This window comes from Arthrobacter sp. D3-18 (assembly GCF_054408525.1).
In genome coordinates, this window is record NZ_CP096440.1 from 3,833,245 (window position 1) to 4,291,283 (window position 458,039).

The window sequence follows — 458,039 nt, forward strand, 5'->3', positions numbered from 1 at the left end:
GGTGCAACCGGGGATGGGGTTGCGGAGGGCGCTGTGGTTTTATTCTCTGCGGGCTTCTCCTGTACGGGCAGCGTGGGTACTTGCGCGCCGGAAGGTACCTCCACCGGGGTTGGTAGCAATTCCTCCGGGACAGGAGTCAGCTCTGCCGAAGAGGAAGACGCAGGGAATGGTGTGCCGCTTGGCGTAGATGTAGCGGTGGGCGTCGCCGGTTCACTTCCCCAGGGTGGACTGCCAGTCTGCAAAGCACGCTGCTGCGAATAAGTCTCCGGAGTCAGGTGATCAACGATTCCTATGGACCCCAACACAAGCCCCACCCCGGCGGCCGCGACGACGGCCAGGACTATCGGTTGAGCAATCGCTGGTGCGATCAGTGCAGCTTTAGCGGGAAAAACCGCGCCCAGAACGCCCAGCCCCGCGCTTTTTCCCGCCCAGATCGTGATGGGAACACCCGTAACCATGGGAAGGAGCACGGCTCGCATGCTCCCTTGAACGTCCTTCAGCTCCGCGAGGGCGGCCGTACATGTAGAGCAGCCACTGAGGTGATCCCGAACCTTGCGCTCGGTGGCTGCTGACAGTCCACCGCGGATGAAGTTGCCGAGTTTTGACGCGAACTCGGAACACCTGCCATCGGCCTGCTCAGCGATATGGCACTGCAGGTATTGCCTCCTGAGGCCTTCGCGCGCACGGAGGGCGAGCGCTGAAACGGCATTGGGAGAAAGCCCAAGAATGGGCGCAACGGCTGCAGGTTTCATGCGTTCCACGTCCAAGTACCACAGCACCGCCTGCCACCGTTCCGGCAAGGTCCGGAAGGCTTTGGCCACCGTGCGCGACTCGAAGGCATTGATGGCGGCGTCTGAATCGGCCAAGGCGTGATCCAGAACAGAATCATCACCACTGGGCAGGACCTTGCCGGCTTTTCGGTTCCGTTGATGGGACAACCTGGTAACTGTCGATAACAGGTATGCCCGAAAGAACGTGTCGGGCCCCCTCCCAGCCACGAGGCCTTGCAGCACAGCTTGAAAAGCCTCTGCCACTACATCCTCGGCATCGCTTGGATTGTCCACGTTGCGTCGGGCGACGGTGGATGCAATGGACACGTGTCGCTCGTAGAGACCATCGAACGCGGACATATCTCCGCCCCGGACCAACTCAATAAGACGCCCATCGTCGTCGATTTTTGATTTGCTGCCTGCGTGTGAACTCTGTGCCATCTATGGCATCCCCAAACCGTAAAGAACCCTGCCCATATATATGGAGTGGGGGGTAGGGGCAAGTCGTGACGCGTTTTTCTACATAGTCTTTATCAAAGCTTGGGGAAAGCACTCCGTCACGAACCGGCTGCTCAGCGCACTATTCGGATATAACCTTGTTCCGGACCAAATCATTCACCGAATGTGCGTTTTCACGGTATCTATTGCAGCGAAGATGGCAAACCGCCAGTTACAAGACGGGGTGGCGCTTCCGTGCGGATTGGTTCGTGCCGGAGGTCCGCACAATCGTAACGTTGCTCGCCACTGGAACAGTGGTTCCGGCCCGCCGGGCCAAATTGCTCGGAGCGGCCCGTGCCACGAATGGCGTGAGCATCAATGAGACCATGAACGACTTCCGCGCGTTGTTTGCGGCTGCGGAACAGCCCGTTGACATCGACGCCCTTCAAGCACTGGCAGAAGGCTGGGCGGAGGTCGCAGAAACAGCCGCACCCCTCTCATGCACGGATGTCTACACAGGTTTGGTCACCCACGCACACTTTCAGCGACGGATCCACGAGGTATCCACGTTAGGGCCGGAGTCCACGGGTTCGCATGCCCTGGCGATCATCCGGCTGCCCGGCTCCCGCCATAACCGTGGACACTGCTGGACACTCCTTGCCCGACTCGGGGAAGCCGTCAAAGGCCAGCTGCACGGAACCGGATCCACGGCAATGTATCAAAATTCTGCCGTCCATATCCTCTTCCCTCTTGGAGAACGCAGCCTGTCCCGGCTACTGGGATGCAAGGCCGTGCTGGAGGCTTTGGGGGATGGGACGCTGAGCCCTGCGCGCATGGTGTTCTATCCGCTTTCTGCAGCGGGAGCGCCGACGTCAGCACCCCCCATTGCCGCAGAGCAGGACCCCCGATGAACTTAGGGGTCCGGAATCCGAGCTGCAACGTCACGAACCTTCCGCTGCCAACACTGACCATGTGACGGAACACAACACCCAAGGATTCGAAGGACCATCCAGAATATGAACAATCAGATCCATCTAAAAACTGTGTCGCTGGTGACTGCGCTGCTGGCCGTTGTCATGGCTGTCTTGGGCTTGGGGCTGACCGCCCTTCCGGCCACTGCGGCAAATATTCCGGAAGCAGAGATCACCATCAGCACGGAATCAGTAGTTACCAAGCAATGGGACCAAGTGGATGTGAAATGTGAATGGTCTGTCCCCGACAAATCGCAACCCGGGGACACCTTCAGTCTTCGACTCCCCGCTGAACTGCGCTGGTTTGGCGATACTACCTTTGACCTAAAGAACCCTGCTGGCCGCACAGTTGCCACCGCAGCCGCGAATGACGCCGGTCTGGTGGTCTTCACCCTGACCGATTTCGTGGCTTCGCATCCCTTGAATGTTGGCGGCAAGTGTTCCTTCACTACCCAGTACTCGCGTGAGCTCACCAACGGAGGAACCCAGGAGCTGAACTTCGTTGTTGGTGACAGCGTGGTTCGCGTTCCCTTGTCCACTGAACCCTGCACAGAGGATTGCAGCCCGGGGGTGCCAACGTCTGCCGGAAAGTCCATGCGGTGGGCAGACCCCGCCCAGACGAAACTGGAGTCGATCTTCTACATGCCGCCCATGGCGTTCGAAACCAACGATGTTGTGGTGACGGACGTCCCTGCGGCAGGCATGGAAATCAATTGCAGCGAAGTCACACCCCGCGTTGGCAAGGTAGTGAGCGCCGCCGGCAACATTGTTGAACCTTTCGATAATGAGCAATATCCGGCGACCATCCAGTGCACCCCGCAGTCTCTGACAGTAAGTTGGCAAGGGCTTCCGGAAGGCGAGCATGTGGAGCTCTTCGTGCTCACAACGGTGACCGACTCTTCCCTGGATGTCTACGAGAACAACGGAACAGTCAACATCTCGGGCGAACAGCACCCCGTTGGTGCCGAGACGCGTCGAAGCGTCGCTGCCGGAACAGGCGACGGAACAGTCGATACCACCCCAACACCGAGCCCGAGCACAGCACCCGTAACACCGACACCGACGCCGACGCCGAGCACCAGCACCAGCACGCCCACGGCACCCGCAACACCGAGCCCGAGCCCGGCAACGCTGACGCCTCTCCCGAGCCCGGCAACACTGGAGCCGATGCCCAGCATCACCTCTCCGATTGACCTAGTGATTCCCGAGGAACCAGCGGAACCCACCGAGGTGGATAGCCCTGAGCAGCTGGCCAACACGGGCGCCCAGGGGCAGGGCGTCATCTTCCTTGCTGCGGCACTTCTGGCCGTAGGATCCCTGTTTGCCTTTGCAGGTGCCCGTAAGTACGGGCAGCGGTCGCACTAAGAATTCGACTGTAATAGCGCTCTCAGGGGCTAAGACGACAACGATGGGTTGGGCACGTGATGCGCGGCCAGTCGTTTCCGTCCATCAATCCCGGCTCGCGCTGGCATGAATCAGGGCCAGCGCGAGCCGATCCAAGATAGTGAGACCGGCCCGGTTCGCGGAGAATTCCGGGAATGCCCAAGACCGGAGCATAGTTGAGGCAAGTGCAACCGCCACGAACTGACGCGAACCCGCCGAGGAGAACCATGAGCTCGCCCACCACCGCAACTGACGCCCAACTCGCCCGCTGGGCGCGGTTCCGTGCAGGTCGACATGCAGCTCTTGCCACCGATCACGGCTGGCTGACGCTCACATCTTTCCAATGGCTTGAGGCCGAACCGTCCGAGGTCGAACTCGTCCCTGGCCTCTGGTCCACCGACGGCACCACAGCTTTCCTGACGGCGAGCGCTGCGGATGGGCTCACGCTCGTTGAGACGGGACAGGGCGTCGATGGGACCATCCCGGCCACACTGAAGGACGAAGAGTCGCTCATGTGGGTGCAGTTTGGCGGCAAGGACGGCAAGCAAGTTGTGGTGGAACTGGCGATGCGCGCCGACAAGTACGCTGTTCGCACCCGCGACAACAACTCCCCCGTATTGACTGGGTTCAAAGGTGTCCCCACCTACGAATACAACCCCGGCTGGGTGATCGAGGGCCGGTTCGAAGCCTACGATGAGCCCAAGGACGTGCCCATCGGCACCGCGAACCCCTTGGTGGACGGTATCCATAGCTCGGTGGGCGAAGTGGCGTTCCGGGTACCGGGTATTCCCCACGAAATCCGGCTTCACGCGGAAGAAGAGAAGCTGGGCGCGCTCAACGTAACCTTCCACGATGAAACCAACGGAGAGACCACGGACGAGTGGCGCAAGGTATTCATCCCCCGGCCTCGGCCCGACGGGACCGTGGTGATCGACTTCAACCGCGCCATCAACTACCCGAGTGCATTCACCCCGTACGGCACCTGCCCAATGCCTGTCCGGGGCAATTCAATCGATGTTCGGGTGGAAGCCGGAGAGAAGCTCCCGCAGGACTAGCGCCCGGACAGCCACGGCGGTCTGAGCCGGGCAGGTCTAAGCGATTGCGGAAACCCCTGTCACTGCACGCCCAACGATCAGCGAGTTGATTTCGTAGGAGCCTTCGTACGTGTAAATGGCTTCGGCGTCGGCGAAGATCTTCGCGATGCGGTAATCGGTGACGATTCCGTTTCCGCCCAGGATTGACCTACCCAACGCCACGGTTTCCCGCATCCTGGCGCTGCAGTAGGCCTTGGCAAGCGCCACCTGCGCCATCTCTCCGCCTCCGTGCCGCACTCCCTGGGCATCTGTGAAGATGTCCTCCTGCAGCTGCGCTATCCGAACCATCATCCCCATGCTGGCCACCGCGTTTCCCAGCATGTCCACCAGGTGTTGCTGGATGAGCTGGAATTTGGCCAGCGGCTTACCGAACTGCATGCGCTCGACGGCGTACTGCCGGGCGACGTCGAAAGCTGCAAGTTGTTGGCCAACGGCCTGCCAGGCCACCATGATGCGGGAGCCACGGAGTAGGTGGTTGGTGTCGACGAAGCTGCTGATGCCAGCGAAGCGATCTGCCTCAGCTACCTCCACGTCCACAAACATGATGTCGGCGTTCTGCACGGTCCGCAGGGCAATCTTGTTCTCGATGCGGCTCCGGGTGATGCCCGGCAAGGATGCGTCAACGATGAAGGCACGCACGGCGCCGTCTGCTTCGTCCTTGGCCCACACCAACATGTAGTCGCAGAACGTCCCGTTCCCAATCCAGCGTTTGGCACCGTTAATCACCCAGTAATCGCCGCCGTCGGAATCAGTCCGCTCGACACGGCGGGCAGTGGTCTCCATTCCACCGGCGACGTCGGACCCGTGATTCGGCTCTGTCAGCGCGAAGGCGCCGGTAGTGCGGAGGTTGGAGGCGTCGTCGAGGTAGCGGTCCTGCTGAGCGTCGCTGCCAAAGTCGTACAGCGACTCCACGAAGAGATCGTGGTGAACCATGAAGAAGGTGGCGATCGAGGTGTCGACCCGTGTCATCTCGGCTATGACCAGGCCGGCGAACAGGTGGGTATATCCGCGCTGGGCTGGCGCGCTGAGCCTGAGGGCCGCGAGCTTAGGGAGGATGTGTTCGGGAAACTCTGCTTTCTCCCACCACTGCCCGGCGTATGGGGCGATCTCGGAGGCAAGGAAGGCCCGGAGTTCATTGAGCTTCCGTTGTTCCTGGACGCTGAGCAGCGATTCGAAGTCGAAGAAGTCAGCCGTGGGAAGGTCCGCTACGGACGACGGGCCTGGCCCTCCCGGACCGGGGACAAGCGTTCCAGGCAATGACCCTGGAGAGCCCCTGTAATCGCCCATCATTTGAGTCCCATACGGATGGCGCCATCGAGTCGGATGGTCTCCCCGTTGAGCATCGCGTTTTCCACGATGTGGGCCGCCAGGTTAGCGTACTCCGCAGCACGGCCCAGGCGTGCGGGATGCGGGACCTGCTGTCCAAGGGAGTCCTGGGCCGCTTGGGGAAGTCCGGCCATCATGGGCGTTTCAAAGATGCCGGGCGCGATGGTGGCTACCCGAATCAGTGATCGGGCAAACTCCCGTGCCAAGGGGAGCGTCATGGCTGCTACAGCACCTTTGGAGGCGGCGTAGGCTGGCTGGCCGATCTGGCCTTCAAAGGCGGCCACGGAGGCGGTGTTGATGATGACGCCGCGTTCAGGCCCACCCAGGTCCGTGGAGACGGGTTCGGTTTCCACCATGGCGGCAGCAGCCAAGCGGATCACATTGAAGGTTCCCACGAGGTTGATCTGGATGACCTTGTTGAAGTTCTCCAGCGGCAGCACCCCTTCGCGGCCAATGACTTTTCCAGGTGTCGCGATACCTGCGCAATTGACCACGATCCGGAGTGGTCCCATAGACATGGCGGAGTCGACGGCGCCCTGTACTTGAGATTCGTTGGTGACGTCGGCTGGAGCAAAGACAGCACGTGGGCCCGACTCCCCCTGATCCGAACGTGCCGAATTCAGCTCGGCCGCATATTCGTCACCAGCCGATTGCGGCAGATCCACCAGCACCACCGAAGCTCCGGCGTCGAACAAGCGCTTTGCGGTAGCGGCCCCTAGCCCTGATGCCCCGCCGGTTACCAGCGCCACCGTGCCCTTGATGTCCATTCATCCTCCTTGATGCAGACCCAAATCCGTTAATGCATGTTAACTGGAATTGTGGGCAAGCGCACACTTTCCGCCCCGCTAGGCTAATTCCCCGGCCCCGCTAGGCTAATTTCATGACCAGCCAGATCGAACCATCCGGGATGCCTGCCCCCTCCACAGACGCCACCGAATGGGCAGCGCGTGCCAACCAGGCTGCCCGGTCAGTGACCAGAAGCTTCGGCAGGCGGCTACTGTTCCTTCCAGGTACGCACATAGGGGCAGTGAGCCTGCCAAGCAACACCGTCAAAAGCGTCACAGGCCCTTGGCACTACTGGTGGCAAGCGCATTACGTCGATTGCCTGGTGGATGCGGGACGCCGCGAACTCGCGAGTAAAACAAAGTTCGACGGCGACTCCCGCCCGAGCGCGGGCCGGCTCGCTTCGCGGCTGGTCACCACAATCCGGTTGCGGAACCTGCTGCGATTCGTCAACGACTACTACGACGACATGGCGTGGCTGGCACTCGCCACGCTGCGCTTGGAGAAGTTGGCGGAGGAGACCAGGAAACCTGGTCGGCGGCGTAACGCGTATGTCCGCAAGAGCCTGACATTGCAGTTCGATTCAGCTTCTACGGACGACCTTGGCGGCGGCACGTACTGGAGCACCAAACGGGACTTCAAGAACACCCCTGCCACAGCTCCCGTGGCACTTTATTACGCTCGGACCGACCACACGGAGCGTGCACAGAAGTTGGTGGACTGGCTCAACAGCAAGCTCCTGCACCCGGAACGTGGCGTGTATCGGGACGGGCTTCGGCTCAGTCAGGGCAAGGTGGTGGTGGATGAAGCCATTTACACCTACAACCAAGGCCCGGTCCTGGGTGCCTTGCTGGAACTGGGCGGTGATGACAACCTGCGCAGGGCCGCCCTGCTTGTGGATGCAGTGAAACGCGAGCTGACGCTGCCCGGCACACAGGTCATCCGCGGTGACGGGACGGGCGATGGTGGTCTTTTCACCGGCATCCTGCTCCGCTATCTCGCTTTGGCAGCCCGGGACGCCAGGCTTCCAGCCCCAACCCGGGAAACGGCCAGGTCCTTGGTTCGCAGCACAGCCGAAGCGTTCTGGGCCGGGCGCCGCGAGGACCCGAACCGTGCCAAGAGTCGTAGGGGAACTCCAGCCATTGTGTTCTCTTTCGATCCCCAGCGACCGGCGAGTGAAACATATCCGGCGGGGGCCGCCGTCGAGCTTTCCACGCAGCTTCAAGCTTGGATGGCACTGGAAGCTGCCGCCACGCTCTAGCTGCCGTTGGAAGCGGGACGCTTTCTTTGCGGGTAGGGGGCTTCGTGACGGGCAAGCATCTCCACGAAACCGGCGATCTTGCGCGCCCGGGTGTCTGCCCGTTTGACCCCGTTGGTGCGGTGGATGAGGGCGAAGCGGTTCTGGGAGGTCAGGCAATCGAACATTGCCTGGGCCTCCGGGACTGCAGCGATGGCTGCCGCGAGGTCATCCGGAACCACGGAATCGGCTGGCCCGGCGTAGGCGGCTTCCCAGCGTCCATCAGCTTTTGCGGCTTCGACGGCCGCTCGTCCGGCATCCGTCATCTTGCCCTCGGATTCCAGTCGCGCAACGTGGCCCACATTGCGCGCTGACCAGATGCTCTTGCGGCCGCGGGGCGTCATTCGCTGGAAGTAACTTTCGGCGTCGCGGCTCCTCGCTTGGCCATCGATCCAGCCAAAGCACAGGGCCTCATCCAAAGCGGCGTCGTAGTCCAACTCCGTGACGTTGCCGCCCTTCTTGTGCAGAATCAACCACACGCCGGGACTCTCAGCGGCATGTTCCGAAAGCCAAGAGCGCCAAGCGGCTCCGTCGGAGACAAGGAGTTCCTCAAGTTCAATGGGCATGGGTTCATTCTCCTGTGAAACACACCGTCCCCGGCAAGGCCACGCGGCATAGGCTGGGAGCGGACACCCGAACCGCGAGGACCCAGCCCAGGAGGACCAATGTTGCGAGCCCGCCCCATCCACTACACATCGCACTTTGAGCAGTGGGCCACGCTGCTGCAGGCGCTGGGTCTGGTGAAGACGGTGGACGACGGCGACTGGCAGGAGTTCGACGCCGGTTCGGGTCGCGTCGCGTTGGGCCGGCTGGAGCACGGCCACCCCCTTGATGGCTACACGATTTTCAGTGTCGAGGTAGGAAACCTGGAAGAGTTCGCACGGCGCACCGAGGAAGACGGTACCCAGGCGGAGCTCCATGAAGCCTCCTACGGACCCACTGTGCGTATCTCGGCCGATGACGGTTTCGAGTTCTTTGCTTTCCCCGCGCAGCGGGCAACAGATGGCAGTTGGGCCACATCAAGTGATGCCGATCCAGCACTCACGGTGGCAGCGACGTGGGTCAGCCCCTTGGTGACGTTCTCCGCAAATGTTTTGCGAAACATCGGCGCCCGGCCACGCACGGAGGACGACGAATCGGCCACGTTCACCACCAAGAACGGCGGAATCCTTCAGATTATTCACGGCGCGGACGCCACCAACGGGGACCTCGCCTTTGAGTACGACGGCGATCTGGAACCACTGCTGGCGCGCCTCAAGGCTGCAGACATGGAGGCCAGGATCACCGAAGACGTCCTGTACGTCGCCAACCCGGATGCGGTGAGCGGCGCGGCGCCGGCGTCAATTGTGGTGGAGAAGCCACCAGTCACGGCCGCGTAATACAGCCGAGAGCGTAACGCCGCAGCCACGGCGCCGCTGCCAAGGAAGTTCGGCTGGGGATGCGGTAGAACTTAACCATGAGCGTACGTACACCCGACCCGTATCCAGGCTGGCTTTCAGATGAAGACCTCTTCGAAGCCCGCGGCCGCCTCCCCATGGTCTACGTGGAGGCCGTTCCGGTCAGGTTGGATCCGCTCGGTTATGTGAACGAAGTGGGCACCCTCCTTCAGGGCGACGCCGACGGAAATATGGTCCGCTACCTCGTCTCCGGCCGTGTTCTCTACCGCGAAACCATCCGTGCAGCGCTCCTGCGGCACATGGAAAAGGACCTCGGCCCCCTGGCTTTCCCGCAGTTGCCCATCAGCCCTGTTCCCTTCACGGTGGCCGAATATTTCCCGGCCCCGTCGCAAACAGGCTTCACGGATGACCGCCAGCACGCCGTTTCACTGGCTTACATCATTCCTGTGACCGGCGAATGTGAACCCCGCCAGGACGCTTTGGAGCTCACCTGGATGACGCCGCAAGAGGTGCTCAGCGACAACGTCCAGCAGGAATTCGACGGCGGCCGCGGGAACCTCGTCCGCCAGGCCCTGGCTTTCTCGGGCATCGTTCTCTAGCGGGTCCCGGCCCCTTCACCAGCTGGTCTTTGTAGACTGGACGGCGGACCCCACGAGAACCAAAGGACTTCCGATGACTCACAGCCCAGCCACACAGCAATACATGGAAAAGCAGGCTGGGGACCTGCGGCCCGGGGATTTTGTGTTCCCACCCGGTGACGGGCCGGCCGAGGAAATTGCCGCCGTTGAGGTGGAAAACGACGATTACGGCGTGGCCGCGTTGCTGCTGGTGACAATGGTCGACGGCGGTACGTTACGGATCGCCGTAGGATCCAGTGTTCCTGTGGGTGACGGAGTTCCCGTTGACTCCGACGGTTCCGTCTCCAGCGCCGTGGATGAAAGCACCCCCGACTCCAGCGCCGCCGACTCAAGCAACTCCGACTCCGGCACCTCAGCGGGAGGCGACGCCGACGCTCCCGCGGGACCCGCCGTCGTCGTTCCTCCGCGCCCGGAAACGCCCCCGACGTACACCGGCCCCAGCGCCGAGGAGCTGGCCCTCATCCCTGAACCGGACGGCACACCCGAAGCCGTGGTCCGCGCCGCCGCCGCCAACCATAAGGGCAAGAACGGCGTTCAAGTCCTGGCGGATCGGCTCGCGAAAGGCATCAATACCAAGTCGGGAAGTTGCCTACGGGACCTCAGCAATCTCGCCTTCGATCTCTGCATTGTGCTGCGCGATCCAGACCACGCTTTGGCAGTCGCCGACTTGCTGAATGTGCTGCCCTTTGACGGCAACCTGGACCGCTGGGCATCGATCGAACGTGCCCTGGCGCTATCCAGTTTCATTTGCCGCGAGGCCGGACAAACCGAACGTGCCGCGGTTTACGAGAAACTGCTGCGCGCGCCCGAGTCCCAGGAAGAAGACCCCTTCAAGGCCCGGATCAATGCCCGCGTCCGGCAGCGCTCGCTGAATGAACCCAATCTGTACGACAAGGAAATCTTCCGTGCAATCGACAACGGGAACCACGAAGCCGAGCGTGAATGGCGGTTCCTCCGGCTCGAGGCGCTGATGTTCCTGCGCGCCCACGGTGGATCGAAGACCATCGACGAGGACGAGCTGGCCCGGCGTATCGGGAATGAACTTGAGTCGGTGCGCGCCTAGCATTCCCTGTACCGCTTATTAGGGAGTATCAAGACCTGTTATGTGGGCGCCAACGGCGGTAGATTCGGGGCCATGACGAACAATCTGAGCGTTGTGATTAATGCCGACGCGCAGCAGGTTTGGACAATGCTGCGTGAACCGTCGTTGGTGGCTCAATGGCACGGCTGGGAAGCCGACGATCTTGCCGACGAAATCAAACAGATCTACTTCAACACCGATGTTGTGGAGGGGCCCGATCACACGAGCCTGACCGTCAACGGCGGTGATGTCTTTGAACTCCACCCCGTCTCCGGTGGTACGGAAGTGCGGGTCACCAGGGCCGCATTGGACCACAACTCGGAATGGGCCGAGTGGGATGAGGACATCACTCAGGGTTGGCTCACGTTCCTTCATCAGCTGCGGTTTGCGCTGGAACGGCACCCCCACGGGCATCGGCGGACCCATTTCATTTCCCTGCCGGGTAAAGGTGGGCCTGCGATCGAGAAGCTGGGGCTCGGGGATTTGCCGCCTGTTGGGGAGGAGTACTCGCTCACTCTCGCTACCGATGAGAAGATCTCCGGCAAGGTCTGGTTCAAGAGCCGGCACCAGGTGGGCCTCACCGTCCACAGCTATGCCGCTCATGGGGACGGACTGCTGATTGTCGCGGAGCAACTGCCCATTCCGGAGAAAAGGCCCGACGGCGGCTCCATGGTGATTGCGTCCACCTACGACTTGGGGGCCCACACGTTGGCGGACGTACGGTCCTCATGGGACAACTGGAAGGCTGAGAACTACGGTTCGTAGGGGTTTTTCGGCAGGTTACCTGCGGTAAAGCTGGCACACTTGGTAGCGTGCCAGCTTCCCTTCCTGCTTCTGCGTCTTTGTCCGATCCCTCTGCTGTTCCGGCTTCCGCTCCGCCTGCACGGCCTGAGTTGCCCGGGCTGGCTGTCCGGCAATCCGAGTTCTCCTTCTCGGTGGGTAAGCGCCTCACGGAAACGTGCTCGCCGTCGGACGCTCAGGTAGACGCCAACGGCGGCGCTTTCCTGGGCCGTACCGGAACCATCACCACACCGCACGGGACCATCCAGACGCCCGCGTTCATCGCCGTCGGGACCAAAGCAACCGTGAAGGCAGTGCTGCCGGAGTCCATCGCCCAGCTCGGTGCGCAGGCTGTGCTTGCCAACGCCTACCACCTGTATCTGCAGCCGGGGCCGGAGATTCTCGACGCCGCTGGCGGGCTTGGCGCGTTCATGAACTGGTCGGGGCCAACCTTCACTGACTCGGGCGGGTTCCAGGTGATGAGCCTTGGCTCCGGGTTCAAAAAAGTCATCGACATGAAGAACGTGGACAGCTCAGGACCGGACGATGCAGTAGCGCCCGGCAAGGAGCGGCTGGCGCACATTGACGACGACGGTGTCTGGTTCAAATCGCACCTCAACGGGGATCGGCACCGCTTCTCCCCCGAGATCTCCATGCAGGTCCAGCACCAGATCGGCGCCGATATTATGTTCGCCTTCGACGAGCTCACCACGTTGCAGAACTCCCGGGCCTATCAAGAAGAGTCGTTGGAACGAACCCGCCTGTGGGCACTGCGATGCCTGGAAGAACATGCTGCGTTGACGTCATCACGCGCCGATAAGCCGTACCAAGCGCTTTTTGGCGTAATCCAGGGAGCCCAGTACGAGGACCTCCGACGCAAGGCATGCCAGGATTTGGGTGCCATGCCCTTTGACGGATACGGGATCGGCGGTGCATTGGAGAAGGAAAACCTGGGCACTATTGTGCGCTGGTGCAACGAGGAACTTCCCGAGGACAAACCCCGGCACCTGCTGGGCATCTCAGAACCGGACGATATCTTCACTGCTATCGAGAACGGTGCCGACACCTTCGACTGCGTCTCCCCCACCCGTGTTGCCAGGAACTCTGCGTTCTACACCCCGTTTGGCCGGTTCAACTTGTCCGGGGCCAAGTACAAGACGGACTTCGGGCCACTACAGGACGGCTGCGACTGCTACACCTGCGTGAACTATTCACGGGCCTACATCCACCACCTGTTCAAGGCCAAGGAAATGCTCTCTGCAACCCTGATCTCCATCCATAACGAGCGCTTCGTGGTGAAGATGGTGGACGACGCCCGTCTGGCCATCGAATCCGGGGAATTCTTCGAGTTCAAGGCGGAGACCCTGGGCCGGTACTACTCGTAGGGGCTGGGCTCGCGCCCCGTTTCGATGGGTAGCTGCGCATTCGACGGTAGGAACCATCTAATGCGCAGCGAGCCAGCGAAACGGGCCCTGCGGAGGCTAGGCTGCGGCTACCCCATAGCTGGGCTCGCGCTTCTTGATCCAGCCGACCACCAGTACGGTGACGGGGACGAACAGGAACTCCACGGCCGTCTTGTAGACGAAACCAACCAGGACGTAGTTCAGGAACGAGCCGAAGTCCGTGATGCCGATGACCGACGCTGCGATGGTGCAGAAGATCAGGGTGTCCACGAATTCGCCCACCACGGACGAGCCCATCAGGCGCGCCCACAATGACTTCTCGCCCGTGCGCGCCTTCATCTTCACCAGGATCCAGGAGTTGATGGTCTGCCCGGCCAGGAAAGCGAGCAGGGAACCGAGGACGATCAGCGGAACCGGGCCCAGGGCACCTTCGATGGCTGCCTGCTTTGCGGTGCCGTACTCGTCGCTGAAGCCGGGAAGCACGATGATGATCCAGTAGCAGAGCGATGCGAACACCGAAAGCGCGAACGAAGTAATGATGGCCTTGCGCGCCACTTTGAAGCCGTAGACCTCGCTCATCACGTCACCCAGGATGTAGGCGATCGGGAAGAGGAAGAACCCGCCGTCGGTGATGATCGGTCCAATCACCACGCCCTTGGAAGCGCCGATGTTGGACAGGATCAGCACCACGGCCATGATGGCCAGCATGATGCCGAAATACGGGGAGCCGATCGAAGCGAAGCGCGGAGCGGGCTTGCTCAGAGTACTGGAGCCTGAGGGCGAGGGCATGGGTCATCCATTTCGTAGTGGTTCGCGCAGGCTCCTTGGTGAGGGAACCCCGCTGTATTAGCACTGTGGTTGGTGGGGCATCCGGCCCGGCACCGGTTCCATTCTCCCACTCCCCACGCTCTCTCACATCCCAACCCCTTTTGAGCATCCCTCTCTCACGTTTTCCCCGTTTGTGGATTTTTGAACACGTTCATAAACTGTGGCATACTCATTCTTGAACACGTTCAAAAACTGCTTGAGGAGCGGCACCATGGCAGCAAAAAGCGAGCAGACCCGGCAACTGGTGGCGGACGTCGCGCTGAAGATGTTCCGTGAGGTCGGCTTTGAGAAGGCCACCATGCGTGCCATTGCCCAGGAGGCGGAAGTCTCCGTGGGCAATGCCTACTACTACTTCGCTTCCAAGGACGAACTCGTCCAGGAGCTCTACCTTCAAGTGCAAGATGAACACGCCGTGGTGGCGGCGCAGGCACTCGAAGGCGTCCAGGATCTCGCCGGACGCCTCAAAGCGGTTCTGCACACAGGAGTGGACGTCATGGCGCCGTACCACCAGTTCGGTTCCGACTTCATCGCGACGGCAATCCGGCCGTCGTCGCCCGTTAACCCGTTCGGCGAGGCTTCCGCCGCCGCCCGCGAGGCTTCCCTCGCGATCTTCCGCTCCGCCGTCGAAGGCTCCTCCCCCGCCGTCGCCAAGAAGCTGCGTGCAGATCTGCCCGAACTGCTGTGGCTGGCGTACATGGGCGTCGCGCTCTTCTGGGTTTACGACCGGTCCGAGGGCCAACGCCGCACGCGAAAATTGATCGACGGCGCAGCCCCGCTGGTGGCCCGAGGCTTATCGCTCGCGAAAATTCCTGGAGTCAGCAAGGTCTTCGACGACGTCTTGGGGCTCGTGCGAAGTGTCAAGGAAGACTCGTGATGCCGAGGACAGTGGTGATTGCCGGTGCTAGTGGCTTCATCGGAAGCTACTTCCGGCGGAGGTTTGTTGCTGAGGGTTGGCGGGTCAGGACAGTTGGGCGGGACGCTTCGGCTGACGCTCAATGGCACGACGACGGCGCCGTCGCCAAAGCGCTTGACGGTGCCGAACTACTGGTGAACCTCGCCGGACGCTCCGTGAATTGCCGGTACGACGAACAGCATCGGCGCGAGATTCTGGACTCCCGGGTGTTGACGACACGGGCGTTGGGCCGCGCGGTTGCCGCTTGCGCCCAACCTCCACGGACCTGGATCAATTCGAGCACCGGCACCATCTACCGGCATGCGGAAGACCATCCACAGTCTGAGGTTTCCGGCGAATTGGGCAGCGGGTTCTCTGTGGAGGTTGCCCGCGCGTGGGAAGACGAGTTGGCAGCCGCTTCCGTTCCTGACACACGGAAGGTGGCGCTTCGGATTGCGATCGTTCTGGGTGCCGGTGGTGTTATGAATCCCCTCCGGAATCTTGCCCGGCTTGGTTTGGGCGGGCACATGGGTCCGGGAACGCAGAAGTTCAGCTGGATCCACGTGGAGGACTTGTTCCGTGCAGTGCTGTTTGTGCACGATCACGCTGAGCTGACCGGTCCCATTAACGCGGCAACGCCCTATCCGGTGGACAACCGCGGACTAATGTCCTTGGTACGGCAAAGCATGGGTGTCCCGTTCGGCATCCCAACGCCGGCCTGGCTGCTCGAAGCCGGTGCCGTCCTGATCCGCACACAAACAGAACTGGTGCTGAAGAGCAGGTGGGTGGAGCCTCGGAAACTGCTCGACGCCGGGTTCGCGTTCGAGCACCCGACCTCGGCGGGCGCCCTCAACCAAATCGCGGCTACTCGATGAACCCCACTCACCACCTGTCATTCTGGCCCTACGATTACCGGGACCGCGTAGTCCTGGGCTGGAAGGGACTTCTAGTTGGCGTCGGCGTCGCCGACGTTGTGTTCTTCCTGGTGCCCGGGGTCATTAAGGCGAGTCTAGATCCACAATATGCCGCATATCAGCTTTCATTTCTACCCATACTCATGGTTTTTGGTGCGCTCCCCATCGGTTTGGTTGGCCTGCCCACCGCGATGCTGCTGGGCAAGCTACTGAGGGGTATTCGCAATCAGTGGATCCACGTGGCTGCCTTTATCGTCGCCGGAGCTTTGGTGGGAACCTTGGTTGGAGCTGCGCACACCGGTTGGACCATTCACACTTTGGCCTACATGACACTTCCTGCAGCGCTTGGAGCCGGCATTGGCCGACTGGCCGTTTGGAAGCTCGTCCTCATCAACGACCATCCCTCTCTCACATAATCATTCCTTCAGCCGATCCCTCTCTCACATAATCACCCCTACAGCCGAACGCTCTTTGACTATCCAGGAGGATAACCATGAGCCAGTCGCCATGGACTGACGAAGATGAGTACTCGTTGGCGACGCGGAGTCCGTCGGGAGGCTGGCGATACGGTTCCAAAGACCGGGTGGTGCTCGGCGCAAAGGGATTGGCTGTGGGAATCGCCGTAGCGCACCTGACATTCTGCGCCTTCTGGGGCATTCAAGCACCAGGATGGGCGAGCATTTTCTTCGGTTACAGTCTGCTCCCGGTCTGGGCCGTTGGTGCCGCAGTGGGGTCACTTCTCGGTTTGGCCTTGCGTCGAGTCCGGAATCAGTGGCTTCACGTTGCCGCGTTTTTCGCCGGGGGTTTGCTCATGTGTGCGCCGTTTGGCGGACTTTCAGCGACGGGTCCGCTACTTTTTTCGTCTTCGATTGCCTTGGCCGCCGGTATCGGCCGACTCGCCGCGTGGAAGCTCGTGCGGATCAACGACGCACCCAAACCCGAGGGACCTGAGAGAGCGACCCATCCAAACCCGAGGGACCTGAAAGAGCGACCCACCCAAACCCGAGGGACCTGAAAGAGCGACCCACCCAAACCCGAGGGACCTGAAAGAGCGACCCACCCAAACCCGAGGGACCTGAGAGAGCGTCCGCCGTCCGGACCCAACCGCCGTCGGGACCCAACCGCCGTCGGACCTCAACCCGAGCCGACCGAAACCTAAGGAAGTGTTAGGAAATCCGCTCCCACGTTGGCTGTGCCGTGCATCACCCATAGTTTGGAACATGTCCTCTTCACCTTGGAGGGCCTTTCTTAGTCGACGAAGAGCCATGCGCAAGGACGCCATGAGCACCAGCTTCATGGACAGAACGAACTCAGGCAAGACACGGCTGCCGTCCCAGGCGCCGTCCAGGAAGGTTCATTGATGAGCACCCAACAAGCTGCACCTCTGAGCGAAGCCGCCCAGACACGTAAAGCCGTGAGCAACATCCTCAAGGGCTCCGCGGGCAACCTCGTGGAGTGGTTCGACCTCTACGTCTATACGGTTTTCGCGGCGTATTTCCAGTCGCACTTCTTCAACTCCTCGGACGATCTTCAGGCGGGCCTTGAGGCGATGGCCGTCTTCTCGACGTCGTTCCTCATGCGCCCGATCGGCAGCTGGTTCTTCGGACGGTATGCCGACCGTAAGGGCCGCAAAGCTGCGCTGACACTCAGCGTGACCATGATGTCCGCCGGTTCCTTCGCCATCGCCATCCTGCCGACGCAGGATGTCATCGGCCTGTGGGCCCTGATTCTGCTGGTGTTTATCCGCATGGTCCAGGGTTTCTCGGTGGGCGGCGAGTACGGTACCAGCGCCACCTACATGTCCGAGGCCGCTACGGCCAAGCGCCGCGGCTTCTTCTCCAGCTTCCAGTACGTCACGCTGATTGGTGGTCAGATGCTGGCCCTCCTGGTGCTGGTCATCCTGCAGAACACCATGAGCAAGGACGACCTGACCGAATGGGGCTGGAGGATTCCGTTTGCTATTGGTGGCGCCGCTGCACTGGTTGTTCTCTGGCTTCGCCGCTCGATGGAGGAAACCCTCTCTGCTGACCAGCTCCGCGCTGCGCACGTCAAGGTTGCTGGCGAAGCACGGCCCGGCACCATGAAGCTGCTGTTCACCAAGCACTGGAAGCCGCTGCTCATCTGCATCGGTATCACCCTTGGCGGCACCGTCGCGTTCTACACGTACACCAACTTCATCCTGAAGTTCATGAACGATACGTCCGGCATCGCCAAGACCGATACTTCCGTGATCAACTTCTGGGCGCTGTTCATCTTCATGTTGCTGCAGCCCGTGTACGGCATGCTCTCTGACAAGATTGGCCGGAAGCCGCTGCTGATCTGGTTCGGCGTGACCGGTGTGCTGTTCACTTGGCCGCTGCTCTCCACGCTGGCCGGAACCAAGGATCCGTTCGTGGCCTTCCTCCTGATGTTCGGCGGCCTCCTGATGGTGGGTGGCTACACCTCCATCAACGCGTTGGTGAAGGCTGAACTGTTCCCGGCATCCATCCGCGCGCTCGGCGTCGGACTCGGTTACGCGATTGCCAACTCGCTGTTCGGCGGCACTGTACCGCTGATCGGTGCGGCCCTTCAGAAGTCGGGCCAGGTGGATATGTTCTTCACCTACGTCACTGCCGCCATCTTCATCTCCCTGCTGGTCTACATCTTCGCTCTGAAGAACAAGAAGCCGACGCACTTGGATGCGGAGCAGGGCAACGCCTTCGCGGCAAAGGGCATTGCGAAGGACGACGACGACAAGAAGGATCTCGTCAACGCCTGACCTGGCTGCCTTGTGAGGCCCGCTTTGCGCCCTTTGGACACTCCGAGGGGCGCAGAGCGGGCCTCACAACGTTAAGCTCTAGTAGCGAACCAAACCCTGCGACCCACCACTACGAACCAAACCCTGCGACCCACCCCCCAGCAAGCCAAAGGACCCTGACAGTGCACGTGCTCATCGTCGAGGATGACGACGCCATGGCGTCGGCCTTGAGCGCAGCCGTCGCCTCCGCCGGCCACAAGCACACCCGGGTATCCCGCGGCGAGGACGCACTCCTGGCCCACCGGCAACACGAAGTGATCCTGCTGGACCTCGGTCTCCCGGATCTGGATGGCCTGGACGTCCTGCGGAAACTCCGCCAGGTCACGCAGATTCCTATCCTGATCCTGACCGCCCGCGACGACGAACGCAGCGTGGTGCTGGGCCTCCGATCCGGCGCCGACGACTACCTGGTCAAGCCCGTGAAGCTCGTGGAATTGCTCGCCAGAATCGAGGCAGTCACCAGGCGCACCAACCGTTCCGGCCAGGATGCTCCGCACGCAGTCGTCCTCGGAGAGTTGGAAGTGGACCTCGACCGGAGGGTGGCCTCGGTGGGCACAAGACAACTCGCCCTGACCGCAACCGAATTCGACCTCCTCAGCCTGCTGGTCAGGAATGCAGGCTCAGTGGTGACCAGGGAGCAAATCCTGGACGCACTTTGGGGCGATGCGTTCCTGGCGCACTCCCGGTCCTTGGATGTGCACCTGACAGGCCTTAGGTCCAAGCTCCAACTTCCCGGGTTCATCATCAATGTCCGAGGCGTCGGCTACCGCGTAGAGCAACCGTGAAAGTCCGCGTCCTGGGCATCCTCAGCCTGCTGGTGGTGGTCATTGTGGTGACGGTTTCCAGTGTGATCCTGACATCGGCCGGCAGGGAACTCACCCAGGAACTGCAGATAAACCGCGTCGCTGCCCTTAACCGCTTCGCGCAACTGGCCAGCGACGCCGTGGAGGACACCAACACAACCCAACTGCAGCGCGAGATGGACCGGTATTCCGAGCTTTATGGTGAAGGAATCCTCATCCGGCTCCAACAGAAAACCGTTCGCTCCGGGGGCCTCAGCGACGACCAACCAGAGGTCAGCGACGCACTGAATCGGGCGAGCCTCAATCTCAGCGACACTACGCTGAACCCCATCCGGGCATTCGGCACAGGCAATGACTTCATCTCCAGGTCCTTCGGCACGGCCAGCCAGGTACTCGGCGAAGTGGTTGTTGAAGTCAACCTCGACGCAGCACGGCAGAAGCTACGGGAGCGGTGGCTCGTCGTCGGGCTTGCCGCGGTGGCACTGGGTATGCTGCTGCTCGTGGCGGCGTCCCGGATCACGGCTTGGGTTTTGCGCCCGGTCCACCGTCTAAGCAAGGCAGTCCACGAGCTCGAAGCGACGGGCAAAACCAGCCAGCTTCCCGAAGCCGGTCCGCCTGAGCTGCGTGAGTTGAGCCGCTCCTTCACGGCCATGGCCGACACCGTGACCCGGAGCATGGAGTCGCAGCGCCAGCTCATCGCCGATACTTCACATCAACTCCGGAACCCTGTTGGGGCACTGCGCCTGCGGATCGATCTGCTGCAGCTCGCCTTGCGCTCGGAGCCTGAGAAAGAAGCGGCAGCCGGCGTAGTGGCCGAACTTGAGCGGGTGGAGGAAATGCTGGACGGCGTGCTGAAGCTGGCAACCGCTGAGCACCGCGCCTCCGAAGGGCATGCCCGGGTGGAGCCTTCAGAGCACAAGCGTCTGGCCGTCATCGACCCCTTCCCGGTCCTCCAGGGTGAAGTGGAGAGGGCGACGCCGGCCGCTCGCCTTGCAGGATCGGAGCTGGCGTTGGAGGGCCCAGCGTCCGAAAACCAGATCGTTTGTGACCCGGATGAACTCGCGCACATGGTAGGTGAGCTCCTCGCCAACGCCCTTAAATACGCTCCAGGGGCACGCATAACGGTGGCGAGCCGGCAGACGCAAGGAGGCACCGCCGTCGAGGTTTCCGACGACGGTCCCGGCCTCCCAGCCGATCAACTCGCCGCATCCACGACCAGATTCTGGCGGGCACCACAGCACAGCAAAATCCCCGGCAATGGGTTGGGTATGACCATTGTGGAACGTCTCGCCGAAGCGAACGGCGCGAAGCTGATCCTGGAAGCGAATAAGCCACACGGGCTGACCGCCAGGCTCGAATTTGCGGGGCCCAGGGAGTCGGCCCATGCGTGAGTTACCTATGATCTCCCGGCGAAGCGCCCTCAAAGCGGTTGCAGTGCTCGGCTTGGGCGGCAGTCTACTCACATCATCAGCGGCCTGCACACCGGAGGAACGGCCCCAGGAACTGGCCGTCGCCGGCGGCGAATCCGGCGGCTTCTACTTAGAGTTTGCCACCCTCCTCGCGAACCTGCTGCAGCGGGAGCGAGTGGCTGAAAAGGCAGTCGCGCTAACCACCGGGGGAAGTCTCGAGAACATCCAGCGGGTCTTATCCGGGGAGGCAACGCTCGCCGTCGCACTGGCCGACGCTGCCGCGCAGGCCACAGCCCTTGGCAAGGACGACGGGCAATTGGTAGCTCTGGGGAAGGTTTACCAAAACTACGTCCACTGTATTGTGCGCGAGGACAGCGGCATCCGAACCTTCGCCGATCTCGCCGGGAAGACCGCGGGCGTGGGCGAGGTGGGCTCGGGAACTACTTTGACGGCCGGGCGAATCATTGCCGCCGCAGGACTGTCGGGCGAGACGGCCGGGCCTGGGAGGGCTGTGCGGCAGGTCAACCTTGGGCTGAACCAAGCGCTGGCGTCCCTGAGAGAGGGTTCGATTGACGTGATGATCCAGTCCGGAGGTGTCCCGACGGCGCCCATCGCCGCCGCGGCACAGGACCTTGGCGTGCGGCTCCTCGACCTCTCCGAACTCATCCCGGCAACCCGGGCTCAATCAGAGTTCTTTTACGACCGCGTCCTCATCCCCGCGAATAACTACGGGAACGCACCGGCCGTGTGGACTGTGGGAGTGGCCAACCTGCTTCTGTGCCGCAAGGACTTGGCGGATCACGTTGTTCGGAAAACCGTGGAGCTGCTGGTGGGGCAGGCTCAGGATTTGGTGCCGAAGTCCAGCACTGGCGTTCAATTCCTCAGCCCGGAAACTCTCATCAACACAGCTGGCCTGCCTCTGCATCCCGCTGCAGAGGCAGCCTACCGGGCGCTCCACGGTTAAGGCCGCACGGTTGCCCGGAAGGCGCGAAAATCGGCGGGTGACGAAGCGAATGGCAAAATAGAATACATGACTTCAGCCGTTGCCCCTGCCATAGCCCTGACCATCGCCGGCTCCGAAGCGACCGGTGGCGCCGGCGCGCAGGCCGACCTCAAGACCTTCCAGGAACTCGGAGTGTTCGGCATCGCGAACCTCACCTGCATTGTTTCCTTCAACCCGCAGGACAACTGGAACCACCGCTTTGTCCCGGTGGACCAGCAGGTCATCACAGACCAGTTGGAAGCCACGACGGCGGCATATGGTGCCGCTTCCGGCGCACCGTCCGTGCTGGACACCGTGAAGATCGGCATGCTCGGAAGCCCGGCGACCATCAGCACCGTGGAAAAGGCACTGGCCGACGGCTCCTTCAGGCACATCGTGCTGGACCCGGTCCTGATCTGCAAGGGACAGGAACCGGGCCACGCCTTGGACACTGACCAGGCTTTGAAGGCGCAGATCCTGCCGCTGGCTACCTTCGTCACCCCCAACCACTTCGAGGCTGAATCCTTGTCCGGTCTGACCATCACGGACGAAGAGTCACTCAAAGCTGCCGCCATTCGCATCCACCAGATCAGCGGCGCAGCAGTCCTTGCCAAGGGTGGGGTTCGGCTGGAAGGCCCGGACGCCGTCGACGTGTACTACGACGGCGAGACGCTGGAGGTCCTTCGCGCCCCGAAGGTTGGCGAAGTCGCCGTCTCGGGTGCCGGTTGCTCGTTGGCCGCCGCAGTGACCGCCGAACTGGCCAAGGGTGCGACGCCGCTGGAAGCTGCCCGGACGGCGAAGGCTTTCGTGACCGCCGGCATCAAGAACCGCGTGTCCTCGGGTGCTCCGTTTGATGCCCTTTGGCAGGGCGGTGCTCTGTCCTAGCTCTTAACCAAGAAAACAGCCGCCCCGAAGCTCTTCCGGGGCGGCTGTTTTCTTTGCATAAGGGCTAGCGTGAGACCTTGCCCATGAGCGACGCGATCGGACGCAGGAACAGGGGCCGGGCCAGGAACCAAGCGGCCGCCGTAAACACGATGGATGCTGCGAAGATCCCGAAACCCCACCAACTGCTGTTGTCGTCGTTGGAGGCGTACATATGGTTGAGGTTCCGCAGAGCACCGGTTGCCAGCACCAGGGTCACATGGACGATCACGAAGGCCACGAAATAGATCATCACCGGGAAGTGGATCTTACGGGCCAGCTCGATCGGGTAGAACTTGTTGATAGCAGCCTTCTTGGGCCATGCCCCGGACATCCGAATGCCCGTGATGATGGCCAAGGGCGCGGCGATGAAGACCGTGATGAAGTAGGTGAGGAGCTGGAGGCTGTTGTAGTTGTTCCAGCCGTTTTCTACAGGCCAGTTCAGTGACGCGTACTGCAGCCCCGCCGATACGGCATTCGGGAAGACGTCCCAGCTGGTGGGAATGATCCTCAGCCACTGACCGGTAGCGAAAAGCAGCACAATGAAGATGATGCCGTTCAGGACCCACAGCGCGTCCAGAGTCAGGTGGAACCACAGGTCCAGGCTGATCTTGGTGGGGGGATTCTTGGTCTTGATGAAACCCTTGTTATTCCGGGTCCAGTTGGCAGCCGGGCGCGTGGTGGTGCGCACCTGCCAGCCGGAGCGAATGATCAGCACAATGAAGAACATGTTGAGGAAGTGCTGCCAGCCAAGCCAGGCCGGGAACCCTGTAGGGGCGCCTTCAGGAATGGCCGAGTGCCCCGGGTAGTCAGTGAGGAACTGCTGCACGGGCTGGAGGGTCCGGAGCCATTGCGCAACGAGCACCAGGATGAGTGCCACCACCAAAGCTCCTGCGGTGACGACGACGGGTTTGAACCACCTGTTCGACGTGATCCCGGACGACTTGCTTGAAACGGACATCAGGCCGCGTTCCTCTCTGGCTTGTTTGGCTGCGACCAGTTGGCGCTATATAGCGATTCAACCAGTTGCAGCCCGACGGTGAAAACGGCACCCGGGTTTCGGGGCGTTCGACGTCAAAAATCGCAGCATTCGGATACATGCCGCAATACATATTTCTAGAACAGACTTCCAGAATTATTTCCCGGTCTACAAGGGCCAGTCAAGGCTTGGTGTTGGCTATGTGGATTCTTTCCCGAGTAAGATTCCAAAAAATGGCCGGGCAACACTCCGGTCTTTCTTCTGCCTGCGAGAGGAGCGAGAGCGTGGTTCGCAAAACATCCGATGCAGCCACCACTGCCGGCTCCTGGCAGTGGACCCGCACCGCGGCAACACAGCGCAATCTCCTGGACGCGGCCGCCAGCGTTTTCGTGGAGCATGGCTTTACTGACGCGAGCATCTCGGACATTGTGGCACGGGCCGGATCCAGCGTGGGCAGCCTCTATCACCACTTCGGTGGGAAGACGGAGCTCTTCCTCGCACTCTGGGACGACTACCAAAACGAACATGAGCGCCTGGTCGCCGCGTCCGTGGCGAAGGCGCGCAAGGCCGGCGAGAACGAACCCCTCGCACTGTTCAATGTGGGCAGCCGCAGCTACTTCGACTACACCTGGAAACACCGCGACCTTGAGCGGGTGTTCATTGAGGGCGACACTCCCCCGGGTTTCGAGGTACTCCGGCGGGAACGTGGACGTGAATGGGTGCGCCAGAATTCAGTGCTCCTTGGCGCCAGCGATGACACCTTGGGCCGGCTGACAGTCGCCGTAATAACGGACATTATCACCGTGGCGGGGCAGGAAGTGGCCCTCAGTCCCACAAAACGGGAGGCCGACGAGGTTGTCGAAGCAGCCGCGGTGCTGGTGCAACGCCTGGCGAGCTAGCTGCGCGGATCCGCAACCCAACCAGTGAACAGCGGCATTCCGGTCTCGACGTGAACGATTTGGTAGTGGAAGGGGTGGTCGAGGACGATCGCCCGCTGCGGAACCACGGCACTGGAGGCCTCCACATTCATCTGGGTCACTGCGGAGGCAATGGTTCCCTTTTCGGCAACGGTGATGTTGGCAGCTTGAGCCGCCTGCGTCAGTTTCATGCCCTGCTGGATCGCGTCGAAATCTTTGTCCGTGGCCAGCATCTGGTTGAGTCCGAGGGTTTTGAAGACTTTCCGCAGCTCAAACGTGGTCTTGTGGTCCCACTTGGGGAGGCTGATCTGGACCATGCCCTGCTTCGCGTCACCCAGCCCTTTAGCCACGTCCGTCAGCACTGCCGCAGAAACGGCGGCCTGACCCGCCGCACCTGACGCACCAGCGGAACCCGACGCACCGCCGTCGAGCAGTACCAGACGCATGATGAAACCCTCGGCGTAAGGCAGATCAACGGCCTTCCATCCGGGAGCTTCGGCGTACGCCATGGTGAGCGAAGAGTGCATCATTGGCACGTTGATTACTTCCCCACCACCCTTGGTGAAGGGGCCGTCCGCCGTGTCGTTCGCGTCGAACGGCGTTTGCCACGCGGCGGCGAAGTAAAGGGCATTGAGCAGGCTGAAGGTGTTGTCAGGATCGTATTGCGCGGGTGCTTCCTTGATCCGGCCGCCGGTGTTCCTGCTGACCCACTGGTCGATTGCAGGTTTGGTCACGGCCTCGTCCTGAAAGTTCACCGGGTAGACGCCTGTGCCGAAATGTTCGGCAAGCGTGGTGAGAAAGGCCTCGCCGGTGGGCACGCCTTTGTCAACGAACAGCCCGTTGGCGGCGTGCATGACCGGCTTACGCGGCGGGTTCTCTTCATCCACTGAGCCGGGGTCGCCGTCGAACTTTTCGAGGGAGGCAAGCAGTGCGTTCATCGCTTCGTCGCGCCCCTCCCTGGGCAGCCCAAGCGCTGAGTCCATCTCCGCAGCAGTGGACCCGGATGCCCCGGCCCGAAGCATGCTCAACGCAATCAGCAAGCTGGCGGGCGACGACACTACATTGCCGTTATCCGAGTCACCACCATCGGCGAGTAGCGTGGCGCCGAGCTGACGCGCCGATTCATTGAACGCCGCAAGTTGCACCGAGTAGTCCGTCGTCTGGACCGAAACGCGAGTCACGCCGTCGGCGGTTTGGAGCCCGACGTCGGCCGGTTGCGGCGCGCAGGCACTGACCGTTGCGGAACCGCTCGCCAGCGCTACTGCCGCGAGCAGCGTTGTCACTCTGCGGATTCGTTTCATGGCGCATCCCCTGCTTGGCATTGTCCTCACATGGTGCTCCATTTGAGGACGGAATTCACGCGTAGTGAGAGAGGGATCGCCAAATGTTGCCGGAACGTGAGCGAGGGTCAGGCCCAAGCCCGCGGGACGTGATAGAGCGTCAGGCCCAAGCCCGCGGGACGTGATAGAGCGTCAGGCCCAAGCCCGCGGGATGTGAGCGAGCGTCAGGCCCAAACCCGAGGGACGTGATAGAGCGTCAGGCCCAAACCCGAGGGATGTGAGCGAGCGTCAGGCCCAAGCCCGAGGGATGTGAGCGAGCGTCAGCGTTCGGAGTGTGCCGCCAGGAATGAGTACACCTCGGTCTCATCCACGCCGGGGAACGCGCCGGGAGGCATGGCGGCGAGCAGGTGCGAATGCGCCCGGGCGGACGGCCACGCGTTTCCGGCCCACTCGTTTGCCAGGGACTCCGGGGGCCGCTTGCAGCAGTTCGGGTCCGGACAGTTGGACGTAGCGCGGGCGGTGGTCTCCCGGCCGCGGAACCACTTCACGTGCTGGTACGGCACCCCGATGCTCAACGAGAATTCGCCGGCAGCGGAGCGCTCCGTGCGGGCAGTGCACCAGTAAGTGCCCGATGGTGTGTCCGTGTACTGGCTGTAGGCGCTGAACTTGTCCGGCACGTCAAACACCGCCCGGCTGGTCCAGGCTTTGCACGACGGCTGACCTTCAATCGCCCCGGTGTGATCTTGCGGGAAGGTGACGCCGTCGTTCTCGTAGGCCTTGTAGATGATGCCGGACTGGTGCGTCTTCTGGAAGTGCGTAGTGATGCCCAGGTGCTTGGTGGCGAGGTTGGTGAAGCGGTGCGCGGCGGTTTCGTAGGACACGGCGAACGCGTCACGGATGTCCTCCACGGCGATTTCCTTGGCGGCCTTGGCTTTTTGCAGGAACTCCACCGTTGCCTGCTCCGGAAGCAGCAAAGCGGCTGCGAAGTAGTTGGTGGCCACTCGCTGCGCCAGGAAATCCCCATAGTTACGCGGAGTTTCATGCCCCAGGACGTAGTGACCCAGCGCCTGCAGGAGCACTGAACGGGGGTCGTGATCCTGGCGTTGATTCTGCGTTAGATAAATTCTGCGGTTCTTCAAATCGGTCACGGACCGCGTGGAATGGGGAAGATCACCCACATGGTGCAAGGTGAAACCCAGGTTGTCGGCGATGTCCGCGATGACGTGCTGGCTCAGCGGACCGGTGGTGTAACCCACCCCTTTGAGGACCTTCTGCGCCTCCGCCTCGTACTCGGGGAAATAGTTGCCGCGCTCGCGCATCATGGCACGCAACTCGCCGTTCGCGCGCCGGGCTTCTTCCGGCGTCGCGACTTGCTCATTGAGTTTGCGTTCGAGCTCCTGAAGCAGCCCCACCTGTGACTCCAGCACATCGAGCGGAAGCCGCGAGCTGATGCGGATTTTGGGCAAGTTGAGGGACTCATACAGCGGTCCCCGCTGGTACCGCTCCAGCTCAATTTCCAAGGCCGCGCGACGGCTCGGCGGCTCCGCTCCCAGAAGCTGATCGATAGTCACATTCAGCGATGCAGCAAGCTGCTGAAGGAGCCCCAACTTGGGTTCGCGTTTGCCGTTTTCTATGAGGCTCAGCTGGCTCGGCGCGGTCCCGACGGCGGCACTCAAGTCGTCAAGGGTCAGCCCGGCCTGCTTGCGCAGATGGCGCACGCGGCGGCCAAGGCTGATGACGTCCAGTTCAGGGGACGCAGCGGACAACGACGGCGACGCGACTTCGCGATTCCAGCTCACAGGCGACATTTCTTGAGAATACGCGAAGAAGTGCATTTCTTTCCATAGTTTTCCTCTAGTAACCCTCTTGGAAGTGCAGAAAAGTAGGTCTTACGAAAAGAAATACAGACCCCGGGCAAGCCGGCCGATGCAGCAAAGGCGCAGCAGAGGCCGGCCCGGGCACCACTTAGGAGACATGCAATGACCGCATCGTTTGAACCAGCAGAGCAGACCGCCGAGCAGCAGGCAGCAGCGCTGGAACTTGAATGGTCCGCCAACCCGCGTTGGGAAGGCGTCACCCGTGATTACTCGGCCACCGACGTCGTCCGCCTCCGCGGTCGCGTCTCCGAAGAGCACACCTTGGCCCGCCGCGGCTCGGAGAAGCTCTGGAAGCAGCTCACCGAGGAAGCTCCCACCGGCGGTTACACCAACGCTCTGGGCGCACTGACCGGAAACCAGGCAGTGCAGCAGGTCAAGGCCGGCCTCCGCGCCATCTACCTGTCCGGTTGGCAGGTGGCAGCTGACGCCAACCTCTCGGGCCAGACCTACCCGGACCAGTCCTTGTACCCCGCCAACTCGGTACCCCAGGTTGTCCGCCGCATCAACAACGCCCTGCTCCGCGCAGACCAGATCGAATACGCCGAGGGCGTCAAGACTGTTGAGGACTGGTTGGTCCCGATCGTCGCCGACGCCGAAGCCGGTTTCGGTGGCCCGCTGAACGCCTACGAGCTCATGAAATCCATGATCACCGCAGGTGCCTCGGGCGTTCACTGGGAAGACCAGCTCGCATCGGAGAAGAAGTGCGGCCATCTGGGCGGCAAGGTCCTGATCCCCACCCAGCAGCACATCCGCACCCTGAACGCCGCCCGCCTGGCAGCCGACGTCGCTGGTACGCCGACGGTGGTCATTGCCCGCACCGACGCCGAGGCAGCAACGCTGATCACCTCAGACGTTGACGAGCGCGACCAGGAATTCACCACTGGCGAACGCACTGCAGAGGGCTTCTACAAGGTCCGCAACGGCATCGAGCCCTGCATCGCCCGGGCCAAGGCCTACGCACCGTACTCCGACCTCATCTGGATGGAGACCGGCACCCCGGACCTGGAACTGGCCCGCAAGTTCGCCGAATCGGTCAAGGCCGAGTTCCCGGACCAGATGCTCTCCTACAACTGCTCCCCGTCCTTCAACTGGCGCAAGCACCTGGATGACACCACCATCGCCAAGTTCCAGCGCGAACTCGGCGCCATGGGCTTCACGTTCCAGTTCATCACCCTGGCCGGCTTCCACGCCCTGAACTACTCAATGTTCGACCTCGCCCACGGCTACGCCCGTGAAGGCATGAGCGCCTACGTCGAGCTCCAGGAGAAGGAATTCGCCTCCGAGTCCCGCGGCTACACCGCCACCAAGCACCAGCGCGAAGTCGGCACCGGCTACTTCGACGATATTGCTACTGCGCTCAACCCGAACGCATCCACCCTCGCCCTCGTGGGATCCACCGAAGAGGGTCAGTTCCACTAATCACTTCCGACGGCGATTGTCGCCTCCGGCCTGCGGAGCGGTAATGCTCTGCCTGCTATTCCCCACGTCCCGGTTTCGACCTCGCTGAGCGAGTGCGGACCGGGACGCAGGGCCCCTTTTACGCAGGCTGCCGCATCACCGCACCTTTGGCCTCGTGCGCATCTCACGGAAGTGCCGCCGTCGAACCTTTTCTTAGGAGTTTTGAAATGAACAGCTTCACTGACAACTTCACTATCAATGGCATCACCATCACCGCGCAGCCCATCTGCCGGCAGAACGAGGTCCTCACGCCGGACGCCTTGGAGTTCATCGGCAAGTTGCACAGGGCTACTGCTGATCGTCGTCAGGAGCTGATGCAGGCTCGGCACGCCCGCCGTGGGCAAATCGCGGCCGGCCAAGACCCGCGGTTCCGCCCTGAAACTGAGGGCATCCGGAACGACCCGTCGTGGCGTGTGGCTCCCCCGGCTCCGGGCTTGGAGGACCGCCGCGTGGAGATCACGGGTCCGGTGGATAAGAAAATGACCATCAACGCCCTGAACTCGGGTGCGAAGGTCTGGCTCGCTGACATGGAAGACTCCTCCACGCCGACGTGGCGCAATGTCATCCAGGGCCAGCTGAACCTGACCGATGCACTGGAGCGCCGCATCGACTTCACCTCCCCTGAGGGCAAGGAATACAAGCTCAAAGCTGCCGAGGACCTCCCCACCATCGTGGTCCGCCCCCGTGGCTGGCACCTGCCGGAGAAGCACATGCTGGTCGACGGCAAGCCGATCGCCGGCGGCATCGTGGACTTCGGCCTGTTCTTCTTCCACAACGCCCGCCGCCTGCTCGCCCAGGGCAAGGGACCGTACTTCTACCTGCCGAAGATCGAGAACCACCTCGAAGCCCGCCTGTGGAATGACATCTTCGTCCTGGCCCAGGACCTGCTCGGGATTCCGCAGGGCACCATCCGTGCCACGGTGCTGATCGAAACCATCACGGCCGCGTTCGAAATGGAGGAGATCCTGTACGAACTGCGCGATCACGCCTCGGGGTTGAACGCCGGACGTTGGGACTACATCTTCTCCCTGATCAAGAACTTCCGTACCCGTGGACCGCGTTTCGTGCTCCCGGACCGCGGCCAGGTGACCATGACCCAGCCCTTCATGCGTGCCTACACCGAGCAACTGGTCCGTGCCTGCCACCGCCGCGGTGCCATGGCGATCGGTGGGATGGCTGCCGCTGTTCCCAACCGCAAGGACGAAGCAGCCAACTCCGCCTCGTTCGAGAAGGTCCGTGCCGACAAGACCCGTGAGGCCAACGACGGCTTCGACGGATCCTGGGTGGCCCACCCCGACCTGGTGCCGGTATGCCGCGAAGTGTTCGACTCAGTTCTCGGAGACCGCCCCAACCAGCTGGACCGCTCCCGCGAGGACGTCACCCCCGATGACCGCGCACTGATTGACATCGCCAGCACTGAAGGCACCATCACCGAGGGCGGCGTTCGCCTGAACATCGAGGTGGGCATCCGCTACATCGAGTCCTGGTTGCGCGGCAACGGAGCTGTGGCCATCCACAACCTCATGGAAGACGCCGCCACCGCCGAAATCTCACGCTCCCAGCTCTGGCAGTGGATCCACTCCCACGCCATCACCGACCACGGCGACATCATCACCCGCGAATGGGTGGAAGACATGCTGGACGAGGAATACGCCCGCCTGGAACGCTTCGATGGAGACCGCTTCGCTGACGCCCGCGCCATCTTCGAAGAAGTCACCCTGGCCGAAGAATTCCCCACCTTCCTGACCATCCCCGCGTACGCCCGCTTCCTCACCGAGGCCCGTGAAGAGGCCACGGAAGAGGAACTCGTCGCCGCCTAGCATTACTGGGTAGCGACACACATCAAGCCCCGAAGCTGGGCTGCCTGCACTCTTCGCAACAAGTGACCCCGACCGTCGGGAGGCAGCCCAGCAACGGGGCCTTCCCATGCCCACGAGCGCCACGGCGCTCCGCTTCGCTGCCTAGCTGCGGAGCGTGCCGTGCGCACGGCACGTTCAGCAGGGAACCCCCGAAACGGGCAGGGCTTCAGGCCGGGGACAACTACAGCCCCCCGCCTCCGGTTCGACGGCCGGCTGCGCACAAGACGCTTCCTACCGTCTAACCCGCAGCTACCCATCGAAACGGGCAAGGCTGGGCGCACGAGCCAAGCAAGGCACGACGGCGGCTCCCACCTCCTGCGTGACGGCTCTCCGTATCGCTGCTCCCCCTCCGATTCGACGGCCGGCTGCGCAGCATGCCGTGCGCACGGCACGTTCAGCAGGGAACCCCCGAAACGGGCAGGGCTCAGGCAGGGGACAACTACAGCCCCGCCTCCGGTTCGACGGCCGGCTGCGCACAAGACGCTTCCTACCGTCTAACCCGCAGCTACCCATCGAAACGGGCAAGGCTGGGCGCGTGAGCTAAGCAAGGCACGACGGCGGCTCCCACCTCCTGCGCCACGGCTCTCCGCTTCGCTGCTCCCCCTCCGATTCGACGGCCGGCTGCGGAGTGTGCCGTGCGCACGGCACGCTGCGCACGGCACCCCCGAAACGGGCAGGGCTGGGCCGGGCAGGGCGGGTCCGGGCAGGGCGGTCCGGGCAGGGCTGGGCAGGGCAGGGCAGGGCTGGGCAGGGCAGGGCAGGGCAGGGCAGGGCTGGGCCGGGCAGGGCTGGGCTGGGCTAGCGAAGGCCAAACCTAGCGCTGCCGGGCCACCCAGCGCACGGACAACGTGGTGCACACGCAGAACGCGAGCACCGAGCCAAGGATCACGAACAGCGGAACCGTCCAACCCCCGGTAACACTGTGCACGAAGCCAACGACCGTGGGAGCCAGTGCAGCGAAGCAGTAACCAACGCCTTGCACCACGGCGGACATCTTCCCGGCGGCGGCCTGTGATTGCGCGAATTTGATGATGGCAATGAAGATCACCGTGATGCCGCCACCCTGGGCAACTCCGCCCAGCGAGGACCACATCCACCACCACGAAGGCGCCAGCAATAGACCCACGGGAACGGTAAGCCACAACGCGCTCAAGGTGACCGCCACCGTCGTCGTACTGGCGAAACGGGCCAGGAGCGGCACGCCCAGGCCACCCACAATGGCGAAGATCTGGAAGAGCGAGGAGCCTGCACCGGCGTCGGCGGTGCCCATGGCGAGTTCGTCGGACAGGAAGCTCGGCAGCCAGGCGGTAACCCCGTAGTAGGAAAAAGCTTGGCCCGCGAAGCCCAGAGTGAGGCCAACGGTCAGCCACCGAACACCCGCAACACGACCGGACAAGGAAGCAGTCGGGGCAGGAACTGCCAGGGGAACAAAGGCCTTCCGAGCACCAACAGTGGGCACCCAGAACAGGATGGCTGCCAAAGCCAACAACGCGCTCGCAGCCAAGGCAAGTCGCCATCCCACCAGCTCTGCAAGGGGTGCCGTGGCCACGGAAGTGAGGAACGAGCCAACGTTGAGAGCGGCCGTGTAGACGCCCATGGCCGTTGCCTGGCGCCGGGGCGCGAAATCGCGTCGGATGATGAGTGGCACTGCTATGTTGCCGATAGTGATGGCCACACCAATGATGACCGTGCCCACCATGACCGAAACGCCAGCACCGCTGGAGCGGATCACTACGCCAGCCAGCACACCAAGAAGGGTGAGCATCACGGCGACTTCTGCCCCGAGACGGCGGCCCGCCAGTGAGGCCAAGGGCGAGGCGAGGGAGAAGCAGAGCACCGGGATGCCGGTCAGCAGTCCAAGCTCAACCGGGGAGAACCCAAGGTCTTGCTGAAGGGAGTCCACCACGGGCGCCACGGCCACGAAAGGGCCTCGCATGTTGAGGGCGATCAGCCCGATGCACGCGAGGATCAGCCAACCGCGGGGAATCTTGGCAAGAAATTGGCTCACGGGACAGGCCGAAATGTGACAGGAAGCGTTTTCATCACTTTCATTGCTATCACGCTCCCGCGCCGCGAAAGGCCATATGGAGCGCTTATCCCGTTGCTTGGAGCGTGGCTTCAATCACTGCCGGCGACAAGACATGCTGCGTGACCATCTGGCTGGCGCCGAGGATGGCCGCCCGGTCTCCAGCCATGGAAATACCGATGCGCAGGTGTGTGGTGGCCAGGGGCAGGGAGCGCCGGTAGACCACTTCGCGGATGCCTGCCACGAGGTGCTCGCCGGCCTCGCCCACACTTCCGCCGATGATGATCATGGACGGATTGAGCAGGTTCACCACGGTTGCCAGAACATCGCCGACGTCACGCCCGGCCTGCCGAAGCGCCTGGATTGCCTGCAGGTTGCCTTCATCAACAAGCCGTAGGACGTCCGCGCCGTTGGTAGCTTCCAGTCCTTGCGATTGGAGTTGGCGCGCGACGGCGGGACCTGAGGCAAGCGCCTCAAGGCAGCCATGGTTGCCACACCGGCACAGGACGTCGTCGCCGCGGGGAACCCGGACGTGGCCGAGGTCGCCGGCGGTGCCGTTGGCACCACGCTGCAATTGTCCGCTGCTGATAATGCCTGCGCCGATGCCGGTAGCGACTTTGATGAACAGGAAATTGTCGTGGTCCGGCCAGTACGCGGTGCGTTCGCCCAAAGCCATGATGTTGACGTCGTTGTCCACCAACACCGGAACGGGCAACGAGCGCTGAACGTAAGTGGCGACGTCGAATCCGTCCCATCCCGGCATGATGGGCGGCTTCACCGGCCGCCCTGTGTCATGTTCAACGGGCCCGGGCAGTCCGATGCCCATGCCGGCGAGGTCGCCGGGTTCCCGCCCTGCCTCGGCAAGAAGCTCGCGGCCGGCGGACACTACGCGACCCAGGACTACCTCTGGTCCGTCTGCAACCTCCTGCCCCAGTCGCCGTTCGGCGAGGATGCTGCCGCCGAGGTCAGTGACGGCAACAATCACGTGGGTAGCACCGACGTCGACCGCCAGGACCACGCGCGCGGCGGGGTTGAAGGCAAAGCGCGACGGCGGCCTTCCTCCGCTGGAGCTCGCCTCACCAGCGGGTCCAACCAGACCCGAACTGATCAGCGCATCAATGCGGGAAGCGACAGTGGAACGGGCCAGCCCAGTGGTGACTGCGAGCTCGGCCCGGGTGCGGGCCTGGCCGTCGCGGAGAAGTTGGAAGAGGTCACCAGCACGCGAGAGATTGCCGGCCTCCAGGACGGAGGTAATTCCGGGGTCGTTTCCGGCGGCGGTTGTCATGCCTTTAGTGAAGCACGATTGCTTATGCGTGTCATGCAACAGAAGTTTGTCGGCAATATTTCAACTTTTGCTTGACGCTCGACAAAAGTCCCCCTAGGTTGTGATGAGCAGCACAGCAAGACCTCGATGAAGAGCCACCGCAGCATCGATTTCCCCTTCCACTCAAGAGCCAGTCCGCTTACGAAGAGGTAACTGAACTTGTCCAGCCACACTGACGCCGCCCGTACTTTGGGTGTTGGCATCCTCGGCGCCGGCCCGGTCACCCAGGCCATCCACTTGCCGTCCCTCGCCCGACTGGGCGACATCCTCACCGTCCGCCACATCATGGACGTCGACCCCGCCGTGGCTGAGTCGGTTGCAGCCCGGGTGGGTGCCGCACACAGCACCAGCATCGAAACCCTCCTCGGTGACCCTGACGTCGAGATTGTCGCGATCTGCAGCCCTCACCAGTTCCACGCAGAACAGGTGGTCGCCGCCTGCCGCGCCGGTAAGAAGGCCGTCCTGTGCGAGAAGCCCTTCGCCATGAACGCGCAGGAAGCAGCACAGATCTCCGCCGTCAGCGCGGAAACCGGGGTGCCGATCATCGTCGGCGCCATGCACACCTTCGATCCAGGCTGGCTCGCCGCAAGCGAAAACTGGGGAGATCTGCCAGAGAACGTCCACACGATCCGCTCCTCCATCGTCCTTCCGCCCAACGCCCGCTTCGAAGACTTCGCCACCGAGATCATTACCCGTCCAGCGGGCGGCGCCCCCGACTACTCAGATCCGGAGGTCATCAAGGGCGCACTCCGCGGCGGCATCATGGGCTTGGCCATCCACGACCTTCCCTTGATTCGCAGGTTCACCCCGGACTTCAAGGACATCGAAGTTCTGGATGCACGCCATGTCCGCCCCTTCGGCTACGTCATCTCCCTGCGCACGCCCACCCGGACCATCGAACTCCGCGCCGCCATGAACAACACCTGGAAGCCCGAGTGGAGCTTCGAAGCCATCTCCGACGACGCCGCCCTCCGCCTCGACTTCACTCCGTCCTATGTGCAGGCGGGGTCCGCCGTGGCCACCTTCACCCGCGGAACCGGAACAACAGTGCTTGGCCCCTTCGACCACAACGGCTACGAGGGCGAGTGGCGTGAACTGGCCGCATTGGCCGCTGGAACCAAGCAGCCCCCTTCGGCGCAGACCCTCATTGACGACCTCACCTTCGCACTCGACATTGCCGACGCCACGGTTGCCAACCTCGAGGCCCAACAGCAAGCAGTCCGTCCCGGCGTCACCGAAGGAGCCCACGCATGAGCCAGCAGTACACAGTCCGGGCCACTCCGGAGGCCCAGGTGGCCGGAGCCGTAGCACTGGCCGTCGCTTCCCTTCCCGAGTCCTTCGGCCCGGCCGCTGGCGAAAACCACGCCGACGTCCATGTCATCGCCGGCTGGCCTGGCTGGACCGCACAAGCCGCCCAAGCCATCACCGCAGGAGCCCGTGGCGTGGTTGTGGTCAACCCCGCAACCGAGGACACCGGGCCCCTGCAGACAACTGCTCAACAAAGCGGCACCGTTATTGTCCTCGACCAGCGGTGGGCCTCCAACCCCGCTATCCCCGCAGCCGAGGACGCGGTCCGTTCCATGGCGGGCCGCGCCGCCGTCCTCGACACTGTCGCCACCGCTCCGGTGGGAACCGACTCCGGTGAGCTGCTCGCGGACCATCTTGCCGCCGTCGTACGCGTCACCGGACCGTTGGCCAACCTCACAGTCCTGACCCGTGGACCCCGCGGCTACACGACGACGGCAGTACTCGCCAACGGCGCGCCGGTTGCCCTGCAGGGCATCGTGACCAGCGCCCGTCCGGCCGGCGTGAACATCACCCTGTTGACCGACGACGGCGGCGTCAGCGTCGCGCTGCCGGAACCGCTTGCTGCATGGCCGGCGATTGTCAGGGTCACTGGCCCGCAAGGCGAACTGCTTCTTCCCACGATCTACGAATCTGCTCACCGCGCCACTTGGCGCCGGCTCAAGGAACACCTCGACGCCGGCACCAGCCCCTCCGATCTGCAGCGATTCGCCGCGACGTCGGAATCCATCGCAATCCTCTCCTGAATCACCACCACAACAGCACTACCAAGCCATTCAGTATCCGTTTGCCCTACTCAAAGTTGAGCTGGACCGGAAGACCAACGCCAAAATCACGTTGCCGGTCCCGAAAGGAATCACTATGAATGTTCAGTCCGCAGCTACTCGTGCCTTCTCCCGCCGCAATTTCCTTGGCCTGACCGCGGCAGCAGCGTCCGTTCCGCTGCTGGCCGCCTGCGGCGGTGGCTCAGCCACCCAGGGCGGAGGAGGCGGCGCCGGTGGAACGGTCAAGTTCTGGGATATGCCATGGGCAACGCCGGCCTACAACGAGTCCGCCAAGAAGATCGCTGAAGGCTTCTCCGGTGCGAACAGCGCCAAGGCCAACTACCAGATCATCCAGTGGAACAACTTCTACCAGACGTTCTCGTCGGCCATCGCATCCAAGACCGGACCGGCCGTGTCCACCGGTGGCGGCTTCCAGGCCTTCCAGTTCGAGCAGCAGGGCCAGATCGCTTACGCGGACAAGGTCATTGAAAAGTTGAAGTCCAATGGGCAGTTTGATGACTTCCTGCCCGGCGTGCTGGACCCGTTCAAGTCGGACAAGGGCTACGTAGCAGTGCCGTGGCAGCTGGACATGCGCGTGTTCTGGTACCGCAAGTCGCTATTCGAAAAGGCCAACGTGGCCCTTCCTACCGACTGGCCGTCCTTGCTGGAAGCCGGCAAGGCCTTGAAGAAGCTTGGCGCGTTCGGCTTCGCCACCGGCGCTGGCTCGGGCAACAACTACGGCAACCACTCCATGATCATGATGATGGTCAACAACGGCGGCGGCGTCTGGAGCAAGGACGGCGAGCTGGACCTCCTCAACGACCGCAACGTCGAAGCCATGGAATTCGTCCTGGAACTCGTTTCCAACGGCATCGTGGATCCCGCGGCCGTCAGCTACACCACGGACAACATGTCAGCACAGTGGAAGGACGGCAAGGCCGGCTTCGGCTTGTTCCAGGTCAATGTTCCGCAGCGCGTGGGTGACACGTCAGGCGATCTGCTGGTGGCCGACCCCATCACGGGTCCGCACGGCGACAAGGCCACCATCGTGTTCCCGAACAACATCATGATGTACAAGAACACGCCATCACAGGAAGCCTCGGAAGAGTTCTTGGTCTACTACCTGGGCCAGCTCAAGGAACTCTGGAAGCAGAAGCTCATGTCCGCCCTCCCCGTGTTCAAGTCCATCACTGAGATCCCCGAATTCGCCGATGACCCCAACAACGTCAAGATCGTCAAGGACTGGCAGCCCATTGCCAAGACGTTCGCTTCCCAGGGCAGCACCCTCAACGCCAACCTTGCAGCACTCGACGGCGGCCAGGCACTGAACCAGTTCAGCCAGTCGATCCTGACCGGCCAGGCAACCGACGCGAAGACCGCGTTGCAGACTTTCCAGTCCGGCCTCGAATCGGTCCTGAAGAAGTAGAACGGTACCTGCCATGTCATCAACTACCGCACCATCAGGCCTGTCCCGGGCCCGTCGGGGGCTCGCCCCCGGCGGCTCGGGGGCAGCCCCGGGGCGCAAGAGCAAGCTCAGCGCCCAAACCACCAGGACCTTCTTCTGGCTGTTACTCCCGTCGGTTGTCCTGCTGGTCCTGATCCACGGCTACCCGCTGATCCATGCCGCAGTCCAAGCCACCCACGACGGCGACCTGCTCCAGACCGGCAACTTCGTGGGCGGCGAGAACTTCGCCAACGTCCTGTCCTCGCCCGCGTTCTGGAAAGCCGCACAGTTCACGCTCTGGTTCACCATTGTGGGCGTCTTCGGCTCCTGGCTGGTCGGCCTGGGCCTGGCCCTGTTGCTGCGGACCAAAATCCCCGCCGGCAACACTTTCAAGGTGCTCCTGCTCCTGCCGTGGGTTGTCCCGATCGTGGTTTCCTCCACCGCCTGGAACTGGCTCGTTGCAACCCCGGACAGCCTGATCCCGTCGATCTTCAGGGGCCTCGGCCTGGGAACCCCGCTGTTCCTTGCCGATCCGACCCTCGCCTCCATCACCGTCATGGTCTTCAAGGTGTGGGTGTCCTTCCCCTTCATGATGATGATGATCTCCGCGGCCTTGGCTTCCGTTGACACCACCGTCTATGAAGCCGCCAGCATGGACGGTGCCAGCCCTTGGCAGCAGTTCACGCAGATCACCTTGCCGCTGATCGCACGCTCCACGTACATCTCGTGGATCCTCATGACGATCTTCTGCGTCAACGACTTCCCCACCATCTACCTGCTCACTGGCGGCGGTCCCGTCAGTGCCACCACCTCCCTGGTGGTACTGGCCTACCGCACGGTCTTCCAGGACTTTGCCACCGGCCCCGGCGTCGCCATCGCCTTCCTCATGACCATGACCTTGGTGGTCATCTCAGTCATCCTGTACCGCCAGATCCGAAAGTCGAGCGTCGAATAAATGAGCGCTGTACTCCACGCACACCCCGAATCCGGCCCGGCCCTCGGCATCACAGACACGGGCAAGAACCGCCGCGTCCTCTCCGAAGCCGGCATGCGCGGACGCTGGTGGCGGTTCGCCCTGATCCTGGCCATCACGGTGATCGTCCTGGTTCCCATCATGGTCACCGTGGTCCTCGCCTTTACCCCCGGCGTCAACAGCACGGCAACCGGGCTCACCTTCGAGAACCTCGCCAATGTCTTCAACGGGACCCTGGCTGCCACGTGGCTGCAGAACAGCCTGGTCACTACGCTCTCCACCGTGGTGGTCTCCGTGGCCGTGGCCGCACCCGCCGGCTACGTCCTCTCCCGCGGCCGGTCCAAGGCAGTCTCCGGCTACTCGCTGCTGCTGTTCGTCATGCAATCCTTGCCGATCATCACCTCAGTGGTCCCGCTGTTCATCCTGTTCGCAGGCATGGGGCTGGTGGACAACCTCCTGGGCATCACCATCATCTACGTCGGTTCCACCATGACTGTGGCCACGTGGATGATGGCCGCCTACTTCGACTCCATCCCCATCAGCCTCGAAGAAGCCTCCTGGATTGATGGTTGCTCGGTGTTTGGTTCCTTCACCAAAGTGGTGCTGCGGAACTCGCTGCCAGGCATCCTCTCCACGGCCATCTTCGCCTTCCTCCTGGCCTGGAATGACTACCTCGTGGCTATCGTTTTCCTGCGTTCCAACGAGATTTTCACGCTTCCGATGGGTGTCCAATCCTTCTTCCAGCAGAACGCCACGGACTGGACATCCGTGATGGCCTTGGCCGTGGTCATGATGCTTCCGCCGATCATCGTCTTCGCCACCCTGAATAAGTACTTCAGTGTTGGCGGAATCGGTGGCTCCCTTGCCGGGCGCTAACTAGACTGGCGCCAACTCCCTGAATTCCCTACACAACCTCTCCCGCAAAGGAAAACAATGTCGTACTCACTCCAGCTGTACACCCTCCGCAATGCCATCCAGGAGGACCTGCCTGGAACCATCAAGAAGGTTGCCGAGATCGGCTTCACGCAGGTTGAACCGTACAACTTCGTGGCCACCGCCAAGGAACTTGGCGCGGCTTTGAAGGAGAACGGCCTGACCGCTCCTTCCGGCCACGCACCGCTTTTGAGCCAAGACCAGGACGAAATCTTCGCAGCCGCCAAGGAACTGGGCATCACCACCGTGATCGATCCCTTCCTCCCTGCCGAGCACTGGCAGGATGCCGAGACGATCCAGGGCACGGCAGCCAAGCTCAATGCTGCAGCCAAGAAGGGTGCTGAATACGGCATCCGCGTCGGTTACCACAACCACGCCTGGGAGCTGGAGTCCACCATTGAAGGCAAGACCGCCTTGGAGTACTTCGAAGGACTGCTGGATCCGGAACTCGTCCTCGAGGTCGACACGTACTGGGTTGCCGTCGGCGGCCAGGACCCCGTGGAACTGCTCGCCCGTCTGGGCGACCGTGTGAAGCTCATCCACATCAAGGATGGCCCGGGCAACACTGATACAAAGGCACAGCAGCCTGCCGGCCAAGGCACCATCCCCGTGCTGGACGTCATCGCTGCTGCCAAGTCCTTGGAAGTTGGCGTGGTTGAATTCGACGACTACTCGGGAGACATCTTCCAGGGCATCACTGAGAGCCTGAACTACCTCACCGCTGCAGCCAGCGCAAAGGCAGCCGAAGGAGTACAAGCATGAGCTTCGCACCATCCACCCGCAAGGGCCCGGTCGGCGTGGCCGTCATCGGCGCGGGCAACATCAGCAAGCAGTATCTGGACAACCTCACCGTTTTCCCGGACCTCAAGGTCCTGGTGATCGCGGACCTCTTCGTCGAGGCCGCCGAGGCACGGGCCAAGGAATACGGTATCCCCGAATTCGGTGCCCCCGAGCTGGCACTGAACCATCCTGACGTCGAAATCATCGTCAATCTGACCATCCCGGCAGCGCACGTCGAGGTCGCCACCGCCGCCGTCAATGCGGGCAAGCACGTCTGGACCGAGAAGCCGTTCTCCCTGGACCGTGAATCCGGGCTCGGCCTGCTCAAAGCGGCGGACGCGGCGGGTATCCGCCTCGGCACCGCCCCGGACACGTTCCTGGGCGCTGGCCTGCAAACCGCGCGCCGGATCATCGAGCGTGGCGACATCGGCACGCCGCTGACCGGTATGACCACGTTCCAGACCCCCGGCCCGGAGTCCTGGCACCCAAACCCTGCTTTCCTGTTCCAGCACGGCGCCGGCCCCCTGTTCGACATGGGTCCGTACTACCTCACCGCCCTGATCCAGACGTTCGGCTCTATCCGCAAGGTGGCCGCCGTCGGCTCCTCCGCCAAAGCGACCCGCATCATCGGTTCCGGCCCCAAGGCGGGCGAGGAATTCGCCGTCGAGGTTCCCACGCATGTGTCCGCGATGGCGCAGTTCGAGGGCGGCCAGTCCTCGCACAGCGTGTTCTCCTTCGAGTCGCCGCGCCTGCGGATGGGCTTCGTCGAAATCACCGGTTCCGAAGCTACGCTGTCATTGCCGGACCCGAACTACTTCGACGGCGACCTGAAGCTGTGGCGTCCAGGCGCGGAAGAACCGGAGATCATCCCTGCCACGGGTCCGGCCAACGGCCGCGGCCTGGGCGTGCTGGACATGGCCCGCGCTTTGCGTGCCGGCACCGCACACCGCGCCACGGGTGACCTCGCCTACCACGTGCTCGACAGCATGGTTTCGATCGCCGAGTCCGTGGAATCCGGCTCATTCGTGGACGTCACCAGCAATGCACCCGTCTCGGCTGCCCTCCCTGAGGACTGGGCGCCCGAAACCGCAACGCTCTAGCAGCCCGCAAAGCGATAGGAAGAGAACAAGAACATGACCACCCCCGCCCACCCGTCCGACCACACGCCTTCCCCGGCCGAAAGCCCGGCATCCTCCCCGTTAGGGGTTGCCGCCATCGGCTATGCCTTCATGGGAAAGGCCCATTCGAACGCGTGGCGGAACGTGGCCAGCTTCTTCGACGTCCCGGCCTTCGAGCAGAAAGTGCTCGTGGGCCGGGACGCCGGTGCGGTCGCCGAGGCCGCCGCCAAGTACGGTTGGGCCGAGTCTGCCACTGACTGGCGTTCCGTGATTGAACGGGACGACATCCACATCGTGGATATCTGCGCCCCCGGCTGGATGCACGCCGAAATCGCTACCGCCGCACTGGCCGCAGGTAAACACGTCCTGGTGGAGAAGCCGCTGGCCAACACCATCGCCGAAGCCGAAGCCATGACCGCAGCCGCCATTGCTGCCCGGTCCCGCGGCGTCCAGTCCATGATCGGCTTCAATTACCGCCGCGTCCCCGCCTTGGCCCTGGCCCGCGAGCTCATTGCCGAAGGACGTCTCGGCACCATTCGGCACGTCCGCGCGGCGTACTTGCAGGACTGGCTTTCCGACGCCGATTCCCCCATGACGTGGCGCCTCCGCAAGGAAACCGCCGGATCCGGGGCGCTGGGCGACATCGCCTCGCACGCCATCGACCAGGTCCTGTACCTCCTCGGCGATGCCGTCACCGAGGTTTCAGGCCGCCTGCACACGTTCGTGGACCGCCGCCCCGGCGTGAACGGCCCTGAAGATGTGACGGTCGACGACGCCGCTTGGGCCACGCTGACCCTCGCCTCCGGAGCGATCGCCTCGGTGGAAGTCTCGCGCGTGGCCACAGGCCAGAAGAACTCCCTCAAGCTCGAAATCTACGGTGACAAGGGCACGATCCTTTTCGACCTCGAGGCGTTGAATGAGCTCGGCTTCCTGGACGCCACAGCCCCCGTCCGCGAACAGGGTTTCCGTCGGATCCTGGTCAACGAACCCGAACACCCCTACCTCGAAGCATGGTGGCCACAGGGTCACATCATCGGTTGGGAACACACCTTCACGCACCAAATCCGGGACTTCCTGACGGCCATCGCCTCCGGAAAGGCTCCGTCGCCGTCGTTCGAAGAAGGCCTGAACGTCCAACACATCCTCGCCGCCGTGGAAGAGTCTGCCGCCGCCAAAAGCTCACTGATCCAGCTACACGCAAACCCTATTGAAGGAGCCTGACATGCCCCGCCCGTACACCCTGTTCACCGGCCAGTGGGCTGACCTCCCCTTCGAGGAAGTCGCGCGCCTTGCCTCGGGCTGGGGCTATGACGGCCTGGAAATCGCCGTCTCCGGAGACCACCTGGACGCCTGGCGTTGGGACGAGCCCGGTTACGTCGAATCCAAACTCGCCGTCCTGGAGAAGTACAACCTGAAGGTCTGGGCCATCTCCAACCACCTCAAAGGCCAGGCCGTCTGCGATGACCCCATCGACTTCCGCCACGAAGCCATCGTCGGCTCGCGTGTGTGGGGCGACGGAGAACCCGAAGGCGTCCGCCAACGTGCGGCCGAGGAAATGAAACACACCGCCCGCCTCGCCCGCGCGTTGGGAGTGGATACCGTCGTCGGGTTCACCGGCTCCTCCATCTGGCAATACGTCGCCATGTTCCCGCCCGTCCCGGAAAAGGTCATCGAGGCCGGCTACCAGGACTTCGCGGACCGGTGGAACCCCATCCTGGACGTCTTCGACGAATGCGGGGTCCGCTTCGCCCACGAAGTCCACCCGAGTGAGATCGCCTACGACTACTGGACCACCGTCCGGACCCTCGAAGCGATCGGCCACCGGCCCGCGTTCGGCCTGAACTGGGACCCGTCCCACTTCATGTGGCAGGGCATCGATCCCGTGTCGTTCATCTGGGATTTCAAGGACCGGATTTACCACGTGGACTGCAAGGACACCAAGCTCCGCCCCACCGGCCGGAACACCGTGATGGGCTCGCACCTGCCCTGGGGTGACCCGCGCCGCGGCTGGGACTTCGTCTCCGCCGGGCGCGGCGACGTGCCCTGGGAATCATCCTTCCGTGCCCTCACTGCCATCGGTTACGACGGACCCATCTCGGTGGAATGGGAAGACGCCGGAATGGACCGTCTCCACGGCGCCCCCGAAGCCCTGGCGGCGCTCAAGAAGTTCGACTTCCCGGCGTCGCAAACCAGCTTCGACGCCGCCTTCAGCAGCAAAGACTAGGTAAACCCGACGTGATCCGCACCCTTCAACCGAACCAGCGCTGCGAGGTGTGGATCGCGTCGGTCACCGGCGACGCCGAGCTGGTGTTCTCCACCGATGAAGTACTGCTCGAGGCGCCCAATTGGACCCTGGACGGCACGGCACTCATCCTGAACGGGGACGGAAGGCTATGGCGCTTTGATCCCGGCGCTGGTTCACTTCGGGAAGTTCCGCTGACAGGCATCCCCGACCTGAACAATGATCACGTCCTGGCACCCGACGGCGAAAGCATCTTCCTCTCCGCGAACGATGGCCACATCTACCGTGCCGCGCTTTCCGGTGGCCCGGCCAGCAGGATCACCGATGATGACGGTTCCTTCCATTTCCTCCACGGGGTCAGCCCGGATGGTGCACAGTTGGCATATGTGGGCATCGAGGCGGGCGACTTCACGCGGCCCGGACGGCTGATGACCATAGCGTCCGACGGCGGCGCTGCCGCAAGCGTCGACGTCGGTCCCGGCCACTGCGACGGGCCGGAATATTCGCCCGACGGGAAGTGGTTCTACCTGAATACGGAGTCCTTCACTTCCGCGCCCGGCCACGCCCAACTGGCTCGGATCCAGGTGGATGGCAGCGGATTCGAGCAGCTCCTCACGTCCAAAACCGTCGACTGGTTCCCGCATCTCTCCCCCGATGGCCGCTACGCCAGTTACATCAGCTTCCCCAGCGGCACTGAAGGCCACCCAGCCGACTTGCCGGTCGACGTCGTACTTGTTTCAACCGAGGACTGGGCCGTTCCCCTCCATACATGGCCACTTTTCGGCGGCCAAGGTACCCTCAACGTCAACAGTTGGTCGCCGGATTCCGAGCGTTTTGCGTTTGTGGCGTACCCGCTCACTGACTCGTTTCCAGATTCCGCAAAGGACTAAGCACGTGACCCTCAGCAATGGCACCTCCGACGGAACGATCCGCTGGGGAATACTCGGCACAGGATTTATTGCCGGGCTCCAAACCCAGGACCTGAAAGAGAATGGCTTCACCGTACAGGCTGTGGGATCCCGTTCGCTGGACTCAAGCAAGGCTTTCGCCGAAAAGTACGGAGTGACCGCCGCGCACGGGAGCTATGAAGATCTGGTGGCAGACCCGCTGGTTGACGTGGTCTACATCGCCACGCCGCACCCCTTCCACCACGCGAACGCCCTGCTGGCACTGAATGCGGGCAAACACGTGCTGGTGGAGAAAGCGTTCACCATGAACGCCCGCGAGGCTCAGGACATCGTCGACCTGGCAGAGTCCAAGGGGCTTGTGGCCTTGGAGGCCATGTGGACGCGGTTCCTTCCCCACATGATCCGCGTCCGGGAGCTTATTGCCGCCGGCGCTATAGGTGACGTCCGGAAGGTGGTGGCCACACATAACCAGAGCCTTCCCAAGGACCCGGCCCACCGGCTCAACGATCCCGCGCTCGGTGGCGGAGCGCTGCTGGACCTGGGCATTTACCCGATCTCCTTTGCTTTCGACACTCTGGGCACGCCTGCGTCGATCAAGGCCAGCGCCTCCATGTCGGCTACCGGAGTGGACCGCCAAACGGCTGCGATCTTTGAATACGCCGACGGTGCTCAGGCGATCGTTGATTGCGAGTTGGACGCCGCCAGCGCCAACCGCGCGATGGTCATCGGAACCGAAGGTTGGATCGACATCGAGCACACTTGGTACAACCCCGTCCCCTTCACGGTTTTCGGCGTTGATGGCACTGTCGTGGAGCGCTATGACCAGCCCGTGAACAGCCGGGGCATGCAGTACCAGGCAGCAGAACTCGAACGCCTGATCCGTACGGGCGAGACTGCGGGCACGGTCCTGCCGCCGGGCGAGTCCGTGGCCATCATGGCTGCCATGGACGAGATTCGTCAGCAAATCGGGCTTCGCTATGAATCTGACACTGTCCTGGAAGGAACCCAAGAATGAGTGATTCACCGCGCCTTGCCGAACTGCGTCAGCAGGAAGAAGAGCTGGTCTTCGCTTCATTCGATCACCATGACGCATGGCGGCTCGGATCTCTGATCGCCAACCATGCCATCGCCTCGGAGTTCGGGGTAGCGATCGACATTCGCCGGCACAACTTGGTGCTCTTCCGCTGCGTCCTGCCCGGTTCCACCGCCGACCAGGAAGAGTGGATCCGCCGCAAGTCTGCTGCCGTGCTGCGGTTTGAGCACAGCACGGCGTTGTTGGGTGAACAATTTGCCGAACGCAACCCCCTTGGCGGCGGGTGGCTGGCCCCGGAGGACTACACGCTCGACGGCGGTTCGTTCCCCATCCGCGTACGAGGCGCCGGAGTGGTCGGCACAATCACGGTGTCCGGGTTGTCGTCGGACGAGGACCACCAAATGGTGGTGGACGGAATCCGCAACTATCTGAAAACGGTGGGGGCCTAAGTCGGCCACAAGGCAGCAGAATTAAATATCTTTACCTACTTAAGTTAATCACTTACTGTGGTCCGAGGCGATGCGCCGTTGCATCCCCCGAGAAGACAGGACCACATTGAAATCATCAAGTGAGTTTCTTCGCCGCCTGCGCACGTGCGGCCTGACCGTGCTCATTGCCGCCTTAGCATCCTCTACTGCCGCACCGGCGTTGGCAGCCCTTCCACCTTCGCCGAGCAGTTCCGGGGCTCCGGAACGCGTCTCAATCGTTGATCCCCAAGCAACGCCCCGGACGGCTTCATTGTTTGCCTACCTACGCTCCCAGCAGGGCCAGGGCATCCTCTTCGGCCACCAGCAGGACACGGAATTTGGCGTAACGTTCCCCGCGGAGAGCGCCGACGGTTTCCAATCCGACGTCAAGGCAGCCACCGGAGAGCATCCAGCGGTCTTCGGCTGGGATTTTGGCCATGAAGGATACGGTTCTGCCCCCGGCAGCCCCACGCCGGAGGAGAACTTCCAGCACACGGTCAGCCTGGTCAAAGCAGCAGACGAAATTGGAGGTATCCAAACCTTCTCCGCCCACATGGACAACTTCGTTACTGGTGGAGCCTTTGACGACACTGACGGTGGCGTGGTCCCGCGGATTATGCCCGGTGGGGACAAAAACAGAGCTTTCACGGACTACCTTGACCGGGTAGCCAGGATCGCGAAGGCCGCTGTTGACGAAAACGGCGAGCCCATCCCGATCGTGTTCCGTCCGTTCCACGAAAATGCAGGATCGTGGTTCTGGTGGGGAGCAGCCCACGCCTCCTCCTCCCAGTACATCGAACTGTTCCGCTACACCGTGGAATATCTTCGAGACACCAAAGAAGTGCACAACTTCCTCTACTCCTACTCGCCGGGCGGCGGCTTCAGCGGTACCAGCGATGTTTTCCTGCGCACGTACCCTGGTGACGCCTTCGTGGACGTGCTCGGGTACGACAACTACGACAGTTCCGGCGGCTCACAACAATGGCTGGATGGGCTCGTAGCGGATTTGGGCATGATCTCGCGCCTCGCAGATGAGCGGGGCAAGGTGGCGGCACTGACGGAAGTTGGTGTTAGCGGAGCCCTCAAGCCGAACGGGCAGAACGCGGATACCGCCTGGTACAGCCATGTGCTGGCAGCACTCAAATCCGACCCCGATGCCCGGCGGATGGCGTGGATGCTGACATGGACCAACTATGGGACCGGCCAGTTCTTCGTGCCCTATCCGGCAACCGGGGAGTTGGCGGAGCACGAAATGCTTCCGGACTTCCAAGCGTTTGCGGCAGATGACTTTACGGTTTTCAGCGGAGGTTTGTCCGCGAGTGAGGTTTGGCAGCGAAAGGTAAAGGCCTCGGATCATGCGCCCGCCCTGCATGTGGTCTCCCCTGTTGATGGAGCCCGGATCACGGAGCTCAGCACAACTGTCCGCGTCCGTGTCAGCGACGCAAAAGCGAAGCACGCCTGGTTCACAGTGGGCGATGACGGGGCCAAGCAGCAACTGGCCTACGATGCTGCTTCCGGATACTTCATTGGCACCCTGGCTGTGCCCGAAGCTGCATTGACTAATACGCGGACCAGCCTCACTGTGACCGCCGAACTCGCCGGGAACGCCCAGCTCACCGCTCGGCAACAAATTGTCCTTGGCGCTAAGCCAGCTGCGGCTCCGGGTGTGGTGGACGACTTTGAAACGTACGCCGATGACAGTGAGCTCCGGGCTACGTACAGCGCAGTGGGGGCCAACTCCATTTCGCTGTCCAACAGCCCTGTGGGAGGCGGAGAACGTTCGTTGCGCTTCGACTACGACTTCAGGCTCCAGAATTACACCGGGATCACCCGCCGGATAGAAGGCGACTGGTCCGGCTTCAACGCTCTTTCCCTGTGGTTGAAGCCGGATGGATCACAGCAGAAACTTGTTCTGCAGCTGGTCTGCGGTGGGGTGGCTTATGAGGCGTATCCATCGCTGAATGGTACGGAAGGCCAAAACATCAGCATCCCCTTTGCCGATTTCCGGCCCGCACCTTGGGACACGGCCAACGCAACACGACGGATAACGGCGGAGGACCTCAAGGATCTCTCCCAGTTCAACATCTTCATCAACCAGGTTCCTGACGGTACGACCACCACAGGAACGATTTACCTGGATGAGCTGAAAGCCGGCTAGTTGTACTGTCCCGGCAGGTTGGCCGCCGGCTGGTTGATGCTCTGTTGAAGCATCAAGGCAGCGGCGCCCACCGACGCCGCGTCCGTTACCTGTGTTGCCAACCGCACCGTGACGCCGTGCTTCAGCGAAGCAAAAGCCTCTTCACGGAGTCGCTGTTCAACTATGGGCAAATACAACGAACCGGCCGTGGTGAAAGACGGTCCGGCAAAGGTCACCGAATCCAGATCCAGGATGTTCACCAAAGCCAGGACGGCATCGGCCACATATTCTGCGGATTCCTCAATGAGGGCCACTGACAGCGGATCGCCATGGACGGCTGCTGTTGCAATCACTGCGAAGTCACTGAACGGATCGTTATCACTGGAGAGCTTGAGCATGGTGGTCTTGCCGGCTGATATGGCTTCCCGCGCGCGCTCGGCAACAGCCCGTGGTCCAGCCACTTCTTCCAGCGTCAAACCTGACCGCCGGTCCCCTTGGAAGCGCACGCTTCCCAGGGGACCGGCGTTCGAGCTGGCGCCACGATATAGCGACCCGGAAATGAGCAACCCGGCGCTGATGCTGGCACCCATGTAAAGGGTGCAGTGGGCTGTGGCGTCCGGGATGGCACCGCTCCAAAAGTCGCCCATGGCGGCAGCAGTGGCAACATTGTCCAACAACGTGGGCAGGGCCGTAGCCTCCCTCATGGCTTCCCTCACGGGGAAGCCTTCCCACAAAGGCATGCTGGGCGACGAGAGGATGGAACCGGCGTCGAGATCCAACGCGCCGGGAGCCACTAGACCAATACCCGCCACAATGTCCCGCTCTTGGTTCGCCATTCCCAGCAGCACGTTCACATGGCCGGCTACGTCCTGGACCACCTCCTGAGGATTCCTCGATCGGGCGCCGCGTATCCGTGTCCGGGCGAGGACAGACCCGGCTGCATCCGTCACGAGAATAACAATCCAGTCCGCGCCGAGCTGGACACCTACGCTGCAGCGCGCTGCGGGATTGAGCCCAAGAAGAACGCGGGGTTTGCCCTTTGCTCCGGTGAAGGTCCGTTCACCTGTCTCTACAAGCAAACCTTCACCCAGAAGAGAGCGGACCAGGTTGGAGATAGACGCCTGCGTCAGGCCGGTTCGTTCGGCCAACTGCACGCGGCTGACAGGGCCTTCTGCCCTGACGCGGTCAAGGATCAAGGCCCTGCTGGTGGGTGTGATGGACGAGGAGGGCAGGACGGTCATGGACGTTTCAGGGCTCGGCTCATGTGCTAAGTATTGCCGGTCGAAGCCATACTTAGCACATGGACAATGCCGCATCGACAAGCAATCGGCCACCACGTTTTGGTCTGGCTGTTCAGAGTAAGAACGGACCGCACGGCACCGACCCCTTCTTCGAGGATCTCCTGACAGGCATGGAAGAGGCCCTTGATGTGGAGGGTGCCAGCGTTTTCCTGCGGCAGTTCACCTCCTATCAGGAGGAACTGAAGGCGTATCCTCGGTGGGCCGAAAGTGGAGACGTGGACGCGGTGGTTATTGCGGACTCACAAGAGGACGATTCCAGGGCGCAACTCTGCCTGGAGCTCGGCCTGCCTGTTGTCATCCTGGGTGGCCCACCGGTGGATGGCGCCTCACTGGTGGATGTCGATAATTCCGGCGGCATGGAAATGGCCGTCAACTACCTCTCCGGCCTCGGACATAAGATCATTGGACGCGTCTCCGGGCCGGCGCACCTCCACCACACAAAGTCCCGCAGTGTGGCTTTTGACCAGGCCCTTGAGCGTCGGGGAGTCACAGGGCTGTCAGTAGAAGGTGACTACTCGGCCGCTTCCGGGGATCTGCGAACACGGGAAATCTTGTCTGTTTCCACTCCTCCCACCGCAGTCATTTATGACAACAGCATGATGGCTGTGGCGGGTTTGGGCGCGGCCAAGGACTTGGGATTGGAAGTTCCCCACGATGTTTCCTTGCTGGCATGGGACGACGGGCCAGGTTGCCGGCTCGCCTCCCCTCCCCTGTCTGTCCTCAGCCTGGACGTCCATGAATTGGGGCGAACAGTGGCGGATGTCCTGATGGAGACGTACTCGGGCGCAGTCCAGAGTGTGGTCCACGTCCCCACGGGACGAATCGTGCAACGGGGCAGCACAGCAGACCCCGCGCACGTTCGCAGCATCTAAAGGCACCGGAACCGGACTCATCGTGCAGCCCGGACTACACACCTTGGACATGCAGCACCAGCGCCTGGGCCGGCCACAACAGCGGAATCTGCAGGCCATCCCGGACCAGGACACTCCCGGGAAGAGTGATCTCACCGGCAGAAACCCACGGCGGAGTGATCCACCCATGGCGGGCCTCGCCGAGTTCCTTCCTCACCCTCACACGGTAACGCCGGGACGCATCCAAGCCGTGAAGCCTGATCCGCTCCGGAAGGGCATCCTCCAAGGTGGCAACCGACGCGATGGTCCAGACACCCTCGCTCTGGTCCGGGAGTACGGCCCCCGTCACCCGCAAGGCCGGATCAAGGACATCTGCATGCACTGAAACTCCGGTGTGCAGGACGTGACGGAGCTCTTTGTACAAGGCACTAAAAGCGCGCACTGTTTCCAGTTCGTCAGGGGTGCATTCCAACAGGTTCCACTCGAAGCCGGCGGATCCCATCAGGCTGGTGGCAGCCCTGTACGACAATTCCAGGGTGCGGCCTGAACTGTGCGACGTCGTTGGCCCCACATGACCTCCCACCATCTCGGGGGGCAGCAACAGTTGTGTCCATCGCTGAATGTCCTGCCGTTCCACGGCATCGTTGGAATCGGATGCCCACACCCTGTCCGCAAACTCGAGTATCCCCAGGTCCGTCCTGGCTCCTCCGCTGGAGCATGACTCGATTTCCAGTCCCGGGTGGCTTTCCTTGAGTTCACGAATCAACCGGTACGTAGCGAGGGTATGTCCGTGGATGCCGGGCACTCCGGAATGCACGGATTCCACCAGATCGCGGTTGTGGTCCCATTTGATGAAGTCGATGCCCAGGTCCTCGATGAGTGTGCTCATCTGGTTCCGGACGTGCTCATAGGCGCCCGCATTGGCCAGGTCCAGTACGTACTGGGTCCGCCAGGACAGTTCGTCAGGGGACGCCCAAACGTGGTCCGGATTGTGCAGCAGCCACTCGGGGTGCGCCCGGGCAAGGTGGGAGTCCAGGTTCACCATTTCAGGTTCGAACCACAGGCCGAACTGCATGCCTAGATCGTGGACGCGTTGCGCCAAAGGACCCAGCCCCTGTGGCCACACGGCAGGATCTATGGTCCAGTCCCCCAGCCCTTTGGTGTCGTCACGGCGAGCCATGAACCAGCCGTCATCCAGGACGAAACGCTCAACTCCCACCTCAGCAGCACGTTCTGCCAAGCGCATCAGAGTCGCCGGGTCATGGTCAAAGTAGACGGCTTCCCAGGTGTTGAGCACCAAAGGCCTGGTACTGCGGGGGTGTTGATCCCGCGAGCGCAATGCTTGATGGAACCGGGCCGACAGACCGTCGAGCCCCTCATCGGACCACGCGAACCAGGCCTTGGGAGTGCTGTAACTTTCACCGGGGGACAGCCTGATCTCACCGGTCCGCAGGAGCTCGCCGGCTCCCAAAAGCGTCACTGCGTCAGTCATCCGGTCAGTGCGGTACGTGCAGTCGGCGCTCCATCCCAGATGGACGGCCCACATTTCGCCGCTCCGGTTCCCGGGCTTGCCGATGCTTGCGATTTCCAGGTGGGGGGCATCGTGTCCGCCCCTGCCGCGCCGTGTTTCGCGGCTGACTGCGCCTCGCGGCATTTCCGTGGTGAAGGGAGCTTTCTCCCTGGTCCACCGCCCCGAAAATGACGTCAGGTGGTCGGCAGTCTTCGGGAGGGGCATGGTCGCTTCCACCCAATGGACGTCCAACGGAGTTGTTCCTGTATTGATCACGCGGTGCATCACCGTGAGGACTCCGCCAGGCGTGAGTACAAGCTCGGCGTGGATTTCCAGCCCGTTGCCTTCGTCAGAAGCAGTGATGCTCGCCGCGTACTCGTTGGCCGTGACGTCCTTAACGGCCCATCGCGGGAAGACCGGTGCTCCTTCCCGGGTCACCACCAGCCCGGGCCGGCCTGCCCAGCCGTCACCTTCTTGGGGAAGGATGCTGAGCTGCCATGCGGCGTCGAGCGTTCCGGGCGCCGTTTGGCGGCCACTGGCGAGGACCATCGCTTGGAGATCGTCGTGCTCCAAGGGCCCGACGTCGGCGCCCCAGTGAAGGACTGAAGGCAGGCCCGCGGACAGGTGCCGCAGGACGATGCTCACGCCGTCGCGGCGCAGCACCGTGAACGGCTGTACCTGCTGGATGGAGGGTGAGGGGTGTAGGGACTGGGTCATGCTGTTCTCCGGATCTTTCAGGGGTTGAGGCTGGCGAACTGTGGCTGGTTTGGTCGAGTAAGGAACGACGGCGGAACGGTTCTTCGGTCTTTGGTGTCGCCGACGGTGCGGAGTACCTGTAATGACCCTCCGATCGCTGCGGCAAGCGAACCGTGCGAGGACAGGACCACGTTGATGGGTTGCAGTTCACGGTTGAAAGCGGCGGCGTTGACCGTGGCGGAGATGTGATCCCGGAGAAGCGTGCCGGCGGTGGAGAAGGCCGGGCCTGCCAGCACCACGGTGCTGAGGTCGAAGAGGTTCACCAGGGTTACCGCGGCTTGTCCGAGGCCGCGGGCCGCGTCCTCCAGCAGGAGTCGGGCGTCAAGGTCCCCGCCCACTGCGGCGGACGAAATACGGTCAAAGTCGTTCAGCGTTTCCGCCCGGTTGTCTTTGAGGCCCAGCCTGTCGCGAAGCGGAACATCCCGGACGGCGCGGGCTACAACTGCAGCAGTACCGCAAATGTTCTCCACACAACCCCTGTTGCCGCATTCGCAGGGCGGTCCGGAAGCGTCGAGGGTGATGTGTCCGATTTCAACAGTGTTGGAACCTCCGCCGCGGTAAACCTCCTTGTTCACCACAGCCCCGCCACCGAGGCCACTCGCCATGTAGATCACTCCGAAGGACTCTGCGGAGACGTCCCCTAACCATTGCTCACCCATGGCCGCGGCGGTGGCATCGTTCTCAAGAATGACCGGCAGCCCGGTCAGCCGTGACAGCGCGGGCACCAACGGATAGCCGTACCACTGGGGAGTAGGACGTGGTGCCAGGAGAGTTCCTTCAACACGGTTCTGCGGTCCATGTGTGACCAGGCTGATGCCAAGAACACTCTCGAACGGCACTTCCTCGTCCTCAAGCAGGCTGTGGATCCGGGCCGAGAGGATCTCCAGCATCTCCCCCGGAGCATGGCTCCCCGAGCCTTGAAGAGTCTGCTGCGAAACCAAGCGACCGGTGAAGTCGGCCAGGACCACCGAACTCGTGCATCGGTCCATCTGAACTCCCACCGCGTAGTGGGCTTGGCCACGGAGCCGGAGGAGCCGCCGCGGCTGTCCCCCGGTGGAGCGCGCTTGCCCGGCTTCCTGAACCAGTCCGTCGTCGAGCAGTTCCCGGATCACGTTGGTGATGGTCCCCGGCGTCAGCCCGGTAGCGCCTACAAGTTCCACCCTGCTGACGGTTCCGCGGGTGCGCATGATGTCCAGCAGCTTTGCCTTGGTTGAGGCGGCCGGAGGTGGATGCGTCGTGATGGTGGTCACCGTTCTCCTTTTGGGTCGGACGTCCTGGATTCACTTTCAATAATAACTTGACTCACTTAATTTAATCACCTAACTTTTTCATAGGTCGTGATCCACGGCACATAAAACCCCAGCCGGTCACAGCGGTCCGGCTAGATGAAAGGGACCAGAGATGCTCCTCACCTCTCGAAACCGGGCTGCCACCTTCCGGCGCAGCACGCTTGCTTTGGCCGCCGGCGCAACCGCACTCGGCCTTCTCCTCAGTGGTTGCTCAGGCGGCGGAACCACCGCGGCAAACGACTCAACACTGATCGCCTACACCGGCCAAGCCGGCGACTACCAGATCAACTTCAACCCCTTCTCCCCGTCCCAAGTGGCCGGGCCGGGAGCCATCTTCGAGCCGCTCTTTTACCAGAACAAGGCATCAGCAGACGCCAAGCCCGAGCCACTCCTGGGAACGGAATTTGCTTGGAACGCCGCGGGTACGCAGCTATCGGTCACCCTGCGGGAGGGCGTCAAGTGGAGCGATGGCGAAGCTTTCACAGCAGATGACGTAGCTTTCACCTTCAACCTCCTCAAGCAGCACCCTGCACTGAACAGCTTGGGTTTCAAGGGCACCGTGAACGTGGTGGACCAGAACCACATAACGTTCGTTTGGGACACGCCGGCCTTCGTCACCGGACCGGATATCCTTACCCAGGCCGTGATCGTCCCCGAACACATCTGGTCCAAGATCAACCCCGAAACCGACGTCGTGGAAAAGCCGGTGGGGACGGGCGCGTACCAACTGGCGGATTTCAAGCCCCAGGCATTCACCCTCAAGGCCAACCCCACTTACTGGGGTGGGGAACCCGCCGTCAAGAACGTCCGGTACATTGCGCTCTCGGGCAACACCGCCGGCGCCGACGCCATTGCCTCGGGCACTATCGACTGGCAGACGGGTCCCGTTCCGGACATCCAAAACGTGTCCAAGAATTTCCCTAAGTATGAAAAGCAAACAGTCGCCCAGAGCCAGCAGGTCCTGGCTGCCTGCGCCAACGTCCAGCTCGGCTGCACGGGGCCGCAAACGGACCCGGCCGTCCGCAAGGCCCTCTACCTGGCCATCGACCGGACCCAGCTCAACAAGCTGGCCTACGAAAACACGGCCTCACCTATCTCGCCGTCCTTCGCCCTGACAGATACGCAGTCTGAATGGATCTCGACGGCGGTCAAGCCTGCCATCGCGCCGGAAACGGCGGATGCCTCGTCCGCGCAGAAGACCCTGGAGGCAGCCGGCTGGGCCAAGGGCAGCGACGGAATCTACGCCAAGGACGGCCAGAAACTGACTCTGACCGTTGAAGTTGTCACCGGCTGGACCGACTACATCACGGCAATTCAAACCATTTCAGAGCAGGCCAAGGCGGCAGGAATCGACGTTCAGGCTTCACAGTCTTCTTGGAACGAGTGGACTGACAAGCGAACCAAGGGCAAGTTCCAGTTGGCCATCGATTCGCTTTACCAAGGGCCGGCCGCGGATCCGTATTACGTCTACAACTACTTCTTCTCCTCCGCCACCTCCGCACCCGTGGGGCAGTCGGCAGGAACCAACTACTCGCGCTACTCCAACCCCACCGTTGACGCAGCCCTGGAAACAGTCAAGAACCTCCCGTTCGACAACAAGGCAGAACGGCAGCAGCAATTCGACATCATCCAGTCGGCCATCGTTGAGGACATGCCCTACATCCCTGTTGTCACCGGCGGCACCACGAGTATTTGGAACAAGGCAAAGTTCAGTGGGTGGCCGAGCGAGGACAACATGTACGCCTTCCCTGCTGTGTGGTCCCGTCTGGACGCAGCGCAGGTCTTCAAGTCACTCAAGCCTGCCGAAGGCTAAATCGTGAACTACGTCATCCGAAAACTGGGCTTCTACGCCGCTGCCCTGTGGGCGGCGCTGACCCTGAACTTCATCATTCCCAGGCTGCTGCCCGGAAACCCCGTGGACATCCTGCTGGCAAAGCTCCAGCAGCGGGGAGGCAGCATCACCGAAGAAACCCGAAAGTCCTACGCCATCCTCCTGGGCGGCGACGACACCCAGCCCATCCTTGCCCAGTACTGGACCTACCTGGTCAACATCTTCCAAGGTGACCTCGGCGTATCCATCAGCTACTTCCCCGCCAAGGTTACTGATGTGATCGGAGCATCGATGCCCTGGACCGTGATCCTGGTGGGCGTTTCCACCATCATCGCGGCCCTCTTGGGAATCCTGCTCGGAGCTTTGGTTGGCTGGAAGCCAGGCACGTGGTTGGACTCGCTGGTTCCGGCCACCACGCTCCTTGCAGCTGTTCCATACTTCTGGTTGGCCCTGGTCCTGGTGTACATCCTGTCCCGTGGGCTGGGACTGTTCCCCGGGCAGGGTGGCTACAACGTGGTCCTGGACCCCGGCTTCAACGGCCCCTTCATCCTGTCAGCCATAGAACACGCCATCCTCCCGGCACTCACCATCGTCATCGCGTCCCTCGGTGGATGGCTGCTGGGAATGCGCAACATGATGGTCTCCACGTTGTCCGAGGATTACGTCCTTACGGCGCGGGCCAAAGGGCTTCCGGATCGCTGGATCCTCCGTAACTATGCTGCACGCAACGCAGTCCTCCCCTCCGTAGCCGGCTTTGCCATCTCGTTGGGGTTCGTCGTCTCGGGCTCCGTGGTGACCGAACAGGTGTTTTCGTACCCGGGAATCGGATCACGGCTGCTGGCAGCAGTAACCAACAACGATTACGCACTCATGCAGGGCGTGTTCCTCTACATCACCATCGCTGTCCTGGCAGCGAACCTCCTGGTCGACCTCCTCTACAGCCTGGTCGATCCCCGCACACGGGCCAGGGGCTAAGGAGCAGATTCACATGACCAACATTCAATCCATGACAGGGCAGGCCCCAGCCAGTCCAACAGAGGAACTCGCAACCATTTCCCGCGGCCGGGGCCAGCGACCCAAGCCGGCTTGGCGGCTCATGCTCCCCACCCCGACGCCTTGGCTGATCACGGGTCTCATACTGATCGGGTCCATCATAATTTTCGGAGCCATCGGTCCGTTGCTGGTGGGTGACCCCGCAGCCATCAGCAACGTGGGGCTCAGCGGCCCCTCGGCTGAACACTGGCTGGGCACCACTCAAACCGGCCAGGATGTCCTTGCCCAACTTGCCCACGCAACCCGCGGTTCACTGCAGATCGGTTTCCTGGTGGGCGTTCTTGCCACCGTCCTGTCAGCGTTCTTCGGTATCTATGGCGCCTACATCGGTGGCTTCGCCGATGAAGTGTTTTCGCTGCTCTCCAACGTGTTCCTGGTGATCCCCGGCCTCCCGCTGGTCATCGTCATTTCCGGCTTTGTTCCCCGCGAAAGCCGAGGGCTCTGGACCATTGCCGTGGTGCTGGCGTTGACCAGTTGGGCAGCGTCGGCCCGCGTGCTGCGGGCGCAAACACTGTCCGTGCGGAACAGGGACTATGTTGCGGCTTCCCGGGTGTCCGGCGAGCGCGCCTGGCGGGTCATCGCCGTCGAGATCCTCCCGAATCTCCTGCCGGTGCTGGCTTCCCAGTTCGTGTTCGCGGTGATTGCCGCGATCCTTGGCGAAGCCGGATTGTCCTTCCTGGGACTGGGCGCATCCAGCTCCTCCACTCTCGGAACCATGCTGTTCTACGCGCAGAACGGCTTCGCCCTGCCGCTGGGAGCGTGGTGGTGGTTCCTGCCGCCGGGCCTGATGATCGCTTTGTTCGGCATGGGACTCTCGCTGATCAACTTCTCCATTGACGAGATCATCAATCCGAAGCTCAAGAACGCCCGCTTGGTCCGTAAACGCGCACGCCAAGCGGCCCGGCTCCAGAAGAAAGCAGTGACGTCATGAGCGCAGATCTCTCCCTGGACCACGCACCCGAACTGACGTCCCACGAGCCTGTCCTGACGGTTAGGGACCTGAGTGTCGTGTATGAGACGGAGCATCCTGTGCCTGCGGTCAAGAACGCAAACTTCCAGCTTGGCCGCGGCGAGATCCTGGGCCTTGCTGGGGAATCGGGCTGCGGAAAAACCACTCTGGCCTATGCCATCAACCGCCTGCATCAGCCGCCGGCCCGCATTTCGGCCGGCCAGGTAACCTTCCACGATCGCGACGGCCAGGACATCGACCTCCTTGCCTTGGAGGACGAGGCCCTCCGCCGCTTCCGCTGGTCCAAGCTGTCCATGGTCTTCCAAGGTGCCATGAACGCCCTGAACCCAGTCCGCACTATTGGCGATCAATTGGATGACACCTTGCGGGCGCATAACCAAGACCTCCGGAAGGCAGCCCGCCAAGACCGGTGCGCAGAGGTCCTCACGCTTGTAGGTGTAGACCCCAAGCGCCTGCGTTCATACCCGCATGAGCTGTCAGGTGGAATGCGCCAACGGGTGATGATCGCCATGGCCATGCTGCTGGAACCACAGGTCATGATCATGGACGAACCCACCACAGCCCTTGACGTGGTGGTTCAGCGGGACATCCTCCGGGAAATCGTGCGGCTGAAGGAAGAACTAAACTTTGCCGTCATCTTCATCACCCATGACCTTCCGTTGCTCTTGGAAATCAGTGACCGAATCGCAGTGATGCTTCGGGGAGAAATTGTGGAACTGGACACGGCCGAGGCCCTTTACCGTTCCGCCTCCCACCCTTACACGCGCAAGCTGCTCGCCTCATTTCCCAGCCTTAGCGGTGGCAGAGGAGCATTTATCCGTTCCGGCGACGACGCAGACTTTGATCGGGACAACGGCTTCCGCGAGGACCACGACTTTGAGGAGCAGCCATGACGTCTGTCTCGGTGACCAACCTGACCAAGGACTACGCACTGCGGGAAGGCATCCGACGGCGGAACCTGAGGGCGGTGGATCGCGTCAGCTTCGATCTGTTGCCGGGCAAAACGGTGGCCCTCGTAGGAGAATCAGGATCGGGTAAGTCAACAATCGCCAAGCTGCTCACAAAGATGGAGAAACCGTCCTCCGGGACCGTCTCCGTGCAGCTGGACGACAAGACGCCGGTACTTGGATCGGTCTATCGCCGGCATGTTCAGATGGTGTTCCAGGACCCGTTTGCGTCGTTGAATCCGTTCCATTCGATCGAGCACCATATTGCCCGCCCGCTGAGGATCCACGGCAGGACGCGGACGGCCGCCGAAACGCATCACCGTGTCCTGGAAATGCTGGAACGCGTCAATCTGACCCCTGCGGAGGTCATTGCCGCCAAGCGTCCCCATGAGCTTTCAGGAGGACAACGCCAACGCGTCGCCATCGCCCGGGCGCTGGCCCCGGGGGCCCAAGTGCTGATAGCCGATGAGCCGGTTTCCATGCTGGACGTGTCCATCCGTTTGGGCGTATTGAATCTCCTGGGCAGGCTGCAGCGGGAGGACAATCTTGCCGTTCTCTACATCACGCATGACCTTGCCACCGCCCGGCACTTCTCCGACGAAATCCTGGTCCTTTACCGGGGAAGAGTGGTGGAGCGTGGGCCATCGGATGATGTCATCCTCAATCCGCAACACCCCTATACCCAGCTTTTGGCCCAGGCTGCCCCTGATCCGGAACGACTCGGGAAGGTGGCCGCCAGCGAGCTTCCCCCGGATCGCGACGCCATAGACAACACTGTGTGCTTCAACCACTTCAGCAATCGGTGGGTGCACATGGATGAAATCAGCGCAGACCTTTCAACTCTCGAACACCGCTAGGACAGACAATGATCTCCACACCTTTGAACGCAGGATGGACCGTATCGCCCATTGCCGGCCCGGTACCCGCCAAAATTCCGGCACGCATCCCGGCCGAAGTCCCCGGTTCAGCACACACTGACCTGCTCCGTGCCGGGCTCATCCCGGATCCCTATTTGGATGACAACGAAAAGAAGCTGCAGTGGATGCACCACGTCGACTGGCGCTACGAACTCCCCCTGACGCTGCCTGTTCCGGCTCCGGAAGAACGCGTTGACCTGGTCTTCGACGGCGTGGACACCGTCAGCAGCATTGCCCTGGGGATGCACGAGCTGGGACGCACGGCCAACATGCACCGTTCCTACAGGTTCGATTGCCGCGCGGCCGCCGATGGCACCCTCCTCGATGGCAATCAGCAAACGCTTTCGGTCACCCTGCGATCAGCCACTGCCTATGCCGAGGAACTCCGATCCCGCCTGGGTGATCGGCCGAGCGCTTACCACCCGGTGCCTTTCAACTTCGTCAGGAAAATGGCGTGCAGCTTCGGCTGGGACTGGGGCCCGGACCTGCGGACGGCAGGGTTGTGGAAGGAAGCCAGGATCGAGCGGTGGTCCGTGGCGCGGCTCGCCCAGGTCACTCCGTTGGTGACGGTCACCGCCGAGGGCACCGGGCACGTGGAGCTTCGAATTTCTGTTGAGCGTTCGGGCTTGGGCCAAGCAGGCCCACTCACCTTGGCTGCCACCGTGCTGGGGCAGGCAGTCACAGCGCAGCTCCCTGCTGATAGTGACGCAACGGTCATTACCTTGGACGTGCCCAACGCTCCGCTATGGTGGCCTGCCGGTTACGGCGAGCAGCCGCTGGCGTCCCTGCAGCTCATCCTGCAAGGACCCGACGGCGAAGAACTGGATGCCTGGGAACGGCGGACCGGTTTCCGCACAGTGCAGGTGGACACCAAGGAGGACGACAACGGAACGGCGTTCACGCTCCTGGTCAACGGGCAAGCTGTTTTTGTTAAGGGCGCCAATTGGATCCCGGATGACCACTTGCTGACGCGGATCACCCGCGACCGGATCAACCGCCGGCTGGATCAGGCCCTCGGCGCCAACATGAACCTCCTGCGCGTATGGGGTGGAGGCATCTACGAAACCGAGGACTTCTACTCGGCATGTGATGAGCGCGGAATCCTGGTGTGGCAGGACTTCCTGCTTGCCTGCGCCGCCTACCCCGAAGAGTCACCGCTCTGGGAGGAGATCGAGGCTGAGGCACGTGAAAACGTTGTGCGGCTCGCTCCCCACCCCTCCTTGGTGATCTGGAATGGCGGGAACGAGAACGTGTGGGGACACGAGGACTGGGGTTGGAAGGAAGATCTGGCAGGCCGCAGCTGGGGTGCCGGCTATGCCCACGAACTCCTTAGTGCCATAGTGGCCGAACTCGATCCCACACGCCCCTACTGCGATAACAGCCCCTATTCCCCCGGTCGCAAAGCGGAGGACGTCCACCCGAACCATCCGGACCACGGAACTCATCACCAGTGGGAAGTCTGGAACAGGATTGACTACTCCCAGTACCGAAGCGAAGTGCCCAGGTTCTGTTCGGAATTCGGCTTCCAGGGTCCGCCAACCTGGCGCACACTGAGCGACTTTGTGCACGCGAACGACGGCGGACCGCTGGCTGACGCTGTAGACCCCAAGGAAGACCCGGTCTTCCTGGTGCACCAAAAAGCTGATGACGGAAACGGCAAGCTCGACCGCGGCCTCGCCCCTCATCTAGGCATCCCTACTGACTTCCAGGACTGGCACTGGGCTACCCAGCTCAATCAGGCCCGGGCGGTCCGTTACGCGATCGAGCACTACCGCTCCTGGTGGCCCCGCACCGCCGGTGCAATCGTATGGCAGCTCAACGACTGTTGGCCCGTGACCTCGTGGGCAGCCGTGGACTCCGAGGAACGACCCAAGCCGCTCTGGCACGCCCTCCGCCTTGCCTACGCGCCGCGGATCATTTCCCTTGGTGACCGGGACGGGCAGCTGTCGGTGTCATTGGTGAACGACACGGAGCAGCCCTGGGCCGGACCGCTTACCTTCTCCTTGCAGACTCTTGAAGGCGAGGTCCGGAACCACCACGAAGAACAGATCGAGGTCCCCGCCCGCGGTGTCCTCACCTTGCCGGTTGGGCAGGCACTCCAGACACCGCAGGACCCGTCCAACGAAGCGTTGATCGTGGGCATGGGGACAGAACTGACCGTTCACACTTTCGTGGAGGACATCGACCTGCAACTCAACCCTGCCCCGTTGGACGCCTCGGCCAACGCCGTGGCCGGTGGTTATGAAGTCACCGTGAAGGCTCACTCGCTGGTCCGCGACATCACCGTCCACGTAGACCGCGTGGATCCGGCGGCCAGCATTGATCACGCCCTGGTCAGTTTGCCTGCGGGAGCGGAATGGACCTTCAAGGTAAGTTCCGACGTCGAAGGTTTGGACCCGGCAGAGTTCATCTCCCCGGCAGTGCTGCGGACGGCCAACGATTTGCGGGCCGTACCCACCCAGGTTCTCGCCTCAACTGTTTCAACCACCGCATAGAGGCCAACCATGACACATCAATTCAGGGCAGAACTCACAACGGGCGCCCGCAACCGGGCACTCAGCTCCGGATGGCACATGCGCCTCGTTGAGGGACCAGCGCCCCGCGGTGTATCGGGGCAATTGATCCCTGCGTCGCGGCCTGGGGCCATCTCCCAGGACCTCACATCCGTGGGGCTCCTGTCCGGGGCAGCTGAGTCGGGAGCTTCCGGGTCGGTTCAATCTGCGGATTGGGTGGCGCGCTGTGGATGGGAATACAGCGTGGACTTCCCCTGGCGTTCGTCAGGGGAAGGCAGGGCCAAGCTGATCTTCCACGGCCTTGCCCCTACTGCTTCGGCAAGCATCAACGGTCATGCCCTGCAGCCCGGCCCCGGCCAGGAACCGGCATTCCACGACGTTGGCGCATTGCTCCTGAACGGCATCAATACCCTCAAAATCACCCTCACTCCGGAAGCTCCGCCCGTGCCCGCGGGTGTGAACACCCCCACCAGCTGACCGAAAGCAACTCCTGTGATCTCTCCTTCCACCGTCGTCGCCATTGACGGCGGTCAGTCTTCCATCCGCGCCAGGCTCCTGGCCGGGACAATCACCGAGTTGGAGCGGGAATTTCCGCCGCTCCTTACCAGCGCACCGCTCATGCCCCAGCTCGAACGCGTTATCCGCTCGGTCCTCACCAACCAACCGCGACAACGAGTACACGTTGCCGCGGCGCTTTCCGGGCTCACTCCGGATAACGCCGACGCCGTGGGAGTCTTACGGGCCTGCGAAGATCTAGGCGTCACGGCGATCCGCTTGGCACACGACTCCATCTCGGGTTACCTCGGCTGCCTCGGCGGGCGCGGTGGAGCAGCGTTGGCTGCTGGCACCGGCGTCGTGACCCTCGCTACCGGCCCGGCCGGGTACTCGCGTGTGGACGGCTGGGGGAACATCATGGGCGACGCCGGAAGCGGGTACTGGATCGGTCGGGTCGGCCTGGACGCCGCCATGCGGGCACATGACGGCCGTGGCCGTCGCACCGCGATCCTGGACATCCTTCGCCGTGACTTTCCCGACGTCGAGACGGCGTACATCGACATCCAGTCCAATCCCGAACGAATCTCCTTTGTCGCTTCGTATGCCCGGGCCATCATCGATCTCTCGGATCACGACGAAGTCTCGGCCCGGATTGTTGGTCATGCTACCGATGAGCTGGCTCTCTCCGTAGGAGCCAGCCTGCGCAATACGGGATGGGCCGTGGAGGACAGTCCTGCCATTAGTTGGGTGGGGAAGATCCTGTCCAACCCCAAGGTTGCTTTGCCCCTGAAACACAAACTTGAACAGGCCTGGCCGTCTGCGGAGATCCTTGCACCCTTGGGTGGCCCCTTGGACGGGGTTGCCCAGCTCGCCATGCTGCCTCCGGACCACCCGCTTCACCCACAGTTACATTCGGCATCTCTTCAGGGCTTGTCGTAACCGCCCCCACCCACTCATCCATAAGGACCATAAAGTGCATTTACTGACCGGCGCCCGGCGCTCCTATGACTGGGGTTCCACCACGTCCATGCCCGAATTTCTGGGCACGGATTCCGATGGCAAACCCTTTGCTGAGCTGTGGCTGGGAGCGCATCCAACGGGGCCGTCAACCATCATCGGGCCCACGGGAAACGAGGGCTTGGATGAGTGGGTGGCCCGGGACCGCCTCGGCAATCTCGGGCAAAGGGTTGATGCCGCTTTCGGACGCCTGCCGTATCTTGTGAAGCTCTTGGCACCCGCCAAGCCCTTGTCCATCCAGGTGCACCCCACCCGCGGGCTGGCCGCGAAGGGTTTCCTGGAGGAGGAACGGCAGGGCATTCCTTTGGATGCTCCCCACCGCACCTTCAAGGACATGAACAACAAGCCAGAGATGGTTTACGCCATCTCAAATTTCGACGGATTGGCAGGATTCCGTCCGCGGCAGGAGATAGCCCGGCTCCTTGAGGAACTCGCCGGACCGCTGGAACCTGCACGAGCTCGCCTCAGCACCACACCAGGTGAACATGGCATGAGGCTGATGTTGGAGATACTGGTGGGATTGCCCCCGGAGGACATCCAGACGGTGCTGGAAATTGCTGCGTCACTAGCCTTGCTTCATCCACATCCTGTGGTTCGGGCAGCCTGTGCCACCGTGCGCGAATTGGCCAACGCCTACCCCGGCGATGTTGGTGCCGTGGTTTCCTTGGTCCTGAACAGGGTGCACCTCGCACCCGGCGAGTCGATGTTCCTCGCTGACGGAGTACCGCACGCCTATTTGGGTGGATTTGGCCTCGAGGTCATGGCCAACTCCGACAACGTCCTCAGGCTGGGCCTGACAAGCAAGCACATTGATGTCGAGGCCATGTTGGGGGCGGTGGATTTCTCCTCCAGCGGCTTCGATGTCACCTCTGCACCAAAAGATGCCGCTACCCACACCTTCCGACCCCCCGTCCCCGATTTCGCATTGAGCATCGCCCATCCCGGGAAGACGGCCGAATGCCGCACCACTTTGCCGGGAGACGGTCCCCGCATCCTGGTGTGCCTCGATGGCAACGTGACAGTAGAAACGCGGTCCTCCGCCGGTACCTGCGCCCTGACCAAGGGGCAGTCACTCTTCGTTGCAGCAGCCGAAGGCAGTATCAGGGTTGAAGGCCCGGGCACTATCGCCCAGGCCTTCGTTCCCTGAATGTGGTGTCCTCAGATGGTCTTGCCGGCATCCGCCAGAAGCGTGCTGCCTGTCATGATCGTTGACAAATCACTGGCGCAGAACAGCACTACGCGTGCAATGTCGTCCGGTGTTCCCAGCCGCCCCATGAGGCTGCCGGCCATGACTCCGGCGGCCCCGGAGTCCGGCGTCGGACCAGAGTCCCCGGCTCGTAGCGTGGCGGCAGCCGCCAAGGTGCCCTCAGTGGGTACGAAGGTGGGGGCGACTCCCAGCACCCTGATTCCCAAGGGTGCAAACTCAAGCGCCATCTGCTTGGTCATACCGCGAACAGCGTGCTTGGACCCCACGTAGGAGGCAAGGCCCGGGGCCGTTCCCTCAAAACCGGCCGTGGAGACGATGTTGATGATCACCCCGCCACCGGCCATGTGGCGTGCGGCCTCGCGGGAACCGTTGAATACCCCTCGGGTGTTGACGGCGAACACGTTCTCCCACTCTTCGTCCTGAGTATCCAGGACCGGTGTGCTGGGAAAAATGCCCGCATTATTGACCCAGATATCGATGCCTCCCAGTTCAGCAACGGCAGCTGAAGCGGCAGTGCGCACGGATTCCGAACTAGCCACGTCCATGTCGACTCCGTAGGAACGGACCGGGAAACGTGCAGCGATCTCCTCCGCAGCTTCCCGCGCCCGTTCGCCGTCGAGGTCTCCGATAAGAACGTCCGCCCCTGCTTCGGCCAGGCGCAACGCGATCGCTTTGCCCAGTCCTTGGGCAGCGCCGGTGATGACAGCCCTGCGTCCAGCGAGGGAAAGCAGGTCCCTGACAGGGATCAGTGAGGCATCAGCAAAGGCCGTGCTCATACGGTCGCCGCCGCATTGACCTGATGTGGCGGGGTGAGCTGATTGGCTTGGGCTACACTTCCCAGCCAGGCGAGGCTCGGCTTGGGTGTGCGGACAAAGGTCTCCCGGTCCACAGCGATCAGGCCGAACGTAGGCTCCCAGTGGCCCCACTCGAAGTTGTCCAGCAAGGACCAGTGGAGATAGCCGCGGACGTCGATGCCGTCAGTCATTGCCTGATGCAGACCTTGCAGCGCCTCTGTGGTGTAACGGATCCGCTGGTCGTCGTCGGCCGTCGCGATGCCGTTTTCGGTGACCATCACCGGCACACCCCCTGTCACCGCCCACGCATGACGTACCGCCATGGCGAGCGCATCGGGGCGGTAGGAGGTTCCGACCAGGGTGTTGTCCGGGAGGACCGGGTGGGGCACCAGTCCATTGGCATCCACTTCCTGACTTGAATAGGCCTGCACGCCAACAAAGTCATCGCCGCGGCTGCCTTCCCAATAGACGTCTTCCTTGCCGTAGCGGATCTCAAGAAGCTTCTCTTCGCCACCCGGAGCGGCAGTGAGCGCCCCTGCGGCGATGGTCCAACCGACCTTCGCTTTGGTGCGGGCACGGATGATGTCCCGCGCAGCATGGTGAATGGCTGTGAACGCCCGCCCGATCTCGGGATCTGCATAGGTGAGGAAGTCGCTGTGCGTCTGCTTCTTTTCCTCGCCACCTTCAACACCTTCCACAGTGGGGCTTTGCCACTCGGCGCCTTGGCTCTGCTGCATGCGGCGCATGGCCGTCATGATGGCGGCCTGCATATTGGGTTCGTTCATGGTGACAACCCATTCCACGCCGTCCAGGATGGTGGTGGCCTCCGTGACGTACCGCTGGAACTTTTCCGAAGCGTCCTCAGCCAACCAGCCGCCGTCGTTCGCGAACCACTGCGGCGTGGTGAAGTGCTGCAAGGTGACCACCGGGGTGACGTTCCGGGCGAAGCAATGCTCGATCATTCGGCGGTAATGGGCAAGCTCGGCCCTGGAGAAGGCACCGGGCGCAGGTTCAATGCGTGACCACTCAAGGCTGAAGCGGTAGGAGCCCAGGCCGGCGTCGGCCAGGAGATCGATGTCTTCGCGGTAGCGGTGGTAGCTGTCGCAGGCGTCTCCCGAGAGCTCCATGCCCGGCATGGTCAGTTCGCGTGCCCACCAATCGCTGTTGACGTTGTTGCCTTCGATCTGGTGGCCGGCGGTTGCCGCACCCCAGAGAAAGTTCTCAGGGAAAGTGGTCATGAGGATCCTCATCTTTCGTAAGTCAGTGTGTTTGCTGTTGGGCGGACCAGGTCAGACGACCGGAACAGCCAGGGGGTCGTGCGCGGTAAGGTGCGCGGTGGCCCGGAAACGACCCGGTCCTGCCCGGTGTTCGGAGCCGTCCGGAAAGACAATGCGCGCTTCTGTTTCGGCCGGGATGTCGGCATCGATCCGCAGGTCGTCGCCGTCGAGCTGCCAGTGGACACGGATGGTGCCATGCGGGGACTCGTGCGTTCCCTTCGCCCACGTGATACCCGGGGCCAGCGTCGGGGCGATCACGATGGAGCGCCACGCGACTGATCCCGGCGCCTGCCTCAGTCCCAGTGTGTGCTCGTGCAGGAACTTGAGGACTGTGGCTTTGCTGTAGTGGTTGAGGGAATCGTGAGCGTGTCCGTGCTCGTCCAGCCCTTCCCACGACTCCCAAATGGTTGTGGCACCTTTGTCCACCATGGATAGCCAGGAAGGCGCCGTGCGCTGAAAAAGGAGCTCGTAAGCAACATCGGCCCTCCCCGCCTCGACGAGGACTGGCAGCAGGTCGCCCGTGGACAGGAAGCCCGTACCGAGGTGGGTTCCTGCCGCGCGGATCAGCTCAACCAGCCGGTCCGCGGCCTGCTGGCGCCGCTCTGTAGGAAGCAATCCGAAGGACAACGCCCTGACGTAGCTGGCCTGGGTATCGGCCGCCGTAGTTCCGTCTTCCCGAAGGTACGCCAGACGCCAGGCATCACGTACTGACTCTGCGATGTTTGCGTACTTTGCTGCGTCCTCCGTCCGTCCCAGAACCTCAGCGATGCAGCCAAGAGTCGCGGACGACCGGTACAGGTAAGCGGTGCCAACCTCTCCCTTGTCTTCCATGAACCAGACCATGGGGTTGTCCTGGACGGGGTCAATCAGGCGCCCCTCGGCGTCGCGCTTTTTGGGCTCAGTCCATTCGCCCCAGTGGAAGGTCCCGTCCCACAGATATTCCTCGTAGGGCTCGGGGGTAAGTGACGCTTTCACGCGTTCGTGATGGCGGGTTGTCCGCGCCATCTCCAGGGACCACTGGACCCACCGGACCATGGCGTCCCAGTTTTCGACAAGAACCGCTTCATCTCCATAGGCCTCGTACAGCTCCCAAGGAACAGCGACTACGGCGTCTCCCCACCCGGCGGAACCGGTCATCATGGCGAACTGGTCATCCAGATGATTCTTGATTTGGCGGCCATCGGGAGAAAAGTTTGCGATGCGCCCGTCATCGAGCTGGTCATCCCGAACGGACTGCAACCACTTGCGACTGAAACCCAGCACGTCCCGCAGCCGGGTAGCTGTGGAAATAAACACCTGGTAATCGCCGGTCCATGCCAGGCGCTCACGCGTGGGGCAATCTGTGGGGACATCCACCGCGTTACCCAGGAAGCTCCACTCCCCGATCCTATGCAGGGCATTGAGGTCCTCGTCGCTGCAGGAAAATTCACCGGCCCGCAGCAGGTCGCTGTGGACAACCTGCATGGTGATGGCGGCAGGACTTAGCGGTGTGGGGTCCTCCCTCGTGATGCGGGCGTACTGGAACCCGTGGACAGTGTGCCGTGGTTCAAACACAGCATCTTCAGCTCCGGCTATAACTTCATCCCGTTGCGAAAAGATCCGTGCTGGCTCACCCGGCCGATGCGAGTCAAGGTGTGAGGTTGACAGGTCCCTGTCGGGGCCAAGATGTTCGCCATATTCGATGACGGTGCGAGCACCCGCGCCTCCGGAAACTTCGAGCCGGATCCAGCCGGAAGCGTTCTGGCCAAAGTCGGCTATCCACACACCGGGGCGCAGTTCATGAAGACTGTACGGTGGACGCGACTGGATCACCCTGACCGGTGGAGCGGGCGACCACTCGATTCCCGGAGCGGTAACCCGGTTTACCAACACCTTGGACGGCGCCACGGACGGAACCGTAAGGTCCACCGTTTGCCCTTCCATCAGGTCCGCACGGGTAGTGGAGGAAGGTGCGCTGGTCCACGTGTCGTCCGTGCCAATCACCCGGTGGGATCGATCGGCGAATTCGATGTGCAGCTCGGCCCGGGCTCCCAGCTGTGTTCCCCATTGGGCGGGATGCCGGAACGCTCCCACCTGTCCCCGGTACCAGCCATCCGAAAGCTCGATCTCCGCCCTGTTGCGGCCCGCTCGGATCAAGGGCGTCACGTCTGCCGCTTGGGCGTAGAGAGTACTGTCGTACGACGTCGACCCGGGCGAAAGTTCCGCTGTACCGGCCCGCTGACCATTGATCGTGGCAGTGTAAACACCCAACGCTGTGGCGTAGAGTCGGGCCGAGACCACAGCAGGGGCGGTTGTCACGTCCGTTCCGCCGGCAGCAAGGTCAAACTCCGTAGCAAGCACGTGCGCCGGACGCTGGCCGTATGGCTTGTCCTCCCCTTCCACCGGCGAAACCCACAAGGCCGTCCAGTCGTCGTCGAAAAGTCCCGCCTCAAAAGAGGACCACGCTGACCAAGCGGCCGCTGGTTCCGCTACGCGAACCCGCCAGGTCACCTGCTGCCTGCTGCGCAGTTCAGCCCAAGGCCAAGGCGCATAGAGGCGACCAGTGGCAGTCGCAAGTGGCTGCGCCACGCCGTCGACCGTTGCTTCCAGTTGGTAGGCAACAGCCGATATTCCGGGGGCTATTTTCCAAGACAAGCGCGGGGCAGGTCCCGTGACGGGAAACTGGTCACCGCCACTATCCACCGCGAGCCCGAAAGGCATGGTGTCCATAGTGATTCCTTCTTCCTTCTTCAATGCTGTTTCCATCGGCGCATCCCTACCGGACGGACTTGACCTTGAGGGCGATGACCAGCCCGCCAAGCAGTGCCAGGACAGCGCCGGCCAGATAGAGGAAGGTGTAGTTCTTATCGGTTCCCGTGATGCCAATGGTGATGATGACCGAGGCGATCAGGGGCGCCACTGCACTGGGGATCTTCTGCGCGAAGGCCACTACCGCCATGTAGCGGGCAGTTTCCGTGCGGTTGGGCAGGATGGCGAAGATGATGGCTTGGTCAACGGTGGCAAACACGGCGATGGCAGTCTGCATGAGGACCGCACCGATGATCAGCTGGGGCAATGACCAGGCGAAGGCCTCAGCCAAAGCACCGGCCACGAAGATCAGGGCAGCGATGATGACGAACAGCCTGCGCCGCCGGAGCTTGTCGGAGAGGAAGCCGCCGAGCAGGGCACCCGCTGCTGCTGCCACGACGCCCAGCATCCCTATGGTCGCTACAACTCCGGCGACCTCCCGGACGGGGAGTCCAAGGCGCTGTGCGTAGAAGAACGTGCCGAAGGTGGTGTTGAAGTACAGGCCCATGAAGAAGACAAAGCGGCCCAACCAGTTCCACGCAAAATCGGGGTATCTCCGGACACTGAAACCGTAGCTGGCAACCACAGAACGGAAGGTCACCTGCGAATCAACCACCACATTCTTGGAGCTACCCTCCGGCTTGATAAGCGGGAAAAGCGCCAAAAGCACGGCGCCGATGACGCCCGGAACCACAAAGACCAGGAGGGTGTTCGAGGAGACAGCGTAGGCAACACCAATGCCCAGGACGGGCGCAATCTGGGTCATGAGTCCCGTCAGGGCCGAAACCCGTCCGCGCTGCGCTTCCGGCAGTTTGTCCGCCATCAGGTTCTGGATGGCAGCGCCGGAGATCGACCAACCGGACATGCCAAGGATCCATCCGGCCCCTACTATCAGTAGGTTGGGCGCCAGACCCATGACTACCAAGCCAGCCAGGCCGATGGCCGTACCCAGGAAGATAAAGGGGCTGCGGCGGCCAAAGCGGGACCTCGTCCGGTCACTCCAGATCCCGACGATCGGACTGATGATCAGGTAGACCAGCTGCGCTATGCCCGTGATGAAGCCCAGTACCTGTTCCTGGCCCGGAGCGAGTTCGGTGATCCTGACGGCGATGCCGTAGGAAAGCGGGACCATCATGGCAATGGAGGCTCCGAAACTGGCAAGCATCAGCCAAAAGATGTAACTCCTGCTGACGGGACTTTGGGGTTCCTCCAACAGATGAGTGCTTGGATCCGTGGTTGAGGGCTGGTTGCCGGGGACCGGTTGGGCGGCGGCAACGCCCCCGGCGAGGCTGGGGGCCTCGTGATTGTTCGTAGTCACCAATGACTCCTTCAAGAAAGTGGTCGCCCCGCTGGTGGCATCTCCAGCATGGCCCTGCGACGATATCGTCGAACCAAGTAAAGAGTAACCACTATGGTTACTATTCGTGAATAGTAGTCACGGTGGTTACAATTGACAATACCCCCGGAGAAATTGCCGCAGTTAGGAAAGAAGGTTGGCGCAGTGACCACAACTACCGAGCAGGCAACCGGGACAAAACAAGCGTCCCGCCGTCGCGGACCTTACGCCACCACTCCCGCCAGGCGGGCTGAAATAGTCCGGGCCGCGTCGGCCAGCTTTGCTGAGCATGGCTACGAACGGGCCAGCCTCAGGGACATCGCCGCCCGCGCCAGCGTCACCCACGCCGCACTCCTGCGCCACTTCGCCACCAAGGACGAGCTCCTGCTAGCCGCCCTGGCACAGCGGGACCTCGACGACGCCGAACTCGCCAACCGCATCCTTGAATCAAAAGTTCCCCGCGAAAAAGTGCTGAGCAGCATCCTCCAGGAAGAGTTCGCACACCCGGAGCATCTCCGGAACTGGCTGGCCATCACCATCGCCGCTACCAACCCCAACCACCCGGCGCACGACTTCTTCATTTCCCGGCGCGCTAAGATGCGCGAACACTTCACCAGCAAGAAGCTGGCCACCACCGAAGACAGCCAGGAACTGAGCGCCGACGACAAAGTCACCATGGTGATGGCCATGGTGGACGGCCTCCGTATCCAGTTCCTCCTGGACCCCGAACGCGAAACGCTCCACCTCATGGACACACTGATGCGGTTCATCGCCTCTCCGGACGGGGCCTAGGACCTCCGCCCATCACAAAAGGTAACCACCCGCCGTCGTCGTTGGTAACGGCACTTATTCTGGGCAGTAGCCGCCCCGCCAAACGCGAAGGAATGCCATGCCCAGCCCTGAACGCCCCCTCCGGAAGCTTGGATTTCTGACTATTGGCCTGTTCGACCCGGCCGACCCTGCGGCCGGCCATCAATCGACGTTGGAGATCATCGAGCTCGGCGAGCAGCTGGGATTCGACAGCGCCTGGTTACGCCACCGCCATCTGCAGTTCGGGATCTCCTCCCCTGTCGCGGTGATGGCTGCCGCCAGCCAGCGAACGTCCAGGATTGAGCTTGGCACGGCGGTAACCCCGCTGGGTTGGGAGAACCCGCTGCGGCTGGCGGAGGACCTGGCAACCGTTGACCTGCTTGCCGGGGGACGGATTAATCCGGGCCTCAGCGTGGGAGAACCGATGCACTACGACACCGTGAAACACCATCTATACGCCGATTCCTGGGATGTCGAAGACTTTAGCTATGACCGCGTAGACCGGTTCGCCCGCCTGGTCGCCGGCGAACCGGTCCGGGACTTCTCCGGCAAGCAGGGTGTTGTGGAGGAATTCTCCAACCGGGTGGAGCCGCACTCCCCCGGACTGCGTAGCCGTCTGTGGTACGGGGCGGGAAGCATGAAGTCGGCCGTTTGGGCAGGGACAAACGGCTTCAACCTACTGTCCAGCAGTGTGATTTTTCCCGACAAGGATCAAGAACCGGACTTCGCAAGAGTCCAACAATCGCAGATTCGGGCATACCGCGACGCCGCCACCGCGTCCGGAAATACTGCCAGGGCGTCGCAGGGCTTAGTGGTGATCCCAACCGATTCCGCTTCGAGCACCCAGAAGGAGAAGTACCAGCGGTACGTCGATGAACGGACTCCCCGCACAGAGGCTCCGCAGGGCCCCAAGGGCATGATGTTCGCGAAGGATCTGATCGGCACCAGCGACGAAATCGCCGAGCAACTGTACGCCCATGCTGGTTTCCAGGAAGTGGACGAGGTGGCTTTCGCGCTACCCTTCAGCTTCGACCACCAGGACTATGTGCAGATCCTCACCGACATCGCGGAGAAGTTGGGCCCGGCCTTGGGGTGGAAACCGACCGACTAAATGCAGAGCCCAGGATCACCGCCCCTTCAGCACGTATCGCCTTTCAGGGCGTCCGACGCCGTACTTGAGTCTGACCTCCAGCGCACCCTCGTCGTGGAGGTACTCGAGGTAACGCCTGGCGCTCACCCGCGAGGTCCCGAGTTGCTCGGCAAGCTCGGCGGCAGAGAGATCACCCGGTGCGGTTTTCAGCGCTGATTCAACCAGTTCGAGTGTCTCAACGCTGCAACCTTTGGGCAGGGTCCGCTCGGAAACGCTCAGTCCGAAGACGCGGTTTACGTCAGATTGCTCGGCCTCCACTTTGGAGGCGTCCAAACCTTGGTAAGCACTGAGGTAATGCTCCAGCCTCTCCTGCAGGTCAGCTTGGGAGAAGGGCTTGATGAGGTAGTGGACGATCCCGCCGCGCAAGGCCTTTCGGACGGTTTCCACCTCGCGGGCAGCGCTGATCACCAGTACATCGAGGTCCGGAGCAACATCGCGCAGCTGATGCATGAGCTCCAGTCCGTTGATGTCCGGGAGATGGATGTCCAGCAACACGAGGTCGGGCTGGAGCCTTTGCGTTTCCACCAAAGCCTGAGCACCCGTATGCGCCACGCCCACCACCCCAAAGCCCGGGGTCCGCTGGATGAACCCGGCGTGTACCTTGGCCACCATGAAGTCGTCGTCGACGATCAGTACCTTGATCACGGCTGGGTTGTCCCCTTCGTGGAGTCGAGCTTGTTGGAGTCGGAGTCGGGTTTGTCCGAGTTAGAGGTGCTTTTGTTGAAGCGTGCAGTGAACACCGCCCCTTGGTCATTGGAGACAGTCAGGTCACCTCCGGAGCGCCGGCAGATTACGCGTGACAACGCCAACCCAAAGCCCCGCGCATCGCCCGGTCCAGGCTCTTTCGTGGAGAAGCCTTGCCGAAAAATGTCCTCCGCGGAGCCGGAAGGAACACCGGGACCGTTGTCCCGGACGGTGACTGTGACGTTCTCACCCGAGTTAACCACCAACACTTGGACCGAGGCCCCGGGAAGTCCAGTGACGGCGTCGAACGCGTTATCCACCAGGTTCCCCACCACTGTGGTGAGGTCGCGGGACAGTTCCTCGTTGACGCGTGGCAGCGCGGACTTCGGGTCCAGCTTCAGCTCCACTCCGCGCTCCGTTGCCAAGCTGGCCTTGGCGATCAGCAGGGCTGCGAGCGCGGGGTCCTCGATGCGGCTCGTGACGTCGTCGTTGAGCCGTGTCCGGTCGAGGGTGGCTCCGTTGACGAACTGCACCACGGAATCGTATTCGCCTATCTGGATCAGGCCGGAGATGACGTGGAGTTGGTTGGCGAACTCGTGGGCCTGGGCCCGCAAAGTGTCGGTCACGGTCTTGGTGGCGCCGAGTTCACTCTCCAGGGAGGACAGCTCGGTCCGGTCCCTCAACGTGGTGACGGAGCCGATGTCGCGTCCGTGGGAACGCAGGGCAACGCGGTTCATCACTACCAGTCGCTCCCCCACGAGCACCAACTGGTCGGGGTCGGACTGTTCCCGGGTGAGAACTATTTTCAGCGCAGGGTCTACATGGAGGGAGCGCAGCTTCTTTCCCACACAATCCGGTGGCAGACCCAGAAGTTGCCTGGCGCTTTCATTGGCCACCGTGATGCGCTCGTGGGGATCCAGAGCGACCACGCCTTCCTTCAGGCCCTGCAGCATCGCTTCACGGTTCTCCACGAGACCGGTGATTTCCCGCGGTTCCATACCCAGGGTTTGCCGTTTGACGCGGCGGGACAACAGGAGGGATCCGGCGACGCCCAGGACGCTGGCGACACCCAGATAGGTGAGCAGGTTGGGAACGGCGTCGCCTAGTCGCTCAATGGTGGATGGGTAGTTCCTGCTGATGGATGCAACGCCGATGACTTTTCCGGAATCGTCCAGGACGGGGACGTGGGCGGACAGCACGGCGCCGCTGCTGCCTGGCAGGACACCTGTCCAGGCGCGCCCTTCCATCACTTGGCTCTCACCCAGCGGCAGGGGTTGGCCCAACAGGCTGGGATCCGATGATGCCACTACGGTGCCGTCAAGTTTGGCGAGGGCCACATGCGATGATCCCGAAACGGTGCGCACGGATTCGGCCACGGCAGGGAGTGCTGAACCGACACGCGGTTCGGCCTCCGGGAGCAACGCGCGGACAGTGGGGTTGCTGCCTAGTGCTTCAGCAGCCAGCAGCGCCCGGCGTCCTTCAGTCCGTTCGAAGGTGGCGGCCGATTGCGCCAGCGAAATGGCCACAACGGCGACAAGAACTGCCAGGACGATCAGTAACTGCAGGACAAGGTACTGCCCTGCCAGGGACATGCCTCTTCTTCGAGGCAGTCGAGTGAGTCGAGTCACTGCTGGGTTCCTTTGGTGGTGCCTGGGAGCGGGGCGGTCAACAGTTTCCCCGTGGCGTATCGGAACTATACCCCAGCGGCACAGAAGACCCCAGCGGCACGAAAGACCAGCTCAGACCGCAGAAACCCGTGAACGCAATGAACTTAAAGATCACTGCGAACACAAGAGTGATCCCTGTCACTTACGCGCCTAGCATCAAATCAACGGGGCACAACGCTGATCGCCCTACACCGAATTTTCGATGATGAGAAGAGGAACACCATGCGCCAGATCCGCGCATTGCGAGTCGCCGCCGTCGCCGCCGGCATCGCCCTGATGGCCACCGGCTGCGGTGCCACAGGCAAGTCCACCGGTTCTGACAGCACCGGTGCAGCAGGACCGATCACCGGACTCCAGATCATGGTTCCAAACACTCCCGGAGGTGGCTACGACACCACCGCTCGGGCCGCCGCCAAGGTACTGGACGACGAGAAGATCTCCACCAACACCGAGGTGTTCAACCTTGCCGGCGCCGGCGGTACGGTTGGCCTTGCCCGCATCGTCAATGAAAAGGGCAACGGCGACCTCACCATGCTCATGGGCCTGGGCGTTGTTGGAGCCAGCTACACCAACAAGTCCGAGTCGAAGCTGACGGAGACCACCCCGCTGGCAAAACTCATCGAGGAACCCGAAGCCATCATGGTCAGCAAGGACTCCCCGTACAAGACCATCGATGACCTGGTGACGGCGTGGAAGGCCAACCCCGGCTCCATCGCAGTTGGCGGCGGTTCTTCGCCCGGCGGCCCTGACCACCTCCTGCCCATGCAGTTGGCCGGCGCGGTTGGCATCGACGCCACCAAGGTTAACTTCGTCTCCTACGACGGCGGTGGCGATCTCCTCCCCGCCATCCTCGGTAACAAGCTCGGCTTCGCCGCTTCCGGTGCCGGCGAGTACCTGCAGCAGATCAAGTCCGGCGAGATCCGGGTCCTGGCCACCACTGGCGAGAACCGCTTGGAAGGTGTGGACGCTCCCACGCTGAAGGAATCCAACATTGACCTCATCTTCACCAACTGGCGCGGCATTGTGGCCCCTCCAGGCATCAGCGAGGACGACAAGAAGTCCCTGATCGCCGCCCTTGAGAAGATGCACGCCTCCGCAGCCTGGAAGGAAGCACTCAAGACCCACAGCTGGACCGACGCTTTCGTAACCGGCGACGAATTCCAGACGTTCCTGACAGACCAGGACAAGCGGGTGGCGGACGTCCTGACCAAGCTCGGGTTGGCGTGAGCTCCTTAACCACAGGCCTGAAAGGCCGCGCCGAGCTGGGGGTAGCCCTCCTGCTCGGCGTGGTCGGCGTCCTGGTCTTCCTGGACGCGAACGGTCTGGTCACCCCCTACTCGCAGTCGGACCCGGTGGGTCCCAAGACCGTCCCGTTCATTGTGTCCGGTTTGCTGATCGTCTGCGCTGTTCTGCTTGCCATCAACGTCCTCCGTGGCGGCAAGGGCGAAGCCGAGGGCGGCGAAGACGTCGACCTCGCTCACCCTGCCGATTGGAAGACTGTCCTTCCGCTGGCCGGTGCTTTTATCCTGAACATCCTGCTCATCGACTGGGCCGGCTGGGTCATTTCCGGAACGGTCCTCTTCTGGGGCAGCGTGCTGGCGCTCGGTAGCCGCCGCTACATTCGTGACGCCCTCATTTCCGTCGCACTGTCCTTGCTGACCTTCTACGGCTTCTACCTCGGCCTGGGCATCGCATTGCCGGCCGGGCTCCTGGAAGGAATCCTCTAATGGACGTCTGGTCCTCCCTGATGGACGGTTTCGCGACCGCCCTCACCCCCATGAACCTCTTGTTCGCCGTGATCGGCGTACTCTTGGGCACCGCCGTCGGCGTCCTCCCCGGGCTGGGTCCGGCCATGACGGTGGCGTTGCTGCTACCGGTCACCGCCGCCCTGGAGCCCACCAGCGCCTTCATTATGTTCGCCGGCATCTACTACGGTGGCATGTTCGGCGGTTCCACCACTTCCATCCTCCTCAACACACCAGGTGAATCGTCGTCGGTGGTGACTGCCATTGAAGGCAACAAGATGGCCAAAGCCGGCAGGGCCGCACAGGCGCTTGCCACCGCGGCCATCGGCTCGTTCATCGCCGGCACCATCGGCACCGCGCTACTGGCGGTCTTCGCACCCATCGTGGTGCAGTTCGCCGTGAGCCTGGGTGCTCCCAGCTACTTCGCCATCATGGTCCTCGCACTGCTCGCGGTGACCGCCGTCCTTGGTTCGTCCAGGCTCCGCGGGTTCGCTTCACTGGCCCTTGGCTTGGCCATCGGGCTGGTAGGCATCGACTCCGTGACCGGCCAACGCCGCCTGACCTTCGGCCAGCCGTTGCTGGTGGACGGATTGGACATTGTGGTGGTCGCCGTCGCGATCTTCGCCGTGGGTGAAGCCCTCTGGGTTGCCGCCCACCTGCGTCGCACGCCGCTCCACGTCATCCCGGTGGGTCGCCCCTGGATGGGCAAGAAGGACTGGGGCCGTTCCTGGAAGCCCTGGCTTCGCGGCACCGCCTTCGGCTTCCCGTTCGGTGCCCTGCCCGCCGGTGGCGCCGAGATCCCCACGTTCCTCTCCTACGTCACCGAGAAGCGGCTCACCAAGCACCCGGAAGAGTTCGGCAAGGGCGCTATTGAAGGCGTCGCCGGACCTGAAGCGGCCAACAATGCTGCCGCGGCCGGAACCATGACGCCGCTGCTCGCACTCGGCCTCCCCACCAACGCGACAGCCGCCGTGATGCTCGCTGCCTTTACGTCCTACGGCATCCAGCCCGGCCCGCAGCTGTTCTCCAGCGAAGGACCGCTGGTGTGGGCACTCATTGCGAGCCTCTTCATCGGCAACTTCCTGCTCCTGCTCATCAACCTGCCCTTGGCACCGGTCTGGGCGAAGCTGCTGCAGCTCCCCCGCCCCTACCTCTACGCAGGCATCCTGTTCTTCGCCACCTTGGGTGCGTACTCGGTCAACCTGCAGGCCTTCGATCTTGTGATTCTGCTGGTGCTCGGTGCCCTCGGATTCATGATGCGGCGCTTCGGACTTCCGGTCCTGCCGCTGATCCTCGGCGTCATCCTGGGCCCGCGCATTGAGGGCCAGCTCCGCAAGACGCTGCAGTTGAGCGCCGGTGATCCCGCAGGCCTGTTCAGCGAGCCAATCGCGATAGTGGTCTACATCATCGTGGCGCTCATTCTCGCTTGGCCGCTGATCTTCAAGCTGGTCCGCCGCAACCGTCCGGTGGCAGCCACAGCGGTTCCGGGTAACTCCGGCGCTACGGTCCCGAGGGAAGCCGGCGGCGTGAGCCACGGAAGCCACCGCGCTGACGGAACAGCAGACGGCGACGGCGACGGCTAGCCTGGCGCCTGGCACAACCAGCCGCCTCCCCAACAATCAGCCCAACAAGGAGAAACCATGACCATCGTGGTGGGATACGTCCCCACACCAGAAGGCGAAGCGGCGTTGACGCAGGCCATCGCCGAGGCCAAGAAGAGCAATGACACCCTGCTGGTCATCAACTCCTCCAAGGGCGACGCCCTGGTGGACAACCGGTACGCACAAGAGCCGGACATCCAGAGCATCGAGGAACGGCTCGCTGACCAAGGCATCCAGCACATCATCAAGCAACCGGTCCGTGGCCATGACGCAGCTGCCGAGGTCCTGGACGCCGCCGATGAGAACGATGCCGATCTGATCGTCATCGGCCTTCGCCGCCGCAGCCCGGTAGGCAAGCTCATCATGGGCAGCGTCTCCCAGCGGATCCTGCTGGAGGCAGACTGCCCGGTCCTGGCAGTCAAAGCGGACTAACTTCAGAAATCACGACGGCGGCTGGTCACCTGGGTGACCAGCCGCCGTCGTGCGTTGGGCCTCCCTCGGCAAGCTTGCAGAGCCGCTACCCTTCCCGCCAAATGCACCCGCAGGTGGAAGGGAGCGCACCCTTTGCCGCCGAATGCACCCGCGACGACTGCAGCAATCGGCGGGAAAGGGTGCGAGTTTCCGGGCGGAAGCTGCCAAATTGCCAAAACGTTTCTTCGCGGGACTGGGAGAAACACTAAGCGGCTTGGAACAAGGGTGTCAATGACAAAATCCCCGCCGGCTTTTTGGCAACGGGCACCCACCGAAGTGACTCTTGACACTTCCGAAGAGACAGCCCTACAGTGTTGCCAAGTCGTTTTGGCAAAACGATTCTTCACCCCAAACAGTCTTGCCATCCCGTTCGAGAGAAAGTGAGTCGACAGCGATGTCCACTCGAAACACCATCTCCAGGCTCGTCACCCTTGGCGGCCTCTGCACCGCCGTCGCGCTCGCGGCTACCGGATGCGGCGCAGGGGGCCCGGCACCAACGTCGGGTAGCGCCGCAGGCACCGTCAACGTCCTGGTGGAAGCCGGCGGTCACGCCGAACTCACCGGAGTTGCCGAACAGTGCAAGAAGGACACCGGAATCGACGTCAACTTCGTAGAACTGCCGTACGACGGCATGTTCAACCGGCTCTCCAGTGAATTCTCCTCCGGCAACGTTTCCTTCGACGTCGCCGCACTCGACTCCGTGTGGCTTCCGAGCTTCAAGGACGCGGTCCAACCCATCGACGAAATCTTCACCGATGAGGCCAAGAAGGACATCTTCCCCGCGCTGATCAAGGAAGCAAACGTGGATGGCCACTTCATCGGCCTTCCGGCGTGGACCAATGCCGAGATCATTCTCTACCGCAAAGACCTCTTCGATGACGCCAAAAACAAGGCCGACTTCCAAGCAAAGTACGGCTACGAACTCGCTGCACCCACTACGTGGAAGCAGTACCAGGACATTTCGGAATTCTTCACCAAGGACGGCATGTACGGCACGGATGTGAAGGGCGCCGTGGAAACTGAATGGCTTGCCCACGTCCTGCAGGCCGGCTCCCCCATGGTCCTCGACGGCGACAACGTAGTAATAGACAACGCAGCCCATAAAGAAGCACTCGATTTCTACGTAAGCCTCACAAAGTCCGCGCCTCCAGGTGCTGCACAAGTTGACTGGGCTGCAGCGCAGAACCTGTTCAACCAGGGCAAGACCGCCATGACCCGCTTCTGGGCCCACGCTTACCGTCAGATCCCCAAGGATTCACCGGTGGCAGGCAAAGTGGGAGCTGCCGCAATGATTGGCGGCAGCGCCGGCGTCGCAGGTGTTCCGGGACCTTGGTACCTGTCTGTCCCGAAGGCCACCAAGAATGCAGACTCCGCAAAGAAGTTCATCAAGTGCGCCTACGACCACAACGGTCTGGGCATTGAATCCAGCCTTGGCTTGGCCTCCCGTATTTCCGCGTTCGAGAAGTACCAGGACCAGCCCGGCTACGAGAGCTTCAAGCCACTGATCGAAACCCTCAACGGCAAAGCCACCGCCACCCGCCCGGCAACAGCCAAGTGGCAGCAAATCGTTGACACCGTGCTGGTCCCGCTCCTGCAGAAGGCAGTGGCTGGCGGCGACTCCGCGACCCTCCTGGCCGAAGCCAAGAAGCAGATCCAGGACCTCCTCAAGTAAAGACTCCGCGGCCGGCACCCGGAACCATAACCCCGTGCCGGCCGCGGCCCCAACCAGCAGAAGAGAAAATCGTGCGCATCTCCGATCGCCGCTTCGCCCTATACCTGATGACCCCGGCGGCGTTGTTCCTGGCCGTCTTCGTGGCCTACCCGCTGTTCCGCCTCATTGCAGACAGCTTCTTCAAGATCTCGCCCATCGCCGGCGGCCCGCGTGACTTCGTGGGATTCCAGAATTACGTCACCGCTTTCGCCTCCGAAGCCTTCATGGGGGCAGGGTGGCGAACCCTCGCCTACACCTTGGTAGTAGTTACCCTCGAGTTCGCCCTCGGCCTGGGCATGGCGCTCCTGTTCACCACGCTTGGGCGCAGCTCGCAGGTCTGGAGGACCGTCTTCCTGTACCCGCTGATGATCGCCCCGATTGTTGCCGGGTTGCTATGGAAGTTCCTGATGATCGACAACTTCGGCCTCATCGGAACCCTCTTGCACCAGGCCGGCATCCTCTCCAATCCGAACCAAATCGGGTGGTTGTCAGATCCGAACATTGTGCTGTTCTCAGTGGCAATCCCTGACATTTGGCTCACCACCTCCTTCATGTGCCTCGTGCTGTTCGCCGGCCTGCAGAACATCCCCGGCGATCTCATTGAAGCTGCACGCTTGGACGGCGCCAAAGCACCCGCGCTCCTGTTCCAGATCATCCTTCCGCTCCTCCGCCCGGTGATCGCAGTGGCGTTGGTTGTCCGGGGAATCGACGCCGCACGTGCCTTCGACACCATCCTGATTCAAACCAACGGCGGCCCCCAGTCCGCATCCGAAACCATGAGCCTGCTGATCTACCGCACCATGATCCGCTTCGGCGATCCCGGCTTGGCCAGCGCCATGGGCACCATCTACCTGCTGGCGATGCTCGCCGTCGCATTCTTCGCGGTGGCCACCATCTGGCGGCCAGGAAAGGACAACTGATGAGCTCCCGGACCGCGATTTCACGGAACCGAGCCGCAACTGAGGGCGACGTGACCAGCCAAGCCGCACAGCCGACGTCGAAAGTCACGCAAGGCCTGCGCAAGCGCCGCGGCGTCAACCGCGAAGGGCTGGAAGCCGGACGCCGAAGCACCCGGACCATCCTGTGGATCCTGTTGGCGGTGGCCATGGTGCTGTACGGCTTCCCGTTCCTGTACCTGCTGTTCACCTCGTTCAAGACGCCAATCGACACCATCGCCGTACCGCCCACCATTCTCCCCAAAGAATGGACGCTGGAGAACTACGCCAACGCCCTGGGCCGGAGCGGAGTGCTGGCCTCGTTTATCAACAGCGTGCAGACCGCCATCATCAGCACCGTGTTGTCACTGGTCCTGGCTATCCCGGCCGCCTACGGCATCACGCGCTACAAGACTCCCAGCGGCCGCGTGTTCATCATGGCGGCGCTGGTAACACGTATGGTCCCGCCCGTGGCCATCGGCATCCCGCTGGCATCAATGATGTCCTCCGTAGGGCTCGCAGACACGCCCATCGCTTTGTCCATTGCCCACACCACCATCTCGTTGCCACTGTCCATCTGGCTCATGTCCAGCTTCTTTGAGGCCGTGCCCCGCGACTTGGAGGAAGCGGCAACGGTTGATGGCTGCAGCAGGCTCGGAGCGCTCTGGCGGGTGGTCATCCCTGTGGTCTCCGGAGGCATCGCAGTCACCGCGATCTTCGCCTTCCTGGCCTCGTGGAACGAATTCCTGTTCGCCCTCCTCATGACCGCCATCCGCTCGCAAACAACCCCGGTGGTTATCGCGAACTTCCAGACCCAGTTCGGACTGGACTGGGGGTCCATGACCGCACTCGCAGCCGTCTACTCCATCCCCGTGATCCTCCTGACCCTTCTCCTGCAGCGCAAAATCGTCGCAGGCATGACGCTCGGCGCTGTTAAGGGCTAAGAGCACGGTCAAGGCTAAGGAAATTTTCAAGCTAAGAGAGGACCCCATGTCCAACAGCAACTACTACGACGTCACCACGTGGCCTATCGGCAACCCGTCCGAGGACGTTGGTGAAGTCATCAACAGCATCATCGCTGACATCAAGGACCGGCAAACGGTCATGGATGAGAACGACGGCGGCAAGCCGGGAGCGGTGATTTACCTTCCGCCCGGGGACTATCACCTCCGCACGCAGGTGGTCATCGATGTCAGCTTCCTCAAGATCCAGGGCTCGGGACACGGCTTTACGTCCTCGAGCATCCGGTTCAATGTTCCTGAGGACGAATGGCCGGACCTCCATGAGTTGTGGCCCGGCGGTAGCCGCGTCATCGTCGACATTCCGCTCAGCGACGACTTACTCAGGGACGACGAATCCAAGGGCGCCGCCTTCTACATCGAACGTAGCGGGAGCCCCCGGATCAGCTCAGTGGAATTCTCCAACTTCTGCATCGATGGCTTGCACTTCACTCCGGATGGTTCAGGGCTGCCTGCGGAGAACAGCTACGTCAACGGCAAGACCGGCATCTATGTGGCAAGCGCCAATGACTCCTTCCGGGTCAACGGAATGGGATTCGTCTACCTCGAGAATGCGCTCACCATCTACAAGGCGGATGCCCTTTCCCTTCACGACAATTTTATTGCCGAATGCGGAAGCTGCATCGAACTCCGTGGCTGGGGCCAAGCGTCAAAGATCACCGACAACTTGATTGGGGCCGGTTTCAAGGGTCACTCGATCTACGCCCAGAACCATGGCGGGCTCCTGATCACCGCGAACAACATCTTCCCCCGCGGTGCCAGCAGCATCCATTTTGACGGCGTCACGCGTTCAAGTGTGTCCAACAACCGCCTGCACTCGTTCTACCCCGGGATGGTGGTTCTTGCAGGGAACAGTTCTGAGAACCTCGTGGCCACCAACCACTTCCTGAGGGACCACGAGCCCTGGACTCCCTTCCTGGGAGTAGATAACGGGCGAGATGACCTCTTCGGGTTGCTGAGCATCAGTGGCAACAACAACTCGGTGATCGGTAACCACTTCTCCGAAGTAGTGGACGCGCAGAGCATTCAGCCATCGGGGGCCACACCCGTGATCATCCGCCTGGGAGAGGGGGCAGGCAACTTCGTCTCCAACAACCACGTGGTGGCCATGGACGTTCGCGCTGCATCGAGTGACTCCTGCTTCTCGGCCCAAGTGGATGCGTTGCTGACCACCGGGGCTTCGGACGGCCTGGCCGTGACGTCGGTCCTTGTTGATTCCGCCTCCGCCCGGAATACCATCCTTGATTCAGGACATGACGCCCAAGTGATCGCAGACAGGGGCGTCAACGCTGTGAGGGCCACGCCGACCATTGGTTTCGACGCCGTAGGCAACGCCCAAACGAGCCAGGCAGCGGGTATTCCTCGATAGCCTACTGGGACGAGTAAGCCGAACGTAGGATCAGCAACAATCATCAACACCATGAGGACGTGGGAAAGCAATGACCAAAAGATCTGTAGGTATCAAAGACGTGGCCGCCGCGGCCGGTGTCTCTGTCACCACCGTCTCCCATGTCCTCAATGACGTTGCCTACGCCCGCGTAGGTACCGAAACGAGGGAACGGGTCCACGAAGCCGCCCAGCGACTGGGTTACGGACCCAACCGGCTGGCCCAGGCCCTTCGCACCCAACGTTCGGGCATGATCGGTTTCATCAGCGAAGAGATTGCCACCACACCGCACGCAGGCAGGATCATCCTCGGTGCCGAGGAAACGGCGCGGGCACGTGGGTACAACATCATGATCATCAACTCCACCAGCACCGGTTCGCAGGATTCGCGCGAAAGCGACGTCGCTGACCTGCTGGATCGGCAGGTGGATGGCATTCTGTACGCCACCATGTACCACCGGAAGCTGTCCGTTCCCAAGAATCTGGCCGGGGTTCCGGCAGTCCTTGTGGACTCCGAGGACATCAACCACTCCGTCTCCTCAGTGATCCCCGATGAAGCCGGCGGCGCACGGCTCGCGGTGCAAACCTTGATCGACGCCGGTCACACGCGAATCGGCATGATCAACAACACCGACGACGTCCCGGCAACGCACTCCCGGCTGAAGGCTTTCAAGGACACGCTGGCCGATGCCGGGCTGGCGTTTCACGAAGAGCTGGTCCATTCGGAACTATCCGAGGTCCCGGGCGGCTACCAAGCGGCGCTGCGGGTCCTCGAATCTCCCAACCGGCCCACGGCCATCTTCTGCTACAACGACCGTATGGCCATGGGTGCTTACAGGGCGGCCGGGAAACTTGGGCTGCGGATACCCGACGACCTCTCAATCGTGGGATTCGATAACCAGCAGCTCATTGCCGAAAACCTTTACCCCTCGCTGACTACGGTGGCCCTTCCGCACTATGAAATGGGCGCGTGGGCTACGAAGAACCTGATCGACGCCATTGAGGGAAAAACGGACCTGCAGTTGTTTGCGGCCCACCCCACCGTTCTTCCCTGCCCCTTGGTTCTGCGTCATTCCGTGGCCTCCCCGCAGTCCGGGGCAGGCGACAGTAGCGCAGAACTGACCGCACGCACCAACACTTGAGACTCGAATCGCTGGAACTGGCGCACACTTCCCGAAAGAACTCCAATGACTGACACAATCACTCACCCTGCCGCTCCCGCAGAGCACACGGTCCGGCCGGCACTTCACTACACCGCCAACAGCACGTGGCTGAACGATCCCAATGGGCTCGTGTTTTACGAAGGCGTTTACCACCTCTTTTACCAGAACAACCCCTTCGACAACGTCTGGGGCAACATGTCCTGGGGCCATGCCACCTCGGAGGACCTTCTTCACTGGGACGAGCATCCCGTAGCCATCGCCTGCGACGAGCAGGAGGACGTGTTTTCCGGAAGCATCGTCGTGGATGAGGGCAATACGACCGGCTTCGGCACCCCGGAAAACCCTGCCTTGGTTGCCATCTACACCAGCGCTTTCAAGGAAGGTTCGGGACTCGATGGGACTCAGGCGCAGTCTCTCGCTTTCTCCACGGACGCGGGCATGACGTGGCAGAAGTACGCGGGAAACCCGGTCCTCAATCGGGGCTCGGCGCATTTCCGCGACCCCAAGGTGTTCCGGTACGACGGTGCGTCGGCTTCATTCTGGGTGATGGTGGCGGTGGAGGCACAGCACCAGCAGGTTGTCCTGTACCGCTCGGCAGACCTCAAGGAATGGGAGTACCTGAGCACGTTCGGGCCTGCCAATGCCACGGGCGGCGAGTGGGAATGTCCTGATCTCTTCCCCCTCCCCGTCGACGGAAACCCGGACTATGTCAAGTGGGTCCTGGTGGTCAACATCAACCCCGGTGCCGTAGCAGGAGGATCGGGAGGACAGTACTTCGTGGGCCATTTTGATGGGGTTCAGTTCACAGCGGACAGCGATTCATTGGTTGAGGACGGGAATACCAACCTGAGGCAGTGTCTATGGCTCGATTGGGGACGCGATTACTACGCAGCAGTCTCGTTCAGCAATGTTCCGGGCAACCGCCGCATCATGATCGGCTGGATGAATAACTGGGACTACGCCAACTCCCTGCCCACGTCACCGTGGCGTTCCAGCATGTCACTGGCCCGCGAGGTTGAGCTGGCCACCATTGACGGCCTGCCCCGCTTGGTACAGCGCCCCGTTCTGCCGGCGGACCTCGGGCCAGCCATCTACACCATGGAGGACCAGGAGATTCACGATTCCACGGTGGTATTGCCGCACACAGATTCAGTCCAGCAGGTCAACTCAGTCCAGGTGATTGACGCCGAGATCGTACTAGGAACTGCCGGAACAACCACCCTGAGCCTTTTCGGCGCAGCAGGCGGGGATGCCGCAACACTTCTTAGCTTCGATACTGCGACGAGCCAACTAACCCTGGATCGCCGCAAGTCCGGCAACACCGCTTTCCATGAAAAGTTCGCATCAGCAGAGTCAGCACCCGTCGCCCTTGAGGATGGCGTGCTCAGGCTCCGCGTGATCGTCGACCACGGCTCCGTGGAGGTGTTCGCGCAAGGCGGCAAAGTTGTCATGACCGATCTGGTTTTCCCCGCGCCCGGAAACCTGGGCACCGAGCTGAATGTGGAGGGTGGCACGGCTACAGTACGGAAATTGACGGTCTCGGTCGTATCCTGACTCACGTGACTGAAACCATCCGCACCGCAACAACGCACGACGCCGGGAAGCTGGCTGAGCTTGCCGCCGTCACCTTCCCGCTGGCGTGCCCGCCCGGCTCCTCCTTGGCGGACATTCAAGCCCACCTTGAAAAGACGTTGAGCGAGGCCAACTTTGAGGACTACCTCGCCGATGCGAACATCACCATCCTGGTGCTCGACGACGACGGGCAGCTCAACGGGTACACCATGCTGATTGCCAAGCCGGCCACCGACCCGGACGTGGCCTCTGTGCTCTCAGCGCTCCCCTCCACGGAACTCAGCAAGTGCTACGTCCACCCCGATCACCACGGGAAGGGCGCCGCGTCTCGACTCATCCAGGCATCGCTGGCTAATGCCGCGGACAAGGGCGCGGCCGGGGTGTGGCTCGGCGTCAACAGCGAAAATGCCAAGGCCATCCGCTTCTATGAGAAGAGCGGTTTCCAGCGCGTTGGCACCAAGTCGTTCAAGCTCGGCGACACCGTGGAGCACGACTTCGTGATGGAACACGCGCTTTAAGGAAACTAGCCGAACATCTCCCCAGTCAGGGGCGGCCGGGGATCGGACCTCAGCTCAAGACCGGCCGGTACCCCGGTCACGCTTCCGGATGAACCAGAGGCCTCGATGGTGATCCGCGAGCGCCCCAGCAGCACGTTGTCGGCTTTGAAGGTGCCCAAGGAGTCGGGCAGGATGGGCGCCAGGTGCAGCACGTTCCGGGTGAAATCGGGATCGAACCGCAGAAGGATCCGGGCGAGCTGGACGGGCGCCGCAGCCGCCCACGCTTGCGGGGAACACGCCGTCGGATAGGGAACCGGCTCCGCAAAATCTCCGCGGTCGAAGCCGCAAAAAAGCTCCGGAAGCTGACCGCCGAAGTGTTCGGCGGCGTCGAACAGTCCGCTCGCAACACGGCTGGCCTCCTTCACGAAGCCGTACCGCATGAGCCCTGTGGCGGCGAGAGCGGTGTCGTGGGGCCACACGGAACCGTTGTGGTAGCTGACGGGGTTGTACGCGCCCATGTGGGACCCCAACGTCCGGATGCCCCAGCCGGTGAACATTTCCGGGGACATCAGCCGCTCCGCCACCATGGGCGCCTTGTCCTCATCCACGATGCCCACCCACAGGCAGTGCCCCATGTTGGACGTGCACGAGTCCACGGGCTTCTTATCCTTGTCCAGCGCCAGCGCGTAATAACCCTGATCCGGGAGCCAAAAAGCCTCGTTGAAGGCGGTCTTCAGCGCTTCGGCGCGGTCCGCGCAACGGCGTTCGACGGCGGTGTCCCCCGCGGCGCGGGCTAAGAGGGAGCGTCCCACGTAGGCCGCGTAGGTGTAGGCCTGCACCTCGCAGAGGGCGATGGGCGTTTCCGCCATCCGGCCATCGGCGAAGTTGATGCCGTCCCAGGAGTCTTTCCAGCCCTGGTTGACGAGTCCGTGCTCGTTGGGCCGTTGATACTCGATGAAGCCGTCGCCGTCGCGGTCCCCGTACTGTTCCAGCCATTCGATGGCGCGGTCCGCGTGCGGGAGCAGGGACTCGATGATGTCCGAACCCAGACCCCATCGGCTGAGCTCTCCAAGCGTAGAGACGAACAAGGGCGTCGCGTCAGCTGTTCCGTAGTAGGCAGTTCCGCCCAACGAGAGTCCGGCTGTGACGCCAAGCCTGACCTCATGAGGGATGCGCCCGGGTTCTTCCTCGGAATCCACGTCCACTTTGCTGCCTTGGAGCGCGGCCAGGGTCTGCAGGGTTCCGGCGGCCAGGCGCGGGTCCACCATGAGTGACATGTAGGACGCAAGGAGGGAGTCGCGTCCGAACAGAGCCATGAACCAGGGCGCTCCGGCCGCCACGGCCACGCGGTCCGGATGTTCGGGGTCAAAGATGCGCAGGGAGCCCAAATCGCGTTGGCTCCGCTCCAGGACCTCCTCCACATTGCGGTCCGTCACGGCGATCCGGGGAACGTGCTCTTCCCAGGCAACGTGGCGGCGAACGCCCGGGGTGTGGTGGAGCGGTGTGGTTTCGGTGAAGGGATCGTTGGGCCCTTTTCCGTTGACCAGCGGGAGGGCGATGATGCTGGTGGACCACTGGCTGCGTGCGGGGATGTTGATGTGGAACCGTAAACCGTCCTCGGACACCTTGGCCCCTGAGGCCCGGAAGGAAACTCCCCTGCGTTGACCGCTGGAGTGGAGGGAGTCGATGTGCAGTTCTTTCTTATGTGCTTTCCTCGTGGGTGCTCCGGCTTTGTTGGTCCGGCCGCCCTTGACGTCGAAAAGGTCGGCCAGGTCGGCGTCGATCAGCAGTTCAATCTCGCAGGGCGCGTCCTGCCCGGAGTAGTTCCTGATGGTGATGTCGTCCCGCAGGCCTGCCCCGACGTGGCGTTGATGCTGAACTACCAGGGGGCTGTCGAACCTCCCGTCCGCAGCGCATGCCCGGCCCACATACTCAGCTTGGAAAGCCGTGGGGTTCCGTGCCACCAGCGGTTCCCGGAGTGCGCCGTTGATCCTCAGGATCCAGCGCGAAACGATCCGCGTGTCCTGATAGTAGGTACCTTGGGAGCCGCCGCCGTGGATGTCGCCTGAGTGCGAGGAAATACAAAAAGATGAACCTTCGACGACGGTCACGGCACCCAGTTCGGACGCCCCGGCTTCCGTGTCTTCGTTCCAAGCGGTCATGGCCGGCAGGCCTCCTCGGGGGTCTTGCTTGAGGGTAGGGAGCCCTAAAGGGCTCGACTCTGATTCTCTTGCAACAGGCCCTCGCCGGGAAGAGGTTTTGCCTGGAATTGTTCGATCACTTTGGCGTAGAGGTCCACATGATCGGCTGCCATCCGTTGAGCGCTGAACGACTCCTCCACGGAGCGTCTACACGCCTCGCGGCTCAGGTCCGGGATGCGGGCAACGGAGTCGGCCAGCTCCCTGGCAGACCCTACAAAACCGGTGACACCATTCCTGACGATTTCCGGAGCTGCACCCATGGGCGTGGCCAGCACCGGGGTTCCCGTGGCAAGTGCTTCGATCATTACCAGCCCAAAGGGTTCGTGCCATTGAATCGGGTTGAGCAGCGCCATCGCATCGCCCATCAATTCGTATTTCTCGGGATCGGAGAGCTCGCCAAGGAACTCTTCGTTGGATCCCAAAGCGGGTTGCACCACGTCGTGGAAGTAGCCCTGCTCATCCGGAGCGTGCATCTTTGCCGCGATCCTTAAGGGCACTCCTGCTTCCCGGGCGATGGCTACTGCTTCCATGAGCCCCTTGTCCGGGCACATACGTCCCACAAAGCAGGCATATCCCCCGGCCCCGCGGCCGACGCTCACCGCCGAGAGGTCAATCCCGTGATGGATGACTGCGGAGACCTCAAGATCCTCCACCCGGCTGCATTGATCATGGGAGATGGCGATGATGGCAGTGTCCTGTGCCATGTCCCGGTAGAGCGGCGCGTAGATGGGCGACAAAGGTCCGTGAATGGTGGTGACGACGGGGATGCCCGGTGGTCTACGCGCATAGAGCGGCCCGGCCAGGGTGTGGTCATGGATGATGTCCACGTCCCGCAACTCCGCGTAGGCCTTAATGACATGCCCCAATTCGCTGAAGCTCTGCCCCAGGTCCTCCGGAACGGCTGGGCCAAAGCCAGGAATTTGGGGCACTGGGCAAGTACTGTCCGCTGCCGTTGCCAGCAGGACTTCGTGGCCGGCGTCGGACAAGGCCCGCGCCAACGCATCCACTACACGCTCTGTTCCGCCGTACTTTTCCGGCGGTACGGTAAACCAAGGTCCAACTATGAGTCCGATTCGCACGAGTTCTCTCGGTGTAAACCCCCAACCCACAGGCTGACTGCACAACCTCTTCTAAACATATTCGTGGGTGGCCACCCCGGCAACACCCTTGGGGCGAGTGAGGAAACTAACAGCGTGCTCCCGGAATGTCAGCCCACGTCAGCGCGTTGCAGCCAACATGAAGATTGAGATCTGGTCAGACGTCGCGTGTCCGTGGTGCTACATCGGCAAGCGCCGTTTTGAGACCGCCCTGGCGCAGTTCCCGCACCGCGATTCCGTCGACATCGAGTGGAAGAGCTACCAGCTTGACCCCTCCGTCCCGGAGCACTACGACGGCACTGAGCTCGACTACCTGAGCAAACGCAAGGGCATGGCTCCCGAGCAGGTCAAGCAAATGTTCAGCCACGTCACGGAGACCGCCAAGGAAGAAGGCCTGGACTACCGGTTCCACCAAGTAGTGGTGGCCAACAGCTTCACCGCGCACCGCCTCATCCATCTGGCCGCCGCCCACGGACGCCAGGACGCCGCCAAGGAACGCCTGCTCAGCGACCACTTCGAGCACGGCAAGGACATCGGCAACCAGGAGTACCTCACGGAACTCGGCGCAGCACTTGAGCTGCCCACCGACGAGGTTGCCGAGCTCTTCACCTCCGACAAGTACGCGGACGAAGTCACTCAGGACATTAATGAGGCCCGCGCCATCGGCGTCACCGGTGTCCCGTTCTTCGTCATCGACCGCAAGTACGGCATCTCCGGTGCCCAGCCCGCTGATCTTTTCAGCCAGGCGTTGAACCAGGCGTGGCAGGAAGCCAATCCGCTGATCCCCGTGGGCGCCTCCGACGCCGAGGCCTGCGGCCCGGACGGCTGCGCAGTCTAAGTAGCCCCCGCCGTCGAACCCTAACCCATGTAGGTAGCAGATCAGGCCGTTCCCAGCGCTGGGAACGGCCTGATCTGCTACTTAGTTGGGTGAGTGGCTAGGCTTTCACCACGTCAAGCTCGACGACGGCCCACGAGAGGGCGGGCAGCGTCAGGCGCAGTTCGGCACCGGTCGCCTTCACACCGTCCAGAGCCGTCAAGCCCACACGGCCGGGCTGATCCTGGGAGTTGATGGAGAAGCGGTCGCCGTCCTCGGGGATTTCAAGGACCTCGGCGCGGAGCACCTGGCGGGCATCGAAGCCGCGCAGGGCAACCTCGACGTCGGCGGCTTCTTCCAAACCGCGGTTCGCGAAGAAGAGTGCAACCCGGCCCGTTTCCTCGTTCCACGTAGCGCTGACATCCACCAGGTCCGTGTCGCCGAAGCGGTTGTTCGAGTACTTGTCCGAGTCCACGGAGAGTCGCAGGATCTGGCCCTTGGCGAGCTCGGCCATCCGCGCAAACGGGTGGAAGATGGTCTGCTTCCAGGCCGGTCCATTCTCTTCCGAAAGGATCGGTGCAATCACGTTGACCAGCTGCGCCTGGTTGGCGATCTTGACCCGGTCACCGTGGCGGAGCAGCGAGTTCAGCAGCGTCCCTACCACCACGGCATCGGTGACGTTGTACTTGTCCTCAATGACGCGCGGGTGCTCTCGCCATCCGGCCTTAATCACGTTGTGTGGCTGGTCCTCGGTGTCCAGGCCGCGCTGGTACCAAACGTTCCACTCATCGAAGGACAGGTTGATGTGCTTCTTGTGCTTCCCCTTGGCGCGGACGGCGTCCGCGGTGGCGATCACTGATTCGATGAAGTAGTCGGTATCGACGGCGGAGGCAAGGAAGCTCCCGACGTCGCCTTCGTGTTCCTGGTAGTAGGCGTGGAGGGAAACGTAATCCACTTCGTCGTAGGTGTGGGTGAGGACGGTCTGCTCCCATGCGCCGAAGGTGGGCATGCTGGAGCTGGAACTGCCGCAAGCCACCAGCTCAAGGGAGGGGTCCACGAACCGCATGGCTTTGGCGGCTTCCTGCGCCAGCCGGCCATACTCGTCGGCAGTTTTGTGGCCGATCTGCCATTGCCCGTCCAGTTCGTTGCCCAGGCACCAGAGCTTGATGTTGAACGGGTCTTTGTGGCCGTTCTTGGCACGGAGGTCGGACAGGTAGGTTCCTCCCGGGTGGTTGGCGTACTCCACGATCTCGCGTGCAGCGTCCACTCCCCTGGTGCCGAGGTTGATGGCTTCCATGATTTCCGTGCCGGCCTGTTTGGACCAGTCCACGAATTCGTGCAGGCCAAACGCGTTGGTCTCCACGGTGTGCCAGGCTCCGTCCAGCCTGCGGGGCCTGTTCTCGCGCGGGCCAATGCCGTCTTCCCAGTTGTATCCGGAAACGAAGTTGCCACCGGGGTAACGGATGACGGTGGCGCCGAGTTCTTTGACGAGCTTGAGGACGTCCTGGCGGAAGCCGTTCTGGTCAGCCTCGGGGTGTCCGGGCTCGTAGATGCCGGTGTAGACACACCTGCCCATGTGCTCCACGAAGGAGCCGAAAAGTCGTCGGGGTACCTCGCCAATGGTGAAGTCGCGGTCGAGGGTGATGCGTGCGCGGGACATGTATCTCCTTGGTTGTGTTCGAAAACTGTTGTGAGCTGAAACTGGTGGTTGACGAAAGGGTGCGGTTACGTTCCGGCGAGTCCCGTCGTCGCAACGCCCTTGATGATTTGGCGCTGGAAGAAGAGGAAGACGACAATCAGCGGCAGCGCGGCGAGCAATGCCGACGCCATGTTCTGCGCGTACTGAATGCCGTAGGCGCTCTTGATGGTTTGCAGGCCTACCGGGAGGGTGAGCAGGTTGCCGTCGTTGGTGGCGATGAACGGCCACAGGAAGTTGTTCCAGGCGCCGATGAAGACAAAGATCGCGACGGCGGCCAGGATCGGACGGGACAACGGCAGGATGATCTGCGTGAAGATCCGCAAGCGGCTGGCCCCGTCCATCACGGCCGCTTCCTCAAGTTCACGCGGGATCTGGTCGAAGAACTTCTTCAGGACGAACACCATGGCGGGGTGGATGACCTGCGGCAGGATGATGGCCCACGAGGTATCGATGAGGTTCAGCGCCAGCATTTGGTAGAAGAGCGGGATGATCAGCACGGGTGGTGGAATGATGATGGACGCGATGATCACCGTCATCAGCACCTTCTTGCCCTTGAAATCGATCCTCGACAGCGCATAAGCAACCAGCGCCGAGATCACCAGGGTGATGGCCGTAATGGCCGCCGAGGTGTAGAGCGAGTTCCAAGTCCACAGCGGGATGTTGCCGTCCTGGAACACCTTGACGAACGCTTCGGGAGTGAAGCCCGACGGCGGCAGCCACGTCACGTCCGGGGCTGCGGCATCCGTCTCGGTCTTGAAAGCGGTGGCCGTGGCCCACGCGAACGGAATCAGCCACAGCACCGCGATGAAGGCAGCGACGACGATGGCCGCGATCCTGCCAACGGTCAGCTTCTTGCGGGGCTGGCGGAGCTTGAGGCCATTGCTGGTGGTGGTACTGGGTGCGGGACGGGTCAGGGTAGGGGTTGCCATGGTTATGCACTCCTGCGGCGGGTGATGACGAACTGCATGATCGAGATGACCACGATCAGTCCGAAGAAGATGTAGGAGATGGCTGCCGAGTAACCCAGCCGGTATCCGGTGAACCCGGTTTCGAAGATGTACTGCACCACGGGCCGGGTGGATCCACCGGGTCCGCCGGCGGTCATCTGATACACCTGATCGAAGATCTTCAGCGACGCCAGAATCTGGAGCAGCACGATCATCACGGTGGTGGGTGTCAGTTGCGGAAGCGTGATGGAGAAGAACTGGCGCCACGCCCCCGCACCGTCCAGCGATGCTGCCTCATAATGCTGCGCTGGGATGTTCTGCATCGCGGCCAGGTAGAGCAGGAAGTTGAAGCCCACGGTCCACCAGAGCGTGGCGATGACAATGGCCCACATGGCCACGTTGGGGTCATTAAGCCAGGCAACGCGTGGGAGGCCGATGCCTGTCAGGAACTCGTTGATGAGGCCAAGCTGCGGGTTGTACATCCACGTGAAGAACAGCGAAACCACTGTGGAGGCGAGCAGGTAGGGCGCAAAGTAGGAGAGTCGCCACAGCCACTGGGCTGGAAGTCCGATGTTGAGCAAGGCGGCCATGACCAAGGCAACGAGGACCAACGGGACGGTGCTGATCACCGTGAAGTAGAGGGTGTTGCCCAAGGATCGCCACATATCGGCGTCGGCCAAGGCTTCAACATAGTTCGCGAAGCCAATCAGATCGTCATTGGCGCCGGTAAGGGACTTGCCCGTAAGGCTCATGTAGAAGCCGTAGAGAATGGGCCAGACGAGGAAAACGAGGAAGAAGACAAGGAACGGGGTGGCAAATCCCCAGCCGCTCAGGTTGCTTCGGGTGCGGCTCCCGGGTTTGCGCAGACTCTCCGGCCTCGGCCGGGACAGCGTAGAGGTACTCATTCAAGAACTCCTTGGGTCGCTCGGTGGGTGGGCCGGTTAGACCGGGTTGGGACGGGAGAGGAGGGTGTTGGTGCGTTGCTCGAAGGCAGCCCATCCCGCGGCTGCCTTGTCCCTTCCCAGGAGGACGTTCTGCACGGTCTCCGCGAAGTAGGTCTGCCAGTCCGAGCCGGAACCGCTGAACCAGGACTCGGGATCGTAGGCAATGATGTCCGCCGCGTTGGCATAGTGAATCTGGGGCGTGAGTTCGCGGTAGGCCTGTGATTGGACCACCGGCTGGAAGCCCGGAATGTGTCCGGCTTCTGCCCAGGACAGGGATCCCTTGAGGACATCGGTGACGAACTTGTAGACGTCCCGGCGCTTGTCCTCGTTCAGGTTCAGTTGCCGTGGGAGGACGAACGAGTGCGAGTCTGCGTAAGAGGCCGGCGTTCCGTACAGCGTAGGAATGGTGGCCGCGTCTACGGGTATTCCAGCCTTCTTCATGGTGGGCAGTTCCCACACGCCACTGAACAGCATCCCTGAGCCCCCGCGGGCAAACTCCGCGATGCCCGTGCTGATGTCTCCGGCCTGGGCTGCAATGGTGTCATCAAAGAGGGATGCCATGAACTCCAGCGATTCAATGGCCGCGTCCCGGTCCACCTTCATGGGCTGCCCTGGTGTCAGTTCCATGTCCGCGCCGTGTTGCTTGTAGAGGGTGTAGAACAGGCGCCACATCTGCGAACCACTGCCGAGATAGCCGAAGGACAGGCCGTGGGCCTTGGTGACCTTCTGCATTTCCAGGGCCATCGCCTTGAATTCCTGGGGCGAGGTCACTTCCTGTAGCTGGCCGTTGCTGCCCAGCACTCCGGCCTTGCCTGCGATATCCGTGTTGTAAAACATGACGAACGGGTGCGAATCCAAGGCTATGGAGAAGACCCTGCCGTCGTGCTGGCTTTTCTCCCAGATCCTGGGGGCAAAATCGGAGGCCCTTACACCGTTCTCCGCAAGCAGGTCCAGGTCCCACGGCTCAATGAGCCCGCCCGGTGCATACCCGGGAACCCGGCTGGCGTGCATGATTGCCACCTCGGGAGGGCGGCCACCTGCCGAGGCCATGGCCAGTTTGGTGTAATACGGCGGACCCCAAGCAAGCACTGTGGGGTGCACCTTGAACCCGGGATTGGCTTGGTTGGCGCTGTTGATCATGGCCTGCATCTTGATGCCATCACCGCCGGAAAGCAGGTGCCAGAACCCGATGTCCTGCACTGCGGCGGCCTGGGCCGCACCTCCGCAGCCCGTGAGGCCGGTGGCCAGCAGGCCTCCGCCAAGAAGGGCCGATCCTGTCAATAACTGTCTCCGGGACAACTGTTTCCCGGTCAAAGATTCAAACTGCTTCACCCGTCACTCCTTTGGATGGGTCCGCTGAAAGGTCACTGCTGCACTGCGTTGACTGTGGTGTCTTGCTGCACTGCTACTGCGCAAAATCCGGCTCCGGCGCGTCCCCATACCCGGGTAAAGGTTGGCCCAGCGGTGACGCAGGTCTCACATTACATCGATGTAATGGACAGGGCAAGAGAAAATTGTTAGCGCGCACAATTCAGTGGCGGGCTCTCGTTTCAGGGCGTGCTGCTGTCCCGCTCCACGATGGTGTACTCGATTTCAACCAAGCGTTGCCCATGGGACCTGTCGGACATGCGTTCGGTCAGCAGGCGTAGGGCTTCCGTGGCAATGGCCCGCTTGTCGAAGGACACGGTAGTCAGGGAAGGTACCGCAAACCGTCCGTCGATCACGTCGTCGAAGCCGGCTACCGCGATGTCATCCGGAACGCGCACACCCCTCTTCCACAAGGTATTCAAGGCGCCAAGAGCCATGGAGTCGGTGAAACAGAACAGTGCCTCAGGTACGGGGTTTGCGTCCAGATACTCATCCAACGATGCAGCTGCCGAAGCAGGCGTCCAACTGTCGCAAGAAATCAGCAGCGACTCATCCTTGGCAATTCCCAGCATCTGAAGTGCTGCTTCATAGCCGCCTGCCCGTTGGATCGCCGTAGCGGATTGCCTTCCCCGATTGACACCCAGAACTGCGATGCGCCGACGTCCAGGCCTTGCCAAAGCGAGGGTCATGTCACGCGCCGCCGCGAAGCTGTCCACGAAGACGCGGTCGGCCAGCTGCTGCGTGACTTCACCCAGGAGAACCACCGGAGGCAGCGCGACGCCCACCTGCACGGCACTCTCCTTGAGCACCACGGGATTGAGGATCAGTCCGTCGATCAGGTTGGCCCGCGCCCGCGTCATCAACTCATGCTCACGGTGCGGGTCGGAGCCGGTTTCCTCGATCTGCACGCTAAAGCCTTGCTCATGGGCAACTTCCACAATGCTTTGGGCGATCTCCGCAGAAAAGGGAGTCGCCAGATCCGGCAGCGCCAGTCCAATAACACCAGAGCGGCCATTGCGCAGTCCGCGCGCCGAGAGATTGGGGACATAATCCAGTTCCGCCATGGCTTGCTCAACCCTGAGCCGCGTGGGGCCGCTCACCGGCACGATCCCGTTCATCACGTTCGATACCGTTTTAGGCGAGACCCCTGCACGGCGCGCCACGTCCTTGACCGTTGCGCGCAAGACGCCCCCTAGCTGCTGTTGGCCGGCGCTGCTGTTGACCGGTTTTCCTTGATGCTACGCGAATTTTTGCCCTTGGACGCAGTGCACTCGCGCCCCTAACGGCCCACACCAAAGCCCATGGCCCCATTCCGGACAAGCGGGCCTGCCGCCCTTAGCTAGCCTGCAAAGGCCGCACGGAAAGCCGCCAGCGCGGTGTCCCCCGCTTCCAGGCCGGCTCCTCCGGCCGCCTGCGCTTCGAGACCGACCACCCCCTTGTATCCAGCCTCCTTAAGAGCAGTCGCGATGCCACGGTAGTTGAGCTCCCCGGTGCCGGGTTCGCACCGGCCGGGGACGTCGGCCACTTGTATTTCTCCTACCCAGGGTAAGGCGGCACGGATAAGTTCGATCAGGTTGCCCTCTCCGATTTGGGCGTGATACAAGTCCAGCATCATCCTGGCGTTGGGGTGGTTAACGCCCGAGACCAGCGCCAAGGTGTCCTTTGCACGTGCCAAGGGGATGCCGGGGTGGTCCAGGACGGTGTTCAAGTTCTCCAACGCGAAGACCACTCCGTGCTTCTCGCCCAATGCCGCCAGGCGTTCGAGCGTGCTCCGGCCGGTCAGCCACATCTCGCCGGTAGATCGGTAAACGGGGCGGACAGCCCGGCCGCCTTCCCCGAGCTCAGCAGGGTGGACAACCATTCGCTCGACCCCAAGTTCAAGCGCAACAGGGATCAGTTTCTCCGCCGATACCAACACCTCATCGGCACTGCCGGGATCAGTGAGGCTACCGCCAAAATAGCCGCTCATCGACGAGAACCGGGCTCCTGTTGCTGCCAGGGCCGCAATGTCCCGGCCCCGGGTGTCCCACAACTCCACCTCAAAGCCTTGCTCGTGGATCCTCTTCACACGCTCCGTCAAGGGCAATTCGCCGTAGAGCATTTCAGCGCAGGCAGCCAAGCGGAAGCTCATGCTTCATCCCCTACGGTGTGCAGTGCGGGTTCGGCTGGACGCAGTACGGCAATAGTTGCCACATCAACCGGCAGCCCGGTTTGAGCTGAACGGGAGGCGGCAAGGGCAACGGCCAGGGCGTTCCGCGCGTCGGCTCCACCGGCAGCTTGGGCGGCGGGGGCTTGCATACCGTCACGGTCAGCCTTCACGGCGTCCACAAAGTGGGCGAGTTCAGCCGTATACGCATCGTGAAAGAGGTCCACGTTCAGGCGTACGGTGGCCGCATTGATACCGGCAGCGGTGTAGCTCATGGCCGTGCTGGCCTGCGGTCCTCCCGCCGTCACCATTCCGGCAGAGCCAAAAACCTCTCCCCGCACGTCATAGCCGTAGAGTGCGTTGAAGTTGGCCTCAGCTACAGCAATGGCCCCGTTGCTGTAGGTCACGGTGACAACGGCGGTATCCATCAGTCCACCCTCTTTTGCTTCAGGAGCTACCAGCGCGTCAGCCACCGCATGAACGCGAACCGGTACAGCCCCCGGGTTCAGCCAGTTCAAGGTGTCGAAGTCGTGAATGAGGGTCTCCAAAAAGATGGTGCCCGGCGGAATCCGCTCCGGATTGGCAATCCCGTCCGCGTTGCCGGGATCGCGGGTCAAGGACCGCAGCAACTGCGGAGTTCCTATGGCACCGTCATCAATGAGCCTGCGGGCGGCGGCAAAGTCGTTTGAGTAGCGGCGGTTGAAACCGAAGTGGACGATCACGCCCGCGGTCACTGCTGCGTCCAATGCCTCATCAAGTTCTTCCACGGTACGGCCGCCCGGTTTTTCGCAGAAAGCGTGCTTACCTGCACCTGCTGCAGCGGCGATCAGCCCCGAATGGAAACGGGCCGGCGCGGCGATAAGAACAGCATCCACATCAGGATCATTCAGCACATCTGCCGGGTCACTACTGATCTTGGCAACGCCCAGGCGGTTGGCAAGTGCCTCGACGGCAGGAAGGGCAGGATCGGCAATTGCCTCAAGCCGGGCATTGGGGATGCGGTGCGCAACGGACTCAGCGTGGAAACTTCCGATCCATCCCGCTCCGATCAGTCCAATGCGAATCGGCCGGTCTTCGGTGACCGGATGCTGAAGGTAACCCATGGCAACTCCTGAAATAGTCGTCTAGATCGTTCTAGTCGCACCATCCTGACATGCCGTTCGCAATACGTCTAGATCGTTCTATAGACTGTTGGCACTCAGGAGGAATCATGTCGGAATTGCAGCGCCGCCCCACCTTGATGGACGTAGCAGAGGCGGCCGGTGTCTCCCGCGCCTTGGTTTCCATCGTCATGAGGGGTGCACCCGGCGCCGCGGAATCGACCCGGCAAAGAGTCTTGGAGGCGGCCCGCCAACTCGGATATCGGGCAGACTCCCGGGCGAGGCTGCTGCGGAGCAGCAGGACCAAGCTCCTGGGCCTCATCTTTTCCAGCTCACAACCCTTTCACGCGGAAATTGTGGATGCCGCGTACGCTGAAGCCTCAGCCAGGGGCTATGAAATAGCCCTGAGCGCAGTGGCCAGCGGCAGGCCCGAGGCCCGCGCCATAGAGACCTTGTTGGACGTCGGCGCCGAGGCGTTGATCATCATCGCTCCCACCCTCAGCGTGGATGACCTCGCACTGCACGCCCGCCAGGTACCGGTGGTGAGCCTCCTTCGCGACAATGTGGGTGACCTCGTGGATTCGGTCAGCAGTGACGATTACGCGGGCATCGCGATAGCCGTTGACCACTTGGTTAGTCTCGGCCATAGCCGGATCGTCCACGTCGACGGCGGCGCCGCCGTCTCTTCGGACAGACGCAGGGAGACGTACCGCTCGGAAATGATCCGGCACGGGCTGCAGCCCGTGGTTGTTCCCGGCGGCCCCGGAGAGGAGGACGGCATGGCAGCCGGGAAGATCCTTCAGGCTAATTTGCCCACGGCTGTCATCGCCTTCAACGACAGGTCGGCCCTCGGAATCATGGAAAGCTTCAGGGCTGTGGGAATCAGCATTCCCGCAGAGGTATCGGTACTCGGCTACGACAACAGCCACTTCGCCAAGCTCAGCTTCGTGCAACTGTCCTCCGTCAGCCAGGACGCTCCGCTCCTTGCCGCCGCCGCCGTTGGCCGTGCCGTGGACCGAATAGAAGGGGCAAAGTCACCGGGCAGCGTGGTCCGAACGCCGCATTTGGTCCTTCGCAAAACCACAGCCCGGGCTCCTGCAGGAACCTGACGCTCAGGCTCGCACCTCTTAGTGACAGATCACTGTAAAGTGTCTATATGCCAAGGATCACGGCCGCCACGAACGCTGCCCAACGCGCCGAGACCCAACGTCGGATTCTGACCGCCTTCGGAGAGCTCCTCTTCACCCATGGCCTCCCCGGACTCACCATGACGGATGTCGCCCGGCACGCCGGCGTGGGACGCACCGCGGTCTACAACTATTACGCGGACATGGAGCAACTGCTGATCGCGTACGCCTTGGACGAGACCGAGCGCTTCATCGTGGACCTCCGCGATTCGCTGGCTGCGCTGGAGAACCCCGTTGACAGGCTTGCCCTCTATGTCCGGGCCCAGGTGGAGGATCTCAGCCGCCGTCACTTGCCGCCAGGACCGGCCATGGCCGCCGTCCTCTCCCCCGGTTCCTTCGCGAAGCTCGCCGACCATGTGGGCGACCTGAACGTCCTGCTTCAGGACATCCTCCAGGACGGTGTGGAGCAGGGCTACCTTCCGGATACCGACGTCGCCCAGTTGGCGCGGCTCATCCACGGAACGCTTTCCGCCAGCGCCGCACGACGCAACCGAACGCCCGACGGCGAGACTCCGCCGCCGCCAGCCTCCGACGTCGAGCTTCCCAGCGCCTCCGAACTTCACGCCGCCCCCGAAGTTCACGCCGCCCCCGAGGTTCACATGGCCCTCGAAGTTCACACCGCCCAAACGGTGCGGTTCATCCAATTGGGTGCGGGAGCCCGCTTCGACGACGCCGCCAAGCCGGTGCGCCTGGAATCGCCAGCCCGCGATGCCCTCGCCAGCTAGCTACTGATCCCCAGCTAGCTACTGATCCGCGGGCAGCGTGGGAATGATGGGCCACTTGGAGTTGTCCGCTATTCGCAGGTCCTCACGCGGGCACTGCAGCGTGCCAGGGGTCTGGTCCACCAGTTGGGGTTCCACCAGGCCTTCGAAACCAGGCGTCAGGATGACATCCACGGACTCGTCCTCGCGATTGTCTTCGAAGTAATCCGTTCCGGCGAGATTCCGCTGGATGTTGAAAGCTGCGGCCTGGCCCTTGACCCCGGAGACCACCACACCAATGCCTGAGTAAGCGGTATCGCTGTTGTCCACCGAGGCCACCTTGTAGCCACGCGCAGTGAACTGATCAGCAACTGTAGTGGCCAGCCCGGCGCGGGACGTGGCATTAAAAACGTTGAGAGTCACGGTCTCGTTCGGGACGTAGTCGTACGTAGTGATGGGGCATAGGCTGGTGGGCGCTTTGCTGGCGATTGAGCTTGGAACCTTGACCACGCCGTTCATGATCGCCCAGGCACCCACGGCTCCGGCCGCTATGACGCCAACCAGCAGCACCAGGACTATTCCATGGAACAGCCGCCGCCGGAAGCGGCCTTTGTGCGCCTGGGCGTCCTCGGCAAAGGTTGCCCGAAGCTCCGGGCCCGTCACTACATGGTGGCCGTGGAGCTGCGTCACATCTTTGGGACGCCTGCGCTTGCTAGCCATCGATCACCAATACACGTGCGTGGATGGCCGTCCTCTGGTGGAGCGCTGTGCGAACGGCCCTGTGAAGCCCGTCCTCGAGGTACATGACGCCTTGATATTGGACGACGTGCGGGAACAAATCACCGAAGAACGTTGAGTCCTCAGCCAACAGTGCCTCCAAGTCCAGGGTCCGTTTGGTAGTAACGAGTTCATCGAGGCGGATAGGACGCGGAGGCAGGGCAGCCCAGTCCCGCGGCGCAGAGTATCCATGGTCAGGGTACGGGCGTCCCTCGCCCACAGCTTTGAAGATCACCCTGCAAGCCTATGGAAGAAGCCGCGCTAACGGAACTTGTGACCCGCAGCACAGGCACGTTGTAGCCAAAAGGTGACTATCCGTCGTCGCGCGTCATAGCTGTGATGGGAACCGTCGGGACTGACAGAATGGGGTCATGACTCAACCGCTGCAAGGTACTGACCGGACCGCTGCCCGCGCTACGCCCGCTTTGGCGCTGCTGCTGGATGTCGATGGCCCTATCGCCAGCCCTGTAACGCGCGACGTCAAGCCGGACATCATCGCGGACATGGTGGCCCTGGCTTCGGCCGGGATCCCCGTCATCTTCAACACGGGCCGCTCTGACGCGTTCATTAGCGAGCAAGTCATGGAACCCATGATTGCCGCCGGTATGCCGGCGGACACTGTCATTCACGCTATTTGCGAGAAGGGCGCCGTGTGGTTCAGCTACACAGCCGAAGGCCCCGGCCCCATCCACGTGGACCACGAACTCGCAGTTCCCAAAGCCTACGGCGACGATATCCGCAGGCTCGTGGCAGAGGATTATTCAGCACACATGTTCTTCGATGAGACCAAGCGCGCCATGGTGTCGGTGGAACAGCACCTGGACGTGGCCAGCGAGGATTACCTGGCCGAGCAGAAACTCTTCGACGCCGATGCCCTGGACATCATGGGGCGCCACGGCCTCAACGCGGCCATCCTGGACCACCACGCACCTGAGTCCGATGACACCGCGGACTACCGCCTGGACCCCACCATCATCTCCACGGACATCGAATCGGTCCGGTTGGGCAAGGACCTGGGAGCCAGCCGCGCGGTTGAACTCCTGGCGGCCCAGGGCATTACTCCGCTCTCCTGGCGGACTGTGGGTGATTCCCGCACGGACTACGCCATGGCAGACTGGCTTCACCACAACGATCACGATGTGAAGCACGTGGACGTCCGGCCCGCAGACGGCGTACCGGTGAAGCCCTACACCATCTTGACGGCAAGCGACCTTGAACTGGCGGATGACGTGATCCACGACGACGCCGGCGGCGCTTTCCTTCGCAGCTGGCGCGAAGCCCTTTCGATCTAAGTTCCATCGCAACCCGCACCAAAACGATCCCGGAGATACAGCCATCACACAAGCACAGGTCGATCCGATTTACCACGGCAGCCCGTCCATCGAAGAGGACACGATTGCTGAGGCGATCTCGCCTGCCGTCGTCGCGCATCTTAGGCATAGGTCCGACGTCGTCCGTCACCGTGGGCGGTATGCCCTGGTCAACGGCGACCTGACTCCGCAACAGGCCATGGTGTCCGATCTTCTGGCTGTCAGGGCCGCTTTGGACGCTGCGGGTATCGATTTCATCCTGGTGCGCGGTAATGATGAGCGGCCCGTTATTGCCGTTGATTGGGAGTCACGCAAGGAGGTTCGCGAGGCACTGGTCACGGCGTTCCGGAATGAGCCCTTCTATTCCATGACCGTGGACGCCAAGAAGAAGACCTCCATGTTGGTGGCGGACGGCGATCTCACGGCAAACCGAAAAGCCCGCATCTTCCGTTTGTACCGGCCGCGCGTCGAGCTCGGCGGCGGACTTTGGTATGGCCCGGCCTTGGGCGTGCAGCTTGAGCTGTGGCGGTTCGAGGGCGATCATTTGGAACTCCCCGTGGAGAATTCCCTTACCCGTCGCACCATGCTTCGTCAGGACGCGGTGCGCGGCACAGTTCAGCGGCATGGCCTGTCCTGGCCCACCATCGAGAACATGTTCGCTGACCATGCCAGCGACATCGACTTCGATATCGACATCGTCTTCTCGTGGGTGGATGGCAGCGACCCCGAATACATCGCCAGGAGGCGCGCTCAGCAGGCCGAGGCCGTCCTCGGCGAGGGCGACGACCATGAGGCACGCTTCCGGCAGATCAACGAGCTGAAGTACGCGCTGCGCTCGGTGCACATGTTCGCGCCCTGGATCCGGCGGATCTTCATTGCCACCGACTCCCCCGCACCGGAATGGCTGGCCGACCACCCGTCGGTAACCATTGTGCGCAGCGAGGAGTTCTTCGCCGACCCCTCCGTGCTGCCCACCCATAATTCGCAGGCCGTGGAGTGCCAGCTGCACCACATCAAGGACCTCTCGGAGCACTTCCTGTACTCCAATGACGACATGTTCTTTGGCCGTCCCGTGGGCCCTGACATGTTCTTCACGCCCGGTGGCATTACCAAGTTCATCGAAGCTGACACCCGCATTGGCTTGGGCGAGAATGATGCCGAACGCAGCGGCTTCGAGAACGCAGCCCGGGTGAACCGCAAGCTGCTGTGGGAGCGCTTCGGCCGGATCACCACCCGGCACCTTGAGCACACGGCGGCGCCGCTGCGCCGCAGCGTGGTGGCCCGGATGGAGAAGGAATTCCCGGCCGAGTTCGCGAAGACCGCCGGTAGTCGGTTCCGGGCCGCGGACAACATCTCGGTGACCAACTCGTTCTACCACTACTACGCCCTGCTCACCGGCCGCGCAGTCACGCAGACCAGCGCCAAAGTGAGGTATGTGGACTCCACTATGTGGGCCGGACTGCACTACCTGCCCAAGCTCCTGGCCAAGCGCCACATGGACTTCTTCTGCCTGAACGACGGCAGCTTCCCCGAAGTCGAGGCAAATGAACGAGCCGACCTGGTAACCGACTTCCTGGAGAAGTACTTCCCCGTCAAGGCACCCTGGGAGAAATAAGGCCGCCGGGAGAAGCAGCGCCACCGGGAGATACAAGCGGGAGCGACGAGGTGTGCGTGCCCGGCGAAGTGTGGGCCCCCACCCGGGACTCGTGCGGAATGCGGATGCCGGCCGCCGCCAGGCGCCGCTGAACCTCGGCTGCATCCAAGGTCTCGCCAACAGTGACACCACCGGACATCGGAACCACGGAGTGCACGATCGTGTGCTCGTAGACGTGGATCATGTTGTACGACTGCGCCCCGTCTCGTCCGCGCTGTCCGCCGGCGCGCACCGCCAGGTCCTGCGTGTAACAGGTGGCTGAGGCGACCGACACCGGGATGCCGGCGAAGCTCGCCGTCGTCGAGTAGTGCAGGTGGCCGCCCAGGATGGTGCGGACGTCCGTGTTACGGACGACGGCGGCCAGTGCGGCTTGGCCGCGCAGCTCCACCAACACGGCGAGGTCCTGCACGCACGGGACGGGCGGGTGATGCAGGGCAAGGATGGTGCCGTCCGGGGCTGGCGTGGCCAGTTCAGAGGCCAGCCACTCCAGCTGGGATTCTGACAGTTCGCCGTAGTGGTGGCCAGGGACTGTGGTATCCAGGGTGATGATGCGGAGTCCGTTGACAAAGTAGCTGCGGTCCACGGGGTCCTGTGGCTTGCTGGCCGCAGAGGCATCGGCGAAAGCTGAACGGAAGTTTGCCCGGTTGTCATGGTTGCCCATGGCCCAGATGGCTTTGGCTCCCAGCGACGCGCAGAGGGGTTCAATCATCTCGCGGAGTTGCTTGTAGGCTTCCAACTCGCCTTTGTCGGCGAGATCTCCGGTGAAGATGATGGCCTCGGGCCTGATCCTGGAGGCGATGATTTGCTCGCAGATCTCCTGGAGCCTGGCTGCACTGTCCACCGAGCCGTGGAGCGTGCCCGGACCACCCACCAGATGAAGATCGCTCAGGTGCAAAAGCACATGACCTGGTTTGGGGTATTCGGCCTCGATGAGCTCCATAGCTTCGCCTTAGCGTTTGGTGGGAGACGGCGCCTCCCGTGTCAATCCAGTAGCTCCAATCCAACCAGACAACAAGCCAACAACTGGCTAACTTCCGGCGGAATGTTGGAAAATTACTTTTCTCCTTCCAAGACTGGTGGCCTTATGCCAGTGCTTCTTCCACTGCTTTCACAAGGTCTTCGGAGTCAGGCTCCACTGCGGATGGGAACCTTGCCACGAGTTCTCCCCCGCGATTTATGACGAACTTCTCGAAGTTCCATTTCACCTTGGCCGGCTGCCCGTCCTCGTCCCGGGCCAGCTCCGTGAACAGGGGATGCTGCTGCTTGCCAAGGACGTTGGCTTTGCTGGTCAGGGGGAAGGACACTCCAAAGTTACGTTCACAGAACTCGGCAATCTCCTGGTCAGCGCCTGGCTCCTGCCCACCAAACTGGTTGCAGGGCACTCCGAGGATTTCCAAGCCCTGCGCGCGATACTTGCCGTAGAGCTCTTCCAAGCCAGCATATTGGCGCGTGTAACCGCATTCGGAAGCGACGTTCACCACCAGGACCGCTTTGCCCTCGAACTGGCCGAAGTCTGCTTCGGTGCCATCGTTGAAGGTGAGGGGAATGCTGTAAAGGCTGGACATGGGATTCGCTTCCTGACGACGTCGTCTGGCGGGTTTGCCGCCATCGAGCTTACGGGAGCTGGCTTGGGGCCGCGAAATGCAGGGATATCCGGCGTTTCACATGCCGTTAGCGTGTATCCGGCTTAGGGTGCCGGGAGGATCAGCGTGGACAACGGCACGATCACACCATCCGGCCGCTGGACCAGGTCCGGTGCGATCAGGATGTATCCGGGCGGAAGCACGACTACCGGGAGCGCCGTTGGAAGGACAGCGACGGGCGCGGGTGCAGGTGCCACGGGTGCAGGAGCCGGCGGAACGGCCTGGGTAACTACGGGTGCCGGTGCAACGGGTGCTGGTTCCACTATCACCGGCGCTGGTGCCGGCACAACTGGCGCGGGTTCAACCACTGCCGGCGCGGGAGCGGGAGCAACCGGAGCCGGTTCCACAACTGCGGGAGCGACCGGAGCCGGTTCAACAACTGCCGGCGGCGGGGCGATGGCCGATTGAAGGGTCGGTGCCACCGGGGTCGTCAGTGTTGGCGGGACGGTACTGGTTTCCGGCGCGCTGGTCGACGGCGATGGTGTGGAGGTGCCAGTCGGCGTCGGTGTAGCAGTGGTTGTCGGCGTCGGCGTTGCAGTGGTCGTCGGCGTCGGCGTTGCAGTGGTCGTCGGCGTCGGTGTAGCAGTGGTTGTCGGGGTTGGCGTCGGCGTAGCCGTCACGGAAGGTGTCGGCGTCGTGGTTTGAACCGGCGTCGAGGTGGCCGGCGGGGTGGTCTGAGTTCCGCCAGGGTTGCTCGGCGTCGTGGTGGTCGGTGGAGTGGTGCCGGAGGGGGCAGGCGGTAGAACAGGGAGCGGTTCGTCGTGTTCGTGCTCTCCACCGATGACAGCCCGGTTGGTTCCATCCGATACAGGAACGGCCCATTGCGGGGTTCCCGAGGCGCCGTTGCCAACACCTGGCTGGTAGTTCACCATGGCGATGGTCTGCAGCGGATCAGTCTGCCGGATGGACAGCAGTGTCCAGTTCGCTGGATCTGTATGGAGACCATTGACGATCGTCTCGAAGTGAAGGTGGCATCCTGTGGACCAGCCCGTGGTCCCAACCTCTGCGATGACCTCGCCCACCCGCACCGATTGGCCTTGCGTGACGCCGATTGCCTGGAGGTGGTTGTACGTGGTGACCAAGCCGTTGCCATGCTCGATTTCAACCCGGTTGCCACCGCCCCACACATGCCATCCCACAGCCCGCACCACGCCGGCGTCCGCGGCGTAGACCCGCGTACCGCAGGCGGCTGCATAGTCCTGGCCCCAGTGGAACTCTCCTGCCAAGCCCGTCAAGGGGCTGTAGCGGTAGCCGTAGGACGAGCTCTTATTGAGGACCTCAAGCGGTGAGTAGAGACTGCCGGCAGGTGGCCGGGACAGGCCGGCTGAGGCAACGGTAAGTCCTGTGGAACCGTCCTTGCTGACGGTTCTGACCAGAGCGCGGTCGAAGTAGACCATGGGCGTGCCTGGGATTTGCTCGGGGGGCTCCGGCATGGAGTCGATCACCAAGGTCTCGGCGTCCGGCGGTACCAAGGTGCCTAGAGCCGTTGGTTCCACCACCCCCTGCGCCAGTGCTCCGCCAACGGAGCTGCTGGAGACCGAATTCAAGGGTTGGAAGCCAAAGGCGAAGAAAGCCAGGACGGCGAGACTTCCCGCGATGAGAACGCGATGGAAGCCAACGGCGCGGATCAAATCTACTGCCCGGTCTGATTCATGATGCTTGCCCACAACACACTCCCCAAAGCCAGCGGCACCAAACCCCAGCCTGGCGTGCAAGCACCATTGTTGCGGGAATCAAGGGAGAAATAAAGGCTTCCCGGGTGCCATCTATCGAAAGGTTGGCTCAGTTTTGGCTCAAGAATCTTGAGCTTTGTTTTCGGGGCCTAAGAGCCCAGGTTTTCCTTCAGCAGGGCACGGTGTTCGACGGCGGCATTGGCGTGGAGCGCCCGGCCCGCCTCAGTCAGTTCCAGGAAGAGGGAACGGCGATCGTCGGCGCAGGTTTCGCGGGACACCAGGCCGGCTTTTTCCAGCCGGTCCACCACCTTTGAGACAGCACTCTGGGTCATGGGGGTCCGCTCTCCCAAGGCCTTCATCCGGCACGCAGACTCTTCACTTTCGGCCACGAGATCCAGGATTTCAAACTCGTTGAGGCCAATGTCGAACTTCGCTTCGAGGGCGCGGTCAATCGCTCCTGCGGTGCGGAAGTAGGAGTTTTGGATGCTGCGCCACTGCTCAACCAGTTGACGGTCACGCGTCGTTGCCATGCTCTGATTCTAGTTCATTACGGCGTTAGAATCCACGTCATAATATTCCACATCATATTCCTTGTCATTGAATGACGTGTCATGTAGATTCAACTCCATGACATCACCCACCACCCTCAAAACCTCAACTGAGCCGCCTTTGGTTTCAGCCGTTCACTGGACGCGTGCCCAGTGGCTGCTGCTCATGGTTGTGTGCACCGTCCTGGCTTTGGACGGGCTGGACGTCTCCATGGTCGGCGTTGCCTTGCCGTCCATCGGACAGGAACTCAACCTGGGAACCGACTCCCTGCAGTGGATCGTTTCCGCCTACGTCCTGGGCTACGGAAGCCTCCTGCTCCTCGGCGGCCGTCTCGCCGATCTGTTGGGCCGCCGTCGGATCTTCCTCATTGCGCTGACCGTATTTGCCGCGGCGTCGCTCCTTGGCGGGCTGGTGGACGATCCCGCCATCCTGATCGCAACACGGTTCATCAAGGGACTCGCCGCTGCCTTCACGGCACCCACGGGATTCTCCATCATCACCACCAACTTCGCCGAAGGCCGCGAGCGCAACAAGGCCTTGTCCATCTTCACCACGTTCGGTGCCAGCGGCTTCTCGCTGGGCCTGGTGGTGGGCGGCCTGATGACCAGCCTCAGCTGGCGTTGGACATTCCTGGTCTCGGTGCCCATCGCTGTGGTGGTTGTCTTCCTGGGCATGAAGTTCATCCCGAAGGACAAGCCGTCGGCGGAGAACAGCGGGCACGATATTTGGGGCGCCGTAACCCTCGCGCTGGGCATGCTCGGCCTCGTGTACACCTTGGTTTCAGCACCTGAGCAGGGCTGGGGATCTGTGGCAACAATCGCCGGGTTCGCAGTGTCCATCGCCGTGCTGGCAGCCTTCGCGGTGATCGAGAACAAAGTCAAGCATCCGCTGATCCGCTTCAGCATCCTCAAGGAAGGCTGGGTGGCCAGGGCCAATCTCAGCGCGGTGGGTTTGTTCGGCTCCTACCTCAGCTTCCAGTTCATCGTCACCATGTACCTGCAGTCCGTTTTGGGCTGGACGCCGCTGGGAATGGCGCTGGCCCTGCTGCCGGCAGGTCTGTTGGTGGCCACGAGTGCGCCGTTTGCGGATCGGCTGATTGAGAAGTTCGGGGCCACGCAGCTGATTCTCACCGGACTCACTGCACTGGGACTGGGCTACGTCCTGTTCCTCCGGGTGGGCACCACGCCGAACTACGTGCTGGATATCCTGCCGTCCGTGGTCCTGCTGGGCATCGGCTTCGCGCTGGCTTTCCCGTCCATCAACGTCCAGGCGACCGCCGGGATCAAGGATTCCGAGCAGGGGCTGGCCGCGGGTCTGATCCAGACCAGCACCCAGGTCGGGGCCGCCCTGGTTTTGGCTGTCACCACGGCACTGGTCAGCGGTCACGGCCAGGCCGCCGGAACCGTCAGCGCCCAAGCCATGCTGGAACAGTACCGTCCGGGCCTCATCCTGAGTGCCGCCGTCGCCATTGCCGCCTTGCTGGTTGCGGCAGCACCGTCGCGGCGCCGCGTCCGCTCCTAACCTCCGCGTCCTTCCCCTGTACACAGGCGCAATTGCGAGGTCTCATGGGATGCATGAGGAACTACCTCACGGAGTACAGGCACGAGCTGCAGCGCACCTTCACGGGAACGTCGGGCACGCCTCCAGAGTGGGTGCCGCGCCTCGCGGAAGGGAACGACGCCGGATATCACCTTCCGGGGTCGGCAGTCTGGGCTGTGCACGGCCATGTGGCTACCATCGTTGCCGGGATCAGGGTGCTGCTGATGCAGGCCCTGCATCCCGGCGCTTTGGCCGGAGTTTACGAGCACTCAGGCTTCCAAAAAGACCCTCTGGGACGGTTGGCTAACACGGTCCGATGGATTTTCACCGTGACCTACGGTTCCACGGAGGCCGCCGAAACTGCCACTGCGCGCGTGCGCAAAATCCACGAGCGCGTGCGGGGAACGTATGTGGACGGCAACGGTGTCCTGCGCGAGTACGCTGCCAACGATCCCGAACTCCTCCGCTGGGTCCACATCACCTACGCTGACTCCTTCATCACCGCCAACCGCATCTGGGGGCGGCCCATCCCAGGTGGACCCGACGCCTACGTTCGTGAATGGGCAGCGGCAGGGCGGCTCATGGGAGTGGAGGACCCGCCACTGACCGAGGCCCAGGTTCGCGAAGAACTTGAACAGTGGTACGCCTCAGGGGTACTCCGGTCTGATGAGCGACTCGCCGAGACGGTGTCCTTCATTCGCTATCCACCCCTGAGCCCGCTCCTCGAGCCCGGGTACACCATCCTGTTCGCGGCCGCAGTCGCAAGCCTTGAACCCCAATACCGCGAGCTTCTGGGTATTCGCCGTGCCGGGATGGGTCCGGTTCCGTTGCCCGTCATCACCGCTGCCCGGGCCGTGCTGGGCATGGTCCGGTTTGCGTTGGGCTCCCACGGGCCCAGCGAGCAGGCTGCCCGGCGGAGGTTGCAGAGGCTCGGCTACGCAGAAGCCTGATGGGTCTGGTCAATCGACAACAACGAAGGCCGGGCAGGTCGGAGCGAATCCGTCCTACCCGGCCTTCCGTGGCCAAGCCCTAGATCAGGTGATCCGACAGGTGGTTCGGGGTGCCGAAGCGGTGGGCGGTAATGGACACAGCCTGCTCGCGGAGGAACGGCAGCATCTCAATCCGGCCAGCCTGGGTCACAGCACCGTGGTAAACCGCGACGTCCGGACGGCCACCCATTGCTGCGCTCAGCGCGGCGAAGTCGCCACCGATCAGGCGGATCCGGCCGGCGTCGAAGTTAGCCGCACGAGCCAGCCATGCGGCGTCGTCCTCGATACGGACGCTGACGCCCAGGTTCGCGAACACGGTCACCACTGCGTGGGGAAGCACGACGGCGGAGCTCACCTTGAGCGCCGAACCCGCCACCGCGCCGGCTGCCACCACGCGGAGCAGCTCAGCGAGCCGCTCGCCTTCGGAGAGGCGGATGGTGACAGGGAGGGAGCGGTAGCGGAAGACGTTGCGCTCTGCGGACAGGGCGGAGACGTCCTTGCGGGTGCCGAACTCGGATTCCCATGCTTCGGCATCGCTGAAGAGCGACTGCTGGAGGGTCTGGAGTTCCTCAGCGGACACGTCCACCGACTTTGCAGCAGCGAGAATCTGCGCGGCAGCACCCTGAAGCATCGTGCCGCGCTTGGCCTTGGCCTCGGCGGGGAGCCAGCTACCCAGGCCGATCAGGTAATTCGGTCCACCGGCCTTGGTTCCGGCGCCGACTGCCGACTTCTTCCATCCACCGAACGGCTGGCGCTGGACGATCGCACCGGTGATGCCGCGGTTGACGTACAGGTTTCCGGCCTGGATGGTGTCCAACCAGACGCCCATTTCAGCGGAGTCCAGGGAGTGCAGGCCGGCGGTGAGGCCGTACTCGATCTCGTTCTGGATGGCGATGGCTTCCTCGAGGGTCTCAGCAGTCATCACGCCAAGGACCGGGCCGAAGAACTCGGTCAGGTGGAAGTAGGAGCCACGCTTGACGCCGGAACGGATGCCCGGGGACCACAAACGTCCCGTCTCGTCGAGGCACTCGGGCTTGATGGCCCAGGTTTCTCCGTCGCCCAGGGTGGTGAGGGCATTCAGGAGCTTGCCGTTGGCCGGTTCGATGATGGGCCCCATCTGCGTGGTGGCATTCTCCGGGTAACCGACGGTCAGGGAGCGGGCGGCATCAATGAGCTGGTTGTGGAAGCGGGCGCTCTTGGCCACGGAGCCCACCAGGATCACCAGTGAGGCGGCCGAGCACTTCTGGCCCGCGTGGCCGAATGCCGAGTACACAACATCCTTCGCGGCGAGGTCCAGGTCGGCACTCGGGGTGACGATGATGGCGTTCTTTCCGGACGTCTCTGCCAGCAGCGGCAGGTCCTGGCGGAAGGAACGGAACAGCTCAGCGGTTTCGTAGCCACCGGTGAGGATGACGCGGTCAACGCTCGGGTGCGAGACCAGCTGGGTGCCGAGTTCGCGCTCTTCGAGCTGAACGAGCGCCAGGACTTCACGCGGCACGCCGGCTTCCCAGAGTGCATCCACCATGACGGAACCGGAGCGGCGGGCCTGCTTTGCCGGCTTGATCACGACGGCGGACCCTGAGGCGAGCGCTGCGAGCGTCGAGCCTGCGGGAATCGCCACCGGGAAGTTCCACGGCGGGGTCACCACGGTGAGGTTGGCTGGGACGAACGTGGCGCCGTCGACCGTTTCCAGGTCCTTGGCGCGCTCGGCGTAGTAGTGCGCGAAGTCGATTGCTTCGCTGACCTCGGGATCGCCCTGGTCGATGGTCTTGCCGGTTTCGGAAGCCATAACCTCAAGAAGTTCCGCACGGCGCGCCTCGAGGATGTCGCCGGCGCGGTGCAGGATGGCTGCGCGCTCGGCTGCCGGGCGGGCACCCCAGGCCTTGCCGTGGTCCACGGCCGTGGCGATGATGCGGTCCAGTTCGGCGGCGTCCGAGACCTTGGTGGACTCCACGATCTTATTGCCGGCGGTGGAACCCGGGATGCGCTTGAGGATGTCGCGGCCCCAGGCGCGGTTGGCCGGGAGTGCCGGGTCCGTGTCCGGGGTGTTGCTGAAGCCCTCCAGCGGTGCCGGCTCTGCGGGGAGGCGGCGGTCCTGCTGGCGGTTGGGGCCGGGAACCTCGTCCGTCATGCGGGCCAGGGAATTCAGGAAGCGCTCTTGCTCGCGCTTGAACAGGGCTTCATTCTCGCTCAGTTCGAAGACTGCGCTCATGAAGTTTTCCTGGCTGGCCCCCTCTTCGAGGCGGCGGATCAGGTAGGCGATGGCGACGTCGAACTCGCCCGGATGGACCACCGGTGTGTAGAGCAGGAGGCTGCCCACGTCCTTGCGGACTGCGGTGGCCTGGCCGGTTGCCATGCCCAGGAGCATCTCGAACTCGATGCCCTGTGTCACGCCACGTTCCTTGGCAAGCAGCCAGGCGAAGGCGACGTCGAATAGGTTGTGTCCTGCGACGCCGATGCGGACGGCGTCAATGTGTTCCGGGGTGAGGGCGTAGTTGATGACGTTCTTGTAGCTGGTGTCGGAGTCCTGCTTGGTGCCCCAGGTAGCCAGCGGCCAGTCGTGCAGGGAAGCTTCAACCTGCTCCATGGGGAGGTTGGCTCCCTTGACTACGCGGACCTTGATGGGAGCGCCACCCTGGGCGCGGCGGGCGGTGGCCCACTCCTGCAGTTCCTGCATGGCGCCGAGGGCATCCGGGAGGTAGGCCTGGAGGACGATGCCGGCTTCCAGGTTCTTGAACTCGGGCATGTCCAGGATGCGCTTGAACACCGCGATGGTCATGCTGAGGTCCTTGTATTCCTCCATGTCCAGGTTGATGAACTTGGGCTTGGGGAAGGACGCGGCGAGACGGTACAGCGGGGTGAGCTTCTCCACCACGTGGTCAACGGCTTCGTCGAAGGCCCACGGGGAGTGCGGTGCCACTGTGGAGGATTCCTTGATGGAAACGTAGTCCACGTCATCGCGGGCAAGGAGCTTCAGCGTTCCATCGAGGCGGCGCTGCGCTTCGTGTTCGCCCAAGACTGCTTCGCCGAGCAGGTTCACATTCAGGTGAACGCCGTCCTGGCGGATCTTGGCAATGGCCGGGCCGAGCTTGGCGTCAGTGGCGTCCACAATCAGGTGGCCCACCATTTCGCGGAGCACGCGGCGGGCGATCGGAATGACTACCTGCGGGACGATCGGAGCCATGACCCCACCCACTCGGACAGCGCTGCGCATGTACCACGGGAGGAACTTGGGCACCTTCGGGGCCAGCTCTGCGAGCTTGCGGCCGGCGACCGACAGGTCCTCCGGGCGGATGACGCCGTCGACGAATCCCACAGTGAAGTCAAGGCCGTTCGGGTCCTTCAGGACGCCCGCGAGGCGCTGCGCTGACACATCGACGGGGATCTTGCTGGCTTCGGTAAGCCAGTGGCGGACCAAGGCGATGGCTTCCTGAGCCAAAGCATCGAACTGTCCGGAATCCTGGGTGCGCGGGGCGGTGGCATCCGGGAGGGTGCTGGTCATGGGGGCTCCTTCTGAGGCGGAGAAGTTTGTTTGTTTCCATCAGTATGGATCTACAATCACGTTAGGAAAAGCGATCTTTTCTGACGAATATTCATTACCCATCCCGAACCTTTGGAGGCCGCCTTGCTGGACGTCCGCAGGCTGCGTTTGCTGCACGAATTGAAGATCCGCGGAACCCTCGCGGAGGTGGCCGATGCAATGCAATACAGCCCTTCATCGGTGTCCCAGCAGCTGACCTTGCTGGAGAAGGAAGCGGGCGTGGAACTGCTGCGCAAAGCCGGGCGCCGAGTGCAGCTGACCCCGCAGGCGGAGATCCTCGTGGCTCACACTGCGGCGCTGCTGGAGACCTTGGAGCGTGCGGAAACCGAACTCGCAGCTTCGCTGTCCATGGTCACAGGCACCGTCCGGCTCGCCGTGTTCCAGTCCGCCGCCTTGGCATTGCTTCCGGACTTCCTCAGCATCATGCGGCAGGAGTATCCCGAAGTGCGGGTGGAAATGACCCAGCGCGAGCCCGAGACTGCCCTCTACGAAACGTGGGCCCGGGACTTCGACCTCGTGGTGGCCGAGCAGTATCCCGGCCATGCAGCTCCGCACCACAGCGGCCTGGACCGCGTGATCCTCACCAGCGACGCCATCCGCCTGGCCACTCCCCCGGTGGGATTGGGTGGGGAAACAGTTTCCTCCCTTGCCGACACCGCCTCGATGCCCTGGGTCATGGAACCCCGCGGTGCCGCCTCCAGGCATTGGGCCGAGCAGGCGTGCCGCTCGGCGGGTTTCGAACCTGATGTTCGCTACGAAACGGCTGATCTACAAGCTCAGATCCGCCTCATTGAATCCGGCAATGCCGTGGCCCTCATGCCTGACCTCGTCTGGACCGGCAGAACCCGCACTGTCCAACTCCTGGACCTCCCGGGCCTTCCGAAGCGAACCGTCTTTACGTCCACCAGGACGGCTGGCCGCATCCATCCTGCAACCGCAGCCTGCCGCGAAGTGCTGGAGAGGGTCGCGGCAACACAGCAGCAGAATGCCGAGCAGCAGGCCGACGCCGACTAGCTTCCGGTAACGCAAAAGGCCCCAGTCCGAGGACTGGGGCCAAACGCGGAGAATGGGGGATTTGAACCCCCGCGTAATGTCGTGTCATAAAAGGATTCTTGCCTAGAATCCGGGGCTTCCGGTCACTTTTGATGAATGGCCAGGAATGCGGTTTTGCGGGTTTTGTTGACGGCGTCAACACTCCCTCAGCTATGAAACGCGCAGCAATGCAGCTTCTCGCACGGCCCTCAGCTCAGGCTTAGTCAAGGTCTTCAGGTAGGTTTCCAGAACACTGGGAAGAACCCCAATCTCCGCAGCCACGGCCGCCGAGCTTTGTACGTGGGAAGCAGCTTCAACCACCCGATCAAACTCGATCAACCTGTAAGCGGCCCAACGGTTGGCCAATAGCTCCTGTTTCGGCGTGACGCCTATGTGGCAGTAGTGAGCGTGGCCCAACTCGTGCATCAGAGTGCAGGCATATTGGATCGCCATAAGCCCGGGCCGGAGAGTGATCAGTTGGTGCTTATGGTCATACACGCCCCACCAGCCGGACGGCACCGGAGCCGTCCGGACGCGGATTCCCATTTGTGCCGCAAGAACCTTAGGGTTCATGCGGTAGTTCGTCATGTCCAATATTTTCCTCGCCCCTACTAGCAGCAAGATCATAGGCATCATGCTCTGACATTTGTGAGTAGTCCGGGTCTTCCCACTTTGGCGCAACGAACTGCTGGTAACGCTCGAAGCGAGCCGCATCCCATGTCGATGTCCGGTCCCCGCGCCGAAGAGCCCGCGTCCGAAGCTCAGACAGCAAGTCCGAGTCTGTGAAGGCCTGGAGAAGGTAAGACCTCCGCTGGTCTGGGCTCTTGCCGGGACGCGCTTCCATCTCGGCGTGCTCCGCAGCTAGCCAGCCTGACTTGTCATCATCGGACGGCGGTTCTGGCATCGGCATCTCAGCAAGTTCTTCCTGCCAGCGCTGCACTTCCTTAGCCTCTGCAATTTCGTCCCGCAGCACGGCGTGAACTCGGGCCACCTTTGAATCAGGGACCCCGTTAGTCTCCCAGTTGACGATGGTCCGAGCTGAGATGCCTAAGTGCTGGGCCATTTCAGCCTGCGTCAGGTCCATATGCGCCCGCACGAAGCGGAGTTCGTCTGCCGTGATCTTCATATCAACGACACTAGCGCAACTTACCGCAACTCCGCAACGCAGATTGACCCTACAACTAGCGGAATCTGAAAGAATTTAGTTGCGTTACTTGCTTAAGTTGCGTGAAGTTGCGTAATCTCAAATGCATGGAAACTACACCAATGAAACTCCGGATCAACGGCGCCGCAGTCCGTGTGATCCGAGAAGCGTTGGGAATCCGGCAGACAGATTTGGCCGCTCGGGCCGACATTTCTAAGAGCACACTCTCACACGTTGAGAAGGGCGCACGGCAGGTATCGCCAGCTACCCTGCGCAAGCTCGCCATAGGAATGGGCATCCCCAGCGAGGCCATCAGCTACCCGGACTTCACAACCTCAATCGCCGCATAAGAAAGCCCCCATCTACGCCAATAGATGAGGGCCAGTGAAAAACCTAATCGCCAGAAAAGGAATCTAATGAACACCATACAGAACTTCGACTTCCACGGCCAGCAAGTTCGTACGGAACTCGACAACGGGGAACCTTGGTTCGTCGCCGCGGACGTCGCACGAATCCTCGGCTACCGGATGGCCTCGGATCTCACGCGCCGGCTTGACGAAGAAGACAAGGGTACGCGGCCAGTGCGTACCCCCTCTGGGACGCAGGAAATGACAGTCATTTCCGAGCCAGGTTTGTTTGCTGCGATCATCGGCAGTCACGTTGAAGGCGCAAAGGCCTTCAAACGATGGGTTACCCATGAAGTCCTCCCAACTATCCGCCGCACGGGCAGCTTTGGGCCTGCCGCCGCACCTCAGACCTACGCCGAAGCACTCCGAGAGCTGGCTAGTTCTGTAGAAGCTAAGGCCGCACTGGAAGCCAAGGTTGCCGCTGACGCTCCAAAGGTCCTCTTTGCTGATTCGGTGGCAACCTCGGACTCAACGATCCTTGTAGGTGACTTGGCCAAGATCCTTCGCGGTAACGGCGTAGAGATCGGCGCTAACAGACTCTTTGCCCAGCTTCGCGAAGACGGCTACTTGATCCGCCGCCAAGGGACTGATTGGAACATGCCAACGCAGCGAGCAATGGAGCTTGGTCTGTTCAAAGTCAAGGAGACGGCGGTTACGCATTCGGACGGCCATGTGACCGTTTCCAAGACTCCCAAGGTGACTGGCAAGGGTCAGAACTACCTCATCAACCGCTACTCCCCCGCCACTAAGGAGCTGTCCGCCTGATGGATGACGAACTGATGACAGTAGCCGAAGTCGCCACAGCTCTCAGGATGGATGAGCACTACGTTTACAGGTGCATCAACTCCGGGAAGCTCCTGGCCACCAAACATGGCAACCGCTACCGAATCCGAGCATCTGACTACCAAGCTTTCATCACCCCGGCACCCAAGGTTGTCGAGCGCCCAAAGACTCAGCGCAACAACATCCGACGCCTCATGAAGAGCGCGTAATCCGCCTAACGGCACCCTCGCCCGTATTAGGGCAAACACCCATCACCACTTAAGACCGTCGTTTGACGGCAGGCCGAACCGCCTCAGAAAGGTCTAATTGCTATGCCCGAAACACCCCCCTTTGTGAAGCTCAAGAAGATGTTTAAGGACGCGGCGGACGCAGCTGGTCATCCGATATCTTCCCGTGAAGCTCACCGCCAAGCGCAAGGCTTCATGCTCTCCAATGCCGCTGAGGATTCCGAGCTACAGCACAGCGACGAAACCGGGGAGGAAGCCGTCAAGCAAGCGCTTCTCTCCAACATTCGCAAGTACGGCAGCCTCCGCGCACCCATAGCCATGGTCGCATGACCCGCCTACGCATCTATGTCGGCGTCCTGTCCCTACTGATAGGCGCGCCCCTGTTCATCTACTGCATCTCGGACCCGTCAATTGGCGCCGGCGCATTCATAGGCACGGCAGTGATAACCGCCGCCGGATTCGCCCTGCTGTATCCGGCCCGATGGACCGAGTAACCCGCCCCACACAGAGGAAGGCGGCCACCATGCCCGGTGACCGCCTTCAGCAAAACCCATATCAAGGAGAACTTCAGTGACGACTATACAAGAAGAGCCATCGCCAAAACCATCACGCGACGTCCTCATGTTGGATAGCGCGGGCCCAACAGCTACCGGCTTTGGACTCAAGATGCACGCCGGTGGACCACAAACAGCGGAGACTCTGCTGTTCATCGCGGACTCGATGCGCTCGATGCTGGACGAGCATGACGCGCCGAACTACTTGGAGATGGAACTGCAGGCGAGTGACCGAAAGCAGTACGTAATGACTCTGCAGCGTAAGGGCAAGATCACGCCGCATCAGGCGCGGGTAGCTGCTGAAGAAGCCTTAGCATCAGCCCAACCCCGCGCAGTGACCACTGTCGAGGACCTAGAAGCGCTGCCGTTTGAGGCTGTCATTCGTGACGCTGAGGGGCATGTGCTTGAGCGTTGGGGTGACGCTGAGCATGTGATGTGGTCAACGCCAGGGTGTCAGGGGTTTGTGCCTGCTGACGTGATCGCGTTGCCAGTGACGGTGCTGTACGAGGTGCAGCCATGAGGGCGATGGCGTTTGAGCAGGATAAGGACGAGTGGTTGGAGGACGCGGTCGCAACCATCATCGGGATTGCTGAGAAGCAGGAGACGTTCACGGCTGATGATCTGCGCCGGGAGATGCGTGAGCCGGATGATTCGCATTGGCCTGGGACGGCGTTCACGAAGGCCCGCAGCTTGGGCTACATCGAAGGCTTCGAGGACCGCTATGTGAAGTCAACAACCCCGAGCCGTAACCACAGCGCACTCAAGCTGTGGACGAAGAAGAAGGAAGAGGCAAGGTCATGATCGAGATCCCGGATAGCTTTCTTGTCCTGATGCTGGCCGCTGTGATCGTGGGCGGCTTCCTGACGTTCGGCAAGTCCCGGCAGCATGACGCCCGCCTGGAACCTGTGGAGCCGGTGGACTGGGACGCCATCGAAGAAGAAACCCAGACCCGCTACGAGGACGACGCGGATTCCGCAAGAAAGGGCGAACGATGAGCGAGCAGACTAATCACCACACTGATTACCCGGTCTACAAGGGCGCCGAGGAATGCGGACACCCTGCGCCTGAAGATGAGGAATCAGAAGCCTACGAGCAGTGGGCATCTGACCACCCGGAAGGTGAAGGGCTGGATAGCTGCGTGCAAATTTGCGAGCTCTCACCCATTGGGATCTTCTGCCAAGACTGCTCCCACGATCAGGGCGACTGGACACCGCATCTGACCTACTGCGACGACTGCGGCTATCCCAAAGAGGAAGACGGCGGATGTTGCCCACCAGAGGACGAATCATGATCCGCAATCCTCGCCGTGCCCCTCACATCCGTCAGCGTCCGGCTGAGGGTATGCCGGTTGGTGGTTGGGCTGCGGCTGATTTGAACCTTCCGTGCTGGTGGTACGACCAACTGGTTAGGACCGCGACCGGCTGCGAATACCCCATCAGCGGCGACCAACAACCAGAACGAAAGGCGACGTCATGAAGGGAACAGTTCCGATCATCACGTGCGATGACGAGTACGGCTGCGATGAGTGGGAACTAGACCACTTCGAAATGGGCGTCATGAACTGGCGCGAACTGATGACCGGTTGGAAGTACGACCCCTACAACAGCGGCGACGACATGTTCTGTCCCGAGCACGCCAAAGACGACAAGCCATGACCGCCGACGAAGCAGCAACCACCCTCCCGCCGATCCTTGCAGCCAAAGCCCGCAACCCCTTGCAAGTTGAACTTGCAACAATCCTCACCGGCGCCACACCCCCGGAACAACTCACCCAACTACTCACAACCAAGGAACCCACCAAATGAGCAACGAACGTGCATTGCGTGACGCGCTATTGGATGCGCTCGAAGCGCCTGGGACTATCACCAAGTCCCGACTCCGCACCATCATGATCGATCACCCCGAGTCGGAGACTGTCGGCTACGTCATCGCTGACAAGGCCACAGGTTCCATGGATTGGGACGGCCAAGTGCACCCCAGCGTTGAGGCAGCAATCAACTCCATGTGCGGCCCCTACCAGTCCTACAGCCGCGAGACGGATGACCCTGAGAGGGACCATTGGAGTGTCACTTACAACATCCTTCCCGTCAAGGAAGCGGTGTCCTCTGATGACTGATTTGCGGGCACTCCTGGCACCCATCAAGGCGAGACTGGCAGCAGCAACCGAACTGGGCGCATGGGAGGTGCGCGGCAAAGACGTGGTGATCTATGACAAGCACGGATATGGAGCCCACCGCATCGTGGCCTGGGTTGATCACCCCGAATACACGGAGCCTATCGCGAACGCTCCCACGGACCTCGCCCGCCTACTCGCCGCCATCGAAGCCGTGGCAGGGCTGCACGCTCGCGAGGTCATCGCGACTCATGAGGGTTACGGCGAAGAAGCTTGGTGCCCGTACTGCTGCGACCACTGGCCCTGCGAAACAGTCGCCGCTCTTGCCGCCGCTTTGGAGCCTAACGTCCCCCTAGCCGATCACTACGAGTGCATCGCCTACGCGGATGACATCGCTGAAGGTCAGGACTGGGAAGTGCCAGAGGACTACAGGCGCCACTATTGCGCGGAGGACGGCGAGGACTGGCCATGCCAAACAGTTGCCGCCGCTTTGGGGTCTGACACCACACACCAGGAAGGAACACAATGAGCGAGCAAGGCGCTTCGATGACCATCACAGGCAACTACCTGAACCGCTACGGCGAACCGGTCATCGCAACCCAGATGCCACCCGTCCAAGGCGAAACACCTCTCGGCGGGTACATCGTCGCTGTTGGCTGGACATCCCGATGGATCAAGGCCCTAGCCCCCGACGTTGAACCGATCTACTCAGAGGGCAAGCTTCGGTGGGAGCACAACGGAAAGAAGTTTGAGGTCCGCCCCGGCAATTGGATTGTCTGGGAATGGGAGCGATTCAAAATGGCCCCGGACGGATACTTCAGGTCCCGCTACCAGAAGGTGGACATCCCTGTCGCCAACGATGAGAAGGACGGAACACAATGAGCGCCGCGCATGATGAGTTGTTCCAGTTGATGCTGGGCCGGACCACCACGAAAGCCGTAGAACGAATCCTTGCCGCTGGCTGGGTGAAGCCGCGCACCATCACCACCGCGGAAGAACTCGACGCACTGCCGAACGAATCCTTGATCCTTGATGCTCGCAACAAATGCCGGGAAGGCCTCACAAGCATCGAGGGTAGGAACTGGTGGCGCACCATGGGACCCGCGAAGGTGCTCGCGTCAAAGGAGATCAGTCTCCCTGCGACGGTTCTTCATGAGGGGCAGTCATGAGCGATGCCTGACCTGCTCCCGGGGATGGGCGGCACCTTCTGGCAACGACAACCCAACAAGCGGCCGGGATGCAGTTGTCCACCATCCCGATACGATCCGCGAACACCCAGACCCATAAACCCAGACTGCAACATCCACGGAGAACTCCCATGTGTAGCCTCACCGAACACACAGCAAGATCCCACCGCGAACACCTAGCCAAACAAAAAGAACCCATATACACCCAAACCGCCAACGAACACGGCATCCCATACGAACCACCCACACAAGGCCCCGTACAGGGGCCTTCACCATTTCCATGCCCGGAAACACAAGGAGAACAATGAGCCTGCACACATACCCCGAACTCGAACAAGGCACTGACGAATGGCTCCAAGCACGCTGCGGAATCCTCACCGCATCCGTCATCGGCAGCCTTGTTTCCTCCCGCCAGCCGACAGCAGCCGAAACTGACTGCCCCGAGTGTGGAGCCGAAGCCAACGGGCCCTGCCTTGGCAAGCGCACACCGGACCCCATCAAGACACTCCACCCAGCCCGTGCCGCAGCAGCCCGCGAACTGGACAAGGTCATCACCGCGGACGTCACTAGTGAGACTGCGCTTGGCCTCATCATGACCTTGGCCGCCGAACGCATCACCGGCCACGTCGAACCCGTCCAGGTGTCACGGGCCATGGAACGGGGGAACCTCGATGAACCGTATTCGAGAGATGCCTACTCGACCCACTACGCCAAGGTGACTGAGTTTGGCTTCATGGTCCGCGAGTTCGAAGGATTCAAGATCGGCTTCTCTCCTGATGGCTTGATCGGCGACGACGGGCTATTCGAAACCAAGTCACGATCCCAGAAGATCCAGCTCCGGACAGTCCTTGCCGATGAAGTACCCAGCGAGAACATTGCACAACTGCAGACCGGGTTGCTTGTCTCCGACCGGGAATGGATCGATTACGTCTCATACTCCGGCGGAATGAAGCTATGGACCAAGCGGGTCTACCCGGATCCGGACTGGCATGCCGCCATCTGCGACGCCGCCAACCAAGCCGAAACCATCATCGCCAACATGGTCAGCGACTACCTCAAAGCCAGCGAGTACATGCCAATGACAGAACGCATCGACCACTACCTAGACCCGGAGTTCGTCTGACATGGACATCACCGAAACACTCGCCCCGAAATCAGACCAACAGAACTACGACGACTACATTGCAGGCCCCCGAACTGTCACCGTCGCTGACGGCAAGGTATTCAAAGGGTCAGAGCAGCCATTGCATATTGAGCTTGTGGAGTATCCCGGGCGGCCGTTCAAGCCCAACAAGAGCATGCGCCGGGTGCTGGCTATCGCATGGGGCACTGAGACGGACGCCTACATCGGACGCCGCCTCACACTCGTCGGCAACCCGAACGTAAAGTACGGCGGCAAGGCAGTCGGCGGAATCGAAATCACCGCAATGTCACACCTCGAAAAGCCTCTCACCCTAGCGCTGACCGAGACCCGCGGCAAGAAACGATCCTTCACCGTCCAGCCGTTTCCTGACGCAGCGCCCACCCCGAAGCAACCGGACCTCACCATCCCGGACGACATCAAAGCCACCACCGCCCGCATGGTCAGCGAAGGCAAACTACCTGACTACCTCGCCTGGCTCGCCGAACAAGGCGCACCCACCCACATCACCGAATACGTACAAGCACAGGAGCCCACCGAATGAGCGCCAATCAAGACGGCATCGTCAGCGTCAGCATCACCGCCGGCGAACTTGTAAACACCGGCCACGCAAACGATGACACCCACCAGTTCCGGATGGGCTACACCAACTTCATCCACTTCACCCCCGAAGCCGCCCAGCAATGGATCGACGTGCTCACCCCCATCACGAAGGAGGCCAACTAGATGGCGAACGATCAACCGATAACAATCACCGGCAACCTAGCCTCAGACCCAGAACTCAGGTTCACTCCTTCAGGCGCCGGCGTCGCTAACTTCACCATCATCTTCAACCCTCGCTGGTTCGACAAGAACACCAACACGTGGGCGAAGGGTGAGCCGATCTCTTGGCGCTGCGAGGCATGGAACCAAGGACAACTTATCCGGGCAGAGAACATCTGCAACATGCTGAAATCTGGCGATTCCGTCATTGCCACTGGTGTCATCGAGACCAAGAAGTGGACCAACAAAGAAGGAGAACCGCGCTCCCGGCTGCAGGTCAAAATCGAATCCATCGGCAAAGACCTCACCTTCCATGGCCAGCCATACGCCCAGAACGACCAAGCGCCGGCCGCGCAGCCGGACCCGTGGGCAACACCACCAGCCCAGAACACCGGCGGATGGGGCAACGGTCCCGAAGGTGGGCCGCCGTTTTGATCCCTGACGAGATCATCACCTGGATCATGATCGGGCTCTTCTTGCTCGGCATGGCCATCGCGGCCTTAGTGCATCGCAAATAGAAAGTCACCCCACAAGCGCCCACAAAGGCGCTTTTTTCATGCCCCGCGGCGCTCGGTCATCACAGCCGGGCGCCGCACCGAAAGGACCACATTGAACATCGCGCAGCAACTCATCACCCAGCACGACGTCCCCGCAATCCTCTTCTCCAAACCAAGTTGCGTCCAATGCGACGCCACAGTCCGGAAATTCGAGAAGCACAACATCCCCTTCCACAAAGTAGACGTCACCCAGGAACCTGCAGCCTATGAGTTCGTGACCGGCCTCGACTATATGCAAGTCCCCGTCGTATACACCCGCAACGGCGAACACTGGGGCGGTTACAACCCCGCGAACGTCGAAGCCCTCGCTACGCCAGCAGCCGCATGACCCGGGCGACGTCCACCGCCTGCTGCTTCCTATGCCGCGGCCCGCACGGGCTCTGCCTCAACCATGTTTGCGAACACCACGTAGCCGCGGACAAACAAGACGAAGCCAACGAACGCGCACGCCGAACAGTCCGCCGGCCAACCGAAGACCAAGCCATCAATAACGTCATGCGAGCCCAACGACAACGCGCACCGAAGCGCCCCTTCAACTACCCCAAGGAAGAACGATGACCAACCAACGACTCCAACAAGCAGCCAGGGAAGCCTGCACCGACGACCGCCACGGGAAACCAAGCCCAGGCTCCGGACGACACAAAACAATCGACCGGGACAAAGTCCGACAACTCACCCAACAAGGCCGCACCGCCGAACAAATCGCCGAACAACTCGGATGCTCAACCAGCTCCATCAACCAAATCCGCAAACAACTCGGCATCACCAACCCACACCACACGCTCACCCCCGAGAAACGCGCACTCATCGAAGCAGCAATCCGTGACGGCTGGTCACAAGCAGAGATCTGCCGGACCCACCACGTAGACCCCGAAACCATGCGCCGCCACTACCCCGACGCCAAATGGGACCTCGAGCAACGCCTAGAACACCTCCGCACCCTCCGCATCGGACGCACCGAACACTGGGGCGGACAACAAACACACAGGAGAGCAGCATGAAAACAGTCATCAGCCTGTGCGACCTCACTGGGAATGCTGTCAAGCCCTGGGTTGAAGCTGGGTATGCGGCCTTCCTCGTAGACCCGCAACACGGGACCACCCGCGTCGAAGGCAACATAACCAAGTTCGCCGGCACCATCGAAGACGCAATGCCCGCCATCAGCGAACTCATCCGATCCGGTGACGTCGCGTTTGTCATGGGATGGCCGCCCTGCACAGACCTTGCAGTGTCCGGCGCCCGCTGGTTCAAGCCGAAGATGGAAGACCCCAACTTCAGCGAGTACCGCGGGCCCAACATGTGGATAGACGCAATGCGCATCGTGGAACAATGCCGCGTCGTCGGCGAGCTCTCCGGGGCGCCTTACTTCATCGAGAACCCCAAGACGCGCATATCCACCCTCTGGCGGCGACCTGACCACAAGTTCGACCCGTGGCACTTCACAGCATGGGAACCGAAAGACAACTACACCAAAGACACCTGGCTATGGGTCGGGGGGGGCTTCGTGATGCCTGAACGATCCGTAGATACAACCCTCGGGCCGGCAGACAAAACCCTCATCCACCACGCATCACCGACGAAAGTAAAAGGCGAGCGCGGCAACAAACGCAGCATCACCCCAATGGGATTCGCCCGGGCAGTCTTCCAAGCCAACCACCAGCCAGGAACGCATAAGCAAGCTGAGGTGGACGAATTTGGCACAGTCCCCATCCCGATCTAAGCCATGAAAGGAGGCCCCATTGTCTAAGGACACCCGCCCGTATTTCACGCTCACGAATGAGTACCCGCGCCACCGCAAGATCCGCACCCTTTCTGACAAGGCGTTCCGGCTGCACGTCGAGCTCATAGCGGACTGCAACGAAGCGACCAGTGACGGGAAGTTCAGCAAGCACGAACTGAACATGCGCGGCATCAAAACGGGCAAGGAACTCATCGCAGCGGGGCTGGTCGAAGAGATCGAGGGCGGGTACCAACTGCACGACTATTTGAGTCACCAGCCCTCGAGAGTGGAGATAGCGCAACGCCGGCAAGACAAGAGGGAACGCGGCACTAGGGGCGGCAAGGAGTCATCCCACAAACGCTGGCACGTTGACCGTGGAGTGTTCAAAGAGGACTGCGAACTGTGCGTGAGCGTCCCGGACGGTGCATAAGCGGGATAAGCGGAACTGTAAGCGGCCGCTTACAAAACGCTATAGCAAACCGATAGCAAACGTGTAACCAAAAATAAGCACCAACACCAACACCTATATAGCTACTCACCTAAGTGCCTATCTCATCTTCTTTTTGGGGTGCTTTTTAAAGAAGAGGGTGAAAGTTCTCAATCAATCGTCCGCTTAAGTTAGGGCCACCGCCGGGACATTTGATTGAAGGAAGGACCCAAATGTGATCACCGAAAACCAGGCCAAAGCGTTGGCCACCCTACTCCATGAGCTCAGGCCGCGCTGGTCCACCCCGGCAATGCTCAAACTCCTGGAGAAAAACGCGCAACACCCCGCCCCGTTCGCTGACATCACGGTGGCCGCAGTCAACGCAGCCCGTGACCCCAAAGTGGATACCCCCGGCGCCATCTTCATCGACCAACGATTCTGGCCCGACACCATCAAAGCAATCCTGCCGAAACCACCTCCATGCCCGGACCACGTCGGCCAGTACGCCCACAACTGCATCTGCTGTGCCGCCGACCGCAAAGCAGAACCACCACCCACCCACGAAAGCGAGAACGAACAATGAGCACCTACAACTCACCGCGCATCACCACCACCGCATCCATGAACGTCCCAGGCAGCCTCACCGCCGGAGCGCTACGCGACTTCGCAGCATCCGTTCCAGCAGAAGCCCGAGTGACCATCAAGGAATACCAAGGCGACCAGCGCGACCCGGGATACGCCACCCTCACAGCAAGCTGGGAAGGCGGACCCAACAAGCCCGCCACTCACCGAAGCACAAGCCTCACATCCCAACGCGACGGCCAATAACGGCCGCGGTCCTGGCTCGATGCCCCGAGCCAACGACACGAACCAACCACCCCGAAGCCCCGGCAAACGCTGGGGCTTAGCCATTCCAAGGAGAACGCAATGACCGAAGAAGCCAAGCGCCGCACAAAGCGCCGCTACGCCCATGAGCTATACCCGCACGGCGAAGAGTTCGAAGTACGCCCACTCGAAGTCGAGGTCCCATACCTGTACGCCCGGGCCATCGGATTCGATGTCCAAGGCACAAGCTGGTTCGAAGACAGCGGCCGCGGTGCCGTAGACCGAACCAACCAGCTACTCGACTCCCGCCACATCGCACTCATGGCCGACGCAATGCACCAAGGACTCACCGGCCAAGAAGCATGGGCATGGGCAGAAACACGCATGGACGAATCCGGCGAGTGGGTCTACCAACGGGCTGCTCACTACGGCGTGAAACCCGAACTCATCAAGCCATACGCTCATGGCGCCGAACCAGACCACCACGACCATGACAAACCCATTGAGGGCAGTAAATGGCTCACGGTGACCCGTGTTCAAGGCAAGGAAAGCGAGTGCCCGGACTGCACCGAACCGCTCGAGGCGAAAGAGGCAGCCGAATGAAGTTCCGCCTTGGAGATCACGTCCGCGTGATCAACCGTGACAGCGCCTACTTCGACCGTGTTGGCCGAGTAACCGTCATCGACAAGGCAGACACCGACGGCGAGCCCTTCGGCGTGATTGGCCTCAGCAGAACCTATCCGCAATTCCGCCACTGGTACGGGCCCGAAGAACTCACCCTCGCCGAGAAAGAAGACAACCGATGATCCGCAAAGAAGGCAAAGCACGCTGGGTCTACACCTGCGAGGAATGCACCGTCCACGCAACCTACCCTGACCACTTACGGGCCATCGAACGCGAACAAGCCCACGAGAAGAGCTACGCGCACTTCAGCCGCAGCATCGGCAAAGCAGTCCGCGAAACCTTCCAACCACTCATGGACGCATTCGGATTCGGACGGCTCGAACCATGGCAAGAGCAGGTCCTCGCCCGCTCACTGTGGGAGGACCTCAAATGAGGGTCTGCGAAACATGCGGGGCGCTCGGTGGCCTCCACACGTCATCCTGCGCCGGGCCTGTCATGAACGAAGTCGGCAAACCCAGCGTGAGACGTCGCCGCCTCGAACCCTTGGACCCGCCCATGCACTTCATGCACGGACCAATCGCCAGCGTGCTGCCCGGGATCATCCAAGCCATCCCACCCGCTGCTGACGTCACCATCACCGAAACACGCGACCACTCCGGTAAGAAAGCACTCACCATCACCGCCACATGGAACGAGGACCAATGACCGGCATAAGGCACGTCATCATCGATATTCCTGCCCCTGCCGGCTGGATCAACTCCAACCAACGCATCCACCGCATGCAAACCGCCAAACTCACCAAAGCCTGGCGGGAAGCAGCAGCCAAAGCAGCCGCCCACATCACAGCACTCACGCCACCCGTCCACATCTACGCCCACATCTGGAAACCCCGCGGCGGACGATACGACCCAGGCAACCTCTACCCAACCGCCAAAGCCTGCGTAGACGGCTTAGTTGACGCCGGCCTACTCACCGACGACGACCACACCCGCGTCATCGGCCCAGACATGCGACACGGCGGCAAAGGCAACCCGCAACTCATCCTCATCATCGAAACACCCAAGGAGGCAAAGAATGCCGTGCTATGACGACGAAGACGAACTCTGGGTAGTCGAATGCCAAGTCTGCACCTACCAAGCCAGCGGCCGAGTCGAACACCGCATCAACGACCGTGCTGACGCCCACGAACAAGAGACAGGCCACCAAACGGACGTCGTTAGCGAGGACCGATGACAGCCCCGCACATTGATGACACCACCCACGGCAGCGTCCGGTGGTTCCACGGCAAAGGACCCGTACCAGTCCAGCCCTACGTGGGTGACTGCCAACACTGGGGCCTCACCGTCATCGCATGGGGCTGGGACCTCAAACACTACGAACTCAACACATGCGACCTCACCGCCAACGGACAACCCGGCTGCGGATCACGCGCATGGATGAACGAACGCGGAATATCCACCACCCAATGGATGCAACCCATCATCGAAGCGAACCGGCAAGCAATCGCCGAAGAGATAGCCAACCCGCTCACCTTCAACAAAGGAGGCAAACCATGAGCCATGAGTGCACCACGGATGGATGCCTCAACCACACAGACACCTACGTCTGCGACCAGTGCATCCGGGACCTGCAAGCATGGCTAGACAAGGTCCCAACACTCATCACGGCACTCACGGTCACCATCGCCAAACTCGACCACGTACGGCCCATAGGAGGCGGCTGGAACGGCGGAGGTAAACCAGGATCAGCCGCGCCACTCAACCTCGACGCACTCCAACTCCAAGAGAACCTCAAGAGCGTCGGACGAAGCGCCAAGGACTACGCCCACGACGAACGGGCAGCAGGATTGGCATGGCTCATCCAAGACTGGGTGACCAAGGCTGAGCTCTTGGTGAGTGGACCCGAAGCGGAGGTAGTGGATCACATCGGAGTCAAAGCCAAGCTCGCAGCCGCAGACATCCAACCCATGCCCACCCGCCAACTACTCCCATGGCTTCGAGACAAAGCAGGAGTTCACCTCATCAGCCAACGCATCCGTGACTGGGTACGAGACGGACACCTCCGACCACACAACACAGAAGGGCAACCAACCTACCACCCACACGAAGTCATCGACGTCTGGCAGCGCATCGGAAGGAAATGACACGGCTATTGACCAGTGCTGGTTGTGATTGTCTAGTGCTGTAGAAGCTGTTAAAGTGTGGGTAGAGCACGGCACAGCTGGCTCTGCACTCAGGTTCCACCACACGGTGGGACCTTTTTTGTTTGTCCTCTTCCCCCAGGAGGCGACATCTCCCGCGCAGGGTCAAGCGCACCGCCGCTCGTCGTGACGACGCCGGCACAATGCGCGGTAGAGCAGTGGTAGCTCGCAAGGCTCATAACCTTTGAGGTCGTCGGTTCGAATCCGACCCGCGCAACGAACACCGCATAGCCGGACCTTCACGGGTGAATTGCGGAGCGCCCATCCCATTGACATAAGCATCTGACGGCGTGCTTACCGAGGGATGGAACGCAAGGGAGTAGAAGAGGCAAGGTGCCAGCGCTGACTGTAAATCAGTGCACGGTTGGTTCGATTCCAACTGCTCCCACGAATGAGCATGGCCAGAAGAGTGGTGCCGGGTGACGTCTATCGCACCCCGGATAAATGGCTCGGTCAGCAGCCCCGCCATGCTCATTCAAATGGAAGTTACCCCAACGGTGGGAAGCTGTCTTGAAAACAGTGGCCGGTAAAACGGAACTACACCCACCACCCGGAAATGAAAGACTCATCCTCATGAAGATCTTCGCCAAAGCGCTACTCGTCCTTGCTGTCATCCTCTGCCTCGCCGCTATCTGGATCCCATCGAGCTGGCTACAACTGCTACTCAGTGGGCTTCTCGCACTGTTCGTAGGCGCCGCCATCCTCGGACAGAAACCCCGCACCTAAGCAACACCAGGAGGATATGCGAATGGTGAGCAGCCTGTTTGCTAAACAGGTACGGCTGAAAGGCCCAGCAGGTTCAATCCCTGCATCCTCCGCTGATCGAAACGCACGCCGACTAAACCACTGAGGACCGCGGCCTCGCTTAGTAGATCACCAAACCCCGGCGCCGTCCCCGGGTTACGAGAGCGGCAACGTCGGACCCCGCCACGGTGCACCACGGCGGGGCCTGACACCAACGCAGGAGGTATAGATGAGCGACAAGACACTCCAATGCGTACACGATGCCATCGCCGCACACATCGCCGACGAGAACGACGGCTCACCCGAGTACCTAACCGAGTGGATATTCATAGCGGCTGCTGCTATTTCCGATGATCCTGAGCGCACGTCTTACTACCGCGGCGCACCAACCGCCCCATACCACCACCAGATCGGCCTGATGGAACGTGGGCTAGAGATGCTGCGTGGCGCAGAGGATTGAGTAAGCCAAACCCTCGCCGCTCCAACGGTTCACTCCGCGACAAGATCAGGGCCCGCGTCATCCGCGAAGAGTCTGACTGCTGGCTGTGTCACACGCCCGTTGACAAGACCCTACCTCACGGACTGCCGGGATCACCCGAAGTAGACGAGATAGTGCCAGTGTCCAAAGGCGGATCACCATTCGACCGGAAGAACTGCCGACTCGCACACCGCTTATGCAATCAGAAGCGCGGAAACCGGGATGCCACAGAAGCCCGGTACGCCGATATGAGACCCCTAAAGACCAGTAGACGGTGGCGCTAAGGGTACCCGCCCCGGGATGCCCCCACCCACCCCCTAGGCCCGCCTCCGGCATAGTGCCATTTTCACTCATGGGCCGATTTCCACAGATGCCCGAGCTCGCCTGACGGAGAGGAAGTCGTTCCTATGGCTGGGAAGAAGCAGCTTCCTCCTGTGTGGCTTGCTACCGAGGATGACGTGCCAGCGCCTCCAATGACATTGCGTCAGGCTGCTGAGCATGGGACGCGCCTCGATGAGCTGAAGGCGATGCGTCTGATCTTGGTGACGCATATGGAGAACGAGAACACGCTAGCCCGTGACCTTGCCGCACTGACTCGCCAAGTGCGCGAAATCTCGAAGGAGATTGATGAGCTTGAGCCTTCCGGCGAGAAGGATGACCTGAGCAAGGCGGCCGATACGGATGACGAGAAGTTCAACCCCTACGCTGTTTGAGTCTGCCCGCCATGTGGTTGTCCCTGAGGGGATTGTTTCTACTGGTTGGCCGGCGGTTCGCAATACGCTGCATGAGCTCGGCATTTCGTTTGATCCTTGGCAGCAGGGTTCGGCGCAGTTGATCCTTTCGAAGGACGCTGACGGACTGTATGCCACGACTGTTGGCGGCATCACGATCAGCATTCCCCGCCAGGTCGGTAAGACGTTCATGATCGGCTGGATCGTCTTTGCCTTGTGCATCATCCATCCTGGCTTGACGGTCACTTGGAGTGCTCACAAGAAGGACACAGCAGACGAGACGTTCGATGGCATGAAGTCGATGGCGTCTTTGCCTTTGATGACCCCGCACATTGATCGGACGCCGGATAACGGTTCTGAGCAGAAGATTGAGTTCACGAACGGTTCTCGTGTTGTGTTTGGTGCGCGTGAGCGTGGTTTTGGGCGCGGTTTCACGAAGGTTGACATTGTTGTCTTCGATGAAGCGCAGATCCTGACTGAGCGTGCTGTTGATGACATGGTGCCGGCGCAGAACGCGTCTCCGAATGCTCTGACGATCATGATCGGGACGCCTCCTAAGCCGATTGACCCGTCAGAGATTTTCGAGGAAGCACGTCGGGCTGCTTTGTCTGGTGACAGCAGCGATTCGCTGTATATCGAGTTCAGCGCTGATCGTAATGCCGATCCTGATGATCGTTCTCAGTGGCGTAGGGCGAACCCTTCGTATCCTTCTCGGACTAAAGAGAAGTCGATGCTGCGTATGCGGCGGAAGCTGACGAAGGATTCGTTTCTTCGTGAGGCTATGGGGATTTGGGACGAGTTGGCTTCGCGGAAGAACGCGTTTCCTGCCGGCGCGTGGGAAGACTGCCTCATTGAGGATCCTTCCGAGGATTGGCCGATTGCTGCTGGGGATCGATATGAATCCTGAGCGGACGTGGGTGACGGTTTCGTTGGCGATGTTCTCCGATGATGGCTTGCATCTTGAAGTGGCTGAAACGGAATCGTTCAACGAGAGCGGTTCAGCGGAGCTTGTGCACTGGATTCAGAAGCTCGCCCGCCGTCGTACCCCTGTCGTGATTGATGCGTTCAGTCCGGCCCGCTCGTTTGAGCCGATGCTCAAGGAGAAGAAGTGCATGGTTCGGATCTTGTCCTCGAATGAGTTCGCGCAGGCTTGCATGGGGCTTCATGACGCGGTGCGTGAGGGCACGGTTTCGCATTTCGGGCAGGAGCAGCTTGACGCGTCGGTTGCTGGGGCTACGAAGAAAGCTGTTGGTAAGGCGGGCGCGTGGGCGTTTGCTCGTGATGACCTTGAAGTAGACCTTACCCAGATCATGTCTGTCACGTGCGCCCACTTTGGCGCCGTCAAGTTCGCTCGTAAACCTGTCGCTGATTCCGGTGAGCGTAGTAGCCAAGGAGGTGTTTCGGTTTGCTGATTTCACCGAATGGGCTCTCCGCGGAAGAGGGCATGGTTCTGCAGAAGCTTCTTGAGGTGTACGAAGCAAAGCAGCCGAGGAACACTCTCCGTCAGGTCTATTTTGAGGGCAAGAACGCGTTTGTTGATCTTGGCATTGCGATCCCTCCGGAGATCCTGGCTCGTATTGATCCGGTCATGGGATGGGTTGAGACTGGGGTCCGGGCTCTCACTGACCGTTCTGTGCTTGAGGGGTTTGTTTCGCTTGACGGCGAAGATGACCCTTTTGGGATTGACGAGGTTCTTGCAGGCTCGAAGTTCCTTCAGTTCTTCTCTGGCGCCACGCTTTCGTCTGCCATTCACTCGTGTGCGTTTCTGCGCGTGGATGACATGTCTGGTGAGTTGCGGGTCCGCCCGCACTTGGCTGATATGTCTGCTGCGATCTGGGATAAGGACCGCATGGAGATCGGCGCGTATCTTGCCGTGCTCGAACTGCGTGATGGCATCCCTGCTGACATGGCCATGTATTTGCACGAGAAGATCGTGCGGATTCAGGTGCTTTCGTCTGGCCGCGTGAGCGTGGAGCGTTTCGCGAACCCTTTGGGACGCGTCTCTGTTGCACGTCTCCCGCACAAGCCGACTCTGAAGCGCCCGTTTGGTCATTCCAGGATTTCGCGCCCGGCCATGTATTTCACTGACTCTGCGTTGCGCACGGTAGTGCGTTCCGAGGTGCAGGGTGAAGGCTTCGCGGGTCCTCAGTACTGGCTGATGGGAGCTGACGCTAAAGCTTTCGCCGGCAACAACAGGTTCAAGGCTGTCATGGGCCGCGTCTTTGGCCTCACTGAGGACAAAGACACCCAGGAAGTGCCGGACGTGAAGCGGTTTGAAGGCGCGTCCCCGGAAGCGCACATCTCGCATCTTCGCATGTGGGCGTCCCTGTTTGCTGGTGACCAGCGGGTGCCGATGTCGTCACTGGGCATCATTCAGGACAACCCGTCTTCTGCGCAGGCTATCTACGCCGCTAAGGAGGACCTGCTGGTGGATGCGAACAACGCCAATAAGGCATGGGGTGACGGGGCGGTTGACGCTCTGGCCATGTCAGTTGAGTGGCGTGATGGTGCTAAGCCTGCTGGTATAAGCAATTTGAGCGCTGTGTTCACGCCTGTTGGGACGGTTTCGCCGACAGACAAGGCTGTTGCCTTTGGGCAGTTGGCACCGCACATTCCCGGATTGGCTGAGTCTGAGGTTGGGCTTGAGTATGCAGGGTTCTCGCGGGAACAGATCGTTAGGCTCCGCGCAGGGATCCGGACAGCGTCGATCACATCGTTCATGGATCGTGTAGCCGGCCGTTCAACTGCGCCTACGGCCCGCGTAGCGGACGCTGCGGCTGCAGGGGCGGACAACCAGGCGGTTAGCTGATGGTGGTGCCGTACAGTGCCACCCTGAGTTACGCAACGCTTCTGGACAATCTCAGCGGCGGCGCGTTGGAAGAGCTTGACCGGCTTATGGCGTCGGTAGCGAACGAATCTCCTGAGGTGCAGCAGGAAGCGCTGATGGATCTGCTGCCGCTCCTTGGTGATCAGTACGTGGGCGCGTCCTCGTTGGTGTCAGCGCAGTTCTTCACTGAGCTGCAGGACATCAATGGGGTGCGTAAGCCTGTGCAGGCGGAGACGCTTGACGGAGTCGGGGCGAAGCGTTGGCACTCTCTAGCTGGCTGGGGTTCGGCCCCTGCCATGTTCGAGCAGGGCGGTGCCGCGCTCGTCTACTCACTCCTTTCTGGTGGGCTTACGAAGATCCTCACTGAGGCCGCCGCGGACACAATGGTTGGCAACGCTGAGATCCAAGGTGGCATGCGTGCGCAGCGGGTTCCTCGTTCCGGGTGCTGTGCATTCTGCGGGATGCTTGCCAGCCGCTTCGCTGACTACGAATCTGTTGAGTCAGCAAAGACCGTTGTTGGTCGAGGCATTCCTGTCGGGCAAGGCCGCGGCCGCGGTTCCAAAGGCAAAGGCCGCGGGATCAAGGCACGTGGCGCTAGAGCAGTCGGAGAAGAGTTCCACGACCACTGCCGGTGCAGGGTAGTTGTCCTAACGAAGAACAACTACGCGGAACTGCAATCAACCGCCGACAAATACTACGACTCGTACGCTGCAGCGGCTGATAAAGCCAGCGAAGGACGGCGCCTTGAATGGGTCGAGACCAAGTCTTCTGACGGCTCATTGAACCGTCAGTACACATGGGTCAACGCCGAGGGCAAGGCCCGGACGGCGCAGGACCACACCAAGGACATTCTGGCTGCTATGCGGCAAGACCTTGGCGTCCGGTAACCCACCAAAATCTACGCGTTCCAGGCGGCGGTCAACAGCCTGGTTAGTGCCGACGGGCTTACGGAAAGGAAACACCCAATGAGTGAAGAATCTGCCGCGACTGGGGGCGAGTCCTCGGACTTCAAACCGATCACGACGCAGGAGGATTTCAACAAGATCCTCGGCGAGCGTCTGAAGCGGGCCAAGCCGTCCAACTATGACGATCTGAAGGCCAAGGCTGCACAGTTCGACCAGGCGCAGCAGGACAAGCTGACGGAGACCCAGCGTCTTCAGGCTCAGCTTGAAGAGCTGTCCGGGCAGGCCAAGACCGCGCAGCGTGAGAACGCTCGACTTGCTGCCATCGCCGCCGAGGGAATCCCCGCCGAATACCAGGATCTGGTGCACGGCGAAACCCCTGAGCAGTTCGCGGCGTCCGCCAAGAAGGCCAAGGATCTCATCTCCAAAGCTACGGCGGCCGAAAGCAAGCCTGGCGTTTCGTACCGGGTGAACTTGGACGGCGACGGCTCCGAACAGCTGGCGTTGAACGGCAGCGGCATTGAGGACGCACTCAAAAGGAAGCTCGGGATCTCCTAGCTTCCGTCACTAACCAAACTTTAGGAGTTGGCATGGCGCAGACCGCCGCAACACAAACCAGCGATTTCGCTGGATTCCTCAAGCCCGATGAGGCTGAGGCTTATTTCACCCAGGCTGCACGTCAGTCTGTTGTCCAGTCCCTGACCCGACGTGTGCCCTTGGGCATCAACGGCCAGGAAATCCCGGTTGTAACGTCCAAGCCCACCGCCGGCTGGGTTGCTGAAGCTGGCCAGAAGCCGGCTACCAAGGGCGCTATCGGGCTGAAGACGATTAGCCCGAAGAAGATCGCAGCCATCACGGTTGTGTCCGCTGAAGTCGTTCGTGCGAACCCGGGCAATTACGTGTCTCTGTTCCGTGACCAGATCGCGGAAGCTTTCGCTATCGCGTTCGACGCGGCCGCTCTTCACGGCACGAACACCCCGTTCGGCGCCGGCAACTTCATCGCTGCAACGACCAAGGCTGTTGAGCTTGGCACGGCAACGTCCGCAAACGGCAGCGTATACGCTGACCTGAACGGCGCGCTGAAGTTGCTCGTGGATGACAAGAAGAAGCTCACTGGCTGGGCCTTCGATGACACCGCTGAGCCGCTGCTGAACGCGGCTGTGGACCTGCAGGGCCGCCCGCTGTTCGTGGATGCAACCTACGAGAACTCCGCGCTCTCCGCTGGCCGCCTGCTGCGCCGCCCTGCCTTCTACAACGAAGGCGTGGCCGGGGGCGACACTGTCGGTTTCGCTGGCGACTGGTCCCAAGCTGTATGGGGTGCCGTGGGAGGCATCTCTTACGACGTTTCCACCGAAGCGACCGTGACCATCAACGGCGCGCTGACTTCCCTGTGGGAGAACAACCTCGTAGCCATCCGCGCCGAAGCCGAATACGGCTGGCTCGTCAACGACGCTCAGGCGTTCGTTGAGCTCGTGGACGCGGTCTAAGTTGCCGCGCCTGCGTAACTCCGAAACGGGATTGGTAGTGCACTGCGAGGGTGACCTCGCGGAACGCTACCAGTCCCGTGGCTGGCTCCTTGCTGATGCAAAGGATGAGCCTGCTGTTGAGGTGGCATCGGAAGAGCCTCAGAACGAAACCCCTGACAACCTCGAAGAAGCTGCAGCGCCCGTGGACGTAGAGCCTGCTGTTGAGGTTGAGGTCCAGGACGAGAAGCCGGCACGCCGCAGCCAAGCTCGGCGCCGCTAACAGGAAGGGGACGCGATGTCTTGGGTTGCTCCGGATGACGTAATCGACTCGTGGGTTGGTTCGAACGCACCAACTGACACGGCACGGTTGCAAATATGGATTGACCGGGCTGAACGGCTTGTGCGACGTCGCGTCCCTGACCTCCAAGCCCGCATTGACGGGGAAGCGGACGCCGTACCTCCTGTCACGGACCTTCTCGACTCAACGTGTGACGTGGTCATTGAGATGGTCACGGAGGTGTTCAAGAACCCGGACGGGAAACGCTCTGTCCAGTCCTCCACTGGTCCGTTCTCGGACAATGTCACCTTTGGTGGTGACAACCCCGGCAAACTGGTTCTGACTCCGAGTCAGGCAAGCTTGCTGGCGTCCACTGCTGACGGCGAGGCCTTTACTTTCGACCTCATAGCGGGGCCCTAATGCCGGGAATTGTGGAACGCTTCCCTGATGAGTGGCGTACTGATGTGATGGTGCTGCGTGGCGGTGGCCGGGACTCGAAAGGGAACCCGCTGCCGGTCACGGAGATCCCTGTGCAGGTTTGTATTGTTGCCCCGCGGGCGACGTCGGAGCCTACTGACCGGGCTGACCTTATTTCGAGCACGGCCGTCCTGTATCGGGATCCGGACCCAGACTTTAGCTTTCTCCCCAAGGATCGTGTGCGCGTCCCTGTGACTGCGCGCATGGCTGGTGAGTGGGCTGTTGACGGTTTGCCGGGTGAGTGGCCGTTGGGTGATGAAGTGGCGTTGGTGAGGTCCTGATGGCGTTACGAAGCGTCAGGGGTTCGCGGAACTACAAGGCGGATGACTCTGGCCTGAAAGAGCTCGGAACTGTTGAGTCGGTTGGCGAGGCGACCTTGGCGGCCGCTAAGAGGTTGGCGGGGAATGCTGAGGCTGTTGGCCGCGGCACCTACGAAGCCAAGCCCACGACGGTCACTGCCGGCTGGGATAACGAGCTACGCGCCGGCGCCGTGGTCCGGGAAACGTCGCACGAATACAAGGACGCCAGGGATTCGATTCTGCGCCGTGTCATTGAGTCCATGAAGGTGGTGGAGCGGTGATTGATGGTCTTGTGTTCCCTGATGTCCGCGAGTGCCTGAATGACCTGGTTGACGGCACTGAGCACTTAGGCGATCCAGTCCGGATGGTTTGGCATCTTCCGGCCGACGATTATGGCACGCTGCAAGGACCTTTCCCTATCGTGCTGGTGTATACCAACGGCGGCACTGAGAGCTATATCGATCGCGTGGACCGTGTGACGCTTGAATGCTACGCGCCAGGCACGCAAGCCGTGAACACCTTGGAGTCCATCAAGGCTTTCATTTGCGGCACTGACATTGAGACAGATCACGGCTATCTCGACGGCATCAAGTCCGATCAGGTCCCCGAGGATGTCCCTTACGCCTCCGACACGTTGAACAAGGCGACAGCGACTTTCACGGTCACGTCCCGCCCCCTATAGCCCCTACCGGGGACAAACAATTCACATTGCCCTTGAAAGGGGTTCATTGCCATGCCAACTTTTGACACACTCCGCCAGGAATCTGATGACCGGACCTTGATCCGCAAGATCCAGAAAGCCATCATCCTCTTGCGCGTCTCCACGGAGGCGCTGCCTACCACGCTGTTCGCTGCTGGTGGCGGCCTCATCGACTTCAAGGCTGAAGGCTGGCTTCCTGTTGGAATGATCACGCCGGACGGCATCGAGTTCGGCCGCGATGTCACCGAGGAAGACGTGCCGGCGCTTGGTTACAGCACTGCTCAGCGGACGGACGTGACTGAGGTTGCCCGCTCGCTGACGTTCACGGGCCTCGAACATGGCCGCAAGCACATGCTGGAGCTGTCCTACGGCACCGACTTGACGGCAATCACTCAGGATCAGACGACCGGCGAGGTTGTCTTTGATGAGCCTGAGATGCCGATCAACAAGGAGTACCAGGCGCTGGTTCTGGGCTCTGACGGGCCTGCCGACAATCAGTGGCTTCTGGGCCGGGCTTATGGGGCTGTGAAGCTGTCGAACACTGACAGCCAGAAGTGGGCATCCTCTGACCCGCTGACCACGCCGATCACCATGAAGGTGATGACGGATGCCGAGACCGGCGTTCCGCTGCGTCACTTCATGGGTGGCACTGGGGCGCTGAAGGCCAAGGCGACTCTGGGCTTCACCGCAGCTACCCCGTAGCCCACTAGACCGCGGGCCGCGCCACTTTCCGGGTGGTGGTGGCGTGGCCCGCTTCAAACCCTTACCCACCACCTGACAAGACCAAGGGAGGCATCATGCCCCGTTTCACCAAAGAATCTGATGGCCGCACCATTGCGGTCGAAACGTCTGTTCCCCGTGAATCTGCTGAGCTCCGCGCCGGCGGGTTCACCGAGCAGAAGGCCAAGACGGCCGCTGTGAAGGAATCCGACGCGGCCAAGCCCGCAGCCACACCAGTCAAGTAACCGTCAAATACCCATCAAGTAACCCGACCACCACCACCCGGAGGTATCACCATGGCTAACGACAAGCCGACTATTCACCTGTCCCTTTCCGCTCTTGAGGCTGAGGTTTCGAAGCCGGAGGCGTTCGTGCTCGCACTCTCTGGCGGCAAGCGCATCACCTTCCCGGACCTTTTCGACATGCCAGCCGATGAGGCAAACGAGTTCTTCAAGGATCTTGAGCAGACCGGCCAGAACGATTTCTCCTTCTTGGAGAAGTGGCTCACCCCGAAGGACTTCGAGGCCTACAAGGCTGAGAAAATCCCGCTGCGCGTCCACGCCGCACTTATCCAGCGCGTCATGGACTACTACGAGCAGACAGTTGGGAAGCCGGGGGAAGGGCGCGCCTCTGCGAGCTCCTAACCCGCTACCGCCCACAGATCCGCGCCGACCTCGCACACGAGTACCCCGGCGTGGATCTGGCGGAGTGGTTCCGGGCTAAGCGGTGGGTGGCGTTGCTCGAGTTGATCGACATGCTGCCCGCCGCTAGCCGGCTCAACGAGGCTATAGCGAACGACCCTGAAGCGGCTAAAGCGATTGCTGAAGCGAACCAGGGCAGAGAGAGCGAGCCGTGGACGCCGCGCACCGCTGAATGGGATCTCACAGCCACGTTGCTGAGTGACATCTCGAACGGCATCAAGGTACTGACCGCGGCAACGATCAAGGTCAACGGCGGCAAGCCTGGCGACGTGAAGCCGTTCCCCACCCCCAAATCTGAGATTCAGGCGGCCATGAAGGCTGCCGAGCGTGAATGGGCTGTGCAGTTCGCCAGTCAGTTTGGTTTCTCCGCGGAGGACCTGTGACAACTCAATAGGAGGCACCGTGCCCGTCATCGGCGTAGCTGAAGTTCTGGTCAAGCCATCGTTCAAGGGCGCTCAGCAGAGTGTTGCCCGCGAGATGGACGGGATCGCCGAGAGTGCGGGGCAGTCTGCAGGGTCCAAGATGGGGGCGGCCCTTGGTGGTGCGCTGAAGGTTGGCGCTGTTGCTGTTGGTGGCGCCGCTATCACCGGCCTCGGCGTGGCACTGACCAAGGGCTTTGGCCGACTGCAGGCCATCGAGAACGCAAAGGCCAAACTGACCGGCCTTGGTCACGATGTTGAGTCAGTGACCAGCATCATGAATGACGCCATGGCCTCGGTGAAGGGCACTGCATTCGGCCTGGACGAAGCTGCCGCAGTTGCGGCCGGGGCTGTAGCTTCTGGCGTGAAGCCAGGCAAGGAACTTGAGCGCACTCTCCGGCTGACTGGTGACGCTGCGACCATTGCCGGTGTTGGCATGGGTGAAATGGGTGCGATCTTCAACAAGGTCGCTTCATCGAACAAGATCCAAGGCGATGTTATCGCGCAGCTAAACGACGCTGGTATCCCCATTGTGCAGCTCATGGCGAAGGAACTTGGCAAGACCGCTGAGGAAACCGTCAACCTTGCCTCTGAGGGCAAGATCAACTTTGAGATCTTCCAAAAGGCCATGGAGAACGGTCTTGGCGGGGCGGCGCTGAAGTCGGGCGATACCCTGCAGGGCGCGTTCAAGAACACCATGGCCGCGGTCGGGCGTATCGGCGCGAGCCTCCTGTCCGGGGTTTACCCCCGGATTCGTGAATTCTTTTCCGGCGCTATCGAGTGGCTGAAGCCCTTGGAAGAGGGCGCGAAAGTCGCGGGTGCCGCGGTTGGCGAGTTCCTCACTAAGGCCATCGACGGCGCGCAAGGTCTCTATGATCTGATCGTCAAGGGCGACTACACCGGCAAGCTCGCGTCAGCATTTGGGTGGCAGGAAGATCACCCACTCGTGGACTTCCTCTTCAAGGTCCGCGACGGTGCTGTCGGCCTCTACGACCTGCTGGTCAAGGGCGATTACACGGGCATGCTCCGGCGTGCTTTCGGTTGGGAAGAGGACTCCCGCGTTGTGGACTTCCTCTTTACCGTTCGGGAGACCGTGCTGAAGATCCCTGACGCTTTGAAGAAGCTCGTTGACGGCGGCAGTGACGTTGCTAAATCGCTGTGGGACATGCGTGTCCCCATTGGCATTATCTCTGGGCTGATTCTTACGGCTCTCATCCCGCACTTTGTTGCGCTCGGTATCGAGGCTTTGAAATCAGCCGCTCAGCAGAAGCTTGCTTGGTTCATCTCTCAGGGTGGCGCTACGAAGGCTGCTTTTGTGCACTCGTGGGCTGTGACTGTCATGGTCGGCGGTTGGGTGTTGATGGCTGCCCAGGCAACTATCAACGCGGCGAAGATCGCTGCTGGCTGGTTGATTGCTATGGGCCCGGTTGGTTGGATCATCGGCATTATCGCGGCCGTTGTGGCTGCGTTTGTGTGGGCTTACAACAATGTCGGCTGGTTCAAGGACGGCGTCGACGCGGCCATGCGCTGGATCGGCGAAGTTGTCACCAACGTTTTCAACTGGGTGCAGGACGTCATTCGTGGCGTCGTTGACTGGTTCACGGGGACTGCCCTCCCTGCTTGGGATGCTGCGATTCAGGCTATCGGCGGGTTCTTCAACTGGTTGTGGACTGGTGTTATCAAGCCGGTCTTCGATGGTATCGCTGCGGTCATCTCATGGGTCTTCAACTCGGTCATCAAACCTGTTTTTGATGGGATCTCCGCGGCGGTCAATGTCGTCGGCACCATTTTCAACTGGCTTTACCTGAACGTCCTGAAGCCTATGTTCGATTCGGCGAGCGTGATCATCGGCGGGTTCTACCTGTTCTTCCGCGGCATTTTCCAGCTCGTCGTATCGGTCATCATGAACATCATTGTTCCGGCGTTCCAGTCCTTCTGGGATCAGATGGTGGCGGTGTTTACGGGTATCGGCACGACCGTTGCTGATTGGTGGAACGCTGCGGTTGCGATTTTCAACGCGGCTGTGACTTTCGTTCATGATGTTCTTGCTGCAGCGTTCACGTGGCTGTATGACAACGTGATCAAGCCTGTGTTCGATCTGATTGGCACAGCGGCTACGTGGTTGTGGAACAACGTGCTGAAGCCAACGTTTGATTCGTGGGTTTGGTTCTTCACGAAGGTCATCCCGGACGCGCTGAACTGGTTGTACCTGAACGCGATCAAGCCAGTCTTTGACGCTATCGGGTTCGCGGTCAATTGGGTGTGGCTGTACGTGTTGAAGCCGGTCTTTGACGTGTGGGTGAACCTCTTCACGGTGATCATCCCGAACGCGTTGAACTGGCTCTACACGAATGGCATCAAGCCGGTGTTTGACAACATCGGCACTGCGATCAAGACAGTTTGGGACACGGTCATCAAGCCGGTGTTCGATTTCCTCACTAAGGCAATCAATGAGGAAATCCCGAAGGCGTTCGAGACCGGCGTTGCTGCGGTCAAGAAGGCCTGGGACACCATCCAGGACATCGCGAAGGCGCCAGTGCGGTTCGTGGTCAATACGGTCATCAATGATGGCCTGATTGGCGCGTTCAATACTGTTGCTGGGGCCCTTCCGGGTATCGATAAGTTGCCCAAGGTGGCGCTGCCTGCTGGTTTTGCTGACGGCGGTTACACGGGCGATGGTGGCAAGTATCAGCCTGCGGGCATTGTGCATGCTGGAGAGTTCGTGTTCACCAAGGAGCAGACAGCCCGGGCTGGTGTTGGGAACCTTTACGCGATGGCTAAGGCTCTGGCTGGTTACGCGAAGGGCGGCTTGGTCCGTCCGATCGGTAGCGCCACTGTTTCTCAGCCGTTCCATGGTGGTCACAACGGCATTGACTTCGCTGCACCGACTGGTTCGCCTGTCGTTGCTGCTGGTCCGGGCCGCGTGTCTTCTGCTGGCTGGTCATCGTATGGCGGCGGTAATGAGATCCACATCGATCACCCGAACGGGTTGCAGACCTGGTACGCGCACTTGTCGTCGTTCGCGGTGAAGATGGGCCAGATGGTCACGGCCGGATCCAAGATCGGCGAGGTTGGTTCTACCGGTAATTCCACTGGCCCGCACTTGCACTACATGGTGCTGAACGGTGGATGGCCGAACTACAAGAACCCTTCCGAGTACCTGGATGGTGGCGGCGAGTCTGGTTCTGGTGGCGGGTGGAGTTTCGACCCGATCGCTCCGATCATCGACGGACTTGTTTCTCTGTTCAAGCTGACCTTCCCGGCTGGCGGCATGATGGCTGACCTTGCTATCGGCGTCGGCAGGAAGGCCTTGACCAGCGCGTCAGACTTCTTGACTGGTAAGGCTGGGAAGAGGCCAGAGGGTGGTAAGGACAGCATGGGCTCAACGGGGCTGCCGTACCTGCATGACAACGGTGGCATCTTGAATCCTGGGCTGTCGCAGATCATGAACGCGACCCGCAAGCCGGAATACATCCTGAACGACAAGCAGTGGGATACGGCGTACCGGGCAATGCAGCAAGCGCAGGGCCCGGGCGGGTTCAACAACTACGGCACGATCCATGTCCGTGATGAGCACGAGTTGGCCCGCATTTACCAAAGGGAACAGCGTGACGCGCTTGCTCTTTTCCCGGTCTAAGTAAGGAGTCTCATGGGTATCAGTTATGCGATTCCTTACCGGCCGCCGGCGCCTGCTGCGAGTCCTTGGACGCGGTTGCGGATGACGTGGACGGCTAAGGGTGTGACGTGGCCGTTGACTAGCCCGGCATCGGGGTTGTTCCTGATGCCGGGCATCCGGGGGCTTGGTTCGGTCACCACGGAGCGGCATGCAACATCGTCGCCCGCGGTGGCCGGTTCCAAGCATGAGGGCATTTCGGTTCTTGACCGTGAGGTGTTCTGGCCGGTCCATATCTTCTCGGATGGCCGTCTGGATGAAGAGCCGGGTTCTGTTACTTGGATGGATCGTGACCGTGCTTTCTGGCGGGGCATGGACCCGAATGACACGGGCGTTTGGGAGGTGCATCTTCCGGATAGCACCAAGCGGCGCCTGCGGATCCGTTTCCGTGACGACGGCGACCACACAGTCACATACGACCCGATGAAGTACGGCTGGCAGTCGTACGGGCTGAAGTTCATTGCCGAGCATCCTTTTTGGGAGGGTGATCCGGCTGTGAGGTCTTGGAAGAACGGCGAGTATCAGCCGTTCTACGAGCCGAACGGCCCGCACATGTTCAACATCGGCTCGGGCGCTGAGATTTCGGAAGCGACCATTGACAACCGTGGCGATGTCGAGTCGTACGCCCGTTGGTTCATTGATGGGGAAACGACGGAGGCTGCGGTTGGCGTGGATGGTCTGGTGGTTGAGGTTCCGTTTGATGTTCCGGAAGGCAAGTGTCTGGTGATCGAGTCGGAGCCTGACCTTATTGGGGCCACCATGTACGACGTCGTCCCGGGCGCGCCGAGTAAGCCGTCTGAGCGGGTGATTGGTGTGGACATGGTGAACCCTGTGGATCGTTCGGCGGATCTGGGTGAGGCAGACTTCGCGCCTATCCCGGCAGGTACCCGTGTTCCACTGTCCCTGTCTCTTGCTGGTACGGGCACGGTTGAGGCTTTGTTGCCGTCGTTGTATCGGAGGGCTTGGTGAGTGCCTTCCGGATCAGTGTCTATGACAAGGATCGTTTGTTCCGCTGCCAGATCGGTAACCCGTCCGCACTTTCGGTGACTGTTCGGCACAACCTAATGGGAACACTGGCAATGACTGTTCCGCTGAGTCACCAGCGTTTGCCGGAGCTCATGACCGATGGCGCCCGTGTGGTTGTGAAGTTCAAGGGTGAGCACTTGATCTCTGGGCCTATCACGGCTGAAGAGGGCGAGACGAACGGTGTGGACGGGCATGTGACGTTCACGGTTGAGGATGACTTCCGCGTGTTGCGGGACATCCTTGGCTGGCCGGTCCCTGGCGCTTCTCTCACGGGTCAGACTGCGGAGTACCGGACGTATACGGGCAATGCGGAGACGATCATCAAGACCGCGGTGCAGGAGAACGGCGTCAACCGTCTTGCTGTCCCGGGGTTGACGGTGGCAACCAACGCGAACCGCGGGGCTGTGGTCCCGGGCGGTGTGCCTCTCCGGATGCATCCGCTCATGGATCAGATGTTCCCAGCGCTCGAGCAAGCCGGTATCGGCGTCACGGTCAAGCAGATCGGAACTGATCTGGTCCTTGACGTGTATGAGCCGCAACTGTTCCCGCGGAAGCTGTCTGTAAAGGGCAGGACGCTGAAGACGGTGAAGTGGACCCGGACCCGCCCTACGTCGTCCCGCGTGGTGGTGGCTGGGCAGGGTGAGGGCGTTGACCGTAAGTTCCGGCAACTCATCGACACGGCCCGGGAAGCGCAGTACGGGATGCGTGCTGAGACGTTCCGGGATGCCCGCGATGACAACACTGATTCGGTGTTGGATGCCCGCGGACAGGAAACCCTGGACGAGAACGGGCCCAAGAACGGGCTGTCCCTCGACCTTGCCGGCACTGGGATCTTCCAGTACGGCGGCCCGGGCGGTTTCCGTCAAGGTTCCCGAGTGCCGGTGGACATCGGAACAGGCCTGATCATCACGGAGACCATCCGCGAAGTGACCCTCAATTGGGTCTCCAAGGATTATGCGAGCGTCCAACCCTCCATTGGGGAGATAACTAATCAGCCTGCGCGGATCTTCGCACAGCGACTTGCTGCCTTGGGTAAGGGGCAGCGGAACCAGGAGCGTCACTGATGCCAGTGGAATTCACATCCCGCGGCTATGACACCACGCCGGCGAAACCGTACGGCGAAGGTGCATGGTCTGGCGCACACTCAGACACCCCTATTGGCTCTGCCCGTTATGGCGTGTTCAAGGCCAATGACTGGAAGGTGAGCATTGTCGCGGGGGCTACCCGTACAGTGTCGATCTCTCCGGGCGCTGGCCATGGGTGTGGCGTCACGGATCACACTTTTGAGAACGAGACTCTGGATTTCCCGCCGTCAGCATCGGGTACCCGCTGGGATACGGTGGCTGTCCGGCGTGACTGGAACCCTACAGCTGGTGAGTCGAAGTTTGTCATCATTCCGGGCGGATCCACAAAGGCTGTCTCCGGCGCACGCTTGTCCGGTCCTGGCAACATAGATGATCAGCCCATCGCGTTGGTGCCGATCATTGAGAACCAGACCCAGCCGGGCGAGATCGTGGACATCCGTTGCTGGGCTTCCAACGGCGGCGTGTACGCGAAGGATGTTCTTGCCTGCCAGTACCTTGGCCAGCTTGGCGCGATGGTCACTGTGGGCTACGAGCAGTACCAGTACATCCTTGGCGATAATGATTCGCCTGCTTGGGTGAATGTTGGCGGTGTGATGCGCGGCCCTGTGCCGCTGACATTCGATACTGCCACGTACCGGCAGCAGGGCACGTGGATGAAGAACACTGTCAAGGATGCAGCTGTGTCCCGCATCGGCCGGCGAGTGGAGCTGCAGGGTGGTTTGGCAAACGAGGTCGCCATCCACTACGACAAGCGCGACATCAACAAGCCGCTGACCGAGTACACGCTGGCCACGGTGCCGCCGGAGTTCGCACCCAAGACTCCAAGCGACATGCTCACCCCTTTGCTGGTGAACGCTTACCAGTGCGATGTCCGGGTGACGCCTGGCGGTGAAATCAAGATCAGCTTCAAGACCGGCGTTGGCAGCCTGACTAACAAGGTTGCCGCCGGTGACATGGTCTTCATGCTCGGCGGGCTGGGGTGGTACGTGTGATTGACGGCATCCCCGCGTGGGTGGGTTTATCCAGTCCCGTGGCGGCCACGCTGGCAGTATTCTGGCTGGTCTTCACGGGGCGTCTGGTTACCCGCGCATCTCACAACGACGTCGTCCAGGTGTACGAGAAAACACTTGTCCGGACGGAGAGCGACCGGGACGGCTGGAAAGCATCCTCGGAACGCAAGGGCGATACCATCGCCGTCCTGACCAAAACGAACGCGGAGCTCATCGAGACTGCCCGCACAACAAACCATGTCATGTCTTCGCTTCAGGAGGCAGGTGGCACGCCGTGAAGTGGTTCAAACGAAGCCAGCCGCAAGTTCCGCAGCTTAGCAACCCGGATCCGGAGCCGTTGGCCAAGGACCTGGCCGAGGCAGCCCAAATGCATGTCATCGCTGAACGGCAGGCGCACACAGCCGCCATCGCCGTGCGAGACCTACGCCAGGTGAACATCCGTAACGGGTTCGCGCCGGCCATCGAAGCATCAATCATCAGGAAGTTGGGTGGGGCCACATGAAGAGGACCATCATCAAAGGCATCATCGGTTCCTTGGTAGCGGCGGCCGTTCTGACCGCTTATGGGTTGCTTGGCATCCCGGGCCTGTACATCGGGTATGTGGCCGGATCTTTCTGGGTTGCGTTGCCGATCATCTACTGGGTGACGGCTCCGGACTGGTGGCGGACGCGCACGGGCCGGGCGCTGATGATGCTGCTGGGTTCCCTTGCGTCCTTGTTCATCCTGATCATCACTAGCGGCTTGTTTGGGGCATCCCCGCTCCGCGAGATTCTGCGGCTCGTGATTTACAGCGCCGTTCTGGTGGCCGCCGTCCGGCTGGCCATCCTGTTCTTCCAGCTTCGGATAAACGCGGACTGGAACTCTGACAAGAGGGGCCAACCATGAGCTTAGTTCTCTACGCTCCTAGCCGGGGCCCTATCACTCAGTGGTACGGGAACATGCAGCCGGATGGGATGCCGCACGCTGGCCAGGATTACGGCTACACGGACGGTCGGAACGTTTACCCGGAGGTGTATGCGGCCGCTGATGGTGAGGTGTTGTTCGCTGGTGACAGTCGTGACCTTGGGTGGCCGAACCCTTGGTACCTGAACCCGGATTTCGACCGTTCAGACAATGTTGACCAGTCCGCCGGCAATGTGATCATCCTTGGCCACAAAGCTGGCGGGGCGTCGTTCATCGCCGATACGGGTTACGGGCACCTCGAGCGGTTCCTTGTCCGTAAGGGTGACTGGGTTGCCGCTGGTGAGCAGATCGGAGTGAAGGGCAACACCGGCTATTCGTTCGGGAAGCATCTGCATTTCTTCCTGATGTTCCGGCCGTACAACTACAACACCAACACGTACGGCTGCAGCAATCCGAATCCGTTTATCACGGCGGGCGGCATGTCCATCGGCCCAGCGGGCGAGGTTACCAAGCCGGCCATGCCTCCCGCCCCCATCTACACGGCGGATCAGCAATTCTTCATCGACCTCGGAATCCCACTCCCGTAAGGAGCCATCATGGCCGAACGACCATCACAGAAAATGTCCAACCAGCAGAAGATCGACTTCCTTGTTGATTCGATCCTCACGGGCGGCGATTCCATGGACGGCACAAACTCGCTGCAGTTCCAGATCAAGCACGCCCCACTTGATGCGCTCAAGGCTCTGGTCATGGATTGGGGCAACTACGAAACTTCGGTCATTGACCAGCTGGTTTTCACGGCTAAGGCGATGGACCGGGTTGAGGCGCGCCAGGTTGCACAGAAGTCCGTTCTGGATCAGATCGCCGCGGCCGCCAGCAAGGGCGCCCCGGTGATCATTGATTACGACGAGATTGAGCGGCGCATTGCTGCGAACATGCCCACCTACGTCCCCAAAGCAAAGGAAGGTGACAACTGATGTTCACTTCCATTCTCCGCACCATCATCCCGGCTTTGTGGGGTTCGTTCATCGCGTGGGCCATTGGTCTTTTGCCGGTCCTTGAGCCGCATCGTGAAGCACTGCTTGAGTACGGCACGCCACTCTCTGCCATTGTCGCGGCTGTCCTGATCGGTGCTTGGTATGCGTTCTGGCGGTGGCTGGAACCGCGGCTGCCTGACTGGCTCACACGTGCTGTCCTTGGTTCCGCTAAGACACCTGCCTATGAGGGCAAGCACGCAGCCAAGTAACCCGCCCACTTTTCCGGGGCGGACCACTCAATGGTCCGCCCCACTGTATTTAAGGAGCCCCACTGTGGCTGATTACCCGATTGGGATGGAACTGGTTGTTGACCCGGACAACCCGATGAATGTTGTGGTGAACGGTTCGGTGGGGATCTACGCGCCGGAAGACACGGCAGGTACCACGTTGCTGGCGTTGAAGGACGCGAATGGTTTCCCGCTCGCTAACCCGTTGACGTCAAACGCTTACGGATTCCTGCCACCATTCCTCGCACCACTCCCACAGGTTCGTTGGATCTCCGGCGAGTTCACAGGGTTCTACAACTCATTCATTGGCCTGCGTGATGAGGCGGTGGCGGCGAAGAACGCAGCACAAGACGCGCAGGCTGAGGCGGCGAGTGCTGGGGCGAACGCTGCCGAGGTGGCGCAGGAAGCACTGTCCGGGGCTGTGGGTAACGCCCAGGCTGCCCAGTCCTCAGCGACCATCGCCGCGGCCGCAGCCGCAGCAGCACAAGCCGCCGCGGAAGCAGCAGCAGCGGCGTCATCCGGTGGCGGTGTAGCTGTACACCCGACAGACCCTGACCGCTTGATTATCAGCACCAAGAATGACGGCACGGTGGTCGTGAAGCCCACTGATACTGACGTCCTCACGATCACCACTTAAGGAGCAGCCAGCATGGCAACTCGCGATGTCCCCACGCTCGACGGCTCCGGCCGGATCTTTGACAAGCACATCCCACCCCGCCTCCAAGACGCGGCACTGAATGCCACTTATGGCCCAGATGCAAGCACGTTGAAGAACGTCTTTGGCCGTTCGATCAACGTGCTTTCTAAGGGCGCGGTTCTTGACGGTGTCGCTAACGATGCGCCCGCGTTCCAATCCGCCATCAACGCTGCCGCCACATTTGGGCTCAGCGTCTACTTCCCTCCTGGAACCGCGAAACTCGGCACAAACCTGATTCCAAAGACGGGAGTCACGATTGAGGGTGAAGGCGGGTCTTCCGTATTCACCTCGTCTTCGGAAATCGGGGCTGCAATTGCCAACCCCACGGGCAACCTGTCTGACTTCACGGTCCGGAACGTCACCTTCAAGGGCGGGGCAACCGATCTAAACCAGCCGCGCCGTCGCGACCGCCCAGTTTCATCCTCGTTCTCCCAAGCGATCCGCATTATCGGCTCGGGATACAACGGCGTAGTGGCCGGAGACCCTACGGTGTACCCGGTGATCAAGAACATCACCTTGGACAACATCCGCATCGTCAACACTAAGACGCTGCCGTTCTACTTCGCGGGCATCCAGAACGTCACCGTGCGGGACTGCTTCATCCGCAACTGCATGGACCCCGGCTTTGTGTACGTGGACGGTGTGGACTTCTCCCACAACGTTGTCGAAAACTCGGCCGACAACGGAGTGTCAGTCTCCCGCAAGTGCCGCAACGTGGTGATTGCCGATAACGTCATCCGCGGCACGGCCCACTACGGCATCTGGTGCGCCGGCTTCCACTCCGACGTTGACGGCGGTATTTACGCTCCCGGTCCAGAGAACTTCACCATCACCGGCAATACCGTTGAGGACTCAGGCAAGGGTGGTATTGCCCTCAGCGATGCACCCAAGCATGGTGTAGTCAGCGGAAACGTCATCAGCGGCGTCACCAACGGCAATCAGGACTACCCCTCAGTCAATGACGGCGTCGGCATCTTCATCACCGGATACCCCAGCTCCTTGGCTGATCCCACAATCGTCGCTGAGGACATCATCATTAGCGACAACATCATCAAGGGCGCCCAGAGGAACGGCGTGGGGATCCGCGGCGCGGTCGATATTGTGCTGGACAACAACACGTTCCTCGACATCGGTGTTGAAAACTTCGTTGCAGACTACCCCTTGGGAGGAATCGTTGGGGGAACCGCAGTTTCACCAACCTCCACCAGTTACAACTGTGGGATCATCACGTCAGGGTCGGGCATGAATCGCCTGACCGTGACGAGCAACAGGTTCATCGATACCAGGGCAACGCCGCTGAGTAACTATGCAATCCCGGCAAACGTGCGATCATCTGCTGGCTTCTACGGTCGGGACAATCGGTCGATTAACTACAGGCAGCTACTTGGAGCGACAGGCACTGAGTTTGGAGAGTCTGGGGCTCTCGGGTACAGGGTTGTTATCAATGCAGCCGCAAACCAAAATAAGGACTTGGTCTGGCAAAACGCTGGGGCGGACCGGTGGATTGCGCGCTCGGCGTCCACCAACGCATGGCAGCTCAGTCGCCGCCTGTCTGATGGCTCGCAGGGATCGGTGCCAATCTCCGTGAACTGGTCCAACGGTGAGGTGACCTTCGGGGATCCAGTGATCCTAAATCAGGGAGCCTTTATCCAGGATGGCAAGGATCTGACAATCGGCACGGGCACAGGCTCCAAGATTGGCTTCACCAACTCGAAAATGGGCTTCTACGGAGCTACACCTGTTGCAAAGCCGACCGCCACACCCGTCGCTGCCACGGACGCAGCCACGACGCAGGCGCTAGTCAACGACTTGCGTTCCAAGTTGATAGCTCTCGGGCTGATCGGCTAGTCCCGCACCGCCAAATGGCGTGGCGCACCGATACGCGGAGCTTCGGCTTCGACCACCGAGGGGACACCCTTGAGGGCTTTGTATCGGTGCGCCACGCGATGGCCCACTTTGATCATGGGCTTTTCGATTGCAATGTGCAGCGCCCACGCGATAGCTATAGACGCAACGAGACCTACAATCGCCGTTACCACCGCCCAGAACGGCCCACCTTTGGGAACTACCATTTCGGCCCCGTTGATCCCGAAATTATGAGTCAGGTAGAACACATATGAAATTTTGCCTAGGAATACCATCGGCTTGGCCGCTAGCCAGCGGATACCCTTGGTGGTCGTGATGACGATGCCAGTCAGCACGAGAGTGGCGACCAAGCCGTAGGCCACATACAGGGACCGTTCTGGCAGGATCTCGCGAGTACCGAACTGCATCACGAGCAGAATTCCGCCGGTTATAGCAAGTACCCACCCTTTGCCAAGGAACTTGATCCTGTCGTACCAAATCTTGTTGTTGAGCATGACGGCAGAGATGCATCCGAGCGCAATTAGGGCGTAAGGCTGGAGGATAGCGCCAGTCGCACCGAGTATGGCGGTAGCGGCGAACCCTGCGACCATGATCGAAAGCGCGAGCAGCCTGGCGCGGAACTTCCAAGCCAAAATGACGAAGCCGAGAAGGGGCCACACGAGGTAGAACTTTTCCTCAATGCCGAGAGACCATGCCCCCGCAAACGGGACGCTCACAGCATCTCCGCGCATCAGCATCGGGCGCTCGGGGAAGAAAAGGACGTAGAACGGCAATGTCTCAAGGAACGCAGACTTCCGGTTGGACTGCATCCCAAGGCCCAGAATCAGTACGACATATGCGGCGAGCACTGCGAAGTAGATTGGGTAGATCCTAAACAGGCGCCGAACATAGAAGCTCTTGAGATTGAGACGCCCATTTTTGGCTTCCTCGCGGAGTGCTAGCGTCGTGATCAGGTACCCGCTCAGGACGAAGAAAATCGTAACGCCTGCCCCGCCGTGCAGTGAATGCCAAAACGGGTAAGACAGGTGAACAGTGAAGACCAACAGGACTGAGATGGCTCGAACGCCGTCCAGTTCTCCAAAGTACTTACGCTGCAAGTAGGACGCGTGATCGAGCACGGCAGACCCCCAGTTTGTGCCAGTGAATGGCCTAATTGTATACGGCCCATAAGACCGGTATTGTTCCCCAACGTAATAGAGCCCCATCCTCCATGTGAGGGTGGGGCCCTACTGTTGTTTCCTGAAGACTTACTTGGCGGTTATCCCTGAAAAAATGACTGGCAACGCCCCGGAAGACGGGCCACTCGGGTTGACCTCCACAGTTAGCGCAGAACCAGCCGGGGCCCAGTATGTGTCCGCGACTTTCACCAGAGAACCAGGAGTTATCTGCTTCGGCAGTTCCGCCCGAGTCGTTCCGCCCTGATAAAGAGTTGGTTGCTTGGCTTGGTATTTGTCAGCACCATAGAACACGTTCAACGGGACGGCTTGCAACTGCACAGCCTCACCTCCGGTATTGCGATATTCAAACTGGATCACGACCGGAATCATGTCAGGCTTTGGATCGCTGCCAATTTCTGAGGCTTCTGCTATTCGCGTCCCAATGAATGTCACTTCGATGTCGTTCGAGGTCTTTCCAGACTTCGACTGAGCAACGTCAACCTCCACAGGCATTGGAGTGGGCGTGGGAGATTCACTGACTGTGGCTGGCGGCGCGGAGACCTCAGATGAAGCGTTGGGCGCCGCGCAGGAGGTGGCGAAAAGAACGATGGCAAGTGGAACGAAAAGACGCCTCAAGATAAACCCCCAAGAAAGTGATGTTTTGTCAGTACATTCGTAGGCTATCGCCTATCCCCTGTATCTCTGCTTGTCAGGATGCGTAGAGCCTCATTGATACGGTTCTTGTCGTATGCACGCGTCCTCTGGTTGTTGCCTGCGATGATCTGAGCTATCTCGTCTTGCTGGGCCGGCGAGAAGCGGTAAAGCCTTCCGATGCGGTCACAGGGCCACACCCCGTCCATGACCTTGCGCCGCACGGTGTGATCGCTGAGCTTGTACTTAGCGGCCATCTCCTGCGTAGTGGCGTACGAACGTTCATCAGCCATGGTTACCTCCAAAGGGTGCGGACACTCTCCGTAGAAGGGTACGCGGCCAGTGCGTACCCTAGAGGCCATGACAGTTCCGAAACTCGCCCTTACGTGGGAAGAAGCGGCCGAAGCCAGCGGGTACAGCGTGCGAACCCTAAAACAGGCTGTTTATGATGGCAACCTCATGGCCCGCTATGCCAACACCAAGGCGGTAATCCGCGTGGAAGACTTGGCCAAGTGGTTGGACGAGCTGCCAGCAGAGCCTCCGAGCCATCGGGCATGAGCGGCACGGCACCCATATTCCGGACTCCTGAAGAGGTCGCCCCCGAGTTGGGGATGACTAAGACAGAATTGCGGCGGTACTGCCGCGAGTCCGGGCACTGCACGCGACTCAGTAAAAACCGCATCATGCTGCACGCTGACGACGTCGCCAATATCATCGCCTGGGTGCGGCAACGAAAGGCCAAAGCAGCGGAATGGTGGACGGACCCGGAACCGAAGAAGGACCCCTTTGCCTGAGTCAGGCCTCTAAGGCTTTCTCCGCAATGTCGATTGCCCTGAAATGGGCGTCCGGGACTAGGTGAGAGTATCGGTCAATCGTGGTCTGGATACTCTCGTGACCGAGCCGCCTGGAGAGCTCATAGATACTCATCCCGCCAGCCAGCATCAGCGATGCATGCGTGTGTCGCATGTCGTGAATCCGGGGACGGTCCTCTTTCGGGTATGCCAAGGCTTCCACAGCTTCGTTCCAGAATTGCCAGAAAGTCGCATGACGAATCGGCCCATCATAGGTGGTCCGGAACACGTGTTGGCCCGGCTTGGTGGCCTCGACCAGCGGCCGGACGTCACGGACGAACGACGGCGGGAGGCTGATAGTGCGTCTGGATTTCTTGGTCTTGGGTGGGCCGATGTAGAACCGGTTGTCACCGTCACGTTTCCATGCTCGCTCCACGCGCACAGAGGGGGTCGAGCTGTCTAGCTGGAAGTCGTCTGCGTAGAAGGCCGTGACCTCTCCAAAACGGGCTCCTGTGGCGCGTAAGCAGGCCACAAACACTTGGTATCGGTCCCGGTGTGCCTTGACAATGTCAAGCGAAGCCTGCGCACTCATGAAGTACATCTTCTCTTCGGTTGCATCATCCTTGGGCAGCTTGATTCCACGACAGGGGTTGTCAGCCCTGCGCTTGAGCCGGATAGCTGTTTCCATGGACGCGGACAGTAGCCCATGGTGGTTGGCGATCGTCTTTGCGGAGAGCGGCTTGCCCTTGTAAGTGGTGGCCTGCATGTACTTGATCCACAGCACCACGTCTTCATGCTCAACGGCGGCAACTGGAAGCTTGCCAAGACGCTCGCTGAAGTAGTTCTCAATCGCCGCCCCATACCGCTTGATCTGATCAGGTCCAGCGCTTGTCAAAAGCTCAACATGGCGCTGCAAGTTCTCGGCAACAGTCGGGCCGCCGACAGATACCTTCTCAAGGATCTTCTCTACGGCGCTAAGGGAATTGCCATTGGCCTCAACCAGCCGCTTAAAGCGAAGCGCCTCATGCTCGCTGTCCCACGGGTAGGACGTCTGCTTGCCCGTGTCAGAATCTCGCCATAGAACGGCGTGGGACGTGGTCCCATCTGCTCGTTTGCGCTCTCGGATGCTTGCCATGTGAGCACTGTAGCGCCTACCTCTGTCAACAAAAGGCACCTGCGCGTCAACACAGAAACAAAAAGGCCCCTAGATCGGCTAGATCTAGGGGCTCTTTCAGCGGAGAATGGGGGATTTGAACCCCCGAGGGCGTTAACCCAACACGCGTTCCAGGCGTGCGCCATAGGCCGCTAGGCGAATTCTCCTTGCTTCCGATTCGAAAGCAGATACTACTGTACCTGAGAATTTCGGCATCGTGTAATCGGGCTAAAACGCCGCCTTTGGACAGCCTCTGAGAATCGCTCCTTAACGGAAAAATGGACGCCCCCAACGCGCCCATTCTTGCGGTATCACCGTTGAGCTGCCGGGTCCGGCCCCTCGCTCCCAGGCCCCGCAGCTCACAACCTTGAGATTGCCCCAATCGGTGTACATACCCATGGTCCGCTGCGGTGCGGCGATTTGCAATGGTTGAGACCTGTTTGTAGCCGAAGTTTGTTGACAGGATGTGCTTATGGATCAGCTCCACGCCTTGGTTGCCTACGTTCCTGAGACACATATCGAGGAGGTTCTCCTGGCCATAGGCGACGCAGGCGCCGGGCGAATCGGCGACTACTCCCACTGCGCCTTTACTTCACCAGGCACTGGCCGCTTCACGCCGCTGCCTGGGGCGCGCCCCTTCATGGGCGAGGCGGGGATTGAGGAGCAGGTGCCCGAAACCCGGATTGAGTGCGTTGTGGAGGAGGACATGCTCGACGGCGTCGTACGGGCTCTGCGGGCGGCACACCCTTACGAGGAGCCGTCTTTCATGACGTGGCCGGTGAATGGCTGGCGGTGATGGGTGCCAGGTCAGGCGAAGATGGGCATTCGCCCGGCTGCCAATTCTCCATTGATCATTGCGATCTCGTCGGCGGACAACAGCCTTACATCCTCGCTGACGGCATGGCTCGAGACTGTTGCCCAGATGACGACGTCCGACCAGCACCAAAGCGAGACTCCCGCCTGAATGGCCGGACGAGGGAATGGAAAGGCCGCTTGCCGCTGGCCAGCAACCCAATGAGCCACGGCCTGTCGCGTTGTTCCCAGCCGCTCGGCAATCTCACCCCTCGTGACATAGTCGAAATCAACGGCTTGAACCTCTCCACCGAGATGACGAACCTGGTCAACCACCCGATGGGCGGCCTCCGTGCCGCTTGCGGCATCCTGCAGGACAGTCACATAGGGCACTTCAGAGAAGCGAGACACGATCGCATCAAGCTGTTCCACGAGCAGGTCTTCAATCGGCTCGGGAAGTTCCCCCAAACGGAGACGTACTTCGAAGGGCTGCTCGGTATTCATAGTCTTAGAATATTCCAAACTGTTGACAAGTGACAACAGCTACCGCCGCCCTCTGAGTAATTCATGCTGACCCGGGCACCGACGTGCGTCGCGTAGAAGGATCTTGGCTCGCTGGGTCGAATTCCTGGGAGTGCCGTCAACTCTCAACTGCGCTCCGTTAGATCCACTTGTACCCCTGCCGCCTCAGCCTCCATCCGGAGACCGCCAGGACACGAACCACAGCGAGCACGTCCTTGTGAATCTCGCCGGACACATCTTTGGGGTCCATCCACTCCCCACTACCCATCCCGCACCATAGCCACACCCTTTCCGACGAACCCCTCCTGCAGTACGAGGTTTACCAGCCAGCCCCGACAAGTGAGAAGGCCAGCCATCCGCCGTCGAGCCTTATCCACAGCCCTTCCAGCCGATTCGAACCCCAACCCAAGTTCGGGTAAGCTTGTCGACGGCCCCTCATGTGGCGTCATCCTGTTGAACTCCCCCAGGACCGGAAGGTAGCAAGGGTAGATGGGCTCTGGCGGGTGCATGAGGGGTCACTTACTTTAACTGTCAGTCCCTATAGGTAGGTTTCACTTGTGACTGTTACAACTGCCCTGTATCGAAGGTATCGCCCGGACTCTTTCGCGGACGTTATCGGGCAGGAACACGTCACGGAGCCGCTGATGACGGCGCTCCGCAAGAACCGCGTGAACCACGCCTACCTCTTCTCCGGCCCCCGCGGTTGTGGCAAGACCACCTCCGCGCGCATCCTTGCCCGCTGCCTGAACTGCGCCGAGGGCCCCACTGACACCCCCTGCGGTAAATGCCCCAGCTGCATCGAACTCGCACGCGGTGGCTCCGGCTCGCTGGACGTGATCGAGATCGACGCCGCCAGCCACGGTGGCGTGGACGACGCCCGCGATCTCCGCGAACGCGCAACCTTCGCCCCGGTCCGGGACCGCTACAAGATCTTCATCATTGACGAGGCCCACATGGTCACGTCGGCCGGCTTCAACGCACTCCTCAAAATCGTCGAAGAGCCGCCGGAACACATCAAGTTCATCTTCGCCACCACGGAGCCGGACAAGGTCATCGGGACCATCCGCTCCCGTACGCACCACTACCCTTTCCGGTTGGTGCCGCCCGAGCCGCTCATGCAGTACCTCGAGCTCCTTTGCCAGCAGGAGAACGTTCCTGTGGCTCCCGGCGTGCTCTCGCTCGTCATCCGAGCCGGTGGAGGTTCCGTTCGCGACACCCTTTCCGTCCTGGACCAGCTCATGGCTGGCGCCGGTCCCAATGGCCTGGATTACGAGCTCGCTGTCGCGCTACTCGGCTACACGCATGCTTCCTTGCTGGATGACATCGTCGATGCCGTGGCTGCGGCCGATGCCGCCACTGTGTTCCGTGCCGTGGACCGCGTCATCCAGACCGGTCACGATCCCCGGCGTTTCGTCGAAGACCTCTTGGAACGATTCCGCGACCTCATCATCGTCCAGGCGATGCCCGAGAGCGCACAGGCCATTCTTCGCGGCATGCCAGCAGACCAGATCGCCCGGATGCGCAATCAGGCTACCAACCTGGGCGCGGCCGAGCTGTCCCGGGCGGCGGACGTCACCAACACCGCGCTCACTGAGATGACCGGTGCTACGTCGCCGCGCCTTCACCTTGAGCTGCTGTGCGCACGCATCCTCCTGCCCAGCGCCGAGCAGACCGAGCGGGGCATCGCTGCACGCATCGACCGCGTGGAACGTCGCCTGAATTACGCGGGCGACGGCGTCACCCCGGCTGTTGCTGCTGCCCCACCCTCGGCTGCGGCTACTACGGCTCCGGCACCTGCTGCGCGGGAACGAGCGGAAACTCCGGCTGCCGCGGCCACCCCGCCTGCACCCACCGTTTCCCAGCAAGCACCCGATGCAGCACCAGCCGTGCCCGAGCAGTCTGCGCCGGGGAAGTCCGCGGGCGAGCAGTCCGCGCGCGAGCAGTCCGTGCCCGTGCCGTCCACTGCAGATCATTCCGCTGCTGTTGCAAGGGACGCCATCACAGCTCCGCGGGTATCCACCAACGATTGGCCCGTGGAAGACCGCACGGCTGCTGGCCGCGCGCAGCAGGCTGCCGGATCGCAGACTCCTCCGCGCCAGGCGCAGCCAGGGCCGGCAGCACCATCAGCTGAGGCGGCCCATCAAGCACCGGCCGCACAACAGGCACCCGCGTCAGCACCGCAGCCCGCCGCTCAAGCTTCGGGGCCTGGAGGCAGCGGTGATGTGGAGGCTCTGCGCCGCGCATGGCCTGATGTCCTGCAAACACTGACCAAGATCAAGCGCAGTACCTGGGCGCTCGTGGAACCGAATGCCCAAGTGGCCCAGTTCGATGGCCAGGTGCTGACTTTGGCCTTCACAACGGGCGGCCTTGCAGGTGCGTTCGGACGTGCGGATCACTCCGAGAACCTTCGGCAAGCGATCCATAAGACCATAGGCATCGACTGCCAGATCGTCGCTGTCGCTGGCGGCAACAGCTCAGCGAGCTCTGAGCCAAACCCAAAAGCACCTACTAGCCGGGAAACTCCGGCTGCTTCAGCACCAGCGGGCGCCCCGACGTCGGCTGGTGCTGCACCTCCCGTGGCAACAGCGGCAGGTGGCACGTCAGCGCCCGCGGAAACAGCACCAACACCGGCGCCGGTGTCAGCTGTCGACTCCGCATGGGGTCTCGCACCCGCTTCCGCGGCAGTCGCGTCCCCCGCTCCTGCACCAGCCGCATCCGCATCCGCGCCAGCAGAAGCACCCGAGCCATCGGTGTCCACCCCTGCGCGAGCAGAGCCCGGCGTGACCGTAGCTGCCCCGGCCCCAGTTGCACCGGCACCGGCAGCGGTTGTGCCAGCACCCGCGCCGGCTGCCTCAACGCAAGAACCGCCAGCCCCGGCGCCAGCCGCCTCAACTCCGGCCGCTATCCCGACGCCAGAGCCTTCCGGCGACTACTCGTACCCTGATGACGATTGGGGTCCGCCGCTCGACGAGGATGCACCGCCGCTGGATGAAGAGCCTCCGGCGGATTGGGAGCCACCGGCGGACTACCGCCACACGAGCTCCCAACCGAATACTGCTGTTGGAAGCCAGTCCTTCCCGACGCGCCAGTCGTCGGAAGCAAGCGTCGCGCCGGTCAAGCAAGCATCAGTAGCATCCTCCACGTCCACGTCGTCAACAACCTCGACCGCCCCGGCGAACAGTGCCACAGCTAAGGTGGCCGACGATCCGTGGTCGCGCGCAGTCGAGCAGGCGCCGGGAACCTGGGTTGTGGGCACGGAGTCCAACGTGGGCAAGCAACCCGCGCAGGACACCGAAGAAAGCGCCCCCGCAACTGACACCCCGGACTACGAACCGGCCGCGGCGCAAGTACCGGCGCAGGCAGCGGCGTCCGGAACCTACGGCCACCCCACCAATGCCGAGGAGAACCCGAGCTCCAGCTGGGACGTCGCACCGGCGTCGAGCTGGCCTGGAACGCAACAAGCAGCCGCCCCGGCCGTCTGGCCGTCTTTGGCGTCTCAACCCGAGGAAGCGCACGGCTCCGTTGCGACGCTCGAGGAGGCTGCGCCGTCGGGTAATCCCAATGGCCGTCAGAGCCTGTACCAGCGGTTGACGAACAGCCCTGAAGCCCAAGCGGGCCGTGTCCAGGCACCGGTGCGGACCCAAGCGAAGCCAGAGTCAGTCGCGGAGGACATTCCCAGCCCGGAAGACGAAACCATCGAGGAATCCCGGGTCTTTGGGCGCGCCGCGGTGGAGCGTATTCTGGGCGGGAAGCTGATTGAAGAGCGCGCCTTGGACGGTTCTCCCCTACAACCCCGCTGACTCCAGCATTGATTTCAACCTAACGAGGACATTGTGTACGAAGGTGCAGTTCAAGAGCTGATTGATGAGCTCGGCCGGCTTCCCGGTGTTGGGCCCAAATCAGCGCAGCGCCTGGCGTTCCACATCCTTGAGGCGGATCCCGAGGACATGAAGCGGCTGGTCACGGCCATCACCACAGTCAAGGAACGCGTGAAGTTCTGCAGCGTCTGCTTCAACGTGACCGAGCAGGAGACGTGCAACATTTGCCGCGACCAGCGCCGCGATCCGTCGGTCATCTGTGTCGTTGAGGAGTCCAAGGACGTCCTGGCCGTCGAGCGTACGCGGTCCTTCCGCGGCCGCTATCACGTGCTGGGCGGTGCCATTAATCCCATCGCGGGTATCGGCCCTGAGCAGTTGCGCATCCGTGAGCTCCTCACACGCCTCAATGACGGCGCCATCCAGGAAATCATCATCGCCACGGACCCGAACCTCGAGGGCGAAGCTACGGCTACTTACCTTGCCCGCATGCTCAAGTCGATCGGCATCACCGTAACGCGCTTGGCATCGGGCCTGCCTGTGGGTGGAGACCTTGAATACGCCGATGAAGTCACCTTGGGCCGCGCGTTCGAGGGCAGGCGCAACGCGCTGTTGTAATTTGGCACCGGGATTCCACTCTTCGCGCCCGACGCCTATGAGGTAACGCGCAATCTCCGTATCGCCAGCCAATGACCCGCTGCGAGCACCAACGCTGCCACGATCCCCTGCACTGCCAACCCTGTCAGCGCTACGGGCGTGGGAGGAGCCAATCCGTCGCGAGAGACCCCGCCGAGGCATGGCACTTCACGGGACGGCCCGTCGGCCGCCATTTGAAGGCCGGAAAACAGCCATCCCACCTCGTTATCGGTGGACACGAAGTCGGCACCGACGCTGCCCAGGATAAAGGCTGGATTGGACGCGGCCAGCCAAGCTATCCGGTCCGTATGCTCCACTTGCACCGGACGTGGCTCGCCAACACACAAGTAGGAGATAGTCCTTCCGGAGTCGTCCCTCTCCACGTTGACGGGCACCGAAACCTGAGCTGTTCCCACAGTCGCAGGAAGCAACAGGATGGTTACCCCCACATTGCCGATACAAAGGAAAGCCACCAACAACACTGTCAAAGCCACACCCGGAGCTACCTTGGCGAAGCACCTCCGCGAACCGGCACCGATCAGCCCGAACAGCCCTGCTTCAAGAACAATGACGACGACGGCGGCACCGGCCAGCGCCATCGGCCCGCCGACGCTGAGGCCTACCAGGAGCAAAGCACCGCTGGCGATGGCGGCCAGAGCCACGCCCCGCAGGGCTCCTGACAGCAGCAGGGCAGGGATGCTTCCGGCCGAATGCCGAAAGCCCCAACCGGCCCCCAACACCGCAGCTACGAGTGCCATAACTGCCGCCATGATCAGGTAGGTGGCAGTTGCACCGCTGGTCTCGAACCAACCATTGGATTCTGCCCACGTAACCAAGGCCGCGGCAGTCCCCCATGCGAGAGCAATCCCCAGTGCGCAGGCCAGCCAGAACCACCACGAGGTGAAGGACTTCCGGGCGTTCCGCCACGCCTCGCCCGCAGTCACCCTAAACGTTCCGGAGTCGCGCGGGGGCGCCGGATCCACCTTCCGGGCAGTGCCGGACGGATGATCGTCAATCACGCCGCCGATCACTTCGTATTCGGGTTCATTCCGCCCCTGAGCCGAACCGCCCGTATGGTCAGGCAGGCCGGCCATCGCCGCTCGCAAACCTCATGAATTGGATGGTACGCCGGGCGGTCATGCGCTCTCTAGTTCGAGGTGGCGCTTTCTGCTGCCTGCCGCAGTTTCACGTTATATGGGAAGTACTCAAGGGTCATGGGAATGTAGGGCGTCGGGTGGGTCAGGAACCATTCATAGGCATGGTCGTCGGAGGCTGTCCACCAAGGCTTCGGAAGGCCCGTGATTTTCCGGGCCTTCCTTCCCAACCACTCTTCTCTGACGTTGAAACAGCATTGGAAGAAGGCGAAGCCAAAGACGAGCCCAAAAAACACCATGACCACGGCCATGATCTGCAGATTGATGACGAGGATGATTGCGAGAATCAAGCAAAACAGCGTAACCGGCGCCATGAGGATGGTCAGTGCCAGGCTGAAGTAGAAGGAACGGATCAAATTGTAATCGCCACCGCCGGAGCTTGCACCGATCCCCCACTCTTCTTTCGTGTACGCAAAGATGGTCTTACCTCTCATGGCGTACCCGTAGTAGTACGGACGGTTCAGCACCCGGTTGAGGTGTTCCTTCTCCTTCGCATCCACGGACAATAATCCTAGCTGCCGGAGTATGCCCGGGACTCACCAATTCAGGGCGGGATCCCAGCTGAGCGTGGCACCATGGGCAAATGGTCTCCAGTCGCAGTTTTTCCGGCGTCTTTCGGCGCCCCCGTCCCATCAAACCGGGCCCCGGCCAGGAATCGGTATGGGACTATCCGCGCCCGCCACGGGTGGAGCCGAGAGCCGAAAGGGTTCTGGTGCGCCTCGGCGGTCAAGTGATTGTTGACACCACCCATGCTGTTCGGGTCCTGGAGACCAGCCATCCTCCTGTCTACTACGTGCCGTTGGATGCCTTCCAGAGCGGTGTACTGGTCCCTGTTGGGGGCACCACTTTCTGCGAGTTCAAGGGAGAAGCAAGCTATTTCGACGTCGTTGCCGGAGGCATGGTTGTTGAGCGTGGCGGCTGGACGTACCTACAACCGGCCCGGGGTTTCGAGGCCCTCAGCAGCCGGGTGGCCCTGTACCCGGAATATATGGATTCCTGCGAGGTCGACGGCGATCAGGTGGCCTTCCAGGAAGGCGGCTTCTACGGTGGCTGGATTACCCGGCAGATTGTGGGTCCGTTCAAGGGCGGCCCGGGCACTGCCGGGTGGTAATGAGAGTACGTGGCCGCTATGTGGTCACAATTCCTACCAGCCCTGCACACGGCGATAAACTGGGCAAATAAGCTACGCAGGCGTGCTCAAATTTTGGAATTTGGCGTGCCGCGTTCGAACCCTATTGATGCAGTGAGGGTGCGCGCATGACTATGCCCACTACCGAAGTGAAGATCGAAGAGCTCTCCAACGAGGCTGCCATTACCAAGCAGCTGATCGTTCAAAAGTTCGGCGGTTCCTCGGTTGCCGATGCTGATGGCATCAAGCGGGTCGCACAGCGCGTCGTGGATGCGCAGAAGGCCGGCAACGAGGTTGTGGTTGTTGTCTCCGCAATGGGTGACACCACAGACGAACTCCTGGATCTCGCAAGCCAGGTCACGGACTCAGCTCCGGCCCGCGAAATGGACATGTTGTTGTCCGCAGGCGAGCGAATTTCCATGGCCCTGCTCGCCATGGCCATCAACAAATTCGGCGCTTCCGCACAGTCCTTCACCGGGTCCCAGGCCGGCATGATTACCGACGGCATCCACGGCAAGGCCCGGATTATCGACGTCGACCCCCACCGGATCCGCACTGCCCTTGACAAGGGACATATTGCGATCGTGGCTGGCTTCCAGGGCATGAGCCGCAGCACTAACGAGATCACCACTTTGGGCCGCGGCGGCTCGGACACTACCGCTGTTGCTTTGGCCGCCGCGCTTGAGGCCGACGTCTGCGAGATCTACACAGACGTGGACGGCATCTACACAGCCGATCCCCGCGTAGTGAGCTCCGCCCAGAAGATCGACCGTATCTCCAGCGAAGAAATGCTGGAATTGGCCGCGTCCGGCGCCAAGATCCTGCACCTGCGGTGCGTGGAGTACGCACGTCGTTTCGGTGTGCCGCTGCACGTCCGCTCGTCATTCAGCCAGAACGAAGGCACCTGGGTTATCCCCGGCGCCGACGAAAAGTTCACTATTCAAGAGGGAGTTGCCTTGGAGCAGCCAATCATCTCCGGCGTTGCACACGACCGGTCCGAAGCCAAGGTCACAGTGGTAGGCGTACCGGACATCCCCGGCAAGGCAGCTGCAATTTTCCAGGTGATCGCAGACGCGCACTCGAACATCGACATGATCGTCCAGAACGTGTCCACCCACGGCACCGGCCGCACGGACATTTCGTTCACCCTGCCCATCGTTGAAGGCGCTGACGCCCTCGCCGCCCTGCGTGCAGCTGAGGGCCAGATCGGCTTCGAGAGCATCGAATACAACGAGCACGTTGGCAAGCTCTCCCTCATCGGCGCCGGCATGCGTTCGCACCCCGGCGTTTCGGCCACGTTCTTCAAGGCCCTCTCCGACGCCGGCATCAACATCGACATGATCTCCACCTCGGAAATCCGCATCTCCGTTGTTACTAGCGCCGACGCTCTGGACGATGCCGTGCGCGCCATCCACAATGCGTTCGAGCTCGACGGCGACGCTGAGGCTACCGTCTACGGCGGCACCGGCCGCTAGGGTCGCCCCGGGCAACGCCCCCAAGTAGGTAGCAGTTAAGGCCGTTCTGAGCTCGCTGAACGGCCTTATCTGTTACTCAGTTGGGTGAGCCGGCGCCAGGAGGACTTCCACCAGTTGAGTCAGCCCGCCTGCCATATCCACGGATTTGTCGTAGAGCCACTGCAACTGCAAGCCATCGAAAGCGGCCACCACCAGCCTCGCGAGTGCTTCAGCCCCGACGTCGGTCCGTACCTCGCCTGCCTTCTGTCGCCGCTCGATGTCCACGGCGACGTCCCGCACTACGGTCTCGTAGCGGTCCTTGAAGTAGGCGTGGGAGGCATGTCCGGGATCGTTGGCCGTGGCCGAGGCCACCGCGTAAAGCGTTGTCAGGCCGGGCTCGTGTCGGTTCCGCTCAGCGATGCCGGGCATGAGGCTCAAGCCCACCTCGGATTCGCCACCAACTGCGAGTGACCGTCGATCCCGTTCGGCCAGAACTGCAGTCAGTAGTTCCTGCTTGCCCTTGAAATAGTGGAACAGGGTGGCTTCCTTGACGCCCACCAGTTCGGCGACGCGCTTGAGGGCAGTGCCTTCAAAGCCCTCCGTGGCAAAAACGTCAGTAGCCGTTTGGATGATCTGTTCGCGGCGTTCGGCGCCCTTGGCGTACTGGCCGCGGGCCCTGGGTGTTGACATCCGTTCAGTCTATTTGAAGGTTCAAAAGTCGAGTATCACTCGACTTTTTTCCTTAAAACCTAGTCACACTAGATTTTTGTCGCTAGAGTCTTCCTTCAAGACCCAACGGTGGGTCACCCGTTCATCAGGAGGCAATGCGGCCCTCAATCTCAATCAGCAGACAGCAGGCGCGGAAACCGTTAGCCCGGGGCTTGGAAGCACCCCGCATAAAGCCGCTTCCCGCGCCTACGTCATCGGCATGCCCATCGCGAGTGCCGGACTCTGGATGGCCGTCCTCGCCCCGGCACTCGTAGTCCTCGCCATCAAGGTTTCGGAGATCACCACCCCGGATACCCGCGCCGGTGCGCTCAGCCTCGTGGCAGGTGTTGGAGCAGCCGTCGCCTTGCTCGCCAATCCATTCTTTGGCCGACTCAGCGACCGCACCACGTCCCGGTTCGGCATGCGCAAACCATGGATTGTCGGCGGATCACTCCTGGGCCTTGCAGCACTCTTCCTGCTGGGTTCGGCCACGGACGTCGGAATGGTTCTGGTTGCTTGGGTTGTAGCACAGTTGGGCTTCAACGCCGCCCTGGCAGCTCTGGTTGCAACCCTTCCCGACCAAGCCGGCCCAACGGAGCGCGGACGCCTATCCGGCCTCATCGGCATGACGTTGCCCATTGGCCTTGTGGCGGCGGCTTTCTTCGCGCAGTTGTTCGAAACCGCCTTGCAGATGGCCGTAGTCCCCGGAATCGTCGGCACGGCGATAGCCATTGCCTTCGCCTTCACGTTCAAGGACCGCGTCCTCACCGAGAAACCGGCACCGCTGAACTTCAAGGAAATCCTGGGTTCCTTCTACTTCAACCCCAAGGATTACCCGGGCCTGGGGTGGGCTTGGGTCACCAAATTCCTGGTCTACGTGGGCTACTGCGCCGGCCTTCTCTACCTGCCCTACTTCTTCACGGACCACCTCCACGTCGCCGAAACGCAGGTCACCAGCTTGGTGTTCCAAGCAACGCTGGTGAGCTCGGCCGGCACTGTGATCACCAGCCTTGCAGGTGGCTGGATCAGCGACCGCCTTGGCAAGCGCAAGAGCATGGTCATCATCTCCGCCCTGATTATGATGGGCGGCCTTGTGGTCATCGCCACCAGCACCAACACCGCTCAGGTGCTGGTGGGCCAAGGAATCCTGGGCTTGGGCCTCGGCGTCTTCAGCGCCGTGGACGTAGCGCTCATTACCGACCTGCTGCCCAGCGACCAGTCAGAGAATGCCAAGACCTTCGGTGTCTTCAACATCGCCCAGGCCCTCCCCCAATCCCTGGTGCCTGCTATCGCCTTCCCCGTCATCGCCTTGGGTGGCTACCCCGCGCTGTTCCTCGGTGGTGCCGTTGTGGGCATCATCGGAGCCGTCCTCGTCACACGTATCAAAGGAGTCAAGTAAATGAATCCCTCACTCTCCCCGGCAGTCACGACGCCACCAGCAGGAACTCAGGATGCGGACGCCAAGATCCGCGAACTGGCCCGGAGCCTGACGCTTGAGCAGCAGGTCCAACTGCTGACCGGCGCGGACGTTTGGTCCACGCACGCCATCCCGGAGATCGGCCTGTCCCGCGTGGTCATGTCCGACGGTCCGGCCGGGGTTCGCGGTGAAGACTTCGATGAGCGACACGACTCGGTCTCCTTGCCGTCGTCGTCGGCCTTGTCCGCGACGTGGAGCGTCGAAACGGCGCGCCGGTACGGGCAGGTCCTGGGCCAGGAAGCCCGCCGCAAGGGCGTCCACGCCGTCCTGGGCCCCACCATCAACCTGCACCGCTCCCCGCTGGGCGGCCGCCACTTCGAGTGTATGAGCGAGGACCCGCGGCTCACCGCAACCATGGCGGCCGGGTATGTTGCAGGTGTCCAGTCCATGGGCGTTGGTGCGACCCCGAAGCACTACCTGGCCAACGAAGCCGAAACCGAACGTTTCACCGCGGACTCCGTGGTGGACGAACGCCCCCTGCGTGAGCTCTACCTGGCAGCCTTCGAGGACGCTATCACTGAGGCCCGGGCTTGGCTGGTGATGAGCTCCTACAACTCCATCAACGGCACAACCGCCAGCGAGAACAAGCTCCTGGAAACGCCGCTGTCCACTGAGTGGGGCTTCGACGGCGTCGTGGTCTCCGACTGGACGGGCGTCCGCTCGATTGAAGCGGCCAACGCCCACCAGGACCTGGAAATGCCGGGCCCAGTAGGCCACTGGGGACCGAAGCTCCTCGCTGCCGTCAACGATGGCCGCGTCAGCCGCGAGGCGATTCTGGAAAAGGTCACCCGCATCCTGCGCCTCGCAGCACGTGTTGGCTCCCTGGAAGGCTTCGAGCCTGCAGTCACCAAGATCCCGACGCAACTGGACGGGGCCGCCGTCGCACGTGAAGTCGCTGTCCGCAGCGCCGTACTGGTCCGCAACAACGGCATCCTGCCGCTGGACGCCAAGGCGCTTAGCCGTGTGGCTGTGATCGGCCACAACGCCGACGAAGCCCGCACCCAGGGCGGCGGCAGCGCCACCGTGATGCCCAAGTACACCGTCTCACCGCTGGAGGGCCTACGGAAGGCATTACCCGACGACGTCACGGTCACCTACGCGCGTGGCGCCAAAGTAGCCGAGGGCATCCAGCCTTTCCCCCGCACTTCGCTCCTTAATCCCGTCTCCGGCGCCCCCGGAATCCGCGTGACCTTCCTGGCGGAAGATGGCACGGAGATCTCCGGCGAAGACCGCCTGGCCTCGCATCTGATCTGGTTTGGCATCGGAATTCCCGACGGCGCAGCCTCCATCCGCATGGAAACGGACTGGACAGCCGAGACAGAAGGCGTCCACCACCTTGGCGTTGGCACCGTGGGCCACATCCGCTTCGTTCTGGACGGAGCGGAAGTCTTCAACAACGAGATCAAGGACGACACCGAAGTTCTGGGCGCCGCCCTGTTCGATCCTCCCAAGACCGTCCACGCAATCGAAACCGCAGCCGGTCAGACTGTTCGGATCGAAGCCGAGTACCAGCTGCCCAAGCAACAGGTCATTCCATTCACGGCCATCCTGCTGGGCGAGGAGACAGTGGTTGCTGACCCTCAAGCTGAAATTGACGCCGCCGTGGAAGTTGCCCGGAACTCTGATGTAGCAGTGGTGGTTGTGGGCACCAGCGCGGCTATTGAATCCGAGGGCTTCGACCGCAAGGACCTGAACCTGCCCGGCTACCAAAACCAGCTTGTGGAAGCCGTAGCCGCGGCCAATCCGCGCACAGTGGTTGTGGTGAACTCCGGGTCGCCGGTCCTCATGCCGTGGCTCGACAAGGTCAGCGCAGTACTGTTGGGCTGGTTCGGCGGCCAGGAATTCGGCAACGCAATCGCCGACATCCTGCTCGGCGCCGAAGAACCCGGCGGACGACTTCCCACCACCTGGCCCGCCGCGCTGGAAGACGTTCCCGTCCTGAACACCACCCCCGTTGACGGCAAGGTGGTCTACTCCGAGGGAATCCACATCGGCTACCGCGCATGGCTCAAGCAGGAAGCCGAAGGCGGCGCTGCCCCGGCGCTGCCGTTCGGTTATGGCCTTGGATACACAACCTTTGAACTTGGCAAGGCCCACGCCCAGCAGGTGGTCGCCGCCGGGAACGATGTTGTGGTGCACGTGCCAGTCCGCAACACCGGCACACGCACCGGGCGGGAAGTTGTTCAGGTCTACTTGGACCGCGCCGATTCCGCCGTGGAGCGACCCGTTCGCTGGCTCGCGGGCTACGCCGGGACGCACCTCGCCCCAGCCGGCACGGAGAGCGTGGAAATACGCATCCCGGCCAAGGCGTTTGCACATTACGACGGCGGCTGGCAGTTTGAGCAGGGCTCGTTCCGCCTGTTGGTGGGTCGCCACGCGTCCGACGACTTCCAAGCCCTGGCTATTGAACTTCGGTAATTACGTGGAACTTCGGTAATACAGCGGCAAAATGACGCTGGGTGGCGGGTTTTTTTGCCCGTCACCCACGTGGTTTTCGCCACAAGCTGTAGAACTGGGGTATGGTATGGAATTTTCGTGGCATGCTGTACGTTGCATACCCGGTAACCCCCTAACACGAAGAGGCATTAAAAAGTGGCAGCCGATTACGACGAACTCCGTACCGATGTAAAAGAGAACCAGGAGCAGTCCCTCCAGGCTCTCCAGTCCGCCAGCGCTCCCACGGCCAAGAGTGTCGTGCTTGAACTGGACGAAACCGATGGCCTCGATGCCAACGGCCCCGGCGGCGAAATCGTCGCCGAAGAACTGGTCATCCAGGTTATTCCGCAGGCAAACGACGAGTTCACTTGTCACTCCTGCTTCCTGGTTCGCCACCGCTCGCAGATCGCACGCGAAAAAGATGGCGTCGCCTACTGCACTGACTGCGAAGGCTAAAACCGCCCACCACCCCGGCGGACTTAACATCGTCAGGGAGTGCCGCCGTCGGGATTAAATTGCGGAAGGACCGGAGCAAGCGCTCCGGTCCTTCCGCAGTTAAAGCTAGTAGCGACCTCCTGGCCCTCCAACAGCCTTCTTGCGGCGATGATTGGCAATTCTGAGTTGGAGGATTCGGGCCCCGCCCGCAAGGGCCACCAGGACCCCGCCGCCCACAGCCGCGATGAACAGCGTGGTGCCGAGCGCGAGCGTCCCCTCCAGCCCGAAGAACCGAACAGTGATCATGTCCTGGTTCTGGACGAAGAAGACGATCAGCACCACCAGGACCACCAAGCCAACAGCCACCGCCACCCACAGCGCGGCCGTGCGGGTTGGCCTGTCGTGCCCTGATGCAGGTGGGATCGCTCGCTCCTGCTGCTCGGAACTCCCCGTATCCGGGCTAACTCGGTCCGGGCGCGCAGAACCACCCGGAATCCTTGCTGCATCGTCTTGGAAACTCATTGACGACCCCCTCTGTTGACCAGCATTTACCGCACTACCCACATGATAAGCATGCTGATTAGTTGCTCTACAGTGGCACGGTGAACCGACCAAGGTCAAGGTGCCAGGCAAGTGGGCAGTTAGGCCGGTCGCCACGTAAGGAAGGGCCGGAGTTCGCGGTCCGACCCTTCGGCTTCTCACACGCCTCCTTAGAGGCTGTAGTCGGTGCTGGTTGGCCCGGGATCGTTGTTCCGAACTGCGTAGTGATGGCCCTCAGAATCAGTCTCGACGTCGAAGTTCTTCAGATCCGCCTCGGAAGCGGTCTCGAAATCATCATGCTTGTGCACCACGGGGCTGTCCGTATCGCCGTGGGTTGCCGGTCCAAAAACGGACTGCAGCCGCTCGGTCACGTGGACGAAGCCTTCCATTCTGCGTCCCATGTTTTCCACCTCCTTTCTTACCGGAGAGAGAAAAGCGGCAGGGCTGGTGCGTGCCGTTCAGTGAGGCCAATTTTACGCCCCAAATCCCCCGCCGAGATGGCAGTTAACGCCAATGTTTCCCAAAAACATGGGCATTAACTGCCATCTCGGCAGGAGGGAGAGGTGCGCCCTAAAACGCTTGCCCCGTGGCTCGGACCATGACTTCTGAAACGTCGACGCCGGGTGGCTGGGTCAGGGCCCACAGCATGGTCGCTGCCACGGACTCTGGTGGAATGACGGCATCCGGCGCTTCCTTCCACAGCGGAGTGTCCACATGGCCCGGGGCGATATGGAGCACCCGCACTCCGGTCCCCACCAGTTGTTGCCGGAGTGACTCCGCGTAACCGGTCACTGCCCATTTGGTGGCGGTATAGAGATTGCCTGGGTAGACCTTTCGGCCAGCCGTGCTGCCTATCAGCACCATGTGGCCCCGGTTCTCCATGAGTTGCGGTAGGGCAGCTTTGGCCAGGATCGCCGGACCGTAGACGTTGGTAAGCACCATGTCTCGCCAATGGTTCGGGTCGCCATCGGCGAGGTCACCGGCCGCTGAGAAGCCAGCGTTGGCTACGGCAACATCAATCCCGCCAAGGAACCCGTGGGCAGCAAATACCGCGGCAGAGGTCTGCTCCCAGTCGCTGGCGTCGGCCACCATGCCGCCCACGTGCCCCAAGCCGGCACACGAGTCGAGGAACGCCGCCAACTTCCCGGGATCGCGCCCGGTGATGAAGACAGAATGACCGGCCCGCAGGGACTCCCTGACCAAGGCGGCACCGATTCCGCTGGTGCCGCCGGTGACAAGTAAACGAAGCATCAGGAAGGGTCCGCGATACCGATATAACGCGTTTCGAGGAACTCCTCAATACCTTCGGAGCCACCTTCGCGGCCCAGACCGGATTGCTTCACACCGCCAAACGGCGCCGCGGGATTGGACACGATGCCTGTGTTGAGTCCGAACATACCCACATCAACTTTCTCGGACAGCCGGATACCGCGGTTGAGGTCCCGCGTATAGGCGTAGGCCACCAGGCCGTACTCGGTGTCATTCGCCAAGGCGATCGCCTCATCCTCGGTACTGAAGCTGACAACTGGTGCCACGGGACCGAAGACCTCTTCATGGAGGATCCGGGCGGAGGAGGGCACGTTGGTCAGGACCGTGGGCGGATAGAAATGGCCAGGCCCGTCGGCAACAGAACCACCGGTCAGGACAGCCGCGCCGGAGGCAACAGCGTCGGCCACAAGTTCGTCCACCTTGGCGCGGCTCTTGGCATCAATAAGCGGCCCTATGTTGGTTCCCTCAGCGGAGCCGCGTCCCAGGACCAACGAAGACATGCGCTCGGCCAGCCGCTGGCTGAACTCCGTGGCCAGTGACTCATGGACAATGAACCGATTGGCTGCAGTGCACGCCTCCCCCATGTTCCGTAGCTTGGCAACCATGGCGCCCTCGATGGCTGCGTCCAAGTCAGCGTCTTCGAACACCAGGAACGGCGCATTGCCGCCAAGCTCCATCGAGGTCCGGAGGACTTGATGCGCAGAATCAGCAATAAGCTGTTGCCCCACACCCGTGGAGCCCGTGAAGGAAAGTTTTCGCAGGCGGCTATCGCGGATGAGCGGCCCCGTGACGTCGCCGGGACGGGTGGTGGGAATGACGTTCAGGACGCCGGCAGGAAGGCCTGCTTCCTCCAGGACCTGGGTGAACAACAACGCGGTCAGCGGGGTTAGGTTGGCCGGTTTGAGGACCATGGTGCACCCAGCAGCAATGGCCGGGGCGATCTTCCGCGTCGCCATGGCCAACGGGAAGTTCCATGGCGTGATGAACAGGCACGTACCCACCGGACGCTTAGTGACCAGGAGCCGCGATCTGCCGTCCGGAGCCGTGGAGTATCGGCCCGAAACCCGCACTGCTTCCTCGGAGAACCAACGCAGAAACTCGGCCCCATAGGCAACCTCGCCTCGGGATTCGGCCAGCGGCTTCCCCATCTCAAGTGTCATGACCAGGGCGAACTCCTCGGCCCGGGCCGTGACAAGCTCGAACGCCCGACGCAGGATTTCGCCACGCTCGCGAGGCGGAGTGGCCGCCCATGCATCCTGGATCCGGGCAGCGGCTTCCAATGCGCGGTCACCGTCAGCGGGAGACGCATCAGCGATTCTGGTGAGCACAGCGCCGGTGGAGGGATCCTCCACTGCTGACGTCCGGCCGTCGGACGCGTCCGTCCACTGGCCGTCGATGTAAAGCTGAGTCGGAAGCGACTCCACGAAGGTGCGCTCGGCGACTGTCAACGCAGCGGTATCAATTGTTAGGGTGTTTTCCACTTAGAGCGCTTTCTCGAGGATCGTGCGGATTTCGACGGCGGTGGGCGGCACCGGGGTGTTGTTGATGACCGAATCTGCCAGAGTGTCCTCCACAAGGGAGTCAAGATCGGCGTCAGTCACGCCAAAGTCGGAGAGCCGGGCTGTCATGCCCACTTCCCGCGCCAGCGTGGCAACGGCCTCGACGGCAGCGTCCGCGTTCTGCTCGACGGTCGCCGCTGTGTCGCCCACACCGAGGGCAAACGCGAGCCGGGCGGTCCGATCCAGACGATTGCGGAGGTTAAGCCGAAGGACGTCCTCGATAACCAGGCACAGCGCCAGGCCGTGCGGGATGTTGAAGCGGCCGCCCAGCGGGTGGGCAATGGCATGAACCAGGCCCAGGCCGGTGTGGGAGAAGCCAACGCCTGCAATGTGCGAGGCGAGGAGGAGCTGTGAACGGGCCTCGATGTCGCCGCCGTCGGCGATTGCGCGGGGCAGGAACTCGGCAACCATGGAGACCACCTGAAGGGCGATGCCATCAGAGTACGGGTTCTGCCGGATGGATGAGTAGGACTCAATGGCGTGCGTCAGCGCGTCCATGCCGGTGGCCGCAGTGGCCTTGGGCGGCAACCCAACGGTCAGCTCGGGATCCAGCACAGCAGCCTTGGGAAGCGCCGATTCATGGCCGACGTAGAACTTGCGGTGCGCGTCCACGTCCGTGACCACACCGAAGGCGTTGACCTCCGCGCCGGTTCCGGCAGTAGTGGGCACGGCAACAATGGGCAGGGCCGGGTTCTCGAAGTGGTTACTGTAGTCCAGCCCTGCTCCCCTTGCCGGATTAACGGCACCCAGCGAGATGCCCTTCGCTGCGTCCATGGACGATCCCCCGCCGACAGGGACCAAGACATCAACGTCCGAAGCAGCAGCCTGGTCCGATCCCGCATCCACGCACGTTGTCGTCGGGTTTGGCGTAACTCCGTCGAACACGCTGACGACGAGACCAGCAGCTTCCAAGGAATGTCGCACAGCCGCCACAACGTCGGTGGTCGCGAGGAACGGGTCTGTGACAATCAGGGCGGACTTTCCGCCGAGAGCGGCAACAATTCCGCCAACCTCGGTCACCTTCCCGCGCCCAAAGTAAGCGGTGGGCTTCGGATCGAGAGTCAGTTCCGTTGAGGCCAGTTCGGCGTGGATCTGCATACGCGTCTGCATGACGTTCAAGCTCCTTCTCCGGCGATGCCGGCTACCGGCACTGCCGGTGTCCGCAACTGCACGCCAATGGCGTCTTCGTAAAGTTTCACGGGAGTCATCTCGCCGGCCTTGTCGCCATAGAGCGCCTTCGCCCGGCGGTAGAGCTGCTCCACAAGGCCAGACAACTCCATGGGCACACCCACCGAACGGGCGAGGTCCACGGATAGGCCGAGGTCCTTGCAGGCCAAGGCGATCGCGAAACCCTCGTCGTAGTCGCCGTGGTTCAGGATGGACAAGACATCGTTCTGGACGAAGTTGGAGTTAGCGGGACTGGCAATGAGCGCCTGCCGCAGGACCTCCAGGTCCACGCCCGCCTTGACTCCAGTACTGAGGACCTCTGCGGTGGCCACCAGGTGCGAGAACCACAGCTGGTTGATCATGAGCTTCACCGCGTAGCCGGCACCGTGGCCGCCGACGTGCAGTATCCGCTCGGGATCGCCCATCGCTTCGAACACGGGACGGAGGCGTTCCACGTCGGCCACCTCGCCGCCGATAAAGATCTGCAGCATGCCATTCGCGGCGCCGACGGACATGCCGCTGACAGGTGCATCCAGGACGCGGATGCCCCGGACCGCGCCCGCTTCGCGAACCCGGTTGGCCACCTCCGGAACCGAGGTGGACATGTCCACCCAGGTGCCGCCGTCGGGCAGCCCGGCAAGAATGCCGCCAGGTCCCGTAGCGACGGTCTCCACATGCTTGGGCGTGGGGAGCATGGTGATGACGACGTCGGAGCGGGCGGCGACTGCCGCTGCATCGTCCGCCCACTCCGCGCCGTTGGCGAGGAGCTCGGCGGCGGATTCCTTGCGGACGTCGTTGACGATCAGCTGGAAGCCGGCGACCTGAAGGTTGCGTGTCATGCCCGAGCCCATGTTGCCGAGGCCGATGAAGCCGATGCGGGCGGTGCCAGACGTGAGGGGTTGTATTTCCGTGACGGAAACGTGGGTTGTTGCAGTCATATGGAGTCTCAATTCAGGCTGGGTGGTTCAGTCGTCCAAGGCAGCGTCGCCCAGGTTGATCCAGGTTGTTTTCAGTGCGGAGTAAGCGTCCAGGGCGTGCAGGGAACGGTCCCTGCCGAACCCGGATTCCTTGAAGCCGCCGAAGGGCGTGATGATGTCCGCGACGTCGAAGGTGTTCACCCAGACCGTGCCGGCGCGCAGTTCGCGCGCGGCGGCGTGCGCCTTGGTGATGTCCTGCGTCCACACGCTGGCGGCCAGTCCGTATTTGGTGTCGTTGGCCATCCGGATGCCCTCGGCTGCGCCGCGGAACGTTGACACTGCCAGTACCGGCCCGAAGATCTCTTCCTGGCCAATACGGCCGGCGTTATTGACCCGGTCCAGGACCGTGGGTTCCAGGTAGTAGCCATTCTCGACGCCGGCGGGGTGGACTTGGGTGCCGCCGCTGGTCACTGCAATGCCCTCGGCTTCTGCGACGGCGTAGTACCGGAGGATGCTCTCAAGCTGCCGGTCATCGATGATCGCGCCGATCTGGGTGGCTGGATCCAGCGGGTCGCCGAGCTGCAGCGACTGCCCCACCTTGATGACCTCTTCGAGCAACTCCTCGTGGACGCGTTCGTCCACGAGGAGCCGTGATCCTCCATGGCAGGTCTGTCCGGCGTTATAGAAGATCCCCCAGGCCACGGCCGACGCGCACGCGGCGATGTCGCCGACGTCGTGAAGAACCACCTGTGGCGACTTGCCGCCGAGCTCCAGCGCCACTTGCTTGCCGTTCGATTCGGAGGCGTAGCGCTGGAAGTACCGGCCAACCTCGGGTGAGCCCGTAAAGGTGATCTTGTCCACGAGTGCGTGTCGGCCCAAGGCGGCTCCCGCAACGTGGCCGAGGCCGGGGACGACGTTGAACACACCATTCGGCACGCCAGCCTCAGTGGCGAGTTCGGCCAGGCGCAACGCACTCAGGCTGGTTTGCTCCGATGGCTTGAGGACCACCGAGTTCCCGGCTGCGAGGGCTGGAGCCACCTTCCAGGCCGTGATGATCAGCGGGTAATTCCACGGAACCACGGCGCCGATCACGCCCAGCGGTTCCCTGGAAATGACCGCCAGGGCATTGCGAGGGGTGGGTGCGACGTCGTCGTAAACCTTGTCCAAAGCCTCCGCGTACCAGCGGAAGGTCCGCGCGCAGCTGGGGACGTCAACGGCTAGCGCGTCGCTGATCGGGTGGCCGGCATCCGAAGACTCCAGGAGTGCAAGTTCCTCGAGATTTTCCAGGATGAGGTCCGAGAGACGGGTGAGGACGGCTTGCCGGTGCCTGCGGTCCGTCCTTGCCCACACGCCGCTTTCAAATGCACGGTGGGCTGCCTGGACGGCGTCGTCCACGTCTTGCTCCCCTGCTGCCGATACGTGTGCTGTGACGGAGCCATCCCTTGGGGAAACAGTGGGGAACGTTTCGCCGCTGCGTGCAGCGCGGGAACCGCCGTCGATATACAGTCCCGTGGCCGGCTGCTGGGCCGCCGCCCGCTGGATCCAGTCATTCTTTGTTGTTGCCATGATGGGTTTCCTTAGACCGAGTACTTCTTGACGGCGTCATAATCTATGTCGGCGCCCAGGCCCGGCAGGTCGGGCACGCGGAGCGCGCCATCGTCGTCGATGTCCAGCGGCTCCATGAAGAAGTCGCGGCGCTCAGGGGTCCAGCCTGGCGGGTCATAGGGGAATTCCAAGTATGGCCCCGCGTCCACGCCCGCGGCCACGTGCAGGTTAGCCAGCAAGCCCAGGCCGTTGCTCCACGTATGCGGCGTGAAAAAGCGGTGCTTGAGGTTTGCCGTTTCGGCGACTTGGCGGGCGCGGTACATGCCAACTGCCAGGGCGACGTCGGGCTGGTAGATGTCGTAGGCATCGGCTTCGATGAGGGCCATCATTTCCGGCATGCTGCGGACCATTTCGCCGCCCGAGACCTGGATCCCGGTCTGCTCGCGGACACGCTGCGCCCCCTTGATGTCGGCCTGTGGAAGCGGCTCTTCAAGCCAGCGGACGTCCAGTTCAGCCAGCTGGGCCGCCAGCCGGTGGACCTTGGCGAGTTCCAATGCGGGTTCGATGTCCCCGCTCATGCGCCACATCTGGTTGAGGTCAACCATCAGGTCGAATTCCTTGCCCACGGCTTCCCTGGCAGCGCGGACGGACTCCACGCCTTGATCCAGGTGGTCCCGGGAGATGCGGATCTTCATGGCTTTGAAGCCGCGTTCCTTCGCGGCGAGTGCAGACTCTGCCCTGGCAGCTGGAGCCTTGAGTTCGCCGGAGGAGGCATAGGCAACCAAGCGATCTTGGGCTCCACCGAAGAGCGTTGCTACCGGGAGCCCGGCAACTTTACCAATGATGTCCCACAAGGCCGCTTCGAGGGGCCAATACCGGCCGCCGTGGAAGTTAATGGTTTCGATCCGGCGAACCTGGTTGAGGATGGCCATGGGGTCGGTTCCGATGAACAGATGCTCATAGGCTTCAAAGCCGTCCATGGTGTCGCCGGAGCCTACGCCGGTGATGCCTTCGTCAGTTTCCACCTCCACCAGTGTTGCCGGGAATGACGTGCGGGGCTCAGGATCCCAGGCGGCATTGAACGGCGGGTCCAGCGGCAGGACCATGCGGGTCAGCCGGATTGCGGTGATCTTCATTGCTGTCAGCCTCGCGGAGTGAAGAAGGGGTTGGACGGGGAGTTGCGTGCCTCGACCACTTCTGCCGTGGACGGGAGGTTCTTGGCCCCGTTCTCCAAAGCAGTCCGGACCGACTCACGGTTATTGCGGTAGACGGCGTCGTCATCATCCGCGTTGGGGTTCACCCACACGGCTGCGATCAGCGCATGTGAATCAGCCTGCTCGTCTGTGAGGATGCCGTCGGCGACAGCATCTGCCACGCCTGCAGCGATTCCTGCCTGCGCGGCGCCCCAGATCAGGTTTCCGTGCTGGTCATTGGCTGGCGCGGACTTGGTCACGAAGAGCGTCATCGGCTTCACCGGCAGCGAGGGCCGGAGGACGGCCACGAACGGAACATGGCCGGCGCTCGGTGATGCCAATGCCGTGGCCCAGGCGGTTCCGGCAGGGCCGCCCCGGTGCCCCAGGACCGTATTCACATGCGCAGCGTTGACGCCGTCCCCGATGAAGGACTCGCCGATCTGAAGCTGTTCAGTCATTCTCAAATCAGTCCTTCGGATTCGAGCCATTCCTTGGCAATATCTTCCGGGTCTTCGCCGTCAACGTCAGCTTTGGCGTTCAGTTGCTGCATGACCTCGGTGGTGAGCTTCGGGGAGACCTTGGCCATGATCTCCGCGATGGCCGGGTACTTGGCAAGGATGTCGGCCTTGATGGTGAGTGCTCCCTGGTAGATAGGGAAGAATTTCTTGTCATCTTCCATGACCTGGAGCTTCAGCGCGGGAATGCGACCGTCCGTTTCAAAGACTTCGCCGAAGTTGCAGTCCTGGCCCTTGTGGGTGGCGGTGTAGATAACGCCGGTGTCCAGCATGGAAACCTTGGCGTCCGGGCTCAACCCGTACTCCTTGCTCAAGCCCGGCCAGCCGTCGTCGCGGGTTGAGAATTCACTTTCCACGCAAAAGGTCTGCTCGCTTGCCGGAAGCTTGGCCACGTCCGAGAGGCTCTTGATGCCGAGCTCCTTGGCCTTGTCCTCGCGAATGGCGAAGGCATAGGTGTTGTTCAGGGGTGCTGGGTCCAGCCAGGCGATGCCCTTCTTTGCGTCTGCGTCCTTGACTGCTTTGAACATCTCCGCCTTGTCCTTAATAGGAGTGGTCTGTTTGTTGTAGGTGATCCAGGACGTGCCGGTGTACTCCCAATAGCCGGCGAACTGGCCGGTCTCGAAAGCCGTGCGGACATTAGCCGAACCCACCACGCTGGTGTTGGTGGTGGTGTCTGCGCCGTGGGCGTTCAGGACTTGGCTGGTGATGTGGGAGAGGATGAACTGCTCCGAGAAGTCCTTGGCACCGAACACGCCGGTGAGTCCTTCGAGTTCGTTGCTTCCGCCTTCGCTTGAGCTGGAGGAGGCTGAACCGCCGCAGGCGGTGAGGCTGATGGCCACGGCCACGCCGGTGGCCAGGAGGGTCATTGCACGTTTCTTCATGATGTTTGTCCTTGGGTAAGTAGGAAAGTCAGATGCCTTTGGGCTTGAGCAGGTCTTCAGCGAGGCCTGCCAGCCAGTCGATGGTGAGTGCGATGCAGGAGACCACAACGGCTCCGGTGATGAGGACAGGCCAGCGCTGGAGCTTCAAGCCGTTGACGATCATGTCGCCCAGGCCGCCGGCATTGATGAAAGTGGCCACTGCGGCGACGCCGACGCAGAACACCAGCGCAGTCCTCAGCCCGGCAATGATCACCGGGACGGCCAAAGGGAGTTCGATCCGGGCAAGCACTTCCAGCGGTCGCATACCCATGCCCTTGGCAGCTTCCGTAAGGCTGGAGTCAACCTGTTGAAGTCCCACCAGGGTGTTCCGGAGGACAGGAAGGACCGAGTAGGCCACTAGTCCCACCAGCGCCACCTCAAAGCCGGTCTTCCACACAATGGCCAGGAGGATCACCAGGCCAATGGCGGGAGTCGCCTGCCCTACGTTGGCTATCCCGAACACCACGGCGTGGACTGCCTTGGAATGCACGCGGCTCAGTGCGATGCCGGCAGGGATAGCAATCACTGACACGATCGCGGATGCCGTGACCGTCAGCAGGAGGTGTTCCCTGGTGCGATCAGCAAGGTAGTCCCAGTTGAGGGTGCGCAGCTCGATCGAATCAAGGGTGAGCGAGGAGATCCAGAGGAACAGGGCCAGCAACGCTCCGACAATGATCAGCGGCGTTCCGAACCGCTTGAAGGAGAAGTACTTGCCCTTGCGGCTTGAAGCCGTGCCGAACGACGTTGCCAGGTCCCGCGTTGCCTGTGCAGTCATGGCCGCACTCCCCCGGCAAGGGCTGGCGGAAGGATTTCGGCGCCAAGGACCGCGGAAATTCGTTCGATATCGATGGTTCCCACACTTCTGCCGTCCTGGTCCAGGACCGCGACAGGAAGGCCGCCCGAGAGCACCAAGGCGTCCAAGGCGTCCCGCAGGGAGTCAGCCACGCCAATGGTCATGGCAGTTTGTCCCCCGGAGGGTCCCAGCGTCGCGTGGCCTACGGGGATGAGCCCAAGCCGTTTGAGGGCGGCGCCATGTCCGACGAATTGGGACACGTAATCATTGGCGGGGTTGGCCAGAATGTTCGCCGGGGTGTCGAACTGCTCGATCTGCGAACGTTCTGACAGCACGGCGATTCTGTCTCCGAGGCGCACAGCTTCATCGAAGTCATGGGTGACGAACACGATGGTTTTGCTCAGCTTCTCCTGCAACCGCAGGAATTCGCTTTGCAACTTCTCCCGGGTGATGGGGTCGGTGGCACCGAAGGGCTCGTCCATGAGCATCACGGGCGGATCTGCCGCCAAGGCCCGCGCAACACCAACGCGCTGCTGCTGCCCGCCGGACAGTTGGCGCGGGTAGCGGGAGGCGAACGTCCTGGGGTCAAGCTCGACGACGGACAGCAGCTCTTCGACGCGGTCCCGCGTACGCTTCTTATCCCAGCCCAGGAGCTTAGGAACCACCGAGATGTTCTCCGCGATGGTCATATGCGGGAAGAGACCGATCTGCTGGATGACGTAGCCGATCCGGCGCCGAAGCTCGTTGGGGTTGAGGGACAGGACGTCCTCACCGTCAATGGTGATGGAGCCCGAGCTCGGTTCGATAATCCGGTTGATCATCTTCATGGTGGTGGTCTTTCCACAGCCGGACGGACCCACAAACATGATCAACTCACCTGGTGCGATGTCCATGGAAAAGGATTCGACTGCGGGAATCACCTGACCAGGGTAGGTCTTGGTGACGTCCTTGAGGACGATCCGGGCCCCGGCAGCGGAACGGGTTGTTGTATCAGACACGAAGTCCCCTTGAGGTAGTTACGCGGCGGATGAGCACGAACGCGCCATCCAGCAGCAGGGCAAGGACAATGACACCGACGGTTCCGACGACGGCGAAGTTCAGGGCGTTCTTTGATCCAAGACTCGAAAGGCCTTTGAAAATCATTTCGCCGAGACCCGGTCCGCCCACGTAGGCAGCGATTGCTGCGATACCCATGGAAAGCTGCGCGGAAACCCGGACACCGGTGAGCACCACAGGCCAAGCCATAGGCAGTTGCACGCGAAACAGCGTCTTTACGGTGCCCATGCCCATGCCAAGTGCAGATTCGGATACGGCCGACGGTACTTCACGCAGCCCCACCACCGTGTTGCGGATGATGGGGAGCAGTGCGTAGAAGGCCAGACCCACAACGGTGGGAGTCCAGCCGAGTCCCAGCACGGGGATAAGAAGTGCCAGGAGCGCCATGGACGGGATGGTCAGGCCAACACCGGCGCCCGCGATTGCCATCGAGCGGCTGATGGGCCTGTTCCATACAAGGACACCGACCCCCACACCGATGACCGTTGCAATTAGCAGCGAAACCAAGACGACCGCCAGGTGCTGGGCGGCAGATTCGGCGATGTCTGCCGATCTCTTGGCGAGGAATTGTCCAAGATCGGACAGGAAAGTGTCGTTCAACGTGATCCTCCTTTTCACTTCATTGGGGTAAGGATCGAGGCCCATCTCCGTGAGCCATGACACAACCGTAGAAGCATAGTTCCCTTTTGCGCAATAAGTGTTGTTGAAATGTCAACGCATCAGCGGTTAGGATCGGAGCGTTATCGGAACAACCAAGGAGACAGCCGTGAATGGAACACCCTCCCCCAGGCGGAATTCCTCCGGTCTCCGCCGGGATTTGGAACTCCTGGAGATTCTTGGCTCGCAGGAGGCCGTGGCTGGCAACGGGCTGGGCGTGAGCAAGGTTGCCGAGATTACCGGGCGGGACAAAGCGCAAGTATCCAGGACACTCGCCACCTTGGCGGAAGCGGGCCTGGTCAGCAGGGACCCGGAGAGCCTGCTTTACACCCTCGGGCACAGCCTCTACGCACTGGCTGCCCGGACTACCGAAGCGCGAATGGTCAGCGCTTCGGCCCAGTACCTCAAGCGCGTGTCAGCAGCTACGCATGAGACCACTCACCTGTGTGTCCTGCGCGGCGGAACGGTCCTGACCCTCAAGAGCGAGATGTCCAACCACACCTACAGGGCATTGGGCTGGGAAGGAGTCAGTGTTGACGCATGGAGCACGTCCGCGGGGAGGGTGCTGGTGAGCGACTGGGATGACGCCGCGCTGAAGGATTGGTACGACACGCACACAGCGGAAGCCAAGTCAGGGGTACGGCCCGATCGACAGGACCTCTCACCTTTGGCACTCCAAGCGGGTCAAAGCCCGTCATCAGGGGAGCTCAAGTCCAAGATCCAAACGTTCGAGGATCTTCGCGCCGAGATCAATCTCATCCGTCGGCAGGGCTACGCAGTGGTGGATGAAGAATTTGAGCTCGGCGTTGTGGGCGTCTCAGCCCCCGTGTACGACTTCAAGCAGCGTGTGGTTGCAGCATTCAACGTCAGCGCCCCCAAGCAGCGTTTCGGACGGCACTTAGATCAAGCGGGCGTGCTGGCGGCGAAGGTTGCCCGGGACTTCTCCATGGCACTCGGTGCTTCGGCCAACGCCGAGATGGCATATAACGCCAATGTTTCCCAAAAACATGGGCATTAAGTGCCAACTCGGCGGGAGGGAGAGGTGCGCCTACCGCAGCGACTTGTCCTCCGGATTGCGGGGCACTACATAGGTGCTGCCATCGGGCCGGCGGAGTGTTTCCCACTGCTGGGTCTCAGCCTGGCGCTGCGCAAGCAACTTCCGATTGGCCTCGGTCATCTCATGGTCGAGCGAGCTGCTGTGAGCGGGTCCGAAAATTACACGGAACTTACCTGTCGCGCGCATGAATTTCCGTGTGAAGGATTCCTTGGCCACGCGGATCGACTCCTCTTTTAGGCGGTTCAGTAACTCCATAGTACGCTAATCATTAGTGCACTAACTAATCGGCAAGTGTGAGCTAATAAATCAGGCAGCAAGCACAGGAGGCAGCCATGACAGCCATTGATGAGTCCACTCAAGAGACCGACGATCTCCTTCTGGAACGCCAGCTGTGCTTCGCCCTGACCGTGGCCTCGCGCAGTGTTGTAGGCGTCTACAAGCCAGTGCTGGAGCGGCTCGGGCTTACACATCCCCAGTACCTGGTGATGCTTGCGCTCTGGGAACGAAGCCCCCGCACGCTGAAGGACATCAGCGATAGCCTGCTCCATGAGCCCGCCACCCTCTCCCCGCTGCTCAGGCGCCTGGAGGAAGCTGAGTTGATTACCCGCGAGCGCGTGCCTGGCAATGAACGCGCACTGGCGGTCAAGCTGACGGATAAGGGCGCCGCCCTTCGGGAGCAGGCCACCGCCGTTCCGGGCCAGATCCGCGAGCGCCTGCAACTCACCCGCGAAGAAGTAGCTGAACTCCATCAGGCCATGACCGGGCTGATCGCCGCCACGCAGCAGAAACCCGTCGGTGCAACTCGCTAGCCAAGCCCACAGCCTCGGTGGTGTCCTTGAAGCGAGCACCAAAAGTGCCACGTAAAATGGATGCAACCTAGGAGACTCAATGCGCATGCGATTTGTTCGGCCCTTACTGGCAGTATTGGCCATCGCCGGCCTCGCCGCATGCTCAGGCACCCCCAGCCCCGGTTCAACCAACAGCCCAACTGAAGCGCCGACGTCGTCGGCCACTTCAAGCAGCAGCCCAAGCAGCTCCCCCAGCAAAACCGCAGCTCCCAGCGCGTCAGCAGCCACCGGCGCAGGCAATGCCGAACTCTCCATCACGCTCGTTGAAACTCCCGAGTCCGCTCCCCAGGCCTTCACGCTCGTCTGCACGAATGGCGTGCCCGCCGCAGAAAGCAGTCACCCGACGGCGGCCGAGGCCTGCACAGCACTCAAGAACGGCCCCTCCCTCCTGAGCCCCGCACCAATGCAAACGGACCAGGCCTGCACCATGCAGTACGGTGGCCCCGCAACGGCTAAAGTGACCGGTTCATTGGACGGCAAGGAAGTCAACGCCTCCTTCAAGCGGACGGATGGCTGTCAGATCGCCCTATGGGACGCCGCGAAGAGCGTCCTCGGATCAGATGGCGGCCTCTAGGCTTCGGCACCTCCCCCAAGAGCAATGGCTCGGGCTGGAGGCAGCCCACCATGCACGCGTCGCGCGTTACGCAGTGCCCTATCTGGCGCGTCGTTCAGCCGGTAAGAAACACCCCGTGGAGGACTTCCTCTTCACCTACTACACGCAGAAGCCGGGCCAGTTGCAGCGTTGGCATCCCGGCGACGGCGTGGTCCTCAGCGGCGAGCGCGCCTTGGAGCGCGTCACCTGGAAGTTCTACAGAGCGCTCGACGACGCCGAACTCGCCTCTGTGGGGCTGGCTCCAGGCACGCCTGCGGTCACCTTTGAGCGGGCCGGCTTCCTTGCCGACCGCGCCGAAGCTGTCCGCTTCGCGGGAATCATCCTCGCAGGCACGGCGAAGCGACCGGCACAGTTTGGGTGCTTTGGCCTGCATGAATGGGCCATGGTGTACCGGCAGGAAAAGTTTGAGCTGCGGCACGAATACCTGAAGCTGAGGCTTGGGGGCGAGGGCACGGATGCTGTTGTTGAAGAGAACCGCATCCGCTGCTCGCACTTTGACGCCTTCCGGTTCTACACACCTGATGCCACCTCGCTGAATGAACTCACGCCCACCCGCGAGAACCAGCGCACCATGGAGCAGCCGGGTTGCCTGCACGCCAACATGGACCTCTATAAGTGGGCTTACAAGCTAACGCCCGCCCTGCCGAGCGGGCTGGTGATGGACTGCTTCGAGTTGTCATGGCGGATCCGCACCATGGACATGCAGGCATCCCCCTACGATCTTGAAGAATGGGGCTATCCGCCCATCAGGATTGAGACACCGCAGGGCAAGGCCGAGTACGTTGAATACCAGCGGGCTTTCGCGGCCGAATCCCAGGAGTTGCGGGCCCGCGTGCTCCAGGCAGTAGGACCGCTCTTGGATGAGCTGAGCGGTTTGGCTGCCTGAGCACCCGCCGCCACCAGCGAAAGGTAACCATGGTTTCCGCAGATAATAGCCACGCAGACAAGTCAGGCACTGATAAGAACGGCACAGATAAGAGCGGGTACGACGTCGACCTGACGGTCACGCTGACGGAGGCACCTGGCGCTGAAAGCCGGCTCTTCCACCTCCGGTCCGCGGCAGGCATCCTGTCGCCTGACCCTGACACGCTGGAATCGAACTTGCCTGATGCAGCTGCGGCGCTGGCCGCCGTCGAGCAGTTCGGTGAGGAAGTCTTCTTTCCCGAGCCTCGGCCGGACCGGATCTGCACGCAGCAGTATGGCGGCCCACAGGTAGCTGTGGTCACTGGGTGGTTCCGCGGACGCGAGGTCCACAGCCAATTCAGTAGGACTGATGGTTGCGAGATTGCACGCTGGAAGACCTTGGCCGCGTTGCTGGGCAATACCGGAGGCTCAACCGGCGCTGTGTAGGGACGGTTGCCCTCTCAGCGTCCGGAACCCCCGTAGATCAGACCAGAGATCAGCACGGCCACCCAGAACAGGATGTTGACGCAGGACAGCACCAAAACGATCCACCCGGCCACCTTCCCAAAGGTGGCCGGTACGCCGTTGGCTTCTGCACGGCCTGCATTGCGTATGGCCAGGGGCCCAAACACGATGCCGAGGAAAAAGATGCCGATGATGGCATAGGTGGTGGCCTTGGACTTGAAGTTGGCGCCTTCGAGGTCCGGAAAGTAGAAGGGCGGGCCATCCTGCAGCCCATACGGCTGAGGATAAGTGGCCTGGGGATAGGGCTGTTGACCGTACGGCTGCTGCGGGTATGAAGGCTGAGGGTATGGCTGTCCGGAGAAGGCGGGCTGCCCGTTCAACTGGTGCTCGGGTTGTGGTTCGGATCCTGGCTGTGACATGCCGGCCTCTCATTGCGAAATCGTCTGGTGCGAACTCATCTGGTGGGAACTGCATCGAACCTATCACCGGAAACAGCAGTGGCCGGTGGGAAACCCACCGGCCACTGCTGTTACTGAATCAAGAAATCCTTAGCCGGCGTTGTTGCTCTGTGTCGGCTCATCGGCGCGGATCTTGCCGCCGTGCTTCTTGTCTTTCTTGTCCTTCTTGGGGTCTTCCTCGTCCGGAACCACTACGGTTCCGCCGGGGCTGACCAGGACGGTGACGAAGCTCGGCTCACTGGTTCCTGCGAAGGTCAGTCGACCAATGTAGGAGCCAGGCTCCAGGTTCTTCCAGTTCAGCGAGATCTGGCCCGTCTTGCCGTTGGCAAGGCGGATCGGATTCGGCGTCACGGTGGCGTTGCCCTGGTTGGCACCCAGGACGGCGGCATCAACAGTGGCCTTGGTGGGCAGGTTGTTGGGGCTCGCGTACAGGTTGGCGTACACGTAGTAGTCGCCGGCCGCCGGGTTGGGAACGGACAGGGTTTCGCTGGCAGACGCCGTCGCGGCAGGCAGCTGCTGCCCTGACGGGGTAACCACCAGCATGTCGAAGTCCGCGGCCTCGTTGGAAGAGATCACCGAGAATTTGGCAAGCGCACTGTTCGCGCCAACGGTCACCTTCTTCACATAGTTGGACGCATTGGTTTCGCCCGCGAACGGGCCGGGGACCAGTTCGACTGCCGAGGAATCCGCTTTGGAAAGGCCATCAACGGTGACGCCTACCGGCAGGTTGGTGCCGGAGGTGATGTTGATGGTTCCGGAGCCGTTGGGGCCTGTTCCCGTGAACGTCAGCGCCTTGTCCGCGATGACGGACTGCGGCCGGACGGCGATCGGCGAGGTGACGGTCTTGTTGGCACCCTGCCAGTTCAGCGAACCCATGGCGAACTTGCCAAGTTCGCCATTCCTGTTTTCGAACTGCACCTTGAACGTCTTTTTCTCACCGGGAGCGCCAAAGGTCAGCACGGACGGTGTGACCTTGACATTGACACCCGGAACGTTGGCCGATGCACGGTACGTTCCCGGAGTCAGGGCAGTCAGGGTACGGGTGACCTCCACTTTGCCTGCGAGGTTGCCCAGCGCGAAGGAGGGAACGTTCATGTCCCGCGCCTGCGTGGTGCCCAGCCCTTCCATGCCCAGATCCATGCCTGTGCCCTGGATGAACTTCAGGTAGTCCTCGGTGGTGGCGTCGTACACCAGGCCCGGCGAGAGGACCTTGGCCGGATCCACCTGTCCGGCGCCTGTGGCGAAGACATCCTTGTTGATGGCGCCGTTGGCCAGCTTGACCGGACCGGCGGTGGTCATCATGGCGGACTTCACGGTGGCCGGGGACCACTGCGGGTTCTTGGCCAGGATCAGGGCGCCGAAACCGGCTACGTGCGGGGAAGCCATGGACGTTCCTGAGAGGAAACCGAAGTTATCTCCACTGGTTCCGATGGGCGAAACACCTGCGAGGATAGCGACGCCGGGAGCGGACACGTCAGGCTTCAACAGGTCTGAGTCGGTAGCAAGCAGCGGACCACGCGAGGAGAATCCTGCGATCTGCGGCTGTGCCTCAGCGGGCAGGCCCGTGGTGTCGCGGTTCAGCAGGGACACGGTGATGGCCGGGTTGGCCGTGACCTTGTCCTTGATGGTCTGAGTGGCGGGCGGGTTCACGTGGACGGTGGGAATGACGTGCTTGTCAGTGTCCAGGGATGAATCGGTCAGGTTCACCAGGATCATGCCGACGCCACCGCCGCGAAGGACCTCAGCGCTCTTGGCGGTGCGGTCAACAACACCACGGTCACAAACAACAACCTTGCCGGCTACCTTGGCCGGGTCCAGCGAGCCCGGAGCACAAAGCGCCGCGTTGCCTTCACCGCTTGCAGCGTTGGTGGAAAGCACGACGCCGGCCCCACTCACCTCACGGTTCATGATGCTCGCTCCGCGGAACTTGCTGCCATCGGAGAACTCAACAGTGCCCTGAAGCTCCTGCGAGAAGGACGTCGCGGCTACCGTGGTCAGCCATGGTGCTCCGTGGTTTACCGTGCTGGCGGTCGGTCCGGAGTTGCCGGCCGAGGTTGCCACGAAGATCCCTGCGGAAGCTGCCGACAGGAAGGCCAGCGAGACGGGATCGGTGGTGGACGTGGTTGAACCCGAGATGGAGTAGTTCAGCACATCCACACCGTCCAGAATGGCCTGCTCGATCGCGTCCACAGAGGCGGAGCCGTAGCAGCCACCCGTGGCAGGATCCGTGTCTTCCCAGCAGACTTTGTAGACGGCGAGCTTGGCGGCGGGTGCGATGCCGCTGGTGGTTCCGAAGCTGCGGCCATCCACTACAGCGTCAACATTGGCGTTGCCCGCTGCCGTGCTGGCTGTGTGGGTGCCGTGGCTGTCCACGTCGACGGGGGAAATGACCTCTTCCGGAGCGCGGTTTTCCGGCGGAACGGTTTCCAGGAAGGCGTCAGCGAAGTAGTGGGTGCTAAGAACCTTGGAGTTGCAGGCGCTGCCATCGTAGTCGGCACCCGTGTCGGTACCGGGCTGGCATTCGCCGACGAAAGTATCGCCGTCGGCCTTCAGCATTGCGATCTTGCCGTCAGCGGTACGGTACGGGACGCCTACCTGGGCGTTGCCCACCAACGGGCCAACAGGCTCGCCCGCGAAGAAGGGGTTGGACGGGGTGTAACCGGTGTCGATCACGCCAACAACGGTGCCCTTGCCGGCGTTGTCCTGTCCGCCGTACTGGGTAGCCCAGGTTCCGTTGGGACCGCTGAGCTTGAGGAAGTCGGTGGTGGAGTAGTCCGGAGCGTACTGCGTATCCGGTGCCACCATGAGGACCTTGGGGTCCTTGGCAAGGTTGATCGCCTGGTCTGCCGTCAGGTTGGCACTGAAGCCGTTGACAGCGGTGGTGAAGTCACGCTGGATGGTGACGTTTTCCTGCTGTGCAACTTCCTGTTGCTTCTGCTGCAGGTGCTGCTGGTATTCCTTCACCTCGGCGCTGTCGGCGTCGAGCTTCTTGCCTTCTTCGGGCTTGGTGGGAGCAAGCCCGGCCGTGCCGCCGTCGTACGTCGCTGCAGGCTTTTCGGCCAGGACCACCATGTAGCGGCCGTCCTTGTAGGCGCTGGGGTCAAGGTTCTTCTTGGCCACGCCTGCAACATTCCCTGGCGTCTCCGGGGCGGGAGCGGCCCGGGCCGGCATCGCCATCGACGAGAGCAGCAACGGCAGGCCAACGGCCAGCGCCGCAGCCTTTCGAAGTCCCCCGCTTCTGACGAAGCTCTTTCCTTGTGATTTCACGAGTGGTTGCACCTTTCACTGAGGGAGGTCCGGGCTCCATCGCCCAGGCCTGTCAACTTTTAGTTGGTTGAACCTTTGACAGTTCCTGTCAAAGCCGCGCAACCAGCCGAGTCACAGAGTACCTAGTGATAGCCGAATATGACATACAGCACATTTCAAGTTTTTTGTCTTGTCACGGAAGCGGTGATTTATTACAGAACCAAGGGTGCGGCGGTAGCCTCAAGTGCGTACCGCCCAGCCACTTACGCAACGGAGCCGCTGTGAAAATCCTTGTCCCCGACACCATCAAATTGGACCTCTCCGCACTGGAGGACGAGACCTTCGTGTATCAGGTGGACAAGCCCATTCCCAGCGAGCACCGCGACGCGGAGGTGCTGGTGGTTTGGCGGAACACCTCTGACAACCTGGCCGATGCAGCCAAGGAAATGCGCCAGCTCAGGCTGGTTCAGACGCTCGCAGCCGGTCCGGATTCGGTGCTGGCAGCGGGCTTTGGGGACAACGTGGCCATCACCTCCGGCCGCTCCCTTCACGACGGCCCCGTGGCAGAACACGCTCTGGCCCTGATTTTGGCGGCGGTGCGCCGCATGGATCAGTTGATGGAGTCCCAGAAAGGCTCCACCTGGAACCAGCCATATAACGCCGCCCAGTCCGCACCCGACACTGAGCAGCTTTACACGCTCGACGGCGCCAACGTCACCGTTTGGGGCTTCGGTTCCATCGCGGGGCGGCTGGCTCCCCTGCTGGACGCTTTGGGCGCGAACGTCACCGGCGTCGCGAGCTCCAAGGGTGAGCGATATGGCTTCCCCGTGGTGGCGGACGACGAATTCCCGGAAGTCCTGCGCACCACCGACGTCCTGGTCTCGATCCTGCCGGCGACCCCGGAAACCGCGGATGCCCTGAACGAAGACATCCTCAAAGCCCTCCCGAATACGGCCATCTTTGTGAATGTAGGGCGCGGCGCCACCGTGGACGAGAACGCCCTGCTCGCGGCACTGGAAGAAGGCAGGCTGCGCGTCGCCGCCCTCGACGTCACCAAGGAAGAACCGCTGCCCGCCGACTCCAAACTGTGGGGCGCACCGAACCTGATCATCACGCCCCACGTTGCGGGTAACCGCCCTAAGGGCGCCGCCAAGCTCGTGCTGGCCAACATCACGGGGCTCAAGGAAGGGTCAGCGCTGACCAACCAGGTTGCAGGCTAACGCCTGGCAATCAAATCGATATTTTCATTGCCTCCAAATAGTAAGCATGCTTATGGTGGGTGGGTCCGGGGTGGCCAGCAGAGGGTTTCCATCCCAAACACGGAGCATGAACAACGTGAGGAATCGCAATGTACCTGCACACCCAACTTCTCATCAACGAAATCGCCGCTGACGAGCCCGATCCCGCCGCAGCAAACGCCCTCCAGGAAGGCCTCGGCGGACAATTCGGTGAGATGCGCACCATGATGCAATACCTGTTCCAGAGCATGAACTTCCGCGGCGACCCCGCTTCCAAGCCCTACAAGGACCTCCTTCAGGGCATCGGAACCGAAGAGATCAGCCACGTGGAACTCATTGGAACCACCATTTCCCAGCTCCTTGACGGCTCACCGCGATATCAAGGCAAGAAGACCGACCCTGTGGATGAGCCGGGAGCCAAGGGCGCCACACCATTGAACATCGCACTGGACCACAGCAACATCCACCACTATCTGGTGGGCGCACAGGGCGCATTGCCCGTGGATGCCGCCGGCAACCCGTGGAGCGGTTCGTACGTCTACAACAGCGGCAACCTGGTCCTGGACCTGCTGTACAACCTGATGCTGGAATCCACCGGCAGGCTACAGAAGTGCCGCATTTACGAAATGACGGAGAACAAGACAGCCCGCTCCACCATCGCGTACCTGATCGTGCGAGACCAGGCCCACGAGAATGCTTACGCCAAGGCACTGGAAAGCCTGGGCGTAAACTGGGGCAAGGTACTTCCCATCCCGAAGACCAACGCTGAGCAGTTCCCGGAAGTCAAGAAGCTTTTGGACAAGGGCCTGCAGAGCATCCAGTACACCTTCAGCGCGGACAACTTGAGCGAAGCCGGCAAACTTTTCCGTGGAGCTTCCCCGTCCAACGATGGCACCGAGCTAACCACCGATGTCATGCCCGACGGCTTCCCGATGACCATGTCGCCGGAGCGCAAGGAAGAGTTTGCGCCGGGGCTGGACCCCGAACTCCTGGCACTGATCCAGGCCGTGGCAGAGCAGGAATTGCAGGACGCGAACAATCCCAAGGGCGGCTAGCACAGGGGTAAGCGCATGGAAAAGCGGGCCTGACCTCCATGGAGGTCAGGCCCGCTTTTGCGAGAACTATCAGGCGTGCTCGTACGTCAGGCAGTCGGCGGCTTCGCGGCCGGGACCAACCTTGACATCGTGTGCCTCGCACATGAGGTTGTTGTTGTGGACGCACTCGGAGCGCTGGCAAGCACCTACGTGGGCGAGGACCTTTGGAAGGCCGCCCATGGCATTGGTGTCAATGAACGTTGCGCAGGAAGCGTGGTCCTGGCTGCCACCGATGGTGATTCCGAATGCGGTGCAACCATTGTGGTTGAATCCGCACGTACCAACGCTACAGGCGGATACTTCGGCAATGTGTTCGGTCATTGTTCCTCCTGGTGTGGATCCTGAAAGGTACTGGCACTTGAAAGGTACTGGCCCTTGAAAGGTACTGGGGGCTGAACCCCTGGTGTCCTTCCAAACTACGCCGGAATCACAACATTTAACCGCTTTGAATAGCGCATTTGTATGTGCCCTAATCCGCGTCATTCCGGCGAAAATCGGCCCTTAGGAGGTTAGGTCCTACTTACTTGGAGTGCGTAGGGCGTCACTGATCCTGGCCCGCGTTTCCTTGTCCAAAGGTGCGGTGACGCGATGCTCCCGTGCGGCTCTGTCCGCCATGATTTTCTGGATGACCATCCGGCCCAGACCTGCAAAAACGGCTGCGGCCACTACGCCCAGCACCATCGATTTCGGTTTCTCAGCCATGCCGCAATCTTAGTGACGGCGGACAACCGCGGCCAGCGATTTCTTTCATCACGGCGGGGTGCCCTCGCGCAATCCGCCTGAATAGGGTATGTGCCTTGATCCCGGTAGAATAGGTGTGCAAGCTCGCGGAGCGCCCCCATGCCGTTCAAACATTGCAGTTCACAACGTGTTTAGCCCTGTGCTAAAACGCTGTTTGGATGTGGCTGAACGGCGTGAGACGGCACCTCCGCGGCAGCCTTATTTAAGGTTCACCCAACTCACGCACAGGAGTTACCGGATGCCCCGGATCGTCGTTGACGTCATGCCCAAGCCCGAGATTCTGGACCCCCAGGGGAAGGCCATCGTGGGTGCTCTGCCCCGCCTCGGCTTCAACAGCTTCAGCGCAGTCCGCCAGGGCAAGCGCTTCGAACTGACCGTCGACGGCGAGGTGACCGACGCTATCCTGGCCCAGGCCCGCGAAGCTGCCGAGACTCTCCTGTCCAACCCGGTGATCGAGGATGTTGTCAACGTCGAGGTCGTCGAGGCCTGATATGACGTCGATTCCCCTGATTGGCGAGGCAGTGGCCGTCGCCGCGGAGCCCCGCTTGGCCGGCGCCAAGATCGGCGTCGTGACCTTCCCCGGCACCCTTGACGACCGTGACGCCGCCCGTGCAGTGCGGCTTGCGGGTGGCACAGCAGTTTCACTGTGGCATGCAGATACCGAACTAGGCGACGTTAACGCTGTCATCATCCCCGGCGGTTTCTCCTACGGTGACTACCTCCGCGCTGGTGCCATTTCGCGTTTCGCACCGCTGATGTCCAAGATCATCGATGCTGCCAACTCCGAGGCAAAGCTCCCGGTATTGGGTATTTGCAATGGTTTCCAGATCCTGACTGAGTCGCATCTGCTGCCCGGTTCCATGATCAAGAACGACCACCTGAAGTTCATCTGCCGCGACCAGACGCTGCGAGTGGAGAACGCCAACACCGCTTGGACCGTGGACTACGCGGACGGCCAGGAAATCATTGTGCCGTTGAAGAACCAGGACGGCCAGTACATCGCCGACGAGAAAACCCTGGATGCCCTTGAGGCTGAGGGCCGTGTGGTGTTCCGCTACGTTGGCTTCAACCCGAACGGCTCCCGCCGTGACATCGCCGGTATCTCCAACGCAGCCGGCAACGTGGTGGGCCTCATGCCGCACCCCGAGCACGCCGTCGAGACCGGGTTTGGCCCCGAGTCCCTTGATGGTGCTCCCCGCGACACCGACGGCCTCGGTTTCTTCACCTCCGTTTTGACCAAGATTGTGGGAGGCGACAAGTGACCACGGAAACCACCAAGAAGTTCAACATCGACACCGTTGAACACGCTGCCAAGACCCCGGACACGGAACTCCCGTGGGCTGAGCTGGGCCTGAAGCAGAACGAGTTCGACGAGATCGTCAAGGTACTCGGCCGCCGCCCCACCGGCGCCGAGTTGGCCATGTACTCGGTTATGTGGAGCGAGCACTGCTCCTACAAGTCCTCCAAGAACCACCTCCGCCAGTTCGGCGAGAAGGTCACCGAGGAAATGAAGAAGGACATGCTGGTTGGCATCGGCGAAAACGCCGGCGTCACCAACCTGGGCGACGGCTGGGCCGTGACGTTCAAGATCGAGTCCCACAACTCGCCGTCGTTCGTTGAGCCTTACCAGGGTGCCGCTACCGGCATCGGCGGAATCGTCCGCGACATCATTTCCATGGGTGCGCGCCCGGTTGCCGTGATGGACCCGTTGCGTTTCGGCGCGATCGACCACCCGGATACTGCCCGCGTCATGCATGGTGCCGTTGCCGGCATCGGCGGCTACGGCAACTGCCTTGGCCTGCCGAACATCGGCGGCGAAATGGTGTTCGACTCCGTCTACCAGGGCAACCCGCTGGTGAACGCACTCGCCGTGGGCGTCATGCGCCACGAGGACATCCGCCTGGCCAACGCCTCCGGCAAGGGCAACAAGGTTGTCCTGTTCGGTGCGCGCACGGGCGGCGACGGCATCGGCGGCGCTTCGGTGCTGGCCTCGGAGTCCTTCGATGACACCAAGCCCTCCAAGCGTCCGGCCGTCCAGGTGGGTGACCCTTTCGCTGAGAAGGTCCTCATCGAGTGCTGCCTGGAGCTCTTCAAGGGCTCCCTGGTTGAAGGCATCCAGGATCTCGGCGCTGCAGGCATTTCCTGCGCCACGTCCGAGCTCGCTTCCAACGGCGACGGCGGCATGGAGGTCGAACTGACCTCGGTCCTGCTGCGCGATCCCACGCTGACCCCGGGCGAGATCCTCATGTCCGAGTCGCAGGAACGCATGATGGCCGTTGTCACCCCGGAAAACATCGCAGCCTTCGAAGCTGTTATGGACAAGTGGGCCGTGGAGTACTCCTGGTTGGGTGAGGTCACCGATACAGGTCGCCTCATCATCACCTGGGAAGGCGAAGTAATCGTCGACGTCGATCCCCGCACCGTTGCGCACGACGGGCCGGTCTACGACCGTCCGTTCGCCCGCCCGGAGTGGCAGGACTCGGTCCAGGCCAACTCCTTCACCGGATCTGTTGAGGACGCCGGCCGGCCGTCGGCTCCCTCGGAGCTGGCTGCAGCCGTCACCGAGCTCGTCGCATCACCGAACATGTGCAGCAAGGACTGGATCACCAAGCAGTACGACCGCTACGTTGGCGGCAACACTGCCATGGCCTACCCGGACGATGCCGGCGTGGTCCGCGTTGACGAAGAAACAGGCTTGGGCGTTGCCCTGGCAACGGACGCCAACGGCCGCTACACCTACCTGGAGCCTTACCAGGGTGCACAGCTCGCGTTGGCTGAGGCCTACCGCAACGTTGCCACCTCGGGCGCTGTTCCGATGGCCGTCAGCGACTGCCTGAACTTCGGTTCCCCCGAGGACCCGGATGTTATGTGGCAGCTCGCCGAAGCCATCCGTGGCCTCTCGGACGCCTGCATGGAACTCGGCATCCCGGTCACCGGCGGCAACGTCTCGCTCTACAACCAGACCGGCACAACGCCGATCCACCCATCCCCCGTGGTGGCAGTTCTGGGCAAGCTCGACGACGTCGCCCGCCGTACGCCGTCGGGTTGGCGTGAGGACGGCCAGGCCATCTACCTGCTGGGCACCACCGCAGCAGAGCTGGACGGTTCCGAATGGTCCAACCTCCGCGGACACCTTGGCGGTTTGCCCCCCAAGGTGGACCTCGCAGCTGAGCGGGCATTGGGCGAGATCCTGATCAACGCTTCACGTGACGGCATGGTTGACGCAGCACACGACCTCTCCGAAGGTGGCCTCGCGGCTGCCCTGGTTGAGTCCTCGCTCCGCTACGGTGTGGGCGCCCGCATCGCCCTTGAAGAACTCATGGAGCGTGACGGAGTGGACCTGTTCACTGCCCTCTTCTCTGAGTCGCAGGCCCGGGCCATCGTGTCCGTGCCGCGCTCCGAGGAAGTCCGCTTCAAAGACATGTGTACTGCCCGCGGCTTCGCCCACCTCCGGATCGGCGTTGTTGACGCTGCCGGCGGAAAGCTGGAGATCAACGGCGTGGATGAGCTCTCCCTGGACGCTCTCCGCGAAGCACACGAAGCCACTCTGCCGAAGTACTTCGGCTAGAAGCAGGCAAAACAACGCGGGGCCACTTATGTGGCCCCGCGTTCCTGTTTAAGCCGGCCACACCACTTGCCTGGCCAACTGCTCAGTGAACTCCGCTTCCGGCAACGGCCGCCCGAAGTAATACCCTTGCCCGCTCGCGCAGCCAATACTCCGGAGCGCCTCTGCTTGTTCGGCGGTCTCAATGCCCTCCCAAACACCCTCCAGGCCACAGGAGCGGATGACTTCCTGGATGGCGGCCAGGAAGCCGAGTTGCGAAGGGTCTTTGCCCAGGTCCCTTACGAATTGCCGGTCTACTTTTACCCGGTCCACCGGTAGTTTCCGCAGGTAGCCCATGGACGAGTACCCGGCGCCGAAGTCATCGATCTCGAGTCCGACTCCCAGCCTGTGCAGGCTTGCCAAGGTGTATCGGTCCAGCTCGTTGTTGTGGATGATGGCGCTCTCGGTGAGCTCCAGCACCAGTGATTCCGGGGTCAGGCTCTCCTCGGCCAGAGCCTCACCGACGTCGTCCACGAACTCGAGGCTTTGAAGGTCGGCGGCAGAAACATTGATGCGCATGGAGAAATCGTGCTGCTTGGTGGCCGGATTATTCCGCCACTGTCGCAACTGGCCCACAGCCGTCCGCAGGACCCACCTGCCCAGTTCCGCGATCAGGCCAGTGGCCTCCGCAACGGGAATGAACTGGTCCGGCATGATCAGCCCATGAAGGGGGTGGTTCCAACGGACCAAAGCCTCGCAGCCTTCGATCCTGCCCGTGGAGAGCTCCACAATCGGCTGGTAGAAGAGAACCAATTGATCAGAACGGATCGCTTCGCGGAGTTCCCCCACTATTTGCCGCTGGAGTTGCCGCGCGTGAAGGGTGGAAGGATCGAAGACTTTGAGCTTGTTCCGGCCCTCGTTTTTGGATTCTTCCATGGCCAGATCGGCCTCTTGCAGAAGGTCCTCGATGCTGTGATGTGGTTCAGCGGTGCGCAGCCCAAGGCTTGCGCCGCAGCGGATGCTGTTGTTGCCGAGGTCGATGTTCGGCTCTAGCGCGGCCATGATGCGGTTCCCGACGGCGGCGGCCCGGCTTTGCGGGGTGGCGGGCAAGAGCACCGCGAATTCGTCGCCACCCAGGCGGGTGACGACGTCGTTCTCCCGGACGGCCGAGCGGATGCGCATGGCAACGGTGACCAGAATCTGGTCCGCCGCGGCATGGCCGGCGGAGTTTTTCAGCGCCTTGAACCCATCCACGTTCAGGAGGAGAAGTGCCGGCGGGACGGCCCCGTTGGCCGCGGCTGCCTGGGCTTCAATGAAGGAATTCACCAGTGCTTGGCGGTTGCCGAGCCCGGTCAGCGCGTCTGTAAGGGCCTCGCGGCGCTGTTCATAGCGTGCTCGGTGGAGCTCCTCCATCAGCGACTGAACGTGCCGCTCCAGTTTTTCGATCCGTGAATCAGCGGGGATCAACCTGTGGGGCTTGGAGCCTCTCACGACTCTTCCAAGCGCCGCAGGCTGGAGTCGGCGACAGCCTGCGGTTTGGCCACGGGGTTACGGCGTTCGTCCAGGAACAGCCGGTATGAGGCAATGTCCAGCCTGCCATCAGGCTCCACCTTGTTTCCGGCGCGGTACACGTGGGTGATCCACGCCCCGCCAAGGATCGCCTCAATCCAGGCGTCGCATTCTGCGAGCGGGAGGTGCACGCGGGTGCCGGTGTTCCTGCGGTGGCCGGCGATGGACACTGTGATGCAACTGCCCAGGAGGCCCTTGTCCGCAGTGAACCAGGCGAGGCCTTCGACGTCGGCCACGATGGTGAGGTTTGCGTTGTTGTCCTCCACCGACTGAACGGGACCCATCCTTACTGAGCGCCGGTCAGCGTTCAGCATTGTGGGTGTTCCAGCTTTGTAGGGCGGGCTGGTGATGCCTTGCCGGAACGCGGACAGTTCCTGGGTGTGCTGGATCTGGATCCGGGTGGTGAGTTCGTTGAAGGTCATGATCGTGCCTCATCCGCGATAGTGGCCGCCTCAAGGCGGTCGGCTCCTACAATCCTGTTTCTTCCTTGCGCTTTCGCGCTGTAAAGGGCTGCGTCCGCTACCTCGATCATGAAATTGAGGTCGGCTGCAGCGGGAATGCTTGACGTGACTCCGTAGCTGACGGTGGGGAACACAACGCCCTCTGGAGTCGGAAGAGCTGCCATCCGGCGGCTGATTTCCGTAGCGATGTTCTCGGCCCGGTCCTGCGTAGCTCCCGGCAGGAAGAGGACGAATTCTTCGCCTCCATAGCGTCCAATGAAATCTGTAGACCTGACCGAGGCCGTGCAGGCGTCAGCGAATGCCTGCAAGGCCACATCCCCTGCCCCGTGACCATGTTCGTCGTTGACTGCTTTGAAGTGGTCCAGGTCGGCCAGGACGATGGCGGCGCCGGAGCCTGTGGCGTGAAGGCGCTCAAGCTCCGTCGTGGCGAGGTCCAGGAAGGCTCCACGATTGAGGAGTCCCGTCAGATGGTCGCGGGTGGCACGTTCCCGGAGGCCTTTGATGAGTTGGTCGCTGGTCAGGGCCGTCATGCTGAAGGACACTGTGACAAGAAGAACCATCGATATCAGCGCTGACGGTCCGGCCCCAAAATACGTACGGAACGTGTAACTGCCCGGACCTTCGAGGGCATAAACCATCCAGCGGCCCAGGTAGTAGGCGGCCAGCAGGCCGGCGGCGATGGACAGGGCTTTGTGGACTTGCGAATGCGAAGACTTGATAAACCAGAGGTCATACGCGGCCAACGCTATGCCCAACGTCATCATGGCCAGATAGACGAAGCCTCCGGACCAAACGTTGCTCCCCGGGTTTTCCAGGAGGGATGCAATAGCAGTGACGGCCGGACCAAAAGCCAGTTGCCATGATGCGGCTTTCCGGTCCCGGAGGGTCTTCGCTCCGGCCCACACGCTGAACGCGCCCGCCACCACCAGGACGTTGCCCAAGGGGTTGGCCCATTGCTGGTGGGGGGTTCCGTTGAGGAGGAAGGCGGCATTACCCGCCATGAACTCGAGCAGAGCCAGGCTCCACCAGCCTGCATACGGCGAGCGCGTGCGGTGGAATGAAGTACAGAACAGCACCAGGAGGGTCACTGTGACCACACCCAGCGCGACCCTCACCGAGAATGCATCGAGCTCCATGTCCAACCCCCTCAGCTGGTCACCCTCCGGCCTTTGAATTCAGTGTCCCGGGGCTTACTCAACCTGAATGCGAATTTTGCTCAAGATTGGCTCAAGATGCGATGCTGCCTGCAACTGCAGCCTGGTTTCACTTTCCTGCAGCGATAATGAACCATGTGGATCGGCTGGATTGAGTTCGACGTCCTCTTGGGCGACGTCCATAGCCTCAAGGAGAAGCGCTCGCTAGTACGGCCCCTCGTGGCTGAGCTCAAGCGGCGCTTCGAGGTGTCAGCCGCTGAAACGGGCATGCAGGACCAACATCGGCGAGCGCTGGTGGGTGCCGCTGTGGTGGCCGCCGACCACGCGCACCTTCAGCAAGTGCTCGACGCCGTTGAACGGTTCGTGGCTGCCCGGCCTGAGTTTGAGCTGCTGAGCGCACGGCAGCGGGAGCTGCACAGCGAGGACTAGCAGGGCTTAGTAGCCAATGACCGCCAGGCGGGTGGAGTCCAGGTGCGCATCAATGGCTTTGTGGGCCGCGTCGAGGCTTCGGCTGCGGAGGGCGTCAACAATCAACTGGTGTTCGCGGAGGACATCCCCGGCGCGATCGGTGCCTTGGCTGACTGCCTTGACACCGATCCGGAGCTGCTTCTGCCGAAGGGAAGCATAGAATTCGGCAAGCACAGGATTGCCGCCCGCCCGGACCATCAGGGTGTGGAATTCGGTATCCAGCTCAATAAAGCGGGCAGGGTCTTCCCGCGCTTCCTGTTGCTGGTCAATGATGCGCTGGAAGGCATCGATCTGGGAGTCGGGCATGGTCTCCACGGCTGAGACCGCCCACTTTTCCACTACCGATCTGGCCTGCAGGATGGCCCGGACATCGGGGTCCGAGATCGGCGGGACGTAGGCGCCTTTGTGGGGGACGCGCTTAACGAAACCCTCGGCTTCAAGACGAAGCAAGGCCTCACGCACAGGTGTCCTTGATGTGCCGGTGGTCTTTGCCAGGACTCCTTCGTTGAGGAAGGTTTCCTCCTCACGAGGGAGCGCTGCGATGTAGCTTTTCATCCACTGGTAGGCCACTTCTGGCTGCGACTGTGCAGTGGGGGTCATCTGGATCATGCAGAGCCTTTCTCGCCTAGCCCAGTATACGAGCTGCATTCAGAACCATGAGGGGTCCCGAAAAAACTTCTGGTTTAAATATAGACAGGTTGTATACAACTCGTCTACAGTCTTCTTAGTGACACCGCTCACGCACCGGAATCTCCCCGCAAAAGGACCCCACAATGACCGAATTGAAGAAAGCAGAACTGAGGCGACAGAAGCACTCCAGCCTGCCCGTCGTTGCTGCTTCGAGCCTCGCCGGCACCGCCGTCGAATGGTATGACTTCTTCCTCTACGGCACCGCGGCCGCGCTGGTATTCAACAAGCTCTACTTCCCCACCGACGATCCCATGGTGGGCACCATGCTGGCCCTCGGAACATTCGCAGCCGGTTTCCTTGCCCGTCCCATCGGCGCAATAGTCCTGGGACACCTCGGCGACAAGCATGGTCGTCGAGCCACCTTGGTTGCCAGCCTGATGCTCATGGGCGTGGCTACAACCCTTATCGCTTTCATCCCCTCCTACGCCGCCATCGGGCTGGCAGCACCTTTGCTCCTCCTGCTGCTCCGCCTGATCCAAGGCTTTGCCCTGGGCGGTGAGTGGGGCGGCGCCGTCCTGCTGGTTTCCGAACACAGCAATGAGAGCACCCGGCGCGCTTTCTGGTCCTCCTGGCCAAACATGGGTCCGCCCCTGGGCAACCTGATGGCCGCAGGCGTCCTGGCCATCCTGGCCGCCACCATGCCGGAGAGCGAATTCCTGGCATGGGGCTGGCGCATCGCGTTCGGATTGTCCGCCCTGCTGGTTGTCATCGGCCTCATCCTGCGGCTCTACGTGCAGGAAACCCCGCTGTTCAAGGAAGCACAGCGCAAGCGCGAAGCCGAAGGCAACAAGGAACGGAAGCTGCCACTGACCATCCTGTTCCGCCGCAACTGGCGTGAAATCCTTATCGCCACCGGCAGCCGGATGGGCGAAAACGCAGGCTTCTACATCTACTCGCTGTTCATCATCACGTACGTCACCCAGATCATGGGGCTGCAAAGGCAAACGGGCCTCACCGCCGTCATGATCGGCCAGGGCGTCGCCGTCGTCGCCATTCCCATCCTCGCCGTCTACGCAGACAAGGTGGGCCGTAAACCAATCCTGATTGGTGCCTCGATCGCCACCATGGTGTGGGCCTTCGCGTTCTTCTTCCTGCTGAACACCGGCCAGGTGTGGGGCATCATTGCCGCAGCTGTGGGAGGGCTCCTGATCTTCGCGGCGTACAGCTCAGTGATCGGCGCGTTCTTCTCTGAGCTCTTCCCCACGGACGTCCGGTACAGCGGAACCTCAGTGTCCTACAACCTGGCGTCGCTGATCGCAGGTTCGTTGTCCCCCATCATCGCCTTGGCTCTCTACAGCGCTTTCGGCACCGGCTACGCGATCGGCATCTACCTCGCGGCCATGGGCCTGATCTCCATGGTCTCGGTGATGTTCGCCAAGGAAACCAAGGGCCTGAAGCTCAGCGATCTGGACAAAGACTTGACCCCAAGCCTGGACAAGGAACAAGCATGAAAATCGCACTCGTCCAAGTGGCCAGTCCGGACTCCGAAACCCGTGAGGAACGGATTGATCGCGTGGAAGCCATCCTTCGGGGCATCAACGGCGCAGAACTCATCGTGCTTCCTGAACTCTGGAGCGCCGGCTACTTCCACTTCGATGCCTATGAGGACCTCGCGGAAACATTGGACGGGCCAACAGTCTCCATGTGCTCGCGGGTAGCGGCGGACCTGGGTGTCTACCTTCACCTCGGCAGCATCATCGAGGCGGGTGAGGACGGCCAGCTCAGCAACACCTCCATCCTGCTGGGGCCGGACGGCAGCGTGGTCCACACGTACCGGAAGATCCACGTATTCGGCTACAAGTCCAAGGAAGCCAGCCTGCTCACTGCCGGCTCCTCACTTCCCGTAGTCCCACTGCCGTTCGGCGCCGTTGCCGGCATCACCTGTTACGACCTCCGCTTCCCCGGGTTGTGGATGGAGTTGAGCACCCGCGGTGCGGACATCGTGATCGTTCCCGCAGCCTGGCCCGCTGCAAGGCGGGAACACTGGCGGTTGCTCACCACTGCCAGGGCCTTGGAACACCAGATCTTCGTGATCGCCTGCAACGCCGCGGGCAACCAGGAAGGCGTGGACCTTGGCGGTTATAGCCGGGTGGTGGACCCGGGTGGCAACGTCATTGCCGAAGCGGGCTCCGACGAAACCGTGCTGATGGTGGACATCGATCCCCTGCAGGTGCAGGCCGTCCGTGAAGAGTTCCCCGTCATCGGCGATCGCCTTCCCGCCTACAACACTTTGACTGTCTAGAGGAAACCCAATGCAAACACAGGAAACCACAAGGCAAGTCCCGCTCACCTTCAGGGTGGTGGGCACCGACCAGACAATCGTCGTCACCGACTTCCATGCAGTAGTGGCCGGCTACACGGGCCGCGATCCCAAGGCAGTCCAGCATCACATCGATGAGCTCGCCGCAATCGGCGTGGCTCCCCCACCGGAGGTTCCCATGTTTTACCGGATGGACTCGGACCTGTTCGAGACCTCGGGTGAACATGACACCACCGAGAACCTGACGTCCGGCGAGATCGAGCCCCTCTACATCCGCCACGACGGAAAGTACTACCTCGGTATCGGCTCCGACCACACAGACCGGGACATTGAAGCCCGCGACATCGGCGATTCCAAGCGGGCATGCCCCAAGCCTGTCTCAAACGAGGTAATCGCTGTCGAATCACTGGAAGACCTGGATCTCGACGAATGCACCGCCCGTTCATGGGTTGATGGGGCCCTGTACCAGGAAGGTTCGCTGAGCGGCCTCCTCAAGCCGGCCGACGTCGTCGAGCGTCTTCTGTCACGAACCGACATCGGCGACGCTGATTTCATGTGCTTGGGAGGCACGCTTCCGCTCCTGAACGGGAAGTTCGTCGACGGAACTTCCTGGAAGTTGGAGCTCTCCTTCCCGAATGGGACCACCATTGAACATAACTACAAAATCAAGAAAGGCTCACTCCGATGAGAACCGGAAAGCAGTATTTGAAGTCCCTGAACGACGGCCGGACGGTGATCCTCGACGGCGAGGTAGTCGGAAACGTCCTGGAGCACCCGGCCTTCGCGAACGTTGCCCGGACCATGGCCGAGCTGTTCGACATCGCAGCCGATCCTGCCAACGGCATGCAGTTCCACTCGGAAGAGATCAACGCACCGGCCAACCGCACCTTCGCCGCTCCCCGCACGCAGGAAGAGCTGGTCCTTCGCCGCCAGGCAATCGAAAAGTGGGCCAAGCACACTCACGGCTGGGTGGGGCGCAGCCCCGACCACGTTGGAACTTTCTTCGCCGCATTCGGTTCCCACCCGGACGTCTTCAAGAACGACGAACGGGACTTTGCCGGCAACGTGGAGCGGTACTACAAGAAGATCCTGTCCGAGAATCTGTACCTCTCCTACGCGATCATTCCCCCGCAGGTTTCCCGCGCAACCACAGCGTCCGGTTGGGAAGGCGAATACCTGCAGGTCGGCGTCGTACGTGAGACCGAGGAGGGCATCATTGTCCGCGGTTCGCAGATGCTCGCCACCGGCGCCGCCATTGCCGACGAAGTGTTTGTCACCTGCATCAAGCCCCTTGGCCCGGACGATGTGGACTTCGCGGTCAGCTTCGCCATCCCGGTGGCAACCGACGGACTCAAGCTGTACTGCCGCCGTCCGTTCGCGCCTGCTGCGACCAGCGAGTTCGATTACCCGCTGACCAGCCACTACGACGAGCCCAACGCTTTGGTTGTTTTCGATGACGTGCTCATCCCGTGGGACCGGGTGTTCATCAACCGGAACATCGAGACCCTGCGCCGTCAGTTCTTCGACACCGGCGCCCACGCCCTGGGCAACTGGCAGGCCCAGATCCGGTTCTCCACCAAGCTGAAGTTCATCGCCTCCGTTGCCCGCAAAGTTGCGCAGGTCAACGGAACGGACAAGATCCCCGGCGTGCAGGAGAAGCTGGGCGAGCTCGCCGCCATTGTGCAGTCCGTTGAGTCAGCCGTCCTCGCCGCCGAATACACAGCAACCACGGACGACGCCGGCATGAGGGTTCCGGGCAAGAGCGCACTTTACGGGGCCATGGGCTTGCAGTCCGAGACGTACCCGCGGGTGATTTCCATCCTCCGCGACCTGGTAGGCGGAGGCGTCCTGCAGCTGCCGTCCAGCATCGCCGACATGACCAGCAGCGTGACACGTCCGGACATGGAGCGCTACGTCCAGTCGCCGGGCGTTGCCAGCGAGGAACGAGTCAAACTGTTCAAACTTGCCTGGGACATCATCGGTTCTGAGTTCGCCGGCCGCCACCAGCAGTACGAAATGTTCTACGCCGGTGCGCCGTTCGTGGTCCGCGGTGCCTACACCTACAGGAACTACGGCTATGACGCACTGGTTGCGGAGCTGGACACGTTCCTCGGTTCGTACAGCATCGACAGCACAGTCAATGGGACCGGCACCGGCATCGAAGGAGCATAGCCATGGCAAAGCCCGAAGTGGAGTTCACGCCTGTATCTTCAGTGGACTTCGCACCCTGCAATCCACACATCGAGGGCCTCTCCGAGGCCATCCTCGCCCGGGATTCGGACAACGACAGCGTCACGCGCATCCTCAAGTTCGAGCCGGGCACGGATACTTCCCCCAACGGCGTCCTCACGCACGATTTCTGGGAAGAGGTGTTCATCTTCGAAGGCTCCTTCGTAGATCAGCGCCTCGGGAAGACCTTTAAGGCCGGCGACTGGGCAACCCGACCTCCCGGAATGGAACACGGACCCTGGGTTTCCGAAGACGGCGCCAAGATGTTCGAAGTTCGCTACTACACGGATCCTGCACAAACGGAGCGGAGCAACTGACATGAGCCTGGCACCAGCCTTCACCATCCCTGATGCGATGGGGATGCGCCGTGCGATGGGGCGATTCCTCACCGGCGTTGCCGTGGTCACCACCAAGCACGACGACGAGCTGTACGGGATGACCATCAGCTCGCTGACCTCCATCAGCTTGGAACCGCCCATTCTGATGATCTCGCTGAACTTTGGCACCCGCACCGGCGAGGCCCTGATGGCAAGCGGTAAGTTCGCCGTATCCATCCTGGGTGCGAAGCAGGAGTCAGTGGCACGGCGTTTCGCCGTCCGGGGTGGGGACCGCTTCGGCGAAGGAGATTTCGACGTTACAGACAGCGGGCTTCCGGTGATCAAGGGCGCCCTGGCCCAGGCCGATTGCACGGTGGTGCAGCAGTACGACGTCGGCGATCACCAGGTGTTCTTCGGCCAGGTCACCACGTGCCGGGACCGGGACGGCGAGGTGCTGGCGTTCAAGGCCGGCCGTTTCGGCTCGTTCAGCGACTTCGGCCACGCAGAGATTCCCTGGATGTTCTGAGTAGTAGGGTCGAGCGCCTGTGCCGCCACGACCTTCTTTGAATCACAACCGCCCCCGACACGCCTCTTTGAAGGTGTGTCGGGGGCGGTTTTGGTTCCAAAGTGGGTGGATGCGGTACAGCCGCTAGTCGATGGTCAGTTCTCCCATGCGGTCCCAGCCGCTGCCTTCGAACTGGCGGCTGATGATGTGGGGAGTCTCCGCGAGGGCCTGCGGCATGTCCGCCATGGCCTTCTTGAAGTGTGCGCTGTTGACGTGGGCCTCAGCGGCGTCATCCTGGAAGGCTTCCACCAAGACGAACTCGTTGGGGTTGTCCACACTGCGGGACCAGTCGAACCACAGGTTGCCGGGCTCTTCGCGGGTCGCCTTGGTGAAGTCGGCCACCAGGTCCAGCCAGCGCTCGGACCAGTCGGGCTTGACGTTGAACTTGACCACAATAAAAATCACGGACTGCTGCCTTTCGTTGCACTACAGAATCCGTTCCATCTTTTCAGAATCAACGCACGACGGCGGCCCGCACCATGAGGTGAGGACCGCCGTCGAAGGCTGTTTTAGCTTGGTTGTACTACTTGGAGGTGCCTGTTACTTGGATGTGCCCTGCGAAACCGACCCCTGCAGCTGGCGCTGGAAGATCACGTAGACGATGAGCACCGGAATGACGGTGACGCTGACGGCCGCGAACAGCGCGCCATAGTCCACGGCGTAGCCCATCTGGCCGGCGAAGGCCGCGAGTTCCTGGGACAGGACTCGAGGACCGGCGGCGTTGATGGACACCGGAATGAGGAACTGGTTCCAGAGGCCAAGGAAGTTGAAGATGGCAACCGAGGCGAGGCCCGGCTTGGCCATGGGCAGCATCACCTGGAAGAACGTCCGCCACTCCCCTGCTCCGTCGAGGGCCGCTGCTTCAGTGATTTCGTGCGGCAGCGACTTGAAGAAGGAGAACAGGAAGAACACGGTGAACGGAAGTGCAAAGCCCACGTACACCAGGATCAGTCCCGGCAGGGTGTTCAGGAGGCCCATGTTCCTCAGGACGAAGAACAACGGCACCATGGCCAGGAAGATCGGGAAGGTCAGGCCCGCGAGCATCAAGTAGTAGATGGCCCGGCTGCCCCGGAACGTGTAGCGGGCCAGAACGTATGCGCACATGGCCCCGAGGACCATAACGATCACCAGTGCCACGGCCACTACCAGAACCGAGTTGAGGAAGGCAGATCCGATGCCTGCCTCGCTCCAGGCCTTGACGTAGTTGTCCAGCTTCCATTCACCCGGCAAGGCGAACGGCGAGGCGAAGATCTCGCTGGACGTCTTGAAGGAGGACATGAACGTCCACAGCAGCGGAAGGATGACGATGAGGGTCCAAATGGTCAGCGCGGTATGCGAGACCGCCCCCACCACTTTGTCGCCCGTGGTGGTTCCCGGGGTCCGCGGCTGGAAGTGCAGTGACTTCATTTCCGGAGTTGAGACTTTGGTAGTCATTACAGGCTCACATCCTTATCGCCGCCGGTGAGCCGGTTGACCAGGAAGACCAGTCCGGAGAAGATCAGCGTGGCAACGGCCAGCACAACGCCCATGGCGCTGGCGAGGCCGAACTGTCCCTTGCTGAATGCGGTGAAGAACAGCTGTTGCGCCATGACCAGCGTGGAGTTGTCCGGGCCACCGCCCGAGTTCAGGGCCGCCATGTAAACGAAAGCATCCAACGCCAGGATGCCCATGTAAATGTAGGCAGTCTGGATGTTGTCGCGAATCAAAGGGATGGTGATGGACACCGCGGTGCGGAAGCGACCGGCACCATCGATCCTGGCGGCCTCGAAAAGCTCGGCAGGAATGCCCTTAATACCGGCAACAAAGAGAACCATGTAAAAGCCAACAAAGCCCCAGACGATCACGAACATGGTGGCGATCATTGCGGTGTTCTTATCGCCCAGCCAGGCGAAGTCCTTGAACTGGTCAAAGCCGAGCCCGGTCAGGATGCCGTTCAGCAGGCCACCGGAGGGATCGTAGATCTGTCCCCACATGATGCCAATGGCGATCGCCGGAATCGTGTAGGGGAAGAACGACACAACCCGGTAGAAGCTGGAGTTCCGCAGGCCCTTGATCTGGCCTTTGCTGCTACCGCCAACCGTCACCAATGACGCGAGCACCAAGCTCAGGATGATGGTGATGATGGGGAGGAAGATGACCAAGAGGATGTTGTTCCCCATGGCCTTCATGAAAATGTCGTCCGTAAAGATCTTGGTGTAGTTCTCAAGGCCGATGAAGTTCTGGGTGGGCGAGAATCCGGACCAGTCCGTCAACGAATAACCGAAGGCTTGCACGAAGGGCCAAATCACGAACAACAGGTAGATCGCCAGCGGCAGTCCGAGGAAGACCGCGAAGAAGCTGACCTTGTCCCATGTCAACGGTTTCCGCCGCCGCTTAACCAACTGCTGCGGAGCCGTTGCCGGAACGACGGCGGCCAGGCCGTCGTCGTTCCGGCTCTGCTGAGTTTTCACTACAGTCACTTCACTTCGATCTTCTTGACCGAGCTGTCGTTGCGGACCTTGTCGGAGATGTTCTGCAGTGCGGAGGTGAGGGTTGCGACGTCCGATTTGCCGTCCAGGAAGCTGTTCCAGACCACCAGTTGGTCCTTGTTGGTTCCGTAGAGGTCAATGAAATTCCAAGTGAAGATGTCCTCGCCGGCGTCAGCGAGCAACTTGGTCTGAGAGACCAGCGCCGTGGAACCGAAGCCGTCGGCCGGGACAGTGTCCTTGACGATGGTGGGGGCCAGTTTGGTCTTGGCGAAGTTGGTCGCAGCTTCCTTGGACAGCATGATGCGGAGCAATTCCTTGCCGCCGGCAGCGTTCTTGCCTTGCGAGGGAACAATGAACGGCTCGCCCGCAGCGCTGTGGAGGGACGTGTAAGGCAGCTTGGAGCCTGTAGTAACCGTGGGCACGGGAGCGCCCATCATGTTGAAGCCTGCCTTGGTCTGGTCCTTCATTTCGTTTTCAATCCAGGAACCTGACGGGTAGAACACGGCCTCCTGGGCGTTGGTCCACTGAGCCTGTGCTGCCGTGAACTGGGTGCCGGAGCCACCAGGCTTGAAGAACCCTGCCTTCACGATCTTGTCCAGCGCAGTGAAGACGGACTGGATAGCCGGGTGGGACCATGAGTCGGCCGTGAGGTTCTCCAAGCCGATGCGGACTTCGTCGCCGCCTTCCTTGACTGCGGACGCGATAGCCATTTCCTGGTAGTAGGTGGCAGCTTCCTTGCCCCATACGAACAGGTACTTACCCTTGGCCTTGGCCTGCTCGCCCAAGGTGTACATCTCGTCCCAGGTCTTGGGCAGCGTCCAGCCATTTTCCTTGAGGAGGGAATCCGAGTACCACATGGCGAAGACGGTCAGCACGTAGTTCAGGGCAGCAAGCTTGCCGTCGAAGGTACCTGGAGCCAGTACGCCGGTGTACAGGGTGTCCTTGATGACCTTGCCTTCGAGGTTCTTCGCCTCCACAAGGGGGGTGAGGTCCTCGAGCTGGGCCAGGATGGTGCTGAAGCCGATGGCTTTTGCACCGGAGTTGTCGATCAGGTCCGGCGGGTTGCCACCCACGAAGCGCGGTTGGAGCTCCTGGGCAATATCCGTGGACGGGGCGATCTTGGCAGTGGAGCCCTCGTGCGTCTTTTCAAAGATCTTGCCGGCGAACTCGACATAGTCGATGCCGTAGCCGCCCTTGAAGATCACGGCGTCGAGGGTTGCTTTCTCCGCCATGCCAAACGGGTTGGTGTCGGAGACAGTGCCGGTGGGGCCGGTGGTAGTGCCGCCGCCACCTGCGGCACAGGAAGCAATGGTTCCACCCATAGGCACGAGCACTGCTGCTGCGAGTGCTCCGCGCAGGAATCCACGGCGTCCGACGGACTGGTGCTGAACGTTCATTTCTAAACCCTCCAGTGACTCGTAGTGTCGACTGTTGCGGCGGGAAAGCCGTTCAGTCAGACAGTCTGGGTAGGCGCTCTGGCAGCACCAACCTTCTGTGACATAATTCACCACGAATGATCGAAAATCAATCTTTCTTGGTAGTTTCGATCAACATTTGTCAAAGCGTGATCTTTCTACGGACCTTCTGCGAGGGCTTTTCCGCACTCCGTAATTGCCTGCCGTGCCAAGGCCCTCTGCCGCTCAGTTCCCAGTCGTTCCGCCCATTGTTCGGCCAACTGGAACTCCACCAATGCTTCCGTGAGTCGGTTTTTACCCTGCAGAAACGCACCCAGACTTGCGTGCAAAGCAATCATCCAACGCTTGGTTCGCTCATCATGGGCCGTGGACGCATATTCAAGGGCGCTACGCATCCACACTTCGGCATTGGCAGCATCTGCAACGGAGAGCATGTGCAGGGCATCGACAGCCAGGAATTCCTCACCGAGATGGTCCGCCAACTCGGCCGCCTGCTCCAAGAGCGGCACAGCCATGGCGGCCCGCCCACCGGAGTTTAGAACCCGCCCGCGCTCAAGGAGGATACGCACGCCAACAGTGGGCTCGTCGTCGTCAATTTCGTCCAGGAGGGCATCGGCTTCTTCGAAACGGCCCTGCAAACCAATGGCCCGCCCAAGCTGGGTTGCCAACTCAGCGCGCTCGTCGACGTCGTACACGTCTTCTGTCATCGCGGCGCGGAACGCTGCCTCGGAGGATGCAGGATCGCGAAAGTTCCATAGGTTGTCCAGTGTCTTCTGATCCAGCATCAAACCGCTCCTGACCAGCCAGTGGCTGAGGTCTTTAGGTATGCAGTATCAATCTAGTCCCATGTCAGCGCCGTGGGGAGGGGTTTGCGGGCGTGTCAGTTGCCCTGTGGTTTTGCCAGCCTGGCCCAGCCAAGTTGCTCCTGTTGCTTGCGGCTCAGTGTCGCCACCACCAGGTCATACGAGTCCTCCACCATGTCCCGGATCATGTCATCGGGCAGGGCGCCATCCAGGCGGACACCGTTCCAGTGGGTCTTGTTCATGTGCCAGGCGCCGGTGATTTCGGGGTTCGCTGCCCTGAGTTGTTCGGCCAGCGCGGGCTCGCATTTGAGGCTCACGGACCAGTTGTGCGGATCCATGGTGGACAACGCGAACATCTTGGCCTCCTGGCGCGAACCACCCGCGACGGCGGAACGCACCTTGAATACGGAGGTCTCGGGACCGAACGGGAAGTCTTCGAACGCACCGGGAAAGCCCAGGCAAATCTCGCGGAGGGTGGAAACATCCATGGGGAGAGCCTAGTGGCGCTCCGGGTGACGGGTCATGTGGACGCTCCGCTTACGCCACGCCCAGGAAGTCCTCCAGCAGCACCACTTCAAGTCCCGCCGCCAACTGGGCAGCGCGGAAAGCCGCGAGGTCAGCGGCGAACTCAGCCCGGAAATGCATGAGCACAATGTCACCGGGACGCAGTGAGTTGCCCACCTGGTAGTCCATCTTCCCCGCGTTCGCCTTCGCCTCCCACGTAACGATTGCCTTCATTCCTGCGTCAGCAACGGCTTGGCGCATCACGTTGGAGTACGCGCCTCCCGGCGGCCGGAAAAGCGTAGGACGGCGGCCGTAGTGCTGGAGCGCATACTCCTGCATTCCCACCATGTCGTTGAGTTGCTGCTGATAACCCCACTGCCTCACCATGTTGATGTTGTGAGTGACCGTGTGGTTCTCGATCAGGCTGCCCTGGGCTTTGAACGCGTTGAAGAAAGCCGGGTTGTCCGCGATGGTGTCCCTGGTGAGGAACAGCGACGACGGATAGTCGTATTCGGCCATGAGCTTGATGGACTCCGGCGTTTTGATGTTGCCGTCATCGATGGTCAGGAACACCACCGGGTGCTTGGTCTCGATTTTGGTGATCACCGGAGCCAGCCCACCAACGATCGGCGGCAGCTGGCAATCGGGGATAAACGTGCGGCGGATGCGTTTGGTGGCCGTCGGCGTAGGGGTTGGAGAGGGAGTTAGCGCTGGGGAAGCGGACGACGTCGGTACCTCGCCTCCGACTGCCAGCGCACCGTTCGCCCCCGACACCTCGGGCGACGCGGCAGCGCCACTGGGCGTTAGCACCGGCGTCGAACTTTCGGCTGCAGTGCACGCCGTCAATCCGGCCACCACGGAAGCGCCTAAAACACTGAAGACGGCCCGTCTGCTGGGCGTGGAAACAGGCACCGCAGAATGGCCGCCGAACATGGTTGTCCCCCAAGACTCAAAAAATGATTCAGCTGCAATCTAGCAGAGGAATCAGCGCGGCCATCACAGGCCGTAATGCCAGCCTTCACGTGCCGGGCAGGAGTTGACCACCACGTCCAGTCCGGCGTCACGTGCTCGCTGCACGGCGTCGTCGTCAAAGACGCCGAGTTGAAGCCATACAGCTTTAGCGCCGATCGCGATGGCTTGATCAATCACGGCGCCCACCAGTTGGGAGTTAACGAAGCAGTCAACAACATCAATGGGGTGCCTAGCCTCAGGGATGTCTGCCAAGGATTTATAACCCTTTTCGCCGTGCACATCCTCGCCCTTGAGGTTGATGGGGATGATCTCCATGCCCATTTTGTCCCGGACATACAGGGAGACATCGTACGCAGAGCGCCACTGGTTGGTGCTGAGGCCAACGATGGCCCAGGTGCCTTTTGTTCGCATCAACCGCTCGACGACGGCCGGATCGTTGACATGCATCATGGCCCCCAGCCTACTCCCGGCCCTCCACGAGCAGGTTTGCCGAAGATTCTGCACGGTGCGGGGTTTCCTTCAGGCGGCGGCTGGTCCTTTCCTAGCGTCGGTCGCCGTGCTTAAGCCACTGCTTCCAGTTGTCCGTGACCGTCCTTAACTGTTCCTCGGTCAGTTGCTTGCCCGTCAGTTGCTTGCCCAAAACGGGAGGCACGTGTCCGGGCTTGATGGCGTCCGATCCAGGCAAAGCGGGCGCCGGCTTCCCGGCACCTTGCAGTGACGCATCAGGCTTAGCGGACTGCTGCTTCTCCGCCTTGATCGGGGCGGGCTTTGCCTGCGGGTTCGGCGTGGCCAGGTTTGGCGTGACATGGCCCGGCGTGGTGTTGCCCGGCGTGGTGTTGCCCGGCGTGGTGTTGCCCGGTGTGGCAAGGTTTGGCGTGGCACTGCCCGGCGTGGCATGACCCGGCGTTGAGCCACTCTGGACGGGGCTGGCCGCCGCCGGCGTTTCGTGGCTTGTGGCGGGATCGGGGGCTGCGAGCACATCCTGTGCCTGCGCCTGCGCCTGCGCCTGTGCCTGTGCCTGTGCCGTTTCCGTGGGAGCAGCGTCGTTAGGCACGGGTATAGACGTGGCGGCCGGGATCGACGGAATCGCCGCAGGATCCACAACGAGAGCAGGTTCCGTGCTGATTCGCGGGGCGTCGGGAATCGGCAGTACCGGCGCGGCCACTGGCTGCGGCCGGACATTGTCCAGAAGTTCATCAATGAAGGAAGGATTCCGGGTGAAGCCGGAACTTGCTGCGGCAACACCACTGACACCGAGGCCCATCGCTGCCACCACGGCTACGCTCACTACGGCGGTGCGGTGTTTGTGCCTCCAGCGACGTTTGGAGACTTCATCATGCGGACCAGCCAGCATGGCGGAAAGCTCCGCACCCGGAGTTGGGGCTGCAAGGTTGGCGAAGGAACCCAGTGAGAGGAGCGCCTGCCGGACGCCGGACGTGGCGCCGACATCCGTGGCATCGACTTCAGTGGCATCGACATTAGTGCCGTTGGCGGCATCGGCATCGAGCAGCAGCTCATCCACGATTGCTTCGCGTTCGCTGTCCCTATTTGTCATGGCGACACGTATTCCTTTACTGCCGAGTGCTCACGGAGTGCATTGAGTGCCCGCCGCTGCAGTTGTTTCACTGCCCCGGCGGATTTCCCCATGATTTCGGCAACCTGCTCAACGGTTAGGCCTGCCACGATTCGAAGCGTCAAGACCTCCCGCTGGTCGTCACCAAGGTAATCCAGAAGTTTCATGACCTCTTTAGGTGCCAAAAGGCCCATGGCTTCCGCCTCCGCGGAACTCGCTTCCCGGGTATCCCGCTCCGGCTCAAACTCGTGGTGTTCAGGTGCCCTGCTTTGCTTCCGGTGCTCATCCACCATGCGGGCATGAGCCACCGAGAAAATGAAGGTCCGGAGGCCATTAACTCCGCCGCTGATGTCGTCCAGCCGGGGCAAGACAGCCAGGAACACATCCTGGGTGATTGCCTCCGGGTCTGACACACCTTTGGCCGTCAGGTAGCCGAGAACCTGACCGGCATACGTCTGGTAGACGGCGCCGAACAGTTCCGCGTTATTGCCCTTGAGTGCATGTAGCGCTTCATCGGTCAATGCGTCGGTCACAGAATGAGGCTTTCGATCGGCGGCAGGTCCGTGCTTGGGCCTGGACATCCGCCTTGTCACCAACGGACGACCCCACCAAGGGTAACTGCTCTCACCGCCCTTCCGTAGAAGGACCCGCTCTCCCGACAAACTCCCCGGAGACCAAACTCCCCCGAGACAAGGAAGAACCGAGCTGGAACATGATGGGGGACAAATTCCAGCTCGGCCCTTTCAAAGACGTAATCGTCGCGGCACACCAAAGGGTTACGCGGGGGTACGAACTTTTTTCAAAATTTTCTGCAGGCGCATTGAGGTGGGCAGAAATGAAACTCCGGGCAGGCACCAACCAGCCTCCGGGCAGGCAACACCAAGGCATCTACGGCGGGTTTCTACGTTCTGGAGGGGCGGTGTCCGGGCAGGGGTGGGGCTTTCGATTGGTAGGTGTGCCCGGTGGGTGTGCTGACTTCCAGGGTGTGGATCCCCCCGTGCACGTCAGCATGTACGGTTTTGGTGGTCCAGCCGGGGTTTTCCTTGATGTGGTTACACGCCTCGCACAACCCTGCACCGTTGGCGAGGTTCGATTTCCCTCCGGAACGCCACGGAACCACATGGTCGATATGCCGGATGGGTGCGTCGCAGTACGGCGTGCGGCAGGTATCGTCGCGGGTTTCGATGAAACGCCGGAGCCTTGTCGGGAAGAGTCGGGCTTTGGAGTCCAGGCTCAGGAGCTCGCCACTGGCCGGCGCGGTGTAGAGCCGGCGAAGCCAGACAGTGAGCTCTGCATCCGGCGTTCCCGCGTGATCTTGGCCGGTTCGCCCCGGGCCGGAGGCCGGGTTCGCCACTGTCTGTCCCAAGGTTGCGGCCTGTTCCAGGGTTGCGGTCTGTTCCAGGGTTGCGGTCTGTTCCGGGGTTGCGGTCTGTTCCGGGGTTGCGGTCTGTTCCGGGGTTGCGGCTTGCCCCGAACAGAGAAGTTCCCTTGCCCACTCTCCGGGGACGATTCCGTAGCCCTTGAGCCGAGCCGGTTCACTGTCACCTTGGAACAGGGTGCGGTCGGTCATGACGAGGTCCAGGTTGATCCCCGAGACCCCGCCCGGCGTGCCGGTGACCCGTTCGACCAAAGTGTCGGCCATGACCTGACCCCGCGTAGGGACAACACCAGACCCCGCATCACCGCTGGATCCCGCGTCACCGCTGGAACGGGCCGAATCAGCCGCATGGCACAGGGCAGCGTAAACAGCCACGCCTTGGGCGACCGGCAACAGGGCAGTCAGGTAAGTCATCGTGTCCGGCGCCGGGCGCAGGCTCACCATCCGCTCAGCCGCGGCCCGGCTCGCACGCCCGGCCACCGACCGCGGATCCCGCCGATACGCCGCAGCCTTCGCCGCCGCAACAATCGCCTTATCGCCCTTCCCGTCAAAGAACCCGGTATCGGCGGCGAGCTCCTCATCCACCGCACACCGGTCCTCAACAGACAAACACGCCGTCTCCTTCACCAAAAGCGTGGCCCGCCACTCGTTCAACCGCCCCGACTTCAGAGCCGCCAACGTCCGCGGCATCTCCAGCACAAGAGCCTTCGCCAAACCCAGCAACCGGGACCCACGATTCGGCGACTCCCGCCTCGCCAACGCCACCTGAGCACCCACACCCTGGCCCCGCTCCGAGGCAGGGACACCGGCCTCGGCCTGCTCAGCACGCTGGGCAAGATCAAAAGCCACAGCAACCCGCGCCTGCAAAGCGGTAATGGCCGACTTCATCTCCTCCAAAACCCGCAACTGCTCAACCAGGTCCCCACTCACGGAGCCGGCCTGAACCGCGCCAGGCTGAACAGGACCCGCCGGGGCCGTACCGGGCTTGCCAGAGTCGCCAAGGCCTGGACTGGCCAGCCCCACAGCGCGCGCCTCGTTAGCCCGCGGAGGGACCCGAGGCGTCCGGCCGGGAGACGAGGCAGTAACAGCGGCATGCGCCACCCCTGCACCCGCCTGCCTCTCCCCAATTCGCTCCATTCCCTAACTCTCGCTGCAGGCACCGACATTATTAGCCGCCCGGCAAGCGGCCACGGCAATTCGGGGGTACAGGTGGGAATGGAGAATTATTCCGGCGCGTCCGTTGGAGCTTCGTAGCCTTCGGGGATCGCCGGCACTCCAGCCTCCAACGCACCGCCATAAACCCGCGCGGAGACCAGGCATCCGCCGTCGCCCGAGAACTTCACGTGCAGCTCTGATGCAGTAACAGCCGTCAGCTGGTGGATCCGCCGGTTGCCCACAGTCATCCCGTCAACAACATTGACGCCATCAGAGGACACCACATGACGGGTGATCCGTTGCCCGGAACGTAAGTCCTCCACCAGCTCCAGATGGTTGAACGTGACCGGAGCCGGGAAACTCAGGGTCGCTCCGCCGTCGTGATTTTCAACCGACGCTTCCACAACCCCCGAGAGACGACGATCCAATTCAGCCTTCCATTCCTTGAGCCTCGCGGAATCCTCCTCCGGAATGAGTCCACGGGTATCAGGAGGCAGGTTCAGCAGGAGGTTCGCACCCATTCCCACCGATTGGTAATAGATGGCGAGCAGGTGCTCCACGGATTTCGGTTCGTCGTCCGCATGCCAGAACCAGCCGCGACGGATGGAGACATCGCATTCAGGCGGCAAGTAGTGTTCCGTAGGCAGCCCGGAGCTGGAGTCCGTGTACTGGGTGTCCGACGTACGGTTCACAACGTAGTCCACGGGATCGGACGCCAATCCGTTCTCGTTACCTACCCAGCGAATGGTTGGTTGGCCCATGTTGAAGATCATGGCGTCGGGCTGGTGTTCCTTAACAACAGCGATGATCCGGTCCCAGTCATACTCACGACCCACGGAGCCCGCGCCGTCGAACCACAATTCCATGAGCGGACCGTAGCCCGTGCAGAGTTCCGTGAGTTGCTGGACGTAGAAATCGTCGTACGCGGCGGGGTCGCCATAACAGTCAGCATTGCGGTCCCACGGGGACAGGTAGAGACCCAGACCGATTCCCTGCTGCGCACAGGCGTCCGCGACTTCGCGGACGACGTCCCCTTCCCCGGCGCGCCACGGCGAGGATGTCACTGAATAGTCAGTGGTTGCCGTCGGCCAAAGACAGAATCCGTCGTGGTGCTTGGCGGTCAGGATCAGGTACCTCGCGCCTGCCTCTTTCGCCGTGCGGACCCAGCTGCCGGCGTCGAGTTCTGTCGGGTTAAAACCCGACGCCGGAATGGTGCCGTCGCTCCACTCCTTGCCGGCAAAGGTGTTGATGCCAAAGTGGATAAAGACGCCGAACTCCAGCTGCTGCCAGCGGAGTTGGGCCGGAGTTGGCACAAACTGATTCACTGCGCGGGCTCCTGTCCGTGGATCAACCATTGTGCCGTGCGGATAATGGCTTCGTCGCCGGGCTCAGTTCGCAGGCCGCCAATGTCCGAGCGTGTCACAGCCGCCCCCTCGAAGAGACTTACGATCGCGGCAGCCACACCCTGGAGTTCCGGTTCCGGTAAGTCCGGTCTCCCCCGCCGCACAACGCCGCCCACATGGGCCGCGTACTGCGCATAGAAGCTCCTCAGCGCACTCGCCGCTTGCTGATCCGCGGAGGCCAACGCCCAGATCTCGACGTGCATCTTCACGTCCTCAAGGGCTGAATGTTCATGCAGCAGCGCCGTCAGGAGCCGACGCGAATCATCCCGGGTCAGGCCTTCAACCGAGCCTGCTCCAAGGTCGAGCCCGGACTCCTCCGCAAGCCGCTGCAACGAGCGCTCCAGGCTTCGCTCTAGGACCGCCCGGATCAGGTCTGCCCGCGTAGGAAAGTAGTGCTGCAAGTGCCCGATCCGTACTCCGGCAGCTGCGGCGAAGTCCCGCATTGCCGCGTTGGCGTTGCCCTTGGTGATCAGAACTTCTTCCGCAGCGTCAAGGAGCGCCGCCTTTCGCAGGGCGCCCTTGCTTTCGGTCATGACCTCAATATTGTCACACCGTGTGATTCAAGTTCCGCGAGCCGGGACACAGGATCCGGTGCGGATTCGGGGAATGAAACGCCGGCCCTCGCGCCCTCTGCAAGCACTGTGTGCAGACCCAGCAACCCACCCAGCGCGGTCAAATGCGCCTGGCCCTGCGGATCGGAAATAACCGCAGTTCGTGTTCCGGCCGGACCTTTCACATCAATGAGTAGATGTGCCGTTCCACCTGAGCCGGGTGAATACAGCAACGAGCGACGCAGCGACGCCCACCGTTCCCCGCTACCCCAGCGGAACAGACCCACCGCACGCGCGGCGAGCAACGCCGTCGTGGATGTATTGGAACTGAACCCGATCCGGGTTGCCACCGATCCCGCTCCTACAGTCAGTGGCAACGTGAATTGTTCAGGCGTGTCGAGCCGCGCCACTTTGGTGCGATGCCCGCCAACGTCCACCCAGCGCGCGTCAGTCAGGGGGCGTACGACGGCGGCCTTACCGCCTTTGCGTGCTTCAAAGTCCAGTCCCAGCCGGTCCATGAAGTCCACTGAATCGGCTCCTGCCTGATCGTTGATGTCGTAACGGGTTGCGACGTCGATCGTGTCCCCGCCGCCCGCGTCCTGGGCCAAAGCTGCTGCGACGATGTTGGTGACCCCGCCCATCCAGCCCGAGCTAAGCAGTACAGGAGCAGTTGGCCGCAGGAGGGTGGCCTGCGTGACTGCCCGGGTGACGCGGCTGGTCCAACGGGTGACGTCAACATACGGAATGCCGGCGCCGACGGCAGCGCGAAGAACCCTGTCATCGGGATCGTTGACTGCGCTGATGACTGCCCTGACCTTGGCGGTAAACGGCTCCGGCTGGTTGAGGTCCCACTTCTGCACTGTCACTTTTTGTTGCTGGCCGGGAACCTTGCCGCCGATCAAATGGCCGCCGCGATCAGGGTTCCTCCCCGTCAGCAGCAAGGGCCAGTCTGGTGCGGCGAGGCGGGTTAGCGCCGTTCCGACGGTGCCGTAGCCACCGACGATCAGGACGGGACCGGTGGTATCGAGTTCGAGGAAGTCGTTCATGGAATCACTCTAGGTCATATGACCTATTTTCACAGTCAATCCTTGGAAGTCAGGGATCGCTTGAAAAAGATAAGTATGCTTAGGACATGAGTAAGCATGCCTCATTACCGAAAGCTTCGGTGCTGGACACTATGGCTTTCCTCGCCGACGTCTTCCTGCCAACTGTGGCAAAGGGTCCCATCAAGCGCCGACCGCGAATGGAAGCCGCCTCTGAACGGTTCCGGCTGGACGGGAGGGCGATCTCGCGGATGCGGAAGTTGCGGCTTAAGTATCCCGAGGGGCCCCTACTTCTCCGATTGCCGCTCCGGGACCAAGCCGTGGCCCTCAGACCCTCCGAAGTCCATACGATCCTCGAGAACTCCCCCGAACCTTTCTCACCTGCCAGCAGTGAAAAACGCGGAGCCTTGGCCCACTTTGAACCCCGGAATGTGCTGATCTCCGCAGGCCCTGAACGATCCGTCCGGCGGGCACTTCAGGAACAAGCCCTGGACACGGAAAGCCCTGTTCATCGCTTTGCGGACCACTTCCTCCCCGTCATCCGGGAGGAGATAGAACAGCTTTTGGCCGGGCTTCCGGCGGAGGAGCAACTCGATTGGGAAAGGTTCTCCGCCGCCTGGGAGCGCATAGTCCGGCGCGTAGTCTTCGGCACTGACGCTGCGGACGACGTCGAACTAACCCGCAAACTGGCACGCCTGCGCAAGGATGCCAACTGGTCTGCGCTAAAACCTATGCGAAACAGAACACGAACAGCCTTCCTGTCAGCAGTTCGGGAAAGGATGCTGGCCGCCGAGCCCGGCAGCCTCGCGCACACTCTGAAGGATCATGATCCATCCGCAACGGCCGCACCCGTGGACCAGATCCCCCAATGGCTTTTCGCATTTGATCCGGCCGGGATGGCCACCTTCCGCACGCTCGCCCTTTTGGCCTCCCACCGGGACCAGCTTGGGAGGGCAACGCAGGAGCTGGATGAGGATACGTCCGGGCGCAAACACCTGCCCTACCTCAGGGCATGTGTCCTGGAATCACTTCGGCTTTGGCCCACAACGCCCATGATCCTGCGCCAAACCACCCGGGAGGTCAGGTGGGCAGAGGGAATCATGCCCATTAAGTGCGGCGTCCTGGTTTTTGCGCCGTATTTCAACAGGGACAGCCAGCTACTTCCCGACGCCGATCGGTTTCGCCCGGAGTTGTGGCTGAGTCAAGGCGTCGAACAGGGCCAGGGTCCTGACCAGGGCAAGGATTGGGCTCTGGTCCCCTTTAGCGAAGGACCAGTCCGTTGCCCCGGCCGCCAGCTCGTCCTGCTGCTGACCAGTGCCGCCCTTGCCCAGTTCATTGAGCGCACTGATTTTCGGCTCACCGATCCCGGACGGCTGGGCCCTCACACCAATCTTCCTGCCAACCTCAACCCGTTCTCGCTCCGGTTCACAGTCCGGAGGAAAGATGCGAGGTGAACTGCAACTGCGCCAGAAAGAGCGCTTCCGCTAATATCGCGTTCCTGAGTTCGCCCAGGTGGACCGATTCGTTGGCGCCGTGGGCACGGGAGTCGGGGTCTTCCGCCCCGGTGATGAGGATGGAACAGTCGGGCTGCTGTTCGGCGAGCGCCGCGGCAAAGGGTATTGATCCGCCAACGCCCATCATGACGGCGTCTGAGCCCCAGGCTGCTTCCAAGGACCAGAGGGTTGCCTGGACCATCGGATCATCGGAGGTAACGGTGAAGGGTTTGCTCCGCGCTCCCGGAATGAACGTCATTTCCGCACCAAAAGGGGTGTGCCGTGCTGCGTGCCGCCGTACTGCTTCCATAGCTTGGTGGGGGTCGCTGCCCGGAGGCAGCCGGAGACTGAACTTCACGGAGGCTTCCGGCAGCAGAACATTACCCGCCGTCGCTATCGGTTGGGCATCCAGGCCTACGAAGGAGAGCGCAGGCTTGGTCCACAGCCGGGAAGTGAGTGACCCACTGCCCGCCAGTTCCACCCCTGTGAGAACGCCTGCATCACGCCTGAACACGTCCTGATCCATATCCGGCCCGCTTCCGGAACGTGAAACCAACCCCTCTACCGCTACAGCTCCGTCGTCGTCATGAAAGCTGGCCATGAGCTTCGCCAACACGGTCAATGCATCCAGCACCGGGCCGCCATAGGTTCCGGAATGCAGTGCATGGTCAAGGACTCGAACCCGGATGATGCCGTCCACCAAGCCCCTCAGGCTGGCCGTGAGAGCTGGCGTACCTACCTTCCAACTCCCCGAATCTGCCACGATGGCCGCCTCTGCACTGAGCTCACTCCTGTAGTCCTCCAACATCCCGGCCAGTGTTGGCGATCCCGCTTCTTCCTCTCCCTCAATGAAAATGGTGAGGCCGAGACCGTGCCGCGACCCGAGTGCCGCGTCCACCGCTTGGACGGCTGCGAGGTGCATGACGATGCCCGCCTTGTCATCGGCTACGCCACGCCCGAAGAGGCGGCCACCGCGCTCAACTGGCTCAAACGGCGGAGTCGCCCAGGCTTCGTTTGGACCGGACGGTTGCACATCATGATGGGCGTAGAGCAAGACCATGGGAAATCCCGGCGCCGCAGATCGCTTGGCCAACACGGCGGGTGCACCGGGGAGGCCTCCGTCCCCCAAGCTACGAACGATGCGCGCATCTGGAAAGCCCGCTCTCTGGAAGAGTTCACGGACCTGGGCAGCGCTCAGTTCCAACAGCTCCCGGTCAAAGCCTGGCCATGCCGCTCCCGGGATTTTGACCAATTCCCTCAGCGCCTCAATGCACACGGCCATCTTCGAGTCCACAGCTGTGGCGATTGCATCCACAGTGGTCTGCGGTAGTTGCCGTTGGAGCGTCATTTTGTGATTCACCTTGCCGCTTGAGGGGTACGAAGAAGAAGAGTTCGATGAATGGATTGCAAGTTTACTTACTTCCCCAAGCATGTACTTTCCAACCGCGAGGAATGGAGGACACCATGGACCAAAGTGAAGCCCCACTATTGGATGCATTGGCCGAGTACCACCGACTCAACCGGTATGGCTTCACCCCGCCTGGCCACCGCCAGGGACGCGGCGCCGATTCCCGGACCTTGGAGATCATGGGCTCCGACCCCTTCCGTTCCGATGTCCTTTCCACTGCAGGTTTGGACGATCGCAAGTCCTCGGGCGGATACCTTAGCAAAGCCGAGGAACTCATGGCCGAGGCTGTGGGGGCCGACAAGGCGTTCTTTTCAACCTGCGGCAGTTCCCTCTCAGTCAAGGCGTCCATCCTCGCCGTGACCAAAGGCAACGGCGACCTGCTGATCGGGCGCGACGCACACAAGTCCGTGGTGGCCGGAATCATTCTGTCCGGACTGCAGCCGCGCTGGATCCGTCCACAGTGGGACCGTGACCTGCACATCGCTCATCCGCCATCCCCTGAAGAGGTGGAAAAGATGTGGCAGCGCTATCCGGATGCCGCTGCAGCGCTCATCACGAGTCCGACTCCTTACGGGACATGTGCGGACATCCAAAAAATCGCTGAAATCTGCCACTCCCATGGAAAGCCACTGATCATCGATGAAGCCTGGGGCGCGCATTTACCGTTCCACGATCGGCTCCCTACATGGGCGATGGATGCCGGCGCCGACATTTGCGTGGTCAGTGTCCACAAGATGGGCATGGGATTCGAGCAGGGGTCCATCTACCACCTCCAGGGAGACCTGGTGGATCCGGTACGACTGAGCCAGTGCGCGGACCTGCTCTCCACCACCAGTGCCAATGTGATGATCTATGCGGCAATCGATGCTTGGCGCAGGCAAATGGTGCAGGAAGGGCAGGGTCTGCTGGAGAAGGCACTGACCCTTGCCGACAGCGTCCGAGGCGACATTGATGCCATGGACGGACTGCACGTCTTGGGGCCGGAACTCATCAAGGATGAGGCATCCCACGATTTTGATCCGCTGCACGTCCTGATAGACGTGGGCGAGCTGGGTATCAGCGGATATCAGGCCGCGGACTGGTTGCGCACTACCTGCCGAATCGACGTCGGCCTCAATGACCACCGCCGCATCGAGGCAACCCTGTCCCAGTCCGACGACGAAGAAACCACCGAGCGCTTGTTGGCGGGCCTGCGTCAACTCATCGATGCCGCTCCGCAGATGCCGGAACCATCAAAGGTCCAGCTACCGGAACCGGAAGACTTGGAGATGGAAACTGTTGTGCTCCCCCGGGATGCTTTTTTCGGTCCCGTGGAAAACGTGCCTGCCGAAGAGGCTGCTGGTCGTATCGCGGCGGAACAACTTACGCCCTATCCTCCAGGTGTTCCGGCAATCCTGCCCGGCGAAAAGATCAACGCGGCTGTGGTTGATTACCTACGGACAGGCGTCGCAGCGGGAATGGTCCTTCCGGATCCAGCAGACCCATCGGTCAAAACCATCAGGGTGGTGGCGCACCAGCGGGACAAGTAGCCCACCATATCCTCCAGGTGATGAAGCGGGCACTGTGGCGGATGAGAAACCGGGAGTAGGCTGCTGGTATCTGCCGGAGCAATACCCTGAGTACGCAAAGGAGAGATCGTGACACTGCCTCCAACCCACGAGCCCGAGCCATTTCCCCCGGATCCCGGACCTGTCCCACCGCCGCCGGATCCCACTACGCCGTTCCCGCCGAGCCCCATTCCGGACCCGAATCCCACCCCCGGCCCGTCTCCCGTTCCTGACCCCGGCCCCGTTCCACCGCACCCCGATCCGACTCACTAGCCGGGCCATTTCAACGCGGCGCGTCCCCACACCAAAGAAATAGTCAGTAGGCTTATGTTTGATCACGTCGGTTTGACCGATGCGTACGAACAGGAGCCATCATGACGTCGCCCAAACAAACAGCGCCCGTATCCGTCCGCAGGCAATACAAACCCGATCTCTGGAAAGACTCATTAGGCCGGACGGCCATCCGGGCAAGCCAGATACTGCTCGTTCTTACCCTGACAGTGGTGGCGATCTTCGGGCTGTTGCAAATTCGACTACTGGTCATTCCGGTACTCATCGCGCTGATCCTGGCCGCCGCCATCGGCCCCTTCGTAAATATGCTGCGACGTCGCGGCTGGCGCGGCGGCTTGGCCACCGGCGTCGCATTTCTGGGCCTTTTGATAGTGCTCGGCGGAGTTATCACTGTCATCGTGCTGTCAGTGCGCAGTCAATGGGACGAGCTGATCAGTCAGGCAGCGCGAGGGCTGGACGAACTCGAGAACTTCCTGCTGACCGGCCCCTTTCCCATTGACCGGGAGCAGATGAACCAGGCCCGCGAAGCGGTGGTGGAGTTTGCCCAGAGCAGCCAGGTGCGGTCCGGCGCAGTGACAGGGCTGTCGGTGGTCACCGAATTCCTGGCTGGCGCCAGCCTTGTGGTTGTCATCCTGTTCTTCTTCCTCAAGGACGGCGCCAAAATCTGGGAATTCTTCCTGCGCCCCTTCAAAGGAACGCGCGAAGCCAAGCTTCGCCGCGTCGGCAAGCGGACCATGGAGGTCCTGGGTGGCTACGTCCGGGGAACGGCGATCGTGGCGTTGGTTGACACGGTGGCCATCGGCGCTGCCCTGCTCATCCTGCAGGTTCCGCTCGCCATCCCACTGGCCATCATCGTGTTCATCGGCGCGTTCATCCCCTTGGTCGGTGCCACAGTGGCCGGAATTTTGGCCGCCTTGGTGGCACTCGTGGCCAACGGCCCCATAGTGGCACTGATCGTGATCATCGTAGTGATCGCCGTCAACCAACTCGAAGGCGACCTCCTCCAGCCAGTCGTCATGGGCAAATCCCTGGAGCTCCACGCTCTGGTCATCCTGATGGCCCTGACAGCGGGCACCATCCTGGCCGGTATCATCGGCGCTGTTCTGGCGGTACCCATTGCGGCCGTCACGTGGGCCATCATTCAAGTCTGGACGGCGGAAGACCCGGACCTGGAACCCATGAATCCGGATCTCCCGCCCGCCAACAGCCAGCCGACGTAGGAGCGCTGCCCTATCCCAGTGCCTTCTTGATGAGTTCGACGATCCTGGCCTCTACCTCAGGCGTGATTTCCGTGAGGGCGAAGGATGTGGGCCACATGGCTCCATCGTCCAGCTTCGCGTTCTCTTCAAAACCCAGTGTGGCGTACCGTGCCTTGAACTTATGTGAACTCTGGAAGAAGACAATGTTCTTCCCGTCCCTGGCATAGGCCGGCATGCCATACCAGGTTTTGGGCGTGAGCTCCGGGGCGTGCTCCTTGACTATTGCGTGGAGGCGCTCGGCCATGAGCCTGTCCGACTCGGGCATCTCAGCGATCTTAGCCATAACGTCGGCCTCGCCGTCGGCTTTGGATGCTTTCTTGCGTGGTGCCTTCTTGAGTTCCTGTGCGCGCTCCTTCATGGCGGCGCGCTCTTCTTCCGTAAAGCCGTTGTAGGACTTCGCTTTGTCAGTTGTTCCGGTCTCAGCCATGGCAGGCCCCTCTTCTCTGCTGGATTTTTTGGGTATAACCCAACGATAGGACTCGGCAGCCTGGGCAGCTTCTCCGAAACTGCTCGATCGGGGGGCGAAAAAGTCTTGAGGTTTTCTTGAGGAATTGTTGACTGAACACAGGATTTGTTCTTGATCCGGGCCCGGCACAGTAGTTCTTGTCAGCCAGAGAGGCTGAAAAATGAACGGCCGGCCGGACCCGCGGTGGCCTCCCGAAAGGATCATACTCAGATGGCCATCAGCCTCAAGACCACCTCCGGTAAGATCCTCGCGTCCGTCGCACTGGTCGGCACCGCAGCCGCAGTAGCAGGCATGGGCACCTACGGCGCCTTCACCTCCTCCACCTCCGCCTCCCAGGCAGTCACCGCCGGCACCGTCACCATCGCCCTCGGCGCCCCCGGCCCGGCCAACACCCTCAACGTCCCCGTCGCAGGCCTGCTCCCGGGCGACAAGGTCGAAAAACTCGTCACCCTGGCCAACACCGGCAACTCGGACCTGAACAACGTCACCCTCACCACCTCCGCCGGGACCACCGCGTCCCTGCTCACCACCGACGCCACCAATGGCCTGCAACTGACCATCGAAAACTGCTCCGTGGCCTGGACCGGCACCGCAGCCCCCTACACCTGCACCGGCACCAAAACCACTGTGCTCGCGTCCTCACCGGTGATCGCCGCGAACAAAGTCCTGAACAACCTCACCTCCCTGACCTCGGCCAAAACCGACAACCTCAAAGTCACCACCGCGTTCCCCACCACCGCGAACAACGACTTCCAAGGCGCCACTTCCACCATCGCCTTCGCCTTCACCGGCACCCAACGCACCGAAACCACCAAATAGACACAGCAACACAACAGCCCCGCCGGGTCTGATCGGTTACCTTTCCCCCAGCCCGATCAGGCCCGGCGAGTATTACGTTGAGCGCACCACAGTAGAAAGAGAACGATCACCATGACACCGCGGAACAGTTTCCTGCGCGCCTTGGTGATTGTCGCCGTCGTCGTTCTTGGCCTGATAGCCGGACCAACGGCCGCGGTGGCCGCCTTCACGCACAGTGAACGCGCTACTCCACAGTTCTCGGCAGCAACCATCCTTGCCCCGGCCGGCGCGAGCGTTACGATGCGATGCACCTTGGGACTCCACACCACAGTCACCGTGAATTCCTACGGGACGGTAGCGAATGCCAACTACTACGAGGTGAAGGTCTACGACCGCTCCGGCAACCTCGAATTCACCGGCGACCTCAGCCAAGCCGCGGGAAGATCGTACAGTTCCGGCATCGAGATCATCGGCACCTGGAGCTACGAAATCCGCGGCTACTACAAGATTCCTGGCTCCAACAATTTTTGGACGGGTAAGCCCCTCAAAGGCGCCATGACCTGCTGAACGGGTCACCTTAAACTCCAATGCCCCCGACACGCTTGAGCAGATGGCGTATCGGGGCCATTGGCCTCCTAAAAGGCGGTTTAGGGCAAGCGGTTTAGGAGAAACGCCCCGGACGGAACGTGGCCAGCATCGGGTGCTTTTCACCGCTCAGGATCTCGCCTGACAGCAGTTCGCCGGCGATGAGGCCCAGAGTGGCACCTGAGTGCGTGAAGGCTACGAAGCAGCCAGGCACTTGGCCGAGTTCACCGAAAACCGGTTCGCCGTCGCCGGGGATGGGCTTGTAACCGATCTTCCAGGATGCCGGCTTGAGTTCGGGATTACCGGCTATGAGCTTGGAGGATTCGTCGGCCAACTCCTGGACCACGTCATCCGGGATGGTGAAGGAACCGTCAGTGTGCTCGGTGATGTGCTCTTCGTACCAGTCGTGATCCAAGGCGAAAGTGTTGCCGGGGTTGGGACGAACAGCAGCCCGGGGCGTATTCATCACCGCAGCGACCTGGTGCTCCACCGGCTTGGTGACCACCAGCATGGAAACCGGCGAACCGTTGGGAATTTCCACACCCAAAGGCTTTACGACGGCGGGCGTCGCGGCACCGCAGGCAACCAGTACGGCGTCAGCGGGGTACGTTTCACCGCTGGCAGTTTCGACGCCGGTGGCGCGGCCGCCGTCGACCATTACCGAGGCCTTGCCGGCGTTAAGGACCAAATGGCCACCCAAGGCGTGGAATTCCTCCATGAGGAAGTTCACCAGGTCCGGCAGGCTGACCCACCCTTCGCCGGGGTTGAAGATGGCGTTCTCGGGGACGGCCGTGGCATCGATACCGGGTGTCACAGAGGCAATATCTTCAGGGGCCAACAACTTGGAGTCGTAGCCAATGGACTTTTCGTAAGCGTGGCGGGCTTCGGTGACCTCGCTCTGACCGGCCGCATTCCACATGAGGCCGCCGCCGAACTGCAGCCATTCACGGCTGGGGTCCGCGGCAAAGAGCGTGCGGTACCGGTCAACGCCGGCTACCCGCAGCAGGTGGTACGGCGTGGAGCGTTCGCCCGCCGAGTTTAGCCAGGACAAGGACCGGCCGGTGGCTTCACTGGCAAGGCCCTGCTCGGTGAGCAGGGTGACGGACGCGCCTTGGCGGAGCAGGTGGACGGCGGTAGAGACGCCCAGGATGCCGCCTCCGATGACGGCGACGTGCTTGGTGGAGGACATGGTTCTCCCTTTCTTTGAGGTAAATACTGGTAAACGCGCCTAGGCGAACGCGTGGATGTTTTCGATGATCCTGAGGGTTTCCAGCGCTTCCGCCGGCTGCACCGGAAGAGGCCCGTGCCCGCGGAGCGAGGCTGCCAGCTCCCGGTAAAACTGTGGATAGTCGCCCTTTTCTGCCGCGACCGGCGTGGTTTCTCCGTCCACTCCCAGAAGCCCCCAAGACTCCTGGGGTTCTGTGCCATAGGTGGCGTCCGACGGCGTGATGCCGGCTGCCAGGGCAGGTTCCTGGCCGTCCAGTCCCCACTTGGTGTAGCCGGCTTTGGAGCCGAGGACGTGGAAGCGCGGGCCCACTTGGGCGGCCATTCCGTTCATCCACAGCCGTGTCCGGACGCCGGATTCGTGGCGCAGCAATACGAAAGCTTCAGTGTCCGCGGCATCCGGGTGGATGCCATGGTTGGCGGTCTCGCCGTAGCTCTCCTCCACAGGGCCGAACAGCTGGATGGCTTGGTCGATCAGGTGCGCTCCGAGGTCGTGGAGGATCCCGCCGCCTTCAGCCAACGTGGCCGAATCACGCCAGTTCCCGAAGCCTTCCGGACGCCACCATTCAAAGCGCGACTCAAAAGTTCGAACTTCGCCCAAGGCACCGGCCTGCAGCAGCTTCCGCAGCGTCAGGAAGTCGGCATCCCACCGGCGGTTCTGGAAGACCGTCAGCTGCACACCGGCGTCGGATGCCCGCCCAGCAAGCTCCTCACCGTGGGCGACCGTAGTGACGAAAGGCTTATCCACCACAACGTTAAGTTCATGGGCGATGGCCGTGGCACCGAGTTCAAGGTGGGTAAGCGGCGGCGTTCCAAGGACCACCAGGTCCAGGTCTCCGGCGAGGGCGAACATGTCCTCCGGGGTGGAAACAATCCGTGCCTGAGGGTAGAGCCGCCCGGCTTCGGACTTGCGTTGCGGATCTGCTGTGACAATGACGCCGAGGGAGTAGTCCGGGTCCGCTTCGATCAGCGGCGCGTGGAACACCTTGCCCGAGACGCCAAACCCGACGACGGCAGTTCGGATGGGTGCCGCTGTTGGCTGCCGCACCACAGGAGTCCTGCCCATTACAGCACTTCCGAGAGGAATCGCTGAAGGCGTTCGCTGCGCGGATTGTCGAAGAGCTCGGTGGGGGTTCCGATTTCCACTACTTCGCCTTCATCCATGAACACCACTTGGTCGGCCACTTTGCGGGCGAAGCCCATCTCGTGGGTGACAACCAGCATGGTCATGCCCCGGCGGCCGAGACCTGCCATGAGGTTGAGGACGCCCTTGACCAACTCGGGATCGAGGGCGCTGGTGGCTTCGTCGAACAGCATGACCTCAGGCTCCATGGCCAGCGCCCGGGCGATTGCTACGCGTTGCTGCTGTCCGCCGGAGAGGTCACGTGGCCGATGGTCAGCGCGTTCGGCGAGGCCTACTTCGGCCAGGCGTCGCCGGGCGCGTTCGCGGGCCTCCGACTTCGACATTCCCTTGACGCTCCACAGGGCCAATGCCACGTTTTCCAAGGCGGTGTGGTCCGGGAACAGGTTGAAGTGCTGGAACACCATTCCGATACGTGCACGGAGGATGTCCGGCTTGACCTTGAGGGCGCTTTCGCCGGCCAGCAGCACGTCGCCGCTCTTGGGTTCATGCAGGCGGTTTACTCCGCGCAGGAGTGTGGATTTTCCTGAACCGGAGGGGCCAATGATGCAGGTGGTGGTTCCCGGTGCCACGTTGAGGCTGACGTTGCGGAGAACCTCAACGTCCCCGTAGGCCATGGTCAGGTTTTGCAGTTCCAGGCTGGAGCCGTGGAACTTTTCAATGTCGCTGGTTGGCTGGCCGGTGCCGGGCTGATTGGTGCTGGTAGCGCTGCTGCTTGTGAGGTTCACGTGTTGCTCCCGGTGATGAGCGGCGAGGCCGCATCGAGTTCCTTGACTTCCTTCAGCCCACTGGTGGGTGCCGTGGGACGACGCCGGCCGGTGCGGAACTTGTTGTCGAAGTAGTTGACCAAATGGGTCAGGGGCACGGTGATGATCAGGTAGAAGATGCCTGCCATGACCAGCGGTGAAAGATTGCCGGACAGTACTGCTGCGTCCTGGCCTACCCGGAACAGTTCACGCTCGCTGACCAGGAGTCCAAGGAAGTAGACCAGCGATGAGTCTTTGACGATTGCGATGAACTGGTTCACCAGGGCCGGCAGGACCCTGCGAATGCCTTGCGGCACCACCACGAGGGCCATGGACTTGGAGTAGCTCATCCCCAAAGCCCGGCAGGCCTCCCCTTGGCCCTTATCAACGCTCTGGATGCCGGCCCGGAAGATCTCACCGATGTACGCACTGGCGATGAGGCTCAGGGCGATGATCCCCAGCGGGTAAGGAGAGGGTCCGAAGACCGACTGGCTCAACCGCGCAAATCCCTGACCGATCAGCAGGATGGTGAGGATAGCGGGCAGGCCACGGAAGAGGTCTGTGTAGATCCTTGCCGGGATACGCAGCCACTTGGAGCGCGAGATGCCCATGACCGCCACCACCATGCCCATCACTACGCCGAGGATGGTTGCTGCGATGGAGATGATCAGGGTGTTGAGAAGGCCAACTCCGAGGAGTTGGGGCAGTACTTCGACCATGGCATCAAGGTCGAAGAACGTGCGGCTGATGGTATTGAGCCAATCCATTGAGTGCTCTCAGACGTTAGGTGTTTTGGGGCTTACTTGCTGGCGGTCGGAGCCGGGCTGGAGGTCTGCTCGGCCTTCGGAAGGTACTGCTCAGGCATCGGCGAACCCGGGAACCACTTCTCGTAGAGCTTCTTCCAAGTGCCGTCTTCCATTGCTTCGGCGAGGCCCTTGTTCAGGGCTTCCTTGAAGGCGGGCTTGTCCTTGGCAATGGCAAAGCCTGCCGGGGCGTCGAAGGAAGGAATGTCCGCGGCACTCACCAGTCCGAACTGCTCCTGGTATTCCTTGGCTGCCTCGTAGTCCAGGAAGTGGGCGTCCACGGAACCGCTGTTGACTGCGGAGATGGCGGTGTTGTTGTCCGGGAAGCGGACCAACTGCGCCGAGGTGAAGTTCTTGACTGCGTAGGCTTCCTGCAGGGTGCCTTGGACCACGCCCAGACGCTTGCCGTTAAGGCCATCGGCGTCGTTGATGCCTGAGCTCTTGGTGGTGATGACCGTCAGGTATCCGGCGAGGTAGCCGTCGGAGAAGTCCACGGTTTCCTTGCGCTTGTCCGTGATCCCGATAGCTGCCACGCCGACGTCGAACTGGCCGTTGGCTACAGCTGCCAGGAGTCCGGAGAAGTCCTGTCCAGTGAAGACAACATTGTCCACGCCGGCGCGGTGGGCCACATCCTTGAACAGTTCCACGTCAAAGCCGGTGAAGTTACCCGAGCTGTCCGTGAAGGTGTAGGGCTTCGAGTCGCCCAAGCTGGCGACGCGGATGGTGCCGGGCTCGATCAGGCCGTAAGGGTTGTCGGCTGATGGTGAGCTGCCGGCAGGCGATCCACCGCAGCCGGAGAGGGCGAGAATGGCCGCCAGGGCCGCCGCTGCGAGGGCTGCCGGGCGGAAGTTCAGTTTGATCACAGCGTTGTCCAATCGTGGGAGGGAAAGCGGTGCTGTCAGGAGCCGCTGAAAGTTATTGCTCGATGCGGGGTCTTGTTGAGTCCGGTCTCAGCCCCTAGGATTGAGACCGGACTCACATTGATTGATATGAAATGTAGCGGAACTCACAAAGCCGCGTCAACACCCCTCTTGAAAGGTGAACATGAGCACTGACGGATCCCGACGGCGGGACGTAACGGTTGCCGACGTCGCCAAAGCCGCGAAAGTGTCCAAGGCACAAGCAGCCCGCGCATTGGGCAACTACGGCGCGGTCAGCGACGACGTCCGCGAGCGGGTGCTCGCCGCGGCCGAGGAGCTGGAGTACCGGCCCAACGAACTTGCCCGGAGCATGAACACGGGCAAATCCAACACCATTGGCGTGGTGGTGGGCGACATCGAGAACCCCCACTTCGGGCTGGCCATGAGGGGCATTACGGATACCGCGAAGAAGAGCGGCTACAACGTCATCCTCATCAACACGGACGAGGAACGGGCTGCGGAAGTTGACGCAGTCCGCGTGCTTTTGGACAAGCGGGTGGACGGACTTATCGTCGCTCCGGCCTCATCCGTGGAGACATCCCACCTGCAGCAGGTCCGGGAGTCCGGGCGCCCCTTGGTCCTGCTGGACCGGGCTGCAGCAGGGGTGAATGTTGAGACCTTTGCTGTGGACATGGGAAGCATTTCCTACGAGTCCACCCTGCATTTGATCGAGGCCGGACACCGACGGATTGCCTTTGTCTCCACGGTCCGGACCGATGCCCCCTACGTTGCCGGGATGACCTTGGACTCTTCGCAGATCGCAGATCGCCTGGACGGAATCCGCCGGGCTTTCGACGATGCGGGCTTTCCCCACCCCACGGACCTCATCCGGCTTAATGCTGGGGACGCCGATTCCATCATGAGGATTACCCGCGAGCTGCTTGACGGACCGGACGCCGCCACGGCCATCATTGCCTCCGACGGCCTGATCGCCCTGAGCGTCGTGGAAGCCATCCAGGAATCAGGGCGCTCCATCCCGGATGACGTCTCGTTCCTCATGTACGACGATTTTGCGTGGACCCGCCTCACCACGCCCCCGCTCACCGTCATCGCACAGCCCGTCTACGACATGGGAATTGCCGCAGCATCTGCGCTGATCAGGCAGATCGAGGGCAGGAAAGCCACTGGGCCCGGCCCGGAGTTGGTGGCGACTTTGATTCAGCGGGGCTCCGTCGGGGCGCCCAAGGAGGCTGAGGTGCTCAGCCAGGCGAGCGGCTAAAAGCCAGCACAAAGCACGCAGGACGCATTGAAGACCTAAAGTGGCAGCCGTATGTTATCCGCAATTATATAAAGCGCAAGTCACACAGCCGACGCGTTACTTGATCCCCAAATAGATCCATGGAACACATATTCGCGGTGTTTGCAAGTCAACAATTAATACAAATATTACGTGCGAGATAGAATCTGGGCCCGCCAACCCAAGAAGGTTGAATTCGGAATGGCTGGCATCATGGCCTGCGTTTAACTTGAGGCAGAAACACGCCAATTCGCGCCGAAGCCGGCCTCTCCCCCCCGCCCATGCAGAGAATCTGATTCCCGAGAATTACTAAAGTCGAGGGAGAGACGGCACTTGGGCTGGTGTGAGCTGTTGCACATGCGGCCTATCGATGCGTTAGGCTCTCGGTATCTAGATATCAAGGGGGTGAAATCTATGACTGAAACTATTGCAACCGCAGCAGCCGAGAAGGCTGTCACTGCAGAGGCCGAGAAACTCGACTCAGTATTTGAGCTCGATCTTTCCGAAGTACAGCCCATCGCCGCACGCCGGCAGGGATGCGTGATCATTCTTTGATCAGTTAAATGGTTCAGCTCACCCTTTGGGGTGAGCTGAACCATCTCAAAAGGAGAACGACGGCGTGCGAATAGCCCGTGCACATGCATTACAAATTCAATCAATGGGCGGAGAGTTACGGCTGACCTCCGCCACAGCCCGGCAATGGTATAAAGGGAAATTAGATCCACGCTTGGTGATGTTTCTTTCAAAGTTGGGCAAGTGGACTCACCCTGATTCTGCAGCCACAACTCTGGCTGGCATGGTCGGGATCACGCATGAACGGGCCCTCGAAGAAATATCTCGCCTGGAGAGAGCCGAACTGGTCATTCGCGAGACGCCGGAAATGATCGCACTGACAAAGGCCCAGCATATTTGGGGTCAGGCCGGTTGGGCAGCCGCCTTCGAATACCAAGTCGCATCCGATAGCGCCGAACGCCTCGACTATACGAATCAGACGGGCCAGCAGCAGGACGTCGGGCTCATGCACCAACAGCGCAGGCTTGGCCCCCCGGCCCCCTCCCACTATCTTGATCTCCTGCACCATCCGGCCTCTTCGCTCCCTCAGCCGCGATCCACGCTGAGCGTCGATTATGGAGAGGTTTTTCGTGCCGCGAACGATCAGCAGCCTCCCGCGGGAGTTGCACCCATGCAACGCCTATCGGATCTGCTGTACTACTCCTTTGGACAAACCGGCAGTAAACGCCTGCCGGTTTCAGGCACCCACGTGATGAAAACGTCACCCAGTGGAGGCAGCCGACACCCCACTGAGGCTTACGTGATCCTCTTCGCAGAAAATAGTCAGGGTTCAGTCAGCCATTACAGCGTGAGAAATCACGCTCTGGAGCCCTTGGGTAAAGAAGTTTCGCAGCAGTGGGTAGATGATCACATACTGGAAAAGCCCGAATGGATCACGGGACCGCTGTCAATGATGATTATTCTGACGAGTGTGGCTGAGCGAAACATGCATCGGTACCGCGAAAACTTCACCTATCGACCGCTGCACCATGACGTTGGGCATGTCATTGAAACCACCAATCTTGTAGCACACTCTTTGGGTTACACCACTCTTGCCGGCTACTCATTGATGGACAATGCGGTATCAGAACTCTTGGGGAACCCGCGAATTTCAGAGCCATCAATGGGCTTTATCGCCGTTAGGGAGAGCAAGTCATGGAGCTAATAACCCTCAATCGTTGCAGCAGAATAAGGATTGATGAGCGGCCTGGAATTGATTTGCTGTTGGAACGTAAATCTTTCACTTTACCGTCGGCTGAGCTCATCCCGCCACTGCTTGAGAGCAGCGAGCCTCGCTCCTATGAGGCCGTCGTTAGCTCATTTGTCAGCGCACTGGAGAACCACAATCCGGCAGATGTCAAGACATTTGTAGACAGCCTGCTAAAAGCTGGTGTTCTTCAAGATGCGCTGGAGGATAATCCACTCTTGGATGAGGCAAAGCTCTGGCATAGCTATGGCTGGACCGATGCCTTGGTTTTCCATTGCCTCTCCGATGAGTTCCCCCGAAGTGACGTCCCGGGGACGGAACATTTCGTCCCGATCGAGGAATCGCTGAAGGAAGACATCGCCGTTGCCGGGACACCTGAGTTTTGGCGATACAGAGCTCAGGACTATACGGCCCTGCCAGAGGCTAGTGACGCTCCCGTGCGCGACCTTGCCGAGGTCCTCCTCGCAAGGCGGACGCACCAGCCGTGGACGGGAGCCGCGTTTAGCGCTCAGGATTTGAGCCGGGTATTGCGCGACGTGAACGATCCCCTGTTGCGTCTTCGTCGAGCTGCAGAGGATGACCACGAAGGTGATCCTGGCGCGCTACTCCGTAATACTTTCGGAGATCTCGAGGCCTATGTAGCAGTGCACGACATCGATGGCATCGCGCCGGGTCTGTATCACTACGACCCGAAGGACCATGCTCTGGGGGTGATCCGTCAGGGGGACCACAGGGAGCTGCTGCAGCGCACATTTGTCGGTCAAACGCCGGCCGGGCAAGGAAGGTGCGCGATCATCATCTCAGTTGTTTGGTCCAGGCTGATGTTCAAGTACAGGTCCAATCCAAGAGCATATCGAGGCCTAATGACCGTGGTAGGTCAACTTGCTCAGCGATATCTTGTGAGCTTTACGGGATTTGGCCTAACAACTTTCCCAACTCCGGCGCATGTGGCAGAGCGGGCCGACGCCCTACTGGGCACTGACAGACTCGAGGAGTCCGCTCTCTATCTGGTGTCTGCGGGTTGAAATTGACGTCCAACCCGTGTGCATCGCCAAAGATTCGCAGCTATTTGGTAGACGCACTTTGTTTTCATGCGGCCTCGAGCGAGGGGAATTACCCGGTACCGCCCCAACCTTCGGGCGGGGAGTATTCGGTTCACCCTCCGCTGCAGGAGAGGCATCACGGAGCGGGGCTCGAGAGGCTGTCAGAGATTTTGGCATTCCGCTCCTCGGAACGAATCAGACGGAGAGTGATTACACCTCAACTTGTTGAGGACACACTGCTTGCAGGACAAGGGCTTCCCGCCACCGGCCGGCGGGCTTATCCGTCACCCGGAGGCACCTATTCCGTCTCACTTGCGTGGATCGGTTTTAGGGGCAACCCCGCTGTGGGTATCGCTACACTGCAACCGGATGGAACTGTCGGCTGGGACCAGCAGGCAATGACTTTGGAGTCGGGAGAGAACCTTCTTCGAGTCTCGGCGTTTCCCGCCGCAACGTCTCAGGGAGCTTTCCTGCTTACCGGGGACTTGGGGTCCGTTGGTCAGCGCTATGGCGAACGGGGATATAGGTACATGCTTCTTGAGGCTGGCCACATTGCCCAAAACCTGGTGTTGGCACTGTCCTTACAAGGAATTGCATCCTGTCCCATCGGAGCGTTCGATGACCAAGTTGCCAACGAACTTCTCGGCCACGACAAAGACTCCCTCAATCTGCCCGTATACACGATTGCCTTGCCATGAGTGTGGAGTTTGGCACGAAAGGCCGTGGAGTGCGTTGCCCGGGATGCATAAATCTCTGGACTGTTGAGGCTGCGCGGGCAGGGTTAGGAGTGGACAGGGCAAAGGACCCCCTGAGGCCAGGGCTGGCCCATCCGGATTGTCTGGAATCACATGTATTCACTTCATTCGATTTCGGCCACAGTTTGGAGTGGGTGGCTCCTCCCTACGGCCCCGTGCTGCGCTGTTCAACGCAATTTCAGCCAGCCTCGGGCTTGTGGCTCTCCGACGTTGCGTTGACATTGCCTGCCGGCTCCCGGAACGCAGCCATTGTTGCAGGCGGAGCAGGACCTACCCGCATGGAAGCCGTATGCAAAGGCTGGTTTGAGGGCCTTGAACGTCGATCTGCTCATACTCGGCCCCGCGGTCAAGTCCGGCTATCAGTTCCGAACACTAATGAGTGGGCTTTACATGGGGCCTCCTACGTTTCCGATGGTCAAACCGATACTGTTCCAGTCCCGAGCTGCCAACTTCCGAACGACAGCATCGGTTTTGCACTTTTTGATACGTACGAGGAAGCCGCCGCGCGGGCACTCCTTGAAGTCTTGGAAAGGTCCATGCTGGATGACTGGTGGGCGGCCACTGACAGCGTTCGGTGCAGTGAACATTCCCATGCAGCAACCCAGCGCCTCGGCGCTTTGGACGTTGATGGGAGCGGTGTGGACGTTTGGCACAGTCAATGGGAAGGGATAACCGTGACTGGTTGCCTATGGTGGTGGAGCGACGACGAGTCCACGATTTCGTGTTCTTTTGGTTCGGCTGCCAGCCCGGATGCCGCGATTGCTACTAAGGCTGCGGTGGATGAAGCGAGTCATCTCCGTCACGGAAGCGACCTCTACGTCGTTGATGGCCGGCCGGTCTTTGGACCGTCTTACCCGCCCACGTCGCTTCCGCCTCAATACATGGACGAGCTTCACGAACATTACCCCCTTGGAGAATGCCATTTGAAAGAAATCCGACCCAGCAAACCCCTAGCCCAGCTGGGCGATGAAGTGCACGCGGTGGTCTTGGACTACGGAAACTCCCTAACGGATTCGCTGGGCCTTCATGTCCTGCGAACGTGGGTTCCAGACATGAGAAAGTTCTCTTTGGAATCAACGAATGCGGCCGGTTTCCGGGCTACTTTTGCGCTTGGCCATGCTGGATAAGCGGCTGTTCGTCTGCAAGTCGTTCGCTTTGGTGCGCATTGACGACTCGTGGGTCGTGGAGCAGACGGGGGGCGAACGACCTGCTCGTAGGCTGTCGACCATACCGGCTTGGCTGGGGCGGTTACTTACTGTTTTGTCCGCCTGGGAGGTTGTCGATGCCGCCAACTCCGTCAAGCTCGCGCAGCTGTCGAACGTACATCCAGCTTCAATTTCCGACTGTTTGGAGCAGCTGCTTCGGTTGGGCCTGTTGCACGAACAAGTGTGTCTTTTGGAAGGCGAGCGTGACACCGCACGGGCACGCGACTATCAATTTTGTTCAGGCAGCAAGCGCCCCGACTATACAGATCCCGCGACAATCGGAAACGACATACAGGAGATGAATCGGTGGGCCAGCGAGGACGCACCGCCTGCGGCCTGGAAACAACATCAACGTCGGGACGTCATCCCTCTGCCGGTTCCAGGTCTTGCCGCCGCTACAGGAAGCCATGCGAAGCTTGGAAGCTTTCTGTACCTGTGCCACGCAGTTCTGGCCGATGCAACGATCGGCGCACTTCCACGAACACTTCGCGCAGTGCCCTCACATGGAGCATCGCACCCCTTCGACCTGACTTTGAAATTTCCCTCAGAGCAAGGTTCCGGGAAGGAAGTCTCTTTCGCATACGATCCCGGGCTACATGCTTTGGTTCACATTGACGGTGCTTTGGTTCCCAAGGTCAGGGAAAGTCCTGCCAAAAGCGCGGTCAGGATAGGAATCCACCTTTCCATAGAGCGCGTGCAATTCAGGTACCGAAGCAGCCTCGCTTACCAAACCATCTACTTGGACTTAGGTCATCTCATGGAGACCATGACTTACGCTGCTATCGCTTCGGATAGTACTTTGTCCATCCCTGAAATGCCCGTGGTTCCTTTTACAGACCGAAGCTACCCAGGCGAGCTTGTGGCCGAGGCTTTTTGGTGTTCTGCGACTAGCCCGCTCTCAGCACGTGCAACATCTGCGTCAGTGGGCTGAAAGCTAGGATCATGAACCACTTAGACGAACTTCCGGGCATACCCTCAACCACCCTGATGGACGCCTCTTGGCGGGCAATGAATGCGAGGGTCGATACGGCTGTGGAATTGCCAGTATCCACTCCTCTGGAACTGGACAGGGTCCGGTTTGAGTTTTGCAGCGAGTGTCATGATGAGGCACAAGTTCTGGGCGAGAAGCTCCCAGGGATTACGAGCCGCTTGTACGGTTACAGCACACGACGAACACATGCGTTCCTACCCGTAGGTGTAATGCATCACCGTGACATCATCACGGATGCTCTGCACCGTGTGCGCTTCCAGCATCCGATGGATAGCAGGCTTCGGGGATACGCCATTCGATGCCGCCACGATCATTCGGCACGTACGGACCCGACTGACTGGGACGCTGACATCTTCCGTTTGGGTGTGTACTCCTCTTCCCTCGCCTTTGAAGGTCCCTTGCGCTGGCGCCCCCGCACGTCCGCGCTGCTCGATCCGATGAAGCTTGTCACCTATCAAGAGATGTTCGGGTTGATCGCAGCTCTGATCGCCGTTGGAGGGTCAATTGAAACCGCTAATCGGTGGCTTGATGTGCTCTCATCAGCACCAGCCAGCCGCGGTCTGTTCACAGATCCCGGCCTCCTCCAAGTTGCCGATTCCGGACCAGGCGTTGTGGGCCTCTACCGAACCCTCACTTCAGCAACCGCCAACCTGCTCACAGAAAGCCCTACCCCGCGATGAAAGTCCTACTGACACGCTCCTCCGAGCTAGGCTTTGAAATAGCTGCAGCCGGTGGCCATCACTTGGAAATTGACGTGGCGGCCATAAATTCGGCCGAAGCCCCGGCAATCTCCACTGCAGTGGAAACTGCTCTCGGCGTCACTGCCTATCCTTTGTGGGAGTTCGCTTGTCGCGACGAAAGTGTGTTCCTGTGCGAGGTTGATCAGTCATATTGGTCAAAGTTCACTTGGATCAGCTTGGAAAACGTCTCCTGGATTACTTGTCTCTCACAGGCAGGTGCGGACATTGTCCGTGAACTAAATCGCGTCGCGGAACCAACCGCCATGCCGTTTGTCCCGTGGCTTCGCCAAGGATGGATCAGGGAACTGCAAGCCGAACTGGAAAAGACATTCGGGGACGACTGCCTTATCCAACCCCATAAACTGCGCTGCGACACCCTGGTCATCAGAGTAGCGACAAATCAAGGCGAATTCTTTGAGGTGCGTGCAGAAACGCAGTACTCGAAGGAATACCCCGCGCCACTCCCGCACACGATGCTTCGGTCCATGCTTCAACGTCCCCTAACGCAGGAGTGGCTTTCTCTGAATGTGCAGGTATACAAAGCACCGCTCGGAGGCGGGCTCAGTGAGCAACCCGATTGGGAAACCGCGCTGAGAGCCTATGCAAGGGCCCAGCGATGGATAGGCGAACAATTTATCGAGCCAGAGCTGGTAACCTCTGGCTCTTCAATGACGCCGCAAAGACCAACACGGGTCCCAAACCTTGAACTCCCCGCTAACAGCCATGACATGCACGCGCTCCGAGATGCCGCAGCAACTGTCCTGCAATTGCTACCTATGACAAGCGTTTCTTCAACACTCGCCTTGTCGCCGTTCGAAGCGAGCATCGAAGCAGATGGACTGCGAATCGGCAGTTGGGAACACGTGGCGTTCACCCATCCTTTGGAGGCGTTAACTCCGTTCCTTGCGGGCGTAGGCGCGGAGAATCGGCCCCCGGTATCCAAAATAGTTGAGTGGTGGTCTCTCGGACGGGGTCAGTCTGAGCCCCGGATCACACAACGGGACCTCAGCGCAGCACTGGCGCTGGCAGCATTGAGACGTGTCGCAATCCTTTTGGAGAGAGGCCAGTCACTCAGGTTGTTGGGAACATCGCTGCAAACTGAAGTGACAGCTTGGTTCAACTACGCCAAACTACACGGATCGCGTATTCAGTCGTGAAGCTATCAACGAGGAGCCAGGCCAATACGGGTTCCAATCTGACAAACCATACCCGGCAGCTTGCCAAGCTGGCTTTACCGCTCACTGCCGGAATGCTCGCTCCACTCCTGATCGGAATAGCGGACGTCCTACTGGTGGGTCACGTCTCCGATGCAGCTCTCCCCGCTGTGGCTTTTGGAATCACCCTATACATGTTTGCAGTGACCTCCAGCCAAGCGATTGCTATTACGCATCAAGTGGTTGTACTTCGACCCTTGGGCGATGACAACAGACTGCTCGCTTCATATTTGTTGTGGCGCTCGCTCGGCATAGTACTCATTATGTCGCTGACGTGGGTGGCTCTTATACTTGCGTTCGCATCACCGCTGGCGGAGTTGATGCTTTCAAGCCCAGCCAGTAAAGCCGAAGCCGTGGCTTGGATCAGCGTCAGGGCTTGGGGCTTGCCTGCGGTCAGCGTCGCCATGGTTCTTTCAGTTCATCTGCAAGCATCGCTGAAGCCGATCTACTCAGTAGTAAACAGCATTACGTCGAACACTCTAAATGTGGTTGCTTCAGCCTTCCTCATTTATGGCTTCGGGATGCTGCCCGCGTTGGGCGTCCAAGGATCCGCTTATGGGAGCATTCTGGCCGAGGCCTTCAGCGTCACATTTATGGTTATTACCTATGCGTTTTTGCGTCCGATTAGCTCTCCAGGCAGCTGCTGGAGGAATGTCATCCGCAATGATTTGCCTCGGGACTATCGCCCTATTCTCATATCAGAATTCGGTAACGTTATCAGCCTCAATACCAGCGAGGTGGCCTTCGTAGCCATTCTCGCAGTGGTGGGCGACGCAGCCCTGGGCGCGGGCCAAGTAGCTATCACCGTCATGGACGTACTGACGGCCCTGGCTATAGCAGGAGCTACTGCGTTTCAAATCCTTGAGGGTAGGGACGGCGGGCCTGGAACCAGTCTTTTCAGCTGGAGGCCACACGTACTCATCCTTGTCATCTTCATCTTGCTCGGCGCTCTGCTGGGTACTTTTACCCAAACTGTGGCGTCCTGGTTCACAGACGGAAGTCTTGCATCTCTGACTGCCTCCGGCTTGGTTCTTGTGGCTGTTTCGTCCCCGCTGATCTGGCTAAGCGCACAATCGGCCGCGTATCTTCGAGCCTGGCGTCGCTCAAGAACAGTTCTCGTGGCGACAACTTTAGCCGCATGGGCTGTTCAAGTTCCCTTGGCTTTCCTCCTCGGCATCGTTCTGGATCTAGGTCTGACAGGAGCCCTCATTGCCTACGTGGGCTATCACCTCGTCCGGGTTTTGATCCAGGGCTTGGCCATTTCCAGGCTTGTCCGCGTTACAGCCGAGGCTGGCAACCCCTAGGCTCCCCTCAGAATTACATGCGCTGCGGTGCACGAATTCCAAGGAGACTAAGCCCCTGAACAAGCACCTGTTCAGTAGCACGGCAGAGAGCCAGTCGGGAAGAACGGGCATCGTCTTCGGCGTTTAGGACCGGTGCTGCGTCGTAGAACGACGAAAAACGTTGCGTCAGCGCGAACAAATATGCACAGAGCCGGTGCGGTTCCAGTTTTTCGCCGGCCGTCTCCACTGCTGCTTCAAAATTGAGGAGAGACATGGCCAGCTGCCGCTCCTCGGGAAGGCTGATTACGACAGTGTTTGTCACTTGGCCGGTTCGCTCACCCCGCTCAATCAGGGACCTTATGCGTGCCACGGCATATTGCAGATAGGGCGCCGTGTTTCCACTGAGTGAGACCATGCGGTCAAGGTCGAAAATGTACTCGGTGTCATGAGCGACTGAGAGGTCGGCATATTTGACGGCGCCTGTACCAATCATTCTCGCAACAGCTTGCATCTCGTCAGGACTCTCAAGGGAGCTGCTCTCGACGAGAACCTTGTGCGCCCGGGCCACCGCTTCATCAACAAGATCGAGGAGTTTAAAGCTCTTTCCGCTTCGAGTCCTAAGGATCTTATTGTCAGGGCCGAGAACGTTACCGATCTTCACGTGGGTTACGTCAGTGGCCGGTGTGAGCCAGCCGGCTTCCCTGGTCAGCTGCCATACCATCTCCAAGTGGTTGGCCTGTGGCGAACCGACGACGTAGACCACCGAATCGGCTTTCAACTCCTGTACCCGGTACTTTAGGGCCGCGACATCTGTTGTTGCATAGCCGTAGCCGCCATCGCTCTTCCGCAATATCAGGGCCGCGGGCTGGTTATCCCGTCCTTTGAAGCCCTCAGGGAAGGCACACAGCGCACCCTCGCTAACGGTAGCAAGGCCGATTTTCTCAAGATCTTCGCACAGCAGGGGCAATTGAGCGTTGTAGGTGCTCTCTCCGGCCAAGTCTTCGTCGCGCAAGGATACTTCAAGGGCAGCGTAGACCTTGTTGAAGTAAGTCTTGGATTCGCCCACCAGATCACTCCACAGGGAAAGGGTTGCCTCGTCCCCGGCTTGAAGCAGCACAACCCGCAATCTGGCGCGGGTGGCGAAGTCTTCGTCTGCGTCAAATTTTTCCCGGGCGGCCTGATAGAAAGCGTTTGGATCCTCCGCCAGTTCATGGGCGTCCTGGCCACTCGATTTCGCATCAAGAGCATGCTCTATCAACATCCCAAAAGGTGTGCCCCAGTCGCCAATGTGGTTCTGCTTGATGACGTCGTTTCCAAGCCAATCCAAGATCCGAACAAGTGCATCTCCAACAACCGTCGTCCGCAAATGTCCCACGTGCATTTCTTTAGCAACGTTAGGTGACGAATAGTCCACAACAACCCGCCGGCCACTGGGATCAAGTCGAGTCGGAATCGACAGGTCCCTAATTTGCTGCTCAATCCACGAATCAGCAAGCACGATATTCACGTAGCCCGGCTTGCTGGCCGTAGCTTCGGCGATCAACGGCTCGCCGCCCAGGGCATCGGCGATCAGCTGAGCCAGCTCCATTGGAGTCATGCCGTGTCGGCGCGACAGGGCAAGGGCGACATTCAGCTGCAGGTCGGCGAATTGAGACTCACGAACCACAGGGTCTATGTCAGCGGCGGGGAGTCCGAGGATTCCGGAAATCGCTTTTTGCGCAAGAGGACGTACTGCAGAAAAGGGACTGATCACTGATTTAGTCTAGTCACTTCTTCTTCGGAAAAGTGACACATGACAATCATGCCGCCACCTTGGAATAGGGCCAACCGTTCCCGCCCGGTTAACCTCCACGCCATCCGGCTTCCCTACTGTGATCCCGCTGGGGGGATCACAAAACTACAGAGGGAAAGCGCCATGTGCACCGCAGACGAAAACACGACCACGCACCGCCAAAGTGTGGAGCTTGCCGACGCTGAGCTGAAAACCATGGGATTGAGCCGCCGGCGCATCCTGCAGTCGGCAGGGATCCTGGCCGCGGGCAGCGCGGCAACGGCCGCCATGGCACGGCCGGCGACGGCGAACCCGGGCGGCAACGACCCCCAGCTGAAGTGGCTTGTCGGAGACCACCACGTCCACACCCAGTACAGCCACGACGCCAAGTACATGATCAAGCAGCAGCTCGATACCGCACAGTCCTACGGCGTGGACTGGTTGGCACTGACTGAGCACAGCAACTTTGGCCACGCCAACAACGGCGGAGCAGTCAACGCCAACAAGGAAATCCAGGCGCAGCGTGCAGCGAGGCCCGACCTACTGATCTTCCAGGGACTCGAATGGTACATCCCGGGAGCTGAGCACGCGTCAGTGCTCGTCGCCCCCGGTCCCAATGAAGTGAACCTCCTGCGGACCTTCGAACTGGTGTGGGACGGAAAGCTGAACCAATGGGAGAAGCCAACCCCTGGAACGGCCCAAGTGGAGACGTTCGAGCGAAAAGCAGTTGAAGCCATTGCTTGGTTGGCCAACCAGCGGCGCTCCGGCTACATCGACGACGTCGTAGCGCTGGCCAACCACCCCATGCGCCTGGGCATCGACTCCCCGCACGAGCTCCGGGCTTGGCGCGATGCCGCCCGCGAAGTGATGATCGGCATGGAAGGTGCCCCGGGCGCGCAAGGCTCCGGCGTCAGCCAGTTCTCCAGAGCCGGCGACCAGCGCGGCGAATACACCAACAACCCCACCCAGTACAGCTTTCCCGGCTACCCGGCCGACGCTTTCCGGCCCTACGGCGGCTTCGACTGGGCAACCGCAACGGTGGGTGGCGTCTGGGACTCCATGCTCGCTGAAGGCCTGCCCTTCTGGATCACGTCCAACTCCGACAACCACCTCACTGTGAAGGACACCTGGAAAACCGGACCGTATCCGGCAGAGGAGCCCTACCTCAGCCTGCCCAGCGAATTCGATCGTTGGTCCGTCACGGGCAAGCGTCCCGATCCCTTTGATACCGGCGAAAAGCAGGGTGGCAGCGACTACTGGCCGGGACAGTTCAGCCGCCTTCACACCGGCGTCACCAAACGCTCCTATACCGGCGTCCTGGAAGCAATGCGCAACGGTCGCATGTGGGTGGACCACGGACACCTCCTGCAGGGACTTGACGTGCGGGTCCGGGCGATGCGCGGCGCCGGAGCAGGCAACAGTAACGGGCTCAACGGCGTCACCCTCGGCTCCCGTCTGCAGGTAAGGCGAGGCTCGGACGTCGAAATTTCCATCACCATTACGACGACGGACTACCGCAACTTTGCGGGGATCCTCCCGAAGCTCGCCCACGTGGACGTCATCGGTGGCGCCGTAACCGGTGCCGCGGCAGATCGCGACACTCTGAGGGCCCCCGGCACAGCGGTATGGAAGCAGATTGATGTTTCCGGGCGTACCGGAACGTTCACCATCAAGCACGTCATCAAGGACGTGCAGACATCCTGCTACTTCCGCCTCCGCGGCAGCGACGGAAACCGCCACGGCGCCGGCTACTACGGCGTTGCCGTGGACCCCGCCGGGCCCATCCGCCACGGAGATAACCTCGGGGACGCTGACCCGTGGGCGGATACCTGGTTCTACGCCAACCCGGTGTTCATCGACGTTGCGTAGTCATCACTCCGATGCCGTGTGCACTTCGCCTTCTTCGGGATCGTCGGCGGAGCGAACCTCATTCCGGATGACGCCCAGTTCCTCGAGCTGGGCAGACATCCCCGCTCCATCCGGGGCATAGATCCACGGGATTCCAGGAGTGGGCTGGCCTCCGGACTTTGACCGTCCACCTGCGAGCACGGCTTCACCCACGGAGAGCTGGCGGATGGCGATGGCCCTGACATTGGCGGGGTGACGTTGGGCGAACTCGGAGTAGATGGCTTCGTCGTGCTGTCCGTCGTCGCCCACCAGCAGCCACTTGATGTTGGGAAACTCTTCCGCGAGGCGTTCCAACGAGGTCCGCTTGTGCTCCTGGCCGCTGCGGAACCAGCGGTCGGGAGTGGGTCCCCAGTCCGTGAGGAGCTTGGGACCGGCGGGGTACAAGTTGCGGGACAGGAACCGGGACAGGGTTGGGGCAACGTTCCAGGCTCCGGTGGACAGATACAGCACAGGTGCGGAAGGTGCCGTCCTGGCGATCCGTTCATACAGCACGGCCATACCCGGCGTGGGGGTCCTCGCGTGCTCATTCAGGACAAAGGTGTTCCAAGCTGCCAGGAATGGACGTGGCAACGCGGTGACCATTACGGTGTCGTCAATGTCAGACACGACGCCGAATTCGGCATCATCCGCGACGATCTCCACGGGAGCTTCAACGACTTTGGACTCCCCGGATTGCAGCGTGATGGTGTGCCAGCCGGCGTCGAGGGCTACCGGAATACGAGCGTCAACTACACCTCCGCGATCAGCCCTCACATCAAAAACGGTGCCCGCGATGGTCACGCTCACCCGGGCATGGGCCACGGGTGCACTGGTGAAATTACGCCATCCGCGCATGCTTTCCTGCAACGGATTAGCGTGACCCGCAGCGTCCCGGGGGTCACTACGGACGACACGTGCAAGGACCCTGACCCAGGATGTGCTGCCGTACCCGGTGTAAGGGATGACGGTCTCCACCCGGCCACGCCGGATCGCGAGACGCGTCTGGAAACCAAGCCACGCGTCGTCGAGCCTCATGGCGAGGTGCCGGCGTCCTTGGCTCAGCGGCGTGGGGCCTTCATTGTCAGCGGCGTCGGACTGGGGGCGCGGTTTCATGGGACGGGGTGACATGCGTCCAGTCTTCCATGCACTGGCCCCCTACCGCAGTGCGCGCCGGTACCCACCGCTCACAAGTCATGGGCATCAGAGGGCACCGGAGAACCATTCCTGGATCGATTGAAAGGCTTCCGGACCTGACGTGCTGCTCACTTGGCGGGCCAGATCGCCGATGGAGATTGCGCTAAGCGAGTCACGCCAGGCCGCCTCTGCGGTCATCATTGCCTTGGCGATGGGGCAGGGCGCCAAGCATTCCTCCGGGGGCGTTCCCAGGGGTCCGCGTTGGCGTATTTCCGTACAGACGAACAACGGCTGCTTTCCTTCAACAGCAAAGACGACATCCAGAATGCTGATCTCATCAGCCGGACGGGTGAGCACATACCCTCCGGCATGTCCCTGAAGGGAACGAACAAGTCCCCCTCGCGACAGGGCCTGCATCTGCTTGGCCAAGTAACTGCTTGAGACGTCGTGCAGACCCGCCAGCTTGCCGGCAGGCACAGGCCCATCCATCTTGCTGAGCACCACACAGCAGTGGATGGCCCACTCAACGCCCCCGGACATTTTCATATACCCATACTAGTTGACTCGGACAAAACGTATCCGTAATGTTCATCTCGGACAAAGCTTGTCCGAGATGAACAGGTGAAGGACACGGACATGAAGATTCTGATTGCAGGCGGAACAGGCCTCATTGGCCGGCAGGTTGTGGAGATTTTGAAAGACGAAGGGCACGAGGCGGTCCCGGCATCCCCTTCGAACGGCATTAACTCAGTTACAGGGGAGGGTTTGGATGAAGCGATGACAGGTGTTGACGTGGTGGTCGACCTGACCAACACCACCGACTTTGACGAAGACGTGGTGGTCTCGTTCTTCACAAATTCCACGAACAACCTCCTAGCCGCAGAGAAAAAGGCCGGAGTACAGCACCACGTCGCACTCTCCGTGGTTGGCACCGACCGGATCGGCCCTGTGGGCTACTTCGCCGGCAAGACCGCGCAGGAGGACGCCATCCGGTATGGCGGGGTTCCCTACACCGTGGTTCGGGCGACCCAGTTCTTCGAGTTCATTCCAATGATCGCCGATGTCAGCACACGCGACGGCTCAGTTTTCCTCACCGATCATTTGATGCAGCCCACGGCCGCCGCCGACGTCGCCCGCTTGGTAGCAGAAGCCGCAATGTCCCCTGCCTTGAACGGCGCAGTCGAAATAGCGGGCCCCGAGAGGGCGCCCATGTACGAGTTCGGCAAGCGGGTCCTCAGCGCCAAGGGCGATTCCCGCACCGTGGTGGCCGATACCAACGCCGGGTACTTCGGTATACCCATCCAGGAAACCAGCATCGTGCCAGTGGGCGAGGCGATCATCGGCAAAAAATCCCTTGGGGAATGGCTGTCAGAGACCGCGACCCCGTAGCAACCAGCCTGCCTCCGTCGCCTAAACAGCCGTGGTGGGCGCCCGGCCTTCATCCCCGTGCTGCTTGCGTGCTTCAGCAGCCCGAAGCCGGTCCAGCCGGTTCATAAGGGGTGCCGTGGTGGCCCCATGCACCACGATGGACAGTGCAACAACCAAGCCGATCAGGGCCCAAAGATCACGTGCCTCGGCGTCGAAGTTACCATGACTCAGCGCGTATGCCACGTAATAAAGGGACCCGATCCCGCGGATGCCGAAGTAGGAAATAGCCAGCCGTTCGCGCGGACCAGTCTTGCCACCCATCAGCCCGAGCCATCCAGCCAGGGGGCGGACCAGCAAGAGGAAGGCGAACGCTACCAACAGCTCCGGCCAACCGATTCCTTCCAAGAGTCCGCGGGCTATGGCGCCGCCAAGCAGCACCAGTATCACCACCGTCATAAGGCGCTCGAGCTGCTCCACATAGCTGTGCAGCACCTGGTGGTAGGAATGGTTGTGCTCAGCGGACCGGATGGTCAGTGCGCAGAGGAATACAGCAACGAAGCCATAGCCTTCCACCATCTCCGCGGCACCGTACGCAAGGAACGTAGCCGCGAGGGCCACAAAGCCCTCGGAGTGTTCGGACAGGCGGAAGCTTTTACCTTTGGCAGCGAAGAAGATCATGCTCAGCAGCTTGCCGGTTCCGAACCCGATCAGAACCCCGGCAAGAGTGCGCCACAGAACATCCAACCCGAGCCATTCCCCCAGCCAGGCCTCCGGGGATGCCCCTACCAAGCTGATGAGGATGGCCAGGTAAACAAAGGGGAAGGCGAGCCCGTCGTTCAAACCCGCCTCGGAGGTCAAGGCAAAGCGGACCTCGTCCTCGTCAGGGTCGTCTTCAGTGTCTGCGGGTTTTCCCACCTGGACCTCGGAGGCCAGCACCGGGTCAGTGGGGGCGATCGCTGCCGCTACGAGGATGGCGGCGGCCAGCCCCAGGCCCAATACCCACAGACCAAGGAGCGTCATCACCAGGATGCACAAGGGCATGACGATCCCCAGCAGGCGCCAGGTGGTGGTCCATCCGCGCCACCGGAACGGTCTATCCAGAGCCAGTCCGGCACCCATGAGCGAGATAATGACGCACACTTCGGTCAGGTGCGTCGTGAAATCCCCGTACTGGACGGGATCCGGGTCCGGTAAGTCAGGAAGCAGGGTGAAGGCCAGAATTCCGCTGCCCAGAAAGACCATCGGCATGGATAGCGGCATGTCACGCAATAGCTTCGGCAGAACTGCTGCGGCCAACACCGCAATGCCTGCCGAAAGGAACAAGATGCTGGGGATTTCAAACACGAATAGTCTTCTTCCTGCCGCGCTGGACGCGTGTCAGAAGCCTAGTCGGCTGTGAGGGCTGCGTCGATCAATACTGCCGCTGCTTGACGTGCCTGCCCGGCGGCATCGGATGTTCCTGCGATGGCCGCAGTTGTCTGCGCACCTTCGGCGAGGATCGCGAGTTGCGGCGCCAGGTAGCTTGGCGCCCCGGCCTCGCCGGCCAAACGGGCGACGTATTCCTGGAACGACTCCTTATGCTTCCGCGCATACCCGGCGACGTCCGGGCTGATGGCACCGAGCTCGGCGAAGCTGTTGATGAAACCGCAGCCGCGGAACGAATCCTGACAGAACCATCCAGCAAGGTAGTCGAAGATGGCGAGGAGACGTTCCCGGGGCACCCCTGTCTGCTGCACCGTGGCGTCGAGACCTTCGGTCCACGACTTATGCCGGCGCTCAAGCACAGCCATGACGATACTGCTCTTTGACGGGAATTCCGCGTAAAGCTTCTTCAGCGAGACTCCTGCCGCCGAACGAAGTTCGTCCATGCCAACGGCTTGGATTCCCTTCGCGTTATAGAGCTCGTCGGCGGTGGCGACGATGCGTTCGCGAACCTCGGAAGTATCCATGCACCCATTGTACTTGCAATGAGAACGAACGTTCTCTACTATGGAGAACACAAGGGAGAACGACCGTTCTCCACTTCGGGAAAAGGGACAAATCATGGGCTTCATCAAGGTCGGCACCGAGAACACCACGGACATTGAGCTCTACTATGAGGACCACGGCGAGGGCCAGCCCGTAGTCCTGATCCACGGCTACCCCCTGGACGGCGGCTCGTGGGAAAAGCAGTCAGCCGCCCTCCTCAATGCCGGATACAGGGTCATCACTTACGACCGGCGCGGCTTCGGCAAGTCCAGCAAGCCGACCACCGGCTATGACTACGACACTTTCGCGGCTGACTTGAACACCGTTCTTGAAACCCTGGACCTGCAGAACGTCGTGCTGGTCGGCTTCTCGATGGGTACCGGCGAAGTTGGACGCTACATCGGCACGTACGGAGAAGCCCGGATCGCCAAGGCCGCGTTCCTGGCATCCCTCGAACCCTTCCTCCTTCAGACTGATGACAACCCCACCGGCGTTCCGTCCTCAGTCTTTGACGGCATCCGCAACGCCGCTATCGAAGACCGCTACGCCTGGTTCACCAACTTCTACAACGACTTCTTCAACACCGACAACTTCCTGGGCAACCGCCTCAGCGAAGAAGCACTGCGGAATTCCTGGAACGTCGCCGCGGGCTCATCCTGGTATGCATCGTTCGCAGTGGTTGATTCGTGGCTCACGGACTTCCGCTCCGACATCGAGAAGGTCACCGTCCCCTCACTGATCGTCCACGGCACGGACGACCGCATCCTCCCCATCGATTCCACGGGCCGCGAGTTCACCAAGCGCCTGCCGTCCGCTGAATACGTCGAGATCGAAGACGCACCGCACGGCATGCTCTGGACACACGGCGCCGAAATTAACGAAGTCCTGCTCCGCTTCCTGGCCAAGTAGTAAATAAACGACGGCGGCAGGTCGCCTTGGTTCCACTGGAACCAAAGGTGGCCTGCCGCCGTCGTGCGTTGACGTAGTGCACGTCACGTCTTATGATTTATGAATCGATTCAAGATGTAACCTTCCTCACGCTGAATGACCACTTTGTTCAGTCCTGGATGGGAAGAGTTCTTGTTCCTTGCCAACGACGCCAGAGGAGTACAGCGACGTGACAGTCACGCACCGGAGGGATCTCAGCACCTCCCCCGAACACACAGCGGGTCAGAAGGATCCGAAGAAAGCCGCGATGAGCGGCTGGATCGGAAGCGCGCTGGAGTACTACGACTTCGCTCTGTACTCATTGGCGGCAACACTTCTGTTTCCCACCATCTTCTTCCCCACCGAAAATGCCACCGTGGGCATCATCGCCTCGCTGGCCACCTACGCCGTGGGCTACGTTTCCCGCCCGCTCGGCGCTGTGATCCTGGGAGCCTACGGTGACCGGCACGGGCGCAAGAAGGTGCTGGTTTTCGCGATGCTGCTCATGGGCTTCGCTACCTTTGCCGTCGGTCTCCTGCCCACGTATGGTCAGGTGGGTCTTCTGGCTCCCGTCCTCCTGGTGATTCTGAGGCTGATCCAGGGATTCGCCGTCGCAGGTGAACTCGGTGGCGCCAGTGCCATGATCGTCGAGCACTCCCCCGACGCGAAGCGCGGATTCTTCGCGAGCTTCAGCCTGCAGGGCACGCAGGTGGGTTCCATCCTTGCTACCGCGGTACTGATTCCCCTCGCCGCCCTCCTCCCGGAAGAGCAATTCCACTCATGGGGCTGGCGCTTGCCGTTCCTGCTCAGCGCCGTGGTGATCGTGGCCGGGTACGTTATCCGTCGCCGCGTGGAGGAGCCCCCCGCCTACCTGGCCCAGTCCGAGGACGCCAGCGCTAAACGCCGCTTCCCACTGGTTGACCTCCTGCGCACCCACCCCTGGGTTTTGCTGCGGTGCATCATCATGACGTTCACCAACGTCATCGGCATGGCCACCCTCATCTTCGGCGTCTCCTTCGCCACCCAAAAGGGCTATGGCATCGGCTTCTCCAGCAGCGAGTTCCTCTGGGTGACCCTGGCAGCCAATGTGGCCGCGGTGCTGACCATCCCACTGTTTGGCGCACTGTCCGACAAGATTGGCAGGCGAACACTGATGGTGGCCGGCGGCATTGCCGGCGGACTGCTGACCGTGGGTTACCTGTGGGCGATCGAACAGCGCAGCCTTCCCCTGGTCTTCGTCTGCGTCGTGATCGTCCAAGGCATCCTCTTCCAGATGTGGAACGCCACCTTTGCCACCTTCTTCCAGGAGCAGTTCCCCATGCGGATGAGGGTGACCGGATTCGCTGTCTCGCAGAACATCGGGCTCATGATCGCTTCCTTCTTCCCGAGCCTGTTCACGGCAATCGCTCCCCCAGGATCAGCGAACATCCCCATGGTCATCGGCCTGACCACGCTGGGCATCTGCCTGGTTTCAGCTGTCGCAACCCTTTTGTCCTCGGACACCAAGGGCAAAACGCTCGAGGACCTCGAAGCGCGCTGACGAACGCCGTGCACGGAGATCGCCGTCCGTGCACCGAGATCGCCGTCCGTGCACCGAGATCGCCGGAAAGTGCTCCAGATCGCTGGGCCTTTCCGGCGATTTCCTACATGTTCGGCGATCTCGTACATTTCCGGCGACCTCGCAGCTAGTCGTTGACCAGTTCGGCCGCCTCGCTCCTGGGCGCTACCGCCTCCCTCACCTTCTTGCCCCGGGCATAACCCACTAGTCCCAGCGCCAGAATGCATCCCAGCGTGCCGAGGGCGAAGGCCTCGAAAGTGAACTGCGAAACGCCCCACGTTGCCTCAAAGTCGTACGGCAGGCCGAAGAGCACATCCAGTGTTCCCGGGAAGATCGCCACCCAAGACCCGATCAGGATCCACGCGAAGCAGATGTAGCCGAGGATGCGGAAACCTGCGTCGGAGACAGGAACCTTGAAGGGCCGATCGGTGTGGGGATACTTGCTCCGGAGCTTCACAGCCGCAGGGATGGCAAACAGGTAGCTCAGCAGGAACGTCGAGATCGCGATGGAGAGGACCACTCCAAACAGGGCGCTGCTGGTGCCGCTGAGCTGCATGGCCGCCAGCATGAACAATGTCGCCACCACACCTGAGAGCGTATTGACGCGGATAGGCGTGCCCAACTTGGGATGGAAGCGTCCAAAGAAGCCTCCGAAGAAGGAGCCGTCTGCCGCGGCCATGGCCTGCATGCGGTCGCTGATGATCATCCATGCGGCACCTTGGGAGACCAGGATGAAGCAGAAGACGACGGCGGATATGGACAGCATGATTTCAGCGGCAGGACCGAAGACTGTGTAGACGGTGGCTATTGCTCCGAACAGGCCACCAATGCCGGTGATCTGGTCCAGCGGTACCACCAGCAGGATGGCAAGGATCGGGAGCAAGTAGCTTGCGGCGGCAATCATGGAGGACCGGGCAACCGAGATGGGAACATCCTTGGCCGGGTTCTTCATTTCCCCGGCAGCACTGTTCCCTGACTCGAAGCCAAGGAATGAGAACAGCAGAAGTGGAGTGACGCCCAGGAAGCCGGCAAGAGTTGGCGAGAAGAAGCCTAAGTCCAGACCGTTGAAACCGTGCTGCAGCCCGTAAACCATGGTGACAATGATGAAAAAGGTCAGGAACGCGACCTTGAGGATGGCACCCAGCGAGGGCAGCCATTTGCCGTGCTTCAAGCTGATAATCGCTGAGGTAACAGTGATCCAGATGAAGAGCAGCTTGAAGATGTAATCGGCCGGGCTACCGGCGTCCACGTGGCCCACATACTCGGACCAGGTTTCGACTGCAACGAAGGCCATGGCGCCACCGACCCAGACGGGCTGGGTCACCCAGGTGAAAAGGGAAGTGATTGCTGCAACCACGCGGCCAAACGCCATCTTTGTCCACACGTAGACGCCGCCCTCTTCGGTGAAGGCACCACCGGTCTCGGCGAAGATCAGTCCATAGGGCACCATGAACGTGACCGCCAGGATGAGCGTCCAGGTGAAGGTTTCCCCACCGAAGCCGGAGACCTGGCCCAGGACCTCCACTGAGATCACGGCGGCGACCACCAACAACAAGATGTCGAAGCGGCCCAGGGATTTTTGCAAATGCTTGCTTTGCTCTTGCGCGAGCCGCGTTGAGGCTACTGGGTGATCCATGATCGATCCTTTGCTACTGCTTAAGTTTGCTACTGAGCAAGAAGGGTGGGAAGCGCCCCGTTGTGGGCGCGGCTGTAAACGGGCTGGCCTCCAGCGAAAGTGAAGTCGACGCCAATCGCCCCCAGCTCGCGGGCTTCGACGGCGAGCGGATCGGCGTCCAGCACAACCAAGTCGGCGGTCATGCCCACTCGGATGGCACCACGCTCGGCGTCAAGCCGATTGGCGCGCGCAGCTCCTGTGGTGTAGGCGGCGAGCGCCGCTCCGAGGGTAATAGCTTCGGTGGGTAACAGCGGATCCGTTTGCGAGCGGATGTCACGGGCATGCGGGTCATTCGACGGCGCCGTGCGGTTCACAGCTGTATGGATGCCCCACAGGGGATCGGGGCTGGAGACCGGCCAGTCGCTGCCGATGGCGAGGTCGACGCCGGCGCGGCGCAAGGTCTCGAAGGCAAAGTGCACCTGTTGGTGGGCTTCGTCGAGATAGGGCAGCTTGGTTTCGACAAGGACCGGATCTAGTCTGGCCCACAGCGGTTGTATGTTGGCGATTGCCCCTGTGGCGGCGAAGCGGGCGACGTCGGCCGGATCAACCAGGTCCAAGTGTGCGATCTGGTGGCGCGGGTCCCAGCCTTCGCGGCGCGGCAAATCCAGAGCGTTGACGCAGTCCCGCACGGCCTGGTCACCAACAGCGTGCAAGTGCAGGTCGAAGCCCTCCGCGTCCACAGCCCGCGTGATTCGCGCAAGCTCTTCCGGTTCGATAAGGCTCATGCCCGTTTCATGGGGATGGCCATTGTATGGCCGGGTCAAGGCAGCGGTGAGGTTTTCGCAGACGCCGTCAACCATGATCTTGACGGCTGTAGCCCGGAAGCGACCCCGCGAAGCGGCACGGCGGTCCTTGAAGAGTTCAAGCTGTTCGAGACCTGAGTCCCGCTTCCACCAGAGCGCCCCGGTCACGGTGGCGGTCAAGCGCCCTTCCGCCTCCAAGGCCAGGTAATGATCGAAGGAGTCGGGCATTCCCAAGGCTTGTCCGACGGCGGCGTCCTGCCATGCCGTCACACCCAACGAGTGCAGATAGGCCTGGGCTTTAAGAAGTGCACGACGGATATGCTTTTGGTCCGGATCCGGAATCAGTGCCGAGACGAGGTCTGCCGCGTGTTCCATGAGCATGCCAGTGGCGGCTCCCGCTCCATCCCGGGCAATGACTCCCCCGTCCGGGTCAGGAGTCGTGTCAGTGATTCCAGCACGTTCAAGTGCACATGAGTTAACCCAGGCTCCGTGGCCGTCGTGGCTGATCAGGAACACAGGCCGGTCCGGAACGAGCTCGTCCAGCAGCGCACGATGCGGGAAGCCGCCGTCGAAAACGTCGCCATACCAGCCCGCACCCTGAATCCATTCCGCAGCCGGGTTCGTCCGGGCATGATCCGCAATCAGCGCGCGATACTCCGCCAGGGAATGGACTCCGGAAAGATCACAGCCGAGCATTTGCAGCCCGCCCGCGAGCGGGTGGACGTGGGCATCCTGAAAGCCGGGAAGGAGCGCCTTTCCGGTAAGGTCAACCAGCTCGGTTGCTGGACCTCGCCAGTCTGCGGCGTCGGCGCCGAGAGCCACGATTCTCCCGTTGGCCACCGCAACTGCCTCGGTGCGGGGTTGGAGGGGATCCAGAGTATGTATGGGGCCTCCACTGAAAATCCAGTCTGCGTGGGTCATGTCATTACTTTCCATGGATTTGGGGTTCGATGGGGCTGAATTGTGTCGCTGAATCAAGGCGTAACAGCCCCGGGGCGGTGCGGGCGATCACGATGTAGACCAAGGAACTGACTCCAAGGCCGACGAGCCAGGCGATATCAATGCCGCCCATGGCCTCGGCCACCACACCTGTATAGAAGGGAGTGGCCATGAAGGGGATCTGGGCAAGAACGCCGATGACGAAGACCACCAGCGCACCGGCATTCCAGCGGCCGTAGCGGCCACCGTCGGCAGCGTAGAACTCGTCTACTGCGTAGGATCCGTGTCGGATGACGTAGTAGTCCACCAAGTTGACGGCAGACCACGGGATGAGCACGTAAAGGAGCACGCTGAGGAAGCTGAAGTATGAGGACGCGAAGCTGGTTGCAGCGGTTAAGGCCAGAGCGACACCGAGCACGTGCAGCACCAGGGACGTCACCAAGCGGGCTTTGATTCCAGGTCGCCATCCGCTGATGAAGGTCTCCACCAGCGTCAGGGCACATAGTGCGCTGCAGTAGGCGTTCACCGAGTTTCCCGCGGCGGCCACCAAAGCAAATCCCACCAAGACCGCCGCACCGAGTGCCGGCCCGAGCAAGCCGTGGAGCCCTGTCATCGAATCCACGCCTGTTACGGCGATCCCAACCCCGGCACCGAGGACCATCAACACTGCGCTCGACGTGACGCAGCCCAAGTAGGTTCCCCAAAAGGCTCCCTTGGTGCCTGACTTGGCAGGCATGTACCGGGAGTAGTCCGACACGTAGGGAGCGTATGTCAGCTGCCACACGATGCCGATTGCCAGCATGGCGAGGAAACCCGTCCACGTGAATTCACCGTGGTTCATCTGGGCCCAAAAGTCCCCACTGGCAAGGAGGCCCGCGAAGGAGACCAGCACCAGTGCGCCAACCACGTAGGCACCCAAGGCTGTCACCTTCCGGACCAGGTTGTACCCGAACGCAGCGATGATGAAACTGAGGACAGCGCAGCCGATGATCATGGCAGTTCCATTGGCCTCGGGCAGAAGCGCTGCGATCGAGTCCGAGGAAACGATCAGGTTCGAGGAGAAGTACCCCACGAACATCAGGATCGCCACCGCCACGATCAGACTCGCTCCGCGCGATCCGAATTGACCACGGGCTTGCAGCATCTGGGGGACGCCCAGCTGCGGTCCCTGCGCCGCGTGTAGAGCCATGGCGATTCCGCCGATTGCGTGGCCAAGAAAGATCGCGATGATGGAGGCGACCATGGGAAGCCCCAGCAGTGTGGTGGCCGTGGCGCCGGTGACCACCGTCAGGGGCGTCATGTTCATTCCGAACCAGATGGTGAAGAGTTCCCGGGACCTACCGTGCCGCGCTTCGGCCGGTATGGGGGCGATGGACTCTTGTTCGATTTCGAAAAGACGGGAGCGGAGCATCGATTTCATTTGAGGGTGTCCTTAACACAGTGGAAGGATGCTGGCAGATTCTGGCAGGCCTTCCCCAAAAGCCCTTCGGCGCCTAACCTGGTCTGCTGTCTGGCCCAGCGTAGGCTTGTGAACTGCATCACGTAAACCATTGAATAGCGATGCATATCAGCGGTTTTCCAGATGAATCAGATCAGCCGAACTGGATCCACGTGGTCTTCGGCGCGGTGTAGTTGTCGAACGCGTGCAGGGAGAGGTCCCGCCCGAACCCGGACTGCTTGAAGCCGCCAAAGGGTGTGGTGTTTCCCAGCGCGTCCACGGTGTTGACGGAGACTGTTCCAGCAAGGAGCTCCCCTGCCACGCGATGTCCGCGGGACAGGTTTGACGTCCACACAGACGCAGCCAGCCCGTAGTCTGTGGCATTGGCTAAACGCACCGCTTCCTCCTCCGTGTCGAAGGCATGCAGCACAGCCACGGGTCCAAAAATTTCGTCGCGGTGGACGTCGTGATCTGCACCCAGACCGCCCAACAAAGTGGGTTCCAAGTAAGCATCTGAACCCCGGATTTCGCGCCGCTCACCGCCGAAAAGCACCTCACCTTCGGTGCGGCCGCGCCGAATCCAGCCCTCGACGTCGTTCGCGTGGGCGCTGCTGATAAGGGCACCGTTGCCCTCCAAACCCGCCAATGGGTCCGCCGGCCGATAGCTGGCCGCCGCCTCTGCGAGGAGGGCCGCGAACTCGTCATGGATATCCCGTTGCACCAGGATCCGTGAGTTCGCAGAGCAGACCTGGCCTTGGTTGTAGAAGGCGCCGAAGGCTGCCTTGGCTGCCGCTTCAGGCAGGTCTGCCGTATCGGCAAAGACGATGTTGGAACTCTTGCCACCCGCCTCGAGGCTAAGCCGCTTAAGATTACTGCGACCGGAGGCTTCCAAAAGGGTGCGGGAGACGGCGGTGGAGCCTGTGAAGGCCAACGCATCAACGTCCATGTGGTGCGCCAGGGCCGCGCCTACTTCCCGCCCTGTTCCAGTAACGATGTTCAGCACGCCATCCGGAAGACCCGCTTCCGTGGCCAATTCGGCGAGGCGCAGCACACTCAACGAGGTCTGCTCGGCCGGCTTGAGCACTACGGTGTTTCCCGAGGCAAGCGCCGGAGCCAGTTTCCACACCGCGATTTCCAGCGGGAAGTTCCAGGGCACGATTGCCGCCACCACACCGAGGGGTTCGCGGGTCACCAAGGCGGTTGCCCCGGGCGGAACTGCCGGCAGTTCGCCGTTCTGCTTATCCGCAGCCTCCGCGTACCAGCGCAAGGTGGAGATAGCGCCGGGCACGTCAACAGTGGTGGTCTGCAGGATTGGCTTGCCGCTGTCCAGGGTCTCCAAGAGCGCCAATTCATCAGCATGCCGCTCCATCAAGGCAGCCAATGCCAGCAACAGGCCCTTTCGCTTCTCGGCCCCGGATCGGGCCCACGCAGGAAATGCTCGCCTGGCGGCTGCTACCGCGCGGTCTACGTCAGTGGCTCCGCACGCAGCCAACTCAGCGAGGACGCGGCCATCAATCGGGCTGATCGTGGGGCGGGTAGATTCCGTGCTTGACGCCGTTCGGCGACCATCGACGAAAGCCCTGCCATCGATCGCGAGGGCGTCGGCACGGCCGTGCCAGTCCAAGGACAGTGTGGTTGAGGTGGTGTTCATGGTGACTCCTGGTGTGGGGGTTTTAGTGGTGGGGATTGAGCTGTGGGGTTGAGGTGCGGGCGATGCGCAGGGCTGCGGAAGCAGCCACGAGGCAAAGAAGTTCAACGCCAATGAGGGTGAGCATGGCCGCTTGGTGGTCAGCTACGGATGCGCCCTGGGTATAACCGTGGTGCCCGCCGCCAGGGCCCAACAGAAGGACCAGGTGGATGAGGACCATCACCGCGCTCATCGCCAAAAGATGGCCGGCGGCGCGTGGCACCGCCTGCCGGGCGTAGATACGCGGCCGATTGGGGGAACAAGCCATGGGAGCGGCGCAGGTCAGGCACGCAGCACCCATCGCCGCCATCCACCAGGTCATGAAGCCTGCCGGACTGCTTGCCGCCGCCACCACGTGGGCTACAGCGCTGCCGGCAGCGCCAACACCCACAAGGCCCGCGGGAATGGGCATGGTTTTGCCGAGCCGCCAGGGTAGGCGGGATTGCTGGGTCATGGTTCTCCTGGCCGCCGGCGACGTTTGGGTCAAGGACTTTACGCCAGCCTGTGAGGTGAGTAACATCAAAGCGTTGGTTGAACAGTTGTACCATCAAAAATCGACTTCAGGAAGTGCCATGACCCTTCAGACCACCCCCTTGGCCGCAACGACGCAGGCTCCGCTGGGGCAGCATCCGCTTGAGCAGCTTTCGGCACAGGAGATCCACCAGGCCCGCCGGATCCTGGCAGAGGCCGGCCTCGTCGCAGAGACCACCCGCTTCGCCTACCTCGGCCTGATCGAACCGCCCAAGACCGCTTTTCAGGGAGATGCCGCAGATGCCCCTCGCCTGGTCCGGACCATGCTCTGGGACGCCGCGCTATCGCGTTCCCTCGATGTCAGGCTGTCCCTGACCACAGGACTCATCCTTGATACGCGGGAACTCAACCCCGCAATCGATGGCCAGTTGCCCGTTCTGCTTGAGGAATTCGGGATCATCGAGGACATCCTGGCTGTAGATCCACAGTGGAACGCAGCACTGGCCAGCCGCGGGCTGACCCCGGCGCAGGTCCGCGTCGCTCCCCTGTCGGCAGGGGTCTTTGAGTACGGGAACGAGGAAGGCAAACGGCTTCTTCGCGGCCTGGGATTCCGCCAGGACCACGCCGCGGACCACCCGTGGGCCCACCCGATTGACGGGTTGGTGGCCTTCGTTGATGTGGAAAACCGCCGAGTCAACCACTTGATCGACGACGGCCCGTTGCCAGTACCGGAGGTCAACGGCAACTACACCGACCCCACAATTCACGGCGAGCTCCGCACGGACTTGAAGCCGATAGAAATCACCCAGCCAGACGGTCCCAGCTTCACGTTGGAGGGCAATCACCTGCAGTGGGCAGGGTGGGACCTACGCGTAGGCTTCGACGCCCGCGAAGGATTGGTGCTCCACCAGCTGCACCACTCGCACCAGGGCCGGCGTCGGCCAGTGGTCCACCGCGCGTCCATCTCCGAAATGGTGGTCCCGTATGGCGATCCGTCCCCGTATCGGAGCTGGCAGAACTACTTTGATTCCGGCGAGTACCTGGTGGGCCGGGACGCCAACTCGCTCAAGCTGGGGTGCGACTGCCTGGGTGACATTACGTACATGTCCCCCGTGGTGGCCGACGACTTCGGCAACCCCCGCACCATTGAGAACGGCATCTGCATCCACGAGGAAGACGCGGGAATCCTCTGGAAGCACACGGACGAGTGGGCCGGCTCCAACGAGGTTCGGCGCAACCGCCGGCTGGTGGTCTCCTTCTTCACCACAGTGGGCAACTACGATTACGGCTTCTACTGGTACCTCTACCTGGACGGCACCATCGAGTTTGAGGCGAAGGCGACCGGCATTGTGTTCACGGCAGCGCTCCCGGACAAGGACTATGCCTACGCCTCGGAGATCGCCCCGGGCCTCGGCGCCCCTTACCACCAGCACCTCTTCAGCGCCCGGCTGGACATGATGATCGACGGCGACACGAACCGGGTTGAGGAACTGGACCTGGTGCGCCTTCCCAAGGGACCCGGAAACCCGCACGGCAACGCCTTCACCCAGAAGCGCACAGTGCTGGCCCGTGAATCGGAGGCGATCCGCGACGCCGACGGCACCAAGGGAAGGGTGTGGCACATCAGCAACCCCGACTCGTTGAACCACCTGGGCCACCCCGTCGGCTACACCCTCTACCCGGAGGGCAACCCCACACTGGCAATGGCCGATGATTCCTCCATTGCCTCGCGGGCCGCTTTTGCCAAACACCACCTGTGGGTCACGCAGCACGCCGAGGACGAGCTCTACGCCGCAGGCGACTTCGTCAACCAGCATCCAGGAGGTGCCGGGCTTCCCAGCTACGTGGCCCAGGACCGGGACATTGATGGCCAGGACCTCGTGGTGTGGCACTCATTCGGCCTGACCCACTTCCCCCGACCCGAGGACTGGCCCATCATGCCCGTTGACACCACCGGCTTCACGCTGAAACCGCACGGCTTCTTTGACCAGAACCCCACGCTCAACGTGCCATCGCCTGCCGCCGGGCACTGCGCTCCTGCCGAGCAAAGCGGCGGCTCCTGCGGACACTGACGGGTTCGTCCGTGCCCACCATTGCGGGAGCGCGCCCCGGCGTTCCCGCAGTGGTAGGGTGCTCACGGTCCCGCCATGGCCACCCGCCCGAATTAAAGGAGCAGCATGCCCCGCTTGGTTGATCACGATGAACGCCGGCGTTCCATCATCGAGACCACGTGGCGGCTGATTGCTGAGCAGGGCATTGAGAACGCCAGCATGCGGGACATCGCCCGGGAGTGCGGCTACGCGGCACCGGGCGTGCTGGCCCATTATTTTCCCAACAAGGACGCACTGCTGCTGGCCTCCTACGAATTGATCTGCGAACGCACCAACGAACGCATCGCGGCTGGCGTCACGGGGCGGCGCGGGCTTCCAGCCCTTCGGAGGTTATGCCTGGAAATCATCCCGGCCGACCCCCTCACCGTGGTGGAAGCCCGCGTTGCGGTCTCGTTCTGGCAGCGTGCGCAGACGGAGGACGCGCTACGTTCCGTCGGCAGGGAGGCCCTGTTGCACTGGCGTGGGCTGGTGATGGGTTTCCTTGCCCAAGCAGAGCACGACGGCGAATGCGAACCTTTGGCGGACCCGGACGCCGTTGCCGATGAGCTGCTGAACGTCATGATGGGCCTGCATGTCACCTCCATGCTGGATCCGGATGCCGTCACTGGTTCACGGCAGCGGCATCTGGTAGAGCGTGTGCTTGCGCGGTTGTCTGTCCGGAAACATCCGGCCTAGCTTCGGGCCGAGCGGGCAGCAACGATTTGGTGCCGCACCGCCTGAGCTACCGCCCGCACCCTTGCCGTGGGGCGATGGGACTTAAGGTGCGCCAGAACTGTCTTCAGTTCCGGCACGTCGTCGCGGATTTCGACGGCGGCCAGCTGGCCGCCGTCGTACGTCAACTGGTGTTGTGGCCGCTGGTGAAGGATGGAATAGCCGAGGCCCCGGGCTACGAAAGTTCGCACCGTTTCATAGCTGGCCGAACGGAACCTGATGTCGGGCTCCCGGCCACCGAGCCTGGCGATGGAGAGCATGAGGTCGCGGGTGTGCGGCAGGTCCAGCAGCACGAAGGGTTCACCGCTCAATGCGGATAGCTGAACTGCCTTTGACCCTGCCAGCTTGTGATCTGGCGGAAGTGCCACATAGGGCCTGACGGTATCCACTACCGAACTGGCTATCGCGTCGGGCAGGTCGAGGTCGTAGCACAGCGCCAAATCCGCCTGCCCGCTGAGCAATGCGGCGATGCAGCCCGAAGTGTCGGTTTCGATGACTTCCGCTTCGAGGGCGGGGTGGTCTTCCCGCAGTTTGGTCAGGACTCCGGGCAGCAGGAAAGGCGCCAGCGTGCTGAAGCAGGCAAGACGGATCCTCCCGGAGACGCTTTGGTGTTCTCCGCGTGCGTGGTCAATGCTCTCCTCAACCTGGGCAAGGATGGCTTGGGCGTCCCTGACGAACAGCTCGCCGGCCGGCGTGAGCACCAGGCCTTTTGAGCGCTGCCTGATGAAGAACTGGGTCCCAACGTGCCGCTCCAGCTGAGCTATGGCCGCCGAGACTGCTGATTGGGCCACGTTGAGGCGAACGGCTGCCCCTGTCATGGACAGCTGGGCTGCCGCTTCCACGAAGTAGCGCAACTGCGTGAGTGTCACATCCATGAGAAGAGGCTACGCCATTCATCGGAAAAGTCGATGCAATCGTTCTAAAAGAACTGTTGGACAGATTTAGAGCACCGAAGGAAGCTGAAGAAGACGAGCACCGTCTAAGAACTGAAAGGCAAGCCGCGACATGAAGCACCAGCGTATCCGTACGTTCAACACGAAAGAGACCTATCCGGAGCAGAACTTGGATAACGATCTGTGCCAGGCCGTTGTGGCCAACGGGGTGGTTTACCTCCGGGGCCAGATCGGGCAAGACCTTGAGACACGCGAGTCCGTGGGCATCGGCGACGTCGAAGCCCAGACGGAGAAGGCAATGGCCAACATCGACATGTTGCTTAAGGAGGCCGGCAGCAGCCTTGAAGATATCGTCAAGGTCACCGTGTACCTTGTGGATCCGCGCTACCGGGAGACCGTCTACCGCACCATGGGCCGTTGGCTCAAAGGCGTCTTCCCGGTTTCCACTGGAATTGTTGTCCAAGCTCTTGCACGCCCGGAATGGCTCGTGGAAATCGACGCTACTGCAGTGATCTCCACGGCTGCCTCGGAGGGACGCGCATGACGTTCAGTATTGCCGCCACGGACAGCCACGGAAGGTTCGGCATAGCCGTCTCCTCGTCCTCCCCCGCTGTCGCTGCCCGGTGCGCGCACCTGCGCGACGGAATCGGCGCCGTCAGCTCCCAGAACATCACTGATCCCCGGCTGGGAACCGCATTGCTCGACCGACTGCAAGCCGGCTATTCCGCACAAGAGGCGATTGACGCCGTCGTGCAGGAATCACCTGCGGTGGACTATCGCCAGCTGGTGGTCCTGGACGCAAGCGGCGGATCCGCAGTGTTCAGTGGTGAACATACCCTTGGCGTGTTTGGCGAGGGCCGGGGTGCCAACAGTGTGGCTGCCGGCAACATGCTGGCTCATCCGGGTGTTGCTCAGGCCCTCTGCGACGCCTTCGAAGCCACGGCCGGAGAACTTGAAGTGCGGCTCATGGCTGCACTTGTAGCGGCCGAGGCAGCCGGTGGCGAAGCCGGACCCGTGCGATCGGCCGGCATTTCGGTGGTGTCCGGACACGGCTGGAGGGACACGGACCTGCGCGTGGACTGGCATGACCACCCGATCGCGCAACTGGAGGAGCTCCTGGGGGTTTGGCTTCCGCAGCGGGAGGACTACGTAGTCCGCGGCTTGGATCCCGCAGCTTCCGTGAGTTATGGAGTTGCCGGCGATGAGCGCTGAACCGGCAACCACCACCACTCCAGCGGTTCAGCGCCAACGGGTGCTGTATTCCGTCAGCGAGCAGCAGCCGCAGCTGATCCATCTCTCCGAAACCTTGCACGCCAATCCTGAACTCGGCTGGCAGGAACATCGTGCCGCCGGCTGGACCGCGGAGTACCTGTCCGCGCACGGCTTCGAGGTGGAAAGGAAGTACCTGGGCTTCCCCACTGCGATCCGTGCTGTTTTCGGAACGGGCTCCCGCCGCGTTGGACTCATGGCTGAGTACGATGCCCTTCCAGGCCTGGGCCACGCGTGCGGCCACAACATCATCACGGCTATCTCATGTGGTGCCGCAGTGGCCTTGGCCCAGTTCGCTGCCGAGCATGACCTCACCGTGGAACTCTACGGAACCCCGGCAGAAGAAGGCGGTGGCGGAAAGATCGAGCTGCTCAAAAAGGGCGCCTTCCGCGGCCTGGACCTTGCCATGATGGCACATCCCAGCCCCGTCGACTCCGCCGAGGCCCGCCCTTACGCGGTGGCCCACAATCATGTGGAATACAGGGGCAAATCAGCCCACGCCGCTGCCTATCCCGATCAGGGCGTCAATGCCAATGACGCCTTCATTGTTGCGCAGGTGGCGTTGGGCCTCCTCCGCCAACAGTTGCCTCCCGGTACCAGGGTCCACGGAATCCAGACACGAGGTGGCGAAGCACCAAACGCCATACCGGAAAAGACAGAGGGCCGCTGGTACGTCCGTGCAGAATCACTTGCCCGATTGGGTGAGCTTGAGGAGCGCGTCCAGCGGTGTTTCGAAGCCGGGGCTTTGGCGTCCGGCTGCGAGTTGTCTGTGACTCCGGAATCGGAACCCTACTCGGAGTTCCGCACGGACGAGCGGGCACTGGAGCTATATGTGAAGCATGCGGAGGCTCTTGGCCGCGACTTCAACGCCCCGCCTGAGCAAGCCACCATGAACCGGGCTTCCACGGACATGGGGAATGTTTCCCAAGTGGTTCCGGCAATCCACCCCTATATAGGACTTGGCTGCTTCCCGGCGGCCAACCACCAACCCGAGTTCGCCGCGCATTGCGTCGGTGACGCAGCCAACCTTGCCATTCACGACGGCGCAGCCGCCTTGGCGCTCACGGCACTGGACTACCTGGCAACGTAGCCAGGTGTCCGGTGTTGGGAGCATTTCCAGGAACAGGACCATGACACAACAAGAATCTTCTCCCTGCCCGGGAGTACGACGAGAGCACGACAGCCTCGGGGACGCGGACGTTCCCGAGGCTTCCTACTGGGGCATCAGCACGCACCGGGCCGTGGATAACTTCCCCGTCAGCGGACGAACCATCGGCACCCTGCGTTCCCTCATCTGGAGCCTGGGTGCCGTGAAATACTCAGCAGCACGGGCAAACGAAAGCCTGGGCCTCCTTCATCCGGACAAATCCGCCGCAATCCAAAAGGCTTCCTTGGAAGTCATGGATGGCCTCTTGGATGACCAGTTCGTTGTGGACACCATCCAAGGCGGGGCCGGGACAAGCACCAACATGAACGCCAACGAGGTGATCGCCAACCGGGCACTGGAGCTGATGGGACGCCGCAAGGGAGACTACTCTGCGCTGCATCCCATTGATGACGTGAACCGTAGCCAGTTCACCAACGACGTCTATCCGACGGCCATCAAGATTGCACTGCAGCGGGAAATAACGGAATTCTGCGCGGAGCACTCCAAGCTCATCCAGGCATTTGACGCCAAAGCCGCGGAGTTCGCCGGCATCATCAAAGTGGGCCGCACGCAACTGCAGGACGCGGTGCCCATGTCCATGGGACAAGAGTTCGGGGCCTTTGCAGACACCCTCCGGGAGGATGGCCACCGGCTTCTTGAACTCCTTCCCCACTTGCGGGAATCAAACCTTGGAGCCACGGCCATAGGGACCGGCATCACCGCCTCCCCCGGCTACCGGGAAGCGGTGATCAGCGAGCTCAGTTCCATCACCGGCCTGCAGCTCACCTCTGCGACCAACCTCGTTGAGGCAACAAGTGATACCGGCGTCTTCATGCTCGTCTCCGGCGTCTTGAAAAGGGCGGCAGTGAAGCTGTCCAAGATCTGCAACGACCTCCGTTTACTTTCCTCCGGCCCGCAGACGGGGTTTGGAGAGATCTTCCTGCCCGCAGTGCAGGCCGGGTCCTCCATCATGCCCGGGAAGGTCAACCCGGTCATCCCGGAAATGGTCAACCAGGTTGCCTTCCGGGTGATCGGCGCGGATGCCACCGTGACCATGGCCGTGGAAGCAGGGCAGCTCCAACTCAATGCCTTCGAGCCTGTCATTGCTGACGCCTTGCTCGAGTCAATCGCCTGGCTCAGTGTCGCCTGCCGCCAGCTCCGGACGCACTGCGTGGACGGCATCACGGCGAATACGCAGATGCTGCAGCAACGGATGGTGGAGTCCATCAGCGTGGTCACTGGATTGGCACCCTTGATCGGGTACGCCACTGCGGCTGAGCTGGCCAAGGAGGCCCTCGCAACCCAGCGAGGCATTGCCGAGTTGGTGGTCGAGCGCGGACTGCTTGACCCGCAGAAAATGGAGGCGGCTCTTTCGGCCAGGTCGCTTGCGGGGCTCGGCTAAAACCAACCACAAAAAGGGGACCACGCCTGCTGGCGTGGTCCCCTTTTGCGGCTCTAGCGTCAGACGGCGCCGCTCGCCACCAGCGCATCCTGCTCGTTGTGGACCAGGTAGCTCCGCTGAATGGTGATCTGGTCGGCTACGTACTTGGCGTCGTGCCAGACGCCCCAGATGAAGCTGGATCCACGGCGTGACTGCCATGGCAGACCCAGGAAGTAGACGCCAGGCTCGGTGGAGACACCGCGTTGCTGCAACGGCTTTCCGTTGTCATCGAAAGCGTCCACTTGAAGCCAGCTGTAGTCCACTGCGAAGCCTGTTGCCCACACGATGGAGGTGACTCCGGCCGCGGCGAGGTCCAGCTCGCGGATGGGGTTGGTGAGGCTCTCCGGATCCGGCCTGAGGAAACGGGCTTCGGGTTCCTCAGGAAGATCCAGGCCATTGCGTTCAACGTACGCGTCAGCTTCGTCCAACAACTCCAAGTAGTGCGCGTCGCCGTTCGCGATGTTGGTCCGGAGGTCGTCCGCGAAGCGCATTGTGCCGTCCTGGAACGCTGTGGTCCGTCCCACGAGCTTGATCCCGTTCTCGGCGAGCGCGCGGAAATCGACGGTGTGTCCGCCGTCTGCCCCGCTGACAGCGATAGTCACGTGTTCGGCGCCCAGAGCGGGAGTGGAGGCGTCCCACTTGCCGAGGACCCCGAGCCACCAGCAGAAGTCCCGTCCCCGGTAGTTCCGCGGAGGACGGTCATGCGGTCCAACCGAGAGGTATACCTGCCGGCCCGAGCGCTGGATCTCCGCGGCGATCTGCACGCCTGAGGAACCAGCCCCGACCACCAGGACGGCACCCTGGGGCAGCTGGCCAGGGTTGCGGTACGAGCTTGAGTGCATCTGCATGAGTCCGGCGGTTTCGGGAACGACGGCGGGAATCACCGGACGTTGGAACGGCCCGGTGGCGGCTACGACGTAGCGTGCGTTGAACTCCCCATCGGATGTCTGCACGTGGAAGCCAGGCGCACCGACGTTCCTGCGCACGGACTTTACTTCCACGCCGCAGCGGATGGGCGCACCGATCTTCCCGGCATACGCCACGAAGTAATCGGCTACCTGCTCCTTGGAGGGGAAAGAGCCGGGCTCGATGTCGGTGAATTCCAAGCCCGGAAAGCGGTCGTGCCAGGCAGGCCCGTTGGCAACCAGGGAATCCCACCTCATGGAGCGCCACCGCTCGGCAATGCGGTGGCGTTCCAGAACGATGTGGGGAATTCCCCGCTCGCTCAGGTGCTCGCTCATCGCTACACCGGCTTGGCCTGCCCCTACGACGAGGACCTCAACCTCTTGGATTGACATGTGATCTCCTATATGGCGAAAGGTCACAGCGCGCATCGACGGCGAACGACATAAGGTATCGTCCCCGTTGCCGCTCCCGTCGTTGGGAGCATCGGCTGGAATGACGGACGCTGTGGCCCTTTTCTGTGACGGTTAATTCATTCTCACGTGCACAAAGTGCATCTGCATAGCGAATAAAACCGCACAACCGCATCGGAAATTATGATGACCAACTCGCGCTAACTGCGTTGTTCAGCGGGTGGACCTCTCCCTGTGGCACCATGACATAAAGCTTCCAAAGCCCATCGGGTACAACAGATCAGCAAGGAGAACGTGACGTGAGCACGCCCATCAAGATCGCTGTGACCGGAGCAGCCGGCCAGATCGGCTACAGCCTCCTCTTCCGGATCGCTAGTGGTGCCCTATTTGGCACCGATACTCCCGTGCAACTCCGGCTCCTGGAGATCACGCCCGCGTTGAAGGCACTTGAGGGTGTGGTGATGGAGCTCGATGACTGCGCGTTTCCCGCCCTCGACTCGGTGGAAATCGGCGATGACGCCGACCATATTTTCGACGGCGTCAACCTTGCCTTGCTGGTGGGCGCCCGTCCGCGTACCAAGGGCATGGAACGCGGCGATCTGCTCAGTGCCAATGGTGCCATTTTCACAGCACAAGGCCAGGCGCTGAACCGGGTGGCAGCCGACGACGTCAGAATCGGCGTGACGGGCAACCCGGCCAACACCAACGCCTTGATTGCCATGAGCAACGCCCCGGACATCCCTGCCGCGCGATTCAGCGCCCTGACCCGGCTGGATCACAACCGCGCCCTTGGACAGCTTGCTAAAAAGACGCAAGTCAGGGTCGGGGATATCCGCAAAATGACCGTGTGGGGCAATCATTCCGCAACGCAGTATCCGGACATCTTTCACGCAGAGGTTGCGGGCCGGAACGCGGCCGAGGTGGTGAACGATCAGGACTGGATCGAGAACGACTTCATCCCCACGGTTGCTCGTCGAGGCGCAGCGATCATCGATGCCCGGGGCGCGTCCTCTGCGGCATCAGCAGCGTCGGCAACCATCGACGCAGCCCGCGACTGGCTGCTTGGGACACCCGAGGGCGATTGGGTTTCCATGGCCGTTGCATCCGACGGCTCCTATGGGGTGCCTGAAGGTCTCATCTATTCATACCCGGTGACTACTTCAGGTGGAAACTGGGAGATTGTGGAAGGCCTGGAGGTGAACGACTTCAGCCGCCGGAAGATGGACGCTACTGCCGCTGAGCTTTTCGACGAGCGGGCTGCCGTGGCTGAACTCGGCTTGATTGATCTCCGCCCTAGTCGAAAAAGCCGACGATATAGCCGATGAAGAACAGCAGCGTGAGCAGCACGCCGGCACCGATGGCTGCGAGCCACAGGAACTGCGTGCCCTTCCTGGGGCCGCCCTCGTCATGGCCTTGGGGACCGGCTGTAGAGGATTCGCCGGGAGGAGTTTCTCCAGGGGGCACTCCCCCACCCGGCTCCAAGCCGGTGATTTTGTCCTCATACGGGTCGGGGTTGCTTCCGGACACATTCACTCCCTCGATCGCAGTGCTGATGCTGTTTTCAGATTACTCTCATGGTCGTGTCCCGCGTCGATGTCCGGACCCTATACAAGGACGTCGTGGCCGTGATGTAGAGGTCATGTCCGTCAACCCCGCCAAAGCAAAGATTGGACACCTTTTCCGGAACATCGACCGCGGTTAGCAGGGTTCCATCGGCCGCATAGACACGCACGGATGGTCCTGCGGACGTCCACACCCTGCCCTCGACGTCCACTCTGAACCCGTCCGAAGCCGCGTCGTCCTCGAGCTCAACAAAAGTCCTGCCCTCTCCGCACGCGCCATCCGCCACGGGATAGACGGCGATCCGGAACGGCACTCCACGGCTCCGGCCCGCCGTGTCCGAAACGTAGAGAAGCGATTCATCCGGGGAAAACGCGAGGCCGTTGGGGTGCACCAGATCCGTGATCACGGCAGTGATTTCCTGGTTTTCGGGGTCTAAACGGAAGACGTCGCAGCCACCGTATTCCTGCTCTCCCTCGTGTCCTTCAATCGTCCCCGGCAGGATTCCGTAGGGAGGGTCGGTAAACCAAACCGTGCCGTCGCCGGCAACTACAACGTCGTTGGGCGAATTGAGCCGATGCTCGCCGAACGCGTCAACCATCGGCGTCACCACGCCGTCGTGGTCCCGCTCTACGCGCCTGCGGCCGTGGCTGCACTGCACCACGCTGCCGTCCGGGTGAAGAGTCCGGCCGTTGGTGTATTCGACGCCGGTGGCGTACTCGCGCGTCGCGCCGGTGGCAGGAGCGTACTCAAGGATCCTGTTGTTGGGGATGTCGCTCCAGCGAACGGTCTGCGACTGGGGAATCCACAGAGGGCCCTCGGCCCAGACGGTTCCTTCAAACAACTTTTCCAGGGTGCCGACGATCAGTTCTTCCATACGTTCGAGACTAGTCGTTGGCAGGTTCCGAGCTGGGCTTCTGCGCCCGTTCTTTGGTCCTGTGCGTTCCGTCGTCGGCGGGCATCACAAGGACCGCCACAACAGTAAGGACGGCACTGACGAGCACAGCCAGGAAGACGGCAGTGGACGCGTGCACTGTAGTTTGCGGATCGGGACCGCCGCTGGGGCCGTTGGCGTAGATAGCGTTGGCAATGGCGCCGAAAACCGCAACACCCATGGAGCTGCCGATTGAACGTGCAAAGAGGTTGGTTCCTGTGACCACGCCGCGCTCATTCCAGTCGACACTGGTTTGGGCGGCAATGAGACTAGGCGTTGCCACCAGCCCCAGTCCGAGCCCCACGATGAAGCATGCCATTGCCACCAGCAGAATGTTGGGCGTCGGGGCAGTGAGGGCCAGGACAGCCGAACCGATCACGGTAATCACAATGCCGATGATGGCCGTGTTTTTGAACCCGATCCGGAGGTAGAAACGGCCGGCTTGCGACGCGCTGATGGGCCAGCCGATGGTCAGCGCCGCCAACGCGAGCCCGGCCAGAAGGGGTGAGGTCTTCAAGGACCCTTCCAGGAACGTCGGGACGTAAGTTGTGATGCCAAGCATGACCGCGCCTACACCGAAAGCGACCATCGCCGTCGTCGCCAGCAACCTGCGGGAGACAACCCAAGGTGGCAGGACCGGCTCCGCTGCTTTCCTTTCCACCAAAAGAAACACCACGAACAGCAATGCCCCTCCGCCAAAGACGGCGAAGCTGATCGGCGAATCCCAGGGCCAGGCCTGACCGCCCTGGAGGGCTCCGAGGATGAGCAGGCTCAACGAAATCGTCAGCAGTCCGGCTCCCGCGTAGTCGATGCGGTGCTTGGTGCGCTCAACGTTCTCGTGGAATGTACGGAGGAGCATCCAAGCAGCGATCAGGCACAGCGGGATATTGATGAGGAAGATCCACCGCCAGATTCCCAAGGACGCAAAGACCCCTCCCAGAGTTGGTCCCACTACGGAAGAAACGGCCCACACACTGGCCAAATATCCCTGGACCTTTGCCCGCTCTGCAAGCGTGTAGATATCGCCGGCAATCGTGATCGCCACAGGCTGGACTGCGCCGGCCCCGAGCCCCTGGAGCACTCGGAAGGCAATGAGCGCAGGCATGCTCCAAGCCAGCCCACAGAGAATCGAGCCAAGCAGGAAAAGACCAATGCCACCCAAGATGATCGGCTTTCGGCCTACTACGTCTGAGAGCTTGGCGTAAACAGGCACGGAAACCGCCTGCGCCAGCAGGTAGGCGGAAAAGAGCCAAGGGAACGAGGCGAACCCGCCGATGTCCTCCACAATGGACGGCACTGCCGTGGCAACTATGGTGGCATCGATCGCCACCAAGCCCGTTGCGAGCATCAGCGCAATCAGTATGGGTCCGCGCCGGGAACGGAACCCGACTCCTTCGTCAGTCGCCGTAGTCAATTGTTCCTGCCCCCGCCTGATGTCCAGTTCTGCTGATGGAGTCGTTCGAAGCCGTCCAGGAGGAGGTCCAGTGCGAACTCGAACTCGAATTGGTCGTCGCAGCCGTTCCCGACCACGGAATCGTCGTCATGCGCTGCCGCTGCAGCAATTTTGAAGAGATTTGGAAAGTTATCGGCCATCTGGCGGGCCATGGCGGACCGGACTTCCGCCGGCACTTGTGCTTGCTGGTTCCCAGCCTGCCCCGCAGAGTCATCGAAGACTTCTTGGGTGAAACCCCACATTCGGCTGCCCATGGCATGCATGACGTGGTGCGTGAGATCCACCGAAAATCCGCCCGCCAAGAACATCCCAGCGAAGCCGTCCATGTACCCGAGGACTGCGGGGGTCACGTCAGTGCGGGTCTCGATCACAGGGCGCGCCCAAGGATGCCGCAGGAGCACCTGCCTGGCCGAAAGGACCCGGAGCCGGACAGCAGACTTCCATGGAACATCCGGTACAGGTGGGCCGATTTCGCCAACAATGGTGTCCACCATACCGCCGAGGAGTTCTTCCTTATTAGCAACGTGCTTGTAGAGAGCCATCGGAACAACGCCTAGTTCCTGGGCGAGACGACGCATGCTGAGCGACTCGATACCCACGTCGTCTGCAAGCGTGACGGCGGCGCTAAGCACGCGTTCACGGTTCAGGGGTACGCGCCGGGCTGCCTCCGCTAGCTGGGTCATGCGAATTCCTCCCGATCAGCCACAAGCCGCTACAGCCTTGACAGGTATACAGCGTACACCTAGTGTTTGGGGCGTAAAGGTGTACAGCGTACACCTCGCAATCTCCCTTCCGTCATTCACCCAGAACGCAGGCAGAGTCATGACACTTAGAACCACCCCACCCCTCCGGAACCATAGCCATACGCGCCGCCGCACCAAATGGGCCGTGCCCGTGGCGCTGATCATCCTCAGCCTCATCCCGGTGGTTGCCGGCGCTGCGCGACTCACCGAACTAACGGGCGGCGCAAACGTCACTCCGCAGAACGCCCGGTTCTTCGCTTCACCCATCCCGGTGGTAACCCACATCGTCACAGTCACGGTGTACAGCCTTCTGGGAGCGTTTCAGTTCGCGCCCACGCTTCGACGTGTTTCCCCACCTCGGCGGGGCAAGGCTTCGTGGCACCAAATGGCCGGACGGATCCTGGTGCCGGCAGGACTACTCGCTGGTTTGTCCGGCCTATGGATGTCAATGTTCTACGCGCTACCGGAGGGAGACGGCGAAGCTCTTCTGATTCTTCGACTGATCTTTGGTTCCGCCATGGTTGCGAGCATCATCATGGGCGTGTTCGCCATCCGCCGGCGGGACTACGCCATACACGGCGCATGGATGACGCGCGCTTACGCTATCGCGCTGGGCGCGGGAACGCAGGCCTTCGTGTTTCTGTCCTGGGTGCTGGTTGCGGGCCCTACCGATGAGGCAACAAGGGCAGTGCTCATGGGCGCATCCTGGGTCATCAATCTGGCGGTGGCCGAGTACTTCATCCAACGACGACGGCGGGCCACCGTTCGGCTCCGCAAGGAACCAAGGTGACCCGCCGTCGTCGCGAATTTAGAAGTACTTAGTCGTTGATCAGGTCGTGAACAACGATGGTCTGGTCGCGGTCCGGGCCAACGCCGATTGCCGAGAAGCGCGTGCCGGAGAGCTTTTCGAGGGCAAGCACGTAGTTCCGCGCGTTCTCCGGAAGGTCTTCCAAGGTGCGGGCGCCGGTGATGTCCTCGGTCCAGCCGTCGAAGTACTCGAAGATGGGCACCGCGTGGTGGAACTCGGTCTGCGTCATGGGCATTTCATCGTGGCGCACGCCGTCAACGTCGTAGGCAACGCAGACGGGGATCTGCTCGATGCCCGTAAGGACGTCCAGCTTGGTGACGAAGTAGTCCGTGAAGCCGTTGACGCGGGAAGCATGGCGGGCCAGGACGGCGTCGTACCAACCGCAGCGGCGGGGGCGGCCGGTGTTCACACCGAACTCGCCGCCGGTTTTCTGCAGGTAAACGCCCATCTCGTCGAACAGTTCCGTGGGGAACGGGCCTGCACCAACACGTGTGGTGTAGGCCTTGATGATTCCAATGGACCGCGAAATGCGGGTGGGGCCAATGCCCGAGCCGACAGACGCGCCGCCAGCTGTGGGGTTGGACGAGGTGACGAACGGGTAAGTGCCGTGGTCTACGTCCAGGAACGTTGCCTGGCCGCCTTCCATGAGCACAACCTTGCCCTCGTCCAAGGCGTTGTTGAGGACCAGCGTGCTATCGATGACCAGCGGGCGCAGGCGCTCAGCGAAGGACAGGAAGTACTCCACGATCTCGTCCACCACGATGTCGCGGCGGTTGTAGACCTTGACCAGGAGTTCGTTCTTCTGACGCAGCGACCCTTCCACCTTCTGGCGGAGGATGGATTCGTCGAAGACATCCTGGACGCGGATGCCCAAGCGGGCCACCTTGTCCATGTACGCGGGTCCAATGCCGCGGCCCGTGGTTCCGATGGCCCGGCTGCCAAGGAAGCGCTCGGTCACCTTGTCCAGGACCTGATGGTACGGAGCAACGAGGTGGGCGTTTGCCGAGACCCGCAGGCGGGATGTGTCCGCACCACGGGCTTCCAGGCCTTCGATTTCCTGGAAGAGGGCCTCGAGGTTCACCACGCAACCGTTGCCAATAATAGGTATTGCGTTGGGGCTCAGGATGCCCGCGGGAAGGAGCTTCAGCTCATACTTCTCACCGCCAACAACCACGGTGTGCCCGGCGTTGTTACCGCCGTTGGGCTTAACCACGTAGTCAACGCGGCCACCGAGCAGATCGGTTGCTTTGCCTTTGCCTTCGTCGCCCCACTGGGCTCCGACGATCACGATAGCGGGCATGGGATCCTCCCCCATTCTTTCGGGCCCGGACCCAGCCGGATGACCAGGACGAGACGCCGTACATGAGAATGCCCCGACATAGCTGGTGCAGCCGGCCACAAGGCACGGCATACGCAAGAGTTTCGGGGCTCTTACCAGCCAAGTTTAGCCGATGACAGCGGTTTCTCTGGTGTTTGGCCGGTGTTCGGGCGGAACCGTAAAGCACTTTGTCGCCATTAAGGCAGGCCGGCGCCTGTTGTTCAGCATGCGTAAGCCGCCTGCCGCCGTCGAGAGTTGCCTGTCGTCGTCGAGACGCCCGCCACGTTCCGGGGCAACACGCCGTGTCGCATTCGGGGGCGCGCCGAAGCGGCACCCGTTCACCCCCATAGTCCGGTAAGGTTAGTTAGCCCCCAACAGCACCCTTTGAGGTTTGGCTGCGGCATGCCCGCGGCACCTTGGAATGGTGCGCTGTAACACCTAGGAGACCTAACCCCTGATGCAAGAACTGGCGACTGAATCACCTGAAGAAATCCTCTGGAACCGCCGCTACGAACCGCACATCGCCGAGGTCAACGAGCTGTGCGACTCCATCAAGGAGCAGAAGCCGGGCAGCGAGGTCCTTTACATCGACCCCGCCCACAGCATGGATGACTGCCGCATCGTCAGCCTTTTCTCCAATCAGCGCACCAACACCGGCGAAGGTTTCATCACCCCGGGTGACGAGGAAGCCAACACCCGCATGCTCGGCATGCAGTGGCAGCTGGGCCTGCGTCCGGAGCTCATGATGCCGTGGAACGCGTACCCGTGGATCGAGCCTAACGAGGAACCGGGCAAGCTCACGCCGGCCAACATCACTGAGGGCCTCAAGCCGCTCCTGCGTCTCCTGCAACTGCTGCCGCGCACGTCCGCCCTGGTGGCACACGGCAACGAGGCACACCGCTTGGCCGATCAGCTCATGAAGGCCGCACCGGCCAGCATCGCCCGCCGCGGATTCAAGACCTTCAAGGTCCGCTCACTGGGTGGCCGTTCCTTCGCCGGCACCCCGGCCCGCCAGCAGGAATACCTGGACGCCATCCACGGCGCCTACGCCGAGGCCATGGCTCGCACGGGCATTCCGCGCAAGGCCTAGTAACCAACGCACACACGACGGCGGCCCTCACCTTCTGGTGAGGGCCGCCGTCGTCGTTGGGTGCTTGTGTTGAGCTGGTGCCGGGCTGGAGGCTTAGCCGACCAGCATGCTGCGGAGATCCTTCAGGATCAGCTGCGCGCCTGTGGGGCCGAGGCCGAGGAACCAAACGTCGTCGCTGACTGACTTCGCCTGGCCAGCCTTGACTGCGCCGAGCTTGGGCCAGACTGCGCCTTCAACCACGGAGGTTTCGCCTGTTGCTGCGGGATCGCCGTAGCTGCTGTAGAAGATCCAGTCCGCGTCGCCTTGCTCGATGTTCTCGGCCGAAATTTCGGCAGCGAGTTCATCAATGTTCTGGTTCTCCGGACGGGCAAGGCCTGCATCCTTCAGGATGACGCCGATCAACGACTTGTTCGCATACAGGCGGATCTTGCCCGGCAGGAAGCGGACCAGGGAAATCTTGGGATCGCCCTTCACGTCTGCCTTGAGGGCATCCGCTTCGGTCTGGTAATCGTTGAGCGCCTTGACGGCTTTGTCCTCTTCGCCAAGGGACTTGCCCACCAGGAGGAAGTTTTCTTTCCACGGGAAGCCGGGGCGGATGCTGAAGACCGTGGGAGCGATGGCGGACAGCTGCTTGTACAGCTTGTCGGCGCGGAGCTGGCTGCCCAGGATGAGGTCCGGCTTGAGAGCTGCGATTGCTTCGAGGTTGAGGTCCTGAATGGTGCCCACGGAAGCCACATCCTTGACCTTGTCCGCCAGGTAAGTGGGGACAGGGTTGGCGCCTTCGGTGGTGGCCATGCCCACCGGCGTGATGCCGAGGGTCACGACATCATCCAACTCGCCGGTGTCGAGGACAACGACGCGGCTGGGCTTCTTCTCCAAGGTGGTCTCACCGTTGGCGTGCTTCAGGGTCCGCGGGAAAACGCCGGGGGCAGCGTCCGTGCCCAGCTTGGCCGTTTCCTGGTCCGCGGTGGTGAACTTGGAACCGCCGGTGGCAACATCGGCGTTGCCGGCGGCCGAACCTGACCCACCGCTGGTGCCACAGCCCGCAACGAGGCCGGCCACCAAGGCCACTCCGGCCACCTTCATAGCGAGCTTACGCATGCGGGATGCCTTACGCGGCTGCACTTCAAAATCGTCATTTTTCACTGGGTAAGGCTAACCTAATTAAGACACACATTCGTGACGTTGTGACGACGGTCACGGAGTGGCCGTCATATTACTGCCCCTCTGCGAAATGGTCCTCTGCTGTGTCCCCATCGACGACGTTATGTCCCAGGTAGCCGCTCCCGCCCTCCCGGCTGCAAGCGCAGTGGCCAGTTCCGGCGTCGTCAATAAATCCCGTTGGCGGATCCTCTTTCTGGCCCTCGCGGCAGCAGTCCTCCTGGGCGCGGCGATCCTGAGTCTCGGTGTGGGAGCAAAATTCATCCCCGCCACAGCGGTCCTGGAAGCGTTCACCAACCCCCAGGACACCGCGGATCATGCGATCATCCTTCAGAATCGGCTGCCGCGTACGTTGATGGGCATCGCCGTCGGGATTTCCCTTGGTGTGGCCGGCGCGCTCATTCAGGCGATCACTCGAAATCCATTGGCTGATCCGGGCATCCTGGGCGTCAATGCCGGAGCTTCGTTTGCCATCGTGATTGCCATCGGCGTCTTCGGGATCGGATCCCTCAGCGGCTACATCTGGTTCGCGTTTGCCGGGGCAATCCTGACCACCGCAGCGGTCTACCTGATCGGCACCTCCGGCAGGAACGTGGTGAACCCCATCAGGCTGACCCTTGCCGGTGTCGCCCTGGGCGCGGTCCTCACCGGTATCGGATCGGGACTCACCCTCCTGAACCCCAAAGCTTTTGACCACTTGCGCTCGTGGAGCATCGGCTCGCTGGACACCCGGAGCATGGAATCGGTCATGACTGTGGCTCCCTTCATGGCCGTGGGATTGATCATCGCCCTGTTCTGCGTTGGCGGCCTCAACGCCATTGCACTGGGCGACGACCTCGCCACCTCCCTCGGCGCCAACGTCAACCGAACGCGGATCCTAGGAGTCGTGGCTATTACCCTCCTCAGTGGAGCAGCAACCGCTGGCGCTGGGGCGATTGGTTTTGTGGGGCTCATGATTCCGCATGTGGCCCGGTGGATCGTTGGCCCGGACCAGCGCTGGATCCTGGCCACCACCGTGGTGCTCTCCCCTATCCTGCTCCTGGTATCGGATGTGGTGGGCAGGATCGCCGCGCCCGGCGAGCTCCAGGTGGGCGTGGTCACTGCGTTCATCGGCGCGCCGGTGCTTATCGCGTTGGCTCGGCGCCGGAAGGTGAGTGGGCTATGACGCGGCTGGACCCAAGGAGCCGCGTGGATTTTGGCCGGCCCACAGTCCTGGTCCGCAACCGTGGGCTGAGCCTCCGGTTCGACGTCCGCAGCATTTTTATCTGTATTCCGTTGATCCTCGCGGCCCTCACGGTGGCGACCATCGGCCTGGCCACCGGCGACTACGACGTCACCGTGCAGCAAGTCCTGCAAGCCTTCACGGGTGACGCCCCGGGACTGGCCCAAACCATCGTCATGGAGTGGAGGCTCCCCCGCGTTCTTTCGGCACTCGTGTTCGGCGCGGCCTTGGGAATGAGCGGCGGCATCTTCCAATCCATGACCCGCAACCCACTGGGCAGCCCGGACATCATCGGTTTCAACACAGGAGCCTACACGGGAGCGTTGATCGTGATGCTGACCGTTGGCGGTGGCTACCTTGGCATTGCTGCGGGAGCCCTTGTTGGCGGCACCCTCACAGCGTTGGCCGTCTACTTGCTTGCCTACCGGCGCGGCTCCCAAGGTTTCCGGCTCATCATCGTGGGCATCGGCATCAGTGCGATGCTTGCCGCCGTCAACCACTGGCTGATCCTGCAGGCCGAGCTTGAGGCCGCCTTGGCTGCGGCTGTCTGGGGAGCGGGGTCCCTCAACGGCATCACCTGGGAGCAAGCGGCGCCTGCCGCCGTCGTGGTTGTAGTGGTTGGCTTGGCCACGCTGGCGGTCGCACGCCGGATGCAACTCCTGGAAATGGGCGACGACGCCGCACGCGCCTTGGGCGTCCGGGCAGAACCTACCCGTTTGTTGCTGCTCATTCTGGGCGTCGCGCTGACGGCGGCCGTCACCGCCGTCGCTGGTCCCATCGCGTTCGTGGCCCTCGCGGCACCGCAGCTTGCCCGTCGTCTTACCCGAAGCGCCGGCATCACGCTGGTGCCCTCCGCAATGATGGGGGCGTTCCTCCTGGTGGCCAGCGACCTCGCGGCCCAACGCCTGTTCGCCCCGATCCAGCTGCCCGTGGGCGTTGTGACGGTGTGCATCGGCGGTATCTACCTCGTCTGGCTGCTGGCCAGGGAAGCAAGGAAATCATGAGCCTCACCTCTGCTGCGCCGCAGCTCCACGCTGACGCCCTGACTATCGGTTATGAGCAACGCATCATTTCCGAAAACCTCAATGTGCGCATCCCCGAGGGGCAGTTCACCGTCATCGTAGGGCCAAACGCCTGCGGCAAATCCACGCTGCTGCGCGCCCTCGCCCGGCTGATCAAACCCCGCAGCGGTCAGGTTCTGCTCGACGGGAAATCCGTGACCTCACTGCCTGCGAAGGAACTTGCCCGTCGGCTTGGACTCCTGCCGCAATCCTCCATCGCGCCCGACGGCATTACCGTTGCCGACCTCGTAGCCCGCGGCCGCTACCCGCACCAAAAGCTGCTGCGGCAGTGGTCCGTCTCCGATGAGATTGCGGTGGTCGAAGCGATGGAGGCCACCGGCGTCGCATCCTTATCCGGCAGATTGGTGGACGAACTCTCCGGTGGCCAACGGCAGCGCGTCTGGGTGGCCATGGTCCTCGCCCAGCAGACGCCGCTCATGCTCCTGGACGAACCCACCACGTTCCTTGACATCGCCCACCAGATCGAGCTGTTGGAACTCTTCCGCGAGCTGAACCTGGATAAGGGCCACACCCTGGTTGCCGTGCTGCACGACCTCAACCACGCCAGCCGCTACGCGGATCACATCATCGCCATGAAGGACGGCGTGGTGGTGGCCGAAGGCGCTCCCGCGGACGTGATCACTGAATCCTTGGTGGAAGAAGTGTTCGGCATGGCCTGTCGGATCATCGACGACCCCGTGACGCACACCCCGTTGGTGGTTCCGTTGGGCAGGCCACGGCTACCCAACTAGGTAACAGATCAGGTCGTTTTGAGCTCTCATAACGACCTGATCTGTTACTTACTTGGGTTAACGACGACGGCGACCCTCGCCTTTCGGTGAGGGTCGCCGTCGTCGTTTGCTTTGCTTCGGTCCGCCCTAGCGGGCTTCGAGCGCTGCTTTGGCCTTCGGGTCCGAGTCGTTCAGGAACTTCTCGATCCGCTCCGGCTCTTCAGCCTCGCCGATTGCAGAAGCGGCTCGACCCAGTGCGTAGAGCGCCCGAAGGAAGCCCTGGTTGGGCTCGTGCTCCCACGGGATGGGTCCGACGCCACGCCAACCGTTGCGGCGCAGGGAATCCAGGCCGCGGTGGTAGCCGACACGAGCGTAGGCGTAGGACTCAATGGTCCGGCCCTCCGCCCAGGCTTCCTCCGCGAGGATGGCCCACAGAAGAGATGACGTGGGGTTCTTCGCCACCAGGTCCAGCGCTTCATTGCCGAGTGCCAGGTGCTGGTAGATCTCGGTTTCGGCGGGCAGGAGCGTGGGCTCCGGCCCCATCAGGTTCTTCCGGAATTCGTCCGACATTAGAAGGTCTTGCCAACCGATCCGAGCTGCTGGGCAGCTTCGACGATGCGTGCGGCCATGCCGGCTTCGGCGGAAGCGCCCCAGACGCGGGGGTCATAGGTCTTCTTGTTGCCCATTTCGCCGTCGACCTTGAGGACGCCGTCGTAGTTGGAAAACATGTGGCCGGCAACCGGGCGGGTGAACGCGTACTGGGTGTCCGTGTCGATGTTCATCTTGATGACACCGTACGAGACGGCGTCAGCAATTTCCTGCTCGCTGGAGCCCGAACCGCCGTGGAACACAAGGTCGAACGGGTTTTCCTTGCCGATCTTGGCGCCAACCTCGGACTGGATCTGCTTGAGCAGTTCCGGGCGGAGCTTCACGTTGCCCGGCTTGTACACGCCGTGCACGTTGCCGAAGGTCAGCGCGGTGAGGTAGCGGCCGTTTTCGCCGGCACCGAGGGCCTCGATGGTGGCGAGGGCGTCTTCGGTGGTGGTGTAGAGCTTCTCGTTGATTTCGTTCTCAACGCCGTCTTCTTCGCCACCGACAGTGCCGATTTCAACTTCGAGGATGATCTTGGCAGCTGCGGCGCGTTCCAGCAGCTCCCGACCGATGCGCAGGTTCTCGGAGAGGGCTTCGTGCGAGCCGTCCCACATGTGCGAGTTGAAGATCGGGTCCTTGCCGGCCTTGACGGATTCCTCGGAAGCGGCCAGCAGCGGGAGGACGAAGTCCGCCAGCTTGTCCTGCGGGCAGTGGTCTGTGTGGAGGGCGATGTTGACGTTGTAGTTCTTGGCTACTTCGCGGGCGAACGCGGCGAAGCCGAGGGAACCGGCAACCATGTCCTTGACCGACGCGCCTGACCAGTAGGCTGCGCCACCGGTGGAAACCTGGATGATGCCGTCGGATTCGGCCTCGGCGAAACCGCGGATCGCAGCGTTCAGAGTCTGCGACGACGTCACGTTGACCGCGGGGAAAGCGAATCCGCCAGCCTTTGCGCGGTCGATCATCTCGGAGTAAATCTCTGGGGTTGCAATGGGCATGGTGACTCCTATGCTGAATTCGTCTGTGGGTTGGTAACCCTGGAGTAGACCGCTTACGGCTAGCACCCATCCTAGCGATATCCGCCGGGACGCCGTGTTTCGGGTCACTGAGGGTTCTTAACACTTCCGCCGAGTTGGCATTTAGCCCCCATGTTGCGGCCAAACATGGGGGCTAAATGCCGTCTCGGCGTTCTTAGGTGCGGTCGGGAGCCCATCCGCGGCTTTGGAGCGCCCGGCGGACTTTATGGACGACGGCGGGTCTCTCACCTTCGAGGTCGTGCTTGGAGATCCGGACTTCAAGCCAGCCATGGGCCAGGGAGCGTTCCTGACGTTCGATGTCCCGCAGGTGTTGTTCAATGCCGCCATGGTGTTGGCCGTCGTACTGGAGGGAGACTTTCCACTGCCTAAAAGCGGCATCGGGCCACAGCACCGGCTGACCGAGGGAATTACGAACCACGTGGTTCAGTTCGGGCTCCGGCAGGTTCGCGTCGATCATAGCCAGGCGCATGTGCGTTTCAGGGGCCGAGTCCGCGCCGACCCGGATAAGTTCCAATGCTGCCCGTGCCAGGCGCACTCCCCGCCGCCCAGGGTGCTTCCCGACGACGGCCCTCAACTCCTCGATGCTGCACAGGGCGTCCTTTGGCACCGGGAACTCAGGCCCGTGGGAGCACACCAGGGAGTCGCCCGCTGCAACGAGGTCTTCCACGGTAAGCAACGAAGCCAAGTCCAGCCACGTCCGTGCGGGCGAGGTGAGCCTGACGTCGTCGTACTCTCCCACCTCATCCGGCAGAAGGGTCAACGAATGCCCGGCCACGTTGACCCGCCGGGGAAAGCTGAACCCCCTCCGCCGTGCCAGATGAATCCGCCAATCCCCGCTGACATAAGCAGGCAACGGAACGTTCCATAGCCGGGCGGCACTGAGCATGACAAGCACGGACGCATCATCCAGATCCGTATAGGCCCGAAGGGCTGCCGCCCCCGTGGCACCGGACAGGACCGGCACCCTCACACCGCGGGAAACTGTCACCAGGTCCTTGGCAGCACTGCGCTTACGGGGTACGCCGGCCTTGTCCGATGCACGCAAGGAAAACGAGCCCGTGGTCAGATGGTCCGGAAGGTTTGTCCTGCGCATTCCTCATTCTGGCCCGTCCCCGGGAGCGCCGTGACGTTATCCACAGGCGCCGCTTTCTTCAGCCCCGCGAGTTGGCAGATAACCCCCATACTGGGCTCAAACATGGGGGTTATCTGCCAGTTCGGCGGGGAGGTGGGTTATCCGTACAGCCAGCAGTTACTCGCCGGGCTCCTGTCCGCAAAGCGGCGCTCCAGGAAGAGGAAGGCCTGCGGGATCGCCGCCGCATACCCTCCAACGTGGGTAGCCCCGGCGGTGGTGTCGAAATACACCGACGAACCCGCCGCGCACCAACGCTTGGCCAACTGGCGGCCCTGATCGTAAGGAATGACATCGTCCAGCACACTGTGGGAGAGCAGAACCGGAACCCCGGGTGCACGCCCGTTGCCGATTTTCTGCTCCGCGATCACCGGCTTGACCTGCGGCAGGTCCAACAGGGAGCTCAGTTTTTCCGCTGACACCGTGAGCTTGGTGGTGTCCAGGAAGCCACTGGAGGCAATGGACTGCACAGTGCATTCCTGGTCCGTCGCGGCGATTTTCGCTTGGCCGGCACCACTGAGATATGGGCTAAGATCCAGCCCGCCGGCAGCACTCATGCCCGTCACGGCATAGAGAAGAAAGCCGGTGTACAACCCGCCGTCGAGGTTGAGCCCCACTGCCGGAAGATCCGCGGGGACGGCACCGGCATAGGCGCCCTTGAGGTTCAGTTCCGGTGCGTACTGCGCTGCAAGCTCGACGGCGGCTGCCGAGGCGCCACCGCCCTGGGAGTATCCGGCAAGGGCCACTGGTCCGCCAGCCACGAGCTGGGGGTTCCCAAGTCGCTGGGCCGCACGGACGACGTCGAGCACTGCGTGTGCCTGCGATGCGCGAGCCATATATGTGTGGCTGCTCGCCGTGCCCAGCCCTTCATAATCGGTCATCGCAACGGAGTATCCCCGCGCCAGCAAACCGGCGATGAAGACGCCCTCGTACTCCTCGCCCGCAGCCATGGCCCGGGACGGCGCACACTGGTCGCCCTGCCCTTGGGTTCCTACGGCGTACCCCACCAGCGGACGCGCCCCCGCACCTACCCAGGGTGTGGACGGAACCAGGACGGTGCCGGTCACTGCGATGGGAATACCGGCACTGTTCACGGATCGGTACATGACGCGCTGCACCGCGGCCTGTGCCCTGATGGTCTTAAGGGGATCGACGTAGAAGACCGACGGCTCGGTCCGGATCACGTCGCCGTTGGTGGGTGGAAGCGTGGCCGGGGCCGCGTAAAAGTCGGCGGGCTCCGGGGCCGCAGTGGCAGCCCCACCGCTGCCAGCCGCGAGCAGGAAAGCAAGGATGAAAGCTGAAGACAGGCGAAGAGAAGGATGCTTCATTGAACCTCCAGTAGTAGCCGTGCTCCACGTTGAGCACGGTTCACGCCAGATGTTACTGATGAGTAACAACTTGGCCTAGGGATTCAGCGAATATTTCTTGCCGCGAGTTGGCACATAACCCCCATGTTTTCGGAAAACATGGGTGATATGTGCCAACTCGGCAGGGCGGGGCAGCGGCGTCTAAGAGACGGGCTGCTGGAACACGTGCCGGCGGACCCAGGCGTGCATGGCTATGGCTGCCGCAGAGGCTGCGTTCATGGACCGGGTGGAGCCGAACTGTTCAATTGAAAGCGTCGCGACGGCGGCATCGTGCACCTCCGGCGTCAGTCCGGGGCCCTCCTGGCCGAACACCAGCACGCAGTTCTTGGGGAGGTCATAGGTCTCCAACGGCACGGAGTCCGGGAAGATATCGATGCCGATGACGGCAAGCCCCTCCCCCTCCGCCCACTGGACGAAATCTTCAACGGTGGGGTGGTGGCGGACATGCTGGTAGCGGTCGGTGACCATGGCACCGCGACGATTCCACCGCCGTCGGCCAATGATGTGCACCTCTTTGGCGAGAAAGGCATTGGCCGTCCGCACTACGGTCCCGATATTGAGGTCGTGCTGCCAGTTCTCAATCGCAATGTGGAAGTCGTGCCGCTTGGAATCAAGGTCGGCCACGATCGCCTCGTGCTTCCAGTAGCGATACTGGTCCACCACGTTGCGGCGGTCACCATCCCTCAACAGGTCCGGATCCCATTGCTCGCCAACCGGCCACTCGCCCTCCCAGGGCCCGACTCCGACCTCGGGTTTCGCTTCCGCATCGCCTTCCGGTGTGGTCTCCGCAGGAGATACGGCAGAGGGAGACCCGGCAGGCGTGGGCAGGGCTGTATTGGGGGGAAGGTCAGTCACCCCTCAACTTTAGCCCTGCCCCGTTGCCTGCCTGAGCGCTGAGCTGAGCGCCGTCAGCCCATCTTCCACTTGTTGATGCGGTACGAGTTACCCAATTGCTCGAAGAGGCCCGGGTGTGCGTCCCAGTAGGTTTTGTGGCCACTGACGCCGAGCATCTGCGGGGTTCCCCACGGTGTCACGGTGAACAGGTTCACGGCCTGAATCTCTTCGCTGCGGGCGTTGATGCAGGTGAAACCGATAACCACAGCCGCACCCCTACGGAACTCACGGATTTCCGGCATGGTGGTCTTGAAGCCCGACGTGCACTTGTGGCCAACCAGGTTCTGCGGCAATTCAGTAGCAGTCATCCCCTTGTAGCGGGTTTCGATGTCCTGGATGGCCTTCTTGATCTCCGCCGGATCCTTGCCGAACTTGCCTTCCTCAGACTCCGCGAAGAAAGCGTAGGCGAGCGCAATTCCGTCACCGTCGGCCTCCACAGTGCCTTGGGCCTTCTTCTGGATCTCTACACCCGTGGTGGGGTCCTTGGTGATGCCGAACGACTCGTCGTGGGTCCACTCGGCCAGGTATTGGAAGGAGGATTCACCCGTGACCCACTTGCTGAACAGCGGATCGCCGTCAGCCGGTACATTGCTGGGTCCGGCCAACTCATCCCACCCTGCGGGCAGGGGGATGGCGTCAGCGGGGATCTCGGAGGATGCCGAGGCCTCGCCGGAAGGTTCAGCAGACGGCTCGGCTGCGGCCTCTGACGCTTCTTCGGAGGACGTCACCGATGGCATCGGAGTGTCAACGGCAGTCGGCTTGGTCATCGATGGAACCAGCCACGTGAACGTCACCACCAGCGCAATAATCACGACGACGGCCACACCACCCAGGATGAGGAACAGCGACTTCTTGTTGTGGTCGCCCGGGTTCTGGCCGGGTCCGCCGGGTCCACCAGGCTGGCCCGGGTATGCGGGCTGACCAGGGTAGCCGCCACCCGGCGGAGGAAAGCCGGGCTGTCCCTGCTGACCTGGGTTGCCGGGCTGTCCCTGCTGCTGCGCATGGGGGTAGTGGTGGACGGTTTCGGCGTACTCGCCATCCGGATGCCCCGGCTGTGATGGGAAAGCCTCAGTCTGGGCTTCCGGCTGATACATGGGCTGAGTCTGCCCGGGCTGGTACTGGCTGTACTGGTCCTTGCCGGTGTCGTATCGCGGCTGCGGCACGCCGTCCGGGTTATGGGGAGGCTGAGGCACTCCGTTGTTGTTGCTCATGACAGGCCCTTTCACATGCGGTGGTCACCGGGATGTCTCTGGGGACACCTGGTGGACGATCCGGAACGAGGGGACCTGCTAATAATGCGGCGGCACATAAGATTCACCATGTCGATCCCCCGACCCACGGTGGTGGCACGCCAGCGCCAACAAGCCCAGCGCCGCAACAAGCGTAATCGAGCAAGACGTGCCCAACGCAAGTCAAAGCGGTCATCTGTATGGGCAGAACTACCCACATAAGCGGGATCGCAGGATGTCCAGCCGCCCGATTGATGAAAGACTGGGTGGCAGTGCATGTACAACCCCAGCCGGAGGCAAATATGGCAGAAGAAACCACGTCCACATCGGTTTACCGGAACGGCCACGAAATCGAATGCTGGCTCACGGACATGGACGGCGTACTGGTTCACGAAAACCAGGCAATCCCCGGTGCGGCTGAGCTCATCCAGCGCTGGGTAGACACGTCCAAGCGCTTCCTGGTCCTGACCAACAACTCCATCTTCACTCCCCGCGACCTCGCAGCCCGCCTGCGCGCGTCCGGCCTGGAAGTCCCGGAAGAGAACATCTGGACGTCCGCGCTGGCCACCGCCCAGTTCCTCAAGGACCAGGTCCAGTCCTCGGATTCGGGCAACCGTGCCTACACCATCGGCGAAGCAGGACTCACAACGGCCCTGCACGAGGCCGGGTTCATCCTCACGGACACCGACCCCGACTTCGTTGTGCTCGGCGAAACCCGCACCTACTCTTTCGAAGCGATCACCATGGCCGTCCGCCACATCCTGGCCGGTGCCCGCTTCATCGCCACCAACCCGGACGCCACTGGCCCTTCGAAGGACGGGCCCATGCCGGCAACCGGTGCCATCGCGGCCATGATCACCAAGGCCACGGGCCGCGAGCCCTACATTGTGGGCAAGCCAAACCCCATGATGTTCCGCTCCGCCATGAACCAGATCGACGCCCATTCCGAGACCACGGCGATGATTGGCGACCGCATGGACACGGACATCGTGGCCGGCATGGAAGCGGGCCTGCACACGGTCCTGGTACTCAGCGGCATCACGCAGCGCGAAGAAATCGTCTCCTTCCCGTTCCGGCCCAACCAGATCCTGAACTCAGTGGCAGACCTCAAGAGCCAGATCTAAAGAGGACAAAACCATGGCTGTGCTCAATCTGCGTCCCTTGGCCGGTGGCCGGATACTCAGGGGAAGCCAGCCGTTCGGTTTGGATGCCGCTGCAACGTCGGGTTTCCTGGCTGAGCACGGCATCCAGGCAATCGTGGACCTGCGGAGCGAGCTTGAACGCTCGTTGGTTCCGTGGCTGGTTCAAGATGACAACGACGGCGACGGCGGGACTGCCGCTGTCGTCCCGCCCGCCGTCGAACTTATCCATAACCCGCTGGACCCGAACGCTATTGCCGGGTCGCTCCAGGCCGTGGAAACGGCAGAGGACCTCGGGAATCTGTATCTGGGCTGGATCCGGCTGCGGCCCGAGTGGGTGGGTGATGCCCTGCGACCAGTCGCCCGCGGCAAACGCACGCTGGTTCACTGTTCGCTGGGCAAGGACCGAACAGGTGTGGTGTCCGCAATCGGACTCCTGGCAGCAGGAGGGACCGAGGACCAGGTGGTGGCGGATTATGGGGCCACCACAGCCAACCTGCCGGACGTCCTGGAAGTCATGGCAGAAACCTGGCGCCTCAGCGTTCCCTCAACACCGGCAGAGTATTTCAGCCCTGACCTCATGATCCTGCAAAGCCCCGAAGCTGCAATGCGGCATTTCCTGGCCGGCTTCGCGCAGGAGTTCGGCGACGTGCGGAGCTTTCTGCTCGAGGCGGGCCTCACCGCCGTCGAGGTTGAATCGCTGGCTCTGTAATACTTGGGTGGATGAGTAGGACGAACTGGCTCGTGGACGTCAAACCCCTGCCCGGAGGGTGGGTTGTTCGCTCGGCGATCGTTCTGGCCACCCTGCTTTTTCTGGGGTTGGGAGTCCGCTGGCAGCAACACGATCTTTCGTCATTTCAGGGATGGTTGGAGCTGGTAGTCCCGTATTTGCCGCTTCTCGCGCTATTGCTCGGAGCCATGCAGGCAGCTGTTGTTTGGTGTCTCTCCCTCACTGTCATCACGATCCTGGGCGGAGACGCTCCCCTCGTGGTGGCGATGATCTTCCCCACGATGGTGGTGGTGGCTTTCTGTTCCTTCCTTCTTCCGTGGAAGCTGGCCATCAATTTCTCGCTGTTCGTGCCTAGCGTCTTGCTGGGACTGTACATATCAACGCCGGAGATGGCCGACCAGCCTGCAGTGCTGCTGGCCCTGGTGGTCTTCCTTGCGGCCGCGGCATGGCGCAGCGTCAACGTCTACCGGCATCGGTACGAGCAAAGCACACACCACATCCGTGATTTGCAGGAGCAACAGGCGCAAGTCCGCAGTGAGGAACGGACCCGCCTGGCCCATGAGCTTCACGACATCGTGGCCCATGACGTGACCATCATTGCCATGCAAGCGCGGCGGGCTGAGTTCGTGAACGACCAGGCGAAGACGTCCCAAATTCTGGAGGGCATTGGAAATGCAGCGCAGCAGACGCTGCAGGATCTGCGCAGCCTGGTGACCCTCCTCAAGGAAGAGGAAAGGGACGAACCGGGAGGCGGTGCACAGATACCGGACCGCGAAGGGCAGGACGCTGATTTCCTGGATGCCCCAGCGATGTCCGGTGAAACTACTACCGCAGTCGGCCTGGTCCACGATCTCGACGGAGTGGTCGAAGCCTTGGATCGCGCGGGCTTCCAGGTGAGCCTCGTCGTCGAAGGCGAAGTAGCCCGGATTCCGGCCAGCCTGCGCCAGGCGCTTCGCCGGACGGTACGGGAAATGGGGACCAACGTGCTCAAACACGCCGACCCGTCCGGGGTAGTGGATCTGCGCTTGTCTGTAAGTGCCGATCGCGTGCAACTGGCATCAGGGAACATGGTCTCCACCGCGGAGCCGATCATGTCTTCCCGGACCGGGCTTGAGGCAATGAGTGCCCGCTGTGAAGTGTTCGGAGGATTCATGGACGTGGGACTCACAGACGGGCGCTGGACCACCGCCGTGTCCATCCCTCTGGACGGGCTGGCCTCTGCGAATTCGTGATCTCATTTATGGGAGTATTGGCTTCGTGACTGACATTGGGGGATCAGTATGACGCGAGTGTTGTTGGTGGATGATGAGCTGTTGGCGCGGGAGATCCTGCGTGATTATCTCTCGTCGGACCCGTCCATAGAGGTTGTAGGTGAGGCATCGGATGGGCGTGTGGCAGTGGTCCAGGCAGCCTCGCTTCGCCCGGATGTGATCTTGATGGATATGCAGATGCCGGTGATGGACGGGGTGGCTGCAACGGCCCAAATCCATGCCGACTTCCCGGAAATCGCCATACTGGGGTTGAGTACCTTTTCCACTGATCGCTACGTGGTAGACCTACTGCGTGCCGGAGCATCGGGATACCTCGTCAAGGACACGCTGCCCAAGGAGATCACTGCCGCCATCCACACCGTGATGGCCGGCGAGTCCGTACTATCCTCCAAAGTGACACGGCATGTTGTGACAGGGCTGGCGGAGTCCGTCCCCGCTGAAGTCATTCCGGACCCGAAGCTCGTGGACGCGCTGACCAAGAAGGAGCTGGAGGTGATCCAGTTGCTCGGACGGGGAATGAGCAATCGCGAGATGGCTGCAGAGCTCTTCGTAACAGAGTCCACCATCAAAGCACGGTTCGTGAACGTCATGGAGAAGCTCGGAGTAAGGGATCGGGTGCAGATCCTTGTGGCTGCTGTCGAAGGAGGGCTCGTGGACCTTAGCCCCAGTTCGCGGACAGGGCAAGACCCGTGACGACCCGGACAAGCTAGCTGCGTCCCAGAATCTCCTTGATGGGGCGGACCAGGCCTTCCACGGCGTGCTCGATGGCAGCCGGGGCCACATGGTCGACGGCGGCATCCGGATTGCGGACGAGCTCGCCACTCCAGCCCATCACCTCGTAATGGGCAAGGGAACGGGCCAGTTCAAGCGGGGACTGCCACGCGCGATTCAGATTTGTGCGGGCAAATTCCCTGGCCTGTTCCACCGCTTCCGCGTGCTCTGCAACACTGAATCCAGCCACTGTTGAAAGCGCCGTTTCCAGAACAGCCGAACCGTCGGGCCGGGACGCGATGACTTGCCACGTCACCGTCGGCGTGGAGTCCTGCAGCCCGCGGCTGGCTTGAAGGATTGCTTGGTACCCGGACTTTTGAATGGCGTCGGGCAGCAGGGTTCCCGGTCCTCCGGCGATCAGGCACATGGCCAGGAAAGCTGCGGCGAATCCAACGTCCGCGGCCGGGTCCTGACCGATGATGAATGTCTGCTCGAATCCCTGTGCCGTGGTCTGCTTCATGGTGCTCCGGATGGCTAGCTGCGGAGTAGGAGGCCCTTCTTTCTCCATTGTCCGCAGGCTGCCTTCAAGTTCTTCCAGGACGCCGGCAGAACCCACAACAGCAAGGACGGGATCACCAAATTCCCTTACCCCCAAGTGCTCGGCGTTGATGACATTCTCGATCCAGCTCCGTGCAGCAACCTCCGGCAGGGTCGCCGTCATGATCACGGCGCCGTCACCGGGCGTCCATGTCAAGGCAACCGGCTGGTTGGCTGGTCCGCCATGTTCCCCGGCCCGGGAGATGGCATCACGGAGGCGCGGGACGCCGTCGGAAGCAGTCCGCCAGCCCATCGACACGGTGGTGAAGCGGGAACGCCGGTCAACCTGGCCAAAGTATCGGCGAGTGGTGATCATTGGAGAATCTCCTCGGAGGGCTGGACGGTCAGTGTCACGGAGTCCTGATCGGTGAGACGCCGTGCCGCAGTGGTGACTAAGTGCCTGAGCCGCCCGGCGTCGTCGGATATTTCGGCGAGGGCCTCCGTCAGCTCAGCGGCGAACGTCGGTGTCCCCCTCAGAAGCACGTCACGTGTGACAGTCCGGGCTAGCCGCTGGTCATCGTGAGTGAACCTTTCCATCCGGAGCAGTGCACGACGGGCCGCAAGCATGATTGCTGCATCATCAGCGATAGCCAACGCCCGGAATCTCTCGGGAGGATCAATGGCCTGCCCGGTGTCGTCCACCAAGACAAACAGGTCGTCCCGGGTCAGGTCCCCTGGCCCGAACAAGCCACCGCTGGCGTCGAGGCCATCCTGCTGGGATAGCAGCTCAGCTGCCACAAGGTCGCCGAGAAGATCGGGGCATGCGGAGCGCCCACACGCTGCCGCAGTGGCGGAAAGTACACGTGTGGATTTGGCTGCACTGGAGAAGATCGTGGACGTCGAACCACCCCTGCGGACGGAGTCCTGCAGCACGGGCACGAAGGGCCCTTCCTCTGAAATTCCAAAGAACGGCGCGGCCAGCAACTGGAGCGTCTTCAAAGGATCTTCCGATGTCACGGCCGTCAACACAGCCGCCGAAGGACGGTAAAGGCGGCGATGCAACGCTGTTAGCTTTTCACGTGTAACCCTGTTTGCGAGGTCACTATCGCCAGTACCGTCGTGACTGTTGGGGTGGTCCGCCCAATAGCGTGCAGTCAGGTGCGGCCAGGGCAAGACTCCCCCCGGAGCTTGAGCCAGACGCTGCGCCCGCTCTATCGCAACGGCATCTATTTGCTCAATTATCTGTTGTTGCGTCAACGCGGGATGGAACACCTGCTTAACCAGGCGATGGGAGATCTGTTCGAGGTGTCCCATGGGACCGGCCTCGTAGAACTCGGAATAGTCCATGTGCGTGTTACCGCCGAGGACTCCCCCGGCTTTGTGAACGGAAACCTGCCGTTCGGACGCGGTGATGTTTGCGCTGTCCTGGTAGACCATGTGTTCCAGGAGGTGAAGCATGCCTTCTTCTCCCGGCATTTCATGGCGCATTCCGGCAGGCACTCCGAGACTCATGGAAAGGATGCGGGCGGAAGGATCGTGGATGGCCATAAGCCTTGTACCGGCGTCCAATCGCATGCCGTACACAGCTCGGCCGTTCAGAGTGCCGTGAGCGGAAGGGGTAATCATCGCACCTCCTTGGTGGTTTCCAAGTACGAGCCAGCGAGGCGAAGCAGCGCTTTCGCCTGGGCTTCGCCTGCACCGGCGTAGTGGTGCCAGTCGTAGGCATGCTGGGCGATCCTGAACGCCAGTGCCGGGCCAATTTCCCTCGGTCCGGGAGCTGTTCCGCATGTCTCCAGGAAACCGTTGCGTATTTCGTCGAGGGCTGGCCGGAGCGCAGGGTGGAAGGCATGCAGTTCCGCCATCTCTCCGAGCACCCAGGCGATGTCATAGCTGGGGTGGGCAAGCCCTAGGTCCTCACCGGTAAGCAGCGAGCCGGCGGCGCCATCGGGAGTCACCACCCAGTGAGCCATTCCGGGATACCCGTGAACCACCACTTGGTCAGGACCGGAGAGTATGCACTGGATCCATCGACGGATCTCCAGCAGGCCACTTTCGCCCAGGACTTCGCGCGCCGGCTCCCATGTCCCTCCCAGCCAGGCCTCCGAACGCTGGACGGTGCGTGGAGTGCTTTCAGGAGAGTCGCCGATGAGGGACGCACTTTCATGGAGGCTGCTCAGGGCAGTTCCCCATACCCGCCCTGCCGCCCTGAGGTTTTCGGGCTCTCCTGCCGTGATGAGGTCGAAGACTGTGGACCCTGCCGGCGTCGAGTAAGAACGGTGGCGGTCACCACCGACACCTATTACCAAGAGGTCATTATCGGGGGCAGAGCCAATGCTGATCGGCAGGGAAGAGAAGGGACTCGGGGCTCCAACTCCAAGGCTGTGCACCCATTCATAGGCACCTCCGACCTCGTAGACACCCGTGGACAACAAGTCCGTCCGGGTGGAGCGGATGGCGGACTTCTGCCGGGAATCCATTGCGGCGTTCACGCGGTAGCCGCTTCTTTGGTCATCCCCGCACGAAACAGCCGCTGCTCTTCCAAGCGTCGCATCACGGCGGGGAACGACGGCGGCACCCAAGCCATGGCGACGTCGCTGGACTCGCTGGGGCCCGGGACGGGTTCAATGACGAGGAAATTCTCCGGCGTGCGCAGTTTCCTGAGGGTCTCGGCAACGATTGGGTTTGCCATGGCTCGGGGCGGCAGAGCCGGAGCAATGCAGACCTGGGCCTCCGTGGTCATTGCTGCCAGCAACGAGGGCGAATCAGCGATGCCATGAGCCAGGCGCGATGAGTAGTCCAGAGTTGCAGGATAGACCAGGATGAGGTCCGCCCACTCTGCCAAATCAATGTGCGCAGCAATGAGTTCTTCCCCCCAGCTGTCGGCTTGTACACGTGCTTTAAGCCGGGACTCAATGCTGTGGCGGGTGATGAAGCGCTGGGCGGAATCCCGCATGATCACCTTGAACTCTGTTTCCGGTGCTGCGGAAACCGCCCATTCAATCCAGAAGGGCATTACTTGAGTGACTGCCGAGCCTGTGAGAATCAGGGCAACCTTGGAGTATCCGAAGGCTTCGAGGGTGAGGTCCGCCCAGATCGGACGGGGACTGCTGTCAGTGGTGGTCATGGCAGGTCTCAGCATTCAGGAGGGTGGGGCGGACGGAAATGGGTCAGGAGGCGCCAGCGTGATGATGTTTCCACCACCTCGCTGGCGCCTTCCCCGTGGTCAGGCCTGCCTAGCAGCCCATGGTCAGGGTTGCGCCGATGATCACCCCTGCACAGAACGGCGTGGTGGCCGGCGCGTCGGTGGCTGCGTCGCCGCCGAGCTCGTCAGCAGCCGTAAAGGTGCTGTGCGCCCGGGCCAAGTCGGTGAGGTCGGCCTGCGGGATGTCAGTGATGGTGTTCGTCATGATGGTGTCTCCTTTTGATGGCACCACGTGGTGGGTGCGTCCGGGGTGCTAATGAATGTTGCTTGTGGTTGTAATGCCGTTTGGTTGGGATGCCGCCCGGGGCGGGTTAGCAGCCGGCACCGAGTGTGGCGCCAACGATGATGCCGATGCACAGCGGCGAGGTTGCGGGAGCTTCGGTGGCAGCGTCGCCGCCGAGCTCGTCAGCAGCCGCGAAGGTGCTGTGGGCGCGTGCAAGATCGGTCAGGTCGGCCTGGTGGAAGTTAACGATTGCGTTGGACATGGTGTCTCCTGTTTGGTTTGCTTCCCATCTGAGTGGGAAGGGTTTTCATTTCTGGGTTCCTCATGGGAGGTCTTTGGGTGCCCGGGCGGCGGTAGTCCACTGCCCGGAGTCGTCACTGGCCGGTGTTGTATCCAGGCCGGTGAGGGTTGATGCGGGCCGTTTGCGCTTCTTCAAACCAAGCGGGTTCGAGGTCGGTTTTGTCCACAGACGCACGGAGGAGTGCGTCCGCCAGTACCCTTGAGCGGTGCTGCCCGAAGCTGAGTCCCCGGTACGCCGGACGAGGATCCCTCGGTTCCATGGCAAGTGCCAGGCGGTCTCCGACGCCATGGGTGAACACGGACAGGGGTGTTTCCCGCCCAGACAAGGACCTAAGGACAGGACGAACGAGGGAAGCCGCGGCGTCTGAATCGATGGCTGACACGTAAATGACCATCGCGTCACTGCGTGGGAAGGCCAGTGATGACGAGAGGGTCTTTGCCTGATGGCTAAGCCCGCTGGCCGCAAGGGTGCCAAGAACTTTCGGCCACACTTCGAGCGCTTCAGATGCAGTCGCACAGGATATGTACAGCCTTGAAGCGGCCGCAGGGTTCACTGGCCCGTGGGCCCCGAGCGCAAGAAGGAATCCGGGGGTGGCGCGGCTTCGCCAACTGGGAACACGTACCCCTACGACTTCGTCCAGAGGGTTGTGTACCAGGGCCTCCTCGGGAAAGAGGACCTTCACTCCGGAGAGCTCCACCACCTGGTGCGGAACTCCTTGGACGGACGTCTCTACCTGTGTCCTCGCCGATGCCGGCTGGACCGACGCCGGCTGGACCGACGCCGGACGGGCCGACGCCGGACGGGCCGACGCCGACTGGATAACCGTGCGGTGCGGGATGGCCTCAATAAGTGCCCCAGCAAGGTCCTGGTGGCCGGTTCCTGGCACGGTCTCGATGCCTGGGTGCCCGACATGGAGGTGTGTGTAGATCGCTCCGGCCAACTGCGAGCGCAACTCGGTGTGGCTGGTGGCACGAAGTGTGGTGGAGTCTATTCTGGCGGTGAGCCGATGGGCGTCAACGGAAACCCTGTGTTCAAGGGACCGCAACAGCTGTCCGAATAAAGCCGGTGTTGGAGCGTTGAGTGTGACGGTCATCGGGGTGTCCTTTCGAAACCGAGTGCGCTGGCGTAGTTGCCGGGCGAAAGCAGTGCCTCCCGCCCAACACCCGCAGCTGCCCGTTCGATGCCGGGTAGCCGGGACACCATGGGCGCCCTGGTGATGGTTCGGTCCACCAGATGCCATCCCAAGTGGGCAGTAGCGCGAACCGGCAGATCCGGATCTTCGTAGTCCGCATGATCCGCGTAGGAGGTCCACATCCGGCGGATCGACGGAACAATGGCTGCCATCCGCTCGGCGATGCGTGCCGACGCGCTTTCGTCGTCAAACCGGGCTGGGGGTGCGGAGGCTCCTCCGCGGGTAGTCACCGTGTCCAGGACCGCCCTGTAGATCCACTCACCTGCAAGCATTCCAAGGTCCCGGGCAGGATCGCCGAGTCCAAACTCCTCCCAATCAAGAACACACAGGCTCCCGTTGTGGAGATGGAACTGATCAAGGCGCAAGTCGCCGTGGATGGGGCGTTCTTGGTGCTTCCGTTCCGTTGCCCTCAGCCGGTCCGCAGCGGCAACCAGCTCCCGGTCATTCTGCAGTTCTGCCCAGAGGGCCATCTCCGCCACTGTGAACTCAAGGTAGCGAATGTGCGGAACGCCAACCGCGAGCATTTCCACGGGTGGGCTTGGAGGTGCCGAGCGCTCCAACCCAAAGGTAGGGCCGGAGTGGAGCCGGGCGAGCAATGCGCCCGCTTCCTCCGGAAAGGTGTCCGGCATGGACTCCTCCACCAGCAACTGCGCCAGGCTGGTTCCGGGGCAGTGTTCAAAAACCAGGAGGCCATTCTTAGCGTCGCTGCCGATGAGCTGAGGTGTTGCCGGCGCACATTCCGGGGACTGCTCGGCAAATGCGGCGAAGGCAACCGACCGGCCGAAAGACATCGGGCCGGAAGCCTGCGCTGAGATCTGCTTGACGAAGACCTTTTCCCCGCTCCGCAGCCTCATGTTCCACGTGCCGTTGCGGCCTGCGAAAGCGGCCGGGGCGATGTCTGCCACTGCTTCTCGGCCGTGGCCTGCAAGGACAGTGGTCGCCAAGCCGGCTGCGTGGCGTGCGGCCGGAGTGGTGGACTGCGGGTGCGGAGCTGTGGCGGTCATCATGAGGGTCTCCATCAGAGCAGCAGGGTGGTTACCGCATAGGCGGCCAGGATGCCGACCAGCAGAAGGGCGATGTTGCGGATGAGCTTCTTGGTGGCCAGTGACTGGTTGCGCTTGTTGTCAGACATGGTTTTTCCTATCTGGAGCCCGATGAGCCGGGCCCGTGGACTAAGTGTCGAGTTGGGGCTAGGCCATCTCGTCGGAGGTGAGGGACTGTTGCAGGGAAACCCGTGAGCCGGTGCGCAATGCGTTGTTCCGGTAAATTACGGTGGCCAACCAGAACAGCGCGGGAATCGCTGCCAGCGATATGCCGGCGGCCAGCACCATCTCCCACGTGGATACGTCTTCCAACGCGAAGCGCATCGGCATGAGGTAGGAGGAGAACAGCGGCACGAAGGACAGTCCTTCCAGCCACGGGTTCCCCATGTTCATGGGCAGGACGTAGAGGGAGACCACCAAGAGCACCATTTGCAGGACGGACAGCGGCATGACGGCAGTCGCCAGGTCCTCTTGCCGGGAAACCGTCGAAGCGAGAGTTGTGTTCAACGCTGCGAATATCACGTAGCCCAAGAGGAACCAGAGAAGGAACCACAGCAGGCTCGGTCCCACAGCGACGTTGATGAGGGACCAGCCTCCCACAACGCTGAACCCCACCACGGCGGTGCCACCGATCGCCAGCAGTTGGACGAGGGTGACCAGCCCAATGCCGATCATCTTTCCGGCCAACAACGGGACGATGCCGATCTTGGTAAGCAGGATCTCCACGATCCTTGACGACTTCTCCTCCACAACCCCGGAGGTCAGGCTCGACGCCGAGTAGACCAGGGATGCAAGCAATGCGCTGATCATGGCGGTGGCGAAGATGGCGCGAGGGTCAAAGCTCATTGCTCCAGCCCCGCCCAGTGAGTCCACCAGGAACCATCCGCCAATCCCGGCAGCGGCGCCGGCGAAAAGGGCAAGAAGTCCTGTTGCAGTGAGTATTGTCCGGTTCCCCAACCTGGTAAGGACCTCGCGCCGTATGATCAGGCGCGTCTCGCGTAGTCCGCTGCCGGAAGAAGGAGCGGTGCTGCGGTTCGTGCGATCAAATGTTGTTGCGCTCATTGCGATACTCCAACTTTGTCGAGGGAGCGCTCCGCCCCCGGGTTGATACCTGGACCGGACGAAATGAACTTGCCGGCAAGCAGGTCAGCCAATGACCTCTGTGCGGACGCAATGCTCTTCAGCCCGCCGTGCCGTTGCGCTGCTGCAAGGATTTCGCCGGGCACATCCCGCCCTGAGCCGTTCACCGAGACAAGGACCGTGGTGCGGTCGGCGGCGGAAAACTCCACGTTGACGCCCCGGGCCATCGAGACTTCAGCGGCGAACGAATCTGCCGTTCGGGAGAAGCCAAGCCGCCAGCGGCTTTTACCGTCGTCTTGCAGCTCTACGACACTGCCGCTCGCCGTCACACGACCACGATCGAGAATGCATACTTTGTCGCACAGGCGCTCTACGAGCTCAAGTTGGTGTGAGGAAAAGAGAACCCCGACGCCCCGGTCCGCTTGCTCCCGAATGAGCCGGGACATGGTTTCGACGGCGATGGGATCCAACCCCGAGAATGGCTCGTCCAGCACCAGCAGTGCCGGGTCCCCCACCAAGGCGACGGCCAGCTGGACGCGCTGCTGATTTCCCAAGGAGAGGTCCTGGACCAAAGCCTGCTCACGGCCTTGGAGGCCGAGGGAGGCGATGAGTTCGTCCGCGACCTTACCTGCGGCGGCGGCGTGGTGCCCTTCCAGCAAGGCGAAGTGAATGATCTGGTCCCTCACCGGCATCTGGGGGTAGAGGCCTCGTTCCTCGGGCATGTACCCGATGCGCCTCCGGTCCTTGGCCGTGATGGGCAAGGCTTCCCACGTGACTTCGCCGTGGTCCGGGGTCAGCAGACCAAGGATCACGCGCATGGTGGTGGTCTTACCTGCACCGTTGCCGCCGATGAATCCCACGATCTCCCCGCGATGGACTGTGAGGTCCACATCGTGGAGGACCCTGCGGTCACCGAAGCTGCGGCTGATGCCCGTGAGCTGTAGGCCATTCATACTTCGCTCCTCGAAATTCGTTCTTATTTCCTGTCAAGAACGACGCTACGGAGGATCGGAGATAACCACCCTGTACTCGAGTACAGAGCTCACTTGTACGAAAGTTCATCTAGGCCGGGCGGATCACCCTGCCGTTCGGCTCCTGGTACGACGGCTCTTCGGGCTGGGGCGGGAGCGGCTGGAGCTCATCCTGGACACGTTCCAGCAGCGGGCGGTAGATGCTGCCGTTCCATTGCGGGCTGGCGTGGGCGGGCCGCGCGCCTTCCGTGCTGAGCGTGGGCATCGCCATGTTGGCCCCGAAGACTTTGCTCCACCCCGCACGCGCCGACTCATAATCCACGGTGGCGTCCTTGGCGTTGCCTATGAAAGCCATCTTGGCGCCACCGATTTTCCCCGCCAGGCGGAGGCCGTCAAAGTGGTAGATATACGCCGACTCCGTCTGTATCAGCACACTGGAAGGGGCAATTGGCGAGAGCTGCTCCAAGGTTTGGTCCAGAATCTGCCGCCAGGTGCGCTCATCCTTATGCGCCACCCGCTCCCCCAGCTCGTAGCCGCCGCGCAGGACCGAGGGGATGCGGAAGCCGTTCTCGTAGAGGAACACCACGCCGTCGAACCAGCTCTGGTCCAGGACGTCGGCGCGGCTGAACGGACTCGAATCCAAGACGATCAATTGCGTCTCGACGCCGTGCAACTCCAGCAGGCGTGCGGCGACCTGGGTGGCGAGCATTCCGCCGAAGCTGTGGCCGTAAAAGTACAGCTTCTCCAGTTCCAGTTCACGGACGTGCAGGATGATTTCGCGGACTATTTCGTCCACGTCCAGGCCCAGGTTTGAATACCCGACGGCGGCAAGGCGGCCCCGCTGGTGCAGGGCAGGACGCAGCGAGTTGAGGATCCACTGGGCTTCTTCCCAACTGGTTTTATAGCCGGGAAAGAGGATCCAGCTGGCCTTGGGGAAGTACAGGTCCGAGTACGGATCCGGGACACGGAGGATCTTGGTGGCCCGCCGCTCGGCCTGTACGCGCCGGGTGAAAAGCATGTCCGCGGCGAGCGCTCCTGAGGCTCCAGCGGTGATGAGGAAATTACGGCGGGACGTCTTCTTCAGCCGGGCAGCGTAGGGCAGGATCCGGGCCCATGAGCCCGGATCCTCGGCCTGCTCCGGTACCGGAGTCACCGGCGTGGGGAGGTTTTCGTTCACCTCCGGCGGCGCCGTGAGCTTCCCTACTTGAACGTCCACGCAGCAAGCATAGGCTTCGCAGGCGCTGCCTTACAGCCCCGTAGTTCCTAGTTGAGGCCCAGTTCATCCTTGCCGAAGGCGAAGAGGTACGGCACGCCGGTTTCGGCTTCAATCTTCTCTTTGGCGCCGGTGTTGCGGTCCACGATCACGGCCACTGCCACAACGTTGCCGCCCGCCTTACGGACACCTTCGACGGCGGTCAGTGCGGACCCGCCCGTGGTGGACGTGTCCTCGAGGACCACAACGTTGCGGCCCTCAACAGAGGGACCTTCCACCTGGCGGCCCATGCCGTAGGACTTCTGGGCCTTGCGGACAACGAAGGCGTCCACGGCTCGGCCGGCGTCGGCAGCAGCGTGCATTACAGCGGTACCTACGGGGTCGGCACCCATAGTGAGTCCGCCGGCGCACTCAACTGACACGCCGGCGTCGTCGATCATTGCCAACATGACCTGACCCACCAGCTTGGAGGCCTCGTGGTGCAAGGTGATGCGGCGGAGATCGATGTAGTAGTCCGCTTCCTTACCGCTGGAGAGGATCACCTTGCCGCGGACCACCGCGAGTTCTTTGATGAGTTCAAGGAGGCGGGCGCGGGCAGCAGCAGTATCAGGCGTGGAAGTCATGGCTCCTAGTTTAGTGGGGCCGCCGTGGTGGCACGGATCACCAGGCGGGGATTGACGATCTGATCGCCGATTCCGCCGTCGCCATCCAATTGCTGCAGCACCGCTTCCATGCAACGGCGGCCGAGTTCCTCGAAGTCCTGCTTGATGGTGGTCAGGGGTGGCATGAAGAATTCGGCTTCGGGTTGGTCGTCATAGCCCACCACGCTGATGTCACCCGGCACGCGGAGCCCGGCTTCCTGGACGGCGCGGAGTACGCCCACTGCCATTTGGTCATTCGCGACGAACACGGCCGTCACGGCGCGTTCTTGGATGAGGTCCAGGCCGGCGCGGTATCCCGATGCTGCATCCCAGCCACCTTGGAGCAGGATGTCCGCGCCCAAACCAGCATTTGCCAGCGATTCCTGCCATCCCTTGATGCGCTCCGCGGCGTCGATCCAGTGCGGCGGGCCGGAGATGTGGGCGATACGCCGATGCCCCAAACCGATCAGGTGGTCAACAGCGAGGCGCGCTCCGAGCCGCTGGTTCAGTGATGCGCCCGTCAGCTGGTTGCCCGTGCCCGCCCCGACAGCCACGATGGGCACAGGAAAGGAAACATCGCGCAGGACCGCGAGGACATCGGGGTGCGGAACCAGGATGACGATCCCGTCCACGGACTGGTTCCGGAAGTGCGCGATGGCATCGTTGACGCTGTGGTCGGTCACTTCCCGGAGATTCGCGATGCTAACGAAGTAGCCTGCTTCACGCCCCGCTTGTTCGACTCCCAGGAGGGTGTTCGCGGGTCCGAACTGACCTGTCTCGCAGGCAAGCACGCCGATGGTCCGGGACCGCCGGGTGACCAGGCTGCGGGCGGCGGTGTTGCGGCGGTACCCAAGCTGCGCAATGGCTGATTCCACGCGCTCCTTGGTCTTGCCGCTGACGTTCGGATGCTTGTTCAGTACGCGGGAAACGGTCTGGTGCGAGACTCCTGCCATTTTTGCCACGTCACCCATGACGGGAGGCCTCGCCTTTTCGTCAGGCCTCGCCTTTTCGTCAGGCCTCGCAGCTGTGCCCGTCGCGGCCCCGGGCGTTGCCCGGGGCCGCGACACTCCCCCTCTGGACATCAGCGACTATTTCGCGTCGACGACGACGGGCTCAGACTTGGCGGGGGTGGTCGTTTCGGTTGCCGGAGGCGTGGTCTTCCACTTGAAGCGACGGCCCATGGAGGAACCTCCACCGGAACCGGTGCGGTTCTTGTTGAAGATGTCGAAGCCGACGGCGAGCAGCAGCACCAAGCCCTTGATGAGCTGCTGGTAATCCGTTCCCAGGCCAAGGATGGACATGCCGTTGTTGAGGACGCCCATGATCAGGCCACCGATCATGGCCCCGGCTACTGTTCCGATGCCGCCCTGGACTGCAGCGCCACCGATGAAGGCGGCAGCTATGGAGTCTAGTTCGAAGCCGGTACCGCCTGCGGGTTGTGCCGAGTTCAGGCGAGCCGTGAAGACCAGTCCGGCCAGGGCAGCGAGGACACCCATGTTGACGAAGAGTCGGAAGGTGACCTTTTTGGTCTTGATGCCCGAAAGCTCGGCTGCGTGGAGGTTGCCACCGATCGCGTACGTGTGCCGGCCGAAGATGCTGTTGTTCATCAGGGCCGAGTAGACGATCACCAGGACAGCCAGGACGATCAGGACAATCGGGGTGCCACGGTAGCTGGCCAGGAGGAAGGTGATGATGAGCATCAGCACTGCGATGAACCCGTTTTTGACGGCAAACCATGCCATCGGTTCATTCTCCAGGTTGAACTTGCGGCGCACCCGGCGTTCCTTGATGGCCTGGAAAAGAATGGCAGCCGTACCGCCGACACCGAGGATGACCGTCAACCATTCCAGGACGGACGTGCCGCCGGAAATGTCTGGAAGGAAGCCGCCACCAAGGGCGCGCAACTCGTTCGGGAACGGGGTGATCTGCTGGTTCTTAAGGGTAATGAGAGTCAGGCCACGGAAGATCAACATTCCCGCAAGGGTGACGATGAAGGCGGGGATGCCCACGTAGGCAATCCAGTAGCCTTGCCATGCCCCCACCAGCGCGCCCACCAGGAGGCAGGCCGGGATGGCGAGCCACCATGCCCAGCCCCAATGGACGATCATTACACCTGCCACAGCGCCGATGAAGCCGGCAATGGAGCCAACGGAGAGGTCGATGTGCCCGGCGATGATGACCATCACCATACCTATGGCGAGGATCAGGATGTAGCTGTTCTGGACCACCAGGTTGGTGACGTTCTGCGGCTGAAGCAGGATGCCGTCGGTCAGGACCTGGAAGAGGATGACGATCAGGATCAGGGCGACGAAGATGCCAACCTGGCGAAGGCGGCTTGTGAGGAAGCCAAGGGATTCTCGTAGGGCGGACATGTTCGCTATTCCTTCTCTTGAGTCATGAAATGCATGAGGGTTTCCTGGGTGGCTTCGGCGATGGGGACTTCGCCGGTGATGTGGCCCGCGGACAGGGTGTAGATCCTGTCGCAGATGCCCAGGAGCTCCGGAAGCTCAGAGGAGATCACAATGACGGCTTTCCCCGCCGCTGCGAGCTCCGCAATGATCGTGTAGATCTCAAACTTGGCGCCGACGTCGATCCCTCGGGTTGGTTCGTCCAGGATCAGGACGTCGGGGTCCGAAAACATCCATTTGCTCAGCACCACCTTTTGCTGGTTTCCACCTGAGAGCTTGCCGGTGATGGCAGCAACAGAAGGAGCCTTGATGTTCATGCTCTTCCGGTAGTGGTTGGCAACGGTGGTCTCCTTGTTGCCGTCCACCCAGCCTCGTTTGGCCAGCTTGTTCAGTGCTGCCATGGAGATGTTCCGTTTGATGTCTTCAATCAAGTTCAGGCCGTAGTGCTTGCGGTCCTCGGTGGCGTACGCAATCCCGTGGTCGATTGCGTCCGAGACCGTGGAGGTGTCGATTTCCTGGCCGTACTTGTAGACCTTGCCCGATACCGCCCGCCCGTAGGTCCGGCCGAACACGCTCATGGCCAGCTCGGTCCGGCCAGCACCCATAAGCCCGGCAAGGCCTACCACTTCGCCCTTGCGCACGTTCAAACTGGCGTTATTCACCACGGTCCGGGAATGATCCTGCGGGTGCTGGACTGTCCAGTCTTCAATACGGAGGACTTCCTCGCCGATGTTGGGGGTCCGGTCCGGATAGAGGCTTTCCAGGTCGCGTCCAACCATGCCCCGGATGATGCGTTCCTGGGTGATCTGGCCTTGGTCCAGGCGCAGGGTCTCAATGGATTTCCCATCACGGATGATGGTGACGGCGTCGGCCACTTTGCGGATCTCGTTGAGTTTGTGGCTGATGATGATGCTGGTGACGCCCTGGCCCTTGAGGTGCAGGATGAGGTCCAGCAAGTGGTCCGAGTCTTCATCGTTCAGCGCCGCAGTGGGCTCATCCAGGATGAGGAGTTTCACCTCTTTGGACAGCGCCTTGGCGATCTCCACCAGTTGCTGCTTGCCAACACTGATGTGTTGGATGGGGGTGATCGGGTTTTCGCTGAGGCCTACGCGTGCCAGCAGCTTGGCGGCTTCCAGGTTGGTCTTCCGCCAGTCCACCCAGCCGTTATTGGCAAGCTCGTTGCCGAGGTAGATGTTCTCGGCGATTGACAGGTACGGGCTCAGGGCCAGTTCCTGGTGGATGATCACGATGCCGCGCTTCTCGCTGTCCGTGATGCTCGAAAACTCGCAGGGTTCGTTCTCGAAGAGGATGTCGCCGTCGAAAGTGTTGTGTGCGTAGACGCCGGACAACACCTTCATGAGGGTGGACTTCCCTGCTCCGTTCTCGCCACAGATGGCGTGAACCTCACCGCGGTTAACGTCCAGGGTGACGTCCTGCAGGGCTTTTACCCCGGGGAAGGTCTTGGTGATTCCTCGCATTTGAAGAATGGGTACGTTCATCGTCAATTCCCGCTGACTGGTTGAAACTGGGCCAGGCCGAGGACTCGGAGGCTCTGAAGGAGGCTGTGGCCCCGTCACACTGCGCACTGCAACACAGGGGTTCGGGGCCACAGACCGGGGACGTGATTACTTGACGTCGGCTTCCGTGTAATAGCCGGAGTCGATCAGTTCCTTCTTGTAGTTGTCCTTGGTGATGATGACGGACTTCAGGAGGAAGGCCGGAACAACCTTGACCTTGTTGTTGTAGGTCTTGGTGTCGTTGGTTTCCGGTTCGGTTCCCTTGAGGACAGCGTCAACCATCTTCACGGCTTGCGAGCCGAGCTGACGGGTGTCCTTGAAGATCGTGGAGTACTGCTCGCCGGCGACAATGGACTTCACGGAGCCCTTCTCTGCATCCTGACCGGTGACAACGGGCAGGCTGCCGGTGGAGTAACCGCCGGTGCTGCTCAGCGCGGAAATGATGCCGATGGACAGTCCGTCATAAGGGGACAGCACGCCGTCGAGCTTGGTTCCGGAGCTGTAGGCCGAGGTGAGGATGTCTTCCATGCGCTTCTGGGCTACGGGTGCCTGCCAGCGCAGGATGGCTGCCTGCTCGAACTTGGTCTGGCCGCTGGGAACCTTCAGGGTGCCTGCATCCAGGTACGGCTTAAGGGTGTCCATGGCGCCGGTCCAGAAGAAGTTGGCGTTGTTATCGTCCGGGCTGCCCGCGAACAGTTCAACGTTGAACGGGCCCTTGCCCTCAACCTTGTTGCCGCTCGCGTCCACCAGGCCCAGGCCGGTCAGCAAGGAAGTGGCCTGCTGGACACCCACCGTGTAGTTGTCGAACGTGGTGTAGTAGTCGACGTTCGGCGTGCCGTTGATGAGGCGGTCGTAGGCGATGACCTTGACGTTCTGTTCCTTGGCCTTGGCCAGGACGTCCGTCAGGGTGGTGCCATCGATGGCTGCGATGATGAGCGCCTTGGCACCCTTGGTCAGCATGTTCTCAATCTGGGAAACCTGCGTGGGAATGTCATCGTTGGCGAACTGGAGGTCCGTTTTGTAGCCAAGGTCCTTCAGGGACTTCTCAACGTTGGCGCCGTCAGCGATCCAACGCTCGGATGTCTGGGTCGGCATCGAAATGCCAACCAGTGAATCGCTGGGATTTGCACTGCTGGTGGACTCGGCAGAGCCCCCGCGACTGCCGCAGCCTGTGGCTCCAACAGTCAAGGTTAGGACAACCGCTACGGCGCCCAGGAGTTTCTTCAATCTCACGATGCTCTCCTTCCGCGGCAGCATTGCCGCGAACTCTGATGCAGCCGGAGCATCTGCGCGTCCGGCGGTGAAGCGTTTTGTGATCTGCGGCCAGCTGGGTGCCACATGCCACGAAAGGTGGTGCGAATGCCATTGTGAACGCTAACAACACCGTCGGTCAAGTGCCGTGGATCACGAAATGATTGCAGACTTCGACCGCTACTGAAGCTCTTGACTTGAAACGTTGTTAGCGTTCACAATTGGCTGGCTCATCCGTGGAAGGTAGAAGGAAAGCCCGGCACTGCGTTGTGGGCAGTACCGGGCTTCGCTCGCTCCTCCGTGATGGCGGGGAGGAACTCTTCCCTGCTGGGAACAGGGAATCAGAGGCGGGTGTCGAACGAATCGCAGAAGACGTTCTGGTTGAACGTCCCCCGGAACTCGGACTTGCCCTGGATCTTTTTGATGGTTGCGCGGATGGCCTCACGCGTTGCTGCGTGTGCGTGGATGGCGGTCTTGACCATGGGCACATCAATCAAGTGGTTCGGCTGGTTCAGTGAGACAAAAAGCGTCGGAACTTCCGTGGCGTACCAGGGAATTTCGGCTGCCATCGGTGAGGACCACTTAATGCGGATGGCCGCCTCCTGGGCAAAACCCTTCACATTGGCAAAAACGAACGCGGCATCGTACCTCTCGGAAAAGTCTCCGGTGGCCTCCTCGGAAAGGACCCGCATGAAGTTCATGCCGGACTCCCCTGCTGCTTCGCGCTGCTCAGCTGTTTTGAAGACCTCCACGTCGAAGCCAGCAGCTTCCAGTTCTTCCCGAACAACGTCCAGGTATGCCAGTGGATCGGCCCGCGTGAAGTCGGCTCCGCCCGAAATCCCGTAGAGGCGGATACGCTTATGGGTTTCCGGCGTGATCGGCAGATTATGGGCAGTATCCTTCACCAGGGTGACTGTCTTGTCAGCGACAGCAGCGGCAATGGCACGGTGCGCCTCACTTCCGATGACCGCCAAGGCATCGCCCGCCGGAACCAAGGATTCCCGCGAAGCAAGGTGCAAGCCCAGGCTCGCTTTAAGGCCGAGAATCCGCCGAAGGGCATCCTGCAAACGCCCCTCGGTGATCACGCCGGACTTGTAGCCGTCCAGCATGTAGCCGAAGTCCTCGTCCGGGTTTCGGAAAAACAGGAACATGTCGCAACCGGCCGCGATGGTGGCAGGCACAAGGTCCTTGCGCTTCATCGCCTGGGTCAGACCAACCATCAGGGACGCGTCCGTCAGGACCAGTCCGTTGAAGCCGATTTCGCCCCGCAACAGATCCTGCAGGAGCTCAGGTGCCAGGGTGGCGGGAAGGATGTCAGCATCCGACAAGCCGGGTCGGAAATGTCGGGACACCTCTGGAGCGCCAATATGGCCCACCATGATGGACTGCACGCCATGGCCAATCATTTCGCGGTACACGTGCCCGTAGGTGCTATTCCACTCCTCATAGCCAAGGGTGTTGTAGGAGGTGACCACGTGCTGGTCGCGCTCATCAATACCATCGCCGGGGAAGTGCTTCATGGCGCAAACAGTGGGTGATTCACTGATGCCGTCGAAGTACTCTTTCGCGCGTTCCACCACAATTTCAGGGGTATTACCGAAGGCTCTTGTGGAGATGACCGTGTTCCGCCAGTTGTAGTGGATGTCCACGATCGGCGCGAAGGCCCAGTTGCAGCCCAACGCTGCAGTTTCAACGCCGGCCACTTGGCCCATCTGCCGGGCGATGCTCTTGTCAGGATGAGAACCAGCCTGGAGATGGGTGGAGACGAACGTGCCGTCGTCGCAACTACCTGCGCCGCCCATCTCGGGGTTGGACGCAATAAGCAAGGGGACCCGCGTTTTGGACTGCGCGTAGCGGATGTGTTCCTGCACGGCCTTGGACGGTCCTGGCCGATAGCGCATGCCACCTACGTGGAAGTTCTCCAGCACGCCATCGAGGTACTCCGGGGAGTAATCGTTGTTGTGGTTGATGAACAGCTGGCCGATCTTCTCTTCCAGCGTCATGGACCCGATGGTGCTCTCCACCCATTCCACAGCTGCGTCATCCAGATTGAAGGGCGCTGCTTTAAGGTCCACCAGGAACGGCCCAGCCGGCACCGCCAGCCCGTTGAGGGCTGAATTCACGTCATTCAGAATGTCCTCCACTGATTTGGCGATGTCCACCACGATGCCGGCTTCGTCGTCCTGCAATGGCTCCAGCGTGGTCAGCTGCGACTCCAGCAGCGAGGGGGGCATGAAGTGACCGGGCCGGGCAGTCATGCGTGCGTTCAACAGCTCGCGGGTGCCGTGGAGGTGCACGAACACCACCGACGGATCGGCGCTGCGGATAATGTCCCGGTAGCTGCGCTTGAGCGCGCTGCAGGCGATGACAAGGGCAGAGTTCGACGCCGGGAATCGCCTGCCGATTTCGGCCAGCCAAGGTGCGCGGTCGTCGTCGTTCAGCGGAGTACCGGAGGCCATCTTGTCGATGTTCGCCTGGGGGTGCAGCGAATCGCCGTCGAGAAATTCAGCGCCGAGACGCTCGGCGAGGGCAGCACCAATGGTGCTTTTGCCGCAGCCAGCTACGCCCATGATCACAATGTGATGCTGCGGTTGCGGTTCACCAGTCATGGCTGATTTACCAGTCATGAACCGTGCCGTCCACGAGGCGGTTGTAGGGCAGGTAGGCCTGCTGGTACGGGAACGCTGCGGCGGCTTCTTCATTGAATTCGACACCGATGCCGGGGTTGTCGCCCGGGTGCAGGTAGCCGTCCTTGAACGTCATGGACTGCTGGAAGACCTCGTTGGTCTTGTCCGAGTGCTGCATGTATTCCTGGATGCCGTAGTTGTGGATGGCCAGGCCGACGTGCAGCTGGGCGGCGAAGCCCACCGGGGAGATGTCCGTGGGGCCGTGGAAGCCGGACTTGATCTGGTACTGGGCTGCGAAGTCCATGACCTTCTTCAACGGGGAAATGCCGCCGAAGTGGGTGGAGGCTGCACGGACGTAGTCGATCAGCTGTTCCTTGATGAGGGTCTGGAAGTCATACACGGTGTTGAAGATTTCACCGATGGCCAGCGGAGTGGTGGTGTGCTGGCGGACCAGACGCAGCCCTTCCTGGTTCTCGGCCGGCGTGCAGTCCTCCAGCCAGAAGAGGTCGTATGGTTCCAAGGCCTTCCCGAGCTTGGCGGCCTGGATGGGTGTCATGCGGTGGTGACCATCGTGGAGCAGCGGGATTTCCGGGCCGAACTCGTTGCGCACGGCCTCAAAAACGGTGGGCAAGTGACGCAGGTAGGCGCGGGTATCCCAGTCCTCCTCAAGAGGGAAGTTACCGCGGCCGGCAGGCTCGTAGTCATACCGTTCACCCGAGGCCTGGGCCTGCGCAGCAACACCATAGACGGCCTTGATGCCGGGGACGGCGGTCTGGATGCGGATGGACTTGTAGCCCAGTTCCAAGTGCTCCCGCACGGAATCGAACAGCGACGGAATGTCAGCACCCGAGGCGTGGCCATAAGCGCGCAGCCCGTTGCGGGAAGCACCACCCAGCAGCTGGTACACCGGCAACCCGGCAACCTTGCCCTTGATGTCCCACAACGCCATATCGACGGCGGCAATGGCGGCCATGGTGACCGGGCCGCGGCGCCAGTAGGAGCTGCGGTACAGGAACTGCCAGGTGTCCTCGATCCGGTGAGGGTCCTTGCCGATGAGCAACTGCGCAACGTGCTCCTTCAGGTACGCGGCGACGGCGAGTTCACGGCCATTAAGGGTCGCATCACCAATGCCCGTCACACCGTCCTCCGTGGTGATGCGCAAGGTGACGAAGTTGCGGGACGGGCTGGTCACAAAGACTTCAGCGGCAATGATTTTCACAGCTTTTCCTTTCGGGATGTGGCTGAGCGGGTTTAAGTACGATTTTAGGTTGAATTGCACCCAGTGGCAACCGGTTGCCTAGCATTCTTTGATATTTCTACATGACCTGCGCCTTGCCGTTTGCTGCACGGCTGGCAGCAGCTTCTTTCTGAGCTTTCCCGGCGTCGTCCAGCGCGACTCCCGCAGAACGGCGGGCGCGGATCTCCCCAACAATTTGGGCGTGAAGCGCGTCAGTGAGTTTGTATTTGGTCATTACTACGATCGCCAGGATGGTCATGATGGCCGGCAGCGCCCCGGCGGCGAACTGAATTCCCTGCAGCGCTTCGGCACTCTGCGTAACCCCCGACTTGTATCCCCCGGCCGCGAGGCAATAGGCAGCGAGTGCGCCGCCTACAGCCTGGCCGGTCTTACGCGTGAAGGAGAAGAGTGCGTAGGTGATTCCCTCGGTCCGGACGCCGGTCTTCCACTCGCCATATTCCACGGTGTCTGCCTCCAAGGCCCACACCACGATATTCACGGCCATGACACCCATCAGGCTGATCACCAGCCCGGAAAACCCCACCCAGACCATGGATGACGGTGAGAAGAAAACAATGATTCCGCCCACCATGGAGAGCGCTCCGGCAGCGATGTATACGTTCTTTTTGCCCACCTTACGAACCAGCCTCGGCATCAAAGGTGCCAGGGCCAGGGTCATGACCAGCTGGACTATGGCCAGGACCGGGTAAAGATCCAAGCGACCCAGGACGTCGCGCAAGTAGTAGAGCTGCACTGAGGACAAGGCCATATAGCCGGTCAGGAAAAGGAAGGAGCTCAGGCAAAGCATGAGCAGCGGGCGATTGGTTTTCAGGGTGTCCATGCTCTGCTTGAAGGAAACATTGGGCACCGAGCGATGAACACGTTCCTTGGCGGTGAGAACAGTGAAGAAGTAGAGCGCCGCACCGATCACCACGAAGGCAAACGTGATGGTGGTGAATGTGGACTGGAGGTCTGCGCCGGGCTTGATCAGTGGAGCGACGAAGATGCCCAGGGCGGATCCCACCAACAGTGCCCCCACCATCCGGGCAGAACCCAGCTTGGCGCGGTCGCCGGGGTCCTGCGTCATGGCCCCCGCCAACGAGCCATAGGGGATATTGACCAGGGAATATGCCAGCCCCAAAGCAGCGTAGGTCACGTAGGCGTAGAGCAAGGTGCCCGTCTCGCCCAGTTGCGGCACGGAGAACGTGGCGACGCTGAGGAGCAGCAGCGGAATGGAGCCGAACATGATGAACGGACGGAACTTCCCAAAGCGCTTGCTGTAGGAGCGGTCAACCATGCGTCCAGCGAAGACATCCGCGAAGGCGTCGAAGATCCTCACCACCAGGAGCAAAGTGCCTGCCGCGGCCGCCGAGATTCCTGCGACATCCGTGTAGTAGACCAGAAGGAACATGGTGGCGGTAGTGAAGGCCAGATTATTGGCGGCGTCGCCGGCACCGTAACCGACGATGCTGAGTTTGCTGAGCTTTTTCAATGCGGGCTCCTTTACCCTTCGCGTCATTGCGGTCCGAGCCGACTCGACAGTAAATAGGAACCACTGGAATCAAGGTCGGTTGTGCAGCTGTTGTAATTGTAGCCAATTTGGCAAGTGCTTGGCAATCGGTTGCCGAAGATTTCCTTGAAAGTTCCACCAATCGCTGGGCGTTGCGTGGCCCGCTCTGCGCCCTAAGATCACGCCAAAGCGCGCAAAGCAGGCCCCGCAACGTGAAGGCAGGCACGTTAAGCGGCAGCGGCCCAAGATGCCGAAGAGGATCGACAGCTTGGGCAGCTCAAGAAATCGTGCAGGTTCCTAGGCCGCAGTACCCGACGCCGTCGCGCGAGCAGGCACCATTGCGTTCGGAAAGCCAGCGATGAGGTCCTCTATGAGTTTTACTATCGCGGGCTCCCGGGCTAGTTCAGCATCCAGCAATGCCACGAGAGCAGCCACCCGCTCACCGCCGACCAGCCGGTTGGCTTCCGACACGGCATCCGACTGTGGGTCTTGCAGACCCGGATTCGCCTCCACGAAAGAGGCCCACACAGCTATCATCCGCGCAGCGGCCTCACCACTCCTGCCCGCCTCACGCTCAGCCCGGAGCACGGGGATCGCCCGCATCCGTAGCTTAGTGCTTGCATCCGTTGCGATCTGGGCGAGATGGTGGGCGATCCGCGAATTGCCAAAGCGATCCAACAACGCCGCCCTGTATTCGGGAATGCCCAGGTCGTCACCGGCCAGGTGCCGCGATGCTTCGTCCCAAAACTCCTCCACAGCTTGCAAGCACACAGGATCGGCCAGGGCCTCGGCAACTGTCGTGTGCCCGCGCAGCTGGCCGGCGTAGGCCAGGATGGAATGCGCGCCGTTGAGGAGCCACAGTTTGCGGTTTTCGTACGGTTCAATATGGTCCACGAAAACCGCGCCGGCGTCCTCCCAGCGGGGGCGCCCGGCTGGGAAGTCACCACTGAGAACCCAGTTACGGAATGGCTCGGCGACGACAGGTGCTTCATCCCGGTAGCGGCACCGCTCACTGACCAAGGCAACGTCTTCAGGGGTGGTGCGCGGCGTAATCCTGTCCACTGACGTGCTGACGAAGCTGACGCTGGTGTCAATCCAGGCCGCCAGCCCGGCGTCGACTCCCCGGGCGAGCTCTACCACGGCCCTGCGCGCTACATTGCCGTTATCCGAGAGGTTATCGCACGAAACAACGGCGAGGGGGCCGGCGTCGGCGTTCCTGCGCGCGGCGAGCCCCAGGACCAAACGGCCCAACGGCGTCGCAGGCTTTTCGCCGGAAAGCAGCTGCGAAAGGTCATCGGCGCTGGAACCGTACGCGGCTTCGGTGATAGTTAGCGTGACCACAGCGGTTTGGGGCGCTGCCACCAGCTCCACTAAGCGGTCCACGTTGGCGCCATCCACGGCTTCAACAATGCTGCCTACAACCTCGAACGTATCGCCGGAATCCGAGCGCTCCACTACTGTGAACAGTCCATCCTGGGCGGCCAGGACCTCGGCGGCGTCCGGGCGACGACCGGTGAATGAGGCGATGCCCCACTCCCCCGCGTCGCCGGCGTGCTGCGTGAACCAGGCCTGATGTGAGCGGTGGAAAGCTCCTAGGCCCAGGTGCACGATGCGCACTGGAGCCCTACGGTCCGGCGCGACGTCGCGGTTTAGCCGCGGAAGTTCGGCGGTCATAGCTTGAACACCCTGCGGGGCGAGGAGTCGACGACGTCGAGAATCAGCTCATGCGCGCGGTCTTCAGAGACGCGGTGCTCGGCTACAAGGCGCGCAAGGAAGGACGCTTCGATCCTGCGGGAGGCGTCGTGCCGTGCGGGAATGGAGCAGAACGCGCGGGTGTCATCGATGAAGCCGGAGGACCGCGAGAAGCCGGCGGTTTCGGTGACTGCGGAGCGGAAGCGGAGCATGGCGTCCGGCGCATCGAGGAACCACCACGGTGCGCCGATGTAGACGGACGGGTAGAACCCGGCCAACGGCGCGAGTTCACGGGAGAAGACGGTCTCATCAAGCGTGAAGAGCACCAGGTGGAAATCCTTGGCCGTGCCGAAGTCCTGCAGCAAAGGACGGATGGCCTCGGTGTAGTTCACGGCGAACGGAATGTCGTGACCGGTGTCGGCCCCGAACGACTCGAACGTGGGGCCATGGTGGTTCCGATAAGAGCCCGGGTGAATCGTCATAACCAGCCCGTCGGCCACAGACATGCGAGCCATCTGGTACATCATGTGGGCCTCAAACGCGTCTCGATCCTGCGCAGTGGCCTTGCCGGTGCGCGCCCTTTCAAAGAGCGCTTCCGCTTCCGTGGCATCCAGTTTGAGGGTGGCGGGGGTGCGGACGCCATGGTCCGCAGATACTGCGCCATGCTCCACGAAATAGCGACGGCGGTTTTCCAGGGCCGCGATGTAGCCGGCGTAGCCGGTTGCCCCGTCGCCCGCGGTTGCGATCAGCCTGTCCACATTGGCGCTCCAGTTGGGATGCGCCACATTCAGGTAGGCATCCGGGCGGAAGGTGGGGAGCACGCGGCCGTTGAAGCTGGGGTCATCGGTGAGGGCCTTATGGCTGGCAAGGCTGTCCATGGGATCATCCGTGGTGGCCAGGACCTCGATGTTGAAGTCCTTGAAAAGCTGCCGGGGGCGGAAGTCCGGCTCAACCAGCTTCGCGGCGATCGCGTCATAGCTGGCATCGGACGGCAGCTCACTGAGATCTGCGCCGAGTTTGAATACATCGTTGAACTGGGTGCGCAGCCAGTACCCGGAGGCTGTGCCTTCGAACAGCGGCCAGGCTTCGACGAACTGTCGCCAGATCTCCCGGGACTCCGGCGCGGACGCCGCGCCTGTCAGCAACTGATCCATCGGAACACCGTTGGCGTGAATCAGGCGGGTGACGTAGTGGTCCGGGCTGACCAAAAGTGCTGCGGGGTCGGGGAACGGCGTGTCCTGTTCGATGACAGCGGCGTCAACGTGGCCGTGGGGAGAAATGATGGGCAGGTCCTGGACGCGTTCCAGCAAGGATCGCGCGATGCTTCGCGTCCCGGGATCTGCGGGCAGGAGCCTGTCAGGGTGTGCGGCAATGGACTGTGACATAGGTCAATCTTGCGGTCCGGCTCATCGCTTTGTCAACCGGTTGCCAAAAATTGCCAATTCGTTGCAATGCATTGTGCAAACGGATGGAGAGGTCAGGAGAGGAGACGCCCGCTGGACCCTCGCACCACGAGTTCCGTCTCAACCCTGACAGCCTCGTCCGGAGCCTCATGGCCCTGCAGCATGTCCAGGAGGATAGTCACGGCACGGGTGCCGCACTCCCCCAACGGTGAGCGCACTGTGGTCAACGCAGGAGTAGTGAAATCGGCACCGAAAATGTCGTCAAAGCCCACAATGCTGATCTGGTCCGGGACACTCATCCCGCCGGCCTGGAGCTCTTGCATCAAGCCGATGGCGAGGAGGTCGTTGTAGGTGATCACCGCCGTCGCCCCGCTTTCCAACACTTCACGGGCAACCTGCCGGCCGCCATCCACCGTCGGCTTGGACGACTCAAGGCGCACCGCGCTGAGCTTGGACCACTCTGCAGCGGCTTTGACGCCATCCCACCGGCGTGCAGTCATCCAGGACTGTTTGGGGCCGGCAACGTACGCGAGCTTTTCGTGGCCGTTGGCAGCCAAGCTGCGCACTGCCTCGCTGATGCCCTTGTTCACGTCCGGGACAACGCATGGAACGCCGGTAATTTCACGGTTGATGACGGCCACGGGCTTGTCCGAAGCCAAGGCCCGGATCTGGTCGTCGTGCATCCGGGGGCTGGCCAGGATGAGGCCATCCACGGTGCTCAGCAGGCGCCGGGCCGCTGTTACTTCGGTCTCCGGTGACTCGGCAGACTCAGCCAGGACCAGCGTGTAGTCGCGGGCGGATCCTGTGGTTTCCGCACCGCGTATGATGTCGAAGAATGTGGGATTGGTGATGTCTGCGACTATCAAACCGATGGTTTGGGTACGGCCGGTGGGGAGGGCACGAGCGAACGGATTCACCTGATAGTTCAGCTCCGCCGCCGCATCTTCGATGATCTTCTGCGTCTTGGCGCTGACCCTGCCGGGCTTGCTCAAGGCGCGGGACACCGTAGACGGATTAACTCCTGCCAGCTTGGCGATGTCGTAAATGGTGGCAGAGGACTTCTCCCCCCGTCCACGTTTGGTGGTGGCAGTAGATGCTCCGGAGCTCGTCACGTCAGTCACCGCTCCATCGTAGACCGCTTGGCAACAAAACAGGCCGGTTGCCATCCATTGATGTGGCAACCGGCCTGCCTTGATTAGGAACGCTCGGGGAATTTACCCTCTTCAGCGATGCGCTTGTTGAGCTCCTGGAGGAACTCGTCCTCGTCAAAGTCCAGCGAAACTTCCTTGCCGGTCCAGCTGGAGAGGTGGATGGCGTTGGCCAGGCGGACGCCATTAATCCCGTCCGAGCCTGGAGCAAGCAGAGGCGTGCCGTCCAGGATGTTGGCAGCGAAATTTTCCAGGACGCCAGCGTGCTGGCCGCCCCAGGCAGACTCGAATTCGATGACCTCGCTGCTGTACAACTCCTCGCGGTTCAACTGGCCCATGAAGAGCTTGCGGACACCGTCCATGTCCATCGAGTCGCTGATCTCACGCTCAGGCTTGACCAGGCGGGTGACAGTGGCCACCTTGCTGTCCTCCACCACGATCTTGCCCTGGTCACCCAGGATTTCGAACCTGTCGGTTCCAACGAGGTCGTGGGTAGCCGTCACGAAAACGCCCGTGGCGCCGTCGCCATAGTCCACTACTGCGGTGACTTCATCCTCGACGGCGATGTCACGGCGGAAGCCGTACGCCACCTTGGAGTACACGGACTGGGGGACGCCACAGATCCACTGCCACAGGTCCAGCTGGTGAGGGGCCTGGTTGACCAAAACGCCACCGCCCTCACCACCCCAGGTAGCGCGCCATTCGCTCGAGTTATAGTAGCCCTGCGGGCGCCACCAATTGGTGATGATCCAGTTGGAGCGCCGGATCTTGCCGATCTCGCCGTTATCGACGATTTCCTTGAGCTTCTTGTACAGCGGGTTGTTGCGCTGGTTGAACATGATGCCGAAGGACAGCTCAGGCTTGGAGGCGGCGAACTCGTTCAGTTCCTTGACCTGCTTGGTGTAGACACCGGCTGGCTTCTCCACGAGCGCATGGATGTTGCGCTTGAGTGTTTCGATGCCCATCTCCGGGTGCAGGAAGTGGGGTACGCACGTGACGATCGCGTCCACGACGCCGCTTTCCAGCATCGAGATGTAGTCGTCGTAGAACGGGACATCCGGATACTGGGATGCGGCAAGTTCCTTCTTGGCAGGATCGACGTCGCAAATGGCGCCGATCTCCATGTTGGGTACCAGGCCGTCCGTGATGAACTTGGCGTAGGCGCCGCCTTGCTGGCCCAAGCCTATGATGCCCAGGCGTACTTTCTTGCTCATGAATGCAGTCTCCTGTGTCGAAATCTAGAAAAGGTCAGCGTGGCCCATGGCCACCAGGTTGTCGTATGAGGTCTGGAGTGCATCCCAGACGGTCCGTCCATACAGTTCGTCCTGCTCCACCAGGAGGTACCGGGCACCGGCTTCCACCGCTGCGGGGATGATCGATGGGAAGTCCAGATTGCCCTCGCCCACTTCGGCGAACTGCACCACATTCTTGAAGTCCGCCATGAAACCCGGGAAGTCGCCCTTCTCCAGGAGCCCGAAAGCAGCAGCCGGCATCTGACCGATCCTGTAGTCCTTGAGGTGCACCATGGCAGTCTTGCCAGCGTACTTTTCGAGGGTTCGCACGGGGTCCAAGCCACCGCGCTGCACCCAGTGCACGTCAATCTCCATGCCCATGGCCGGGGAGTTTTCGGCGATGATGTCCAGCATGTATTTGCCGTCAAACTTGGCGAACTCAATGTGGTGGTTGTGGTAGTACAAGCTGATGCCCTGTTCCTGCAGCCGTTCGGCATAACCATTGGCTTGCTTGGCGAATTCAACCACCGATTCCAATGACTTCATCGCCCCGAACGGAAGCATGCCGATGCGCAGCAACGAGGTATCCAGCCGCTTGGCATCGTCCACGATCTTGTCGAAGTTGTCCGCCAGCGATTCCACGGGCATGCCTTTGCGGCCTTCGATATTCACCGAAAGTGCGGCGATATCCATGCCCAGCTCAGTTCGCGAGCGTTCCAGCTCGCCCACGTTCTCCGGGGTCATGGGGATTTGGGAAATTTCGACGGCGTTGTAGCCGATCGCGCTGACCTTGCGGAGCGTTTCAAATGCTCCAGCGTCAGCAAAACTGTCCTTCAGCATCATGGCTTGGACGCCTATTGTGGCCACTTTTTCCTCCGGGGTTTTCCGGGTCCTTCCGGACCCTGGATGTTTATCAATCTGAGGCCGGGCCGTTTAGGCCACAGCACCTTGCTGCTCGATTTGGCTGCGCTGGTTCGCGAGCAAGCGATGGCGGTCCGCCCGGCGTTGTTCCTGCCGGTCAGGATCGGGCACCGGCGAGGCGAGCAGTAGCCGCTGGGTGTATGGGTGTTCGGGATCCCGGGTGACTATCTCGGCGGGGCCTTGCTCCACGATTTCGCCGTGGTACATGACAGCCACGCGGTGGCTGATGTGCCGCACCACATCGAGGTCGTGGGACACGAACAAGTACGAAACACCCGTGTCCTTCTGGATCTGCAGGAACAGGTCCAGCACGCGGGCCTGAGTGGAGAGGTCCAATGCGCTCACGGGCTCATCGCAGACGATGAGTTTGGGCGACAGCGCCAGAGCCCGGGCGATTGCAACGCGCTGGCGCTGGCCACCGCTGAACTCGCGCGGCAGCCGGTGAATTGCGTCGGTTGGCAGGCCCACTTGGTCCAGCAGTTCCTTCACGCGTTTCTTGGCGGCAGCGGGCTCCATGCCCTGCACGCCCAGGGGTTCAGCGAGGATGTCGCCAATTTCCAGCGCCGGGTTCAGCGAGGTGTAGGGGTCCTGGAACACCACTTGGAGGTCCCGGCTCAGTGTGCGGCGTTCCCTACGGGAGGCGTTGCTGATGTCATTGCCTTCGAAGACCACTTTTCCTGCGGTGACGGGTGCCAGGCCAAGAACTGCCCTGCCCAAGGTGGTCTTGCCCGAACCGGACTCCCCCACCAGGCCTAAGGTCTCACCCTGTCCAATGGTGATGTTGATGTCCGTCAGCGCCCGGAAAGGCTTGGCCCGGAACCTCTTGCTGGGGTACTCCACCACCAGGTTCTCCACGGACAGGAGCGGTGCCCCCTGCGATGAGTCAAAAGGGATACTCATGCCACCGGCTCCTTCTCTGCGGCTGATCCAGGCTTGGACACAAGCATGGTCATGGGGGTCTTTCCTTCGAGCATGGACCCCAGCAGGGTCTGCGTGTAAGGCTCTTTCGGGTTGCGGAGGATCTCGCGGACGGTTCCTTCTTCCACGAGCCGACCGTTCTGCATAACGACCACGCGATCGCAAAGATCGGCAACAACGCCGAAGTTGTGGGTCACCAGGATCACGCCGATGTTGAGTCGCTGCTGCAGCTCGCGCAGCAGGTCCAACACGTCGGCCTGCACAGTGACATCCAAGGCGGTGGTGGGTTCGTCGGCAATCACCAGGTCCGGTTCGCAACTGATGGCACCGGCGATCAGCACACGCTGGGCCATGCCGCCGGAGACCTCGTGCGGGTAAGCGTTGAAAGTGCGCTCCGGGTTGGTAATGCCAACGTCGGTGAGCAGTTTGAGCGCACGCTCGCGGGCTTCCGCTTTGGAGACTCCCAGGACACGGACCATGGGGGTGACCAGCTGGTACCCGATGGTGAAGGCCGGGTCCAGGTTGCTCATGGGTTCCTGCGGTATGTAGGAGATCCGCTTGCCGCGCAGTTTGGACAACCGCTCCTGGCTGACGCGGTCCTCACCCGGAGCCACTGTGTAGTTGCCATCGAACTGGATGGAACCGCCCACGATCCGCGCGTTATCCGGCAGCAGGCCGAGGATGGAGAACGCGGTCTGGGACTTGCCCGAACCCGATTCGCCAACAATGCCTAGGATTTCGCCGCGGTCCACGTGGAAGGAAACGTCGTCCACTACCTTTTTGATGGAACCGTCCGCCTGCGGATAGCCGACGCCCAGGTTGGTCACCTTGACCAGGTGGTGCTCGGTTCCGGCGTCGACGGCGGCCACGGACTTCCGTGACTGGCGCGCCTTGGCGGTGTCCGCCGTCGTGCTTGCAGAAAAACTTGTGCTTTCAGCAGAGACGGCCTTTTTGCGGTGCTTGATCTTCTCGCCGTCTTCCAGGGCGTCGCGGATGGCGTTGCCCAGCAGGACCAGTCCGCCAATGGTGAGCGCCATGGCCAGTGCCGGCCAAAGGAGCAGCATTGGGGTGAGGTAGACGTTCTTGAAACCCTCGGAGAGCATGACGCCCCAGGTTGCCTTGGTGGGATCGCCCAAGCCAAGGAACTCGAGCCCGGACTGGATGGCGATGGCAACACCGGCAATTGCGGCGGTTTGGATGATGATGGGTGCCCGGACCACGGAAAAGATATGGCGGGCGATGATGCTGAGATCGGAAAGGCCGGAGACACGGGCGGCATCGACGTAGAGCTCGTTCCTGACCGACTGCACTGCAGTGCGGGTGAGTCGGAAGTAGGAAGGACTGATCAGGATGCCGAAAGCGATCATCGAGATCCACACAGACGGGCCGAAGGCTGCGCGGATGGTAAGCAGGACGATCAGGCCGGGCAGGCTCATGAGGATGCTGACCACCCAGTTGGAGACCGCTTCAAATTTGCCGGCGTAGTATCCGGCAATCAGGCCGGCCGGGAGTCCGATGGCGATGGCCACACCGGCACAAAGCAACGCCGACAACAAGGTCAGCTGGGCGCCGAAGAGTAACCGGCTCCAAGTATCGCGTCCCGCGCTGTCCGTGCCCATGATGTTGACTGAATCCGGAGCGGCCAGGGTCTTGGAGATGTTGGCGAAGTTCTCTTCGAAGGGTGCGATCACCGGCGCAAGAATGGCCAGCGCTGCGATTGTCAGCAGGATCGCCAAGGAGGCGATGCCCATGGGGTTCTTCAGGAGGCGGCGCATCACGGTGGAACGGACCACCGTACCGCTCTGACCGGTGGGAACCGGCGCGGTAACACCAGCGGTTTCTACGGAGTCGCTCATGAGACACGTACTTTCGGGTTGAGCCAACCATTGAGGATGTCCACCAGGAGGTTCACGACGATGACCACCACCACGGTGTACATCACCACTCCCATGACGACAGGAAGGTCGGTTTGGGTAGTAGCGGTGACCGCCAGCGGACCCATGCCGGGCAGGGCGAAGATCTGCTCGATGATCACCACGCCGCCCAACATGCCGATCAGTTGCAGGCTCAACACGGTCAGGCCTGCAGGTGCCGCACTGCGGAGCACGTGCTTGAAGAGGATTTCGCGCTCCCCGATGCCGCGGCTGCGCAGCGTCCGGACGTAGTCACGCTCAAGCTGCTTGATCACGGCGCTGCGGATCTGCTGAGCGCCACCGGTTACGCCGTTGATCAGCAGCGCGATCACCGGAAGCGTCATGGAGTAGACCCAAGCCTCCGGCCCCACCCCCGGAGAGATGGTGCTGGTGGCGGGGAAGAACCCCAGCTGGATGGCCAGGATGGTTACCAGGAACACGCCGATCACATACCCCGGGATGGAGTCCCCGACGATCGCGCCGATCTGGACCACCCTGTCCACCCAGCCGCGCTTCACGGCTGCGGCAACACCGATCAGTGCTGCGCAAATGGCGATCAGGATCATTGCGGTGAAGACCATGGTCATGGTCACCGGGATGCGGGTGGCCAGAGAGTTGGCCACCGGCTCCGAGGTGAACCACGAGGCTCCAAGGTTGCCTGTGAGGGCATCGCCAAGCCAGGCGAAGTAACGGACAAAGAGTGGCTGGTCGAGTCCCAGTTCCTGCTCCTTCAAGGCAACCTGTTCAGGTGTTGCCTGGTCCCCCAGGATGTTCTGGGCGATACTTCCGCTGGAGGTGTACAGCAGGGTGAAGGTGAGGACCGAGACTACGAACAACACCACCAGACCACTGCCCAGTCTTTTCGCAATGAACTTGATCATGGAGTCCTACTTGGCGGGCGAGTAGTTGTAGATGGACGGAACGGCCTGCTGCACCTGCGGCGTGACGTTCACTTTGTCGTTGTGGTAGTACATCTGGTTCACACGGAACAGAGGAGCGAACCAGGCTTGTTCCACCACGTATTTGTTGACTTCCTGGGCCAGCTTGCCGGCATCTGCACCACCGGTGCGCACGGCCGCGATCTTGGCCTCGAGCTCAGGAGTGGTGTTTTTGAAAGGGTTGTACAGAGCCTTGGTGGAGACGATCTGGTCAATCGCCACGGTGGGCTCACCCTGGAATAGGTTGAAGAACATGGCATGGTACTTCTGGGCTGCAACATCCGCAGTGAAGGTGTTGGTGATGGCCGCGCCCGGGTTCAGCGTGATTCCCACATCGGCAAGCTGCTGCTTGAGCACGGAAATCAGGGTTTCAGCACCGGGAAGGGTGGGAACGTCGATGCTGACCTTGCCCTCGAAGCCGGACTCCTTCAGAAGCTGCTTGGCCTTCCCCGGATCGTAGCTGTAGTAGTTCTCCAGCTCCTCGGTCCAAGCCCCGCTGTCCTTGCCGAACGGCTGAGTGGTGGGAGTGCCTTGGCCCAGCATTACCTGGTCCAGGATGGTCTTCCGATCAAAAGCGTGGTTGATGGCCTGACGGACCTTGACGTTGGCCAGGGCCGGGTTCTTGGTTCCATCGCGATCAAGGAGCAGCAATCCGGACCAGTCCACCTGGTTGGTTTCAAGCTTCATCTTGGCGCCCTCGGCCTGCTTGCCATTCTTGGGATCCAGCAGCGTGGCGTCGATCTGGCCGGATACCAATGCGTTGGTACGGGCAGTCGGATCGGTGAGGATCTTTAGCGTCAGCTTCTTGAACTTCTGGAGGTCCTTGTTCCAGTAGCCTTCCCGGGCGGTGAAGACAGTCTGCGAATCCTTCACGGAGGCTGCCTTGTCCATGACGTAAGGGCCCGAGCCCACGGGAACGGTCTTGATGGCGTCGGTGCCCAGTGCTGCGGGGCTTCCCATGAGGCCGGCAGCCTGGCTCAGGAAGTATTCCAGCGCCGGCTCTGCCGCGCTGAGGTTGATGTCGATGGTGTCCTGGTCCACTACGGCGATATCCGAGACCGAACCGAGCTGGGCCATCTGGGGTCCGTTGGCCTTCTTGAAGTGGTCCAGGTTGGCCTTGGCAGCCGTGGCATCGAACTTGGCACCGTCGCTGAAGGTGACGTCCGTACGGAGGTCAACAGTGAGCTTGGTGTTGGTGTCGTTGTACTTCCATGCCGTGGCGAGCATCGGGCTGAGTTTGCCGTCCGGTTCGCGGAGGATCAGGGAGTCGTACGCTGCCTGGTATGGCTGGAGAGCGTGACCAACATGGGCCTGTGCCGGATCCCAGGAAGTGATGTCCCGGAGGGTACCGAGCGTCAGTGCGGTCACTGTGGTTCCGCCACCGGCATTCGAACCGGCTCCGGTTCCGGCGCCCCCGCCGCCACAAGCGGTGAGCGCCAGGGAGGCGCTAAGTACGATGGCGGCTGCTGCCGCCTTGGGACCTAACTTCATTGTCGGCTCCTACTGAGTCTTTGCCTGATACGAATCAGAGCTTGGGGCATGTGGCCTGCGCCACATTTTGTGGTTATGGGATTTACAGTACGGACTTTGCGCGGCCTTGGCAACCGATTGTCAAAAGTTTCTTAAATTGTTGCCAAGTGGGTTTCGAGGAATGCTCGCCCGGTGGGCTCACCCCACCTGATCAGTAATCTCCGGGTAACTTTGCGCGTAAATGTCCTTGATGATGGCCAAGGATTTACCGGCCTCAGCCGGGCTGATCCAGAACGGCCCGGCGTCCTGCAGTTTGTTGTAGAAATCTGCAATCAGCAGTTCGTGGGAAACCCCCCAATAGGATCTTCCCCCCGTTTCCGCCACCCTCTCGGGGACGACGTCCACCGTGCCGTCGGCATAAGTCACCGTGAGGTCACCGCGCAGGCTGAGTGTTGCCTTCTCTGTCACGATGTCCAAGGTGACGGGCGCATTCACCGCATTGGCCAGTGTTGCGTAGAAGACACTCCGCGCGCCGTTCACATGCTCGGCCACGAACTCCGCGGTGTCTTCCACCTCGATCACGCCACCCAACGAACGGGTGGACGCGTGCCCCTCCACCTTGGCAACATCACCCACCAGCCACTGCAACAGGTCTACGGTATGAATGGCTTGGTTCATCATGAGGCCACCTCCACCCTCCGCCCACGTGCCACGCCATGGGCGGCTGCGGTAGTAGCTGCCCTCGCGGTGCCACATGACAGTTGCCGAGGCGCCGATCACCTGACCCAGCGTGCCGCCGTCGAGCAGTTCATGCATGGCTTGCGACGTCGCGTTGTAACGGTTCTGGAAGCAGACAGCGATTTTTGCCGGACTTCGCTCCGCAACCTCGATCAATCGCCGCCCCTCGGCCAGCGTGTGGGCAAGTGGCTTCTCCACGATGACGTTCACGCCGCGCTCCAGGCAGTCAGCGGCAACTGAAGCATGAAGATGGTGGGGCGTACAGATATGCACGACGTCGGGGCGCACCTTCTGGAGCATGTCCAGGTAATCCGCGTAGCCTGGGACGCCGTGCTCCGCTGAGGCCGATTCCAACCTTTCAGGATCGGTATCGGAGACCGCCACCAATTCGGCGTTGTCCATGGTGGCCAGGGCCGAAAAGTGAATAGTCGAGATGTCGCCGCAACCAATAACTGCCGCTGTAGGCATACCTGCTCCTTTGAAGGTTAATGCTGAACTGTTGAGCGCAGGCCGTCAGGCCAGGGAAACGCCATTCTTGGCAGCGAGGCCGGCAAAGGCGCGGGCCGCGATTCCGAAGGCAACCGGCCCCGAGTACCCGCCCAGCTCGTGGGCACTGGCCAGGTGCGGCTCCAGCGAGGCGAAGCCGGTGTAACCGTCCGCGGCAAGGGCGCTGATGGTCGCGTCCAATTCGCCGTCGCCTTCGCCGGAGGGAACCACTTCACCTGTGCTGGCGATTGCGTCCTTGACCTGTAGATATTCAAGGTAGGGACGCAGGATGGCATATCCCTCGGTGTAGGGCTTGACGCCTACTTGGACGAAATTGGCGTTGTCCCACGCAACCCGAAGCGAGGGAGAGTCCACCGCCTGCATAATGTCCAGGACGCGATCGGGAGTATCTCCATAAATGCCCTTTTCATTTTCATGGAGCAGGACGATGCCGTGCGCAGCAGCTTCTGCGGCCAGTGCTGACATTCGCTCCATGACGGCGTCGCGAATACTCTCCTGGCTTTGGCCAACTCCGCGATAGAAGGAGAAGATGCGGACGTATTTTGTCTCCAGGGTTTTGGCAACGGAGATGATTTGGCGAAGCCGCGTCACCTCATGCTCCACAGGAAGGCTGACGTCTACCTTGCCGATGGGACTGGCAACAGCTGAAACCTTGAGTCCCTTCTCATCCAGGATCGCCTTGAGTTGCCGGACGGCGTCCTGCCCAAGCTCCGAGACATTGGTCCCCCATGCGCTGCGGACTTCAATGTGGCTCGCACCCAGGGCCAACAGCACGGCGGCCTGCACGGTGGGATCGGGGTCTACTTCGTCGCCGAAACCGGACAGGCTCCACACGGCACTGGGTTGAGTCACGAAAGTCTCCTAGGTAGTCCTGCAGCGACACACGGAGGCGCGGTGACGCAGTTCACAGGCGGTCTTATCCCTCGAGTTTAGCCAACTTGGCACGCCATTGACAACCGATTGCCATAAGCTGCCATGCTGTGGCATTCTTGTTCAACGGTGTGGCAGTAGTCACAGCCGGATGATTTTTGTCGTTCAGAGAGGAACGCCCATGGCGACGCAACCCATGGCAACAGGCCGGCCTGCCACCATCCACGACATTGCTGCGCTGTGTGGCGTCGCAGCGTCCACCGTTTCGAGGGCCCTTGCCAATCCTGAGCGCGTCAATATCCGCACCCGCGAGCGGATCCAGGCTGCCGCCGTCGAGCTGAATTACACTCCCAATTCCCAAGCGAAAGCGCTGAGCTCCGGCCGCACGGGTGCGGTGGGCGTTCTGGTTCCGGATATCACCAACCCGTTCTACTTCGACCTCATCAGGGGAACGCAGCTTCAGTTGAAGGCGGCCGGCTACACGCAGTTGCTGGTTGATACGGAGGAATCGGACGAGGTGGAGGCCAGCACGCTGGAGCAGTTGCGTAAAAGCGCCGACGGCGTGATTGTCGCAGCGTCCCGCCTCAACGACGAAGCACTTGCCGCTGCCGCCGCGCGGATGCCGATGGTCACCGTTAACCGCGACGTCGACGGCGTCCCCGCAGTCATCATCGACACTCCCTCAGCCATGCCTCAGGCATTGGACCACCTGATTTCACTGGGCCACACGTCTGTTGCGTATGTTTCCGGCCCCGCCGTTTCCCAGTCCAGCGCCCGGCGCTGGACCTCACTGTCAGAAGCCGCCGAGGAACGCGGAGTTGAGGTTCGCAGCATCGGGCCGTTCGCCCCCAAGACCCAGTCCGGCGCAGCTGCTGCGGATGCCGCCGTTCACAGCGGGGTCACTGCGTGTATCGTCTTCAATGACCTCATCGCTATCGGCATGCTCCAGCGCCTCCGCGAACGTGGTCTTCGAGTGCCGGAGGACATGAGCATTGTGGGCTGCGACGACATCTTCGGGGCAGACTTCTGCAATCCGCCCCTGACCACAATGGCCTCACCGATTGAGCAGGCAGGACGCGTGGCCGTCTCCATGCTGCTTGCGCAACTGGATCCCCTGCACGCTGGATCCAGCCGACGCTTGGCCGTTATGCCTACGCACCTCACGGTCCGCGGTTCCACAGGTCCGGCCCCCACCAATTAGCTGACATTTGGTCTGGACGCGCGCAATATGGTTGAGCGTTGATAACCATGCTGACTAGTGTTGGACCATGCGCGAACTCCAGGCCAAGATCATTGAAGAAATGGGCGTCCAGCCCCGGATCGATCCTGCGGAGGAGATCCGCAGACGGGTCGCCTTCCTGAAGGACTACGTGAAGGCGACGGGGACTAAAGGCTTCGTCCTGGGCATCTCCGGCGGGCTCGATTCCACCCTGGCGGGGCGACTGGCCCAGCTGGCGGTCGAGGAGCTGGAAGCGGAGGGCGTAGAGGCGAACTTCGTGGGCGTCCGACTCCCCTACGGCATCCAACACGACGAAGACGACGCCCAGGCCGCCTTGGACTTCATCAAAGCCAAGACCGAGTGGACCTTCAACATTTCCCGCGCCGTTGATGGTTTCGAGGAAGAGTTCGAGAAGACCACCGGCGCGGAAATTTCCGACTTCCACAAGGGCAACACCAAGGCCCGCGCACGCATGATCGCGCAGTATGCCTTGGCCGGCGAGCACAATTACCTGGTGGTCGGCACCGATCATGGCGCCGAGTCCGTCACGGGCTTCTTTACTAAATTCGGCGACGGCGGCGCGGACATCCTTCCGCTATTCGGCCTGAACAAGCGCCAGAACCGCGCAATCCTGGCTGAACTTGGAGCTCCCGCCCGCCTTTGGCAGAAGGTGCCCACGGCCGATCTCCTGGACGACAAGCCCGGCCGCACAGATGAGGACGAGCTGGGCGTCACCTACGACCAGATCGACGACTATCTTGAAGGTCGCGAGGTGGCCGAAGGCGCAGCAGAGCTTATCGAGCAGAAGTACCTTCGTACCCGTCACAAGCGCACCGTCCCGGTCACCATCTTTGATACGTGGTGGAAATAGTTACGTCCCCTTAGAACAAGCACAACCAACCAACCACGACCACCAACCACGACGGCGGGTGCCGGCTTCCCATGGAAGTCCGCACCCGCCGTCGAGCTTTAACCGACGCTCTCTCACCTCCCTCGGGCTTCCTACCAGCCTTCTCTCACATCCCTCGGGCTCCCCACCAGCCCTCTCTCACCTCGATTACAAGGTCTTGACGACGCGATAGTTACCGATATATCGTTAACTATCGCCGATACTTCTTCGGTGAACCATACAATCGAAAGGACGATGCTGCTATGAAAGGCATCAACGAACACGACAACACCTTCCCTGAGCACGGTCACGGGCACCCCGAACACGGACACGGCCGAGGCCGGTTCAATCGAGGCAAGGGCCGTCGCGGACCGGGCGGACACGGCGGCGGCGGATTTGGCCCAGGCTTTGGTCCTGGCGGTTTTGGCCCAGGCTTCGGCCCCGGTTTCGGACCTCGGGGCTTCGGTCCCGGCGGATCACGCCGGGCCAACCGCGGGGACGTCCGCGCAGCGATTCTCTCGCTCTTGGCTGAGGCTCCCTCCAACGGATACGGCTTGATCAAAACGATCGCAGAGAAGACGTCCGGGGCATGGCGACCCAGCCCCGGCTCCGTCTACCCGACGCTGCAGCAGTTGGTCGACGAAGAGCTGATCGTCGCCGTCGGCGAGGGTCGGCGTACCGAGTTCACGCTCACTGACGACGGCAAGGCTTACGTCGCCGAGCATGAAGAAGAGCTCGCCAATGCATGGAACACGGAGGCCGATGGAACAGGCGCAGCATTCCACCAAAGCGTAGGCAAGCTCATGGGCGTCATCCACCAATTCCGCGGAGCCGCTACCGACGAACAGCGTCAAGCGGCGATCGAAAAGCTGGACGAAACCCGCCGGGCTCTCTACCTGATCCTGGCTGACTAAGTGCTGGGCAGCATCCTCTTGACCTTGACGTAACGTCAACCTCTACTGTCGAAGAATAAGCACAGGACGGAGGACGTATGGACTGGTCAATTCAGGAAATCGCCAAGATGGCAGGGACCACCAGCCGCACGCTGCGTCACTACGACGACATTGGGCTACTCAAACCAAGCCGGACCGGCCATAACGGCTATCGCCACTATGACGGTCCGGCCCTGGTTCAGCTCCAGCGAATCCTCCTGCTCCGGGAACTTGGGCTTGGACTACCGGCCATAGCCGAGGTTCTTGACCGCGAGACGGACACCGTCAAAGCGCTGAAAAGCCATCTGGAATGGCTTGCCCAGGAGCAGGACAGGATAACCCGGCAGATCGCCTCCGTTCGGCAAACGATCGACACGATGAAAGGAGATGGAAAGTACATGGCACAGGACATGTTTGATGGCTTCGACCACACTCAGTACAAGGACGAGGTGGAGGAGCGCTGGGGCAAGGACGCCTACGCCGCCAGCGACTCGTGGTGGCGTGGAATGAGCGCAGACGAAAAGCATCAGTGGAAGGAGCGCGCCCGGAAACTGGGCACGGACTGGATCTCCGCGGCAGAATCCGGGGTTTCGCCGGACGGCGCCGAGGCGCAGGACCTGGCGCGGCGCCACGTCGAGTGGCTGCGCGGCATTCCGGGAACCCCGACGGCGGCACCTGGCGCAGACGTCAAGGGTTACGTCACAGGACTCGGCGAAATGTACGTTGCTGATCCGCGATTCGCGGCCAACTACGGCGGCGAATCAGGGGCGACCTTCGTCAGGGATGCCCTGAGGGTATACGCGGAAAAGAACCTGTAGACGGTCAGGATGCGCTGATCAGGGTTAGGCAATAGTCTGGCCAAATGGGTACAAGCACCGTAAAGTCCGGCGAACAGGTTGACAGGCAGAAACGCATTCTCGACGCAGCCCTGGAACTGCTGTCCCGCCATGGCATTTCGGGCATCAACATGCGCGCTGTGGCGCGTGAAGCCGGCGTCGCCCTGGGGCTTGTGAACTACTACTACGAAGACAAGTCGAGCCTGATCCGCGCGGTTCTTCACCAGATTGAAGAGCACGACCTCCTGCTGGTGGAGCCCAAAGCCACGTCGACCCCCGACGAGCAACTCCGGGAGTCGCTTCGGCGCGTTGCGGACCCCGGGCTTCTGACCACACCGTACCTGTCCCTCCGGCTCCACTTGTGGGCCCTCGCCCAGGCGGATGAGGACTTTGCACGAATCAATGCCGCGGCCTTTGAGAGATACCTCCAAGGCCTCGCTGCCTTGATCGGCAATGCGATTCCGGGCCTGTCCCCGGATGAATGCAGGGAACGGGCGGCCGACATCGTAGTGGTGCAGAACGGCATGTGGCTCACCACGCTGTTGGGCATCGACAAGGCAGCCATCGCCCGCGGCATCGCCCGCACGGAGCAGATCGCTTTCGCCCCTTCGGTGTAGCTACCGGGTCCGGCGACCCTTTCTATGTGCTCAGAAGGTGTTAGAGAAGGTAGTTGAAGGCAGTCCCGTTCCCGTGAATTGGTAGTCGAGGGTGGTTTGGGCTGCTGGGTCTTTTCGGGAGATGCCCTGCGTGAATTCCAGGTTTTCGGGGTCAACCGTTGTGCTCGTGCAGCGGACTTCTTTTGTGCCATCGTTTTGTGCCGTGCAGGACCACCCGGCGGGTTGGATGAGTGTTCCCGGGATCAGGCTTGCCCCCTCGGATACGGAGAAGATCACTTCAGCGGCTTCGGTGGCTGTTTGGCCGGCAATTGAGAAAGTGATCGTGGCCTGGACATCCGCCGCGCCTGAGCCCACACCCGTGGTGACGGTGGCCGTGACCTCTGGTGCTATGGGCCGGGTCGGGGTCGGGCTCTGCGTCGGGGTCGGGCTCGGCGTCGGGGTTGGGCTCTGCGTCGGGGTCGGGGTCGGGGTCGGGCTCTGCGTCGGGGTCGGGCTCGGCGTCGGGGGTGTGCTCTGCGACGGGGTCGGCGTCGGGGGTGTTGGGTCCTTTGTGGTGCCCGCCCCGAGTAGTGGCGGTAGGACTTCGAAAGGCTTGGGCACCTCGAAGAGCTTCAGCGGAGCGGCCGCGGGCGGGGCAGGCCAAGCGATCGGACGGTGCGGCGGCGCGGAGAAGCTCGCGGGGCTGCGTTGCACGCCGTTCAGGGCGGGCAGTTCTTCCGGGCCTGCGGCGAGTTCGGCTGGCCCGGGGGCGGTGAACCTCGAGGGTTGATTCGTCGGTGCGGCCGGGGCCGGGTTGGCACCGGTGAGTGGGGACTTCGTGTTCTGGTTATCCTGGCTGGAGGTGGTTAACGGCATCTCGCCGGTTTGTGGTGTGCCGGGGTTGTTGGTTCCGGTTGCTGCCAAAGCTATGGTGGCGCCCACAATCACGGCCGCTCCTGCTAATCCAGCTGCCCCGACTTTAACCATCGAAGCGATGGACTTGGGAACAGCCTCGCCGCCGGCACCGGCCCCCACCACAGTACCCGCGAGCCCAGCGGCGCCCATGATTCCGGGGGCGGCAGACGTTAGTGCCACTCCCGCGATCAGGGGGAAGATGATGGCCCTCATGGCGGACTGTACGTCGTTGAGATCCAGGAGCAGGGCCGTGCATTTTGAGCAGGATTCCAGATGGGTCTGGACTTTGTGGTGGGCCCGCCGGCTCAGACCGTTCCTGGAGTAGGCCCCTAGCTGGTCCGGATACCCTTCGCATTCCTTGGGGGTTGAGTTGTTTATATGGCCCTGCAAATAGGCTTGCCGCAGACCTTCGCGGGCCCGGATCGCCAGCGACGACACCCCGTTTGGGGTGATTCCCAGTACTTCCGATGCGGCGGCGGGTTTCATTCCCTCTATGTCCACGTACCACAGGACTTCCTGCCAACGCTCAGGCAGGGATTTGAACGCAGCCGCCACGGTGCTGGACTCAAACCCCATAACGGCCGGGTCCTCAGGATCCTCAACCCGGTCCAGCACAAAACTGTCCGAAACCGGCAGGCTACGGGCCGCCATCCGGTTCTGGGCCTGCGCGATGCGCCGCACCGCCGTCAGCAGATAAGCCCTAAAGAAAGTATCAGGACCCTTGCCACGCATCAGGGCCTGATGAATCGAAACAAACGCCTCCGAAACAATGTCCTCAATATCGGCCCTGTTATCCACCTGCCCAGCCGCGACATACCGCGCCATATCCCGATGCCGGTCAAAAAGACTCGCAAAAGCCCCCTGATCCCCCGCCCGAACCCTCAAGACAAGATCAGCATCACTAACAGTCTCCATCGCCGTTGCCACAGACGTTCCTATCTTCGGGTTACATAGTCGTTCGGCCCACATCGGCCGTGGTGGACGGTGTTCCAAAAAGCGCATCTTCCGCTACGCGCTTGAGTCAAGGGCCATCGCAGCGGCAGCGGCAGCAACCTGTTCACACGACAAATCGATGCAACGCTGCACTTCTTAAGTGTGGGCAAGGGGCAGTTTGTGTCGCGGAAAAGGAAAAGAATTTTCGTGAGGGTGGACTTCCTCGCGGCAACGCCCGCACACAGCTAAGGACGAGTGGGGAAGAGCAGTATTTCCAGCTCCTGCATGTCCACTAGCCGGCGCTCATTTAGTTGGTCTTCGTGGATCCAAAAGAGTCCTGCCTTCGGCATAGTCTGGGTGACGATTCCGCGATGTACAAGAACTCCCTTCGACCAAGCTTCAATGGTGTCCCCTTGCGCTAAGTCCGTGCATCGGACGATGAGTATCTGTTGGTTGGCCGTCACGGTGTGGTCCTTTCCCTGCCTGGAACTGGAGTGGAATTACGAGGGCGGGTGGCCAGGATGGCAACCGTTGCCGCACCGATGAGGCCCAGAACCCACCAGGGGAAACCTGGGTCTGATGCTTGACTGGGCATTGTTTGCGGGCTCTCGGCACTGGGGGCTTCTGTGCGTTCGCCGCGGACGAGCAAGCGATGACTGTTTACGCCGGTGGGCGTACAGGTGATGAGAGTTACATAGTCCTTGCCGGGCACCTTTCGGAGAGCGTCCGTTTGATCCGGCAAGACTGTTTGGATGGAGTCCACTTTGTAGTAGATGGTCTGGTCCAGGACGCTGATGCTAAAGGTTTCACCTTTAGCGACTTTATGGAGGTTCTCGAAAAGGGTTGCACTGACGAAGCCGGAGTGCGCGCTCAGGACGCTATGAGTCCCCTCTCCCCCGACTGGCAGAGCCGAACCGAACAGGTGACCGGCGCCTTTGGACAGCGAGTCTTCGTCGGTGCCGTGGAAGATCGGCAGGTCGGAATGGATGGAGGGGATACTGATCCGGCCCATCATTCCACCTGGTCCCACATCCAACAGATTCTGGTAGGCGTCTGATCCTGCGCCGATGGTGGTCTGTTTGCCCTCGTCATTGAGGGAATAGGGGTCTCTGAGAGGTCCGGAAGGAAGGTCTTGGTTGAATTTCTTCGCCGCGTCCAGAATGGACTTTTTGGCAGAGGGGTTTAGGTTTCCCACAGTGTCCACGTAGCCACTGATCTCGGTGGCGTGGACCCGGTCGGAAAACCAGGCAGCTGCTGTTGGATACAGCAAAATTCCCACACCCAAGATGGCAATCAGGACTATGAGGATGCGTTGTTTGCTCCACGATCCGATGACTCGGCCGAGGTCGCGTCGGGAGGGGGTTTGGATATGAGTCATCAGGGTCCTGTGGCGGAGGTGTGTAGTGCTGAAACTTCAAAGTGGGGAAGATCGCCAAAACGATCTTCCCCACTTTGGCTAGATGGGAGTCACGGTTGCGGCTCCCAAGGTGCTAGCTGTTGGTGGTCTTGCGGTTCCTTACGAACAGGAGTCCTGCGCCGACGACCAGGAGTGCTCCGGCTGCGTAGAGCAGGCCGGTTCCGAGGCCACCGGTGAGGGGCAGTTCGAAGCCGCCGTTGGACGGGATGTTCTTCACGCTCAGGTCAATGCCGACACTGGTGCTGGCAGAGTTGATCAGGAAGGAGATCGGCTCGGCGAGCAGCTCGTATCCGGCCGGGGCGGTGGTCTCGACCAGGTAGTAGGTGCGGTAGTCAACCGAGCCCGGTGCAACAGCTGCACCATCTGCCCAGTCCGAGTAGCGCAGACCGGAGATGGTCAGCGTGCCATCGGCAGCGACGGTGAAGACGCTCTGGCCGTTCAGTGCGACCGGGTTGGTGCCGGCCAGTGCGTCAGCTTCGTTGGTGTAGACCGAGAAGGAAGCGCCGGCGAGGGCTGTGCCGTTCTCGTTGACCTTCTGCAGGGTCATTTCGCCCCACTTGGTCACGACCGGGGGCGTCACGATCGGGCCGCCGGGCTGGCCCGGGGTGATGGTGAAGCTGCCCAGGTTCGGGTAAACCAGAGCCTCGTTCTCGATTTCACCGATGGTGTTGACGGTGGTGTTCACGATGACCTGAACGCGGGTGTCCACGTGTGCGGCCAGTACTGCCAGGCCTGCGGGGGTGAAGACGATGGAGGCCGTGTTCGTTGCTGCGTCGAAGACCACGTTGTAGTGGGTGCCTTCGGTGATGACGGTGCCATCAAGCAGGGTGGCGGTGGCGCCCACGTAGGTCAGTTTGGGATCGAGGACGTCCACGATCTTGTAACCATCAATGACGGCTTCGTTGGGAATGTCACCGGTGATGGTGAAGTCAATCTGGTCGCCCAGCTTCACGTCGGGGGCATCCGTGACGGTCTTTTCTGCACCGGCAATGGAGTTCTTCGGGTAAACGTGAACATCGTAGATCCAGTTGTCCTGGTTATCCGGGTCGGTCAAGGGAACCGAGACCAGGAAAGGAGCTGCAGGAGTCACACCGGCGGGGTAGTTGGTCTCGGTGACCAGGTACAGGCCGACGGGGAGGTTGGCGAACGCTGCGGTGCCGTCGGCAGCGGTGGTCTGGGCCTGCCCTGCACCCAAGGTGTAGCCGGCACCGGTAATGGAACCGGCCGGGTCCGACGGGGCGAAGACGCTGCTCAGGTTATGGGCTGCGTCCCAACCGGCGTTGGTCGACAGGTCAATGGTATTGACCTGCTGAATCGTGAACTCAATGCCACCCAACGGCGTCAACCCGGAGGTGTCTACCGCAGTGCCGTTGTTGGGAAGGCCTGTGGGAGTGGCGGGGCGTTCGAACTTGTGGACTGTGATGGAACCGGTCTGGTCGCCATCAACCAAGGGCGCTGCCGAGGCCGGTGCGACGGAGAAGGACATGGCCAGCACCGCCCCGGCTATAGTTGCGGCGGCGGTTTTCCACAGCCGCAAGGAGCTTGGATTACTCACTTTGTATCTTCTTTCTATTGATGGTTCGGATGCTCGGGAGTGAACATTCTGCGTTCCGGGCTTGCCGCACTAGCGGCAAGCAGGAGGTCTAAGTGCTGGTGATGTTTCGGCGGCGGACGGTGACGAGTCCCAGGCCGAGGGCTGTCAAGACGAGAATCCATCCAGCTGCGGTGAAGGGCCACCAGCCGATGCCGCCAGACTCGGGCATTTCCAGTGCGGGCACATCGCGCACCGTGATGAGGAAGATCCCATCACCGTCGCTGTCGCTGCTGGTCACAACGCCCGTACCGCTGCCCTGTCCAACTGTCACGGCGCCACTAGCTGCAACGGTGAATTGCACAGGCTCGGCCAACAGGTTGAAACCCTCAGGTGCGGTGCTCTCTTGGAGCCAGTAGATACCGGGTTTGATTCCCTCGAGTTGGAACAAACCTGTTTCACCTGTCACGGCAACCGCGGTCGGGCTCACCAGGGCCGCTCCGGGGACGCCATTGTTGTTGGTGTAAATCGTCCAGGAAGAGCCGGCCATTCTGACCCATTCCTCGTTGGAAGATTCGCCGACTTTTTCGATGAGGACTTTGGCGGGTGTCTGGTGTGTGGTGGTGCAGTCAGGCCCGGGGCCGGACGATCCGGATCCGGCGCAGGTTTGGGGAGGTGTGCTGCCGCTGCCGGTCACCGTGTTGATCAAGGTGGCGTTCCAGGCATTGGTCTTAACGGTGACGCTGTATCGCAGTGTCGCCGTTTGACCGGCGGGAAGGGTGAAAGCGGCCGTAGTGAGTGTTGTTGAAGGGGCCACAGGGTTTGCGACGGGAATAGGAGTGCCCGTTCCAATGGTGAGGGTTGCTGAGCCCGGGACGAAGGTCGCGTTGTCCAGGACATCCGCGAGGTTATCCTTCAGGATCACCCCTGTGATGATGCCGCTGAGGCTGGTCGCGGTCACTGCATAGTTGATCGTCTGGCCGGGGGTTACCGATCCGTTCGCCGGAACCGTGCCGTTGACCGTCGCCGTCTTCTTGATCTTCCACGCCGGGGGTGCCTTGATTTCTGCATCGTCCGTTGCCGTGACCGGCGGCCCGATGGGCGGATTGCCGGTGACCTTGGCGATGTTTGTGAGCACGCCGGTGATGACATCGTTCTGAGTCACCACGTAAGTGGCGGTAGCAGTCACCGATTGCCCGGCCAGCAACACACCGGGCAATCCCGGCCAGGTGTAAGTCAAGACGGACATGGTGCCGGTCCCGGAGAATTGTGTTTCGCTGATCACGACGCCCGTCAGGGTGACGTTGCCGGTGTTCTGGGCCACGAACGTGTAAGTGGCGGTTTGGCCGGCCACGAGTGTGGTCCTGTCCACGGTTTTGACCAACGTGATGGCCGGTGCAGCGGCAGGGGCGATGGTGACGATGTAGTCCTCCACCTCGCCCGAATTCGAAGGTCCAATGGGCAACTGGACCTGGGTGATGTTGTAACTGATCCGGAAGCGCGCATAGGTGGTTCCGGCAGTCATCCCCGCAGGGACAGCGGACCAGGTGAGCGTGGCGGATGTGGCTCCGGCCGCAAAGTTGGCGCACGCCCGCTCCGCAGTGTTGTTAAAGAGCCCGTCCTTGTTGACGTCGATCCACCCACACGTCATTCCGGCTTTGCTGGCACCACTGATGGCGACGGTTCTGGTGTAGCTGGTTACTCCCGCCGTCATGGGCGCCATGACGACGCCATCGTCCATCTGGTCCAGCGCGGCAGTAACGCTGGCATTGGGGGACGCCGTCCCGTTGGCAACGTTGGCGTTATCCTCGGTGATATTCGCACCCAGCGTTACGTCGGATGCAACAGCCCTCGCGGCGCTGCCTTGATCGTAAGACGCCGGAGCATCCCCGAAGTCCTGAGGAACAGTGACAGCCATGAGGAAGTTGTCTTGGTTGTGGACATTGGCATTCGTGACGACGTTATTCGTGTAGCCGGGTATCGAGTTGCTGGTCGGAACGTGAACGCTGCTGACATCGAAGGTCAAGGTAGTGACGACGCCGTTGACTCTTACCGAGCCGCATGCCGCTGTTGCCTGGGCACTGAGCGGAGCGGGATTGCCGGTCTGAGCTGTGCTGCTGCACGAAGGACCGGTATTGTGATTCACTGCCGTGATGGAGTTACCACTGACGGCGAGATTGCTTCCGGAGAGCTTGCTCATGGTCAACCCGGCGGTGGCGAGGTTCAAGACGACATGGTACTGCGACTGCTGATCAACACTGCCGTCGTCGCCGAGGTCGAGGGACACATACCCGCCCATACCTGCCAGATTCAGTACCGGGTTTCTCACCGGCTGGCTAAAGGCAACAGTGACAGTGCCCAGACCCGAACAAGACCCACTAGCCGGACAGTTGTTCGTGGCGTCGGTCCAGAACTCGACGGCGGGAGAAGTGGCGGGGACGCCCTGCGAATAGTCCGAGGCGACATACCCACGGCTATCCAGCGTCGTCCTGCCCGCCAGATAGGTCAGACCTGACTGGTCATAGGTGGTAGTCAGGCCTGATCCCGGCATCGTCAGCACGGCGTCTCCGCCCACAGTGTTCGCCGGGGCTGTGGCCACTTCGTAGGCCTGAGCCGGTGCGCCTAACGACAGCCCGCCAAGGACCACCATCAACGCGGCAAAAATGGCCGTCGCTCTCCCGCGGGGAAACTTCAATGGAGGTCCTTCCAAGAACTCTTACTCAACCGCTCCACTGGGGAGCCGAACATATACAGGGGCAAGGCCCACACCCTCAGCCGGGCGAAGCTTCACTAAGGGAGTAGCGGCAGGGAAAGGAATGTGTCGCAAGTTCCTGGAAGTTTTTGATAGACACCTATCAGCCGCGAACCGCAATGAGAGCATCTTGCTGGTCGCCGAACTCCCGAAAGGCCGAGCGCCCGGTCACTCGCATGCTGCTCAGTAGTTCGCCGCCGTGCAGTTGATCTCGCGTCGTCACCGAATAGGAGAAGCTTCGATATGCGGTCTCGAACCTTCCGAGATGGCCGATTGGCTGGACGTCCCTCCGGGATAACGGCTGGAACTGAAGTACTTCCAAACCCTCGTTGGTCAGCGATCCGGGGACTAGTTGGACACCATTGAGGCGCCGGCCCGTTTCGTTGACGATCCAGGCTGTGAAAACAACTCTCTCCCCCGGTCTGACCAACCGTTTGTCTGCTGCATACATCAGCACCAAACCGGACCCTTGAGGCCGCCGTTTGAGATGGCCCCATCTGGACCTGAGCTGCCGGATACCCTCTACTGCCCGTTCATTTCCCACACCCGTTAAGTACTGAACGGGCGCCGATCGTGTCGGCACTTGGTCCTTAACAGATCCAAGGAAATCCTCAGCCATTCCGCCTACCACCAGTGGCGGCCAATTCGTCAATGTCGCGACACAAATCCAGTACCCCCGGTACTTACTTGACATGAACGACCAAACAGAGATTCTTAGCGGCGACCTCGTTATTACATCCTGTGGACTCCAAGATCGCTGGCAGCAAAGCAGCCTGCAAGCGGGATGGAAGCTTCCCGGCGATTGGCTGGTACCTGAGGTCGCGGAGACCACCAGGGCGAGAGTTCGGGGGGACGAACTCCAGAACGTTGCGAAACGGCTGGGTGCGTCCCGCGCTTACCACGGGGTGGGCGTGCGCGAGACCATGATGGACCTTCGTGCGTTCTACGCCGTTGCCGGTTTACCCCCGGATGACTCTTCCATGCTGGCCTTAGTGGAGGGATGGACCGCGGAGATAGAGCGGCTGGAACCTCTCTCCTGCACTGATGTCCGCACAGGGTTGGCGACGTTCGCGCATTTCGAGCGACTCATCTACGACGTGGCTGTCAGCGGATCCCGGGCACAACAAGCACAAACCATCGCGTCCCTTCATCTCGACTGGTCCGACCATGGTCATCGTCTTGGCTGGGATCTGCTTGCGGACGTAGGAAACATTTGCAGCGAGGAACTGGCCACGATCAACGTTTCGGCTGCATACCACCGAGGAAGCATCCACGCCATCATGGAGCGCACTACTCAAAGTTACGAAGCCCTTTTCCGCTGCCGCGAACGCCTCGATGCACTCACCATGTGGCCTTCTCCAGCTACGACAGTCGACTTCGAACCTGTCCCGACCACCCAGGCGGATTTCACGAAAACAACGGCTGCGCTCCGAACCCGACGAGCGGCCTGATGTCTATCGCCAACCCGGCCTTCACGCGAAGGGTGGTCACGGCAGACCCCGAACGCATGCTGGAAAGACACTTCACTACATGGTGCGCAAGGTACAAAATAACGCTTGGCGACTCTGGGTTCACCACCGAAACAGGCCACGCCGTCTACCCCGCCCATGGAGTAACCGAGGCCGATGGAACTGTGTGGCTGTCTACCTTGGCGTCCTTTGACAAGTCCGGGATCCGCGGGCAAGTAGAACACAACCCGCATTTCCGGCGCATGCTCATCGATGTAGCCAAATCGCCCGACAGAGCCCCCGACGGGATAGCCCTGTTGATCGGCAGAACGCCCTATCAGGTGATTTTCCAGAACACTAAAGACGCTGGCGGCGACCACATCGTCAATGTCGCGTTCATCAATAGGGCGCCGCTTAATGTCACCCCTCTTTGAACATCTGTTCATAATTTTCCTTGAACAGATGTTCAAGATGCACTAGCCTGCTTCGTATGACCCAAGCCACATTTTCCGATTCCGCCTCCACTCTTTTCATCAACGGCACGTGGGAGCCGGCTGCATCCGGTGCGGTGCGCGAAATCCGTAACCCGGCCGACGGCGAACTGGTCGCCACGGTGTCCGAAGCCGGCCGCGACGACGCCGAGCGTGCCATTTCTGCAGCTCGTGAGGCTTTTGACTCCGGCGTCTGGTCTTCAGTCCCGGCACCCGAGCGCGGCGCGTTCCTGCTCAAGGTCGCCGCGGAACTGCGCGAACGCCGGGAGAAGTTCGCCCGCGCCGAATCCTTGGACACCGGCAAGCGCATCATCGAAAGCCGCATCGACATCGACGACATCGCCGCCTGCTTCGAATACTTCGGACGTCTCGCCGGGCAGTCGGCCGGCCGGGTGGTCGACGCCGGGGACCCCGCCGTCGTGAGCAAAATAGTCTACGAGCCTGTGGGCGTCTGCGGCCTGATCACGCCGTGGAACTACCCGTTGCTGCAGGCCACGTGGAAGATCGCGCCCGCCCTGGCCGCTGGCTGCACCTTCGTCCTCAAGCCCGCCGAGCTGACCCCGTCCACGGCAATCCTAGCCATGCAGTTGCTGAAGGACCTTGGCCTGCCGGACGGCGTCGCCAACCTCGTGACAGGCCCTGGCGCCCAAGCGGGCGCGCCCCTTTCGGAGCACCCTGACATTGACCTGGTCTCCTTTACGGGCGGCCTGGAAACCGGCAAACGTATTGCCGCAGCTGCATCCGGCACGGTTAAAAAGGTGGCGCTGGAGCTCGGCGGCAAGAACCCCAACGTCGTGTTTGCTGACGCTGACTTCGACGCCGCCGTCGACAATGCGTTGAACGGCGCCTTTGTGCACTCAGGCCAGGTCTGCTCCGCTGGAGCACGGCTGGTAGTGGAGGAATCCATCGCCGAACGCTTCGTTGACGAACTGGTCCGCAAGGCACAGGACATCCGCCTCGGCGGCCCCTTCGATGACTCCGCCGAAACGGGACCACTGATTTCTGCTGCCCACCGGGAGAAGGTGGACGCCTACGTTCAGCGTGGCGTGGCAGAAGGTGCGCGGTTGCGTTGCGGCGGCGCGGCACCTGAAGGTGAGAAGTTCGACGCCGGTTTCTACTACCAGCCCACCGTCCTGGACCGCGTCCACAGGGGAATGTCGGTAGTCATCGACGAAGCCTTTGGCCCGGTAGTAACAGTGGAAACCTTCCGCACTGAGGACGAAGCCGTAGCCACCGCCAACGACACTATTTACGGACTGGCCGGCGCCGTCTGGACCCAGGATGCCGGCAAGGCCCAGCGGGTAGCGGGCCGTTTGCGGCACGGCACGGTCTGGATCAACGACTACCACCCCTACCTTCCGCAGGCCGAGTGGGGCGGTTTCGGCCAGTCCGGCGTCGGGCGCGAACTCGGTCCCACCGGACTGGGTGAGTATCAGGAAGCCAAGCACATCTACCAGAACACCAGCCCTCAGGTGACCGGCTGGTTCGCAGACCACGGCAAGGAGAAATAGATGCACGTTGACAACATCGAGGACCTCAGCGAGCGCGGGTTCGATTACGTCGTCATCGGCGGAGGATCTGCAGGAGCTGCCGTCGCGGCCCGCTTAAGTGAAGACCCTGCCGTCACCGTGGCCTTGGTGGAAGCCGGACCGGATGACCGGAATCTGCCGGAGATCCTGCAGCTGGACCGCTGGATGGAGCTGCTGGAATCCGGCTACGACTGGGACTACCCGGTGGAACCGCAGGAAAACGGCAACTCCTTCATGCGTCACGCCCGCGCCAAGGTGATGGGTGGCTGCTCCAGCCACAACTCCTGCATCGCCTTTTGGGCTCCCCGCGAAGACCTGGATGAGTGGGAGTCAAAGTACGGCGCCACAGGCTGGAATGCTGCTGGCGCATGGCCTTTATACAAGCGCCTGGAAACCAATGAAGACGCTGGCCCGGATGCTCCCCATCATGGCGATTCCGGTCCGGTGCACCTGATGAACGTTCCCCCAAACGATCCCGCCGGAGTCGCACTCCTGGATGCCTGCGAACAGACCGGTATCCCCCGCGCAAAGTTCAACGACGGCAATACCGTGATCAACGGCGCCAATTTCTTCCAGATCAACCGCCGCTCCGACGGGACACGTTCCTCCAGTTCTGTCTCCTATATCCACCCCATCGTCGATCGCGAGAACTTCACGCTGCTGACCGGTCTACGGGCACGCCAACTGGTGTTCGACGCTGACAAGCGCTGCACCGGCGTCGACGTTGTTGACTCGGCCTTCGGCCGGACGCATAGGCTTTCGGCGCATCGCGAGGTCATCCTGTCCACCGGTGCCATCGACTCCCCCAAGCTCCTCATGCTTTCCGGCATAGGCCCGGCCGAACATCTAGCCGCGCATGGCATCGAGGTCCTGGTGGATTCCCCCGGCGTCGGCGAGCACCTCCAGGACCACCCGGAAGGCGTGGTGCAGTTCGAGGCAAAGCAGCCCATGGTGCAGACCTCCACCCAATGGTGGGAGATCGGCATCTTCACTCCCACCCAGGCGGGCCTCGACCGCCCGGACCTGATGATGCACTATGGCTCCGTGCCCTTCGACATGAACACCCTGCGGTACGGCTACCCCACTACGGAGAACGGCTTCAGCCTCACACCGAACGTCACGCATGCCCGTTCCCGGGGGACGGTCCGGCTGCGAAGCCGGGACTTCCGCGACAAGCCCATGGTGGACCCCCGGTACTTCACCGATCCTGAAGGGCACGACATGCGCGTCATGGTGGCCGGCATCCGGAAAGCCCGGGAAATCGCCGCGCAGCCAGCCATGGCTGAATGGACCGGCCGGGAGCTCTCCCCCGGAATTGAGGCACAGAGCGACGAGGAATTGCAGGATTACATCCGCAAAACGCACAACACCGTCTACCATCCCGTCGGCACGGTCCGCATGGGACCAGTGGACGACGACATGTCACCCCTGGATCCCGAGCTGCGGGTCAAGGGCGTTATGGGCCTGCGAGTGGCCGATGCCTCCGTCATGCCGGAACATGTCACCGTGAACCCCAACATCACGGTCATGATGATCGGCGAACGTTGCGCCGACCTCATCAAGACTGACCTCGTCCGAGCCAACCGGACGGAGGAAACCACGACGGCGGAAGCCGACTTCAGCTTGTCCCTCGCCTGAACAGGCACCCTGCTTTTAGACCCACGCAACAAACAATGGGGGAACAGCCCGAGGCACATCGTGGTGCCCGGCCTTTGATTTCGACTGCGTCCAACGGCGGCCGCAGGTAATCACCATTCGTGCATGTCTGAATTAGGAGTTCGAATGTTAGAACCCAGCAAAATAGGACCCTGCAAGAGCGATGCAAGCGGCATGGACGAGTTTGGTTATGCCCAAACCCTCGACCGCAGCATCGGTAAATTTGCCAGCTTCGCCGCCGGCGTCAGCTACATCTCCATCCTCACCGGCGTTTTTCAACTGTTTTACTTCGGATTTTCGACGGCGGGACCCGCCTATGCCTGGTCGTGGCCCATCGTCTTCGTCGGCCAACTCATGGTCGCCCTCTGCTTTGCGGAACTGGCCGGACGCTATCCGGTGGCCGGATCGGTCTACAACTGGGCAAAAAGGCTCTCCACGGGAACATGGGCCTGGTTGGCGGGCTGGTTGCTGCTGCTCTCCTCGATCATGGCCCTGGGGTCCGTGGCCTTGGCCCTCCAAATCACCTTGCCGCAGATCTGGAGCGGTTTCCAACTGGTAGGCGACGGAACAGGTCCTTACGACTTCGCCGTCAACGGAGTCATCCTGGCCAGCATCATGATCGGCATTTCCACGCTCATCAACGCGTTCGGCGTGAAACTCATGACCATGATTAACAGCGTGGGAGTGTTCGTTGAATTGGTCGCGGCCGTCCTGCTCATCGCAGCACTCATCTGGCATTCCGTGCGCGGACCCGAAGTCCTCCTGGATACCGCCGGATTTGGCGAAGAGCATCCCTTGGGCTTCTTCGGTGTGTTCCTCATTGCCGCCATGGCTTCCGGCTATGTCATGTACGGATTCGACACCGCAAGTTCCTTGGGTGAAGAGACCAAGGACCCAAAGCGGACGGCTCCCAGGGCGATCCTGCGCGCCGTTACTGCATCCTTCCTCTTGGGAGGGTTGCTCCTCCTCGGCGGAATTCTGGCCGCGCCCGATCTTTCCGACCCCAAGCTCGGAGCCGCTGATGGCGGGCTGCAGTACATTGTGTTGTCGGTGTTGGGTGGCCCCTTCGGCAAGGCGTTCCTGGCATGCATCGTCGTAGCCGTGGTGGTCTGTACTCTGGCCGTCCACGCAGCAGCCATCCGGATGATGTTTGCCATGGCCAGGGACAACAACCTTCCCTTCAGCCGTCAGCTCAGCAAAGTGCACCCCACCCGCAAAACCCCCACAGTGGCTGCCATCGTTATTGGCGTAGTGGCAGTGATTCCGTTGATCGTCAACATTTCCCAGCCAGCCATCTTCACCATTCTGTCCAGCATCAGCATCGTCCTGATTTACCTGTCCTACCTGCTGGTTACGGTGCCCATGCTGCGGCGAAGGTTCCTGAAGAAGTGGCCCTTGAAGGACGACGGATCGGAACCGGGATTCAGCCTGGGCAAATGGGGGCTGCCCGTGAACATCCTGGCCGTGCTGTGGGGCGGCGCCATGACGTTGAACCTCGTGTGGCCGCGGCCGGAGATTTACAACTCGGTCCCGCCGTTCGAGTGGTACCTGCAATGGGGCGGCGTGATCTTCGTAGGCACTGTGATCATCGGCGGAACGCTCCTTTACCGCCTCCGCATCAGGCATAAGACCGGGGTCCTGGCCGAACACGCAGCCCTGGTCACGCCCGAGGAGTCTCCCCTAGTGGTAACACAAAGCTCTTAGCCAAGCCCGGCTATCTCTCACTTCTAACGAGCATCCCTTCGCCGACGTTCAACCGGCGAAGGGATGCTCGCTGCGTATTGCACCAGCTGGCGTCCTCAGACGAACGCCGACTTCCCCGTCACAGCCCGGGCCACGATCATGGAGTTGATCTCGTAGCTGCCCTCGTACGTGTACAGGATCTCGGCGTCGCCGAAGAGCTTGGCCATCTCGTAATCGGTGGTGATCCCGTTCCCGCCCAAGAGGGCCCTTCCCATCGCAACGGAGGAACGGGCCAGCCGGGTGGTGGTGGCTTTGCACATGGCGGCCTGCACCATCTCGAGCTTCCCGGCCTGCTGAATGCGGGCGAGCTCCACCATCATGGACAGTGAGGCGTTGGCATTACCCAGGATGTCTGCGAGCTGCTGCTGCACTAACTGAAACCGGGCCAGCTCTTTGCCGAATTGTTTGCGTTCCAGCGCGTAAGAACGGCCAATATCAAAGGCGGCCAATTGAATTCCCGCAGCTTGCCAGCCCACCCATGCCCGGGAATCACGCAGGAGGTCATTCGCGCGGGAAAATTCCGTGGCACCCGGCAGCAGGTTCTCCATGGGAATGCGCACCTCGTCCAACACGATGTCCGCGTTCTGCATGATGCGCAGGCCGATCTTGTTGGAGATCTTGGTGGCGGAGTACCCGGGGCGATCCGTCTCAACGATGAAGCCCTTGATGTGTCCGTCAGCCAGGTCACGAGCCCAAACGAGGGCAAAGTCGGCAATCGTGCCGGCCCCGATCCAACGCTTGGCACCGTTGATGACCCATTCGCCGCCGTCGCGCCGCGCCGTCGTCGAGAGTCCTCCGGCGATGTCCGATCCGTGATCCGGTTCTGTCAGCGCGAAAGCGCCCAGTTGGGTAAAAGCCTCCAACCCGGGCAGCCACTTGCGCTTCTGTTCAGGGGAACCGAGCTCGTCAATCATGCCGACAATGAGCTCATTATGGATGCCCACCAACGCTGAAAGGGACACATCTGCCCGGGCGACTTCGGTGTACATGAGCCCCTTGAACAGCTTGGAGGAGCCGTCCGTTTGCAGCCCGCCCAGCCCGAACTTGGCCATGTCAGCCAGTAGCCCGAACGGGAATTCTTCCCGGTTCCAGTAGTCGATGCTCGCAGCCCGGATCCGGGTTTGCAGGAACTCCCTGATCTCGAGATACCGCGCACGCTCCTCCGGGGGGAGCAGGTCAATGACGTGCATCAAGTCCGCCTCCGGATAAGGAGGCAGGACGCGTTCTGGTGCCACACCGCTGGTAACGGTGCCGGCAGCTTTTTCGTCGAGCATTAGACCCCTTCGTCATGTCCCGCATGGGCTCTTCCAAACCCTTGGATGTCCTAGTATATTGCAAGGTGATGTGGATCACTAGGCGGGGAAGTCCGGCAAAGGTGCCAGGGAAACCCGAAGGCGAAAGGCGGACTATGACAGTCACAGAAGACTTCCGTGCGGCCCGCGATCGGCTGCTGGAATTGCGCGAGGACTACAAGCAGGCACACGCTGAATTCCAGTGGCCCCGCTTCGAGGAGTTCAACTTCGCACTCGACTGGTTCGACCAGATCGCCGCAGACGAGATCAGGGGCAGCCAGCCCGCACTGGTCATCGTGGAACAGGACGGCGGTTCAACACGCCGCACTTTCAAGGACCTCTCCCAAAGGTCCTCCCAACTCGCCAACTGGTTGCGGAACCAAGGCGTCAAACGCGGCGAGCACATGATCATCATGCTCGGCAACCAGGTTGAACTATGGGAACTCATGCTGGCCGGTATCAAGCTGGGCATCGTCATGATCCCCACCACCACCCTCATGGGCCCCCGTGATCTCCAGGATCGGGTGGAGCGCGGCGGCGCCACCTGGGTGGCCGTAGGAGGTGCCAACATCGGCAAGTTCGCCGACGTCAAGGGCGATTACACACTGATAGAGGTCGGCTCAGAGAGCACCAACGCGGATGCCAGGCAGTACGCGGACTCTTACGACGCCGGCACGGACTTCACGCCCGATGCTCCTACCAAGGCGGACGAGACTCTACTGCTCTACTTCACTTCCGGAACCACCTCACGAGCGAAACTCGTGGAGCATACCCACACGTCTTACCCCGTGGGCCACCTGTCCACCATGTATTGGATCGGATTGGAACCGGGCGACGTCCACCTGAACGTCGCCTCCCCCGGCTGGGCCAAGCATGCCTGGTCCAACGTCTTCACGCCGTGGATCGCGGAAGCCACAGTCTTCATCTACAACTACCAACGCTTCGACGCTGCCGCCCTCATGAATCAGATGGGCCGCGAAGGCGTCACAAGTTTCTGTGCCCCGCCCACGGTTTGGCGCATGCTCATCCAAGCCGACCTCACCCAACTCACCACGCCGCCAAGCAAGGTGGTCTCGGCCGGCGAACCACTCAATGCCGAAGTTATCGGCCAAGTGGAGGAAGCCTGGGGAGTCACCATCCGCGACGGATTCGGCCAGACCGAATCCACGGTCCAGATCGCCAACACTCCCGCGCAGCCGGTGAAGATCGGCTCCATGGGACGGCCGCTGCCGGGATACGACGTGGTCCTGGTGGACCCGGTCACCGGGCAGGAAGCCGACGACGGCGAACTCTGCTTGCGCTTGGAACCGCGGCCTGTGGGGCTCATGAAGAGCTACTTCGGTGACGAGGCCAAGACGGCCGAAGCCTTCCGCGACGGCTACTATCACACCGGCGACATGGCGAGCCGGGATTCCGACGGCGTCATTACTTACGTCGGACGGGATGACGACGTCTTCAAGTCCTCCGACTATCGTTTGTCCCCTTTCGAACTTGAAAGCGTCCTGATCGAGCACCCTGCAGTGGCCGAGGCCGCCGTCGTACCTTCACCTGATGCGGTGAAGCTGTCCGTGCCGAAGGCGTTCGTGGTGCTGGCCGCCGGCTACGAAGCAGGGCCGGCTGTGGCGGAGGACATTCTCAAGTATTGCCGTGAGCATTTGGCGCCGTTCAAGCGCATCCGGCGGCTCGAATTTGGGGAGCTGCCCAAGACGATATCCGGCAAGATCAGGCGGGTGGAACTGCGGGGGACGGAAGTCGCCCGGCACGGCGACGGCCCGCTGCCCGCAGGTTTGGGCGTCGAATACACCGAGGAAGAGTTCCCGAATCTGAAAGACTAGCCACCCAATACACCAAGCTATTCCGGCAACCGAAGGAGGCCCATGGGCACGCCACTCCCCCGCGACCCCATTGCCGATGCCCAACGACACTGGGAACGGCATGGTTGGGGCGATGTCGCTGCGCCCATGGCTGCCATCACCGCGATCATGCGCACGCAGCAGATCCTCCTGGCGCGCATCGAGACAGTCCTCAAACCATTCGGGCTGACGTTCGCGCGCTACGAACTGCTGGCGTTGCTGAGCTTCGCCCGCAGCGGTGCGCTGCCCATGAACAAAGCCAGCGCGCTCCTGCAGGTGCACCCAACGTCGGTGACCAACGCCGTCGACCGTTTGGAGAAAGCCGCCCTGGTTGCGCGTTCCCCGCACCCAACAGATGGGCGCACTACCCTGATCGAGCTCACCGCAGAGGGACGCACCCTCGCTAAAAAAGCGACGGCGGCCCTCAACGCAGAGGTCTTCGGCAAGTCAGGCTTCGGGCCCGACGACGTCGATCACCTCATCCGTGTATTGGGCACCTTCCGCAGGGATGCCGGGGACTTCACCGAGGAATAGGACGTCAAACGAGCTCTCTACGTTCTGGAGGGGCGGTGTCCGGGCAGGGGTGGGGCTTTCGATTGATAGGTGTGCCCGGTGGGTGTGCTGACTTCCAGGGTGTGGATCCCCCCGTGCACGTGAGCATGTACGGTTTTGGTGGTCCAGCCGGGATTTTCCTTCATGTGGTTACACGCCTCGCACAACCCTGCACCGTTGGCGAGGTTCGTTTTGCCTCCGGAACGCCAAGGAACCACATGGTCAATGTGCCGGATGGGTGCATCGCAGTACGGCGTGCGGCAGGTATCGTCGCGGGTTTCGATGAAACGCCGAAGCCTTGTCGGGAAGAGCCTTGCTTTGGAGTCCATGCTCAGAAGCTCGCCACTGGCCGGCGCGGTATAGAGCCGGCGAAGCCAGACAATAAGCTCTGCATCCGACGTTCCCGCGTGATCTTGGCCGGTTCGCCCCGGGCCGGAGGCCGGGTTCGCCCCTGTCTGTCCCAAGGTTGCGGCCTGTTCCAGGTTTGCGGTCTGTTCAGGGTTTGCGGCTTGCCCGGAACCGAGAAGTTCCCTGCCCCATTCTCCGGGGACGATTCCGTAGCCCTTGAGCCGGGCCGGTTCGCTGTCGCCTTGGAAGAGGGTTCGGTCGGTTATGACGAGGTCCAGGTTGATCCCCGAGACCCCACCGGGTCTGCCGGTGACGCGCTCGACCAAAGTGTCGGCCATGACCTGACCGCGGGTCGGGACAACACCAGAGCCCGCGTCACCGCTGGAACGGGCCGAATCAGCCGCCCCGCACAGGGCAGCGTAAACCGCCACGCCTTGGGCGACCGGAAGCAGCGCGGTCAGATAGGTCATCGTGTCCGGTGCCGGACGCAGGCTCACCATCCGCTCGGCCGCGGCCCGGCTGGCACGGCCGGCCACCGACCGCGGATCCCGCCGATACGCAGCAGCCTTCGCCGCCGCCGTCGCCTTATCGCCCTTCCCGTCAAAGAACCCGGTATCGGCGGCGAGCTCCTCATCCACCGCGCACCGGTCCTCAAGAGACAAACATGCGGTCTCCTTCACCAGCAGCGTGGCCCGCCACTCATTCAACTGCCCCGACTTCAGAGCCGCCAACGTCCGCGGCATCTCCAGCACAAGGGCCTTCGCCAAACCCAGCAACCGGGACCCACGATTCGGCGACTCCCGCCTCGCCAACGCCACCTGAGCACCCACACCCTGGCCCCGCTCCGACGCAGGGACACCGGCCTCGGCCTGCTCAGCACGCTGGGCAAGATCAAAAGCCACAGCAACCCGCGCCTGCAAAGCCGTAATAGCCGACTTCATCTCCTCCAAAACCCGCAACTGCTCAACCAGGTCCCCACTCACGGAGCCGGCCTGAACCGCGCCAGGCCGAACAGGACCCACCGGGGCCGTACCGGGCTTTGAGTCGCCAAGGCCTGGACTGGCCAGCCCCACAGCGCGCGCCTCGTTAGCCCGCGTCGGGACCCGAGGCGTCAGGCCGGGAGACGAGGCAGCAACAAGCGCATGCGCCACCCCTGCACCCGCTTGCCTCTCCCCAATTCGCTCCATGCCCTAACTCTCGCAGCAGGCACCGACAATATAACGTCGGTGATCGCAAGGGGGCCTGATGACTTTTGCCAAGCGAAGGAGTCCCTCGGAGGACCTCCCTCAGGCGGGACTCCCTCACCCTCCGCAAAGCTGATGTTCTGAAGTCATGACAACAACCTTGCCCACCCCCAAGACCCGCCGACTACCGCTGGTGACCTACGTCCTGGCGGCCGGAGTGTTTCTCATGGGAACCACCGAGTTCATAGTTGCAGGCATTCTGCCTGAGATTGCGGGCGATCTTGGAGTATCCGTGGCAAGTGCCGGCTTGATGATCACGGTCTTCGCGGTGGGCATGATCGTTGGCACCCCCACCATGTCCATTCTGACCCTCAAGCTGCCGCGTCGTATGACGCTGAGTCTCGCGCTGATTGTCTTCGCTCTGGGCCATGTGGTTGTTGCCCTTACTTCCGACTTCACGCTGATCCTGGTGGCCCGGTTCGTAACGGCACTGGCGACTGGCGCTTTCTGGGCGGTCGCCGCCGTCGTGGGTGCAAAAGCCGCAGGTGCGGCTTCAGCTTCCCGGGCGCTGGGAGTTGTGTTGGGCGGCGGCATGCTCGCCAACGTTGTTGGTGTCCCGCTGGGTGCCTTCGCAGGCCAAGTGATTGGCTGGCGTGGCCCGTTCTGGGCTTTGGCTGTTCTCGCGCTGGCGGCGGCTGTTGTGGTGTACCGGCTGGTTCCGGTGAGCTCGGAATCCGGGCCCACTCCCTCCGTCCGGGCAGAGCTTGCCAGCATGCGTGACGCCAGGGTCTGGCTTGTCCTGGCGGGCTGCGCGATCGTGTGCGGATCATCCTTGGCTGCCTACAGCTTCATCTCTCCGCTGCTCACCGAAAACACCGGGCTGGCTGCTTCCGTGGTTCCGTTGATTCTGGTGGCCTACGGTGTGGGAGCGTTTATCGGCTCCAATCTTGGAGGTCATGTCGGCGCGCACAGACCCTACCCGGCGCTGTTCGTTTCGGCGAGTATGACGTTCCTGGTGCTGGGCGCTCTCTCCTTGTTCTCCCACTATGCCGTGGTGACAGTGGTCCTGATCTTCTTGCTAGGACTCTTCGGGATGGCCACCAATCCGATCCTGATCGGCAAAGCCGTTGGTTATGCCGGCCACGCGCCCACCCTCGCTTCAGCACTTAGCACCTCGGCGTTCAACCTCGGTACGGCCGTGGGATCGTGGGTCGCCGGTTACGCCTTGGAGTCCGCGCTTGGAGCCACGGGTCCGGTGCTGGTGGGGACGGGCATTGCCGCGCTCTACTTCGTGCCCCTCACAATGTTGATGCTCAAGGATCGGAAGGAAGGCGCCCGGGCATGAAGCGCCGCACTGCAGCAATACTGCTGCTGGCGTTTGCGCTGGCTAGCTGCAGCCCATCTCCCACCGGCGAAGCTACCCCGACGTCGGCCAGTGAGACATCCAGCCCTGCTGCCGGCAGCGTTGTAGGCACCGTAGTCCGCTTCAGCGCCGGCTCGGTATCTCTGGACGTGACCATCGGTGAAGACAACCCCGCTACCCGGGACTTTCTGGACATACTGCCGCTCACCGTCACCATGGAAGAGTTCGCTGGCCGGGAGAAGATCGCGGACCTGCCTCGGCTTCTCCACTATGAAGGGTCGCCCGGGTCTGACCCTGAGGACGGCGACCTGATCTACTACGTGCCGTGGGGAAACCTCGGTTTCTACTACAACACTTCGGGGATCGGTTTCTCGGACCAGACCATCCACTTGGGCCGCTACAACGCGACGCCGGACGAGCTTGCGCGCTTCGAGGACCAGGAGGTTCGTGTGGAAGTCAGCCCATGACCGGCCGACATCGACGATAAAGCGTGCCGCAGCACCGCCGTCTTAAGCTGTCCTGACGTCAGCTGTCCGTCCGCGTCTTTTCCGACGCTGGCTGAACACTTTGTCCGTATTCGCTGGCCGCCCAGGATGCCAGCAGCTGAAGGCGCTCGGACGACGGCGACCCGGGTTCTGCTGCGTAGATGGTCAGGGTCAATCCGGGTTCGGCGGCCATTTCCAGGCCCTCGTACGCAAGAGTCATCTCGCCCACGATCGGATGATTGAACGTCTTGAACCCCGTTCCGTGATGCCGGACGTTATGCGCGCCCCAGCGTGTGCGGAACTCATCGCTGCGGGTGCTCAGTTCACCAATGAGATCGTGCAGTTCCTTGTTGTGCGGGTCGCGTCCAGCCTCCGTGCGAAGGATTGAAACGGTCACCTCCGCAAAGGCGTCCCAATCCGGGTAGAACTCAAACGCGCGATCGTCCAGAAACGTGAATCTGGCGATGTTGGGCGCCTGGCCCGGCATGTCGTAGCAGTCCTTGTAAAACGCCCGGGCCAAAGGGTTCACTGCCAGCAGATCCATCCGGCCATTCCGGACAAAAGCGGGTCCGGCCGTGACAGCATCCAGCGCCCACTGCAGGCTCTCGTGGGGAACATAGGATTTCGAGTTCCTTCGCCGTGGTGGGCGGGCAACAGGACTGGCCGCGTGAGCGAGATCGAACAGATGTGCCCGCTCAGCGTCATCCAGGTTCAGCGCCCGAGCGATGCTCTCCAGTACTTGTGGTGAAGCGCCGCTAATGGCGCCGCGCTCCAAGCGGGTGTAATACTCCACGCTCAAGCCGGCAAGGGTGGCCACTTCGCTGCGGCGCAGCCCCTTGACGCGTCGGTTCGATCCTGTGGGCAACCCAACCTGCTCCGGGGCCACGTGGGCACGCCGGGAAATAAGAAATTCGCGTACTTCCGCCCGATTGTCCATGGAATCCACCATAGTTCCGGGCAGTCGCCGGAGGGAGTCCCTGCGAGGACCTCCGAAAGGCGGGTCTACGTACCCTCGGAGGTGGCCTTTCGGCGGGAAACCAGCACAGGACTGTGGGCATGGTGAAGCACGGCGTGAGCCGTGGAACCTATGGTGCCCTTGATAAGTCCATGTCCTTTGGTGCCTACAACCGTAATGCGAGCCCCTTGTGACGCTTTGACCACTGCCCGGGAGAATGAAGCATCCACCAGCAGTTCTCCTCCCACCGTGATCCCGGGTGCTTTGTGGCGGGCCCGGCTCATCACGGAATCGAGCATGGCTTCAGCGTCGGGGTAGGCTTCCACGGGCTCGCGCAACCGTCGGTATCCCTCGGGTTCGTGCAGGACGTGAACGATCATCAGGTCGGCACCTGTTGCTGCTGCGAAAAGGCAGGCGTCGTCGAGGGCTGCCTGTGATCCGGAGTCGTCCACTGCAAGCAGCACTGGACCCTCCGGGTGGTCATCTGCGCGGATCACTGCCACCGGGCACTCCGCGGTTGCTGCCATCTCCAAGCTCACGGACCCGACCAGCAAGCCCATGAACCCGCCAAGTCCCCGGCTTCCGAGTACCAACATCTCTGCACCCACTGAGACGTGGGCCAGATGATCGCGTGGCATCCCATGCAGCAAAGTGGTGTGGACTTCCAGCCCGGGGGCGGTCTCCGTGGCGAGCGCCATCCCCTCTTCGAGGACTTTTTGAGCCGCCCTTTCCAGGCCGCTATCGGCAACTCCAGGAACGGGCCCCCTATTGTGGGACAGCAGGACCCACAAGGAACAGTGCACAACGTGGAGGGAACAGTCCCGCAGGATCGCGTGCTTGGCGGCCCATTGGACGGCGCGGTGTGATTCTTCGGATCCGTCATAGCCAACCACGATCGTCTTCGATCCGCGCTCGTTCGTCATGGCCAGAGCCTACGCTGGCACCGGTAGCGGCACCAGAGCGTAACGCCCGTCTCTGCAGCGCTGTACGCTGCTAGGCTCCGAATGCCGACACTTCAGGAGGAAACACGTGGGCTTTGCGATTGAACTCAGGAACCAGAACGCCGAGGACTGGGACGCCGCCGTCAACCATCCGTTTGTGGACCAACTGCTGGACGGGTCCCTTTCCGATGAGAACCTGCGTGGCTACCTCGTTCAGGATTATCAGTTCTGCGATGCCTTCACAGCACTTCTGGGCCAGGCGGTGGCATCAGCCCCATCGCTGCCTTCGCGGCTGGTGTTTGCCCGGGTTCTCGGGGCTTTCGCTTCGGACGAGAATACGTACTTCCAGGATTGCTTCAATGAACTCGACGTTCCCGAAGCGGACCGAAACGCACCCGCACTGGGATCCGCCACCCGGGATTTCGACAACCTGATGCGCAGCGCCCTCGCTACCTGTTCCTACCCGGAGGTCCTGGCAGTGCTGTTGGTTGCTGAGTGGCTCTACGGCGATTGGGCTGCCCGCGCCGGGGACACCAGTGAATGGCCCGCCCACGCAAAGCATGCCGAGTGGATCCGCCTCCACAACAACCCTGAGTACAACGCATGGGTGACGTGGCTACGCGACGAGTTCGACGCCGTCGAGCCTGCCGACGCCGCTGCACGCGAGCGCGTAGGCGCCACCTTCGCTGAAGCGGTGCGGCTGGAGCGCGCGTTCTTCGATGCTGCTCTGATGCCGGCGGATGCTTCGGTTTAGGGCTGTTTCCGGACGGTGTAGCTGAGCTCCACCAGGCCTTGGTCATAGCTGTTCACGTCAACGAGCGTCAAAAGGGCAGGGTCATGTCCCGCCGGGAACACACCCCTGCCTGAGCCTTGCCCTATTGGCATCACCACAAGCCGGACTGCGTCCACTTCTCCGGCGGCGAAGAACGTCTGGCCGAGCGACAGGCTCCCCCAGAGAACGATGTCCTTTGCGGACTCCCGCTTGATGCGACGAATCGCGTCGATCGCGTCCCCGGATTCAACGGTCGACGGCGGGAAGTCGCCCCAAGGCGCCTCCTTCAGGTGGCGTGAAAACACGTGACGTCTCAGGCCGTTGAGCGCTGGAGCGATGATCTCGCCCTCGGAGGCGTCCGTAGGCCAGTATTCAGCGAAGTACCTGTAGGTATTGGCGCCCAGAACCATTGCTTCCACGCTGCCGAGCCATTCGAGTTGGGCACGGTCAAACCCGGCCGTTCCACCTTCCAGCAGTTCGTACGCTTTGAACTCGTTGTTGGTGTCGGCGGCGTATCCATCGGCGGTAACGAAATCCTGGACAATCAGCTGTCCCATGAGCAAGCTCCTCGATCCTGTTCCGGCCCGAAGGAGCCTACGCCGCGAAGAATAAGGCGACAACCCCTCGCGGTTCCCTTATCAATGACGGAAACACTTGTGACAACGATGTCCGATCGGTTGGGACTCTAAAATCGGCTGCACACAGCTCGGAAAACCGTTGACTTGTCCGATGGACTTATCGTAGCTTTTCTCTCGTTGACAACGTTGTCTAAGTGGGGATGGGCACGCGCGATGAAGGGCGAACGAGGAGAACAATGACGAGATCCACTATGAGCAGGATGCGGGCAGCGACGTCTGCGTTGACGCTGGCGGGCCTGACACTTTCGGGCATCATGGCCGGCATGGCACCAGCTTCTGCGGCACCGGAAGTGGGCAGTGAGCAGTTTCGACCTGCTTACCACTACACCCCAGCGAAAAACTGGATGAACGACCCCAACGGGATGGTTTTACATAAGGGTGTCTATCACCTGTTCTATCAACACAATCCCGCCGGCAACACCTGGGGGAACATGTCTTGGGGTCACGCGACGTCGAAGGACTTGGTTCACTGGGAGGAGCAGCCTCTGGCGTTGTCCACCGATGCCCAGGAAGATGTCTTCTCCGGCAGCATTGTGGTTGATAAGGACAACACCACGGGTTTCGGGACGAAGGAAAACCCCGCGCTTGTGGCAATTTATACCAGCGCCTATAAGGAGCCTTCCCCACACCGTGGCCTGCAGGCCCAGTCCCTGGCCTACAGCTTGGATGATGGTCAGACTTGGACCAAGTACTCAGGAAATCCTGTGCTGAACCGCAATTCAGCCAACTTCCGGGACCCGAAGGTCTTCTGGTACGACAACCCGGCCGGCGGTGGTTACTGGGTCATGACGACGGTCGAATCGCAGGATCACAAGGTTCTTCTCCACAAGTCCGACAATCTCAAGGACTGGACTGCCCTGAGCGAATTCGGACCCGCCAACGCGACCGGCGGCCAGTGGGAATGCCCTGATCTGTTCCCACTCGCTGTGGATGGGGATACGAACAATATCAAGTGGGTCATGGTGGTAAATATCAATCCAGGCGGAGTCGCGGGAGGCTCGGCTGGACAGTACTTCGTGGGTAACTTCGACGGCACCACCTTCACCTCCGAGACCACCGAACCAGTAGCCGAGGTACCGGCAGGCACTGTCATGGCAGGCTTCAATGACGGAACCTACAACGGGTGGACTTTAAACAACGAACCAGGCAACTGGAAGAACGGTCCTTTTGGTGACGCTCCCGCCGCCGGTTCACTCCCCGGTCAGAGTCCGGTGACTGGATTCGGCGGAACAGGACTTATCAACTCATTCAACGACGGCGACTGGCCCATGGGGTCCATGCAGTCACCAACGTTCACGGTGACCGACGACTACCTGAACTTCCTGATCGGCGGCGGCAAGCACCCCCGCGTCTCCGACAAGCTGGACAATACCCCGCCCCCAGGAGAACTGAAGTTTGACGGCTTCGAGGTTCCCGACGGCACAACGCTGGCCAATGCCGACTGGACCGGCACAGGAGACCTGACCCCCAATTTCCAGCCGGCCACCAGTGGCGGGGACTACTACATTGGCGCTAAGCGAATCAACACGTTCGAAACCGGCGCCGTGCCCGGCGATGACCGCCAAGGCACGCTGACCTCCCCCGAATTCACCATCACAACAAACTTCATGTCCATGCTGGTTGGAGGCGGCTACCGTACGGCAGACTCCGGCCAGACCCTGGCCGTCCAGCTACTTGTCAACGGACAAGTGGTCCGGTCCTTGGCGGGCGATAACGCGGGGTTGCTGAACTGGAAGGGCTGGGACGTTTCGGAGTTCGCGGGGCAGAACGCACAGCTGCGGATCGTTGACGAAGCAACCGGCGGATGGGGCCACTTGACCCTTGACCACGTCATGCTCACTGACAGTGCCGCTGTTCCCAGGTCCGATGAAGAAACGGTGAACCTGGTGGTCAACGGACAAGTGGTCCGCACCGCCACCGGCAACGACAGTGAAACCCTGGATTGGGCTTCATGGGATGTCAAGGAATTCGTAGGCCAGCAGGCACAGATCAAGGTTGTGGATAACAACCGGTTCGGCTGGGGCCACATACTCGCGGATGAGTTCACAGCCAGCTCCACCGCAGCGAAGTCCCGGCTCGAGTCGTATGACTGGCTGGACTACGGACGCGACTACTACGCAGCCGTTTCCTTCTCGAACATGCCTGATAACAAGCGGGTCATGCTCGGCTGGATGAACAACTGGGACTACGCCAACAACATCCCCACCAACCCTTGGCGCAGCGCCATGTCGCTGCCCCGGGAAGTGCAGCTGACGCAAACACCGGACGGACCACGCCTTGCCCAGAATGTGGTCAAGCAGGTGGACAAGCTTGCGACAAAGCCCAGCTACACGGACAGTAAGGGCGGCGCCATCATGGCCGGAACAACCCCGCTGCCTGAGGCTGCCTCAGGTCAGGTCCAGCGCGTGGATATCACCTTCGCACCAGGCACGGCGAAGAAGTCGGGAATCACCGTACTGGGCGACGAAGCCTCCTCAACCGTGATCGGCTACGACTCCACCACCGGGAAGGTGTTCGTTGATCGCACAAACTCGGGAAACACCACTTTCCACCCGACCTTCGCCTCCATTGAGGACGCCCCTGTCACCCTGGACAAAAAGGGCAATGTCACCCTGCGGGTATATGTAGACCGCTCATCGGTGGAAGTATTCTCCGGCGACGGTCTCCGGAGCATTACAGATCAAGTATTTCCCAACGCCGGAGCGGACAAGATGGCGCTCTTCGCGGAAGGTGGGACAGCGCAACTGAAGTCCCTCACTGTGACCCCCATGGAAGGATCAATGTTCCTTCCCGGAAAGAAGTAAAGCACCACATATAGCAAGGAAGGCGGCCGGCTTTCGCCGGCCGCCTTCCCTTTGCCTTACAGCTAAATTACTGGTTGCAGCCAAGTCAGGACTGATCCTTCGCCTTCGATGTGTTCGGCAAGTTCCGCGTTGAACTCCCGGCCGTAGTCGGCGCCGATGTGCTCCTGGAAGGCTTGCTCGTCCCGGTAGACCTCAAAGACAAAGTACTCCCGCGGGTTGGCTTCCCGTGTGTAGGGCAGGAACATCACGTTCCCGGGTTCGTTACGGACGTGCCCCGTAAGGGTTGCCATCATTTCCGCGACGCGGGTTTCACTGCCTTCCTTGACGGTGAACTCTGCATACAACGTTTTGGTCATAGTTGATCCTTTGCTCGGTTAGTTTCGGATTGTTCTTTCATCTGTACGGATTAGCTCGCGATGCGGATTTCACCGGAGCCTCGCTGTATCAGTTCAGTTGGGATGACATACGTTCGGGCAGGGCTCTGGTCACCATCGATCCTCGCAAGGATCCGCTCAGCCGCAAGCTTGCCGATGCGTTCAGGGTGCTGGGCGATCACAGTGATCCCGGGGTCCATCATGTCGGCCAGGGTGAAATCATCAAATCCAATGAGGGCAATCTTGTGATTCAGCCCAAGGGCTTTCAGTGCGCGCATGGCGCCAAACGTCACCAGGTTCTGACTGGAGAAAATCGCCGTCGGCGGGTTCTTTGAGGTGAGCAGTTCCTGAGCCGCCCGAAATGCGGTTTCTTCATCATGCAGGTTCTCACGAACAGCGACGCCGGAGGTGGAAATGCCGGCTTGTCCGACGCCGTCGAGGAATCCTGCCCGACGTCTACCGGCGGTCTGAATATCCGTTCGGTCGCCAAGGTAAGCCAACCGGGTATGTCCATGCTGGATGAGATGGGCCGCCGCCTTTGCCGCGCCAACTTCATTGTCAGTAACCACCGCGTCAGCCTCAATACCTGCAGGCTCACGGTCAATGAATACCAGCGGCAGATCGCGGGAGTGCTCCGGGATCATGTACGCCTGGCTCTTGGCGATGGTAGTCAGCACAAGCCCGTCGACCCGGCGCCCCAGGAAGGCTGAAATGAGCTTCTTCTCCCGGTCAGGATCGTCATCCAGGCTTGCAGCGAAGACGGCAATTCCCCGCACAGCCAAGGCGTCTTCCATGGCCCTGTGGATCTCGCCACTGAACGGGTTGGACACGCTCGGGAGCAGCAGGCCGATGGACTGGGTCTTCCGTCCGGAACGCTTCAGGCTGCCCGCTGTGATGTCCAGTTGGTACTGCAGCTGTTCCGTCGCCCGTATTACCCGCTGGCGGGTCGCGTCGGAGACCCCCGGCTCATCGTTCACGACTCGAGAGACTGTTTTGATCCCAACTCCGGCGAGATCGGCCACGTTCTTCATCGTCGGACGCTTGCGTCCGGAGTCGGACTGGTAACGATTAGACACCGTTGTCAACTTGCTGCTCCTCAACTCGATTTAATACTTGACTCTATCGTGTGAGCTTGCTTACATGTTACCTGACAACGTTGTCAGTCGTAGAAAATGCGCCGCCAACAGCCACAAAAACAGGAGTTTCAATGTTGAGTTCCAAAGTCACCCGGTCCGCCCGGACCCGTTTTCTCGCCGCCGGTGCAGTCCTGACGCTCGGCGCACTTAGCCTGACAGCCTGCGGAGGCAGCTCCACCCCTTCATCCAGCGGAGGCGCCGACGAAAAGATCGGTGTTTCGCTGATCGTAAAGACCACCTCCAACCCGTTCTTCGTTTCCATGCAGGATGGCGCGAAGAAGGCCGCCGAGGCGGACGGCGTCGACCTTAAGCTCGCGGCCGGCAAGGCCGACGGCGACGAGGACACCCAGATCCAGGCCATTGAAAATGCAATCTCCAAGGGTGACAAGGGTATTCTGATCACCCCCAACGGTCCCTCGGTAGTGGATGCCCTGAAGAAGGCCAAGGATGCCGGGTTGTTCGTCATCGCACTGGACACGCCGCCGGACCCGGCCGACGCCGCTGACATCACGTTCGCCACCGACAACTTCAACGCCGGGGAGCTCATTGGCAAGTGGACCGCTCAGCAACTGGCAGGCAAGAAGGCCGTCATCGCCCTCATTGACCTCTTTGACGACAAGGTTGTCTCGGTGGACTACAACCGCGATCAGGGCTTCCTGACCGGCCTCGGCATCGACACTGCAGATAAGAAGAAGAACGGCGACGAAGCCAAGTCCGGAACGTACACCGGAGGCAAGGGCGGCGAATACGAAATCGTCGGTAGCCAGGCATCCCAGGGCGCCGAAGACGGTGGACGTACCGCAATGGAGACCTTGCTGGCCAAGAACCCCAATGTCAACGTTGTCTACACGATCAATGAGCCCGCTGCCGCAGGTGCCTTCGAGGCTTTGAAGTCCGCCGGCAAGGAAAAGGACGTCCTGATCGTCTCCGTTGACGGCGGCTGCACAGGTGTGAACAACGTCAAGTCCGGCGTGATCGGCGCAACGGCACAGCAGTACCCGGTCAAAATGGCCGAGATGGGCGTAAAGACCATTGTTGACTTGGCAAAGACCGGTAAGAAGCCTGCCAACTCTGAGGGCCTGGACTTCTTCAACACCGGTGTGGAGCTCGTCACTGACAAGCCCGCCGATGGCGTCAAGAGCATCACCACCACCGAAGCATCCCAGGTCTGCTGGGGCAAGTAACCCGATTCCAACGCGGGGAGGCGCTTCAAAAGCTTCTCCCCGCGTACCCAGCAGTTACAGAACATGGAAGTTCAGGAGCAACCTAAAGTGACCCAGCAACAGACCGCCGGCCCTCCGAGCGCCGGGCATGCTGATTTGGCGGAGGAATTTCTCGACCGCCAGACCCCCCTCAGCAGAATCCGCAACATCCTTCACCGATACCCAGCCCTCAGCCCGGCCATTGTTCTGCTGATCGCCGTAGTGGTCTTTGGGCTCCTCAACGACCGTTTCCTGCGCGTTGAGAACCTGTCACTGATTACTCAACAGGTTGCGGTGGTGGGTACCTTGGCCATCGCCCAGACGCTGATCATCCTGACCGCCGGAATTGACCTCTCCGTAGGCGCGGTCATGATCTTGTCCTCGATGGTGATCGCCCAGCTCGCCGTCAGCAACGGCATCCCGGGGCCCATCGCACTGCTTGCCGGCCTCGCCGTCGGACTAGGATCCGGGGCCCTGAACGGATTCCTGGTGACAAGGTTCCGCCTCCCACCGTTCATCGTCACGCTGGGAACATTGAACATCTTCATCGCTCTGACGCTGCTTTACTCCGGCGGAAGCACCGTGCGTGGGTCCGCGATGCCGGACATGCTCACCTGGCTCGGCAGCACCTTCCCGATCGGACCCGTCCGGATCTCCACCGGCGTTCTCATGATGCTCCTCCTCTACGTGGCCGTGGCCTTCATTTTGGGCAAGACCGCCTGGGGCCGGCACGTCTACGCTGTGGGCGATGACAAGGAAGCAGCCCGTCTGGCCGGCATTCCCGTCAACCGGGTGCTGATGAGCGTCTACCTTGCCGCCGGTGCGGTCCTCGCCATCGGCGCATGGATCCAAATCGGGCGTACCAACGCCGCAAGCCCTAATGCCGGCGTCGACCTGAACCTGGACTCCATCACCGCCGTCGTGATTGGCGGCACCAGCCTCTTCGGTGGCCGCGGCTCCATCTGGGGTTCGCTGCTCGGAGCGCTGATCGTTGGTGTCTTCCGCAACGGCCTGTCCCTCGCCGGCTTGGACGTGCTCTATCAGACGCTCGCGGTAGGCATCCTGATCATCATCGCCGTGTCCGTCGATCAATGGATCCGAAAGGTCAAGTCATGACCACCACAGATTTTGAAGCCCCCCGCACCGAAACCCGCGAGCCCATCCTCAAAGCCAGAAACCTCGTCAAGACCTTCGGCCGGGTCGTCGGTCTCGACGGCGTCAGCCTGGACCTCTACCCCGGCGAAGTTCTGGCCATTATCGGCGACAACGGCGCAGGTAAGTCAACACTCATCAAATGCCTCACCGGCGCCGAAGTTCCGGATACCGGCGAACTGTTCGTCTCCGGACAGCAGGTGCACTTCAAACGGCCACAGGACGCCCGCGTCCACGGCATCGAAACCGTGTACCAGAACCTTGCCGTTTCGCCGGCCCTCGATGTTGCCTCGAACCTGTTCCTCGGCCGGGAAGAGCGCCTCCCCGGACCGTTGGGGAGCCTGTTTCGGATACTCGACACCAAGGGCATGCGCAAGAAGGCCAAAGAAGAATTGACCCGATTGGGCATCTCCACCCTGCAGGACGTCACCGTACCGGTCGAAAATCTCTCCGGCGGCCAGCGGCAAGCCGTCGCCGTGGCCCGCGCAGCGGCCTTCGGATCCAAGGTGGTGGTTCTCGACGAACCGACAGCCGCTTTGGGTGTGCGTGAATCCAACCAGGTGCTCCAGCTGGTCCGGGACCTCCGCGACCGAGGCCTGCCAGTCATCCTGATCAGCCACAACATGCCTCACGTGTTCGACGTTGCAGACCGCATCCACATCCAGCGACTGGGCAAATGCGCGGCGACAATCACCCCGCAATCCCACACCATGACCGACGCCGTCGCCATCATGACAGGTGCGGCCAAAGCCTAACGGGCACGCCGGACCTTCCGTCCATTCGGAACCCTCATCTCCGTCCGCGGACCTACCGACAGGTCCGCGGACGGACCCACACCCCCGCCGTACCACCGGTGACCCGACGAAAGAACCTAGATGCACAACATTCACCCGGACGCCTCCGCCCATAACCAACTGGACGTTCTCGTCATCGGCGAAGCCCTGGTTGACATTGTGAATACCCGGGAAGGAGCCATCAGCTACCCTGGTGGTTCCCCCGCGAATGTGGCCTACGGCCTGGGGCGCCTCGGGGTACCGACGGGGCTGCTCACAGCGATTGGCAAGGACGAACACGGAGCCGCCATCACCACCCACCTCCAAAGCGCAGGCGTCCAGCTACTCCCCGGGTCACAGTCCCTTAACCGCACCGCCACCGCTACCGCCACACTCGCAACGGATGGTTCGGCCAGCTACGAGTTCGACATCCTATGGGAACTTGCCCCGGTAGCACCGGCCATGATTCCGAAAATCGTCCATACCGGATCCATCGCCACGTTCCTGGACCCGGGAGCCAGTACCGTGCGCACCCTTCTCGAACAATGCCACGACTCCTGCCTCATCACCTACGACCCCAACATCCGCCCGGCCCTCCTTGGTAGCCACGCCGAAGCAAAGAAGATCTTCGAGGACCTGCTCCCCCTTACTGACGTCGTCAAACTCAGCGACGAAGACGCTCATTGGCTGTATCCCACGTCCTCGCCGGACGACGTGGCTTCCCGACTGCTCAAACAGGGGGCTCGGCTGGTCGTGATCACCCGTGGCGCGGAAGGTGCGCTCCTTGCCACACCCGGGACGCGCCTCAACATCCCATCAGTGAAGACCAGCGTTGCAGACACCATCGGCGCCGGTGACTCCTACATGTCCGCACTCATCGCCGAACTGGTGACTAGAGCCGAACATGCCTTCGCACCAACAGCCCTAGAGATCGTCGGACAGACCGCAGCCGTGGCCGCAGCGATCACCGTTAGTCGGCCCGGCGCCAACCCTCCGACCTCCGACGAACTTCACATACGGCTGGAGGGACTCAAACAGCAGCCACTCGCTGCCGTATAGCCCGTTCCCGCCCTATCTGTGCTTGAACTCCGGTTGGCGCTTCTCGCTGAACGCGGCCATGCCTTCCTTCTGATCCTCGGTGGCGAAGAGCGAGTGGAACACCCGGCGCTCAAACAGAACACCTTGCGCCAGGCCCATCTCAAATGCTGCATTCACGGCTTCCTTGGCCACCATTGCGGCGGGCTTGGACTTGGAGGCGATGACTTCGGCTGCCTTGAGCGCTTCGTCGATCACCTCGGCTGCAGGGACCACTCGCGAGACCAAACCGGAGCGTTCGGCTTCGTCGGCGTCCATGAACCGGCCAGTCAGAACCATGTCCATCGCTTTCGCCTTGCCCACAGCCCGGGTCAACCGCTGCGAGCCGCCCATTCCCGGGATCACGCCGAGGTTGATCTCGGGCTGGCCGAACTTGGCGTTGTCCCCGGCAATGATGAAGTCAGCCATCATGGCCAGTTCGCAGCCACCACCCAAAGCAAAACCGGACACAGCAGCAACAACAGGGACGCGGAGGCGGGTGAGGTCCTCCCAACGGCGGAACCAGTCCGCCGCATACATCTCCATGTAGCTGTTGGAGGACATTTCCTTGATGTCAGCACCGGCAGCAAAAGCTTTGGCGGATCCCGTGATCACCACGGCGCCAACGTCGGGATCAGTGTCCATGGCCGTCACTGCATCCACAAGTTCGTTCATGAGTGCGGTATTCAACGCATTCAACGCCTCCGGTCGGTTCAGTGTCACCAAGCCAACCCGTCCCCGACGTTCCACCACAATGTTCTGGTACTGCTCAGTCATGCTCTCCCTCTCCGCCAAGCTCGTCATAAGTTCAGTTCCAACCTCTCACACAGACTTATCGCGGATCTCCGTGATGATGCCGGAGAAGTCCCTTCCGGCACCTTCACCAGCGGCAAAGGCGTCGTAGATACGCGAAGCCAAAGGACCCATTTCCGCAGCAACGCCCGTGCTTTCCAACGCATTCACGGCCAGGCGCAGGTCCTTGGCCATCAGCGCTCCGGCAAAGCCAGGCTGATAGTCGCGATTGGCAGGGCTGGTGGGAACCGGGCCGGGAACGGGACAGTTCGTAGTCAGCGCCCAGCATTGGCCCGACGCGTTGGAAGCGACATCGAACAGAGCCTGGTGCGTGAGCCCGAGCTTCTCGCCGAGCACGAATGCTTCGGCAACGGCGATCATGGACACCCCCAGGATCATGTTGTTGCAAACCTTGGCGGCTTGGCCGGCGCCATGGTCACCGCAGTGGACGATCCTCTTACCCATGAGCTCCAAAACTGGCCTCACGGTTTCGAAATCCTCCGGCAAAGCACCCACCATGAAGGTCAAGGTGCCGGCTTCGGCCCCCACCACACCGCCTGAAACAGGGGCGTCCACCGAGCGGTGACCGGCTTCCAACGCGATCACCGCGGCCTCGCGGGCTTCATCCACGTTGATGGTGGAACAGTCCAGGAACAAGGTGTTTGGCTTCGCAACAGAGAGCAGTCCAGGGCCCTCCACACCGCGGTAGGCATCCAGCACATGCTTGCCGCTGGGCAGCATGGTCAACACCACGGCCGCTTCCGCAGCAGCCTCATGAGCCGTCGATGCCATGGGAATTCCGTGAGCCCGGGCTGCCTCGACGGCCGCCGGAACGGGGTCGTAGCCAATCACATCGTGCCCTGCCTTGATCAGGTTGGCCGCCATGGGACCACCCATATGGCCCAGGCCAAGGAAAGCGATGAGTCCCGTTGCCGGGGCTTGGATATCTGGCACGGCTGCGTTCTCTGTCATGTCGTCTCCTTCAAAGTGACTGGACTGGACTGGCTGAAAGCCCCAGCTCCCGGTCGCCGAGCGGCGCAAAGTAGCCCTCGACGTCGGACTCCCGGACTTCGGCGAGAGTCGGCGGCTTCCACTGCGGGTTGCGGTCCTTGTCCACCACCTGCGCGCGGATCCCCTCCCGGAAATCGGGCCCGGCCAGGCATCGCAGGCCCACCCGGAATTCCTGATCCAGCGCCTCCTCCAAAGAGAGCCCACGGACGCGTCGCAGCGACTCAAGCGCCACCTTCACCGACGTCGGCGATTTGGCCTCGATCGTGTCTGCTGCAGCGGCTGCCTCGTCGCCCAAAGCACGCAGGCTCCGGACGATCTCTTCCGCATCCTCGTAGGCGTAAGCGGCATCGATCCACTCCCGCTGCGCCGCCAAAGCTGACTCCGGCGAGGCTTGGGCAAAACGCTCGACGGCGGCCTCCGCCGTCGAGCTTTCCAACGCTTGCGCCAGCGCGGGCAGCTCGGACGACGGCACGAAGTGGTCTCCAAGCCCCAGGAAAAGTGCGTCCGCGCCGGACAAGTGCGCCCCGGTCAAAGCGGCGTGCGTTCCTGCCTCCCCCGGCGAACGTGAAAGCAGAAGGGTCCCGCCAACGTCGGGCACGAATCCAATGGTGGTTTCCGGCATGCCGGTGCGCGTCCGCTCTGTGACCACGCGCACTGAGCCGTGCGCAGAGATGCCCACGCCGCCGCCCAGGACGAGCCCGTCCATGAATGCGACGTACGGTTTGGGGTAGTGCGAGATCAGCGCGTTGAGCCGGTACTCGTCAGCCCAGAACTCAGCCGTCGCGGTGCCACCATGCAGCATGTCTTTGTAAATGGCCACGATGTCGCCACCAGCGCAAAGTCCGCGGTCGCCCGCGCCGCGCACCAGGACGGTGGCAACGGCGTCGTCGTCAGCCCATTCGGTCAGCTGCTGGAGCATGGCTTTCACCATTCCATCGTTCAGCGCGTTGACTGCTTTCGGGCGGTTGAGGGTCACGACTCCGAGGTGGCCGCGACGCTCAAAGAGAACATCTTCTGTTTCCAAGGCCCCCATCAGCTGCCTGCCGGCATGATGAAGCTGGCGCCCTGGCGAATGCCGGAAGGCCACCGCGACGTCACGGTCTTGGTCTTGGTGTAGAAACGGAACGCATCGGCGCCATGCTGGTTGAGGTCTCCGAAACCGGACGCCTTCCAGCCGCCGAACGTGTAGTAGGCGATCGGCACCGGAATCGGCACATTGATGCCCACCATGCCTACCTCTACCCGGCTGGCAAAGTCGCGGGCGGAGTCGCCGTCGCGGGTGAAAATGGCCACGCCGTTGCCGAACTCGTGTTCGCTGCAGAGCCTGAGCGCTTCGTCGTAGTCAGCCGCGCGCAGCACGCTGAGGACGGGACCGAAGATCTCTTCCTTGTAGATCTTCATGTCCTTAGTGACATTGTCGAAGAGCGTTGGGCCCACCCAGAACCCGCCGTCGTAGCCGTCCACAGTGAGGCCTCGACCATCGGTGACCAGCGTTGCGCCTTCGTCCACGCCGGACTGGATGTAGCCTTCGATCCGCTCTTTGGCAGAAGCAGCCACCACGGGACCGAAGTCCGAATCCTTGTCCAGGCTGTGGCCGACCTTCAGATCCTTCACACGCCCGGTCAGCTTGGCCACCAAGGCGTCTGCGGTTTCCTGGCCAACGGGCACGGCAACGGAGATTGCCATGCATCGTTCGCCTGCGGAACCGTACCCGGCACCAATCAGGGCGTCGGCAGCCATGTCCAAATCGGCGTCGGGCATGATCACCATGTGGTTCTTCGCACCGCCGAAGCATTGGGCGCGCTTGCCGTGCGCAGCTGCCGTGGCATAGATGTACTGGGCAATGGGGGTGGATCCCACAAAACCGATGGCCTTCACCCGCGGATCTTCGAGCAGCGCATCCACGGCTTCCTTGTCGCCGTTGATCACGTTGAAAACGCCGTTCGGCACACCGGCTTCGCTGTACAGCTCGGCAAGGCGCAGCGGAACGGAGGGGTCCCGCTCGGAGGGCTTGAGAATGAAGGCGTTGCCGGCTGCGAGCGCCGGTCCGGACTTCCACAGCGGGATCATGGCCGGGAAGTTGAAGGGCGTAATGCCCGCGACGACGCCCAGCGGCTGGCGGAGCGAATGGACGTCGATCCCCTGGCCGGCGTTGTCCGAGAACTCGCCCTTGAGCAGATGCGGCGCCCCGGCGGAGAACTCCACTACCTCGATGCCGCGCTGGATGTCGCCCTTGGCGTCGGCGAAGGTCTTGCCGTGTTCGGATGACAGGAGCTTTGCGAGCTCGTCCATGTTCTGGTTGACCAGGTCCACGAACTTGAGCAGGATGCGTCCCCGGCGTTGCGGGTTCATTGCCGCCCATTCGAGCTGACCCTTTTCGGCATTTGCGACGGCGTTGCGAACCTCGTCCGCGCTGGCCAGCGGAAGCCGCGCTTGGACTTCGCCCGTGCAGGGATCGTAAACATCACTGAATCGACCGGACGTGCCTTCGATCCTCTGGCCGTCTACGTAGTGGGAAAGCTCGCGCACCATGGTGGAATGCTCCTTTGCATCGTGAATGACTGCCGTGCCGCCGGGTGCTGGGACCGTTGCGGAGCACGTGACCAACTGTGATCCAGGTCATCTCTGAATCCGAATATACTCGGACTTCCTACTAATTTCCAGAGGGGTATTTTTCTGCCGCGGGACCTCCGCCCACCTCGTCCGCTCGGGCAGGCCAGCGTCCGGTCACCTTGTGGAAATCGATGGCAGTCATGAGGGGTGTTACGTCGAAGGTGCGGATATTCAGGCTGAGCTTTGCACCATGAACGGACTTGACCGTCAGGATCGGCTGCCCCTTCATCACCTGAACGCGGTAGTGCGCAATCTCGCCGTAGGGAACTACGTGTTCCTTGCCGAGCACGGTTCGGAAGGCAACCTCATGGGCGCGCGGAGCCACGTACCAATTGCGGTACATCAACACGAAAGCAAGGCCGGCCAGGAAGATTGCAACAGCAGTGATTCGGGAACCCAAGGGAGAAGGAGCATAGGAGAACGAGACCAAGCTCATGATGAGGCCGAAACCAAGGAAAAGCCAGCCAATGAAAGGCACCACTTTGGGCAGGCGCACCTGTTCCGGATACTCCTTGGACCTATTGGGGTGCTTCCGGGCCCACCAAGTGCCCACTGCAAGGAGCCCTGCGACGATTGCCCCGATAACGATTTTTAGGATGAGCTCGGTTGACATGCCCCCAGCCTATAATCGGGTCGCACGGAACCTCGGGGACCCTAGTGGACCTCTTTCATCTCCTTGTACGCTTCCAGCGCTTCCGCCCGTGTTGTCTTCAGGTCCACGATTTCCTGCGGGTATTCGGGTGTTCCGAACTCGGGAATCCAGTGGGCAATATACTTCCCCTGGGGATCGAACTTCACGCGCTGAGCCTCCGGATTGAAGATCCTGAAGAACGGCGAAGCATCCGCCCCGGAACCGGCTACCCATTGCCAGTTGGCCGGATTCGACGCCGGATCGGCGTCCACCAAGGTGTCCCAAAACCATTGCTCCCCCAGCTGCCAATGAATGCCGAGGTTTTTGACCAAGAAACTCGCGGCAACCATACGGACACGGTTGTGCATCCAGCCCGTATGCCAAAGCTGCCGTTGCCCCGCGTCCACCATGGGAAAGCCGGTGCGACCCTGCTGCCAGGCTTGGAATTCCTCCGGCGCTGACTCGTGGCCGGGGTGCTTGCCGTTGCTGTCACTGCTGCCGTTATGGTTGGTGCCCGGCCAAGCCCAGGGAAAGCGATCAAACTCCGGGCGAAGGTTGGCCGTTGCAAGCTCTGGATTGTGGAAGTACTGGTGCCAGCAGAACTCGCGCCAGCCCAACTCGGAAGCATAGATAGAGGCGCTTTCCGATCGCTTGGAACCCAAGGCGTGCCACACCTGGAATGGGCTGAGCTCACCCCAGCGCAGGTAGGGAGACAGGCAACTGCTTCCATCTGTATCCGGACGGTGACGGCCCTCGCTGTAGTTGGAGAGGCCGTCCGCCACGAACGTGGCGAGCCGCTTGTGCCCGGCGGCAGCGCCCGGCGTCCACATTTCGGCCAATCCGCGGGACCAGTCCGGCGTGGTGGGGAGCAGTTGCCACGATTCCAAGTGGTCATGGACGGGCAGTTTTCCGGTGAATCCGTGTCCCGCTTCAGGGACTTCCAGCGGCTCGCGGAAGTCCTGCGCAGAAACAGTCCGCCAGAAAGGGGTGAAGACTTTGTATTGCCCGCCCGTTTTAGTGGTGACCTCCCACGGCTCATGGAGCAGGGAAGCCTGAAAACTCGAAACATGCAGTCCAGCCTCGGCCGCCCAAGCCTTGATGCCGGCGTCGACCGTCCGCTCAGCGGAACCGTACCGCCGGTTCCAGTACAACCCGCCGGCACCAATCGCCGTCGTGGTCTCCTGAACCACGTCGGCTGCAGATCCACGGCGGAGCAGCAGGGGAACACCAAGCCTGTCCAGATCCTCGCGAAGGGCAGTAAGCGAGTGGTGGAGCCACCAACGCGCGGCCCCACCGTGAGGGCGGATACCCGGCGATTCTTCGTCAAGGACGTAGAGGGCAACGGCCGCACCGTCGTCGACGGCGGCACGCAGGGCCGGGTTATCGGCGACCCTCAGGTCGTCGCGAAACCAAACGATGGACGGTTTCATTAGAGCCTTTCAGCGAGAACCTCCGGAAACAGGAACAGCCCATGCCCCCTAAGAATCCTAGGGGCATGGGCTGAAAGCTTGCTGGAATGAGATCAGGCGATGGATGCCACTGCTTGTTGGCTAATTTCGGAAACCGGGATGTCGGTGGCGGTTTCGCTCCACAGGGGAACACTGTTTACTACGTAGTCCCGCGCGGCTGCACCTACCATGCTCATGCCGGGGTAAATTCTCTGTCCACTGACCTTGATGGGTTTCAGTCCCTGGCGTTCAAGGGCTGTTTTGAAAGCGGAGTCGGGAATGGGGATTTTGCGTCCGAGAACGCACCAGCTGATGTACAGGCCGTAGAAAGTGTCAAAGTCCAAGCCGTTCTCAGTGTCGTCCTCAAACACCACACAGTCGCGAATAAAGCTGCCAATTTGGGTGTCGGTCATTACGGGGCCTCCGGCGTCGGAAGAAATGCGGGCCGCCGGGCTGCATCAGCGAATGTCCTATCCCTCACTATAGACCCGTTCTGGTTGCCCGGACGAGGAAAAGAGATTAACTCTGGGTTGCGGGCGGGTTTGTCCTCCGCGGATGCGCTGGGCATGGCAGGGCTCTGGTGCCCGCACCCTCTCCGGCGTACCGTCATTTACATCCGTGCAGAAGGCCGCCCAGCGCGCGGCCGCTAGAGCTCAAGCGATCCGCGAGCTCACTGGTTAGGAGCATCAAGTGGCTGGATGGAATGCTGACACCGCAGCGGGGCCGCTGGGCTCCGGAACGGTCACCTTGGTAGAAGGCTCGTCCTTCTGCATTTCCTCTGCCAACGGGGACATTCACCCCGAACTTCCCCATGGCGTCTTCCATCTGGACACCCGGATACTCTCCCGATGGGAGCTGACCGTCAACGGCCAGATGATCGAACCCCTGGCAGCCGAAACCCGGGAACCTTACCGTGCGCTGTTTGCAGGACGGGTACCGCGTTCGGACGGGTACGCGGACAGCCCGTTGCTGGTGGAACGCTTACGGGAAGTCGGGGCAGGAATCCTGGAGGAGATCACCGTCCGGAACTACTCCAAGCGGCCAGCAGAGTGCCGGATCCTGCTGACTGCCGAATCGGATTTCGCGGACCTCTTTGAGGTCAAGGAAGCGCGGATCACCCGGGAATGGACGGAAACCCGCGTCCCGGAGGGCGACTCCTTGGAGATCCGCGGAAAGTGGGAGGGCATCCGGAAGAGCGTGGTGATCCGGGCTGAGGGTGCGGGCGCAGGGGCTCGAGCGTTGGGATTCACTGCCAGGATTCCGCCTTCCGGGAGCTGGAGCACCCGCGTGAGCGTCGTCCCCACCCTTGACGGCGCAGGGACGCCCTTCACCCATCCGGCCCGCGGCGAGTTGTCCCCCAGCGATCGTCGCCGGGAGGAATGGGTGGCCAAGATCCCCCGCCTGCAGGTGGGGAATCGCGCCATCGAACGCACCCTGAGGCGCAGCTACGAAGACCTGGGCGCGTTGAGGATCCAGGATCCGGACCACCCGGACAGGGTGGTTGTTGCCGCCGGGGCGCCCTGGTTCATGACGTTGTTTGGCCGCGACTCCTTGTGGGCGTCAGAGATGGCACTGCCCGTTGACCCGTCACTGGCATTGGGCACCCTCCGCACGCTGGCTGACCGTCAGGGAACGGTGGTGGACACCAACAGCGAGGAAGAACCGGGCAAGATTCTGCATGAAGTCCGGCTGGACGTCTCCAGCGGTCTGGCCCTGGGCGGCAAGTCCGCGTACTTCGGCAGCGTGGACGCCACTCCCCTGTTTGTCATCGTCCTGGGTTCCGTCAGCCGGTGGGGCTTCGCCAAGGATGTGATTGCGGAGCTCCTCCCCAATGCGGATCGCGCGCTCGAATGGATCAGTGACTATGGCGACCGGGATGGCGACGGCTTTGTGGAGTATGGGCGTCCCAACGAGCACGGCCTGATCAACCAGGGCTGGAAGGACTCCTGGGACGGCATCAACTTTGCCGACGGAACCATTGCCGAACCGCCACTGGCACTGTGCGAAGTCCAGGCATACGTGCATGGCGCCTATATGGCGCGCGCTTGGATGGCTTACGACGACGGCGATCTCATCTTGGCGGCCGAGCTTCGGGAACGCGCGGATCGCTTGAAAAAGAAATTCAATGAGGAGTTTTGGCTCCCGGACAAGGGCTACTACGCGGTGGCCTTGGATAAGGACAAGCGACCCGTGGATGCGTGTGCTTCAAACATGGGGCACTGCTTGTGGTTCGGGCTGGTGGATGAAGACAAGGCACCCCTCGTGGCGGAGCGGCTCATGTCCCCGGAAATGTTCAGCGGCTGGGGCGTCCGGACACTGGCCAGCGACATGGGCGCCTACAACCCTGCCAGCTACCACAATGGGTCAGTCTGGCCACATGACAACGCACTGATAGCGGCGGGGCTGCTCCGCTACGGCTACGTGGAGGAAGCGCAGCGCATTGCCACTGCCCTCCTTGAGGCTGCCGAGTTTTCAGGCGGCAGGCTCCCCGAACTGTTCTGCGGTTTTGACCGCGGACAGTTCAGGGAGCCCGTGCCGTATCCGACTGCCTGCTCCCCGCAGGCATGGGCTGCCACCACTCCCATCCAGCTGATCACCGGACTCATGCGTTACGACGCCCACATTTCCTTGGGCGGCGTCTGGCTGGATCCCGTATTGCCGGAATCATACGGTGACCTGCACATCAGCAATGCCCCCATGGGGAGCGGGCGCATCACCATTGATGTCACCGGCTCTACATCCCAGGTTCAGGGACTTCCGGAGGGCCTGACACTCCACCGTGCCCAACGGCCCTGGATCACTGAGCTTGTGGAAAAGGCCGAGCTGCGGCGGACAGAACCCTAGGAACTACTGGATTGCTGCCTTGAGTTCCTTCGCAGCCAGTTCCGGATCAGCTGCGCTGTAGATTGCGCTGCCCGCGACCGCTACGTCGGCACCGGCCAACTGCACGGCTCCGATGGTTGAAGCGTTGACTCCACCGGCCACAGAGAACGGTACCCGGGCCTCTTCGCCGGCATTAAGCAGTCCACGCAGGTCGTAACCCGGCTGGGCTTGCTCATCAAGGCCAGCATGGAACTCGACGAACTTTGCGCCCAAGGCGCGGGCTTCCTTGGCGCGGGAAACCTTGTCAGCCACGCCAATCAGGTCCACCACGATGCCCTTGTTGTGGGTCTGTGCAGCTTTGACTGCACCCGCAATGGTGGAGTCGTCCGCCGTTCCAAGGACGGACACCAGGTCGGCGCCTGCCTTGAAAGCAATGTCGGCTTCAAGCTCGCCGGCGTCCATGGTCTTCATGTCCGCGAACACGATCTTGGTAGGGTGGGCTTCCTTGATTGCCGTGACGGCGGAGAGACCCTCGGCCTTGATCAGCGGGGTGCCCAGCTCGATGATGTCCACGTGCTCGGCTACTTTGCCGGCGAGTTCCAGGGCGTCTTCGATGGTGAGGAGGTCGAGTGCAACTTGCAGTTTCATGGTGTTGTTTCCTTCTTTGGAATGGTTAATGTATCGGGCGGAAATTTGGAAGATGACCTGGGTCTATTCCAGGTTGGCGTGCCGCAACCAGAGCTGCTCAGCCGGCTCGTCGGTGGCGCCCCAGAGAGCATGGAAAACAGCCTCGGTAACCAGGAAGAGCGACTGTTCGAAGAGGCTGCCGGAGTACTGCTGCGAAACATCTGAGCCATGGTCCGTCTTCTGGGCGGCAGGGATAACCACCACCGCGTGGACAAGGCCAGCCAAGGGGGAAGACGAGTTGGTGGTGATTGCAACAACCTGGGCTCCTGCCGAGAGTGCTGTTTGAGCCGCTTTGACTACCCCGGATGTAGTACCTGAACCGGAAGCGACAATCAGCAGATCCCCTGCATTGATGGCAGGTGTTGTGGTGTCACCCGCAACATGGACGGTTTTGCCGAGGTGCATGAGGCGCATGGCTGCCATCCGTAAGACCAATCCACTCCGACCGGCTCCGGCGAGGAAGACGCGTTCAGCACCACTGATCTCGTCGGCAAGACGGGAAACTTGTCCGTAATCAATGCGGGAGGCCGTGTTTCCCATCTCGCCCAAGATCAGGGATACGTTACTGGCTACGTCGTCACTGGTGGTTGTTGCTGTTTCTGCGGTGACGTTCACTTTCACTCCTTTTGCAGGTGGGTGCCTCTTCCCTTAGAGGGCCTACTACGATTGTTCCGGTTACTTCAGGTAGGGGTAACGCCAAAAATGGACAGTGATAACCACCCGTTCGGGTAGGCATCTGGAGCGAGCTCCTTTAGGCTGGGTGGCATGCACCAGCGCACCGACTTCCACTGGCCTCTTCTGGATGCGGTTGCGTCCATAGCGAAAGCCCCCTTGATGGGCATTGCCGAAGAACTCCGCTCAGCCACCCTTCCCTTCCTCACATCGAGTGCCCTGGTCATCTTCACTGAGGACTGCACGGGCCGACCCCAAAAAAAGGCCGGCGCAGAGGACATCGTCAGCAGGGTCTCCATCCCGGAACTGGAACGGTTGCGAGCCTCAGTGGACGGGGAGGGACCTTGGCGGGGGCCAGCCTTGATTGGCGGCCAGCAGAGGGAGGTCATCGCGTTCCGCTTTGCACCAAGCAATGCCCTGCTGGTCCTTACCGATCCGGTGCCAACTGCCGCCGATGCGGACAGTGGATCCCTACGGATGGTGACCTACCTTTGGGAGATTGCGGCGGCGCGTATCCAAGAGAAAGTGAGCGACGCACCGCCGTCGTATCTCCTGGAGTCCCGGGCAGCATCGGCGGAGCGTGTCCGCGTTACCGGCGAGCTGGTGGACCAGCACTCAACAACCTTGGAAACTGTCCTCGCGGCGTTACGTTCAAACTCCCTGGACGATCGCGCGGCCCGTACGTTCGTCACCGATCTGACCGCCAAAGCCTTGGTCGGTCTACGTACCCTCAGTGACCGCACCAGCAACCTGGTGGAGGAGCCCGTCGCCAAGGCGTTCGAGAGGCTTCGGGAAGACCTCAGGCCGCTCATGCACTTCAGTAACATCGACATCCAGTTCATCGAACCGCCTGCGAACGGAAGGGCACTGCCCGGCGAGGTTGCCCACGCCGCCAGGGCTGTGGTTCGAGGATTGGCCCTGGCTATCGCCGAGCAGTCGGATGTTCATCGGGTCCGGACGCAATGGGACTGTGATGGGGAGAACCTGCTGATCAATGTCAGGGATGACGGCGGCGGGGAGCTTTCCCCTGAAGGTCCCACGCTTGAACGGTTGCTTCAACGTGTGCAGGCCGTCGACGGGACCATGAACGTCGACGTCATGCAGGGATGGGGCGCCGATATCTCTGTGGTCCTGCCGCTGGATCCGCCGTCAACTCCTGCGGGGGACGTAGCAGAGTGGGGGCTGGCAGGCAGGGAACTTGAGGTTCTTCAGTTGCTGGCTGCCGGCCAGCGTAATCGCTCCATTGCCGCTGATCTGGGCATCAGCGAGAATACTGTGAAATTCCATCTCCGGAACCTCTTCCGGAAGCTCGACGTCCGGTCCCGCACTGAGGCCATTGCTCTGGCCCACAGTGCGGGACTCCGGTAGCCGTACTACGCGTCGATCACCATATCGGTCTGCGCGGTGGAGCAGCAGGGCAGGAACTTGCCCGCATCGATTTCCCTGGCGCGGATGCCACCTTGGTGGTTCATCTCCACTTCCCCTGACAGCTTGACCACCTTGCAGGAACCGCACATGCCCTCTTTGCAGTTCGCGCCGATCCTGACCCCGGCACGCTGGGCCGGACCGAGGATGTGCTCGGTGGGGTCGATGCGCACGTTGATGCCCGTGCGCATGAAGGACAGGGTGAGGCTTCCCGTTCCTACTGTCTCGAAGCTCGAAGCATCAGGCGCATCGGCCTTCGCTCCCTCATCCGAACCGCCGTCGGAACCGTCGGCCCCGTCCGGGTCGACGGTTTCCAGCGGCAAACCAGAAGCCTTAAGGGGGCCCTCGGCGTCATAGCCTGGCTCGTAGAGCCCGAACGCCGTGGGCTGGCTTTCGTAGTAATCCTCAGCGGAATCCGCGATTTCCTCGGCGATTTCCTCTGCAATGTCTACTGCAAGCGCGAGCTCTGCCTGGTACTCAAGGATCGTCTGCCGATCTCCCGTGAAGAATTCCATGTGGATGGAAGTATCGTCCACACCCACGTTGCCTAAAAGCTCGGTGGCGGTGTTCAGGTAGCCCTCGGGTCCACAGGCATATACCTGCCGGCCGTTGGCGTCGGGGGCAACCTCCTCCAGCATGGCCGCCGTCAGCCTTCCACTCAGGCCTTCCCAGCCCTCGGGCTTGCTGCGGTCGCCCAAGGAGTAGAAGACCTTGATGCGCGAGTCAACGGACGCGATGTAGGCCAGCTCCTTGTTGAAGGCAAAGCCTCCGGCCTCTGCGCCGTGATAGAGCACCACCACATCGGCCTGTCCGGGCAGGGAGTGAATGGTCCGCACCATGGACATGATGGGAGTGATGCCTGCACCGGCGGCCAGCAGGAGATACCGGGCCCGACGGTCGGCGTCGGGCAGGTGGAATGCTCCTACCGGTCCGAGCATGTCCAGGACGGTGCCGGGTTTGATGTTCTCGTGCACCCACGGTGAAACCAGGCCCGTGGCATCGCGCTTGACTGTGATGTCGAAGGTCCACGGCTTGGTGGGAGCGCTGGACAGCGAGTAGCTGCGGTCCACCGGATCCTCGTCCTCGCCGTTCACCGGGAAAGCAACATTAACGTACTGGCCTGCACGGAACGCCAAGGGTGCGCCATCGGTGCGACGGAACACGAAGGTCATCATGCCGCCCACTTCGGGAACAATCTCGACGCATTCGGCCATGAACTCCTGCGGATGCCAAGGACCCAACGCACGAGCCGCGCTGGCGGGTCCCTCCGTGCTGCCCATGACCCTGTTCCACGGCATCTCAAGACCGCGTATGCGATGTGGCTCCTGGACTAACGTCTCAGTGAGGAGTTCCGTCATGCCAAGTGCTCCTGGACGCGCTGCACGTACCAGTTGATGAATGCCTCCACCTGGTATTCGCTCTTCATGTACGGGCCGGGCTCGTAGGCGGGGCTGCCGGCGCCCGTCTGGCATAGCTCCACGAACGCCTTGTCCTGCAGATTGGTCTGCTTCCAGGTGTAGGTGAGCTTCTCCAAGTCGTAGTCGACACCTTCGACGGCGTCGTCGGCTACCAGCCACGTGGTGCGGACCAGGGACTGGTGTTCGTTGATGGGGAAGACCCCGAACGTGATGACGTGGTCGCTCTGGAAGTGGAACCAGCTGTTGGGCTGAAGGTGCATCGAGCAGCGGCCAAGCCGGAAGTCCCGCAAATCGCCGAGCAGCTTCTTGGAGAGCCTGCGGCCATCGGGCGAGAACGATTCGCCGTCGCCATCCAGCGATTCCCGTGAGATGCGGATTCCAGCAATGCGGGTGTCGAGCTCTTCCACCACCTCGTAGGGAAGGCCATAGCGGCGGCAACGCTCCTCGAGCGATGCCTGTGCTTCCTTGTTGCGGTCCCACACCTCTTCAAGGTGGGCCGGAATCAGGCCCTCCGTCAGGCCCCAGGTGGGGAAGAGGGAACAAGCGAGCTCCGGGTGGCCGTCACAGTGGTAGCACTCACGGTTGTTCTCCATGACGAGCTTCCAGTTGCCCTCTTCAACGATGTTCTGCTGGTAGGCGATTTTCGTCTTGGAGAGATCGTGGGGCGCGAGGTACGGCTCGAAGATCTTGGAAGTCTCGTCAAAGTCGGTGGGCGGTTCGTCCGCAATGCAGACGAAGATCAGCCCGGCAACCACACGGCTGTGGGCGCGCTTGAGGCCGAAGCAGCCCTTGTCGAACTTCGTCTCTCCCGGTGCGGAGGCGTGGATCAGGTTGCCCTCCGGGGAGTAGGTCCAGGAGTGATAGCCGCAGACCAGGTTGCCTGTTGACCCGGCGGGCTCGGTCAGGACACGGGCGCCGCGGTGACGGCAGACGTTGTGCAGGACGTTCACGCCGCCGTCGTCATTGCGCAGCACGATCAGGGAGTAGGGACCATAGTCGACGGTGACGTAGTCGCCCGGCTCCGGCAGTTCGGCGATGCTGGCCGCGAAGATCCAGTGCTGGCCAAAAATGGCTTCCATGTCGATCTTGAAGATCGTGGCATCGGTGTAGAAAGGCGCATCGAGGGAATATCCCTTGCGCCGGAACTCGAACAGTTCGCTGATCTCCGCCAGCTGCTCTGCAGGCAAAGATGAAGCGAGTTTTCCGCGTGAGTTGAGGGGCAAGACTGGAGCAGACATGTATTTCCTCCCGGGAGGCGTGGGGTAAATGTGTGTTTCGTGGGACCACGGCTGCGTGGGGTGCGAGCGGCGTTGTCGAAATCCTTATAGTCATGAGATTAGGGATCATTGATCCGCAACAAAAGCGCAAGATTCAGAAGATAACCGTGCACAATAGGTGCATGATTGATGCGAGGCTCATCACACTTCGAGTTTTTGCCCGTTGCGGCACCATCGGTGCCACCGCGGAGCTCACCGGCTACTCTCCCTCCGCCGTCTCCGCGCAGCTGCGCGAGCTCCAGCGGATGCTCGGAATGCAGCTGCTGACCAAGGACGGCCGGGGTGTGCGGCTGACCGCCACGGGCCGCTTTCTAGTGGCTGGTTCGGACACGCTTATCGCCGAATGGGAGCGCCTGCGCGCAGCAGCCATGGAGGCCGGCGACCAGGTACAGTCCCGTTTCGGCCTCGGCGGATTCTCGACGGCGGCGGCCCAGTTGTTGGCTCCGCTGGCCGCTACTTTGCGCACAACTCGCCCCCTGCTGGAGGTACAGGTACTCGAGGCGAACCCGGCCCGCTGCTTCGACTTGTTGGTTGCTGAGCGAATCGACCTTGCGGTCATTGTTGCCATGCAGTCCGACACGTATGTTGAGGACGATCCGCGCTTCGAACAGACGGTGCTGCTCGACGACCCCCTGGACGTGATCATTCCGGCTGACCATCCGTTGGCGTCGCGGGAAACCGTCACACTGGAAGAGCTTGCGTCTGAGCCTTGGATCACCGAATCCGCTGGGTCCACCTATCACGCCCTCTTCACAGCAGCGTTCACGGCTGTGGGAGTAACACCGCGCATTGCCCATGAGGCCGTGGAATGGGAAACCCAAATCGCTTTTGTGGGCGCTGGACTGGGCGTGGGCCTGCTGCCGCGGCTGGCGCCGCTGCATAATGCCGAGAACGTGGTCCGACTCCGCATTACCGGCAAGGGAAAGCCTGCGCGACGCATCGTGGCAGCGGTGCGCAGGGGCAGCATCGCATCACCCCTGATCCAGGAATCGCTCGGCATTCTTCAGGAGAGCGCGCACCGAATCCTCACGGCCCGCCCCGAAGACGACCGCTGAAGGACGCTCGGGCACGCCTTATGCGCCCGCCACCACACGGACTGTGGGGTGGCGGGCGCATAAGGCCCGTTAATACGTATAAGAATGTCCGACGGCGCCACTCACCAGCTCTTGGACGGGCGGCTTATTGGGCGCTTTCCACTAGACGGATGCGATGTCCACCTGGTTCTCCTTGGCTGCTGCCGGGTTTGTTTCTTTGCCGCCGGCGGCTGCCGCCAACGACATGCCCTTGGTCTCTTCGGCCATCAAGACGCAGATCAGCCATCCGAGCGCGGTGAGTCCCGCGGCTGCGAGCATGGTGGGCCCAATGCCCCAATCCCGCAGGGCGAAGGGGATCACGAAGGTGCCTATGGCAGCGCCGATCCGGCTTGCACCGGTGGTGATGCCGATGGCACTTGCCCGCACTTCGGTGGGGAAGAGTTCGCTGGGGTAAGCCCATTCGAGGATGTTGGGACCTCCCGAGAAGAAGGCGTACATGCAGAAGCATGCAATGATGACCGCCACAGGCGCTCCGGGGGCGAATCCGAGGACGAATAGCGGGAGTGCCATGAGGGCGAAGCTCCAAATGATGAGCGGCCGGCGTCCCACTGTCTCGACCAAACGAAGGGCGGGAAGGCACCCCAGCAGGAAGACCGCGTTGATGATCACAGAGCCAAGGTTGGCCAGATTTCCTTCACCCAGCCCGAACGAACTGAGGATGACCGGCCCGAAAGTGAAAATTGCGAACAGCGGTGTCACTTGAAGAATGTAGAAAGCGCTGCAAAAGAACAGTCGCTTGGGGTATGGACGGCGCAGCAACAAGGAGAAGTCAACTTTTCCCTTGGCCGCTGTCCGGGCGGGAGACTGCGCTTCGGCGGCAAACACGGCAGCCGCGTCCACCTGGTCGCCCAGTCCCACACGCAGTGCATCCTCAGCTTCCTTCCGCCGGCCATTGTTCAGCAGCCAGCGGGGTGATTCAGGAATTCCGTGCCGCATGGCCAGAACAGCAATACCCAACACGGCAGAGCTACCCAACATCCACCGCCAGCTTTCCGGGCCGAAGACCTCGGACATGATGAACCCAACCAGGGAAGCCAGCGCAGCGCCGGCGAACCAGCCCGTGATCAACATGCCAAGCATCTTCCCCCGCCGCTTCTGGGGCAGCCATTCCGCCAATAATGCGCTGGCGATTGGATAGTCAGCCCCGATGGCGAGTCCCACAATGAAGCGAAGGATGATCAGTTGGGCCGCATCCTGGACCACGAACTGAAGGGCGGACGCTATCACCAGAGCCCACAAATCAATGGTGTACATCAAGCGCCGGCCGATTTTGTCGGTCAACGGCCCAAGGAACAGGGCGCCGAAAAAGATACCCACCAGGGCCGAAGCGCCGATGAGGCTGACTTCGAGCTCATTGGCGCCAAATTGCGCCGTCAGCCCCACCATCGCAATTCCAATGATGCTCAGCATGTATCCGTCGAGGAGCGGGCCGCCCATGCAGCCGACTACCAGTTTGCGATGAAAGGGAGAAAAACGTGCTGAATCCAGAGTGGAGCTAAGTCCCATGGTTCTCCTTGGCCTGCTTCCCGCGACGCTGCGGGAAGCGTGAATATATTAGAAATGCGACGACTAATATACGAGAAGGTAGTGGTGTGCTTCACACCCCGTCAATTTGTTACAACGGAGGCGTCGTGGCTGCTCAGGCCCAGACCTGGTAGCCCGTCGACTTATCGAACAGCCTCCTGGTGGAAAGGCCTTCGGCCGCAATCCAGAGCACGGAATCGTCGTCGGAAGCCTGCTCCACCACTCCTGTGAGAACATGGTCCCCCGTCAACCACACCTCCACCGTGTGGCCGGTCAGCTGAGCCCAGTCCTTCCGGAGGCCGCGGCCGTGAACGGTCTTAACGAGAGCAAGATCCGTCATGCCCTTACCAGCCACGTTCTGCGAGGCGGTGCGGCTGCGGGATGTCGTCGACGTTGATGCCCACCATGGCTTCGCCCAGGCCGCGGGAGACCTTGGCGATAACGTCAGGATCGTCATAGTAAGCGGTGGCGTTGACGACGGCGGCGGCGCGCTCTGCCGGGTTGCCGGACTTGAAGATACCGGAACCGACGAACACGCCGTCGGCGCCGAGCTGCATCATCATTGCAGCGTCAGCCGGAGTGGCTATGCCACCGGCGGTGAACAGGACAACGGGGAGCTTGCCAGTGGAGGCGACTTCCTTGACCAGTTCGTACGGGGCCTGCAGTTCCTTGGCCGCAACGTAGAGCTCGTCCTCGGGGAGGGCTGTGAGCTTGGCGATCTCGGAACGGATCTTGCGCATGTGGCCGGTGGCGTTGGAAACATCGCCGGTGCCGGCTTCGCCCTTGGAGCGGATCATCGCCGCGCCCTCGTTGATGCGGCGCAGGGCCTCACCGAGGTTGGTGGCACCACAGACGAAGGGGACGGTGAAGTTCCACTTGTCGATGTGGTTGATGTAGTCGGCCGGGGTCAGGACCTCGGACTCGTCGATGTAGTCGACACCGAGGGACTGCAGGACCTGGGCTTCGACGAAGTGGCCGATGCGGGCCTTGGCCATGACCGGGATGGACACGGCGGCGATGATCGCATCGATCATGTCAGGATCGGACATGCGGGACACGCCGCCCTGGGCGCGGATATCGGCCGGGACACGCTCGAGAGCCATGACAGCCACGGCACCGGCATCCTCGGCGATGCGGGCCTGCTCGACGTTAACGACGTCCATGATGACGCCGCCCTTGAGCATCTCCGCCATGCCCCGCTTAACACGGCTGCCGCCAGTCAAGGGGATGTGTTCAAAAAGGTGGGGTCTTGTCGTCACGTGATACTCCAAGGGCTGAAGGTTGTGATTGCATCACAAGCGCCCGGATTCAGCGGAGAGTAAGAGAGCGCGTGATATCCGGGTGATATATTAGTTGGAGTCTTCAGTATGCAAGCACCGAAGCCCGGAGTCAACAGTGGGATCGGCGACAACCTAGGCTGCGAAAAGTGCCTGCCGCACAGCGTGCTCGAAGCCGCTGACATGGACACGGGCCAACTCGGCAGCCTGATCCTCATCACCATCAATGACGGCCCTCAGCAGGTCAAGGTGCTCGCGCACATGGTGCTCCAGATCAGGCAACCGGTCCAAGACCATGCACCAGATGCGGGTAGCCAGATTGTCATAGCGAATGAGGATGTCTTCGAGGTGCGGGTTCGCGGCCGCCGCGTAGATGCCTTGATGGACACTGGCGTCCAGTCGCAGGGTTTCAACCACCGATGCCGCACTGACGTCAAAGTCCTCCACTGCGCGCATTACTTCGCGGAGATGCTCTTTAGTGGCAGCTGAAGCGACCCGCGCAGCCCTCGCGGCAGCCAGGGGTTCCAGCTGCGCCCGGATCTCAGATATAAAGGCCAGGTCAGTTACTTCCACGCGGGTGGCAAACGTCCCCCGCCTCGGATAAGTGATGACAAGCCGATCCAACTCGAGGCGCTTCAATGCTTCACGCACCGGCGTCCGGCCAATCTCCAGCTCCCTGGCGAGTTGGTCATCATTGAGGAGGTCGCCAGGTTTGATGTCCAGCATCAACAAGCGATCCCGGAGGCGTTCGTACGCGACGTCAGCCAAGGATTTCTTCGTGGCCTCGCCGGTGACTGCCAGAGTTCCAAAAGCCACAGCGTCATCCCTTTCTTCACAAGCAAAAAATCTATTGACCTGCCCTGAACACCAGTATACGCTGAATCCAATCCTAATATATCAGTACAGGACCCAGGAATATATCTTAAGGAGGAGACATGACCCTCGTGGCGACAGACTCACCGGTAAGCACCCTACCGAAGCCCGAAACGCTCAAAGAAGAGCAAGCACAGAAGTTCGTACTCACATTGTCGTGCGTCGAACGCGCCGGGATTGTTCAGGCAGTCACAACCTTCCTTTTCGAGCGCGGTTTCAACATCGAAGAGCACCAGCAGTTCGACGACGGGCTCCGCCAGACGCTGCACCTGCGGACTGCTTTCTCCGGCCCGCTGTCCTACTCCCCTGAGCGGCTCGAAGAGGAATTCAGCGCGATTGCTGACCGCTTCGAGATGAAGTTCAGCTTCCACGACCAAACCAAGAAGCGGGTCCTGGTAATGGTGTCCAAGTTCGGGCATTGCCTCAATGACCTCATCTTCCGCTGGCGGGGCGGCAGCCTCGGTGGTGACCTCGTGGTGGTTGCTTCAAACCATGAGACCCACCGCGCCATGGCTGAAGCCGCCGGCCTGCCCTTCGTCTACATTCCCGTCACCCCGGAGACCAAGGCAGACGCTGAGCAGCGGCTCCTGGACCTGGTGGAAGAGTACAACGTAGACCTCGTAGTGCTGGCGCGGTACATGCAGGTACTTTCGGACGACCTGTGCCGCGCCCTCGAAGGACGCGCCATCAACATCCACCACTCCTTCCTGCCGGGATTCAAGGGGGCCCGCCCCTACCACCAGGCCTATGACCGCGGCGTGAAGCTCGTGGGTGCCACTGCCCACTACGTCACCGCTGACTTGGACGAGGGACCGATCATCGAGCAGGAAGTCATCCGCGTCGATCACAGCTATGGTCCCACCACACTCTCAACCGTGGGCCAGGACGCCGAAGCCCTGGCCTTGTCCCGCGCTGTCAGGTGGCACTGCGAACACCGCGTGCTGCTGGACCAGACCAGCACAGTGGTTTTCCGCTAAACCAAGCACCAGAACACCAGCAGACTCACCCCTATTAACTTCAGCAGGAGAACCCCCATGGCATCCACGCCTCGCATTGTCATTATCGGAGCTGGGATTGTTGGCACCAACCTCGCCGACGAACTGGTCACCCGCGGTTGGAACAACATCACCGTCCTGGACCAAGGACCCCTGAACATGCCCGGTGGCTCAACGTCCCACGCACCGGGCCTGGTTTTCCAGACGAACCCCTCAAAGTCCATGGCACTCTTCGCCAAGTACACAGTGGAGAAGCTGCTGTCCCTCACGGAGGACGGCCAAAGCTGCTTCAACCAGGTGGGCGGCCTTGAAGTTGCCACTACCGAGACCCGCCTGGCTGACCTGAAGCGCAAGCTCGGCTACGCACAGTCGTGGGGCATCGACGGCAAGATCCTCTCCCGCGAGGAATGCAAGGAGCTGTACCCCCTGATCAATGAGGAAGACATCCTCGGCGGCCTCCACGTCCCCACAGATGGCCTGGCTCTTGCTGCCCGCGCCGTCCAACTGCTCATCAAGCGCACTGAAGCCGCCGGTGTGAAGTACATCGGCAACACCGAAGTCACCGGAATCGAGCAGTCCAACCGCCGCGTGACCGGCGTCGAGACCCCCGACGGCGTGATCCCCGCGGACATCGTGGTTTCCTGCGCCGGCTTCTGGGGCGCCAAGGTGGGCGAGTTGACCGGCATGTCCGTTCCGCTCCTCCCGCTGGCTCACCAGTATGTGAAAACCACGCCGGTTCCCGCCCAGAAGGGCAAGAACGAACTTCCCAACGGTGCCCAGCTGCCGATCCTGCGCCACCAGGACCAGGACCTGTACTACCGCGAGCACGGTGACCGTTACGGCATTGGCTCCTACGCCCACCGCCCCATGCCCGTGGATCTCGATGAACTGGGAAGCTACGAGCCCAACAGCATCACCGAACACAACATGCCCTCGCGCCTGGACTTCACACTGGAAGACTTCCTTCCCGCGTGGGAAGCAACCAAGCAGATCCTGCCGGCACTGCGGGAAAGTGAAATCGAGGACGGCTTCAACGGCATCTTCTCCTTCACCCCCGACGGCGGCTCGCTGGTGGGCGAATCCAAGGAAGTTGACGGCTTCTTCGTGGCCGAGGCCGTGTGGGTCACGCACTCCGCCGGTATCGCCCGCGCGGTGGCCGAGCTCCTGACCGAAGGAAAGTCGCAGATTGACCTCGGTGACTGCGACATCCACCGCTTCGAAGAGGTCCAGCTGACCCCCGAATACGTCAGCGAAACCTCCCAGCAGAACTTCGTTGAGATCTACGATGTGATGCACCCGCTCCAGCCAAAGCTTTCTCCCCGCAACCTCCGCGTCAGCCCGTTCCACGCCCGCCACAAGCAGCTCGGCGGCTACTTCCTGGAAGGTGCCGGATGGGAGCGCCCTTACTGGTTCGAAGCCAACGCCGAGCTCCTGAAGGAAATGCCGGACGACTGGCAGCCGCCGGCCCGCGACGCCTGGTCCGGAATGTTCAGCTCGCCCATCGCCGCGGCTGAGGCTTGGAAGACCCGCACAGCAGTGGCGATGTACGATATGACGCCGCTGAAGCGCCTCGAAGTTTCCGGCCCGGGAGCCTTGAAGTTGCTGCAGGAACTCACCACCGGTGACCTTGCCAAGAAGCCCGGCGCCGTGACCTACACGCTGCTTCTGGATGAAGCCGGTGGCGTACGAAGCGACATCACCGTGGCCCGCCTGAGCGAAGACACGTTCCAGCTTGGCGCCAACGGCAACATGGACACCGCCTACTTCGAGCGCGCAGCCCGGCACCAAACCGAAAATGGAGGCGCCGGAGACTGGGTCCAGGTCCGCGACACCACGGGCGGCACCTGCTGCATCGGTTTGTGGGGTCCCCTCGCCCGTGACCTCATCAGCACGGTGAGCAGCGACGACTTCTCAAATGACGGCCTGAAGTACTTCCGTGCCAAGAAAGTCACCATCGGAGGCGTCACTGTCACCGCGATGCGGCTCTCCTACGTGGGCGAACTCGGCTGGGAGCTCTACACCAGCGCCGATAACGGGCAGCGCCTCTGGGACGCCTTGTGGAAGGCCGGCCAGCCGTTCGGCGTCATCGCCGCGGGCCGTGCCGCCTTCAGCTCGCTGCGACTCGAAAAGGGCTACCGCTCCTGGGGCTCGGACATGACAACTGAGCACGACCCGTACGAGGCCGGCCTTGGATTCGCCGTAAAGATGACCAAGGAGAACTTCGTCGGCAAAGCCGCACTGGAAGGGCGCAGTGAGGAAAGCTCGGCCCGCCGCCTGCGCTGCTTGACCGTCGACGACGGCAGGAGCCTGGTGCTGGGCAAGGAACCGGTGTTCTACAAGGACCAGGCGGTGGGTTACGTCACCAGCGCGGCCTACGGTTACTCGGTCCGCAAGCCCATTGCCTACGCCTACTTGCCCTCTGCAGTGTCCCTCGGAGACTCCGTGGAAATTGAGTACTTCGGACGCCGCATCCAGGCCACCGTTACCGAAGATCCGCTGTACGACCCCACCATGAGCCGGCTCCGGGGCTAACAGCCCACGCAGCCATCAACGCATGCGGCCCGGACCCTTCTCCTCGCACTGACCGGGTCCGGGCCGCTGCTTTCCCCTTCTTTCAGTCAGCCAGGAAGACCCATGATCAGTTCAGAAACCATCCATGATTACCTCTCCAGGCTCGCTTCACGTCAGCCCACTCCCGGTGGAGGCGCAGCCGCTGCCTTGCATGCCGCCCAAGGTGCTGCCTTGGTAGCCATGGTGGCCAGGTACACCACCGGTGCCAAATATGAGGCGCACGCCGCACTGGTAACCCGGATCACCAGCGCCGCCGACCACCTGATCGTCGAGGCCCTGCGTCTCGCGGACGCCGACGAGCACGCCTTCCAGTCAGTCATCGACTCCTACAAGCTCCCCTCGGAATCCGACGAACTCAAGGCAATAAAGACCGCCGCCATCCAGGAGGCCCTGGTTCAGGCCGCCCATACCCCCGCGCAGCTCATCAAGGTTGCCGGCGAAGTGGTGGATCTTGCCACGGAACTCTTTGACGTGGCGAATCCCAACGTCATCAGCGACATCGCCGCTGCTGCTGACGCAGCCCGCGCAGCTGCCACCACGGCCCGGGTCAACATCGACATCAACGTTGTCGCCATCAAGCACGGCGAAGCCCGTTCCCGCTTGGCGGAACAGACGAACGGGATTGAGGACAAAGTGGTTCTCGCCGCCGATGCCCTGGTGCAGCGCGTCCGCGAAAGGATCCTCTCATGACCACCGAAGTGCGCGGGAACACCAAAGTGCTATCCGGCAAGCCGCTCGCTGCCCTTATCCAGCAGCGCGCCCAGGAGGAGACCGCCCTCCTGGATGACGAGGGAATTCGTCCGGTCCTGGCCGTTGTTGTTGCAACGGACGACGAATCCACGCACTGGTATGTCCGGTCCATCGAGCGTGCAGCCGGACGCGCAGGCATCGGTTGCAGGATCGTCGATCTTGGTCACGATGCCACCGAACAAGTGCTGGCCAGCGTCCTGGCGGACCTCAGTGCCGAGCCATCCGTCCACGGCATCATCCTCCAGACTCCCCTGCCTGCGGCTGTCCGCGCTGACCGGCTGGTGGGCCTCATCGCTCCGGAAAAGGACATCGACGGCGCCAATCCGCTCAGCCTCGGCCGCTTGGCTGTGGGGCAGCCCGCCTTCGCACCCGCTACTGCCCAGGCCGTGGTGGAGTTGCTGGACCACTTCCAGATTCCGGTTGCCGGGCGTAACGTGGCCGTCGTCGGGCGTTCCGCTGTGGTGGGCAAGCCACTGTCCCTGCTCCTCCTCGAAAGGGACGCGACGGTCACCATCTGCCATTCCAAATCAGGGCCGCTGGAACGCTTTACCCAGCCGGCCGACGTCGTGGTTGTTGCCGCCGGGCGGACCGGGCTGCTGAAGGGCAGCCACCTTTCCCCGGAGACTGTGGTGATCGACGTCGGCACGAACGTCCTGCCCGATGGTTCCCTGGTGGGTGATGTTGACGAAGCCAGCGTCAACGGCGTCGCGGCAGGCCTGAGTCCGGTTCCGGGCGGCGTCGGGTCAGTGACCACCGCGCTTTTGCTGCTGCACACGGTTGAAGCCGCCCGGCAACAGTCCCGCACCACGCTGCTCACTGCTTCCACTTCCCGGATCTGAAGGGTTCCCCCATGCATGCCAAAGCCCCCCGCGAGAACATCGACGAGTCAAAGCTGACCGTCACCAAACCCAAGACCAAGGCCGTGGGCATTCCCGCTGTTGCCAACGCCTTGAAGATTTCGCTGGAACAGATGGGACCGCTGCGCAGTGTTCAGACCCTGCTGGCAGTGAACCAGCTGGACGGCTTCGACTGCATGGGGTGCGCCTGGCCCGAGCACGAAAAGCGCAATGCGGCGGAGTTCTGCGAGAACGGCGCCAAAGCAGTGGCCGAGGAAGCCACCCGGCGCCGTGTCACACCGGAGTTTTTCGCTCAGCACTCCATTGCCGACCTGAAGACCCGCGACGACTTTTGGCTGGGCCAGCAAGGCCGGCTCACCCACCCGATGTTCCTGGACGAAGGCGCTACCCACTACAGGGCCATTGACTGGGAGGAAGCCTATGACCTCATGGCCGCGGAACTGCGGAGCCTGGAACACCCCGATGAAGCCGTCTTCTACACCTCCGGCCGGACCTCCAATGAAGCAGCATTCGTTTACCAGCTCCTGGTTCGCGGCCTGGGCACCAACAACCTCCCGGACTGCTCCAACATGTGCCATGAGTCCTCCGGCTCCGCACTGGTGGAAACCATCGGTATCGGCAAAGGTTCCGTCAGCCTGACGGACCTGGAGACGGCGTCGCTGATCTTCGTGGCCGGGCAGAATCCCGGCACCAACCACCCGCGCATGCTCAGCGCGCTGGAAAAGGCGAAGAAAAACGGCGCAGTCATCGTGTCCGTCAACCCCCTTCCCGAAGCCGGACTCCTGCACTTCGAGAACCCGCAGCACGTGGCCGGCATGATTCAAGGGACCCAGCTGACGGACGACTTCCTGCAGATCCGTGCCGGCGGCGATCAGGCCCTCTTCCAAGGCCTGGGCAAATACCTGCTTGAAGCCGAAGCCGCCGGACGGAACACCCCGGGCCTGCAAACTGTCCTGGACCATGACTTCATCAACAACCACACCGTGGGTATCGACGACTACCTGCGCTACCTGGAAAAGGTGGAGTGGGAAGACATTGTGGAGGCAACCGGCCTTACCCTTGAGCAGATTCATTCGACGGGTGAACGGATGCTCGCCTCCAGCGCCACCATCGTGTGTTGGGCCATGGGCCTGACCCAGCACAAACACTCCGTACCCACCCTCCGGGATGTAGTCAACGTTCTCCTGCTTCAAGGCAACATTGGCAAGCCCGGCGCCGGCGTTTGTCCTGTGCGAGGCCACTCGAACGTCCAGGGTGACCGGACCATGGGCATCTTCGAGAAGATGCCGGAGACGTTCCACGACCGGCTGGACCAGGAATTCGAGTTCCGGTCTCCGCGCGAGCACGGCTTTGACACCGTGGCAGCCATCCGCGCCATGCGGGACGGCAAAGTCCGTTTCTTCATGGGCATGGGCGGCAACTTCGTCCGGGCTGCCCCCGATTCCGACGTCACCGAGCAAGCCCTGGCCAACACCCGGCTGACCGTTCAGATCTCCACGAAATTGAACCACTCGCACTTGTCCACGGGTCGCCGTGCCCTGATCCTGCCTACCTTGGGACGCACCGAGAAGGATACCCAGCGGACCGGAGACCAGCGGGTCACCGTGGAAGACTCCATGAGCGCCGTCCACGCATCACGGGGACGCCTCAAGCCTGCAAGTGAGCACCTCCACTCCGAAGTAGCAATTGTGTGCAACCTGGCAGACAGGCTGTTCAAAGACGGCCACCAGCGCCTGCCCAACACCCCGCAGGCTTCCTGGCTGGCCATGAGGGATGACTACTCACTGATCCGCAAACATATTGAAGCGGTATTTGACGGCTTTGAAGACTTCGAAGCACGGATTCAGCACCCGGGCGGATTCGTCCTGCCACACCCGCCGCGCGATGCCAGGAAGTTCGACACCGCCTCAGGAAAAGCACACTTCACCGGCAATGAGCTGGAGTTCATCAAGATCCCGCCTGGCCGCTTGGTCCTGCAAACCTTGCGTTCACACGACCAGTACAACACCACCATCTACGGCAAGGACGATCGCTACCGCGGCATCCATGGTGGCCGTCGCGTGGTGCTCATCAACGCTGACGACATCACCGAGCTGGGCTTTGCCGACGGCGACATGGTGCACCTGATCTCCGAATTCCAAGGAACCGACCGGCGGGCCGAGGACTTCCGCATCGTCTCGTACTCAACGCCGAAAGGTTGTGCCGCCGCGTACTACCCGGAGACCAATGTCCTGGTGCCTCTGGACTCCGTGGCGGACACCAGCGGAACGCCCACCTCCAAATCCGTGATCATCCGGCTGGAGAAGGCCTAGGAGCCGCTGTACACCATGAGCTGCGTCACATAGTATGACTGATATATCTATCACGCACTGATGGAAATATCAGCCGTCCGGTTGTCCGTGAATGGTGCTTCGATGGCCTGAAACCTGGGGAGGTATTTCCTCATCGAAGCACCGCTTTCGGACCATTGGGCAGCAGTTCAGCAATGCCAAAGAAGAGGGAGTGACCATGTCAGGAAACAGAGCAGTCGCCTACAAGGAACCTGGTGTCGTCGAGATCATCGACACCGACTACCCAACGTTTGAGCTTAAGGACGGACCGGGCGTCAACCCGGCCAACGTCGGCCGGAAGGTGCCTCATGGCGCGATCCTCCGCACTGTAACCACCAACATCTGCGGTTCGGACCAGCACATGGTTCGTGGACGCACCACAGCTCCGCAGGACCTGGTCCTCGGCCACGAAATCACGGGCGAAGTGGTGGAGGTGGGACCCGACGTCGAGTTCATCAAGGTAGGCGACATCGTCTCGGTGCCGTTCAACATCTCCTGTGGTCGTTGCCGGAACTGCAAGGAGCAGAAGACCGGCATCTGTCTCAACGTCAACCCCGACCGCCCCGGCAGCGCCTACGGCTACGTGGACATGGGAGGCTGGGTGGGCGGACAAGCAGAGTTCGTCCTGGTCCCTTACGCTGACTGGAACCTGCTGCGCTTCCCGGACCGCGATCAGGCCCTGGAAAAGATCATGGACCTGACCATGCTCTCGGACATCTTCCCCACCGGATTCCATGGCGCCGTCACTGCCGGCGTGGGCGTGGGGTCCACAGTTTACGTCGCAGGTGCCGGGCCCGTGGGCCTTGCTGCTGCCGTGGGCGCACAGCTGCTTGGCGCCGCCGTCGTGATTGTGGGCGATATGAACGAGGACCGCCTGGCGCAGGCGCGTTCCTTCGGCTGTGAAACAGTCAACGTCTCCAACGGCGATCCGAAGGAGCAGATCGCACAGATCCTTGGCGTTCCGGAAGTGGATTGCGGCGTGGACGCGGTGGGCTTTGAAGCCCGCGGCCACGGTAAGGATGCCTCACACGAGGCTCCTGCCACTGTGTTGAACTCCCTCATGGACATCACTGCCGCCGGCGGATCCCTGGGCATTCCCGGGCTCTACGTCACGGGCGATCCGGGTGGAATCGACGATGCAGCCAAGCACGGCTCACTCTCACTGTCCCTTGGTACCGGCTGGGCCAAATCCCTGTCCTTCACCACCGGCCAATGCCCGGTCATGAAATACAACCGGCAGCTGATGATGGCCATCCTCCATGACAAAGTCCAGATCGCCAAGGCAGTCAACGCCCAAGCCATCCCACTCGAGGACGCCCCGCGCGGCTACGCCGAATTCGACGCCGGAGCGGCAACAAAGTTCGTGCTGAACCCCAACGGTTATGTGAAGTCCTAATACACGTCTGAACAGCACGCACCACACGGATACCGGGGACTGCACGGCAAGAACTACGGGAAGGCCGGGCAGTCCCCGGTATCTGCGTTTCACAGGAAGCACCACCCCAGGAAGCGGGCACCCATGCTTGCACAAGCAACCTTCACCGACTCTCACGAAGGGTTCGTGGTGAGCGGCGAACCGCGGCACTCACCCTCGTGGGCCGAAGCACGTGAACTGGCCTACCACTGCGCCGGCCCGCTGCCGTCGTCGAAAGTCACCCTCGGAGAAGCGATCGGGCACACCCTGACCAGCTCCGTCACCGCTCAACGGAACCTGCCCCACTACGCGTCGTCAGCCATGGACGGCTGGGCCATCAACGGCACCGGCCCTTGGATACTAACGACGGCGGGGCTGCCGCTGTCGCCGGGCGAAGCCAGCGTCATCGCCACCGGCGGGCTCGTCCCAGCCGGCGCCTCGGCAGTCGTGCGCAAGGAAAGCGGCCAAGTATCCAGGGACGGGCACCTCTCGCTGAGGCACGACGCCAAGCCGGGTGAGACACTCCCGGGCCGGCACATTCGTCCCGCCGGAGAAGAAGCCGCAGCCGGAGATGTCCTCATACCCGCTGGCACGCTTCTCAATCCGGCTCATATTGCCCTGGCCGCAGTGGCAGGCCACGATCACGTTCAGGTGCAGCGCAAGCCGAGGGTCGCCGTCGTACTTACAGGTTCTGAAGTGGTCACCTCAGGTGAGCCGGCTCCAGGACAGGTCCGCGACGCGTTCGGCCCGCAGCTGGATGCCGTGATATCGCAATTGGGCGGGGAGCCGGGTGGCCAGCGCAGGATAGGCGACTCATACCAAGAGTGGATGGTGGCTCTTGGTCGCGTTCCTGATGGTTTACCGCCCGACGTGACGATCACCACCGGCGGGACGGGAAAATCCGGGACAGACCACTTCCGCAATGCCATCGTGGCACTCGGGGGTCGGCTCCTCCTGGACGAAATCGCCATGCGGCCGGGACATCCGGCAGTGCTGGCCGAACTTCCTGATGGGCGTTTCGTCATCGGTCTTCCAGGCAATCCGCTGGCCGCAATGATGGCGCTGATGACCCTGGGAGAACCCTTGCTGGCCGCTATGGGAAGCAGGCCCCTCCGGGGAGCCGTGCTGATGACGTCCGGGGCCGACATCGATCCGGACCCAAATCGGACACGCCTCATGCCCTGCACCCTCATCCACGATCTCGCGTTCCCTGCTTCACGCACGGGTCCGGGGATGATGCGCGGGCTTGCCTGGGCAGACGGATACATGGCCGTTCCTCCTGAAGGCGTCGCAGCCGGCGCGCCCGTACCCGTCCTGCCGCTGCCTTGGACAGCGCCCATCAATTTCCCGGACCAATCTGGAGGGTACGCCGCATGGCACGCATGACCCAGCGCAGGAAAATCCATCGTTTTCGCTTGGACGCGGCAGACACCGAACACTCCGTGCGGTTCAAGGAGGATGTTCTGGCCGCCGAAGAACCTTTGGAGATCAGGATTGGAGGCACCTCTTTTGCCGTGACCATGAGGACGCCGGGCGACGACTTTGACCTGGTGTCTGGATTCCTGGTGTCCGAGGGCATCATCCGCAGCCCTTCGGAGCTGATCTCCCTCCGGTTCTGCGCAGGCGAGAAGGACGGGGTGCAGACCTTTAACGTGGTGGAAGCCCAGCTACGGCCGGACGTTCCCCTGCCGGACACCATGCGCCACGTATATACGTCGAGCTCGTGTGGCATCTGCGGCACGGACTCCATCGAAGCCGTTCGTAAGACCATCCATTTCGATCCATCCTTGGACCGGCTACAGGTTCCAGTGGATGTCCTGGCCGAGCTCCCGGACCGCCTCCGCGAAGCGCAGGCCGTCTTTGACAGAACCGGAGGGGTCCACGCCGCTGGACTCTTCAAAGTGGATGGTGCCAGCCCGGAGCTGCTGTGCCTGCGGGAAGACGTCGGCCGGCACAATGCGGTGGACAAAGTGGTGGGCTGGGCCCTTCGGCAGGACCTGCTGCCCTTGACCGGCCTCGTCCTGCAGGTCTCGGGCAGGGCATCGTTCGAACTCGTCCAGAAGGCAGCCTTGGCCGGCATCCCGGTTCTCGCGGCCGTCAGCGCTCCCTCCAGCCTCGCCGTCGATCTTGCCACCGAGACCGGGGTGACCCTGGTTGGCTTCAGCCGGGGACATAGCCTCAACGTCTATGCCGGAAGGGAGCGCCTGACCCATCAACGAAAGGCTGTCCGGGAGGTTGCCATGAGCGGGTGAATCATTCGAGCGCCCATGATGTGAAAAGGTCCGCGCAAAACTCCGTCTAGGATGAGGAAAGACGAGGGTGCAGGCCGAACAGGGCTACCAGCTCAGGGCGGCCTGCCTGGACAATGACACGAGGCACCATGGCCGCACGCAGCAACCCGGACTTCGACAAGGACGTAGACGCCCAGGGCGGAGGCGTCCAGTCAGTAGACCGCGCACTCCAAATCCTGGAAATCCTGGCCCGTGAAGGCGATGCAGGCGTCAGCGACATCGCTGAGGAAATGGGCGTCCACAAGTCCACCGTGTCCCGGTTGGTTGGCTCATTGGTCAACCGCGAACTGGTCCGGCAGAACAGTGAACGCGGCAAGTACCAGTTGGGCTTTGGAATCCTCCGCTTGGCTTCTTCCATCCCCGGCAGACTGAGCGTGGTTCATGAGGCGCGCCAAGTCCTGGAGGCCTTGGCGGCCGAATACAAGGAAACCGTCAACCTGGCCGTGCTGCGGTCCAACTATGCCGTCAACGTGGACCAGGCGATGGGGCCCTCAACACTGGCCACCTACGACTGGGTAGGCAGCCTGACACCACTGCATGCCACATCCAGTGGCAAGGTCCTTCTTGCCGCGTTGACTGCCGACGAGAGAACCCAGGTTCTCAAGGCAGTGGGTCTACCAGCGCGGACTCCACGCACTGTGACAAATCGCGGAGAGTTGGAAAAGCAGCTGCTGGACGTGGCACGCAACGGCTATGCCACGGTTCATGAAGAGTTTGAAATCGGCCTCACCGCCGTTGCCGTACCCATCTTCAACCACTCGGGAAGTGTCATCGCCGCGGTAAGTATCTCCGGCCCGGCGTTCCGCTTCTCACCCGAGGACCAGCCGGGGCTTATCGATGGCCTCCGCGAGGCCGGGCTGACCATCAGCGCCCGGATGGGTTACAGGCACCGCTAAGCCCCGCGTTCTCGGGTTCTTCGATGCTCTAGGCGCAACAGACGCCATCATACGCAACGTGAACCTACGCTCCCATTCGTCGCGTCAAAGTCTCGGCAAACAAGGAAAAGTCCTTGACATTGACTGTGACGGGGCGCACTCTGTTGCTTACCGCGAATGTTGTTGATTCATGCGGAACGCTCTCCAGGCTCCACTAGCCCAGCGTCCAACCAACCAGTCCGACCCAAGGGGTGCCCCATGAAACTGCCCATCTACGCTCCTGAAGTGCAGATCGGGGACAGCAAATCATGGTCAGCGGGGAAGCCCCCCAGCCTTCCCTGCGGCCTCATCCTCCAGGGCCATGTCTAAACGCAAACCCATGACTCGCCGAGCAAAGGACCCGCTCATGGCTATAAACAGCGACACAAAACCTTTAACACCCGAGGAGTTACCTGCCGACGATCGCTTGGCGGGTGCTTCAGCAGCAGCCAGCTCTACCAAAGCAGCCAGCCCAGCCCACGCGGAGAACCCCGAGGAAATCATCAGGGTCTCCCCCGACGACACCAACTTGGCAGCCCTCGACGCTGAGGACGGAGGCGCTGAGACCCTTCCCGATTCTGAAGAATACGAACAGATCATGGAAGAGCTGCGCCACGCCAAGACCGAGCAGGCCGTTTCGGCCCGCCGGAACCGCAAACTTACCCTCGACAAAGTAACCTTCGGGATCACGGGCGCCATCGCCGTCGCCTTCGTGGTCTGGGGATTTGTCGGACGGGACAGCCTCTCAGATACCTCCAAAGGCGCCCTGAACTGGGTTATGGAGTACACCGGCTGGCTCTTCATGGTCCTCGCCTCATTGTTCGTGGTTTTCGTCCTGTGGCTTGCCCTCGGCAAGTTCGGCAACATCCCCTTGGGCAAGGACGGCGAGAAGCCAGAGTTCCGGACCATTTCATGGGTGGCCATGATGTTCGCCGCCGGCATGGGCATCGGTCTCATGTTCTACGGTGTGGCCGAACCGCTGTACCACTACATCTCTCCGCCACCGGGAACCGTGGACGGCCGCACTCCAGCAGCAATCCAAACTGCCATGGCCACATCGATCTTCCACTGGACCCTGCACCCGTGGGCCATGTACGCAGTGGTCGGTATCGCTATGGCCTACGGGACCTACCGTTTGGGCCGCAAGCAACTGGTTTCGGCAGCCTTCACCTCGCTTTTTGGCATCCGCATGGTGGAAGGTCCGCTCGGGAAGTTCATTAACATCCTGGCCATCTTCGCCACGCTCTTCGGAACTGCCGCTTCACTGGGCCTCGGTGCCCTGCAGATCGGCAGCGGCATGACGTCCAATGGTTGGCTGGGTGAGATCGGCACTCCGGTGCTCGTGGTCATTGTGGCCATCCTGACCTTCTGCTTCGTGGCATCCGCTGTGTCAGGCATCAGCAGGGGCATCCAGTGGCTCTCCAACATCAACATGGTCCTGGCTGTTGTTCTCGCCCTGATTGTGTTTGTAGCCGGACCCACCCTGTTCATCCTTAACCTGATCCCTTCCGCTGTAGGCGACTACGCCAGAGACCTCGCCGAAATGTCGTCACGTACCGAGGCTGTGGGAGACGAGTCCCTGCGCAGCTGGATGACCAGCTGGACCATCTTCTACTGGGCTTGGTGGATCTCCTGGACGCCCTTCGTCGGAATGTTCATCGCCCGCATCAGCCGTGGACGCACCATCCGCCAGTTCGTCACCGGCGTTCTGCTGGTCCCCAGCGTCGTGAGCGTCATCTGGTTCGGCATCTTCGGCGGCGCCGCTTTCCACGTCCAGCAAGAGGCCGACAAGGCCGGTACGCCCGGGCTTGTGGCCATGGTGGACGGAGCTCCTTCCATCAACTTCGATGGCGCACTCTTCGACCTCGTGAAGAACCTGGGCATGCCCGGCTGGCTGACAGCAGCGGTCATCGTCCTGGCCATGGTCCTGGTGGCGATCTTCTTCGTCACCGGCGCCGATGCAGCCTCCATCGTCATGGGATCCCTCAGCTCCAATGGCGCTGAGCATCCGCGTCGAGGAGTGGTGATCTTCTGGGGAAGCCTCACCGGCGCAGTGGCAGCGGTCATGCTGCTTGCTGGCGGCGACAAACCATCGGAAGCCTTGTCCGGCCTGCAAAGAGTAACCATCGTGGCAGCCCTGCCGTTCGTGATCGTCATGCTGCTGCTCTGTTTCGCACTGGTCAAGGACCTTCGCCGCGACCCGCTCCAGTTGCACAAGCGCTTGGCTACTTCGGTGGTGGAACGAGCCATCCGAACGGGCGTTGAGCAACATGGCGGCGTTCAGTTCGACCTCGTCACCAAACACGATTGCGCCGAAAAGTGCACGGACTCCGATTGCGCCGGGGGAACGCCCACGGGAACCATTCCCTTGGTCGGCAAGCCCCAGCTGGATGCCGACCACAAGTAACCCAGCTTTTGGCTGATTCCCATTCATACGTTAGTAAGGTCCACCATGCCCAACACTTCTGCCAACGGCACTCTCCGTCTCAACGCGAAAGCCAATTTCAACAACCAACCCAATCCCAGCAACCAGGCCAATGAGGACGTGACCCTCACCTTGGACGCTTCCGAACCCGTGACAGTCCGGATCGAGGTGGACCGCTGCCCCTGCGGATCGGAACACAACAGGGCCGGCTCCTACGTCGATACTGACTTCAGCCGCTAGCAACAACACGTTGATTTCAACACAACAAAGCAGGCGCCGGATTTCCGGCGCCTGCTTTTGTTGGTACTGGTGGAAGCTAAAGCCTATTTGGGCATCAGCACCGAGTCGATCAGGTAAACCGTGGCGTTGGCGGTCTGAACGCCGCCGCAGATCACGTTGGAAGCTCCGTCAACCGTGAGGGCATCCTTGGTGCCGCCAACCGTCACTTCGCCACCCTGGACAGTCTTGTGGGTGCCGACGATCTGGTCCGGGGTCAGCTGACCGGGGACTACGTGGTAGGTGAGAATTTTGCTCAGCAGGGCATCGTCCGTCTTGAGCGTCTCGATTGTGGCGGGGTCGATCTTGGCGAAGGCATCGTCAACCGGTGCGAACACCGTGAATTCGCTGCCGTTCAGGGTGGAAACCAAGTCCACCTTGGGGTTGAGCTTCCCCGAGACAGCGGCGGTCAGGGTCTTGAGCAGCGGGTTGTTCGATGCTGCTACGGCTACCGGGTCCTGGGCCATGCCCATGACCGAACCGGCACCGTCCGGAACCTGTGCGGCGTAACCGGCGCAGCCGGGGCCCACCAGGTTAGCGGCCGGGTCCATGGCGGCGCTGCTCATGGCGGAGGCCGACGGCGACGGTGCCGCCATCGAGGTTTCCGGGGCGGCAGATGAAGCAGCCGGTGTGCTGGAGGTGCTGGTACCACCACAGGCAGTGAGACCGAGAAGGGCGGCTGCAGTGAGGCCAACGAAGGCGAGGGCGGGGCGCTTTGTGGACAACATGTCATTCTCCTTGTTTTTGGAACCAGGGCGTTGGGTCCAGTGGGTGGTGGGACACGGGCTGCAAGTGTTGCTTTTGCTTCACCAGCGGTTTGTGTCTCACCAGCTATTCGGAGGATGGGACTGGGTGGATGGGTGCGGATTGAAAAAGTTTTTTAAGCCAGCCTCCGCAGGCCTAGTGGTGGGGTTCATCCCAGTGACAGGATGGGCGAATGGCAATCGAGGTTCGCCCCGCGACGGTGTTCGATGACGTGAAGACCATGGTGGGGCCCAAGAGCCCCGATGCCAACGTGTGCTGGTGCCTGAGCTACAGGATTCCGTCGAAACTGAACCAGGAGCTCCAGAAACAGGAGCGCGGGAAGTTTGTGAAGAAGCTGGTGGCCGAGGACCCGCCTCCCGGCGTTCTGGCGTACGACGGCGACGAAGTAGTCGGGTGGGCAGCGGTCCACCCTCGCGAGGACACTACTTTTGCGAAGAACCGCAAGATCCCCCACGTGGATGAGACCAAGGTGTGGTCCGTCTGGTGCATCCGGGTTAGGCCCGGGCATCGTGGCAAGGGAATTTCCCACGAGCTGCTCCGCGGGGCGATTGACTTTGCAAAGAGCCACGGCGCGCCCGCCATTGAGGGTTACCCCGTGGACAACAAGGGCGGCAAGGTGGACCTGACCATGGCCTACGTTGGCACCAGGAGGCTTTTCGAGAAGGCCGGTTTCAAGAAGGTGGCCGAGACGACGTCGGTGCTCAACGGTTTCCCGAGAGTGCTGATGCGGCTGGACCTCAACTCCCCCAACTAGGTAGCAGATCAGGCCGTTCTCAGCGCTGGGAACGGCCTGATCTGCTACCTACTTGGGTCAGGATCCCTGCAGGCGCGCCGTCATCCTGTGCGCTTCCTCGAGCAGCAGTTTCCCGAGGAACTCCTGGCGGTCCGCACGGAATCGCGGCTCAATTCCCGTCAAGGAAAGAGCCCACGCTGGCCGTCCCTGCTGATCAAACACCGCCGCTCCCATGCCCCAGCTGCCTTCCAGGATCAACCCGGGATTGACGGAGTAGCCAGCAAGCCGCGTCCGTTCCAGATTGCCCCGCACCACGTCTGCGGTGTGTCCCGCCGCAAAGTCGCCGGCGTGCGCAGCCCAGTCGTCCAACAACGATTCCTGTTCGTCGGGAGGAAGGAAAGCCATGATGGCAGTGCCGGCCGAAGCGACCCCCAGCGGAAAGCGCACGCCTTCGTGCAGCACGAAGGACCGCACCGGGAACGAGCCCTCTTCCCGCAGCACGCACACTGTTTCGTTCCCACGACGAATGGAGAAGAAGGCGCTCTCCCCGGTCTCTGCGGCCAACCTGCGCAGCGACGGCCGCGCAATGTCCTCCATGGGGAAACGTGCAGCAGCCACTGATCCCAGCAGGAAGATCTCCGGCCCCAACACCCACTTCCCCGAGCCCGGATCGTGTTCCAGTAGACCCTCCGCGGCCAAGGAGGTCAGAAGCCGGTGGACGGTTGGCCGGGTCAAGCCGGACTCCCGCACCAAGCCCGCCAGGGACGTACCTTCGGGCTTACGTCCCACTAGTCGAAGCAGCAGGGCTACGCGCCCCACCACTTGTGCTCCCTGAACCACCACAGCACCCTCCACAAGAGATTTCATCCATAATATGGACTCCTTCCATTCTAGTGTCCACACCCTGAGTATGTGGGGCTTAGGCACGTTGACCGCCTACCGTAGGCAACCTAGGCTCCTTCTCAAGAGTGAGAGCAGTCCACAAAGTGGATGCCCGGCATGGAACTCAAAGAGGAGTCGAGCATGACCAAGATCCAAGCGAGCGCAGCCCAAGCGCTACATGACCTGATGGCAGACGGCCTGACTATCGCCGTCGGAGGTTTTGGACTCAGCGGCATCCCCGCTGACCTGATCGACGCCGTCCGCGAGTCCGGCGCCAAGGATCTCACCATCGTGTCCAACAACATGGGTGTGGACGGCAAGGGACTCGGCGTCCTCATCGAGGCGGGCCAGGTCCGGAAGGTCATCGCTTCCTACGTAGGTGAGAACAAGCTCTTCGCCGAGCAGTACCTCGCCGGCCAACTGGAGGTGGAGTTCACGCCGCAGGGCACCCTCGCCGAGCGTCTCCGCGCTGGCGGCGCCGGAATTCCTGCGTTCTACACGCGAACCGGAGTGGGAACCCTGGTTGCTGAAGGCAAGCCGCTGGAAGAGTTCGACGGCGTGACGTACGTCCGCGAGCGCGCCATCACCGCCGACGTCGCCCTGGTCCACGCCCACACCGCAGATACGGACGGGAACCTGATTTATCGCTACACGGCCCGCAACTTCAACCCGGTGGTTGCCACAGCGGGTGCCGTGACCATCGCCGAGGCTGAGGTCATTGTTCAACCCGGCCAGCTGGACCCGAACCACATCGTCACCCCGGGCATTTACATCCAGCGGCTGGTCCAAGCCACGGATCGGGTCAAGGACATTGAACAGCGCACGGTCCGCCCGCCCCGCGAAGCGGTCACGGTCTAAGAGAACAGAGAGCACATCACCATGGCATGGACACGAGACCAAATGGCCGCCATCGCGGCCGAAGAACTGAACGACGGCGATTACGTCAACCTCGGCATCGGCATTCCCACGTTGGTGGCCAACAACCTGCCCGACGGCGTGCGGGTGGTCCTCCAGAGCGAGAACGGCCTGCTCGGCATGGGCCCTTTCCCGTATGAGGGCGAGGAAGACGCCGACCTGATCAACGCCGGCAAGCAGACCGTCACCATCACCCCTGGCGGCAGTATTTTCGACTCCGCCACGTCGTTCGGCATGATCCGCGGCGGGCACGTGAAGGTGGCCATTCTGGGTGCCATGCAGGTGTCCGGTTCCGGGGACCTGGCCAACTGGACCATCCCCGGCAAGATGGTCAAAGGCATGGGCGGAGCCATGGACCTGGTGGCAGGGACACCACGGGTAGTGGTCCTCACCGAGCACAACGCCAAGGACGGTTCGGCCAAGATCGTCACCGAATGCACGCTCCCGCTCACGGGACTCAAGTGCGTTGACCGGATCATCACGGACCTCGCCGTTTTCGACATCGAGGAAACACTGTCCGCGGCGGAAACACCCGACGGCGGCACCCGGCTGCTGTTGACCCGCCTAGCCCCTGGCGTCACGGTGGAAGAGATCCGCAGCAAGACCGAGGCAGAGTTCACGGTGGCGCTCGCCTCTGAGGAACACGCACTTGAAGGAGTAAACGCATGAGCCTGAAGGACCAATTCGGCAAGGACATCCTGCTCACGGGGTGGGGGCACAGCAAGTTCGGCAAACTGACTGATGACACCTTGGAGTCGCTGATTGTCCAGGTTGCCGGCGAAGCGATTGAGAACTCGGGGCTGGATCCCAAGGACATCGACGAGATTTACCTCGGCCAGTTCAACTCCGGAATGCAGCCTCTGGGATTCACGTCATCGCTGGCACTTCAGTTGTCCGCAGACTTGGCCAACGTTCCCGCAACGCGCACCGAGAATGCTTGCGCTTCCGGTTCCGCGGCTTTCCAGCAGGGCGTCAAGGCCGTCCTGGCCGGGACTGCCCGCAACGTCCTGGTGATCGGGGCGGAGAAGATGACCGACGCCGGCGCCGACGTTGTGGGGGCGGCCTTGCTCGGAGCTTCCTACGAGATGGCAGGAAAAGCCTCTTCCACGGGATTCACAGGGTTGTTCGCTGAGGTCGCCAAGCACTACGGGAAGCGCTATGGGGCCGGCATCGCCGGCCTGGGATTCGAAGGCGGCCTCGGCGACGTCCTCGGTTCCATTGCTGCCAAGAACCACCACAACGGCATGGACAACCCGTACGCCCAGATGCACCGCGACTTCGGCGAGGAGTTCTGCCGGACCATCTCCGAGAAGAACCCCATGGTGGCCGAACCCTTGCGCCGCACGGACTGTTCGCCGGTCTCAGACGGTGCCGCCGCCGTCGTGCTTTCCACGTCGACTACCGGAGGCGCAACCGCGCCTGTGCGTCTGGCTGGTTTCGGCCACGCCAACGACTTCTTCCCGGCGGAGAAGCGCGATCCCACCGAGTTTGCAGCCACCAGGGCTTCATGGGAGCGGGCGCTGGGCATGGCAGGAGTTGGCCTCCAGGACCTGGACTTCGCGGAGGTGCACGACTGCTTCACCATCGCCGAACTCATTATGTACGAAGCCATGGGCCTCGCTCCCTGCGGCGAGGGCGCGCGAGCCGTCCAGGAAGGCTGGGTTTATAAGGACGGCAAGCTGCCCGTCAACGTCTCCGGCGGACTGAAGGCGAAAGGCCACCCGGTGGGTGCCACTGGTGTGTCGCAGCACGTCATCGCCGCGATGCAGCTCAGTGGCACGGCGGGCGACATGCAGTTGTCCCGTGCCCGCCGGGGTGCCGTCCAGAACATGGGCGGAGTGGGCATCGCCAACTACGTGAGCGTGCTGGAAGCCCTGTAACCCAAGTAAGTAGCAGATCAGGTCGTTCCCAGCGCTGAGAACGACCTGATCTGCGACCTAGTTGGGATTAGCGGTTCCGGATCAGCGCCGCGATTTCCGTAAACCCGAGCCGCTCTGCGTTTTGCAGGGCGGTTCGGCCTTGGGGGTCACGGATGTCCGGGTTGGCTCCGGCTGCCAGAAGTTGCCGGACCACGTCCTGCTGATTGGGCCCGCCATTGTTGAGCAGGATCGCTTCTTGCATGGCGGTCCAGCCCAGATTGTTCACGTGGTCCACGGGCACACCTGCTGCGATCAGAATCCTGACCGTTTCCGTGTGTCCATGCTCGCTCGCGGGGATCAGCGCGGTGCCGCCGTACCGATTAGTGCTGCGAACATCCGCGCCAGCAGTCAACGTCAGTTGCAGGACCTCGTTGAAGCCTTCAGCGCCGGCGTAGAGGAAAGCGGAGTCCTGGATCTCGTCCTTGGCGTTGACGTTCCCGCCCGCCGCGATCAGTTCACGTACACGGGCAACATCGTTGGCCTTCGCGGCGAGGATCAGGAGTCGGTCGGTTTCGGTTTGGGCCTCCGGTGACAGTTTGGGCGGCAATGCAGCCGACGACGTCGGGCCAGGACTTACGCTCGACGCCGCGGTCGAGCCGGGGGCTACTGAAGCTGGGGCCGGGCTGGAAGCGGAGGCGGCCGGCGTCGTGCCTACACCGGGCGTGCCGGGCACCTGGTCAGCAGGCGACGACGGCGCGCAACCTGCCACAAGCCCGGCGATCAGCAAACCAGCACCAATCACCGAACCCGTGGCGAAGCCGCGCCCCTTCAGGGAATCCATACTGTCGAGGCTACTTCGCGGCCGCAGCCAACGCATCAGCGCCGGCGGTGGCGCAGGCCTCGTCGAGGGCGCCGTCGGGTGCGCCGCCAACTCCGATGCCCGCGACTGAAACGCCGTTGACCTTCAGCGGAACACCGCCGGGCAGGAACAAGGTGCCGGGGAGGTCGGCGATGGACGGGCCGTTACCGTTGACGCGCTTGGCGAGTTCGCTGGTGGGAGCGCCGAAAGCTGCTGCTGTGTAGGCCTTCTGCTTGGCGGCTTCGATGGTGTGCTCGGCGGCGTTGTCACCGCGGAGGAGCGCCTGCACGGTGCCGAAGCGGTCAACCAGTGCCACGGTCACGAACGGCAGCTTGTCGGCCTGGCACTTTGCGAGCGCGGCATTGACGGCCTTGCTTGACGCACCCACGGAGATGCGGTTCTGGGCTACGACGTTCTCGGGGGCAGGCAGAACGTCTGCGGCAACCTTCACCGGCGCGGCAGCAGGCGCGGCAGCAGGCGCAGCAGCGGGTGACACGGCGTTGGCCACGGCAGTGACACCGCCGGTGAGCAACAGTGCTCCGGCAGCAGCGGCGGCAATCATCTTGTTGGACTTCTTCACGGTGGTCTCCTCGTTGTAAGCATCGGGTACAGCTCCATGCTTCCGCGGACAGCGTGAAGCCACATCGGCCGGCAGCCGTTCCCGGCCTCACCCTTTCCGCCACCGGTATCAGCCAAAAGGTGGAGAGACCAATGATTGCGCCGGGATCTAGCATGGAAAGAACGCCTTCCACCGAAAACCGGAAACGGAACCAGCCATGCCAATTGCACGTCCACGGCCAGAGCCCAGCAACGGGAGCAGCAACCGGATTGATGGCCGCATTGATGTAGTCGTGCACCTGGGATTTGCCGTTCTGATGGTGGCCTCTGCGGTCAGGTACGTCATGCGCCACTCCCCCGCGGACAACTTGTGGACCGTTGCCCTGGCCATTGCGGTATGCGCGCTGTACGCGGTCACCGCCGTGTTGGTCCACCGTCAACACCCGGACCAACACAAGCAACGGCTGTGGATTCCGTGGATGGTCGCGTTGCTTGCAGCCTGGGCCGCGTTGGTGGTGATCGCCCCGAGCTTCGCGTGGTGTTCCTTCGCTATCTTCTTCCTCACCCGGACGGCTTTCCGAGGCTGGGCCGGCTATGTGGCAGGAGGCGCGACGGCGGCCGCTACCGCCGTCGGGCTCTTCCGGATGAGCGACTGGACGGACATCGCCATGCTGCTCGGCCCGCTCGCAGCGGGCGCCCTGCTCACCCTGATCTACGACAAGATCGAGCGCGGCGCGGCCTTGCAACGCAGGCTATTCGACGACGTCACCCAAGCCCAGGAGCAGCTCGCCGCCAAGCAGCGCGAAGCCGGAATCGCGACTGAGCGCGAGCGCGTTTCCCGCGAGATCCACGACACCGTCACCCAAGGCTTGGCCAGCAGCCTGCTCCTCCTTGAGGCCGCCCAGCGCGCGTGGCCCGCTGAAACCGCCCACCAAGACGTACGCAAGGCAACAGATTTACTGCGGCGCAACCTCGCCGATACCCGCAGCCTGGTGCACGAACTCTCCGCTCCGGGTCTTGAAACCGGCCCACTCCAGGAGGCCTTGGAATACGCCGCCCGGCAATACTTTGAGGACGTCAACATCCAGGTCACTGGCGACCCCCGCCCCCTTCCTTCCGAGGTGCGGCATGCCCTGCTCCGCGTCACCCAGAGCGCCGTGGCCAACATCAAACTCCATGCCCACGCGGAGCACGCCAGTGTGACCCTGGGATACCTTCCGGACGCGGTCACCTTGGACGTGTTCGACGACGGCCGCGGCTTTGATCCCGCAGCGGTACCTCCGCCGTCGGCAAGCGGAGGATACGGCCTGCGGGCCATGCGGCAGCGTGTAGAACAATTGGGCGGAGAATTGTCTGTGGAGAGCTCGCCAGGCGAAGGAACCATCATTGCGGCGCAGTTCCCACTCACGCAGCTTGCTGATCCGGCAAATGCCCTGAAGGAGGCACTGTGAACACCATCTCCGTGCTCCTCGTGGACGACCACACCGTAGTCCGGAGCGGGCTCAAGGCGCTGTTGGGCACCCAAGGTGATATCGCCGTCGTCGGGGAAGCAGCCTCCGGCGAGGAAGCACTGGAAGCTGCGCAGGAGCATACACCCGCGGTTGTCCTCATGGACCTCGCGATGGGCGCCGGAATGGATGGAATCGAAGCCATCAAGCAACTCCGCCAGTGGAACCCGAAGCAGGCCGTCATCGTATTCACCACCTACGATTCCGACGCCGACATCGTCCGCGCAGTAGATGCCGGAGCCATGGGCTATTTGCTCAAGGACGCCGCACCGGAGGAGATCTTCGCAGCCGTGCGCGGCGCTGTGCAGGGGAAGAGCGTGATGAGCGCACCGGTGGCCTCACGCCTGTTCCAGCAATTGCGAAATCCTGACGAGATCCTCACTCCCCGCGAAGCCGAGTTACTTAGCCTCCTGACCGAAGGACTCAGTAACCGCGATCTTGGAAAACGCCTGTTTATTTCCGAAGCAACAGTCAAAACCCACCTCGCCCACATCTACGCCAAACTGGGTGTGGAGACGCGGGCCGCAGCAATTGCCACAGCTATCCGGCGCGAGGGGATGCGGTAAAGGCACGCCGTTGGTTACGCTGACCGTATGTCGGACGTAGCGGATCGCAAAATGTTCAAAAACCCGGGAACTGCTTTGCTGGTCCGGGGAGCACTTTCCATAGTTTTCGGCCTGTTGATCATTGTTTTGCCGAGCGCTACTGCGTTGGTGGTAGTTGTCATGTTCGGCATTTTCGCGATAATTGACGGCATTACCAGCGTGGCCCATTATTTCTACGACCCCGCCGGCCGTTCCCGCTGGACTGTAGTGGGTGGCCTTATCTCCATCGCCGCAGGCATTGTGGCAATTGCCTTGCCGGGAATTACCGCAGCAGCAATCGGTGTCCTTATAGGATTGTGGGCCCTGGTCCTGGGCCTTTCCCAAATCATTCTGTCGCTGGCCACCAGGAGCTTCATTCGGAGTTGGGGTATCTGGTTCCTGACGGGACTAGTCACCACGGTGTTTGGGATCGTTGTCCTTTTCAACCCGGGGCTGGGCTTCCTGACCCTGGTGTGGATGTTGGCCGGGTTCGCGATCCTGACAGGGATGCTACTCATAGCCTCAGGCATCGGGCTCCGCAAGCTGGCCAGTTCACCGCCGCTGTTCGCGCGCTAGTTGTACGCTGGCTTCGTGCTGGTTTCGCGGGTGGGTGTGCGCTGGTTGTGAACGGCAAAAAAGGCGGCAGGGGATGCGCTCAGCGCCAAGTTCGGTAAGTTAGTGGCTGTGAAGATAGCAACCTGGAATGTGAACTCCCTCCGCGCCCGTGCCGACCGTGTAGAAGCCTGGCTTGAGCGCAGCGACTGTGACGTCCTGGCCATCCAGGAGACAAAGTGCAAGGACGAGAACTTCCCTTGGGAGCTCTTCGAGCGCATGGGTTACGAGGTTGCGCACTTTGGCGTGAACCAGTGGAACGGTGTTGCCATCGCTTCCCGTGTGGGCTTGGAGGATGTGCAGCGCACTTTCCTGGACCAGCCTGCGTTCGGCAAGGCAGGCAAGGATCCCGCGCAGGAAGCCCGTGCCATCGCAGCCACTTGCGGCGGCATCCGAATCTGGAGCCTCTACGTTCCCAACGGCCGCTCATTGGACGACGAACACATGCCGTACAAGATCAAGTGGCTTGACGTTCTGCAGGGCCACGCAGCCGAATGGGTGAAGTCCGATCCGACCGCCCAGATCGCGCTCATGGGTGACTGGAATATCGCCCCGTTCGACGACGACGTGTGGGACATCGAGCTCTTCCGCAACAACAACTACACGCACGTCAGCGAACCCGAGCGCGCCGCCTTCCACGCCTTCGAAACCGCAGGATTCACCGACGTCGTCCGTCCCTACACTCCGGGCCCCGGCGTCTACACGTACTGGGACTACACCCAACTGCGCTTCCCCAAGAAGGAAGGCATGCGCATCGACTTCTGCCTCGCCTCCCCGGCGCTGGCATCGCGCGTCACCGGAGCCTCCATCGACCGCGAGGAACGCAAGGGCAAGGGCGCTTCGGACCACGCTCCCGTCATCGTGGAGCTCGCAGACTAAGTAGCTCGCAGACCAAGTACAAGGTCACTAACGAAAGGGCGGCTGACATGACTGGAAACCTGTATCGGGGCCAGGCAGGTCTGCCGTTCTCTTCGTCGCTGCGCATTTACGAGCCCCTGGAGGCGTTCCCGCCTGAACAGCAGCGCCAACTCGTTGCGGAGGGCAGCAAGAACGGGTCCCGGGCCGCCGTCGAGAATGCGGAGCTCCAGGCCTCGCTGGGACGCATTACGCGCTCCGGCGGCGACCCTTTCCCCACAGGCCGCACGGATTTGGTCCGCATGACACGCGTGCCCACCGGGCGCCACGCGGCGGTGTCCGAGAAAGAAGATCACGACGCCGGACGGCTGCTTTACTGCCCCAGCCAACTGGTGATTCGGGCTGGGTTGGCGGCCAATGCGCTGATGGACGGCGTGCACAGTCCGCTGGCCGATCTCCTCATTCCGGTCTCGCAGCGGGACAAGCACCAGGCAAGGATCGATCGCATCAATGCCGGGGAGGCCGCCAAACGCGTGCATACCCGTGCCTCAACATGGGGAATCCCGTTCAGCTGGTTCTCACTTTTCAACGAGGCTGACCGCAAGGACGTGGTGGAATCCGAGGGGCGCATCCTGACCGTCCGGGTATGGACGCCCCTGACTGAGGCCCTGGACCGGGCACGGTTCGCCGTGGCCCATTTGGCGCTGGCAGCACCGGATTTGGACATGCTGGATGACCTGACACAGCTCACGGAATGGCTTGAACTTTTCCACGCCCAGTCCATGGTGGAGCTGGATTATGGGGCCGTAGCTGACAAGGTGTACCCGGACGAGTCCCCCATGGATGTTCGCTTGGGGATCGAGTGCCTCGCTGAAGGCGACATGACCGGCGCGGCCGCCGCCTACCGTCGGCTCGCCTCGCGGTGGATCCCCATCCGGCAGTTGGCACGCGCTTCGTAGCTCGGCGTTGGCGCTAGCTCGGCTTGGACGCTTAGCTTGGCTTCGGCGCTTGGCTTGGGCGCTTAGCTTGGCGGGGCCGTTGTTTCGCGCACGATCAGTTTGTGGGGCGCCACTTCTGAATGCACTGCTCCCGGGTTGCCGTCCAGTTCATCCAGCAGCATTTTGGTGGCGAGCTCGGCCTGGTTGTCGGGACGCTGCCCGACGGTCGTGAGGCCCACTGACGACGAGAAATCGTGGTCGTCGATCCCGATGACCGAGAGGTCCTCCGGTACCCGGACACCGTGGCGGGCTGCTTCGAAAATGACACCCATCGCCATCTCGTCCGAGGAACAGAAAATGGCCGTTGGCTTGCGGCCGGACTGACTCCAGAGACGATTGAACGCCTGTTGTCCGCTTGCAACCGTGAAATCCCCCCATTGGTCCCACTCCGGGCGGACTTCCAGGCCGGCGTCGGTCATGACTTCCTGGAACGCCCGGATACGCACCCGGGGGACGTCGAAGTTGAGGTCCGTTTCGTCGTCGCCATGGAGCAACGCGATGTCCTTGTGGCCCAGGTCCAGCAGATGCCGCACGGCGGTGGACGCGGCGTCGTAATCATTGATGCCGATGTAGGCGCAGTCCTCAACGTGACCACCCACCACTACCAGCGGGATATCGATCTTGTGGAGGTGTTCCAGTTCTTCCTCGGTCAACGACATACACAGCACCAGCAGTGCGTCGATTTGTTTGTAGACCATGGTGGAACTGAAGAGCCGCTCACGGTTGCTGCCATGGCCGCCCAGATTGAAAAGGGAAAGGTTGTACTTGCGTGAATGCAGCTCCCGGTCCGCGCCTTCGATGGCCTTGGAGAAAAACCACCGGCTGACGAAGGGGGCCAGCACGCCTATGGTGCGGGTCCGGCCTGTTGCGAGTCCCGAGGCTGACGACGACGCTACATACCCTAGAGAGCTGGCTACTTCCAGGATCTTTTCCCGGGTCGTGGGCGACACCCGGGGCAGTCCCCGGACCGCCCTGGAAACTGTCGCGGTGGAAACTCCGGCAGCAGCGGCAACGTCCTCGATGCTGACCCCGGTATGACCGCCGCGTTGGGACCTACCCGTTGTTTTTGACACAGGCTCCCCTCTCCGGCCGCCGTTGCTCCGCCTTCACCATAAATGTGTACTTGTGCTTTGCAGCCCTCGGTTACGCAGCGATGTAATGCGCTGCGTAACCGAGGCTGCAGTTCCTAACCCTTGAGGCCGCCGGAAAGCAGGCCGCGCACAAAGTACCGCTGCAATCCGAAGAACACCAGGAGCGGAATGGTGATGGAGACGAATGCTGCTGCCGGGTTCAGGTAATCCCTAGCACCACGGGTACCTGAGAGCTCCGCCAATCGCTGCGTAATCGGAGCCACGTCCGCCGTTCCGCCGGAGAACACCAACGCCACCAGCAGGTCATTCCAGACCCAGAGGAACTGGAAGATGGCCAGGGAGGCGAGAGCAGGAACCGATAGCGGCAGGATAATCCGCCAGAAGATGGTGCTGTGTCCAGCGCCATCCACCCTTGCTGCCTCAATGACTTCACCGGGGATTTCCGAGATGAAGTTGTGAAGCAGGAAGATGCCCAGCGGGAGGCCGAACATGGTGTGGGCAATCCACAGCTGCGCGTAGGAGCCTGCCGGGAGCTGCAGGGTCTGCGTGAAGAACTGCAGGAGCGGAATCAGCGCCATCTGGAGCGGGATGATCTGCAGGGCAAAGACGAAGATGAAGAGTGCGTCGCGGCCCTTGAACTTCCCCCACGCGAACACATACGCGGCCATGGACGCCAACACCAGCACAAAGATGGTGACCGGGATGACGATCGCGATGGAGTTGACGAAGTACTGCGAGAGGTTGGCGGACTGTGAACCTGCGGGAGTCAGGACATCCACATAGTTCTTGAACGTGAACTGCCAGTCAGTGAACGCATTCCACCAGCCGTCGGAGCGGGGACCCACTTGCTTGGCTGCCGGACGGAACGAGGTGACAAATAGGCCGAACGTCGGCACGGACCATACGACGGCGATGATGATCGCTGCCGCTGTTGCCCACTTGGACGTCAGCTTCGTTTTGACCCGACGCATGATCGGCTGGGCGTCCTCCGTGGGGTCGGATCCAGGACGCTGCCGGGTGGCCTTCGAGGCCTCTTTCGGGGCTGGCGTGGCTGTCAATGGATCTCCCTTTGCTTGCGAAGGACTCGAGCGTTGTACACGACGATCGGCAGCACCATGAGGAACAGGACCAGGGCCAAGGCGGCACCACGTCCCGGCTCACCGGCGCGGAAGGCTTGCGTATACATTTCGTTGGCGACCACAGACGTGTCGTAGTTGCCTGCCGTCATGGTTCGGACAATGTCGAACACCTTCAGCGTGGCGATCGTAATAGTTGTCAGAACCACCACCAAGGCACCGCGGATACCTGGGATCGTGACGTTACGGAACTGCTGCCAGGCGTTGGCCCCATCCAGGCGGGCTGCCTCGATGAGTTCCACGGGGACACCCTTGATGGCTGCAGAAAGGATCACCATGGCAAAGCCGGTCTGGATCCAGACCATGACGATGATCAGGAAGAACGTGTTTTCCGGGGCGTCCAAGAGGAACTGCTTAGGGTCCATGCCCAAGGCGTCCCGGAAGAAGTTGATGACACCGGTCTGCTCGATGTTTGGCCCGCGGTAGTCATACACGAGCTTCCAGATGATGCCGGCGCCCACAAAAGAGATGGCCATCGGCATGAAGACGAGTGACTTCAGAACCCGCTCTCCACGGGCTTTGTCGATGAACACCGCGTAGGCAAGCCCAAAGCTCGTGGAAAGCAACGGAACCAGGACGGTCCAAATCACGGTGTTCCGCAGCGTGGTCAGAGCCTCGGGCTGCGTGAACATCCAGACGAAGTTATCAAAGCCGTTGGCGTTGCCGCCGGCGTCGGTGAAGGCCAGCATTGAGGTGCGGACGGCCGGGTAGACCAGGCCAACCAGCATCAGGATGGCCGCGGGGGCAAGGAAGCCCGCTACGGTAACTTTGTCCTTGACCGATTTAGGTGCCCTGTCCACCAGCAACATGATGAGGCCGATAACCGCTGCGAATATCGCCAGGGCTATCACTACTTGTAGGAGTTTTTCTCCAATAAATTCCATACCCAACCTCCGGGGCGTGAGTGAATCACTAAGTTCCGGGAAAAGCACTGCCTCCCCGGCTGGCAGTTCCAGTCAGGGGAGGCAGCACTTTGGGAGTTAGCTCTTAGGCCAGCTGGATTCGATGCTGTTGGCAACATCCTGTGAGGACGTGCCGTTGATCCACTGCACGATGCCCTTCCAGAAGGAGTTGGAACCAACTGCACTCGGCATCAGGTCAGAGCCGTCGAAACGGAAGACAGTCTCAGGGTCCTGAAGGATCTGGACGGTCAGCTTGTCGAGGTTCGACTGTGCGTTGTTGGGATCAAGACCCTTGTTGGCACTGACTACGCCGCCAAGCTTCACGCGGTTATTGGCGAAGTCGGCACTGGCCAGGTAAGCCAGGAACGACTGAACTTCAGCGGTGTCCTTGTATGCGCCAACCATCTCGCCGCCACCGGTGACTGCCTTGCCCTTGCTTTCGTCAATCGGCGGGGTGATGAATGCCCATACGTCGCCATCCTCAGCAACGTTGGTTCCTGCAGGCCAGTTGGCTGCCTGGAAGTTGGCTTGGTGGTGCATGGCGCAGGTGCCATCCAGAACAGGCTGGCCAGCCTGGGCGAAACCGGTGCTCAGGATAGTGCGAACGTCACCGAAGCCACCGTTCACCATGTCCGGGTTGAGCAGGATGTCGCCGGCCTTGTTGAAGGAGTCAACGATCTTGGGATCGTTGAAGGGGATCTGGTGAGCCACCCACTGGTCATAGACCTCGGGTCCGTGGGCGCGCAGGACCACGTCCTCGATCCAGTCAGTGCCGGGCCAGCCAGTTGCCTCACCGGATTCGAAACCGGCGCACCAAGGCTTCACGTTCGGGTCATCCGCAGCGATCTTCTTGGACAGTTCGATCATTTCGTCCCACGTCTTGGGAACTTCCCAGCCCTTGTCCTTGAAGGTCTTGGGCGCGTACCAAACAAAGCCCTTGACGTTCGCGAGCATCGGAGCGGCGTAGTAAGTGCCGTCCACGGTGCCGTACTTCTTCCAGTCAGGGGACCAGTTCTTGTCCACGAGATCGGAGACGGTCTTCGGAGCGGGCTTCAAATAGCCTGCCCGTGCCTGGGTGGCAAGAAGGCCGGGCTGCGGGAAGATCGCCACATCAGGGGCGGTGCCGGACTGGGCACGCACGCCAATCTGAGTTTCGAACTCCTTGCTGCCCTCGTACTTGACCGTGATACCTGTGCAGTCTTCGAACTGCTTCCAGGATTCTTCGAGATTTGTGGCTTCGATATCGACGATGGTCGAGTAGACGGAGACGGTCTTGCCGTCATGCTTGCCATAGCTTTCGTAGGCGGAGCAATCATCCGAGCCGGCGGTGGATCCTCCACCGCCACCATCTCCGCTACAGGCGGAAAGGGTAAGTGCCAGAACACCGGCGGCTGCGACCGGTAGCAGGTACTTGGTTTTCTTCATGCTAAAGACTCCTCGCTGAGTACAAAGATTCGGCGGCGCAATTGATGTGGTGACGCTCACACTAGCCATGATCCTTCGCCTAATGCAAGCGCTTACACATAAAGTAACCGCATTGATACCAAGCAGCCTTCGCTTTTCTGCTCAGGGGCCCTTTTCGCGGCCGAATCGGAGGTTGTGGGCGGACTCGGCGCCGCGCTCTTCCGCACCCTGATTTGATTGCCTACTATTGCCTATGGAAAACTGGGAATCGTGGATGAACTTGAAGCACTGCAGACTATCGGCCGCCTGATCAAAGAAGAACGCTTGGCCCAAGGCCTGAGCCAGGTTCAGTTGGCCAAGCAGGCTGGTACTGCCATCAAGACAGTCCGAACACTGGAATCCGGGACCCGCCGGACGCAGGAGATCAACCAGCGCAAGCTTGAGCACGCCTTGGGCTGGAGGGCAGGATCCGTATCCGAGGTCCTGAAAGGTAAGTCGAACTTCGCTCCGGACATGATCACCCCTGACGACATGCGCTCAGGTGACGAATCACGCCCAGGACCTCCCCGCGTCATAGTTCCCAGTGCTCCCGTTGCCCGGGCCTCGCACCTATCCGACGAAGAGCTCCTTGCCGAGCTCACCTACCGGATGATGCACCGGAACAGGGGCTGACCAGCCCTAGTTGACTCCCTTTCGCCGCACCATCTCATTGATCCAGTCCGGCGCGAAAGGCGACGTGCAGTTAGGCGGCGTCGGGTAGTCCTTCAGCACTTCCAAGCGCTCACCGATCTCCAAGGCCCTGGCCCTGTGCTCTGGGAATTCAATTCCTATCTGCGCAAGGCAGTGATTCATGGCCCATTGGAGGCGGTCCGGAGCTGCCTTCATGTCGGCCTCGATGACATCGAGCAGTTGCACGAGGTTCAAGCCTTCGGGCTTCTTGACCACTCGTTCGGAGGTCAGCGCCCATCCGGCACTTGCCACCACGGGATCGGGATCGGAGAACCATACCAGCCGCAGATCTTCGGAGTGCGGGCTTTTCTTGACGACGTAGTTCACCAGCCAGTCCTGCACTTTGGGAGTCCGTGCTTCGCGCAGCATGTTGTCCAATTCCTGCCGCTCAAAGGCCTTGGGACGGCAGATCAGGAGTGCCAGCAACCTGGCGGCGGTGTCACCTGTATCCCAGAGCTCCCGCGAGAGATCCTGTTGTGTCTTCAGCCGCTTCGCGACGGCACGCAGTTTGCTGAGGTTTACCCCATGGTCATCGCCGTGCTTCTCATTCACCTCGCGCGCGCGGGGTTCTTCCAGTGCCGCCAGTTCCGCCATAAGCTGGGCCACTGTCGACTCAAGCAGCGTTTTGTCAGGCACAGTTGTTGACGCCGCTGTTGTTGACGCCACTGTTGTTCCAGCCACCGGGCCCTCCTGTGCTACTTCTCGCCCTTGAACAAGCCTGCGAGCTTCGAGCCCAGGCCCTTGACGTTTTCGGCCACATCTCCCGTGGTCTCTTCACTCATGGTGTTCTCCTCTGTGACGGTTGGATCTGGAAAATTGCCTGCAGGGGAAGGTTTCCTCTTTGCAGTCAGACAATGGATCTACGGGATCCCCTATCTCAACGCACCCTCTCGGCCTTGGTGAACCTGGACCGGGCACCGGAAACCATGTGCACCAGCACAGGGGTCTTCTGTCCGATCACGAGGTCCAACGCTTCAACAAGCCGCGATACTTCCGCCGCGAGGATATGAGGCGCCACTCCTTGCCTGGGTTGGATGCGAATACGGAGGCCCGGTTTGCCCTTTACCTCAAGCGTTGCCACGGACGCACCTGCGAGGTCCGTCCGTTCAGACAAGGCTGCCCGGAGTGCCTGTTCAGCCACACCACCACCGATCCGGACTTCACCGTCCACGTCGCTGTCGTCGTCGCTGGCCACCAGAAGATTGGCCCGGCCCTTGCCTTGCTGTGACAACCAAGCGATCATCGCAATGATGATGGCCACCAGGATCAGGCCTGCCACAATCCACAGCCAGCTTTCTTCACGGCCCGGGAGATGCGTTTGCTTGAAGGCATTTTCAGCGCCCGCCCAAACAGAAGCCGACCAACCATGCCACCACGTGGCCACTGCCGGGACGGTGGCCAACAACAAGAGAAGCAGCCCGACAGCCAGCAGTTTCACGCCGATGATGAAGAGCAGTACGCGGTTGAGGGCCCGGGGTGTTCCGTTCACGCTCCGATCACCCCCGACGACGCCAGGTTCACTCTGACAGCGGGCATCGGCACGGGCGACATTTCTTCAAGTTCAGCCTGCACGGCAGTCAGCACTGCTTCTTCGCTGACCCGGCTGCCCGAGGTTGGCCGCACGTTCACCACAACCAACTGTCGCGAGACAACCACCATGACTTGTTCCTGGGTGACGTTCGCGGCAGTTCGTGCACGACGTGCCAACGCTGAGGCCAGGACTTCGTCATCAACCACGACGGCGGTCCGCGGGTCCCGGAGCAAGTGGCGGGCGCGCCGGCCGGGGAGAACAGCGTGGAGGAGGAAGAAAAGCCCGACCATGGCGATGACGGCACCACTCGCTCCGAGCAGCAGGGGTGAGATGCCTTCCGGGAGCGCAATGATGCGCTCCGCTGCGGTGGTGGGATCGATGAGCCATGGTGGCTGCCCGATGGCGCGGACACCTGCTTCGAGGAGTGCGTAGACACACAGAACGATGACCAGGACGGCCGCAATAACGGATGCTCCAGCCCGGGACGAATGCGTCTCACGGCGCAGGATACGGCTCATCTCGGGGTCTTCCCCGGCCATCGGGCTGGCTCCCGCGTTCGGCTCCGCTGACTTCAATTGTTGTGTTTCCTGATCCTGTGTCACTGGACGCGGCCTCCCTCAGTGACGTGCGCTCCACTGATCCTGATATCCACCCTGCTGAGTTGGGATCCGCTTAGCCGCGTCACTGTTTCAAGAACGAAAGCCTTGGCCGCCACGGCACGGTCCCAGATGGACCCTCCGAATCCTTGGACACGCTGCGGATCACGCAACACCTCGGTCAAAGCCGGGACGCTGATAGGTGCCACGATAGACAAAGCCAGCAGGCCGTCGTCGTCCGCCCAATCAGCTCGGATGTCGTGGGCCTCAACGCCGAGCGCCTCCGCAGCAGCGGCCCGAGCCAACGATGTCAATGCCTGGGTACTGATCCGGTTATGGCCGGCCAGGCTGGTGGTGTACTCCACAGCCTCAGCCACGCTCATGACGAAGAGCGCCGGCCCGTAATGGCGTCCAGCACACTGCGGAGATCCAGCTTGCCCTCAGCCGCGCGGCCAAGCAGCGCGCCGATGCCCATGAACAGCAGGGAGATCAGGAAGCCCCATAGCCCGAACGAGAAGGACATGAAAGCCACGAAAGCGCCGATAGCGATTCCCACCACGGTCATGCTCATTGGAGAGCCTCCCTTTCCACTACCACTGTCTTGCTTCCGGCGGGTTTGGCCGGCGGTGCAATGAAGACATCGGTGATCTCGATGTTGACCTCAATCACCTGCAGGCCAACCAGTTCCTCCACAGCCCGGTAGACCGCAGCCCGGACCTGGTTGGCGACGCCGTGCAGTGGATGACCGTAAAGAGCTACCAACGTAATGTCCACCGCCACTTGGGTCTCCCCCACCTCGGCGCGGACACCTGCGGCATGATCCGAGCTGCCGACGGCGTCGCGAATGGCACCCAGCGCACGGGACGGAGCCGAGCCCAAGGAGTAGACGCCGGGCACCGTGCGGGCAGCGATACCCGCTACTTTGGCGACGGCCGCCTCGGAAATGATGGTGCGTCCGGTACCAGGGATTTTGCCCCCGGGCACGGGATCAAGCTGCACGTTCTGGTCTTCCACGGAGCACTCCCCTTCTCTTGAGTACCACCCTAGCGTCTAGCTCCGACGCTTTGGGAGAAGCGTCGGAGAGAAGGGAACGCGCCTGATGGCGGCTACTTACAGTTCTTCTCGGTCCAGTCCTGGATGGGTTTCATCAGTTCTTCAAACTGCCCGTCGCCGTATTTGCTGAAGTCCGAGCCTGCAGCCTCCGTGAAGGCCCGAAGTTTCTCGAAGGCCGGCTTCAGTTCTTCCGGTACTTTGCCCTCCATTTGGGACAATTCCTGCTTGGCCTTCTCGATGTCCTCGGGCTTGCCTCCAGCCATTGCCGCCAACGGCAGGATGGTGACGCTCAGCATCGTGGCGCTCACCGAAAGACAAGCCTCCGACATGGATCCGAACTCGCCATAGACACCACCGGTTCCCGTGTTTGCATCGGGGCTCGCGCTTGCGTCGGGATTCGCGCTTGCGCCCACATCGGCGGCTGGCGCCTCCGACGACGCCGCCGCACTGGGCGTGGACTGCGCAACAGGCGTTGGAAACGAGCAGGCGCTGAGCGCCAGCATGACAATCAATAGGGCAGCCGATAGCAGGCGCCCGGACGTGGACAGGTGTGGGCGTTTGATCGTGGCCATGGTTCCCCCAATAAGATGCATGCGATGACAAGCCGGCGAGGCAAGAATACGCCCGGCAACATTCGGAGACCATAGGCGGGTTATCCACAACCTCGAATTCCTGACTGGGACGCGGTTGTTCGACCCACCTAGACTGGCCGACACACCACCAAAACAGCTGCTGGGGAGCCTGTCATGCCACGCCACTCGTTCACGTCTTCGTCTTTTGTTCGCGTCCGGCCAGTGGTTTTGGCTCTCACTCTTGCGATGCTCTTGAGCGGCTGCCAGGGCGCCGCCACACCCAGCAGCCCACCGTCGGAAACAAGCACGACGACGGCGCCTCCCGCCTCGAGCGTTTCAGTTCCCGAGGCTTCGGCTACTCCGTCAGCGCCTGCCGTTTACAAACCAGCTGATGCACAAGGGAAGGCACAGAACGTGCCCGTGCCTGTCATGCCCGAGCTGGCGAAGGAGAACTCAAAGGCGGGACTGGAGGCGTTTATCGGGTACTGGTATGCGCAGCTGTCCTACGTAGGAGAGACAGGTGACATGTCGGCCTGGCTACCCCTGATTTCCCAAGATTGCCGGCTTTGTCTTCGTCTCAAAGAGTCCGGCGAGGACGGATTTGTGGATGGGCGATGGCTAGCAGGTGGCAAAATTTCCGTGCCGGTCATAGAGATGCAGTGGACTGCCGACAGGCTGAAGACGGCCAAGGTGCAGGTCATTCAAGAGCAAATCGACTATTACAACGCGGACGGAAGTGTCGGGCGGCCGAGATCAGAAGCATCAAATGATGCATTCGCCTTTTTCGCTAGCTTTGCTGACGGCGCTTGGACGGTGGTAGACCTTGGCGTCATCGACTAGGACTTCCGTGGTCATCCGCGCAGCCATCGGGATCGCATTTTGGTTATTAGCGTGTTGCACTCTTGCATTACCGTCCGCGAATGCTGATGACACATGGGCTGCACACAATGCAGGCGATGGTGGAATTGATATTGGTGCCCGGTTCAAAATCGACCCAACAACCGGACAGCTGACTCCCAATCTCGGTGGAATGTCAAGCTCCCCTGCAGGTTCGGAGGATCCGAATCAGTACTTGGCCGATACCCACTGTCGTGCCGATGGACCCGACACTAAGGACCCCGGATGCGACACCCTAGAATGCCCGGCCACCGCGACCAACGGCGAAACAGGCACACCGGTCATCTGGAAGGAAGCACCCAAAGCCATCACCAATCCCGGCTGGACGGACTGGATCCCGGTCAGCGGACCCACCTGCCTCTACGCGGCCGAGCCCGAGAACGTGCTGGCCGACATCGCTGCCAGGATCCTGAACGACTTCCGACAGCTACCCGTGAACCCTGGAAGCCTCGAAGCCCAGCCGTTCCCCCACACCCTGAAAGGCGGACCCACCAACTTCTACGCCACCGTCGGAGAACAAGGCTTCGACGTCACCATCCTCGGCCAAGCCGTCCACCTGAGCGCCACACCCGCCAACTACACCTACACCTTCGGCGACGGAACCGCCCTCGGACCCACCCCGGCCGCCGGCTACTCCATCCCCGAAGCCGAATGGCTCAACAACGAGACCCGCACCAGCCACACCTACACAGACACCGGCAACTACCAAGCCACCCTCACCACCAGCTTCACCGGCACCTACTCCGTCAATAACGGACCACCACTACCCATCAACGGAACCCTCGACATCACCACACCCGCCAAAACCATCCAGGTCTGGAAAACAGAAAAAGCACTCGTCGCCGACACCTGCCAGGAAAACCCCAACTCCTGGGGCTGCCCCGGCACAGCAATCCAGTGAACCTCAGTCCAGCGGTTCCTTCCCGATCAGGCGGAGGTAGCGGGGTGCAGAAGAGGCAGCGATATCGGGCGAGCCGCTGGAAGAGGTTCGCCGAGCTCAGTAAAGGCTCGCCGGGCCATGGCGACGTCGTTCACGCATATACCATCCACGCCAAGACCGACTGCGGCGCTGATCTCTTCGCGTGTTTCCAACGTCCACGGAAACACTTTCAGTCCAGCGGCGTGGGCTATGGCGACCAAACCGACGTCGAGAATTCCAACGGCCGGCGCAACGGTGGACGCTCCGGTGGCCAAAGCCGCGTTCACAAGATCTTGAGCAGTCGACGGGTAGAGTCCGGGAGACCGGGACGGGGTTGCCCTGCTGAGTGCCACCAAAGGGACTCCCGGCAAGATGCCAGAGATTGCCTTGATGATTTGGGGATCAAAGCTGCGGACCCGCAAAGCTTGTTCATCTTGATGAGCCGCCAAGACCTTGGACAGCGCCGTCACAATCCCATAACCGTACTCGTCCCAGGCTGCCCCCTCGGTTTTGACCTCAATATCCAAAATGACGCCACTAGCATTGGCAAAGCGCAGAAGGGCCAAGGTTTCAGAAAGTGATGGCACACGGCTTTCGATGTCGACGTCGGTTGTTGTTGCAGGGTGCTTCTCTACCTTGGCTTCACGAAGCGTCTCAAGCCTGATGTCCCTATCATCGATGACCGCATCGTGGCGCAGCGCAAGCTGGCCATCAGAAGTGAGCCACACATCTACTTCAATGGCGTCGACGCCGAGACGGAGCGCCTCCACGAAGCTCGCCAGGGTGTTGCCATGACGATCGGCCAATACGCCCCGATGTCCTTGAATCTCAATCACTTGTGCTCCCTACTCGGCTTCGTCAACGACGGAAACTTCAGTGACAGTGGAGAGTTGGGAGAGCCTGGCCACGATGTCCGATGCAGCCATGGTTCCTTCAATTTCCAGTTCTATTTCAACGAGATCAGCCACAGCGGTTTCCGAGCCTTGCATCAATCGGTCCATCACGCCCTTGGATTCTCCCGAACCCCGCATTGTGGCAAAGCCCTGAACGCGGAATCCTTGCTCGGTACATGTATGGAGAACATCCCTCAGGGCGCCTACCCCGTCAACGTAGCTGACTCTGAGCAGCCACTGGCTCGGAAAGCCGAAGCGAAGTTTCCCGGTCACCACAGGGTAGACGTAGACGATGACGAAATGGGCTGCAGTAACGAACACCGCGGGCAACACCAAACCAGCTCCCGCGGCAGTGCCGACAGCCGCGGTCACCCAAACGGAGGCGGCTGTGGTGAGGCCCCGCACCTGATTCCGCCTCACAAATACAAGCCCAGCGCCGATGAACCCGATGCCGGACACTACCTGTGCCGCCAGGCGGGAGGGATCCAACCTCACCAAATCCACCGTCAGCACGTCGCTAAACCCGTATTTGCTGACCACCATGAAGAGCGCAGCACCCAAACCCACCATGGCGTGTGTTCGCATACCAGCCGATTTGTTTTTGCTTTGACGTTCAAATCCAATGGCAGTGGACAATACGAGTGCCACGGCCAAGGCCAAGCACATATGCCACCACTGCGTACCAGCACTGAAGATCACTTCATGCTCCTGTTCCTCTTATTCGGTTGGACCCCCTTCTTCTGTAGTCCAGGTGGAAGACCCAGTCCGATAGCGGATGTTCCAGGCAGAAGCTGTTCGAAAGTAAACGCGGCGTGAGCCGGTCTGGCTGCAATGCTTCCAACATGTGGACGTTCCAGTCAATGGGTCTGCACGTTTGTGCAGATCTTCACTGCGGCTTTGTCAGAATGTAAATACATGCTATTTTCAGCGCTGGCACGAGGGCAGAAACGCCGCGCTGGCAACGAAAACGGCGATATCCACAATTCCGAAAAAGAGCCTTGTGGTGACACTCGTATGTGTGTAGGTTGAGAAATGACCTGAGGTTAAGTTGTCAGGTCAAATATGAAACAGATGCTTTTCAGCAAGTGCTAAATCGCCCGGACAGCGATGACGAGGGGGTCAACGTGAGGGTTCTCTATGGGCAGATCAAACACAAATGGCGCACCGGTCGCCGCCTCTACGGCGCCGGGTGGAATGCATGAACGGGTTCACACGGAAAGCCGCGGAGCGCAATCAAACCGGGTGTCCGTCAACAGACCGCCAATAGCCGGCATGAAGAGGCGCCGCTGGAATCGAAGAACGCAAAGGGATGCCTGGGTATTTGCCGCATTTGCGGCACCCAATGTCCTGCTCATCCTTCTCTTCACTTACCGTCCGCTCATCACGAACATCTACTACTCCACTCTGGACTGGACCCTCGGGTCCGCCAGTGCCACCGCCGTGGGTGTAGGCAACTACGTGGAGTTCTTCAGCTCCCCGGATGCTTCAAGCGTCTTGGGCGTAACCGCCGTATTTACCATCACAACTGTCGGTGGCGCCATGATTCTGGGTCTTCTGGTGGCGCTTGCGCTGAATCAGAGACTCAAGGGCAGGACCTTTGCAAGGGCTGTGGTCTTCGCGCCTTACGTACTTTCAGGCGTGGGCGTCGGCTTGGTATGGCTGTTCATCTTCGATCCGACGTACGGCGTCCTTTCCTGGATCCTTCGCGGTGTGGGGCAGGCAAGTCCGCAGTGGGTAAATGATCCTAAGCTTGCGCTGGTCATGGTCACCATCGTCTATGTCTGGAAAAACCTCGGCTACTGCGCTGTGGTGTATCTGGCAGGCCTGCAGTCCATTCCCACACAGCTCATGGAAGCCGCGGCCCTTGACGGTGCCAGCAATGTCCGGCGCTTCTTGTCGATTGTGGTTCCCCTGCTGTCCCCCACCACGTTCTTCCTCCTGATCACCTCATTACTAAGCTCCCTGCAGGCGTTCGACATCATTCGGATCATGACTCCGTCAGGCAACGGAACCAGCACTTTGATCTTTGATTCCTACCTTCAAGCGTTTGGTTCCTACAACCGGGCGGGATACTCGGCAGCTATCTCCGTTGTGTTGTTCGTGGGCCTGCTCATCATGACAGCCGTGCAGTTGCGGTTTGTGGAGCGAAAGGTTCACTACTCATGAGCACCGATACCACTGAAGCTCCTCCCACCCGCGACCGTCCATTCTCCTGGCACAACTTGGGCAGGACCATTGCGGGAGGCTACGTTCCACTCCTTCTGGCAACGCTCGTTGTTTTCCTCCCCCTCCTGTGGATGATGTTGTCGTCATTGAAGGCACCGGGGGAAATAGTCACAACAAATCTGACGTTGCTTCCGACAGACCCGAACCTGCAGAACTATGCGGACGCAGCGTCCACAGTGCCGTTCGCCCGGTTCTTCCTCAACAGCGTCATCGTTACCGTTGTTGGGTCCACGATCAAATGCATCCTGGCCGTCTTTACGGCTTATGCATTGGTCTTTGTCCGGTTTCCGTTCAAGAGGGTCATCTTCCTGCTGATCCTGGTGGCGCTGATGGTCCCACCGCAGGTTTCGGTCCTTCCCAACTATGTGTTGATAGCTGGAATGGGAGGCCTGAACACCTACTGGGGAATCATCCTTCCCGGCCTGGGAACCGCGTTCGGCACCTTCCTCCTGCGCCAGCACTTCCTTACCCTGCCTCAGGCAATCATGGAGTCGGCGGAAATCGACGGCGCGGGACACTGGCGAAAGCTCTGGAAGATTGTTGTTCCCGTGTCGGTGCCAAGCATCGCGACCGTTGCTTTGGTAACCATCGTTTCCGAATGGAACGAGTACATCTGGCCGCTCATCGTCACGGACCATCCGGACATGATGACCCTTCCCGTCGGGCTGACGCAGCTGGTCAATAGTGATGGCAGCACGCAGAACTGGGGCATGCTCATGGCCGGCGCCGTGATCGTCCTCCTGCCGATTCTGGTCATCTTTGCTGCATTGCAGCGTTACATCGTCTCCGGCCTCACTCAAGGCTCAGTCACAGGCTGAAGGCCTCCACATCGAAGTTCTGCTCAATGCACTTCGACCACTAGAAAGGCAGCTTTTCCATGTCGATTTCCCTTACCCGAAAGCACTTCCTCGGTTTGGCCGGAGCCACTATCGGCGCCGCCGCTATGGCAGCGTGCGCCGGCCCCTCCACGGACGGTGCCGGCACGGCGCTCAAGACTCTCTCCCCGGACGAATGGTCCAAGATCAAGCCGGCCTCAAGTATCAGCTTTATGTCCAGCCACCCCGGGAAATCCCGGGACACGGAAATGAAGCTGATTGAAGCCTTCCAGTCAGCAAACCCGGGTATCACTGTCAACCTCATCACGGGCGGCTCAAACTACGAGGAGGTGGCGCAAAAGTTCCAGACGGCCCAGGCCGGCAGTGAAGTACCGGACGTCGTTGTCGCTTCTGACGTGTGGTGGTTCCGGTACGCGGTCTCGGGCGCCATCCTGCCAATTGACGATCTCCTGAAAGCCGTCGGCGTGAGCACTTCCGACTACAACCCCGGCCTGATCGGCGATTACAAACACGCTAACCAGCAATGGGCTGTCCCGTACGCCCGCTCCACGCCGTTGTTCTACTTCAACAAAGACCATTTCAAGGCCGCCGGGGTGCCTGAACGCGCTCCTGCAACCTGGGAGGAGTTCGCGGAGTGGGCGCCTGGAATCAAGGCGGCGAATTCGGCGGGCTCCGGCTACCAGAATGCCTATCAATACCCGGCGATCGCGGGTTATGCCGGGTGGACCCTGCAGAACGTTCTCTGGGGTCAAGGCGGCAGCTGGTCAAAGGAATGGGACATTACGGCTGATTCCGAGGCGTCCACAGCTGCAATGCAGTGGGTGCAGGATTCCATTGTGAAACACGGCTGGGCGGGAGTCTCGTCCAAGAACGCCATCACTGATCTGCAGGCAGGGGCGGTAAGTGCCACCATCAGCTCGTCCGCGGACCTGGCTGCCACCTTAAAGGCGGCGAAGGAAGCAAACATGAGGATCGGCGTCGGATTCTTGCCGGGCGGCTCCGCCGCGAGTACGCAAGTTTGCCCGACCGGTGGCTCAGGCTTGGTGGTGGCCAGCAAGACTTCACCGGAACGTCAGCTGGCAGCCGCCAAATTTGTGACCTTTGTGACCAACGCGCAAAGCACAACGGCTTTGTCTGCAGCTACCGGGTACCTTCCGGTGGCTGCAGCAGCAGATATTTCGGCGATTGTTGCTCAGACACCGGAGTTCCAAACGGTGGTGGACCAGCTCAAGGTAACCAGGACCCAAGACTTCGCGCGAACGTTCCTCCCCGGCGGAGACCAGGAGTTGGCCAAGGCTGCTACCAAAATCATGAACGAAAAAGCGGATGTGAAGTCGACGCTGACCCAGCTCAAAGGAACGTTGGAAGGTATCTACAACAAGGATGTGAAGCCCAAACTAAAGGCTTAGCATCGCGTGATGTACCGCGCGAGCGTCGCCGCCCCTCAGGGTGTGCGACGCTCGCTTGGCGGAAGGAGACCCCCAACCCCTGGGCTGCCCCGGCACGGGAACCGGCTAAGCCACCATCTGCGCCAAGCTAACCTCAACAGCGTCGAGGCATTGCGTTACAGCAGCGCGGGGATTCAAGGCGTAGGAGCCGTCGCCAAAGAGTTCAAAGGTCAAGGCTCCGCTGTAGTCCAACTGACTCAGTTCGCGCAGAATCTCATCCAGATTCAGGAAACCGTCGCCCCAAGCGAGGTGCCCGGTGGGAGCACCGTCAACCAGGTGAACGTGTCGGATGCCCTCGCCGAAAGCCTTGGCATAGTCGCTGATGCTTTCTCCCGCTGCTGCCATGGCAACAGTGTCAATCACCACCCCCAAAGTTGAGGAACCGACGTCGTCGAGCATTGAACGGAGTGAGGCGACGTCAGTGACGAGGTTCGACTCGACACGTTGAAGGGGCTCAAGGACGCACGCGACACCCAGTTCGGCAGCCCGCTGAGTGATGGTTTGGAGGGCCCCAACGGACCGCGCCCAAGCACCCTCAGCTGGTTCGTCCTCGTAGCCTCGTCCCGCCGTCAGGAACAAAAGCGAAGACTCCAGCTCACTGCACACCTCCGCCGCACGTAAGAATAATTGCAGGCTTTGATTTCTGAGCCACTCTTCCCCCGAGGCTATGTTGACGGGATAGGCAACCTGTTCAGGGGTTAGGCAGGCGACGGCGAGCTCCCGCTCCTGCAACTGCCCTTTCACCTTGCGCAGATGTGCTGAGTCAGCTTGGGGAACGTGAAGGTGCGGGGCGATACCCCATAGCTCCACGTTGGTCCTTCCCAGTTCTGCCATGTCATCGAAACAGCGCTCAAGCGTGTGGTGCTGGTAGGCAAAGTTTGAGCCGCTGACCTGATCCAAGCCCAGTTTGCTCATGGCTACTTACCAACTCCATCGGCAAGTCCACGAATAAAATACCGCTGCCCGGCGAAGAAGAGCACAATCACTGGGATTGCCGCGATGGCCATGCCCGCGAACACTACGGGGTAATCCGTGCCGTGCTTGGACATAAGATTCGTCAGCCCAACGGGCAGGGTTTGCAACGCTCCCCCGCTGGTGAAGACCATGGCAAACAGGTACTCGTTCCACGTAAACAGGATGTTCAGGAGCACAGTCGAAACCAGGATCGGCTTGCACATGGGCAGAATGACCTGCCAGAAGGCCCGGGCTTTCGAAGCGCCGTCCACTGATGCTGCCTCATCCACCTCTGCAGGCAGATCCATCATGTAAGCCCGGATAAGGAACGTCGTGAACGGAACACGGAACGCCGTGTACAGAATCAGCAATGCCCAGAGATTGTTGTAAAGACCCAAGCTCTGAAACATCTTGACCAGCGGGATCAGGGCAACCGTGGGAGCAAGCATGAGGCCGCCAAGGATGAGAACGAGCACCACCCTGTTAAAGGGGATGTTCACCCGGGTCAGTCCATAGGCTGCCCATGCACTGATGAATACAGTCGCAAGGGTGGAAGCAACCGTGACCAAAACACTGGTAGTCAGGTAGTCACCCACTCCCCGATTCCATGCGGTGACGTAGTTATCCCATTTCCAGGCAACGGGCAGGGCGAAGGGATTGGAAAATAGCTCGGAGTTGGACTTCACTCCGTTCAGCATCATCCAGACCAACGGATAAATAACGACGACGGCGAGGGCAACCAGGAACGCTTTGATCAGGACCCGTCCGAGTACCAGCAGTACAGCTGAGCGCGTCACCATTGGACCCTCCTTTTCTTGGAGATACGTAGCTGAATGACGGCAAGGACCAGCGTGATGATGAAGACAGCAGTGGCGACGGCGGCCGCGTAGCCAAAGTCGTTGCGGACGAACCCGCTTCTGTAGAGCCAGGTGCCGAGGACCTGGCTGGAGTTGTTCGGTCCTCCGCTGGTCATCACCATGACCTCGTTGAACACTTGGAAGGCTCCGGACACCGTGACAATCATCATGAGGCCGGTCATTTCCCTGACGAGCGGCAAGGAAATCGAAAAGAACCGCTGGAAGGGACCAACGCCGTCGATGGATGCGGCTTCATACAGTTCGGAGGGGATCCGCTGGAGTGCCACCGAGAAGAGAAGCGTGCAATACCCGAAGCCTTGCCACTGACTCATGGCGATGATGGCAAAAATCGCCGTGTTTTCCTGGCCCAGCCATGCTTGCGTGAAGTTTCCGAGGCCCAGGAAGTCCAGGGACGCGTTCAGGATGCCCATCTCGGGTTCGTAGATGAAGTAGAACAAGAGACCAGCGACTGTCAGCGAGATCGCGGAGGGTACGAAGTAGACGGCTCGAAGGATTCCCCTCCAACGTTGGCTTCGTAGTCCCTCGATCATCGCAGCCAGGATCATCGCCCCGAATACCTGGAATGCAATGGAGATGATCGCGTAGAGCGTGTTGTTAAGGAGTGACTTCCAGAAGATGGGGTCATTGAACATGCGGACGTAGTTATCCGCGCCTACAAAGGTCTGTCGGCCACTGTAGATATCCCACTTGAGGAAACTGAATCCAAGGTTCTGCACCAAGGGCAGGTAGGCGAAGACGCCTAACAGCAGGACCGCCGGCAGGACCCACACAACGTTGCGCCAACGACGTGTTCGGGCGGACTTGGCGGCCCGGTCTTTCGGGGACTTAGTGGAGACGGGTGCCGGGGGTGGAACCGCGGGCTTCCAGGCAGTATCGGAAACGGTCATGGCTTCGCCTGCTACTTTGCTGCACTGGAAGCTGCTCGGACGGAGGCAAGAACCTGATCCGGGGTCTGCGTTCCGGCCACCAGGGCTTCCCCGCCGGCGAGCCAGGCATCCGCCACAGCGGGAACAGTTACGGAGTCCAGCCAGGTAATCGCCGCGGATGCTTCATTGACTTGCTTGATGCCCTCGATGACAGGTCCAGAAGAATTCTCAGTGGAAACTGCCCCCTTGACGGCGCTGGGCTGTCCATACGGCGGAGCGGAGAGTTTCGCAGCATTCTGGCTGTTGGTGGCGAACTTCATGAAATCCGCTGCCAGTGCGGCGTTCTTGGAACGCGCATTGATGATGTAGCCCTCGGGGGAACCTTCAATGGCTTTCGGATCGCCCTTGGCGTCTGTTGCCGCCGGAAGCTTGAAGATACCCAATCCATCCTGTTTGAGCTTCGAATCGGCAGATGCCGTGGAGTCAAACTCAAGGATTTCCTGGTAGTACATACCCGACTTCCCCTCGGCCAAGGCCTGCTGCGCCGTGGTGTACAGAACGCCGTTGGAGTCTTTGCCACTGCCGGTGCACTCATTGACCAGGGTGGTGAATTGGTCCATGGCCTTGAGATAACCCTTGTCCTCAAGCTTGGCGGTTTCCGGGCTGAAATCGGCTTGCAGCGTCTCGGCCGGCACCTCATAGGCGAAGAGTTGCTGCAGATAGTGCAGCCCCGGCCAGCCGTCCTTGTTTCCGAACGAGATCGGCTCGTAGCCGGCTCCCTTGAGTACGGAGCACGATGAGATGAGTTCATCGAAGGTGGACGGCGGCGTGAGGCCCAGTTCTTTGAAGATCCGCTGGTTGTAACCCATGAACTTGCCGTTGTTGTAGAGCGGCACCGCAAAGTACTTCCCGTCCTTGGCAAATGCCTTCAGTGCGGATTCGCCGAAGTTGTTCCCCCATTCCGTGCCGGGGGCAATGACCGGGGTCAGATCTGCCGCGAGTCCTCCATCAATGAAGTTGTTGGCCCAGCTGCCAGCCCAGGTGAAGTAGATGTCAGGCATTGCCTGGGACGCAGTCAGCGTCTTGGTCTTGTCCTTGATGCTCTGGTCCGTTTCCTGGATGAGATCGAAGGACACTTCCGGGTGCTGCTTCTTGTACTCCGCAGCCAAGTCCTCAAAGTAGGGTTCCAGCGGGTCTCCGCCAAACTTCGTGAGGATGCTGAGGGTTCCTGTGTACTGTGGCTCAGCGTTGGGATCCAGGACAGCAGCCGGTTGGCTACCGCCGTCGGAACAGCCGGTAAGCGCCAAAGCCGCGCCGGCCATCAATGCCATCAGTGATTGGGTGCTTTTACGCATCATGTCTTCTTTCGGTCGAAGGGCCGATCAGCCGGGGGCCACCCTATGGGAGTGGGAAGTCATGCCCGCCGTTGGGATGTGCTTCACGGAGACGGACTGAAGGGGTAACTCCTGGGATGGGACTTGGGGATGGAATTTGTGATACCGGTACCACAGTGAATCATGATTTGCGGCAGCGGGGAAGAGAGCTAGAGAAATTTACAGGGAGGAATTTCTAGTCGCTGCGGGCAGCCCGCACAGGGCCGTCCGAGGAGCGGGCTACCAGCAGCGAGGGCAGGACGTGTTTCTTCGGGGCAGACGTATCGCCATCGATCCTCGCAATGAGCTGCTGGGAAGCGACGGCCCCCATCTGACGCATGGGCTGCTGGATCATGGTCAGCGGCGGATCCATGACGGCAGCCCAAGGGCTGTCGTCGAACCCGATCAGGGAGACGTCCTTTGGCAGGCGCAGGTTTTTGGCACGGAGCGAATGCAGCGCCCCAACCGTCGCCTCAGTCTCGGTAGTGAAGATGGCAGTTGGGGGGTCGGCAAGAGCCAGCATTCCACTGACAGCCCGCGTCGCCTGGCCCTCGTTCTTGAGAACGTGGGTGATGAGGGCAGTGTCAAAAGGAATCCCGGCCTCTTCGAGCGCGTCGAGGTAACCCCTCAACCGTTCACCATCACTCCAGAGCGCTTCATCAAGGATGCTGTGCATCTGTTTCAAGTCCGTCGCCGGACTCAGGGTCACCGGCCCCCACGCGAATGCTATGCGCCGGTGACCGTTGTGAATGAGCGAGGCGACCGCTGATCGTGCAGCTTCCCTGTTGTCGATCACCACCGAATCTGTCTCCAGCTTGTCCACCAAACGGTCAATAAGGACCACAGGAGTCCCTCGATCAATGGCATTGGACAGATGGGAGACGTCGTCACTTCGTCCCGCAGCTGAGGCCACAACGAGGCCATCCACTTGCTTTGCCAGCAAGACGGCGATGGCATCGCGCTCCAACTCAAGCTTCTCGTCAGTACTCAGAATGATGGCGTCGTAGCCGGCAGTTTTCGCCGTTTCCGAGATGCCTTTGAGCACGCCAGAGAAGAACGGGTTGGCCACGTCCGCCAGCACAATTCCAAGGGTTTTGGTGACCCCTGTGGTCATGCTTCGTGCCAAGGTGTTCGGTTGGTAGCCCAATTTCTCGGCGGCCCGCATCACCTTGGCACGCGTGGCTTCACTGACCGAACCATAGTTCCCCAGGGTTCGGGCAACCGTGGCCCTCCCCACTCCCGCAGCTGCTGCGACTTCGGTAATTGTGGGGGCAGCCGGGTGGTTCTGATGATCCGTCGCCATCCGGCCCCCTTCAGTTGTGGAATCCGCGTTTGCGGTTCCGTCCGTTGATTTGTCTCTGCATCAGATCCTAGTAGCTACCTCGACGGCCCTGCCGTAACCAAAGGCGCCCTCCACATAACACTGAGCCGCGGCCGAGCCCGCCCCTCGGACCATGGCTTTCTGCAAGGCGTCGGCCGGCGGCCGACAGGTTCGGTTCCAGCCGGAGCCAAGCAGGCTGACCACGAGTCCCGCCAGGAACGCATCACCGCAACCCATCGTGTCCGCGAACCGCAGTGGATCGGTAGGTGCCGCTGCCTGCGCCAGGAAGCGTTCGCCGTCGTACATCATTGCGCCTGACTGACCGCGCGTCCCCACCACAAGCGAAACGCCCGCCGCATGTACTCGCCTGAGGTCATTTTCGACGGCGGCGACGGTCATGTTTCCACACGACAAAAGCGCCAGGTCCACGTAGGGCGCCGTCTGCGTCAGATAGGAGTCAGTTCGACGCTCCGGCTCCGACGAGTAGTCGAAACTGACCAGCGTCCCTGTGCTTCGAACGGCAGGCAACTGGGGCTCGGACGCAGAATAGACACTGGAATGCACCAGATTGGCTGAGGCCAGGTACTTCAGGTGTTCATCCTGCAGCACGAAGGGATCGCTCGTGGTGACGCCTCCTTCGTTCCAGCCCAGGAAGATCCGGTCGCCGTCCACCACCTTGATTTCAGTGACCCCGTTGAGGCCATCGCGGATGATGCACTGACTGGTATCAACACCCTCCGCATCAATGGCATCGCGGACAAAAGCGCCCAGCGGATCCGAGCCAAAGACGCCGAGGTAGGCAGACTCAACGCCCAGCCGGCGGGCAAAGACCGCGACGTTGACGCAGTTTCCCCCTGGGTACATCACTTTGCGGTCGAGAAAACGGTCCACGATGTTGTCCCCGAACCCGATTACTTTCATGCTCTTCCTGTCTCGAACCTGCGGGCCCGGGCAGAGCCGGGCCCGCAGCGCGGCCTTATGCCTTTGCGGGCGTTGTGCTGGTCAGTATTCGACCACCCGGTAGTAACGGCGCAGGTCCAGGGAGTGGTTGCGGACGCGTTCCAGGTGCTTGCTGAAACGGTCAAGAACCGTGTCCAGAATCAGCGGCGCAAGAAGTGCACGGAATCGTGGGCTAACCCCAGGGAGTTCGTAGTCCTTGCTGTCCAGCAAAGTGGTGTTCTTGTTGTAGTTTTCGGCGAACTTGGCCACACGGTCCATCAGCGGGCGGGTCTCATCCTCGCCCAGGAGCAGCATGAGGCTGGTGTCTTCTTCGATGAGCTCCAAGGACCCGTGGAAGAACTCAGCACCGTGGACGCGAGTAGTCCGGAGCCACTGCATCTCTTCGAGGATGCACATGGAATAGAGGTAGGTGAGGCCCCAGAGGTTTCCGGTGCCGACAAGGAAATGGTAGTCAGCGTCCTTGTTCTTCTCGGCAAAGGCTTCCGCTCCGGATTCTGCTTGACGGGCGACGCCGACCAAGCTCTCGGGAACGGTCTTTAGTTCCGCCGCCAGTTCTTCGTACCCTTCAAATTCGCCCCTCGCGGCAAGGAGACGGGTGCTCAAGAGAATCATCGGGATATCGAACGGCCAGGTTTTGGGTTCGGTCACCAGTGCGACATCGAGGGCTTTGGCGAACGGGCTATCTCCGAATCCTGTGAATCCAACGGTGTAGGCACCCTTGGCCTTGGCAAACTCGATGGCCTCGATAACGTCTTCCGTGGTGCCCGAAACGGAGGCAAAGACAGCCACGGAGCCGGGGCCGAACGTGGGGTCATCCGTGAGCATGAGCTCTTTCCCGATAGACGCACGGACAGGCAAGGTGGAGCGGGACCGGATGAAGTGCTCGTACGGCAGCATCGCGGCGTAGGTTCCGCCGGCGCCGATAAGGAACAGGTTGGTCAGCTGCCGCTCCTGGATGGAGTCAACAACCGATTCGATCTGCCCCTGCAACGCCAGTGCGCTGCGGGTCTGCGTGAGGAATTCCTCTTCTTTGAAGCCAAGCACGGATGGTCCTTTCGATATGACGCCTGAGACTGTTGAAACATGTTGATACCGGTATCAACATGTGGTCATCATGGTGTCATGGGGAATCGGGGGCGTCAATAGGTGGGGCGGGGGTGGTTTTTGGGAGTAGGAAAATTGCCGCGGCGTGCTGAAACGTTAGGGCGTCCTCATGGGTGCCCTGACGAGGTCACCTTGCCCGCGGAACCGCCCCTGAGCTGGTTCATCAGCTCGGGGCGCTGTTGACCCGTGCTGTTCACGCGGGTGGTGACGATGCGCGGAGTTAGCGTGGGTTCCGGCAGGGACTCTATGAAGTGTTGGACGTCGGCTCTATCGGTTAGGTCCGGGTCGAAGCCATTCCACGAAGAGGTGTTTCGGGATGATGACCGGGGGCCGGTCATGGACGTGCCCCAGAGCGTCCTGGGTGACTGGGGTCTGGACGGTGCAGGTCAGCAGCCAACGTTCTGGATCGGCCTCGGGCAGGGCAGGATCAGGCCAGAACTCATACAGGCCAGCGAAGCCCAGCAACGGTTCCTTCTCGGAGAACAGATAGTTCGGGATCTTCTTGCCGTCCTCGGTCTTCTGCCATTCGTAGTAGCCCTCGGCGGGAACGATAGCCCTGCGCTTGACCGCAGCTGACCGGAAGGAGGGCTTCTCCAGGATGCTCTCGCTGCGGGCATTTATCAGCTTGGATCCGATCTTGGTGTCCTTTGCCCAGGACGGCACGAGACCCCACTTTGCTATCTGGAGGCGCCGGTCAAGTGTTCCCGGGCGCCCGGCCACAATTGTTCCGATATAGAGCACAGTGCCGAGCTGGTCCGAATTGGTTTCAGATACGATCAGCACAGTCGGCAGCGGTAGAAAGACGATCGCAGCAAGCCAAATGAAATTGATCTGCATCATCACTCTTGTAAAGCCGTTGATGCTTTCGAAGACTTCATGATGAGCCTGCCACAAGTTCCCGATCACTACGAAACTCAAGGCAACTGCAGCAAGAGCCAAGGCATTGTCTCTTAGGAATTGAGCGACCGTTTCATGGGTGCCATCGTGGGCTAAATCGACAAGCGGCAGAACAACGCGCGTGATGGCGATTGCCACGACCGCGTCACTGAAGGCGACCATCGGTCGAAACCACGGTTAGGTAACATGAGCCCATCTCACCACCTTCTAATGGGACCACCGTTTAAGGCAGCCCTTTAGGCCAGCATCGACCTGAGCCAATTCAGATGATCTGTCTGGTCTTCCACTTCCTTAGAAATGAAACAGCAAAGAGCACCGAAGCCGCGAAGTTTGGTACGGCCTACAAGGGGTCAAGCATCTCGGCTGCCCATGTGCATGATCCAATCAGCCCAGTGAAGTTAAGAGTTCGTTGCAGGCTTGCTCGCAGCGTTGGCAAGCCTCGGCACAGATCCGGCAATGCTCATGCATGTCCACGTGGTGCTGGCATTCCTCGCCGCATGCCTTGCATACCGTGGCGCAGGCGGGGAGCACTGCTCGGGTGATGTTGGCGTCGTAACCGGTATGGCGGGAGAGGATGTTTCCCGTCGTGGTGCAGATGTCCGCGCAGTCCAGATCTGCGCGGATGCATTTGGTCAGCTCGGCAACCATGTCCTCACTTAAACAGGCATCTGCGCAGGCAGTACAGGCTTGTGAGCATGCGAAACAGGCCGAGATGCATTCGGCCAGTTTGTGCTGATCAATGTCGCCAAGGTCTTTGGGGTAGGCATCGAGCAATTTGTGAGTGGTCCCGTGGGTCATTTTGTACTCTGTCATCCATGGCGTGAGTAGCTGGAAAGGTCCGGAGCCGGCCCAGTCCGGGCTCCGGAGCGGGAGGTTATGGGCCAGAGTGGCCGCATTCGCCATTGAGCTTGAAATCAGAAAGCGCCGGGCTCGAGAAATCCTGGAAGCCGTCTGTGATCACGTTCAGTGAGCGTAGGGAGCTTGTATCTGAATGGCTGCCGTATCCGGGTGTTACGCCGGGCGGATCAGCGACGTCTCCAAGTGGATGTTGTGCGAAGGCGGTCTCCGAGGCGCAGTCATAGGATTCTACAATCGGGTGGATCGTTGCAGACGCTGCCGGCGCAATTCCTAAAGCTCCCAGAAAAACGATGGCAGAAACCGCAAGCGATCTCTTGGTCAGGTTCATTAGCTCTCTCCTCTATTAACAGAGCGCAGGCTGCGCTCCGAGCTCCATTAACTTCTCACTTCGATAGCAAAGCAATAGCCTCCGAAAAGGAGTTCAAGGCTGCTGTCCAGAAAACATCGATCACCCGCGATACCCGCCACATCACACACATGCCTAGGAGTTAAGAAACGACCGTTTTCGGAACTGCTTGGTTTGAAGGAGGATCAGGCTCCGCGGCACGCCCCATCTAGCCAGACGGGTCAGCCGCCCTCTGGAACACGTAAACCTCGACGTGGTCGCCGTTGAGCACGAATCGGTCGAGACCCTGGTCCTGGGCCCACATCACCTCCGCGACGGTCTCGAGGCCTTTGGGGGAACACCCTTCGGCGCCGTTCCTCTCGCGAATCCCAAAGTCGGCCACGAACAGGCAGACGATGCCGTAGCGAGACTCTCCGCTCCAGACGCCGAAGCCCCGGAAGTTCTCGTATTGCCGCAGTTCATTGGCACTGAGACCCAGCGCGTCGAGAGTGCCGAGGTTGTCTTCCGGCTCATCGGCGTCTGCGCCGGGCGGCTTCAATTCGAGCACGAAGTCCGGCGAGGGCACGTCGTTCCAACGCTGCGCAGGTGGGACGGGCTGCGCCATGTCCGTCAAAGTATTGGACGGGAGCGCTGTCGGCTCATCAGCACCCAGCTGCGACAGCCACGCAACGTGAACCGTCAGGGCGAGGGCAACGGCGGCGCTGCCGAAGATCATCAACCAGCGGCGTCGGTGCCACCACAGTGCAGCGGGGACGCTCGGGGCGCGATCGATGACTGGAGTCAGCTGTCGGTGTTGGGCGGCCTCCAGTTCGGAAAGCCGGGCCTGAGCCGCCACATCCCCCGCGATGTCGCCATCCCGTCCGTACGCGCGTCGCCGCAGGCGCTCCAACTCGTCCATGTGCTGATTATCCGCCCGGGCACGAATCGGAGAAAGGGTGCCTAGGAACGAGGATGACGTCGCCAAAACCGGGATTACTTGGCCAATTCGCTACGGTCAAAAATGACCGTGTTCGGACGTGTTTGGTTCGGAACGAGGATCAGGCTCCGCGGCGCGCCCCTTCTAGCCCGTGACTCTCCGCTCGAGACGCAAGATCATTCATGGTCGCCTTAGATTGCCTGACGACAACATCGGCGCTGGAACAGCGAATTCAGCAAGCACCGTTAGGGTGGTTAGCGGACATGAGGCCTAGTTCAGGACGAACGCATCTTGACTGACCAATGAGGCGAAGTAACCGTGCCTGTAGCCTTCCGCCGTTGGATGGAAGTTTGCAGGATCCTGCAGGTTATCGGGGTTGAGGTTGATCCATGGGTCAGCCGAACCGACTCCGTGACCGATGAAGGCTCCGGTGACGTCGACGTACTGGACATCGCCAAACTGAGCATTGGTCAACTGAGCGACGCCGGCTATCACGGCGTTGAGTCCACCAGCCAAAGAATTGACTTGGGCAGCTAGGGGGTGACTGGAGTCTAAGGGGAATGGGTATCCCGGCAGGACAATCTTCGCGTCAGGTGCGAGGACGTGGATCGTGGTCACCAAAGTGGCCAGTTCCATGGCAAAGCTGCCGTCCGTCAGCATAGTTTCCACACGCGTACGAGCTGCAAGGCATTCAGACGATGATGGCGCTGGAAGGCATGCGAACAGGAGTTCTGTGGAGTTCAAATCGTTCGCACCTACAGTGAGCGTGACAATTTCCGCTTCCTCCAGAGCAGCGACAGGAATGTTGGCCAACACTTGGTCCATGGTCCATCCAGAGCATGCGGTGTTGGCTGTCAGCTGTACGTCCCGGAGTTTGTCCGCAATGGCAGGGTAACCTTTCTGGCTGACGAAACAGTTGAGGTCTGTATACGGGACCGCGCCGTGCCCGGACGCGTAAGAGTCCCCGAGCGCAACATAGTCCAGCGGCAGGGGCGGCCGGGCCGCCTGTGCCGGCATGGCCGCCAACCCGATTGCCATAACCGTGGTAGCCAGTACAGTCGCGAATACGGCGAGCCGCCGTCCTCCTGCTGAATGCCGCATTTTTACCCCTTAGAAAGTTTGATGCACGATTCAAGCGGGTGTGTAGCAGTAACCGTACGCCTGTTGGGGGATCTGGTCATCGATTGGGAGTACCTGATTTCCGGCGGGTCCGAGTTCAGCAAGCTCAAGAACTTTTCATTTGCTGCCATTGATGGAAGAGGCTGTCGGTGCATCCCGAGTATCGCTTGGACGTCTTCCTTAAAAGGCCGCGCGCGGTGTCACCAGCATCCTGGGGGAACCTTCCTCCCCGGAAAGGCATTCAGGGCAACGGTGTCGGTGGGGCTGGGCGGTCTGTGATCCACTAGCAGCCCTCCTTCATGTCACTGGCGTTGTCTTTTGACCGGGCTCAGGACCGTAAACCGCGGCTGGAGTGCGCCATACTCATTCTGCGGGGCATGTCGGCAGACGCACGCCGCTTCATGAGGGGCATCGGGACGGGCTTCGACACTCGACTCAGGTTCAAGAATCTTGACCATAGTCCACTGATGTTGCTCCTAAGGGCCGAACAGTTGAGCTGCCATCGAATAAATCCCCCACAGCCCAGCCGCTAACAGGGTGCCGAGGTAGGCCAGGACCAGCCTCGTGTCGCGGAGGTAGCATTTCGATTTCGCCAGTCCGCTCCGTCGAGCTTTCCAGTACCCGGCAAATCCGATGGCAGCGAACACGGCCACGGCAACAGGGCCTCCCAGCCAACCCAGTAAGGAAATAGTGGTGAAGATGCAGAGCCGCAGCGGATCGAACGGTGCCGCTGCCTGGCCCTCTGAATCGGGCCCGCCGCCGGCTTGGTTCCCGGGATGCGTGCGATGCACGAGTTCCGAAGGCGGTGATCCGCCTGCGATGCGTCGTGCATCCGAAGCAGAACTCATCATTCCTCCCTGTCGTTAAGTGAAACCTGGCGGACCGGGAGAAGCCGCGTGCCCGTTGCTGTGCTCATTCGTTGCCTAGCCAGGGCTGGCCACGCTTGGACAGCACAGAAAGGAGCACACTGATGATCGCCGGCGTCGCTCTTCGTACCCACGTGTATGCAGCACTGCGTGAGTCGTTCCTCGATCATGGTGGAGATGTCCATGAAGGGCTTGACCATGATGCGGGTGACCCGTTCGGCAAGGAGCCGACGGAGACGTTGTTGCTGCCCCGGCAGCTTACCGGCTGCCAGTGTGGTGAGTGTGCCGATGCCGAGGTCACACTGGGTGCAGATGTTCTTCCAAAGATCCACGGTCCGCGGGTGGGACAGCGAGGACTGCTCGCTTAGCAGGTCCAGCAGGGAGGACTTCATGAGATTTCGCAGCTCGAGCGGGATCGCGCTGTCGGCGATGCGGTTGGCGATGGTGTCAGGGTTGAGTTCCAGCCAGGCGAGCAGCTGATCGTGCCCGATGAGGGCTGTCAGCGACCGCCAGACTCCTGCATCGTCCTTCAGCATGTAGCCCACGGACGCGCAATGTGGATGTGAGCACGGGAGTGCTGTCAGGTCGTGCCATGCGACCACGCCTCCGGTCTGCTCCTCGAGCCGTTCTAGCACGCCTGTATGGGTGAGCCTGTCCATGGGATCGATGCCGTGGCCGCGCCCTGAACCGAAGACCGGCTGCAGGGCAACCCCACCTACGAACGGGGTTTCCAATGCCCTCATGACGACGGCACCGACCTCACCATCGTTCACACCCAGTGCCGCTGTCATTGTCAGGGTGGTGAAAATACCTGCCTGGGACAGGCGTGCGATGGCCAGGTCTTTGAAGCGGGTCAGGTCTCCGCCTCGGTGGTGGATGGATGCTGCTTTGGACGGGCCGTCGTATTGGAGGTACACCTCCACGCGGTCCCGGTGACTTGCCAGCAGTGCGAGGAGTTCGTCGTCGGTGGCTATGAGCATGCCGTTGCTGTTTACCATGATCCGGACGATCGGTCGGGCGACGAGCTCATCGAGAAGTTCAGCCAGATGCGGATAAAGCGTGGGCTCACCGCCGGAGAGCATCAGCACGTCCAACCGCCCGTTTTCGCGGGAAAGCCGGGTATCGATATTCGTGAGCACCTCGCTGAGCGGCGCCACTCCCTCCAGCTGGGGGCCGGAGGCGGTGAAGCAGGTTGGGCAGCGCAAATTGCAGTGTTCGATGATGTCCTGCAGGAGGATGCACGTGTGCTGCGTCTGCATGGCGGGCAGCCCGTAGGCGTAGGCCTCCGGTATCTGGCGGTAGTTGCCAGGTTGGTCCGGGATGTGTTGCTTGGTCGGCGCCTGCCATTTTTCCAGGTAGCGCAGGATTTCCGGAGACTCGTCGTACAAGGTACTGATGAGTCCGTGGTCCGGGCAACCGCGTTCAAGCCAGACCCGGTCATCGCGGATCAGCAGCGCACCAGAGAGGCGCCGAACCTGCGCGAGAGGAGAGTTTGTCTCGTGGCAGAGCGGACAGAAGGCCGTGACATATCTGTGGATCCGGTCCCCGCGCAGGGGTTGGCCGGGGCCAGGCAACGCCTGACGGGAAGAGAACGGTGACGGATTCATCTCAGATATCGCCTTTCATCTGTGCGAGGTATGCAACGCAGATCCCGCCGCCGAGCAGTGTGAAGATTCCCAGGCCCATGAGCAGCCCCGCACCCAGCCGGGACGTGCGTGGCCGAACCGCCAGTACAATCGCTATCGCAAGATAGATGGCGATTGGAACGAGGGCCGACGGCCCCGCGAGGGAAGTCTTGTACCCTTCATCCGGACCGATACCCCTTGGTGTCCCAAAATAGAGGGCATAAAGGACAGGAGTCCCTAACAAGATTCCGAGCACCATGAGGCCGAGGCCCGGTTTGGACGGCGGCTCTTCTTCCCGGGGCGGTGGCAGTGGGCTCCAGGGTTCTTCGGGGTTGTCATCGCTCATGCCATGCTTCTTTCCAACTTTGGGCGGAGCGGTTTGCAGTGACCATGGAGTGGCTGGCCGCGGCCGGACAGGACCTGCCAGGAAGAGAACGGTAAGGGATTCATCTCAGAAGTCACTTCTCATCTGCACGGCGAGGCTTCCGACGCAAATTCCTCCGCCGAGCAGGGTGAAGATTCCCAGGCCAATGAGCAGGCCCGCACCCCACCGGGATGTTCGTGGCCGGACCGCCAGGACCACGGCTATCGACAGGTAGACGCCGATGGGAATGAAGGCGGACGGCCCGGTCAGGAAGCGCATGTTCTGGGGTCCACCGAAAGCAATCGGTACGCCGACATAGATGGCATAAAGGGCAGTAGTCCCGAACAGGATTCCATACCCCATAGGGCCGAGCGCTGGTTCAGGGGGGTCATCACCTTCTTGGCGGGAATTGTCCTTGCTCATGCCACCGTTCCTTCCACCTTCGGGCGGAGGGGTTTCCCGAATACCCGCAGCATCCGCCAGGACAGCAGGGGGAGGATCATCAGGAGGAACCATTGGGAACGGCTCATCCCCAGCCAGAGCACCTCGTTGCCGCGGACGAATTCGACTCCGAACCGGAACAAGGCATAGGACGTCACGTAGCAGATAAAGAGGTCGCCGGGATGGGGCAGACGATCGCGATAACGCCACATGAGCCCGAATGCGGCCATATGGAACACGATTTCATAGGCAAAGGACGGGTGGAGCCCTACCCCGGACTGTCCGCCCAGCATGGCAGCCTGCCCGGGCGTGAGCGTTATCCCCCATGCGCCCCTGGTCGGGGTGCCGGGCAGTTCCGTGAGGAGGCAGCCCACCCGTCCCATGATCAGTGCCAGGGCGACCGCGGGTGCCAGCAAGTCCCCGGTGGATTCGCGGTAACCTGTCAGGCGCTTGCCCATGTGGACGCCCAGCCACGCGCCCACAAGGCCGGCGAGGATGCTGCGGTCGCCGTTGCCCCACCAGTCCGCCAAGGAGACCTGCCGGGAAACATCCCACGTGAGCACGCGTGAACCGATCGCCCCGAAGGCGATAGCGAAACCGGCAATGGGCCACAACCGGGGATCGGATAGGCCGCGCCGGCGCTTCTCATAGGCGTAGAACAGCAGAGCTGCGAAGATTCCCAGCCCTAACAGGCCGGCGTGCACCAGCCCGTCTCCCGCGAAGGGAAGCCCGATCATGAGCAGAGTGTAGCAGCGACTACGCTGAGCACCTCCCGTGGGCGAGATGCGGCTTTACCCCGCCGTAAGGCAGCAATTGGATTCGTCTTGATCGGCCTTATCCGCCTTGGCAACAAGAAACCCCGGGAACCGCCGTGCCAGCCGCGTTAAAGAAGAAAAGCACCAGTTCCGAAGAACTGATGCTTCCCAGTGGTGGCTCCGACCGGCGTCGATCCGGTGACCTTTCGATTTTCAGTCGAACGCTCTACCAACTGAGCTACAGAGCCTAGGTGACATGTCACCTTGAGAACCGAATTTCTTCGGCGCTCAGAGCGACCCTGACGGGACTTGAACCCGCGACCTCCGCCGTGACAGGGCGGCGCGCTAACCAACTGCGCTACAGGGCCTTGCGTTTGCAGTATCTCTACCGCGTTTTTTTCAAGGCTTCTAGCTTACCAGACTTTTTTCATCCGGTTTACCACTTCCTTGCGTACCCCCAACGGGATTCGAACCCGTGCCGCCGCCGTGAAAGGGCGGTGTCCTAGGCCGCTAGACGATGGGGGCCTGAACTCAATTCGGATTTCGCAAAGAAAAGGGACGCTTTACGCGTTCTTTCCGTGTCTCGCTCGTCCGAACTGGACTCTAAAACTTTAGAGCATAGATGGCGATATTCCCAAATCGAGGTCTGCATGGTGTCCCGGACCACAGATCAGGGCCCTCGACGGGCCCCATCGAGGGTGCCAGCCGAACATTGGCAGGATCTTGTCCTGACGCGTCCGAAAACCGCCAGCCGCCCCCGGCCCCCGACGGATAGATTTGGCTCATGACAACCACCACCCCGGCCGAACCCGGTCAGCCTTCCCCGGGCTTGCCCCCGCGCACCACCCCCGCGCCGGGAGCAGCCATCAGCAAACTCGGCATCGCTGCCGTCATCATCACGGTCGTCCTGTGGGCTTCGGCTTTCGTAGGCATCCGTGCAGTCGGCCCCAGCTTCTCCCCCGGTTCCCTGACGCTCGGACGGTTGGCGGTTGCCGCCGTCGTGCTTGGAATCGTGGTGCTGCCGACGCTGAAGGTCTGGCCAAGCGGCCGTGAGTGGTTGCCGATTGTGGCGTACGGGGTGATGTGGTTCGGCGGCTACAACGTTGCGCTGAACGCCGCGGAGCACATGCTCGACGCCGGCACCAGCGCCATGCTGATCAACGTCTCGCCGATCCTCATCGCCATCCTTGCCGGTGTCTTCCTCAAAGAGGGCTTCCCGCGCTGGCTGTTGATCGGCAGCGGTGTGGCGTTCTGCGGCGTCGCGATGATCGCTTTGGGTTCCGGACAGCGTTCGACGGCGGACGTGGCCGGTGTGCTGTTGTGCCTGCTTGCCGCTGTACTCGCCTCGGTGAGCGCAATCCTGCAGAAACCCGTGCTCCGGAAGTTCACGGCAGGCCAAGCGACATGGTTCGGCATCATGGTAGGCGCGATCTGCTGCTTGCCGTGGACCGGTCAGCTCATCTCCGAAGTCCAAGCGGCGCCGCTCCCCGCCACGCTCGGCCTGGTCTACTTGGGGATCTTCCCGACGGCCATCGCGTTCACCACGTGGGCCTACGCGCTATCCCTGATCTCGGCCGGAAAACTGGCTGCCACGACGTACCTGGTTCCAGGCACCACCATTTTGATTTCCTGGGCGGTGCTTCAGGAAGTACCAACCATCTGGGGACTGATCGGCGGCGTCATCTGCCTGGTCGGCGTCGGTTTGACCCGGCGCCGCACCCGCCAACTCCGCCACTAACGGGCCATGCCCACCAGAAGTTCACGGTGTGTGGGAGGGTTGGCGCCGGAGCGGCCAACAGCAATTGAGGCGGCCATGGATGCGATGGTGCCGATCCGTTCCAACACAGTGGGCGCCATTCCATCGCTGCCCCGCAAGAGCAGCCCCATGATGAGCGCAGCCGTGAAGGAATCACCGGCGCCGATGGTGTCTGCCACGGTAGCCGGGACGGCCGGGATATTGATGTGGATGTGCTTCGTTGCCATGAGCGCTCCCTTGACCCCTTGAGTCACCACAGCAAGCCCCGTCCCAAGGGCCAAGAGGTGGTTCGCCGTATCCTCCAACGACTTGCCGGGGTACAGCCAGCGGGCGTCCGAGCCACTCATTTTTACGACGTCGGTCAGCGGCACCATCTCTTCGAACAAGGACAGAGCCTCATGGTGGCTTCCAAGGAGATCGGGACGGATATTGGGGTCGTACGTGACCATGCATCCGCCCTGCGCCTGCTCCAGCAAACTCCTCACGACACTTGCGCCGGGCTCCAGGAAAGTCGCGATGGAGCCGGTGTGCAGGATCCTCGGCGCATAGGGCAGGGCAAGTGGAGCCAGCGCCCAGTCAATGTCGAAGGTGTAATCGGCCGAACCGTCGGCAGTTATCCGGGCGGTCGCCGTGGCGGTTTTTCCTGCCGACATGGATCCGGGCAGCAGGACCACACCTGCGCGCTGGAGGTGCGCGGCGATGGCATCGCCGCGCTCGTCCCGGCCAATTGCTGTCAGCAGGCCCGTTTTCACGTCCAGAAGGCCCAAGCCGAAAGCGACGTTGGCCGGCGATCCGCCCGGGTACTCCTTCTGCCCGTCAGCCGACTGGACGATGTCGATCAATGCCTCACCCACAACGACGACGTCGAGGGGCTCAGGTGCGAGGGAAGCGGTGCCGGTCATGCGGTTCCTGTGTCTGTTGAAAAGAGGATTGAGTTCAGTATCTCCCATCACGCACGGCGCCAATGATGCCAAGGCGGACTAAAGTCGAATCATGCCCGCGAATCTTCCTCCCGGCCTGCCAATAGTCCCCGACGGCGAGCGCCCTTCATCGCCGCTACGGGAACGGAATGCGGTGCACAGCCCTGTTGAGAATGAGCCCGTTGATGAGGCCTATGTTTCGGGGCCTTATGAAATGTCGCCCGAAGATTTTGAAGAAGCCGTCAGCGACGCCTTGCAGTTGATCCCGCCCAAAGCGGCGAGCGCCATGGATAACGTGGCGATCTTCATCCAGGACGACTACACGCCACAGCCAGGCGAAGATCCGGACACCGTGCTGTTGGGACTCTATGAGGGAGTTCCGCTGACTGAACGCGATTCCTGGTGGGAGGCAGGCTCCCTGCCTGACCGGATCACGATCTTCCGCCAACCCATCCTGAACATCTGCAGCACCCGCGAAGAAGTCATTGACGAGGTGGCCATCACCGTGGTCCACGAGATTGCGCACCACTTCGGAATAGACGACGACCGCTTGCATGAGCTCGGCTGGGGCTAGCCTTATAGGCATGGGGCACGACCACAACCACTCCCACGGAGTCACAGCAACCGGCAAGCACCGGAAGCGGCTTATTGCCGTCCTCGCCATCACCTTAGGTGTGGTGGGCGTCCAGGTGATTGGCGCCGTCGTGTCCGGATCGTTGGCCCTGCTGGCCGATGCCGGGCACATGCTTTCGGACGCGGCAGGTGTGTTCATTGCCCTGATGGCGGCGTGGATTGCAACCCGGCCGGCGAGCGACCAGCGAACCTACGGCTATCAAAGGGCTGAGGTTCTGGCTGCCTTGGCCAACGCCCTGATCTTGATCGTCATCGCCGTGGTGATCATGATCGAAGCCATTCGCCGCTTTGGCGAGCCAACGGAAATCCAGACGGACGTCATGCTGTGGGCCGCCATTTTGGGTGCTGTGGCCAACCTCGTTTCCTTGCTGATCCTCCAGGGAGCGCAGAAGGAAAGCCTCAATGTCCGTGGTGCATACCTTGAAGTCCTCGGTGACCTCCTTGGCTCCATAGCCGTCATTGTGGCGGCAGTAGTGATTATGACCACGGGATTCAGCGCTGCGGACCCTCTGGCCTCCGTGCTGATTGCCCTCATGATCATTCCGAGGGCCTGGCATCTGCTGCGGGACGTTGTGGATGTGCTTTTGGAAGCCACCCCCAAGGGCGTTGATGTGAACATGATCCGGGAGCACATCGTTGCCGTGGACGGTGTTGTGGATGCCCATGACATCCACATCTGGACCATTACATCCGGCGTTCCCGTGTTCTCAGCCCATGTGGTGGTGGAGGATGCGGTCCTCAATGCCAGCGGGGCGGACAGCATCCTGGATCAGCTGGGCTCCTGCCTTGGCCGGCACTTCGACACCGAGCATTGCACCTTCCAGTTGGAACCGGTGAGCCATTCCGAGCACGAGTCACACCAGCACGCCTGAGACCGTTTCACTGCCTGGGGTTTTCGGTGGTGATGGTCCCGGCAGCGCCGTCCACCGTGATGTGCTGGCCTGTGCTGATGCGCGATGTGGCGTCGGGGACGCCCACCACCGCAGGGATACCGTACTCACGGGCCACCACAGCACCGTGCGAGTTGGCTCCTCCCATCTCCATGACCAGCCCTCCTGCGGTGAGGAACAGGGGCGTCCAACCAGGGTCCGTTGACGGTGCCACGAGGATTTCTCCCGGTTCCAAGTGGGCGCCAACCGGATCCATGATGACGCGAGCGGGAGCAGATACAAGACCTGCCGACGCCGGACTGCCGGACAAAGTGCCGGGGCGCTGCTTGCCTTCGTTCCGGCCGGGCGTAGCCTCAGGTTCAGTCCCGTCCGACAACAAGACCCTGGGAATGTGTCTGCGGCGTAGTTCCTGGTGGTAAGCAGCACGGCGCTCGGTGATCACTTCGCGGAGGTCGTCTCCTGCCAAGGCGATCTCGACGTCGTCGAGGTCCAGGAAGAAGATGTCCTCAGCCCGTTCGATCCGCTGTGCTGCCGCAAGCTCATTCCCGATCAGGAGCAACTGCTTCCTCGCAGCTGAAAGCCCCAGAACCAGGTTGTACTTGGGCAACTCCCGCAATCCGGCGAAGCGCCGTGTTCGGTCCAAAGCAAGTCTCACGATCACCGCGTGCAACGGACTCTTCAACCGGGCGCGGGCCACGAAACGCGCTACCTGTTCATCGGCGTCGAGGGCTGCTTGCTTGAACTGTTGGTCAGGCGCTTCGGCGCCATCGGAGAGCCTCAGATAGTTGGCTATGACACCGAGGATGTGCGTTGGGTCATCGGACCAGCGGGGCATGCCAAGGTCGATCTCTGCAACCGCCCTGTGTCCATATTTCCGCAGGAACCTCTCCAAGCCGGCCTGTGCAGCTGCCGGGAGCTGGGCTGCCCGATACTTTTGCACCAGCTCTGGCGGCGTTCGGCCAACCATGGAAGCAACGGCGTCCGGATCGTCACGAATCTCAGAGGCGAGCTGCCACAAAGCCAGGTCCATCTCAGTGGTGACGTTGTGGGGTAGGCCCCGGATTACTGTTTGCAGCTCGCTGTACGGCGCTTGGTCACCAAGAATCCGCCTTACCAGTGCCAACATCGCGAATCCGAGAGCAGGAAGGGGCAGCACCTGGGGAACCGTAGCGAAGACTTCCTCTCCCAGGATTCTCTGGACGTGGCCGAGCCGCTGGTGGGGTGTGGCTTCCGTGGGGACGGAGAAGGTGGTGGGTAACTCGGTGTTGAGCCGCTCCACACGCTGCATTGCTTTGCTTGGGCGGAACAGACCACGGAACAGTGACTCGGGGACACGGTACTTAGCCGCTACCGGAGCCACATGGCGGATCAGTTTCCTGGGTGTCTTGATGGTCACTGCGAAGCGCGAGTCGTCGAAGAGCCCACGCATAATGGATGCGGAGCGGGCTTCCATAACGTCAAAAACCCGTGGCACGATTGTCCGGCCCACCCGGCTTCGCAGCACCGCGCTGAAGTCGAAGAAGATTCGTTGTCCGGCCTCGTAGTAGGGAGGCGGACCTGACCGGGGATTGGGAACGTCGAAAGCCGCTGTCTGGGCGACGCTTGAGGCTATCAGCCGGATTCCGGCCAACCCCATGGGCGTCATGGGCCTGGTGAGGCCCTGAGCGAGACTGAAGTTCAGGAACGCGTGCTCGCCGGGAGCCGGGGGCGTGCGTGTGGTTTGCGGGTACAGCGTGGTGACGGGCCTCGCCTGCGTAAGCCACAACTTTCCGTCGTGGTCGATTGCCCACTCGGTGTCTTGCGGAGCGCTGTAAGGCTCTTGGACCTCAAGGCCCAACTTGGCAAGCTCGAGGACCTGGCGATCATTGAGGCAGGGCTGCGGTTGCTCATTTCCGGGCTGGCCGGGGCGTTCCAAGCGTTCTGTGCCACCGCCGGGCCTGGCACGGATCTCCACTTGCCTATCGCCCACGGTCCTTTCCACAATGGCACCACGATGGGCGTCCACAACGTAATGATCCGGATTCACAGCACCAGAAACTACGGCCTCCCCCAAGCCCGGGCTGGCATCAATCACGGTTTCATAGCGATTCCCCGTCACCGGATTAGCCGTAAACATGACGCCCGCGGTGACGGCATTCACCATCTCCTGCACAACCACAGCGAGGGACACCGTTCCATGGTCAATCCCGTTGGTGGTCCGGTAGGCCACTGCACGATCTGTCCAGAGCGATGCCCAACAGCGGCTCACGGCATCAAGGACTGAGTCAATACCAACGACGTTCAGGAAAGTGTCCTGCTGTCCCGCGAAGCTGGCGAAAGGCAAGTCCTCTGCAGTGGCCGAAGACCGTACTGCGACAGGGACGTTGTCCCCCAATTCTTCGTACGCAGACCGTACGGCTTCGGCGATTCCATCGGGTACCCCGGTATCGAGCACCAAGGACCGGGCGCGGGCGGCTAGCTCATTGAGCTGGTCCAAGCCGGAGGCGTCCGTCCCGGAGGCGCGGGTGCCGGAGGCGCTGGCCTCAGCCAAAGCTGCAAAGACAACCTCCAGGCCAGCACCTGAGAGCGCCCGCCGGTATGCATCAGTTGTGAGGCAGAATCCGCCAGGCACGGGCAGGCCAGCGTTGGCCAGTTCGCCCAAGTTGGCTGCCTTGCCACCGACGCGGGGAAGCATGGTTCCCTGGATTTCGGCGATGTCCAAAACCAACTGCGGATCGGACGCGCCGAGCCCCTCGTCGTGTTCCTGCGACGGCTCCCCGGGCTGCTTCTTGTCCATGGACGCAACAGGCTCCGGCTTAGGCAGCGCCGAGCATCGGCCCAAACTTCTGACGGTCAGCGAGTCGCGGATCTTCACGGTCCGGGACAACCATTACCGGTCCCTTGGAGTGGTGCAGGACTCCGTCCGATGTAGAACCCAACAGCATCCCCGCGAAACCACCACGGCCCCGTGTGCCCAGAACCACCAGCTCTACGCTGCGGCTGGTTTCCACCAGAACATCAACGGGGGAACCATCCCGGAGTTCCGTTTCCATGGGCAATGAAGGGAAGTGGCTTCTGAGCCAATCAGCCCCGGCGTCAAGCTGGACTTTGATATCCGCAAACAAGGCATCCCGGTCCAAGGGTGCCGGAACCCATGCCAGGGAACCGCTGTACTGCGGCACGGCACAAATCACCCGGAGTTTCGCTCCCATGCGCTGTGCTTGCTCGGCCGCTTCGAGCACGGCCACGCGGGCCTGCTCGGAACCGTCCACGCCTACGGCAACTACGTTTTCCACAGTACGTGGGCCTGCCTTGGCATGTTCAGCCTTGATGTGTTTGTCCTCAGTGCTTTCACCAAGGCGGTCGGCACAGTAGAGCGGGACAGTCACAGTGGGGCATTTGGCGTGGGCGGGCAAGGCGCTGCTGACTGAGCCAAGTAAACGCCCAACGAATCCGCCGCGGCCCCGGCTGCCGAAGACAAGGAGGGCTGCCTCGCTGGAAAGATCCAACAGGACGCCAGCGGCGTCGCCGTTCTCGACAGATGCATCGACGTCGATGGCATATCGGGACACCTTATCCAGGGCCTGCCGGACGATCGCATCCGCGCCCTCGCGAATCACGGAATCATCGACTGTTGCGTAGCCGCCGTCCAGCCCGGAGGCGGCGAAGATGGGCACAGAATATGCCGTGACGATATGCAAGGGAAGTTGCCGACGTTCGGCCTCCCGCGCGGCCCAAACCAAAGCACATTGACCATGCTCTGAACCGTCCACTCCCACCACGATGCCACCGGGTTCCACGGCCTGATCCTGGCCGTCCTGTGGCTCTTCACTGTGTCTGCCGTGCTGGTCCATGGGGGCCTGCCTCTCCACCTACTGCTTGATGTTCCGGCTATTCTGCCAGAGGTTCTCCGCGTCGGATTCCCTCGCTGTTTCATTGTCAATGGCCGGAGCAGGAGAAACCGGGAAATTTCTCCTCCCAGTGCCAACTATTCTCGGTCAGCAGTACCGAATCAAGGCGACATTGGGCTATGTGCATAACGGTCCGGGCTCGGTTGCCGGGCATACACATTGCGCTGCGGACGAACACACAAAACGCGCAGCCGCGGAGGCTATCCATGGCCGAAAAAGTTCGGTAGTGTTCGAGTCACCGAATGGCCGGCGAACGTGTTTCACACCACACACTCCGGCCATTTATTTGCGGCCGCTTGGGGAACTCGGACGCGATCCCACGCGATGCCGTAAGGCACACACGTCAAGGAGGAACCAAGCAGTGTCACTCACGCCTGATTCCGGCACGGAGCGCACCACCACCGTGGTTATCGGAGCCGGCCTGTCCGGCTTGGCAGTTGCCAGCGAACTCAGCCGCTATGGCGTGGGCTCAATCGTCGTGGACGGGTTTGGTGCATTGTCCACCACTGGTCCTTCCGTTCATACAGGCATGCTTCAACGCACCGAGGTGGCCGATCCTGCAGCCATGCAGGAACGCAACGAGATCCTCCGACACCTGCGGAACTACGCCGCCAACCACCAACTGGACGTTCGCAACACCACGCGCGCCGTCCGCCTTGATTTCCTGGGTTCCGACCCCTCCCGGCAAATCGGATACGGGCTGGCCGCCAGCATGACCACAGCGGGCCTGAGAACGGGTCTCCACGTATCCGGCCCCCTCGAATCCACTCCACGCCAGTGGGCAGTCCACACAGCCAACGGCGTTCTCTTGGCAGACCACGTAGTAGTGACACGCTGCGCCCAAAGCCAGTTGCGCCGCATGCTCGCCGAACTTGGAATAGCCGTTGGCCAGAACTTCGCGGCAGCCATGCGGGCGGTAGGGATGCACCTGGTGGGTGTTGGGGACCTCATCACCCCGTCTCCCAAGGAAGTGCTGCGGCAAGCCAAGGCAGTGGGCCAAGCCATCTCCTCAAAGGTTGCCCTGCCCGCAGGTCCGGGCATCGCCCTCGCCTAGGGGCACTACGCCTGGGGCACGACCGCCCAGGGGCTCACACGGGCCCCGCCGCCCACGCGGCCACCGACCCGCCGTCGCCTGACCCGCCGTCGAGCTTTCCCTACTGAACATTCTTTCCCCGCTGAACAATAACAAACAGAACTTAACGTCAAAGGCCGGTGCCTCCAAAGACATTAGTCTTTGAAGGCACCGGCCTTTGAACTGAAGCGTGAGGCTTTATGCGCCAGCGCGTACGTAGGTCAGGGGACCCGTTGCGGTCAACCAGCTGATCGGGTGGATACCCGTCTGGTTGCCGTTGATGCCACCGCTGATTGCCTGGCCGTTGCCGATGTAGATAGCAACGTGGCCGGACTGGACGATCATGTCACCGGGCTGGGGATCGCTGACGACCTTGCCGTAGTTCATGAACTGCATGGGACCGAGGTCGCCTACCGGGATGCCTGCGGAGCCGAGGGCCTTCTCGACCATGGCGGTGCAGTCCTGGAAAACGCCGATCTGTGCGTAAGCCGAAGCAACCATGGCTGCGTTGACGCCGCCAACGGCGGGAGCAGCAGCTACAGGAGCAGGGGCAGCCGGTGCGGCAGCCACAGGAGCAGCAGCAACCGCAGCCTGGGCTGCGACGGGAGCTGTTGCAGCAGCAGTGGTGACTGCTGCCTTCTGAACCACAGGAGCCTCAACAACGGGAGCCGGCTTTTCGATGACCGGGGCTGCTACGGAAGCAACGGCCGGGCGCTCGAAGTTGACGGTAGCCGTTGCCAGAGCGGTAACAACCTTGGTGGGTGCCTCGGAAACGGTCTCAGCGACCGTTGCGGGGCTGGAGTCGCGCTGAACCGGAGCCTCAGCTGCGTGGGCAGCAATGGAGCCGGTCAAAACGAGGCCCGAGGCTGCTGCGATAACAGCTGCCTGGCGGCCAGCGCCGGAAGCGTTGCTGGCTACTGCCTTCGAGATGGAGATGAACGGATTAGGACGTACGCTGTCCGCCTTACGACGGCCGCGAAGAATGCGTGAAGACATGAAAGAGCCTCTCCCGATGCCTGCGAGGTTAGCTGTCGGATTCGGATGGGAGTCACCCGGCCACTATCCCCCGCTGTTCAGCGGAAGCTTCGTGACTTCACCCCAAGGCACACTCGAAAGCGGCCTAAATTGGGTTCCCCGTCTCTGCCGTAGGTTTGTCTGCGAACGGATTCCGGACTGCGGCAGAGCTAGGCAATCAGGCCGGAAGTGCCCGCTACGTGGAACAGGCACAGGTACTACCGTACGCGATGATTCCACCGAAGTCACATTTAAGTAACGGGAAGTGGGCTTCTGGCGTGTCGCAGTGTCCGTTTCGAGATATTCGCAGGTACGTAGAAAACCGCGTTATTCCGCGGGAGTATCGCCATCAGGGCTGTTGGAAGCGGCGAGTTTCTTCCGTGCGGTAACAGCAAGGTAAACAACGAGACCCACAGCAACAACAGCCAGCCCGACGATGCTCCAAGGGAAGGGTTGCGAGGCGTCAGCGGCAGGCTCGCTGCTGCCCGTTCCCGGCGCTGCGGTACCCACCGTAGGTACTGCGGCTGACGGCGCTGATGCCGTCGGTGACGTACCAACCGGGCCAGCCGCCGTCGTCGTGCTTCCCGCGGTGGCTGTGAACGTAAAGGTGCCCTCGATGGGATGGGAATCCGAGCTGACTACGCGCCATACAACCGTGTATTCACCAGCCGGAGCGCCCTCTCGAAGCTTCTGGACGGCTTGGTTGTCAATGATTTCGACCGGACCGTCCGCCCAGTTCTCACCGCCTGCCGTCACGGTTACGCCGGACCCAATTGCGAGCGGGCGGTTGTTGAACGTGACGGAGACCGACGCCGGGACTTCCGCCACGCTGGCACCGTTGGCTGGCGCGGTTGACTCGGCGGCGTCGTGCGCGGACGCCGGAGCCGCGGAAAACAGCAAGGCGGACGCGAAAGCAAGAGCAGCGACGACGGCGGCCAGAAGCGGGCGGATGGTACGCATGGGGCGGTTTCTCCTAGTGTTGGCTTCCTTACAGACTAGGCGAATCGTTCGAAGGGCCCACACCGGACAACATAGGATTTGAGAGCAAACTCCCCTCGATCCCCGGAGACCTTCATGCTGAAACAAGGTTCTGCAATCGACCGCTACTTCAAAATCTCCGAACGTGGATCCACGTATTCGCGGGAAATCCGTGGCGGCTTCGCGACCTTCTTCGCCATGAGCTACATCGTGGTGCTGAACCCGCTGATCCTCTCCGGACCCGACTCGAGTGGCGCGTCGCTGGGCTTCACGGCCGTGGCAGCCACCACAGCTTTCGTTGCCGGCATCCTGACCATCCTCATGGGGGCGTGGGCCAAACATCCGTTTGCCGTGGCCACAGGCCTGGGTGTCAACGCCTTCGTGGCAGTAACAGTGGCCTCCCATCCCGGGTTGACCTGGCCGGACATGATGGGGCTCGTGGTGCTGTCAGGCGTCACCATGCTCATCCTGGTGCTGACCGGTTTCCGAACAGCAGTGTTCAAGGCGGTTCCGGAGGCCCTGAAGACGGCAATTGTTGTGGGCATCGGCCTCTTTATCGCACTCATCGGACTGGTCAACGCGGGTTTCGTCCGCCGCATCCCTGATGCCGCCGGGACCACCGTTCCGCTGGGCCTGGGCGTGGACGGAAAGCTCATGGGCTGGCCGACACTCGTTTTCGCAGTGGGCTTGATCCTGACCATCGCCCTGGTGGTCCGAAAGGTCCGTGGCGCCATCCTGATCGGGATCGTGGTGTCCACTGCGCTGGCCGCCATCCTCGAATTTACGCTGCACATCGGCCCAAGCTTTGACGGAACCAACGTCAACCCCCGCGGCTGGTCCTTGGTGGCCCCCACGCTCACCGAATGGGGCGCCCCGGATCTGTCCCTCATCGGCAAAGCCAACCCCTTCGGTGCTTTTGAACACCTGGGCTTCATCGCTGCGGCTTTGCTGGCATTCGTGATTCTCCTGAGCATCTTCTTCGACGCCATGGGCACCATGGTTGGCTTGGCCAACGAGGCCGGAACGGTGGACAAAGACGGCAACATCCCCAACGTTGACCGTGTCCTCCAGGTCGATGCCCTCGGTGCAATCGTGGGCGGCGGGGCCTCCGTTTCCTCCAACCAGATCTTCGTCGAGTCCGGCGCCGGCATTGGTGAAGGCGCCCGAACCGGCCTCGCCTCGATCGTCACCGGCGTCCTCTTCCTTGTGGCCATGTTCTTCACGCCGCTCATCAACCTGGTGCCGTTCGAGGCCGTGGCTCCCGCCCTGGTGGTTGTGGGCTTCATGATGGTCTCCCAGGTGGGCAAGATCGATTGGCAGGACTGGGGCGTCGGAATTCCCGCGTTCCTGACCATCGCCCTCATGCCGTTCACCTATTCAATTGCCAACGGCCTCGGCGCGGGCTTCATCTCCTACGTCCTGATCCGTACGTTCCAGGGCCGTGCCCGCGAAGTTCACCCCTTGATGTGGGCTGTGGCAGCCGCGTTCCTGCTGTTCTTCGGCATCGGAACTGTGGAGGAGTTGTTGGGCGTCAAGTAGGTCCTCGCCGAGTTGGCATGTGATGCCCATGTTTGGCGCCAACATGGGCGTTAAATGCCAACTCGCGGCGTCTACGGGGAGCACGATGTCCGGAATTCCAGACACGCTCTCTCCTAGATGGCTGGTGCTGGGAACCTGGCTCGGGTGTCCTTAAAGCATGGGATCTAAAACCGCCACCAGCCTCGCCGTAGATGTCTCCCCTGCCCCTTGGACAGGTCGTTTTGATGGCGATGGCGATGAGCACCGGCGGTGGTGGCAAGCAGTAGCTCCCCATCTGCCGGCTGCCTCGGAAGCAGCCTCTCGACCCGCCGTCGTGCTTGGCTTCTGCAGCGACGCCGGCGTCCTCCGGAACCAGGGGCGCGTTGGCGCTGCTGCCGCTCCTGCCGCCATCCGCTCTGCGCTGGGGCCGCTGGCTTTCCACCTTGACCGTGACGTGTTCGACGCCGGTGATGTGGTTGTGGAGGGCGACTCACTGGAGGTGGGCCAAGAGCGCGCCGGACGCGCCATTTCGGGACTGCTCGACGCCGGAAACCTCACCGTGGTGTTGGGCGGGGGCCATGAGACCGCCTTCGCCAGCTACTTGGGCGTGGCTGGTTCTGCAGCGGTTCGTGGCAAGCGACTGGGTGTGTTGAACCTGGACGCGCACTTTGACCTGCGGGATGAACCGACGCCGAGCTCAGGGACGCCCTTCCTGCAGATGGCCCACGCGGAAGCCGCCGCGGGGCGTGAACTTGAGTACGCCGTCGTCGGCATCTCGGAACCGAACAACACGCGGACGCTCTTCAACACCGCTGAACGTTTAGGCGTGAAGTACCTGCTTGATGAGCAGTGCACTGCGGAAGCCGCGGAAGTATTTGTTGCCGACTTCCTGGCCGGGGTGGACGTGGTGTACCTGACCATCGATCTGGACGTGATGCCGGCGTCGGTGGCACCCGGGGTGAGCGCGCCCGCCGCGTATGGCGTGCCGCTGCCGGTGATCAGTGCGGTTTGCAGGCAAGTTGCTGCCAGCGGAAAGTTGCTGCACCTGGACGTGGCAGAGCTGAATCCGAAATTCGACATTGATTCCCGGACCGCGAAGGTTGCCGCACGGCTGATCAACACCCTCCTCGCATAAGCGGACGTTGGCGTAGGCGGACGTTTGGAAGGCCCTGTTCCTGGGCACATTCCTCCACGTAGCCTGTGTGGAGGAAAGGACAGCGATGCGCACACCTCTTGTGCAGGAGAAGTGGGCTTGGGTTGCAGGGCTGGCAGCAGTAGCCCTTGGACTGGCTGCGCACATGCTGGCTGGCGGCAGCATTCCCGCCGTCCCCGTCCTTCTGGCCTTCGCCGCACTTTGCTGCCTGGCGGCTCAACTCATTGCACGTTGGGTGCACGGACCCCTGTTGTTGCTGCTGCTGTCCGGCCTTGCCCAGCAGTTGCTGCACCTCGGGTTTGACGCCTTTGGAGGGTACTTTCCCGGTAACGGCTTCCTGGATCACTTGCACGGCGGCCAGCTGGACGCGCCCGCAGAATCCGGGGCCGCAGAAGCCGGGGCTGCCCCAAGCACCGGTTCGGTCCACCTCATGCTTTACACCCACATGGCAGCGGCCATCCTCACGCTGCTCCTGGCGTCAGGGGTTACCAAGCTGACAGGGATGCGTGCCAACCGCCGCGTTGGCACGGATCCCGCGCTTATCCGCGGATCCCACCCTTGAACGTATCGCTCAACGAACTAGCCGCTGATCCGCTGGCGCAGGGGCGCAGGGGCGCAGATCAGCCGTCATTGGAGGCAACGCGGCGCAACCTTCCCGTAGCCCGGCGACACCACCCAGTAGCTCAGAGACACCCTGCGTAGCCCTGCGAAAGCCCGGGAAATGAACTTTGATCCGGCCGCATACGGACGCCTAGTGTCGCTTGCACGTGGTGTACCCGAGAGGCCAGGGAGCTGCCTGCAAAGCAGCGCACGCGGGTTCGAATCCCGCCACCACGTCTTGGGGCACAAACTCCCCGCGAGGTGGCATTTGATGCCAATGTTCCGCTCAAACATTGGCGTTAAATGCCACCTCGCGGGTGCGAGACCGGGACTCCGACGAGGTCCGTCGATGAGACCCAGGTCACTGGTCTGCCAGTCATCTTACAAATACTTGCCGCGCACCATCTATGATTGATGGGTCGCCCTCGCATGCGGCAAGTAATAGGAGGCCCCCAAATGACCCCTGCAATGATTGCAGAACGCGAAATTCGCCTGTCCTTTTCCAAGGCAGACGAGATCCACGACGGACTCGACCGTGCCGTGGATGCCCTGATCGAAAACGCAGCAGCAGACGCTAACTGCGGCATTCTGGTGACCCGGCACGAACCTGGCACCTACACAGTGGCTCTGGACGAATCCGTTCCCTTCGGTCAGACCCGCGAAGTACTCGCCGCCTGATTGCCACCCCCTGACGGCACTCACGGCAGCGAACAAAAAACCGGGGCCCGT

The 458,039-nt window shown here is 61.6% G+C and carries 454 protein-coding genes, 8 tRNA genes, 1 other RNA gene, 2 pseudogenes and 1 riboswitch (1 of these 466 running past the window's edge); of the genes and pseudogenes, 254 read left to right on the forward strand and 211 right to left on the reverse strand.

What is annotated here, in order from left to right:
* A protein-coding gene (locus tag M1D89_RS19765) for a sigma-70 family RNA polymerase sigma factor (RefSeq protein WP_498646204.1) crosses the window boundary here: on the reverse strand, positions 1–1,211 show its 5' portion. The gene continues 403 nt to the left of window position 1, outside the view; 1,211 of the gene's 1,614 nt are visible here — the first part of the coding sequence; its start codon is at positions 1,209–1,211; the stop codon falls past the left edge of the window.
* A gap of 266 nt (positions 1,212–1,477) precedes the next feature.
* On the opposite strand from M1D89_RS19765, the gene M1D89_RS19770 reads away from it, so the two are divergent.
* The 3 genes from M1D89_RS19770 to M1D89_RS19780 all read left to right on the forward strand — a co-directional run bounded on the left by M1D89_RS19770 (position 1,478) and on the right by M1D89_RS19780 (position 4,617).
* Positions 1,478–2,119 carry a hypothetical protein gene (locus tag M1D89_RS19770; RefSeq protein ID WP_498646206.1) on the forward strand — a complete coding sequence of 214 codons (642 nt, stop codon included), beginning with the start codon at positions 1,478–1,480 and terminating at the stop codon, positions 2,117–2,119.
* 105 nt (positions 2,120–2,224) lie between these two features.
* Positions 2,225–3,544, forward strand: coding sequence for an Ig-like domain-containing protein (locus M1D89_RS19775; RefSeq protein WP_498646208.1), 1,320 nt, complete (start codon positions 2,225–2,227; stop codon positions 3,542–3,544).
* 245 nt (positions 3,545–3,789) lie between these two features.
* On the forward strand, positions 3,790–4,617 hold the full coding sequence (locus M1D89_RS19780; protein WP_498646210.1) for a DUF1684 domain-containing protein: 828 nt from the start codon (positions 3,790–3,792) through the stop codon (positions 4,615–4,617).
* A 36-nt stretch (positions 4,618–4,653) separates the two neighbouring features.
* Here the strand turns inward: M1D89_RS19780 and M1D89_RS19785 are convergent, their stop codons facing one another.
* Positions 4,654–5,946, reverse strand: a complete 1,293-nt coding sequence (locus tag M1D89_RS19785; protein WP_498646212.1) for an acyl-CoA dehydrogenase family protein — start codon at positions 5,944–5,946, stop codon at positions 4,654–4,656.
* Positions 5,943–6,749, reverse strand: coding sequence for an SDR family NAD(P)-dependent oxidoreductase (locus tag M1D89_RS19790; RefSeq protein ID WP_498646214.1), 807 nt, complete (start codon positions 6,747–6,749; stop codon positions 5,943–5,945). The genes M1D89_RS19785 and M1D89_RS19790 overlap by 4 nt, the downstream gene beginning before the upstream one ends.
* Positions 6,750–6,862: 113 nt before the next feature.
* On the opposite strand from M1D89_RS19790, the gene M1D89_RS19795 reads away from it, so the two are divergent.
* A complete protein-coding gene (locus M1D89_RS19795; protein ID WP_498646216.1) occupies positions 6,863–8,026 on the forward strand; it encodes a glycoside hydrolase family 76 protein in 1,164 nt (387 codons plus the stop codon).
* On the opposite strand, the gene M1D89_RS19800 is transcribed toward M1D89_RS19795, so the two are convergent.
* Entirely contained in the window at positions 8,023–8,628 is a 606-nt protein-coding gene (locus M1D89_RS19800) for a YdeI/OmpD-associated family protein (protein WP_498646218.1), read from the reverse strand. The two genes, M1D89_RS19795 and M1D89_RS19800, sit on opposite strands and share 4 nt — an antisense overlap.
* Positions 8,629–8,727: 99 nt before the next feature.
* On the opposite strand from M1D89_RS19800, the gene M1D89_RS19805 reads away from it, so the two are divergent.
* The 5 genes from M1D89_RS19805 to tgt all read left to right on the forward strand — a co-directional run bounded on the left by M1D89_RS19805 (position 8,728) and on the right by tgt (position 13,343).
* Positions 8,728–9,441 carry a hypothetical protein gene (locus tag M1D89_RS19805; protein WP_498646220.1) on the forward strand — a complete coding sequence of 238 codons (714 nt, stop codon included), beginning with the start codon at positions 8,728–8,730 and terminating at the stop codon, positions 9,439–9,441.
* Between the two features lie 77 nt (positions 9,442–9,518).
* Positions 9,519–10,058 (forward strand): NUDIX hydrolase family protein, encoded by a 540-nt coding sequence (locus tag M1D89_RS19810; RefSeq protein ID WP_017199858.1) that lies wholly within the window; start codon positions 9,519–9,521, stop codon positions 10,056–10,058.
* A 73-nt stretch (positions 10,059–10,131) separates the two neighbouring features.
* A complete protein-coding gene (locus M1D89_RS19815; RefSeq protein ID WP_498646222.1) occupies positions 10,132–11,160 on the forward strand; it encodes a DUF6707 family protein in 1,029 nt (342 codons plus the stop codon).
* Between the two features lie 72 nt (positions 11,161–11,232).
* The gene (locus tag M1D89_RS19820; RefSeq protein WP_498646224.1) at positions 11,233–11,943 is read left to right on the forward strand and encodes an SRPBCC family protein; all 711 of its coding nucleotides are present in this window, start codon (positions 11,233–11,235) and stop codon (positions 11,941–11,943) included.
* A 128-nt stretch (positions 11,944–12,071) separates the two neighbouring features.
* A complete protein-coding gene (gene tgt / locus M1D89_RS19825) occupies positions 12,072–13,343 on the forward strand; it encodes a tRNA guanosine(34) transglycosylase Tgt (protein WP_498651005.1) in 1,272 nt (423 codons plus the stop codon).
* A 96-nt stretch (positions 13,344–13,439) separates the two neighbouring features.
* Here the strand turns inward: tgt and M1D89_RS19830 are convergent, their stop codons facing one another.
* Positions 13,440–14,150 (reverse strand): queuosine precursor transporter, encoded by a 711-nt coding sequence (locus tag M1D89_RS19830; protein ID WP_091465298.1) that lies wholly within the window; start codon positions 14,148–14,150, stop codon positions 13,440–13,442.
* A 250-nt stretch (positions 14,151–14,400) separates the two neighbouring features.
* Between M1D89_RS19830 and M1D89_RS19835 the strand changes: the two genes are divergently transcribed.
* From M1D89_RS19835 to M1D89_RS19875, 9 genes are all read left to right on the forward strand, one after another.
* Complete coding sequence (locus M1D89_RS19835) at positions 14,401–15,063, forward strand: TetR/AcrR family transcriptional regulator (protein WP_498646227.1); 663 nt, start codon at positions 14,401–14,403, stop codon at positions 15,061–15,063.
* The gene (locus tag M1D89_RS19840) at positions 15,060–15,956 is read left to right on the forward strand and encodes a TIGR01777 family oxidoreductase (protein WP_498646229.1); all 897 of its coding nucleotides are present in this window, start codon (positions 15,060–15,062) and stop codon (positions 15,954–15,956) included. Before M1D89_RS19835 ends, M1D89_RS19840 begins: the two co-directional genes overlap by 4 nt.
* Positions 15,953–16,411: a hypothetical protein gene (locus tag M1D89_RS19845; RefSeq protein ID WP_498646231.1), complete on the forward strand. Its 459-nt coding sequence runs from the start codon at positions 15,953–15,955 to the stop codon at positions 16,409–16,411. The genes M1D89_RS19840 and M1D89_RS19845 overlap by 4 nt, the downstream gene beginning before the upstream one ends.
* Before the next feature lie 77 nt (positions 16,412–16,488).
* Positions 16,489–17,010, forward strand: coding sequence for a hypothetical protein (locus tag M1D89_RS19850; protein WP_498646233.1), 522 nt, complete (start codon positions 16,489–16,491; stop codon positions 17,008–17,010).
* A 345-nt stretch (positions 17,011–17,355) separates the two neighbouring features.
* Positions 17,356–18,753, forward strand: a complete 1,398-nt coding sequence (locus M1D89_RS19855) for an MFS transporter (RefSeq protein WP_498646235.1) — start codon at positions 17,356–17,358, stop codon at positions 18,751–18,753.
* Positions 18,754–18,914: 161 nt separating this feature from the next.
* The gene (locus M1D89_RS19860) at positions 18,915–19,577 is read left to right on the forward strand and encodes a response regulator transcription factor (RefSeq protein WP_498646237.1); all 663 of its coding nucleotides are present in this window, start codon (positions 18,915–18,917) and stop codon (positions 19,575–19,577) included.
* A complete protein-coding gene (locus tag M1D89_RS19865; RefSeq protein ID WP_498646239.1) occupies positions 19,574–20,986 on the forward strand; it encodes a sensor histidine kinase in 1,413 nt (470 codons plus the stop codon). The genes M1D89_RS19860 and M1D89_RS19865 overlap by 4 nt, the downstream gene beginning before the upstream one ends.
* Complete coding sequence (locus M1D89_RS19870; protein WP_498646241.1) at positions 20,979–21,968, forward strand: TAXI family TRAP transporter solute-binding subunit; 990 nt, start codon at positions 20,979–20,981, stop codon at positions 21,966–21,968. The genes M1D89_RS19865 and M1D89_RS19870 overlap by 8 nt, the downstream gene beginning before the upstream one ends.
* 66 nt (positions 21,969–22,034) lie before the next feature.
* Positions 22,035–22,871, forward strand: a complete 837-nt coding sequence (locus M1D89_RS19875; protein ID WP_498646243.1) for a hydroxymethylpyrimidine/phosphomethylpyrimidine kinase — start codon at positions 22,035–22,037, stop codon at positions 22,869–22,871.
* Between the two features lie 64 nt (positions 22,872–22,935).
* Here the strand turns inward: M1D89_RS19875 and M1D89_RS19880 are convergent, their stop codons facing one another.
* On the reverse strand, positions 22,936–23,868 hold the full coding sequence (locus M1D89_RS19880) for a cytochrome b/b6 domain-containing protein (RefSeq protein ID WP_498646245.1): 933 nt from the start codon (positions 23,866–23,868) through the stop codon (positions 22,936–22,938).
* Positions 23,869–24,170: 302 nt separating this feature from the next.
* On the opposite strand from M1D89_RS19880, the gene M1D89_RS19885 reads away from it, so the two are divergent.
* Positions 24,171–24,785: a TetR/AcrR family transcriptional regulator gene (locus M1D89_RS19885; protein WP_498646247.1), complete on the forward strand. Its 615-nt coding sequence runs from the start codon at positions 24,171–24,173 to the stop codon at positions 24,783–24,785.
* On the opposite strand, the gene M1D89_RS19890 is transcribed toward M1D89_RS19885, so the two are convergent.
* Together M1D89_RS19890 and M1D89_RS19895 are read right to left on the reverse strand one after the other, a co-directional pair.
* The gene (locus M1D89_RS19890; RefSeq protein ID WP_498646249.1) at positions 24,782–26,104 is read right to left on the reverse strand and encodes a serpin family protein; all 1,323 of its coding nucleotides are present in this window, start codon (positions 26,102–26,104) and stop codon (positions 24,782–24,784) included. The genes M1D89_RS19885 and M1D89_RS19890 overlap by 4 nt on opposite strands.
* Before the next feature lie 299 nt (positions 26,105–26,403).
* Positions 26,404–27,918 (reverse strand): helix-turn-helix domain-containing protein, encoded by a 1,515-nt coding sequence (locus M1D89_RS19895; protein WP_498646251.1) that lies wholly within the window; start codon positions 27,916–27,918, stop codon positions 26,404–26,406.
* Positions 27,919–28,062: 144 nt separating this feature from the next.
* On the opposite strand from M1D89_RS19895, the gene aceA reads away from it, so the two are divergent.
* On the forward strand, positions 28,063–29,379 hold the full coding sequence (gene aceA, locus M1D89_RS19900; protein ID WP_475035963.1) for an isocitrate lyase: 1,317 nt from the start codon (positions 28,063–28,065) through the stop codon (positions 29,377–29,379).
* A 206-nt stretch (positions 29,380–29,585) separates the two neighbouring features.
* Positions 29,586–31,238: a malate synthase A gene (gene aceB / locus M1D89_RS19905; protein ID WP_498646254.1), complete on the forward strand. Its 1,653-nt coding sequence runs from the start codon at positions 29,586–29,588 to the stop codon at positions 31,236–31,238.
* An 853-nt stretch (positions 31,239–32,091) separates the two neighbouring features.
* Here the strand turns inward: aceB and M1D89_RS19910 are convergent.
* Positions 32,092–33,285 carry an MFS transporter gene (locus tag M1D89_RS19910; RefSeq protein WP_498646255.1) on the reverse strand — a complete coding sequence of 398 codons (1,194 nt, stop codon included), beginning with the start codon at positions 33,283–33,285 and terminating at the stop codon, positions 32,092–32,094.
* 85 nt (positions 33,286–33,370) lie between these two features.
* Positions 33,371–34,588 carry an ROK family transcriptional regulator gene (locus M1D89_RS19915; RefSeq protein WP_498646257.1) on the reverse strand — a complete coding sequence of 406 codons (1,218 nt, stop codon included), beginning with the start codon at positions 34,586–34,588 and terminating at the stop codon, positions 33,371–33,373.
* Between the two features lie 198 nt (positions 34,589–34,786).
* On the opposite strand from M1D89_RS19915, the gene M1D89_RS19920 reads away from it, so the two are divergent.
* The 13 genes from M1D89_RS19920 (at position 34,787) to M1D89_RS19980 (ending at position 48,752) form a co-directional block, all read left to right on the forward strand.
* Positions 34,787–35,881: a Gfo/Idh/MocA family protein gene (locus M1D89_RS19920; protein WP_498646259.1), complete on the forward strand. Its 1,095-nt coding sequence runs from the start codon at positions 34,787–34,789 to the stop codon at positions 35,879–35,881.
* Positions 35,878–36,678 (forward strand): hypothetical protein, encoded by an 801-nt coding sequence (locus M1D89_RS19925; protein ID WP_498646261.1) that lies wholly within the window; start codon positions 35,878–35,880, stop codon positions 36,676–36,678. The genes M1D89_RS19920 and M1D89_RS19925 overlap by 4 nt, the downstream gene beginning before the upstream one ends.
* 115 nt (positions 36,679–36,793) lie before the next feature.
* Positions 36,794–38,122, forward strand: coding sequence for an ABC transporter substrate-binding protein (locus tag M1D89_RS19930; protein ID WP_498646263.1), 1,329 nt, complete (start codon positions 36,794–36,796; stop codon positions 38,120–38,122).
* 13 nt (positions 38,123–38,135) lie between these two features.
* Entirely contained in the window at positions 38,136–39,095 is a 960-nt protein-coding gene (locus tag M1D89_RS19935) for a carbohydrate ABC transporter permease (RefSeq protein WP_498646265.1), read from the forward strand.
* Entirely contained in the window at positions 39,096–39,989 is an 894-nt protein-coding gene (locus tag M1D89_RS19940; RefSeq protein WP_498646267.1) for a carbohydrate ABC transporter permease, read from the forward strand.
* Positions 39,990–40,046: 57 nt separating this feature from the next.
* On the forward strand, positions 40,047–40,808 hold the full coding sequence (locus M1D89_RS19945) for a sugar phosphate isomerase/epimerase family protein (protein WP_498646269.1): 762 nt from the start codon (positions 40,047–40,049) through the stop codon (positions 40,806–40,808).
* On the forward strand, positions 40,805–41,926 hold the full coding sequence (locus M1D89_RS19950) for a Gfo/Idh/MocA family protein (protein WP_498646271.1): 1,122 nt from the start codon (positions 40,805–40,807) through the stop codon (positions 41,924–41,926). The genes M1D89_RS19945 and M1D89_RS19950 overlap by 4 nt, the downstream gene beginning before the upstream one ends.
* Positions 41,927–41,959: 33 nt before the next feature.
* Positions 41,960–43,165, forward strand: a complete 1,206-nt coding sequence (locus M1D89_RS19955; protein WP_498646273.1) for a Gfo/Idh/MocA family protein — start codon at positions 41,960–41,962, stop codon at positions 43,163–43,165.
* Between the two features lies 1 nt (position 43,166).
* Complete coding sequence (locus M1D89_RS19960) at positions 43,167–44,168, forward strand: sugar phosphate isomerase/epimerase family protein (RefSeq protein ID WP_141283227.1); 1,002 nt, start codon at positions 43,167–43,169, stop codon at positions 44,166–44,168.
* A gap of 11 nt (positions 44,169–44,179) precedes the next feature.
* A complete protein-coding gene (locus tag M1D89_RS19965; RefSeq protein ID WP_498646276.1) occupies positions 44,180–45,076 on the forward strand; it encodes a TolB family protein in 897 nt (298 codons plus the stop codon).
* Between the two features lie 4 nt (positions 45,077–45,080).
* Positions 45,081–46,109 carry a Gfo/Idh/MocA family protein gene (locus M1D89_RS19970; RefSeq protein ID WP_498646278.1) on the forward strand — a complete coding sequence of 343 codons (1,029 nt, stop codon included), beginning with the start codon at positions 45,081–45,083 and terminating at the stop codon, positions 46,107–46,109.
* On the forward strand, positions 46,106–46,576 hold the full coding sequence (locus M1D89_RS19975) for a heme-degrading domain-containing protein (protein ID WP_498646280.1): 471 nt from the start codon (positions 46,106–46,108) through the stop codon (positions 46,574–46,576). The genes M1D89_RS19970 and M1D89_RS19975 overlap by 4 nt, the downstream gene beginning before the upstream one ends.
* A 106-nt stretch (positions 46,577–46,682) precedes the next feature.
* The gene (locus M1D89_RS19980; protein ID WP_498646282.1) at positions 46,683–48,752 is read left to right on the forward strand and encodes a glycosyl hydrolase; all 2,070 of its coding nucleotides are present in this window, start codon (positions 46,683–46,685) and stop codon (positions 48,750–48,752) included.
* On the opposite strand, the gene M1D89_RS19985 is transcribed toward M1D89_RS19980, so the two are convergent.
* A complete protein-coding gene (locus M1D89_RS19985; protein ID WP_498646284.1) occupies positions 48,749–49,972 on the reverse strand; it encodes an ROK family transcriptional regulator in 1,224 nt (407 codons plus the stop codon). The genes M1D89_RS19980 and M1D89_RS19985 overlap by 4 nt on opposite strands.
* A 59-nt stretch (positions 49,973–50,031) precedes the next feature.
* Between M1D89_RS19985 and M1D89_RS19990 the strand changes: the two genes are divergently transcribed.
* Complete coding sequence (locus M1D89_RS19990) at positions 50,032–50,904, forward strand: LacI family DNA-binding transcriptional regulator (RefSeq protein ID WP_498646286.1); 873 nt, start codon at positions 50,032–50,034, stop codon at positions 50,902–50,904.
* Positions 50,905–50,938: 34 nt separating this feature from the next.
* Here M1D89_RS19990 and M1D89_RS19995 read toward each other — a convergent pair whose 3' ends face one another.
* Complete coding sequence (locus M1D89_RS19995) at positions 50,939–53,110, reverse strand: alpha-galactosidase (protein WP_498646288.1); 2,172 nt, start codon at positions 53,108–53,110, stop codon at positions 50,939–50,941.
* A gap of 17 nt (positions 53,111–53,127) precedes the next feature.
* Positions 53,128–54,399: an ROK family transcriptional regulator gene (locus tag M1D89_RS20000; RefSeq protein WP_498646290.1), complete on the reverse strand. Its 1,272-nt coding sequence runs from the start codon at positions 54,397–54,399 to the stop codon at positions 53,128–53,130.
* Positions 54,400–54,550: 151 nt separating this feature from the next.
* On the opposite strand from M1D89_RS20000, the gene M1D89_RS20005 reads away from it, so the two are divergent.
* Genes M1D89_RS20005 through manA form a run of 9 tightly spaced genes read left to right on the forward strand, consistent with a single transcriptional unit; the run spans position 54,551 to position 65,328 of the window.
* Positions 54,551–56,251: an ABC transporter substrate-binding protein gene (locus tag M1D89_RS20005; RefSeq protein ID WP_498646292.1), complete on the forward strand. Its 1,701-nt coding sequence runs from the start codon at positions 54,551–54,553 to the stop codon at positions 56,249–56,251.
* A gap of 3 nt (positions 56,252–56,254) precedes the next feature.
* Complete coding sequence (locus tag M1D89_RS20010; RefSeq protein WP_402936545.1) at positions 56,255–57,244, forward strand: ABC transporter permease; 990 nt, start codon at positions 56,255–56,257, stop codon at positions 57,242–57,244.
* Positions 57,245–57,257: 13 nt separating this feature from the next.
* The gene (locus M1D89_RS20015) at positions 57,258–58,253 is read left to right on the forward strand and encodes an ABC transporter permease (protein WP_402936547.1); all 996 of its coding nucleotides are present in this window, start codon (positions 57,258–57,260) and stop codon (positions 58,251–58,253) included.
* Positions 58,250–59,185 (forward strand): ABC transporter ATP-binding protein, encoded by a 936-nt coding sequence (locus tag M1D89_RS20020; RefSeq protein WP_498646295.1) that lies wholly within the window; start codon positions 58,250–58,252, stop codon positions 59,183–59,185. Before M1D89_RS20015 ends, M1D89_RS20020 begins: the two co-directional genes overlap by 4 nt.
* Positions 59,182–60,096, forward strand: a complete 915-nt coding sequence (locus M1D89_RS20025; RefSeq protein ID WP_498646297.1) for an ABC transporter ATP-binding protein — start codon at positions 59,182–59,184, stop codon at positions 60,094–60,096. Before M1D89_RS20020 ends, M1D89_RS20025 begins: the two co-directional genes overlap by 4 nt.
* Positions 60,097–60,104: 8 nt before the next feature.
* Entirely contained in the window at positions 60,105–62,651 is a 2,547-nt protein-coding gene (locus M1D89_RS20030; protein WP_498646299.1) for a glycoside hydrolase family 2 protein, read from the forward strand.
* Between the two features lie 9 nt (positions 62,652–62,660).
* Complete coding sequence (locus tag M1D89_RS20035) at positions 62,661–63,146, forward strand: glycosyl hydrolase 2 galactose-binding domain-containing protein (protein WP_498646302.1); 486 nt, start codon at positions 62,661–62,663, stop codon at positions 63,144–63,146.
* 15 nt (positions 63,147–63,161) lie between these two features.
* A complete protein-coding gene (locus M1D89_RS20040; RefSeq protein ID WP_498646304.1) occupies positions 63,162–64,103 on the forward strand; it encodes a BadF/BadG/BcrA/BcrD ATPase family protein in 942 nt (313 codons plus the stop codon).
* Positions 64,104–64,137: 34 nt separating this feature from the next.
* A complete protein-coding gene (gene manA / locus M1D89_RS20045) occupies positions 64,138–65,328 on the forward strand; it encodes a mannose-6-phosphate isomerase, class I (protein ID WP_498646306.1) in 1,191 nt (396 codons plus the stop codon).
* 11 nt (positions 65,329–65,339) lie between these two features.
* Here the strand turns inward: manA and M1D89_RS20050 are convergent, their stop codons facing one another.
* Genes M1D89_RS20050 through M1D89_RS20065 form a run of 4 tightly spaced genes read right to left on the reverse strand, consistent with a single transcriptional unit; the run spans position 65,340 to position 71,564 of the window.
* Positions 65,340–66,164, reverse strand: coding sequence for an SDR family NAD(P)-dependent oxidoreductase (locus tag M1D89_RS20050; RefSeq protein ID WP_498646308.1), 825 nt, complete (start codon positions 66,162–66,164; stop codon positions 65,340–65,342).
* Positions 66,161–67,420: a glycoside hydrolase family 1 protein gene (locus tag M1D89_RS20055; RefSeq protein ID WP_498646310.1), complete on the reverse strand. Its 1,260-nt coding sequence runs from the start codon at positions 67,418–67,420 to the stop codon at positions 66,161–66,163. The genes M1D89_RS20050 and M1D89_RS20055 overlap by 4 nt, the downstream gene beginning before the upstream one ends.
* 51 nt (positions 67,421–67,471) lie before the next feature.
* The gene (locus tag M1D89_RS20060) at positions 67,472–70,204 is read right to left on the reverse strand and encodes a family 78 glycoside hydrolase catalytic domain (RefSeq protein WP_498646313.1); all 2,733 of its coding nucleotides are present in this window, start codon (positions 70,202–70,204) and stop codon (positions 67,472–67,474) included.
* A gap of 10 nt (positions 70,205–70,214) precedes the next feature.
* Complete coding sequence (locus tag M1D89_RS20065; RefSeq protein WP_498646315.1) at positions 70,215–71,564, reverse strand: MFS transporter; 1,350 nt, start codon at positions 71,562–71,564, stop codon at positions 70,215–70,217.
* A gap of 183 nt (positions 71,565–71,747) precedes the next feature.
* Here M1D89_RS20065 and M1D89_RS20070 point away from each other — a divergent pair, with 183 nt between their 5' ends.
* Positions 71,748–72,374 (forward strand): TetR/AcrR family transcriptional regulator, encoded by a 627-nt coding sequence (locus M1D89_RS20070; protein ID WP_498646317.1) that lies wholly within the window; start codon positions 71,748–71,750, stop codon positions 72,372–72,374.
* A 97-nt stretch (positions 72,375–72,471) separates the two neighbouring features.
* Positions 72,472–73,503, forward strand: a complete 1,032-nt coding sequence (locus M1D89_RS20075) for an LLM class flavin-dependent oxidoreductase (protein WP_498646319.1) — start codon at positions 72,472–72,474, stop codon at positions 73,501–73,503.
* A gap of 15 nt (positions 73,504–73,518) precedes the next feature.
* On the opposite strand, the gene M1D89_RS20080 is transcribed toward M1D89_RS20075, so the two are convergent.
* Both M1D89_RS20080 and M1D89_RS20085 read right to left on the reverse strand, forming a co-directional pair.
* The gene (locus tag M1D89_RS20080; protein ID WP_498646321.1) at positions 73,519–74,187 is read right to left on the reverse strand and encodes a response regulator; all 669 of its coding nucleotides are present in this window, start codon (positions 74,185–74,187) and stop codon (positions 73,519–73,521) included.
* Complete coding sequence (locus tag M1D89_RS20085) at positions 74,184–75,818, reverse strand: sensor histidine kinase (protein ID WP_498646323.1); 1,635 nt, start codon at positions 75,816–75,818, stop codon at positions 74,184–74,186. Before M1D89_RS20085 ends, M1D89_RS20080 begins: the two co-directional genes overlap by 4 nt.
* A gap of 297 nt (positions 75,819–76,115) precedes the next feature.
* On the opposite strand from M1D89_RS20085, the gene M1D89_RS20090 reads away from it, so the two are divergent.
* The 11 genes from M1D89_RS20090 to M1D89_RS20140 all read left to right on the forward strand — a co-directional run bounded on the left by M1D89_RS20090 (position 76,116) and on the right by M1D89_RS20140 (position 88,014).
* Positions 76,116–77,120: a Bug family tripartite tricarboxylate transporter substrate binding protein gene (locus M1D89_RS20090; RefSeq protein WP_498646325.1), complete on the forward strand. Its 1,005-nt coding sequence runs from the start codon at positions 76,116–76,118 to the stop codon at positions 77,118–77,120.
* A complete protein-coding gene (locus M1D89_RS20095; protein ID WP_498646327.1) occupies positions 77,117–77,620 on the forward strand; it encodes a tripartite tricarboxylate transporter TctB family protein in 504 nt (167 codons plus the stop codon). Before M1D89_RS20090 ends, M1D89_RS20095 begins: the two co-directional genes overlap by 4 nt.
* A complete protein-coding gene (locus tag M1D89_RS20100; RefSeq protein WP_498646329.1) occupies positions 77,620–79,221 on the forward strand; it encodes a tripartite tricarboxylate transporter permease in 1,602 nt (533 codons plus the stop codon). Before M1D89_RS20095 ends, M1D89_RS20100 begins: the two co-directional genes overlap by 1 nt.
* A 57-nt stretch (positions 79,222–79,278) precedes the next feature.
* Positions 79,279–79,671, forward strand: a complete 393-nt coding sequence (locus tag M1D89_RS20105) for a universal stress protein (protein WP_017198318.1) — start codon at positions 79,279–79,281, stop codon at positions 79,669–79,671.
* Positions 79,672–80,104: 433 nt separating this feature from the next.
* Positions 80,105–81,382, forward strand: coding sequence for an ABC transporter substrate-binding protein (locus M1D89_RS20110; RefSeq protein ID WP_498646332.1), 1,278 nt, complete (start codon positions 80,105–80,107; stop codon positions 81,380–81,382).
* A gap of 71 nt (positions 81,383–81,453) precedes the next feature.
* Positions 81,454–82,341 (forward strand): carbohydrate ABC transporter permease, encoded by an 888-nt coding sequence (locus M1D89_RS20115; RefSeq protein WP_017198323.1) that lies wholly within the window; start codon positions 81,454–81,456, stop codon positions 82,339–82,341.
* A complete protein-coding gene (locus M1D89_RS20120; RefSeq protein WP_498646334.1) occupies positions 82,341–83,300 on the forward strand; it encodes a carbohydrate ABC transporter permease in 960 nt (319 codons plus the stop codon). Before M1D89_RS20115 ends, M1D89_RS20120 begins: the two co-directional genes overlap by 1 nt.
* Positions 83,301–83,346: 46 nt before the next feature.
* On the forward strand, positions 83,347–84,744 hold the full coding sequence (locus tag M1D89_RS20125; protein WP_498646336.1) for a NosD domain-containing protein: 1,398 nt from the start codon (positions 83,347–83,349) through the stop codon (positions 84,742–84,744).
* A 70-nt stretch (positions 84,745–84,814) separates the two neighbouring features.
* Entirely contained in the window at positions 84,815–85,903 is a 1,089-nt protein-coding gene (locus M1D89_RS20130) for a LacI family DNA-binding transcriptional regulator (protein ID WP_498646338.1), read from the forward strand.
* Positions 85,904–85,948: 45 nt separating this feature from the next.
* The gene (locus M1D89_RS20135; RefSeq protein WP_498646340.1) at positions 85,949–87,478 is read left to right on the forward strand and encodes a glycoside hydrolase family 32 protein; all 1,530 of its coding nucleotides are present in this window, start codon (positions 85,949–85,951) and stop codon (positions 87,476–87,478) included.
* A 5-nt stretch (positions 87,479–87,483) separates the two neighbouring features.
* Entirely contained in the window at positions 87,484–88,014 is a 531-nt protein-coding gene (locus M1D89_RS20140; protein ID WP_498646342.1) for a GNAT family N-acetyltransferase, read from the forward strand.
* A 5-nt stretch (positions 88,015–88,019) separates the two neighbouring features.
* Here the strand turns inward: M1D89_RS20140 and M1D89_RS20145 are convergent, their stop codons facing one another.
* Both M1D89_RS20145 and M1D89_RS20150 read right to left on the reverse strand, forming a co-directional pair.
* A complete protein-coding gene (locus tag M1D89_RS20145; RefSeq protein WP_498646344.1) occupies positions 88,020–90,155 on the reverse strand; it encodes an amylo-alpha-1,6-glucosidase in 2,136 nt (711 codons plus the stop codon).
* Between the two features lie 44 nt (positions 90,156–90,199).
* Positions 90,200–91,273, reverse strand: coding sequence for a glycosyltransferase family 4 protein (locus M1D89_RS20150; protein ID WP_498646346.1), 1,074 nt, complete (start codon positions 91,271–91,273; stop codon positions 90,200–90,202).
* Positions 91,274–91,430: 157 nt separating this feature from the next.
* Between M1D89_RS20150 and M1D89_RS20155 the strand changes: the two genes are divergently transcribed.
* Positions 91,431–92,129, forward strand: coding sequence for a DsbA family oxidoreductase (locus M1D89_RS20155; RefSeq protein ID WP_498646348.1), 699 nt, complete (start codon positions 91,431–91,433; stop codon positions 92,127–92,129).
* A gap of 97 nt (positions 92,130–92,226) precedes the next feature.
* On the opposite strand, the gene arfA is transcribed toward M1D89_RS20155, so the two are convergent.
* The 7 genes from arfA to M1D89_RS20190 form a co-directional block, all read right to left on the reverse strand.
* Positions 92,227–93,765: an arabinosylfuranosidase ArfA gene (gene arfA, locus M1D89_RS20160; RefSeq protein WP_498646350.1), complete on the reverse strand. Its 1,539-nt coding sequence runs from the start codon at positions 93,763–93,765 to the stop codon at positions 92,227–92,229.
* 65 nt (positions 93,766–93,830) lie between these two features.
* Complete coding sequence (locus tag M1D89_RS20165; RefSeq protein WP_498646351.1) at positions 93,831–94,733, reverse strand: carbohydrate ABC transporter permease; 903 nt, start codon at positions 94,731–94,733, stop codon at positions 93,831–93,833.
* A 2-nt stretch (positions 94,734–94,735) separates the two neighbouring features.
* Positions 94,736–95,656, reverse strand: coding sequence for a carbohydrate ABC transporter permease (locus M1D89_RS20170; RefSeq protein ID WP_498646352.1), 921 nt, complete (start codon positions 95,654–95,656; stop codon positions 94,736–94,738).
* A gap of 36 nt (positions 95,657–95,692) precedes the next feature.
* Positions 95,693–97,027 carry an extracellular solute-binding protein gene (locus M1D89_RS20175; RefSeq protein WP_498646353.1) on the reverse strand — a complete coding sequence of 445 codons (1,335 nt, stop codon included), beginning with the start codon at positions 97,025–97,027 and terminating at the stop codon, positions 95,693–95,695.
* Between the two features lie 218 nt (positions 97,028–97,245).
* On the reverse strand, positions 97,246–98,247 hold the full coding sequence (locus tag M1D89_RS20180) for a LacI family DNA-binding transcriptional regulator (protein WP_498646355.1): 1,002 nt from the start codon (positions 98,245–98,247) through the stop codon (positions 97,246–97,248).
* A gap of 155 nt (positions 98,248–98,402) precedes the next feature.
* Entirely contained in the window at positions 98,403–99,194 is a 792-nt protein-coding gene (locus M1D89_RS20185; RefSeq protein ID WP_498646357.1) for a TIM barrel protein, read from the reverse strand.
* Positions 99,191–100,312, reverse strand: coding sequence for a Gfo/Idh/MocA family oxidoreductase (locus tag M1D89_RS20190; RefSeq protein ID WP_498646359.1), 1,122 nt, complete (start codon positions 100,310–100,312; stop codon positions 99,191–99,193). The genes M1D89_RS20185 and M1D89_RS20190 overlap by 4 nt, the downstream gene beginning before the upstream one ends.
* Before the next feature lie 107 nt (positions 100,313–100,419).
* Between M1D89_RS20190 and M1D89_RS20195 the strand changes: the two genes are divergently transcribed.
* Together M1D89_RS20195 and M1D89_RS20200 are read left to right on the forward strand one after the other, a co-directional pair.
* Positions 100,420–101,418 (forward strand): LacI family DNA-binding transcriptional regulator, encoded by a 999-nt coding sequence (locus tag M1D89_RS20195; protein ID WP_498646361.1) that lies wholly within the window; start codon positions 100,420–100,422, stop codon positions 101,416–101,418.
* 47 nt (positions 101,419–101,465) lie between these two features.
* Positions 101,466–102,221, forward strand: a complete 756-nt coding sequence (locus M1D89_RS20200; protein WP_498646363.1) for a TetR/AcrR family transcriptional regulator — start codon at positions 101,466–101,468, stop codon at positions 102,219–102,221.
* Positions 102,222–102,239: 18 nt separating this feature from the next.
* Here M1D89_RS20200 and M1D89_RS20205 read toward each other — a convergent pair whose 3' ends face one another.
* Both M1D89_RS20205 and M1D89_RS20210 read right to left on the reverse strand, forming a co-directional pair.
* Positions 102,240–102,917 (reverse strand): LytR C-terminal domain-containing protein, encoded by a 678-nt coding sequence (locus M1D89_RS20205; RefSeq protein WP_498646365.1) that lies wholly within the window; start codon positions 102,915–102,917, stop codon positions 102,240–102,242.
* Positions 102,910–103,209: a type II toxin-antitoxin system VapB family antitoxin gene (locus M1D89_RS20210; RefSeq protein WP_011773432.1), complete on the reverse strand. Its 300-nt coding sequence runs from the start codon at positions 103,207–103,209 to the stop codon at positions 102,910–102,912. The genes M1D89_RS20205 and M1D89_RS20210 overlap by 8 nt, the downstream gene beginning before the upstream one ends.
* Before the next feature lie 136 nt (positions 103,210–103,345).
* On the opposite strand from M1D89_RS20210, the gene M1D89_RS20215 reads away from it, so the two are divergent.
* On the forward strand, positions 103,346–104,266 hold the full coding sequence (locus tag M1D89_RS20215) for a Cof-type HAD-IIB family hydrolase (protein WP_498646367.1): 921 nt from the start codon (positions 103,346–103,348) through the stop codon (positions 104,264–104,266).
* A 43-nt stretch (positions 104,267–104,309) separates the two neighbouring features.
* A complete protein-coding gene (locus M1D89_RS20220; protein WP_498651006.1) occupies positions 104,310–105,899 on the forward strand; it encodes a stealth family protein in 1,590 nt (529 codons plus the stop codon).
* Here M1D89_RS20220 and M1D89_RS20225 read toward each other — a convergent pair.
* From M1D89_RS20225 to M1D89_RS20240, 4 genes are all read right to left on the reverse strand, one after another.
* A complete protein-coding gene (locus M1D89_RS20225) occupies positions 105,877–106,878 on the reverse strand; it encodes a phosphodiesterase (protein WP_498646369.1) in 1,002 nt (333 codons plus the stop codon). The genes M1D89_RS20220 and M1D89_RS20225 overlap by 23 nt on opposite strands.
* 142 nt (positions 106,879–107,020) lie before the next feature.
* Entirely contained in the window at positions 107,021–107,503 is a 483-nt protein-coding gene (locus tag M1D89_RS20230; RefSeq protein ID WP_498646371.1) for a glutathione peroxidase, read from the reverse strand.
* Between the two features lie 122 nt (positions 107,504–107,625).
* Positions 107,626–109,248, reverse strand: coding sequence for a M23 family metallopeptidase (locus M1D89_RS20235; protein WP_498646373.1), 1,623 nt, complete (start codon positions 109,246–109,248; stop codon positions 107,626–107,628).
* A gap of 155 nt (positions 109,249–109,403) precedes the next feature.
* Positions 109,404–109,784, reverse strand: coding sequence for a MarR family winged helix-turn-helix transcriptional regulator (locus tag M1D89_RS20240; protein WP_091465207.1), 381 nt, complete (start codon positions 109,782–109,784; stop codon positions 109,404–109,406).
* Between the two features lie 97 nt (positions 109,785–109,881).
* Here M1D89_RS20240 and M1D89_RS20245 point away from each other — a divergent pair, with 97 nt between their 5' ends.
* On the forward strand, positions 109,882–111,324 hold the full coding sequence (locus M1D89_RS20245) for an MFS transporter (RefSeq protein ID WP_498646375.1): 1,443 nt from the start codon (positions 109,882–109,884) through the stop codon (positions 111,322–111,324).
* 44 nt (positions 111,325–111,368) lie between these two features.
* Positions 111,369–112,292, forward strand: a complete 924-nt coding sequence (locus M1D89_RS20250; protein ID WP_498646377.1) for an oxygenase MpaB family protein — start codon at positions 111,369–111,371, stop codon at positions 112,290–112,292.
* A 79-nt stretch (positions 112,293–112,371) separates the two neighbouring features.
* On the opposite strand, the gene M1D89_RS20255 is transcribed toward M1D89_RS20250, so the two are convergent.
* The gene (locus M1D89_RS20255) at positions 112,372–115,833 is read right to left on the reverse strand and encodes a bifunctional proline dehydrogenase/L-glutamate gamma-semialdehyde dehydrogenase (protein ID WP_498646379.1); all 3,462 of its coding nucleotides are present in this window, start codon (positions 115,831–115,833) and stop codon (positions 112,372–112,374) included.
* A 123-nt stretch (positions 115,834–115,956) separates the two neighbouring features.
* Between M1D89_RS20255 and M1D89_RS20260 the strand changes: the two genes are divergently transcribed.
* Positions 115,957–116,886 carry a LysR family transcriptional regulator gene (locus tag M1D89_RS20260; protein ID WP_498646381.1) on the forward strand — a complete coding sequence of 310 codons (930 nt, stop codon included), beginning with the start codon at positions 115,957–115,959 and terminating at the stop codon, positions 116,884–116,886.
* Between the two features lie 189 nt (positions 116,887–117,075).
* Here the strand turns inward: M1D89_RS20260 and M1D89_RS20265 are convergent, their stop codons facing one another.
* Both M1D89_RS20265 and M1D89_RS20270 read right to left on the reverse strand, forming a co-directional pair.
* A complete protein-coding gene (locus tag M1D89_RS20265) occupies positions 117,076–117,492 on the reverse strand; it encodes an ImmA/IrrE family metallo-endopeptidase (RefSeq protein WP_498646383.1) in 417 nt (138 codons plus the stop codon).
* Entirely contained in the window at positions 117,467–118,030 is a 564-nt protein-coding gene (locus M1D89_RS20270; RefSeq protein WP_498646385.1) for a helix-turn-helix domain-containing protein, read from the reverse strand. The genes M1D89_RS20265 and M1D89_RS20270 overlap by 26 nt, the downstream gene beginning before the upstream one ends.
* 125 nt (positions 118,031–118,155) lie before the next feature.
* On the opposite strand from M1D89_RS20270, the gene M1D89_RS20275 reads away from it, so the two are divergent.
* The 66 genes from M1D89_RS20275 (at position 118,156) to M1D89_RS20600 (ending at position 153,821) form a co-directional block, all read left to right on the forward strand.
* Positions 118,156–118,398: a helix-turn-helix domain-containing protein gene (locus M1D89_RS20275; protein WP_413307752.1), complete on the forward strand. Its 243-nt coding sequence runs from the start codon at positions 118,156–118,158 to the stop codon at positions 118,396–118,398.
* Positions 118,399–118,464: 66 nt separating this feature from the next.
* A complete protein-coding gene (locus M1D89_RS20280) occupies positions 118,465–119,220 on the forward strand; it encodes a phage antirepressor (RefSeq protein ID WP_498646388.1) in 756 nt (251 codons plus the stop codon).
* The gene (locus M1D89_RS20285) at positions 119,220–119,447 is read left to right on the forward strand and encodes a helix-turn-helix domain-containing protein (protein WP_498646390.1); all 228 of its coding nucleotides are present in this window, start codon (positions 119,220–119,222) and stop codon (positions 119,445–119,447) included. Before M1D89_RS20280 ends, M1D89_RS20285 begins: the two co-directional genes overlap by 1 nt.
* A gap of 102 nt (positions 119,448–119,549) precedes the next feature.
* Positions 119,550–119,795 carry a hypothetical protein gene (locus M1D89_RS20290; protein WP_498646392.1) on the forward strand — a complete coding sequence of 82 codons (246 nt, stop codon included), beginning with the start codon at positions 119,550–119,552 and terminating at the stop codon, positions 119,793–119,795.
* A complete protein-coding gene (locus M1D89_RS20295) occupies positions 119,792–119,959 on the forward strand; it encodes a hypothetical protein (RefSeq protein ID WP_498646394.1) in 168 nt (55 codons plus the stop codon). The genes M1D89_RS20290 and M1D89_RS20295 overlap by 4 nt, the downstream gene beginning before the upstream one ends.
* Positions 119,960–120,035: 76 nt before the next feature.
* The gene (locus M1D89_RS20300) at positions 120,036–120,539 is read left to right on the forward strand and encodes a hypothetical protein (protein ID WP_498646396.1); all 504 of its coding nucleotides are present in this window, start codon (positions 120,036–120,038) and stop codon (positions 120,537–120,539) included.
* Positions 120,536–120,820 carry a hypothetical protein gene (locus M1D89_RS20305; RefSeq protein WP_498646398.1) on the forward strand — a complete coding sequence of 95 codons (285 nt, stop codon included), beginning with the start codon at positions 120,536–120,538 and terminating at the stop codon, positions 120,818–120,820. Before M1D89_RS20300 ends, M1D89_RS20305 begins: the two co-directional genes overlap by 4 nt.
* On the forward strand, positions 120,817–121,014 hold the full coding sequence (locus M1D89_RS20310) for a hypothetical protein (RefSeq protein WP_498646400.1): 198 nt from the start codon (positions 120,817–120,819) through the stop codon (positions 121,012–121,014). The genes M1D89_RS20305 and M1D89_RS20310 overlap by 4 nt, the downstream gene beginning before the upstream one ends.
* Positions 121,011–121,310, forward strand: a complete 300-nt coding sequence (locus tag M1D89_RS20315) for a hypothetical protein (protein WP_498646402.1) — start codon at positions 121,011–121,013, stop codon at positions 121,308–121,310. Before M1D89_RS20310 ends, M1D89_RS20315 begins: the two co-directional genes overlap by 4 nt.
* 181 nt (positions 121,311–121,491) lie before the next feature.
* The gene (locus M1D89_RS20320) at positions 121,492–121,674 is read left to right on the forward strand and encodes a hypothetical protein (RefSeq protein ID WP_498646404.1); all 183 of its coding nucleotides are present in this window, start codon (positions 121,492–121,494) and stop codon (positions 121,672–121,674) included.
* Entirely contained in the window at positions 121,671–121,823 is a 153-nt protein-coding gene (locus tag M1D89_RS20325; RefSeq protein ID WP_498646406.1) for a hypothetical protein, read from the forward strand. Before M1D89_RS20320 ends, M1D89_RS20325 begins: the two co-directional genes overlap by 4 nt.
* The gene (locus M1D89_RS20330; protein WP_498646408.1) at positions 121,820–122,134 is read left to right on the forward strand and encodes a hypothetical protein; all 315 of its coding nucleotides are present in this window, start codon (positions 121,820–121,822) and stop codon (positions 122,132–122,134) included. Before M1D89_RS20325 ends, M1D89_RS20330 begins: the two co-directional genes overlap by 4 nt.
* The gene (locus tag M1D89_RS20335; RefSeq protein WP_498646410.1) at positions 122,127–122,660 is read left to right on the forward strand and encodes a hypothetical protein; all 534 of its coding nucleotides are present in this window, start codon (positions 122,127–122,129) and stop codon (positions 122,658–122,660) included. The genes M1D89_RS20330 and M1D89_RS20335 overlap by 8 nt, the downstream gene beginning before the upstream one ends.
* Positions 122,657–123,013: a hypothetical protein gene (locus M1D89_RS20340; protein ID WP_498646412.1), complete on the forward strand. Its 357-nt coding sequence runs from the start codon at positions 122,657–122,659 to the stop codon at positions 123,011–123,013. The genes M1D89_RS20335 and M1D89_RS20340 overlap by 4 nt, the downstream gene beginning before the upstream one ends.
* Positions 123,010–123,300 carry a hypothetical protein gene (locus M1D89_RS20345; RefSeq protein ID WP_498646414.1) on the forward strand — a complete coding sequence of 97 codons (291 nt, stop codon included), beginning with the start codon at positions 123,010–123,012 and terminating at the stop codon, positions 123,298–123,300. Before M1D89_RS20340 ends, M1D89_RS20345 begins: the two co-directional genes overlap by 4 nt.
* A gap of 322 nt (positions 123,301–123,622) precedes the next feature.
* Positions 123,623–124,441 (forward strand): YqaJ viral recombinase family protein, encoded by an 819-nt coding sequence (locus tag M1D89_RS20350; protein WP_498646416.1) that lies wholly within the window; start codon positions 123,623–123,625, stop codon positions 124,439–124,441.
* A gap of 1 nt (position 124,442) precedes the next feature.
* Positions 124,443–125,003, forward strand: a complete 561-nt coding sequence (locus M1D89_RS20355; RefSeq protein WP_498646418.1) for a hypothetical protein — start codon at positions 124,443–124,445, stop codon at positions 125,001–125,003.
* On the forward strand, positions 125,000–125,185 hold the full coding sequence (locus M1D89_RS20360; protein WP_498646420.1) for a hypothetical protein: 186 nt from the start codon (positions 125,000–125,002) through the stop codon (positions 125,183–125,185). The genes M1D89_RS20355 and M1D89_RS20360 overlap by 4 nt, the downstream gene beginning before the upstream one ends.
* Entirely contained in the window at positions 125,186–125,656 is a 471-nt protein-coding gene (ssb, locus tag M1D89_RS20365) for a single-stranded DNA-binding protein (protein WP_498646422.1), read from the forward strand.
* Between the two features lie 174 nt (positions 125,657–125,830).
* The gene (locus M1D89_RS20370) at positions 125,831–126,106 is read left to right on the forward strand and encodes a glutaredoxin domain-containing protein (RefSeq protein ID WP_498646424.1); all 276 of its coding nucleotides are present in this window, start codon (positions 125,831–125,833) and stop codon (positions 126,104–126,106) included.
* Between the two features lie 226 nt (positions 126,107–126,332).
* Positions 126,333–126,779, forward strand: coding sequence for a helix-turn-helix domain-containing protein (locus M1D89_RS20375; protein WP_498646426.1), 447 nt, complete (start codon positions 126,333–126,335; stop codon positions 126,777–126,779).
* A complete protein-coding gene (locus tag M1D89_RS20380; RefSeq protein ID WP_498646428.1) occupies positions 126,776–127,498 on the forward strand; it encodes a hypothetical protein in 723 nt (240 codons plus the stop codon). The genes M1D89_RS20375 and M1D89_RS20380 overlap by 4 nt, the downstream gene beginning before the upstream one ends.
* A 19-nt stretch (positions 127,499–127,517) precedes the next feature.
* Entirely contained in the window at positions 127,518–127,928 is a 411-nt protein-coding gene (locus M1D89_RS20385) for a hypothetical protein (RefSeq protein WP_498646430.1), read from the forward strand.
* A 232-nt stretch (positions 127,929–128,160) separates the two neighbouring features.
* Positions 128,161–128,508, forward strand: a complete 348-nt coding sequence (locus tag M1D89_RS20390) for a hypothetical protein (RefSeq protein ID WP_498646432.1) — start codon at positions 128,161–128,163, stop codon at positions 128,506–128,508.
* Complete coding sequence (locus tag M1D89_RS20395; protein WP_498646434.1) at positions 128,505–128,753, forward strand: hypothetical protein; 249 nt, start codon at positions 128,505–128,507, stop codon at positions 128,751–128,753. The genes M1D89_RS20390 and M1D89_RS20395 overlap by 4 nt, the downstream gene beginning before the upstream one ends.
* A 99-nt stretch (positions 128,754–128,852) precedes the next feature.
* The gene (locus M1D89_RS20400) at positions 128,853–129,353 is read left to right on the forward strand and encodes a hypothetical protein (protein ID WP_498646436.1); all 501 of its coding nucleotides are present in this window, start codon (positions 128,853–128,855) and stop codon (positions 129,351–129,353) included.
* The gene (locus M1D89_RS20405; protein ID WP_498646438.1) at positions 129,350–129,556 is read left to right on the forward strand and encodes a hypothetical protein; all 207 of its coding nucleotides are present in this window, start codon (positions 129,350–129,352) and stop codon (positions 129,554–129,556) included. The genes M1D89_RS20400 and M1D89_RS20405 overlap by 4 nt, the downstream gene beginning before the upstream one ends.
* Positions 129,553–129,807, forward strand: a complete 255-nt coding sequence (locus M1D89_RS20410; RefSeq protein WP_498646441.1) for a hypothetical protein — start codon at positions 129,553–129,555, stop codon at positions 129,805–129,807. The genes M1D89_RS20405 and M1D89_RS20410 overlap by 4 nt, the downstream gene beginning before the upstream one ends.
* A gap of 62 nt (positions 129,808–129,869) precedes the next feature.
* Complete coding sequence (locus M1D89_RS20415) at positions 129,870–130,079, forward strand: hypothetical protein (protein WP_498646443.1); 210 nt, start codon at positions 129,870–129,872, stop codon at positions 130,077–130,079.
* Positions 130,076–130,462, forward strand: a complete 387-nt coding sequence (locus tag M1D89_RS20420; RefSeq protein WP_498646446.1) for a hypothetical protein — start codon at positions 130,076–130,078, stop codon at positions 130,460–130,462. The genes M1D89_RS20415 and M1D89_RS20420 overlap by 4 nt, the downstream gene beginning before the upstream one ends.
* On the forward strand, positions 130,449–130,607 hold the full coding sequence (locus tag M1D89_RS20425) for a hypothetical protein (protein ID WP_498646448.1): 159 nt from the start codon (positions 130,449–130,451) through the stop codon (positions 130,605–130,607). The genes M1D89_RS20420 and M1D89_RS20425 overlap by 14 nt, the downstream gene beginning before the upstream one ends.
* Positions 130,604–130,930, forward strand: coding sequence for a hypothetical protein (locus M1D89_RS20430; protein ID WP_498646450.1), 327 nt, complete (start codon positions 130,604–130,606; stop codon positions 130,928–130,930). The genes M1D89_RS20425 and M1D89_RS20430 overlap by 4 nt, the downstream gene beginning before the upstream one ends.
* Positions 130,927–131,517, forward strand: a complete 591-nt coding sequence (locus M1D89_RS20435; RefSeq protein WP_498646452.1) for a hypothetical protein — start codon at positions 130,927–130,929, stop codon at positions 131,515–131,517. Before M1D89_RS20430 ends, M1D89_RS20435 begins: the two co-directional genes overlap by 4 nt.
* 201 nt (positions 131,518–131,718) lie before the next feature.
* Positions 131,719–131,791: transfer RNA gene (locus M1D89_RS20440), tRNA-Met, on the forward strand.
* Between the two features lie 98 nt (positions 131,792–131,889).
* Positions 131,890–131,962, forward strand: a tRNA-OTHER gene (locus M1D89_RS20445).
* A 185-nt stretch (positions 131,963–132,147) separates the two neighbouring features.
* Entirely contained in the window at positions 132,148–132,300 is a 153-nt protein-coding gene (locus tag M1D89_RS20450) for a hypothetical protein (protein ID WP_498646454.1), read from the forward strand.
* 9 nt (positions 132,301–132,309) lie between these two features.
* A tRNA-Ser gene (locus M1D89_RS20455) sits at positions 132,310–132,392 on the forward strand.
* A 155-nt stretch (positions 132,393–132,547) separates the two neighbouring features.
* Entirely contained in the window at positions 132,548–132,778 is a 231-nt protein-coding gene (locus M1D89_RS20460; RefSeq protein WP_498646456.1) for a hypothetical protein, read from the forward strand.
* The gene (locus M1D89_RS20465; protein ID WP_498646458.1) at positions 132,775–133,080 is read left to right on the forward strand and encodes an HNH endonuclease; all 306 of its coding nucleotides are present in this window, start codon (positions 132,775–132,777) and stop codon (positions 133,078–133,080) included. The genes M1D89_RS20460 and M1D89_RS20465 overlap by 4 nt, the downstream gene beginning before the upstream one ends.
* Positions 133,081–133,203: 123 nt before the next feature.
* Positions 133,204–133,509 (forward strand): hypothetical protein, encoded by a 306-nt coding sequence (locus M1D89_RS20470; protein WP_498646460.1) that lies wholly within the window; start codon positions 133,204–133,206, stop codon positions 133,507–133,509.
* The gene (locus M1D89_RS20475) at positions 133,478–134,434 is read left to right on the forward strand and encodes a terminase large subunit domain-containing protein (protein ID WP_498646462.1); all 957 of its coding nucleotides are present in this window, start codon (positions 133,478–133,480) and stop codon (positions 134,432–134,434) included. The genes M1D89_RS20470 and M1D89_RS20475 overlap by 32 nt, the downstream gene beginning before the upstream one ends.
* Positions 134,406–134,939 (forward strand): hypothetical protein, encoded by a 534-nt coding sequence (locus tag M1D89_RS20480; protein ID WP_498646464.1) that lies wholly within the window; start codon positions 134,406–134,408, stop codon positions 134,937–134,939. Before M1D89_RS20475 ends, M1D89_RS20480 begins: the two co-directional genes overlap by 29 nt.
* Complete coding sequence (locus tag M1D89_RS20485; RefSeq protein ID WP_498646466.1) at positions 134,933–136,336, forward strand: hypothetical protein; 1,404 nt, start codon at positions 134,933–134,935, stop codon at positions 136,334–136,336. Before M1D89_RS20480 ends, M1D89_RS20485 begins: the two co-directional genes overlap by 7 nt.
* The gene (locus M1D89_RS20490; protein WP_498646468.1) at positions 136,336–137,241 is read left to right on the forward strand and encodes a VG15 protein; all 906 of its coding nucleotides are present in this window, start codon (positions 136,336–136,338) and stop codon (positions 137,239–137,241) included. The genes M1D89_RS20485 and M1D89_RS20490 overlap by 1 nt, the downstream gene beginning before the upstream one ends.
* Positions 137,242–137,319: 78 nt before the next feature.
* A complete protein-coding gene (locus M1D89_RS20495) occupies positions 137,320–137,814 on the forward strand; it encodes a capsid assembly scaffolding protein Gp46 family protein (protein ID WP_498646470.1) in 495 nt (164 codons plus the stop codon).
* A 32-nt stretch (positions 137,815–137,846) separates the two neighbouring features.
* A complete protein-coding gene (locus M1D89_RS20500; RefSeq protein WP_498646472.1) occupies positions 137,847–138,743 on the forward strand; it encodes a phage major capsid protein in 897 nt (298 codons plus the stop codon).
* A gap of 1 nt (position 138,744) precedes the next feature.
* Positions 138,745–139,002 carry a hypothetical protein gene (locus M1D89_RS20505; RefSeq protein ID WP_498646474.1) on the forward strand — a complete coding sequence of 86 codons (258 nt, stop codon included), beginning with the start codon at positions 138,745–138,747 and terminating at the stop codon, positions 139,000–139,002.
* Between the two features lie 15 nt (positions 139,003–139,017).
* Positions 139,018–139,419: a hypothetical protein gene (locus M1D89_RS20510; protein ID WP_498646475.1), complete on the forward strand. Its 402-nt coding sequence runs from the start codon at positions 139,018–139,020 to the stop codon at positions 139,417–139,419.
* Between the two features lie 337 nt (positions 139,420–139,756).
* Positions 139,757–140,056: a hypothetical protein gene (locus M1D89_RS20515; RefSeq protein WP_498646477.1), complete on the forward strand. Its 300-nt coding sequence runs from the start codon at positions 139,757–139,759 to the stop codon at positions 140,054–140,056.
* Entirely contained in the window at positions 140,053–140,457 is a 405-nt protein-coding gene (locus tag M1D89_RS20520; protein WP_498646479.1) for a hypothetical protein, read from the forward strand. The genes M1D89_RS20515 and M1D89_RS20520 overlap by 4 nt, the downstream gene beginning before the upstream one ends.
* Positions 140,458–140,508: 51 nt before the next feature.
* Positions 140,509–141,177, forward strand: coding sequence for a hypothetical protein (locus M1D89_RS20525; RefSeq protein WP_498646481.1), 669 nt, complete (start codon positions 140,509–140,511; stop codon positions 141,175–141,177).
* A 95-nt stretch (positions 141,178–141,272) separates the two neighbouring features.
* Positions 141,273–141,440 (forward strand): hypothetical protein, encoded by a 168-nt coding sequence (locus M1D89_RS20530; protein WP_498646482.1) that lies wholly within the window; start codon positions 141,273–141,275, stop codon positions 141,438–141,440.
* 51 nt (positions 141,441–141,491) lie between these two features.
* Positions 141,492–141,839: a hypothetical protein gene (locus M1D89_RS20535; protein WP_498646484.1), complete on the forward strand. Its 348-nt coding sequence runs from the start codon at positions 141,492–141,494 to the stop codon at positions 141,837–141,839.
* Positions 141,840–141,889: 50 nt separating this feature from the next.
* Entirely contained in the window at positions 141,890–142,279 is a 390-nt protein-coding gene (locus M1D89_RS20540; protein WP_498646485.1) for a hypothetical protein, read from the forward strand.
* 19 nt (positions 142,280–142,298) lie between these two features.
* The gene (locus M1D89_RS20545; protein WP_498646487.1) at positions 142,299–145,952 is read left to right on the forward strand and encodes a peptidoglycan DD-metalloendopeptidase family protein; all 3,654 of its coding nucleotides are present in this window, start codon (positions 142,299–142,301) and stop codon (positions 145,950–145,952) included.
* A gap of 12 nt (positions 145,953–145,964) precedes the next feature.
* Positions 145,965–146,957 (forward strand): phage tail family protein, encoded by a 993-nt coding sequence (locus tag M1D89_RS20550; RefSeq protein WP_498646489.1) that lies wholly within the window; start codon positions 145,965–145,967, stop codon positions 146,955–146,957.
* Positions 146,954–148,078, forward strand: coding sequence for a Gp37-like protein (locus M1D89_RS20555; protein ID WP_498646491.1), 1,125 nt, complete (start codon positions 146,954–146,956; stop codon positions 148,076–148,078). Before M1D89_RS20550 ends, M1D89_RS20555 begins: the two co-directional genes overlap by 4 nt.
* Positions 148,078–149,091, forward strand: a complete 1,014-nt coding sequence (locus tag M1D89_RS20560; protein ID WP_498646493.1) for a hypothetical protein — start codon at positions 148,078–148,080, stop codon at positions 149,089–149,091. The genes M1D89_RS20555 and M1D89_RS20560 overlap by 1 nt, the downstream gene beginning before the upstream one ends.
* Entirely contained in the window at positions 149,088–149,387 is a 300-nt protein-coding gene (locus M1D89_RS20565) for a hypothetical protein (protein ID WP_498646495.1), read from the forward strand. Before M1D89_RS20560 ends, M1D89_RS20565 begins: the two co-directional genes overlap by 4 nt.
* Positions 149,384–149,611: a DUF7620 family protein gene (locus M1D89_RS20570; RefSeq protein ID WP_498646497.1), complete on the forward strand. Its 228-nt coding sequence runs from the start codon at positions 149,384–149,386 to the stop codon at positions 149,609–149,611. Before M1D89_RS20565 ends, M1D89_RS20570 begins: the two co-directional genes overlap by 4 nt.
* Positions 149,608–149,994 carry a putative phage holin gene (locus tag M1D89_RS20575; protein ID WP_498646499.1) on the forward strand — a complete coding sequence of 129 codons (387 nt, stop codon included), beginning with the start codon at positions 149,608–149,610 and terminating at the stop codon, positions 149,992–149,994. Before M1D89_RS20570 ends, M1D89_RS20575 begins: the two co-directional genes overlap by 4 nt.
* Positions 149,991–150,599, forward strand: coding sequence for a M23 family metallopeptidase (locus M1D89_RS20580; protein ID WP_498646501.1), 609 nt, complete (start codon positions 149,991–149,993; stop codon positions 150,597–150,599). Before M1D89_RS20575 ends, M1D89_RS20580 begins: the two co-directional genes overlap by 4 nt.
* Before the next feature lie 9 nt (positions 150,600–150,608).
* Complete coding sequence (locus M1D89_RS20585) at positions 150,609–150,989, forward strand: hypothetical protein (RefSeq protein ID WP_498646503.1); 381 nt, start codon at positions 150,609–150,611, stop codon at positions 150,987–150,989.
* On the forward strand, positions 150,989–151,258 hold the full coding sequence (locus M1D89_RS20590) for a hypothetical protein (RefSeq protein ID WP_498646505.1): 270 nt from the start codon (positions 150,989–150,991) through the stop codon (positions 151,256–151,258). Before M1D89_RS20585 ends, M1D89_RS20590 begins: the two co-directional genes overlap by 1 nt.
* A gap of 64 nt (positions 151,259–151,322) precedes the next feature.
* Positions 151,323–151,913 (forward strand): hypothetical protein, encoded by a 591-nt coding sequence (locus M1D89_RS20595; RefSeq protein ID WP_498646507.1) that lies wholly within the window; start codon positions 151,323–151,325, stop codon positions 151,911–151,913.
* A gap of 12 nt (positions 151,914–151,925) precedes the next feature.
* Positions 151,926–153,821: a right-handed parallel beta-helix repeat-containing protein gene (locus M1D89_RS20600; protein WP_498646509.1), complete on the forward strand. Its 1,896-nt coding sequence runs from the start codon at positions 151,926–151,928 to the stop codon at positions 153,819–153,821.
* Here M1D89_RS20600 and M1D89_RS20605 read toward each other — a convergent pair.
* The 3 genes from M1D89_RS20605 to M1D89_RS20615 all read right to left on the reverse strand — a co-directional run bounded on the left by M1D89_RS20605 (position 153,818) and on the right by M1D89_RS20615 (position 155,940).
* The gene (locus tag M1D89_RS20605) at positions 153,818–154,936 is read right to left on the reverse strand and encodes an acyltransferase family protein (protein WP_498646511.1); all 1,119 of its coding nucleotides are present in this window, start codon (positions 154,934–154,936) and stop codon (positions 153,818–153,820) included. The two genes, M1D89_RS20600 and M1D89_RS20605, sit on opposite strands and share 4 nt — an antisense overlap.
* Before the next feature lie 150 nt (positions 154,937–155,086).
* A complete protein-coding gene (locus tag M1D89_RS20610; RefSeq protein ID WP_498646513.1) occupies positions 155,087–155,509 on the reverse strand; it encodes a hypothetical protein in 423 nt (140 codons plus the stop codon).
* A 167-nt stretch (positions 155,510–155,676) separates the two neighbouring features.
* Positions 155,677–155,940 carry a MerR family transcriptional regulator gene (locus tag M1D89_RS20615; RefSeq protein WP_498646515.1) on the reverse strand — a complete coding sequence of 88 codons (264 nt, stop codon included), beginning with the start codon at positions 155,938–155,940 and terminating at the stop codon, positions 155,677–155,679.
* A gap of 67 nt (positions 155,941–156,007) precedes the next feature.
* Here M1D89_RS20615 and M1D89_RS20620 point away from each other — a divergent pair, with 67 nt between their 5' ends.
* Both M1D89_RS20620 and M1D89_RS20625 read left to right on the forward strand, forming a co-directional pair.
* A complete protein-coding gene (locus M1D89_RS20620) occupies positions 156,008–156,205 on the forward strand; it encodes a helix-turn-helix domain-containing protein (RefSeq protein WP_498646518.1) in 198 nt (65 codons plus the stop codon).
* Entirely contained in the window at positions 156,202–156,441 is a 240-nt protein-coding gene (locus M1D89_RS20625) for a hypothetical protein (protein WP_498646520.1), read from the forward strand. Before M1D89_RS20620 ends, M1D89_RS20625 begins: the two co-directional genes overlap by 4 nt.
* 1 nt (position 156,442) lies before the next feature.
* On the opposite strand, the gene M1D89_RS20630 is transcribed toward M1D89_RS20625, so the two are convergent.
* Complete coding sequence (locus M1D89_RS20630) at positions 156,443–157,573, reverse strand: tyrosine-type recombinase/integrase (protein WP_498646522.1); 1,131 nt, start codon at positions 157,571–157,573, stop codon at positions 156,443–156,445.
* Positions 157,574–157,673: 100 nt separating this feature from the next.
* Positions 157,674–157,758, reverse strand: a tRNA-Ser gene (locus M1D89_RS20635).
* Positions 157,759–158,063: 305 nt separating this feature from the next.
* Here M1D89_RS20635 and M1D89_RS20640 point away from each other — a divergent pair.
* Entirely contained in the window at positions 158,064–158,387 is a 324-nt protein-coding gene (locus M1D89_RS20640) for a hypothetical protein (RefSeq protein WP_498646524.1), read from the forward strand.
* Positions 158,388–158,398: 11 nt separating this feature from the next.
* On the opposite strand, the gene M1D89_RS20645 is transcribed toward M1D89_RS20640, so the two are convergent.
* Positions 158,399–158,887, reverse strand: a complete 489-nt coding sequence (locus tag M1D89_RS20645) for a hypothetical protein (protein WP_498646526.1) — start codon at positions 158,885–158,887, stop codon at positions 158,399–158,401.
* Between the two features lie 444 nt (positions 158,888–159,331).
* Between M1D89_RS20645 and ffs the strand changes: the two genes are divergently transcribed.
* From ffs to recR, 3 genes are all read left to right on the forward strand, one after another.
* Positions 159,332–159,428: signal recognition particle sRNA small type (gene ffs, locus M1D89_RS20650), an RNA gene on the forward strand.
* Positions 159,429–159,462: 34 nt separating this feature from the next.
* Positions 159,463–162,705 (forward strand): DNA polymerase III subunit gamma and tau, encoded by a 3,243-nt coding sequence (locus tag M1D89_RS20655; protein ID WP_498646528.1) that lies wholly within the window; start codon positions 159,463–159,465, stop codon positions 162,703–162,705.
* A gap of 33 nt (positions 162,706–162,738) precedes the next feature.
* Entirely contained in the window at positions 162,739–163,338 is a 600-nt protein-coding gene (gene recR / locus M1D89_RS20660) for a recombination mediator RecR (RefSeq protein WP_017198356.1), read from the forward strand.
* Positions 163,339–163,373: 35 nt separating this feature from the next.
* On the opposite strand, the gene M1D89_RS20665 is transcribed toward recR, so the two are convergent.
* Both M1D89_RS20665 and M1D89_RS20670 read right to left on the reverse strand, forming a co-directional pair.
* Positions 163,374–164,450 (reverse strand): hypothetical protein, encoded by a 1,077-nt coding sequence (locus M1D89_RS20665; RefSeq protein ID WP_498646531.1) that lies wholly within the window; start codon positions 164,448–164,450, stop codon positions 163,374–163,376.
* Positions 164,451–164,503: 53 nt separating this feature from the next.
* A complete protein-coding gene (locus M1D89_RS20670; RefSeq protein ID WP_498646533.1) occupies positions 164,504–165,010 on the reverse strand; it encodes a hypothetical protein in 507 nt (168 codons plus the stop codon).
* Positions 165,011–165,035: 25 nt separating this feature from the next.
* Between M1D89_RS20670 and M1D89_RS20675 the strand changes: the two are divergent.
* Positions 165,036–165,621: pseudogene (locus M1D89_RS20675) on the forward strand (DUF427 domain-containing protein).
* Positions 165,622–165,767: 146 nt separating this feature from the next.
* Complete coding sequence (locus tag M1D89_RS20680; RefSeq protein WP_026005424.1) at positions 165,768–167,114, forward strand: aspartate kinase; 1,347 nt, start codon at positions 165,768–165,770, stop codon at positions 167,112–167,114.
* 72 nt (positions 167,115–167,186) lie between these two features.
* Here the strand turns inward: M1D89_RS20680 and M1D89_RS20685 are convergent, their stop codons facing one another.
* Entirely contained in the window at positions 167,187–167,783 is a 597-nt protein-coding gene (locus tag M1D89_RS20685) for a TetR/AcrR family transcriptional regulator (protein ID WP_498646535.1), read from the reverse strand.
* Positions 167,784–167,859: 76 nt separating this feature from the next.
* On the opposite strand from M1D89_RS20685, the gene M1D89_RS20690 reads away from it, so the two are divergent.
* The 3 genes from M1D89_RS20690 (at position 167,860) to M1D89_RS20700 (ending at position 172,170) form a co-directional block, all read left to right on the forward strand.
* The gene (locus tag M1D89_RS20690) at positions 167,860–169,200 is read left to right on the forward strand and encodes an MFS transporter (RefSeq protein ID WP_498646537.1); all 1,341 of its coding nucleotides are present in this window, start codon (positions 167,860–167,862) and stop codon (positions 169,198–169,200) included.
* Positions 169,201–171,696 (forward strand): beta-glucosidase family protein, encoded by a 2,496-nt coding sequence (locus tag M1D89_RS20695; protein WP_498646539.1) that lies wholly within the window; start codon positions 169,201–169,203, stop codon positions 171,694–171,696.
* 174 nt (positions 171,697–171,870) lie between these two features.
* Positions 171,871–172,170 (forward strand): DUF4193 domain-containing protein, encoded by a 300-nt coding sequence (locus tag M1D89_RS20700; RefSeq protein WP_011773410.1) that lies wholly within the window; start codon positions 171,871–171,873, stop codon positions 172,168–172,170.
* A gap of 105 nt (positions 172,171–172,275) precedes the next feature.
* Here M1D89_RS20700 and M1D89_RS20705 read toward each other — a convergent pair whose 3' ends face one another.
* From M1D89_RS20705 to M1D89_RS20765, 13 genes are all read right to left on the reverse strand, one after another.
* Entirely contained in the window at positions 172,276–172,671 is a 396-nt protein-coding gene (locus tag M1D89_RS20705; protein WP_498646542.1) for a LapA family protein, read from the reverse strand.
* Between the two features lie 188 nt (positions 172,672–172,859).
* On the reverse strand, positions 172,860–173,090 hold the full coding sequence (locus M1D89_RS20710) for a hypothetical protein (RefSeq protein ID WP_044568518.1): 231 nt from the start codon (positions 173,088–173,090) through the stop codon (positions 172,860–172,862).
* A 169-nt stretch (positions 173,091–173,259) separates the two neighbouring features.
* Positions 173,260–173,940, reverse strand: coding sequence for an SDR family oxidoreductase (locus tag M1D89_RS20715; protein WP_498646544.1), 681 nt, complete (start codon positions 173,938–173,940; stop codon positions 173,260–173,262).
* Entirely contained in the window at positions 173,940–175,406 is a 1,467-nt protein-coding gene (locus M1D89_RS20720; RefSeq protein WP_498651007.1) for an NAD-dependent succinate-semialdehyde dehydrogenase, read from the reverse strand. The genes M1D89_RS20715 and M1D89_RS20720 overlap by 1 nt, the downstream gene beginning before the upstream one ends.
* 33 nt (positions 175,407–175,439) lie before the next feature.
* On the reverse strand, positions 175,440–176,627 hold the full coding sequence (locus M1D89_RS20725) for an iron-containing alcohol dehydrogenase family protein (RefSeq protein WP_498646546.1): 1,188 nt from the start codon (positions 176,625–176,627) through the stop codon (positions 175,440–175,442).
* Positions 176,628–176,632: 5 nt separating this feature from the next.
* Entirely contained in the window at positions 176,633–177,622 is a 990-nt protein-coding gene (locus tag M1D89_RS20730) for an NAD(P)-dependent oxidoreductase (RefSeq protein ID WP_498646548.1), read from the reverse strand.
* Between the two features lie 27 nt (positions 177,623–177,649).
* Positions 177,650–179,167 carry an aldehyde dehydrogenase gene (locus M1D89_RS20735; RefSeq protein WP_498646550.1) on the reverse strand — a complete coding sequence of 506 codons (1,518 nt, stop codon included), beginning with the start codon at positions 179,165–179,167 and terminating at the stop codon, positions 177,650–177,652.
* Between the two features lie 11 nt (positions 179,168–179,178).
* Positions 179,179–180,282, reverse strand: a complete 1,104-nt coding sequence (locus tag M1D89_RS20740) for a mandelate racemase/muconate lactonizing enzyme family protein (RefSeq protein ID WP_498646552.1) — start codon at positions 180,280–180,282, stop codon at positions 179,179–179,181.
* A 5-nt stretch (positions 180,283–180,287) separates the two neighbouring features.
* The gene (fae, locus tag M1D89_RS20745; protein WP_498646554.1) at positions 180,288–180,797 is read right to left on the reverse strand and encodes a formaldehyde-activating enzyme; all 510 of its coding nucleotides are present in this window, start codon (positions 180,795–180,797) and stop codon (positions 180,288–180,290) included.
* 2 nt (positions 180,798–180,799) lie between these two features.
* The gene (locus M1D89_RS20750; RefSeq protein ID WP_498646556.1) at positions 180,800–181,735 is read right to left on the reverse strand and encodes a glycine betaine ABC transporter substrate-binding protein; all 936 of its coding nucleotides are present in this window, start codon (positions 181,733–181,735) and stop codon (positions 180,800–180,802) included.
* A gap of 28 nt (positions 181,736–181,763) precedes the next feature.
* Positions 181,764–182,549, reverse strand: coding sequence for an ABC transporter permease (locus M1D89_RS20755; RefSeq protein ID WP_498646558.1), 786 nt, complete (start codon positions 182,547–182,549; stop codon positions 181,764–181,766).
* Entirely contained in the window at positions 182,546–183,565 is a 1,020-nt protein-coding gene (locus M1D89_RS20760) for an ABC transporter ATP-binding protein (RefSeq protein ID WP_498646560.1), read from the reverse strand. Before M1D89_RS20760 ends, M1D89_RS20755 begins: the two co-directional genes overlap by 4 nt.
* A complete protein-coding gene (locus M1D89_RS20765; protein ID WP_498646562.1) occupies positions 183,558–184,223 on the reverse strand; it encodes an ABC transporter permease in 666 nt (221 codons plus the stop codon). The genes M1D89_RS20760 and M1D89_RS20765 overlap by 8 nt, the downstream gene beginning before the upstream one ends.
* Positions 184,224–184,389: 166 nt before the next feature.
* Here M1D89_RS20765 and M1D89_RS20770 point away from each other — a divergent pair, with 166 nt between their 5' ends.
* The gene (locus M1D89_RS20770) at positions 184,390–185,298 is read left to right on the forward strand and encodes an IclR family transcriptional regulator (RefSeq protein WP_498646564.1); all 909 of its coding nucleotides are present in this window, start codon (positions 184,390–184,392) and stop codon (positions 185,296–185,298) included.
* A gap of 30 nt (positions 185,299–185,328) precedes the next feature.
* On the opposite strand, the gene M1D89_RS20775 is transcribed toward M1D89_RS20770, so the two are convergent.
* The gene (locus tag M1D89_RS20775; protein WP_402936967.1) at positions 185,329–185,553 is read right to left on the reverse strand and encodes a hypothetical protein; all 225 of its coding nucleotides are present in this window, start codon (positions 185,551–185,553) and stop codon (positions 185,329–185,331) included.
* Between the two features lie 116 nt (positions 185,554–185,669).
* Here M1D89_RS20775 and M1D89_RS20780 point away from each other — a divergent pair, with 116 nt between their 5' ends.
* The 4 genes from M1D89_RS20780 to M1D89_RS20795 all read left to right on the forward strand — a co-directional run bounded on the left by M1D89_RS20780 (position 185,670) and on the right by M1D89_RS20795 (position 188,148).
* A complete protein-coding gene (locus tag M1D89_RS20780; RefSeq protein ID WP_498646566.1) occupies positions 185,670–186,146 on the forward strand; it encodes a MarR family winged helix-turn-helix transcriptional regulator in 477 nt (158 codons plus the stop codon).
* 79 nt (positions 186,147–186,225) lie between these two features.
* A complete protein-coding gene (locus M1D89_RS20785) occupies positions 186,226–186,759 on the forward strand; it encodes an SSI family serine proteinase inhibitor (protein ID WP_498646568.1) in 534 nt (177 codons plus the stop codon).
* Positions 186,746–187,684, forward strand: a complete 939-nt coding sequence (locus M1D89_RS20790) for a 3-methyladenine DNA glycosylase (RefSeq protein WP_498646570.1) — start codon at positions 186,746–186,748, stop codon at positions 187,682–187,684. The genes M1D89_RS20785 and M1D89_RS20790 overlap by 14 nt, the downstream gene beginning before the upstream one ends.
* 29 nt (positions 187,685–187,713) lie before the next feature.
* Entirely contained in the window at positions 187,714–188,148 is a 435-nt protein-coding gene (locus M1D89_RS20795) for a serine protease inhibitor (protein ID WP_498646572.1), read from the forward strand.
* A gap of 14 nt (positions 188,149–188,162) precedes the next feature.
* On the opposite strand, the gene M1D89_RS20800 is transcribed toward M1D89_RS20795, so the two are convergent.
* Positions 188,163–188,585, reverse strand: a complete 423-nt coding sequence (locus M1D89_RS20800; protein ID WP_498646574.1) for a hypothetical protein — start codon at positions 188,583–188,585, stop codon at positions 188,163–188,165.
* A 129-nt stretch (positions 188,586–188,714) separates the two neighbouring features.
* A complete protein-coding gene (locus tag M1D89_RS20805) occupies positions 188,715–191,891 on the reverse strand; it encodes a S8 family serine peptidase (RefSeq protein WP_498646576.1) in 3,177 nt (1,058 codons plus the stop codon).
* Between the two features lie 260 nt (positions 191,892–192,151).
* On the opposite strand from M1D89_RS20805, the gene M1D89_RS20810 reads away from it, so the two are divergent.
* A complete protein-coding gene (locus tag M1D89_RS20810) occupies positions 192,152–193,090 on the forward strand; it encodes a phosphoglycerate dehydrogenase (protein WP_498646578.1) in 939 nt (312 codons plus the stop codon).
* Between the two features lie 128 nt (positions 193,091–193,218).
* Positions 193,219–194,163 (forward strand): manganese catalase family protein, encoded by a 945-nt coding sequence (locus M1D89_RS20815; RefSeq protein WP_402936665.1) that lies wholly within the window; start codon positions 193,219–193,221, stop codon positions 194,161–194,163.
* Positions 194,164–194,232: 69 nt separating this feature from the next.
* Here M1D89_RS20815 and M1D89_RS20820 read toward each other — a convergent pair whose 3' ends face one another.
* Positions 194,233–194,523, reverse strand: a complete 291-nt coding sequence (locus M1D89_RS20820) for a DUF1540 domain-containing protein (RefSeq protein ID WP_017198375.1) — start codon at positions 194,521–194,523, stop codon at positions 194,233–194,235.
* 195 nt (positions 194,524–194,718) lie between these two features.
* Positions 194,719–194,904 carry a hypothetical protein gene (locus tag M1D89_RS20825; RefSeq protein WP_017198376.1) on the reverse strand — a complete coding sequence of 62 codons (186 nt, stop codon included), beginning with the start codon at positions 194,902–194,904 and terminating at the stop codon, positions 194,719–194,721.
* Between the two features lie 277 nt (positions 194,905–195,181).
* On the opposite strand from M1D89_RS20825, the gene purS reads away from it, so the two are divergent.
* From purS to purL, 3 genes are read left to right on the forward strand one after another with little or no spacing between them, the layout of a single operon-like run.
* A complete protein-coding gene (gene purS, locus M1D89_RS20830; RefSeq protein WP_011773385.1) occupies positions 195,182–195,433 on the forward strand; it encodes a phosphoribosylformylglycinamidine synthase subunit PurS in 252 nt (83 codons plus the stop codon).
* 1 nt (position 195,434) lies between these two features.
* The gene (gene purQ / locus M1D89_RS20835; RefSeq protein ID WP_498646582.1) at positions 195,435–196,205 is read left to right on the forward strand and encodes a phosphoribosylformylglycinamidine synthase subunit PurQ; all 771 of its coding nucleotides are present in this window, start codon (positions 195,435–195,437) and stop codon (positions 196,203–196,205) included.
* Positions 196,202–198,511: a phosphoribosylformylglycinamidine synthase subunit PurL gene (gene purL / locus M1D89_RS20840; protein ID WP_091465170.1), complete on the forward strand. Its 2,310-nt coding sequence runs from the start codon at positions 196,202–196,204 to the stop codon at positions 198,509–198,511. The genes purQ and purL overlap by 4 nt, the downstream gene beginning before the upstream one ends.
* Positions 198,512–198,559: 48 nt before the next feature.
* Here purL and M1D89_RS20845 read toward each other — a convergent pair whose 3' ends face one another.
* Genes M1D89_RS20845 through M1D89_RS20855 form a run of 3 tightly spaced genes read right to left on the reverse strand, consistent with a single transcriptional unit; the run spans position 198,560 to position 201,653 of the window.
* Positions 198,560–199,978 carry a putative bifunctional diguanylate cyclase/phosphodiesterase gene (locus tag M1D89_RS20845; protein ID WP_498646584.1) on the reverse strand — a complete coding sequence of 473 codons (1,419 nt, stop codon included), beginning with the start codon at positions 199,976–199,978 and terminating at the stop codon, positions 198,560–198,562.
* A complete protein-coding gene (locus M1D89_RS20850) occupies positions 199,975–200,478 on the reverse strand; it encodes a hypothetical protein (RefSeq protein WP_498646586.1) in 504 nt (167 codons plus the stop codon). The genes M1D89_RS20845 and M1D89_RS20850 overlap by 4 nt, the downstream gene beginning before the upstream one ends.
* The gene (locus tag M1D89_RS20855) at positions 200,475–201,653 is read right to left on the reverse strand and encodes a GGDEF domain-containing protein (protein WP_498646588.1); all 1,179 of its coding nucleotides are present in this window, start codon (positions 201,651–201,653) and stop codon (positions 200,475–200,477) included. Before M1D89_RS20855 ends, M1D89_RS20850 begins: the two co-directional genes overlap by 4 nt.
* Before the next feature lie 153 nt (positions 201,654–201,806).
* Here M1D89_RS20855 and M1D89_RS20860 point away from each other — a divergent pair, with 153 nt between their 5' ends.
* On the forward strand, positions 201,807–202,100 hold the full coding sequence (locus M1D89_RS20860; RefSeq protein ID WP_091465163.1) for a DUF503 domain-containing protein: 294 nt from the start codon (positions 201,807–201,809) through the stop codon (positions 202,098–202,100).
* 6 nt (positions 202,101–202,106) lie between these two features.
* On the opposite strand, the gene M1D89_RS20865 is transcribed toward M1D89_RS20860, so the two are convergent.
* A complete protein-coding gene (locus M1D89_RS20865) occupies positions 202,107–202,748 on the reverse strand; it encodes a GntR family transcriptional regulator (protein WP_498646591.1) in 642 nt (213 codons plus the stop codon).
* A gap of 164 nt (positions 202,749–202,912) precedes the next feature.
* Here M1D89_RS20865 and M1D89_RS20870 point away from each other — a divergent pair, with 164 nt between their 5' ends.
* From M1D89_RS20870 to M1D89_RS20895, 6 genes are read left to right on the forward strand one after another with little or no spacing between them, the layout of a single operon-like run.
* On the forward strand, positions 202,913–204,280 hold the full coding sequence (locus tag M1D89_RS20870) for an MFS transporter (protein ID WP_498646593.1): 1,368 nt from the start codon (positions 202,913–202,915) through the stop codon (positions 204,278–204,280).
* Positions 204,277–205,071: a carbon-nitrogen family hydrolase gene (locus tag M1D89_RS20875; RefSeq protein ID WP_498646595.1), complete on the forward strand. Its 795-nt coding sequence runs from the start codon at positions 204,277–204,279 to the stop codon at positions 205,069–205,071. Before M1D89_RS20870 ends, M1D89_RS20875 begins: the two co-directional genes overlap by 4 nt.
* A gap of 10 nt (positions 205,072–205,081) precedes the next feature.
* On the forward strand, positions 205,082–205,777 hold the full coding sequence (locus M1D89_RS20880; RefSeq protein WP_498646597.1) for a DUF2848 family protein: 696 nt from the start codon (positions 205,082–205,084) through the stop codon (positions 205,775–205,777).
* Positions 205,774–207,261, forward strand: a complete 1,488-nt coding sequence (locus M1D89_RS20885; protein ID WP_498646599.1) for a 4-hydroxyphenylacetate 3-hydroxylase family protein — start codon at positions 205,774–205,776, stop codon at positions 207,259–207,261. The genes M1D89_RS20880 and M1D89_RS20885 overlap by 4 nt, the downstream gene beginning before the upstream one ends.
* Before the next feature lie 2 nt (positions 207,262–207,263).
* The gene (locus tag M1D89_RS20890) at positions 207,264–207,635 is read left to right on the forward strand and encodes a cupin domain-containing protein (RefSeq protein ID WP_498646601.1); all 372 of its coding nucleotides are present in this window, start codon (positions 207,264–207,266) and stop codon (positions 207,633–207,635) included.
* 1 nt (position 207,636) lies between these two features.
* A complete protein-coding gene (locus M1D89_RS20895; RefSeq protein ID WP_017198389.1) occupies positions 207,637–208,161 on the forward strand; it encodes a flavin reductase family protein in 525 nt (174 codons plus the stop codon).
* 123 nt (positions 208,162–208,284) lie between these two features.
* Here the strand turns inward: M1D89_RS20895 and M1D89_RS20900 are convergent, their stop codons facing one another.
* From M1D89_RS20900 to M1D89_RS20930, 7 genes are all read right to left on the reverse strand, one after another.
* Entirely contained in the window at positions 208,285–208,605 is a 321-nt protein-coding gene (locus tag M1D89_RS20900; RefSeq protein WP_498646604.1) for a putative quinol monooxygenase, read from the reverse strand.
* A 135-nt stretch (positions 208,606–208,740) separates the two neighbouring features.
* Positions 208,741–209,634: a carbohydrate ABC transporter permease gene (locus M1D89_RS20905; RefSeq protein ID WP_498646606.1), complete on the reverse strand. Its 894-nt coding sequence runs from the start codon at positions 209,632–209,634 to the stop codon at positions 208,741–208,743.
* Positions 209,634–210,659 carry a carbohydrate ABC transporter permease gene (locus M1D89_RS20910; protein ID WP_498646608.1) on the reverse strand — a complete coding sequence of 342 codons (1,026 nt, stop codon included), beginning with the start codon at positions 210,657–210,659 and terminating at the stop codon, positions 209,634–209,636. Before M1D89_RS20910 ends, M1D89_RS20905 begins: the two co-directional genes overlap by 1 nt.
* Positions 210,656–212,065, reverse strand: a complete 1,410-nt coding sequence (ngcE, locus tag M1D89_RS20915; RefSeq protein ID WP_091465145.1) for an N-acetylglucosamine/diacetylchitobiose ABC transporter substrate-binding protein — start codon at positions 212,063–212,065, stop codon at positions 210,656–210,658. The genes M1D89_RS20910 and ngcE overlap by 4 nt, the downstream gene beginning before the upstream one ends.
* Positions 212,066–212,241: 176 nt before the next feature.
* Entirely contained in the window at positions 212,242–212,868 is a 627-nt protein-coding gene (locus tag M1D89_RS20920) for a hypothetical protein (protein WP_498646611.1), read from the reverse strand.
* 95 nt (positions 212,869–212,963) lie between these two features.
* Positions 212,964–213,374 carry an MmcQ/YjbR family DNA-binding protein gene (locus tag M1D89_RS20925; protein ID WP_498646613.1) on the reverse strand — a complete coding sequence of 137 codons (411 nt, stop codon included), beginning with the start codon at positions 213,372–213,374 and terminating at the stop codon, positions 212,964–212,966.
* Positions 213,375–213,423: 49 nt separating this feature from the next.
* A complete protein-coding gene (locus tag M1D89_RS20930) occupies positions 213,424–213,996 on the reverse strand; it encodes a polysaccharide deacetylase family protein (protein WP_498646615.1) in 573 nt (190 codons plus the stop codon).
* Positions 213,997–214,054: 58 nt separating this feature from the next.
* Between M1D89_RS20930 and M1D89_RS20935 the strand changes: the two genes are divergently transcribed.
* The gene (locus M1D89_RS20935) at positions 214,055–214,366 is read left to right on the forward strand and encodes a hypothetical protein (protein ID WP_498646617.1); all 312 of its coding nucleotides are present in this window, start codon (positions 214,055–214,057) and stop codon (positions 214,364–214,366) included.
* Positions 214,367–214,386: 20 nt separating this feature from the next.
* Here M1D89_RS20935 and M1D89_RS20940 read toward each other — a convergent pair whose 3' ends face one another.
* The 7 genes from M1D89_RS20940 to M1D89_RS20970 form a co-directional block, all read right to left on the reverse strand.
* Positions 214,387–214,812, reverse strand: a complete 426-nt coding sequence (locus M1D89_RS20940) for a CoA-binding protein (RefSeq protein ID WP_498646619.1) — start codon at positions 214,810–214,812, stop codon at positions 214,387–214,389.
* A 91-nt stretch (positions 214,813–214,903) separates the two neighbouring features.
* Positions 214,904–215,917 (reverse strand): hypothetical protein, encoded by a 1,014-nt coding sequence (locus M1D89_RS20945; protein ID WP_498646621.1) that lies wholly within the window; start codon positions 215,915–215,917, stop codon positions 214,904–214,906.
* A complete protein-coding gene (locus M1D89_RS20950) occupies positions 215,914–216,468 on the reverse strand; it encodes an RNA polymerase sigma factor (RefSeq protein WP_498646623.1) in 555 nt (184 codons plus the stop codon). The genes M1D89_RS20945 and M1D89_RS20950 overlap by 4 nt, the downstream gene beginning before the upstream one ends.
* 368 nt (positions 216,469–216,836) lie before the next feature.
* The gene (locus tag M1D89_RS20955; RefSeq protein WP_498646625.1) at positions 216,837–218,450 is read right to left on the reverse strand and encodes an HNH endonuclease; all 1,614 of its coding nucleotides are present in this window, start codon (positions 218,448–218,450) and stop codon (positions 216,837–216,839) included.
* Between the two features lie 86 nt (positions 218,451–218,536).
* Positions 218,537–219,793, reverse strand: a complete 1,257-nt coding sequence (locus tag M1D89_RS20960; protein ID WP_498646627.1) for an alpha-L-fucosidase — start codon at positions 219,791–219,793, stop codon at positions 218,537–218,539.
* Positions 219,790–220,404 (reverse strand): TetR/AcrR family transcriptional regulator, encoded by a 615-nt coding sequence (locus tag M1D89_RS20965; RefSeq protein ID WP_498646629.1) that lies wholly within the window; start codon positions 220,402–220,404, stop codon positions 219,790–219,792. The genes M1D89_RS20960 and M1D89_RS20965 overlap by 4 nt, the downstream gene beginning before the upstream one ends.
* Positions 220,401–221,468 (reverse strand): saccharopine dehydrogenase family protein, encoded by a 1,068-nt coding sequence (locus M1D89_RS20970; protein ID WP_498646631.1) that lies wholly within the window; start codon positions 221,466–221,468, stop codon positions 220,401–220,403. Before M1D89_RS20970 ends, M1D89_RS20965 begins: the two co-directional genes overlap by 4 nt.
* An 86-nt stretch (positions 221,469–221,554) precedes the next feature.
* On the opposite strand from M1D89_RS20970, the gene M1D89_RS20975 reads away from it, so the two are divergent.
* A complete protein-coding gene (locus M1D89_RS20975) occupies positions 221,555–222,919 on the forward strand; it encodes a cytochrome P450 (protein ID WP_498646633.1) in 1,365 nt (454 codons plus the stop codon).
* Here M1D89_RS20975 and M1D89_RS20980 read toward each other — a convergent pair.
* Positions 222,891–224,306: a M20/M25/M40 family metallo-hydrolase gene (locus M1D89_RS20980; RefSeq protein WP_498646635.1), complete on the reverse strand. Its 1,416-nt coding sequence runs from the start codon at positions 224,304–224,306 to the stop codon at positions 222,891–222,893. The two genes, M1D89_RS20975 and M1D89_RS20980, sit on opposite strands and share 29 nt — an antisense overlap.
* A 116-nt stretch (positions 224,307–224,422) precedes the next feature.
* On the opposite strand from M1D89_RS20980, the gene M1D89_RS20985 reads away from it, so the two are divergent.
* Together M1D89_RS20985 and M1D89_RS20990 are read left to right on the forward strand one after the other, a co-directional pair.
* On the forward strand, positions 224,423–225,895 hold the full coding sequence (locus M1D89_RS20985) for an aminotransferase class I/II-fold pyridoxal phosphate-dependent enzyme (protein ID WP_498646637.1): 1,473 nt from the start codon (positions 224,423–224,425) through the stop codon (positions 225,893–225,895).
* Positions 225,896–226,287: 392 nt separating this feature from the next.
* Positions 226,288–227,424: an AI-2E family transporter gene (locus M1D89_RS20990; protein ID WP_498646639.1), complete on the forward strand. Its 1,137-nt coding sequence runs from the start codon at positions 226,288–226,290 to the stop codon at positions 227,422–227,424.
* A 10-nt stretch (positions 227,425–227,434) separates the two neighbouring features.
* Here M1D89_RS20990 and M1D89_RS20995 read toward each other — a convergent pair whose 3' ends face one another.
* Positions 227,435–227,890: an iron chaperone gene (locus tag M1D89_RS20995; protein WP_498646641.1), complete on the reverse strand. Its 456-nt coding sequence runs from the start codon at positions 227,888–227,890 to the stop codon at positions 227,435–227,437.
* Positions 227,891–228,139: 249 nt separating this feature from the next.
* Between M1D89_RS20995 and M1D89_RS21000 the strand changes: the two genes are divergently transcribed.
* Together M1D89_RS21000 and M1D89_RS21005 are read left to right on the forward strand one after the other, a co-directional pair.
* Positions 228,140–228,748 carry a TasA family protein gene (locus tag M1D89_RS21000; RefSeq protein WP_498646643.1) on the forward strand — a complete coding sequence of 203 codons (609 nt, stop codon included), beginning with the start codon at positions 228,140–228,142 and terminating at the stop codon, positions 228,746–228,748.
* 111 nt (positions 228,749–228,859) lie between these two features.
* A complete protein-coding gene (locus M1D89_RS21005) occupies positions 228,860–229,294 on the forward strand; it encodes a SipW-dependent-type signal peptide-containing protein (RefSeq protein ID WP_498646645.1) in 435 nt (144 codons plus the stop codon).
* A gap of 94 nt (positions 229,295–229,388) precedes the next feature.
* Here M1D89_RS21005 and M1D89_RS21010 read toward each other — a convergent pair whose 3' ends face one another.
* Genes M1D89_RS21010 through M1D89_RS21030 form a run of 5 tightly spaced genes read right to left on the reverse strand, consistent with a single transcriptional unit; the run spans position 229,389 to position 234,089 of the window.
* Positions 229,389–230,501 carry an NAD(P)/FAD-dependent oxidoreductase gene (locus tag M1D89_RS21010; protein ID WP_498646647.1) on the reverse strand — a complete coding sequence of 371 codons (1,113 nt, stop codon included), beginning with the start codon at positions 230,499–230,501 and terminating at the stop codon, positions 229,389–229,391.
* 39 nt (positions 230,502–230,540) lie between these two features.
* Positions 230,541–231,602 carry a Gfo/Idh/MocA family protein gene (locus M1D89_RS21015; protein WP_498646649.1) on the reverse strand — a complete coding sequence of 354 codons (1,062 nt, stop codon included), beginning with the start codon at positions 231,600–231,602 and terminating at the stop codon, positions 230,541–230,543.
* Entirely contained in the window at positions 231,602–232,405 is an 804-nt protein-coding gene (locus M1D89_RS21020; RefSeq protein WP_498646651.1) for an amino acid ABC transporter ATP-binding protein, read from the reverse strand. The genes M1D89_RS21015 and M1D89_RS21020 overlap by 1 nt, the downstream gene beginning before the upstream one ends.
* Complete coding sequence (locus M1D89_RS21025) at positions 232,402–233,190, reverse strand: amino acid ABC transporter permease (RefSeq protein ID WP_017198419.1); 789 nt, start codon at positions 233,188–233,190, stop codon at positions 232,402–232,404. The genes M1D89_RS21020 and M1D89_RS21025 overlap by 4 nt, the downstream gene beginning before the upstream one ends.
* Positions 233,191–233,222: 32 nt before the next feature.
* Positions 233,223–234,089 carry an ABC transporter substrate-binding protein gene (locus M1D89_RS21030; protein WP_498646653.1) on the reverse strand — a complete coding sequence of 289 codons (867 nt, stop codon included), beginning with the start codon at positions 234,087–234,089 and terminating at the stop codon, positions 233,223–233,225.
* Positions 234,090–234,270: 181 nt separating this feature from the next.
* Between M1D89_RS21030 and M1D89_RS21035 the strand changes: the two genes are divergently transcribed.
* The 11 genes and pseudogenes from M1D89_RS21035 to M1D89_RS21085 all read left to right on the forward strand — a co-directional run bounded on the left by M1D89_RS21035 (position 234,271) and on the right by M1D89_RS21085 (position 244,394).
* Positions 234,271–235,365, forward strand: coding sequence for a LacI family DNA-binding transcriptional regulator (locus tag M1D89_RS21035; protein WP_498646655.1), 1,095 nt, complete (start codon positions 234,271–234,273; stop codon positions 235,363–235,365).
* A gap of 432 nt (positions 235,366–235,797) precedes the next feature.
* Positions 235,798–235,938, forward strand: coding sequence for a hypothetical protein (locus tag M1D89_RS21040; RefSeq protein ID WP_179017868.1), 141 nt, complete (start codon positions 235,798–235,800; stop codon positions 235,936–235,938).
* Positions 235,939–236,002: 64 nt separating this feature from the next.
* A complete protein-coding gene (locus M1D89_RS21045) occupies positions 236,003–237,100 on the forward strand; it encodes a SagB/ThcOx family dehydrogenase (protein WP_402936713.1) in 1,098 nt (365 codons plus the stop codon).
* Positions 237,091–238,167 (forward strand): SagB/ThcOx family dehydrogenase, encoded by a 1,077-nt coding sequence (locus M1D89_RS21050; protein ID WP_498646658.1) that lies wholly within the window; start codon positions 237,091–237,093, stop codon positions 238,165–238,167. Before M1D89_RS21045 ends, M1D89_RS21050 begins: the two co-directional genes overlap by 10 nt.
* Positions 238,168–238,391: 224 nt before the next feature.
* Positions 238,392–238,883 carry a SagB/ThcOx family dehydrogenase gene (locus tag M1D89_RS21055; RefSeq protein ID WP_402936715.1) on the forward strand — a complete coding sequence of 164 codons (492 nt, stop codon included), beginning with the start codon at positions 238,392–238,394 and terminating at the stop codon, positions 238,881–238,883.
* 335 nt (positions 238,884–239,218) lie between these two features.
* Positions 239,219–239,692: pseudogene (locus tag M1D89_RS21060) on the forward strand (YcaO-like family protein); the annotation flags it as partial.
* Positions 239,693–239,720: 28 nt separating this feature from the next.
* Complete coding sequence (locus M1D89_RS21065; protein WP_402936977.1) at positions 239,721–239,867, forward strand: hypothetical protein; 147 nt, start codon at positions 239,721–239,723, stop codon at positions 239,865–239,867.
* Between the two features lie 183 nt (positions 239,868–240,050).
* Complete coding sequence (locus M1D89_RS21070; protein ID WP_498646660.1) at positions 240,051–241,076, forward strand: nitroreductase family protein; 1,026 nt, start codon at positions 240,051–240,053, stop codon at positions 241,074–241,076.
* A gap of 269 nt (positions 241,077–241,345) precedes the next feature.
* Positions 241,346–241,816, forward strand: coding sequence for a hypothetical protein (locus tag M1D89_RS21075; RefSeq protein ID WP_498646662.1), 471 nt, complete (start codon positions 241,346–241,348; stop codon positions 241,814–241,816).
* Positions 241,817–241,878: 62 nt separating this feature from the next.
* The gene (locus tag M1D89_RS21080; protein ID WP_498646664.1) at positions 241,879–243,033 is read left to right on the forward strand and encodes a hypothetical protein; all 1,155 of its coding nucleotides are present in this window, start codon (positions 241,879–241,881) and stop codon (positions 243,031–243,033) included.
* The gene (locus tag M1D89_RS21085; RefSeq protein ID WP_498651008.1) at positions 243,030–244,394 is read left to right on the forward strand and encodes an MATE family efflux transporter; all 1,365 of its coding nucleotides are present in this window, start codon (positions 243,030–243,032) and stop codon (positions 244,392–244,394) included. Before M1D89_RS21080 ends, M1D89_RS21085 begins: the two co-directional genes overlap by 4 nt.
* 13 nt (positions 244,395–244,407) lie before the next feature.
* On the opposite strand, the gene argS is transcribed toward M1D89_RS21085, so the two are convergent.
* A complete protein-coding gene (argS, locus tag M1D89_RS21090) occupies positions 244,408–246,126 on the reverse strand; it encodes an arginine--tRNA ligase (RefSeq protein WP_498646666.1) in 1,719 nt (572 codons plus the stop codon).
* Positions 246,127–246,288: 162 nt separating this feature from the next.
* On the opposite strand from argS, the gene M1D89_RS21095 reads away from it, so the two are divergent.
* Entirely contained in the window at positions 246,289–248,013 is a 1,725-nt protein-coding gene (locus M1D89_RS21095) for a PHP domain-containing protein (protein WP_498646668.1), read from the forward strand.
* Positions 248,014–248,016: 3 nt separating this feature from the next.
* Here M1D89_RS21095 and M1D89_RS21100 read toward each other — a convergent pair whose 3' ends face one another.
* Together M1D89_RS21100 and M1D89_RS21105 are read right to left on the reverse strand one after the other, a co-directional pair.
* On the reverse strand, positions 248,017–249,159 hold the full coding sequence (locus M1D89_RS21100) for an App1 family protein phosphatidate phosphatase (RefSeq protein ID WP_498646670.1): 1,143 nt from the start codon (positions 249,157–249,159) through the stop codon (positions 248,017–248,019).
* A gap of 72 nt (positions 249,160–249,231) precedes the next feature.
* Positions 249,232–249,711 (reverse strand): RrF2 family transcriptional regulator, encoded by a 480-nt coding sequence (locus M1D89_RS21105; RefSeq protein ID WP_498646672.1) that lies wholly within the window; start codon positions 249,709–249,711, stop codon positions 249,232–249,234.
* Between the two features lie 90 nt (positions 249,712–249,801).
* On the opposite strand from M1D89_RS21105, the gene M1D89_RS21110 reads away from it, so the two are divergent.
* Complete coding sequence (locus M1D89_RS21110; RefSeq protein WP_498646674.1) at positions 249,802–250,554, forward strand: SDR family oxidoreductase; 753 nt, start codon at positions 249,802–249,804, stop codon at positions 250,552–250,554.
* A gap of 21 nt (positions 250,555–250,575) precedes the next feature.
* Here the strand turns inward: M1D89_RS21110 and M1D89_RS21115 are convergent, their stop codons facing one another.
* Positions 250,576–251,877: a cation:proton antiporter gene (locus M1D89_RS21115; protein ID WP_498646677.1), complete on the reverse strand. Its 1,302-nt coding sequence runs from the start codon at positions 251,875–251,877 to the stop codon at positions 250,576–250,578.
* 41 nt (positions 251,878–251,918) lie between these two features.
* The gene (locus M1D89_RS21120; protein WP_498646679.1) at positions 251,919–252,482 is read right to left on the reverse strand and encodes a TetR/AcrR family transcriptional regulator; all 564 of its coding nucleotides are present in this window, start codon (positions 252,480–252,482) and stop codon (positions 251,919–251,921) included.
* A gap of 94 nt (positions 252,483–252,576) precedes the next feature.
* Here M1D89_RS21120 and M1D89_RS21125 point away from each other — a divergent pair, with 94 nt between their 5' ends.
* Both M1D89_RS21125 and M1D89_RS21130 read left to right on the forward strand, forming a co-directional pair.
* Positions 252,577–253,410, forward strand: coding sequence for an alpha/beta fold hydrolase (locus tag M1D89_RS21125; protein ID WP_498646681.1), 834 nt, complete (start codon positions 252,577–252,579; stop codon positions 253,408–253,410).
* A 208-nt stretch (positions 253,411–253,618) separates the two neighbouring features.
* Positions 253,619–254,968: an MFS transporter gene (locus M1D89_RS21130; RefSeq protein ID WP_498646683.1), complete on the forward strand. Its 1,350-nt coding sequence runs from the start codon at positions 253,619–253,621 to the stop codon at positions 254,966–254,968.
* A gap of 145 nt (positions 254,969–255,113) precedes the next feature.
* Here M1D89_RS21130 and M1D89_RS21135 read toward each other — a convergent pair whose 3' ends face one another.
* The 5 genes from M1D89_RS21135 to M1D89_RS21155 form a co-directional block, all read right to left on the reverse strand.
* The gene (locus M1D89_RS21135) at positions 255,114–256,622 is read right to left on the reverse strand and encodes an APC family permease (RefSeq protein WP_498646685.1); all 1,509 of its coding nucleotides are present in this window, start codon (positions 256,620–256,622) and stop codon (positions 255,114–255,116) included.
* 29 nt (positions 256,623–256,651) lie between these two features.
* The gene (locus M1D89_RS21140; RefSeq protein ID WP_498646687.1) at positions 256,652–258,325 is read right to left on the reverse strand and encodes an amidohydrolase; all 1,674 of its coding nucleotides are present in this window, start codon (positions 258,323–258,325) and stop codon (positions 256,652–256,654) included.
* Between the two features lie 4 nt (positions 258,326–258,329).
* A complete protein-coding gene (locus tag M1D89_RS21145; RefSeq protein ID WP_498646689.1) occupies positions 258,330–259,763 on the reverse strand; it encodes a purine-cytosine permease family protein in 1,434 nt (477 codons plus the stop codon).
* Between the two features lie 172 nt (positions 259,764–259,935).
* Positions 259,936–261,432, reverse strand: a complete 1,497-nt coding sequence (locus M1D89_RS21150) for an aldehyde dehydrogenase family protein (RefSeq protein ID WP_498646691.1) — start codon at positions 261,430–261,432, stop codon at positions 259,936–259,938.
* 22 nt (positions 261,433–261,454) lie between these two features.
* Complete coding sequence (locus M1D89_RS21155) at positions 261,455–261,922, reverse strand: hypothetical protein (protein WP_498646693.1); 468 nt, start codon at positions 261,920–261,922, stop codon at positions 261,455–261,457.
* Between the two features lie 118 nt (positions 261,923–262,040).
* On the opposite strand from M1D89_RS21155, the gene M1D89_RS21160 reads away from it, so the two are divergent.
* Both M1D89_RS21160 and M1D89_RS21165 read left to right on the forward strand, forming a co-directional pair.
* On the forward strand, positions 262,041–264,011 hold the full coding sequence (locus M1D89_RS21160) for a primary-amine oxidase (protein ID WP_498646695.1): 1,971 nt from the start codon (positions 262,041–262,043) through the stop codon (positions 264,009–264,011).
* Between the two features lie 105 nt (positions 264,012–264,116).
* Positions 264,117–264,725 carry a TetR/AcrR family transcriptional regulator gene (locus tag M1D89_RS21165; RefSeq protein WP_498646697.1) on the forward strand — a complete coding sequence of 203 codons (609 nt, stop codon included), beginning with the start codon at positions 264,117–264,119 and terminating at the stop codon, positions 264,723–264,725.
* Here the strand turns inward: M1D89_RS21165 and M1D89_RS21170 are convergent.
* Complete coding sequence (locus M1D89_RS21170; protein ID WP_402936733.1) at positions 264,722–265,636, reverse strand: LysR substrate-binding domain-containing protein; 915 nt, start codon at positions 265,634–265,636, stop codon at positions 264,722–264,724. The two genes, M1D89_RS21165 and M1D89_RS21170, sit on opposite strands and share 4 nt — an antisense overlap.
* Positions 265,637–265,766: 130 nt before the next feature.
* Here M1D89_RS21170 and M1D89_RS21175 point away from each other — a divergent pair, with 130 nt between their 5' ends.
* Genes M1D89_RS21175 through M1D89_RS21190 form a run of 4 tightly spaced genes read left to right on the forward strand, consistent with a single transcriptional unit; the run spans position 265,767 to position 269,472 of the window.
* Complete coding sequence (locus tag M1D89_RS21175) at positions 265,767–266,198, forward strand: RidA family protein (protein ID WP_498646700.1); 432 nt, start codon at positions 265,767–265,769, stop codon at positions 266,196–266,198.
* Entirely contained in the window at positions 266,195–266,866 is a 672-nt protein-coding gene (locus M1D89_RS21180; RefSeq protein ID WP_498646702.1) for a DUF1028 domain-containing protein, read from the forward strand. Before M1D89_RS21175 ends, M1D89_RS21180 begins: the two co-directional genes overlap by 4 nt.
* The gene (locus tag M1D89_RS21185; protein WP_498646704.1) at positions 266,856–268,013 is read left to right on the forward strand and encodes a M20 family metallopeptidase; all 1,158 of its coding nucleotides are present in this window, start codon (positions 266,856–266,858) and stop codon (positions 268,011–268,013) included. The genes M1D89_RS21180 and M1D89_RS21185 overlap by 11 nt, the downstream gene beginning before the upstream one ends.
* Positions 268,014–268,053: 40 nt before the next feature.
* Positions 268,054–269,472, forward strand: coding sequence for an aspartate ammonia-lyase (locus M1D89_RS21190; RefSeq protein WP_498646706.1), 1,419 nt, complete (start codon positions 268,054–268,056; stop codon positions 269,470–269,472).
* Between the two features lie 59 nt (positions 269,473–269,531).
* Here the strand turns inward: M1D89_RS21190 and M1D89_RS21195 are convergent, their stop codons facing one another.
* Positions 269,532–270,809, reverse strand: coding sequence for a flavin-containing monooxygenase (locus M1D89_RS21195; RefSeq protein ID WP_498646708.1), 1,278 nt, complete (start codon positions 270,807–270,809; stop codon positions 269,532–269,534).
* Positions 270,810–271,126: 317 nt separating this feature from the next.
* Here M1D89_RS21195 and M1D89_RS21200 point away from each other — a divergent pair, with 317 nt between their 5' ends.
* Positions 271,127–272,152 carry a malate dehydrogenase gene (locus M1D89_RS21200; RefSeq protein WP_498646712.1) on the forward strand — a complete coding sequence of 342 codons (1,026 nt, stop codon included), beginning with the start codon at positions 271,127–271,129 and terminating at the stop codon, positions 272,150–272,152.
* Here M1D89_RS21200 and M1D89_RS21205 read toward each other — a convergent pair.
* From M1D89_RS21205 to M1D89_RS21220, 4 genes are read right to left on the reverse strand one after another with little or no spacing between them, the layout of a single operon-like run.
* Positions 272,121–272,354, reverse strand: a complete 234-nt coding sequence (locus M1D89_RS21205; protein ID WP_214815640.1) for a DUF6480 family protein — start codon at positions 272,352–272,354, stop codon at positions 272,121–272,123. The two genes, M1D89_RS21200 and M1D89_RS21205, sit on opposite strands and share 32 nt — an antisense overlap.
* 34 nt (positions 272,355–272,388) lie before the next feature.
* A complete protein-coding gene (locus M1D89_RS21210) occupies positions 272,389–273,264 on the reverse strand; it encodes an SMP-30/gluconolactonase/LRE family protein (RefSeq protein WP_498646715.1) in 876 nt (291 codons plus the stop codon).
* Positions 273,265–273,274: 10 nt separating this feature from the next.
* The gene (locus M1D89_RS21215; protein ID WP_498646717.1) at positions 273,275–274,735 is read right to left on the reverse strand and encodes an MFS transporter; all 1,461 of its coding nucleotides are present in this window, start codon (positions 274,733–274,735) and stop codon (positions 273,275–273,277) included.
* Complete coding sequence (locus M1D89_RS21220; RefSeq protein ID WP_498646719.1) at positions 274,732–275,457, reverse strand: TetR/AcrR family transcriptional regulator C-terminal domain-containing protein; 726 nt, start codon at positions 275,455–275,457, stop codon at positions 274,732–274,734. Before M1D89_RS21220 ends, M1D89_RS21215 begins: the two co-directional genes overlap by 4 nt.
* A 139-nt stretch (positions 275,458–275,596) precedes the next feature.
* Between M1D89_RS21220 and M1D89_RS21225 the strand changes: the two genes are divergently transcribed.
* On the forward strand, positions 275,597–276,307 hold the full coding sequence (locus tag M1D89_RS21225) for a DUF2306 domain-containing protein (protein ID WP_498646722.1): 711 nt from the start codon (positions 275,597–275,599) through the stop codon (positions 276,305–276,307).
* Positions 276,308–276,335: 28 nt separating this feature from the next.
* On the opposite strand, the gene M1D89_RS21230 is transcribed toward M1D89_RS21225, so the two are convergent.
* Positions 276,336–277,625, reverse strand: a complete 1,290-nt coding sequence (locus M1D89_RS21230) for an adenylosuccinate synthase (protein ID WP_178996637.1) — start codon at positions 277,623–277,625, stop codon at positions 276,336–276,338.
* A 475-nt stretch (positions 277,626–278,100) separates the two neighbouring features.
* On the opposite strand from M1D89_RS21230, the gene M1D89_RS21235 reads away from it, so the two are divergent.
* Positions 278,101–278,733, forward strand: a complete 633-nt coding sequence (locus tag M1D89_RS21235) for a uracil-DNA glycosylase (protein ID WP_309076079.1) — start codon at positions 278,101–278,103, stop codon at positions 278,731–278,733.
* Positions 278,734–278,826: 93 nt separating this feature from the next.
* Here M1D89_RS21235 and M1D89_RS21240 read toward each other — a convergent pair whose 3' ends face one another.
* Positions 278,827–279,834: an ABC transporter substrate-binding protein gene (locus tag M1D89_RS21240; protein ID WP_498646724.1), complete on the reverse strand. Its 1,008-nt coding sequence runs from the start codon at positions 279,832–279,834 to the stop codon at positions 278,827–278,829.
* Between the two features lie 133 nt (positions 279,835–279,967).
* Between M1D89_RS21240 and M1D89_RS21245 the strand changes: the two genes are divergently transcribed.
* From M1D89_RS21245 to M1D89_RS21255, 3 genes are read left to right on the forward strand one after another with little or no spacing between them, the layout of a single operon-like run.
* Positions 279,968–281,059 carry an iron chelate uptake ABC transporter family permease subunit gene (locus tag M1D89_RS21245; protein WP_498651009.1) on the forward strand — a complete coding sequence of 364 codons (1,092 nt, stop codon included), beginning with the start codon at positions 279,968–279,970 and terminating at the stop codon, positions 281,057–281,059.
* Positions 281,056–282,120, forward strand: coding sequence for an iron-enterobactin ABC transporter permease (fepG, locus tag M1D89_RS21250; RefSeq protein WP_498646726.1), 1,065 nt, complete (start codon positions 281,056–281,058; stop codon positions 282,118–282,120). Before M1D89_RS21245 ends, fepG begins: the two co-directional genes overlap by 4 nt.
* Positions 282,117–282,929 carry an ABC transporter ATP-binding protein gene (locus tag M1D89_RS21255; protein WP_498646727.1) on the forward strand — a complete coding sequence of 271 codons (813 nt, stop codon included), beginning with the start codon at positions 282,117–282,119 and terminating at the stop codon, positions 282,927–282,929. The genes fepG and M1D89_RS21255 overlap by 4 nt, the downstream gene beginning before the upstream one ends.
* Before the next feature lie 126 nt (positions 282,930–283,055).
* Here the strand turns inward: M1D89_RS21255 and M1D89_RS21260 are convergent, their stop codons facing one another.
* From M1D89_RS21260 to M1D89_RS21285, 6 genes are all read right to left on the reverse strand, one after another.
* The gene (locus tag M1D89_RS21260) at positions 283,056–283,478 is read right to left on the reverse strand and encodes a DUF3151 domain-containing protein (RefSeq protein WP_011773312.1); all 423 of its coding nucleotides are present in this window, start codon (positions 283,476–283,478) and stop codon (positions 283,056–283,058) included.
* Positions 283,478–284,497: a class II fructose-bisphosphate aldolase gene (gene fbaA, locus M1D89_RS21265; protein ID WP_498646729.1), complete on the reverse strand. Its 1,020-nt coding sequence runs from the start codon at positions 284,495–284,497 to the stop codon at positions 283,478–283,480. Before fbaA ends, M1D89_RS21260 begins: the two co-directional genes overlap by 1 nt.
* Before the next feature lie 193 nt (positions 284,498–284,690).
* A complete protein-coding gene (locus tag M1D89_RS21270) occupies positions 284,691–285,629 on the reverse strand; it encodes a putative endonuclease domain-containing protein (RefSeq protein WP_498646731.1) in 939 nt (312 codons plus the stop codon).
* 137 nt (positions 285,630–285,766) lie between these two features.
* The gene (locus M1D89_RS21275; protein WP_498646733.1) at positions 285,767–286,993 is read right to left on the reverse strand and encodes a lipase family protein; all 1,227 of its coding nucleotides are present in this window, start codon (positions 286,991–286,993) and stop codon (positions 285,767–285,769) included.
* A 180-nt stretch (positions 286,994–287,173) separates the two neighbouring features.
* Entirely contained in the window at positions 287,174–287,887 is a 714-nt protein-coding gene (locus M1D89_RS21280; protein WP_498646735.1) for a TrmH family RNA methyltransferase, read from the reverse strand.
* Between the two features lie 53 nt (positions 287,888–287,940).
* Positions 287,941–289,137, reverse strand: coding sequence for a hypothetical protein (locus M1D89_RS21285; RefSeq protein ID WP_498646737.1), 1,197 nt, complete (start codon positions 289,135–289,137; stop codon positions 287,941–287,943).
* Between the two features lie 320 nt (positions 289,138–289,457).
* On the opposite strand from M1D89_RS21285, the gene M1D89_RS21290 reads away from it, so the two are divergent.
* The 4 genes from M1D89_RS21290 to M1D89_RS21305 are packed head-to-tail and all read left to right on the forward strand — an operon-like array spanning position 289,458 to position 292,988.
* Positions 289,458–290,279 carry an HAD-IIA family hydrolase gene (locus tag M1D89_RS21290; protein ID WP_035761154.1) on the forward strand — a complete coding sequence of 274 codons (822 nt, stop codon included), beginning with the start codon at positions 289,458–289,460 and terminating at the stop codon, positions 290,277–290,279.
* A gap of 13 nt (positions 290,280–290,292) precedes the next feature.
* The gene (locus M1D89_RS21295) at positions 290,293–291,006 is read left to right on the forward strand and encodes a tyrosine-protein phosphatase (protein ID WP_498646739.1); all 714 of its coding nucleotides are present in this window, start codon (positions 290,293–290,295) and stop codon (positions 291,004–291,006) included.
* Positions 291,007–291,017: 11 nt separating this feature from the next.
* Positions 291,018–292,256, forward strand: coding sequence for a sensor histidine kinase (locus M1D89_RS21300; RefSeq protein WP_498646741.1), 1,239 nt, complete (start codon positions 291,018–291,020; stop codon positions 292,254–292,256).
* Positions 292,257–292,304: 48 nt separating this feature from the next.
* Positions 292,305–292,988, forward strand: a complete 684-nt coding sequence (locus M1D89_RS21305) for a response regulator (protein ID WP_498646743.1) — start codon at positions 292,305–292,307, stop codon at positions 292,986–292,988.
* Positions 292,989–293,001: 13 nt separating this feature from the next.
* Here M1D89_RS21305 and M1D89_RS21310 read toward each other — a convergent pair whose 3' ends face one another.
* The 30 genes from M1D89_RS21310 to M1D89_RS21455 form a co-directional block, all read right to left on the reverse strand.
* Positions 293,002–293,919, reverse strand: a complete 918-nt coding sequence (locus M1D89_RS21310; RefSeq protein ID WP_498646746.1) for a hypothetical protein — start codon at positions 293,917–293,919, stop codon at positions 293,002–293,004.
* Positions 293,916–295,169 carry a M16 family metallopeptidase gene (locus tag M1D89_RS21315; protein ID WP_498646749.1) on the reverse strand — a complete coding sequence of 418 codons (1,254 nt, stop codon included), beginning with the start codon at positions 295,167–295,169 and terminating at the stop codon, positions 293,916–293,918. Before M1D89_RS21315 ends, M1D89_RS21310 begins: the two co-directional genes overlap by 4 nt.
* Complete coding sequence (locus tag M1D89_RS21320) at positions 295,166–296,032, reverse strand: hypothetical protein (RefSeq protein ID WP_498646750.1); 867 nt, start codon at positions 296,030–296,032, stop codon at positions 295,166–295,168. Before M1D89_RS21320 ends, M1D89_RS21315 begins: the two co-directional genes overlap by 4 nt.
* Positions 296,029–296,667, reverse strand: a complete 639-nt coding sequence (locus M1D89_RS21325; protein ID WP_498646752.1) for a flavoprotein — start codon at positions 296,665–296,667, stop codon at positions 296,029–296,031. The genes M1D89_RS21320 and M1D89_RS21325 overlap by 4 nt, the downstream gene beginning before the upstream one ends.
* Positions 296,668–296,776: 109 nt before the next feature.
* Positions 296,777–296,950, reverse strand: a complete 174-nt coding sequence (locus tag M1D89_RS21330; protein ID WP_498646753.1) for a hypothetical protein — start codon at positions 296,948–296,950, stop codon at positions 296,777–296,779.
* Positions 296,951–297,056: 106 nt separating this feature from the next.
* Positions 297,057–297,230 carry a hypothetical protein gene (locus M1D89_RS21335; RefSeq protein WP_166660211.1) on the reverse strand — a complete coding sequence of 58 codons (174 nt, stop codon included), beginning with the start codon at positions 297,228–297,230 and terminating at the stop codon, positions 297,057–297,059.
* 112 nt (positions 297,231–297,342) lie between these two features.
* Entirely contained in the window at positions 297,343–298,362 is a 1,020-nt protein-coding gene (locus M1D89_RS21340) for a T3SS effector HopA1 family protein (protein WP_498646756.1), read from the reverse strand.
* Positions 298,359–299,468 (reverse strand): class V lanthionine synthetase subunit LxmK, encoded by a 1,110-nt coding sequence (gene lxmK / locus M1D89_RS21345; protein ID WP_498646758.1) that lies wholly within the window; start codon positions 299,466–299,468, stop codon positions 298,359–298,361. The genes M1D89_RS21340 and lxmK overlap by 4 nt, the downstream gene beginning before the upstream one ends.
* A 183-nt stretch (positions 299,469–299,651) precedes the next feature.
* On the reverse strand, positions 299,652–300,566 hold the full coding sequence (locus tag M1D89_RS21350; protein WP_498646760.1) for an ABC transporter permease: 915 nt from the start codon (positions 300,564–300,566) through the stop codon (positions 299,652–299,654).
* Positions 300,563–301,537, reverse strand: a complete 975-nt coding sequence (locus tag M1D89_RS21355; protein ID WP_498646761.1) for an ABC transporter ATP-binding protein — start codon at positions 301,535–301,537, stop codon at positions 300,563–300,565. Before M1D89_RS21355 ends, M1D89_RS21350 begins: the two co-directional genes overlap by 4 nt.
* 109 nt (positions 301,538–301,646) lie before the next feature.
* Positions 301,647–302,771, reverse strand: coding sequence for a thioesterase domain-containing protein (locus M1D89_RS21360; RefSeq protein ID WP_498646763.1), 1,125 nt, complete (start codon positions 302,769–302,771; stop codon positions 301,647–301,649).
* Between the two features lie 47 nt (positions 302,772–302,818).
* A complete protein-coding gene (gene pyrE, locus M1D89_RS21365; protein ID WP_091465032.1) occupies positions 302,819–303,391 on the reverse strand; it encodes an orotate phosphoribosyltransferase in 573 nt (190 codons plus the stop codon).
* Between the two features lie 5 nt (positions 303,392–303,396).
* Positions 303,397–304,380 (reverse strand): LacI family DNA-binding transcriptional regulator, encoded by a 984-nt coding sequence (locus M1D89_RS21370; RefSeq protein ID WP_498646764.1) that lies wholly within the window; start codon positions 304,378–304,380, stop codon positions 303,397–303,399.
* 117 nt (positions 304,381–304,497) lie between these two features.
* Positions 304,498–305,781 carry a multiple monosaccharide ABC transporter permease gene (gene mmsB / locus M1D89_RS21375; RefSeq protein ID WP_091465030.1) on the reverse strand — a complete coding sequence of 428 codons (1,284 nt, stop codon included), beginning with the start codon at positions 305,779–305,781 and terminating at the stop codon, positions 304,498–304,500.
* Positions 305,782–305,786: 5 nt separating this feature from the next.
* Positions 305,787–307,316, reverse strand: coding sequence for a multiple monosaccharide ABC transporter ATP-binding protein (gene mmsA, locus M1D89_RS21380; protein ID WP_498646765.1), 1,530 nt, complete (start codon positions 307,314–307,316; stop codon positions 305,787–305,789).
* A 126-nt stretch (positions 307,317–307,442) separates the two neighbouring features.
* Complete coding sequence (chvE, locus tag M1D89_RS21385; protein WP_498646767.1) at positions 307,443–308,567, reverse strand: multiple monosaccharide ABC transporter substrate-binding protein; 1,125 nt, start codon at positions 308,565–308,567, stop codon at positions 307,443–307,445.
* A 359-nt stretch (positions 308,568–308,926) separates the two neighbouring features.
* The gene (locus M1D89_RS21390; protein ID WP_498646769.1) at positions 308,927–311,212 is read right to left on the reverse strand and encodes a gluconokinase, GntK/IdnK-type; all 2,286 of its coding nucleotides are present in this window, start codon (positions 311,210–311,212) and stop codon (positions 308,927–308,929) included.
* Entirely contained in the window at positions 311,202–312,431 is a 1,230-nt protein-coding gene (manD, locus tag M1D89_RS21395; protein WP_089593517.1) for a D-mannonate dehydratase ManD, read from the reverse strand. Before manD ends, M1D89_RS21390 begins: the two co-directional genes overlap by 11 nt.
* Before the next feature lie 97 nt (positions 312,432–312,528).
* The gene (gene uidB, locus M1D89_RS21400; protein WP_498646773.1) at positions 312,529–313,941 is read right to left on the reverse strand and encodes a glucuronide transporter; all 1,413 of its coding nucleotides are present in this window, start codon (positions 313,939–313,941) and stop codon (positions 312,529–312,531) included.
* Between the two features lie 315 nt (positions 313,942–314,256).
* Positions 314,257–315,633 (reverse strand): mannitol dehydrogenase family protein, encoded by a 1,377-nt coding sequence (locus M1D89_RS21405; protein ID WP_498646775.1) that lies wholly within the window; start codon positions 315,631–315,633, stop codon positions 314,257–314,259.
* Positions 315,630–317,036, reverse strand: coding sequence for a glucuronate isomerase (gene uxaC / locus M1D89_RS21410; protein WP_498646778.1), 1,407 nt, complete (start codon positions 317,034–317,036; stop codon positions 315,630–315,632). Before uxaC ends, M1D89_RS21405 begins: the two co-directional genes overlap by 4 nt.
* Positions 317,037–317,128: 92 nt before the next feature.
* Positions 317,129–318,175 (reverse strand): LacI family DNA-binding transcriptional regulator, encoded by a 1,047-nt coding sequence (locus M1D89_RS21415; RefSeq protein WP_498646780.1) that lies wholly within the window; start codon positions 318,173–318,175, stop codon positions 317,129–317,131.
* Positions 318,176–318,249: 74 nt separating this feature from the next.
* Positions 318,250–319,416 (reverse strand): Gfo/Idh/MocA family protein, encoded by a 1,167-nt coding sequence (locus tag M1D89_RS21420; RefSeq protein ID WP_498646781.1) that lies wholly within the window; start codon positions 319,414–319,416, stop codon positions 318,250–318,252.
* A 24-nt stretch (positions 319,417–319,440) separates the two neighbouring features.
* Positions 319,441–320,301, reverse strand: coding sequence for a sugar phosphate isomerase/epimerase family protein (locus M1D89_RS21425; RefSeq protein WP_498646782.1), 861 nt, complete (start codon positions 320,299–320,301; stop codon positions 319,441–319,443).
* 66 nt (positions 320,302–320,367) lie between these two features.
* Positions 320,368–321,255: an ATP-binding cassette domain-containing protein gene (locus M1D89_RS21430; protein ID WP_498646784.1), complete on the reverse strand. Its 888-nt coding sequence runs from the start codon at positions 321,253–321,255 to the stop codon at positions 320,368–320,370.
* Positions 321,252–323,129, reverse strand: coding sequence for a dipeptide/oligopeptide/nickel ABC transporter permease/ATP-binding protein (locus M1D89_RS21435; protein ID WP_498646787.1), 1,878 nt, complete (start codon positions 323,127–323,129; stop codon positions 321,252–321,254). The genes M1D89_RS21430 and M1D89_RS21435 overlap by 4 nt, the downstream gene beginning before the upstream one ends.
* The gene (locus M1D89_RS21440; protein WP_498646788.1) at positions 323,126–324,067 is read right to left on the reverse strand and encodes an ABC transporter permease; all 942 of its coding nucleotides are present in this window, start codon (positions 324,065–324,067) and stop codon (positions 323,126–323,128) included. The genes M1D89_RS21435 and M1D89_RS21440 overlap by 4 nt, the downstream gene beginning before the upstream one ends.
* Positions 324,068–324,073: 6 nt before the next feature.
* Positions 324,074–325,615 (reverse strand): ABC transporter substrate-binding protein, encoded by a 1,542-nt coding sequence (locus M1D89_RS21445; RefSeq protein WP_498646790.1) that lies wholly within the window; start codon positions 325,613–325,615, stop codon positions 324,074–324,076.
* Between the two features lie 177 nt (positions 325,616–325,792).
* Entirely contained in the window at positions 325,793–326,800 is a 1,008-nt protein-coding gene (locus tag M1D89_RS21450; RefSeq protein WP_498646792.1) for a Gfo/Idh/MocA family protein, read from the reverse strand.
* A gap of 45 nt (positions 326,801–326,845) precedes the next feature.
* Positions 326,846–327,691 (reverse strand): sugar phosphate isomerase/epimerase family protein, encoded by an 846-nt coding sequence (locus M1D89_RS21455; protein WP_498646793.1) that lies wholly within the window; start codon positions 327,689–327,691, stop codon positions 326,846–326,848.
* A gap of 199 nt (positions 327,692–327,890) precedes the next feature.
* Here M1D89_RS21455 and M1D89_RS21460 point away from each other — a divergent pair, with 199 nt between their 5' ends.
* The 5 genes from M1D89_RS21460 (at position 327,891) to M1D89_RS21480 (ending at position 332,202) form a co-directional block, all read left to right on the forward strand.
* Complete coding sequence (locus tag M1D89_RS21460; protein ID WP_498646794.1) at positions 327,891–328,910, forward strand: LacI family DNA-binding transcriptional regulator; 1,020 nt, start codon at positions 327,891–327,893, stop codon at positions 328,908–328,910.
* A gap of 67 nt (positions 328,911–328,977) precedes the next feature.
* The gene (gene nadE / locus M1D89_RS21465; RefSeq protein ID WP_498646796.1) at positions 328,978–329,799 is read left to right on the forward strand and encodes an NAD(+) synthase; all 822 of its coding nucleotides are present in this window, start codon (positions 328,978–328,980) and stop codon (positions 329,797–329,799) included.
* Positions 329,800–330,080: 281 nt separating this feature from the next.
* Positions 330,081–330,731, forward strand: coding sequence for a PadR family transcriptional regulator (locus M1D89_RS21470; protein ID WP_498646797.1), 651 nt, complete (start codon positions 330,081–330,083; stop codon positions 330,729–330,731).
* Positions 330,732–330,808: 77 nt separating this feature from the next.
* Positions 330,809–331,567, forward strand: a complete 759-nt coding sequence (locus tag M1D89_RS21475) for a MerR family transcriptional regulator (protein ID WP_498646799.1) — start codon at positions 330,809–330,811, stop codon at positions 331,565–331,567.
* 44 nt (positions 331,568–331,611) lie between these two features.
* Positions 331,612–332,202: a TetR/AcrR family transcriptional regulator gene (locus tag M1D89_RS21480; RefSeq protein WP_498646801.1), complete on the forward strand. Its 591-nt coding sequence runs from the start codon at positions 331,612–331,614 to the stop codon at positions 332,200–332,202.
* A 30-nt stretch (positions 332,203–332,232) separates the two neighbouring features.
* Here the strand turns inward: M1D89_RS21480 and M1D89_RS21485 are convergent, their stop codons facing one another.
* The 4 genes from M1D89_RS21485 to M1D89_RS21500 form a co-directional block, all read right to left on the reverse strand.
* A complete protein-coding gene (locus M1D89_RS21485; RefSeq protein ID WP_498651010.1) occupies positions 332,233–334,065 on the reverse strand; it encodes an RNA polymerase sigma factor in 1,833 nt (610 codons plus the stop codon).
* Between the two features lie 424 nt (positions 334,066–334,489).
* Positions 334,490–335,407, reverse strand: a complete 918-nt coding sequence (locus M1D89_RS21490) for a class C sortase (RefSeq protein ID WP_498646803.1) — start codon at positions 335,405–335,407, stop codon at positions 334,490–334,492.
* A 112-nt stretch (positions 335,408–335,519) separates the two neighbouring features.
* A complete protein-coding gene (locus M1D89_RS21495) occupies positions 335,520–337,001 on the reverse strand; it encodes a SpaH/EbpB family LPXTG-anchored major pilin (protein WP_498646805.1) in 1,482 nt (493 codons plus the stop codon).
* 88 nt (positions 337,002–337,089) lie between these two features.
* Positions 337,090–339,672: a CLIPPER-2 domain-containing protein gene (locus M1D89_RS21500; RefSeq protein ID WP_498646807.1), complete on the reverse strand. Its 2,583-nt coding sequence runs from the start codon at positions 339,670–339,672 to the stop codon at positions 337,090–337,092.
* Between the two features lie 749 nt (positions 339,673–340,421).
* Between M1D89_RS21500 and M1D89_RS21505 the strand changes: the two genes are divergently transcribed.
* From M1D89_RS21505 to M1D89_RS21525, 5 genes are all read left to right on the forward strand, one after another.
* Positions 340,422–341,180 (forward strand): hypothetical protein, encoded by a 759-nt coding sequence (locus M1D89_RS21505; RefSeq protein WP_498646808.1) that lies wholly within the window; start codon positions 340,422–340,424, stop codon positions 341,178–341,180.
* On the forward strand, positions 341,180–341,611 hold the full coding sequence (locus M1D89_RS21510) for a hypothetical protein (protein ID WP_498646809.1): 432 nt from the start codon (positions 341,180–341,182) through the stop codon (positions 341,609–341,611). Before M1D89_RS21505 ends, M1D89_RS21510 begins: the two co-directional genes overlap by 1 nt.
* A gap of 56 nt (positions 341,612–341,667) precedes the next feature.
* Positions 341,668–343,179 (forward strand): aldehyde dehydrogenase family protein, encoded by a 1,512-nt coding sequence (locus M1D89_RS21515; protein ID WP_498646811.1) that lies wholly within the window; start codon positions 341,668–341,670, stop codon positions 343,177–343,179.
* Positions 343,180–344,835 carry a GMC family oxidoreductase gene (locus M1D89_RS21520; protein ID WP_498646813.1) on the forward strand — a complete coding sequence of 552 codons (1,656 nt, stop codon included), beginning with the start codon at positions 343,180–343,182 and terminating at the stop codon, positions 344,833–344,835.
* A 144-nt stretch (positions 344,836–344,979) separates the two neighbouring features.
* Positions 344,980–346,557, forward strand: a complete 1,578-nt coding sequence (locus tag M1D89_RS21525; protein WP_498646815.1) for an APC family permease — start codon at positions 344,980–344,982, stop codon at positions 346,555–346,557.
* A 95-nt stretch (positions 346,558–346,652) separates the two neighbouring features.
* Here the strand turns inward: M1D89_RS21525 and M1D89_RS21530 are convergent, their stop codons facing one another.
* Positions 346,653–347,870, reverse strand: coding sequence for an acyl-CoA dehydrogenase family protein (locus tag M1D89_RS21530; protein WP_498646817.1), 1,218 nt, complete (start codon positions 347,868–347,870; stop codon positions 346,653–346,655).
* A 134-nt stretch (positions 347,871–348,004) separates the two neighbouring features.
* Here M1D89_RS21530 and M1D89_RS21535 point away from each other — a divergent pair, with 134 nt between their 5' ends.
* Both M1D89_RS21535 and M1D89_RS21540 read left to right on the forward strand, forming a co-directional pair.
* The gene (locus M1D89_RS21535; protein WP_498646819.1) at positions 348,005–349,723 is read left to right on the forward strand and encodes an AMP-binding protein; all 1,719 of its coding nucleotides are present in this window, start codon (positions 348,005–348,007) and stop codon (positions 349,721–349,723) included.
* Between the two features lie 42 nt (positions 349,724–349,765).
* Positions 349,766–350,275, forward strand: coding sequence for a MarR family winged helix-turn-helix transcriptional regulator (locus M1D89_RS21540; protein WP_498646822.1), 510 nt, complete (start codon positions 349,766–349,768; stop codon positions 350,273–350,275).
* 17 nt (positions 350,276–350,292) lie between these two features.
* On the opposite strand, the gene M1D89_RS21545 is transcribed toward M1D89_RS21540, so the two are convergent.
* Positions 350,293–351,828 (reverse strand): HNH endonuclease, encoded by a 1,536-nt coding sequence (locus tag M1D89_RS21545; RefSeq protein WP_498646823.1) that lies wholly within the window; start codon positions 351,826–351,828, stop codon positions 350,293–350,295.
* Between the two features lie 145 nt (positions 351,829–351,973).
* On the opposite strand from M1D89_RS21545, the gene M1D89_RS21550 reads away from it, so the two are divergent.
* Together M1D89_RS21550 and M1D89_RS21555 are read left to right on the forward strand one after the other, a co-directional pair.
* Positions 351,974–353,170 carry an MFS transporter gene (locus tag M1D89_RS21550; protein WP_498646825.1) on the forward strand — a complete coding sequence of 399 codons (1,197 nt, stop codon included), beginning with the start codon at positions 351,974–351,976 and terminating at the stop codon, positions 353,168–353,170.
* On the forward strand, positions 353,167–353,655 hold the full coding sequence (locus M1D89_RS21555) for a cyclophilin-like fold protein (RefSeq protein WP_498646827.1): 489 nt from the start codon (positions 353,167–353,169) through the stop codon (positions 353,653–353,655). The genes M1D89_RS21550 and M1D89_RS21555 overlap by 4 nt, the downstream gene beginning before the upstream one ends.
* Before the next feature lie 58 nt (positions 353,656–353,713).
* Here the strand turns inward: M1D89_RS21555 and M1D89_RS21560 are convergent, their stop codons facing one another.
* Together M1D89_RS21560 and M1D89_RS21565 are read right to left on the reverse strand one after the other, a co-directional pair.
* A complete protein-coding gene (locus M1D89_RS21560; protein ID WP_498646831.1) occupies positions 353,714–354,610 on the reverse strand; it encodes a helix-turn-helix transcriptional regulator in 897 nt (298 codons plus the stop codon).
* Between the two features lie 65 nt (positions 354,611–354,675).
* Positions 354,676–355,551 (reverse strand): universal stress protein, encoded by an 876-nt coding sequence (locus M1D89_RS21565; protein ID WP_498646832.1) that lies wholly within the window; start codon positions 355,549–355,551, stop codon positions 354,676–354,678.
* A gap of 106 nt (positions 355,552–355,657) precedes the next feature.
* Between M1D89_RS21565 and M1D89_RS21570 the strand changes: the two genes are divergently transcribed.
* The gene (locus M1D89_RS21570; protein WP_498646834.1) at positions 355,658–356,323 is read left to right on the forward strand and encodes a TenA family protein; all 666 of its coding nucleotides are present in this window, start codon (positions 355,658–355,660) and stop codon (positions 356,321–356,323) included.
* Here the strand turns inward: M1D89_RS21570 and M1D89_RS21575 are convergent.
* The gene (locus M1D89_RS21575) at positions 356,320–356,898 is read right to left on the reverse strand and encodes a dihydrofolate reductase family protein (protein ID WP_498646836.1); all 579 of its coding nucleotides are present in this window, start codon (positions 356,896–356,898) and stop codon (positions 356,320–356,322) included. The genes M1D89_RS21570 and M1D89_RS21575 overlap by 4 nt on opposite strands.
* Positions 356,899–357,155: 257 nt before the next feature.
* Between M1D89_RS21575 and M1D89_RS21580 the strand changes: the two genes are divergently transcribed.
* A complete protein-coding gene (locus M1D89_RS21580) occupies positions 357,156–359,783 on the forward strand; it encodes a GH32 C-terminal domain-containing protein (RefSeq protein WP_498646839.1) in 2,628 nt (875 codons plus the stop codon).
* 62 nt (positions 359,784–359,845) lie between these two features.
* Here the strand turns inward: M1D89_RS21580 and M1D89_RS21585 are convergent, their stop codons facing one another.
* A complete protein-coding gene (locus M1D89_RS21585) occupies positions 359,846–360,139 on the reverse strand; it encodes a putative quinol monooxygenase (protein WP_498646841.1) in 294 nt (97 codons plus the stop codon).
* Between the two features lie 50 nt (positions 360,140–360,189).
* Positions 360,190–361,188, reverse strand: coding sequence for a LacI family DNA-binding transcriptional regulator (locus tag M1D89_RS21590; RefSeq protein WP_498651011.1), 999 nt, complete (start codon positions 361,186–361,188; stop codon positions 360,190–360,192).
* 176 nt (positions 361,189–361,364) lie between these two features.
* Between M1D89_RS21590 and M1D89_RS21595 the strand changes: the two genes are divergently transcribed.
* The 4 genes from M1D89_RS21595 to M1D89_RS21610 all read left to right on the forward strand — a co-directional run bounded on the left by M1D89_RS21595 (position 361,365) and on the right by M1D89_RS21610 (position 365,479).
* Positions 361,365–362,477 carry a substrate-binding domain-containing protein gene (locus M1D89_RS21595; protein ID WP_498646843.1) on the forward strand — a complete coding sequence of 371 codons (1,113 nt, stop codon included), beginning with the start codon at positions 361,365–361,367 and terminating at the stop codon, positions 362,475–362,477.
* A gap of 87 nt (positions 362,478–362,564) precedes the next feature.
* The gene (locus tag M1D89_RS21600) at positions 362,565–363,611 is read left to right on the forward strand and encodes an ABC transporter permease (protein ID WP_498646847.1); all 1,047 of its coding nucleotides are present in this window, start codon (positions 362,565–362,567) and stop codon (positions 363,609–363,611) included.
* Complete coding sequence (locus tag M1D89_RS21605; protein WP_498646849.1) at positions 363,608–364,402, forward strand: ATP-binding cassette domain-containing protein; 795 nt, start codon at positions 363,608–363,610, stop codon at positions 364,400–364,402. The genes M1D89_RS21600 and M1D89_RS21605 overlap by 4 nt, the downstream gene beginning before the upstream one ends.
* Before the next feature lie 120 nt (positions 364,403–364,522).
* Positions 364,523–365,479, forward strand: a complete 957-nt coding sequence (locus M1D89_RS21610; protein WP_498646851.1) for a carbohydrate kinase family protein — start codon at positions 364,523–364,525, stop codon at positions 365,477–365,479.
* A gap of 12 nt (positions 365,480–365,491) precedes the next feature.
* Here the strand turns inward: M1D89_RS21610 and M1D89_RS21615 are convergent, their stop codons facing one another.
* The 7 genes from M1D89_RS21615 to M1D89_RS21645 all read right to left on the reverse strand — a co-directional run bounded on the left by M1D89_RS21615 (position 365,492) and on the right by M1D89_RS21645 (position 372,402).
* A complete protein-coding gene (locus M1D89_RS21615) occupies positions 365,492–366,271 on the reverse strand; it encodes an enoyl-CoA hydratase (protein WP_498646853.1) in 780 nt (259 codons plus the stop codon).
* Between the two features lie 45 nt (positions 366,272–366,316).
* Positions 366,317–367,258 (reverse strand): 3-hydroxyisobutyrate dehydrogenase, encoded by a 942-nt coding sequence (gene mmsB / locus M1D89_RS21620; protein ID WP_498646855.1) that lies wholly within the window; start codon positions 367,256–367,258, stop codon positions 366,317–366,319.
* A 10-nt stretch (positions 367,259–367,268) separates the two neighbouring features.
* The gene (locus M1D89_RS21625; RefSeq protein WP_498646856.1) at positions 367,269–368,330 is read right to left on the reverse strand and encodes an enoyl-CoA hydratase/isomerase family protein; all 1,062 of its coding nucleotides are present in this window, start codon (positions 368,328–368,330) and stop codon (positions 367,269–367,271) included.
* Positions 368,330–369,829, reverse strand: coding sequence for a CoA-acylating methylmalonate-semialdehyde dehydrogenase (locus tag M1D89_RS21630; protein WP_498646858.1), 1,500 nt, complete (start codon positions 369,827–369,829; stop codon positions 368,330–368,332). The genes M1D89_RS21625 and M1D89_RS21630 overlap by 1 nt, the downstream gene beginning before the upstream one ends.
* A gap of 121 nt (positions 369,830–369,950) precedes the next feature.
* Positions 369,951–370,523, reverse strand: a complete 573-nt coding sequence (locus tag M1D89_RS21635) for a hypothetical protein (RefSeq protein ID WP_498646861.1) — start codon at positions 370,521–370,523, stop codon at positions 369,951–369,953.
* A 41-nt stretch (positions 370,524–370,564) separates the two neighbouring features.
* Complete coding sequence (locus M1D89_RS21640) at positions 370,565–371,971, reverse strand: cryptochrome/photolyase family protein (protein ID WP_498646863.1); 1,407 nt, start codon at positions 371,969–371,971, stop codon at positions 370,565–370,567.
* Between the two features lie 92 nt (positions 371,972–372,063).
* Positions 372,064–372,402 carry a hypothetical protein gene (locus M1D89_RS21645; RefSeq protein WP_498646865.1) on the reverse strand — a complete coding sequence of 113 codons (339 nt, stop codon included), beginning with the start codon at positions 372,400–372,402 and terminating at the stop codon, positions 372,064–372,066.
* Between the two features lie 277 nt (positions 372,403–372,679).
* Here M1D89_RS21645 and M1D89_RS21650 point away from each other — a divergent pair, with 277 nt between their 5' ends.
* A complete protein-coding gene (locus M1D89_RS21650) occupies positions 372,680–374,833 on the forward strand; it encodes an amylo-alpha-1,6-glucosidase (protein ID WP_498646867.1) in 2,154 nt (717 codons plus the stop codon).
* Between the two features lie 3 nt (positions 374,834–374,836).
* On the opposite strand, the gene hxlA is transcribed toward M1D89_RS21650, so the two are convergent.
* Both hxlA and hxlB read right to left on the reverse strand, forming a co-directional pair.
* Positions 374,837–375,460, reverse strand: coding sequence for a 3-hexulose-6-phosphate synthase (hxlA, locus tag M1D89_RS21655; RefSeq protein WP_498646869.1), 624 nt, complete (start codon positions 375,458–375,460; stop codon positions 374,837–374,839).
* Between the two features lie 63 nt (positions 375,461–375,523).
* Positions 375,524–376,114 carry a 6-phospho-3-hexuloisomerase gene (gene hxlB, locus M1D89_RS21660; RefSeq protein WP_498646870.1) on the reverse strand — a complete coding sequence of 197 codons (591 nt, stop codon included), beginning with the start codon at positions 376,112–376,114 and terminating at the stop codon, positions 375,524–375,526.
* Positions 376,115–376,264: 150 nt separating this feature from the next.
* Between hxlB and M1D89_RS21665 the strand changes: the two genes are divergently transcribed.
* Entirely contained in the window at positions 376,265–377,539 is a 1,275-nt protein-coding gene (locus M1D89_RS21665) for a helix-turn-helix transcriptional regulator (protein WP_498646872.1), read from the forward strand.
* Positions 377,540–377,544: 5 nt separating this feature from the next.
* Here M1D89_RS21665 and M1D89_RS21670 read toward each other — a convergent pair whose 3' ends face one another.
* Positions 377,545–378,954: a ferredoxin reductase gene (locus M1D89_RS21670; protein WP_498646874.1), complete on the reverse strand. Its 1,410-nt coding sequence runs from the start codon at positions 378,952–378,954 to the stop codon at positions 377,545–377,547.
* A complete protein-coding gene (locus M1D89_RS21675) occupies positions 378,951–380,252 on the reverse strand; it encodes an aromatic ring-hydroxylating oxygenase subunit alpha (RefSeq protein ID WP_091464975.1) in 1,302 nt (433 codons plus the stop codon). The genes M1D89_RS21670 and M1D89_RS21675 overlap by 4 nt, the downstream gene beginning before the upstream one ends.
* A gap of 161 nt (positions 380,253–380,413) precedes the next feature.
* On the opposite strand from M1D89_RS21675, the gene M1D89_RS21680 reads away from it, so the two are divergent.
* A complete protein-coding gene (locus M1D89_RS21680; RefSeq protein ID WP_364307492.1) occupies positions 380,414–381,346 on the forward strand; it encodes a LysR family transcriptional regulator in 933 nt (310 codons plus the stop codon).
* A 141-nt stretch (positions 381,347–381,487) separates the two neighbouring features.
* Here the strand turns inward: M1D89_RS21680 and M1D89_RS21685 are convergent, their stop codons facing one another.
* The 4 genes from M1D89_RS21685 to M1D89_RS21700 all read right to left on the reverse strand — a co-directional run bounded on the left by M1D89_RS21685 (position 381,488) and on the right by M1D89_RS21700 (position 385,002).
* Positions 381,488–382,891 (reverse strand): MFS transporter, encoded by a 1,404-nt coding sequence (locus M1D89_RS21685; protein ID WP_498646877.1) that lies wholly within the window; start codon positions 382,889–382,891, stop codon positions 381,488–381,490.
* 133 nt (positions 382,892–383,024) lie between these two features.
* On the reverse strand, positions 383,025–383,249 hold the full coding sequence (locus M1D89_RS21690; RefSeq protein WP_498646879.1) for a hypothetical protein: 225 nt from the start codon (positions 383,247–383,249) through the stop codon (positions 383,025–383,027).
* Between the two features lie 4 nt (positions 383,250–383,253).
* Complete coding sequence (gene pdxS, locus M1D89_RS21695) at positions 383,254–384,168, reverse strand: pyridoxal 5'-phosphate synthase lyase subunit PdxS (RefSeq protein ID WP_498646881.1); 915 nt, start codon at positions 384,166–384,168, stop codon at positions 383,254–383,256.
* 153 nt (positions 384,169–384,321) lie between these two features.
* Entirely contained in the window at positions 384,322–385,002 is a 681-nt protein-coding gene (locus M1D89_RS21700) for a GntR family transcriptional regulator (RefSeq protein WP_498646883.1), read from the reverse strand.
* Between the two features lie 119 nt (positions 385,003–385,121).
* Between M1D89_RS21700 and purU the strand changes: the two genes are divergently transcribed.
* The 11 genes from purU to M1D89_RS21755 all read left to right on the forward strand — a co-directional run bounded on the left by purU (position 385,122) and on the right by M1D89_RS21755 (position 399,846).
* Positions 385,122–386,036, forward strand: coding sequence for a formyltetrahydrofolate deformylase (purU, locus tag M1D89_RS21705; RefSeq protein ID WP_402936833.1), 915 nt, complete (start codon positions 385,122–385,124; stop codon positions 386,034–386,036).
* A gap of 57 nt (positions 386,037–386,093) precedes the next feature.
* Positions 386,094–388,586 (forward strand): GcvT family protein, encoded by a 2,493-nt coding sequence (locus M1D89_RS21710; RefSeq protein ID WP_498646886.1) that lies wholly within the window; start codon positions 386,094–386,096, stop codon positions 388,584–388,586.
* A gap of 102 nt (positions 388,587–388,688) precedes the next feature.
* Positions 388,689–389,315: a cyclodeaminase/cyclohydrolase family protein gene (locus tag M1D89_RS21715; RefSeq protein WP_498646887.1), complete on the forward strand. Its 627-nt coding sequence runs from the start codon at positions 388,689–388,691 to the stop codon at positions 389,313–389,315.
* Entirely contained in the window at positions 389,312–390,214 is a 903-nt protein-coding gene (locus M1D89_RS21720; RefSeq protein WP_498646889.1) for a bifunctional 5,10-methylenetetrahydrofolate dehydrogenase/5,10-methenyltetrahydrofolate cyclohydrolase, read from the forward strand. The genes M1D89_RS21715 and M1D89_RS21720 overlap by 4 nt, the downstream gene beginning before the upstream one ends.
* Positions 390,215–390,225: 11 nt before the next feature.
* Complete coding sequence (locus M1D89_RS21725; RefSeq protein WP_498646891.1) at positions 390,226–392,544, forward strand: FdhF/YdeP family oxidoreductase; 2,319 nt, start codon at positions 390,226–390,228, stop codon at positions 392,542–392,544.
* Positions 392,545–392,740: 196 nt separating this feature from the next.
* Positions 392,741–393,958, forward strand: a complete 1,218-nt coding sequence (gene fdhA, locus M1D89_RS21730) for a formaldehyde dehydrogenase, glutathione-independent (protein ID WP_179016476.1) — start codon at positions 392,741–392,743, stop codon at positions 393,956–393,958.
* A gap of 123 nt (positions 393,959–394,081) precedes the next feature.
* The gene (locus M1D89_RS21735) at positions 394,082–395,362 is read left to right on the forward strand and encodes a molybdopterin molybdotransferase MoeA (protein WP_498646893.1); all 1,281 of its coding nucleotides are present in this window, start codon (positions 394,082–394,084) and stop codon (positions 395,360–395,362) included.
* Positions 395,350–396,228: a formate dehydrogenase accessory sulfurtransferase FdhD gene (gene fdhD, locus M1D89_RS21740; RefSeq protein ID WP_498646895.1), complete on the forward strand. Its 879-nt coding sequence runs from the start codon at positions 395,350–395,352 to the stop codon at positions 396,226–396,228. Before M1D89_RS21735 ends, fdhD begins: the two co-directional genes overlap by 13 nt.
* Positions 396,229–396,356: 128 nt before the next feature.
* Positions 396,357–397,163, forward strand: coding sequence for an IclR family transcriptional regulator (locus M1D89_RS21745; protein ID WP_402936840.1), 807 nt, complete (start codon positions 396,357–396,359; stop codon positions 397,161–397,163).
* A 385-nt stretch (positions 397,164–397,548) separates the two neighbouring features.
* Entirely contained in the window at positions 397,549–399,588 is a 2,040-nt protein-coding gene (locus M1D89_RS21750; protein WP_498646897.1) for a BCCT family transporter, read from the forward strand.
* A gap of 45 nt (positions 399,589–399,633) precedes the next feature.
* Positions 399,634–399,846, forward strand: a complete 213-nt coding sequence (locus M1D89_RS21755) for a hypothetical protein (RefSeq protein ID WP_498646899.1) — start codon at positions 399,634–399,636, stop codon at positions 399,844–399,846.
* Between the two features lie 83 nt (positions 399,847–399,929).
* Here the strand turns inward: M1D89_RS21755 and M1D89_RS21760 are convergent, their stop codons facing one another.
* A complete protein-coding gene (locus M1D89_RS21760) occupies positions 399,930–400,610 on the reverse strand; it encodes a fasciclin domain-containing protein (RefSeq protein ID WP_498646901.1) in 681 nt (226 codons plus the stop codon).
* 209 nt (positions 400,611–400,819) lie between these two features.
* On the opposite strand from M1D89_RS21760, the gene M1D89_RS21765 reads away from it, so the two are divergent.
* On the forward strand, positions 400,820–401,401 hold the full coding sequence (locus M1D89_RS21765) for a GNAT family N-acetyltransferase (protein ID WP_454809326.1): 582 nt from the start codon (positions 400,820–400,822) through the stop codon (positions 401,399–401,401).
* A gap of 57 nt (positions 401,402–401,458) precedes the next feature.
* Here M1D89_RS21765 and M1D89_RS21770 read toward each other — a convergent pair whose 3' ends face one another.
* A complete protein-coding gene (locus M1D89_RS21770) occupies positions 401,459–402,247 on the reverse strand; it encodes an IclR family transcriptional regulator (protein WP_498646903.1) in 789 nt (262 codons plus the stop codon).
* A 156-nt stretch (positions 402,248–402,403) separates the two neighbouring features.
* Here M1D89_RS21770 and M1D89_RS21775 point away from each other — a divergent pair, with 156 nt between their 5' ends.
* From M1D89_RS21775 to M1D89_RS21785, 3 genes are read left to right on the forward strand one after another with little or no spacing between them, the layout of a single operon-like run.
* On the forward strand, positions 402,404–403,120 hold the full coding sequence (locus M1D89_RS21775; protein WP_498646905.1) for a CoA transferase subunit A: 717 nt from the start codon (positions 402,404–402,406) through the stop codon (positions 403,118–403,120).
* Between the two features lie 21 nt (positions 403,121–403,141).
* Positions 403,142–403,846 (forward strand): CoA transferase subunit B, encoded by a 705-nt coding sequence (locus M1D89_RS21780; protein WP_498646907.1) that lies wholly within the window; start codon positions 403,142–403,144, stop codon positions 403,844–403,846.
* Positions 403,843–405,057: an acetyl-CoA acetyltransferase gene (locus tag M1D89_RS21785; protein ID WP_498646908.1), complete on the forward strand. Its 1,215-nt coding sequence runs from the start codon at positions 403,843–403,845 to the stop codon at positions 405,055–405,057. The genes M1D89_RS21780 and M1D89_RS21785 overlap by 4 nt, the downstream gene beginning before the upstream one ends.
* Before the next feature lie 67 nt (positions 405,058–405,124).
* Here the strand turns inward: M1D89_RS21785 and M1D89_RS21790 are convergent, their stop codons facing one another.
* Entirely contained in the window at positions 405,125–405,877 is a 753-nt protein-coding gene (locus M1D89_RS21790) for an ankyrin repeat domain-containing protein (protein WP_498646910.1), read from the reverse strand.
* Positions 405,878–405,887: 10 nt separating this feature from the next.
* A complete protein-coding gene (locus M1D89_RS21795) occupies positions 405,888–406,475 on the reverse strand; it encodes a GlcG/HbpS family heme-binding protein (protein ID WP_498646912.1) in 588 nt (195 codons plus the stop codon).
* Between the two features lie 196 nt (positions 406,476–406,671).
* On the opposite strand from M1D89_RS21795, the gene M1D89_RS21800 reads away from it, so the two are divergent.
* From M1D89_RS21800 to M1D89_RS21820, 5 genes are all read left to right on the forward strand, one after another.
* On the forward strand, positions 406,672–407,904 hold the full coding sequence (locus M1D89_RS21800) for a sensor histidine kinase (protein WP_498646915.1): 1,233 nt from the start codon (positions 406,672–406,674) through the stop codon (positions 407,902–407,904).
* Positions 407,901–408,527 (forward strand): response regulator, encoded by a 627-nt coding sequence (locus tag M1D89_RS21805; protein ID WP_498646917.1) that lies wholly within the window; start codon positions 407,901–407,903, stop codon positions 408,525–408,527. The genes M1D89_RS21800 and M1D89_RS21805 overlap by 4 nt, the downstream gene beginning before the upstream one ends.
* A 27-nt stretch (positions 408,528–408,554) precedes the next feature.
* Positions 408,555–409,121, forward strand: a complete 567-nt coding sequence (locus tag M1D89_RS21810; RefSeq protein WP_498646919.1) for an HdeD family acid-resistance protein — start codon at positions 408,555–408,557, stop codon at positions 409,119–409,121.
* A 108-nt stretch (positions 409,122–409,229) separates the two neighbouring features.
* Positions 409,230–410,036 (forward strand): exodeoxyribonuclease III, encoded by an 807-nt coding sequence (locus M1D89_RS21815; protein WP_141286107.1) that lies wholly within the window; start codon positions 409,230–409,232, stop codon positions 410,034–410,036.
* 47 nt (positions 410,037–410,083) lie between these two features.
* Positions 410,084–410,971: a DUF8083 family protein gene (locus M1D89_RS21820; protein WP_498646922.1), complete on the forward strand. Its 888-nt coding sequence runs from the start codon at positions 410,084–410,086 to the stop codon at positions 410,969–410,971.
* 62 nt (positions 410,972–411,033) lie between these two features.
* Here the strand turns inward: M1D89_RS21820 and M1D89_RS21825 are convergent, their stop codons facing one another.
* The 4 genes from M1D89_RS21825 to M1D89_RS21840 all read right to left on the reverse strand — a co-directional run bounded on the left by M1D89_RS21825 (position 411,034) and on the right by M1D89_RS21840 (position 415,564).
* Positions 411,034–412,083, reverse strand: coding sequence for a LacI family DNA-binding transcriptional regulator (locus M1D89_RS21825; RefSeq protein ID WP_498646924.1), 1,050 nt, complete (start codon positions 412,081–412,083; stop codon positions 411,034–411,036).
* Positions 412,084–412,196: 113 nt separating this feature from the next.
* Entirely contained in the window at positions 412,197–413,159 is a 963-nt protein-coding gene (locus tag M1D89_RS21830; protein WP_498646926.1) for a carbohydrate ABC transporter permease, read from the reverse strand.
* The gene (locus tag M1D89_RS21835) at positions 413,156–414,121 is read right to left on the reverse strand and encodes a carbohydrate ABC transporter permease (RefSeq protein WP_026005566.1); all 966 of its coding nucleotides are present in this window, start codon (positions 414,119–414,121) and stop codon (positions 413,156–413,158) included. Before M1D89_RS21835 ends, M1D89_RS21830 begins: the two co-directional genes overlap by 4 nt.
* A 96-nt stretch (positions 414,122–414,217) precedes the next feature.
* Entirely contained in the window at positions 414,218–415,564 is a 1,347-nt protein-coding gene (locus M1D89_RS21840; RefSeq protein WP_402936861.1) for an ABC transporter substrate-binding protein, read from the reverse strand.
* A gap of 216 nt (positions 415,565–415,780) precedes the next feature.
* On the opposite strand from M1D89_RS21840, the gene M1D89_RS21845 reads away from it, so the two are divergent.
* Complete coding sequence (locus M1D89_RS21845; protein WP_498646930.1) at positions 415,781–416,215, forward strand: helix-turn-helix domain-containing protein; 435 nt, start codon at positions 415,781–415,783, stop codon at positions 416,213–416,215.
* Positions 416,216–416,221: 6 nt separating this feature from the next.
* On the opposite strand, the gene M1D89_RS21850 is transcribed toward M1D89_RS21845, so the two are convergent.
* The 7 genes from M1D89_RS21850 to M1D89_RS21880 all read right to left on the reverse strand — a co-directional run bounded on the left by M1D89_RS21850 (position 416,222) and on the right by M1D89_RS21880 (position 420,024).
* Positions 416,222–416,938, reverse strand: a complete 717-nt coding sequence (locus M1D89_RS21850; protein ID WP_498651012.1) for a DNA alkylation repair protein — start codon at positions 416,936–416,938, stop codon at positions 416,222–416,224.
* A 211-nt stretch (positions 416,939–417,149) separates the two neighbouring features.
* The gene (locus M1D89_RS21855) at positions 417,150–417,761 is read right to left on the reverse strand and encodes a hypothetical protein (protein WP_498646933.1); all 612 of its coding nucleotides are present in this window, start codon (positions 417,759–417,761) and stop codon (positions 417,150–417,152) included.
* Positions 417,758–418,405, reverse strand: coding sequence for a DUF6286 domain-containing protein (locus M1D89_RS21860; protein WP_498646935.1), 648 nt, complete (start codon positions 418,403–418,405; stop codon positions 417,758–417,760). The genes M1D89_RS21855 and M1D89_RS21860 overlap by 4 nt, the downstream gene beginning before the upstream one ends.
* Positions 418,402–418,782, reverse strand: coding sequence for a hypothetical protein (locus M1D89_RS21865; protein ID WP_017199215.1), 381 nt, complete (start codon positions 418,780–418,782; stop codon positions 418,402–418,404). The genes M1D89_RS21860 and M1D89_RS21865 overlap by 4 nt, the downstream gene beginning before the upstream one ends.
* Positions 418,779–418,970, reverse strand: a complete 192-nt coding sequence (locus M1D89_RS21870; protein WP_018779541.1) for a DUF2273 domain-containing protein — start codon at positions 418,968–418,970, stop codon at positions 418,779–418,781. Before M1D89_RS21870 ends, M1D89_RS21865 begins: the two co-directional genes overlap by 4 nt.
* Positions 418,967–419,413: an Asp23/Gls24 family envelope stress response protein gene (locus M1D89_RS21875; RefSeq protein ID WP_498646936.1), complete on the reverse strand. Its 447-nt coding sequence runs from the start codon at positions 419,411–419,413 to the stop codon at positions 418,967–418,969. Before M1D89_RS21875 ends, M1D89_RS21870 begins: the two co-directional genes overlap by 4 nt.
* A 92-nt stretch (positions 419,414–419,505) precedes the next feature.
* The gene (locus M1D89_RS21880) at positions 419,506–420,024 is read right to left on the reverse strand and encodes a hypothetical protein (protein WP_498646937.1); all 519 of its coding nucleotides are present in this window, start codon (positions 420,022–420,024) and stop codon (positions 419,506–419,508) included.
* Positions 420,025–420,270: 246 nt separating this feature from the next.
* On the opposite strand from M1D89_RS21880, the gene M1D89_RS21885 reads away from it, so the two are divergent.
* The gene (locus M1D89_RS21885; RefSeq protein ID WP_498651013.1) at positions 420,271–420,864 is read left to right on the forward strand and encodes a DUF6318 family protein; all 594 of its coding nucleotides are present in this window, start codon (positions 420,271–420,273) and stop codon (positions 420,862–420,864) included.
* Between the two features lie 190 nt (positions 420,865–421,054).
* A complete protein-coding gene (locus tag M1D89_RS21890; RefSeq protein ID WP_498646938.1) occupies positions 421,055–421,822 on the forward strand; it encodes a PKD domain-containing protein in 768 nt (255 codons plus the stop codon).
* A gap of 26 nt (positions 421,823–421,848) precedes the next feature.
* On the opposite strand, the gene M1D89_RS21895 is transcribed toward M1D89_RS21890, so the two are convergent.
* Positions 421,849–422,676, reverse strand: coding sequence for a glycerophosphodiester phosphodiesterase (locus tag M1D89_RS21895; RefSeq protein ID WP_498646939.1), 828 nt, complete (start codon positions 422,674–422,676; stop codon positions 421,849–421,851).
* A 9-nt stretch (positions 422,677–422,685) separates the two neighbouring features.
* Complete coding sequence (locus tag M1D89_RS21900) at positions 422,686–423,432, reverse strand: MgtC/SapB family protein (protein WP_498646941.1); 747 nt, start codon at positions 423,430–423,432, stop codon at positions 422,686–422,688.
* Between the two features lie 573 nt (positions 423,433–424,005).
* Here M1D89_RS21900 and M1D89_RS21905 point away from each other — a divergent pair.
* The 3 genes from M1D89_RS21905 to M1D89_RS21915 are packed head-to-tail and all read left to right on the forward strand — an operon-like array spanning position 424,006 to position 427,204.
* Positions 424,006–424,899 (forward strand): carbohydrate ABC transporter permease, encoded by an 894-nt coding sequence (locus tag M1D89_RS21905; RefSeq protein ID WP_498646943.1) that lies wholly within the window; start codon positions 424,006–424,008, stop codon positions 424,897–424,899.
* On the forward strand, positions 424,896–425,777 hold the full coding sequence (locus M1D89_RS21910) for a carbohydrate ABC transporter permease (RefSeq protein ID WP_498646945.1): 882 nt from the start codon (positions 424,896–424,898) through the stop codon (positions 425,775–425,777). Before M1D89_RS21905 ends, M1D89_RS21910 begins: the two co-directional genes overlap by 4 nt.
* A gap of 59 nt (positions 425,778–425,836) precedes the next feature.
* On the forward strand, positions 425,837–427,204 hold the full coding sequence (locus tag M1D89_RS21915; RefSeq protein WP_498646946.1) for an ABC transporter substrate-binding protein: 1,368 nt from the start codon (positions 425,837–425,839) through the stop codon (positions 427,202–427,204).
* A gap of 105 nt (positions 427,205–427,309) precedes the next feature.
* Here M1D89_RS21915 and M1D89_RS21920 read toward each other — a convergent pair whose 3' ends face one another.
* The 20 genes from M1D89_RS21920 to M1D89_RS22015 form a co-directional block, all read right to left on the reverse strand.
* Positions 427,310–428,158 carry a sugar phosphate isomerase/epimerase family protein gene (locus tag M1D89_RS21920; protein WP_498646948.1) on the reverse strand — a complete coding sequence of 283 codons (849 nt, stop codon included), beginning with the start codon at positions 428,156–428,158 and terminating at the stop codon, positions 427,310–427,312.
* A 2-nt stretch (positions 428,159–428,160) separates the two neighbouring features.
* Entirely contained in the window at positions 428,161–428,997 is an 837-nt protein-coding gene (locus M1D89_RS21925) for a carbohydrate ABC transporter permease (protein WP_498646950.1), read from the reverse strand.
* Complete coding sequence (locus M1D89_RS21930; protein ID WP_498646952.1) at positions 428,991–429,962, reverse strand: carbohydrate ABC transporter permease; 972 nt, start codon at positions 429,960–429,962, stop codon at positions 428,991–428,993. The genes M1D89_RS21925 and M1D89_RS21930 overlap by 7 nt, the downstream gene beginning before the upstream one ends.
* A gap of 11 nt (positions 429,963–429,973) precedes the next feature.
* A complete protein-coding gene (locus tag M1D89_RS21935; protein WP_498646954.1) occupies positions 429,974–431,299 on the reverse strand; it encodes an ABC transporter substrate-binding protein in 1,326 nt (441 codons plus the stop codon).
* Between the two features lie 211 nt (positions 431,300–431,510).
* A complete protein-coding gene (locus M1D89_RS21940; protein WP_498646956.1) occupies positions 431,511–432,617 on the reverse strand; it encodes a LacI family DNA-binding transcriptional regulator in 1,107 nt (368 codons plus the stop codon).
* A 60-nt stretch (positions 432,618–432,677) separates the two neighbouring features.
* Positions 432,678–433,556 carry a PfkB family carbohydrate kinase gene (locus M1D89_RS21945; RefSeq protein WP_498646959.1) on the reverse strand — a complete coding sequence of 293 codons (879 nt, stop codon included), beginning with the start codon at positions 433,554–433,556 and terminating at the stop codon, positions 432,678–432,680.
* Between the two features lie 81 nt (positions 433,557–433,637).
* A complete protein-coding gene (locus M1D89_RS21950; protein WP_498646961.1) occupies positions 433,638–434,639 on the reverse strand; it encodes an SIS domain-containing protein in 1,002 nt (333 codons plus the stop codon).
* A gap of 327 nt (positions 434,640–434,966) precedes the next feature.
* Positions 434,967–435,758 (reverse strand): SOS response-associated peptidase family protein, encoded by a 792-nt coding sequence (locus M1D89_RS21955; RefSeq protein ID WP_498189856.1) that lies wholly within the window; start codon positions 435,756–435,758, stop codon positions 434,967–434,969.
* Between the two features lie 222 nt (positions 435,759–435,980).
* A complete protein-coding gene (locus M1D89_RS21960; protein ID WP_498189855.1) occupies positions 435,981–436,394 on the reverse strand; it encodes a four-helix bundle copper-binding protein in 414 nt (137 codons plus the stop codon).
* A gap of 76 nt (positions 436,395–436,470) precedes the next feature.
* Positions 436,471–436,782 (reverse strand): hypothetical protein, encoded by a 312-nt coding sequence (locus tag M1D89_RS21965; RefSeq protein WP_498189854.1) that lies wholly within the window; start codon positions 436,780–436,782, stop codon positions 436,471–436,473.
* Positions 436,783–437,008: 226 nt separating this feature from the next.
* Positions 437,009–437,698 carry a hypothetical protein gene (locus M1D89_RS21970; protein ID WP_498189852.1) on the reverse strand — a complete coding sequence of 230 codons (690 nt, stop codon included), beginning with the start codon at positions 437,696–437,698 and terminating at the stop codon, positions 437,009–437,011.
* Between the two features lie 288 nt (positions 437,699–437,986).
* Positions 437,987–438,817, reverse strand: coding sequence for an SGNH/GDSL hydrolase family protein (locus M1D89_RS21975; protein ID WP_498646963.1), 831 nt, complete (start codon positions 438,815–438,817; stop codon positions 437,987–437,989).
* A gap of 494 nt (positions 438,818–439,311) precedes the next feature.
* Entirely contained in the window at positions 439,312–439,686 is a 375-nt protein-coding gene (locus M1D89_RS21980; protein WP_498646965.1) for a hypothetical protein, read from the reverse strand.
* Positions 439,683–441,308, reverse strand: a complete 1,626-nt coding sequence (locus M1D89_RS21985) for a radical SAM protein (protein ID WP_498646967.1) — start codon at positions 441,306–441,308, stop codon at positions 439,683–439,685. Before M1D89_RS21985 ends, M1D89_RS21980 begins: the two co-directional genes overlap by 4 nt.
* Before the next feature lies 1 nt (position 441,309).
* Complete coding sequence (locus M1D89_RS21990) at positions 441,310–441,672, reverse strand: hypothetical protein (RefSeq protein ID WP_498189845.1); 363 nt, start codon at positions 441,670–441,672, stop codon at positions 441,310–441,312.
* 105 nt (positions 441,673–441,777) lie between these two features.
* On the reverse strand, positions 441,778–442,113 hold the full coding sequence (locus M1D89_RS21995) for a hypothetical protein (RefSeq protein WP_498189843.1): 336 nt from the start codon (positions 442,111–442,113) through the stop codon (positions 441,778–441,780).
* Positions 442,110–442,868: a prolipoprotein diacylglyceryl transferase gene (locus M1D89_RS22000; protein WP_498189841.1), complete on the reverse strand. Its 759-nt coding sequence runs from the start codon at positions 442,866–442,868 to the stop codon at positions 442,110–442,112. The genes M1D89_RS21995 and M1D89_RS22000 overlap by 4 nt, the downstream gene beginning before the upstream one ends.
* A gap of 190 nt (positions 442,869–443,058) precedes the next feature.
* Positions 443,059–443,134, reverse strand: a tRNA-Phe gene (locus M1D89_RS22005).
* 46 nt (positions 443,135–443,180) lie between these two features.
* A tRNA-Asp gene (locus M1D89_RS22010) sits at positions 443,181–443,254 on the reverse strand.
* Between the two features lie 84 nt (positions 443,255–443,338).
* Positions 443,339–443,411 (reverse strand) — tRNA-Glu (locus M1D89_RS22015).
* Between the two features lie 259 nt (positions 443,412–443,670).
* On the opposite strand from M1D89_RS22015, the gene M1D89_RS22020 reads away from it, so the two are divergent.
* Positions 443,671–444,624: a DMT family transporter gene (locus M1D89_RS22020; RefSeq protein WP_498646969.1), complete on the forward strand. Its 954-nt coding sequence runs from the start codon at positions 443,671–443,673 to the stop codon at positions 444,622–444,624.
* On the opposite strand, the gene M1D89_RS22025 is transcribed toward M1D89_RS22020, so the two are convergent.
* Positions 444,621–445,544, reverse strand: a complete 924-nt coding sequence (locus M1D89_RS22025; RefSeq protein ID WP_498189838.1) for a carbohydrate kinase family protein — start codon at positions 445,542–445,544, stop codon at positions 444,621–444,623. The two genes, M1D89_RS22020 and M1D89_RS22025, sit on opposite strands and share 4 nt — an antisense overlap.
* Positions 445,545–445,635: 91 nt before the next feature.
* On the opposite strand from M1D89_RS22025, the gene M1D89_RS22030 reads away from it, so the two are divergent.
* Positions 445,636–446,136, forward strand: coding sequence for a metallopeptidase family protein (locus M1D89_RS22030; RefSeq protein WP_498646971.1), 501 nt, complete (start codon positions 445,636–445,638; stop codon positions 446,134–446,136).
* 10 nt (positions 446,137–446,146) lie between these two features.
* Positions 446,147–447,067 (forward strand): cation diffusion facilitator family transporter, encoded by a 921-nt coding sequence (locus tag M1D89_RS22035; RefSeq protein ID WP_498646973.1) that lies wholly within the window; start codon positions 446,147–446,149, stop codon positions 447,065–447,067.
* 7 nt (positions 447,068–447,074) lie between these two features.
* Here M1D89_RS22035 and M1D89_RS22040 read toward each other — a convergent pair whose 3' ends face one another.
* Positions 447,075–449,861 (reverse strand): PEP/pyruvate-binding domain-containing protein, encoded by a 2,787-nt coding sequence (locus M1D89_RS22040; RefSeq protein WP_498646975.1) that lies wholly within the window; start codon positions 449,859–449,861, stop codon positions 447,075–447,077.
* A 19-nt stretch (positions 449,862–449,880) separates the two neighbouring features.
* On the reverse strand, positions 449,881–450,918 hold the full coding sequence (locus tag M1D89_RS22045; RefSeq protein WP_498646977.1) for a universal stress protein: 1,038 nt from the start codon (positions 450,916–450,918) through the stop codon (positions 449,881–449,883).
* 418 nt (positions 450,919–451,336) lie between these two features.
* Between M1D89_RS22045 and M1D89_RS22050 the strand changes: the two genes are divergently transcribed.
* Complete coding sequence (locus tag M1D89_RS22050; RefSeq protein ID WP_402936895.1) at positions 451,337–452,029, forward strand: NAD(P)/FAD-dependent oxidoreductase; 693 nt, start codon at positions 451,337–451,339, stop codon at positions 452,027–452,029.
* A 216-nt stretch (positions 452,030–452,245) separates the two neighbouring features.
* Here the strand turns inward: M1D89_RS22050 and M1D89_RS22055 are convergent, their stop codons facing one another.
* Both M1D89_RS22055 and M1D89_RS22060 read right to left on the reverse strand, forming a co-directional pair.
* Positions 452,246–453,043, reverse strand: a complete 798-nt coding sequence (locus M1D89_RS22055; protein WP_309076255.1) for an NlpC/P60 family protein — start codon at positions 453,041–453,043, stop codon at positions 452,246–452,248.
* 3 nt (positions 453,044–453,046) lie between these two features.
* A riboswitch (cyclic di-AMP (ydaO/yuaA leader) is annotated at positions 453,047–453,214 on the reverse strand.
* Positions 453,215–453,388: 174 nt separating this feature from the next.
* Positions 453,389–454,021 (reverse strand): copper resistance CopC family protein, encoded by a 633-nt coding sequence (locus M1D89_RS22060; RefSeq protein WP_498646980.1) that lies wholly within the window; start codon positions 454,019–454,021, stop codon positions 453,389–453,391.
* 114 nt (positions 454,022–454,135) lie between these two features.
* Between M1D89_RS22060 and M1D89_RS22065 the strand changes: the two genes are divergently transcribed.
* From M1D89_RS22065 to M1D89_RS22085, 5 genes are all read left to right on the forward strand, one after another.
* Positions 454,136–455,578: an NCS2 family permease gene (locus M1D89_RS22065; protein WP_017198999.1), complete on the forward strand. Its 1,443-nt coding sequence runs from the start codon at positions 454,136–454,138 to the stop codon at positions 455,576–455,578.
* A 157-nt stretch (positions 455,579–455,735) separates the two neighbouring features.
* On the forward strand, positions 455,736–456,692 hold the full coding sequence (gene hutG / locus M1D89_RS22070; protein ID WP_498646983.1) for a formimidoylglutamase: 957 nt from the start codon (positions 455,736–455,738) through the stop codon (positions 456,690–456,692).
* Between the two features lie 85 nt (positions 456,693–456,777).
* Positions 456,778–457,272, forward strand: a complete 495-nt coding sequence (locus M1D89_RS22075) for a hypothetical protein (RefSeq protein WP_498646985.1) — start codon at positions 456,778–456,780, stop codon at positions 457,270–457,272.
* 204 nt (positions 457,273–457,476) lie between these two features.
* A tRNA-Cys gene (locus M1D89_RS22080) sits at positions 457,477–457,547 on the forward strand.
* Positions 457,548–457,766: 219 nt separating this feature from the next.
* Entirely contained in the window at positions 457,767–457,988 is a 222-nt protein-coding gene (locus tag M1D89_RS22085) for a hypothetical protein (protein WP_017198995.1), read from the forward strand.
* Positions 457,989–458,039: the final 51 nt, after the last annotated feature.

Coding starts and splice junctions, on each gene's coding strand:
- M1D89_RS19775 (WP_498646208.1), top strand. CDS start 2,225: ATGAACAATCAGATCCATCTAAAAACTGTGTCGCTGGTGACTGCGCTG.
- M1D89_RS19780 (WP_498646210.1), top strand. CDS start 3,790: ATGAGCTCGCCCACCACCGCAACTGACGCCCAACTCGCCCGCTGGGCG.
- M1D89_RS19785 (WP_498646212.1), bottom strand. CDS start 5,946: ATGATGGGCGATTACAGGGGCTCTCCAGGGTCATTGCCTGGAACGCTT.
- M1D89_RS19790 (WP_498646214.1), bottom strand. CDS start 6,749: ATGGACATCAAGGGCACGGTGGCGCTGGTAACCGGCGGGGCATCAGGG.
- M1D89_RS19795 (WP_498646216.1), top strand. CDS start 6,863: ATGACCAGCCAGATCGAACCATCCGGGATGCCTGCCCCCTCCACAGAC.
- M1D89_RS19800 (WP_498646218.1), bottom strand. CDS start 8,628: ATGCCCATTGAACTTGAGGAACTCCTTGTCTCCGACGGAGCCGCTTGG.
- M1D89_RS19805 (WP_498646220.1), top strand. CDS start 8,728: ATGTTGCGAGCCCGCCCCATCCACTACACATCGCACTTTGAGCAGTGG.
- M1D89_RS19810 (WP_017199858.1), top strand. CDS start 9,519: ATGAGCGTACGTACACCCGACCCGTATCCAGGCTGGCTTTCAGATGAA.
- M1D89_RS19815 (WP_498646222.1), top strand. CDS start 10,132: ATGACTCACAGCCCAGCCACACAGCAATACATGGAAAAGCAGGCTGGG.
- M1D89_RS19820 (WP_498646224.1), top strand. CDS start 11,233: ATGACGAACAATCTGAGCGTTGTGATTAATGCCGACGCGCAGCAGGTT.
- M1D89_RS19830 (WP_091465298.1), bottom strand. CDS start 14,150: ATGCCCTCGCCCTCAGGCTCCAGTACTCTGAGCAAGCCCGCTCCGCGC.
- M1D89_RS19835 (WP_498646227.1), top strand. CDS start 14,401: ATGGCAGCAAAAAGCGAGCAGACCCGGCAACTGGTGGCGGACGTCGCG.
- M1D89_RS19845 (WP_498646231.1), top strand. CDS start 15,953: ATGAACCCCACTCACCACCTGTCATTCTGGCCCTACGATTACCGGGAC.
- M1D89_RS19850 (WP_498646233.1), top strand. CDS start 16,489: ATGAGCCAGTCGCCATGGACTGACGAAGATGAGTACTCGTTGGCGACG.
- M1D89_RS19855 (WP_498646235.1), top strand. CDS start 17,356: ATGAGCACCCAACAAGCTGCACCTCTGAGCGAAGCCGCCCAGACACGT.
- M1D89_RS19870 (WP_498646241.1), top strand. CDS start 20,979: ATGCGTGAGTTACCTATGATCTCCCGGCGAAGCGCCCTCAAAGCGGTT.
- M1D89_RS19875 (WP_498646243.1), top strand. CDS start 22,035: ATGACTTCAGCCGTTGCCCCTGCCATAGCCCTGACCATCGCCGGCTCC.
- M1D89_RS19880 (WP_498646245.1), bottom strand. CDS start 23,868: ATGTCCGTTTCAAGCAAGTCGTCCGGGATCACGTCGAACAGGTGGTTC.
- M1D89_RS19890 (WP_498646249.1), bottom strand. CDS start 26,104: ATGAAACGAATCCGCAGAGTGACAACGCTGCTCGCGGCAGTAGCGCTG.
- M1D89_RS19895 (WP_498646251.1), bottom strand. CDS start 27,918: ATGCACTTCTTCGCGTATTCTCAAGAAATGTCGCCTGTGAGCTGGAAT.
- aceA (WP_475035963.1), top strand. CDS start 28,063: ATGACCGCATCGTTTGAACCAGCAGAGCAGACCGCCGAGCAGCAGGCA.
- aceB (WP_498646254.1), top strand. CDS start 29,586: ATGAACAGCTTCACTGACAACTTCACTATCAATGGCATCACCATCACC.
- M1D89_RS19915 (WP_498646257.1), bottom strand. CDS start 34,588: ATGACAACCGCCGCCGGAAACGACCCCGGAATTACCTCCGTCCTGGAG.
- M1D89_RS19925 (WP_498646261.1), top strand. CDS start 35,878: ATGAGCCAGCAGTACACAGTCCGGGCCACTCCGGAGGCCCAGGTGGCC.
- M1D89_RS19930 (WP_498646263.1), top strand. CDS start 36,794: ATGAATGTTCAGTCCGCAGCTACTCGTGCCTTCTCCCGCCGCAATTTC.
- M1D89_RS19935 (WP_498646265.1), top strand. CDS start 38,136: ATGTCATCAACTACCGCACCATCAGGCCTGTCCCGGGCCCGTCGGGGG.
- M1D89_RS19940 (WP_498646267.1), top strand. CDS start 39,096: ATGAGCGCTGTACTCCACGCACACCCCGAATCCGGCCCGGCCCTCGGC.
- M1D89_RS19945 (WP_498646269.1), top strand. CDS start 40,047: ATGTCGTACTCACTCCAGCTGTACACCCTCCGCAATGCCATCCAGGAG.
- M1D89_RS19950 (WP_498646271.1), top strand. CDS start 40,805: ATGAGCTTCGCACCATCCACCCGCAAGGGCCCGGTCGGCGTGGCCGTC.
- M1D89_RS19955 (WP_498646273.1), top strand. CDS start 41,960: ATGACCACCCCCGCCCACCCGTCCGACCACACGCCTTCCCCGGCCGAA.
- M1D89_RS19960 (WP_141283227.1), top strand. CDS start 43,167: ATGCCCCGCCCGTACACCCTGTTCACCGGCCAGTGGGCTGACCTCCCC.
- M1D89_RS19975 (WP_498646280.1), top strand. CDS start 46,106: ATGAGTGATTCACCGCGCCTTGCCGAACTGCGTCAGCAGGAAGAAGAG.
- M1D89_RS19985 (WP_498646284.1), bottom strand. CDS start 49,972: ATGACCGTCCTGCCCTCCTCGTCCATCACACCCACCAGCAGGGCCTTG.
- M1D89_RS19990 (WP_498646286.1), top strand. CDS start 50,032: ATGGACAATGCCGCATCGACAAGCAATCGGCCACCACGTTTTGGTCTG.
- M1D89_RS19995 (WP_498646288.1), bottom strand. CDS start 53,110: ATGACCCAGTCCCTACACCCCTCACCCTCCATCCAGCAGGTACAGCCG.
- M1D89_RS20005 (WP_498646292.1), top strand. CDS start 54,551: ATGCTCCTCACCTCTCGAAACCGGGCTGCCACCTTCCGGCGCAGCACG.
- M1D89_RS20015 (WP_402936547.1), top strand. CDS start 57,258: ATGACCAACATTCAATCCATGACAGGGCAGGCCCCAGCCAGTCCAACA.
- M1D89_RS20020 (WP_498646295.1), top strand. CDS start 58,250: ATGAGCGCAGATCTCTCCCTGGACCACGCACCCGAACTGACGTCCCAC.
- M1D89_RS20025 (WP_498646297.1), top strand. CDS start 59,182: ATGACGTCTGTCTCGGTGACCAACCTGACCAAGGACTACGCACTGCGG.
- M1D89_RS20030 (WP_498646299.1), top strand. CDS start 60,105: ATGATCTCCACACCTTTGAACGCAGGATGGACCGTATCGCCCATTGCC.
- M1D89_RS20035 (WP_498646302.1), top strand. CDS start 62,661: ATGACACATCAATTCAGGGCAGAACTCACAACGGGCGCCCGCAACCGG.
- M1D89_RS20050 (WP_498646308.1), bottom strand. CDS start 66,164: ATGAGCACGGCCTTTGCTGATGCCTCACTGATCCCTGTCAGGGACCTG.
- M1D89_RS20055 (WP_498646310.1), bottom strand. CDS start 67,420: ATGACCACTTTCCCTGAGAACTTTCTCTGGGGTGCGGCAACCGCCGGC.
- M1D89_RS20060 (WP_498646313.1), bottom strand. CDS start 70,204: ATGGAAACAGCATTGAAGAAGGAAGAAGGAATCACTATGGACACCATG.
- M1D89_RS20075 (WP_498646319.1), top strand. CDS start 72,472: ATGCCCAGCCCTGAACGCCCCCTCCGGAAGCTTGGATTTCTGACTATT.
- M1D89_RS20085 (WP_498646323.1), bottom strand. CDS start 75,818: ATGTCCCTGGCAGGGCAGTACCTTGTCCTGCAGTTACTGATCGTCCTG.
- M1D89_RS20090 (WP_498646325.1), top strand. CDS start 76,116: ATGCGCCAGATCCGCGCATTGCGAGTCGCCGCCGTCGCCGCCGGCATC.
- M1D89_RS20100 (WP_498646329.1), top strand. CDS start 77,620: ATGGACGTCTGGTCCTCCCTGATGGACGGTTTCGCGACCGCCCTCACC.
- M1D89_RS20105 (WP_017198318.1), top strand. CDS start 79,279: ATGACCATCGTGGTGGGATACGTCCCCACACCAGAAGGCGAAGCGGCG.
- M1D89_RS20110 (WP_498646332.1), top strand. CDS start 80,105: ATGTCCACTCGAAACACCATCTCCAGGCTCGTCACCCTTGGCGGCCTC.
- M1D89_RS20120 (WP_498646334.1), top strand. CDS start 82,341: ATGAGCTCCCGGACCGCGATTTCACGGAACCGAGCCGCAACTGAGGGC.
- M1D89_RS20125 (WP_498646336.1), top strand. CDS start 83,347: ATGTCCAACAGCAACTACTACGACGTCACCACGTGGCCTATCGGCAAC.
- M1D89_RS20130 (WP_498646338.1), top strand. CDS start 84,815: ATGACCAAAAGATCTGTAGGTATCAAAGACGTGGCCGCCGCGGCCGGT.
- M1D89_RS20135 (WP_498646340.1), top strand. CDS start 85,949: ATGACTGACACAATCACTCACCCTGCCGCTCCCGCAGAGCACACGGTC.
- M1D89_RS20145 (WP_498646344.1), bottom strand. CDS start 90,155: ATGACCGCTTGGAACGAAGACACGGAAGCCGGGGCGTCCGAACTGGGT.
- M1D89_RS20155 (WP_498646348.1), top strand. CDS start 91,431: ATGAAGATTGAGATCTGGTCAGACGTCGCGTGTCCGTGGTGCTACATC.
- arfA (WP_498646350.1), bottom strand. CDS start 93,765: ATGTCCCGCGCACGCATCACCCTCGACCGCGACTTCACCATTGGCGAG.
- M1D89_RS20165 (WP_498646351.1), bottom strand. CDS start 94,733: ATGGCAACCCCTACCCTGACCCGTCCCGCACCCAGTACCACCACCAGC.
- M1D89_RS20170 (WP_498646352.1), bottom strand. CDS start 95,656: ATGAGTACCTCTACGCTGTCCCGGCCGAGGCCGGAGAGTCTGCGCAAA.
- M1D89_RS20185 (WP_498646357.1), bottom strand. CDS start 99,194: ATGAGCTTCCGCTTGGCTGCCTGCGCTGAAATGCTCTACGGCGAATTG.
- M1D89_RS20190 (WP_498646359.1), bottom strand. CDS start 100,312: ATGGGTTACCTTCAGCATCCGGTCACCGAAGACCGGCCGATTCGCATT.
- M1D89_RS20195 (WP_498646361.1), top strand. CDS start 100,420: ATGTCGGAATTGCAGCGCCGCCCCACCTTGATGGACGTAGCAGAGGCG.
- M1D89_RS20200 (WP_498646363.1), top strand. CDS start 101,466: ATGCCAAGGATCACGGCCGCCACGAACGCTGCCCAACGCGCCGAGACC.
- M1D89_RS20205 (WP_498646365.1), bottom strand. CDS start 102,917: ATGGCTAGCAAGCGCAGGCGTCCCAAAGATGTGACGCAGCTCCACGGC.
- M1D89_RS20215 (WP_498646367.1), top strand. CDS start 103,346: ATGACTCAACCGCTGCAAGGTACTGACCGGACCGCTGCCCGCGCTACG.
- M1D89_RS20225 (WP_498646369.1), bottom strand. CDS start 106,878: ATGGAGCTCATCGAGGCCGAATACCCCAAACCAGGTCATGTGCTTTTG.
- M1D89_RS20230 (WP_498646371.1), bottom strand. CDS start 107,503: ATGTCCAGCCTTTACAGCATTCCCCTCACCTTCAACGATGGCACCGAA.
- M1D89_RS20240 (WP_091465207.1), bottom strand. CDS start 109,784: ATGGCAACGACGCGTGACCGTCAACTGGTTGAGCAGTGGCGCAGCATC.
- M1D89_RS20245 (WP_498646375.1), top strand. CDS start 109,882: ATGACATCACCCACCACCCTCAAAACCTCAACTGAGCCGCCTTTGGTT.
- M1D89_RS20250 (WP_498646377.1), top strand. CDS start 111,369: ATGGGATGCATGAGGAACTACCTCACGGAGTACAGGCACGAGCTGCAG.
- M1D89_RS20255 (WP_498646379.1), bottom strand. CDS start 115,833: ATGACCAGCACCCTCCCGGATGCCACCGCCCCGCGCACCCAGGATTCC.
- M1D89_RS20265 (WP_498646383.1), bottom strand. CDS start 117,492: ATGACGAACTACCGCATGAACCCTAAGGTTCTTGCGGCACAAATGGGA.
- M1D89_RS20270 (WP_498646385.1), bottom strand. CDS start 118,030: ATGAAGATCACGGCAGACGAACTCCGCTTCGTGCGGGCGCATATGGAC.
- M1D89_RS20275 (WP_413307752.1), top strand. CDS start 118,156: ATGGAAACTACACCAATGAAACTCCGGATCAACGGCGCCGCAGTCCGT.
- M1D89_RS20280 (WP_498646388.1), top strand. CDS start 118,465: ATGAACACCATACAGAACTTCGACTTCCACGGCCAGCAAGTTCGTACG.
- M1D89_RS20285 (WP_498646390.1), top strand. CDS start 119,220: ATGGATGACGAACTGATGACAGTAGCCGAAGTCGCCACAGCTCTCAGG.
- M1D89_RS20290 (WP_498646392.1), top strand. CDS start 119,550: ATGCCCGAAACACCCCCCTTTGTGAAGCTCAAGAAGATGTTTAAGGAC.
- M1D89_RS20295 (WP_498646394.1), top strand. CDS start 119,792: ATGACCCGCCTACGCATCTATGTCGGCGTCCTGTCCCTACTGATAGGC.
- M1D89_RS20305 (WP_498646398.1), top strand. CDS start 120,536: ATGAGGGCGATGGCGTTTGAGCAGGATAAGGACGAGTGGTTGGAGGAC.
- M1D89_RS20310 (WP_498646400.1), top strand. CDS start 120,817: ATGATCGAGATCCCGGATAGCTTTCTTGTCCTGATGCTGGCCGCTGTG.
- M1D89_RS20315 (WP_498646402.1), top strand. CDS start 121,011: ATGAGCGAGCAGACTAATCACCACACTGATTACCCGGTCTACAAGGGC.
- M1D89_RS20320 (WP_498646404.1), top strand. CDS start 121,492: ATGAAGGGAACAGTTCCGATCATCACGTGCGATGACGAGTACGGCTGC.
- M1D89_RS20325 (WP_498646406.1), top strand. CDS start 121,671: ATGACCGCCGACGAAGCAGCAACCACCCTCCCGCCGATCCTTGCAGCC.
- M1D89_RS20330 (WP_498646408.1), top strand. CDS start 121,820: ATGAGCAACGAACGTGCATTGCGTGACGCGCTATTGGATGCGCTCGAA.
- M1D89_RS20335 (WP_498646410.1), top strand. CDS start 122,127: ATGACTGATTTGCGGGCACTCCTGGCACCCATCAAGGCGAGACTGGCA.
- M1D89_RS20340 (WP_498646412.1), top strand. CDS start 122,657: ATGAGCGAGCAAGGCGCTTCGATGACCATCACAGGCAACTACCTGAAC.
- M1D89_RS20345 (WP_498646414.1), top strand. CDS start 123,010: ATGAGCGCCGCGCATGATGAGTTGTTCCAGTTGATGCTGGGCCGGACC.
- M1D89_RS20350 (WP_498646416.1), top strand. CDS start 123,623: ATGAGCCTGCACACATACCCCGAACTCGAACAAGGCACTGACGAATGG.
- M1D89_RS20355 (WP_498646418.1), top strand. CDS start 124,443: ATGGACATCACCGAAACACTCGCCCCGAAATCAGACCAACAGAACTAC.
- M1D89_RS20360 (WP_498646420.1), top strand. CDS start 125,000: ATGAGCGCCAATCAAGACGGCATCGTCAGCGTCAGCATCACCGCCGGC.
- ssb (WP_498646422.1), top strand. CDS start 125,186: ATGGCGAACGATCAACCGATAACAATCACCGGCAACCTAGCCTCAGAC.
- M1D89_RS20375 (WP_498646426.1), top strand. CDS start 126,333: ATGACCAACCAACGACTCCAACAAGCAGCCAGGGAAGCCTGCACCGAC.
- M1D89_RS20380 (WP_498646428.1), top strand. CDS start 126,776: ATGAAAACAGTCATCAGCCTGTGCGACCTCACTGGGAATGCTGTCAAG.
- M1D89_RS20395 (WP_498646434.1), top strand. CDS start 128,505: ATGAGCACCTACAACTCACCGCGCATCACCACCACCGCATCCATGAAC.
- M1D89_RS20400 (WP_498646436.1), top strand. CDS start 128,853: ATGACCGAAGAAGCCAAGCGCCGCACAAAGCGCCGCTACGCCCATGAG.
- M1D89_RS20405 (WP_498646438.1), top strand. CDS start 129,350: ATGAAGTTCCGCCTTGGAGATCACGTCCGCGTGATCAACCGTGACAGC.
- M1D89_RS20410 (WP_498646441.1), top strand. CDS start 129,553: ATGATCCGCAAAGAAGGCAAAGCACGCTGGGTCTACACCTGCGAGGAA.
- M1D89_RS20415 (WP_498646443.1), top strand. CDS start 129,870: ATGAACGAAGTCGGCAAACCCAGCGTGAGACGTCGCCGCCTCGAACCC.
- M1D89_RS20420 (WP_498646446.1), top strand. CDS start 130,076: ATGACCGGCATAAGGCACGTCATCATCGATATTCCTGCCCCTGCCGGC.
- M1D89_RS20425 (WP_498646448.1), top strand. CDS start 130,449: ATGCCGTGCTATGACGACGAAGACGAACTCTGGGTAGTCGAATGCCAA.
- M1D89_RS20430 (WP_498646450.1), top strand. CDS start 130,604: ATGACAGCCCCGCACATTGATGACACCACCCACGGCAGCGTCCGGTGG.
- M1D89_RS20435 (WP_498646452.1), top strand. CDS start 130,927: ATGAGCCATGAGTGCACCACGGATGGATGCCTCAACCACACAGACACC.
- M1D89_RS20450 (WP_498646454.1), top strand. CDS start 132,148: ATGAAGATCTTCGCCAAAGCGCTACTCGTCCTTGCTGTCATCCTCTGC.
- M1D89_RS20460 (WP_498646456.1), top strand. CDS start 132,548: ATGAGCGACAAGACACTCCAATGCGTACACGATGCCATCGCCGCACAC.
- M1D89_RS20470 (WP_498646460.1), top strand. CDS start 133,204: ATGGCTGGGAAGAAGCAGCTTCCTCCTGTGTGGCTTGCTACCGAGGAT.
- M1D89_RS20475 (WP_498646462.1), top strand. CDS start 133,478: ATGACGAGAAGTTCAACCCCTACGCTGTTTGAGTCTGCCCGCCATGTG.
- M1D89_RS20490 (WP_498646468.1), top strand. CDS start 136,336: ATGGTGGTGCCGTACAGTGCCACCCTGAGTTACGCAACGCTTCTGGAC.
- M1D89_RS20495 (WP_498646470.1), top strand. CDS start 137,320: ATGAGTGAAGAATCTGCCGCGACTGGGGGCGAGTCCTCGGACTTCAAA.
- M1D89_RS20500 (WP_498646472.1), top strand. CDS start 137,847: ATGGCGCAGACCGCCGCAACACAAACCAGCGATTTCGCTGGATTCCTC.
- M1D89_RS20510 (WP_498646475.1), top strand. CDS start 139,018: ATGTCTTGGGTTGCTCCGGATGACGTAATCGACTCGTGGGTTGGTTCG.
- M1D89_RS20515 (WP_498646477.1), top strand. CDS start 139,757: ATGGCGTTACGAAGCGTCAGGGGTTCGCGGAACTACAAGGCGGATGAC.
- M1D89_RS20525 (WP_498646481.1), top strand. CDS start 140,509: ATGCCAACTTTTGACACACTCCGCCAGGAATCTGATGACCGGACCTTG.
- M1D89_RS20530 (WP_498646482.1), top strand. CDS start 141,273: ATGCCCCGTTTCACCAAAGAATCTGATGGCCGCACCATTGCGGTCGAA.
- M1D89_RS20535 (WP_498646484.1), top strand. CDS start 141,492: ATGGCTAACGACAAGCCGACTATTCACCTGTCCCTTTCCGCTCTTGAG.
- M1D89_RS20550 (WP_498646489.1), top strand. CDS start 145,965: ATGGGTATCAGTTATGCGATTCCTTACCGGCCGCCGGCGCCTGCTGCG.
- M1D89_RS20560 (WP_498646493.1), top strand. CDS start 148,078: ATGCCAGTGGAATTCACATCCCGCGGCTATGACACCACGCCGGCGAAA.
- M1D89_RS20575 (WP_498646499.1), top strand. CDS start 149,608: ATGAAGAGGACCATCATCAAAGGCATCATCGGTTCCTTGGTAGCGGCG.
- M1D89_RS20580 (WP_498646501.1), top strand. CDS start 149,991: ATGAGCTTAGTTCTCTACGCTCCTAGCCGGGGCCCTATCACTCAGTGG.
- M1D89_RS20585 (WP_498646503.1), top strand. CDS start 150,609: ATGGCCGAACGACCATCACAGAAAATGTCCAACCAGCAGAAGATCGAC.
- M1D89_RS20590 (WP_498646505.1), top strand. CDS start 150,989: ATGTTCACTTCCATTCTCCGCACCATCATCCCGGCTTTGTGGGGTTCG.
- M1D89_RS20600 (WP_498646509.1), top strand. CDS start 151,926: ATGGCAACTCGCGATGTCCCCACGCTCGACGGCTCCGGCCGGATCTTT.
- M1D89_RS20610 (WP_498646513.1), bottom strand. CDS start 155,509: ATGCCTGTGGAGGTTGACGTTGCTCAGTCGAAGTCTGGAAAGACCTCG.
- M1D89_RS20615 (WP_498646515.1), bottom strand. CDS start 155,940: ATGGCTGATGAACGTTCGTACGCCACTACGCAGGAGATGGCCGCTAAG.
- M1D89_RS20620 (WP_498646518.1), top strand. CDS start 156,008: ATGACAGTTCCGAAACTCGCCCTTACGTGGGAAGAAGCGGCCGAAGCC.
- M1D89_RS20625 (WP_498646520.1), top strand. CDS start 156,202: ATGAGCGGCACGGCACCCATATTCCGGACTCCTGAAGAGGTCGCCCCC.
- M1D89_RS20630 (WP_498646522.1), bottom strand. CDS start 157,573: ATGGCAAGCATCCGAGAGCGCAAACGAGCAGATGGGACCACGTCCCAC.
- M1D89_RS20640 (WP_498646524.1), top strand. CDS start 158,064: ATGGATCAGCTCCACGCCTTGGTTGCCTACGTTCCTGAGACACATATC.
- M1D89_RS20645 (WP_498646526.1), bottom strand. CDS start 158,887: ATGAATACCGAGCAGCCCTTCGAAGTACGTCTCCGTTTGGGGGAACTT.
- M1D89_RS20665 (WP_498646531.1), bottom strand. CDS start 164,450: ATGGCCGGCCTGCCTGACCATACGGGCGGTTCGGCTCAGGGGCGGAAT.
- M1D89_RS20680 (WP_026005424.1), top strand. CDS start 165,768: ATGACTATGCCCACTACCGAAGTGAAGATCGAAGAGCTCTCCAACGAG.
- M1D89_RS20685 (WP_498646535.1), bottom strand. CDS start 167,783: ATGTCAACACCCAGGGCCCGCGGCCAGTACGCCAAGGGCGCCGAACGC.
- M1D89_RS20695 (WP_498646539.1), top strand. CDS start 169,201: ATGAATCCCTCACTCTCCCCGGCAGTCACGACGCCACCAGCAGGAACT.
- M1D89_RS20705 (WP_498646542.1), bottom strand. CDS start 172,671: ATGAGTTTCCAAGACGATGCAGCAAGGATTCCGGGTGGTTCTGCGCGC.
- M1D89_RS20710 (WP_044568518.1), bottom strand. CDS start 173,090: ATGGGACGCAGAATGGAAGGCTTCGTCCACGTGACCGAGCGGCTGCAG.
- M1D89_RS20715 (WP_498646544.1), bottom strand. CDS start 173,940: ATGCTTCGTTTACTTGTCACCGGCGGCACCAGCGGAATCGGTGCCGCC.
- M1D89_RS20725 (WP_498646546.1), bottom strand. CDS start 176,627: ATGCAGACGCGTATGCAGATCCACGCCGAACTGGCCTCAACGGAACTG.
- M1D89_RS20730 (WP_498646548.1), bottom strand. CDS start 177,622: ATGACTGCAACAACCCACGTTTCCGTCACGGAAATACAACCCCTCACG.
- M1D89_RS20735 (WP_498646550.1), bottom strand. CDS start 179,167: ATGGCAACAACAAAGAATGACTGGATCCAGCGGGCGGCGGCCCAGCAG.
- M1D89_RS20740 (WP_498646552.1), bottom strand. CDS start 180,282: ATGAAGATCACCGCAATCCGGCTGACCCGCATGGTCCTGCCGCTGGAC.
- fae (WP_498646554.1), bottom strand. CDS start 180,797: ATGACTGAACAGCTTCAGATCGGCGAGTCCTTCATCGGGGACGGCGTC.
- M1D89_RS20750 (WP_498646556.1), bottom strand. CDS start 181,735: ATGAAGAAACGTGCAATGACCCTCCTGGCCACCGGCGTGGCCGTGGCC.
- M1D89_RS20755 (WP_498646558.1), bottom strand. CDS start 182,549: ATGACTGCACAGGCAACGCGGGACCTGGCAACGTCGTTCGGCACGGCT.
- M1D89_RS20780 (WP_498646566.1), top strand. CDS start 185,670: ATGACAGCCATTGATGAGTCCACTCAAGAGACCGACGATCTCCTTCTG.
- M1D89_RS20785 (WP_498646568.1), top strand. CDS start 186,226: ATGCGCATGCGATTTGTTCGGCCCTTACTGGCAGTATTGGCCATCGCC.
- M1D89_RS20790 (WP_498646570.1), top strand. CDS start 186,746: ATGGCGGCCTCTAGGCTTCGGCACCTCCCCCAAGAGCAATGGCTCGGG.
- M1D89_RS20795 (WP_498646572.1), top strand. CDS start 187,714: ATGGTTTCCGCAGATAATAGCCACGCAGACAAGTCAGGCACTGATAAG.
- M1D89_RS20800 (WP_498646574.1), bottom strand. CDS start 188,585: ATGTCACAGCCAGGATCCGAACCACAACCCGAGCACCAGTTGAACGGG.
- M1D89_RS20815 (WP_402936665.1), top strand. CDS start 193,219: ATGTACCTGCACACCCAACTTCTCATCAACGAAATCGCCGCTGACGAG.
- M1D89_RS20820 (WP_017198375.1), bottom strand. CDS start 194,523: ATGACCGAACACATTGCCGAAGTATCCGCCTGTAGCGTTGGTACGTGC.
- M1D89_RS20825 (WP_017198376.1), bottom strand. CDS start 194,904: ATGGCTGAGAAACCGAAATCGATGGTGCTGGGCGTAGTGGCCGCAGCC.
- purS (WP_011773385.1), top strand. CDS start 195,182: ATGCCCCGGATCGTCGTTGACGTCATGCCCAAGCCCGAGATTCTGGAC.
- purQ (WP_498646582.1), top strand. CDS start 195,435: ATGACGTCGATTCCCCTGATTGGCGAGGCAGTGGCCGTCGCCGCGGAG.
- M1D89_RS20850 (WP_498646586.1), bottom strand. CDS start 200,478: ATGACCTTCAACGAACTCACCACCCGGATCCAGATCCAGCACACCCAG.
- M1D89_RS20855 (WP_498646588.1), bottom strand. CDS start 201,653: ATGGAGCTCGATGCATTCTCGGTGAGGGTCGCGCTGGGTGTGGTCACA.
- M1D89_RS20860 (WP_091465163.1), top strand. CDS start 201,807: ATGTGGATCGGCTGGATTGAGTTCGACGTCCTCTTGGGCGACGTCCAT.
- M1D89_RS20865 (WP_498646591.1), bottom strand. CDS start 202,748: ATGATCCAGATGACCCCCACTGCACAGTCGCAGCCAGAAGTGGCCTAC.
- M1D89_RS20870 (WP_498646593.1), top strand. CDS start 202,913: ATGACCGAATTGAAGAAAGCAGAACTGAGGCGACAGAAGCACTCCAGC.
- M1D89_RS20875 (WP_498646595.1), top strand. CDS start 204,277: ATGAAAATCGCACTCGTCCAAGTGGCCAGTCCGGACTCCGAAACCCGT.
- M1D89_RS20880 (WP_498646597.1), top strand. CDS start 205,082: ATGCAAACACAGGAAACCACAAGGCAAGTCCCGCTCACCTTCAGGGTG.
- M1D89_RS20885 (WP_498646599.1), top strand. CDS start 205,774: ATGAGAACCGGAAAGCAGTATTTGAAGTCCCTGAACGACGGCCGGACG.
- M1D89_RS20890 (WP_498646601.1), top strand. CDS start 207,264: ATGGCAAAGCCCGAAGTGGAGTTCACGCCTGTATCTTCAGTGGACTTC.
- M1D89_RS20895 (WP_017198389.1), top strand. CDS start 207,637: ATGAGCCTGGCACCAGCCTTCACCATCCCTGATGCGATGGGGATGCGC.
- M1D89_RS20905 (WP_498646606.1), bottom strand. CDS start 209,634: ATGACTACCAAAGTCTCAACTCCGGAAATGAAGTCACTGCACTTCCAG.
- ngcE (WP_091465145.1), bottom strand. CDS start 212,065: ATGAACGTTCAGCACCAGTCCGTCGGACGCCGTGGATTCCTGCGCGGA.
- M1D89_RS20920 (WP_498646611.1), bottom strand. CDS start 212,868: ATGCTGGATCAGAAGACACTGGACAACCTATGGAACTTTCGCGATCCT.
- M1D89_RS20925 (WP_498646613.1), bottom strand. CDS start 213,374: ATGGATGTTTCCACCCTCCGCGAGATTTGCCTGGGCTTTCCCGGTGCG.
- M1D89_RS20935 (WP_498646617.1), top strand. CDS start 214,055: ATGCGTTTGGTGGCCGTCGGCGTAGGGGTTGGAGAGGGAGTTAGCGCT.
- M1D89_RS20940 (WP_498646619.1), bottom strand. CDS start 214,812: ATGATGCATGTCAACGATCCGGCCGTCGTCGAGCGGTTGATGCGAACA.
- M1D89_RS20945 (WP_498646621.1), bottom strand. CDS start 215,917: ATGACAAATAGGGACAGCGAACGCGAAGCAATCGTGGATGAGCTGCTG.
- M1D89_RS20955 (WP_498646625.1), bottom strand. CDS start 218,450: ATGGAGCGAATTGGGGAGAGGCAGGCGGGTGCAGGGGTGGCGCATGCC.
- M1D89_RS20965 (WP_498646629.1), bottom strand. CDS start 220,404: ATGACCGAAAGCAAGGGCGCCCTGCGAAAGGCGGCGCTCCTTGACGCT.
- M1D89_RS20970 (WP_498646631.1), bottom strand. CDS start 221,468: ATGAACGACTTCCTCGAACTCGATACCACCGGTCCCGTCCTGATCGTC.
- M1D89_RS20975 (WP_498646633.1), top strand. CDS start 221,555: ATGAGTAAGCATGCCTCATTACCGAAAGCTTCGGTGCTGGACACTATG.
- M1D89_RS20980 (WP_498646635.1), bottom strand. CDS start 224,306: ATGACGCTCCAACGGCAACTACCGCAGACCACTGTGGATGCAATCGCC.
- M1D89_RS20985 (WP_498646637.1), top strand. CDS start 224,423: ATGGACCAAAGTGAAGCCCCACTATTGGATGCATTGGCCGAGTACCAC.
- M1D89_RS20990 (WP_498646639.1), top strand. CDS start 226,288: ATGACGTCGCCCAAACAAACAGCGCCCGTATCCGTCCGCAGGCAATAC.
- M1D89_RS20995 (WP_498646641.1), bottom strand. CDS start 227,890: ATGGCTGAGACCGGAACAACTGACAAAGCGAAGTCCTACAACGGCTTT.
- M1D89_RS21000 (WP_498646643.1), top strand. CDS start 228,140: ATGGCCATCAGCCTCAAGACCACCTCCGGTAAGATCCTCGCGTCCGTC.
- M1D89_RS21005 (WP_498646645.1), top strand. CDS start 228,860: ATGACACCGCGGAACAGTTTCCTGCGCGCCTTGGTGATTGTCGCCGTC.
- M1D89_RS21010 (WP_498646647.1), bottom strand. CDS start 230,501: ATGTCCTCCACCAAGCACGTCGCCGTCATCGGAGGCGGCATCCTGGGC.
- M1D89_RS21015 (WP_498646649.1), bottom strand. CDS start 231,602: ATGGGCAGGACTCCTGTGGTGCGGCAGCCAACAGCGGCACCCATCCGA.
- M1D89_RS21025 (WP_017198419.1), bottom strand. CDS start 233,190: ATGGATTGGCTCAATACCATCAGCCGCACGTTCTTCGACCTTGATGCC.
- M1D89_RS21035 (WP_498646655.1), top strand. CDS start 234,271: ATGAGCACTGACGGATCCCGACGGCGGGACGTAACGGTTGCCGACGTC.
- M1D89_RS21040 (WP_179017868.1), top strand. CDS start 235,798: ATGACTGAAACTATTGCAACCGCAGCAGCCGAGAAGGCTGTCACTGCA.
- M1D89_RS21050 (WP_498646658.1), top strand. CDS start 237,091: ATGGAGCTAATAACCCTCAATCGTTGCAGCAGAATAAGGATTGATGAG.
- M1D89_RS21065 (WP_402936977.1), top strand. CDS start 239,721: ATGAAGCGAGTCATCTCCGTCACGGAAGCGACCTCTACGTCGTTGATG.
- M1D89_RS21075 (WP_498646662.1), top strand. CDS start 241,346: ATGCATCACCGTGACATCATCACGGATGCTCTGCACCGTGTGCGCTTC.
- M1D89_RS21095 (WP_498646668.1), top strand. CDS start 246,289: ATGTGCACCGCAGACGAAAACACGACCACGCACCGCCAAAGTGTGGAG.
- M1D89_RS21100 (WP_498646670.1), bottom strand. CDS start 249,159: ATGTCACCCCGTCCCATGAAACCGCGCCCCCAGTCCGACGCCGCTGAC.
- M1D89_RS21105 (WP_498646672.1), bottom strand. CDS start 249,711: ATGAAAATGTCCGGGGGCGTTGAGTGGGCCATCCACTGCTGTGTGGTG.
- M1D89_RS21110 (WP_498646674.1), top strand. CDS start 249,802: ATGAAGATTCTGATTGCAGGCGGAACAGGCCTCATTGGCCGGCAGGTT.
- M1D89_RS21120 (WP_498646679.1), bottom strand. CDS start 252,482: ATGGATACTTCCGAGGTTCGCGAACGCATCGTCGCCACCGCCGACGAG.
- M1D89_RS21125 (WP_498646681.1), top strand. CDS start 252,577: ATGGGCTTCATCAAGGTCGGCACCGAGAACACCACGGACATTGAGCTC.
- M1D89_RS21135 (WP_498646685.1), bottom strand. CDS start 256,622: ATGGATCACCCAGTAGCCTCAACGCGGCTCGCGCAAGAGCAAAGCAAG.
- M1D89_RS21140 (WP_498646687.1), bottom strand. CDS start 258,325: ATGACCCACGCAGACTGGATTTTCAGTGGAGGCCCCATACATACTCTG.
- M1D89_RS21145 (WP_498646689.1), bottom strand. CDS start 259,763: ATGAAATCGATGCTCCGCTCCCGTCTTTTCGAAATCGAACAAGAGTCC.
- M1D89_RS21150 (WP_498646691.1), bottom strand. CDS start 261,432: ATGAACACCACCTCAACCACACTGTCCTTGGACTGGCACGGCCGTGCC.
- M1D89_RS21155 (WP_498646693.1), bottom strand. CDS start 261,922: ATGACCCAGCAATCCCGCCTACCCTGGCGGCTCGGCAAAACCATGCCC.
- M1D89_RS21160 (WP_498646695.1), top strand. CDS start 262,041: ATGACCCTTCAGACCACCCCCTTGGCCGCAACGACGCAGGCTCCGCTG.
- M1D89_RS21165 (WP_498646697.1), top strand. CDS start 264,117: ATGCCCCGCTTGGTTGATCACGATGAACGCCGGCGTTCCATCATCGAG.
- M1D89_RS21170 (WP_402936733.1), bottom strand. CDS start 265,636: ATGGATGTGACACTCACGCAGTTGCGCTACTTCGTGGAAGCGGCAGCC.
- M1D89_RS21175 (WP_498646700.1), top strand. CDS start 265,767: ATGAAGCACCAGCGTATCCGTACGTTCAACACGAAAGAGACCTATCCG.
- M1D89_RS21180 (WP_498646702.1), top strand. CDS start 266,195: ATGACGTTCAGTATTGCCGCCACGGACAGCCACGGAAGGTTCGGCATA.
- M1D89_RS21185 (WP_498646704.1), top strand. CDS start 266,856: ATGAGCGCTGAACCGGCAACCACCACCACTCCAGCGGTTCAGCGCCAA.
- M1D89_RS21190 (WP_498646706.1), top strand. CDS start 268,054: ATGACACAACAAGAATCTTCTCCCTGCCCGGGAGTACGACGAGAGCAC.
- M1D89_RS21195 (WP_498646708.1), bottom strand. CDS start 270,809: ATGTCAATCCAAGAGGTTGAGGTCCTCGTCGTAGGGGCAGGCCAAGCC.
- M1D89_RS21210 (WP_498646715.1), bottom strand. CDS start 273,264: ATGGAAGAACTGATCGTCGGCACCCTGGAAAAGTTGTTTGAAGGAACC.
- M1D89_RS21220 (WP_498646719.1), bottom strand. CDS start 275,457: ATGACCCAGCTAGCGGAGGCAGCCCGGCGCGTACCCCTGAACCGTGAA.
- M1D89_RS21225 (WP_498646722.1), top strand. CDS start 275,597: ATGACACTTAGAACCACCCCACCCCTCCGGAACCATAGCCATACGCGC.
- M1D89_RS21230 (WP_178996637.1), bottom strand. CDS start 277,625: ATGCCCGCTATCGTGATCGTCGGAGCCCAGTGGGGCGACGAAGGCAAA.
- M1D89_RS21235 (WP_309076079.1), top strand. CDS start 278,101: ATGCAAGAACTGGCGACTGAATCACCTGAAGAAATCCTCTGGAACCGC.
- M1D89_RS21240 (WP_498646724.1), bottom strand. CDS start 279,834: ATGCGTAAGCTCGCTATGAAGGTGGCCGGAGTGGCCTTGGTGGCCGGC.
- M1D89_RS21245 (WP_498651009.1), top strand. CDS start 279,968: ATGGTCCTCTGCTGTGTCCCCATCGACGACGTTATGTCCCAGGTAGCC.
- fepG (WP_498646726.1), top strand. CDS start 281,056: ATGACGCGGCTGGACCCAAGGAGCCGCGTGGATTTTGGCCGGCCCACA.
- M1D89_RS21255 (WP_498646727.1), top strand. CDS start 282,117: ATGAGCCTCACCTCTGCTGCGCCGCAGCTCCACGCTGACGCCCTGACT.
- M1D89_RS21260 (WP_011773312.1), bottom strand. CDS start 283,478: ATGTCGGACGAATTCCGGAAGAACCTGATGGGGCCGGAGCCCACGCTC.
- fbaA (WP_498646729.1), bottom strand. CDS start 284,497: ATGCCCATTGCAACCCCAGAGATTTACTCCGAGATGATCGACCGCGCA.
- M1D89_RS21270 (WP_498646731.1), bottom strand. CDS start 285,629: ATGCGCAGGACAAACCTTCCGGACCATCTGACCACGGGCTCGTTTTCC.
- M1D89_RS21275 (WP_498646733.1), bottom strand. CDS start 286,993: ATGAAGCATCCTTCTCTTCGCCTGTCTTCAGCTTTCATCCTTGCTTTC.
- M1D89_RS21285 (WP_498646737.1), bottom strand. CDS start 289,137: ATGAGCAACAACAACGGAGTGCCTCAGCCTCCCCATAACCCGGACGGC.
- M1D89_RS21290 (WP_035761154.1), top strand. CDS start 289,458: ATGGCAGAAGAAACCACGTCCACATCGGTTTACCGGAACGGCCACGAA.
- M1D89_RS21295 (WP_498646739.1), top strand. CDS start 290,293: ATGGCTGTGCTCAATCTGCGTCCCTTGGCCGGTGGCCGGATACTCAGG.
- M1D89_RS21300 (WP_498646741.1), top strand. CDS start 291,018: ATGAGTAGGACGAACTGGCTCGTGGACGTCAAACCCCTGCCCGGAGGG.
- M1D89_RS21305 (WP_498646743.1), top strand. CDS start 292,305: ATGACGCGAGTGTTGTTGGTGGATGATGAGCTGTTGGCGCGGGAGATC.
- M1D89_RS21310 (WP_498646746.1), bottom strand. CDS start 293,919: ATGATCACCACTCGCCGATACTTTGGCCAGGTTGACCGGCGTTCCCGC.
- M1D89_RS21315 (WP_498646749.1), bottom strand. CDS start 295,169: ATGATTACCCCTTCCGCTCACGGCACTCTGAACGGCCGAGCTGTGTAC.
- M1D89_RS21325 (WP_498646752.1), bottom strand. CDS start 296,667: ATGACCACCACTGACAGCAGTCCCCGTCCGATCTGGGCGGACCTCACC.
- M1D89_RS21330 (WP_498646753.1), bottom strand. CDS start 296,950: ATGACGAACACCATCACTGACATCCCGCAGGCCGACCTCACCGACTTG.
- M1D89_RS21335 (WP_166660211.1), bottom strand. CDS start 297,230: ATGTCCAACGCAATCGTTAACTTCCACCAGGCCGACCTGACCGATCTT.
- M1D89_RS21340 (WP_498646756.1), bottom strand. CDS start 298,362: ATGACCGTCACACTCAACGCTCCAACACCGGCTTTATTCGGACAGCTG.
- lxmK (WP_498646758.1), bottom strand. CDS start 299,468: ATGATGACCGCCACAGCTCCGCACCCGCAGTCCACCACTCCGGCCGCA.
- M1D89_RS21350 (WP_498646760.1), bottom strand. CDS start 300,566: ATGAGCGCAACAACATTTGATCGCACGAACCGCAGCACCGCTCCTTCT.
- M1D89_RS21355 (WP_498646761.1), bottom strand. CDS start 301,537: ATGAATGGCCTACAGCTCACGGGCATCAGCCGCAGCTTCGGTGACCGC.
- pyrE (WP_091465032.1), bottom strand. CDS start 303,391: ATGACTTCCACGCCTGATACTGCTGCTGCCCGCGCCCGCCTCCTTGAA.
- M1D89_RS21370 (WP_498646764.1), bottom strand. CDS start 304,380: ATGGGTGACGTGGCAAAAATGGCAGGAGTCTCGCACCAGACCGTTTCC.
- mmsB (WP_091465030.1), bottom strand. CDS start 305,781: ATGTCCGCCCTACGAGAATCCCTTGGCTTCCTCACAAGCCGCCTTCGC.
- mmsA (WP_498646765.1), bottom strand. CDS start 307,316: ATGAACGTACCCATTCTTCAAATGCGAGGAATCACCAAGACCTTCCCC.
- M1D89_RS21390 (WP_498646769.1), bottom strand. CDS start 311,212: ATGACTGGTAAATCAGCCATGACTGGTGAACCGCAACCGCAGCATCAC.
- M1D89_RS21405 (WP_498646775.1), bottom strand. CDS start 315,633: ATGACCGCCGAACTTCCGCGGCTAAACCGCGACGTCGCGCCGGACCGT.
- uxaC (WP_498646778.1), bottom strand. CDS start 317,036: ATGTCACAGTCCATTGCCGCACACCCTGACAGGCTCCTGCCCGCAGAT.
- M1D89_RS21420 (WP_498646781.1), bottom strand. CDS start 319,416: ATGAGCAAGAAAGTACGCCTGGGCATCATAGGCTTGGGCCAGCAAGGC.
- M1D89_RS21430 (WP_498646784.1), bottom strand. CDS start 321,255: ATGAGTATCCCTTTTGACTCATCGCAGGGGGCACCGCTCCTGTCCGTG.
- M1D89_RS21435 (WP_498646787.1), bottom strand. CDS start 323,129: ATGAGCGACTCCGTAGAAACCGCTGGTGTTACCGCGCCGGTTCCCACC.
- M1D89_RS21440 (WP_498646788.1), bottom strand. CDS start 324,067: ATGATCAAGTTCATTGCGAAAAGACTGGGCAGTGGTCTGGTGGTGTTG.
- M1D89_RS21445 (WP_498646790.1), bottom strand. CDS start 325,615: ATGAAGTTAGGTCCCAAGGCGGCAGCAGCCGCCATCGTACTTAGCGCC.
- M1D89_RS21450 (WP_498646792.1), bottom strand. CDS start 326,800: ATGCCTACAGCGGCAGTTATTGGTTGCGGCGACATCTCGACTATTCAC.
- M1D89_RS21460 (WP_498646794.1), top strand. CDS start 327,891: ATGGCGACGCAACCCATGGCAACAGGCCGGCCTGCCACCATCCACGAC.
- nadE (WP_498646796.1), top strand. CDS start 328,978: ATGCGCGAACTCCAGGCCAAGATCATTGAAGAAATGGGCGTCCAGCCC.
- M1D89_RS21470 (WP_498646797.1), top strand. CDS start 330,081: ATGAAAGGCATCAACGAACACGACAACACCTTCCCTGAGCACGGTCAC.
- M1D89_RS21475 (WP_498646799.1), top strand. CDS start 330,809: ATGGACTGGTCAATTCAGGAAATCGCCAAGATGGCAGGGACCACCAGC.
- M1D89_RS21480 (WP_498646801.1), top strand. CDS start 331,612: ATGGGTACAAGCACCGTAAAGTCCGGCGAACAGGTTGACAGGCAGAAA.
- M1D89_RS21485 (WP_498651010.1), bottom strand. CDS start 334,065: ATGTGGGCCGAACGACTATGTAACCCGAAGATAGGAACGTCTGTGGCA.
- M1D89_RS21490 (WP_498646803.1), bottom strand. CDS start 335,407: ATGACTCATATCCAAACCCCCTCCCGACGCGACCTCGGCCGAGTCATC.
- M1D89_RS21505 (WP_498646808.1), top strand. CDS start 340,422: ATGAACGACCAAACAGAGATTCTTAGCGGCGACCTCGTTATTACATCC.
- M1D89_RS21510 (WP_498646809.1), top strand. CDS start 341,180: ATGTCTATCGCCAACCCGGCCTTCACGCGAAGGGTGGTCACGGCAGAC.
- M1D89_RS21515 (WP_498646811.1), top strand. CDS start 341,668: ATGACCCAAGCCACATTTTCCGATTCCGCCTCCACTCTTTTCATCAAC.
- M1D89_RS21520 (WP_498646813.1), top strand. CDS start 343,180: ATGCACGTTGACAACATCGAGGACCTCAGCGAGCGCGGGTTCGATTAC.
- M1D89_RS21525 (WP_498646815.1), top strand. CDS start 344,980: ATGTTAGAACCCAGCAAAATAGGACCCTGCAAGAGCGATGCAAGCGGC.
- M1D89_RS21530 (WP_498646817.1), bottom strand. CDS start 347,870: ATGCTCGACGAAAAAGCTGCCGGCACCGTTACCAGCGGTGTGGCACCA.
- M1D89_RS21535 (WP_498646819.1), top strand. CDS start 348,005: ATGACAGTCACAGAAGACTTCCGTGCGGCCCGCGATCGGCTGCTGGAA.
- M1D89_RS21540 (WP_498646822.1), top strand. CDS start 349,766: ATGGGCACGCCACTCCCCCGCGACCCCATTGCCGATGCCCAACGACAC.
- M1D89_RS21545 (WP_498646823.1), bottom strand. CDS start 351,828: ATGGAGCGAATTGGGGAGAGGCAAGCGGGTGCAGGGGTGGCGCATGCG.
- M1D89_RS21550 (WP_498646825.1), top strand. CDS start 351,974: ATGACAACAACCTTGCCCACCCCCAAGACCCGCCGACTACCGCTGGTG.
- M1D89_RS21555 (WP_498646827.1), top strand. CDS start 353,167: ATGAAGCGCCGCACTGCAGCAATACTGCTGCTGGCGTTTGCGCTGGCT.
- M1D89_RS21560 (WP_498646831.1), bottom strand. CDS start 354,610: ATGGACAATCGGGCGGAAGTACGCGAATTTCTTATTTCCCGGCGTGCC.
- M1D89_RS21565 (WP_498646832.1), bottom strand. CDS start 355,551: ATGACGAACGAGCGCGGATCGAAGACGATCGTGGTTGGCTATGACGGA.
- M1D89_RS21575 (WP_498646836.1), bottom strand. CDS start 356,898: ATGGGACAGCTGATTGTCCAGGATTTCGTTACCGCCGATGGATACGCC.
- M1D89_RS21580 (WP_498646839.1), top strand. CDS start 357,156: ATGACGAGATCCACTATGAGCAGGATGCGGGCAGCGACGTCTGCGTTG.
- M1D89_RS21585 (WP_498646841.1), bottom strand. CDS start 360,139: ATGACCAAAACGTTGTATGCAGAGTTCACCGTCAAGGAAGGCAGTGAA.
- M1D89_RS21590 (WP_498651011.1), bottom strand. CDS start 361,188: ATGAAGAACGTGGCCGATCTCGCCGGAGTTGGGATCAAAACAGTCTCT.
- M1D89_RS21595 (WP_498646843.1), top strand. CDS start 361,365: ATGTTGAGTTCCAAAGTCACCCGGTCCGCCCGGACCCGTTTTCTCGCC.
- M1D89_RS21605 (WP_498646849.1), top strand. CDS start 363,608: ATGACCACCACAGATTTTGAAGCCCCCCGCACCGAAACCCGCGAGCCC.
- M1D89_RS21610 (WP_498646851.1), top strand. CDS start 364,523: ATGCACAACATTCACCCGGACGCCTCCGCCCATAACCAACTGGACGTT.
- M1D89_RS21615 (WP_498646853.1), bottom strand. CDS start 366,271: ATGACTGAGCAGTACCAGAACATTGTGGTGGAACGTCGGGGACGGGTT.
- mmsB (WP_498646855.1), bottom strand. CDS start 367,258: ATGACAGAGAACGCAGCCGTGCCAGATATCCAAGCCCCGGCAACGGGA.
- M1D89_RS21625 (WP_498646856.1), bottom strand. CDS start 368,330: ATGGGGGCCTTGGAAACAGAAGATGTTCTCTTTGAGCGTCGCGGCCAC.
- M1D89_RS21630 (WP_498646858.1), bottom strand. CDS start 369,829: ATGGTGCGCGAGCTTTCCCACTACGTAGACGGCCAGAGGATCGAAGGC.
- M1D89_RS21635 (WP_498646861.1), bottom strand. CDS start 370,523: ATGTCAACCGAGCTCATCCTAAAAATCGTTATCGGGGCAATCGTCGCA.
- M1D89_RS21640 (WP_498646863.1), bottom strand. CDS start 371,971: ATGAAACCGTCCATCGTTTGGTTTCGCGACGACCTGAGGGTCGCCGAT.
- M1D89_RS21645 (WP_498646865.1), bottom strand. CDS start 372,402: ATGACCGACACCCAAATTGGCAGCTTTATTCGCGACTGTGTGGTGTTT.
- hxlA (WP_498646869.1), bottom strand. CDS start 375,460: ATGAAACTGCAAGTTGCACTCGACCTCCTCACCATCGAAGACGCCCTG.
- M1D89_RS21665 (WP_498646872.1), top strand. CDS start 376,265: ATGCACCAGCGCACCGACTTCCACTGGCCTCTTCTGGATGCGGTTGCG.
- M1D89_RS21670 (WP_498646874.1), bottom strand. CDS start 378,954: ATGACGGAACTCCTCACTGAGACGTTAGTCCAGGAGCCACATCGCATA.
- M1D89_RS21675 (WP_091464975.1), bottom strand. CDS start 380,252: ATGTCTGCTCCAGTCTTGCCCCTCAACTCACGCGGAAAACTCGCTTCA.
- M1D89_RS21680 (WP_364307492.1), top strand. CDS start 380,414: ATGATTGATGCGAGGCTCATCACACTTCGAGTTTTTGCCCGTTGCGGC.
- M1D89_RS21685 (WP_498646877.1), bottom strand. CDS start 382,891: ATGGGACTTAGCTCCACTCTGGATTCAGCACGTTTTTCTCCCTTTCAT.
- M1D89_RS21690 (WP_498646879.1), bottom strand. CDS start 383,249: ATGACGGATCTTGCTCTCGTTAAGACCGTTCACGGCCGCGGCCTCCGG.
- purU (WP_402936833.1), top strand. CDS start 385,122: ATGACCCTCGTGGCGACAGACTCACCGGTAAGCACCCTACCGAAGCCC.
- M1D89_RS21710 (WP_498646886.1), top strand. CDS start 386,094: ATGGCATCCACGCCTCGCATTGTCATTATCGGAGCTGGGATTGTTGGC.
- M1D89_RS21715 (WP_498646887.1), top strand. CDS start 388,689: ATGATCAGTTCAGAAACCATCCATGATTACCTCTCCAGGCTCGCTTCA.
- M1D89_RS21720 (WP_498646889.1), top strand. CDS start 389,312: ATGACCACCGAAGTGCGCGGGAACACCAAAGTGCTATCCGGCAAGCCG.
- M1D89_RS21725 (WP_498646891.1), top strand. CDS start 390,226: ATGCATGCCAAAGCCCCCCGCGAGAACATCGACGAGTCAAAGCTGACC.
- fdhA (WP_179016476.1), top strand. CDS start 392,741: ATGTCAGGAAACAGAGCAGTCGCCTACAAGGAACCTGGTGTCGTCGAG.
- M1D89_RS21735 (WP_498646893.1), top strand. CDS start 394,082: ATGCTTGCACAAGCAACCTTCACCGACTCTCACGAAGGGTTCGTGGTG.
- fdhD (WP_498646895.1), top strand. CDS start 395,350: ATGGCACGCATGACCCAGCGCAGGAAAATCCATCGTTTTCGCTTGGAC.
- M1D89_RS21745 (WP_402936840.1), top strand. CDS start 396,357: ATGGCCGCACGCAGCAACCCGGACTTCGACAAGGACGTAGACGCCCAG.
- M1D89_RS21750 (WP_498646897.1), top strand. CDS start 397,549: ATGGCTATAAACAGCGACACAAAACCTTTAACACCCGAGGAGTTACCT.
- M1D89_RS21755 (WP_498646899.1), top strand. CDS start 399,634: ATGCCCAACACTTCTGCCAACGGCACTCTCCGTCTCAACGCGAAAGCC.
- M1D89_RS21760 (WP_498646901.1), bottom strand. CDS start 400,610: ATGTTGTCCACAAAGCGCCCCGCCCTCGCCTTCGTTGGCCTCACTGCA.
- M1D89_RS21765 (WP_454809326.1), top strand. CDS start 400,820: ATGGCAATCGAGGTTCGCCCCGCGACGGTGTTCGATGACGTGAAGACC.
- M1D89_RS21770 (WP_498646903.1), bottom strand. CDS start 402,247: ATGAAATCTCTTGTGGAGGGTGCTGTGGTGGTTCAGGGAGCACAAGTG.
- M1D89_RS21775 (WP_498646905.1), top strand. CDS start 402,404: ATGACCAAGATCCAAGCGAGCGCAGCCCAAGCGCTACATGACCTGATG.
- M1D89_RS21780 (WP_498646907.1), top strand. CDS start 403,142: ATGGCATGGACACGAGACCAAATGGCCGCCATCGCGGCCGAAGAACTG.
- M1D89_RS21785 (WP_498646908.1), top strand. CDS start 403,843: ATGAGCCTGAAGGACCAATTCGGCAAGGACATCCTGCTCACGGGGTGG.
- M1D89_RS21790 (WP_498646910.1), bottom strand. CDS start 405,877: ATGGATTCCCTGAAGGGGCGCGGCTTCGCCACGGGTTCGGTGATTGGT.
- M1D89_RS21800 (WP_498646915.1), top strand. CDS start 406,672: ATGCCAATTGCACGTCCACGGCCAGAGCCCAGCAACGGGAGCAGCAAC.
- M1D89_RS21810 (WP_498646919.1), top strand. CDS start 408,555: ATGTCGGACGTAGCGGATCGCAAAATGTTCAAAAACCCGGGAACTGCT.
- M1D89_RS21820 (WP_498646922.1), top strand. CDS start 410,084: ATGACTGGAAACCTGTATCGGGGCCAGGCAGGTCTGCCGTTCTCTTCG.
- M1D89_RS21835 (WP_026005566.1), bottom strand. CDS start 414,121: ATGGAATTTATTGGAGAAAAACTCCTACAAGTAGTGATAGCCCTGGCG.
- M1D89_RS21840 (WP_402936861.1), bottom strand. CDS start 415,564: ATGAAGAAAACCAAGTACCTGCTACCGGTCGCAGCCGCCGGTGTTCTG.
- M1D89_RS21865 (WP_017199215.1), bottom strand. CDS start 418,782: ATGAGCGTGGCTGAGGCTGTGGAGTACACCACCAGCCTGGCCGGCCAT.
- M1D89_RS21870 (WP_018779541.1), bottom strand. CDS start 418,970: ATGAGCATGACCGTGGTGGGAATCGCTATCGGCGCTTTCGTGGCTTTC.
- M1D89_RS21880 (WP_498646937.1), bottom strand. CDS start 420,024: ATGGCCACGATCAAACGCCCACACCTGTCCACGTCCGGGCGCCTGCTA.
- M1D89_RS21885 (WP_498651013.1), top strand. CDS start 420,271: ATGCTCTTGAGCGGCTGCCAGGGCGCCGCCACACCCAGCAGCCCACCG.
- M1D89_RS21890 (WP_498646938.1), top strand. CDS start 421,055: ATGTCAAGCTCCCCTGCAGGTTCGGAGGATCCGAATCAGTACTTGGCC.
- M1D89_RS21905 (WP_498646943.1), top strand. CDS start 424,006: ATGAAGAGGCGCCGCTGGAATCGAAGAACGCAAAGGGATGCCTGGGTA.
- M1D89_RS21910 (WP_498646945.1), top strand. CDS start 424,896: ATGAGCACCGATACCACTGAAGCTCCTCCCACCCGCGACCGTCCATTC.
- M1D89_RS21915 (WP_498646946.1), top strand. CDS start 425,837: ATGTCGATTTCCCTTACCCGAAAGCACTTCCTCGGTTTGGCCGGAGCC.
- M1D89_RS21920 (WP_498646948.1), bottom strand. CDS start 428,158: ATGAGCAAACTGGGCTTGGATCAGGTCAGCGGCTCAAACTTTGCCTAC.
- M1D89_RS21925 (WP_498646950.1), bottom strand. CDS start 428,997: ATGGTGACGCGCTCAGCTGTACTGCTGGTACTCGGACGGGTCCTGATC.
- M1D89_RS21930 (WP_498646952.1), bottom strand. CDS start 429,962: ATGACCGTTTCCGATACTGCCTGGAAGCCCGCGGTTCCACCCCCGGCA.
- M1D89_RS21935 (WP_498646954.1), bottom strand. CDS start 431,299: ATGATGCGTAAAAGCACCCAATCACTGATGGCATTGATGGCCGGCGCG.
- M1D89_RS21940 (WP_498646956.1), bottom strand. CDS start 432,617: ATGGCGACGGATCATCAGAACCACCCGGCTGCCCCCACAATTACCGAA.
- M1D89_RS21945 (WP_498646959.1), bottom strand. CDS start 433,556: ATGAAAGTAATCGGGTTCGGGGACAACATCGTGGACCGTTTTCTCGAC.
- M1D89_RS21955 (WP_498189856.1), bottom strand. CDS start 435,758: ATGGTCGCCTTCAGTGACGCGGTCGTGGCAATCGCCATCACGCGCGTT.
- M1D89_RS21960 (WP_498189855.1), bottom strand. CDS start 436,394: ATGACCCACGGGACCACTCACAAATTGCTCGATGCCTACCCCAAAGAC.
- M1D89_RS21965 (WP_498189854.1), bottom strand. CDS start 436,782: ATGAACCTGACCAAGAGATCGCTTGCGGTTTCTGCCATCGTTTTTCTG.
- M1D89_RS21970 (WP_498189852.1), bottom strand. CDS start 437,698: ATGGACGAGTTGGAGCGCCTGCGGCGACGCGCGTACGGACGGGATGGC.
- M1D89_RS21975 (WP_498646963.1), bottom strand. CDS start 438,817: ATGCGGCATTCAGCAGGAGGACGGCGGCTCGCCGTATTCGCGACTGTA.
- M1D89_RS21980 (WP_498646965.1), bottom strand. CDS start 439,686: ATGATGAGTTCTGCTTCGGATGCACGACGCATCGCAGGCGGATCACCG.
- M1D89_RS21985 (WP_498646967.1), bottom strand. CDS start 441,308: ATGAATCCGTCACCGTTCTCTTCCCGTCAGGCGTTGCCTGGCCCCGGC.
- M1D89_RS21990 (WP_498189845.1), bottom strand. CDS start 441,672: ATGAGCGATGACAACCCCGAAGAACCCTGGAGCCCACTGCCACCGCCC.
- M1D89_RS21995 (WP_498189843.1), bottom strand. CDS start 442,113: ATGAGCAAGGACAATTCCCGCCAAGAAGGTGATGACCCCCCTGAACCA.
- M1D89_RS22000 (WP_498189841.1), bottom strand. CDS start 442,868: ATGATCGGGCTTCCCTTCGCGGGAGACGGGCTGGTGCACGCCGGCCTG.
- M1D89_RS22020 (WP_498646969.1), top strand. CDS start 443,671: ATGACAACCACCACCCCGGCCGAACCCGGTCAGCCTTCCCCGGGCTTG.
- M1D89_RS22025 (WP_498189838.1), bottom strand. CDS start 445,544: ATGACCGGCACCGCTTCCCTCGCACCTGAGCCCCTCGACGTCGTCGTT.
- M1D89_RS22030 (WP_498646971.1), top strand. CDS start 445,636: ATGCCCGCGAATCTTCCTCCCGGCCTGCCAATAGTCCCCGACGGCGAG.
- M1D89_RS22035 (WP_498646973.1), top strand. CDS start 446,147: ATGGGGCACGACCACAACCACTCCCACGGAGTCACAGCAACCGGCAAG.
- M1D89_RS22040 (WP_498646975.1), bottom strand. CDS start 449,861: ATGGACAAGAAGCAGCCCGGGGAGCCGTCGCAGGAACACGACGAGGGG.
- M1D89_RS22045 (WP_498646977.1), bottom strand. CDS start 450,918: ATGGACCAGCACGGCAGACACAGTGAAGAGCCACAGGACGGCCAGGAT.
- M1D89_RS22055 (WP_309076255.1), bottom strand. CDS start 453,043: ATGTCTTCACGCATTCTTCGCGGCCGTCGTAAGGCGGACAGCGTACGT.
- M1D89_RS22060 (WP_498646980.1), bottom strand. CDS start 454,021: ATGCGTACCATCCGCCCGCTTCTGGCCGCCGTCGTCGCTGCTCTTGCT.
- M1D89_RS22065 (WP_017198999.1), top strand. CDS start 454,136: ATGCTGAAACAAGGTTCTGCAATCGACCGCTACTTCAAAATCTCCGAA.
- hutG (WP_498646983.1), top strand. CDS start 455,736: ATGGGATCTAAAACCGCCACCAGCCTCGCCGTAGATGTCTCCCCTGCC.
- M1D89_RS22075 (WP_498646985.1), top strand. CDS start 456,778: ATGCGCACACCTCTTGTGCAGGAGAAGTGGGCTTGGGTTGCAGGGCTG.
- M1D89_RS22085 (WP_017198995.1), top strand. CDS start 457,767: ATGACCCCTGCAATGATTGCAGAACGCGAAATTCGCCTGTCCTTTTCC.